The organism is Bradyrhizobium sp. LjRoot220 (assembly GCF_964252915.1).
Lineage (GTDB): Bacteria > Pseudomonadota > Alphaproteobacteria > Rhizobiales > Xanthobacteraceae > Bradyrhizobium.
In genome coordinates this window covers 1316088-1764883 of sequence record NZ_CAXUPS020000001.1, presented here as the reverse complement: position 1 = coordinate 1764883, position 448796 = coordinate 1316088, and the positions used below count along the sequence as shown (strand labels likewise).

427 protein-coding genes, 20 tRNA genes and 4 pseudogenes (2 of these 451 cut by a window edge) are annotated in these 448796 nt (G+C 63.0%); 208 read left to right on the top strand and 243 right to left on the bottom strand.

Annotated elements, in window-relative coordinates; translation table 11 throughout:
* On the top strand, positions 1-576 hold the 3' portion of the coding sequence (gene mazG, locus ACSQ84_RS07910; protein WP_436211039.1) for a nucleoside triphosphate pyrophosphohydrolase. Its footprint begins 285 nt before the window's first position; only the last 576 of its 861 coding nucleotides appear in the window; the start codon falls outside the window, past its left edge; its stop codon occupies positions 574-576.
* A 13-nt stretch (positions 577-589) separates the two neighbouring features.
* On the opposite strand, the gene hflX is transcribed toward mazG, so the two are convergent.
* The 7 genes from hflX to dusB form a co-directional block, all read right to left on the bottom strand.
* Complete coding sequence (gene hflX, locus ACSQ84_RS07905) at positions 590-1966, bottom strand: GTPase HflX (protein ID WP_436211038.1); 1377 nt, start codon at positions 1964-1966, stop codon at positions 590-592.
* An 11-nt stretch (positions 1967-1977) separates the two neighbouring features.
* Positions 1978-2226, bottom strand: a complete 249-nt coding sequence (gene hfq / locus ACSQ84_RS07900; protein ID WP_006020546.1) for an RNA chaperone Hfq — start codon at positions 2224-2226, stop codon at positions 1978-1980.
* 273 nt (positions 2227-2499) lie between these two features.
* Positions 2500-3870 carry a nitrogen assimilation response regulator NtrX gene (gene ntrX, locus ACSQ84_RS07895; protein WP_436211037.1) on the bottom strand — a complete coding sequence of 457 codons (1371 nt, stop codon included), beginning with the start codon at positions 3868-3870 and terminating at the stop codon, positions 2500-2502.
* Positions 3871-3887: 17 nt separating this feature from the next.
* Positions 3888-6236 carry an ATP-binding protein gene (locus ACSQ84_RS07890; RefSeq protein WP_436211036.1) on the bottom strand — a complete coding sequence of 783 codons (2349 nt, stop codon included), beginning with the start codon at positions 6234-6236 and terminating at the stop codon, positions 3888-3890.
* Between the two features lie 146 nt (positions 6237-6382).
* Positions 6383-7825 (bottom strand): nitrogen regulation protein NR(I), encoded by a 1443-nt coding sequence (gene ntrC, locus ACSQ84_RS07885; protein ID WP_436211035.1) that lies wholly within the window; start codon positions 7823-7825, stop codon positions 6383-6385.
* Between the two features lie 9 nt (positions 7826-7834).
* Entirely contained in the window at positions 7835-9010 is a 1176-nt protein-coding gene (locus tag ACSQ84_RS07880; protein ID WP_436211034.1) for a two-component system sensor histidine kinase NtrB, read from the bottom strand.
* Positions 9007-10008: a tRNA dihydrouridine synthase DusB gene (gene dusB / locus ACSQ84_RS07875; protein ID WP_436211201.1), complete on the bottom strand. Its 1002-nt coding sequence runs from the start codon at positions 10006-10008 to the stop codon at positions 9007-9009. Before dusB ends, ACSQ84_RS07880 begins: the two co-directional genes overlap by 4 nt.
* Before the next feature lie 285 nt (positions 10009-10293).
* Between dusB and ACSQ84_RS07870 the strand changes: the two genes are divergently transcribed.
* Together ACSQ84_RS07870 and ACSQ84_RS07865 are read left to right on the top strand one after the other, a co-directional pair.
* A complete protein-coding gene (locus tag ACSQ84_RS07870) occupies positions 10294-11490 on the top strand; it encodes a bifunctional 2-C-methyl-D-erythritol 4-phosphate cytidylyltransferase/2-C-methyl-D-erythritol 2,4-cyclodiphosphate synthase (RefSeq protein ID WP_436211033.1) in 1197 nt (398 codons plus the stop codon).
* Between the two features lies 1 nt (position 11491).
* Positions 11492-12094: a CinA family protein gene (locus ACSQ84_RS07865; protein WP_436211032.1), complete on the top strand. Its 603-nt coding sequence runs from the start codon at positions 11492-11494 to the stop codon at positions 12092-12094.
* A gap of 15 nt (positions 12095-12109) precedes the next feature.
* On the opposite strand, the gene ACSQ84_RS07860 is transcribed toward ACSQ84_RS07865, so the two are convergent.
* The 4 genes from ACSQ84_RS07860 to lipA are packed head-to-tail and all read right to left on the bottom strand — an operon-like array spanning position 12110 to position 16175.
* Positions 12110-13789, bottom strand: a complete 1680-nt coding sequence (locus ACSQ84_RS07860; protein WP_436211031.1) for a thiamine pyrophosphate-binding protein — start codon at positions 13787-13789, stop codon at positions 12110-12112.
* 36 nt (positions 13790-13825) lie between these two features.
* Positions 13826-14746, bottom strand: coding sequence for an NAD(P)-dependent oxidoreductase (locus ACSQ84_RS07855; RefSeq protein ID WP_436211030.1), 921 nt, complete (start codon positions 14744-14746; stop codon positions 13826-13828).
* 1 nt (position 14747) lies between these two features.
* Complete coding sequence (locus tag ACSQ84_RS07850) at positions 14748-15206, bottom strand: type II toxin-antitoxin system RatA family toxin (RefSeq protein WP_436211029.1); 459 nt, start codon at positions 15204-15206, stop codon at positions 14748-14750.
* A gap of 9 nt (positions 15207-15215) precedes the next feature.
* Positions 15216-16175, bottom strand: a complete 960-nt coding sequence (gene lipA, locus ACSQ84_RS07845) for a lipoyl synthase (RefSeq protein ID WP_436211028.1) — start codon at positions 16173-16175, stop codon at positions 15216-15218.
* A gap of 165 nt (positions 16176-16340) precedes the next feature.
* Here lipA and ACSQ84_RS07840 point away from each other — a divergent pair, with 165 nt between their 5' ends.
* Entirely contained in the window at positions 16341-16946 is a 606-nt protein-coding gene (locus tag ACSQ84_RS07840) for a DNA-3-methyladenine glycosylase (RefSeq protein WP_436211027.1), read from the top strand.
* Positions 16947-17606: 660 nt separating this feature from the next.
* Here the strand turns inward: ACSQ84_RS07840 and ACSQ84_RS07835 are convergent.
* The 6 genes from ACSQ84_RS07835 to ACSQ84_RS07810 form a co-directional block, all read right to left on the bottom strand.
* Positions 17607-17993 carry a VOC family protein gene (locus tag ACSQ84_RS07835; RefSeq protein WP_436211026.1) on the bottom strand — a complete coding sequence of 129 codons (387 nt, stop codon included), beginning with the start codon at positions 17991-17993 and terminating at the stop codon, positions 17607-17609.
* A gap of 183 nt (positions 17994-18176) precedes the next feature.
* Positions 18177-21044: a valine--tRNA ligase gene (locus ACSQ84_RS07830; RefSeq protein WP_436211025.1), complete on the bottom strand. Its 2868-nt coding sequence runs from the start codon at positions 21042-21044 to the stop codon at positions 18177-18179.
* A gap of 168 nt (positions 21045-21212) precedes the next feature.
* The gene (locus ACSQ84_RS07825) at positions 21213-21968 is read right to left on the bottom strand and encodes a PopZ family protein (protein WP_436211024.1); all 756 of its coding nucleotides are present in this window, start codon (positions 21966-21968) and stop codon (positions 21213-21215) included.
* Positions 21969-22293: 325 nt separating this feature from the next.
* A complete protein-coding gene (locus ACSQ84_RS07820) occupies positions 22294-23712 on the bottom strand; it encodes a TolC family outer membrane protein (RefSeq protein WP_436211023.1) in 1419 nt (472 codons plus the stop codon).
* A gap of 285 nt (positions 23713-23997) precedes the next feature.
* Entirely contained in the window at positions 23998-24582 is a 585-nt protein-coding gene (locus ACSQ84_RS07815; protein ID WP_436211022.1) for a protein-L-isoaspartate O-methyltransferase family protein, read from the bottom strand.
* A 135-nt stretch (positions 24583-24717) separates the two neighbouring features.
* A complete protein-coding gene (locus ACSQ84_RS07810) occupies positions 24718-24894 on the bottom strand; it encodes a hypothetical protein (protein ID WP_436211021.1) in 177 nt (58 codons plus the stop codon).
* 270 nt (positions 24895-25164) lie between these two features.
* Here ACSQ84_RS07810 and ACSQ84_RS07805 point away from each other — a divergent pair.
* The 4 genes from ACSQ84_RS07805 to ACSQ84_RS07790 all read left to right on the top strand — a co-directional run bounded on the left by ACSQ84_RS07805 (position 25165) and on the right by ACSQ84_RS07790 (position 26654).
* A tRNA-Asn gene (locus ACSQ84_RS07805) sits at positions 25165-25239 on the top strand.
* 177 nt (positions 25240-25416) lie between these two features.
* Entirely contained in the window at positions 25417-25971 is a 555-nt protein-coding gene (locus ACSQ84_RS07800; RefSeq protein WP_436211020.1) for a tyrosine-type recombinase/integrase, read from the top strand.
* Positions 25972-25983: 12 nt separating this feature from the next.
* Positions 25984-26265: a tyrosine-type recombinase/integrase gene (locus tag ACSQ84_RS07795; protein ID WP_436211019.1), complete on the top strand. Its 282-nt coding sequence runs from the start codon at positions 25984-25986 to the stop codon at positions 26263-26265.
* Positions 26262-26654, top strand: a complete 393-nt coding sequence (locus ACSQ84_RS07790) for a tyrosine-type recombinase/integrase (protein ID WP_436211018.1) — start codon at positions 26262-26264, stop codon at positions 26652-26654. The genes ACSQ84_RS07795 and ACSQ84_RS07790 overlap by 4 nt, the downstream gene beginning before the upstream one ends.
* On the opposite strand, the gene ACSQ84_RS07785 is transcribed toward ACSQ84_RS07790, so the two are convergent.
* Positions 26651-26836 carry a cold-shock protein gene (locus ACSQ84_RS07785; RefSeq protein WP_436211017.1) on the bottom strand — a complete coding sequence of 62 codons (186 nt, stop codon included), beginning with the start codon at positions 26834-26836 and terminating at the stop codon, positions 26651-26653. The two genes, ACSQ84_RS07790 and ACSQ84_RS07785, sit on opposite strands and share 4 nt — an antisense overlap.
* Positions 26837-26890: 54 nt before the next feature.
* Between ACSQ84_RS07785 and ACSQ84_RS07780 the strand changes: the two genes are divergently transcribed.
* Positions 26891-27691, top strand: a complete 801-nt coding sequence (locus ACSQ84_RS07780) for a hypothetical protein (protein WP_436211016.1) — start codon at positions 26891-26893, stop codon at positions 27689-27691.
* Between the two features lie 284 nt (positions 27692-27975).
* Here ACSQ84_RS07780 and ACSQ84_RS07775 read toward each other — a convergent pair whose 3' ends face one another.
* From ACSQ84_RS07775 to ACSQ84_RS07755, 5 genes are all read right to left on the bottom strand, one after another.
* Positions 27976-28329 carry a hypothetical protein gene (locus ACSQ84_RS07775; protein WP_436211015.1) on the bottom strand — a complete coding sequence of 118 codons (354 nt, stop codon included), beginning with the start codon at positions 28327-28329 and terminating at the stop codon, positions 27976-27978.
* Positions 28330-28814: 485 nt separating this feature from the next.
* The gene (locus ACSQ84_RS07770) at positions 28815-29012 is read right to left on the bottom strand and encodes a hypothetical protein (protein WP_436211014.1); all 198 of its coding nucleotides are present in this window, start codon (positions 29010-29012) and stop codon (positions 28815-28817) included.
* Between the two features lie 387 nt (positions 29013-29399).
* Complete coding sequence (locus ACSQ84_RS07765; protein WP_436211013.1) at positions 29400-29630, bottom strand: hypothetical protein; 231 nt, start codon at positions 29628-29630, stop codon at positions 29400-29402.
* A gap of 357 nt (positions 29631-29987) precedes the next feature.
* Positions 29988-30473, bottom strand: coding sequence for a DUF1772 domain-containing protein (locus tag ACSQ84_RS07760; protein WP_436211012.1), 486 nt, complete (start codon positions 30471-30473; stop codon positions 29988-29990).
* Between the two features lie 2 nt (positions 30474-30475).
* Complete coding sequence (locus ACSQ84_RS07755; RefSeq protein WP_436211011.1) at positions 30476-31297, bottom strand: NmrA family NAD(P)-binding protein; 822 nt, start codon at positions 31295-31297, stop codon at positions 30476-30478.
* Positions 31298-31393: 96 nt separating this feature from the next.
* On the opposite strand from ACSQ84_RS07755, the gene ACSQ84_RS07750 reads away from it, so the two are divergent.
* Complete coding sequence (locus ACSQ84_RS07750; protein WP_436211010.1) at positions 31394-32053, top strand: TetR family transcriptional regulator; 660 nt, start codon at positions 31394-31396, stop codon at positions 32051-32053.
* Between the two features lie 3 nt (positions 32054-32056).
* Here the strand turns inward: ACSQ84_RS07750 and ACSQ84_RS07745 are convergent, their stop codons facing one another.
* Positions 32057-32314, bottom strand: coding sequence for a hypothetical protein (locus ACSQ84_RS07745; protein WP_436211009.1), 258 nt, complete (start codon positions 32312-32314; stop codon positions 32057-32059).
* A 254-nt stretch (positions 32315-32568) separates the two neighbouring features.
* Between ACSQ84_RS07745 and ACSQ84_RS07740 the strand changes: the two genes are divergently transcribed.
* Positions 32569-32748 (top strand): hypothetical protein, encoded by a 180-nt coding sequence (locus tag ACSQ84_RS07740; protein ID WP_436211008.1) that lies wholly within the window; start codon positions 32569-32571, stop codon positions 32746-32748.
* Positions 32749-32822: 74 nt separating this feature from the next.
* Here ACSQ84_RS07740 and ACSQ84_RS07735 read toward each other — a convergent pair.
* The 8 genes from ACSQ84_RS07735 to ACSQ84_RS07700 all read right to left on the bottom strand — a co-directional run bounded on the left by ACSQ84_RS07735 (position 32823) and on the right by ACSQ84_RS07700 (position 45490).
* Positions 32823-32896: transfer RNA gene (locus ACSQ84_RS07735), tRNA-Cys, on the bottom strand.
* Positions 32897-33023: 127 nt separating this feature from the next.
* A complete protein-coding gene (locus ACSQ84_RS07730; RefSeq protein ID WP_436211007.1) occupies positions 33024-34856 on the bottom strand; it encodes a carbamoyltransferase family protein in 1833 nt (610 codons plus the stop codon).
* Between the two features lie 148 nt (positions 34857-35004).
* Positions 35005-35355, bottom strand: a complete 351-nt coding sequence (locus ACSQ84_RS07725; protein ID WP_436211006.1) for a hypothetical protein — start codon at positions 35353-35355, stop codon at positions 35005-35007.
* Between the two features lie 150 nt (positions 35356-35505).
* Entirely contained in the window at positions 35506-36249 is a 744-nt protein-coding gene (locus ACSQ84_RS07720) for a tRNA-uridine aminocarboxypropyltransferase (protein ID WP_436211005.1), read from the bottom strand.
* A 57-nt stretch (positions 36250-36306) separates the two neighbouring features.
* A complete protein-coding gene (locus tag ACSQ84_RS07715; protein WP_436211004.1) occupies positions 36307-39420 on the bottom strand; it encodes an efflux RND transporter permease subunit in 3114 nt (1037 codons plus the stop codon).
* Positions 39420-42566, bottom strand: coding sequence for an efflux RND transporter permease subunit (locus tag ACSQ84_RS07710; RefSeq protein ID WP_436211003.1), 3147 nt, complete (start codon positions 42564-42566; stop codon positions 39420-39422). The genes ACSQ84_RS07715 and ACSQ84_RS07710 overlap by 1 nt, the downstream gene beginning before the upstream one ends.
* Before the next feature lie 10 nt (positions 42567-42576).
* Complete coding sequence (locus ACSQ84_RS07705; protein ID WP_436211002.1) at positions 42577-43995, bottom strand: efflux RND transporter periplasmic adaptor subunit; 1419 nt, start codon at positions 43993-43995, stop codon at positions 42577-42579.
* Positions 43985-45490 carry an efflux transporter outer membrane subunit gene (locus tag ACSQ84_RS07700; RefSeq protein WP_436211001.1) on the bottom strand — a complete coding sequence of 502 codons (1506 nt, stop codon included), beginning with the start codon at positions 45488-45490 and terminating at the stop codon, positions 43985-43987. The genes ACSQ84_RS07705 and ACSQ84_RS07700 overlap by 11 nt, the downstream gene beginning before the upstream one ends.
* A gap of 398 nt (positions 45491-45888) precedes the next feature.
* Here ACSQ84_RS07700 and ACSQ84_RS07695 point away from each other — a divergent pair, with 398 nt between their 5' ends.
* A complete protein-coding gene (locus ACSQ84_RS07695; RefSeq protein WP_436211000.1) occupies positions 45889-46224 on the top strand; it encodes a hypothetical protein in 336 nt (111 codons plus the stop codon).
* Between the two features lie 40 nt (positions 46225-46264).
* A complete protein-coding gene (locus tag ACSQ84_RS07690; protein WP_436210999.1) occupies positions 46265-47305 on the top strand; it encodes a cysteine synthase A in 1041 nt (346 codons plus the stop codon).
* A 147-nt stretch (positions 47306-47452) separates the two neighbouring features.
* Here the strand turns inward: ACSQ84_RS07690 and ACSQ84_RS07685 are convergent, their stop codons facing one another.
* From ACSQ84_RS07685 to ACSQ84_RS07670, 4 genes are read right to left on the bottom strand one after another with little or no spacing between them, the layout of a single operon-like run.
* A complete protein-coding gene (locus tag ACSQ84_RS07685) occupies positions 47453-48196 on the bottom strand; it encodes an amino acid ABC transporter ATP-binding protein (RefSeq protein WP_436210998.1) in 744 nt (247 codons plus the stop codon).
* Between the two features lie 10 nt (positions 48197-48206).
* Entirely contained in the window at positions 48207-49730 is a 1524-nt protein-coding gene (locus ACSQ84_RS07680; RefSeq protein WP_436210997.1) for an amino acid ABC transporter permease, read from the bottom strand.
* On the bottom strand, positions 49730-50932 hold the full coding sequence (locus ACSQ84_RS07675; protein WP_436210996.1) for an amino acid ABC transporter permease: 1203 nt from the start codon (positions 50930-50932) through the stop codon (positions 49730-49732). The genes ACSQ84_RS07680 and ACSQ84_RS07675 overlap by 1 nt, the downstream gene beginning before the upstream one ends.
* Before the next feature lie 22 nt (positions 50933-50954).
* A complete protein-coding gene (locus ACSQ84_RS07670; protein ID WP_436210995.1) occupies positions 50955-51971 on the bottom strand; it encodes an amino acid ABC transporter substrate-binding protein in 1017 nt (338 codons plus the stop codon).
* 1011 nt (positions 51972-52982) lie between these two features.
* Here ACSQ84_RS07670 and ACSQ84_RS07665 point away from each other — a divergent pair.
* Genes ACSQ84_RS07665 through ACSQ84_RS07655 form a run of 3 tightly spaced genes read left to right on the top strand, consistent with a single transcriptional unit; the run spans position 52983 to position 56510 of the window.
* Positions 52983-54449: a type II and III secretion system protein family protein gene (locus ACSQ84_RS07665; RefSeq protein ID WP_436210994.1), complete on the top strand. Its 1467-nt coding sequence runs from the start codon at positions 52983-52985 to the stop codon at positions 54447-54449.
* Between the two features lie 37 nt (positions 54450-54486).
* Positions 54487-55224 (top strand): CpaD family pilus assembly protein, encoded by a 738-nt coding sequence (locus tag ACSQ84_RS07660; protein WP_436210993.1) that lies wholly within the window; start codon positions 54487-54489, stop codon positions 55222-55224.
* A complete protein-coding gene (locus ACSQ84_RS07655; protein WP_436210992.1) occupies positions 55221-56510 on the top strand; it encodes an AAA family ATPase in 1290 nt (429 codons plus the stop codon). Before ACSQ84_RS07660 ends, ACSQ84_RS07655 begins: the two co-directional genes overlap by 4 nt.
* A gap of 44 nt (positions 56511-56554) precedes the next feature.
* Here ACSQ84_RS07655 and ACSQ84_RS07650 read toward each other — a convergent pair whose 3' ends face one another.
* Both ACSQ84_RS07650 and ACSQ84_RS07645 read right to left on the bottom strand, forming a co-directional pair.
* Positions 56555-57385, bottom strand: a complete 831-nt coding sequence (locus tag ACSQ84_RS07650; RefSeq protein WP_436210991.1) for a tetratricopeptide repeat protein — start codon at positions 57383-57385, stop codon at positions 56555-56557.
* Positions 57386-57542: 157 nt separating this feature from the next.
* A complete protein-coding gene (locus ACSQ84_RS07645) occupies positions 57543-57791 on the bottom strand; it encodes a PilZ domain-containing protein (RefSeq protein WP_436210990.1) in 249 nt (82 codons plus the stop codon).
* Between the two features lie 340 nt (positions 57792-58131).
* On the opposite strand from ACSQ84_RS07645, the gene ACSQ84_RS07640 reads away from it, so the two are divergent.
* On the top strand, positions 58132-59823 hold the full coding sequence (locus ACSQ84_RS07640; RefSeq protein ID WP_436210989.1) for a Na/Pi cotransporter family protein: 1692 nt from the start codon (positions 58132-58134) through the stop codon (positions 59821-59823).
* A gap of 127 nt (positions 59824-59950) precedes the next feature.
* Here the strand turns inward: ACSQ84_RS07640 and ACSQ84_RS07635 are convergent, their stop codons facing one another.
* From ACSQ84_RS07635 to ACSQ84_RS07610, 6 genes are all read right to left on the bottom strand, one after another.
* A complete protein-coding gene (locus ACSQ84_RS07635) occupies positions 59951-60289 on the bottom strand; it encodes a lipid-A-disaccharide synthase N-terminal domain-containing protein (protein ID WP_436210988.1) in 339 nt (112 codons plus the stop codon).
* Positions 60289-61044, bottom strand: a complete 756-nt coding sequence (locus ACSQ84_RS07630) for a glycosyltransferase family 2 protein (RefSeq protein WP_436210987.1) — start codon at positions 61042-61044, stop codon at positions 60289-60291. The genes ACSQ84_RS07635 and ACSQ84_RS07630 overlap by 1 nt, the downstream gene beginning before the upstream one ends.
* Positions 61045-61123: 79 nt before the next feature.
* Positions 61124-61969, bottom strand: a complete 846-nt coding sequence (locus ACSQ84_RS07625; RefSeq protein ID WP_436210986.1) for a phosphatase PAP2 family protein — start codon at positions 61967-61969, stop codon at positions 61124-61126.
* A 1-nt stretch (position 61970) separates the two neighbouring features.
* A complete protein-coding gene (locus ACSQ84_RS07620) occupies positions 61971-63713 on the bottom strand; it encodes an ArnT family glycosyltransferase (protein WP_436210985.1) in 1743 nt (580 codons plus the stop codon).
* Positions 63714-63800: 87 nt separating this feature from the next.
* Entirely contained in the window at positions 63801-65825 is a 2025-nt protein-coding gene (gene pbpC, locus ACSQ84_RS07615; protein ID WP_436211200.1) for a penicillin-binding protein 1C, read from the bottom strand.
* Between the two features lie 92 nt (positions 65826-65917).
* A complete protein-coding gene (locus tag ACSQ84_RS07610) occupies positions 65918-71125 on the bottom strand; it encodes an alpha-2-macroglobulin family protein (RefSeq protein ID WP_436210984.1) in 5208 nt (1735 codons plus the stop codon).
* A gap of 289 nt (positions 71126-71414) precedes the next feature.
* Here ACSQ84_RS07610 and ACSQ84_RS07605 point away from each other — a divergent pair.
* Together ACSQ84_RS07605 and ACSQ84_RS07600 are read left to right on the top strand one after the other, a co-directional pair.
* Positions 71415-71491, top strand: a tRNA-Arg gene (locus ACSQ84_RS07605).
* Between the two features lie 160 nt (positions 71492-71651).
* The gene (locus tag ACSQ84_RS07600) at positions 71652-71972 is read left to right on the top strand and encodes a nucleotidyltransferase family protein (protein ID WP_436210983.1); all 321 of its coding nucleotides are present in this window, start codon (positions 71652-71654) and stop codon (positions 71970-71972) included.
* A 249-nt stretch (positions 71973-72221) separates the two neighbouring features.
* Here ACSQ84_RS07600 and ACSQ84_RS07595 read toward each other — a convergent pair whose 3' ends face one another.
* Complete coding sequence (locus ACSQ84_RS07595; RefSeq protein WP_436210982.1) at positions 72222-72365, bottom strand: hypothetical protein; 144 nt, start codon at positions 72363-72365, stop codon at positions 72222-72224.
* Between the two features lie 202 nt (positions 72366-72567).
* On the opposite strand from ACSQ84_RS07595, the gene ACSQ84_RS07590 reads away from it, so the two are divergent.
* A complete protein-coding gene (locus ACSQ84_RS07590; RefSeq protein ID WP_436210981.1) occupies positions 72568-72810 on the top strand; it encodes a hypothetical protein in 243 nt (80 codons plus the stop codon).
* A 352-nt stretch (positions 72811-73162) separates the two neighbouring features.
* On the opposite strand, the gene ACSQ84_RS07585 is transcribed toward ACSQ84_RS07590, so the two are convergent.
* On the bottom strand, positions 73163-73951 hold the full coding sequence (locus ACSQ84_RS07585; RefSeq protein ID WP_436210980.1) for a hypothetical protein: 789 nt from the start codon (positions 73949-73951) through the stop codon (positions 73163-73165).
* A 77-nt stretch (positions 73952-74028) separates the two neighbouring features.
* Between ACSQ84_RS07585 and ACSQ84_RS07580 the strand changes: the two genes are divergently transcribed.
* From ACSQ84_RS07580 to dctP, 5 genes are all read left to right on the top strand, one after another.
* Positions 74029-74190: a hypothetical protein gene (locus tag ACSQ84_RS07580; RefSeq protein WP_436210979.1), complete on the top strand. Its 162-nt coding sequence runs from the start codon at positions 74029-74031 to the stop codon at positions 74188-74190.
* Positions 74191-74698: 508 nt separating this feature from the next.
* The gene (locus tag ACSQ84_RS07575) at positions 74699-76360 is read left to right on the top strand and encodes a hypothetical protein (protein WP_436210978.1); all 1662 of its coding nucleotides are present in this window, start codon (positions 74699-74701) and stop codon (positions 76358-76360) included.
* Between the two features lie 586 nt (positions 76361-76946).
* On the top strand, positions 76947-77165 hold the full coding sequence (locus tag ACSQ84_RS07570) for a hypothetical protein (RefSeq protein WP_436210977.1): 219 nt from the start codon (positions 76947-76949) through the stop codon (positions 77163-77165).
* A 251-nt stretch (positions 77166-77416) separates the two neighbouring features.
* Positions 77417-77773, top strand: a complete 357-nt coding sequence (locus ACSQ84_RS07565) for a DUF6481 family protein (protein WP_436210976.1) — start codon at positions 77417-77419, stop codon at positions 77771-77773.
* Between the two features lie 444 nt (positions 77774-78217).
* Entirely contained in the window at positions 78218-79240 is a 1023-nt protein-coding gene (dctP, locus tag ACSQ84_RS07560) for a TRAP transporter substrate-binding protein DctP (protein ID WP_436210975.1), read from the top strand.
* A gap of 10 nt (positions 79241-79250) precedes the next feature.
* Here dctP and ACSQ84_RS07555 read toward each other — a convergent pair whose 3' ends face one another.
* The gene (locus tag ACSQ84_RS07555) at positions 79251-79949 is read right to left on the bottom strand and encodes a GntR family transcriptional regulator (protein ID WP_436210974.1); all 699 of its coding nucleotides are present in this window, start codon (positions 79947-79949) and stop codon (positions 79251-79253) included.
* Positions 79950-80137: 188 nt separating this feature from the next.
* Between ACSQ84_RS07555 and ACSQ84_RS07550 the strand changes: the two genes are divergently transcribed.
* The 4 genes from ACSQ84_RS07550 (at position 80138) to ACSQ84_RS07535 (ending at position 84042) form a co-directional block, all read left to right on the top strand.
* Positions 80138-80761 (top strand): TRAP transporter small permease, encoded by a 624-nt coding sequence (locus ACSQ84_RS07550; protein ID WP_436210973.1) that lies wholly within the window; start codon positions 80138-80140, stop codon positions 80759-80761.
* Positions 80761-82026 (top strand): TRAP transporter large permease, encoded by a 1266-nt coding sequence (locus tag ACSQ84_RS07545; RefSeq protein WP_436210972.1) that lies wholly within the window; start codon positions 80761-80763, stop codon positions 82024-82026. Before ACSQ84_RS07550 ends, ACSQ84_RS07545 begins: the two co-directional genes overlap by 1 nt.
* 26 nt (positions 82027-82052) lie before the next feature.
* Positions 82053-83036, top strand: coding sequence for a TRAP transporter substrate-binding protein (locus ACSQ84_RS07540; protein WP_436210971.1), 984 nt, complete (start codon positions 82053-82055; stop codon positions 83034-83036).
* A gap of 76 nt (positions 83037-83112) precedes the next feature.
* Positions 83113-84042, top strand: coding sequence for a dihydrodipicolinate synthase family protein (locus tag ACSQ84_RS07535; RefSeq protein ID WP_436210970.1), 930 nt, complete (start codon positions 83113-83115; stop codon positions 84040-84042).
* A gap of 3 nt (positions 84043-84045) precedes the next feature.
* Here ACSQ84_RS07535 and ACSQ84_RS07530 read toward each other — a convergent pair whose 3' ends face one another.
* The 3 genes from ACSQ84_RS07530 to ACSQ84_RS07520 are packed head-to-tail and all read right to left on the bottom strand — an operon-like array spanning position 84046 to position 88587.
* Positions 84046-84954: a hydroxymethylglutaryl-CoA lyase gene (locus ACSQ84_RS07530; protein ID WP_436210969.1), complete on the bottom strand. Its 909-nt coding sequence runs from the start codon at positions 84952-84954 to the stop codon at positions 84046-84048.
* A gap of 7 nt (positions 84955-84961) precedes the next feature.
* Positions 84962-86968 (bottom strand): acetyl/propionyl/methylcrotonyl-CoA carboxylase subunit alpha, encoded by a 2007-nt coding sequence (locus ACSQ84_RS07525; RefSeq protein WP_436210968.1) that lies wholly within the window; start codon positions 86966-86968, stop codon positions 84962-84964.
* A 14-nt stretch (positions 86969-86982) separates the two neighbouring features.
* Positions 86983-88587, bottom strand: coding sequence for a carboxyl transferase domain-containing protein (locus tag ACSQ84_RS07520; RefSeq protein WP_436210967.1), 1605 nt, complete (start codon positions 88585-88587; stop codon positions 86983-86985).
* A 339-nt stretch (positions 88588-88926) separates the two neighbouring features.
* On the opposite strand from ACSQ84_RS07520, the gene ACSQ84_RS07515 reads away from it, so the two are divergent.
* Both ACSQ84_RS07515 and ACSQ84_RS07510 read left to right on the top strand, forming a co-directional pair.
* On the top strand, positions 88927-89574 hold the full coding sequence (locus ACSQ84_RS07515; protein WP_436210966.1) for a TetR/AcrR family transcriptional regulator: 648 nt from the start codon (positions 88927-88929) through the stop codon (positions 89572-89574).
* A gap of 33 nt (positions 89575-89607) precedes the next feature.
* The gene (locus tag ACSQ84_RS07510; protein WP_436210965.1) at positions 89608-90102 is read left to right on the top strand and encodes an Lrp/AsnC family transcriptional regulator; all 495 of its coding nucleotides are present in this window, start codon (positions 89608-89610) and stop codon (positions 90100-90102) included.
* A gap of 26 nt (positions 90103-90128) precedes the next feature.
* Here the strand turns inward: ACSQ84_RS07510 and ACSQ84_RS07505 are convergent, their stop codons facing one another.
* Positions 90129-90434: an ETC complex I subunit gene (locus tag ACSQ84_RS07505; protein ID WP_436210964.1), complete on the bottom strand. Its 306-nt coding sequence runs from the start codon at positions 90432-90434 to the stop codon at positions 90129-90131.
* 282 nt (positions 90435-90716) lie between these two features.
* Here ACSQ84_RS07505 and ACSQ84_RS07500 point away from each other — a divergent pair, with 282 nt between their 5' ends.
* Positions 90717-91865 (top strand): OpgC domain-containing protein, encoded by a 1149-nt coding sequence (locus tag ACSQ84_RS07500; RefSeq protein WP_436210963.1) that lies wholly within the window; start codon positions 90717-90719, stop codon positions 91863-91865.
* 44 nt (positions 91866-91909) lie between these two features.
* Here the strand turns inward: ACSQ84_RS07500 and ACSQ84_RS07495 are convergent, their stop codons facing one another.
* Positions 91910-93718, bottom strand: coding sequence for a carbamoyltransferase family protein (locus ACSQ84_RS07495; protein WP_436210962.1), 1809 nt, complete (start codon positions 93716-93718; stop codon positions 91910-91912).
* A 369-nt stretch (positions 93719-94087) separates the two neighbouring features.
* Between ACSQ84_RS07495 and ACSQ84_RS07490 the strand changes: the two genes are divergently transcribed.
* Positions 94088-94399 carry a hypothetical protein gene (locus tag ACSQ84_RS07490; RefSeq protein WP_436210961.1) on the top strand — a complete coding sequence of 104 codons (312 nt, stop codon included), beginning with the start codon at positions 94088-94090 and terminating at the stop codon, positions 94397-94399.
* A gap of 299 nt (positions 94400-94698) precedes the next feature.
* Here the strand turns inward: ACSQ84_RS07490 and ACSQ84_RS07485 are convergent, their stop codons facing one another.
* The 8 genes from ACSQ84_RS07485 to ACSQ84_RS07450 form a co-directional block, all read right to left on the bottom strand.
* Positions 94699-95475: a cyclase family protein gene (locus ACSQ84_RS07485; protein ID WP_436210960.1), complete on the bottom strand. Its 777-nt coding sequence runs from the start codon at positions 95473-95475 to the stop codon at positions 94699-94701.
* Between the two features lie 113 nt (positions 95476-95588).
* Positions 95589-96194 carry a TVP38/TMEM64 family protein gene (locus ACSQ84_RS07480; RefSeq protein WP_436210959.1) on the bottom strand — a complete coding sequence of 202 codons (606 nt, stop codon included), beginning with the start codon at positions 96192-96194 and terminating at the stop codon, positions 95589-95591.
* 88 nt (positions 96195-96282) lie between these two features.
* Entirely contained in the window at positions 96283-96747 is a 465-nt protein-coding gene (locus ACSQ84_RS07475) for a CAP domain-containing protein (protein ID WP_436211199.1), read from the bottom strand.
* A 190-nt stretch (positions 96748-96937) separates the two neighbouring features.
* A tRNA-Pro gene (locus tag ACSQ84_RS07470) sits at positions 96938-97014 on the bottom strand.
* A gap of 324 nt (positions 97015-97338) precedes the next feature.
* A complete protein-coding gene (locus ACSQ84_RS07465) occupies positions 97339-97785 on the bottom strand; it encodes a DUF192 domain-containing protein (protein ID WP_436211198.1) in 447 nt (148 codons plus the stop codon).
* A gap of 213 nt (positions 97786-97998) precedes the next feature.
* The gene (locus ACSQ84_RS07460; protein WP_436210958.1) at positions 97999-98664 is read right to left on the bottom strand and encodes a cold-shock protein; all 666 of its coding nucleotides are present in this window, start codon (positions 98662-98664) and stop codon (positions 97999-98001) included.
* A gap of 198 nt (positions 98665-98862) precedes the next feature.
* Positions 98863-99624 carry an SIR2 family NAD-dependent protein deacylase gene (locus tag ACSQ84_RS07455; RefSeq protein WP_436211197.1) on the bottom strand — a complete coding sequence of 254 codons (762 nt, stop codon included), beginning with the start codon at positions 99622-99624 and terminating at the stop codon, positions 98863-98865.
* 102 nt (positions 99625-99726) lie between these two features.
* Positions 99727-99963, bottom strand: coding sequence for a hypothetical protein (locus ACSQ84_RS07450; protein ID WP_436210957.1), 237 nt, complete (start codon positions 99961-99963; stop codon positions 99727-99729).
* 196 nt (positions 99964-100159) lie between these two features.
* Between ACSQ84_RS07450 and ACSQ84_RS07445 the strand changes: the two genes are divergently transcribed.
* Positions 100160-100327, top strand: coding sequence for a hypothetical protein (locus ACSQ84_RS07445; protein ID WP_436210956.1), 168 nt, complete (start codon positions 100160-100162; stop codon positions 100325-100327).
* A gap of 280 nt (positions 100328-100607) precedes the next feature.
* On the opposite strand, the gene ACSQ84_RS07440 is transcribed toward ACSQ84_RS07445, so the two are convergent.
* Positions 100608-100793, bottom strand: a complete 186-nt coding sequence (locus ACSQ84_RS07440; protein WP_436210955.1) for a hypothetical protein — start codon at positions 100791-100793, stop codon at positions 100608-100610.
* A gap of 531 nt (positions 100794-101324) precedes the next feature.
* On the opposite strand from ACSQ84_RS07440, the gene ACSQ84_RS07435 reads away from it, so the two are divergent.
* Positions 101325-101471: a hypothetical protein gene (locus ACSQ84_RS07435; RefSeq protein WP_436210954.1), complete on the top strand. Its 147-nt coding sequence runs from the start codon at positions 101325-101327 to the stop codon at positions 101469-101471.
* Between the two features lie 60 nt (positions 101472-101531).
* On the opposite strand, the gene ACSQ84_RS07430 is transcribed toward ACSQ84_RS07435, so the two are convergent.
* The 3 genes from ACSQ84_RS07430 to ACSQ84_RS07420 form a co-directional block, all read right to left on the bottom strand.
* On the bottom strand, positions 101532-102914 hold the full coding sequence (locus ACSQ84_RS07430) for a TRAP transporter large permease (protein WP_436210953.1): 1383 nt from the start codon (positions 102912-102914) through the stop codon (positions 101532-101534).
* Between the two features lie 20 nt (positions 102915-102934).
* Positions 102935-103495: a TRAP transporter small permease subunit gene (locus ACSQ84_RS07425; RefSeq protein ID WP_436210952.1), complete on the bottom strand. Its 561-nt coding sequence runs from the start codon at positions 103493-103495 to the stop codon at positions 102935-102937.
* 124 nt (positions 103496-103619) lie between these two features.
* Positions 103620-104693 carry a TRAP transporter substrate-binding protein gene (locus ACSQ84_RS07420; protein WP_436210951.1) on the bottom strand — a complete coding sequence of 358 codons (1074 nt, stop codon included), beginning with the start codon at positions 104691-104693 and terminating at the stop codon, positions 103620-103622.
* Positions 104694-105453: 760 nt separating this feature from the next.
* Here ACSQ84_RS07420 and ACSQ84_RS07415 point away from each other — a divergent pair.
* Positions 105454-105651 carry a hypothetical protein gene (locus ACSQ84_RS07415; RefSeq protein WP_436210950.1) on the top strand — a complete coding sequence of 66 codons (198 nt, stop codon included), beginning with the start codon at positions 105454-105456 and terminating at the stop codon, positions 105649-105651.
* Between the two features lie 105 nt (positions 105652-105756).
* On the opposite strand, the gene ACSQ84_RS07410 is transcribed toward ACSQ84_RS07415, so the two are convergent.
* Complete coding sequence (locus tag ACSQ84_RS07410) at positions 105757-105894, bottom strand: hypothetical protein (RefSeq protein ID WP_436210949.1); 138 nt, start codon at positions 105892-105894, stop codon at positions 105757-105759.
* 232 nt (positions 105895-106126) lie between these two features.
* Positions 106127-106309, bottom strand: a complete 183-nt coding sequence (locus ACSQ84_RS07405) for a hypothetical protein (protein WP_436210948.1) — start codon at positions 106307-106309, stop codon at positions 106127-106129.
* A gap of 627 nt (positions 106310-106936) precedes the next feature.
* Here ACSQ84_RS07405 and ACSQ84_RS07400 point away from each other — a divergent pair.
* The 3 genes from ACSQ84_RS07400 (at position 106937) to ACSQ84_RS07390 (ending at position 108578) form a co-directional block, all read left to right on the top strand.
* Positions 106937-107389 carry a VOC family protein gene (locus ACSQ84_RS07400; protein WP_436210947.1) on the top strand — a complete coding sequence of 151 codons (453 nt, stop codon included), beginning with the start codon at positions 106937-106939 and terminating at the stop codon, positions 107387-107389.
* A gap of 18 nt (positions 107390-107407) precedes the next feature.
* Positions 107408-107608 carry a hypothetical protein gene (locus tag ACSQ84_RS07395; protein WP_436210946.1) on the top strand — a complete coding sequence of 67 codons (201 nt, stop codon included), beginning with the start codon at positions 107408-107410 and terminating at the stop codon, positions 107606-107608.
* Between the two features lie 322 nt (positions 107609-107930).
* On the top strand, positions 107931-108578 hold the full coding sequence (locus tag ACSQ84_RS07390; protein ID WP_436210945.1) for a glutathione S-transferase family protein: 648 nt from the start codon (positions 107931-107933) through the stop codon (positions 108576-108578).
* Between the two features lie 3 nt (positions 108579-108581).
* On the opposite strand, the gene ACSQ84_RS07385 is transcribed toward ACSQ84_RS07390, so the two are convergent.
* Positions 108582-108836, bottom strand: a complete 255-nt coding sequence (locus ACSQ84_RS07385; RefSeq protein ID WP_436210944.1) for a hypothetical protein — start codon at positions 108834-108836, stop codon at positions 108582-108584.
* Between the two features lie 31 nt (positions 108837-108867).
* Positions 108868-109125: a PilZ domain-containing protein gene (locus ACSQ84_RS07380; protein WP_436210943.1), complete on the bottom strand. Its 258-nt coding sequence runs from the start codon at positions 109123-109125 to the stop codon at positions 108868-108870.
* A 248-nt stretch (positions 109126-109373) separates the two neighbouring features.
* Between ACSQ84_RS07380 and ACSQ84_RS07375 the strand changes: the two genes are divergently transcribed.
* Positions 109374-109448 (top strand) — tRNA-Glu (locus ACSQ84_RS07375).
* A gap of 161 nt (positions 109449-109609) precedes the next feature.
* On the opposite strand, the gene ACSQ84_RS07370 is transcribed toward ACSQ84_RS07375, so the two are convergent.
* The 3 genes from ACSQ84_RS07370 to ACSQ84_RS07360 form a co-directional block, all read right to left on the bottom strand.
* A tRNA-Trp gene (locus tag ACSQ84_RS07370) sits at positions 109610-109685 on the bottom strand.
* A 177-nt stretch (positions 109686-109862) separates the two neighbouring features.
* A tRNA-Gln gene (locus tag ACSQ84_RS07365) sits at positions 109863-109940 on the bottom strand.
* A gap of 4 nt (positions 109941-109944) precedes the next feature.
* Positions 109945-110021 (bottom strand) — tRNA-Glu (locus ACSQ84_RS07360).
* 1 nt (position 110022) lies between these two features.
* Between ACSQ84_RS07360 and ACSQ84_RS07355 the strand changes: the two genes are divergently transcribed.
* The gene (locus ACSQ84_RS07355) at positions 110023-110340 is read left to right on the top strand and encodes a hypothetical protein (protein WP_436210942.1); all 318 of its coding nucleotides are present in this window, start codon (positions 110023-110025) and stop codon (positions 110338-110340) included.
* Between the two features lie 193 nt (positions 110341-110533).
* Here the strand turns inward: ACSQ84_RS07355 and ACSQ84_RS07350 are convergent.
* From ACSQ84_RS07350 to ACSQ84_RS07285, 14 genes are all read right to left on the bottom strand, one after another.
* A tRNA-Gln gene (locus ACSQ84_RS07350) sits at positions 110534-110609 on the bottom strand.
* Between the two features lie 88 nt (positions 110610-110697).
* A tRNA-Pro gene (locus ACSQ84_RS07345) sits at positions 110698-110773 on the bottom strand.
* A gap of 7 nt (positions 110774-110780) precedes the next feature.
* Positions 110781-110859, bottom strand: a tRNA-Arg gene (locus ACSQ84_RS07340).
* A 28-nt stretch (positions 110860-110887) separates the two neighbouring features.
* Positions 110888-110963, bottom strand: a tRNA-Asn gene (locus ACSQ84_RS07335).
* Positions 110964-111155: 192 nt separating this feature from the next.
* A tRNA-Gly gene (locus ACSQ84_RS07330) sits at positions 111156-111229 on the bottom strand.
* A 25-nt stretch (positions 111230-111254) separates the two neighbouring features.
* Positions 111255-111339 (bottom strand) — tRNA-Tyr (locus tag ACSQ84_RS07325).
* A gap of 36 nt (positions 111340-111375) precedes the next feature.
* Complete coding sequence (locus ACSQ84_RS07320; RefSeq protein ID WP_436210941.1) at positions 111376-111912, bottom strand: HNH endonuclease; 537 nt, start codon at positions 111910-111912, stop codon at positions 111376-111378.
* Between the two features lie 73 nt (positions 111913-111985).
* Positions 111986-112061 (bottom strand) — tRNA-Asp (locus ACSQ84_RS07315).
* Between the two features lie 121 nt (positions 112062-112182).
* Positions 112183-112268 (bottom strand) — tRNA-Lys (locus tag ACSQ84_RS07310).
* Between the two features lie 170 nt (positions 112269-112438).
* Positions 112439-112512: transfer RNA gene (locus ACSQ84_RS07305), tRNA-Ile, on the bottom strand.
* Positions 112513-112518: 6 nt separating this feature from the next.
* Positions 112519-112593, bottom strand: a tRNA-Val gene (locus ACSQ84_RS07300).
* A 5-nt stretch (positions 112594-112598) separates the two neighbouring features.
* A tRNA-Val gene (locus tag ACSQ84_RS07295) sits at positions 112599-112673 on the bottom strand.
* Positions 112674-112677: 4 nt separating this feature from the next.
* Positions 112678-112762: transfer RNA gene (locus tag ACSQ84_RS07290), tRNA-Leu, on the bottom strand.
* A 250-nt stretch (positions 112763-113012) separates the two neighbouring features.
* Entirely contained in the window at positions 113013-113207 is a 195-nt protein-coding gene (locus ACSQ84_RS07285) for a hypothetical protein (RefSeq protein WP_436210940.1), read from the bottom strand.
* Between the two features lie 118 nt (positions 113208-113325).
* Between ACSQ84_RS07285 and ACSQ84_RS07280 the strand changes: the two genes are divergently transcribed.
* Positions 113326-114063, top strand: a complete 738-nt coding sequence (locus ACSQ84_RS07280; protein ID WP_436210939.1) for a nuclear transport factor 2 family protein — start codon at positions 113326-113328, stop codon at positions 114061-114063.
* A gap of 26 nt (positions 114064-114089) precedes the next feature.
* The gene (locus ACSQ84_RS07275; protein ID WP_436210938.1) at positions 114090-115322 is read left to right on the top strand and encodes a Zn-dependent hydrolase; all 1233 of its coding nucleotides are present in this window, start codon (positions 114090-114092) and stop codon (positions 115320-115322) included.
* A gap of 161 nt (positions 115323-115483) precedes the next feature.
* Here ACSQ84_RS07275 and ACSQ84_RS07270 read toward each other — a convergent pair whose 3' ends face one another.
* Entirely contained in the window at positions 115484-116248 is a 765-nt protein-coding gene (locus ACSQ84_RS07270; RefSeq protein ID WP_436210937.1) for an outer membrane protein, read from the bottom strand.
* A 258-nt stretch (positions 116249-116506) separates the two neighbouring features.
* Between ACSQ84_RS07270 and ACSQ84_RS07265 the strand changes: the two genes are divergently transcribed.
* The 3 genes from ACSQ84_RS07265 (at position 116507) to ACSQ84_RS07255 (ending at position 119528) form a co-directional block, all read left to right on the top strand.
* On the top strand, positions 116507-117544 hold the full coding sequence (locus ACSQ84_RS07265; RefSeq protein ID WP_436210936.1) for a PrsW family glutamic-type intramembrane protease: 1038 nt from the start codon (positions 116507-116509) through the stop codon (positions 117542-117544).
* 72 nt (positions 117545-117616) lie between these two features.
* Entirely contained in the window at positions 117617-118204 is a 588-nt protein-coding gene (locus ACSQ84_RS07260) for an HdeD family acid-resistance protein (protein ID WP_436210935.1), read from the top strand.
* Between the two features lie 238 nt (positions 118205-118442).
* Complete coding sequence (locus ACSQ84_RS07255) at positions 118443-119528, top strand: 3-deoxy-7-phosphoheptulonate synthase (protein WP_436210934.1); 1086 nt, start codon at positions 118443-118445, stop codon at positions 119526-119528.
* A 103-nt stretch (positions 119529-119631) separates the two neighbouring features.
* Here ACSQ84_RS07255 and ACSQ84_RS07250 read toward each other — a convergent pair whose 3' ends face one another.
* The 3 genes from ACSQ84_RS07250 to epmA all read right to left on the bottom strand — a co-directional run bounded on the left by ACSQ84_RS07250 (position 119632) and on the right by epmA (position 122259).
* On the bottom strand, positions 119632-119874 hold the full coding sequence (locus ACSQ84_RS07250; protein ID WP_436210933.1) for a hypothetical protein: 243 nt from the start codon (positions 119872-119874) through the stop codon (positions 119632-119634).
* A gap of 241 nt (positions 119875-120115) precedes the next feature.
* Positions 120116-121210: a lysine-2,3-aminomutase-like protein gene (locus ACSQ84_RS07245; RefSeq protein WP_436210932.1), complete on the bottom strand. Its 1095-nt coding sequence runs from the start codon at positions 121208-121210 to the stop codon at positions 120116-120118.
* Positions 121207-122259: an EF-P lysine aminoacylase EpmA gene (gene epmA, locus ACSQ84_RS07240; protein WP_436210931.1), complete on the bottom strand. Its 1053-nt coding sequence runs from the start codon at positions 122257-122259 to the stop codon at positions 121207-121209. Before epmA ends, ACSQ84_RS07245 begins: the two co-directional genes overlap by 4 nt.
* A gap of 244 nt (positions 122260-122503) precedes the next feature.
* Between epmA and ACSQ84_RS07235 the strand changes: the two genes are divergently transcribed.
* The 3 genes from ACSQ84_RS07235 (at position 122504) to ACSQ84_RS07225 (ending at position 125648) form a co-directional block, all read left to right on the top strand.
* The gene (locus ACSQ84_RS07235; protein WP_436210930.1) at positions 122504-123271 is read left to right on the top strand and encodes a hypothetical protein; all 768 of its coding nucleotides are present in this window, start codon (positions 122504-122506) and stop codon (positions 123269-123271) included.
* A 165-nt stretch (positions 123272-123436) separates the two neighbouring features.
* Complete coding sequence (efp, locus tag ACSQ84_RS07230) at positions 123437-124003, top strand: elongation factor P (RefSeq protein ID WP_436210929.1); 567 nt, start codon at positions 123437-123439, stop codon at positions 124001-124003.
* 64 nt (positions 124004-124067) lie between these two features.
* Complete coding sequence (locus ACSQ84_RS07225) at positions 124068-125648, top strand: M23 family peptidase (RefSeq protein WP_436210928.1); 1581 nt, start codon at positions 124068-124070, stop codon at positions 125646-125648.
* Positions 125649-125679: 31 nt separating this feature from the next.
* On the opposite strand, the gene ACSQ84_RS07220 is transcribed toward ACSQ84_RS07225, so the two are convergent.
* Positions 125680-126156 carry a carboxymuconolactone decarboxylase family protein gene (locus ACSQ84_RS07220; RefSeq protein ID WP_436210927.1) on the bottom strand — a complete coding sequence of 159 codons (477 nt, stop codon included), beginning with the start codon at positions 126154-126156 and terminating at the stop codon, positions 125680-125682.
* 47 nt (positions 126157-126203) lie between these two features.
* Complete coding sequence (locus tag ACSQ84_RS07215) at positions 126204-126365, bottom strand: hypothetical protein (RefSeq protein ID WP_436210926.1); 162 nt, start codon at positions 126363-126365, stop codon at positions 126204-126206.
* A 13-nt stretch (positions 126366-126378) separates the two neighbouring features.
* Here ACSQ84_RS07215 and ACSQ84_RS07210 point away from each other — a divergent pair, with 13 nt between their 5' ends.
* Positions 126379-126837 carry a MarR family winged helix-turn-helix transcriptional regulator gene (locus ACSQ84_RS07210; RefSeq protein ID WP_436210925.1) on the top strand — a complete coding sequence of 153 codons (459 nt, stop codon included), beginning with the start codon at positions 126379-126381 and terminating at the stop codon, positions 126835-126837.
* A gap of 99 nt (positions 126838-126936) precedes the next feature.
* On the top strand, positions 126937-128172 hold the full coding sequence (locus tag ACSQ84_RS07205) for a lytic murein transglycosylase (protein ID WP_436210924.1): 1236 nt from the start codon (positions 126937-126939) through the stop codon (positions 128170-128172).
* Here the strand turns inward: ACSQ84_RS07205 and ACSQ84_RS07200 are convergent.
* Positions 128169-128984 (bottom strand): glucose 1-dehydrogenase, encoded by an 816-nt coding sequence (locus tag ACSQ84_RS07200; protein WP_436210923.1) that lies wholly within the window; start codon positions 128982-128984, stop codon positions 128169-128171. The genes ACSQ84_RS07205 and ACSQ84_RS07200 overlap by 4 nt on opposite strands.
* A gap of 48 nt (positions 128985-129032) precedes the next feature.
* On the bottom strand, positions 129033-130874 hold the full coding sequence (recJ, locus tag ACSQ84_RS07195; protein ID WP_436210922.1) for a single-stranded-DNA-specific exonuclease RecJ: 1842 nt from the start codon (positions 130872-130874) through the stop codon (positions 129033-129035).
* Between the two features lie 664 nt (positions 130875-131538).
* On the opposite strand from recJ, the gene ACSQ84_RS07190 reads away from it, so the two are divergent.
* From ACSQ84_RS07190 to ACSQ84_RS07170, 5 genes are all read left to right on the top strand, one after another.
* Positions 131539-131751: a dodecin gene (locus tag ACSQ84_RS07190; protein ID WP_436210921.1), complete on the top strand. Its 213-nt coding sequence runs from the start codon at positions 131539-131541 to the stop codon at positions 131749-131751.
* A gap of 585 nt (positions 131752-132336) precedes the next feature.
* Positions 132337-132768, top strand: a complete 432-nt coding sequence (locus ACSQ84_RS07185; RefSeq protein WP_436210920.1) for a hypothetical protein — start codon at positions 132337-132339, stop codon at positions 132766-132768.
* 419 nt (positions 132769-133187) lie between these two features.
* Positions 133188-133553, top strand: a complete 366-nt coding sequence (locus tag ACSQ84_RS07180) for a hypothetical protein (protein WP_436210919.1) — start codon at positions 133188-133190, stop codon at positions 133551-133553.
* A 50-nt stretch (positions 133554-133603) separates the two neighbouring features.
* Positions 133604-134068 carry a hypothetical protein gene (locus ACSQ84_RS07175; protein ID WP_436210918.1) on the top strand — a complete coding sequence of 155 codons (465 nt, stop codon included), beginning with the start codon at positions 133604-133606 and terminating at the stop codon, positions 134066-134068.
* Positions 134069-134328: 260 nt separating this feature from the next.
* A complete protein-coding gene (locus ACSQ84_RS07170; RefSeq protein ID WP_436210917.1) occupies positions 134329-134943 on the top strand; it encodes a GNAT family N-acetyltransferase in 615 nt (204 codons plus the stop codon).
* A 140-nt stretch (positions 134944-135083) separates the two neighbouring features.
* On the opposite strand, the gene ACSQ84_RS07165 is transcribed toward ACSQ84_RS07170, so the two are convergent.
* Positions 135084-136010: a hypothetical protein gene (locus ACSQ84_RS07165; RefSeq protein WP_436210916.1), complete on the bottom strand. Its 927-nt coding sequence runs from the start codon at positions 136008-136010 to the stop codon at positions 135084-135086.
* Between the two features lie 240 nt (positions 136011-136250).
* Here ACSQ84_RS07165 and ACSQ84_RS07160 point away from each other — a divergent pair, with 240 nt between their 5' ends.
* On the top strand, positions 136251-137336 hold the full coding sequence (locus tag ACSQ84_RS07160) for a methyl-accepting chemotaxis protein (protein WP_436210915.1): 1086 nt from the start codon (positions 136251-136253) through the stop codon (positions 137334-137336).
* Between the two features lie 224 nt (positions 137337-137560).
* On the opposite strand, the gene ACSQ84_RS07155 is transcribed toward ACSQ84_RS07160, so the two are convergent.
* The 6 genes from ACSQ84_RS07155 to ACSQ84_RS07130 form a co-directional block, all read right to left on the bottom strand.
* Positions 137561-138280 (bottom strand): haloacid dehalogenase type II, encoded by a 720-nt coding sequence (locus ACSQ84_RS07155; RefSeq protein WP_436210914.1) that lies wholly within the window; start codon positions 138278-138280, stop codon positions 137561-137563.
* Between the two features lie 104 nt (positions 138281-138384).
* Positions 138385-138834, bottom strand: coding sequence for an N-acetyltransferase family protein (locus ACSQ84_RS07150; RefSeq protein WP_436210913.1), 450 nt, complete (start codon positions 138832-138834; stop codon positions 138385-138387).
* Between the two features lie 118 nt (positions 138835-138952).
* The gene (glpX, locus tag ACSQ84_RS07145; RefSeq protein WP_436210912.1) at positions 138953-139951 is read right to left on the bottom strand and encodes a class II fructose-bisphosphatase; all 999 of its coding nucleotides are present in this window, start codon (positions 139949-139951) and stop codon (positions 138953-138955) included.
* A gap of 80 nt (positions 139952-140031) precedes the next feature.
* Complete coding sequence (locus ACSQ84_RS07140) at positions 140032-141351, bottom strand: homoserine dehydrogenase (protein ID WP_436210911.1); 1320 nt, start codon at positions 141349-141351, stop codon at positions 140032-140034.
* A 79-nt stretch (positions 141352-141430) separates the two neighbouring features.
* Complete coding sequence (locus ACSQ84_RS07135) at positions 141431-142651, bottom strand: LL-diaminopimelate aminotransferase (RefSeq protein WP_436210910.1); 1221 nt, start codon at positions 142649-142651, stop codon at positions 141431-141433.
* 277 nt (positions 142652-142928) lie between these two features.
* Positions 142929-143222, bottom strand: a complete 294-nt coding sequence (locus ACSQ84_RS07130; protein WP_436210909.1) for a hypothetical protein — start codon at positions 143220-143222, stop codon at positions 142929-142931.
* 322 nt (positions 143223-143544) lie between these two features.
* On the opposite strand from ACSQ84_RS07130, the gene ACSQ84_RS07125 reads away from it, so the two are divergent.
* Together ACSQ84_RS07125 and ACSQ84_RS07120 are read left to right on the top strand one after the other, a co-directional pair.
* Complete coding sequence (locus ACSQ84_RS07125) at positions 143545-145350, top strand: PHA/PHB synthase family protein (RefSeq protein ID WP_436210908.1); 1806 nt, start codon at positions 143545-143547, stop codon at positions 145348-145350.
* 68 nt (positions 145351-145418) lie between these two features.
* On the top strand, positions 145419-145817 hold the full coding sequence (locus tag ACSQ84_RS07120) for an MAPEG family protein (RefSeq protein ID WP_436210907.1): 399 nt from the start codon (positions 145419-145421) through the stop codon (positions 145815-145817).
* A 72-nt stretch (positions 145818-145889) separates the two neighbouring features.
* On the opposite strand, the gene ACSQ84_RS07115 is transcribed toward ACSQ84_RS07120, so the two are convergent.
* The 8 genes from ACSQ84_RS07115 to ACSQ84_RS07080 all read right to left on the bottom strand — a co-directional run bounded on the left by ACSQ84_RS07115 (position 145890) and on the right by ACSQ84_RS07080 (position 153413).
* The gene (locus ACSQ84_RS07115) at positions 145890-147128 is read right to left on the bottom strand and encodes a DUF1963 domain-containing protein (protein ID WP_436210906.1); all 1239 of its coding nucleotides are present in this window, start codon (positions 147126-147128) and stop codon (positions 145890-145892) included.
* A gap of 115 nt (positions 147129-147243) precedes the next feature.
* The gene (locus tag ACSQ84_RS07110) at positions 147244-148452 is read right to left on the bottom strand and encodes an MFS transporter (RefSeq protein WP_436210905.1); all 1209 of its coding nucleotides are present in this window, start codon (positions 148450-148452) and stop codon (positions 147244-147246) included.
* 4 nt (positions 148453-148456) lie between these two features.
* Positions 148457-149050, bottom strand: a complete 594-nt coding sequence (locus ACSQ84_RS07105) for a class I SAM-dependent methyltransferase (RefSeq protein ID WP_436210904.1) — start codon at positions 149048-149050, stop codon at positions 148457-148459.
* Positions 149051-149064: 14 nt separating this feature from the next.
* A complete protein-coding gene (gene argC / locus ACSQ84_RS07100; RefSeq protein WP_436210903.1) occupies positions 149065-150114 on the bottom strand; it encodes an N-acetyl-gamma-glutamyl-phosphate reductase in 1050 nt (349 codons plus the stop codon).
* A complete protein-coding gene (locus ACSQ84_RS07095; protein ID WP_436210902.1) occupies positions 150114-150797 on the bottom strand; it encodes an FMN-binding negative transcriptional regulator in 684 nt (227 codons plus the stop codon). The genes argC and ACSQ84_RS07095 overlap by 1 nt, the downstream gene beginning before the upstream one ends.
* Before the next feature lie 285 nt (positions 150798-151082).
* Positions 151083-152072, bottom strand: coding sequence for an MBL fold metallo-hydrolase (locus ACSQ84_RS07090; protein ID WP_436210901.1), 990 nt, complete (start codon positions 152070-152072; stop codon positions 151083-151085).
* A 207-nt stretch (positions 152073-152279) separates the two neighbouring features.
* Positions 152280-152810, bottom strand: a complete 531-nt coding sequence (locus ACSQ84_RS07085; RefSeq protein ID WP_436210900.1) for a DedA family protein — start codon at positions 152808-152810, stop codon at positions 152280-152282.
* 153 nt (positions 152811-152963) lie between these two features.
* Positions 152964-153413 (bottom strand): PEGA domain-containing protein, encoded by a 450-nt coding sequence (locus ACSQ84_RS07080; protein WP_436210899.1) that lies wholly within the window; start codon positions 153411-153413, stop codon positions 152964-152966.
* 221 nt (positions 153414-153634) lie between these two features.
* Between ACSQ84_RS07080 and parE the strand changes: the two genes are divergently transcribed.
* From parE to ACSQ84_RS07050, 6 genes are all read left to right on the top strand, one after another.
* Positions 153635-155692 (top strand): DNA topoisomerase IV subunit B, encoded by a 2058-nt coding sequence (parE, locus tag ACSQ84_RS07075; protein WP_436210898.1) that lies wholly within the window; start codon positions 153635-153637, stop codon positions 155690-155692.
* A 284-nt stretch (positions 155693-155976) separates the two neighbouring features.
* Positions 155977-156768, top strand: a complete 792-nt coding sequence (locus ACSQ84_RS07070; RefSeq protein ID WP_436210897.1) for an outer membrane protein — start codon at positions 155977-155979, stop codon at positions 156766-156768.
* A gap of 246 nt (positions 156769-157014) precedes the next feature.
* The gene (locus ACSQ84_RS07065; protein WP_436210896.1) at positions 157015-157800 is read left to right on the top strand and encodes an outer membrane protein; all 786 of its coding nucleotides are present in this window, start codon (positions 157015-157017) and stop codon (positions 157798-157800) included.
* Positions 157801-157995: 195 nt separating this feature from the next.
* Positions 157996-158181 carry a hypothetical protein gene (locus ACSQ84_RS07060; RefSeq protein ID WP_436210895.1) on the top strand — a complete coding sequence of 62 codons (186 nt, stop codon included), beginning with the start codon at positions 157996-157998 and terminating at the stop codon, positions 158179-158181.
* 105 nt (positions 158182-158286) lie between these two features.
* Positions 158287-159057, top strand: a complete 771-nt coding sequence (locus ACSQ84_RS07055; protein WP_436210894.1) for an SDR family NAD(P)-dependent oxidoreductase — start codon at positions 158287-158289, stop codon at positions 159055-159057.
* Positions 159058-159261: 204 nt separating this feature from the next.
* Complete coding sequence (locus ACSQ84_RS07050) at positions 159262-160077, top strand: outer membrane protein (protein ID WP_436210893.1); 816 nt, start codon at positions 159262-159264, stop codon at positions 160075-160077.
* A gap of 88 nt (positions 160078-160165) precedes the next feature.
* Here the strand turns inward: ACSQ84_RS07050 and ACSQ84_RS07045 are convergent, their stop codons facing one another.
* From ACSQ84_RS07045 to ACSQ84_RS07035, 3 genes are all read right to left on the bottom strand, one after another.
* Positions 160166-161425 carry an FAD-dependent oxidoreductase gene (locus tag ACSQ84_RS07045; protein ID WP_436210892.1) on the bottom strand — a complete coding sequence of 420 codons (1260 nt, stop codon included), beginning with the start codon at positions 161423-161425 and terminating at the stop codon, positions 160166-160168.
* 48 nt (positions 161426-161473) lie between these two features.
* Positions 161474-162976 (bottom strand): caspase family protein, encoded by a 1503-nt coding sequence (locus ACSQ84_RS07040; RefSeq protein ID WP_436210891.1) that lies wholly within the window; start codon positions 162974-162976, stop codon positions 161474-161476.
* A gap of 137 nt (positions 162977-163113) precedes the next feature.
* Positions 163114-164988: a winged helix-turn-helix domain-containing tetratricopeptide repeat protein gene (locus tag ACSQ84_RS07035; RefSeq protein WP_436210890.1), complete on the bottom strand. Its 1875-nt coding sequence runs from the start codon at positions 164986-164988 to the stop codon at positions 163114-163116.
* Positions 164989-165222: 234 nt separating this feature from the next.
* Between ACSQ84_RS07035 and ACSQ84_RS07030 the strand changes: the two genes are divergently transcribed.
* The 3 genes from ACSQ84_RS07030 (at position 165223) to ACSQ84_RS07020 (ending at position 169339) form a co-directional block, all read left to right on the top strand.
* On the top strand, positions 165223-166191 hold the full coding sequence (locus ACSQ84_RS07030; protein ID WP_436210889.1) for a helix-turn-helix transcriptional regulator: 969 nt from the start codon (positions 165223-165225) through the stop codon (positions 166189-166191).
* Between the two features lie 311 nt (positions 166192-166502).
* Positions 166503-168044 carry a DEAD/DEAH box helicase gene (locus tag ACSQ84_RS07025; RefSeq protein ID WP_436210888.1) on the top strand — a complete coding sequence of 514 codons (1542 nt, stop codon included), beginning with the start codon at positions 166503-166505 and terminating at the stop codon, positions 168042-168044.
* Positions 168045-168271: 227 nt separating this feature from the next.
* On the top strand, positions 168272-169339 hold the full coding sequence (locus ACSQ84_RS07020) for a GGDEF domain-containing protein (RefSeq protein WP_436210887.1): 1068 nt from the start codon (positions 168272-168274) through the stop codon (positions 169337-169339).
* A 72-nt stretch (positions 169340-169411) separates the two neighbouring features.
* On the opposite strand, the gene ACSQ84_RS07015 is transcribed toward ACSQ84_RS07020, so the two are convergent.
* The 10 genes from ACSQ84_RS07015 to ACSQ84_RS06970 form a co-directional block, all read right to left on the bottom strand.
* The gene (locus tag ACSQ84_RS07015; protein WP_436210886.1) at positions 169412-169870 is read right to left on the bottom strand and encodes a TfoX/Sxy family protein; all 459 of its coding nucleotides are present in this window, start codon (positions 169868-169870) and stop codon (positions 169412-169414) included.
* 171 nt (positions 169871-170041) lie between these two features.
* Positions 170042-170431 (bottom strand): HesB/IscA family protein, encoded by a 390-nt coding sequence (locus ACSQ84_RS07010; RefSeq protein ID WP_436210885.1) that lies wholly within the window; start codon positions 170429-170431, stop codon positions 170042-170044.
* A gap of 144 nt (positions 170432-170575) precedes the next feature.
* Complete coding sequence (locus tag ACSQ84_RS07005) at positions 170576-170989, bottom strand: VOC family protein (RefSeq protein WP_436210884.1); 414 nt, start codon at positions 170987-170989, stop codon at positions 170576-170578.
* 9 nt (positions 170990-170998) lie between these two features.
* Complete coding sequence (locus tag ACSQ84_RS07000) at positions 170999-171370, bottom strand: SUF system Fe-S cluster assembly protein (RefSeq protein WP_436210883.1); 372 nt, start codon at positions 171368-171370, stop codon at positions 170999-171001.
* Positions 171367-172614 carry a cysteine desulfurase gene (locus ACSQ84_RS06995; RefSeq protein ID WP_436210882.1) on the bottom strand — a complete coding sequence of 416 codons (1248 nt, stop codon included), beginning with the start codon at positions 172612-172614 and terminating at the stop codon, positions 171367-171369. The genes ACSQ84_RS07000 and ACSQ84_RS06995 overlap by 4 nt, the downstream gene beginning before the upstream one ends.
* Entirely contained in the window at positions 172611-173936 is a 1326-nt protein-coding gene (gene sufD, locus ACSQ84_RS06990) for a Fe-S cluster assembly protein SufD (protein ID WP_436210881.1), read from the bottom strand. The genes ACSQ84_RS06995 and sufD overlap by 4 nt, the downstream gene beginning before the upstream one ends.
* 21 nt (positions 173937-173957) lie before the next feature.
* Positions 173958-174713 carry a Fe-S cluster assembly ATPase SufC gene (sufC, locus tag ACSQ84_RS06985; RefSeq protein ID WP_436210880.1) on the bottom strand — a complete coding sequence of 252 codons (756 nt, stop codon included), beginning with the start codon at positions 174711-174713 and terminating at the stop codon, positions 173958-173960.
* 16 nt (positions 174714-174729) lie between these two features.
* A complete protein-coding gene (locus ACSQ84_RS06980) occupies positions 174730-174933 on the bottom strand; it encodes a hypothetical protein (RefSeq protein WP_436210879.1) in 204 nt (67 codons plus the stop codon).
* Positions 174934-174938: 5 nt separating this feature from the next.
* A complete protein-coding gene (sufB, locus tag ACSQ84_RS06975; RefSeq protein ID WP_436210878.1) occupies positions 174939-176420 on the bottom strand; it encodes a Fe-S cluster assembly protein SufB in 1482 nt (493 codons plus the stop codon).
* A 101-nt stretch (positions 176421-176521) separates the two neighbouring features.
* On the bottom strand, positions 176522-177676 hold the full coding sequence (locus ACSQ84_RS06970) for a cysteine desulfurase family protein (RefSeq protein WP_436210877.1): 1155 nt from the start codon (positions 177674-177676) through the stop codon (positions 176522-176524).
* Positions 177677-177972: 296 nt separating this feature from the next.
* Between ACSQ84_RS06970 and ACSQ84_RS06965 the strand changes: the two genes are divergently transcribed.
* Both ACSQ84_RS06965 and ACSQ84_RS06960 read left to right on the top strand, forming a co-directional pair.
* Entirely contained in the window at positions 177973-178620 is a 648-nt protein-coding gene (locus ACSQ84_RS06965; RefSeq protein ID WP_436210876.1) for an alpha/beta hydrolase, read from the top strand.
* A gap of 74 nt (positions 178621-178694) precedes the next feature.
* Entirely contained in the window at positions 178695-179207 is a 513-nt protein-coding gene (locus ACSQ84_RS06960; protein ID WP_436210875.1) for a DUF1697 domain-containing protein, read from the top strand.
* Positions 179208-179342: 135 nt separating this feature from the next.
* On the opposite strand, the gene ACSQ84_RS06955 is transcribed toward ACSQ84_RS06960, so the two are convergent.
* Together ACSQ84_RS06955 and ACSQ84_RS06950 are read right to left on the bottom strand one after the other, a co-directional pair.
* Positions 179343-180020 carry a glutathione S-transferase family protein gene (locus ACSQ84_RS06955; RefSeq protein WP_436210874.1) on the bottom strand — a complete coding sequence of 226 codons (678 nt, stop codon included), beginning with the start codon at positions 180018-180020 and terminating at the stop codon, positions 179343-179345.
* Between the two features lie 123 nt (positions 180021-180143).
* Positions 180144-181247 carry an anhydro-N-acetylmuramic acid kinase gene (locus ACSQ84_RS06950; RefSeq protein WP_436211196.1) on the bottom strand — a complete coding sequence of 368 codons (1104 nt, stop codon included), beginning with the start codon at positions 181245-181247 and terminating at the stop codon, positions 180144-180146.
* Between the two features lie 176 nt (positions 181248-181423).
* Between ACSQ84_RS06950 and tyrS the strand changes: the two genes are divergently transcribed.
* Complete coding sequence (tyrS, locus tag ACSQ84_RS06945) at positions 181424-182677, top strand: tyrosine--tRNA ligase (protein ID WP_436210873.1); 1254 nt, start codon at positions 181424-181426, stop codon at positions 182675-182677.
* A 56-nt stretch (positions 182678-182733) separates the two neighbouring features.
* Positions 182734-183981 carry an MFS transporter gene (locus tag ACSQ84_RS06940; protein ID WP_436211195.1) on the top strand — a complete coding sequence of 416 codons (1248 nt, stop codon included), beginning with the start codon at positions 182734-182736 and terminating at the stop codon, positions 183979-183981.
* A 106-nt stretch (positions 183982-184087) separates the two neighbouring features.
* Here the strand turns inward: ACSQ84_RS06940 and ACSQ84_RS06935 are convergent, their stop codons facing one another.
* Together ACSQ84_RS06935 and ACSQ84_RS06930 are read right to left on the bottom strand one after the other, a co-directional pair.
* Positions 184088-185191: a mandelate racemase/muconate lactonizing enzyme family protein gene (locus ACSQ84_RS06935; protein ID WP_436210872.1), complete on the bottom strand. Its 1104-nt coding sequence runs from the start codon at positions 185189-185191 to the stop codon at positions 184088-184090.
* Between the two features lie 95 nt (positions 185192-185286).
* Positions 185287-188982 carry a YhdP family protein gene (locus ACSQ84_RS06930; RefSeq protein WP_436210871.1) on the bottom strand — a complete coding sequence of 1232 codons (3696 nt, stop codon included), beginning with the start codon at positions 188980-188982 and terminating at the stop codon, positions 185287-185289.
* A gap of 228 nt (positions 188983-189210) precedes the next feature.
* On the opposite strand from ACSQ84_RS06930, the gene ACSQ84_RS06925 reads away from it, so the two are divergent.
* Complete coding sequence (locus tag ACSQ84_RS06925; RefSeq protein WP_436210870.1) at positions 189211-190020, top strand: redoxin domain-containing protein; 810 nt, start codon at positions 189211-189213, stop codon at positions 190018-190020.
* A 180-nt stretch (positions 190021-190200) separates the two neighbouring features.
* Entirely contained in the window at positions 190201-191556 is a 1356-nt protein-coding gene (locus ACSQ84_RS06920; protein ID WP_436210869.1) for a M23 family metallopeptidase, read from the top strand.
* A 35-nt stretch (positions 191557-191591) separates the two neighbouring features.
* Here ACSQ84_RS06920 and ACSQ84_RS06915 read toward each other — a convergent pair whose 3' ends face one another.
* Together ACSQ84_RS06915 and ACSQ84_RS06910 are read right to left on the bottom strand one after the other, a co-directional pair.
* A complete protein-coding gene (locus tag ACSQ84_RS06915) occupies positions 191592-193082 on the bottom strand; it encodes a flavin-containing monooxygenase (protein ID WP_436210868.1) in 1491 nt (496 codons plus the stop codon).
* A 37-nt stretch (positions 193083-193119) separates the two neighbouring features.
* The gene (locus ACSQ84_RS06910; protein WP_192739844.1) at positions 193120-193569 is read right to left on the bottom strand and encodes a cupin domain-containing protein; all 450 of its coding nucleotides are present in this window, start codon (positions 193567-193569) and stop codon (positions 193120-193122) included.
* A 285-nt stretch (positions 193570-193854) separates the two neighbouring features.
* Between ACSQ84_RS06910 and ACSQ84_RS06905 the strand changes: the two genes are divergently transcribed.
* Positions 193855-194868, top strand: a complete 1014-nt coding sequence (locus ACSQ84_RS06905; protein ID WP_436210867.1) for an AraC family transcriptional regulator — start codon at positions 193855-193857, stop codon at positions 194866-194868.
* 17 nt (positions 194869-194885) lie between these two features.
* On the opposite strand, the gene ACSQ84_RS06900 is transcribed toward ACSQ84_RS06905, so the two are convergent.
* Positions 194886-196103, bottom strand: coding sequence for an ABC transporter substrate-binding protein (locus ACSQ84_RS06900; protein WP_436210866.1), 1218 nt, complete (start codon positions 196101-196103; stop codon positions 194886-194888).
* Between the two features lie 159 nt (positions 196104-196262).
* On the opposite strand from ACSQ84_RS06900, the gene ACSQ84_RS06895 reads away from it, so the two are divergent.
* Positions 196263-198422: a carbamoyltransferase C-terminal domain-containing protein gene (locus tag ACSQ84_RS06895; RefSeq protein ID WP_436210865.1), complete on the top strand. Its 2160-nt coding sequence runs from the start codon at positions 196263-196265 to the stop codon at positions 198420-198422.
* 192 nt (positions 198423-198614) lie between these two features.
* A complete protein-coding gene (locus ACSQ84_RS06890) occupies positions 198615-198776 on the top strand; it encodes a hypothetical protein (protein WP_436210864.1) in 162 nt (53 codons plus the stop codon).
* A gap of 1 nt (position 198777) precedes the next feature.
* Here ACSQ84_RS06890 and ACSQ84_RS06885 read toward each other — a convergent pair whose 3' ends face one another.
* The 5 genes from ACSQ84_RS06885 to ACSQ84_RS06865 form a co-directional block, all read right to left on the bottom strand.
* A complete protein-coding gene (locus ACSQ84_RS06885) occupies positions 198778-199707 on the bottom strand; it encodes a DMT family transporter (RefSeq protein WP_436210863.1) in 930 nt (309 codons plus the stop codon).
* Between the two features lie 79 nt (positions 199708-199786).
* Positions 199787-200659 carry an NAD(P)-dependent oxidoreductase gene (locus ACSQ84_RS06880; RefSeq protein WP_436210862.1) on the bottom strand — a complete coding sequence of 291 codons (873 nt, stop codon included), beginning with the start codon at positions 200657-200659 and terminating at the stop codon, positions 199787-199789.
* Between the two features lie 3 nt (positions 200660-200662).
* A protein-coding gene (gene prfB, locus ACSQ84_RS06875; protein WP_436210861.1) for a peptide chain release factor 2 occupies positions 200663-201794 on the bottom strand; the annotation gives its coding sequence in 2 pieces (ribosomal slippage) (positions 200663-201724 and positions 201726-201794; 1131 coding nt in all).
* A gap of 121 nt (positions 201795-201915) precedes the next feature.
* Entirely contained in the window at positions 201916-204417 is a 2502-nt protein-coding gene (locus tag ACSQ84_RS06870) for a penicillin-binding protein 1A (protein ID WP_436210860.1), read from the bottom strand.
* A gap of 242 nt (positions 204418-204659) precedes the next feature.
* The gene (locus tag ACSQ84_RS06865) at positions 204660-205979 is read right to left on the bottom strand and encodes an N-acetylmuramoyl-L-alanine amidase (RefSeq protein ID WP_436210859.1); all 1320 of its coding nucleotides are present in this window, start codon (positions 205977-205979) and stop codon (positions 204660-204662) included.
* Between the two features lie 728 nt (positions 205980-206707).
* Between ACSQ84_RS06865 and ACSQ84_RS06860 the strand changes: the two genes are divergently transcribed.
* Positions 206708-209830: an Rne/Rng family ribonuclease gene (locus tag ACSQ84_RS06860; protein WP_436210858.1), complete on the top strand. Its 3123-nt coding sequence runs from the start codon at positions 206708-206710 to the stop codon at positions 209828-209830.
* Positions 209831-209910: 80 nt separating this feature from the next.
* On the opposite strand, the pseudogene ACSQ84_RS06855 reads toward ACSQ84_RS06860, so the two are convergent.
* Positions 209911-211242, bottom strand: a pseudogene (locus ACSQ84_RS06855) (dicarboxylate/amino acid:cation symporter).
* Positions 211243-211363: 121 nt separating this feature from the next.
* Positions 211364-212551, bottom strand: a complete 1188-nt coding sequence (locus tag ACSQ84_RS06850; RefSeq protein WP_436210857.1) for a pyridoxal phosphate-dependent aminotransferase — start codon at positions 212549-212551, stop codon at positions 211364-211366.
* Between the two features lie 237 nt (positions 212552-212788).
* Here ACSQ84_RS06850 and ACSQ84_RS06845 point away from each other — a divergent pair, with 237 nt between their 5' ends.
* From ACSQ84_RS06845 to ACSQ84_RS06835, 3 genes are all read left to right on the top strand, one after another.
* Positions 212789-214189, top strand: coding sequence for a M48 family metalloprotease (locus tag ACSQ84_RS06845; RefSeq protein ID WP_436210856.1), 1401 nt, complete (start codon positions 212789-212791; stop codon positions 214187-214189).
* Positions 214190-214303: 114 nt separating this feature from the next.
* Positions 214304-215083 carry a DsbA family protein gene (locus tag ACSQ84_RS06840; protein ID WP_436210855.1) on the top strand — a complete coding sequence of 260 codons (780 nt, stop codon included), beginning with the start codon at positions 214304-214306 and terminating at the stop codon, positions 215081-215083.
* A gap of 142 nt (positions 215084-215225) precedes the next feature.
* The gene (locus ACSQ84_RS06835; protein ID WP_436210854.1) at positions 215226-216158 is read left to right on the top strand and encodes a hypothetical protein; all 933 of its coding nucleotides are present in this window, start codon (positions 215226-215228) and stop codon (positions 216156-216158) included.
* 102 nt (positions 216159-216260) lie between these two features.
* On the opposite strand, the gene ACSQ84_RS06830 is transcribed toward ACSQ84_RS06835, so the two are convergent.
* Positions 216261-216983 (bottom strand): methyltransferase, TIGR04325 family, encoded by a 723-nt coding sequence (locus tag ACSQ84_RS06830; protein WP_436210853.1) that lies wholly within the window; start codon positions 216981-216983, stop codon positions 216261-216263.
* Between the two features lie 392 nt (positions 216984-217375).
* Between ACSQ84_RS06830 and ACSQ84_RS06825 the strand changes: the two genes are divergently transcribed.
* The 10 genes from ACSQ84_RS06825 to ACSQ84_RS06780 all read left to right on the top strand — a co-directional run bounded on the left by ACSQ84_RS06825 (position 217376) and on the right by ACSQ84_RS06780 (position 227930).
* The gene (locus tag ACSQ84_RS06825; RefSeq protein WP_436210852.1) at positions 217376-218200 is read left to right on the top strand and encodes a DUF1236 domain-containing protein; all 825 of its coding nucleotides are present in this window, start codon (positions 217376-217378) and stop codon (positions 218198-218200) included.
* Between the two features lie 703 nt (positions 218201-218903).
* Complete coding sequence (locus ACSQ84_RS06820; RefSeq protein ID WP_436210851.1) at positions 218904-220445, top strand: YadA family autotransporter adhesin; 1542 nt, start codon at positions 218904-218906, stop codon at positions 220443-220445.
* A 146-nt stretch (positions 220446-220591) separates the two neighbouring features.
* A complete protein-coding gene (locus ACSQ84_RS06815) occupies positions 220592-221206 on the top strand; it encodes a hypothetical protein (protein WP_436210850.1) in 615 nt (204 codons plus the stop codon).
* A gap of 28 nt (positions 221207-221234) precedes the next feature.
* Positions 221235-222017 (top strand): hypothetical protein, encoded by a 783-nt coding sequence (locus ACSQ84_RS06810; RefSeq protein ID WP_436210849.1) that lies wholly within the window; start codon positions 221235-221237, stop codon positions 222015-222017.
* 196 nt (positions 222018-222213) lie between these two features.
* Positions 222214-222681: a type II 3-dehydroquinate dehydratase gene (gene aroQ, locus ACSQ84_RS06805; RefSeq protein ID WP_436210848.1), complete on the top strand. Its 468-nt coding sequence runs from the start codon at positions 222214-222216 to the stop codon at positions 222679-222681.
* A gap of 69 nt (positions 222682-222750) precedes the next feature.
* The gene (accB, locus tag ACSQ84_RS06800; RefSeq protein WP_436210847.1) at positions 222751-223242 is read left to right on the top strand and encodes an acetyl-CoA carboxylase biotin carboxyl carrier protein; all 492 of its coding nucleotides are present in this window, start codon (positions 222751-222753) and stop codon (positions 223240-223242) included.
* A 136-nt stretch (positions 223243-223378) separates the two neighbouring features.
* On the top strand, positions 223379-224740 hold the full coding sequence (accC, locus tag ACSQ84_RS06795; protein ID WP_436210846.1) for an acetyl-CoA carboxylase biotin carboxylase subunit: 1362 nt from the start codon (positions 223379-223381) through the stop codon (positions 224738-224740).
* A 135-nt stretch (positions 224741-224875) separates the two neighbouring features.
* Positions 224876-226408 (top strand): sensor histidine kinase, encoded by a 1533-nt coding sequence (locus ACSQ84_RS06790; protein ID WP_436210845.1) that lies wholly within the window; start codon positions 224876-224878, stop codon positions 226406-226408.
* The gene (locus ACSQ84_RS06785) at positions 226405-226845 is read left to right on the top strand and encodes a response regulator (RefSeq protein WP_436210844.1); all 441 of its coding nucleotides are present in this window, start codon (positions 226405-226407) and stop codon (positions 226843-226845) included. The genes ACSQ84_RS06790 and ACSQ84_RS06785 overlap by 4 nt, the downstream gene beginning before the upstream one ends.
* Positions 226842-227930, top strand: a complete 1089-nt coding sequence (locus ACSQ84_RS06780) for a sensor histidine kinase (protein ID WP_436210843.1) — start codon at positions 226842-226844, stop codon at positions 227928-227930. Before ACSQ84_RS06785 ends, ACSQ84_RS06780 begins: the two co-directional genes overlap by 4 nt.
* 71 nt (positions 227931-228001) lie before the next feature.
* On the opposite strand, the gene ACSQ84_RS06775 is transcribed toward ACSQ84_RS06780, so the two are convergent.
* Positions 228002-228973 carry a Bug family tripartite tricarboxylate transporter substrate binding protein gene (locus ACSQ84_RS06775; protein ID WP_436210842.1) on the bottom strand — a complete coding sequence of 324 codons (972 nt, stop codon included), beginning with the start codon at positions 228971-228973 and terminating at the stop codon, positions 228002-228004.
* A 119-nt stretch (positions 228974-229092) separates the two neighbouring features.
* On the opposite strand from ACSQ84_RS06775, the gene aat reads away from it, so the two are divergent.
* Both aat and ACSQ84_RS06765 read left to right on the top strand, forming a co-directional pair.
* Positions 229093-229773 (top strand): leucyl/phenylalanyl-tRNA--protein transferase, encoded by a 681-nt coding sequence (aat, locus tag ACSQ84_RS06770; protein WP_436210841.1) that lies wholly within the window; start codon positions 229093-229095, stop codon positions 229771-229773.
* Positions 229774-229893: 120 nt separating this feature from the next.
* Complete coding sequence (locus ACSQ84_RS06765; RefSeq protein WP_436210840.1) at positions 229894-231024, top strand: ATP-dependent Clp protease proteolytic subunit; 1131 nt, start codon at positions 229894-229896, stop codon at positions 231022-231024.
* A 61-nt stretch (positions 231025-231085) separates the two neighbouring features.
* Here ACSQ84_RS06765 and ACSQ84_RS06760 read toward each other — a convergent pair whose 3' ends face one another.
* Complete coding sequence (locus tag ACSQ84_RS06760; RefSeq protein WP_436210839.1) at positions 231086-232081, bottom strand: DUF2155 domain-containing protein; 996 nt, start codon at positions 232079-232081, stop codon at positions 231086-231088.
* A gap of 400 nt (positions 232082-232481) precedes the next feature.
* On the opposite strand from ACSQ84_RS06760, the gene ACSQ84_RS06755 reads away from it, so the two are divergent.
* The 4 genes from ACSQ84_RS06755 (at position 232482) to ACSQ84_RS06740 (ending at position 236225) form a co-directional block, all read left to right on the top strand.
* The gene (locus tag ACSQ84_RS06755) at positions 232482-233261 is read left to right on the top strand and encodes an SDR family NAD(P)-dependent oxidoreductase (RefSeq protein WP_436210838.1); all 780 of its coding nucleotides are present in this window, start codon (positions 232482-232484) and stop codon (positions 233259-233261) included.
* Between the two features lie 74 nt (positions 233262-233335).
* Positions 233336-234283, top strand: coding sequence for an alpha/beta hydrolase (locus ACSQ84_RS06750; RefSeq protein ID WP_436210837.1), 948 nt, complete (start codon positions 233336-233338; stop codon positions 234281-234283).
* 117 nt (positions 234284-234400) lie between these two features.
* A complete protein-coding gene (locus ACSQ84_RS06745) occupies positions 234401-235609 on the top strand; it encodes a citrate transporter (protein WP_436210836.1) in 1209 nt (402 codons plus the stop codon).
* 127 nt (positions 235610-235736) lie between these two features.
* Positions 235737-236225 (top strand): hypothetical protein, encoded by a 489-nt coding sequence (locus ACSQ84_RS06740; RefSeq protein WP_436210835.1) that lies wholly within the window; start codon positions 235737-235739, stop codon positions 236223-236225.
* Positions 236226-236247: 22 nt separating this feature from the next.
* Here the strand turns inward: ACSQ84_RS06740 and ACSQ84_RS06735 are convergent, their stop codons facing one another.
* Entirely contained in the window at positions 236248-236769 is a 522-nt protein-coding gene (locus ACSQ84_RS06735) for a GNAT family N-acetyltransferase (protein ID WP_436210834.1), read from the bottom strand.
* A 26-nt stretch (positions 236770-236795) separates the two neighbouring features.
* The gene (locus ACSQ84_RS06730) at positions 236796-237734 is read right to left on the bottom strand and encodes a GlxA family transcriptional regulator (RefSeq protein WP_436210833.1); all 939 of its coding nucleotides are present in this window, start codon (positions 237732-237734) and stop codon (positions 236796-236798) included.
* Between the two features lie 94 nt (positions 237735-237828).
* On the opposite strand from ACSQ84_RS06730, the gene ACSQ84_RS06725 reads away from it, so the two are divergent.
* A complete protein-coding gene (locus ACSQ84_RS06725; RefSeq protein WP_436210832.1) occupies positions 237829-238515 on the top strand; it encodes a DJ-1/PfpI family protein in 687 nt (228 codons plus the stop codon).
* Positions 238516-238562: 47 nt separating this feature from the next.
* Here ACSQ84_RS06725 and ACSQ84_RS06720 read toward each other — a convergent pair whose 3' ends face one another.
* From ACSQ84_RS06720 to ACSQ84_RS06705, 4 genes are all read right to left on the bottom strand, one after another.
* A complete protein-coding gene (locus ACSQ84_RS06720; protein WP_436211194.1) occupies positions 238563-239642 on the bottom strand; it encodes an acyltransferase family protein in 1080 nt (359 codons plus the stop codon).
* A 618-nt stretch (positions 239643-240260) separates the two neighbouring features.
* Complete coding sequence (locus ACSQ84_RS06715) at positions 240261-240986, bottom strand: hypothetical protein (protein ID WP_436210831.1); 726 nt, start codon at positions 240984-240986, stop codon at positions 240261-240263.
* Positions 240987-241058: 72 nt separating this feature from the next.
* Complete coding sequence (locus tag ACSQ84_RS06710; protein WP_436210830.1) at positions 241059-241499, bottom strand: MarR family winged helix-turn-helix transcriptional regulator; 441 nt, start codon at positions 241497-241499, stop codon at positions 241059-241061.
* Positions 241500-241597: 98 nt separating this feature from the next.
* A complete protein-coding gene (locus tag ACSQ84_RS06705; RefSeq protein WP_436210829.1) occupies positions 241598-242008 on the bottom strand; it encodes an NADH:ubiquinone oxidoreductase subunit NDUFA12 in 411 nt (136 codons plus the stop codon).
* A 270-nt stretch (positions 242009-242278) separates the two neighbouring features.
* Here ACSQ84_RS06705 and ACSQ84_RS06700 point away from each other — a divergent pair, with 270 nt between their 5' ends.
* Complete coding sequence (locus ACSQ84_RS06700) at positions 242279-243013, top strand: BA14K family protein (protein WP_436210828.1); 735 nt, start codon at positions 242279-242281, stop codon at positions 243011-243013.
* A 70-nt stretch (positions 243014-243083) separates the two neighbouring features.
* On the opposite strand, the gene ACSQ84_RS06695 is transcribed toward ACSQ84_RS06700, so the two are convergent.
* Positions 243084-243947 carry a DMT family transporter gene (locus tag ACSQ84_RS06695; protein ID WP_436210827.1) on the bottom strand — a complete coding sequence of 288 codons (864 nt, stop codon included), beginning with the start codon at positions 243945-243947 and terminating at the stop codon, positions 243084-243086.
* 215 nt (positions 243948-244162) lie between these two features.
* Here ACSQ84_RS06695 and ACSQ84_RS06690 point away from each other — a divergent pair, with 215 nt between their 5' ends.
* Together ACSQ84_RS06690 and ACSQ84_RS06685 are read left to right on the top strand one after the other, a co-directional pair.
* Complete coding sequence (locus ACSQ84_RS06690; protein WP_436210826.1) at positions 244163-244567, top strand: response regulator; 405 nt, start codon at positions 244163-244165, stop codon at positions 244565-244567.
* A gap of 16 nt (positions 244568-244583) precedes the next feature.
* Positions 244584-246818, top strand: a complete 2235-nt coding sequence (locus ACSQ84_RS06685) for a CHASE3 domain-containing protein (RefSeq protein WP_436210825.1) — start codon at positions 244584-244586, stop codon at positions 246816-246818.
* Positions 246819-247265: 447 nt separating this feature from the next.
* Here the strand turns inward: ACSQ84_RS06685 and ACSQ84_RS06680 are convergent, their stop codons facing one another.
* From ACSQ84_RS06680 to ACSQ84_RS06650, 7 genes are all read right to left on the bottom strand, one after another.
* Positions 247266-248183 (bottom strand): heme o synthase, encoded by a 918-nt coding sequence (locus ACSQ84_RS06680; protein WP_436210824.1) that lies wholly within the window; start codon positions 248181-248183, stop codon positions 247266-247268.
* A gap of 131 nt (positions 248184-248314) precedes the next feature.
* Positions 248315-248608 carry a GYD domain-containing protein gene (locus tag ACSQ84_RS06675; RefSeq protein ID WP_436210823.1) on the bottom strand — a complete coding sequence of 98 codons (294 nt, stop codon included), beginning with the start codon at positions 248606-248608 and terminating at the stop codon, positions 248315-248317.
* A 33-nt stretch (positions 248609-248641) separates the two neighbouring features.
* The gene (locus ACSQ84_RS06670) at positions 248642-249043 is read right to left on the bottom strand and encodes a cytochrome C oxidase subunit IV family protein (protein ID WP_436210822.1); all 402 of its coding nucleotides are present in this window, start codon (positions 249041-249043) and stop codon (positions 248642-248644) included.
* Positions 249044-249052: 9 nt separating this feature from the next.
* On the bottom strand, positions 249053-249775 hold the full coding sequence (locus ACSQ84_RS06665; protein WP_436210821.1) for a heme-copper oxidase subunit III family protein: 723 nt from the start codon (positions 249773-249775) through the stop codon (positions 249053-249055).
* Positions 249776-249785: 10 nt separating this feature from the next.
* Positions 249786-250490, bottom strand: coding sequence for a cytochrome c oxidase subunit 3 (locus ACSQ84_RS06660; RefSeq protein WP_436210820.1), 705 nt, complete (start codon positions 250488-250490; stop codon positions 249786-249788).
* On the bottom strand, positions 250487-252262 hold the full coding sequence (locus tag ACSQ84_RS06655; protein ID WP_436210819.1) for a cbb3-type cytochrome c oxidase subunit I: 1776 nt from the start codon (positions 252260-252262) through the stop codon (positions 250487-250489). The genes ACSQ84_RS06660 and ACSQ84_RS06655 overlap by 4 nt, the downstream gene beginning before the upstream one ends.
* Before the next feature lie 75 nt (positions 252263-252337).
* Entirely contained in the window at positions 252338-253171 is an 834-nt protein-coding gene (locus tag ACSQ84_RS06650; RefSeq protein WP_436210818.1) for a cytochrome c oxidase subunit II, read from the bottom strand.
* Positions 253172-253714: 543 nt separating this feature from the next.
* Here ACSQ84_RS06650 and ACSQ84_RS06645 point away from each other — a divergent pair.
* A complete protein-coding gene (locus ACSQ84_RS06645; protein ID WP_436211193.1) occupies positions 253715-254626 on the top strand; it encodes a DUF2189 domain-containing protein in 912 nt (303 codons plus the stop codon).
* A gap of 166 nt (positions 254627-254792) precedes the next feature.
* Positions 254793-255242 carry a CBS domain-containing protein gene (locus ACSQ84_RS06640; protein WP_436210817.1) on the top strand — a complete coding sequence of 150 codons (450 nt, stop codon included), beginning with the start codon at positions 254793-254795 and terminating at the stop codon, positions 255240-255242.
* Positions 255243-255273: 31 nt separating this feature from the next.
* Here the strand turns inward: ACSQ84_RS06640 and ACSQ84_RS06635 are convergent, their stop codons facing one another.
* Positions 255274-256173, bottom strand: a complete 900-nt coding sequence (locus tag ACSQ84_RS06635) for a DMT family transporter (RefSeq protein WP_436210816.1) — start codon at positions 256171-256173, stop codon at positions 255274-255276.
* Positions 256174-257040: 867 nt separating this feature from the next.
* Here ACSQ84_RS06635 and ACSQ84_RS06630 point away from each other — a divergent pair.
* Positions 257041-260814, top strand: coding sequence for a vitamin B12-dependent ribonucleotide reductase (locus ACSQ84_RS06630; RefSeq protein ID WP_436210815.1), 3774 nt, complete (start codon positions 257041-257043; stop codon positions 260812-260814).
* A 345-nt stretch (positions 260815-261159) separates the two neighbouring features.
* Complete coding sequence (locus ACSQ84_RS06625) at positions 261160-261552, top strand: hypothetical protein (RefSeq protein WP_436210814.1); 393 nt, start codon at positions 261160-261162, stop codon at positions 261550-261552.
* A 95-nt stretch (positions 261553-261647) separates the two neighbouring features.
* Here ACSQ84_RS06625 and ACSQ84_RS06620 read toward each other — a convergent pair whose 3' ends face one another.
* Complete coding sequence (locus ACSQ84_RS06620) at positions 261648-263255, bottom strand: AAA family ATPase (protein ID WP_436210813.1); 1608 nt, start codon at positions 263253-263255, stop codon at positions 261648-261650.
* 393 nt (positions 263256-263648) lie between these two features.
* Between ACSQ84_RS06620 and ACSQ84_RS06615 the strand changes: the two genes are divergently transcribed.
* The gene (locus ACSQ84_RS06615) at positions 263649-263840 is read left to right on the top strand and encodes a hypothetical protein (protein ID WP_436210812.1); all 192 of its coding nucleotides are present in this window, start codon (positions 263649-263651) and stop codon (positions 263838-263840) included.
* Between the two features lie 138 nt (positions 263841-263978).
* Here ACSQ84_RS06615 and ACSQ84_RS06610 read toward each other — a convergent pair whose 3' ends face one another.
* Positions 263979-264230: a hypothetical protein gene (locus ACSQ84_RS06610; protein WP_436210811.1), complete on the bottom strand. Its 252-nt coding sequence runs from the start codon at positions 264228-264230 to the stop codon at positions 263979-263981.
* A gap of 401 nt (positions 264231-264631) precedes the next feature.
* Between ACSQ84_RS06610 and ACSQ84_RS06605 the strand changes: the two genes are divergently transcribed.
* Positions 264632-265429: a hypothetical protein gene (locus ACSQ84_RS06605; RefSeq protein ID WP_436210810.1), complete on the top strand. Its 798-nt coding sequence runs from the start codon at positions 264632-264634 to the stop codon at positions 265427-265429.
* Positions 265430-265638: 209 nt separating this feature from the next.
* On the top strand, positions 265639-265854 hold the full coding sequence (locus ACSQ84_RS06600) for a hypothetical protein (protein WP_436210809.1): 216 nt from the start codon (positions 265639-265641) through the stop codon (positions 265852-265854).
* A 181-nt stretch (positions 265855-266035) separates the two neighbouring features.
* Here ACSQ84_RS06600 and ACSQ84_RS06595 read toward each other — a convergent pair whose 3' ends face one another.
* The 3 genes from ACSQ84_RS06595 to ACSQ84_RS06585 all read right to left on the bottom strand — a co-directional run bounded on the left by ACSQ84_RS06595 (position 266036) and on the right by ACSQ84_RS06585 (position 268166).
* Positions 266036-266305 carry a hypothetical protein gene (locus ACSQ84_RS06595; protein ID WP_436210808.1) on the bottom strand — a complete coding sequence of 90 codons (270 nt, stop codon included), beginning with the start codon at positions 266303-266305 and terminating at the stop codon, positions 266036-266038.
* 301 nt (positions 266306-266606) lie between these two features.
* The gene (locus tag ACSQ84_RS06590; protein WP_436210807.1) at positions 266607-267668 is read right to left on the bottom strand and encodes a dipeptidase; all 1062 of its coding nucleotides are present in this window, start codon (positions 267666-267668) and stop codon (positions 266607-266609) included.
* Positions 267669-267890: 222 nt separating this feature from the next.
* Positions 267891-268166 carry a hypothetical protein gene (locus tag ACSQ84_RS06585; protein ID WP_436210806.1) on the bottom strand — a complete coding sequence of 92 codons (276 nt, stop codon included), beginning with the start codon at positions 268164-268166 and terminating at the stop codon, positions 267891-267893.
* Positions 268167-269353: 1187 nt separating this feature from the next.
* Between ACSQ84_RS06585 and pdxY the strand changes: the two genes are divergently transcribed.
* The 5 genes from pdxY to ACSQ84_RS06560 all read left to right on the top strand — a co-directional run bounded on the left by pdxY (position 269354) and on the right by ACSQ84_RS06560 (position 274154).
* Positions 269354-270208 carry a pyridoxal kinase PdxY gene (pdxY, locus tag ACSQ84_RS06580; RefSeq protein ID WP_436210805.1) on the top strand — a complete coding sequence of 285 codons (855 nt, stop codon included), beginning with the start codon at positions 269354-269356 and terminating at the stop codon, positions 270206-270208.
* A gap of 103 nt (positions 270209-270311) precedes the next feature.
* A complete protein-coding gene (gene hisC, locus ACSQ84_RS06575) occupies positions 270312-271376 on the top strand; it encodes a histidinol-phosphate transaminase (protein WP_436210804.1) in 1065 nt (354 codons plus the stop codon).
* A gap of 136 nt (positions 271377-271512) precedes the next feature.
* Positions 271513-272595, top strand: coding sequence for a helix-turn-helix transcriptional regulator (locus ACSQ84_RS06570; protein ID WP_436210803.1), 1083 nt, complete (start codon positions 271513-271515; stop codon positions 272593-272595).
* A 37-nt stretch (positions 272596-272632) separates the two neighbouring features.
* Entirely contained in the window at positions 272633-273235 is a 603-nt protein-coding gene (locus ACSQ84_RS06565) for a pyridoxamine 5'-phosphate oxidase family protein (protein ID WP_436210802.1), read from the top strand.
* 7 nt (positions 273236-273242) lie between these two features.
* Entirely contained in the window at positions 273243-274154 is a 912-nt protein-coding gene (locus tag ACSQ84_RS06560; protein ID WP_436210801.1) for a ketopantoate reductase family protein, read from the top strand.
* A gap of 13 nt (positions 274155-274167) precedes the next feature.
* Here ACSQ84_RS06560 and ACSQ84_RS06555 read toward each other — a convergent pair whose 3' ends face one another.
* Positions 274168-275181, bottom strand: a complete 1014-nt coding sequence (locus tag ACSQ84_RS06555; protein ID WP_436210800.1) for a hypothetical protein — start codon at positions 275179-275181, stop codon at positions 274168-274170.
* A gap of 386 nt (positions 275182-275567) precedes the next feature.
* The gene (locus ACSQ84_RS06550) at positions 275568-276632 is read right to left on the bottom strand and encodes an AI-2E family transporter (RefSeq protein WP_436210799.1); all 1065 of its coding nucleotides are present in this window, start codon (positions 276630-276632) and stop codon (positions 275568-275570) included.
* Between the two features lie 208 nt (positions 276633-276840).
* On the opposite strand from ACSQ84_RS06550, the gene ACSQ84_RS06545 reads away from it, so the two are divergent.
* Genes ACSQ84_RS06545 through ACSQ84_RS06535 form a run of 3 tightly spaced genes read left to right on the top strand, consistent with a single transcriptional unit; the run spans position 276841 to position 278282 of the window.
* Positions 276841-277197, top strand: a complete 357-nt coding sequence (locus ACSQ84_RS06545) for a DUF6152 family protein (protein ID WP_436210798.1) — start codon at positions 276841-276843, stop codon at positions 277195-277197.
* Positions 277198-277203: 6 nt separating this feature from the next.
* The gene (locus ACSQ84_RS06540) at positions 277204-277692 is read left to right on the top strand and encodes a DUF6644 family protein (protein ID WP_436210797.1); all 489 of its coding nucleotides are present in this window, start codon (positions 277204-277206) and stop codon (positions 277690-277692) included.
* Positions 277693-277706: 14 nt separating this feature from the next.
* Entirely contained in the window at positions 277707-278282 is a 576-nt protein-coding gene (locus ACSQ84_RS06535) for a histidine phosphatase family protein (protein WP_436210796.1), read from the top strand.
* Positions 278283-278311: 29 nt separating this feature from the next.
* Here the strand turns inward: ACSQ84_RS06535 and ACSQ84_RS06530 are convergent, their stop codons facing one another.
* The 3 genes from ACSQ84_RS06530 to ACSQ84_RS06520 all read right to left on the bottom strand — a co-directional run bounded on the left by ACSQ84_RS06530 (position 278312) and on the right by ACSQ84_RS06520 (position 281067).
* The gene (locus ACSQ84_RS06530; RefSeq protein WP_436211192.1) at positions 278312-278779 is read right to left on the bottom strand and encodes a septal ring lytic transglycosylase RlpA family protein; all 468 of its coding nucleotides are present in this window, start codon (positions 278777-278779) and stop codon (positions 278312-278314) included.
* A gap of 314 nt (positions 278780-279093) precedes the next feature.
* Complete coding sequence (locus ACSQ84_RS06525; protein WP_436210795.1) at positions 279094-279495, bottom strand: YodC family protein; 402 nt, start codon at positions 279493-279495, stop codon at positions 279094-279096.
* A 165-nt stretch (positions 279496-279660) separates the two neighbouring features.
* Positions 279661-281067 (bottom strand): adenylate/guanylate cyclase domain-containing protein, encoded by a 1407-nt coding sequence (locus ACSQ84_RS06520; protein ID WP_436210794.1) that lies wholly within the window; start codon positions 281065-281067, stop codon positions 279661-279663.
* Positions 281068-281289: 222 nt separating this feature from the next.
* Between ACSQ84_RS06520 and ACSQ84_RS06515 the strand changes: the two genes are divergently transcribed.
* From ACSQ84_RS06515 to ACSQ84_RS06505, 3 genes are all read left to right on the top strand, one after another.
* Positions 281290-281472 carry a hypothetical protein gene (locus ACSQ84_RS06515; RefSeq protein WP_436210793.1) on the top strand — a complete coding sequence of 61 codons (183 nt, stop codon included), beginning with the start codon at positions 281290-281292 and terminating at the stop codon, positions 281470-281472.
* 458 nt (positions 281473-281930) lie between these two features.
* A complete protein-coding gene (locus tag ACSQ84_RS06510) occupies positions 281931-282164 on the top strand; it encodes a DUF6894 family protein (RefSeq protein WP_212437272.1) in 234 nt (77 codons plus the stop codon).
* Positions 282165-282171: 7 nt separating this feature from the next.
* On the top strand, positions 282172-282345 hold the full coding sequence (locus ACSQ84_RS06505; RefSeq protein WP_436210792.1) for a hypothetical protein: 174 nt from the start codon (positions 282172-282174) through the stop codon (positions 282343-282345).
* 10 nt (positions 282346-282355) lie between these two features.
* Here the strand turns inward: ACSQ84_RS06505 and ACSQ84_RS06500 are convergent, their stop codons facing one another.
* From ACSQ84_RS06500 to ACSQ84_RS06485, 4 genes are all read right to left on the bottom strand, one after another.
* A complete protein-coding gene (locus ACSQ84_RS06500; RefSeq protein ID WP_436210791.1) occupies positions 282356-282946 on the bottom strand; it encodes an NADPH-dependent FMN reductase in 591 nt (196 codons plus the stop codon).
* A gap of 62 nt (positions 282947-283008) precedes the next feature.
* Positions 283009-283149 (bottom strand): hypothetical protein, encoded by a 141-nt coding sequence (locus ACSQ84_RS06495; protein WP_436210790.1) that lies wholly within the window; start codon positions 283147-283149, stop codon positions 283009-283011.
* 71 nt (positions 283150-283220) lie between these two features.
* Complete coding sequence (locus tag ACSQ84_RS06490; RefSeq protein WP_436210789.1) at positions 283221-283406, bottom strand: hypothetical protein; 186 nt, start codon at positions 283404-283406, stop codon at positions 283221-283223.
* Between the two features lie 118 nt (positions 283407-283524).
* Positions 283525-284313 carry an SDR family NAD(P)-dependent oxidoreductase gene (locus ACSQ84_RS06485; protein ID WP_436210788.1) on the bottom strand — a complete coding sequence of 263 codons (789 nt, stop codon included), beginning with the start codon at positions 284311-284313 and terminating at the stop codon, positions 283525-283527.
* Between the two features lie 201 nt (positions 284314-284514).
* Here ACSQ84_RS06485 and ACSQ84_RS06480 point away from each other — a divergent pair, with 201 nt between their 5' ends.
* The 3 genes from ACSQ84_RS06480 (at position 284515) to ACSQ84_RS06470 (ending at position 287196) form a co-directional block, all read left to right on the top strand.
* On the top strand, positions 284515-286119 hold the full coding sequence (locus ACSQ84_RS06480) for an AMP-binding protein (RefSeq protein WP_436210787.1): 1605 nt from the start codon (positions 284515-284517) through the stop codon (positions 286117-286119).
* A gap of 95 nt (positions 286120-286214) precedes the next feature.
* A complete protein-coding gene (locus tag ACSQ84_RS06475) occupies positions 286215-286595 on the top strand; it encodes a hypothetical protein (RefSeq protein WP_436210786.1) in 381 nt (126 codons plus the stop codon).
* Positions 286596-286764: 169 nt separating this feature from the next.
* Positions 286765-287196 carry a hypothetical protein gene (locus ACSQ84_RS06470; protein WP_436210785.1) on the top strand — a complete coding sequence of 144 codons (432 nt, stop codon included), beginning with the start codon at positions 286765-286767 and terminating at the stop codon, positions 287194-287196.
* A 13-nt stretch (positions 287197-287209) separates the two neighbouring features.
* Here the strand turns inward: ACSQ84_RS06470 and ACSQ84_RS06465 are convergent, their stop codons facing one another.
* Positions 287210-287485 carry a metal-sensitive transcriptional regulator gene (locus ACSQ84_RS06465; RefSeq protein ID WP_436210784.1) on the bottom strand — a complete coding sequence of 92 codons (276 nt, stop codon included), beginning with the start codon at positions 287483-287485 and terminating at the stop codon, positions 287210-287212.
* A gap of 50 nt (positions 287486-287535) precedes the next feature.
* Here ACSQ84_RS06465 and ACSQ84_RS06460 point away from each other — a divergent pair, with 50 nt between their 5' ends.
* The 4 genes from ACSQ84_RS06460 (at position 287536) to ACSQ84_RS06445 (ending at position 293386) form a co-directional block, all read left to right on the top strand.
* Positions 287536-289929, top strand: a complete 2394-nt coding sequence (locus ACSQ84_RS06460) for a heavy metal translocating P-type ATPase (RefSeq protein WP_436210783.1) — start codon at positions 287536-287538, stop codon at positions 289927-289929.
* 116 nt (positions 289930-290045) lie between these two features.
* Positions 290046-290291 carry a hypothetical protein gene (locus ACSQ84_RS06455; protein ID WP_436210782.1) on the top strand — a complete coding sequence of 82 codons (246 nt, stop codon included), beginning with the start codon at positions 290046-290048 and terminating at the stop codon, positions 290289-290291.
* Between the two features lie 249 nt (positions 290292-290540).
* Positions 290541-292622, top strand: a complete 2082-nt coding sequence (locus ACSQ84_RS06450; RefSeq protein ID WP_436210781.1) for a methyl-accepting chemotaxis protein — start codon at positions 290541-290543, stop codon at positions 292620-292622.
* Positions 292623-292747: 125 nt separating this feature from the next.
* Positions 292748-293386: a DapH/DapD/GlmU-related protein gene (locus tag ACSQ84_RS06445; protein ID WP_436210780.1), complete on the top strand. Its 639-nt coding sequence runs from the start codon at positions 292748-292750 to the stop codon at positions 293384-293386.
* 36 nt (positions 293387-293422) lie between these two features.
* Here the strand turns inward: ACSQ84_RS06445 and ACSQ84_RS06440 are convergent.
* A pseudogene (locus tag ACSQ84_RS06440) lies at positions 293423-293595 on the bottom strand (nitroreductase family protein); the annotation flags it as partial.
* 104 nt (positions 293596-293699) lie between these two features.
* Positions 293700-294644 (bottom strand): helix-turn-helix domain-containing protein, encoded by a 945-nt coding sequence (locus tag ACSQ84_RS06435; protein ID WP_436210779.1) that lies wholly within the window; start codon positions 294642-294644, stop codon positions 293700-293702.
* Positions 294645-294920: 276 nt separating this feature from the next.
* On the opposite strand from ACSQ84_RS06435, the gene ACSQ84_RS06430 reads away from it, so the two are divergent.
* The 4 genes from ACSQ84_RS06430 to ACSQ84_RS06415 are packed head-to-tail and all read left to right on the top strand — an operon-like array spanning position 294921 to position 297687.
* Complete coding sequence (locus tag ACSQ84_RS06430; protein ID WP_436210778.1) at positions 294921-296039, top strand: DUF2336 domain-containing protein; 1119 nt, start codon at positions 294921-294923, stop codon at positions 296037-296039.
* Entirely contained in the window at positions 296039-296341 is a 303-nt protein-coding gene (locus ACSQ84_RS06425) for a PilZ domain-containing protein (protein WP_436210777.1), read from the top strand. Before ACSQ84_RS06430 ends, ACSQ84_RS06425 begins: the two co-directional genes overlap by 1 nt.
* Positions 296342-296394: 53 nt before the next feature.
* Positions 296395-296598, top strand: a complete 204-nt coding sequence (locus ACSQ84_RS06420) for a hypothetical protein (protein ID WP_436210776.1) — start codon at positions 296395-296397, stop codon at positions 296596-296598.
* 39 nt (positions 296599-296637) lie between these two features.
* Complete coding sequence (locus ACSQ84_RS06415) at positions 296638-297687, top strand: HD-GYP domain-containing protein (protein WP_436210775.1); 1050 nt, start codon at positions 296638-296640, stop codon at positions 297685-297687.
* 109 nt (positions 297688-297796) lie between these two features.
* Here ACSQ84_RS06415 and ACSQ84_RS06410 read toward each other — a convergent pair whose 3' ends face one another.
* The gene (locus tag ACSQ84_RS06410; RefSeq protein ID WP_436210774.1) at positions 297797-298096 is read right to left on the bottom strand and encodes a hypothetical protein; all 300 of its coding nucleotides are present in this window, start codon (positions 298094-298096) and stop codon (positions 297797-297799) included.
* A 153-nt stretch (positions 298097-298249) separates the two neighbouring features.
* Here ACSQ84_RS06410 and ACSQ84_RS06405 point away from each other — a divergent pair, with 153 nt between their 5' ends.
* Positions 298250-299227, top strand: coding sequence for a glycerophosphodiester phosphodiesterase family protein (locus ACSQ84_RS06405; RefSeq protein WP_436210773.1), 978 nt, complete (start codon positions 298250-298252; stop codon positions 299225-299227).
* Positions 299228-299231: 4 nt separating this feature from the next.
* Here the strand turns inward: ACSQ84_RS06405 and ACSQ84_RS06400 are convergent, their stop codons facing one another.
* Positions 299232-300854, bottom strand: a complete 1623-nt coding sequence (locus ACSQ84_RS06400) for an ABC-F family ATP-binding cassette domain-containing protein (RefSeq protein ID WP_436210772.1) — start codon at positions 300852-300854, stop codon at positions 299232-299234.
* A gap of 303 nt (positions 300855-301157) precedes the next feature.
* Here ACSQ84_RS06400 and ACSQ84_RS06395 point away from each other — a divergent pair, with 303 nt between their 5' ends.
* Positions 301158-301526, top strand: coding sequence for an avidin/streptavidin family protein (locus ACSQ84_RS06395; RefSeq protein ID WP_436210771.1), 369 nt, complete (start codon positions 301158-301160; stop codon positions 301524-301526).
* Between the two features lie 68 nt (positions 301527-301594).
* Here ACSQ84_RS06395 and ACSQ84_RS06390 read toward each other — a convergent pair whose 3' ends face one another.
* A complete protein-coding gene (locus ACSQ84_RS06390; RefSeq protein WP_436210770.1) occupies positions 301595-302299 on the bottom strand; it encodes a GrlR family regulatory protein in 705 nt (234 codons plus the stop codon).
* A gap of 169 nt (positions 302300-302468) precedes the next feature.
* Between ACSQ84_RS06390 and ACSQ84_RS06385 the strand changes: the two genes are divergently transcribed.
* Together ACSQ84_RS06385 and ACSQ84_RS06380 are read left to right on the top strand one after the other, a co-directional pair.
* On the top strand, positions 302469-302912 hold the full coding sequence (locus tag ACSQ84_RS06385) for a DMT family transporter (RefSeq protein WP_436210769.1): 444 nt from the start codon (positions 302469-302471) through the stop codon (positions 302910-302912).
* A gap of 107 nt (positions 302913-303019) precedes the next feature.
* Positions 303020-303469 (top strand): hypothetical protein, encoded by a 450-nt coding sequence (locus ACSQ84_RS06380; RefSeq protein WP_436210768.1) that lies wholly within the window; start codon positions 303020-303022, stop codon positions 303467-303469.
* A gap of 194 nt (positions 303470-303663) precedes the next feature.
* Here ACSQ84_RS06380 and ACSQ84_RS06375 read toward each other — a convergent pair whose 3' ends face one another.
* From ACSQ84_RS06375 to ACSQ84_RS06360, 4 genes are all read right to left on the bottom strand, one after another.
* Positions 303664-304491, bottom strand: a complete 828-nt coding sequence (locus ACSQ84_RS06375) for a tetratricopeptide repeat protein (RefSeq protein ID WP_436210767.1) — start codon at positions 304489-304491, stop codon at positions 303664-303666.
* 32 nt (positions 304492-304523) lie between these two features.
* A complete protein-coding gene (locus tag ACSQ84_RS06370) occupies positions 304524-305210 on the bottom strand; it encodes a molybdate ABC transporter substrate-binding protein (RefSeq protein WP_436210766.1) in 687 nt (228 codons plus the stop codon).
* Between the two features lie 7 nt (positions 305211-305217).
* Complete coding sequence (locus ACSQ84_RS06365; protein WP_436210765.1) at positions 305218-305925, bottom strand: GrlR family regulatory protein; 708 nt, start codon at positions 305923-305925, stop codon at positions 305218-305220.
* Between the two features lie 193 nt (positions 305926-306118).
* Positions 306119-307156, bottom strand: coding sequence for a glutamine synthetase beta-grasp domain-containing protein (locus ACSQ84_RS06360; RefSeq protein WP_436210764.1), 1038 nt, complete (start codon positions 307154-307156; stop codon positions 306119-306121).
* Positions 307157-307715: 559 nt separating this feature from the next.
* On the opposite strand from ACSQ84_RS06360, the gene ACSQ84_RS06355 reads away from it, so the two are divergent.
* A complete protein-coding gene (locus tag ACSQ84_RS06355; RefSeq protein WP_436210763.1) occupies positions 307716-307913 on the top strand; it encodes a DUF2735 domain-containing protein in 198 nt (65 codons plus the stop codon).
* A gap of 109 nt (positions 307914-308022) precedes the next feature.
* Here the strand turns inward: ACSQ84_RS06355 and ACSQ84_RS06350 are convergent, their stop codons facing one another.
* Positions 308023-308349 carry an MliC family protein gene (locus ACSQ84_RS06350; protein WP_436210762.1) on the bottom strand — a complete coding sequence of 109 codons (327 nt, stop codon included), beginning with the start codon at positions 308347-308349 and terminating at the stop codon, positions 308023-308025.
* 109 nt (positions 308350-308458) lie between these two features.
* Between ACSQ84_RS06350 and ACSQ84_RS06345 the strand changes: the two genes are divergently transcribed.
* Positions 308459-309205, top strand: coding sequence for a tyrosine-protein phosphatase (locus tag ACSQ84_RS06345; RefSeq protein WP_436210761.1), 747 nt, complete (start codon positions 308459-308461; stop codon positions 309203-309205).
* A gap of 97 nt (positions 309206-309302) precedes the next feature.
* Here ACSQ84_RS06345 and ACSQ84_RS06340 read toward each other — a convergent pair whose 3' ends face one another.
* Positions 309303-309503, bottom strand: coding sequence for a hypothetical protein (locus tag ACSQ84_RS06340; protein WP_436210760.1), 201 nt, complete (start codon positions 309501-309503; stop codon positions 309303-309305).
* Positions 309504-309721: 218 nt separating this feature from the next.
* Between ACSQ84_RS06340 and fabG (ACSQ84_RS06335) the strand changes: the two genes are divergently transcribed.
* The 3 genes and pseudogenes from fabG (ACSQ84_RS06335) to ACSQ84_RS06325 all read left to right on the top strand — a co-directional run bounded on the left by fabG (ACSQ84_RS06335) (position 309722) and on the right by ACSQ84_RS06325 (position 310909).
* Positions 309722-310402, top strand: a complete 681-nt coding sequence (gene fabG / locus ACSQ84_RS06335) for a 3-oxoacyl-ACP reductase FabG (protein WP_436210759.1) — start codon at positions 309722-309724, stop codon at positions 310400-310402.
* A 60-nt stretch (positions 310403-310462) separates the two neighbouring features.
* Positions 310463-310663 (top strand): hypothetical protein, encoded by a 201-nt coding sequence (locus ACSQ84_RS06330; protein ID WP_436210758.1) that lies wholly within the window; start codon positions 310463-310465, stop codon positions 310661-310663.
* Positions 310660-310909 (top strand): annotated as a pseudogene (locus ACSQ84_RS06325) (ParE family toxin-like protein). The gene ACSQ84_RS06330 and the pseudogene ACSQ84_RS06325 overlap by 4 nt, the downstream one beginning before the upstream one ends.
* A gap of 7 nt (positions 310910-310916) precedes the next feature.
* Here the strand turns inward: ACSQ84_RS06325 and ACSQ84_RS06320 are convergent.
* Positions 310917-311528: a GrlR family regulatory protein gene (locus ACSQ84_RS06320; protein ID WP_436210757.1), complete on the bottom strand. Its 612-nt coding sequence runs from the start codon at positions 311526-311528 to the stop codon at positions 310917-310919.
* 41 nt (positions 311529-311569) lie between these two features.
* On the opposite strand from ACSQ84_RS06320, the gene ACSQ84_RS06315 reads away from it, so the two are divergent.
* The 4 genes from ACSQ84_RS06315 to ACSQ84_RS06300 all read left to right on the top strand — a co-directional run bounded on the left by ACSQ84_RS06315 (position 311570) and on the right by ACSQ84_RS06300 (position 313321).
* Positions 311570-311770: a hypothetical protein gene (locus ACSQ84_RS06315; protein ID WP_436210756.1), complete on the top strand. Its 201-nt coding sequence runs from the start codon at positions 311570-311572 to the stop codon at positions 311768-311770.
* A gap of 143 nt (positions 311771-311913) precedes the next feature.
* A complete protein-coding gene (locus ACSQ84_RS06310; RefSeq protein WP_436210755.1) occupies positions 311914-312588 on the top strand; it encodes a DUF2161 domain-containing phosphodiesterase in 675 nt (224 codons plus the stop codon).
* A 44-nt stretch (positions 312589-312632) separates the two neighbouring features.
* Positions 312633-312932: a putative quinol monooxygenase gene (locus ACSQ84_RS06305; protein ID WP_436210754.1), complete on the top strand. Its 300-nt coding sequence runs from the start codon at positions 312633-312635 to the stop codon at positions 312930-312932.
* Positions 312933-313018: 86 nt separating this feature from the next.
* A complete protein-coding gene (locus ACSQ84_RS06300; RefSeq protein ID WP_436210753.1) occupies positions 313019-313321 on the top strand; it encodes a hypothetical protein in 303 nt (100 codons plus the stop codon).
* Positions 313322-313413: 92 nt separating this feature from the next.
* Here the strand turns inward: ACSQ84_RS06300 and ACSQ84_RS06295 are convergent, their stop codons facing one another.
* Entirely contained in the window at positions 313414-314046 is a 633-nt protein-coding gene (locus ACSQ84_RS06295; RefSeq protein ID WP_436210752.1) for an N-acetyltransferase family protein, read from the bottom strand.
* A gap of 232 nt (positions 314047-314278) precedes the next feature.
* Between ACSQ84_RS06295 and ACSQ84_RS06290 the strand changes: the two genes are divergently transcribed.
* From ACSQ84_RS06290 to ACSQ84_RS06280, 3 genes are all read left to right on the top strand, one after another.
* The gene (locus ACSQ84_RS06290; protein ID WP_436210751.1) at positions 314279-315232 is read left to right on the top strand and encodes a helix-turn-helix domain-containing protein; all 954 of its coding nucleotides are present in this window, start codon (positions 314279-314281) and stop codon (positions 315230-315232) included.
* Between the two features lie 193 nt (positions 315233-315425).
* Positions 315426-316439: a carbon-nitrogen hydrolase family protein gene (locus ACSQ84_RS06285; protein WP_436210750.1), complete on the top strand. Its 1014-nt coding sequence runs from the start codon at positions 315426-315428 to the stop codon at positions 316437-316439.
* A gap of 40 nt (positions 316440-316479) precedes the next feature.
* Complete coding sequence (locus ACSQ84_RS06280; RefSeq protein ID WP_436210749.1) at positions 316480-317526, top strand: phenylacetaldoxime dehydratase family protein; 1047 nt, start codon at positions 316480-316482, stop codon at positions 317524-317526.
* A 254-nt stretch (positions 317527-317780) separates the two neighbouring features.
* On the opposite strand, the gene ACSQ84_RS06275 is transcribed toward ACSQ84_RS06280, so the two are convergent.
* Positions 317781-318179, bottom strand: coding sequence for a PaaI family thioesterase (locus ACSQ84_RS06275; protein WP_436210748.1), 399 nt, complete (start codon positions 318177-318179; stop codon positions 317781-317783).
* 124 nt (positions 318180-318303) lie between these two features.
* Here ACSQ84_RS06275 and ACSQ84_RS06270 point away from each other — a divergent pair, with 124 nt between their 5' ends.
* Positions 318304-319101 carry a cobalamin-binding protein gene (locus ACSQ84_RS06270; protein WP_436210747.1) on the top strand — a complete coding sequence of 266 codons (798 nt, stop codon included), beginning with the start codon at positions 318304-318306 and terminating at the stop codon, positions 319099-319101.
* 119 nt (positions 319102-319220) lie between these two features.
* On the opposite strand, the gene ACSQ84_RS06265 is transcribed toward ACSQ84_RS06270, so the two are convergent.
* Together ACSQ84_RS06265 and ACSQ84_RS06260 are read right to left on the bottom strand one after the other, a co-directional pair.
* Positions 319221-320498: an ArgE/DapE family deacylase gene (locus ACSQ84_RS06265; RefSeq protein WP_436210746.1), complete on the bottom strand. Its 1278-nt coding sequence runs from the start codon at positions 320496-320498 to the stop codon at positions 319221-319223.
* Positions 320499-320554: 56 nt separating this feature from the next.
* Positions 320555-321280 (bottom strand): pyridoxamine 5'-phosphate oxidase family protein, encoded by a 726-nt coding sequence (locus ACSQ84_RS06260; protein WP_436210745.1) that lies wholly within the window; start codon positions 321278-321280, stop codon positions 320555-320557.
* A gap of 75 nt (positions 321281-321355) precedes the next feature.
* On the opposite strand from ACSQ84_RS06260, the gene ACSQ84_RS06255 reads away from it, so the two are divergent.
* From ACSQ84_RS06255 to ACSQ84_RS06245, 3 genes are all read left to right on the top strand, one after another.
* Positions 321356-322882 (top strand): PLP-dependent aminotransferase family protein, encoded by a 1527-nt coding sequence (locus tag ACSQ84_RS06255; RefSeq protein ID WP_436210744.1) that lies wholly within the window; start codon positions 321356-321358, stop codon positions 322880-322882.
* Between the two features lie 70 nt (positions 322883-322952).
* The gene (locus tag ACSQ84_RS06250) at positions 322953-323105 is read left to right on the top strand and encodes a hypothetical protein (RefSeq protein WP_436210743.1); all 153 of its coding nucleotides are present in this window, start codon (positions 322953-322955) and stop codon (positions 323103-323105) included.
* 20 nt (positions 323106-323125) lie between these two features.
* Complete coding sequence (locus ACSQ84_RS06245) at positions 323126-323374, top strand: DUF6719 family protein (RefSeq protein ID WP_436211191.1); 249 nt, start codon at positions 323126-323128, stop codon at positions 323372-323374.
* A gap of 207 nt (positions 323375-323581) precedes the next feature.
* Here the strand turns inward: ACSQ84_RS06245 and ACSQ84_RS06240 are convergent, their stop codons facing one another.
* From ACSQ84_RS06240 to ACSQ84_RS06200, 9 genes are all read right to left on the bottom strand, one after another.
* Positions 323582-325000, bottom strand: a complete 1419-nt coding sequence (locus tag ACSQ84_RS06240; protein WP_436210742.1) for a DUF1254 domain-containing protein — start codon at positions 324998-325000, stop codon at positions 323582-323584.
* Between the two features lie 363 nt (positions 325001-325363).
* Positions 325364-325675 carry a hypothetical protein gene (locus ACSQ84_RS06235; RefSeq protein WP_436210741.1) on the bottom strand — a complete coding sequence of 104 codons (312 nt, stop codon included), beginning with the start codon at positions 325673-325675 and terminating at the stop codon, positions 325364-325366.
* Positions 325676-326085: 410 nt separating this feature from the next.
* On the bottom strand, positions 326086-326331 hold the full coding sequence (locus ACSQ84_RS06230; protein ID WP_436210740.1) for a hypothetical protein: 246 nt from the start codon (positions 326329-326331) through the stop codon (positions 326086-326088).
* A complete protein-coding gene (locus ACSQ84_RS06225; RefSeq protein WP_436210739.1) occupies positions 326332-326514 on the bottom strand; it encodes a hypothetical protein in 183 nt (60 codons plus the stop codon).
* A gap of 101 nt (positions 326515-326615) precedes the next feature.
* A complete protein-coding gene (locus ACSQ84_RS06220) occupies positions 326616-327362 on the bottom strand; it encodes a hypothetical protein (protein WP_436210738.1) in 747 nt (248 codons plus the stop codon).
* A gap of 168 nt (positions 327363-327530) precedes the next feature.
* Positions 327531-328766: a serine hydrolase domain-containing protein gene (locus ACSQ84_RS06215; RefSeq protein WP_436210737.1), complete on the bottom strand. Its 1236-nt coding sequence runs from the start codon at positions 328764-328766 to the stop codon at positions 327531-327533.
* A gap of 149 nt (positions 328767-328915) precedes the next feature.
* A complete protein-coding gene (locus ACSQ84_RS06210) occupies positions 328916-329323 on the bottom strand; it encodes a hypothetical protein (protein ID WP_436210736.1) in 408 nt (135 codons plus the stop codon).
* Between the two features lie 45 nt (positions 329324-329368).
* Positions 329369-329533 carry a hypothetical protein gene (locus ACSQ84_RS06205; protein ID WP_436210735.1) on the bottom strand — a complete coding sequence of 55 codons (165 nt, stop codon included), beginning with the start codon at positions 329531-329533 and terminating at the stop codon, positions 329369-329371.
* Positions 329534-329856: 323 nt separating this feature from the next.
* Complete coding sequence (locus ACSQ84_RS06200) at positions 329857-330018, bottom strand: hypothetical protein (RefSeq protein ID WP_436210734.1); 162 nt, start codon at positions 330016-330018, stop codon at positions 329857-329859.
* Between the two features lie 223 nt (positions 330019-330241).
* On the opposite strand from ACSQ84_RS06200, the gene ACSQ84_RS06195 reads away from it, so the two are divergent.
* Complete coding sequence (locus ACSQ84_RS06195) at positions 330242-330469, top strand: hypothetical protein (protein ID WP_436210733.1); 228 nt, start codon at positions 330242-330244, stop codon at positions 330467-330469.
* 41 nt (positions 330470-330510) lie between these two features.
* On the opposite strand, the gene ACSQ84_RS06190 is transcribed toward ACSQ84_RS06195, so the two are convergent.
* Complete coding sequence (locus ACSQ84_RS06190) at positions 330511-330990, bottom strand: CreA family protein (RefSeq protein ID WP_436211190.1); 480 nt, start codon at positions 330988-330990, stop codon at positions 330511-330513.
* A 336-nt stretch (positions 330991-331326) separates the two neighbouring features.
* Here ACSQ84_RS06190 and ACSQ84_RS06185 point away from each other — a divergent pair, with 336 nt between their 5' ends.
* From ACSQ84_RS06185 to ACSQ84_RS06170, 4 genes are all read left to right on the top strand, one after another.
* A complete protein-coding gene (locus ACSQ84_RS06185) occupies positions 331327-333114 on the top strand; it encodes a L,D-transpeptidase family protein (RefSeq protein WP_436210732.1) in 1788 nt (595 codons plus the stop codon).
* Between the two features lie 163 nt (positions 333115-333277).
* Complete coding sequence (locus tag ACSQ84_RS06180) at positions 333278-333871, top strand: glutathione peroxidase (RefSeq protein ID WP_436210731.1); 594 nt, start codon at positions 333278-333280, stop codon at positions 333869-333871.
* A gap of 198 nt (positions 333872-334069) precedes the next feature.
* Positions 334070-335020: a polysaccharide deacetylase family protein gene (locus tag ACSQ84_RS06175; RefSeq protein WP_436210730.1), complete on the top strand. Its 951-nt coding sequence runs from the start codon at positions 334070-334072 to the stop codon at positions 335018-335020.
* A 26-nt stretch (positions 335021-335046) separates the two neighbouring features.
* Entirely contained in the window at positions 335047-335601 is a 555-nt protein-coding gene (locus ACSQ84_RS06170) for a dihydrofolate reductase (protein WP_436210729.1), read from the top strand.
* A gap of 12 nt (positions 335602-335613) precedes the next feature.
* Here ACSQ84_RS06170 and ACSQ84_RS06165 read toward each other — a convergent pair whose 3' ends face one another.
* A complete protein-coding gene (locus ACSQ84_RS06165) occupies positions 335614-336063 on the bottom strand; it encodes a DoxX family protein (RefSeq protein ID WP_436210728.1) in 450 nt (149 codons plus the stop codon).
* 126 nt (positions 336064-336189) lie between these two features.
* On the bottom strand, positions 336190-338499 hold the full coding sequence (locus ACSQ84_RS06160; RefSeq protein ID WP_436210727.1) for an NADP-dependent malic enzyme: 2310 nt from the start codon (positions 338497-338499) through the stop codon (positions 336190-336192).
* A 261-nt stretch (positions 338500-338760) separates the two neighbouring features.
* Here ACSQ84_RS06160 and ACSQ84_RS06155 point away from each other — a divergent pair, with 261 nt between their 5' ends.
* Positions 338761-340746 (top strand): hypothetical protein, encoded by a 1986-nt coding sequence (locus ACSQ84_RS06155; protein ID WP_436210726.1) that lies wholly within the window; start codon positions 338761-338763, stop codon positions 340744-340746.
* Here the strand turns inward: ACSQ84_RS06155 and aspS are convergent.
* On the bottom strand, positions 340743-342518 hold the full coding sequence (gene aspS, locus ACSQ84_RS06150) for an aspartate--tRNA ligase (RefSeq protein WP_436210725.1): 1776 nt from the start codon (positions 342516-342518) through the stop codon (positions 340743-340745). The genes ACSQ84_RS06155 and aspS overlap by 4 nt on opposite strands.
* 190 nt (positions 342519-342708) lie before the next feature.
* On the opposite strand from aspS, the gene ACSQ84_RS06145 reads away from it, so the two are divergent.
* The gene (locus ACSQ84_RS06145; RefSeq protein ID WP_436211189.1) at positions 342709-344184 is read left to right on the top strand and encodes a protein adenylyltransferase SelO; all 1476 of its coding nucleotides are present in this window, start codon (positions 342709-342711) and stop codon (positions 344182-344184) included.
* Positions 344185-344735: 551 nt separating this feature from the next.
* Here the strand turns inward: ACSQ84_RS06145 and ACSQ84_RS06140 are convergent.
* A complete protein-coding gene (locus tag ACSQ84_RS06140; protein ID WP_436210724.1) occupies positions 344736-344894 on the bottom strand; it encodes a hypothetical protein in 159 nt (52 codons plus the stop codon).
* 297 nt (positions 344895-345191) lie between these two features.
* Here ACSQ84_RS06140 and ACSQ84_RS06135 point away from each other — a divergent pair, with 297 nt between their 5' ends.
* The gene (locus ACSQ84_RS06135; protein ID WP_436210723.1) at positions 345192-345605 is read left to right on the top strand and encodes a hypothetical protein; all 414 of its coding nucleotides are present in this window, start codon (positions 345192-345194) and stop codon (positions 345603-345605) included.
* A 37-nt stretch (positions 345606-345642) separates the two neighbouring features.
* Here the strand turns inward: ACSQ84_RS06135 and ACSQ84_RS06130 are convergent, their stop codons facing one another.
* Positions 345643-345780, bottom strand: coding sequence for a hypothetical protein (locus tag ACSQ84_RS06130; protein ID WP_436210722.1), 138 nt, complete (start codon positions 345778-345780; stop codon positions 345643-345645).
* A 1006-nt stretch (positions 345781-346786) separates the two neighbouring features.
* Here ACSQ84_RS06130 and ACSQ84_RS06125 point away from each other — a divergent pair.
* Positions 346787-347035, top strand: a pseudogene (locus ACSQ84_RS06125) (type II toxin-antitoxin system RelE/ParE family toxin); the annotation flags it as partial.
* A 12-nt stretch (positions 347036-347047) separates the two neighbouring features.
* Complete coding sequence (locus ACSQ84_RS06120) at positions 347048-347467, top strand: HigA family addiction module antitoxin (protein WP_436210721.1); 420 nt, start codon at positions 347048-347050, stop codon at positions 347465-347467.
* Between the two features lie 879 nt (positions 347468-348346).
* On the opposite strand, the gene ACSQ84_RS06115 is transcribed toward ACSQ84_RS06120, so the two are convergent.
* The 3 genes from ACSQ84_RS06115 to ACSQ84_RS06105 all read right to left on the bottom strand — a co-directional run bounded on the left by ACSQ84_RS06115 (position 348347) and on the right by ACSQ84_RS06105 (position 351529).
* On the bottom strand, positions 348347-348661 hold the full coding sequence (locus tag ACSQ84_RS06115) for a hypothetical protein (RefSeq protein ID WP_436210720.1): 315 nt from the start codon (positions 348659-348661) through the stop codon (positions 348347-348349).
* A 1858-nt stretch (positions 348662-350519) separates the two neighbouring features.
* The gene (locus ACSQ84_RS06110) at positions 350520-350945 is read right to left on the bottom strand and encodes a DUF1330 domain-containing protein (protein ID WP_436210719.1); all 426 of its coding nucleotides are present in this window, start codon (positions 350943-350945) and stop codon (positions 350520-350522) included.
* A gap of 29 nt (positions 350946-350974) precedes the next feature.
* Positions 350975-351529 carry an RNA 2'-phosphotransferase gene (locus ACSQ84_RS06105; RefSeq protein ID WP_436210718.1) on the bottom strand — a complete coding sequence of 185 codons (555 nt, stop codon included), beginning with the start codon at positions 351527-351529 and terminating at the stop codon, positions 350975-350977.
* A gap of 374 nt (positions 351530-351903) precedes the next feature.
* On the opposite strand from ACSQ84_RS06105, the gene ACSQ84_RS06100 reads away from it, so the two are divergent.
* Positions 351904-352227 (top strand): hypothetical protein, encoded by a 324-nt coding sequence (locus tag ACSQ84_RS06100; RefSeq protein WP_436210717.1) that lies wholly within the window; start codon positions 351904-351906, stop codon positions 352225-352227.
* A gap of 50 nt (positions 352228-352277) precedes the next feature.
* Here the strand turns inward: ACSQ84_RS06100 and ACSQ84_RS06095 are convergent, their stop codons facing one another.
* On the bottom strand, positions 352278-353567 hold the full coding sequence (locus ACSQ84_RS06095; protein ID WP_436210716.1) for an ABC transporter substrate-binding protein: 1290 nt from the start codon (positions 353565-353567) through the stop codon (positions 352278-352280).
* 317 nt (positions 353568-353884) lie between these two features.
* Between ACSQ84_RS06095 and ACSQ84_RS06090 the strand changes: the two genes are divergently transcribed.
* From ACSQ84_RS06090 to rnd, 3 genes are all read left to right on the top strand, one after another.
* The gene (locus ACSQ84_RS06090) at positions 353885-356080 is read left to right on the top strand and encodes a PAS domain S-box protein (protein ID WP_436210715.1); all 2196 of its coding nucleotides are present in this window, start codon (positions 353885-353887) and stop codon (positions 356078-356080) included.
* 376 nt (positions 356081-356456) lie between these two features.
* Complete coding sequence (locus ACSQ84_RS06085; protein WP_283813701.1) at positions 356457-356582, top strand: hypothetical protein; 126 nt, start codon at positions 356457-356459, stop codon at positions 356580-356582.
* Between the two features lie 190 nt (positions 356583-356772).
* Complete coding sequence (rnd, locus tag ACSQ84_RS06080; protein ID WP_436210714.1) at positions 356773-357930, top strand: ribonuclease D; 1158 nt, start codon at positions 356773-356775, stop codon at positions 357928-357930.
* A gap of 184 nt (positions 357931-358114) precedes the next feature.
* Here rnd and ACSQ84_RS06075 read toward each other — a convergent pair whose 3' ends face one another.
* A complete protein-coding gene (locus ACSQ84_RS06075) occupies positions 358115-359068 on the bottom strand; it encodes an autotransporter outer membrane beta-barrel domain-containing protein (protein ID WP_436210713.1) in 954 nt (317 codons plus the stop codon).
* On the opposite strand from ACSQ84_RS06075, the gene ACSQ84_RS06070 reads away from it, so the two are divergent.
* The gene (locus ACSQ84_RS06070) at positions 359034-359393 is read left to right on the top strand and encodes a hypothetical protein (RefSeq protein ID WP_436210712.1); all 360 of its coding nucleotides are present in this window, start codon (positions 359034-359036) and stop codon (positions 359391-359393) included. The genes ACSQ84_RS06075 and ACSQ84_RS06070 overlap by 35 nt on opposite strands.
* 65 nt (positions 359394-359458) lie before the next feature.
* Here ACSQ84_RS06070 and purN read toward each other — a convergent pair whose 3' ends face one another.
* Both purN and purM read right to left on the bottom strand, forming a co-directional pair.
* A complete protein-coding gene (gene purN, locus ACSQ84_RS06065; RefSeq protein ID WP_436210711.1) occupies positions 359459-360112 on the bottom strand; it encodes a phosphoribosylglycinamide formyltransferase in 654 nt (217 codons plus the stop codon).
* A gap of 4 nt (positions 360113-360116) precedes the next feature.
* Complete coding sequence (purM, locus tag ACSQ84_RS06060) at positions 360117-361214, bottom strand: phosphoribosylformylglycinamidine cyclo-ligase (RefSeq protein ID WP_436210710.1); 1098 nt, start codon at positions 361212-361214, stop codon at positions 360117-360119.
* 161 nt (positions 361215-361375) lie between these two features.
* On the opposite strand from purM, the gene ACSQ84_RS06055 reads away from it, so the two are divergent.
* The 4 genes from ACSQ84_RS06055 (at position 361376) to ppx (ending at position 366506) form a co-directional block, all read left to right on the top strand.
* The gene (locus ACSQ84_RS06055; protein WP_436210709.1) at positions 361376-361918 is read left to right on the top strand and encodes a CDP-alcohol phosphatidyltransferase family protein; all 543 of its coding nucleotides are present in this window, start codon (positions 361376-361378) and stop codon (positions 361916-361918) included.
* 32 nt (positions 361919-361950) lie between these two features.
* Positions 361951-362628: a chromosomal replication initiator DnaA gene (locus tag ACSQ84_RS06050; RefSeq protein WP_436210708.1), complete on the top strand. Its 678-nt coding sequence runs from the start codon at positions 361951-361953 to the stop codon at positions 362626-362628.
* A 149-nt stretch (positions 362629-362777) separates the two neighbouring features.
* Entirely contained in the window at positions 362778-364976 is a 2199-nt protein-coding gene (locus ACSQ84_RS06045) for an RNA degradosome polyphosphate kinase (RefSeq protein WP_436210707.1), read from the top strand.
* Positions 364977-365003: 27 nt separating this feature from the next.
* Positions 365004-366506 (top strand): exopolyphosphatase, encoded by a 1503-nt coding sequence (gene ppx, locus ACSQ84_RS06040; protein ID WP_436210706.1) that lies wholly within the window; start codon positions 365004-365006, stop codon positions 366504-366506.
* 24 nt (positions 366507-366530) lie between these two features.
* Here ppx and ACSQ84_RS06035 read toward each other — a convergent pair whose 3' ends face one another.
* Together ACSQ84_RS06035 and ndk are read right to left on the bottom strand one after the other, a co-directional pair.
* A complete protein-coding gene (locus ACSQ84_RS06035; RefSeq protein ID WP_436210705.1) occupies positions 366531-367370 on the bottom strand; it encodes a TerC family protein in 840 nt (279 codons plus the stop codon).
* A 59-nt stretch (positions 367371-367429) separates the two neighbouring features.
* Positions 367430-367852, bottom strand: a complete 423-nt coding sequence (gene ndk, locus ACSQ84_RS06030; RefSeq protein WP_436210704.1) for a nucleoside-diphosphate kinase — start codon at positions 367850-367852, stop codon at positions 367430-367432.
* A 233-nt stretch (positions 367853-368085) separates the two neighbouring features.
* Between ndk and ACSQ84_RS06025 the strand changes: the two genes are divergently transcribed.
* Together ACSQ84_RS06025 and ACSQ84_RS06020 are read left to right on the top strand one after the other, a co-directional pair.
* Positions 368086-368523 carry a hypothetical protein gene (locus tag ACSQ84_RS06025; protein ID WP_436210703.1) on the top strand — a complete coding sequence of 146 codons (438 nt, stop codon included), beginning with the start codon at positions 368086-368088 and terminating at the stop codon, positions 368521-368523.
* A gap of 79 nt (positions 368524-368602) precedes the next feature.
* Positions 368603-370477, top strand: coding sequence for an ABC-F family ATP-binding cassette domain-containing protein (locus ACSQ84_RS06020; RefSeq protein ID WP_436210702.1), 1875 nt, complete (start codon positions 368603-368605; stop codon positions 370475-370477).
* 23 nt (positions 370478-370500) lie between these two features.
* Here ACSQ84_RS06020 and ACSQ84_RS06015 read toward each other — a convergent pair whose 3' ends face one another.
* From ACSQ84_RS06015 to ACSQ84_RS06000, 4 genes are all read right to left on the bottom strand, one after another.
* Positions 370501-370830 carry a hypothetical protein gene (locus ACSQ84_RS06015; protein ID WP_436210701.1) on the bottom strand — a complete coding sequence of 110 codons (330 nt, stop codon included), beginning with the start codon at positions 370828-370830 and terminating at the stop codon, positions 370501-370503.
* Positions 370831-370861: 31 nt separating this feature from the next.
* On the bottom strand, positions 370862-371425 hold the full coding sequence (locus tag ACSQ84_RS06010; RefSeq protein ID WP_436210700.1) for a hypothetical protein: 564 nt from the start codon (positions 371423-371425) through the stop codon (positions 370862-370864).
* Positions 371426-371620: 195 nt separating this feature from the next.
* Positions 371621-372073 (bottom strand): DNA polymerase III subunit chi, encoded by a 453-nt coding sequence (locus ACSQ84_RS06005; RefSeq protein WP_436210699.1) that lies wholly within the window; start codon positions 372071-372073, stop codon positions 371621-371623.
* A 22-nt stretch (positions 372074-372095) separates the two neighbouring features.
* Positions 372096-373595, bottom strand: coding sequence for a leucyl aminopeptidase (locus ACSQ84_RS06000; protein ID WP_436210698.1), 1500 nt, complete (start codon positions 373593-373595; stop codon positions 372096-372098).
* A 360-nt stretch (positions 373596-373955) separates the two neighbouring features.
* Between ACSQ84_RS06000 and lptF the strand changes: the two genes are divergently transcribed.
* From lptF to ACSQ84_RS05965, 7 genes are all read left to right on the top strand, one after another.
* Positions 373956-375122: an LPS export ABC transporter permease LptF gene (gene lptF / locus ACSQ84_RS05995; protein ID WP_436210697.1), complete on the top strand. Its 1167-nt coding sequence runs from the start codon at positions 373956-373958 to the stop codon at positions 375120-375122.
* On the top strand, positions 375119-376216 hold the full coding sequence (gene lptG / locus ACSQ84_RS05990; protein WP_436210696.1) for an LPS export ABC transporter permease LptG: 1098 nt from the start codon (positions 375119-375121) through the stop codon (positions 376214-376216). The genes lptF and lptG overlap by 4 nt, the downstream gene beginning before the upstream one ends.
* Positions 376216-378720: an LPS-assembly protein LptD gene (locus tag ACSQ84_RS05985; protein ID WP_436210695.1), complete on the top strand. Its 2505-nt coding sequence runs from the start codon at positions 376216-376218 to the stop codon at positions 378718-378720. The genes lptG and ACSQ84_RS05985 overlap by 1 nt, the downstream gene beginning before the upstream one ends.
* Positions 378721-378792: 72 nt before the next feature.
* Positions 378793-379731 (top strand): SurA N-terminal domain-containing protein, encoded by a 939-nt coding sequence (locus ACSQ84_RS05980; RefSeq protein ID WP_436210694.1) that lies wholly within the window; start codon positions 378793-378795, stop codon positions 379729-379731.
* A gap of 3 nt (positions 379732-379734) precedes the next feature.
* Positions 379735-380739: a 4-hydroxythreonine-4-phosphate dehydrogenase PdxA gene (gene pdxA / locus ACSQ84_RS05975; protein ID WP_436210693.1), complete on the top strand. Its 1005-nt coding sequence runs from the start codon at positions 379735-379737 to the stop codon at positions 380737-380739.
* Positions 380736-381602 carry a 16S rRNA (adenine(1518)-N(6)/adenine(1519)-N(6))-dimethyltransferase RsmA gene (gene rsmA / locus ACSQ84_RS05970; protein WP_436210692.1) on the top strand — a complete coding sequence of 289 codons (867 nt, stop codon included), beginning with the start codon at positions 380736-380738 and terminating at the stop codon, positions 381600-381602. Before pdxA ends, rsmA begins: the two co-directional genes overlap by 4 nt.
* 12 nt (positions 381603-381614) lie before the next feature.
* Positions 381615-382673 (top strand): alcohol dehydrogenase, encoded by a 1059-nt coding sequence (locus ACSQ84_RS05965; protein ID WP_436210691.1) that lies wholly within the window; start codon positions 381615-381617, stop codon positions 382671-382673.
* A gap of 50 nt (positions 382674-382723) precedes the next feature.
* Here ACSQ84_RS05965 and ACSQ84_RS05960 read toward each other — a convergent pair whose 3' ends face one another.
* Positions 382724-383206, bottom strand: coding sequence for an Lrp/AsnC family transcriptional regulator (locus ACSQ84_RS05960; RefSeq protein ID WP_436210690.1), 483 nt, complete (start codon positions 383204-383206; stop codon positions 382724-382726).
* Positions 383207-383318: 112 nt separating this feature from the next.
* On the opposite strand from ACSQ84_RS05960, the gene ACSQ84_RS05955 reads away from it, so the two are divergent.
* Positions 383319-383864 (top strand): RBBP9/YdeN family alpha/beta hydrolase, encoded by a 546-nt coding sequence (locus ACSQ84_RS05955; RefSeq protein WP_436210689.1) that lies wholly within the window; start codon positions 383319-383321, stop codon positions 383862-383864.
* 46 nt (positions 383865-383910) lie between these two features.
* Here the strand turns inward: ACSQ84_RS05955 and ACSQ84_RS05950 are convergent, their stop codons facing one another.
* A complete protein-coding gene (locus ACSQ84_RS05950; protein WP_436210688.1) occupies positions 383911-385587 on the bottom strand; it encodes a tannase/feruloyl esterase family alpha/beta hydrolase in 1677 nt (558 codons plus the stop codon).
* A 226-nt stretch (positions 385588-385813) separates the two neighbouring features.
* Here ACSQ84_RS05950 and ACSQ84_RS05945 point away from each other — a divergent pair, with 226 nt between their 5' ends.
* Positions 385814-387094, top strand: coding sequence for a caspase family protein (locus ACSQ84_RS05945; protein WP_436211188.1), 1281 nt, complete (start codon positions 385814-385816; stop codon positions 387092-387094).
* A 78-nt stretch (positions 387095-387172) separates the two neighbouring features.
* On the opposite strand, the gene ACSQ84_RS05940 is transcribed toward ACSQ84_RS05945, so the two are convergent.
* A complete protein-coding gene (locus ACSQ84_RS05940; RefSeq protein WP_436210687.1) occupies positions 387173-387463 on the bottom strand; it encodes a hypothetical protein in 291 nt (96 codons plus the stop codon).
* A gap of 357 nt (positions 387464-387820) precedes the next feature.
* On the opposite strand from ACSQ84_RS05940, the gene ACSQ84_RS05935 reads away from it, so the two are divergent.
* The gene (locus tag ACSQ84_RS05935; protein WP_436210686.1) at positions 387821-388840 is read left to right on the top strand and encodes a hypothetical protein; all 1020 of its coding nucleotides are present in this window, start codon (positions 387821-387823) and stop codon (positions 388838-388840) included.
* A gap of 61 nt (positions 388841-388901) precedes the next feature.
* Here ACSQ84_RS05935 and gmk read toward each other — a convergent pair whose 3' ends face one another.
* The 9 genes from gmk to ACSQ84_RS05890 form a co-directional block, all read right to left on the bottom strand.
* Positions 388902-389555: a guanylate kinase gene (gene gmk / locus ACSQ84_RS05930; RefSeq protein WP_436210685.1), complete on the bottom strand. Its 654-nt coding sequence runs from the start codon at positions 389553-389555 to the stop codon at positions 388902-388904.
* Between the two features lie 3 nt (positions 389556-389558).
* Positions 389559-390446: a YicC/YloC family endoribonuclease gene (locus ACSQ84_RS05925; RefSeq protein WP_436210684.1), complete on the bottom strand. Its 888-nt coding sequence runs from the start codon at positions 390444-390446 to the stop codon at positions 389559-389561.
* A gap of 88 nt (positions 390447-390534) precedes the next feature.
* Positions 390535-391815 carry an endolytic transglycosylase MltG gene (gene mltG / locus ACSQ84_RS05920; protein WP_436210683.1) on the bottom strand — a complete coding sequence of 427 codons (1281 nt, stop codon included), beginning with the start codon at positions 391813-391815 and terminating at the stop codon, positions 390535-390537.
* Positions 391816-392068: 253 nt separating this feature from the next.
* Entirely contained in the window at positions 392069-393331 is a 1263-nt protein-coding gene (gene fabF / locus ACSQ84_RS05915) for a beta-ketoacyl-ACP synthase II (RefSeq protein WP_436210682.1), read from the bottom strand.
* 96 nt (positions 393332-393427) lie between these two features.
* The gene (locus ACSQ84_RS05910; RefSeq protein WP_006020277.1) at positions 393428-393667 is read right to left on the bottom strand and encodes an acyl carrier protein; all 240 of its coding nucleotides are present in this window, start codon (positions 393665-393667) and stop codon (positions 393428-393430) included.
* Between the two features lie 308 nt (positions 393668-393975).
* Entirely contained in the window at positions 393976-394713 is a 738-nt protein-coding gene (fabG, locus tag ACSQ84_RS05905; RefSeq protein WP_436210681.1) for a 3-oxoacyl-[acyl-carrier-protein] reductase, read from the bottom strand.
* 22 nt (positions 394714-394735) lie between these two features.
* Positions 394736-395689: an ACP S-malonyltransferase gene (gene fabD, locus ACSQ84_RS05900; RefSeq protein WP_436210680.1), complete on the bottom strand. Its 954-nt coding sequence runs from the start codon at positions 395687-395689 to the stop codon at positions 394736-394738.
* 125 nt (positions 395690-395814) lie between these two features.
* Positions 395815-396840 (bottom strand): fatty acid desaturase family protein, encoded by a 1026-nt coding sequence (locus tag ACSQ84_RS05895; RefSeq protein ID WP_436210679.1) that lies wholly within the window; start codon positions 396838-396840, stop codon positions 395815-395817.
* On the bottom strand, positions 396837-397559 hold the full coding sequence (locus tag ACSQ84_RS05890) for a TetR/AcrR family transcriptional regulator C-terminal domain-containing protein (RefSeq protein ID WP_436210678.1): 723 nt from the start codon (positions 397557-397559) through the stop codon (positions 396837-396839). Before ACSQ84_RS05890 ends, ACSQ84_RS05895 begins: the two co-directional genes overlap by 4 nt.
* 331 nt (positions 397560-397890) lie before the next feature.
* Between ACSQ84_RS05890 and rpsF the strand changes: the two genes are divergently transcribed.
* The 4 genes from rpsF (at position 397891) to rplI (ending at position 400395) form a co-directional block, all read left to right on the top strand.
* Entirely contained in the window at positions 397891-398388 is a 498-nt protein-coding gene (gene rpsF, locus ACSQ84_RS05885; RefSeq protein WP_436210677.1) for a 30S ribosomal protein S6, read from the top strand.
* A 5-nt stretch (positions 398389-398393) separates the two neighbouring features.
* Complete coding sequence (gene rpsR / locus ACSQ84_RS05880; RefSeq protein ID WP_002711478.1) at positions 398394-398633, top strand: 30S ribosomal protein S18; 240 nt, start codon at positions 398394-398396, stop codon at positions 398631-398633.
* Between the two features lie 123 nt (positions 398634-398756).
* Positions 398757-399728, top strand: a complete 972-nt coding sequence (locus tag ACSQ84_RS05875) for a hypothetical protein (protein ID WP_436210676.1) — start codon at positions 398757-398759, stop codon at positions 399726-399728.
* Positions 399729-399795: 67 nt separating this feature from the next.
* Positions 399796-400395, top strand: coding sequence for a 50S ribosomal protein L9 (gene rplI / locus ACSQ84_RS05870; RefSeq protein WP_436210675.1), 600 nt, complete (start codon positions 399796-399798; stop codon positions 400393-400395).
* A gap of 43 nt (positions 400396-400438) precedes the next feature.
* Here the strand turns inward: rplI and ACSQ84_RS05865 are convergent, their stop codons facing one another.
* The 3 genes from ACSQ84_RS05865 to ACSQ84_RS05855 form a co-directional block, all read right to left on the bottom strand.
* Positions 400439-400903, bottom strand: coding sequence for a PaaI family thioesterase (locus ACSQ84_RS05865; protein ID WP_436210674.1), 465 nt, complete (start codon positions 400901-400903; stop codon positions 400439-400441).
* Positions 400900-401517: a TetR/AcrR family transcriptional regulator gene (locus ACSQ84_RS05860; protein ID WP_436210673.1), complete on the bottom strand. Its 618-nt coding sequence runs from the start codon at positions 401515-401517 to the stop codon at positions 400900-400902. Before ACSQ84_RS05860 ends, ACSQ84_RS05865 begins: the two co-directional genes overlap by 4 nt.
* 120 nt (positions 401518-401637) lie before the next feature.
* Positions 401638-402747, bottom strand: coding sequence for a hypothetical protein (locus tag ACSQ84_RS05855; protein ID WP_436210672.1), 1110 nt, complete (start codon positions 402745-402747; stop codon positions 401638-401640).
* A 262-nt stretch (positions 402748-403009) separates the two neighbouring features.
* Between ACSQ84_RS05855 and ACSQ84_RS05850 the strand changes: the two genes are divergently transcribed.
* The gene (locus tag ACSQ84_RS05850; protein WP_436210671.1) at positions 403010-404260 is read left to right on the top strand and encodes a class I SAM-dependent methyltransferase; all 1251 of its coding nucleotides are present in this window, start codon (positions 403010-403012) and stop codon (positions 404258-404260) included.
* A 21-nt stretch (positions 404261-404281) separates the two neighbouring features.
* Here the strand turns inward: ACSQ84_RS05850 and ACSQ84_RS05845 are convergent, their stop codons facing one another.
* Positions 404282-404488, bottom strand: a complete 207-nt coding sequence (locus tag ACSQ84_RS05845) for a transcriptional regulator (RefSeq protein WP_436210670.1) — start codon at positions 404486-404488, stop codon at positions 404282-404284.
* Positions 404489-404632: 144 nt separating this feature from the next.
* On the opposite strand from ACSQ84_RS05845, the gene ACSQ84_RS05840 reads away from it, so the two are divergent.
* The 6 genes from ACSQ84_RS05840 (at position 404633) to ACSQ84_RS05815 (ending at position 411693) form a co-directional block, all read left to right on the top strand.
* Entirely contained in the window at positions 404633-404755 is a 123-nt protein-coding gene (locus ACSQ84_RS05840; protein ID WP_436210669.1) for a hypothetical protein, read from the top strand.
* 305 nt (positions 404756-405060) lie between these two features.
* Positions 405061-406563 (top strand): replicative DNA helicase, encoded by a 1503-nt coding sequence (locus ACSQ84_RS05835; protein WP_436210668.1) that lies wholly within the window; start codon positions 405061-405063, stop codon positions 406561-406563.
* Between the two features lie 102 nt (positions 406564-406665).
* Positions 406666-407925, top strand: a complete 1260-nt coding sequence (gene alr / locus ACSQ84_RS05830) for an alanine racemase (RefSeq protein ID WP_436210667.1) — start codon at positions 406666-406668, stop codon at positions 407923-407925.
* Positions 407926-407941: 16 nt separating this feature from the next.
* Positions 407942-408712: an exodeoxyribonuclease III gene (locus tag ACSQ84_RS05825; protein ID WP_436210666.1), complete on the top strand. Its 771-nt coding sequence runs from the start codon at positions 407942-407944 to the stop codon at positions 408710-408712.
* 668 nt (positions 408713-409380) lie between these two features.
* Positions 409381-410538: a hypothetical protein gene (locus tag ACSQ84_RS05820; RefSeq protein WP_436210665.1), complete on the top strand. Its 1158-nt coding sequence runs from the start codon at positions 409381-409383 to the stop codon at positions 410536-410538.
* Positions 410539-410577: 39 nt separating this feature from the next.
* The gene (locus ACSQ84_RS05815) at positions 410578-411693 is read left to right on the top strand and encodes a hypothetical protein (protein ID WP_436210664.1); all 1116 of its coding nucleotides are present in this window, start codon (positions 410578-410580) and stop codon (positions 411691-411693) included.
* Positions 411694-413272: 1579 nt separating this feature from the next.
* Here ACSQ84_RS05815 and ACSQ84_RS05810 read toward each other — a convergent pair.
* From ACSQ84_RS05810 to ACSQ84_RS05785, 6 genes are all read right to left on the bottom strand, one after another.
* The gene (locus tag ACSQ84_RS05810; protein ID WP_436210663.1) at positions 413273-413893 is read right to left on the bottom strand and encodes a hypothetical protein; all 621 of its coding nucleotides are present in this window, start codon (positions 413891-413893) and stop codon (positions 413273-413275) included.
* A 315-nt stretch (positions 413894-414208) separates the two neighbouring features.
* Positions 414209-416050, bottom strand: a complete 1842-nt coding sequence (locus tag ACSQ84_RS05805; protein WP_436210662.1) for a tetratricopeptide repeat protein — start codon at positions 416048-416050, stop codon at positions 414209-414211.
* A gap of 565 nt (positions 416051-416615) precedes the next feature.
* Positions 416616-416945, bottom strand: coding sequence for a hypothetical protein (locus ACSQ84_RS05800; protein WP_436210661.1), 330 nt, complete (start codon positions 416943-416945; stop codon positions 416616-416618).
* 233 nt (positions 416946-417178) lie between these two features.
* Complete coding sequence (locus ACSQ84_RS05795) at positions 417179-417871, bottom strand: hypothetical protein (protein WP_436210660.1); 693 nt, start codon at positions 417869-417871, stop codon at positions 417179-417181.
* 1 nt (position 417872) lies between these two features.
* The gene (locus ACSQ84_RS05790; protein ID WP_436210659.1) at positions 417873-418730 is read right to left on the bottom strand and encodes a tetratricopeptide repeat protein; all 858 of its coding nucleotides are present in this window, start codon (positions 418728-418730) and stop codon (positions 417873-417875) included.
* Positions 418731-418947: 217 nt separating this feature from the next.
* A complete protein-coding gene (locus ACSQ84_RS05785) occupies positions 418948-419676 on the bottom strand; it encodes a hypothetical protein (RefSeq protein WP_436210658.1) in 729 nt (242 codons plus the stop codon).
* A gap of 309 nt (positions 419677-419985) precedes the next feature.
* On the opposite strand from ACSQ84_RS05785, the gene ACSQ84_RS05780 reads away from it, so the two are divergent.
* Positions 419986-420828, top strand: coding sequence for a hypothetical protein (locus tag ACSQ84_RS05780; protein ID WP_436210657.1), 843 nt, complete (start codon positions 419986-419988; stop codon positions 420826-420828).
* 316 nt (positions 420829-421144) lie between these two features.
* Here ACSQ84_RS05780 and ACSQ84_RS05775 read toward each other — a convergent pair whose 3' ends face one another.
* A complete protein-coding gene (locus tag ACSQ84_RS05775) occupies positions 421145-423418 on the bottom strand; it encodes a fused MFS/spermidine synthase (RefSeq protein WP_436210656.1) in 2274 nt (757 codons plus the stop codon).
* Positions 423419-423873: 455 nt separating this feature from the next.
* Between ACSQ84_RS05775 and ACSQ84_RS05770 the strand changes: the two genes are divergently transcribed.
* Together ACSQ84_RS05770 and ACSQ84_RS05765 are read left to right on the top strand one after the other, a co-directional pair.
* A complete protein-coding gene (locus tag ACSQ84_RS05770) occupies positions 423874-424527 on the top strand; it encodes a hypothetical protein (protein ID WP_436210655.1) in 654 nt (217 codons plus the stop codon).
* Entirely contained in the window at positions 424524-424790 is a 267-nt protein-coding gene (locus tag ACSQ84_RS05765) for an HGGxSTG domain-containing protein (RefSeq protein ID WP_436210654.1), read from the top strand. The genes ACSQ84_RS05770 and ACSQ84_RS05765 overlap by 4 nt, the downstream gene beginning before the upstream one ends.
* Before the next feature lie 390 nt (positions 424791-425180).
* Here the strand turns inward: ACSQ84_RS05765 and ACSQ84_RS05760 are convergent, their stop codons facing one another.
* Positions 425181-425630, bottom strand: a complete 450-nt coding sequence (locus ACSQ84_RS05760; RefSeq protein WP_436210653.1) for a cupin domain-containing protein — start codon at positions 425628-425630, stop codon at positions 425181-425183.
* Between the two features lie 136 nt (positions 425631-425766).
* Between ACSQ84_RS05760 and ACSQ84_RS05755 the strand changes: the two genes are divergently transcribed.
* Positions 425767-426495, top strand: coding sequence for an adenylate/guanylate cyclase domain-containing protein (locus ACSQ84_RS05755; RefSeq protein WP_436211187.1), 729 nt, complete (start codon positions 425767-425769; stop codon positions 426493-426495).
* 28 nt (positions 426496-426523) lie between these two features.
* Here ACSQ84_RS05755 and ACSQ84_RS05750 read toward each other — a convergent pair whose 3' ends face one another.
* The gene (locus tag ACSQ84_RS05750; protein ID WP_436210652.1) at positions 426524-426892 is read right to left on the bottom strand and encodes a GFA family protein; all 369 of its coding nucleotides are present in this window, start codon (positions 426890-426892) and stop codon (positions 426524-426526) included.
* 188 nt (positions 426893-427080) lie between these two features.
* Here ACSQ84_RS05750 and ACSQ84_RS05745 point away from each other — a divergent pair, with 188 nt between their 5' ends.
* The 11 genes from ACSQ84_RS05745 to ACSQ84_RS05695 all read left to right on the top strand — a co-directional run bounded on the left by ACSQ84_RS05745 (position 427081) and on the right by ACSQ84_RS05695 (position 439504).
* Complete coding sequence (locus ACSQ84_RS05745) at positions 427081-427806, top strand: sulfite exporter TauE/SafE family protein (protein ID WP_436210651.1); 726 nt, start codon at positions 427081-427083, stop codon at positions 427804-427806.
* A 132-nt stretch (positions 427807-427938) separates the two neighbouring features.
* Positions 427939-428823 carry a prohibitin family protein gene (locus tag ACSQ84_RS05740; protein WP_436210650.1) on the top strand — a complete coding sequence of 295 codons (885 nt, stop codon included), beginning with the start codon at positions 427939-427941 and terminating at the stop codon, positions 428821-428823.
* 74 nt (positions 428824-428897) lie between these two features.
* On the top strand, positions 428898-429302 hold the full coding sequence (locus ACSQ84_RS05735) for a hypothetical protein (protein WP_436210649.1): 405 nt from the start codon (positions 428898-428900) through the stop codon (positions 429300-429302).
* 120 nt (positions 429303-429422) lie between these two features.
* Positions 429423-430826: an adenylate/guanylate cyclase domain-containing protein gene (locus tag ACSQ84_RS05730; RefSeq protein ID WP_436210648.1), complete on the top strand. Its 1404-nt coding sequence runs from the start codon at positions 429423-429425 to the stop codon at positions 430824-430826.
* 81 nt (positions 430827-430907) lie between these two features.
* Positions 430908-432053 carry a threonine synthase gene (locus ACSQ84_RS05725; protein WP_436210647.1) on the top strand — a complete coding sequence of 382 codons (1146 nt, stop codon included), beginning with the start codon at positions 430908-430910 and terminating at the stop codon, positions 432051-432053.
* 71 nt (positions 432054-432124) lie between these two features.
* Complete coding sequence (gene radA / locus ACSQ84_RS05720) at positions 432125-433585, top strand: DNA repair protein RadA (RefSeq protein ID WP_436210646.1); 1461 nt, start codon at positions 432125-432127, stop codon at positions 433583-433585.
* Positions 433586-433767: 182 nt separating this feature from the next.
* On the top strand, positions 433768-434397 hold the full coding sequence (locus tag ACSQ84_RS05715) for a CvpA family protein (protein ID WP_436210645.1): 630 nt from the start codon (positions 433768-433770) through the stop codon (positions 434395-434397).
* 30 nt (positions 434398-434427) lie between these two features.
* Positions 434428-435936, top strand: coding sequence for an amidophosphoribosyltransferase (purF, locus tag ACSQ84_RS05710; RefSeq protein ID WP_436210644.1), 1509 nt, complete (start codon positions 434428-434430; stop codon positions 435934-435936).
* Positions 435937-436094: 158 nt separating this feature from the next.
* Entirely contained in the window at positions 436095-436835 is a 741-nt protein-coding gene (locus ACSQ84_RS05705) for an SDR family NAD(P)-dependent oxidoreductase (RefSeq protein ID WP_436210643.1), read from the top strand.
* Positions 436836-437015: 180 nt separating this feature from the next.
* Positions 437016-438173 carry a hypothetical protein gene (locus tag ACSQ84_RS05700; RefSeq protein ID WP_436210642.1) on the top strand — a complete coding sequence of 386 codons (1158 nt, stop codon included), beginning with the start codon at positions 437016-437018 and terminating at the stop codon, positions 438171-438173.
* A gap of 104 nt (positions 438174-438277) precedes the next feature.
* Positions 438278-439504: an ABC transporter substrate-binding protein gene (locus ACSQ84_RS05695; RefSeq protein ID WP_436210641.1), complete on the top strand. Its 1227-nt coding sequence runs from the start codon at positions 438278-438280 to the stop codon at positions 439502-439504.
* Between the two features lie 136 nt (positions 439505-439640).
* Here ACSQ84_RS05695 and poxB read toward each other — a convergent pair whose 3' ends face one another.
* From poxB to ACSQ84_RS05670, 5 genes are all read right to left on the bottom strand, one after another.
* Entirely contained in the window at positions 439641-441377 is a 1737-nt protein-coding gene (gene poxB, locus ACSQ84_RS05690) for a ubiquinone-dependent pyruvate dehydrogenase (RefSeq protein WP_436210640.1), read from the bottom strand.
* Between the two features lie 125 nt (positions 441378-441502).
* Positions 441503-442753 carry a TCR/Tet family MFS transporter gene (locus tag ACSQ84_RS05685; RefSeq protein ID WP_436210639.1) on the bottom strand — a complete coding sequence of 417 codons (1251 nt, stop codon included), beginning with the start codon at positions 442751-442753 and terminating at the stop codon, positions 441503-441505.
* Complete coding sequence (gene der / locus ACSQ84_RS05680; RefSeq protein WP_436210638.1) at positions 442750-444135, bottom strand: ribosome biogenesis GTPase Der; 1386 nt, start codon at positions 444133-444135, stop codon at positions 442750-442752. Before der ends, ACSQ84_RS05685 begins: the two co-directional genes overlap by 4 nt.
* A 184-nt stretch (positions 444136-444319) precedes the next feature.
* Positions 444320-444874, bottom strand: coding sequence for a hypothetical protein (locus ACSQ84_RS05675; protein ID WP_436210637.1), 555 nt, complete (start codon positions 444872-444874; stop codon positions 444320-444322).
* 40 nt (positions 444875-444914) lie between these two features.
* Positions 444915-445568, bottom strand: a complete 654-nt coding sequence (locus tag ACSQ84_RS05670; protein ID WP_436210636.1) for a tetratricopeptide repeat protein — start codon at positions 445566-445568, stop codon at positions 444915-444917.
* Positions 445569-445847: 279 nt separating this feature from the next.
* Here ACSQ84_RS05670 and ACSQ84_RS05665 point away from each other — a divergent pair, with 279 nt between their 5' ends.
* Positions 445848-446711 carry a hypothetical protein gene (locus ACSQ84_RS05665; protein WP_436210635.1) on the top strand — a complete coding sequence of 288 codons (864 nt, stop codon included), beginning with the start codon at positions 445848-445850 and terminating at the stop codon, positions 446709-446711.
* A 41-nt stretch (positions 446712-446752) separates the two neighbouring features.
* On the opposite strand, the gene ACSQ84_RS05660 is transcribed toward ACSQ84_RS05665, so the two are convergent.
* Positions 446753-448796, bottom strand: partial view of a hypothetical protein gene (locus tag ACSQ84_RS05660; RefSeq protein WP_436210634.1) — the 3' portion only. Its footprint extends 593 nt past the window's final position; the window shows 2044 of its 2637 coding nt (coding positions 594-2637); its start codon lies beyond the right edge, outside the window; the stop codon is at positions 446753-446755.

Genomic DNA, 448796 nt, shown 5'->3' with positions numbered 1-448796 from the left:
ATCCGGCGCCACCCGCACGTCTTTGCCGACAGCGAAGGGCGACTGACGCCCGGCCACGTCAAGGAAAACTGGGATCGTATCAAGGCCGAGGAAAAAGCCGAACGCGCCGCGCGCCGTCCGCCGGAACCGGCCGGACCCAAATCGTTGCTGTCCAGCGTCAAGGCCGGCCAGCCCGCGCTGACACGTGCGATGGAATTGCAGCGCAAGGCCTCGACCGTCGGCTTCGATTGGAACGATCCCCGCGCCGTGCTGCACAAGATCCGCGAGGAGGCCGACGAGATCGAGGCGGCGCTCGACAAGGGCGACGCGGAGGAACTCGCAAGCGAGACCGGCGATCTGTTGTTTGCGCTGGTCAATCTGGCGCGCCATGTCGGCGCCGATCCCGAAACCGCGCTGCGCGGCACCAACGCGAAATTCGAGCGCCGCTTTGCCTATATCGAGCGCGCGCTGGCGGCCAAAGGCCGTTCGCTCGAGGGCGCCTCGCTCGGTGAAATGGATGCGTTGTGGAACGAGGCGAAGGGTGAAGAGCGACCGGCGGCGCCGACGTCAACCAAAGCGCAAGATGGACGGGGCTGAAACAAGTGCGCAGTCACGCCGCGTGGGGCACGGCGCCGAACCGCGACACCACAATATCGCGTTTGGTCTCGTCGACACGAACCGTCATGTCGAAGCGCCCATCGTGAAGCTGCTTGGTGAGCACTTCCGAATTGCGATGCAGCCAGCTGATTCCGGCGCCATCGGCGGCGTCGATGGAAAGATCAAGCGTGGTTCGCGTTGCCGCCAGCCGTTCCTCGATGGCGGTGAGCAGCGTTTCAATCCCCTCGCCGGTTTCGGCGGAAACCAGAAAGCATGGCCGCTCTGGCGGCCGGCGTGCGGCAATGTTGCGCAGATTGTCGCGCTCTTCGGGATCGAAGCGATCGATCTTGTTCCAGACTTCGAGGATGCGCGCGCCGGCTTCCGGATCGATTCCGAGTTGGCGCAGCACGGCGTCGACGTCGCGTTCCTGTGCCTCGGCGTCCTCGTGCGAAATGTCGCGGACGTGCAGGATGATATCCGCTTCGAGCACCTCTTCGAGCGTCGCGCGAAACGCCGCGACCAGTTGCGTCGGCAGGTTGGAGATGAATCCCACCGTATCCGACAGCATCGCCTTGCCGCCATGCGGCAGGCTCAGCGCGCGCAGGGTCGGGTCGAGCGTTGCAAACAGCATGTCGGCGGCCTGGACGTCGGCGCGGGTCAGGCGGTTGAACAGCGTCGACTTGCCGGCGTTGGTGTAACCGACCAGCGCGACCACGCGATAAGGTACCCGCTGCCGGCCGGCGCGATGCAGCCGCCGCGTCGCCTGCACCTTCTTGATTTCGTTCTCTAGGCGCGTGATGCGGTCGCCGATCAGGCGGCGGTCGGCCTCGATCTGGGTCTCGCCGGGGCCGCCCATGAAGCCGAAGCCGCCGCGCTGGCGCTCCAGATGCGTCCATGACCGCACCAAGCGGCTGCGCTGGTAGTTCAGATGCGCAAGCTCGACCTGCAGCGAGCCTTCCTTGGTCTTGGCGCGACGGCCGAAGATTTCCAGAATCAGCCCGGTGCGGTCGAGCACCTTGGTGTCCCAGGCCTTCTCGAGATTGCGCTGCTGGATCGGCGAGAGTGCGCAATCCATCACGACAAGCTCGATGTCATGACCTTTGATGAGGCCGAGGATCTCCTCGACCTTGCCCTTGCCCAGATAGGTCGCAGGCCTGATCTGGCTGATCGGAGCGAGCAGAGCGTCGGCAACGGTCAGGTCGATGGCGCGCGCCAGACCTGCGGCTTCCTCCAGCCGGGCCTCGGAATCGCGCACGGCCTCGCTCGCCTGCGCATCGGCATCGCCGCGGCGCATACGCAAATAAGGACCGATGACGATCACCCGTCCGGTCTGTCCGCCCCCTGCCGACCGCGGACGGTCGGCGCCCCCTTCACGATTGAGGGGTTCCAATCAGGTCACTCTCAAGCCGGCGCATCCTCGCCACCTTCGAACAACTGGATCGGAGCGCCCGGCATGATGGTCGAGATCGCGTGCTTGTATACAAGCTGCGAGTGACCGTCGCGCCGAAGCAACAGGCAGAAATTGTCGAACCAGGTGACAATCCCCTGCAGTTTTACTCCATTGACCAGAAAGATCGTTAGTGGCGTTTTGGTTTTGCGAACGTGATTTAGGAAGGTGTCTTGTAGGTTTTGTGCGCGGTCTGCCGCCATTGTTTTTATCCCGCAGTCTTGTGCTTCTTTTTATTTAACCGGTTGTTGCTCTCTAACGGAGCCTGCCCCGGTCGCCGGCTTCCCCTGAGATCCCCCTCCGGTCGGCTCGGCGGAATGATTAGAAGGCAGGCGCGCTTTTTAGGCAAGCCAGTTCACGCGCCACCCACGCGGAACCCAGTGACCATTCTCCGTAAAACTCCGGAAAGAGACGAATATTCTCAAGCAAGTGCATGGATCGACGCGGCCGCCCGCCGAAGGCCGATCGGGTAAATTTCAACCAACCCCGAGCGCTTTGAGCTTGCGATGCAGGGCCGAACGCTCCATGCCGACGAATTCCGCTGTGCGAGAGATGTTGCCGGAGAACCGGCTGATCTGGGCGATCAGATAGTCACGCTCGAACACTTCCCGCGCCTCGCGCAGCGGCAGTCCCATGATGTGCTCGCCATTATTGCTGGTCGGCATTGCCGGCACCATCGAACCGACATCCTGAGGCAGCATGTCCGCGGTGACGATCGCTTCCGGACCGCCGCCGGCCAGGATCATCACGCGCTCGACGTTGTTGCGGAGCTGGCGAACGTTGCCGGGCCAGACATGCGATTGCAGCACCGCCATCGCATCCTGGCCGATCTGGCGCTTCGGCAGGCCGGTCGCGATCGAGATCTGATCCATGAAGTAGTCGATCAGTTCGGGAATGTCCTCACGGCGTTCCGACAGCGGCGGCACCCGGATCGGCACCACCGATAGCCGGTGATAAAGGTCCTCGCGGAATCGCCCTTCAGCGATTTCTTCTTCCAGATTGCGCGCGGTCGAGGAGATGATGCGCACGTCGACATGCACCTTGGCGGTGCCGCCGGAGCGCTGGAAGGTCTGATCGACCAGCACGCGCAGGATCTTGTTCTGGGTTTCACGCGGCATGTCGGCGATTTCGTCGATGAACAGCGTGCCGCCATGGGCCTCTTCCAGCGCGCCGGCCTTGCGCGCCTGTTCGCCGTTGGTCTGCTCGACCCCGAACATTTCGACTTCCATCCGCTCTGGCGTGATCGCGGCCGCGTTGATCACGACAAACGGCCCCTCGGCGCGGCTCGAGGCGTGATGCAACGTCCGCGCCGCCAATTCCTTGCCCGAGCCAGGAGGACCGACGATCAGGATCCGGCTGTTGGCCTTGGCGGCCCGCTCAATGGTCTGGCGCAGCTGGTTCATGCAGGCGGAGCGCCCGGTCAGAACGCTAGCGGCCGGAGCCAGTTGTTTGAGTTCCTTTACCTCGCGCTTGAGGCGCGACGTTTCCAGCGCCCGCGTCGCTACCAGGATCAGCCGGTCCGACTTGAAGGGCTTTTCGATGAAGTCATAGGCGCCGCGCTTGATTGCCGCGACCGCGGTTTCGATGTTGCCGTGGCCGGAGATCATCACCACGGGCACATCGGCATGGTCCTTCTTGATCTGCTCGAGCAATTGCAGTCCATCGAGCTTGGAGCCCTGCAGCCAGATATCGAGGAACACCAGATTCGGGCGGCGGTTGGCGATCTCGGCGAGCGCCGAATCGCTGTCGCGCGCGGTCCTGGTGCTGAAGCCCTCGTCGTCGAGGATCCCCGCAACAAGGTCCCGGATATCTGCTTCGTCGTCGACAATCAGAATGTCACTGGCCATGGGTTACACCTGTGTTGTCAGTTGCCTGTTGCGGCTTTGATTTTTGGTTCATCATTGGTCGCGTTTGCCGCCTCATTGGTTTCGGAGGACGGCGCTTTTGTTTCGTCGCCCTGCTCTTTTGCGGCCGCAGCCGGTTCTTTCACTTCGACCTTCGGCGCATGGCCGGAGACGGCAAAGCGCAACCGCATCCACGCCCCGCGCTGCCCGGGCCGGAAGTCAGACGCATCCTTGAGCTCGATGCGGCCGCCATGGTCTTCCAGCACCCGCCCGACGATCGCAAGCCCAAGGCCGGTGCCCTTCTGCCGCGTCGTCACATAGGGCTCTAGCAGGCGCGAGCGAGCCGTCTTCGGCAGGCCGATACCGTTGTCGATCACGTCGATCACGATGTCGTCGTCCTCTTGCGCGGCAACGACATCGATACGACCCTTGCCCAGCTCCTCCGGCGGAACCTGCTCGATCGCTTCGGTCGCGTTCTTGATGATGTTGGTCAAAGCCTGCGAAATCAGCCGGCGGTCGAACTGCGCCCGCATCGGGTCGTGCTTGATTTCGGTCACGATATCGAGGTCGGGATGCCCGACTTTCATCAGGAATACCGCCTGGCGCACCGTATCGGCGACGTCCTCGCCTTCCATCACCGGTTTCGGCATCCGGGCAAAGCGGGAGAACTCGTCGACCATCCGCCTGATGTCGTCGACCTGGCGCACGATGGTGTCGGTGCACTGCTCGAAGATGCCCTTGTCCTCGATGATGACCTTGCCGAACTTGCGGCGGATACGCTCAGCCGAAAGCTGGATCGGCGTCAGCGGATTCTTGATTTCGTGAGCGATGCGGCGCGCCACGTCGCCCCAGGCCGAGGTGCGCTGCGCGGAAACCAGATCCGTAATGTCGTCGAGCGTGATGATGTAGCTGTCGCGCGATTGCCCGGTCTGTTCGGCGCTGACGCGGACCGACAAGTTGCTCTCATGGCCGTCGCGGGTGATGGTGATCTGGCCCTGCACCAGCTTCTGCGTCCCCTCGCGCGCGGCTTTCATCATGTCGTCGAGCTCCGGCAGCACATCCGACAGCGGATGATCGAGCGTTTCTGATTCGACGTGACCGATGAGTTTTTCCGCCGAACGGTTCAGGATGCCGACGCTGCCGGAGGCATCGACGCCGATGATGCCGGCACTGGCCGAGGACAGCACCGCCTCGATGAAGCGGCGACGGCTGTCGATCAGGTCGCTGGCGTTGACCAGCTCGTCGCGCTGGGTGCGCAATTCCTGCGTCATCTTGTTGAAGGTCTCGCCCAATTGGGCCAGATCGCCTTCCGATTTATGAACCGGCACCCGGACGTGCAGATCGCCGGTGGAGACGGTGTTGGCCGCGCTCATCAAATTGCGGATGGGAGCCACCAGCCAGTTTGCAAAGTTGAGCCCGATCAGCACCGACGCCATCAGAATCGTCAGCGCGATCACCGCGAACATCAGCGCGAAGGCGACCTGGATGCCGAGCCGGCGTGCTTCGATCTGGGCATATTCGGCGACGCTGGCCTGGGTCTGCCGCAACTGGCCAACCACCCGCGGATCCAGCAGTCGCGCGACGTAGAGAAAGGTATCGTCGAAGGCGCGCAGGCGGACGACCGCCGCGACGTAGTTCTCCTCCGGAAAAACCGAGATCTCAGGTTTGTCCTCGCCGACATTGTCGAGCAATTCCTTTGGCGGCGTCGCAAAGGCCTGCCTGATGCCGGTTTGCGCCGACACCACCACGTTGCCGTCCTTGTCGAGCAGCATGGTGCCCGGCAAGTTGCGCTTGGAGGCACTTGCCGTCAGCAATTCCAGAAACGTACGCCGGTCCTGGACGAACAACGGCCGCGCGTTGGCGATGTCATCGGCCATACCCAGGATGTCACCGTTGATGAGCTGGGCGTGCTCGTAAGTGTAAGCCCGCGCGATGATCAGCGAATTCTGGATCACCTCCCGCGTCGGGCCCGAAAACAGCCGGTCGAGTCCGCGATCGATGGTGACGTTGGCGACGATCGCCACCAGCACCGCCGGCAGCACGGCGATCACCGAGAACAGACCCACGATCTGGACGTGCAGCCTTGCCGCGGCCTTGCCACGGCGCCGCGCCTGCACGACCAGCCAGACTTCGCGGATGATAATGGCCACCAGCAGCAGGATGGTCGCCGCATTGATCAGCAGGAAGGAATAGACGACGTTGCGCGAGGGTTCGATCGGCGTCAGGCCGCTGAGCACGACAAAGGTCAGGAACGCCGACAGCAGCGCGATCCCGACCGCAAACGGCGCCACCCACTTCCGCAGGATTCCTCCTGTGGATTCGGCAAGCGACGGGTCAAACGTGGGCGCCGAGGTCTCTGCGGTGGTCATTCCGGCAATCGGTGAGCTGAAAGGCTTTGTGTCCGCCTGCCGCGGACTGATGCATTCATATCACAATGTTGCCAAATTGCGACAATTCCGCGGCGCACCCCGCCGCGAAAGCGTTCGATAACAGCATTTCGACGTGATCTACGCGGTTATCCGCCGCTGCGGTAGACCTGAATATCGAGGTCGCGAATCTTCTTCCGCAGCGTGTTGCGGTTGAGGCCAAGCAAGTCGGCGGCGCGGATTTGATTGCCGCGCGTTGCCGCGAGCGCCGCCGTGAGCAGCGGCACCTCGATTTCCTTGAGGATGCGATGATAGAGGCCCGGCGGCGGCACGCCGTTCGGGAACCCGGAGAAGTGCGACGACAGGTAGGCCTCGACCGCGCCGCCGAGATTCTCGACGCCGAGCGGCGCATTGACGCCGGAGGCCACCGCCGGCGGCGCCAACTCGCCGTCGATCACTGAACCCGTGATGACGTCCTGCGGATACAGTGCTGCGAGCCGGCGTGCGAGATTTTCGAGCTCGCGCACGTTGCCGGGCCAGCGGTGCTGCTTGAGCCGGTCCAGCGCCAGCACGTCCAGCTTCTTGGGCGGCAGCCCATCTTTTTCGGCGAGCGAGAAGAAATGCCGGATCAGGTCGGGCAGATCCTCGATGCGCTCGCGCAGCGGCGGCAGCCGCAGCGGCACCACGTTCAGGCGGAAGAACAGGTCTTCCCGGAACAGACCCTGCTGAATCAGGATACGCAGATCCTTGTTGCTCGCCGCCACGATCCGCACGTCGGTCTTGATCGGGGTTCGCCCGCCCACGGTGGTGTATTCGCCCTGCTGCAGTACCCGCAGCAATCTGGTTTGCGCTTCCATCGGCATGTCGCCGATTTCGTCGAGGAACAGCGTACCGCCCTCGGCCTGTTCGAACCGGCCGGAGGCCCGCGTATTGGCGCCGGTGAACGCGCCGCGTTCATGGCCGAACAGCTCGGACTCGATCAGATCGCGCGGGATTGCCGCCATATTGACCGCAACGAAGGGGCCATTGCGCCGCTTGCCGTAGTCGTGCAGCGCGCGCGCGACCAGTTCCTTGCCGGTACCGGACTCGCCGGAGATCATCACGGTGAGGTCGGTTTGCATCAGTCGCGCCAGCACGCGATAGATTTCCTGCATCGCCGGCGATCGGCCGACCAGCGGGATCGAATCGAATTCGCCTTCGTCCGCTGAACTCGCCACCCGCTCCTTCGGCTCCGCCAACGCGCGGCCGACGATCGTGATCAGTTCCTTCAGGTCGAACGGCTTCGGCAGATATTCATAGGCGCCGCGCTCCGAGGCCCGGATCGCCGTCATGAAGGTGTTCTGCGCGCTCATGACGATCACGGGAAGGTTCGGCCGCATCTTCTTGATCCGCGGCAGCAGGTCGAACGCGTTCTCGTCGGGCATAACGACGTCGGTGATCACGAGATCGCCCTCGCCCTGACTGACCCAACGCCACAGCGTCGCCGCGTTTCCAGTCAGGCGCACCTCATATCCGGCGCGCGAGAGAGCTTGGTTCAGAACCGTGCGGATGGCGGTGTCGTCATCAGCGACAAGTATACTACCTGCGGGCATTGTTATTCCTCATCTTGCGGCCTGTGCGGCAGGCGACGGCGTACCCGAAACGTCATCGCGATTGCTGTGGTCGAAGTGCTTGGTGGGGTTGAACATCGGCAGCAGGACGCGGAACGTGGTCTTCCGCGGCTGGGATTCGCATTCGATGATGCCGCCGTGATCGCCGACGATTTTTGCAACCAGCGCGAGACCAAGCCCGCTGCCGGTTTGCTTGGTGGTCACGAAGGGATCGAACAGGTTCGGCAGCAGGTCTTCCGGCACGCCGGAGCCGTTGTCCTTGACGCAGAATTCGAGCGGTAGCGATACCCGCGACTTCTTGCCCGGTACCGACAGGCGGACCCCCGGGCGGAACGCGGTGGTGAGCTGGATTTCGGCGTCGCTGCCGAGATCGGCGACCGCCTCGGCGGCGTTCTTCACCAGATTGAGGAAGACCTGAATGAGCTGGTCCTGATTGGCCAGCACCGGCGGCAGCGATGGATCGTATTCCTCGACGAAGCGGACGTTGCGGGCAAAACCCGATTGCGCCAGCCGTTTGACGTGGTCGAGCACGGAATGAATGTTGACGGGACCGCGCGCCACCGGCCGGTCGTCGCCGAACACTTCCATGCGGTCGACCAGCGTGACGATGCGGTCGGCCTCGTCGCAGATCAGCCGCGTCAGCATGCGGTCCTCGGACGAGGCCGCCTGTTCCAGCAATTGCGCCGCGCCGCGAATGCCGGACAGCGGATTCTTGATTTCATGCGCCAGCATCGCCGCCAGCGCGATCACCGAACGCGCCGCACTTCGGTGCGTCAATTGCCGGTCCATCTTGTCGGCGATGGTGCGCTCCTGGAGCATCACGACGATGTGGCCCGGCCGCTCCGTCAGCGGGGCTACGTGAAGATCGACCTGGCGGTCGCCGCCGATCCTGGGCGTGCCGAGATCGACTTTGTACTCGTTGACCGGCGAGCCGCTCGATCGCACCTGATCGATCAGCGCCAGCAGCGGACTGCCGAACGGCACCAGCTCTTTCAGCGACTGCCGTTGCAGGAACTGGGTCGAAATCTCGAAGAAGGATTCGGCGGCGATGTTGGCATCGACGATGCGGCCATCCGGCGCGATCAGCAGCACCGGATTCGGCAGCGCATTGAGAATCGCCTCGGCCTCGGAGGGCGCGCGCCGGCGTTGTTCTGCGGCTGAATTCATGCAGCAGCACTCCATGCAAAATCGTCGTAGGCGTCCTGCAGCGATCGATGTACCCGGCGAGGATCCTCCGCCGTCAGAATCTCTTGCCGCCAGCTCTTGAGTGTCGCCGCCGGCGCGCGGCTGCATGCGGCAGCGAACTCAAGCGCCCAGCCGAGGTGCTTGCGCGCGTGCTTGAGGCCGATGCGCAAACCGTAAAGGCGGCAGACTTCGTCATAGAGGGCGCGGATGTGTGCGAGCTGTTCGGACAGCGAGGGGGCGGCTTCGGACTTGCCGGTTTCGAGCTGGCGTCCGATCTGGCCCGGCAGCCAGGGCTGTCCCTGCGCGCCGCGGCCGATCATGACGGCATCGGCACCCGACATGTCGAGCGCGCTGACCGCCTTCTCGAACGAAGTGATGTCGCCATTGACGACGAGCGGAACCGAGATCGCATCCCGGACCGCGCGCACCGCGCTCCAATCCGCCTCGCCCTTGTAGAACTGGCAGCGGGTGCGCCCGTGCACCGTGATCATCTGCACACCTGCGGCTTCCGCACGGCGCGCGAGTTCGGGGGCATTGAGCGAGTGGTGATCCCAGCCGAGCCGCATCTTCAGCGTCACCGGAACCGTGACGGCGGCGATCGTCGCCTCGATCAGTTTCAGCGCATGATCGAGATCGCGCATCAGCGCAGAGCCGGACTGGCCGCCGGTGACGTGACGCGCTGGGCAACCCATATTGATGTCGATGATGTCGGCGCCGGCGGCCTCCGCGACCTTTGCCCCCTCCGCCATCCAATGGGTTTGGCAACCAGCAAGCTGAACGACGTGCGGGCCGATTCCGGACGCCTCGCAGCGCAACACCGACATCGGGCGGCCATGCACGAGGTCGTCGCTTGCCGTCATCTCTGAGACGACGAGTCCCGCCCCAAGGGCGGCGGCAAGGCGTCGAAACGGGGCATCTGTGACGCCGGACATTGGTGCGAGGAGAACCCGGTTTTCGACCGAAATATCACCTATCTTCAACATCTTAGGGCGTGGCGAGTCCAGGCCGGTCACGGTGTTCTCATTGGTGTGGCAATAGCGGCATTGCTACTGTCGACGCATATTGTGAGCACAAATCTTGGGCAGTCAAGCTTCATGCCTACACTTTAGACAGTTCTATCATTTGTGCAAGTGCACTGCAACAAGAACTGCATTTCCCACAGCCGTCGGGAAAGGCTCTGCTTTTACGCATTCGGCATGGTAAGGGCTGTGCGCCGCAAGGTACCGATCCCCTTCAATCGCCCGATCCATCCATAATAGAATCAAATGCCGAAATCTGAGCGTACAGCAGCCATCCTCGTCGCAGCCGGGCGCGGGCTTCGCGCCGGCGCCGGAGGGCCGAAGCAATATCGGACGATCGGCGGCCAGACCGTGATCTTCCGGGCGATGGAAGCGTTCTGCCGCCACAGCGATGTGTTTGCCGTGCAGCCGGTTGTGAATCCCGACGACGTCGCGATCTTCAACGCAGCCGTCGTTGGTTTGCGCCATCAGCCGCCAACCAATGGCGGCGCGACGCGCCAGGCCTCGGTGCACGCCGGACTCGAGGCGCTGGCCAGCGAGAGACCCGACATCGTTCTGATCCACGACGCCGCGCGCCCGTTCGTGACACCGGCGGTGATTTCGCGCGCGATCGAAGCCGCCGGCCGCACCGGCGCTGCGGTGCCTGCGATTGCCGTCACCGATACGATCAAACAGGTCGGCGAAGCCGGCGATGTCGAAGCCACGCCGGACCGCGCGCGCTTGCGCATCGCGCAAACGCCACAGGCCTTTCGTTTCGACGTGATCCTCGAAGCGCATCGCCGCGCGGCGCGCGAGGGTCGCAGCGATTTCACCGATGATGCCGCGCTCGCCGAATGGGCGGGATTGACGGTGGCGACCTTTGAAGGCGATCCTGCGAACATGAAGCTCACGACCCCCCAAGATTTCGTCCGCGAGGAAGCCCGCCTCGGCGCCATGCTCGGCGACATCAGGACCGGCACCGGATATGACGTGCACGCCTTCGGCGACGGCGACCATCTGATGATCTGCGGCGTCCGGGTGCCGCACACACGCGGCTTTCTCGCCCATTCCGACGGCGACGTCGGCCTGCACGCCATGGTCGATGCAATTCTTGGCGCGCTGGCAGACGGTGATATTGGTTCGCACTTTCCGCCCAGCGATCCCAAATGGAAGGGCGCGGCCTCCGACCGGTTCCTGAAATATGCGGTCGATCGCGTCGCCGCGCATGGCGGCCGTATTGCCAATCTCGAGGTCACGCTGATCTGCGAGCGTCCCAAGATCGGACCGCTGCGCGATACCATGCGCGCACGTATCGCCGAGATCACCGGGCTCGACATCTCGCGCGTCGCCGTCAAGGCGACGACCAGCGAACGGCTGGGCTTTACCGGCCGCGAGGAAGGCATCGCCGCGACCGCGTGCGCCACCATCCGGCTGCCCTGGGACGATCAGGGTCGGAGCGAGTAACATGAGCGGCAGCGACGCCCGCGCCCTCTCCCGCTCGCTGCTCGATCTGTGCCGGATGCGCAAGCTGACGATCGCGACCGCGGAATCCTGCACCGGTGGCCTGGTCGCCGGCGCGCTCACGGATATCCCCGGCTCCTCAGATGTCATCGACCGCGGCTTTGTCACGTACTCCAACGATGCCAAGCGCACGATGCTCGGCGTCAAGGTGACGACGCTGGCGACCTTTGGCGCGGTCAGCAAGGAAACCGCAACGGCCATGGCGGTCGGTGCGCTGGAGAAGGCCGGCGTCGATCTGGCCGTCTCCATTACCGGCATTGCCGGTCCGGGCGGCGCCACGCCGGGCAAGCCGGTCGGGCTGGTGCATTTCGCGGTCGCCTCGCGCGACGGGCGGATCCTGCACCGCGAACATCGCTTCGGCGCCATCGGCCGCACCACCGTGCGCCAGCGCTCGGTGGTCGAGGCGCTGCGCATGCTGATGGAACTGGCGCGCGGCCCGCAGGCCGCCGTCAAGCCGCGCCGCGAAGCCGCAAGCCGGCTGCGACCGCGCGTCGCGCGATCGACCCGGGGCAGCGCCGTCAAGCGGCGGCGGCCACCGCGGGCCTAAGGATCATCCGCCCCATCATTTTGCCGCGGCCAGCGCCTTGGCACGGGTTTCACTGAGCGAGGCCGCCGGCGTCAGCGCCTCCGGACTGATCGTCAGTTCAATAATCGATGGCAGGCGTGAGGCCACGGCTTCATCGAAGGTTTTTGCAAAATCCTCGGTGCGATCGATCCGGGCGCCGAAGCCGCCGCAGGCGCGCGCGAGCGCGGCGAAGTCAGGGTTGGCCAGATTGGTGCCAGACACCCGGCCCGGATAATGCCGCTCCTGATGCATACGGATGGTGCCGTACATGCCGTTGTTGCAGACGACCACGATGATCGGCAGCCGGTTTTCAACCGCGGTCATGAACTCGTTCCCGGTCATCTGGAAGCAACCGTCGCCGGCGAACGCGATCACTGGCCGATTCGGATGCAGATGCTTGGCCGCTACCGCCGCCGGCAATCCGTATCCCATCGATCCTGACGTCGGCGCCAGCTCGGTCCGGAATTGCCGATAACGCCAGAAGCGATGCACCCAGACGGCATAGTTGCCGGCGCCGTTGCAGATGATCGAATCCTCCGGCAGGCGCTCGCTGAGATCGCGCACGATCCGCGAGAGCTGAACATCGCCGGGCGATTGGGTCGGCTCGGCAAAGGCGAGATAGTCCGCGTGCGCCGCCTTGAGCTCGTCGGCGCGCGAACGATGTTTCGGTTGCAGCTTGCTGATCGCGGCCGTGAACGCCGCGCTCCCCGACACGATGCCCAGCGTCGGCGCATAGACGCGGCCGATCTCCTCGGGATCCGGATAGATGTGAACCAGCGGCTGCTTCGGCTGCGGGATGTCGAACAGGCTGTAGCCCGACGTCGTGATTTCCCCGAGCCGGGCACCGAGCGCGATGATCAGATCGCTGTCACGAATCCGCTCGGCGAATTTCGGCGAGATGCCGATGCCGACATGGCCGGCATAAGCGGGATGCAAATTGTCGAAATAATCCTGGCACCGGAACGAGGCGCTGACCGGCACTTCATGCGCGCTCGCGAAAGCTTCGAGGTCGCGGCGCGCTTTATCGCTCCAGCCACCGCCGCCGACGATCAGCAACGGTTTTCGTGCCGCGGCCAGCAGCGCCTCAAACTGCCGCAGGCTCTCCTCGCCGGGCGCAACAGTTTGCGGCTTGTAGGGCTGCGCATCCGGAACGTCCGCCTCGTCGGTCAGCATATCCTCGGGCAGCGCCAGCACCACCGGACCGGGCCGGCCGGAGGTCGCTGTATAAAACGCCCGCGAGATGAATTCCGGAATTCGCCGCGCGTCGTCGATCTGGGCGACCCATTTGGTCATCGGCCCAAACATCTGCCGGTAGTCGATTTCCTGGAATGCCTCGCGTTCCATCATGTCGCGCCCGACCTGGCCGAGCAGCAGGATCATCGGCGTCGAATCCTGAAACGCGACATGAACGCCGGCGGAAGCATTGGTTGCGCCGGGGCCGCGCGTCGCAAAGGCAATGCCGGGCTTTCCGGTGAGCTTGCCATAGGCGTCCGCCATCATGGCCGCGCCGCCCTCATGCCGCGAATTGACGAAGCGGACCCGCTGGTTCTGATACATACCGTCGAGTGCGGCCAGAAAACTTTCACCGGGCACCCCGAACACGGTGTCGGCGCCGTGCAGGGCCAGTTGATCGATCAGGATATGCCCGCCGGATCGCATTGGTGCCTTGATGTCCATCACATGGTCCTTCCGTTCCGCAAATCGTGTCGCATTTCAGTTGCTTTCATTTCGATCGTGCGGCCGCACGCGGGCCTCGACGCCGGTGACAGCCTCGTAAGCCTTGATCACGGCGGTGCAGGATTCGCCGTCATGACCGAGCAAGGCGGCCTGCCGGTAGGTCTGATGCACGGCTTCCGCCATGAAGCCCGGCAATCCGGCGTCTTCCAGCCAGCGCGCGTAATAGCGCACGTCCTTGCGCGCGTTCGCCAGCGACATCAGCGGGGTGAAGTCGCCGTCGAGCGTGGCCTGGCCATAGAGGTCGAGCATGCCGCTCTTGCCGCCCGCGGCCGAGATGATGGTGATCAGTTGCTTGAGATCGAGGCCGTCTTTTGCCGCCAGGGCAAACCCTTCGCACCATGCCGCGACATTGGCGAAGGCGATGTAGTTGTGGATCAACTTGAGGCGGATGGCGTGGCCGAGCGGCCCGATATGGAAGATGTTCTCCGCATAGCGTTGGAAGTAAGGCCGCAACTCCTCCAGCAAGCCCGCATCTCCGCCGTAGAGCACATTGACCTGGCCGGCGTCGGCGTGTTTCGGCGTGCGTGTCATCGGCGCTTCGGCATAGCGCCCGCCGGCTGCGCAAACCAGCCGATCGAGCTTGTCGACCATTTGCGGGCTGCCGGTGGTGTGGTCGACGACGATGAAGTTCGGAACTGGCCTTGCGAGCAATCCGTCGGGCCCCGACAGCAGGGCCTCGACGTCCTCGGCCGCATTGACGCAAATCATGATAATGCGGCAATCGCGGATGTCGCGCAGACCGCTCGCTTCCGTTGCTCCCTGGGATTTGGCGATCGCGACCGCCTCAGGGTTGATGTCGAAAGCCGTGACGGCTACGCCCTTGGCGAGGAGGTTCTTGACCAGCCCGCGCCCCATTCCGCCCAGGCCGATGAATCCCACGCGTTCCAATGCCGTCATGTCACGCCCGCCTTCCATAAACGACATCCGCCCGCCTCTCGAACGCCGCGGCAAAGCGCTGGAACGCGGCGTCGAACATCGTGCCCATCAGCATCGCGAGCATCCGGCTCTTGAATTCGTAGGACAGGAAAAACCCGACATCGCAGTCGGTTTCGGATCTGGGCTCGAAGCTCCAGCGGTTTTCCAGATTGCTGAACGGGCCCTTCAGATATTCCACCATGATCTTCAGATTGGGACGATCGAGCGTCACCCGGCTGGTGAAGGATTCCCGCACCAGCTTGAACGACACCGTCATGTCGGCGACCACGACCTCGGTGCCGTCTGGTTTTGGCGTGCGCTGGCGAATTTTCAGCGAATGGCACAACGGCACGAATTCCGGATAGCGCTCGATGTCGGCGACCAGATCGAACATCTGCTGGGCGGAGTGATGGGCCCGCCGCTTGCTGGAAAACCTCGGCATCGGCAGATCTCAGCGCGATCGCGCCGCGCGCGCCGCCTGCAGCTTGGCGAAATCATCGCCGGCGTGATGCGAGGAGCGGGTCAGCGGGCTTGCCGACACCATCAGGAAGCCCTTGGTGTAGGCCACCTTCTCGTAGCCTGCGAACTCGTCCGGCGTGACGTAGCGCATCACGGCGTGATGCTTGCGGGTCGGCTGCAGATATTGCCCGATGGTGAGGAAATCGACGTCGGCCGAGCGCAGATCGTCCATCACCTGCAGCACCTCATGGCGCTCCTCGCCGAGGCCCACCATGATGCCGGATTTGGTGAAGATGGTCGGATCGATTTCCTTGACCCGCTGCAACAGCCGGATCGAATGGAAATAGCGCGCGCCCGGACGCACCGTAAGATAACGCGACGGCACGGTTTCCAGATTGTGGTTGAACACGTCGGGCTTTGCGGCCGCGACGATCTCCAGCGCGCCTTCCTTGCGCAGGAAATCCGGCGTCAGGATTTCGATCGTCGTGGTCGGGCAGCGGGCGCGGATCGCACGAATAGTCTGCGCAAAATGCTCGGCGCCGCCATCGGCGAGATCGTCGCGATCCACCGAGGTCACGACGATGTGGGCGAGCCCGAGCTTTGAGGTCGCTACCGCGACATGCTCCGGTTCTGACGCATCGAGCGCGCCGGGCATCCCCGTCTTGACGTTGCAGAACGCGCAGGCGCGGGTGCAGGTGTCCCCCATGATCATGAAGGTGGCGTGTTTCTTGTCCCAGCACTCGCCGATATTCGGGCAGCCGGCCTCCTCGCACACCGTGACGAGGCCGTTCTCCTTGACGATTTTGCGGGTATCGGCGTAGCCGCGGGTATTCGGCGCGCGGACCCGGATCCAGTCCGGCTTTGGCGGCGACAGCGCATCCGGCCGGTTCACCTTTTCAGGATGACGCGGGCGCACCGGGTTGGATGAAACGGTATCGACGAGAACGACCATGTTAAGCCCGAATATGCCCGAGTATTCCTGGAAACCTTAGCTAATCCGTGTCGCGGTGCGCCGCAACCTCGTTGCAGCGCCAAGCCCGCAACTGTTGCGGAAACCTAGCAGAAACATGCAACATATTGGGAGCTTTCCACCTGTTCCGCTGATTCCCACTTCAAAATGGTTCAAATCTCCAAAACGGCCGACGCAAAGGTCCCCCGCCTCGGCAAGCCGCTGAAACGCGCGTTTTTTGCCCGCAGCGTGCATGAGGTTGCGCCCGACCTGATCGGCGCCACGCTGCTGGTTGACGGCGTCGGCGGCATCATTGTCGAGGTCGAGGCCTATCACCACACCGATCCGGCCGCGCATTCGTTCCGGGGGCCGACGCCGCGCAACCTCGTGATGTTCGGCCCGCCCGGCTTCGCTTACGTCTATCGCTCCTACGGCATCCACTGGTGTGCCAATTTCGTTTGCGAGAAGGAAGGTTCGGCCAGCGCGGTGCTGATCCGCGCGCTGCAACCGACCCATGGCATTCCGGCGATGCGCCGCCGCCGCGGCTTGCATGACGAGCGCGCGCTGTGCTCGGGGCCCGGCAAATTGTGCGAAGCGCTTGGCATCACGATCAAGCACAGCGGACATCCGCTGGATGTGCCGCCGATCAGCTTGCATGCGCGGGCTGGTGACGCGGAGATCGTCTCCGGCATTCGCATCGGCATCACCAAGGCGGTGGATTTGCCGTGGCGGTACGGGCTGAAGGGATCGCGGTTTTTGAGCAAGGGGTTTTGATGGTCGAGCTATCTCAGCCGTCATTGCGAGCGAAGCGAAGCAATCCATTCTTTCTTTACGCGGCGACATGGATTGCTTCGCTTCGCTCGCAATGACGAGGAAATAGCTTCGCGTTCTCGCGACGCAATGCGCCCGAGGCTTGCTGGAAACTTCCCGCCCTCTCCAATCAGAGGGCGCAGGGAAGACCGGGTGCGCGCTGCACCCGCGGTCTCGTGTGCGGTTTGCACAAAATAAAGTGCACACGAGCATACAGGGCAGCGGTGAACACCCGGCCTTCCCTGCGCAATGGCTTTACGGCTTATAACGGGCTCTCCCCGGAGAACGGCTCTTTTGCCTCCGTTGCGCCCTGGAAGCTATTGCCTCCAGGTGCATTGACGCCAGCACCGCGACGTCAGGACCACACGTCTTTGCCGTACGCCTTTGTTACGATCGTCCATCGCAACATCAGCGTCCACCGCAACCCATCCAACGTCCGTGACGACGGCCGACGCCCTTCTGAGTAGGACGGGATGGCCAAAGATATACCCCTGATTTTACTTTCTGTAAAAGCGAAATATTTTTTATTTTGGGGCTTGACAAGATTTCCGAATAGCAGAAGTAACTTAGCCGGCCTGCGCCGGGCGCGGCCGTCCGGTCAACCCGTCGCGGCTACCTCGGTTTTCACAGCGCGTGATGGCAGACTGCCTCGATGCGGTTGCCGTCGGGGTCGCGCAGGAACGCGGCGTAGTACGACGCGTGATAGTCGCGCAAGCCCGGCGGGCCGTCGTCGGTGCCGCCCGCCGCGATGCCGGCGTCCCAGAACGCGTCGACCTGGGTTTGCCAGCGGGCCTTGAAGCACCAATGGCGGCCGAAGGCGTCCTCTGGTTTCGGGCCTTTGCGGATGGTGAGATAGACCCGGTCCGGATAGGCCGGGCGCGCCCGCTCGCCATAACCGAGCCAGTCGTCGCGGCGGCCGACCTTGACGACGCCGAGCGCTTTCATGATGGCGTCGTAGAACCGCTCGGCGGCGGCGATGTCGGAGACCGTGATGGAGACGTGGTCCAGCATACAAGCTAGCTCCGCACTTATCGTAATCCGTCACCCTGAGGTGCGCGCTCTTGCGCGCCTCGAAGGGCGACGGCCCGATCTGTGGCCGCACATCCTTCGAGGCTCGCTGCGCTCGCACCTCCAGCGACAACGGCGCGGCCGTTGCGCGGGGATGACGGAACTAACGTCAGGTATCCCCTTCGTCTACGACGCGTTCTTCAGCCGCTCCAGTGCTTCGAGAACCTTCTCTTTTCGCGCCACGGCCGCTTCGCGCTTCTCTTTCTCTTCCTCGACGATCTCTTCGGGCGCATTGGCGACGAATTTCTCGTTGCCGAGCTTGGCATCGACCCGCTTGATATCGGCGTCGGCCTTGGCGATTTCCTTGTCGAGCCGGGCTTTTTCGGCCGCCAGATCGATCACGCCCTTGAGCGGTAGCGCCACGACTTCGCCGCGCACCAATAATTGCACTGCGCCTTCCGGCGGCCGGTCAGCAAAGGAAATCTCGGCGAGCCGCGCCATGCGCTTGACGGTATCGCTCCAGCGTCGCGCGCGGTCCCTGGTTTCAGCGGACGCGCCCGACAGCACCAGCGGCGTCAGCGTCGCTGGCGCAATGTTCATTTCCGCGCGCACCGATCGGATCGCGGTGACGAGATCGACCACCCAACCGATTTCAGCCTCGGCCGCGGGATCGCTGAACTCACCGGCGTCGAGCAAAGCAAGGACCGACGGGATCAACGGATCGTTCGGGCCCGCCATTGCCGCCGACGCCAAGTGCTCAGCCGTCATCGCGCCCGCCTTGCGCGGCCATTCGGCCAGTACCAGCAGACCGTCGCGCTTGGCCGTGACGGCCCACAGTTCCTCGGTGATGAAGGGCATGAACGGATGCAAGAGTTTCAGAATCTCGTCCCGCGCCCAGGCCACCATGGCGCGCGTCTCGGTCTTTGCCGCGCCCTCCTCGCCCAGCAACATCGGTTTTGCGAGTTCGATGTACCAGTCGCAATAAACGTTCCAGACGAAGCGATAGATAGCGTTCGCGGCGTCGTTGAAGCGATAGGCCTCGATCGCCTCGGTGACTTCGCGCGTAGCGCGCGAGGTCTCGTGCGCGATCCAGCGGTTCAGTGTCTCGTTCGCACCCGTCGGATCGAAACCCGCCGGCATCACACAGCCATTCATTTCGGCAAAGCGGCAGGAATTCCACAGCTTGGTCGCGAAATTACGATTGGTTTCAACGAGTTGCGACGACAACTTGATGTCGTGGCTGTGCGCGGCCCCGCGCGCCAATGCAAAGCGCAGCGCGTCGGCGCCGAAATCGTCGATGACGCCGAGGGGATCGATGACGTTGCCTTTCGACTTCGACATCTTCGCGCCCTTCTCGTCGCGAACCAGGCGGTGGATGTAGACGGTCGAGAACGGCACTTCCTGCTTGAAGTGAAGGCCCATCATCATCATCCGGGCGACCCAGAAGAAGATGATGTCCCAACCCGTCACCAGCACATTGGTCGGGTAGTAGCGCGCGAGCTCCGGCGTCTCATCCGGCCAGCCAAGCGTCGAGAACGGCCACAGGCCTGAGGAGAACCAGGTGTCGAGCACGTCCTCGTCTCTGACGATAAAACCCTCGCGCTTGGCGGGATCCTCCGCCATCGCCTGTCCCTGCTCCGGCGTGATGACTTCCTGCTCGACGTAATAGCCGAGCGCATTGCCGACGGCTTCCTCTTCGGTCTCGGCGACGAACACCTTGCCGTCCGGGCCGTACCAGGCCGGGATCTGATGACCCCACCAGAGCTGGCGGGAAATGCACCAGGGCTGGATGTTCTCCATCCATTCGAAATAGGTCTTTTCCCAGTTCTTCGGTACGAAGGTGGTCGCGCCCGAGCGCACCGCCGCCATCGCGGGCTGCGCCATCGTCTTGGCGTCGACGTACCATTGGTCGGTGAGATAGGGCTCGAGCACCACACCGGAACGATCGCCGTGCGGCACCGCGTGGGTGTTCGGCTCGATCTTTTCGAGGAAGCCGAATTCCTCCAGGCGTGTGACGATGCGCTTGCGGGCGGCGAAGCGCTCGACATGGTGGAATTCTTCCGCGAACTGCGACGCGCCTTCCGGCAAGCCGCGCAGATAGTCCTCGTTGCCAACGAGGGCCATGCAGCCCTCCTGGTCCAACACGCTGATCTGCGCCAGGCCATGGCGCTTGCCGACTTCGAAGTCGTTGAAGTCGTGCGCCGGCGTGATCTTGACCGCGCCCGATCCTTTTTCCGGATCGGCGTAATCGTCGCCGACAACAGGGATGCGGCGGCCGACCAGCGGAAGGATGACGTGCTGGCCGATCAGATGTCCGAGCCGTTCGTTGTCCGGATGCACGGCAACAGCCGTGTCGCCCAGCATCGTCTCGGGCCGCGTGGTCGCGACCACGATGAAGGTCGTGGGATCGTCGGGATTGAAGGTCTTGCCTTCGATCGGATAGCGCAGGTACCAAAGACTGCCCTTGACCTCGACCTGCTGCACCTCGAGATCGGAGATCGCGGTGAGCAGCTTGGGGTCCCAATTGACCAGCCGCTTGTCCTTGTAGATCAGGCCGGCGCGATGCAGTTCGACGAACACCTTGGCGACGGCGCGCGACAGGCCTTCGTCCATCGTGAAACGCTCGCGCGACCAGTCGCAGGAGGCGCCGAGCCGCTTCAGCTGGTTGACGATGACGCCGCCGCTTTCGGCCTTCCACTGCCAGACGCGCTCGAGGAATTTGGCTCGGCCGAGCTCGCGCCGGCCCGGCTCCTGGCGCTCCATCAACTGCCGCTCGACCACCATCTGGGTCGCGATGCCGGCGTGATCGGTGCCGGGCTGCCACAGCACGTCACGGCCGCGCATCCGCTCGAAGCGGCAGAGGATGTCCTGCAAGGTGTTGTTGAGCGCGTGGCCCATATGCAGCGATCCCGTGACGTTCGGCGGCGGGATCACGATGGTGAAGGGCTCGGCGTCCTTGCGCTCGGGGCGGCCGGCCTTGAACGCGCCGCTCGCCTCCCAAAGGCTGCTCATGCGGCTTTCGATATCGGCGGGCTGGTAGTTTTTTTCAATCATGACAATGCAATTGGACAGTGCAATTGGGGGTGTTGAGGAGGCTAGAAAGCCGCCGGAGGGCGTCAAGTCAACCTGACGGCCGCCGAAAGCGCGATTAGGCCCGTTTTGGGTGGCTGAATGAGGGCCGGAACGGGCCTGCCAAGGGTCCTGAGGGGCGTCGTACAGGGCTCAGCGCCCGCGCGAAACCCGCTCGATTTCGGCCTTGACGAGCTTTTCGACTAATCCCGGCAGATTGTCGTCGAGCCAGGATTTCAGCATCGGCCTCAACATTTCCTTGACCAGGTCTTCCAGCGTCCGGGCGTTGTTGCTCAGTACGGTATTGGCCAGCGAATTGAAGGCGGATTCGACCGCGGATACGGTCGAGCGCGACAAGATCTGCGGCCCCGGCGCAGCTGCGGCACTTTCAAACGGCGGCGGCTCATAGGCCGGCTGCCGGTGCAGCGCCCTGACGGCGGCGGTCTCGGTAAACTCGATGTCGTCCTGCGGCTCGATCTTGTGGAATGCGGATGCCGCCGGCTGCGGATCCGGCATCGCCATCTCATCGGTCAGTTCGAACACGTCGGCCTCGGGCTGCGCCGGCCGGATGTCGGCCTCGGGCGTCGCCGCATCGAGGCTCGCCAACATCGCGTCGATGTCGTCCTGGTTGTTGCTGGCGGCGGGCTCCGGCGCAGGCGGCGGAGCCGGTTTGGGCGCCGCCGGCTTTGGCGCGATCGCCGACGGCGGAATATCCTTCATCGCCGGCGCCTTGGCGGCCAGCGGCTCGGGCTTTGCGGCTGGCGGCGGGCTTGCGGGCTTCTCGGCAGCCGGCTTCGCTTCAGCTGGTTTGGCGTCACCAGGCTTGGCTTCGTCGTCGGCAATGATGCGACGGATCGACGCCAGAATCTCCTCCATCGAGGGCTCTTGGACCTTTGCAGGTTGCGTCATCGCCGACTCCACATCGAAACCATTTTACACCAAGCCACTCGGGGTTTGCCGGTTCCGGATATGCAGGCCGGGATTTTCATCGCACAGGCCAGACTTGTCCCCAGATCAACCCCGCCCGATGCATCGCGCGGGGTTCCGCTCCCCCTTCAAGGCAACCTGGCGCGCGGCCATAGATACGAAAAAGCGGCACGAATCGCCCGGTTACCTCCTAGAAAGGTATGTCACGGCAACAAGTGATTGCAACAACGCACCCCGCGTACTCCCCGTCGGGTGGCGACATCGTTGATGTTGTCATCCCCGCACGCATGCGGATAGCCGGGAAAAATCAGCGGCCGTCGGGCGTGCGAACACCGGCCCAGCTGTCGCGCACCTGATGATAATGCACGCTCGGATCATAGGTCGTGGTCGGCAGCTTGAGCACGATCGGTGACAAACGCCCGACCTTGTCGAGCACGGAGTAGGACGCAACAACGCGGTCGTGCTGGGCGGTGACCAGCGCGACGCGCGCGTTGACCAGCGCCTGCTGCGCGTTCAGCACGTCGAGCGTGGTGCGCTGTCCGGCCTTGGCTTCCTCGCGAACGCCGTTGAGCGCGATCTCGGACGCCGTCACCTGCGATTGGGCGGACTGCACCTGCGCCTTGCCGGCGACCAGTTGGCCCCAGGCGGTGACGACGTTGGCGCGGGCCTGATCCCGCTGCTGTTCGAGAACGAGGCGCTGCTGCGCCAGTGTTTCCTTGGATTGGCGGATCAGCGCATATTCGGCGCCACCATTGTAGACCGGCACGTTCAACTGTGCGACCGCCGACGCGCCGAACTGGCGGTAGAAGCTCAAGGTCTGTTCGTAGGATTGCTGCACTGATGCCACCAGGTTCACGGTCGGCAACAATGCACCTTCGTTGACCTTGACCTGGAGATAGTTGACGTCGATGCCGAACATGGCAGCGGTAACGTTCGGGTTCTGCGTCAGGCCGAGTTCGACCGCGCCGGCCAGCGTGGGCGGCAAATACCGATCGACTGGAGAGCCCGGGGCCAGCGCTACAGGCTCGTCGCCGATGATGCGGCGGTAATTCGATCGCGTGGCGTTCAGGTTCGACTCGGCGGTGAGCTGCTGGGTCCTGCCGGCGGCAAGTTGGGCTTCCGATTGCGCGACGTCGGTGCGGGTTACTTCGCCGACGTTGAAGCGGTCCTTGGTCTGCTTCAGCGTCTGCTCGAGCACACGAACGTTGCTCTTCTGAACCTCGACGATCGCGGAGTCACGGAGATAGTCCATATAGATGGTGGCGGCCGACAACAGTACCGCCTGCTCGATCACACGCAGGCCTTCGCGGGATGAGGAAACCTGGCTTTCGGCAGCGCGGGTCCGGTTGGCGGTCTGCTGGCCGTTGAACAGGTTCTGCGTGACGGTAGCGCCGATGCTGCGCGGGGCATTGGTGCCGTGAGACTGCTGGGAAACCACGAGGGGCAGGCCCTCCGCGGTGGTACCGCCAGAATTGAGAAGCGTGTCGGTATATTGGTAACCGGCACTGGCGGTGACGGCGACCCTCGGGCGATAGCCCGATAATGCCTGCGGCACGCCTTCGTCGATGGAGCGCACCTGGGCGCGCTGTGCGTTGAGCTGCGGGTTGTTCTGATAGGCGCGCACCAGCGCGGCCTCGATCGTTTCGGCCAGGGCGGGCATCGGGCCCGTCAAAGCTAACAGAAGGACCGAAGCCGCAGCTCCAGTGAAAACCTTCACCCCACGCATCCCTGGTAATCCATTCATCTAGTTCGCCGGCCCCAATACAAGAACCGGACGCCGCTTCAGTCGAAGTGAGTCCCGGCTCACCTTATTCCGCACCTAAGCCGGACGGAACCACCCAGCAAGCAAATGCGAACGAAACTCTTCACGTGGGGCAAACGGGCCACACTTCTGATTCAGAACGGGATTTTAACGCCCGGAATGGGCGTGTTTCGGCTGTGACGCGTTATCTTCAGGCGAACCGGGGACCGCCCCGGATCACGTCCCGGGGCAGGCTTTCGCAAAATGCGCCTAAAAAACGAACGCGGGGAGCCGTTCCATGCCGGGCAGCACGGGCGCGGCGGCGTCGAACAGCGCCCGGTTCCCGAAATCGTCATGGGAACGGGTCACGATGGTAGCCCGCTGTGGCAGCGACATTGCGAAAACCCCGACCAGACGGCCGCCGTCGCGGAGTTGCCCATAGAGCTTTTCCGGCACGATCTCGGTCGCGCCATTCAGGACGATGACGTCGAAGGGGGCTTTCGCGGGATTCCCGTCCGCGCCTGTCGCGCTATGGATCTGTCCGGCGAATTTGCCGATCACGGCGGCGGCATATCCACCATCGCGGCCGACCACCAGGACACTGTCGGTGTCCTTGATTTCGGCGGCCTGCAGCATCTTCGCCAGCACCGCGGGCTTGATCAGGAACTGCTTTTGCGAACCGCCCTCGCCGACCTCCAGATCGAGGTCCAGATAGGCCAAGGCGCGCTTGTTTTCGGGGACAAAGGTCTCGCGCGGCACCGCCAACATGGCGTCGATGATGCGGAAATCGGTGACGTCGCTCGGACGCACCTGACCATCGACCATTTTCTGGCGCGCGGTCGAAAAACCGGACATTGGCAGGACCCTGAGAGCAAGCGGCGGTGGCGCCGGGAGAGCTGAAACCGGGTCATCTTTGGTACAAGCTCCGGCAAAACGCAACACGCCGGGCGCGCACGCCAATCCAGCGCAGGATTCGGCAGAAAAGCGCGCCTACTCGATCGTGACGGCAAGCCGGCCGATCAGCTGCGCCACCTCGTCCAGATGCTCGGAATCCTGCTCCTGAAGCGCCCGCGCGAGCCGGAACAGGCATTCGTCGTCGCTCAGGCTGGGAACATCGCTCGGCACGATTGACGGCACGGCTTTCAGGTCGGCGGCAATGGTTGGCATCGAATCGGCTCCTGTTAAACCCGGCAGCTTCAAAGCTCAGGGCGGATTGAGTCGAATTGGCGGCCTGCGCCGTACCCCGCGCGGATGCCGGCTTTGCGCGGGCGGGTTGCGGGCGATGTCCCTCACCGGACCGGAAACGGCGGCACATCGTTGAGCCGCCGTGGATTTTAGGTCCGATCTGCCATCGCGCCGGAGAAGGTCATTTGGTCCTTTGCAAGCCCGGAAGGCTTTGTTATACGCTGCCCGCTCGCGAACGTTCGTTTCGCCTATTCCTCGGTAGCTCAGCGGTAGAGCATTCGACTGTTAATCGAATGGTCGCTGGTTCGAATCCAGCCCGGGGAGCCAGTTAGCGGTTTTGGCCGCACAGTTCCGAACAACGTCGGACGCGCGGAACGCCCACTTACCCTTGTAAATCAGGCACTTCTCAATACTCTTTCGTTCGAGCCTGTCCGCGCGCGTGCGAGGGCAGCCGGATTTTTTGTGGGCCTTTGTGTGGGCCTTCTGGAACGGAAGGGGACCGCCATGCTGACCGACACCGCTTGCCGGAACGCCAGGCCCTATAAGATGAGCGACGGCGGCGGGCTGCGCCTTGTGGTGACGCCGCCCGCCAAGCTCTGGAACATGGCCTACCGGTTCGCGGGCAAGTCCAAGAAGCTTTCCTTTGGGGCCTACCCGGCGCTGACGCTCGCCGAGGCCCGCACCAAGCGCGACGCGGCCAAGGTGCAGCTTGCAGGCGGAATCGATCCCGGGGTCACAAGGCAGGAAGCCAAGCGGGCGCATGCCGCCGCCCTCACCTTCGGCGAATGGGCCGATGCATGGCTGGAGAAAGAGCGCCAGCTCTGGGACCAAAAGACCATAGACGGCAAGGCGCGCAACGTCGGCTATCTCAAGGCCGAGTTCGGCACCCGGCTGATCCCCGCCGTCAAGCGGCCCGACGTTCTGCTCTACCTCAAGAAGATCGAGCGGGCCGGGACACTGGAAAAGCGCGACCGCATCCGTTCGACCGGCGAGCAAATCTGCGTCTACGCCGATGTCGAAGGCACCGACTACAACCCGTTCCGCAACTTGAGCAAGTAGTTGATAGCGAACGTGTCGGAGCCACGCCCCGGCCTCACCGATCCCAAGGCCGTGGCGATCCTGTTCCAGACCATGGCCGTGCCATTCGCGCGCGCCCGGTTCAATGACGTGGTCGGGCATGCGCTGCGCTTCATCTCGCTGACCGTGGTGCGGCCCGGCGAGATCGCGAGCGCCGACTGGAGCGACTTCGATTTTAGCCAAGCGCGCTGGATCATCCCGGCCGAGAAAATGAAAATGGAAAAGGAGCATGTCGTGCCGTTATCGCGGCGGCACTCGCTATCCTCGAACAGATGAAGCGGCTGACCGGACAACGCCAGTTTGTGTTCTCGTGCAGCCGTGACGCCCCGATCTCCGACAACACGCTCTGCAAGCGGCTGCGCGATCTCGGCTATGACACCAGCGAGCAGCACTGCGCCCATGGTTTCCGAACGTCGCTCTCGACGCTGTGCAACGCCGAAGTCGACCGCGACGAAAACAAGATGTGGGACGGCGACCTGATCGAACTGCAGCTCGCCCATCTCGATGAGAGCAGCGTCCGGGCGATCTATAACCGCGCCGGTCCGTTAGCGTTGATCGGGGCACGCGCCAAGCTGTTGCAGCACTGGGCCGACCGCATCGACACATGGGTCGGGAACAACGTGGTGCCGATCAATGCACCCGCCCGAAAAGGTGCAGGTGTCTAAAAGAGAACACCTACATATGTGGATAAACCGACGACGGCTGCCGCACAGGAGCGGGCTGGCTGAAACCCGTCGACGCAATTGCTGAAGTGACAGAAGAGATCGCGCTCGCCGTCGTCCCGCGTAATAAACCCGAAGCCGCGATCATCGCGCCAGACTTTGATCACGCCGGTTTGCACAGTCATTGCTGCACCAAGCGCTTGCCCGAAAAGAATCGTTCATAGGCGGGGCGATCGAAGGTGGCGGCATCCCACGGCCATTCGAAGCTGGAAACGTGGCCGCCGCCGGCCCAAACCGCCGGGCGCGCCGAAACTGCGGGCAAGGCGCTGGCGTTCGCGCACTACGCGGCAAGCCTGATGCTGGCAAAGGGCGATCCATTCCACGCGGTGAAAATCTTCGAAGCGCGACAGCCGCTCTCGCGGTTTATCGATGTCGTTCGCCGATCAGTCGTTTCCGCTGGCACGACAACCGACACGACTTGGGCCGCGCCGCTCGCACAGCTCCAGCCGATTTCCAGCGCCTTCGTTGAATTTCTGCGTCCGCAGACGATCTTGGGACGGATGTCCGGCTTTAGGAAAGTGCCGTTCAATATCCGCGCACCGCGCGCGACCGCAACGACCACGACCAGCCGAAACATCACGGGCGGTGCCTTGTCGTATAATAACATCACCATCTCGGCGAACACTTCTGGCGGCGTGTTCCAGTTTAACGGCGTGGCTACAACGTATGGAAATCTGACTGTCGCTGCACCAAACTACATTCAGTTCGGACAAAGCCAGACGACCGTGCTGGCGTCGCTCACCGCGAACGGTAGTTCTGGCTCACAACCCATCACGCTTAAATCTGCAGTCGACGGTGCCACGGCGACGTTGTCCATCGCGTCCGGCGCACCGACGATCACTTGGGCGGGAATCCGCGATATTACTGGCGCGGGCGGCGCGACATTCGCAGCGACGAACTCGTTCGACCTTGGGCACAATAGCGGCATCACCATCACCCCGCCAAGCGTTGGCGGTGGCGGCGCCTTCATCGGAAGCTAAGAACCCGCAGCGCCGGGACGCCCGCGCGGACAATGTGAAGCCCGCCTAAGTACGGCAGGGAAGCCCGCAGGGGCGCTATGGCTGCGGGGGCGGGCATATAGCGGGCAACTCAAGCGAACGCATGCAGCCGCAGCGCGCGGGCGGCGCGAGCCCGTAAAAGTGTTCTATTCGCGTTGCGATGCTGCACGCGCGCGGGGCTTCTCGACAGGCGGCGGTTCAAACCTGCTGGACGATCGAAACTTTAAGCGAGCCGTCTTCGTTGTAGGCCTTGGACTGAGGCGGCCTTACTTCTTGCCGGTAACTCTTCGAATAACGAGCGTTGAAAGCTGAATAACAAGGTCTTTCAGCGAGCGATTCTCCTTCTCAAGAGATTCCATCGCCACTTTCATTCGATCTTTGTCGTCGAAAATTTGAGATCGGCTCGCCGGCATTTCTTCGGGAAGGACCATTTGGTCTCCTTCGCCATCTTCGATTGCTGCTATTCTGACCGTGCGTAATGCTTTGCAGCTGCGCGGAAATGACTCTTGGGAATCGGGAACGTGCTCGCAATAAACTCTTATACACCCGTTTCGATTGTGGCGTTGATCTAAATCAACCGTAGAACTACCGGATGCGAGTTGGTTTTCAAAACCGGCCACTACCAAATTCAACTTAGGCCACTAAGGGCTAAAACAGGCCAGTACCCCACGATCTATAGGAACACATCGTGACCGTGGACCATTCAATCAGTATACCTAAAATCTAATCCAGCCAGTCGTCTCTCGATTATCGCACGATTCGGTAGCCTTGACCCGCTTCCGGCGCGGCGCTGGCGACTTCGGCCCGTGCCGGTGCAGTGCCTTCAAACTGGCAATGCGGGCCATCACGAGACTCTGACCATGCGCGCCACCGTGAGGCGCTTGCGAAAGAGGCTGCGAGGTACTCCAACCTAGTTCGGAACGATCAGCCGAGTTGCGGTAACTTGGCAAAGACCGTTGGTCGCTCGTTACTGCGTCGCTAGCGGTTGGAATGGCGGTCCCAGCTTCAGCCCCCCGGCCCCGTGCTGGGGCCGCTTCTTCTCAGCGGCTTGGGAATTGAAAGAGGCCGCCAACTGAGGCGGCCTCTAGGCTGCTTGATGTGGCGATCAACTAGTACCAGCGGCTATGCCGGAATTGCGATGGCCGTCGCGGCGGCCGCCGCCGCTGTGGCCGGTGGACAGCATATCCTTGATGTCCTGGCCTAACTGCGTGAGGAAGCTGCCGATGCCGCCGCCCTGTACGAGGGAAAGCTCCTTGTCGGTCAGCGCCTCGGTCTGCCCGTTCAATTCGATGGTGTGTTCCACAGCGTATCCCTCCGGTTTGTTGCCCGGAGCATCAATGCCCCGAGCCGATGAGGGGTAGTTCAATCCGACGGGCCCGGTCCGTGATCCGGATCACTCAAAATGGACCGGTGAGAGGGAAAGCGGCCAGTACCCATCCACCGTCGAAAACCTAGGCCACTGCCAAAATCAAATTTGGCGAGCCGCCAACTGAGGCGGCCGTTAGCCGAACGATCTGGCAATCTGATAAGCAAAGACCTTCGCCGCCTTGGTGAAGTGGGCGTTGTTAAAATGCTCATCCACAAAATTGAGAGCCAGGAGAGCAACTATCGTGGCTGCTAACACTCGCATGCGAGGATCGTCGCGCCATGGAATTAACGGTGAGTTAAGGGGCACCAACTGAGGGGGCCCTTAGTCCGGCGGCCGTAGCTCGCTCTTGATCCAGCCGGTAGCCTTTCCAGTTTTCAGGGGATCGGGTTCGAACGTCGCTATCTTGCGGTCCCCTTGCCATAGCTCGATGGCGTGACCGTCTACCAGCGCTTCAGCCCGTTCCTTAGCTGCGTCATCGTCGGCACAGGCTAGATCGATGCGCCGCTCGATTTGGCCATCGTCGCCCGTGACGTAGGCTTGATATTCACCCATCTGGCAGCTCTGCTGAGAGGTCCACCGACGACGGAACTTTATAACGCCCTTGGTTCCCGGCAAGGAACCTTTGGTGACCCATCAGGGGTACCCAATTTCCCGCTCAACCGAGGACGACAAGCGCACGGCCGATCAAGCGCTGCGCGGTATCGGAAGGGGTGGCGAGTGCGCGGCGAAGGCCCTGCCCGCCCGGGACGAAAAATATTTTCATCGGCGGCGTGGCCGTTTCGGGCGAGTCGCTGTGGGCCTATTTGTGGGCCTTTCGCCGGACAGCCTTTCGAAATATGAGGATATTTCAGTAGCTTAAGGCGGTACCCTCAATCCAGCCCGGGGAGCCAGTTACCGCCACCCTCACCCCTATCTCACCGCAATCGCCCAGATGAACAGCGCGCACGCCAGCGTGGATGAAATCGTGCGGACGTGGTTCCACAGCGTCCAATCGGTCAGATAGCGCGCCCATAGCGGTGCGGCCTCGGGACTGGCGGGATCGACGGCAGCCAGCGCGTTGTTCAAGGGCACGTTGAAGACGATCGTGCACACGAACATGCCGATCACATAAAGTATGCCGCCGGCCAGCATCGCCGCGGCGCCAGGCTCGCCCCAGCGAACCAAGCCTGCGATCGCGAGCAAGACGCTCGCCAGCGTCGTCCCGAGGAAGACCGGCATGAACAGCGACTGCACGATCACGGCGTTGATCGCGTTCATGGCCATGATGCCCGGCGCCTGGCCGATGCGGCCGAGCGCGGTCATGATGAACGTCGAGAAGGCGAAGTAGAGTCCCGCCAGCAAACCGCAACCGATCGCAGAAAACCACAGCAGTCCTGTGATGAGCGATTGAAGCATGGTCAGGCCCTCCAGATGCCGGTCGCCGCGGTCCTGCGGGCATACTCGGAAAAATCGCGGGCGGGACGGCCGAGCGCCTGCTCGACGCCATCGGCAATGCTGCTGTTGCGCCCGTCGAGCACGACGGTGAAGAGTTCGTCCATGAGGGCGATGGTCTGTTCGGGCACAAACGGCCGCATGCCGGCGGCAAACGCCTCCGGCGCAACCTGCCGGTAGGCGATCGGCCGGCCGGCGGCGGCCGATATCTCAGCCACGGCCTGCGCAAAGGAGAGCGCGCGCGGACCCGTCACTTCGTAGAGCTTGCCGGCGTGACGCTCGTCGTTGAGTGCCGCCACCACCACGTCGGCGATATCGTCGGCGTCGATGAAGGGTTCAAGCACCGCGCCCGCCGGCAGCGCGACCTCGCCTGCCTTGACGCCGTCGAGCAGATAGCCTTCCGAGAAATTCTGGTTGAACCAGCTGGCGCGAACAACGGTCCATGGCACGCCGGAGGCCTGCAACGCCGCTTCGGCGCGTTGCGCGCCGGGCTCGCCGCGGCCCGACAGCAGCACGACGCGCCGTAGCCCCTGCTCGCGCGCCAGCCGGCTGAGCTCGGTGATCGCCTCGGTCGCTCCCTCGACCGCCAGATCCGGCTGATAGGTAACATAGGCGCTGGATACCCCCTCCAGCACGGCCGGCCAGCTCTGCGGATTATTCCAGTCGAACGGCGTGGCCGTGGAGCGTGAAACCGGACGGGTGGCGACGCCTTGCGCCTGCAGCAGCGCGTTGACGCGCGCGCCGGTCTTGCCCGTAGCGCCAATGATCAGGATCGGGAGTGGCGACATCGGAATTCTCCTTCCGTTAAACACGAGGATATATCGCATTTGTAAAATGCGATAAACTCTCGTATTGAGTTCGTCAAGGCGTTTTTGGAGGGGCGGATGGCGGCGAAGAAAAAAACCGGAGCGGGCCTGGCTGGGGCCGGCGCGCCAGGCGGGCTGGCGCGGCTGGTTCCGACGCAGCAGCGCAGCCGCGAGCGGTTCGAGCGCATCCTTGAAAGTGCGGCGGAAGTCATGGCCGAGAAAGGCAGCGAAGCGTTCCGGATGAGCGACATTGTCGAGCGGACCGGCGTCGCCTTCGGCTCGCTCTATCAATATTTTCCGGACAAGACGGCGATCATCGGCACACTGGCGGAGCGCTACAATGCGATCGGCCGCGATTGCGTCCGCCGCGACCTGGCGGCGGTGAAGGGTACCCGGGACCTCCATCCGGCGCTCTGTCGTATGGTCGACAGCTATTACCGGATGTTCAACGACGAACCCGTGATGCGCGACATCTGGCAGGCCACCCAGGCCGACCGGGCGCTGCAAAAACTCGACGAGGAAGACGGCGCCTATCTCGCCGGCCTGCTCGAGGAGGCGCTGCGGCGTATTGCGCCGAACGCGCCCTCGCCTGCGCTGGCGTCGTTTTCGCAACTGATCATGACGCTGATCGCAGCCGCCGTGCGCCACGCGATCGCGCTGGAGCCAAAGCAAGCCGCGCGTATGCTGACGCTGTTCAAGCAGATGCTGCCGAAGAATCTGGCGGCGCTGGAGATGTGATTCTTACTGCTCGAACACCGCCGCGCATGCCGGGCTCAGGCTGCCCTTTTGCCGGCGCAGGCAGGTGGTGATGGCGCGGGCGTTGGGGATTTCGGCGGCGCAAAGCCGGTAGACGTCGGGCGTGCAGGCGCGGCGCTGTTCGGGTGTGCCCTGCTGGGCGTGAGCCGACCCAGCTGCGAAGAGCGCGAGGAACAGACCGACCCTCGAAGCACGGCGGATCCGGCTGCGTACCGCTCCAACTCGCGCCAAGTGCGTCTTCATGGCCGCATCTCCCTGGTCGGGGCCCGGCTTGACAGCACGGGCGTCATCAGACCGAATACGCGGATTAATTTTCGTGGAATGTGATTTTTCGCACACTGAATGCGAGACGCGCGCGTCTACCGTGCCTCCGGGGAAGTCAATAATTTAGTAACTACGTTTGCCGCGGTTGGCCGATCGATAAAATTGAATCGATCCGCTCAATCCGGAAACAAATCAGTTTTGAGATCGTGCGCTCTGGAACCCCGGAGAGTGCGATGAGCGAAGTTGAGTTCGATGTATTGCTGGACGCCGTGAAAACGGCCATTGCGCCGATACCGGAGGATGATTTCTTGGCCCAGACCCTGCCCTTTTATCAATCGCCGCGCCCTGCCAACGACAACAGCGCCCCCTGGCCGCTGGTTCCGTTTCCTGAAGGCTGGTACGCGTCCTGCTAAGCGATCGAACAGGGCAACGGCCTGAAGTTCGACCGGCTTCTGATATAATCGACCTAAGTTATTGATTATATGGATGGAGGCCACGACCAGAATTGAACTGGTGTACACGGTTTTGCAGACCGTTGCGTAACCACTCCGCCACGTGGCCCCATCGGGGCGCACTCATATACGCCCTGCAGGGGATAGGCAACCAAGCCGCGTCAACCTTGTGCGTGCTGGTTACCAAATCGACACGGTCTGATTGTTTCTGCCGTGCGCGCCGCCTCACCGTCCGATCAGTCGAGCTCGAACGCGTTCTTGTAATCAAGCTTCAGCGATTCCGGCTGGTCCTCCTTGTTCAGGAAGCAATTGCCGACCACCAGCACCTCGATGTCGCTGCCCATGAAGCAGCGGAACGCGTCTTCCGGCGTGCACACGATCGGCTCGCCGCGAACGTTGAAGCTGGTGTTGACCAGCACCGGACACCCCGTCTCGGCCTTGAAGGCGGTCAGCAGCGCGTGAAATCGCGCATTGGTGTCAGCGTGAACGGTCTGTATCCGCGCCGAATAGTCCACATGGGTCACGGCCGGGATATCGGACCGCGGAATATTGAGCCGCTCGATACCGAACAGCTTTTCGTCCCCGGCATTGGCGGACCGACGATGTTTCGGCTGCACGTCGGCAACGATCTGCATGTACGGACTGTCGCCGTCGAGTTCGAACCATTCCGCGACGTCCTCGCGCAGCACGGCCGGCGCGAAGGGACGAAAACTTTCGCGGAACTTGACCCGCAGATTGAGCGAACTCTGCATGCGCGGCGACCGGGGATCGCCGAGGATCGAGCGCGCCCCCAGCGCGCGCGGGCCGAATTCCATCCGCCCCTGGAACCAGCCGACCGCCTTCTCCGCTACCAGCGCCCTGACGGTGCCATCGATGAGCGCCTGATCGGAGAGCGTTGAGAATACCGCCCCCGCCTGCGCCAGGCGCTGCTCGATCTCTGCCTGCGCGAAGGACGGCCCGAGATAGCTACCCGCCATGGCATCGCCGGCGGGCGCCGCGCGCGGCTTGCCGGCAAACTGATAGTACGCCGCCAGCGCCGCGCCGACCGCGCCGCCGGCGTCACCCGCCGCGGGCTGCACCCATATGTTCTTGAAGGTGCGCTCGCGCAGGATTTTTCCGTTGGCGACGCAGTTCAGCGCCACACCGCCGGCCAGACACAGATTCTCCGATTGCCCCTCGCGCGCCAGACTGCGGGTCAGCCGCAGTACGATCTCTTCCGTCACCTGCTGCACGGATGCGGCCAGATCCATGTGGCGCTGGTCGAGGCGCTCGGACGGATCGCGCGGCTTGCCGCCGAACAGCTTGTCGAACCGCCCGTTGGTCATGGTCAGCCCGGTGCAATAATCGAAATATTGCAAATCGAGCCGGAAGCTGCCGTCATCCTTGAGGTCGACGACATGGTCGAGGATCATTTTCGCATATTTCGGCTCGCCGTAGGGCGCCAGGCCCATCACCTTGTACTCGCCGGAATTGACCCGAAAGCCGGTGTAGTAGGTGAAGGCCGAATAAAGCAGCCCGACGGAATGCGGGAAGTTGATCTCGCGCGTCAGGTCGAGGGCATTGTCCTTGCCGTAGCCGGCCGACGTCGTCGTCCACTCGCCGACGCCATCGAGCGTCAGGATCGCGGACTCGGCAAACGGCGAGGCAAAGAACGCCGACGCCGCGTGGCTCTGATGATGATCGGCGAACAGCAGTTTTGCTTCCCAGTCGACGCTGTCGTCGATCTCGAGGAGCTGGTCGCGGAGCAGGCGTTTTTGGAACAGCTTCTCTTTCAGCCAGACCGGGATTGCCTTCCGGAACGACTGAAAGCCACGCGGCGCGAATGCGAGGTAAGTCTCGAGCAGGCGTTCGAATTTGAGGAACGGCTTTTCGTAGAACACGACATGGTCGAGTTCGCTGGCGTTGATGTTGGCCGCCGACAGGCAATAGCGGATCGCGGCAGCCGGAAAGTTCGGATCGTGCTTCCTGCGCGAGAACCGCTCTTCCTGAGCGGCGGCGACGATCTTGCCGTCCACCAGCAAAGCTGCGGCGCTGTCGTGGTAAAATGCCGAGAGCCCGAGGATGCGCACGTCGCCACTCAAAACACGGTGCGGACGAACGGCGCCAGCGTTAAGCCCTGGGTCACGGCCGGCAGTCCCCTAATGCAGGCATCGCGCGAACCAAAAAGCGGTCCCGGATCAAGGCAAATGGCTCGCGCCAGCACGACATTGGACGACCCTAGAACTGCTGCCGCATGGATTCAGATGGTGGTCTCGGATCGGAGCGTGGTAACCAATAGGTCGGCGACGAACGATCCCTTGCGAGTTTGAGGAAATCCTTGCCGAACAGGCGCATGGCCAGCCCAATGGGCAGGATCGTGCCAAAGAAAAGCAAGGCCATGATGACGGGGTTGACCACGCGGTACATCAGCAACCCGAGCTTCAGCCAGGCCCGGTTTGCCGGATTCAGCGTTTGCGGGCGCCACAGGGTCAAGCCTGCGAACACCGCGGCGCCGCTCAGCCAGAACGGCGCATAAGACGACCCCTTGTAGAGACCGTAACCGCCGATCAGTGCAAGGACCACGGCCATCGTGAACCCGAAATTGCGGTCGCTTGGCCCGACGACAACCTCGTCATGTTGTGACTCAAGCGATTGCATCGGACATTCTGGTGCTCTCGTCGGCTTTGGTGGCAGGCAACATGGCGGCTTTACGGATCGTTCCTCTACCCTTCGCTAGCACTATTTGGCACGGGCTTTAACCCCCTTGCGACGCCAATCGCGCTTCTTCGGCTTCGGCGCCAGTTCCGGCATGCTGGTCTGCACCTCGCGGTAGCGCGCCAGCAGCCGTTCGAAACAGCCGTTGAGCGTCTCGGCGATGTCGGGCCGCTTTTCCAGCCCTGCCAGCAACATCGCCGCGGCCTCGATCGTGGCCAGTCCGTCGGCACGCGGCTCCTTGCGGAGCTTTCCATAGCGCGACGGGCGCTTGGGCCCGAGAATCACCCGCTGGCATTTCAGCATCCACGCGTTGCGCCACCACAGCGCCTTGGCCTGGCTCCAGGTGCCGTCGAGCAGCACGATGCCCTCGATATCGCTGAGGATGGCGCGCTGATGCGGCTCGATCTCGCCCTTGCGGTTGATCGCAACGATTTCGCTTTCGGTGTCGAGATCGCTGACCTTGGCGGAACCGAGATACAGCACCGCCCAGCGCGAGGGATCGTCAACCGGCCGTCCCAGTGCCTTGGAGAGGCTTGGCCAGGACAATCCGATCTTGAGCACCGCATCGCCAAAATGCAGCGCGGTCAGACGCGCGGTGCCGAGGTTGCGGTCCTGTTCCTGCGGATGCTGCAGGATCAGGAGCGAAACCTTGTTCTCGATCGGCGTGATGCTCTCGCAGATGCACAGCGGCAGCGCTTTGCCGCAGTCCGGGCATTCCGGCACCATGTCTTCGTCGGCATCGGCCTTGGATTGGGGATTCTTTGACATCCGCCCGCTATACGCTTCGCCGCCCACCCCATCAACAATTCAGGGCCGATCCGGCAATTATTCCGCCGGCGCCTGGATTACGGCCGGTTCGGACCAGCGCCGCCGCAACCGGTCGATCAGCAGATAGATCACGGGTGTCGTGTACAGGGTGAGGATCTGGGACACGAACAATCCGCCGATGATGGTGATTCCGAGCGGCCGGCGCAGTTCAGTGCCCGGGCCGGTCGCGATCACCAGGGGAATGCCGGCGAACAACGCCGCCAGCGTCGTCATCAGGATCGGCCGGAACCGGGCGGTGCAGGCCTCGAAGATCGCGTCAGCCGACGACAGGCCGCGGTGGCGTTCGGCGTCAAGCGCGAAATCCACCATCATGATCCCGTTCTTCTTGACGATGCCGATCAGAAGAATGATGCCGACAAAGGCGATCACGGTCAGCGGCGTGTTGGTCAGCTGCAACGCGAGCAGCGCGCCGAGGCCCGCCGACGGCAGTGTCGAGATGATGGTCAGGGGATGCGCCAGACTCTCGTAGAGCACGCCGAGCACGATATACATCGCCACCAGCGCGCCGAGGATCAGCAGCGGCTGCCGGCCGCTGGTCTTGTTGAAGTCGCCGGCATTGCCGTCGAAGCTGCCGCGGATGCCCTCCGGCATGTGCAATTCGTCGACCGCCCGCTGGATGTTGGTGGTCGCGACCTCGAGCGGCACGCCAGGCAGCAGGTTGAACGACACCGTCGTCGAGGGGAACGACTGCGAGTGATAAACCGCCAGCGGCGACAGGCCGCGTTGGTAGCGCACCACGGCCGATAACGGCACCTGTGCGTCGTTGGCGCCGGCGACGAAGATGCGTTCCAGGTTCGACGGGTCGGCCTGGAATTTCGGATCGATCTCCAGCACCACCATGTACTGGTTGCGCTGGGTATAGATGATCGAAATTTGCCGCTGCGCGAACGCGTTATTCAAGGCGTTGTCGATGTCCTGGACGCGAACGCCGAGGCTCGAGGCCGTCTTGCGGTCAATCACCAATTGCAATTGCAGCCCGCCGGGATCGCGGTCGCTGGAGACGTCGGTAATGCCCTCGACGGTTTCCATGCGCTTGCCGACGAGCGGGGCCCATTTCTGCAGCAGATCGAGGTCAGTGCTCGACAACGTATATTGATAATCGGAATCGCTCTGCCGTCCGCCGGTCCTTATATCCTGAGCCGCAAACATGAACAGGCGGATGCCCGCGACGCGATAGAGCGCCCGGCGCAGGCGATCGATCACCTGGGCAGTCGACTGCCCCGCCCGTTCCTCCGGCGGCTTCAGGCTGATGAACATGCTGCCGCGGTTGGAGCCGCCGCCCCCGGGACCGCCGCCGCTGCCGAGCGAGGAGCCGATTCCCGCAACCGCAGGGTCAGCCATGACGATGTCGGCGAGTTGTTGCTGCAGGCCGAGCATGGCCTGAAATGAAGTGTCGGGGGACGCGCGCGTGGCGCCGATCACGAAGCCGCTGTCGTCGGTTGGGAAATATCCCTTGGGCGTCTTGATATAGAGGACCACCGTCAGCGCGATGGTCGCGAAGAACACGACCAAGGTGAGATACGGAAACTCCAGCACGCGCCGCAGCGTCCAGGTGTAGAACGACACGGTGCGCGACAGCGTGCCCTCGACCAGCCGGTCGAACCAGGTGGCACGATCGGATGTCGCCTGCTTGATGAAATGCGCGCAGATCATCGGGGTGACCGTGAGCGACACCACGGTCGACACCACGATGGCGAAGGTCAGCGTCAGCGAGAACTCGCGCAGCAATCGCCCGACGATGCCATCCATGAAGATCAGCGGCGTAAAGGCCGCGATCAGCGACAGGCTGATCGACAGCACCGTAAAACCGATCTGCCTGGCGCCTTCCATCGCCGCGGCAAGCGGCGCCATGCCTTGCTCGAGATTGCGGTACATGTTCTCGATCATCACGATGGCGTCGTCGACCACGAATCCGACCGAAATCGCCAGCGCCATCAGCGACAGATTGTCGATCGAGAAACCGGCCAGCCACATCCCGGCACAGGTGCCGGCCAGCGCCAGCGGCACCGAGACGCCGGCGGCAATCGTCGGCGTCAACCGCCGCAGGAAGGCGAACACCACCACCATGACCAGGAACGCGGTCGCCAGCAGGGTATATTGCATGTCGAGCACGCTGGCGCGGATGGTGCCGGTGCGGTCGACCAGCGTCGAAATCTCGACGCCGCCGGGCAGCCACTGCTTCAAATCCGGCAGCAGCGCCCTCACCCGGTCGACGGTATCGATGACGTTGGCGTCGCCCTGCTTGGTGATCTGGATCAGCACCGCCGGCTGCTTGTTGAACCAGGCGATCGAGCGGCTGTTGCGCACGGAGTCTTCGACGTCAGCCACATCGGAGAGGCGGACAAAATTGCCGCCGGAACTCTTGACGATGATGTCGCGGAATTCAGCCGCCGTGCGCATCTGCTTGTTGGTCGAGATTGTCTCGCTCTGGCGGCCGCCATTGAAAATCCCGACCGGGCCGAGCGGATTGGAGTTGACGATCGCAAGCCTGACGTCGTCGGTGGCGATACCGGCGTTCGAGAGCGCGACCGGGTTGAGCGCGATCCGTACCGCGGGCTGGTCCGCGCCACTGACGGTCACTTCGCCCACCCCCGGGACCTGCGAGATGCGCTGCGCGATCACGGTATCGGCGACGTCGTACATCGCGCTCGTCGTCAGCGTCTTCGACGTCAGCGCCAGCACGAATACCGGAGCCGCCGACGGATTGGCCTTGCGGAAGCGTGGCAGTGACGGCAGGTCGGTCGGCAAATCCGCCAGCGAGGCGTTGATCGCCGCCTGCACGTCGCGCGCGGCGCGATCGATGTTGCGGCCGATCGCGAACTGCAGCTGAATGCTGGTGGTGCCGAGTGAACTGGTCGAGGTGATCTGATCGACGCCGGAAATCTGTCCGAGCCGCCGCTCCAGCGGGGCAGCAACCGTCGATGCCATGATCGAGGGGTCGGCGCCCGGGCGTGTGGCGGAAACCCGGATCATCGGAAAATCGACGTTGGGGACCGCCGAGACCGGGAGGAACACGTAGGCGACGACCCCGACCAGAAAGAGCCCGATCGCCAGCAGCGTGGTGCCCACGGGCCTGCGGATGAAGGGTTCCGAGATCGAGATCGATGCCATTACTGCATCCCCTCGGTGGCGCCGGCGACCGGCGGCCCGGCAGGCCCCGGCTCCGGCACCGCCTTCTCGATTTTGCGGTTGAGCCGGTCGAGCGCCAGATAGATCACCGGCGTGGTGTAGAGCGTCAGCAACTGGCTCAGCAGCAAGCCGCCGATGATCGAGACGCCGAGCGGGAACCGCAATTCCGCGCCGGTGCCACTTTCCAGCGCCAGCGGCAGCGCGCCGAACAGGGCGGCCAAGGTCGTCATCATGATCGGGCGGAAGCGTAGCAAGCAGGCCTGCACGATCGCTTCGTTCGCGGACATGCCCTTATGCCGCTCCGCCTCGAGGGCGAAGTCGATCATCATGATCGCGTTCTTTTTGACGATACCCATCAACAGAATGATGCCGATCAGGCCGATGACCGACAGGTCCTGCCCGCACAGCATCAGCGCCAGGATGGCACCGATGCCGGCCGACGGCAGCGTCGACAAAATGGTGATCGGGTGGATGTAGCTCTCATAGAGCACGCCGAGCACGATGTAGATGGTGACCAGCGCGGCAAGTATCAGCCATGGCTGCCCGGCGAGCGATTTCGCGAATTCGGCCGCGTCACCGGCATAGACGCCGACGATGCTGCCGGGCATGCCGATCCGGGTTTCGATCGACTTGACCGCCTCGACGGCGTCGCCGAGCGCTGCGCCCGGCGCCAAGTTGAAACTGAGCGAGATGGCGGGGAACTGAGCGTGATGCGAAATCGCCAGCGGCGCGGTGGTGCGCGTCAGCGTAGCGATCGCCGAGATCGGCACCTGCCCGGCCGGACTTCCCGGCGTCGCCGCGACGCCCGGCACGTACAGCTTCGAAAGGATCGAAGGGTCGCGCTGGTACATCGGCATGGCTTCCAGCACCACGCGATACTGGTTGGCCTGCCCGTAAATGGTCGAGATCTGCCGCTGCGCAAAGGCGTCGTTCAACGTGTCGGTGACAACCTGCAGGCTGACGCCGAGTTGGCCGGCGCGCTGCCGGTCGATGTCGAGCGCGGCACGCAAGCCGCCCTCCTGAGCTTCCGACGAGACGTCCCGGAACAACGGATCCCGCCGCATTTCCGCGACGAGCCTGTTGGCCCACTTCGTCACCTCGGCGGAATCGGTGCCGGTCAGCGTGTACTGGTATTGCGAACGGCTCGACTGCGTCGAGATCTGCACATCCTGCACCGGCTGGAAATAGATGGTCATGCCGGGGATCGATGCCGTGCGCTGCTTCAGCCGCACGATCACAGCCGAAACATCGTCGCGCCGCTCGCCGCGCGGCTTCAGCGTCATCACCAGGCGGCCGACATTGGTGGTCGGGTTGACCGACCCCGCGCCGATCACCGAGACCACGCCGACCACATCCGGATCGGCCTGGATCGCGGCCGCCGCCGCCATCTGACGGCTTTGCATCTCCGCAAACGACACGTCGGGCCCGGCCTCGGTCACCGCCGTGATCGATCCGGTATCCTGCAGCGGCAAAAAGCCTTTTGGCGCGACCACGTACATGACCAGGGTCGCGACGATGGTGAGGAACGTCACCACCAGCGTGGCGCGCTGGCGCTGCAGCACCCACAGCAGCGAGCGGTGATACAGTTCGACCGTGCGATCGATGAAGCGGCTGACGGCGGCGAGCCCCGGCACCGTCATCTCTTCGCCAACATGCTTCAGCAGCCGCGAGCACATCATCGGCGTCAGCGTCAGCGAGACGACCGCCGACGTCACAACGGCAATCGTCAGCGTCAGCGCGAACTCGCGGAACATGCGGCCGACCAGGCCGGACATGAACAAGAGCGGAATGAACACCGCGATCAGCGACACCGTCAGCGAAATCACGGTGAATCCGATTTCCTTGGCGCCCTTCAGCGAGGCCTCCATCACGGACTCGCCGTCCTCCATGTGGCGGACGATGTTCTCGATCATCACGATGGCGTCGTCGACCACGAAGCCGGTGCCGATTGTCAGCGCCATCAGTGAAAGATTGTCGAGGCTGAAGCCCGCGAAATACATGATCCCGAAGCTCGTGATCAGCGACAGCGGCAGCGCCACGCCCGCAATCAGCGTGGCGCGCAGCGAGCGCAGGAACAACAGCACCACCAGCGTCACCAGCACCACGCTCAGGATCAGCGTGAACTGCACGTCGTGGACGGAAGCGCGGATGGTGACGGTGCGGTCGCTGACGATGGTCAGTTTGACGCCCGCGGGGATCGCGCGCTGCACCTTTGGAATTTCCTCGCGTATCTGGCGCACGACGTCGATCACATTGGCGCCGGGCTGCCGCTGGATGTCGATGATCACGGCCGGCGTGCCCTGGTACCAGCCGCCGGTGCGGTTGTTCTCCAGCCCGTCAATGATGATGGCGACGTCGCCGATCGTGACCGGTGCGCCGTTGCGATAGGCGATGATGATCGGCTTGTAGGCTTCCGCCGCCGCGATCTGGTCGTTGGCGGCGATGGTGTAGGATTGCTGCGCGCCGTCGAGCGATCCCTTCGGACCGGAAACATTGGCCCCTGCGATGGCGGCGCGCAGATCCTCCATCGAAATGCCGTAGGCGGCGAGCCGAGCCAGATCAGCCTGCACCCGCACCGCAGGCTTTAATCCGCCCAGCACGGCGACGCGGCCGACGCCGGAAATCTGGCTAAGCCGCTGCCCCAGGATCGTGTCGGCGATATCGCTCATCGCGCGCAGCGAGATCGTTTCCGACGTCAGCGCCAGCGTGATGACCGGTGCATCGGCCGGGTTGACCTTGGCGTAGGTCGGCGGATACGGCAGGTTTCTGGGCAGGATGCCGGCAGCCGCGTTGATCGCGGCCTGGACGTCCTGGGTGGCGCCGTCGATGTCGCGGTTGAGATCGAATTGAAGCGATATCTGGCTGACGCCGAACGAACTCGTCGATTGCATCGACGACAGCGACGGGATCTGGCCGAGCTGACGCTCCAGCGGCGCCGTGATCAGCGACGCCACCACTTCGGGGCTGGCGCCGGGCAGTTGGGTCGTGACCTGCACGGTTGGGAAATCGACCTGCGGCAGTGCCGACACCGGCAGCGCCCAGTAGCCCAGCGCGCCGCCGATCAACAGCGCGATCCCGAGCAACGAGGTCGCGATTGGCCGGCGGATGAACGGTTCGGAGACGCTCATGGTTGCGTCCTCATGGCTGCGATTTCGCAGGCCCGCCCGACTGTTGGCCCGCCGGTGCCGGCCCGGTCTGTCCTTTTTGATCGCCCTCGCCGCGCTCGCGCTTGCCGCGGTGTTCGCCTTCCTTGGCCTGTCCTTCTTGCCCTTCTTTGGTCTGGCCGGCCTTGCCGTCGGGGCTGCGGCTGCGCTTGCGCGGCGCGAGGTCGGCGGTCGGCGCGCGATCATCGGTGCCGATCAGAACCCTGGCGCCGTCGGACAGATTGGCAAAACCCGTGGTCACCACGCGGTCGGAGGTCGAAAGCCCGCTCGCGATCACGGCATCGTGCTCATTCTGCTGCGTTACCACGACCGGCTTGGCGGTCGCGATATTGCCCGCGCCGATCACGTAGCTGAACGTCCCGGCAGGACCGCGCTGGACCGCCGACGTCGGCACCACGATCGCCTTGTCGAGCGTTTCGACCTTCAGCCGCACATTGACGAATTGTCCGGGCCAGAGCTGGAACCTGGCGTTGGGAAATTCCGCCTTGAGTTTCAACGTTCCGGTGGTCGGGTCGACCTGGTTGTCGATGCCTTTCAGCGTACCGGTGTCGACCACCGTGACGCCGTCATTGCCGAACACATCGACGGCGAGTGCGCCCTTGGCGGCGGCGGCATTGACCCGCACGATCTGCTGCTGCGGCAGGCTGAACTGCACCGCGATCGGCTGCAGCTGGGTGATGATGACGAGACCGGTCACATCCGAAGCCTTGATGATGTTGCCCTGGTCGACCTGGCGCAGGCCGGCGCGTCCCGACAACGGCGCGATGATCTTGGTATAGCCGAGCGTCGCCGCCGCATTGTCGATCGCGGCCTGGTCGGCTTTGACCAGCGCTTCCTGCTGGGCGACCAAAGCGCGCTGCGTATCGGCCTGCTGCTTCGATCCGGCGTTGGACGCGGCGAGCTGCTGGTAGCGCGCCAGATCGAGTTTCTGGTTGGCGAGCTGCGCTTCGTCCTGCGCCTTCTTGGCGACCGCCTGATCGTACTGCGCCTGGTATATCACCGGATCGATTTCGCCAAGCACGTCGCCCTTCTTGACGTCCTGGCCTTCGGTGAAATTCACCGCGATCAACTTGCCGTCGACCTGGGCGCGAACGAGAACATTATTCAGCGCACGCACCGCGCCGACGCCGTCGAGATAAACCGGCACATCCTGGGTGCGCGGCGTCGCCGCCAGCACCGGCACCGGAAGGTCGAGCCGCGCGCCAGCGCGACCACCGCCGCCGCCGCCATCCGGCTTCGGCTGAAATGCGTACCAGCCGATGTAACCGAGGCCGCCGAGGATCACGAGCGTCACGGCCAACGAGACCATGCGCTTGAGCACGCGTGACCAGAAACCCGGCTTGCGCACCTCGGGGGTTTTGGTGTCTTCCTCCGACTCCGGCTTAAAGAGCATCGACCGGCCTTTCCATCCTAGGCTCCCAGCCGCCCCCCAGCGCCTGATACAGGCTGACGATCGCGAGCAGCCGGGCCAGTTGGGCCTGCGACAGCGAATCCTCCGCCTGGAATAACGTCAATTGCGTGTTTAGCACACTTACGATGTCGACAGTTCCGGCGCGCAATTGCTGTTCGAGCAGTCGAAACGCCCGCCGCGAGGCCGCCACCACCTCGCGCTGCAGCCGCAGCCTCTCCGTCGTCTGTCGGATCGACATCAACGCATTGTCGACGTCGGCAAACGATTGGACGACGCTCTTGCGATAGGCCTGCAGCAACTCATCCTGCCTGGCTTTGGTGTATTCGAAATTGCCGAGGATCCTTCCGCCATCGAAGATCGGCTGGGTTGCGCTGCCGACCATGCTGAAGAAGGCGGCATGCGGCTGGAACAGCGCCGATAACGCCGAGCTCTGATAGCCACCCTGCCCGGTCAATTGAATGCTCGGGAAGAATTGCGCGCGCGCGCTGCCGACGTTGGCCGTCGCGGAAGCCAATTGAGCTTCCTGACGCCTGATGTCCGGTCGCTGTGTCAGCAGTTCCGAGGGCAAGCCGGGCGTGACTCGGGGAATGGCGATCTGATTGAGCGTGCCTCCAACGACGCGCACCGCTTCCGGCGGCCGCGACACCAGCGTGGCCAGCGCGTTGATGTTCTGGTCGAGCGTTTGCCGAAGCGGCGGCACCAGCGCGCGCTGGTTGGCGACCACGGTTTCTTGCTGGGCGACGTCGAGATCGGTCCCGGTGCCGGCCTGCAGGCGCTGCTTGATGGCGTCCAGGATGCTTACGGCGCTGGCGATATTGCGCTGCGCGGTACGAATCCGGTCCTGCGCGGCGAGCACCTGGAAATAGGCGTTGGCGACCGTCGTCAGCGTTGTCAGCGCGACAACGTCGCGGTCAAAACGGGTGGCCACGGCAGTTTCTTCCGCCGCCTGCGCGGCGTCGCGGTTCTTGCCCCAGAAATCCAGCTCGTAGCTGGCGCTGAGCGAGGACGAATAATTGACGATCTCGCGCCCGCCATTGGTCAGGCCGCTGGCGCTCGCGCCGGATGTGCGGGAATAAGTCTCCGAACCGGAGCCGTTCAGGGTCGGCAACAGCGCCGCGCCGGTGATCCGCGCCTGCGCGTCGGCCTGCACGAAGCGGGCGGTGGCGGCGGCGATATCCAGATTGACGGCCTGGGCCTCTTCCATCAGCGCCGTCAGTTCCCGCGCGCGGAAACCGCGCCACCAGTCAAGCGTCGGCGGCGCGTCCTGCGGCTTGGTCAGGCGGGCGGCCTTGTAGCCTTCGGGGATGTCGAGCGCGGGATCGGGCAGATCCTTGGTCAGGATGCAGCCGGAGGAAGCGGCGACCAGCCCCAGCACCGCGACCGACCGCGCAAAGCGGCTTGCAAGGCGACTTGCACCTGGAAACCGCGCGCGCCAGTCTTCAGCCACAGCCCCCGGTATTCGCTGGGTCACACCCATTCTCCACCGGGCAACTTCCGGCGTGGCCCGCGATGAACGCTTGTTTGGGTGGTCTGCGACACGTTCACCGCGGTGATGCTTCCGTTGGAACCGAGCCGCCATACTAGCCTTGCGATCAGAGCGCGGACAGTCCCGGGACCATTACAACCATGCCTCGCGCCAGCGAGCCAATCGGCGATCAAAAATGCAAGTTAGCCTTATTTCATCGGCCTTGGAACGCGGTCAATCTGACGACGGACAGTCGAACCTTACGAAGATTTCACGGGGCTTTTTCCCTTATTCCCGCGGCCCAATCCGTCGCTGCGCGGGCAAGACACCTGTGGCCGATTCGAAGTTCGGGAACCCGGATTGGCTTGCGCGGCGGGGACAAAATACGAGTTGGGACTGCCGAACGGGAATTGCCGAAGGCCGCGGCCTGGATTCTGTCGAAAACATTGTCCACTCAGCCGTCCTTGATCGCGAACTTCCGCCCGGCGGACAAAGTCACATCGTCGTCATCGAACACGGGAAGACCCGCGAGGCTGAACGAACGGTTCGGTGTCGCCGTTATCCGCGAGCGCGTTTTCGAGCAAGATTTTGCCATGCCGCTCGCGATCCGGCGAAGCAATTTCCGCGCGGCCCGCTTGAACCGGCGCCGTTCGGGAAGTGCCGAGGTGCGTCGGGTGGCGCTCGCAAAATCCGGTCCGCCGGTTGCGACCCAGCGCTGGCTTGTATGCCCCGCGGCGGTCCTTTAGGGTTCGCCCAACGATCAGGCAAGCAAACCGGCAATTGCAAATGACCATCAACCAAGACGTCGTCGAAGCGATCGGCAACACGCCGCTCATCAAGCTCAAGCACGCTTCCGAAGCGACCGGCTGCACCATTCTCGGCAAGGCCGAATTCATGAATCCCGGCCAGTCGGTCAAGGACCGTGCCGGCAAATGGATGATCCTGGAAGCCGAGAAGCGCGGCGACCTCAAGCCCGGCGGTCTGGTTCTGGAAGCGACCGCGGGCAATACCGGCATCGGCCTTGCGGTCGTCGCGAGCGCGCGTGGCTACCGGACGATGATCCTGATCCCGGAGACCCAGAGCCAGGAAAAAAAGGACATGCTGCGGCTGTGCGGCGCGGAACTGATCGAAGTGCCGCAGCTGCCCTACGCCAACCCGAACAACTACCAGCATCTCGGACGGCGGCTTGCGGCGCAGCTGCGCAAGAGCGAGCCGAACGGCGTGCTGTTCGCCGATCAGTGGAACAACCTCGATAACGCCAAGGCGCACTATGAATCGACCGGCCCCGAGATCTGGCAGCAGACCGGCGGCAAGATCGACGGCTTCATCTGTTCGGTCGGCACCGGCGGCACGCTGGCCGGCGTCAGCCGCTATCTGAAGGAAAAGCATCCGGGCATCGTCAATGCCTGCGCCGATCCGCATGGCTTTGCGATGTACGAGCTGTTCAAGAACGGCACGGCCAAATCGACACCGGGAGACTCGATCACCGAAGGCATCGGGCTCGGCCGCGTCACGCCGGTCATTGAGACCGCGAAGGTCGACGACGCCTTCCTGGTCTCGGACGAGGAAGCCATCAAGGTGATCTACGACCTGCTCCAGCACGAGGGCCTTTGTCTAGGCGGCTCGACCGGCATCAACGTCGCGGGCGCGATCCGGCTCGCCAAGCAGCTCGGGCCGGGCAAGACGATCGTCACGGTCCTGGCCGATTCCGGCGGCCGCTATCAGTCAAAGCTGTTCAATCCGGCTTTCATGCGCAGCAAGAATCTGCCGGTGCCGGAATGGCTGGAGAAGCGCCCCAAGGTCGATCTGCCGTTCGAGAAGGTGTGAGGGTGGGGACAGTTTTGTAGGGTGGGCAAAGGCGCATTTGCGCCGTGCCCACCAGCTATCCAGATATCGCAAACAGTTGGTGGGCACGCGGAGCCTCTCATCGGGCGCGCATTCGCGCGACCCGGTGGCTTTGCCCACCCTACGAAGTCAATGCCGCAAGATCTGGCTAAGGAACAACTTCGTCCGGGTGTGCTGCGGGTTGGCGAAGAAGTTTTCCGGCGTGTTGGACTCGATCACCTGGCCGGCGTCCATGAACACGACGCGATTGGCGACTTCGCGCGCAAATCCCATCTCATGGGTGACGACCAGCATGGTCATGCCTTCATTGGCAAGATCGACCATGGTGTCGAGCACTTCCTTGACCATTTCCGGGTCGAGCGCCGAGGTCGGCTCGTCGAACAGCATGACCTTGGGATTCATGGTCAGCGCGCGGGCGATCGCCACGCGCTGCTGCTGGCCGCCTGACATCTGCCCCGGATATTTGTTGGCCTGATGCGGGATCTTGACCCGCTCCAGGAATTTCATCGCGGTCTCCTCGGCGTCCTTCTTGGGGATATTGCGCACCCAGATCGGCGCCAGCGTGCAGTTCTCCAGCACGGTCAGATGCGGAAACAGGTTGAAGCTCTGGAACACCATGCCGACTTCGCGGCGCACTTCGTCGACCCGCCGCAGATTGGGGCCGAGTTCGATGCCCTCGACCACGATCTCGCCTTCCTGGAATTCCTCCAGCGCATTGATGCAGCGGATCAGCGTCGACTTGCCCGAACCGGAGGGACCGCAAATGACGATGCGCTCCCCTTTGGCGACGCCGAGGTTGATGTCACGCAGGACGTGGAAGTCCCCGTACCATTTGTTGAGAGCCTTGATGCCAACGATCTGATCTGTGCTCATGGTCGTTTACTCAGTTGCGGCGATGCGCGTTCAACCTGTTCTCGACGAACAGCGAGTAGCGCGACATGCCAAAGCAGAAGGCGAAGTAGATCATCCCGGTGAACGCAAAGCCGGTGAACAACGTGGTCGGCGTCGACCAGTTTGGATCGGAAAACGACGCCCGCAACGATCCCAAGAGATCGAACAGCGCGACGATCGAAACCAGCGAGGTGTCCTTGAACAGGCCGATGAAACTGTTGACGAGGCTGGGGATGACGTGGCGCAACGCCTGCGGCATCACGATCAGTCCGGTGGTCTTGGCCCAGGACAGCCCGAGTGCGCTGGCCGCCTCGCCCTGCCCGCGCGGGATCGCCGCCAGGCCGCCACGGATGTTTTCCGCCTGGTAGGCGCCGGTAAACAGCGCGATGCCGATCAGGGCGCGCACCAATCCGTCGATGGTGAACCCCGTCGGAACGAACAGCGGCAACATGTAGGTTGCGAAGAACAGCACCGTGATCAGCGGAACGCCGCGCCAGAACTCGATGAAGGCGATCGAGAAAATCCGGATCAGCGGAATCGACGAACGCCGGCCGAGCGCGAGCGCAACGCCGATCGGCATCGATGCGACAATGCCGGTTACCGCCACCACCAGCGTGACCAGCAACCCGCCCCACAGCCGCGTATCGACCACGGGCAGACCACCCTGGTCGAGCCCCATCACCGCGATGACGAGGCCAATGCCGGCGAAGATCGCAAGGCAGGTGATCAGCGGACGCCAGCCAGCGCGCAAGCCTCCGCCGAGCCAGAACACCAGGGCGGAGACGATCAGGGTCGTCAATGCGAAGTCCGCCCACAGCGGACTGGCGGAAGCCTGAACCTTGTCGTGCAGCCAGGTCAGCGGCAACAGCAGCCAGGAAACCATCGTCGAGAGCAGCACGATCAGTTGACCGAGCAGCCAAAGCAGCGGTCCGATCACGGCGGTGCTCTCGCCCGCGGCCGCCAGCTTTCGTCCGCTGTCACCGATGCTGTCGTTGAACCCCGACAAAAGCCCGGCGGTCCAGCTGACACCGAGGCCGCCCAAGCCACCGCCATGCAGCAGGAAGAAGGCGATGACGGGCAATGCGATGAAGAACAGTCCGGCGTTGAGGCCCTTGGCCGGCGCCCTTGGTATCAGCAGCGGCAGCAGCAGGATCGTGGCCATCAGGAAGACCAGATTGACCCGCCAGCGCTCCGGCTCCGGATAGAAGCCGTAGATGAACTGACTGAATTTCGCCTGAACGAACGGCCAGCAGGCGCCAACGACATCCCCGGCGTTCTTGGCGAGGCATGCGGTGCGGTCGTTGCCCTTCCATACCGCATCGATCAGCACGAATCTCAGCGCCGGAACGGCGATGAACCAGAGCAGCAGCACGCTGACGATCGTGATCAAGACGTTGGTCGGCGAATTGAACAGCCGCGTGCGCAGGAAGCCGACAAGGCCGGTGGTCTTTATCGGTGCCGGACGCTCGCCGACGAGTTCGTGGCGGACGAAGATGGATGGTGTGGTCTCGCTCATCACCCCATACTCCGGCCGATACGCCATCCGTAGAAGCTCATGATCGCGCTCGTGACCAGCGAAATCACCAGATAGACGCCCATGGTGATGCCGATGATTTCGATCGCCTGTCCGGTCTGACTCAGCGTCGTTCCGGCAAACACCGAGACCAGATCGGGATAGCCGATCGCCACCGCCAGCGTCGAGTTTTTGGTCAAATTCAAATACTGGTTGGTCAGCGGCGGCAGGATCACGCGCAAGGCCTGCGGGATCACGATCAGCCGCAGCACCGAGCCGCGCTGCAGCCCGAGCGAGGAGCCGGCTTCCATCTGGCCCTTGTGTACGGACAAGATGCCGGCACGCACGATCTCGGCGATGAACGCCGCAGTGTAGGTCGACAGCGCCAGTGTCAGGGCGACGAATTCCGGAATGACCCGCGAGCCGCCGGCGAAGTTAAAACCCTTCAGTGCCGGAATTTCAAATTTTACGGGTGCGCCGAAGATAAGGGTCGCGAGGAGCGGAAGCATGATCACCAGCCCCAGCGCGTAAGGCCAGACCTTGATCACCTTGCCGCTTTGGAACAATTGCTGCCTGGAATAGCGCCACAGCGCGATCGCGGCGACGATGGCGATAAGTAGTGCGATAACGAACGGTTCGAAACCAGGCTCGCCGAGCGGCTTGGGGATCACCAATCCGCGATTGCTGAGAAAGAAGATGTCGAGCACCGAGATGCTCTGCCTCGGATTAGGCAGCGCGGCGAGCACCGCGAGGTACCAGAACAGGATCTGGAACAGCAGCGGCAGGTTGCGGATCAATTCGACATAGCCACCGGATATGCGCGACAACAGCCAGTTCGGCGACAACCGGCCGAGCGCCACCAAAAATCCGATCAGGGTGGCGAAGAAGATTCCGATCACCGAGACCAGCAGCGTATTGAGCAGGCCGACCAGGAAAACGCGGATGTAGTTGTCGGAGCCCGAATACGCAATCAGGTTCTGACTGACGTCAAAACCTGCTGTGTTCACCATGAAGCCGAAGCCCGCGGTGATCCGCTGCGCCTGCAGATTGGCGCGGGCGTTGGCGACGATCTCGTAGGCGATCCAGGCCAGTACGGCGACGAACACGAGCTGGACGACAAAGCCGCTCCAGCCCGCGCTGCCACCGAGCGCCCTCTGCAGTTTCGGGAGCAACTGCGACGGTGGTTGTCGGGGTTCGATGGCCATCGCCGCAGCCCTCCGCTAGGGTTCAGCGGATCGGCGGCGCGTACTGGATACCCCCCTTGCTCCAGAGCGCGTTGATGCCGCGGGCGATTCCAAGCTTGGACCCGGCGCCGACATTGCGCTCGAAGGATTCGCCGTAATTGCCGACGGACTTTACGATACGCGAGACCCAATCCTTGGTCAGGCCGAGTTGTTCGCCAAGATTGCCATCGGTGCCGAATACCCGTTTCAGCTCCGGCTTATCCGATTTCGCCATCTCATCGGCGTTCTTCTGGGTGATGCCCAGTTCTTCCGCGGTGATCATCGCGTAAAGCGTCCATTTCACGACGTCTGCCCACTGGTCATCGCCATGGCGCACCATCGGGCCGAGCGGCTCCTTCGAAATCACTTCCGGCAGCACGACATGATCGGCCGGGTTCGCAAGCTTCAAACGATCGGCATAAAGCCCGGACACATCGGTGGTGAAGACGTCACAGCGTCCGGACTCATAGGCCTTGACGGCTTCGTCGTTGGTGCCGAAAGCGATCACCTCGTACTTCATGTTGTTGCCCTTGAAGTAGTCGGCCAGATTCTGCTCGGTGGTAGTGCCTTGCTGCACGCAGACCGACGCGCTGTTCAATTCCAGCGCGGAATTCACCTTCAGCGCCTTCTTCACCATGAAGCCCTGACCGTCATAATAGGTCACGCCGGTGAAATTGGCGCCGAGCGATGTATCGCGCGACAGTGTCCAGGTGGTGTTGCGTGACAGCACGTCGATTTCGCCGGATTGCAGTGCGGTGAAGCGGTCCTTGGCCGACAGCGGCACGAACTTGATCTTGCTCGCATCATTGAAGATCGCGGCGGCAATCGCCCGGCAGACATCGACGTCGAGCCCGGTCCAGTTGCCCTTGTCGTCCGGAGACGAGAATCCCGGCAATCCCTGGCTGACGCCGCACGAGAGCATGCCACGGTCCTTGACCGTTTTGAGGGTTTGCGCCGCGGCCGTCTGGACCGAAAGGCCGGCGGCAACGGCAAGAGTGAGAACCAGGGAGACGCGTTTCATGGGCAAGGCCTTTCAGGGGTCGTGCGGGAACGTTGGCTTGTCGTCGTCGAACATTACTGGGCCAACCCGATGATCCCCCGCCCAAAAAAGCGCCAATCTGACTTGGCAGTTTGACACGCAATATGGTCGGACAAAGTATCGAAGGTCGCGGCAGGCCCCTCAACGTGCGGCGACTGGTAGTTGCGTTGCATCACAATCCGACTGGCGAGCCGGGTCAAGGGGTTGACGGCCGTCTTCGGTGTCCTGTGCGCAATTAAACTGGCCCCGGCCCCACCGTCCGGCACGGTTTTCGCTGCGGCAAAACGTCTTTGGTGGCGCAAACGCCTGCGTTTTTCGCACGACGGGCCTTCCAACCCGCGAAAATCCGAAACCAGACTGGTCACCTCAGCTGCGCCGCCAGAGCCCAAGGGGCCCTTCGTCAACCCACGGTCCTTCATGGTTCCTGCTTGCCGGAGACCTGCACGCATACCGCGGCGAGTTCATGTGTGGCCGCCGTGGTGCTCCGACGAGCGGACGCCGCAGGACGCAAGGCGGCCCGCTCGCGCCGCCCGGATTTGCCGCCATCGCCACGCCCTGCCCTTGGTGCTGAAGGCCGACAACCATCTGCTGGCCGGCGACAACGTCTACCGGCCGTCGCGCAGTTTCTGCAACGGCATGCTCGCCCGTTACGAATTGAGATCACCTATTTGGATCGCTTGATCGATCCCGATAGCGATCGCGCCGCGCCCCAATGGGCGCCAGGCGAGCGGCGGATGACTGGTGCATGACGCGACGGTCTCGTCCGTACAATCACGGATTTTGCGGGCCCCGACACTAACTGCCCGTTCACCATGACCACGAATCCCGCCGTTCTCGAACCCAAATAGTTCACCCCTCAAGTTCCCTTATACCATTGGCCCTCTAGTCATGTCGTGTGGGGACGGCCGTCAACGCCATGCAGATGACGGCGCCGACGGCACAGAAGTGACCGAAAGGACTTGGGGAATGAGGTTTGGGGCAAAGCAGTCAGCAATGCGAATGGCTGCAGTCGGGGCCTTGCTGCTTTCGGCCAGCGCCACGCTGACGCTGAGCCCGTTGGTATCTGTCGTGGCGGCCGAGATCGACAAGGATCTGGCCAGGGAGTTGTCGAAGGATTCCCTCAAGGATCCGGTGACGACATCGGCCAGCGGCTCCGCCAGGCAACGCTTCCTCTCGCTCGGTGTCGGCAAGTCCGTGGTCGTCGACCTGCCGCGCGACGTCAAGGATGTGCTGGTGGCCGATCCCAAGATCGCCAACGCCGTCATTCGCTCGGCGCAGCGCGCCTACATCATCGGCGCCGCGATCGGCCAGACCAACGTGGTGTTCTTCGATGCCGACGGCCAGCAGGTCGGCTCCTATGACATCGCGGTCAAACGCGACCTCAACGGCGTGCGTGCGGCCCTCCGGCAAACGCTGCCCGGAATCAATATCGAAGGCGTTGGCGACGGCGTCATCCTGACCGGCTCGGTATCGAGCCCGATCGAGGCCCAGCAGGCCGGCGACCTCGCCGCGCGCCTGGTCGGCGGTTCCGACAAAGTCGTCAATTCCATCGCCGTCCGCGGCCGCGACCAGGTGATGCTGAAGGTCAACGTTTCCGAAGTGCGGCGCGACATCATCAAGCAGATGGGCGTCGACCTCAGCGCCAGCATGAACTACGGCACCGCGGTGGTGAACTTCAACAACAGCAATCCCTTCACCGCCTACGGCCGCCCGCTGGCCGACAATGGTCTTGCCGCCTCGAGCATCCTCAAGGGTCTGCCGACGGTCACCGCGACCATGCGCGCGATGGAAAGCGCCGGCGTGGTCCGCACGCTGGCCGAGCCAAACCTGACGGCCATCTCCGGCGAATCCGCGACCTTCATCGCCGGCGGCGAGTTTCCGATCCCCGCCGGTTATTCCTGCGATCCCGTCACGCACCTCTGCACGACCCAGATCCTGTACAAGAAATTCGGCATCTCGCTGAACTTCACGCCGGTCGTGCTGAGCGAAGGACGGATCAGCCTGCGGGTGATGACCGAAGTCTCCGAACTGTCGACCGACCAAAGCATTACCCTGAACCAGAACGGCTCCGCGCTGACGATTCCCTCGATCAGGACCCGCCGCGCCGAGACCACGCTCGAAATCCCGTCGGGCGGTTCGATGGCGATGGCAGGCCTCATCCAGCAGCAGACCAAGCAGGCGGTCAACGGACTACCGGGTGTGAACCAGATCCCGGTACTGGGCGCCCTCTTCCGTAGCCAGGACTTCGTCAACAACGAGACCGAATTGATGGTCCTCGTCACGCCCTACGTGGTCCGGGCGGTTGCCCAGAAAGAACTGTCGCGGCCCGATGACGGATTTGCACCGGCGTCTGATTCCCAATCGACGCTGCTGGCCCGCATCAACCGGATCTATGGCCTTGTTGCCCGCGTCGGGCCGATCGGCGCCTACGAGGGCAATTTCGGCTTCATCATCGATTGATACGGCACGGCTCACTGACGGGGATGAGGACAGAACGATGACAACCCAACCAAAGGTCGATCGCCGTCACAAGTGGCGACTGGTCGGTGCGCTGGTCGGCCTGTCGGCTGCGCTGGGTGCATGCCAGCAGACCGGCGAGATCGTGACCGCGACCGTTCCCACCGATTACCGCTTGCGGCATCCGATCGCCGTTCAGGAAGGTAACCGCTCCATCGTCATTTTCGTCGGTCAATCCCGCGGCGGCCTCTCCGGCCCGCAGCGCAGCGACGTCATGGGACTGGCGCAAACCTGGGTCCGCGAAGGCACCGGCGCGATCATCGCCGACGTACCGATCAACACCGCCAATGCCCGCGCGGCCGCGGCGACCTACCGGGAAATCCGCTCGATGCTGGCCGCGGGCGGCGTGCCGTCAAGCGCCATCACGCTGCGTCAGTATCAACCGGACAGCCCTCAAACGCTTCCGACCATCAAGCTGACCTATCCGAAGATTTCAGCGGTGGCCGGCCCCTGCGGCCTGTGGCCGGAGGATCTCGGGCCCAACATTTACGACACCGGTTACAATGAAAACCGGCCGTACCACAATTTCGGCTGCGCCACCCAGCGCAACCTCGCCGCCATGATCGACAATCCGGCGGACCTCGAGCAGCCGCGCCCCGAAACTCCCGCCTATACGATGCGCCGCAACGCGGCGTTCGAGAAATACCGCAAGGGCGTAACGACCACGACCACCTATCCAGAAGCCGACAAGGCCAAACTGAGCGATACAGGTAAATGATCAGCCGGACCCGAAAAGACTCCGAACAGGAGCACGACCTTGCGCCGCCCGCCGATGAGTACATTTCGCCGGCGCCGCGCGTATCGGTGCAGGCCTTTTGTGCAACGGTTGCCACCGCCACAACGGTGCGGTCGGCCAGCGAAGACCGCCGCCTCGGCAAGGTCCATTTGTCGGTTCACATGGGCGGTATCGCCGCCGCCATCGACACTTATCACAAGGCCCCAACGCCGAACGTGATCATGCTGGAAACCGAAGGCTCCAGCGACATGCTCGACGGCCTCGATGAACTGGCCACCGTCTGCGACGCCGGCACAAGGGTGGTCGTGATCGGCAGCGCCAGCGATGTCACGCCATATCGCGAACTGGTGCGTCGCGGCGTCAGCGACTACGTCGTCGGGCCGGTCGAAACCCTCGACGTGGTGCGCGCGATCTGCAGCCTGTTCTCCTCGTCCGAAGCCGTCGCGGTCGGCCGCATCGTCGCCGTCGTTGGCGCCAAGGGCGGCGTCGGTTCATCCACCGTCGCGCACAATGTAGCCTGGGCCATTGCCCGCGATCTTGCGCTGGATTCCGTCGTGATCGACCTCGATCTGGCGTTCGGCACCGCCGGCCTCGACTACAACCAGGACCCGATCCAGGGCATCGCCAACGCGCTGTTCCAGCAGGATCGGCCCGACAGCGCGCTGATGGAGCGCCTGCTCGCGAAATGCTCCGACCGCCTCAGCCTGCTGGCAGCGCCGGCGACGCTCGAACAGGTCTATGATTTTGGCGCGGACGCCTTCGATGCGATCTTCGATACGCTGCGCATGACCACGCCCTGCATCGTGCTCGACGTCCCGCATCAATGGTCGGCGTGGACCAAGCGCGCACTGGTCGGCGCGGACGATATTCTGATCGTCGCAGAGCCTGATCTGGCCAACATGCGCAACGCCAAGAACATGTTGAGCGTGCTCAAGGCCGCCCGGCCCAACGACCGTCCGCCGCTCTATTGTCTCAACCAGGTCGGGATGCACAAGCGCCCGGAGATCACCCCGCGCGAATTCGCCAAGGCGATCGAGAGCCAGCCTATCGCGACCATCCCGTTCGATTCAAAGATGTTCGGCACGGCGGCCAATAACGGCCAGATGATCCAGCAAATCTCCGCCGGTCATCGTACCACGACGATGTTCCTGCAGATGGCGCAACGCCTGACGGGTCACGCGGTGACCAAGAGATCACGCAGTGCGTTGCTGGCGCCGATCATGCCGATCATCAACAAGCTGCGCGCCGGCGGCGGCGGCCGCTCGTAGGGCGCGGTGGACTACGACGTGGGCCCTCGCCCGTTCGTCGGCGATCAATCCGCGCTTCCAGACCTGGCGACCGGCATCTTGTTGCCGATCTCGGCGCGCGCATTCTCTTTGCGCGACAGCACCAGCTTCAACTGCGCGACGTTGGCGGCCGCTTCCTCGGGCGGAAGGTCGGCCCTTGCGATCTTTTCAGCTTCGGCCATGTTGCCCCGCAGACCGACCACCACCGCCAGATTGGCCCGCACGCGTGCATCGTTGCCGGCACGGCTATGGGCACGGCGCAACGTCTCCTCAGCCTTGGGCAGGTCTTTTGAAAGCACGTAGGACAGGCCGAGATTGGACAGCACCGACGGTTGGTCGGGCGTGATCTTCAGAGCGCTCGAATAATACTGCCGCGCTTCCTCGAACCGGCCGAGCTGATCGAGCACCGCACCTTGCGCCGAGAGTATCCGCCAATCGGGATTGTCGGGGGTGTGGGCGCGGCCGAGCACGTCGAAGGCCTGCTGGAAGTTGCCGTTGTCAGCCAGCGCGCGGCCGTAGCCGGCAAGCAGCGCCTTGTTGCTGGAATGGGCGATCGTTGCCTGCTCCAGCACCGCGACCGCCTGGGACTTCTGTCCGGTGGCGCGTAGCGCCTTGCCGTATTGCAGGGCCGCCTCGGCATCCTTCGGGTTGGCGCGATAACGCGCCTCGAAAACCTCGACGTCGCGGCGCGGGTCGGCGGCGCGGCTGGTTTCGGCCTTCTCACCAAGCGAGCCCGTGACATCGGACGAAGTAACCGCAGTCTGGCAGCCGGAAAGCCCCAGCGCGAGAATCACCGCGGATGACGTACACGCAAGAAGTCGCGCAAATTCAGATGGTTGGAGCAATTTCTGGAACATTTACTGGACCCGCGTCGGCGACTGTCCAGAATGCTCACAGCTTAACCCTAAATTCGGGTTAAGCGAGCCGCATTCGCGGTAACGGGCGGCCATAGCCCCTGTGGGCATCGCCCCATTGGCTGCCGGGCTCAAATCCCGGCCTCGCCGCACTTTCGCGCTAGTCGACGAATTGAGCGCCGACTTCGCAGCCGATGCGCCATGCCAGCTTGCACTGGCGCGGCCGTTGGCCAGTCGAGAAAATCACCGTGAATTCCGTTGGAATCTCCGGATACTCGGCGATGATCTTCACCCCGCCATCCGATACGTCCGTAATCATGCAGTCGCGCGGCAATCCGCCGGTCCCGAACTGTATCTTCGCAAAGTTTCTGCACACACGACGTTCGCTTCTGCGGCGGTTCGCTAACATCTCTGCCCCTGGCCCTGATCGAGAAAATTCATCCGGTGGTATGTTGTGGTGTGTTGGGTTTACAGAAGAATTGTTGGAATTAGCCTAGCGGAATTGGTCACAATGTAATCGAAATGGACCGGTTGCCTTTCAGCTCTGCTTACCCTGCGCCGCTGCCAATGCGCGCGTTGGCTCGACGTCCTGCGATCGCAGCGTCCGTCGATTGGCAACCGCTGGCGCCCGCCGACCCGTTCCCCGCCCCCGCGGCAACACCGGCAATTTTCGGCAAATTAAAAGGTTGATCCACGGCCTTTTGGCGATAGCCTGACCCTTCGACTCGCATTGCTGGAAGCTGACGAGCATGGGAAGCGTAGTTCTTCTCGACCTGATGGGTGGCGTCGCGCTGCTGCTGTGGGGCCTGCACATGGTCCACAGCGGAATCCTGCGCGCGTTCGGCCCTGACCTGCGTCAATTGCTTGCAAAGGGGCTCAGCAACCGCTTCACCGCTTTTGCGGCCGGGCTCGGTCTGACGGCGCTGCTCCAGAGCAGCACCGCGACGGCGCTGATCACGAGTTCGTTCACGTCGGAAGGCCTGGTCAGCCTGGTGCCGGCGCTCGCCATCATGCTCGGCGCCAATGTCGGCACCACGCTGATCGTGCAGATCCTGTCGTTCAAGATCGCGGCCGTCGCCCCCGTCCTGTTCATCATCGGCCTGGTCGCTTTCCGCGCCGGGCCGCGCTCGCGGATCAAGGATATCGGGCGCGTCTCGATCGGGCTTGGGCTGATGCTGCTGGCGCTGCACATCCTGCTCGACACGCTGGCGCCGGCGGAAAACGCCCCGGGCATGCGCGTGTTCATGAATGCCATCACCGGCGATCCCGTGCTCTGCATCGTCTTCGGTGCCGTCGTGACCTGGGTGGTGCATTCCAGCGTCGCCAGCGTGCTCTTGGTAATGTCGCTGGCGTTTGCGCATTTCATCACACCGGCAGCCGCACTGGCGCTGGTGCTCGGCGCGAATCTCGGCAGCGCGATCAATCCGATCTTCGAAGGCGCCCGCCGCGACAACCCCGCCAGCTACCGTCTGCCGCTGGGCAATCTCGCCAACCGGGTGATCGGGATCGTACTGGTGGCGCCATTCCTGAACCCGATCGCGGAACTGCTGCAGTCATGGCAGCCGGACCCCGCCAAGGCCACGGCCCAATTCCACATCGCGTTCAACGTCGTCATGGCGCTGCTTTTCATCGGCCTGCTCGATGGCATGGCGCGGCTGTTGAAAAAGCTGCTGCCGACGCGCGTCCGCGAGACCGACCCGTTGCGGCCGCGCTATCTCGACGAGAGCGCGCTGGAGACCCCTTCTCTGGCGCTGGCCGACGCGGCGCGCGAAACGCTGCATATGGGCGACCATGTCGAGGTCATGCTGCGCAAGGTGATGGCGGCGATGATGACCAACGACCGCGCGCTGGTCGATCAGGTCTCGCAGATGGACAACAGCGTCGACAGTCTCGACGAGGCGATCAAGCTCTATGTCACCAAGCTCACCCGCGGCAGCCTCGACGAACGCGAGGGACAGCGGGCGATGGAGATCGTCTCCTTCGCCATCAACCTCGAGCATATCGGCGACATCATCGACAAGAATCTGAGCGAGCTTGCGACCAAGAAGATCAAGCGCCGGTTCCAGTTCTCGGCCGAGGGCGCCGAAGAACTCTCGGCCTTCCATAAGCGCACGATGGATTCGCTGCGGATCGCGTTCGGCGTCTTCATGTCCGGCGACGTCAACGAGGCGCGCAAACTGCTGGTCGAGAAGGCGGCGCTGCGCAACACCGAGCTTGCCGCCACCGAGCGGCATCTCGACCGGCTGCGCGAGGGCCGGCCCGAAACCATCGAAACCACCTCGCTGCACCTCGACGTGCTGCGCGATCTCCGGCGGATTCATTCCCACATCTGTTCGGTCGCCTACCCCGTGCTCGATGCCGCCGGTGAACTCGCAGCCTATCGCTCTGCTGAAAGCGATATAGCGGCGCTGCCCGCACCGGCCACGGGCCACAGCGGTTAGAGCGTTTTCGAGCGAAAGCCTGCCCCGGACTTGATCCGGGGTGGATACCGGTTCGCGTGAAGAAAACGCGTCAAAACAAAAAGGATAGAGTCCCGTTCCGATTCAATCGGAACGGAAAAGGCTCTAGCTAGCGATCCAGCGTCTGCGACGCGCTGCCGCGGTTCTTCACGATCAACATGATGTTTCGGATGTAGATGATGGTGGCCAGCGACTGCCCGATGATGATGACGGGCTCGCGTTTGGCGATGCCGTAGACCAGCGTCATCATCCCGCCGCCCATCGAGAAGAACCAGAACGCCATCGGAACCACGCTCTGTCCGGCGCGCTCGCTCGATATCCACTGCACCAGGAAGCGCGCCGTGAACAGCAATTGCGCGACCAGGCCGAACGCCAGCCAGAAATCGAACTTGGCGACGAACACGTCGTAGAGATAATCGCCGAGCGCCTGCCCGTACTGAATCAGCATCAGCTCACCTCGGTCGCAACGGGTGTCGGCTTCTTGCGGCGGATCAGCCACCAGACGCCGGCCAGATCCATGATCCCGATCCACAGCCGATCAAAGAAGCCGTAATTTGACACCCCGGAATGGCGCGGCCGGTCGATCACGTCGACATAGGCGATGTCAAAACCCTCGCGGCGCACCAGCGCCGGCAGGAACCGATGCAGTCCGTCGAAGTAAGGCATCGACAGGAACACCTCGCGCGGAAATGCCTTCAGCCCGCAGCCGGTGTCGCGGGTGCCGTCGCGCAAAATTCCATTGCGCACGGCATTGGCGATTCGCGACTGCATTTTCTTGAAGCCGGTGTCCTTGCGACCGACCCGCTGACCCGCGGCAAGGCCGACGCGGCCGTTGCCACTTTCGACCGCAGCGACCAGATCGGGCAGAAACGCCGGATTGTTCTGCCCGTCGCCGTCAAGCGTCGCCACGATGGCGCCGCGCGCCGCTCGAACGCCGCTGCGCACCGCCGCCGATTGCCCGGAGGATTTTTCATGCCGGAGCTGCCGGAGATTGCCGTGCACCTTCATCAGTGCGGTGAGCCGCTCGGCGGTGGCATCCGTCGAGCCGTCATTGACATAAATGATTTCATAAGCCCAGCGGCCGCCCAGCGCGGCCGTGATTTCGGCAATCAGCGGCGCGACGTTGTCGGCCTCGTTGCGCACGGGCACAACGATGGAAACGGCGACCGAAGCTTGGTCGGAAGAAGGCAAATCGGCACTCATCGGTTGGGCTGGGGGTGGATCGGCTTGCATGGACCTGAAGCCGGAACCGGTCCCGTCAGGCGCCTCGCGACGTCCGCTTTTATGGGGCGAATGCGCCCCGGGCAACCCTTTTGAGGCGTCCCGGCGAGGGCCCAACCAGCGGCACAATGGTGCCGTCGCGCTGGATCGCAAATCCCAGCCTGCGGGCCGCAAACCAGTAGCGCACGAACATCGCGCCGATCACGCCTACCAGCGCGCCTGCGACCACGTCGCTCGGATGATGCGCCAGCAACACCAGACGGGTCGCACAGATGACGAGGGCATAGACCAGCATCGCGGTGCGTGCCCGCGGCCACAACGCCGAGACCGCGAAGGCGAGTGCGAAAGCGCAGGTCGCATGGCCGGAGGGAAAGCTGGAATAGGCCCCCGATCCCGCGAAGTGCGAGAAATGGAAGACGTTGCCTTCGCCGCCGACGAACGGCCGGCCACGGCCGACGCTCCATTTGATCACTTCGCAAACCAGTGCGGACACTATCACCGCGCAGAACACAAACTGTAAACGCGTGCCGAGCCCGAGCAACAGCGATCGCTGAACTCCTCTCAACGCCGGCGAGATGATGGCAATCGCAATCAGTAGCCCGCCCAGCGCCGCCAGCACATATTCATCCTTGCCGAAATCGGTAAGGATGCGCATCCACCACAGCGAGGGCGTGCCCCGCTTCGGCATCTGGCCGATCTCCCAGGCGTCGAGCACCAACATCAACGCGATGGCTGCAGCGCCAAGGCCGGCCGAAAGCAGCAGCGCGTGACGCGCCGCCCGGCGGCCCGCCTCGGCCCGCCGCGAATGCGACGGTGTACGGACGAGCTGGGCCAGGGAACGCCATCCCAGCACCAGAAAACGGGAAAAATAATTGCCGGATTCGGCGATGACGGGCGGCGCTGCCATCTTACTCGGTGCCTTCGGAGCGGAAGATTGCGATCGAAACCGCCTTGCCCTGCGAGATGTTATACCCCTCGACACGGCTCGCCACGTTATAGCGCAGCCCGATCGCTTCGGCGCGCTGGACAAAACCGCGCTCCGAGCGCGATTCCACCAACGCAAAGCGGCAGGTGCCCTGCCCCAGGAAATCCGCAGCCCCCGATCCGTCGGTCAACAGCGTACCGGTTCCCGTCATGAAGACGAGACTGGGTTCGTGGAAGCCGGCAGCCGCGGCCTTCGGTCCGACGCAGACGACGTTGCGCAGCGCGCGCGCGATCCCGGCGCTCGGAAACAGCGTCGTCAGCGACGGCAACACGATGCCATAGACGGCGATCGCCAGACACATCGCTGCAATCACGGCATTCAACAGCGAGCGCTCGGCGCGGCTTTCCTCGAACAGCCACCAGGCGATCAGGCCGAAGATCATCGCCGCCGCCAGCACCGGCCACGCCGGAAATACCGGGTGATGCGTCAGCTTGATGGCTGCGACGATCATGATCACCGCCGTAATCGCAGGGACCGCGAACCACCAGGCCGCGCCGCGCCTCAGCCAGGAGCGCGACAACACGCGGCGCTCCAGCGCGCCGACGGTCAGGATGGCGATGGCTGGATAGAGTGGCAGCACGTAGTGCGGAAGCTTGGTCAGCACGAGTTCGAACACGATCCATGACGGCACCAGCCACGCCAGCAGGTACTGCGCGCCGGGCTCGCGCCGGGCCCGCCACACCGCCGGAGCGGCCATCCCCGCCAGCGGCGCCCCGGGCCAGAACGTGACCCAGAACAGCAGCAAATACAGGCCCGGCGGCGCGCCATGGGACTCCTGTGCGGCCAGCTTGCTCAGCATGTCGCCGCCGAGCGAATTGGTGAAGAATGCATCCCCCGCGCGCCAGAAAATCGCGACGAACCACGGCAGCACCAGAACCAGCGTCCACATCAGGCCCCAGACCGGGCGCATGCGCCAGAGCCAGACCGCCGAGCGGTCGAGGATCGCCAGCGCCGCGATGGTCAATCCCACGAACATCAGGATCAGCGGGCCCTTGAGCAGGATGCCGCCGGCCAGCGCGGTCCAGAAAATCGCGGGTGAGGTCCACGGCGGACGCGCCGGATCCTCGCCGCGTTGCCACGACAGATAGACCCGCGCCATCGCCCCCATCGCGGCGACGACAGTTAGCAGCAGCATCGCATCGGTTTTGGCGAGCCGCGCTTCCGCGCCGAGCAAGACGCAGCTGCACATCATCAGCGCAGCCAGCGCGGCGCCGCTCCGGGTCACGAACGCGAGCGCCGCCCAGTAGGTCAGCAGGACTGCGCCAATCGCACCGATCAGGGACGGAACGCGATAGAGCCAGATGCGCAACTCCGCCCGCGGCAGGCCGAGTTTTGAGGCGGTTTCAACGACCGCGGCCTGCATCCAGTAGATGCCGACCGGCTTCTTGTAACGGACGTCATCCTGAAAGCGAATATCAACATATTCGTCGCTTTCGACCATCTGCTTGGTCGCCTGCGCAAACCGCGCCTCGTCGCGGTCGATCGCCGGAATCGTGAAGAAACCGGGCACGAAAAGCACGATGGCGCACAGCGTCAGGAAGATGATCGCACGGAAATGGCTTGCCGTGGCGAAGTCAAACGCGGCGAGCAGCCTGCGGCTGGAATTCGCAGGTTTCACAGACTGTTGGCCTGCTCCAAATCGCCGGGGTTGCACGGTTTCAACCATCTTGTTCGCATACGATGAAACCGCACTGCAAACAACACTTCTATCCGGTGCTGTCCCCGGCCGCCTGATCCGTCAAATTGTACCTGATTACTGCACCCGGATCACCACGGTGTCGGCCGCGCCGGTGGCGTCGATGACCGTGAGGCGCGCAAAACCGGGCCCGGGTGGGTCCACCAGCCGCTGTCGCCGGCTGCCGATCTCGCCGACCGCAATACCGTTCACCAGCATCGTCAGCGGCAGCACGCCACCGGCGACCTTGACCGGCATCGCCGAGAATTGCCCGTCGTTGGAACGGTCGACGTCGATCCGTGAACCATTCAGCGGAAATTGAATGCGCGGCGCCTGATCGCTGCCGGTGCGGACCAGTTCGCCGACGGGGCGGAAACGCCGGAGCGGCACCGGAAGCTTGGCATTGCTCGCGATCAGCGCGCCCTTGGGCGGCTTCGGCAACACCGCCGGGATTTTTCCGGTGCGAGCGAACGCATCGAACAGAATCGGAGCCGCGGCGGTACGGCCGACCAGCCCGGCCACCGGCGCGCCGTCGGGACGCCCGACCCATACGCCGATGGTGATGCGGCCATCGAAGCCGACCGACCAGGCGTCGCGATAGCCGTAGCTGGTGCCGGTCTTGAACGCGATCCGGTTGTGCACGCCATTTTCCGGCGGCGGCGTGCCGATCAGGACGTTGCCGACTTGCCAGGCTGCGGCCTGATCCATCAGCCGCATCGGATCGCGCACGTCTTTGGCGATCATGATTTCGCGCAAGGGCTTTGTAGTGCCGAGCCGCGCCAGCCCCGCATAGAGCTGTGCCAGGTCCTGCAGGGTCACACCGACGCCGCCGAGGCCCATGGCAAGACCGGGCGCTTCATCCTTTGGCAGCACCAGATTGCCGCCGGCCTGTTTCAGCCGCGACGACAGCCGGCTGGAGCCGACGCGGTCGAGCAGCGCGATCGCCGGCACGTTCAGGGATAACTGCAGCGCCTTACGCACCGGAACCGTGCCCTGGAACGTCATGTCGAAATTTTCAGGCGCGTAGGACCCGAACCGGATCGGACGATCGTCGATCAGGCTCTCCGGATGCACAAATCCGTCTTCAAAGGCGAGACCATAGATGAAGGGTTTCAGCGTCGATCCGGGCGAGCGAACCGCGCGGGTCATGTCGACCTGCCCGGCGCGCCGTTCGTCGAAATAATCGGACGAGCCGACCCGCGCCAGCACGTCGCCGCTTTCATTGTCGACCGCGATCATCGCCACCGAAATGTTCGGCCCCTGCGCAATTGCGCGATCACGGGCCAGCGCTTCGAGCGTTTTCTGCAGGCTCGCATCCAGCGTCAGCTTGATGACCGGCGCATCCTTCACGGTCGCGACCGCCTGATCGGAGGAATGCGGCGCCAGGATCGGCATCGGCTTGCGCAGCCGCGGCACGGTGACGGCTTTGGCCTGAACCGCATCCTCCTGGGATACACGATGCTCCGTCACCATGCGTTCGAGCACGCGGTCGCGCGCGGAGCGGGCGACATCGGGATGGCGGTCGAGGCGGCGCGTCTCCGGCGATTGCGGCAGCGCAACCAGCAGCGCCGATTCCGCCAGCGACAACCGCTTCGGCTCCTTGCCGAAATAGGCGATCGACGCGGCGCGGATACCCTCGAGATTGCCGCCGAACGGCGCCAGCGCCAGATAGAGATCGAGGATCTGGTCCTTGTTCAACTGCCCTTCGATCTGGATCGCCCGCACCATCTGGCGCAGTTTGGCGTAGACCGAGCGCTCGCGCCGCGGCTCCATCAGCCGCGCCAGTTGCATCGTGATCGTCGAGCCGCCGGAGACGATGTGGCCGCGCGTCACCAGCTGAAGCGCGGCGCGGCCGAGCGCCAGCGGATCGACGCCGCGATGCGAATAAAAGCGGCGGTCTTCATACGCCAGCAGCAACTTGAGGTAGCCGGGATCGACGCCGGCCCTGGCATCTAGCGGCAGCCGCCAGCGGCCGTCCGCCATCGCATAGGCGCGCAGCAATTTGCCGTTACGGTCGACGATCGAGGTCGAGACCTTGTGCGCTTGCTCCAGCGGCAGTGGGCCGAGCGAGGCGATCCAGCCGGCGAACGCGCCAGCCGCCATCAGACTGGCAACGGCCGATATCGCCGCCGCCATCCTGATACGCCGCCAGCGTCCCTTGGGAGGGCTCGCCGGTGCTATGGCTCCCGTCTCGCTCATTTGGCCGGACGCACCTCCACAGTACCGGTGCCGGTGCGTCCATAGCGCGAGGGGTTGTACATGTCCTCGACATAGGCCTGCGGCAGCACGTATTTGCCGGGCGATACCGCGCGCACGACATAGGCGACGGTGAAGATCGCGCTGTCATCGCTGGCGCGATCGATGGCCGCGGTGAACCGGTCATCGCGAAACTCGGTATTCTCCGGCTCCTCGCCGTCCTCGATCCAGTCCAGCGTGCCCTTGTCGCCGGAGGAGACCAGCCGCGGATTGTCGATCTCGAGGCCCGCCGGGAGATAGTCGGCCACCATGATGTGCCCGTATTCCGGCTTGGCCTCGGTGATCTTCAAGACCACCGCGAAACGATCGTTCTGCTTGGCCCTGGAGATGTCGGCCGGCTTGCCGTCGAGCGTGAAATAATTGCGCTCGATCTTGAAGCCGTTCGAGGCCGCGGGCTCAGGCGTGGTCGGTGAACCACTGACCGAGACCACCGCCTGGACCGGTGCGTCGCCGGTGTTGGTGATCTTGACCGGCTTGCCCGTCATCTGCTCGGCCTTGTAGCTGCGATAGGCCGCCGTCTTGATCGGCGAACCGTCGATATCGAGCGCCATCGTCTCCTTCGACAGCGCGCGCGAGGCCAACACCAGCCAGGCATTTTCCTGGGTCGAGGTGTAGGGCGTCAGTCCCCGCGCCACTTCGACCCGCTGTACCGCCTGCGTCAGGGTCGCCCGCGGGGCGTTGCCTTCGCTGGCGAGCGAGACCAGCGCTGCGGCGTCGCGCAAGGCTGAGCCATAGTCGACCCGGCCGAACTCGATCGCGGGCTTTGGCGCCAGTGCATCGAGCGCAGCGCCATAGACGCGTTCCGCCCTCGCCTTGTCGCCGACCAACGCCAATGCCGCCGCCAGTTGCGATTTTGCAATCGGCGTCGCCAGATTGTTCAGCTTGGTGTCGGCGAGATAGCGCAGGTCGCCGATCGGGGCGGCGCCATTGCGGGCGAGCACGTAGAGGCCGTAGGCCAGATCGCGGCCGCCGTCCTTTTCCGGTTCGTTGGCGTTGACCACCGAGTTGCGGATACGGTCGAGCGCGCTCTTGAACAGCACATCCGGCACCGCAAACCCCTTCTCGCGGGCGCGGGTCAGGAAGTCGGTCACGTAGGCGTCGAGCCAGGCGTCGTCGCCGCCCGCCGACCACAGGCCGAACGAACCGTTCGAGCCTTGGCGGGCCAGCAGCCGCTCAATCGCATCGCGGATGCGCTGGTCGACGGCGGTGTCCATCGCCAGATGGGCGCCCGCCGCGAGATCGTTGACATAGAGCAGCGGCATGGCGCGGCTGGTGATCTGTTCGGAACAGCCGTGCGGATAGCGATCGAGCGCTTTGAGGATGGTCGCCGCATCGAGTGCAGTGGACAGGCTAACGGAGAGCGAAACGCTGCCCGTTCCCGACACCAGGTCGGAGAACATGTCCGACGTCAGCGTCAGGCTCTCGCCCTTGGCCAGGGTGCGGATCGAACGACGCGCCAGGACCTGCGTCGCCGCCTTGACGTCGAGCGCATAGTGCCGCGCCAGCGACAGGCCGTTGGGCCCCTTGATGTCGACGTCGAGATTGGCGGTTCCAGCACCGCCGCCGTCGATCGCCAGCGACATCGAAGTCCGCTGCTTGGCGGCGAGTTTTACTGTGGTCGTGGGATTACCGGTCACCTTCACCGGCCCCGTCGTCTTGACGTTGATGGTGTAGTCGCCGGGCGCGCCTTCGACGTTGTCCAGATCAAAACTCATGGTGCCGCGGTCGCCATTGAGCAGGAAGCGCGGCAGCGTTGCCGTCAGCACCACGGGATCGCGCACGGTCACGTCGACGGTGGCGCGGCCGAGCCTGGTCGAACTCCACGCCACGGCCATCACCCGCGCGGTGCCGGCGAACTCCGGAATGTCGAAGCTGATCTCGGCGGACCCGTCGGGGCCGACCGTGACGATGCCCGAATAGAGCGCGAGCGGTTTCTGGGTGGGCGGACTGCCCTGCAGCTCGGCGCCGGCACCGTCACCGCCCGTCTTGAGCTGGCCGCGGGTGCCCTGCATGCCGTCGATCAATTGCCCATAGAGATCGCGGATTTCGGACGTCAGGCGGCGCTGGCCGAGATAGAAATCATCCGGCGCCGGCGGCTTGTAATTGGTCAGGTTGAGAATGCCGACATCGACCGCGGCGACCACGATCTTGGCGTCTTCGCCGGGGTTGAGCCCGCCGAGTTTTACGGGAATCTTCAGGGCGGTTCCGGGACGGACCAGCGGCGGCGGCGCGAGGTCCACCTGCAGGGTGCGGGCCTTCTTGTCGATGCCGAACCATTTCAGGCCGATCGCCCGTCCAGGCATCCGCAGCGCCGCGGCGTCGAGCGGACGGCGCAGCGTCGCCAGCACATAGGCGCCGGTGCCCCAATCCTTGCCGACTGATAGCTTGACCTGCTGGGTGCCTTCCTTGACGTCCACCGTCTGGGTGGTCAGCAGGCGGTCGCCGAGGACGTTGATGGTCAGCTTGCCGGCCGAACGCGCGTTGACCGACACCACCATGGTATCGCCGGAGGCGTATTCCGGCTTGTCGATCGAGGTTTCGAGCAGGTCCGGGGTGTCGGCGCTGCCGTCGGAATACCAGCCGACATCGAACTGGACCGAGGTGACCGGCCCGTCCGCTTCGGTCGATTTGACGTCGAGTCGATAGCGGCCGGGCTGCGGCGCCAGCGACACCCGCGCCGCCTTGTCGGCCGTGAGCGTCAGGTCGCCATCGAATACGCGGCTAGTCGATTTGACCGGCTCATATTCCCAAGACGAATTCTGCCGGTACCACTGGTAACGGGATTCCATCTTCAGGAGTTCGTAACGCAGGCCGTCGCGCGGCAATTGCTTGCCGTCGGGGGCGACGAACACCACGTCGAATTCGGCCCTGTCGCCCTCGGCGACGCTCTTGTCGCCGAACAGCGGCTTGATGCCGATCAGCGCGGTGGCGGGCGCCACCGGCAGCACATGTTTGCGCTCGACGGCGCGGCCACCCGCTTCCGCCATGCGGATGAAGATCTGCGCCTCCTGCGGGCGGGTCGAGGTGGGCGCCTTGGCCAGCGAGACCGGGAAGGTCGCCACGCCGTTGGCATCGGCCTCGGGCAGGTTCTCGATCGGGGTGCGCTCGTGGCTGGCGGTCTCTTCGTCGGCGACGCCAAACTGGTAGCCGGGATAGCCGGGCCGACCGGAAGCGGCAGAGGTGACCAGCATGTCGCCCTCCAGCTGTAGGCCGGAGGCCGGCGCGCCGTAGAGGAAACGACCATCGACCTTAAGCTCAACTGGAACTTCAGCTTTGATCATCTTCTCTTTGCTGGAGATATTGAATTCGATCCGTTCGGGGATGTAGTCCTCGACCATGAACGTGGTTTCGCCGACCGACGAGCCCTTGGGATCGGTGAAGGCGCGGACCCGCCAGGTCCCGGTCGGGACCGCCGAATTGAGCGGTACCGCCATGCTCCGGCCGCCGGCGCCCTGGTCGGGCAGCACGGCGCGGCGGAATTCGACGCCGTCCGGACGCTCAATGACGAGGGTCAGCGGCCCGCCCGTCATGGCGTTGCCCTGCCCGTCGCGCAGCAGCGCGGTCAGGTAGACGGTCTCGGTAGAGCGGTAGACCCCGCGCTCGGCATAGACGAAGGCGTCGGCGCCCGCAGGCACCACCCGGCCGGCCACGCCGCGATCGGTGAGGTCGAACGCGTTGGTCTTGAGGCTCAAGAACGCGTAGTCCGCCTTCTCGCTCGTGACCGTCAGCAGGGCCGGCGACAGCCCGCCCTCGCCGCGCGCCAATCCTGCCTCGAACAGCACGTGGCCGGAATCATCGGTCTTGCGGGTCGCCAAAATCTCGTTGTTGCGCGCGACCAGCCGCACCTCGGCCTTGCCGACGGCCTCGGTCGACGCCAGCGAGTTGACGAAGACGTGGATGCCGTCATTGCCTGAAAAGGCCGACAGTCCCATGTCGGAGACGATGAACCATTGCGTCGCCAGCCTGCCGTCGTCGTCGCTGCCGGGGCCCTTGGCGGTTGCCGTCATCACGTACACGCCGGGCTGCAGGTCGCCGAGCGCCTGGTCAACCGGGAACGCGGTAATGACGTCCTGGTTGAGCGTGGTGGCAGTGGCAAGTTCGCCGGTCCAGACCTTGACGCCCCTCTCGTCGCCGAGATCGCTCAATTGATAGCTCGACAGCGTCCTTTGGAAGTCGCTGTCGATCACCGTGTTGATCAAATTGCGATCGCCGATCCGGAACACGTTGATGTTCACGGCCGGGGTGTTGACGCTGACCAGCGGGATGCCGCGCTGGCCGGTGCGCGGCAGCACATAGGCGCGCCCGGTAAAACGCACGAACGGCTTGCGGTCGCGGACGTAGACGTTGAATTCGGCCGATTTCGGCAGGGTTTCCTTGACCGTGGACGGCAGGCCGGCGCGCAGATTGATGTTGTAGCGCTCGCCGTGCTTCAGGCCGTCGACGCAAAGCTGCTTGCCCTCGGCCGACAGCGCCGGCTTGTCGGTACCGGCCAGCGCCAGGAACGGCGCAAAATCGACCCGTTTCGCCAGATCTTCAGAGAACTGGAAGCACGCCCGCGGTGACGCGCCGTCGGAGTCCACGGTATAATCCAAAAGACGAAAACCGTGCTGGTCGCGCATCTTTTCATATTGACCGCGCACCTCGGCGACCTCGCGCATGTCGAGCGACAGCCGCAGCGCATCCAGTGCCGGACGCCAGAGCTTGCGGTCGGACATCGCCCGGCCCAGCACCGCCAGCGCCTCGGCTTCCTCGGCCGGGTTGCCGGCGCGCTGATAGGCGATGTAGGCCGCGGTCGAGGCGCGCTCCAGCAGGAAGGTTTGCTCGCTCGAGCTCGCCGAGCGGATCTGGAAGATGGTCTTGGCAAGTTTCAGCCAGTTGCTGCTGTCCTCCGGCGTGGTGGCCGCGATCTGTCCGAGGATTTGCAGCCCGGTGCGGAAGTCGGCGCGCTTGAAGGCGGTATCGGCGTCGGTTCGCAGCGTCGCGCTGGATTTGGCGACCGGCCCCGCCTCGCTCTTGATCTGGGCTTCCAGCTTGACCGCCGAATCGGCAAGATCGTCGCGTTTGAAGGCCTTATCCGCGGCCTGCGCCGTAACCAGGCCAAGCGCCATCGTGGCGCAAATTACTGCGGCGCGAACCAGACCGATCATGATGGAGCTCCCTGGGCGGACGACCGCCTCGTAACGAACGAAAAATGCGCGAAAAGGTGACGGACTGATGGCGATGGAACAGGCTTGCGAAAAAGTCGCATGCGGCATGGCTCTGGCAGTCCACGATCCCGGACCGCACCGGCGGGGTTACCGGCGCAGCATGGAGTGAGGGGCAGGCCGAAAGCAATGGCCCGCCTTCTGGCTTTGTCGCAGCCGCAAGGAAATCGGTTCGGAACGGACTTGGCTCGGGAGCGGATTTTTCATATTGGCAGTGCTAGAAGACCCCGACGGTCCCATAGCTCAACTGGATAGAGTAACGGATTTCTACTCCGTGGGTTGCAGGTTCGAATCCTGCTGGGATCGCCAATTATTTCAATGTGATACGCAAAAGGCTGGCCCGAAATCTGCGTACCGCCGCGTCGTGATGAAAACCCTTGGTATCAAGCTTTCCCGTTTCGTACCGGACAGTCAGTGGTACACGAACGGTACACCGAGGTTTCGGTTTTCGTTCTCAAGAAGCGACCGAATGAGCACCGCAATCACCGAGGAAACAAAAGTCCAACTTAGAAATTGGGCGCGTTCAAAGAACGCCGTGGCGGCTCTGTGGCTATTCGGCAGCCGCGCCCGCGGCGATCACCGGCCAGACAGCGACTTCGACATAGCGCTGGAGCTGCAGCCCAAGAAAGGAAATCACGATTGGGCGTTTGGCGATTACGTGTTCATGGTCGACGAATGGAAGACTGAGATCAAAACGCGAATTAAGTCGGAGATCAGCCTAGTGGCGTTCCGTGACGATCTCGAAGGACGCTTTGACCCGACCGAGGGCGGTGTACGGCTCTGGCCCTAAGTGGGGCCCGCCGCAGGCGTAAACCCGGCGGTGATTCAGGCAGCGAACCCTTCATCGTCGCAGGCTTCCTCAAGGTCCGCGGCTGATAGCCCACTCCTAGCGTCGGCTCGTAATCCCCCTCCCGGCCAATCATTCTGCTGGCGGTGGCCCCGGGCTGATGGTCGTCACGTTCGCCGTGCTGCTTTTGGCTGATCGTCAGTCGGCGTTGTGGCGCCGACGGTCGAAACCCGCGAACCGGCGGCTTCGGAATCAAAGGCTATAGCTCGCCACAAAGGCCTCTTTCATCTTCACTACGAGGAACTCCTTCTGTCCCTCGCCGGACTTGCGTCCTCCGGTGACCTTATCGAGTTCGGCGTCGGAGATTTTGTCGCTCGATTGAACCTGCTTGCTCATCATTTTCCCGCTCCGTGTTGGCGAATGTTCGCCTTTGATCTGGTGCGAGTATGCCTGGCGGCGATCGGGCTTACCGTGACGTGCGTCACAAAGAAAACGCCCCACCGGTGAGGGCGGGGCCAATGGGGTGGAGGGGGTTATTAATGGACCCCGTTTGGAAGGGCCGCCGGCAGCGTAACAGGCAGCGGTAAACGTGTGTGACATGGATCACGAACGCGCCGGCGCGAAAATGGCAAACGTTCCCCCGCAGGCATTGGTGCCGCGCCAATCGAGGGACGATTTCATGACCAACTCAGCAAAAACCATCGAACTGACTTCCGATGAACTCGATCGTGTTTCCGGCGGCATCATTCGTGTTGGCGGCCAAACCCCCGTGGTCATCCTCAAACCCCAGCCGCTCCCGCCGATTGTATTCCCCCGTTTTCATCGTAGCGGCATAGCCTGACAGGCCTCGGCAACGGCGCATCGCGTCACAACACGGGGCGGGAAAAACGAACATCCAGAACGCAATCCTCACCGACGAAGAACTCAATCAGGTCTCGGGTGGACAAGTAAGCACGGCCGTATTTCGGACAATGCTCGACATGTCGGCAGAGTCAGCTCCCATTTCCAGTATCATCAAGAAGCGCCACGAACTCAAGATGAGCATCATACGAAGAATGTGATGTTCATTTTTAGAGGCCGCCTCAGTTGGCGGGCCTCCTGCGCTATCGACGTGGATACCGGTTCGCGTCAAGAAAACGCGTCAAATCAAGAATCTTGAGTCCCGTACCGATTCAATCGGAACGAAAAAGGCTCTAGGCTCTGGTGAACACCAAGTCGACGCCATAGACTTCGTCCTTGTGACGAAGCACACCGCTGGTTGCCTCTTGTCTCTCCAGGCATTTGAAGCCGTGCTTTTCGGCAATGGCGTGCACGGCGTCCTCGTTGATGGTTCGATGGGGATAGGTAATCACGCGATCCGTGAAACCTTCAGGTATCGGACCACTGCCATTTTCAAACAGTCGAGACCGCTGCACGCGGAAGATTTCGTTTTTGCAAAACGAATTGCGCGCGAGAACAACGGCACGCCGCGCCGATCTGACCCCCGCTTCGAATACTTCCATCGGGTGGGAGACGTATTGCAGCGTTCCGCTGGTGTAAAAGATATCGCATTGATCCGGAATGGACGTCGTAAACTGAACGGCGTTTCGACCGCGCATCATCTCAACCATCGTCTCGTTCTCGACGACGATATACCTGCTCCGGGGAAACGCCGCCAAAACGTCCAGCCCAAGATCGCCAATAGAGCCGCCGAAATCAGTTATGGTATAACCATCCTCAGGAATGACCGATTTCAATGGGCACGCGGCAAGCAACGATCCGTCTGCGATTCGGCCCTCACCCCGCTTGATCTTGAACAGCGTGAGGTCCGTATCGGAGTATTTGGCCGCGCTCGTCACTGCCTCATCCCATGACGTACAAATGCCGTCCGTTACCGAAGCAACGTCATTTGCCCGACCGGCGTTGCGGCTGTTGATCTGTCGCCGCGCAAAATCGATGGCGGCTTGCGGCAAAATCTTCTTGAGAAGACGCTTCACGACCATTGTTTGACCTGACCTCTGTAGGCCGGCAGTACCACTCGTCCCGATCGCGATTGTCAACACGTAGGAAGGTCGGATCAATGGAACTGAAGGACGCGCGCCTGCTACCCATTGCCGCTCTTTTACACAATCTCATCAGCCGCCAAGCGCTCCGGATCGACCAACCCGGCCGCAACGGCAACCGGCTCCATTTTCAATGCGATACGCGGCTTGATCAAAACCCGCGTCTCATTCCATACTGAACGAAGCGCTTTAGCGTCGGACGCCCCCGACAGGCATTATTGAATCAGTCGTGACGCTTGCCGACCTCCCCACGAAAACAGGGGAAGCCAGGACGTGCAGCGCGGCCGTTATCGAGGCTGTGCTTGCAGTCGACCGGGCGCTCTCAAAACCGAATACGCAGCGCTGAGTGCGCCTCATCTGCCGCGATGCTGAACAATTCGCGCATGAAAGTGGCGGTCGCCGGTGTGCACATCACTTTCGAGAATTGCTTCATCGACTTTCATTTTTTTTCGACACCAGCATTATTTGCGTGACCTGAATCACAGACAAGCGGCATCAGAATTGCAATCATGATCTATCAGACGATCATTTCGGCCTGCCGTTTCGATATGATGATTTCCCAGGACGCCCGGTTTGTTTAGATGATGCAGGACTGAAGCTGGCGGCCTTCGCTTCGAAGGCGACCGTGATCGTTGCATCTTTGATATGTGCTGGTTCTCCCGACCGGCCAACACAGGAATGCAAGCCATGGCAGCCCCCGTTATAACGGTCAGCAATAAGAGCCTGTTGCACGATCAGTGGCAACTACTGCAGCCATGGTTCTCTTATTTCGACGCCGACGGCAATCCCGCGGTCCGGTACCAGCTCTGGGACAGCGGTGCGACCGCAACCAGCGGATATTTCTGGACTCCGACCAACGCCCACTGGCCTGCCAACACCACCATTGATGTAGCAGCATCGGATATCTCCAACGTGTGGCTGCGCTCTGGTTCAGCTGGCGGCTCAGAGACGTTGTGGATACGCGGCTTCGACGGAACGGATTGGAGCGGTTGGGCTACGTTTACCTTCACCACCATTCCAAACAGCCTTCCGGTTGCCACCGTCGAAGACCAATCGCTGCATGTCAATCAATGGGCAAGGGTCTCGACCCTGTTGAGCTACTCCGATGCCAACGGAGATGCCGCCACCAAGTACCAGTTCTGGGACAGCGGTACGGCTGCAACCAGCGCCCATTTTTGGACTCCCACCAATTCGCATTGGGCTCCCAACACGACGATCGAAGTTTCGGCCGCCGACCTTGCCAATGTCTGGATCCAGGGCGGCTCGACGACCGGCTCCGAGACGCTCTGGGTGCGCGCGTTCGATGGATTCAACTGGGGTGCCTGGGACACCTTCACGGTGGCGTCGACGAACGCAAAGCCCGTCGTCGCCGTCGCCGATCACTCGCTGCACGTCAACCAATGGACCAGGGTCGGCAGCTGGATGAACGTGTCCGACGCGAACAGCGACACCATCACCAAATACCAGTTCTGGGACGGCGGTACGGCTGCAACCAGCGCCTATTTCTGGACTCCTACCAACTCGCATTGGGCTGCCAACACCACCATCGAGGTTTCTGCCTCCGATATCGGCAATGTCTGGATCCAGGGCGGCGCGGCGACCGGCACCGAAACGCTGTGGGTCCGTGCATTCGACGGCACCGAATGGGGGGATTGGGATACGTTCGCGCTGACGACGACGATAAATACCGCTCCCGTTGCGACCATCAATGACCAGTCGCTGCACGTTAACCAATGGGTCAAGCCGGGCAGCTGGCTCAGCGCCACTGACCCGGAAGGCGATACGATCACGCAATACCAATTCTGGGACGGCAACGCGGCTGCCAACAGCGCCTACTATTGGTCCTCGAGCAACGCGCATTGGGCCTCCGGCATAGCGATCGATGTTTCGGCCGCCGATCTCGGTAATTTCTGGCTCCACGCCGGTGCGGCGGAAGGTTCCGACACCATGTATGTGCGCGCTTACGATGGCACGGCGTGGGGTAACTGGGACAGTTTCGCGTTGACGTCGACGAATACGGCCCCGGTTGCTACGATCAGCAATCAGACATTGAACGCCGCGCAATGGGCTCAGCTCGTCAACTGGACGGCCGCATCCGACGCCGACGGCGATGCGATCACAAAGTACCAGTTCTGGGACGGCAACGCGGGAGCCAACAGCGCCTATTTCTGGACACCGACCAATTCGCATTGGGCGGCCGGCATCGCCATTGACGTCGCGGCGGCCGATCTGACCAGCCTTTGGGTGCAAGGTGGTACGGCGGGTGGTTCCGACACGATGTACTTGCGGGCTTTCGACGGAACCGAATGGGGTGCGTGGCACTCGTTCGTGGTCACGACCGCCGTCTAGCCAGCACGACAACCGAACGCGACGTACCCCGACCTTCACCTACGTCCGGATTCGCTTACATGCCGTTTCGCTGGCCAAGCGAACTGACGGCGGCTGGACGTGGGACATCCGCCTGCAGGTGGTCCAGACGAACGCCACCCGGCTGCACTGCCAATCCGGCCCGAGCGCGGCTCGGGATACCGGCTCCGGTTGCACCACCGCGGTTGCGAGAGCACCTGCAACGCAGGCCAATACGACAATCGCCAGGGCGAGGACCAGGCTCTTGGGGGTCCACCAATTGTGGAACATGGCGATCACTCCTGTTTCAGGACGTGTCGCAACATAGGCTCGCGCCGACTGCCCCGATGTGAGCGAATTCACAGGTTTCGATTTTTCGGATGCGACCGATTGCACCGGGTTCCGGCTCGCATTTGGGCTGGCGCCACCAATCGTGCGCCACAACCTCAGCGCTGCCTGGCGGATCAATTCTGCAACACTCGCACGCCAAGATGCGCGGTGCTGGTGTAACTCGTTGCAAATCCGTTGCGCACCTGCAGACGTTGATCAACACTGTCGTATCGGAGAAAGCGCGTATGCGGGGCGTGCCATGAGTGAGCAGGAAGCAGGCTACGACTACCATCGCTATCGAAGGCTACTGGCTGAAGCGACCGACGATGCCAAGCGGCTGGAACTCATCGATCTCATGATCAAGGAGGGAGCGCGGGACAGGCTGGAAGCCCAGCGCACGTCCGATCGCGTGGCGATGACGGCCGTGACGGTTGCGAAAATCCTCGGCCCGGGCGGTCGCCGCGACAGGGTCGATTAGGACAGCGTATTCTGGAGCTTGGAACCGAGGTCAGCCAGCGGCGCTATCGTTTTGTTTCGAGGCGAGCGCCCCAGGATCCGGCCAGGCCGCCGGCGGCGCGTTCATTGGCACCGGTGAATCGCCTGCCGTTCGCGGAAATCTCCCTGTTTGCCGCGTTCGGCGCTGGCATTTTGCCGCCGGTTCACCTACTGAAGCGCAAATCATCAATCCCTGCGTTTCACAGCTAATAAGAAAGCGACAAGGCCCCTTTTATGAGTGGATTCAAGGAACCCAGCTTCGCCGACCGCCAGAAGGCCGCCCAGCAAGCGAGGCAGAATATCCTGAACAAGTTCAAGGCCCAGCCCGGCCCTGACGATCCCGAGGTGAAGCAGCGTCAGGCCGAGCGCGAAGCGCAGGCAGCCGCCCGCACCAAGGCCAAGGAGGCCCGCGAAGCCGCCAAGGCCGAAGCAAGGGCGCGCGAGGAGGAAGCGGCAGCCGCGGCCGCGGCCCAGCTCGCCCGCGAAAAGGAAGAAGAGGCGGCCCGACAGGCAGCCCTGGAAGCCGAAGCGAAGGCCAAGCGCGATGCGCGCTATGCAGCCCGCAAGGGCGGCAAGGGCAAGAAGAGATAACGCGATCGATCGCGGCCCGGCCTTGCCGCGACCGGAATAATGACAATACAGGCGCGCCTCTTCACGAGGCGAGCCTTCGGGAATGCCGAATGACGGCTTTGGTTTTTCGTCATGCCGTCGTCCTTTTCATGCCGTCCTTTATTACCTCGTGGTCCTTCATCCTCTTCATGCACCCCCTTTCTTCATGGCATCCCCGGACATCGACTGAAGCGGTCCGGCTGAGGCCTGCGAACGATCTTGCGGCAACCGGGTTGGCGTATTGTTGACGGACTCTTCCGCGAAGCTTTCTCGCTTGGGTGTGCGCTACAGCAATGTCGGAACGTGAATTCAGGCCCGGAACTCCGACTTGCTGCCGCGCACTGCCCCGACCTATCAGACGGCCTCGAACGCTCGGACCACCCCCGGCCTGCTCACGCCGGTTAGAATTGCCTTCAGGGGAGTACCATGCTCACGCGCCGCCATGTCCTCGCATCCGCCCTTGCCGCGCCCGCCATTCTTCGCTTCGGCACGGGCACCGCACACGCCGCAACGACGCTGAAGATTTCGCATCAGTTTCCGGGCGGCACCATCGACAAGGGCGATTTCCGCGACCGCCTGTGCCGGACCTTCGCCGCCGAGGTCGCCAGGCGCAGCGGCGGCGAGATTGCAGCCGAGGTTCATCCGAACGCCTCGCTGGTCAAGACCAACGCGCAATTCGCGGCGATGCGCAAAGGCACGCTCGACATCAGCCTCTATCCCCTTCCCTATGCCGGCGGCGAATTGCCGGAAACCAATATCGGCCTGATGCCAGGGCTGGTATCGACCTACGATCAGGGCCTGCGCTGGAAGACGCAGCCCGTCGGCAAGGCGCTGACCGATTTCCTGGCCGACAAGGGCATCATCCTCTTGAGCTGGGTCTGGCAGGCCGGCGGCGTCGCCAGCCGATCCAGGCCGATCGTCGCGCCGGAAGATGCCAGGGGCCTCAAGGTTCGCGGTGGTTCGCGCGAGATGGACATGGTGCTGCTGACCGCAGGCGCAGCGGTGCACTCGGTACCGTCCAACGAACTCTATGCGGCGATGCAGACCGGCGCCTGCGATGCCGGGATCACCTCCTCCACCAGCCTGATCTCGTTCCGTCTGGAGCAGGTCGCAAAATCGCTGACCTCGGGTGCGGGCACCTCCTACTGGTTCATGCTGGAACCCCTGATGATGTCGAAGGCGATCTTCGACAAGCTGCCGAAGAACCAGCAGGACATCGTCTTGACCGTCGGCGCCGAACTGGAATCCTTCGGCAAGCAGGGCGCGCAGGACGACGATATCGAGGTCGCAAAGGTCTATGAGAAGGCCGGCGCCAAGGTCAGCACGCTGGATACGGCGACCGTCGCCAAATGGCGCGACATCGCACGCGACACGGCGTGGAAGGACTACAGCGCCAAGACGGCGACGTCGGCCAACCTGCTGAAGCTCGCAATCGACGTCGCCGCCTGACGCGCTCGCATTACTCGCCTGCCCGCGTTGCTCGTTTGGAACGAACTGCGATCGAGCTGCCGCCGACGACGTGCAACAGATCCGCCCTCACGGATTCGATATGCTGCTCCAGAAACCGGCACGCCTCGTTGATCTCTCGTGCCCGGCACAGCGCGATCAGATGGGCGTGCTCCTTTTCGGCGATGCCCATCGCCTTGGTGTTGGATAGTTGCAGGCGCGTGTAGCGGTCGCTGGTTTGCAGCAGCGCCACGACGATCGCCTTGGTTCGGGGCTGGCGTGCCTGCGCGTAGAGCGCCATGTGAAACTCGGCATTGAGCTGCCCCCATTCGCTGACGTTGCGCGCCTTGATCGCCTTTTCGAACCGCTTCTGAATATCGTCCAACCCGTCGAGGTCCCTGGCGGCAAAGCCAGGTGCGGATTGCGCCAGTAGCCGCGGCTCCAGGATCCGGCGGAGATCAAACACGTCGTTGATTTCTTCGAGCGACAGTTCCGAAACGATCGCCCCCTTTTGCGGCACGATCCGCACCAGGCCTTCGGCTTCGAGCTGAAACAGCGCTTCACGAACCGGGATGCGGCTCACGCCATAGGCATCGCCCAGCGCGTCCTGCCGCAGCTGGGATCCCGCCGGATAAGTCCCGTCGAGTATCGACTGCCTGAGCTGGTCGACGATCGCAGCCGACAAGGTCCGGTGCTTGAGCGGGACTTTCATTTGATCTTCCGTCTTCATCGCCGGCCCCTCCAGTCGAGGCGGTGTTGCTTCGCACGTTGAAGTGGTCCGCCACCGCACCAAGCCGGTGGAAGGCCACGATTGGCCCTGCAATCTCCATTGACAGCAAGATTGTATAAATTATACATTTTTGGAATGCACGGTAAATTTCGCGGGCTGCGGGGCTCCCCATGATCGAACAAGCGGCTTGCGATGCGCCGGCGTTCAGCGCCCGCAGCGTCGTGATCAGGGCGTCCGGCGCCCTGCTCGCATGCGAGCGTCTTGCCCTGATGGGCTTGATGTATCTGCTGACGGGCCTGATCCTGGTGAACGTCGTCACCCGCTATTCGCATTTTCCGATCTACTGGATCGATGAATCGGCGGTCTATTGCGTGGTCTGGCTGACCTTTGTCGGCGCCTCCGCGATGACCCGGCTCAGACTCGATTTCGCCGTCACGATGCTGACCGAACGGCTTTCGGCGCGAACCCGGAAGCTTGCCAAGGTGGTCGCGACCGGCATGGTGGTGGTGTTCGGCGTGTCGCTGATCGCCACCTGCTGGCTCTGGATGGATCCGGTCGGGCTCGCCCGCGCCGGGTTCGACGCCCGCAAATTTGCCGGTGAGACCTTCAATTTCCTCTACACCGAGCGCACCCAGACGCTCAATTGGCCGACCTGGGTGGTGTATCTGACCCTGCCGATCTTTGCCGTGTCGATCACGATCCATGGCATCGCAAATCTCCTCGAGGATCTCGATCTCGTTCCACGAACGGCGTTGAAGGGCTTCCAGCTCTCCGATCTCGACGGGGTCAACTGATGATCACCTCGGCGGCCTTCATGGCGATCATGCTGGTCGGCGTGCCGATCGGTCTTTGTCTCTGCCTTGCCGGCTTCGTCTATATCATCGCGTCGGGCAATCCGGTGCTGTTTCAATCCTATCCGCTGCAATTGTTCGGCGGCGTCGACAGTTACGGACTGATCGCGATACCGCTGTTCATCCTGATCGGCGAGATCATGAACGGCGGCGGCATTACCCGGCGCATCGTCGACATGGCGATGGCGTTTGTCGGCTCGCTGAAGGGCGGGCTCGCCTACGTCAACATCCTCGCCAACATGTTCATCTCCTCCATCCTCGGTTCGGCGACCGCGCAGGTCGCGATCATGGCGCAGATCATGGTCCCGGAAATGGAGAAGAAGGGTTATGACAAGACGTTTGCGGCAGGCCTGACCGCGTATGGCGGCATGCTCGGGCCGATCATTCCGCCATCCGTGATGTTCGTCGTCTACAGCGTGCTGGCGCAGGTCTCGGTCAGCGACATGCTGATCGCCGGCATCGTGCCCGGCGTGATCCTCACGGTGATGTTCTGCCTCGTCATCGCGCTGATGGGCTACGTCTACAACTACCCGCGCGCCGAATATCAGACGCCGCGACAGCGCGTGGCGACGATCCTGCGCACCTGTCCGACGTTGCTGATTCCGATCGTCATCGTCGGCTCGATCCTGGGCGGGCTAGCGAATGCGACGGAGTCCGCGGCCGTCGGCGCGGTCGCGGCAGCCCTGATCGGAAGGTACTGGACCAGGGAGTTCAAATTCTCGCAGCTGCCACAGATGATGCTGCGCTCCGGCATCTACGCTGCCATCGTGCTGTTTCTGGTCGCGGCCGCCGCCGTGTTCTCCTGGGTGCTGATCTTCGGCAAGGTACCACAGGAAACCGCGGCGTGGATCCAGTCGGTGGCAAAGGACCCGGTCAGCTTCATGCTGCTTTGTAACGTGATTCTGCTGGTGATCGGCACGGTGATCGACGGAATTCCCGGCCTGATCATGACGGTGCCGATCCTGCTGCCGGTCGCGACCGAGATCTATCACATCGATCCCCGGCATTTCGGCGTGGTGGTGGTGATCAATCTGGTGCTTGGCCTGCTGTCGCCTCCGGTGGGCCTTTGCTTCTTCGTCGCCGCCGCCGTCACCGGCGCCAAGCCGGGAAAGATGTTCATCGTGACGCTGCCCTTGTTCGGGATCTCCTGCGTCCTGCTGGTGCTGCTCTCGCTCTACCCGTCCCTGTCCCTCGTCCTCATCAAGTGAATCGCCCAACTCAACGGAGCCCCGTCATGACTATCTCACGTCGCCGATTTCTTGCCGCCAGCGCGGCCGTGCCGTTGTTCGCGCCCTCGCTCGCGCTGGCCCAGGCCAAGGAGTTTCGCCTCGGCCTCATCACGCCCAACGGTCATTCCTGGAACAAGGCCGCGCTCAAGCTCGGCGAGGACCTGAAGGCCGCCACCAGCGGCCGCCTGACCATGACCGTGTTTCACTCCGGCCAGCTCGGTAACGAGCCGGCCATGATGCAGCAGCTGCAATCCGGCGCGCTCGACATGGGCTTCATCCAGGCCGCCGAACTCGGTTCGCGGGTGCCGCATATCGCCGCGATCAACGCGCCCTACATCGTGCGCTCGACGCCGTCGGTGGCCAAGTTCGTCCGCCATCCCGCGGCGGTCAAACTGTTCGACGTGCTGCCGCAGGAAACCGGAACAATCGGCCTGGGCTGGGGCATCACCGGCATGCGCGCGATCTTCTCGGCCAAGGATCTCACTGGTCTGGCCGATATCAAGGGCATGAAGCTGCGTATCAATCCGACGCCGGTCTATCGCGACTTCTATTCTTCGCTCGGCGCGGCGCCGACGCCGATCCCGACGCCGCAGGTGTTCGATGCCATGTCGAACGGTCAGGTCGATGGGCTCGAGGCGGACCTGGAGTTTTCCTGGAACCAGCGTTTCGACAAGGTCGCCAAGGTCATCCTGCAGATGAACGCCGTCTTCATGCCAATGGCGGCGGTAGTTTCCGGCCGCGTGTGGCAGTCGCTGCCGGCAGCCGACAGGGAGCTGATCGCCAAGACGGTCAAATCCACCCTCGACGCGCAGATCGACGAGCTTGCGGGCAACGAGCCCAAGCTGATCGAGAATTTCCGTAACGCCCCGATCCCGATCCGGCAGGTTGCGACGGCGGATACCGAGGCTGTCATTGCCGAGTTCGACAAGATCTGGCTGCCGAAGGCGCCGGTTCTCGCCGAGCTGCGCAAGGTCGGCGCGACGCTCTGACCCTTTCCATCGTTCTTCCAGTCAAAACCCGGCGGATTCAGGGAATCCGCCGGAAAAATCCAATCGGAGCCAAACTATGAGCCGCCCACGCATTTCCTGGGAAGGTGTCTTCCCGGCCGTTACCACGCAATTCCATCACGACCTGTCGCTCGACATCCACGCGACGGCCAAGGTGATGGACGGCCTGATCCGCGACGGCGTATCCGGACTGATCATCTGCGGCTCGGTCGGCGAGAACACCTCGCTCGAGCGCAAGGAAAAGATCGCCATCATGGAAGCGGCAAAGTCGGTCGCGGCCGGCCGCGTTCCTGTGCTGTGCGGCATCGCCGAATTCACGACGGCCTTTGCGGTGGAAACCGCCAAGGAAGCCGCGCGGGTCGGGATCGACGGCATCATGGTGATGCCGGCGCTGGTCTATTCGTCCAAGCCGCACGAGACGGCTGCGCATTTCCGCTCGGTCGCAACCGCGACCGACCTGCCCGTGATGCTCTACAACAACCCGCCGATCTATAAGAACGACGTGACGCCGGATATTCTCGCCACCCTTGCCGACGTCGAGACGGTGGTGTGCTTCAAGGATTCGTCCGGCGATACCAGGCGCTTCATCGACACCCGCAACATGGTCGGCGATCGCTTCGTGCTGTTTGCCGGGCTCGACGACGTCATCGTCGAGAGCGTGGCCATGGGCGCGGTCGGCTGGGTATCCGGCATGTCGAACGCCTTCCCGCGCGAGGGCGAGACCTTGTTCCGGCTCGCCAAGGCCGGACGCTTCGCCGAGGCGATGCCGCTCTACGAATGGTTCATGCCGCTGCTGCATCTCGATGCGCGCCCGGACCTCGTTCAGTGCATCAAGCTTTGCGAGCACCTTATCGGCCGCGGCACCGCGCTGACCCGTCCGCCGCGGCTGGCCCTGCTGCCGCATGAGAAAGCGGAGGTCGAAGCCATCATGGCCAAGGCGCTGAAGAATCGGCCAATGCTGCCGAATGTCGGCTTGAAGGCTGCGTAAGCGCTATTTCGCGGCCCGCATCTTTGCGTTCAGCGCAGACGCGACGCGGCTGACCGGAGGCCTGCCAATCAGGCGGCTCACCTCATTGGTCGCCGCGAGCAGCTTGGTCATGTCGACGCCGGTTTTGATTCCCAGGCCCTCGAGTATGTAGACCACATCCTCGGTCGCAACATTGCCGGTGGCGCCTGGCGCGTAGGGGCAGCCACCAAGGCCACCGGCCGCGGAATCGATCACGCGGGCGCCCTCTTCCATCCCCGCATAGAGATTGGCCAGCGCCTGCCCGTAGGTGTCATGGAAATGCATCGCAAGCCTTTCCATCGGCACGCTGCCGGCCACCGCCCGCAGCAGCTGCCGCGCCTTCAGCGGCGTACCGACACCGATGGTGTCGCCGAGCGAGACCTCGTAGCAGCCGAGGTCCCACAGCGCTTTGGCGACGTCCACCACGGCCTGCGGCTTCACCTCGCCGTCGAAGGGACAGCCGAGCACGCAGGAAATATAGCCGCGCACTTTGATGCCGTCGGCCTTGGCGCGGGCGACCACCGGCTTGAAGCGCTCGATCGATTCCGCGACCGAGCAATTGATGTTGGCGCGCGAAAATCCTTCCGAGGCCGAGGCGAACACCGCGATCACCCTGGCGCCCGCGGCTTGCGACGCCTCATAGCCCTTTTCGTTCGGCACCAGCACGTGGAATTCGCCGCCTGCGATATGGCTGACGCCGCGCAACACCTGGTCCGAGCCCACCATCTGCGGGATCGCCTTGGGCGAAACGAAGGCGCCGACCTCGACAGTATGCAGGCCAGCGCCGATCAGCGCCTCGATGAACGCGATGCGATCCGCAACGCTGATCGGGGTTTTCTCATTCTGCAGCCCGTCGCGCGGGCCGACTTCGACGATACGGACGGCGTCACTCATCGCGGCCTCACGAAGCAGCCGGTTCGACTTCGGCGAGTTCGACACCCTCGCCGACGATATCGCCGACCTTGCATTTGAGCTTCTTCAACACGCCGGCAAACGGCGCGCGCAGGGTCTGCTCCATCTTCATGACTTCCAGCGTCAGGATCGCAGCGCCCTTTTCCAGGGTTGCGCCCTCCTCGGCCAGCAGCGCCACCACGGTGCCCGGCAGCGGCGCGACGATCTTGTCCTCGCCGACGTGTTCCTCGGTCTCGCCGCCGAACGGGTCGACCCAGTGGAGGTCGAAACGGCCGTTGCGGGTGCGCAGATAGAGTTCGTGACCTTCGATCACGGCCACCACGCGGGATTTCACGCCGTCGAGCGTGAGATCAAAACCGCCATCATCGGTTGGCGACGTCGTGAAGGTGAATTGACGTTCGCCGATCGACAGCGTCGACGGCCCGTTGCCGTAGTCTAGCGCGACTTGCTGCTCGGCGCCCTGTCCGTGGCGGAACGCGAACACCCGCTGCCGCTGGCCGATCGGCTGCCAGCCAAAGGCCTGCCACGGCGAATGCGCCTCTTTGGCCGCGGCCATGCGTTCGCCGGCGACGATGGCGGCCACGGCCGCACAGAGTTCGAGATCGCCGCAAGCATATTTCGGGTCCGTCAGGCCCTTGAGTTCGCGTTCGATAAAACTGGTGTCGATCGTGTTGGCACGCACGTCCGGATGCGTCACCAGCGCCGACAGGAACGGGATGTTGGTGACGATGCCGCGAACGTCGGTTTCTTCCAGCCCGCGGTTGAGCCGTTCGATCGCGGCCTGCCGGGTCGGCGCCCACGCGATCACTTTCGCCAGCATGGCGTCGTAATAGGGCGACACCGCATCGCCGCTGCGATAGCCGGCGTCGATGCGCAGGCCGTCAACGGCGTCAGGCGTGCGCCAGGTCTTGATCCGGCCGACCGACGGCATAAAATTCTTCTGCGGATTTTCCGCATAGACCCGCGCTTCGATGGCGTGGCCGTTCAGTTTGATTTCGTCCTGCGCCAGCGGCAGTTTTTCGCCGAATGCCACCCGCAGCTGCCATTCGACGAGGTCGACCCCGGTGATCAGTTCGGTCACGGGATGCTCGACCTGCAGGCGGGTATTCATCTCGATGAAGAACACCTCCTTGCCGTCGGAGACGAATTCGATGGTGCCGGCGCCGACATAATTGACCGCCGCGGCCGCTTTGCGCGCGGCGGCGCAGACCGCCTCGCGCTGGGTGGCGTCCAGCGTCGGCGACGGCGCTTCCTCGATCACCTTCTGGTGCCGCCGTTGCAGCGTGCATTCGCGCTCGTACAGCGACAATAGATTGCCGTGGCTGTCGCCGATGATCTGCACCTCGATGTGGCGCGGGTTGAGTACGAACTTTTCGATCAGCATGCGGTCGTCGCCGAACGCCGCTTTTGCCTCGCGCTTGGCGCTGACGATGGCAGCCGCCAGTTCACCGGCCGAATTGACCACGCGCATGCCGCGCCCGCCGCCACCGGCGGAGGCCTTGACCAGTACCGGGAAGCCGATCTTGTCGGCCGCATTGGCCAGAACAGCCTCGTCCTGGGCCTCACCGTGATAGCCCGGCACCAGCGGCACGCCGGCCTTTTCCATCAGCGCCTTGGAGCCGGATTTGGATCCCATCGCCGTCATCATCGCGGCGGTCGGACCGACGAACACCAGCCCGGCATCGAGGCACGCTTGCGCGAACTCGGCATTTTCAGACAGGAACCCGTAGCCCGGATGTATCGCTTCGGCCCCCGTCTGGCGCGCCGCTTCAATGACCCGTTCGATGTTGAGATAGCTGTCGCGGGCCCGTGCGGGTCCCAGCAGGACGGCCTCGTCGGCCATGGCGACGTGCATGGCGTCGCGGTCGGCCTCGGAATAGACCGCGACGGTGCGCAGCCCCATGGCGCGGGCGGAGCGGATCACGCGGCAGGCGATCTCGCCGCGGTTGGCGATCAGAAGCGTGCGAAAACGCCGGTATAATCTCGAGCGATCCATTATCAAATCCTGCATCACATTCTGAACAGGCCGAACTTCGTCGGTTCGATCGGTGCATTGGCGGCAGCCGACAGCCCGAGGCCGAGCACCAGCCTTGTATCGGCGGGGTCGATCACGCCGTCGTCCCACAGCCGCGCGGTGGCGTAATAGGGGTTGCCCTGGCTTTCATACTGGGCGCGGATCGGCGCACGAAACTTCTCGTCCTCTTCGGCAGACCAGGTGTCGCCCTTGGCCTCGATACCGTCGCGCCGCACCTGCGCCAGCACCATCGACGCCTGTTCGCCGCCCATCACCGAAATGCGGGCGTTCGGCCACATCCAGAGGAAGCGCGGGCTGTAGGCGCGGCCCGACATGCCGTAATTGCCGGCCCCATAGGAGCCGCCGATCACGACCGTGAATTTCGGCACGCCGGCGGTTGCCACCGCCGTCACCAGCTTGGCGCCGTCGCGCGCGATGCCGCCGGCCTCGTATTTCTTGCCGACCATGAAACCGGTGATGTTCTGCAGGAACACCAGCGGGATATTGCGCTGGCAGCACAATTCGATGAAGTGCGCACCCTTGAGCGAACTCTCGCTGAACAGGATGCCGTTGTTGGCGATGATGCCGACCGGATAGCCCCAGATATGGGCGAAGCCGCAGATCAGCGTCTGGCCGTAGAGTTTCTTGAACTCGTCGAACTCGGAGCCGTCGACCAGCCGCGCGATGATGTCGTGGACGTCGAACGGCTTGCGGCCGTCGGCGGAAACCACGCCGTAGATTTCTTCCGCTGGAAACAGCGGCTCGCGCGGTTCGCGCATGTTGAGCACCGCGCGCGTTGCCGGCTTCAGCGTGGCAACGATGCGCCGCGCGATCCCGATCGCATGGGCGTCGTTCTGCGCATAGTGATCCGTGACGCCGGATTGCCGCGAATGCACGTCGGCGCCGCCGAGTTCCTCGGCCGTGACCACCTCGCCGGTCGCGGCCTTCACCAGCGGCGGGCCGCCGAGGAAGATCGTGCCCTGGTTGCGCACGATGATGCTCTCGTCGGACATCGCGGGCACATAGGCGCCGCCGGCGGTGCAGGAGCCCATCACGATGGCGATCTGCGGAATGCCTTGCGCCGACATCTGGGCCTGGTTGTAGAAGATGCGGCCGAAATGCCGCTCGTCCGGAAAGATCTCGTCCTGCAGCGGCAGGAACGCGCCGCCGGAATCGACCATGTAGACACAGGGCAGATTGTTCTGCCGCGCGATGTCCTGCGCGCGCAGATGCTTCTTCACGGTCATCGGATAGTAAGTGCCGCCCTTGATGGTGGCGTCGTTGGCGACGATGACGCATTCGCGGCCCGAGATGCGCCCCACCCCGGTGATGACGCTGGCGGAATGGACGTCGCCGCCATAGAGGCCGTGCGCGGCCAGCGGCGACAATTCAAGGAATGCGGTGCCGGGATCGACCAGCAGGTCGACACGCTGGCGCGCCAGCATTTTCCCGCGCGAGGTATGCCGGGCGCGCGAGGTTTCACCGCCGCCGCCGGCAACCACCTTGAGTTTTTCGCGAAGGTCGGCGACGAGGCCGCGCATCGCTTCTGCGTTGCGGGCAAAATCGGCAGATGTGGGATCGATCGTGGAATGAAGCGACATGGCCTATCGTTTCTATAGGGGCTGGCTGTTGCTGCGTGGCCTTCAAGACTGTTGGGAATAAGCCATCTCGCGAAACGGCGCGACAGGCTGTACCATCTTTGCGGCGAACTGTCCCGGCAGGCCCCGATGACCGGACCAGTTGGGATCGAATTTCCTCCGAATTAAAAACGATCATACGTTTTTTTAATGAAGCCGCAAGGGGATGGCTGTCTTTTCCGATTTTCGACCGAGACGGCACCTTATGCCATTGAAATTCCTCGCCTCTCGTGCAATAAACATACGATCGTTTGTATCTTTATGCATCAATGAAGTGGCTCCATCGCCAGCCCCGGAGACCAGATGGCACGCACGATCGGCTCCTATGGCCCCAAGACGCTGGAAGCGATCCGCAAGGCCGGGCTGCGCCTGATCTTCGAACAGGGTTACGCCGCGATGAGCCTGCGCGACCTTGCGGCCGAGGTCGGGATCCAGGTGGGGTCGCTCTACAATCATATCAGCACCAAGCAGGAGTTGCTGTTCGAGCTGGTACAGGACCACGTCAACGAGCTCATTCGTCAGCTCGATCTCGCGCTGGAAGGAAAGCAAGGCCCCGAGGAAAAGCTCCGCGCCTTCGTCGCGTTCCACGTCACCTACCATATGAGCCGAAAGCGCGAGGTCTTCATCGCCAATTCCGAACTGCGCAGCCTGGAGCCGAAGAACTGTGAGGCGATTGTAGCGCTGCGTAGCGCCTATGAGGCGCGGCTGGCGCGTATCCTTAGCGAGGGCGTTGCCGAAGGCGCCTTCGAAGTCGTCGATATCAAGGTGGCGACGTTTGCGATCCTGGCGCTCCTGACCGGGATCTGCAACTGGTACCGGCCGGGCGGACGCCTCACCAGGGAAGCGATCGTCGCCGCGCACGAAAAGCTGGTGCTCTCGGGCGTGACGCCGCAGGCCGCGAGCGCCCCTGCCCGCAGCACCCGCAAGCCGCGGCGCGTCGCATCCGTCTAGCGGCGGCGGCCCCTCGAGCCCGGACGAGCAGCCATGACAGCCCATCACGAACTCGACGCCATCGACCTGAAGATATTGTCCGAGCTTCAGAACGATGGACGCATCCGGATCAACGAACTGGCCAGTCGGGTCGGCCTCTCGCTTCCGCCATGCCTGCGCCGGGTGCGGTCCCTGCGCGCCCGCGGCGTCATCAAGGCGATCCGCGCCACCATCGACGAAAAGATCCTCGGTTACGAGGTCGTGTCGTTCGTTTCCATACAGCTGGCAAGCCAGGCCAAGGCGACGCTGGAAGCGTTCGAAGCCTCGATTGCGGCGTTGCCGCTGGTGCTGCAGAGCTGGCGCATTTCGGGAGAAGCGGACTTTTTACTCAAATGCGTCGCGCCTGATGTCGAGGGAATGCATCAGCAACTTCGGCAGTTTGCCGCTATGCCAGAGGTCCGAACCATCAGAAGCTTGCCGGTGCTCGGCGTCGCGAAGGATGCGCCATTGCCGATGCCCGGAGATCCAAAGCCCGCAAATGGTCCCTGAACCGATCCCCAGCGCTTCCGTAAAGCCTAGTGGGTCCAGGGCTCGCCGCGCCGGAACGCGAAATTGTCGGCATAGGCGACCTGCCGGGGCCCGGAGTCCTTGGGCTCGATCACCTGGTAGGCAATGCCGTTGCGCTCGCAATAGGCCACCGCGTCTTCCTTGGTATCGAAGCGCAGCGTGAGCTGCTGCTTCATGTCCCCGGATGAGGTCCACCCCATCAACGGTTCGATCGCCCGGGGTTGTTCGGGCTCGTAATCAAGCTGCCACTCCCGGGTCATGGCCCTCCCCGATTGCATCGCGTTTTTGGCGGGCTTAAAAATGCGTGCGGTCATGGATGGTCGGACCCTCAGCGATATGCGACATCGGATATGCGACGTCAGATGTGCGACATGGCGACGTTTGGTGGAAGCAGCCGGGATAGTATAGAGACACCTTTCAGGGATTTGATCGGTGATTCCATAACCCCGGATGTACCATTTCCGGACCGGTATAGTCATTATGCTGCACTGTGACAATCTTCGGCCGCCCTGCGGTCAGGCTATGGTTCGAGGCTTGATTCAAGGCCTGGTCCGGCGGCGCGATCGTCCCGACAGCATCACATCGAAGCGGCACCCATGAAAATCAACGCCACCCTGCCCGAAAAAGGACGCGACCTCCGGCTCGACCTGTTTCGCGGGGTTGCGAACTGGGCGATCTATCTGGATCACATCCCCGACAACGTCGTGAACTGGATCACGACCCGCAATTACGGTTTCAGCGACGCGGCGGACCTGTTCGTCTTCATTTCCGGCTATACCGCCTCCTTTGTCTATGCCCGGATGATGCTGGACCGCGGTTTCATCGTCGGCGCGACGCGGCTGACCAAGCGGGTCTGGCAGCTCTACGTCGCCCATATCATCCTGTTCGTGATCTATATAGCCTCGATCAGCTACCTTGCGCTGCGGTTTGGCGATTCCGAACTCGTCAACGAGTTCAACGTCGTCGGCCTGATCGACAATGCGACGGAAACGTTGCGGCAGGGCCTGTTCCTGAAGTTCAAGCCGGTCAATCTCGACGTGCTGCCGCTCTATATCGTGCTGATGGGGCTGTTCCCGCCGGTGCTGTGGATGATGCTGCGCCAACCCAACTGGACCATGGTCGCCGCGATCGCGCTGTGGCTGGTGTCGCGCCAGACCGGCTGGAACCTGGCGGCCTATCCCGCCGGAACCTGGTATTTCAATCCGTTCGCCTGGCAGGTGCTGTTCGTGTTCGGCTCGTGGTGCGCGCTCGGCGGCGCGCGCAGGTCGGCCGCCATCATCAATCACCCGGCGACGCTGTACTTCTGCATCGCCTATCTGGTGCTGGGCCTAATCATGACGATGGCCGGCAAGTTTCCGGATTTCGGAAACCTGTTCCCGCACTGGCTCTATTCGACCTTCAATCCGAACGACAAGACCAATCTGGCGCCCTATCGCTTCATTCATTTCGTGGTGATCGTGATCATGGTGATCCGTTTCATCCCGAAGGATTGGCCGGCGCTGGAATGGAGGATATTCGATCCTCTGATCGTCTGCGGTCAGCAGTCGCTCGCCGTGTTCTGCGTCGGCGTGTTCCTGTCGTTCGTCGGACACTTCCAGCTGTCGTTGAGCTCCGGCTCGCTGTTCGCGCAGATCTTCGTCAGCGTGACCGGCATCGCGATCATGACCATCGTCGCCTACTACATTTCCTGGTCGAAACGGCAAGACAAGCCACTGCCCAAACCGGCGGCGCCCAAGGCCGCCTGATCAAGGCCGCTGATCACGCGCCTCAACGCTGCAATCGCCAGCAATCAGGCCGGTCGGGTAGTCGCCGATACCAGGTTCGCCACGTCGGAGTAGGTATCGACCAGCGGTCCAACGATCCTGTGCATGGCGGTCTTCGACACCACCGTGTCGTGCATGATCAGATGGTCGACCCCCGTGGTCAGGAAGCAGGCCACAGCATCGCGAGGCGTTTCGACGATGGGCTCGCCCTTGATGTTGAATGAGGTGTTGATCAGCACGGGAACGCCGGTCAGCGCGTCGAACTCCTTCAGCAACCGATAGAGCATCGGATTGGTCGCTTCGCTCACGGTCTGGACGCGCGCCGTGCCGTCGACATGCACGATCGCCGGAATCTTGTCGCGCCATTCGGGGCGAACCGGTTTCGCAATCAGCATGAATGGGGAATCGTGATCACCCTCGAAAATGTTCTTCATCCGCTCGGCCAATACGATCGGCGCGAACGGGCGGAACGCCTGGCGATGCTTGACGCGGCTGTTGAGGATATCCTTCATCTCGGGCTTGCGGGGGTCGCCCAGCAGGCTGCGGTTGCCGAGCGCCCGCGGACCGAATTCGGAGCCGCCCTGAAACCAGCCGATCACGCGCTGATCGGCCAGCAGTTTCGCGGTATCGCGACAAACATTGTCGCTACGCTTGGCGTCGATCTGGATGCGCACCAGAAACCGCTGCAGCGCGGCCGCGACTTCCTGATCGCTGTACGGCTTGCCGACATAGGAATGCTCCATGACGAAGTTGCGGCGCTGCTTCAGGATCTCGAGCCAGCCGTAATAGGCGCAGCCGATCGCAATACCGTCATCGCCGGTCGCCGGCTGGATCCAGATATTGTCGAAGCCGGCTTCACGGGCGAGCCGGCCATTGGCCACGCAATTCAGGGCAACGCCGCCGGCCATCGTCAGGTTCTTGGCGCCGGTCGTTTCACGCAGCCAGCGGGCGCGGGCCAGCAGAACGTTTTCGGTATCGTCCTGCACCCGCCAGGCCAGATCCTCCCAATGCCGCATCGCCGGGCTCTTCTCCCAGTTGCTGCCGTCCTGGATGTAGGGTTGCTTGAGTTCGGTGGTCCAATGCGGCACGTGCAGCTCGCCGTCGGTCAGTTCGAGCAGGTTCTTGACCTGGTTGTGACGGCCATAGGGCGCGAGCCCCATCAGCTCGCCGCATTTATTCCAGTCGCCAAAGATGTAGGTCGAGGCCCGGCTGTAGAGCGCGCCCAGCCCCGGCATATTGTAGAACTCATCGCTGAGGAAGCCGCGGTCCGGCTCCATGAAAACCTTCTTCAGGCACTCGAGCGTCGATCCCTTGAATTTGTAATAGCTCTCCGATTCACGCGCGAGCGGCGTCGCGGTGTCACCGGCGGGATAGGATTCCATAACGTCGGATTGATAGCTGCCGACGCCGTCGACGATCATCACCACGCCTTCCTCGAACGGCGACGCCGCGAACGCGCTGTAGGCGTGCGCCAGATGGTGGGAGATCGTCACCACCTTGTCCTGACGCGAAAGATACAACGGGTGCTTGGACGCGTCGTCCCGTTCGAATTCGGGAAGGAATCCCGGGGCGTCGAAATACACCAACCGCTCTTCCATTTCGCCGACCGGAAGGATGTAGCAATTGCGAACGATCAGATCGACGTCATCCAGCGTGATGCCTTCGGCCTCGAGGCAATAGTCGATCACCTCCTTGTAGAATCCCGACGCATGCTTCATCCGCGTGATCCGCTCCTTGGCGATCGCAAATGCGATGGCGCCGTCGCGCAGCAGGCAGGCGCTCACATCATGGTCGTAGGTGTTCAGGCCGAGGACATAGGTGTGCTGTTTGGGCATGGATACTCTTTAAAGGCGGGAGGCCGTCGTGTGCGCGAGATCGTGTCGACTTCAAGTTGTTGGCGTGGGCTTGCCCAGATTCTTGCCGGGCTTTCTCGCCGTGGTTTTTCATTTCGGCAATTCTGCAGTGCACCATCGCCACCGAAAGATGAACGAAGATGAACGAAGATGAACGGCGCGCGCGAGAATTCGTCGCGAGCCGGACCGTATCTTGACCTTATCTTTCCTTCTTAATAAAGTCCCGAATTGCCGGAAGAACCTTAGTAAAAATATTATCTTAGCTCATCTGAACCGAAAGCATTTTCGAACGTCTAAGATAGATAGTGCGGAAGTCCAGGTGGTTATTGAAAGTGACCGGGAGATTCTAGAATGGCTAAACGCTACAATATCCTGACGCGCTGTCTCGCAGCGCTCGCTTTGTTGTTCGTCTACGTCGTCAGCACGTCTGCCATTCTGGTAGGTGCATCGACCACGTCGGCGGAAGCCCGCGGTGGCCGAGGACGTGGCGGCGGCTGGGGCCGCGGCGGTGGTCGTGGTTTCTATCGCGGCGGCGGGTACGGTCGTGGTTATGGCCGGGGTTACGGACGAGGCTATGGCTTCTACGGCGGCCCCGTGGTCGTTCGCGGCGGACCGCGTTGCTGGTGGAATGCCTACGGCGTTCGCGTCTGCAGGTATTACTGATACCGGATTGATCGGCGCAAATTTACGCACGATCGAATACAAGAATTGGGTGTGCCGGACAACCGGCACACCTTTTTCTTTGCCGCAAATTTGTTTCTTTTGCCGTAAATTTGAACGTCCACCGCGCGACGCGTGTAGCTTGATAGCCTCGGTATCTGTCGTCAACGCCAGCGCCGAAGCGACGGCGGCTTGGCATTGAGATCGACGAGGCGACCTCGCCACAACCGAGGCATCCCGCAACGGGATGTACGCAATCCCATCATGAAATTGCTCCCGGCTTTGCTCGTTGGCGATGGCTTCTATCCGTCGAGAATGGCGACGGCCCGGGTCCAGCCCGCCGAGGCGCGTTCGATCTTCACGGGGAAGCACGACACCATGAATCCGGTCGAGGGCAGCTGCTCGAGGTTGTGCAACTTCTCGATGTGGCAATAGCCGATGTGACGGCCGGCCTTGTGACCTTCCCAGATCAGGCTGGCATCCTTGGTCTCGGCATACTTCTTTGCGGTGTAGACGAACGGCGCATCCCAGCTCCAGCCGTCGATGCCGGTCAGCCGCACGCCGCGCTCCAGGAGATACATGGTCGCTTCATAGCCCATGCCGCAACCGGAGGTGACGTAATCCTGCCGGCCGTATTTGACTCCGGCACTGGTATTGACCACCACGATTTCCAGCGGCGACAGCGTATGGCCGATACGTTTGAGTTCATTCTCGACGTCCTTGGCGGTCGCGACATAGCCGTCGGCAAAATGCCGGAAGTCGAGCTTCACGCCGGGCTGCAAACACCATTCCAGCGGCACTTCGTCGATGGTCCATGACCGCTCGCCCCGGTTCATGGTGGGATGGAAGTGCCAGGGCGCATCCAGATGCGTGCCGTTGTGGGTCGAGAGCTGCACCTGCTCGACCGCCCAGCCCTGCCCGTCCGGCAGGTCTTCGGCCTTCAGCCCGTCAAAGAACTGCAGCATGCGCGGCAGGCCCTGCTGGTGGTCGATGTACTGGATCGTCGGATGACCGCCCGGCGGATCGGCGGGCACGTCGTTTTGCAGGGGAACGGAGATGTCGATCAACTTACGCGCCATGGCGTTTCCTCGCTGTTTTGAGGGCTTCTTGTGGCGTGGTCGGAGCGGCCTTGCCGTTCGGCCGGTTCGTCAGGATACACAATTTTGACCTTCGACGCGCCGCTACTCCTCGATCATGGCGTTCGATCGGCGAGGCGCTGCAACGCCTGACGAACCCGCACCCCGATCAACCAGATCAGGCCCGCGGCGAGTGCGATCCCGACCAGCAGGAAGATCCGCGATGCCGTGGACGAGCCGTCTTCCAGCACGGAGGCGCGGCCGCTGGCGCCCATGAAGCTGAACAACGCGATCTGCGGGATGCTGAAGAACGCCGTCGCCAGCGAATAGGTCTTCAGGTCGATGCGCGTCAGCCCGAGCGCGTAGTTCTGCAGCGAACTCGGGATCGGCGCGCCGAGCCGCAGCAGCGCGATGATGCGCCAGCCTTCCTCGTCGATCACGTTGGCCACCGTGTGCAACAGTGGATGGCGCGCGATCCTGGACTGCACCCAGTCCGCCGCAATGTGGCGCGCCAGCAGAAAGGCCAGGATCGAGCCGGTGACGCTCCCCAGCAGGACGAAGGGAAACACCTTGAAGCCGAACGTCGCCGCGGCGGTCAGGATCAGAATGGTTCGGGGGAAAATCACGAAAGCCGCGATCGCAAACATCGCCGCCAGCGCAAAGCCGGAGCCGAGGGTCAGTTCACCCCAGTCGCGAAACAGCTGATGGATGAAATCGGTCACGGTTCATTATTGCCCGAATTGGTGCGTGCCCCAAGCGCTGCACTTCAGGCACACCTGGAACAGATTCACGATGGTGGCCGCATGAGCATCAGAGGCAGAGGCTCAGTATTTTCAATCGACACGTCTCCGCGGCGCGAGGTTTGGGCGGGGTAACCGTCGCTTGCTTTGAAGTTTTCGACGTCTTTGGGGTTTGCTTGCGGGCTTCATAATCGCCCGCGATCACCATCGCCCAATAGGTACGGCCGGTTGCCGAACTCTTCACACTGGCGACGCCGACGCGCGACGCATTGCGCAACAGCAGATTGCGCCGGTGTCCCGATGAGTTGATCCACTGGTCGAGGGTTTTCGGGAAGCTGTCATAGCCGTACGCGATGTTCTCGGCCGCGCGGCCGGCGCCGGCCGGGCTGACGCGCTTGTTGAAGTGACCGAGGACATCGTGGTCGAGCCGGTCCTTTGCTGCCATCGCCGCGGCCTGATCGTGCGCAATCCGCGTCAGGGTGGCGTCCAGGGTCACCCGCCCCTCCCCGTGCTGCTTGCGAAAGTCAGAGATCATCGAGGCGGGATTGGAAGGGGGCGACTGGCCAAAGACCGGCCCACAAAGACAAAGCGTCATGCCAAGCAAAACCAGCAGCCGCATCCGAACGAATAGCCCCTTACCGGTCACAAACTGCTTCCATACGCTTCCAAACTCGCAGTTCTGGGAAGCACGGCTGCCTGACCGCCTCTTAAGTGATTGAATTTGTTGGTCGGGGCAGCTGGATTCGAACCAACGACCTGCAGTACCCAAAACTGCCGCGCTACCAGGCTGCGCTATACCCCGATTGATGCTTGGGAATGGACGTCGATACACGCTTGGGGGCCCGCCAGCAAGGCGTCCGGGAGCGGTCCGGCAGGCCGCGCGAGACGAGATCAGGCTTGCCCGGAGGCACCGCCTGATGCCCGGACGCAACGCCGCACAACCCCACGCGCCGAGGGCCATTCTATCTTTGCATGGGGTTGTTTTCGCAATCTTGTGTCCGCGCCCCCCGTGGACCTGCCCACAGCGTCGACACGCGCGTGAACTGGCTGGCGCAGGCGCTGAGCGGCATCCGGAACGCGATCCATCCCCGGATCGGTCCGAGGCGACCCTTCCCTCGAAAATGCTTTAGCGGCTGTTGAACAGGGGGTGCGCCACCCGGTCGCCGGGCCTGATCCCGTATTTCTGCGCCGTGCCGGCGATCACTTCCAGCACCCCCTTGGCAAGGCCGCCCGAGGATATGATCTTGGTCGAATGCGGCTCGGTATTTTCCGCGATCCGCAGGATCCGGCCGTCGGCGCGGATGAAGATCATGTCGAGCGAGATGTAGGTGTTCTTCATCCACATTGAGATCTGCTGTTCCGGCGAGAAGTCGAACAACATGCCTTTGCCGTCGGGCAGTTCCTTGCGGTACATCAGCCCGGTGGTCTTCTCCTCCTCGGTGGTCGCCATCTCGACCGAGAACACCTGGACGCCGGATTTGGTGGCTATCTCGAGCGGCTGAATGCTCGCGGCCCGGGCGATTGGGCTTGCGCAAAGGCTGCCGACCAGGCCGAGCGCCGCCAGCAGCGACATGACCAACCGTCCGCGCGAGCCAGGCCGCGCAACCATCGAAACGAAATTCATCAAAACACTCACGCCGGACACCGGGCCAATCTCTGGGATTCAGGAGGCCATTGCAGCTAAACCCTAACCCGATGATTGCGGCAAAGGCCAGAGCCCCGCGTGTGCACGCATGGCGTCCGGCTCACGATTCCGTCAGCTGGCAGCGTCCGCCGGCCGAAGCAATTAGTGCGACGACAGCGCCGACGGTCCGGTCTCAGGGTGGATCTCCGCGGCCATCATGCCCTTGGAACCGGGCCCGAAGCGGACCAGCACGTACTGGCCGGGCCGAAGCTCGGTCATGCCGAAGCGGCGCAGCGTTTCCATGTGCACGAAGATGTCAGGCGTCCCTTCCCCGCAGGTCAGGAAGCCAAAGCCCCGCAGCCGGTTGAACCACTTGACCTGCGCTCGCTCCAGACCACTGGTCGGCGTGACGCTGACATGGGTCCGCGGCGGCAGCATCTGCGCCGGATGGACCGCCGTGGACTCATCCATCGAGACGATGCGGAATGCCTGATAGCCCTTGGCGCGCTGCACGCATTCGACGACCAGTCGCGCGCCTTCATACGCGGTCTGATAGCCGTCGCGGCGCAGCACCGTGACGTGCAGCAGCACGTCGGGCCAGCCATTGTCGGGAACGATGAAGCCGTAGCCTTTCGACGCGTCAAACCATTTGATGACGCCGGAAATCTCGACGAGATTTGCAGCGGCATCACCAAGGCTCGACAGCGCATCCATCGCCGGATCGCGCTCCGCGCCGGCAGAGAATTCACCTGGTCCAACTCTGTTCTGCCCTGTCCCGCCAGATGGCGGCCCCCCGAGCTTCTTGGACTCAAATCCGTCCGACCCCATGACCCCGGACCTCACACATTCATTGCGGACCGCTACCGCCGTAACGGACCGGAACACGCGCCCATCCATGACCACTCATGATAACGCCGCGCGAATCTCTCGACTCAAAAGATAACACTCCCGCCTGCCGCGCATAGCTAAAAAACAATTCGGGCGGGAACTATGAACAGGCTTGCACAGCTTCGAATCAATTGCAGATCAATTGCCTACAAACGGTCCGAGCGTTTCCCCGATGTCGTGCCTGATCACAAGATCGGCGACATCGTCCTGTTCGGTCGGCTCGTTATTGATGATGACCAGTTTGGCGCCGCAGTCCTTGGCCATCAGCGGAAAACCCGCGGCGGGCCAAACCACTAACGAGGATCCGATGGCGAGGAACAGGTCGCAACGCTGGACAAGTTCCGTGGCGCGGCGCATCGCATCTTCCGGCATGGCCTGACCAAAGGAAATGGTCGCGGTCTTCACCGGACCGTCGCAGGCGGTGCAATCGGGCGCGCCGCCGGTCTCGTCGAAGCGGGCTTTGACCCAGGGCAGATCGTAGGCCTGCCCGCAGCCGATGCAGCGGGCGTAGGTCGTGTTGCCGTGAAGTTCGACGACGTCATCGGCCTTGAAACCGGACGTCTGGTGCAGATTGTCGATATTCTGGGTGATGATCGCGGGGATCTTGCCGGCCTTGTAGAGCGAGGCCAGCGCCCGATGTCCGCGGCCCGGCTTCGCCGCAGCAAAGGTCGGCTCCATTGCAAAACGCCGCCGCCAGGCTTCGTCACGCGCAGCGGCACTGGCGACGAATTCATCGAAGGGTATCGGACGATTGCGAGTCCACAATCCGCCGGGCGAGCGAAAATCGGGAATGCCGCATTCGGTCGAGATGCCGGCGCCGGTAAAGGGAACGATGGACGATGCCTCGGCAATCATGTTGCCGAGTTGCTCGACGCCGCTGCTAAGGTCCGGTGCGATCACGGAAAACATCCGACGTTTTCTTGGCGCCGACTATAGCACGTCCAGTCGGATTGACAGGCCGCGGCGCCGGCCCACCGACGGGTGATGCTGGACGCAGCCCTGCTAGGCAGCCTTGGCGATTGGTTCCTTCGGTTCCCTCGCCTCTTCGGTCCTTTTGACTTTGGCAACCGGCGCGCCTTCGACCTTCCTGACCGGCTTGCCGTACTGCGCGAGCTTTTCCAGCTCGGCCTCGAGTTCGGCGCGGCGCGCGGCGACCTTCTCGAACAGCTTGTCGGTGGCGTGCTCGCGCAGTGCCGCGAGTTCTTCGATGCTCAGCGTATCCAGATCGATCTTTGCCATTGGAACCTCCCGTTTGCTTGTCGCTACCGGGATGGTGCGCGGGCGACAAGCAGCGTGCGCGCCTTATCCACCGCCTTCGCCTTGCAAACAGACGACCACAATCCCGCAACGCGGCTTCCCAATTGGCGCCCCAATCGCGCTCCCCAATAGCCCGCGGGACGACTCAATAAGACGACTCCAAAAAACAGGATGGGCAATGAACGAACAGGAAGACAGGCTTGCGCGTGAGCGCGAGGAAATCGCAGCACGGGTCGCGAGCTTCAAGGCCACACAGGAAAAATTCGAACGCGAGCGCGAGGAATATTACGCCACCACACTCGGCAATGCCTGGAGCGGATTTAACCGCCCATCGTTCTGGACCTAGCGCCAAAATCCGATCAGCAAAAAGCCCGGAGCGTTGTTCCGGGTTTTTATTTCCCGGCCACCTATGGCGCTAGTAAGGGATGCCGGTAGTACGGCTCATCGACGCCGAGCCACGCGCGAAGGAACCAATTGCGGCCTTGGGGATTTGTTCCCGAAAGAGGTGCGCTGATGCCCGCCTGGCTGGAAGTTCTGCTGAACGTGCTCGCGTTTGCCGGCTTCATCGCCATTGCCAAATACCACAAGCCGCGCAGCGAAAAACTGCCGGACCGCTAGGTGAGACGTCAGTTCGCCCTGTGCGGCTCGCCCGCCGTCCGGACCAGCCGGTCAGCCTTCACCAGTACTTGCCCGGTTTCCGATTGCGGCCGCAGCGAGAAACTGATGCCGAGGAAGGCCAGGCAAAACAGCAGCCCGACCACCATCACGCGTCGGTGGGTCGGCCTGTCGGCGTTGTGAAACGAAGGGACCATGGCTGTTTCCTCCAGCCAATCCCTAGCGCACCCCCTGACAAGCGCAACGCAATCCCGGTTTTAACCTAACCGAATAGGGTTATTGGCTGTCAGGAAAAGCGTCGTTGACTGAAAGGGATCGTTGACCCCGATCGCCCCCGTTTCACCGTCGGGGTCGTGGACTTATCCGCAGCAAATCCACAGCAAGATCACAGGGCGCCAATCGGGTTTTCAGCTGTCCCGGCCAATACTTGCTGCGCACCCGCCCACAGACCCACTCGTGTACGCGCAACCGGTTTTCGTGCAGTGGACCGAGACTCCTTTTGTTCTCAGGAGAACGAACAGGGGGCGGGTTTTCTCGCCGGTCCGCCGCTTAAGATAAGGTTACTTTCGCGTCCCCGCGCCCCGCGACAGCGAATTGCACCGCAAGGCCTTCGTCGCCGCCTCTTCTAACGGGCCATGAGCCCGGTCGTACCGAGCCCGATCGGCCGTTCGCATCGTCGTGATCGAACCTTTTGGCCGCGATCCGAACCTATCCGAAAAGGTGCCGACATGACCCAAGCCGACCACTACCGCGACCAATCCATCCGAGCCACGCGATTGGCCCGCGCCGTCAGGGATCCGGAGGCTTCGAAGAAGCTTTTCGAGATGGCCGAGGAATTCCGGCTCTACGCGGAACGCTTGGACAAGACCATCTAGTCTGGGCCGGGACGGCGAGCCCTTCGCGCAGCCGAACCTCCGTTCCCAACGAACTGGCGGCTATTCGATGAAGCCGGCCAGTCTCGGCAGCCACAGACTGATGCTCGGGAAATAAATGCACAGCATCAGGCCGAGCGCCTGCAGCGTGACGAACGGGTACATGGCCGTGAACACGTCGTTCATGGTGACGCCCGGCGGCGCCGTACCTTTCATGTAGAACAGCGTCGCCCCGAACGGCGGCGTCATGAACGCGGTCTGCAGATTGACCGCAACCAGCGTGCCGAACCAGGTCATCAGGGCGGTGTTGTTGCCGATGTGATCCGAGAAGTCGAACTTCGACAGGATCGGCCCGAATACGGGCAGCACGATCAGGCAAATTTCGATCCACTCAAACGGGAAGCCGAGCAGGAAGATCAGAACCATGACAAAGCCGAGCATTTCCCACTTGGTGTCGATGCCGAAATGGGTGAGCGTCGAGATCATCAGGTCGTCGCCGCCGAGTACGCGGAACACATAGGAAAAGCCGGTCGCGCCGAGGAAGATCAGGAACACCAGGCCGTTGGCGCGGCAGGAGGAATAGATCGCCTCGTTGATCATCTTGAACTTCATGCGCCCGTTCAGTGCGGCGATGAACATGGAGCCGAGCACGCCGACGGCGCCGCTCTCCGTGGGGGTGGCCCAGCCGGCGAAGATCGAGCCGAGCACGATCACCAGCAGCGCCGTCATCGGGAACAGGCCCCGCCAGAGCGCGTACCAGAATGCACGGCGGGTCTGCGGCCCGTAGCCCGGCGGCAGCTTGGGCGCGGCGCCCGGCCTGAGGATGGCGACGACCACGATATAGGCGAGGTAGAGGCCGGAGAGCAGGAAGCCCGGCATGATGGCGGCAAGAAACAAATTGCCGGCCGAGGTCTGCAGCATCTCCGCCATCACCACCAGCATGATGGCCGGCGGAATCAGGATGCCGAGCGTTCCGGCCGAGGCGATGGTGCCGATGGCAAGCCGCTTGTCGTAGCCTGCCGCGATCATCTGCGGCAGGGCGATCACCGAGAGCGTGATCACCGCTGCGCCGACCACGCCGATCGGCGCCGCCAGGATCGTTCCCATCACCATCACAGAGACCGCCAGCGCACCGGGGCACCGCTTGAGCAACACCTCGGTTGCGTCCAGCATGTCCTTGGCGGAGCCCGACCGCTCCAGAATCGCGCCCATGAAGATGAACATCGGGATCGACGCCAGGACCGGATCGTTGGCGACCCCGCCCCACATGCGCAACACGATATCGGACAGGCCGATCAGCTTGAAGACGCCGAGCCAGGCGCCCAGGATCGCAAAGGCGAACGCCAGTCCGCCCATGATGAAAGCGACGGGGTAGCCGATGAAAATGAAGAAGAACATCGACACGAACATGATCAGAGCGAGATTGTCGGCCAGCCAGTCGAGCACGCTAAAGTCCCCCGGTCGGGTTAGACGTCCGTAATCACATGTCCGATTTGCAGATTGACTTCCCGCTCCGACTTTTCACCGAACAAGAAGACAATCACGCGAAGCAGTACGCTGAGGATGCCGAGCACCACCATCCACAGGCCGGCAGCGTAGATGCCTTTGATGATCCAGCGATGGGTCAACCCGACCGTGCTGTCGGATTGCTCGCCGAGCCGATAGGACTGCGCAACGAAATCCAGGCTGTAGTAGGAGACCAGCGCGATGTAGGGCAGCGCCAGCAGGAGGCAGCCGGCGAGTTCGATCCATGCCCTGCGGCGATACGACATCATCTCGGTGAAGGTATCGACGCGCGGATGTGCGTTGATCGTGTAGCAGTAGCCCATCCAAAGCGAGAAGATCGCGGCGTGGAAGTGCCATTCCAGCTCTTGCAGCTTGGTATACGGCAGCTGTAGGCCAAACTTGCGCGCGACGACATCGAACGTGGTGACGCACGCCATGACAACGAGCAACCAACCGGACGTCAGAGCGACAACCTCGAGCGCCCGCCGCATACCCTCGGCCAGCTTCAGCAACGCATGCATCGCGGCGAAATCCTGCTGTGGCGCAACCCGCGGCAGCGCACCGTGCGCTACCGTTCGTCACCGGCCGGTGAGGCAACTTCCCTGTCAGGAGCCGGCGCAGCCGCGCGCTGCGCCGGCCCGCTGCTCAATCCTTCTGGTAGGTGGCTTTCATGGTCTGCGACACACCCCAAACCGCGAACTTCTTGCGGTAGTCCAAGTAGTGGTCGGCGACCTTCTTGAACAGCGGGTCCTTGGCCGATTCCTCCGCCAGCACTTCCAGCCAGGCTTTCTCCAGCGCCGCCAGGTCCTGGTCGCTCCAGCGCTTGACCTGAACCTTGTGTTTGTCGCGCATCTCGGCCATCGCCGCGAACTGGGAGTGGTCACTCTCGACGTAGGTGTGCATGACGGATTCGCCGAGCGCGATCTCGATGATCGCCTTGTTCTGATCCGACAGCGCGTCCCACGCCGCCTTGTTCATCAGAAGCTCGCTCACCGAGGTCTGCTGATGCCAGCCCGGGAAGTAGTTGAACTTGGCGATCTGATGGAAGCCCAACTTGGTGTCCATCGTCGGCATCGAGAACTCGGTCGCGTCGATCACGCCGCGTTCCAGCGCAGGATAGATGTCGGCCGCTGCCAGCAACTGAGTGGAGACGCCGAGCTTCTGCATCACCTGCGCGCCAAGGCCGAAGAACCGCATCTTCAACCCCTTCAGCTCCTCAACCGACTTGATCTCGTTGCGGAACCAGCCGGAGGTTTCGGGCGCGATGGCGAAGGAGTCGATCGCAATCAGGCCGTGCTTGGCGTAGATCTCATTGCGCAACTGGTTGCCGCCGCCGAACCACTTCCAGCCGAGGAATTCGCCGACGGGCGGGCCAAACGGCACGGTGGTGAAGAAGGCGAGCGCGGGGTACTTGCCGGTGTGGTAACCTGGCGTCGTCCAGCACGCGTCGACCGAGCCCTTGGACACCGCGTCGAAGCACTCGAGCGGCGGGATCAGCGCGCCGGGCTCGAAGAACTTTATCTCCAACTTGCCGCCCGACAACCGCTCGACATTCTTCGTGAAGCGTACGCCCGAGGTGCCGAGATGTGGCAGCTGGCCGCCGAACGCGCTCTGCATCTTCCAGCGGACTTTTTCCTGCGCGTTCGCGTCTGTGGTCACCGCCGTGAGGGCCAAAGCGGATAGCCCCGCCAATCCCATTAACAATGTGGATTTCATCATCTTGCAGCTCCTCCCCTGGTTACGCGCAATACCGACGCCCGCAGCTCACGCGGCTGCGATGGTTGTTCGACGGTACGTTCGATGAGGTGGCTACGTTTTCTTTTTGGCCTTGGAAGGTGCCGGGACGGACGTTGTCTCACCCCATTGCCAGCAACGTGGCATGAAGGACCACAGCTGTCAAAAAAAATGCGCTTGGCAGATGGAAACTGCGGCCTCGCCCAATTCGATCTACGTCCGCAGCGGGCACACTGGTCCCGGGCCGGTCGCAACGACGTATGGTGCGCCGCGAAGACACGAGCCATCACCAAGCGGGGATCTGATCCGGGCAATTGTCGATAGACTTGGAAGCTTGGGAGCCGCGTGCGCGACTTGGCCTTAGCGGTGCTTGGAGCGGCTCCTCGCCGAAGTCGAGGACCGTGCTTTGAGGTCCGCAGGTCAGGAAGACGCGTGGGCGTGGGCGTCCCCGCCTCGCTCCTCTCTTTGAGGTGACGCACATCGCGCCTGCCAGCGCCTGACGGTGACTGCCTCCTCCTCATGATGATGCTGCGGAAACCTGAATGCCCAATCCCTGCTCCAGGCATGCGCGCAATCGAGGTTTGCAAGCCGCGACACCGTCGCAAGATTATCTCGCAAGTGATTCCGCGCGGGCCCTGCCCGTACGCGTTGGTCCGGTCGGCCATTAACCCACTTCGCCGTTAACCCAATCTCTTTACAAAGTGTAAACGAGCGCCTGACAGCCTCGGGGCAGGAGGATAATCTCATGCTCGTTTATCCCGTACCTGTTGAAGTGACGCAGGCCAGAATCCAGCTCCTTGTCGACCAGACCGCCAAGGCGCCACCCAAAACAATCAATGAAGATCTGAAGGCCGTCTACGACGCCAAGGCGCAGGCCCAGCAAGCCCAAATCGACCAGCACACCCAAGCCGAGCCAACCGCATTGGTCGACGTCAAGGTTTAGCCGAGCGGAAACGGAAGAAGCCGCTCGATTATGTGTGCGAGGTGACGCGTTCGAACGCCCGCGTTTCAACGCGGTCGTCGCAGCGGCAGGTGAGAGCAAGCCGCATCACGCGGCGCGTTTTGCGCGATCCTGCTGCGAAAAATATTCGAGGATCTGAATGCGGATTTCCTCGGCGATCGGGCCTTCGACCCGGCGCATGCGGTTCCAGAGCCGGATGATTTCGCGTTGTTTCTCGATGTCCATGAATCAACCTCCAGGGAATGACCGAACAGAACATACCAAGAACGATTTCGCAAGCCCCGCTGTGGCTAGCGTCGCGCGCCAAAAATCGGATGAACCAATCACGCGCGGCCGCGACTTATGGGATGAGTAGTCCCTCAGACACTCAACCCCATCAGAAAGCCCCGCTTCCCCCGAGCGGGGCTTTCGCTTGTGTGAACCAGCGATGGCGGTCGGCGGCGAAGGCGCCGGCCACTCAATGGAGGCCCCCCAGCCGCCATAGCCCAATGTTGAGGGCGCTGATGCCGCCGATGCCGGCCAGGACCGACAAGCCTGCGAACCAGACCCATTGCTTGCGTTCCTTGTAGGCAAGAAAGGCCGTACAGCCCGCGCAGAACATCGAGGGCAAGCTCGCAATCAAAATAACCTGGGCCAGCATTTCGAACTCCCGTGGTGAACTGCTGAATCCTACGGGGATTATGTTGGGGAAACTGTGCGGCTGGCCACGAACGTGGCGCACGATCCAGTTTCCCGAGTTCGTGGTCCACCGCGAAAGCGAAATCTAGATCGGCGCTACCATCGCGGAGAGCTTTTCGTATCGCGGTCTCACCCGCGCTCAACTCTCAAAGGAAGACGTTGGCTCCGCTTTGTTCTCGGAGAACGAACAGAGTCCGCAATTTTACGGTCACGCAAACGTAAATAATTGGACAACAAAAAAGGCCACGCGGGCGTTACGCCGCGTGGCCTTCACCGAGACTGTCCCCCTAGGCCCTCCAGAGATTCCGTCTCGCGGCGCATCATGTGCGGACAGGCTTCTCTGTCCAGCCCGTCGGCGAATTACCCACAGTTCCGACGCGCCGCCATACGGCTTTATGCTCGCCGCTGAAAGTGCTCAAGGGAGAGCCGCGCGCCGCGTCGCGATTTGCGGCTAAACACTCACACAATTGCGAACGCAAAGAACCGGGTTGGCGCCCATACGGCGCGCCTCCCCTCTGCCCCGTGGCGCATTTTGCTGCTATGGAAGCCTCGAACCAAAAACCAAGCCTCGCAAAGGGAGCCAAGAAACATGCGTTTTCTCCACACCATGCTGCGCGTCCGCAATCTCGATGCCGCGATGAAATTCTATCGTGATGCGCTTGGGTTGAAGGAAGTGCGCCGGATCGACAATGACAAGGGCCGCTTTACGCTGGTGTTCCTGTGCGCGCCCGAAGACGAAGGCGTGCTCAAGGCCCTGCCCGCCAGCCGGGGCGCGCCGCTGGTCGAACTCACCTACAATTGGGACGAGGAGAAGTACGGCGAAGACCGCTATTTCGGTCACCTCGCCTATGAGGTCGACGACATCTACGCCACCTGCGATCGTCTGATGAAGATGGGCATCACCATCAACCGCCCGCCGCGCGACGGCAACATGGCGTTCGTCCGCTCGCCGGATCTGCATTCGATCGAACTCCTGCAGAAGGGCGACCCGAAGCCGCCGGCCGAACCGTGGACCTCGATGCCGAACACAGGCCACTGGTAGGCGTTGTATAGATCCATCGTGCACGTCCGCCATCCCAGCTACCGGCTGGTGGCCAAAGCGGACGTGCCATTTCCCTCAGGCACCTCGCAAGGCGAATGGAAGCTGACGCGCCGCAGCGAGGCCGGCGACGTCAACGCCGAGGTGCGCGAAGCCGCCGATCGAGACGGCTATTCGCTGTTTCGAATCGGGCTGTCGCCGTCCGAGATTCCAAAATCATAACGCTGCCGACGGCGCGCAGTTTCTAGCGCATGAAGGAACAAGCCACCCGCTGCCACGTTCCTCCTTCGATTGATGGAGGATGCGAGGATGGGACGAGGCATTTTGTTGTGGCTATTGGGCGTGCCGATTCCGGTGATCATTCTGTTATGGTTGTTCTTCGGCCGTTGACTTCGGGGCACACGTGAAATCAGGCTCCCTCGACGCGACGGGTCCTGCTTTTTTGTTTGGTCCAGGCCAAGGGCGACCGCGCATTTTTGCTGATCTTCCGCTATGAGGCGGGTGCAAGAAGATCATCGCAGGAAAATCGCTGGAGCGAAAACACGTGGCTGACGACAAGCAACAACAACTTACCATCTGGGGCCGGGCCAATTCGGTCAATGTTCAAAAAGTGCTGTGGTGCCTGCGTGAGCTCGATCTTGGCTATGATCGCATCGACGCCGGCATGCAGTTCGGCAAGAACAATGAAGCGCCGTACCTCGCGATGAATCCCAACGGCCGCGTGCCGACACTGATCGACGGCGACTTCGTGCTGTGGGAATCCAATTCGGTGATGCGTTATCTTTGCCTTGCCTACGGCCAGAATTCACCGATCTATCCGCAAGGTCCGCAGGCGCGCGCGGCCGTCGACCGCTGGCTGGACTGGACGCTGTCGACCCTGCAACCGGTCGACCGGCCGGTGTTCTGGGCGCTGGTGCGCACACCGCCGGAAAAACGCGACATGGTCCAGGTCCAGAAGGACGCCGACGCCGCCGCGGTGCAATGGAGGATCGTCGACGCACAAGTGGCTGCGCGCCGCTACGTCGAAGGCGATCAGTTCACGGTCGCCGATATCGCGCTCGGCGCTTTTGCGCGGCGCTGGCTCGGCGTCGAAGGCGTCACCAAGCCGAAACTGCCGAACCTCGAGCGCTGGTTCGCACGGATCTCGGAGCGCCCCGGATTTGTCCAGTTCATCGCGCCGCCGATGACGTGAGGTTCAGCGCGATCCCGCCGATGTGCCGGCGCCGATACTGATGGCACCACCGATCTTCGCGCAGGTTCCGGTGCCCTCGACCTTGACGAACCCTGCCCCATACGCCGCGCATGAGTTATCTGATGTTGCTCCCTTGAGCGGAAGCAGCTTGCCCGAAGGCGCGGTTTTGCCGGATTTCCGATGGCCGGATGGTTCGGCGGCCAACGCCGCCACGCCCGTCAGCACCAGGACCGGGATCGCAAGGAGAGATTTTCGCATGCCGCCTTTTACCGTCCCGCGCCATCGGGCGCTAGCGGACGAACTTGATGCCGACCGACTTGCCGCGGCGCCAGACCACTTCGCAGTTTCGCCCGGTCCGGGCATCGCGCGAAAACGCCAGTTTCAATTTGGCCGGCAGCGTATTGGGATCATCGATCGTGATCTTGGCGCCCGTCGTCGACATGTCCTGCACCACGCATGGGCGTGCCGCGAAGCCGCCGTCCAGCGTGAGCCACCCGGATTGACGCAGCGATTTGCGCGACTCGCGCTTTTTGATGCCCAAGGCCATCTCAGAGTCCCCTGCACCAGCCCTACGCCATGCGGCTTTAAAAACCGTTGCAAACTAACTGAGGTTTCGGGCGATCCGCCAACCCTCCCGGCCACGCGCCAAATGCCCACAAAAAGGGGTTTTCGGGCGGCTTGCCCGCCCGGCCAAACGCCACTATACGTTCGCCCGTCGCTGCCCTGATCGGACTCGATCATTGGCGACCAACACGGGGGATCACGTGCATAAAGCACTGATTTTCCAGTTGTTTTGCTCCCTTCGTCTATCGGTTAGGACGCCACCCTTTCACGGTGGAGAGAGCGGTTCGATTCCGCTAGGGAGCGCCATCCGGTTTTTCGGCCATTGAAATCATTCGTCGCCCGTTAACGCCCTTCTGGAACGTCTGTTCTGGGGTGACGTGCGCCATGTCGGTTGGCTGCGGCGGCCAATGGCGAGGCCGAGGTCGTTGATTTCGGGTACGGCAATCACTCCGCATGGCCGCAGAAAATGGCGGGAGAACCAGGCCTCGAACCTGGAGCCTCTGGTTTTGGAGACCAGCGCTCGTCCACTTGAGCTTCACTCCCTGGATTGGTCCCGACCCACGATGCTGGCCGTGTTTGCTCCCCGTGTTTTCCTGCCCCACAAGCAAGCGTCCTGGCCGATAGACGAGGTCGGAAGGAAATGGTCGCTCGTAACGGTTTCGAACCGTCCCGTTCGCCGTTATGGGCAGCAAACCCTCCCGAGAGGCCGAGCGGTGGATTTGGTAAGCGCGGCTGGATTTGACCCAGCGGTGGCCGGAATCAAAATCCGGCGCCTTAGACCAACTTGGCGACGCGCCCATAATGGCGCTCCCTACGGGATTCGAACTCGTGATTTTCACCTTGAAAGGGTGTTATCTTAGACCGCTAGACGAAGGGAGCGATGGCAGTGATAAAGAAAGCGAAGAAGGCAAAAGGGGTAACCGCGAAAAAGTGGAAACCGAAAACGATAAAGAAACGACCGCTGACGCAACGGGAAATGTCGATCGCTGCACGGCTTGACGAGCTTGGTGTCACCCGTCAAGCCGCCGAGCAAATGCGCGAGATAACCTCGGAGATCGACCGGAAATTTGGAGGCGGACCCAAATTGAAACTGGCCAACAGGATCATCGCAGCTCGAAGCGCATTCGAAGATGGGATCCTCAACTCGAATAGTATCAAGGAGTGCGTCGCGGCAGCCAGAAAGGCGGCTGACCTGTGATTGGTGCGGGCTGCCGGACTCGAACCCGCAAAGGACGAAGTAGAGATTCGTTGACCATCCAGGTGGTCCACGAGCGCGCGAATGAGACGTCGAGCGACGCCGGAATTTTGCGAAGTGGATTCCCGGACAGGTGCTCCCCCCGCTCATAACCGTTTTGCAGACGATCGCGTTCATGTTTCGCCACTGGGAATCCTGGCAGCCTCTCGTGGATTCTAACCACGGACATCCCGGATCAGAACCGGGCGCTCTACCAACGGAGCTAAGAGGCCAAAACTGCGCAAAGCCAAGTGAAGCGCGAACACCCTGCTTGGTCCTTGAATCGGTCGATCGCGCACTCTCTCGGCGGCGATGATGTGTCCAGTCCGGCTGGATTCGAACCAGCGATCCCCTGCTTCCAAGGCAGGCAGGGACGACCAGGCTCCCCTACAGACTGTGGATTTTGGCCGACCTGGAGGGACTCGAACCCCCGCCCTCCGCGTTCGTAGCGCGGCGCTCTGAATCCAGCTGAGCTACAGGTCGCTGATGACAATCGGCCGACAACAAATTTTGGCTCCCGCCCACGGTTTCGAACCGCGCTGCCCCGGTTAACAGCCGGGTGCCCTCACCGAGATGGCTCGACGGGAATGCGATGGTGGAGAGTGCCGGTACCGCCCCGGCCGCTTCGATCTTGCAAGGATCAAATGCACCCTTGTGCACTCCCCGTGATGGTGTCCAGAGTCAGTGCCGCCCTGACCTCCTCGGCATTTCAAACCGATGCTTTCACTGGATTAGCTTTCTGGACCGCGAATTGCGCTAACGCGCGCAGTTTCACAAGATGGCGCGGACCAGCGGAATCGAACCGCTATCAATGCGCGGGCAGCGCATGGCACTCCCAATATACCAGGTCCGCGAGTTTAGACGGCGATTGCCGACGATGGTGGGTAACCGCGGAATTGAACCGCGCATGCGCAAAGGCGCAGGCTTTACAGGCCCGCTCAGTCACCAGACTTGGCGTTACCCCAGATGCCTTGAAAGCCGCCGGCCGAGGCCGGCGGCTTATTTGTCGAGTTCGACATCCCAGTACAGGAAGTCACGCCAGGTCTCGTGCAGGCAGTTTGGCGGGAAGTGCCGCTGCGCAGCCATCAGCTGATGCACCGTGGGCTCGAACGGCTTCCGGCGAGGCTTCACCAGCCGCGTGTCCTTGCGCATATTGCAGGGACTGCATGCCGTTGCGATGTTCTCCCATGACGTCACGCCCCCGGCGGCGCGCGGCAGGACGTGGTCAAAGGTGAGATCGTTCGGGCGGTGCTGGACCGCGCAATACTGGCACACGAAGTGATCGCGCAGGAAGACGTTGAACCGCGTGAAGGCGACCCGGTTCGGCGGCCGCACATATTCTCGCAGCGCAATCACCGACGGCAGCTTCATCTCGATCGACGGACTGCACGCGACCTCGTCATATTCAGCGACGACGACGTGCGATCCCTTGACGATCGCCTTGATGGCGTCTTCCCAGCCGAACAGGCTGAGCGGAAAACAACTGAGCGGCTGGAAATCCGCGTTGAGCACCAGCGCGGGGCAGTTCTGAAACATGACGACCTCCTCGCGTTGATGCTGACGATGCTGTTGATGCTAACGGCGGAATTCGTTCAATGTGAATTCGCGGTGGCGCCCCTGACGAGAATCGAACTCGCCGCAACTCGATCGACAGTCGAGCCCCGTCAGCAGCTGGGTCCAGGAGCAGTTTGAAGCGCAATTGCATTCTGCAAAGTGGTGCGGCCGCCGAGACTCGAACTCGGATGCACAGGGCGCGCGCCCCTCAAGTTGATCGTCCGTGACTGACCCACGCGGAGTCACTCGAAATGGAGGACCAGGTCGGACTCGAACCGACGGTGACTTGCGTCGACGGATTAAGAATCCGCTCCCTTGGCCGCTGGGGGCACTGGTCCGTGATTGGAGGATCCGGGTGGTTTCGAACCACTTGCGCACGGGTTAAAAGGCCGCTCCATCTCCAGTCAGGTTTAACGCTCCGGATCCATCGTCTCGATGGTTAGCTGCGGTAAGCCGCGCCGGTTTAGTTGGGATCGTGAAAGCGACGGTCATGTCGACCTCCTTCGGTTGGTACTCCAGTCAGGAATCGAACCTGCATCAACCGCTTATCGAGCGGTCGCACTGCCATTGTGCTACAAGAGCGTGAATTGGTGCGCTTTCGCGGAATCGAACCGCGGACAACCGCCATGTCGCGGCGGGACTCTGCCTCTGAGCTAAAAGCGCAGGATTGGTACCCCCGGCTCGGATCGAACGAGCGCATGTCGGTGCGTAAAACCGATGCCTTACCGCTTGGCTACGGGAGCGGGATGGTGCGAGCGGAGGGAATTGAACCCCCACGGGCAAGCCCGTCGCAGTCTGAGTGCGGTGCGTCTACCAGTTTCGCCACGCTCGCGTTAGGTATTGAAGATCACACTCGACGGTTGGTGCTGACGGAGGCTTCGGTTTACAAAACCGCTACTCACCACTGAGCTACGCCAGCGCTATAAATCTACAAACGGCCGAGACAACCCGGCCAATAGAAATTCCTGCGCTGCCTGAAACCACCGTTTGCCGCCCCACCAAAGGGGACCAGTACCGGATCAGCGGGCCATCTTATGTCCTTGCAGGGACGGCCATCCTGAATTCGAAATCGCTTCACGTAGTCAAGCGTCCTCACGACGCCGGCAATTGTCCGCCGGCTGCGCCCGGTTGATGTAATCGAGATAAACCTGCTCGGCCTGAGCCTCGGAGAGGCCGCGGCGCTGCGTCACGATGCGCACGAAGGCATGCGCCACCGGCGAGGATAAAATCCTCTGGCGGTCACGGTTCTCGAGTCTGGTGGTGCTGTCGCGGGTCATCTTCGCTCTCTGCCTTGAGGCAGAGGGTGGATTCCCGCTGCCGGTTTACGCTCTTGCTATCCTGGTCGTTCCGAGATTACCGGATGCCAGATAGTTCGGACCTTGCTTCGCCACGCCCATGCGCGCCCAATCGCACGGCCGAATAAACGGCAGCGCGGCGGCGGCTTTCGCGACGATATGTGAGCGTAGGCTCAACATGGCTTCAGTCCTTACGAGCGCCGGCGAATTCCGGCGAAGGGCCGTTGGTATGCGCAGGAGATTTAAAATTCGTCAAGAGATCGGAACAAACAATTTTCTGAACGACATCTCGCTTGCTGGAGCATTCCGCCGCGTCGGTGCGGGACAACCGCCTCAACATGTTAGAGATTTGACTCGTTCGCGCCGGTTCGCTCTGCTGCCGCACGTGATTGAAAAAAGTTCATCAACCGGTATGCTTTCCGCCCGCGATTGCTCGAGCGTGAACAAAATCATGGCGCAGCCCTCTTCCGCCGAACGCGACTTGCTGTTCCAAGGCTTCGCACGCGCCCTGTTCAAGGGCGACATCGACGCGCTCTATTCCGTGGTGACGCCTGATTTTCTCTGGACCTTCCACGACGGCATCGCGGTGACAAAATCCCTCGCCGCCCCCGCTGCCATTGCCGCCCACCTCACCGAACAAAAGGCGCTGTTCTCGGCGCAGCGCTTCCATGACGTGACCTATCATCATTCAGGCGATCTGACCTTCATGACGTTCCGGGTCAGCGAGACCGTGCACGCCACCGGCGAGACGCGCGAACAGCGCGGCGTCGAATGCTATACGTTCAGGGATGGAAAGCTCGCGACCAAGGATGTCTATCGCAAACCGATCGCGCCCTGATCCGCAATCACAGGAAATCGCCTTTCATGCCTGACCAACTCTCCCGTTTCGATGGCGCCCGCGTCCTCGCCGACCTCTATGCGCTGCGCGCCATCGGCGCCTACAAGACCGGCGTCCACAGGCCGACCTTTTCCGAACCGCACATGCGCTCGCTGGAGTGGCTGGTGCAACGGCTTCCCGAGGCGGGATTGGCGGCCGAGATCGACGGCATCGGTAACGTGCTCGGCACCAGCGCGAAACCGGGCCCAAAACTGTTGGCGGGCTCGCATCTCGAAAGCCAGAACTACGCTGGCTGGCTCGACGGCCCGCTCGGCGTCGTCTATGCGCTGGAAGCCGCCCGCGTCATCAATCCGGATCCGAACGTCAAAGGCGCCGTCGAGGTCGCATCCTGGTGCGACGAGGAAGGCCATTTCGGCAACTTCCTTGGCAGCCGCTCCTATGTCGGTGCTCTGACCGAGGCTGACGTCGACGCCGCGCGCGACCGCAACAGCGATCGCACCATGCGCGAGGCCTTGCGCGAGGTCGGCCTCGCCGGCCGCCCGCGTGCCACCGCCGAGCGCGGGCGCCACATCGGATATCTCGAGGCCCACATTGAACAGGGCCAGACCCTCGAGAGCGGCGCGCTCAGCATTGGCATCGTCACCTCCATCGTCGGCATCTGGCAATACCGAATCACCTTCACCGGAGAGCAAAACCATGCCGGCACGACGCGGATGGAGGTTCGCAAGGACGCCGGCCTCGCGCTGGCGAAATTCTGCGTCGACATCGACGGGCGATTTCCGAAAGCCGGCGGGCAGCGCACGGTATGGACGACCGGCTCGATCAGGCTCGATCCGGGTGCCCCGAGCATCATCCCGGGAGCCGCGGAAATGCTGTTCCAGATTCGCGACGACGACCCCGCTGTGATCGATCGCCTGGAGGATTTGCTGCGAAGCATGGCCGCCGACGTCAGCGCCCGGGGCCCTTGCACGGTTGCGGTGGAGCGCATTCGCACCGGCGCGCCGGCGATGATGGACGCCTCGTTCCAACAGGCGATCGAAGATGCGAGCAAGGAGTTTGCCGGTGCCAGGTCGATCCGCATGCCGAGCGCCGCCGGTCACGACGCCCAATTTCTCTCCACCATCATGCCCGCAGGCATGCTGTTCGTGCCCTCGATCGGCGGCATCAGCCATCACTGGACCGAGAACACGGCGGATGCTGACATCGTCACCGGCGCCGAGGTCTTCGTCGACGCCTGCCGGCGCTTGCTGGCGGGATAAGCGCGCTGACGTTCATTGCGCCTTGCAGGTCGAAATGGCCCAGCTGCGCGCCAGCGGTTCGCGACCGACATCTGCCCGGACACAAAAAAGCCCCGGACGATGCCGGAGCTTTTAATGGGCTCGGGAAAACCTCAGTCCTTGAAGCCTCAGTGACTGGAAGCTCAGTACCTGGCGACGACCGGGCCACCAAAGCGATAGTTGATGCGAGCGGTCACGATATCGACGTCCTGGCTGATGCGAGTATCGAACACGGCGGGCACGCCGGCGGGTGTCGTGAAGGTTAGAGTGCGATCGCCCATGAACAGGTGATCGTATTCGACGCCGACCGACCAGTTCGGGGCGAAGCCGTATTCGAGGCCAACGCCGACGACGCCGCCCCAACGGGTTTCCTTGGCCGAGTCGAAAATCACGTTGGTTCCCGTGAAGCGGTGCTCATAGCGATCTTCGGTGACCGCAGCGCCGCCCTTCACATAGAGCAAAGCGTTGTTCCAGGCGTAACCGATCTGACCCGTGAACAGGCCAAAGGCTCGGACGTTGGAGTGACTAACCGCATCGCCCGGAACCAGGATGAACTGCTGGCTTACGCGCGAACCGGTCAGATCGGCCCAGTTGCCCTGTGCTTCGAGGCCGAATACCCATGTAGCCGCCTGCCAGCGATAACCGATCTGGCCACCGGCAACGGCGCCGCTTGCGTCATGGCAACCTTCGGGGCCGATGAGCGCGCCGCCGATGGGGTCCACGATATCCCAGCACTTGTGGCTCCAACCGCCGCCGGCGTTGGCACCAATGTAAAATCCGGTCCAGTCGTACACAGCGGCGATCGGCGGCGGCGGCGCCTTGGTGTAGGGACGAGCGGCAAGATCGGCAGCAGACGCAGTACCGGTCATCGCAACCACCGCCAGCATTCCGAGTGCAAATTTGTTCATGTTGGTTCCCCTTTAAGCTCAAAATTGCAGCTTCCCTTGTAGAGGAAATGGGCACGAAATCCTGTGGCGCGGCGGTCACAGTGATCGCGAAAAAATCAAACCGGCGGGTTGCAAACAACACCGTCGTGGGCTGGCCGAGAGACCCGCCGACCCATTTGCAGGCCGACGCCGCCTTGGCGACAACAAGTCGCGTTTGACTTTCTTGCAAACTGCTGAATTTACGGCCATTTCTGAGGCGCGCGAGGCGAAGTTCCCTGAATGTTGCTGCTTCAATCTCTCCCCACCGTCATCGGCGTGGCCGCGATCGCGCCCGCGTTGCTTTTGCTGTGGCTGGTCATCGCCGCTGACGAGCGCCCCGGCCCGCCCGCACAGGTGTGGATCGCGTTCGTGCTTGGGGCGGCCAGTATTTCGCTTTTGGGAATCGCACGTGCACCGTTTGCCGCGATTCTCGCCGTCCCCGGAAATCCCTGGATGACCCAGGGGCTCCGCTCGGTGTTCGGCGTCGCCGCGCCGGAGGAGATCGTCAAGGTGCTCGTGATCTTCGCGGTGTCGTGGAAGCGCCGCACCTATGCCGATCCGATGGACACCGTCGTCTACGGCGCGGCCGCGGGCCTCGGATTCGCGGCCTACGAAAATCTCGCTTACCTGGTGCAGCATGCCGACATGTGGCGATCGCTGGCGGCGTTGCGCAGCGTCCTCACCGTGCCGTTCCACGGCGCACTTGGCATCATCGCTGGCGCGTACATTGCGATCGCGCGTGCCGGCACGGCGCTCGGTGCCAACAGGCACAATCGCGACCTCGCCCGCATCTCGAGCTGGATGCTGGCCTTGTTTGCACCGGTCGCATTGCATGCGGCGTTCGATTTTCCGCTGCTGACGCTGCAGAAACATCCTGATCTCGGCCCCACCACGCGGATGTTGCTTGGAACGGCAAGCCTGGTGATCGGCTTCAGTTCGATCGGATTTGCCGCCCGGCTGGTGCGGCGCGTCGGTCGCCACCACGCGCCGCGCACCGAGGTTGCGCGCGAACGGCTGAGCCAGTTGCGGCGGATGTGGGCGTTGCTGGTCGTGGGCGGCGGCGCCGGTTTTGCAGGCGTGTCGTTCCTGCTGACCTCGCTGCATCACTGGTTCATCAACCCGGAACGCAACGCGTCGCTGGTGCTGATTCCGATCGGCTTTACGTCGATCCTGATCGGCCTCGCATTATTGGTCGCGACCACAGCTGTCTACGTTTTAGGCCGCAACCGAATGCGCACCACGTCTGAAGGCTTTTCGTCGGCACCCGAAGCAGGTTAGCACAGCGCGAAGGCGTTTCCACCTGGATCGAAAATGCTCTAGTCTCGGCCCGCGCGTAGCGGGAGAGCTGTGATGACCCTTCCCCAGGATATGCTTCCCAAAGACATCGGCAAATTGCAGTCCGAAATGAGCGCCGCCGTAAAGACGCACTGGAAGGCCTTCCTGATCGAAGGCATTCTGCTGGCGGTGCTCGGCCTCGCCGCGATGATTGTGCCGCCGCTGGCAAGTCTGGCGGTGACCATTTTCCTCGGCTGGATGTTCCTGATTTGCGGTATAGCCGGACTGGTCATCACCTACTGGGCGCGGCAGATGCCGGGCTTCTGGTGGTCGCTGTTTTCGGCGGCGCTGGCCGTGCTTGCCGGCCTCGTGCTGCTGGCGCGACCGATGCAGGGCGTGCTGACCCTGACCATTGTTGTCGGCGCCTATTTTCTGATCGAAGGCGTCACCACCATCATGTATGCACTGGAGCACCGCCGCAAGTTGTCCGCGCGGTGGTCCTGGCTGCTGGTTTCCGGACTGCTCGACATCCTGATCTCGTTCCTGATCATCGCGGGCCTTCCGGGTTCAGCGGAATGGGCGATCGGTCTCCTGGTCGGGATCAATCTGGTGCTTGGCGGCGCATCCCTGGTCGGCATGGCGCTCGCCGCACGCAAGGGCTGAGGCGAGACGCGAGGCTTCCGCCCTGATTTGGGGGATGACAAGACCCAATGCGTGAGCTATAGAGCCCGCCATGATCGTGATCGCCGCCAGCAACTATTGGTATTTTAGCTTCGACAGCTCGCTGGCGGTGGGAGGATCACGCGCAATCTAATTAATTGCAGCAGGAAGTCCGAACAGCCGCCAACTCCTGGCGGCTTTTTTATTGGCCGGCAGGTTCTTCAAAACAGGAGCCAAAGCCGTGTTGAGCACCACTGACGATCTACGAATAAGCGAACTGAAAGAGCTGACGACGCCGCAAGAGGTCATGCGCGAGATCCCGCGCACCTTGACCGCCACGCGCATCGTGATGGCGGCGCGCAACGCCATCCATGCGATCCTGAACGGAACCGATGACCGGCTTCTGGTCGTCGTCGGCCCCTGTTCGGTGCACGATCCCGCCGCCGCCGTGGAATACGCCGAGCGCCTCGTCGCCTTGCGCGAGCGGCTGGCCGACCGCCTCGAGATCGTGATGCGGGTCTATTTCGAGAAGCCGCGCACCACCGTCGGTTGGAAGGGATTGATCAACGATCCCGGCCTCGATGGCAGCTTCGACATCAACCGCGGCTTGCGTCTCGCGCGCAACGTGCTTTCGGCGGTGAACAATCTTGGTCTGCCGGCCGGCACCGAATTCCTCGACATGACGACGCCGCAATACATCGCCGATTTGGTGGCGTGGGCAGCGATCGGTGCGCGAACCACGGAAAGCCAGATCCATCGCGAGCTTGCGTCCGGACTTTCCTGCGCGGTTGGCTTCAAGAACGGAACCGACGGCAATGTGCGCATCGCGGCCGAGGCCGTGAAGTCGGCATCGCATCCGCACCATTTCATGGCGGTCACCAAGGGTGGACGTTCGGCGATCGCGGCCACGACCGGCAATGACGACTGCCACATCATCCTGCGTGGCGGAGCCAGGCCGAACTTTGACGCTGACAGCGTCGATGCCGCATCGGTCGAACTCACCCGTGCCGGCGTGGCGCCACGAATCATGATCGACACCAGTCACGCCAACAGCAGCAAGCAGCCGGAGAACCAGCCGTCGGTCGCAGCCGATATCGCGCGGCAGATATCCGCCGGTGAAACCCGCATCAGCGGCGTGATGATGGAGAGCAATCTGGTCGCAGGCCGCCAGGATGTCGTGCCGGGCAAGCCGCTCACCTACGGCCAGAGCATCACCGACGGCTGCATCGGCTGGGAGACCACCGTGCAGGCGCTCGACGTTCTGGCCGACGCCGTCGCGGCAAGACGGAGTTTGGCGCAACGGCCCTTCAATGAACGGTCCGCTTAGGAAATCATGTCCGGACAAAATGTTACGGCCGGAGTCTGCTCAAGTCGATGAAGCAGACTCCGGCCGGTAACGCCGATCGTCGGGCAGCATCTGGTCCTGTGGCCTAGCAGCCGCGACAGATGCTCTTGATCTTGCGATCCAGCAAAGCATTTTCCTTGCTCAGGGGATCGTTAGGATCGTTCATGTTCTTCGTATCGGGCACGTCGCTGGCGCGCGGCTGGCGATGACCGACCGGCGCCTGGGGCAGCGGCTTGTCAGAATTTTTCGGCATGGTGGAAGCCTGTGCGAACACCTCCGGGCACCCGGCCAGAATCAGGAGCGCCACTGACAGAAGTATTTTTCGCATTTTTGGTTCTCCTGTTCTCATTTCTGGTTATCGCGCCGGAGCGTCGATCGTTCCACAATTGCGACGCCCCTGGGCCGCGCAATCCTGCGCCTTTCTTACATCGGCCATGGTGCTGAGCAACCAGATTCCGGCCACTACCAGCACCGCGAAGCAAGCCAGCATTACCGCGTTTTCGATCGCGCGATGGCCCTCGTCCTCCGGCGGCTTCTGCCCTCCCTCACCTCCATCCGTCATCGCCGGTTCACGGCTTGGGCGGCGGGTAGAGATGAACGTCACCGCAATAATCGACAATACGATAACGCGTTTCCGAGGATAGTTCATATTCCCGGGAACTCGGATGCGACAAATAATGCGGGCCGATCGGCGACTTGCCGTGGCCGCCGGGAATGTCGAGCACGTAATCCGGCTGGCAAAGCCCGGAAACGCGTCCGCGCAAGCCGCGCATTAATTCCTGCCCCTGCTCGATTGTCGTGCGCAAATGCGCAGTTCCCGGCGCAAGATCGCCATGGTGCAGGTAATAGGGCTTGATCCGGCATTCGACGAACGCCCGCATCAGGGCTTCCAGTGTTGCCGCATCGTCATTGACGCCGCGAAGCAGCACCGACTGGCTGACCAGCGGAATGCCGGCGTCGACCATCCGGGCGCAGGCCTCGCGGGCCTCCGCCGCCAGTTCGCGCGGATGGTTGGCGTGCACCGCGACCCAGGTCGCAGCTCCTTCGACTCTCAATGCCGCGACCATCTCACTGCCGATGCGCGCGGGCGCGGCAACCGGCACACGGGTGTGGATGCGGATGATCTTGACATGATCGATGGCGGCGAGCTCGGCCATGATTTCGGCCAACCGCCGCGGCGACAGCATCAGGGGATCGCCGCCGGTCAGGATGACTTCCCAGATCTCGGGATGCGCGCCGATATAATCGAGCGCGTCGCGATAGGCACCCTCCGACAGTGCGGTCGCCTTGCCGGGCCCCACCATCTCGCGGCGGAAGCAGAAGCGGCAATAGACCGCGCAGACATGCACCAGTTTGAACAGCACGCGATCCGGATAGCGATGAACGATGCCGGCGACCGGCGAATGGGCGTCATCGCCGATCGGATCGGCGCGCTCGCCGGCCTCCTGCACCAGTTCCTGCGCATTCGGGATGAACTGCCGCGCGATCGGATCGTCGGCATCCTCGGTATCGATCAGCGCGGCGATCTCAGGCGTCACCGCAATGGCGTAGCGCGCGGCAACCCGCTCGAGATCGGCCAGTTCAGCCGCCGGCGCCAGCCCGCAATCGACCAGTTCCGCCGGTTGCCGCAACGTCGCCGCCAATTTCGGATCGATCCTGTTCATGGCTCTCCCGCCGGTGGTGTCCATACCACCTGATCCACCCTGAGCGCACCGCTTGCCAGCATCACCAGCCGGTCAAAGCCGAGCGCGACGCCGCTGGCTTCCGGCATCACAGCGACCGCCTGCAGAAAATCCTCGTCGAGCGGATAGCGCTCGCCGTAGCGCCGAGCCTTCTCGTCCATCGCCTGCGTGAAACGACGGCGCTGTTCGCCAGCATCGGTCAATTCGCCAAAGCCGTTCGCCAGTTCGACCCCGCAGGCGTAGATCTCAAACCGCTCGGCCACGCGCGGATCGGACGTCTTCGCCCGCGCCAGCGCTGCCTCCGGCACCGGATATTCAAACAAAACAGTCAAACGCCCCTGCCCGAGATTTGGCTCGACATGCTCGACCAGGACCTTGCTGAAGATATCGGACCATGTGTCATCGTCCGCAACCCGCGCCCGCGATTTTGCGGCCTCGGCGAGCGCCGCTCGATCTCCTTCGCCATCCGTGATCGTCGCCAGCAAATCGATCCCGGCGAACCGCTCGAACGCGGCCGCAACCGTCAGCAATTCAGGCTCGGCGAAGGGATCGGCGATGCGGCCGCGGAACGAGAACTGCCCGATGCCGGTGGCCTGCGCCGCATGGGCGATGACGACGACGGTGTCGGCCATAATGGCGTCATACGCCGAATTAGCCCGGTACCATTCCAGCATCGTGAATTCAGGCAAATGCAGATCGCCGCGCTCGCGGTCACGGAACACGCGTGCGAACTCGAATACCTTTGCTTCGCCGGCGGCGAGCAGTTTCTTCGCCGCGAATTCCGGCGAGGTCCGCAAATAGCGCGGCGCGCGGCTGCCGTCGGCGCGAATCAATTCGGTGCGGGGGGCATGCAGGTGAGTTTCATTGCCGGGTGAAATCTGCAGGATACCGGTCTCGACCTCCGCAAACCCCTGCTCGTCGAACCACGCCCGCAAGCCCTTCGTGATCGCGGCCCGCGCCATCAGGAACGGCTTCCGGTCGGCGTGCCGGGGCGGCGACCACCATGGCGACGGCTGTTCGATCCCGGTCATCGGCAACCAGCCCGACCGTGCGGCGGTACGGCGTCGAACAAGCCGATCAAAACGTTCAGGATGCCACCGGATATCATTGAATATATTCAACTTTCTCTGCAGTTACGCCGCAAATTCCCAGCTGCGCCGGATGCCACCGGCTCCGACCCGCCTGTCATGTCGAAAGCCACTCGCCTTGTCCATGCGCGACCGGCGCCCCGCACTGATTACGCCGCCCTGAACCTCGCGACCACCGGCGCGTCCAATGGACAGCAAATTGGAACGGAAGGCGCGCATGTCTGGCGGCTGGTTACGACGAACGGGGTGGCTGCTGTCAGCTCTGCTGCTGCTTGGTCTCGCCCCTGCCGGCGCGGCTGGCCCTGGGCCTGAGTTCAAACTGCGAACGGATGTGGATGACATCTTCACTTCACCCGATCGGCAAATTCGGGTCGAGCAGTACGGCGCGGACAAGGGCGACGAAGGTTTCCTGTTCCAGTTCTGGACCTTCGATAGCACACGTCAACACGCCTCGCTGCTGAACCCCGGCGAAGGCATTGATCTTGCGGGCTACCGCGCAGGCTTTCGGTTCAGCGCCGACAGCCAGTGGCTGGTGCGATCCCAGAAAACGGGCGCGGGTTTTCAGGATCTGTTTCTGTACCGGCGGAACGGATTTGAATTTGCTTCCGCCACGCCGAAGCCGCTGAGCGAGATGGCCTGGGATTACTTCTGGGCCTTGCCGGCAACAAAAAGGCTGCACCGCAACCGCAAGGACCGCGAGGCGCTCGGTCACGTTTTCGCCGCCCTCGTCCAGGGGATGGACGACAATTACGCCTCGTTGGGGCTGGATTGGCCAGATAGCCGTTACGTCGTGATCAGCCTGTCCTTCGACGCCCAGGGCGAAGACAAGCCGCGGCCCTATATCGAGGACTGGCATTGCGTCTATGACCTCAAAACGGGAGCATTTTCGGTGCCCGCCGCGTTTGCCAGGCACAACGCCGAGGCGTTCATGCCCCCTCGCCCCAAGCGGAAATAGCCAGGGCGCAGGCTCGCCACCGGCCGGTTCGTAACCTGCGAGAACAGGCCGCAAAAGGCTGGTATCTGGGGGGCAAATCAGTATGTTGCAGCCCGAAACCGCCTCGACGGCCGCGGGACACAATTGTCCTGACTGGTCGGGGGCCAGAAATTCAGGAAAACAGCTTTGAAAGTCATCGCCAGTTCTATTCGCAAGGGCAACGTCATCGAGCAAGACGGCAAGCTCTATGTGGTACTGACCGCCGAAAACATCCATCCCGGCAAGGGAACCCCGGTCAGCCAGATCGAAATGCGCCGGATCGGCGACGGCGTGAAGATTTCGGAGCGCTACAAGACCACCGACCAGGTCGAAAAGGCGACGATCGAGGATCACAATTTCAACTACCTCTACGAGGACGCCGACGGCTTCCATTTCATGAACAACGAGAATTACGACCAGGTCCAGGTGCCCAAGGACATCGTCGGTTCCGCAGCGCCCTACCTGCAGGAGAACATGACGGTGAAGCTGTCGCTGCATGACATGGTACCGGTCGCCATCACGTTGCCGCAGCGCGCCACGCTGGAAGTTGTCGAAACCGAGCCCGTCACCAAGGGCCAGACCGCGTCGTCGTCCTACAAACCTGCTATCCTTTCCAACGGCGTACGCACCAACGTGCCGCCGCACGTCGGAACGGGAACGCGGATCGTGGTCATGACCGAGGACGGCTCCTACGTCGAGCGCGCCAAGGATTAAGCGCCAAAGCTAGACATCGGAGCATGCGCCGGGGGGCGATGCATTGGGTAGGAAGGCCGTCCGCTTGCTGACGCGTTGGCTGGCAGCGCTCTGTCTGCTGCCCGCCTGCGCCAGCGGCGCTGCCGCCGACCCGTTCCGGACGCCTTCGATCTCGGCGATCCGGGTCGAATGGCGCGCGGTGCTGGATCAGCTCCGCTCCGAGATCAACACCCAGCCGGCGATCGCATCCGCCTTCACCTTTGCCAGCCAGCGGCGGGCGCCGCGCTGGGATCCGCGCTCGATGCCGGCGCTGGTGCAACTGAACGCCATCACCTCGCCCATATTCCCCGGCATCGGACGCAGCCCGGTGCCGGTGCTGTTGCCGTTCGACACCGCAGGCTATCTCGATGCCCGGCAGAGCGGCGTCCCCGACACCATCTCGGTATCGCGCTATCAAGCCGACTTCCGCCCCGCCGATCTGTTCCACGCCGGCGCCGCCGGTTACGACGCGATATTTTCGTTCGAGCCGGGTGCGGGCGACGGCATGCCGCAACGAACCTACGCCAAGCCGGTCGAAGTGCAGATCACCGGCTCGATCCTGACCTACGACCTCGCCGACCCCCTCGACGGCAAGGGCGAGCCAGTCAAGGCGCTGGCGGCGCAATTTCCGGACCTGCGGCGCTTCATCCGCGAAGGCTATGTGCGCTATGCCTTCACGCGCTTCGGCGTGCCCTATGTGGTGTCGATCCAGTGCCTCGATTCGACGCCGCGGCCGCGGCGGCTGGCCTGCCGCGAGGCCTATCCGGTTGCGGAACGATTCCTCAAGGCGCTGCACATCGCCGGCGGTCAGCCCTCGCGGCCGCGCCGGGACATCGCCTCCGAGCTCGCCGAGCGGCCGATCGCACGCTCGCCCGATTTCACCTATCGTCCGAGCGGCGACATCGTCGCCAACAGCGGCGCGCGCAGGCGCGGCGGCCGCGCCGATCTCACCGTCTATTCGCAGATCCGGTTTCCACTGGAGAAGGCGCCCGCGTTCGTCCGCTCGCAGTCGTTCGGCAAGCGCAAGCCCGACGAACGCGGATATCCCTGGCAGGACAATTTCTGCGAGGCGCGCAGTTTCGAGGTCGGCCAGTGCGCCGCCGGTTTCGGCCATCAGGGGCAGGACATCCGTCCCGGTCCGTGCGCGGCGCAAAACAGCGAGAGCCCGGGCAGTTGCGATCCGAAGCAGCAGGCGGTCGTCGCGGTCCGTGACGGCATCCTGATCCGTTCGCCGAAACAGCAGGCGGCGACGCTGCAGATCAACACCCGTAGCGAACATATCCGCTTCCGCTACATGCACATGAACCCGTCGCGCATGGACGCGGACGGCATTCTCAACGGCCGGCAGGTCGCCGAAGGCGAAAAAATCGGCGTGGCCTCGAATTACCTCGACTATCCCAACGGCACCTCGCTGCATCTGCATTTCGATGTGCAGGTGTTCACGCGCGACGGCTGGATCTGGGTCAATCCCTACACCACGCTGATCGCGGCCTATGAACGCCTGCTCCGCGGCCGCGGCCGCGAACTCGGCACCGACCCCGCCGCGCCGGCCGCCGTCGCCCATGCCCGGCCAGAGGATGTCTTCCGTCCCGACCCGCGGGAAGGCAGCGAAGGCGAAGACAATTAGAGCCGGGCAGCCGATCGCACCGACAGCCAGGTTACTTCGGTGCGCCAACGGCCTTTTGCCGCGCCGGCGGTGTCCAGCGAAACGCAGCGCCGAACCTGTTCCAGACGTTGATCGAGGCGACCGCCGACGTGAGATAGGCTAGCTCCTTTTCCGAAAATTCGGCGCTCGCCTGCGCATAGACCTCGTCACTGACGCCTGATGCGAGCAATGTCAGCGCTTCGGTCCAGGCCAATGCCGCGCGTTCGCGGGCTGAGAATTGCGGCGCCTCGCGCCACACCACGACCAGATTGAGCTTGTCGGCGGATATGCCGAGGCTCTCGCTTTGCAGGATGTGATACTGCACGCAAAACGCGCAGCCGTTGATCTGCGAGGCGCGCAGCTTGATCAGTTCGAGCAGTTGCTTGTCGATGCCCGCCGCGGCTGCGACCTTGCCGAGCGCCAGCACGACTTCGTAGGCGTCGGGCGCCAGCGCCATGAAGTCCTTATATTCCTTGCGGGCATGTGACATGTTTATTGGCCTTATGTTATCAGTGCACTGATTTATTATAAGAGCCCTTATATGGCGCGCAAGGTCAGAGCTTCTGTAAAATCCAAACCGCGCCGGTCGCAAAATGCGACGTCGAAAAAATCCAGAAAATCCGCCGCGGCAAAAAAACCTTCGCGCCGGAAATCCTCCCGCGAGAAACCTCGCCGGCGCCAGAAAAAATCCGTTGCCAATCCCGTGCTCGCGATGATCCGTCCGCCGCCGCCGGGCGAAGGCAAACGCGGCGAGTTCGGCCACCTCGCCTATTTGCTGCGGCAGGCCCAGGCCGCGACCCGCCTGACGCTGGAGCGGGCGCTGGCCGAACTCGGCGTCACCACGCCGCAGTTTGCGGTGCTGACGATGCTGCGGGCCTATCCGGGCCTGTCCGGCGCTGATCTGGCGCGGGTCGCGCTGCTGACCCCGCAAACCGTCGGCGTCATCATCCGCAACCTGGAGCGCGACGGCGCGATCCGGAAGACTCCGCACCCGATCCATGGCCGGGTGCTGCAGTGGACGCTGACCCGGCGCGGCAAGATCCTGCTCGACAAATGCCGCCGTCACGTCCAGGCCGTGGAACGGCGGCTGGCGGCCGGGCTTTCCGCAGCCGCGCAGGCGGCGGTGCGGCGCTGGCTGGCACGGATCGCCGCGGACTTTCAGCAGGCTTAGGGCAGCCTTCCCGTCCTCCCGAGTTCCGTCCCCTGCCTGCGACGACGGCGCCACGCAAATGCGCTTTGGCGCGCGCGCCCTGCCCCCTAGAATACGACCATGAACCCGTTCGATTCCCTGAGTTCGCCGACCCGCCGCGCCCTGCTGCAGACCGGTATCGGCGCCGCTGCTGCCCTCGCCAATCCGCTTGCCGCGTTGGCCGCGGCGCCGCCCGGCTTCGACGCGTGGCGCGACAACTTTCGCGCGCGCGCATCCGCAAAAGGCATCTCGGATGCGACCTGGAGCCGCGTGATGGGCCGCATCGAGCCTGATATGTCGGTGTTCCGGCAGATGCAGAAGCAGCCGGAGTTCCACGAGCAGATCTGGCAATACGTCAATCGCCGCGCCTCGGACTGGCGCATCACGGCGGGCAAGGAAGCGCTGCGGAAGCACGAGGCGCTGTTCGCGCGGATCGAGCAGGATTTTGGCGTCGAGCGCGGCACGCTGCTGGCGCTGTGGGGCGTTGAATCCGCCTATGGCGATCCCTTGGTGCAGCAGAACCATATGCGACCCATTTTTCCCTCGCTGGCGGCGCTGGCCTGGAACGAGCCGCGCCGCCGCGCCTATTGGGAAACCGAACTGATCAACGCGCTCAGGATCGTCGACCGCGGCTGGGGCACGCCGGAGGAAATGTGGGGATCCTGGGCCGGCGCGATGGGGCATACCCAGTGGATGCCGGAAGTCTGGCTCAATGTCGGGATGGACTACGACAAGGACGGCCGCGTCTCGCCGTTCGGCAGGCCCGACGATGCACTGGGCTCCAGCGCGCGTTACCTGGTCAATCGCGGCAAGTATCACCGCGGCGAGCATTGGGGTTATGAAGTCCGCGCCGGCGGCGCCTCCGCTAGCGGCAAGCGGACCTATGCGGCGTGGGCCAGCGCCGGCGTCACCCGCGCCGACGGCAAGCCGTTCCCGCAACCGAATGCATCCGCGCAGCTGTGGGTGCCGGTCGCCGGCGGACCCGCATTCCTGCTGGGACCCAATTTCTACGCGGTGCGCAGCTACAATCCGTCGATGAACTACGCGCTGGCGATCTGCCATCTCGGCGACCGCATTTTGGGAGCGCCGCCCTTCATTCACCCGTTCCCGGGCTCCGAGCGTGCGTTGACGCTGGCCGAGATACAGGAGATGCAGACGCGGCTGACAAAGGCCGGTTTTGACACCGGCGGCACCGACGGCCGCGTCGGCAACGACACCATGAAGGCGGTGAAGGACTATCAGGCCAAGATGGGCCTGTTGCCCGCCGACGGCTACGGCGGGCTCAAGGTGCTGGCGCGGCTGCGGCAAGGCGGTTAGCCGGCCTGCGCCGGCCGCGCAACGCTACCGGCATTCATGCCGCCGTCGATGACGAGTTCCGTACCCGTCACGTAGCTCGACGCATCGGACGCAAGGTACAGAACGCCTTTTGCGATATCCATGGCATGGCCGGCGCGAGCGAGCGGCGTCGCAAGTTTGGCGAGTTCGCCAGGATCGAGCGGCGCGTTTCGCGTGCGCGCGGCGTCGGTCGGAATCTTGCCCCAGATCGGCGTGTCGATGATGCCCGGATGCACCGAGTTGACCCGGATGCCGTCGCCGAACGTCGCGCACTCCAGTGCGATCGCCTTGGCGAACAGCCGGACTCCGCCCTTGGTCGCGCAGTAGCCGGAAAGGTTGGCCGAGCCGCGCAGGCCCGCCAGCGACGACATCATGATGACGGAGCCACCGTCGGTCTTGCGCATCGCCGGCAGGCAATGTTTCACCGACAGGAACACGCCGTCGAGATTGATCGCGGTCTGCCGCCGCCAATCCTCCAGCGACATCTCCGTGATCGACGGCACCCCAATGCCGATGCCGGCGTTGGACACCAGCACGTCGAGCCGGCCGTAGCGCTTCATGACATCGGCCACGACTTCGACCCAGCGCGGCTCGCTGGTGACGTCATGATGCCAGAATGCCGCTTCACCACCGGCTTGCTTGATGCCGGCCACGACTTCCGGCCCCCTGAGCTCGTCGACGTCGGTGACCGCCACGGACGCCCCTTCGCGCGCCAGCAGTTCGCTGCACGCAGCGCCAATGCCGGATGCGCCGCCCGTCACCAGTGCGACCTTGCCCTGAACCTGTCCTGCCATTTCCGCTCCCGTTTTTCTGTTGTTGGTCTTGTCGTCTGGTGGATGAACTTACCTGATCACGGCCGGTCCCTGGTCCGGTACCGCGACATCGATCACGCGCAATTGCACGCGTTCAGTGCCTTGGTAGCGATCGACCGCGAGCGATCCTGCGACATGCAGGGGCTGGCCACGGTTTTGCGTCAGCGCGTGGCCGAGCTTTTGGCCGACGGACCGGAACGCGATGCCGTTGACGATAACGCCGTCGCCGGACTTGAAGCGCACGCGCAGATGCGCCTGGCCGACCTCGTCGGCATAGACCAGCTGATGCGCCGGCAGTGCGATGACGGGCTCCGGATTGCCCGCGCCGAACGGCCCGGCGCGATTGAGCATGCCGGCAAATTCCGGCGTCACGCTACGCGCGCTGACCGCGCCGTCGATGAACAGTTCGTTTTCGTGACGGGATTTCGCGACATCTTCAGCGAGCGCGCTTTCCATATAGGCGCGAAACTCGGCGAGCTTCTCCTTGCGCAGCGTCACGCCCGCGGCCATGGCGTGACCGCCGCCCTTCATCAGCAGTTTTTCCTTCACCGCCTGCCGCACTGCCTTGCCGAGATCGACGCCAGAGATCGAGCGGCCCGAACCGGTGCCGATGCCGCCCGGCTCCAGCGCGATCGCAAACGCCGGCCGCGCGAATTTCTCCTTCAGCCGTGAGGCGACGAGGCCGACCACGCCGGGATGCCAGCCTTCGGAGGCCGTGACGATGACGGATCCCTTGTCCTCGAGCCCGAGCGAAGCCAGCGCCTCGGCTTCGGCCTGCGCTTCCGCCGCCTGCTCGATGATACGGCGCTCGGAGTTGAGCCGATCGAGTTCGGCGGCGATCCGCGCGGCTTCGGAAATGTCGCCTTCCAGCAACAGCCGCACGCCCAAATCAGCACGGCCGATGCGGCCGCCGGCGTTGATGCGCGGGCCCAGCATGAAGCCGAGATGCCAGGCTTCGGGCGGGCCGTTGAGCCGCGAGACGTCCATCAGCGCGGTATGCCCGACATGGTCGCGGCGCCGCATCGCGATCAGGCCTTTTGCGACGAACGCACGGTTGAGTCCGGTCAAGGATGCGACATCGGCCACCGTGCCGAGCGCGACATGATGCAGCATACCCAGCAGATCCGGCTCCGGCCGCTCGCTGTTCCAAAAACCGCGGTTTCGCAGCTCCCTGTTAACAGCGACCAGCGTCACCAGCACGAGGCCGACGGCAGCGAGATAACCAAGGCCGGAAAGGTCATCGGCCCGGTTCGGATTCACCAGCGCGTCGACCTCGGGCAAGTCGTCGCCGGTCTGATGGTGATCGATCACGACGACGGACATGCCGAGCTTTCGGGCTTCCGCCAGCGGCTCGATGCTGGTGGTGCCGCAATCGACTGTCACCAGCAGCGTCGCGCCCTTGCCCGCGAGCATCCGCACCGCCTCGACATTGGGTCCGTAGCCCTCAAAAATGCGGTCGGGGATATGGATCAGCGGGTCGAGCCCGCAGTGGCGCAAATGCCAGGTCAGCAGCGCCGCGGAGGTCGCGCCGTCGACGTCGTAATCGCCGAAGATGGCGACCTGTTCGCCGCGCACGGCCGCGTCCGCGATGCGTTTGGCCGCGGTTTCCATTTGCGTCACGGTGTGGGGATCGGGCATCAATTTGCGGATGGTGGGGTCAAGAAAATCCTCGACCGCGTCGATCTCGACATCGCGGCCCGCGATCACCCGCGCCAGCATCTCCGGAAGCTGGTAGCGCTGCACGATCGCCAGCGCCCGCGCCGCCCCCCTTGCATCGAGCCGGTCGCGCCACAATTTGCCGGTCGCCGATTGCGACACGCCGAGGAACGCCGGAGGCAGTTCGACGGGCAAGGCGGTTACGGGAGGCGTCATGTTTCGTTCGGTCTGTTGCGTTCAATCGGGGCCATGCCGTCATCTCTGCGCACTTCCCGAATCAATGTCAAAGCAAAGCAGCCGTGCGTCAACAGCTCGCGGCGCCATGCGTCCGAGGCTTGCAGGAAGTTTTCGCCCCCGGAAAACAGAGGGCGCAGGGAATGCCGGATGCGCGCTGCACCCGCGATCTCGTGTGCAATGTGCACAAGAAAGTGCGCACACGAGCATACAGGGCAGCGGAGAACATCCGACATTCTCTGCGCAATGGCTTTACGGCTTATAGCGAGCTCTCCCCGGAGAACGGCTCTTTTGCCTCCGTTGCGCCCTGAGAAGCAATTGCCTCCAGGTGCATTGACGCCAGCACCGCGACGTCAGGACCACACGTCTTTGCCGTACGCTCTCGTGCCGTTCGTTATCGGCACTAGCAGCGTCCACCGCGACCCGTCCCGACGATCGTGACGATCATGATACGCCCCTCTGGCGGGACGGGATGGGCGAAGATATAAACCGATTTTTGATTCTGGAAAAGAGAAATATTTTTTATTTTGAGGCTTGACTTTTGGTTTCTGTAATTCCGAAGTGATTTGCCCGTCGGGTCATCAGGAACCAGTTCGGGCGCATTTGGTTAGTGCATCGGGGACGCAACCGGCCTGGAGGACCAGAAATGAAAAATCACGTCTACAAGATTCTCGAAATCGTCGGCTCGTCTCAGACCAGCATCGAGGACGCGATCAACACCGCGGTCGAACTGGCCAGCAAGACGATTCGAAACATGGACTGGTTTGAAGTCGTCGAAACCCGAGGCCACATCAAGGACGGCAAGATCGCTCACTATCAGGTGACCCTCAAAATCGGCTTTACACTGGAGGCGCAATAGGCGGCGGCGACCCGCATGAGCGAAGCGTCCTGCAGGATGACGGCAAGAAGAGCCCCGGATATCCGCGGAGTTGATCCATCGGGCGCGCATTCGCGCGACCATTGGCTCATCCAGGCTACGCTGCTGCCGTGCAGCAACTGCACAATCGAAATCTTTTTGGCCGCCATTCGATCAGCTCGAACCTGGCCGTCCATTGCGCCACTGTTAGCAATAAGGCGTCAAATGCCTCGTGAAGCTTGATCGAGTTCGGTGTAGGTCGGCGACGACAGCCAGGAGCGTTGCGGATGATCATCGTCATTATAGACTAACCAACCTGCTGGCTCTGCCACGATCCAGTCCGTACAACCGTACCGGGTCGATCAACGGCTCAATTGCCTCGATCTTCACATCCGACAACAATGAGAGCGCTGCCTACGTTGGTGTACTCGCTCCTGACCGCGAACCGGGTTCACCGTTGGATCGTTGAGCTTCCCGGCGCGATTAAGCGCGAGGACCTCGCTCTGCGCCTGTGTGTAGTCAATCTTTTTTCGCGGGCTTACGCGCGGACCTGTTCAAGCGTCATGCGAGCCTGCATAGCCGGTCGCGGTGCCGTCAGAAATCGCGCGCCCGCACGATGTCGGTCGCCTTTGTAAGCAGCTCGCACGCCGGAATTTCGCGAATGCTGGGCAAGCCGAGCTTTTCAGTGAGGCGTTTCGTCACGCTCTACCTGCCGACAAGCGTGCCGTAACCGCATTCGGAGGAGCCATTATCACATTTCGGGCGAGCGCGCTGGAGACGTTGACGTCGCCAAGCCTCATCAGCGTATCGGTCAACGTTTCGCTGAGATTATTTTCTACCGGAGATTGCCAACAAATGTCGCTGGCTGCGGGTCTTGGCGATTTCAACGGTCAGTTTAATGTCAGACGATTGGAGTTTTCGCAGAACGGGCGCGGCTACCAAAGGGTCATCGTGAAACGCGAGCTTACGGATCGTCTCGCATGGCGCGAGATCTGGCATCGTGGACAGGGCCTCAACTAAGATGGACCAGGTTCCCTGCCTCGATCCGCCCGATCAGCGGCACTAAGGACGCCATCGAACGCACTGATCTGGGATTCACGGAGGCGATCAACATGGACAAAACAGGCCGCCACCTGCTTCAGAATTCGGGCTTCCCTTTGGGCAAACTCATCCTTTGCGGCGCCGGTCAGTTCCGCGATTGAATCCGGCGATGCTGCGGCCACCATGGCTAGTCTAGCTCCATAAGGAAGTCAGGCTGAAATTACCTTGCAGAAACGGCGCAAACCTCATTCCGCAGCTTTGGATCATACCGTTAGCGCCACGTTCTGAAACGCCACGAGCGACCGTTCGAGCTTTCCATCCATGACGCACAGGATCTTGTGTGCATCCTGCGGGACATTGGCGGTCGGTACGGCCTCGACTCGATGAGCGCGGCGAAAATGTCGGATATCGTTAGCAATCGTACGAGGTCGGAAATCTCCGGCGCCGTCCAGCGCATCGGGATAACCCGGAAGACCGTATCCAGAAACTGTGGTGATGCCTCCGCCATCCGCGAGGTCTCCCGGCTAATTCCCGGCAGATCCTTCAACAATTCGTATCCGATAATTGGATGGCGTTTCATGATCTGCTTCTTCGCCCGGGTCAAGGCGTGCGGGCTTGTCGAGAATGGCCAGCGGAATGCGAACGCCGACAGCGTGCAGAGTGGCGGCCAATCCGAGCCGCTTTACGTCTGCATTGGAAACGATATTCAGGGCGAAGCCGACCGCCACTCCTGTCACCAGCAGGCAGTGCTGAACGTGCCTTAGTAATCGCACGTCGTCAAGCCAGACGCCAAGTCCGTTTGCTCGATACGTTGATGATCTCCGACGTGGCGTTCTCGGCACTCGAAAGCATGAACGGTTTGTCTTCCCATCTCTTCCGGCTTGTTTGGCTACCGCACCCGCTGGTGATCTCGTTCGATGCAACGGCAATGCCGGTCTGCGCCGCCTTCTGGGCGACCTCGATTTACTCCAGTTTCGATGCCGATTTCTTTTGGACGCGAAACCGGCGGTCGCGCCAAGAGCATACGCCTGAGCAACCATGGTGCAGATGGTCGCAGGAACGACAAACAACTTTTCAGAAACGCAACGCAGAGTCCCGCAGGACGCACTTGATCTGTTCTACTGGGACCGGCTTGCGCAGGTCGGCGTCAACCATCAATACGCCAATGGAACTGATTTTCGCATTTGCCGCTCCCCAGCAGTTGGGACTGAACGTCATATTGCGGCTCCAGCATCGCGCGGATGGCTGGAATTTTCGCGGTTCATCCGTAACGAAATGAACAAGCATGGTGCGCCACCTGCTTGAAAGCCGACTCTGCGGTCTCCGGTTCAGCTGGGGCAATGACACAATCAGTCCGTGCAATAGGGGAAAATTGTACGCAAACCTCCCTAACAGGAGATTGCCGCCAAGCCGGCTTCTCTCCGGAGCTAGCGATACCCCTCAACCGCCTTCGTTGCTGGACCATGATGGGTTTCGCTGCGCTCTACCCGTCCTACAAGCTGAAGACGCACGAGCTGAAGGCGCAATAGCCGGTAACTCATGGTGAACGTTCGCCCGCTTCGACCATGCGACGTCGATGCGCTCTATGCGATTTCGCTTGCGACAGGTTTGACGGGAGGCGATGCATCCCTGCTCTACCGTGACCGGAAGCTGATGGGCCACATCTATTCCGCGCCCTATGCAAGCCTGCAACCGGACCTCTGTCTCGTGGCGGAGGACGAGGCCGGTGTGGCGGGTTTCGTCGTCGGCACCGCCGATACCCGGACCTGGGAGCGACGGCTCGAACAGGAGTGGTGGCCACTTCTGCGCCGGCAATATCCCGCGCCGGATGCGGCGCGCATGGCTGAATGGACTCACGATCAACGGCGCGTCTTCATGATCCACCACCCGAAGCCGGTACCAGCCGCCGTCGTCCAATCCTATCCTTCCCACCTTCATATGAACCTGTTGCCACGCCTGCAGGGACGAGGGACCGGCTCGCGCATGTTTGCCGCCTGGCTCTCCAAGGCGGCCATCTGCGGGATCGGTCCCCTGCATGTCGGCGTGAACAGGCTAAATGCGCGCGCACGCGGCTTCTGGCATCGGGTTGGCTTTATCGAACTGGATATCCCCGAGGCCCGCGCCGGGCGCACGATCTGGATGGGTCGCGAGTAGATATTTGAATCCTGAAGCCCGTGGGACGGATGGAGACAAACGGCCGGCACAGCGCGGCCCGCATCCGCCTCGAATGCGTCTCTGCGGGAATCACAGCGCACTCGCGCGACCCGTCGGCTCATCCGGGGCCCATTACCCATCTACGCTTGCTGGGAAACCGGTATCGTTGGCGGGTTTGAATTGGCGAGATCTTCGAGACGCTTCAGCAGCTCTCCGGAAACGTATGATTTCGACTTCGACGCTCGATCGCCCTCTTTAAGTCTCAGGCGCCCGGCATCGCAAAAATCGTAAATCCCATGAAAGATGGAATAGTGGCCGGTCGAGGCAAAATGGCTCAGCCCAACGAGACATGGCTGGCCAAACCCGATTTCCTCGTAGTCGCGTTTGGTGCCGTCGCCATAGTAGGCATCCCAGCGGACGCCGCTGTTTTTCGAGACGATGTAGTCACCGGCGAAGATCGAGATATCGTGCACGACATTGATGCCGTGATATTCGCCGACCCACGCCGGCGCGTAATCACGCATCGCGGCAATGGCTGCGCCGCCGTCGGGGATCAGGTGCCCGCCGTAGCGAAGCAGCCAGCTGTCGAGTGCGGGTAGCGCCTCTCGTGACAGCTCCACTGAAAACGAACGCAGATAGCTCGCCAGATATTCCAGCCGCTTTGCTTTCTGCTCCAGAAAATAGTCGTAGTTGGCCCTGATCTCCTTCTTCGACAAGGCCATCTCGGAATCGTGGAACGGTGGAGAATAGACAGGATATGCAGCCAGCGATTTCCATACCCGCCGTCGGTCAAGCATGTTGGAGATGACGCCCACTTTACTCCTCCGGCAACGGCTGAGAAGGAACTCAGATGCTGTCACGTTACCCGGCCTGAGCGAAGCCCGAAACCCGGGCAAAACTATGCAACAACCCTGCTCGGCCGTGTGATCCAGCAGGAACGCGCAATGCGCGGATTGCGCCTCCCGGTTCGTTGTCACCCAGCGAACAGTGCCGCCGTCGCCGATCCGCCATTCTCCTGACCGTGCCGATGCAATGTTGCAGCGGGACAGCAACAGGAGAAGCACCAATGGAACGCACGAACGAAACGTCGGAGGTTCGTCGGTTGCGCTGTTGGCCCCGCCCTGCCTAAAAAATAACCTGCACAAACAACGCGCAATCAACCTCCGTACAATTACCCGGACAGTTCCCAAATCTAAACCCGCTATTAGGCAAGATTCGCGACAGTCGAGGGAACGTGCGCCCATCCACATCCCGATTCGATCTGCAGGAGATCGGTCGAGGGGGCGAAGGCAGAGGAAGTACCGGCCATGTCCGTCGCGCTAGCAAGATCGACCGCAAAACCCGCGGCCAATTCGGCGAACGACGAGGATGAATCGGACATCTCGGCGCTGATCTCGCGGCTCACCGCCGAGGTCAACCAGGTCGCCTGCGACAAGACCAAATCGATCCAGAAGATCACCAACCAGATGAAGATGCTGGCGCTGAACGCGCTGATCGAAAGCTCGCGCGCTGGCGCGCAGGGCGCCGGCTTTGCCGTGGTCGCCCAGGAAGTCCGCAACGTCGGCCAGCAGGTCGAGACCATCGCGCGCGAACTCGAAAGCCAGCTCACCAACCGCACCGGCAACCTGATGAATTCGATCGCGCGGATGAGCGACCGCTCGCGCGGCGAGCGCATGGTGGATCTGTCGCTCAACGCCATCGAGCTGATCGACCGCAACCTCTATGAGCGCACCTGCGACGTGCGCTGGTGGGCCACGGATTCCGCCGTGGTCGATTGCGCCGCCGCCCCGAACGCCGCGGCCGTCGCCCATGTGTCGGAGCGGCTCGCCGTGATCCTCGGCGCCTACACGGTTTATCTCGATCTGTGGCTGTGCGATCTCGACGGCAACGTGCTGGCCAACGGCCGCGCCGATCGCTACGGCGTCGTCGGCCAGAACGTGGCGTCCACCAAGTGGTTTCGCGATGCGCGGGCCTTACGCTCGGGCGACGACTATGTCGCGGGCGACGTCGAGAGCCAGCCGCTGCTCGGCAATGCCCAGGTCGCAACCTATTGCGCCAGCGTGCGCGCCGGCGGCAAGGCGAACGCCGCCGCGACCGGCATTTTGGCGATCCATTTCGACTGGGAAGCGCAGGCCCGCGCCATCGTCCAGGGCGTGCGCGTCAGCGCCGCCGACAAGGCCCGCGTGTTGCTGGTCGATTCGCATTTGCGCGTGATCGCCGCCTCCGACGGCCAGGGCATCCTCACCGAACGCCTGCAGCTTTCACTGGATGGCCGCCGCAGCGGTTTTTATCAGGATCGCTCCGGCATGCTGGTCGCGTTTCATGCCACACCGGGTTACGAGACGTATCGGGGGCTCGGCTGGTACGGGGTGATACTGAGCGGTGCGGGGTAACTGTGGAAGTCGATAGACGGACGTCATCCCCGCGCAACGGCTTCGCCGTTGTCGCTGGAGGTGCGAGCCCCTTCGGCGAGCCTCGAAGGATGACTGGTTCGGTGCTCGCGGCCATCCTTCGAGGCGCGCAAGCCAGCGGCGCAATTGCGCCGCCGAGCGCACCTCCAGCGACAACGGCGAAGCCGTTGCGCGGGGATGACGGCAGAGGATGCGGCGCCGAAGCACTAACACCCCATCCGGTCGGCGATCCCGCCGAAATCCTTGGCGACGATGTCCCAGTCGCCGGTGGCTTCGAAATCGTATTTCTGCAACGGGCCGTATTCGGTCGGGCGGGCGACGAAGGCGGTTTTCAGGCCGAGGTTTTGCGCGGCCTTGAGATCCCCGTTATGCGCGGCGACCATCATCACCTGCTCCGGCGGCAGGCACAGTAGCCTGGCGGCGCCGAGATAGGTTTCCGGATCGGGCTTGTAGTGCTCGAACAATTCGGCCGACATGATGAGGTCCCACGGCAGGCCGGCGAACTTCGCCATGTTGGTCAGCAGCGCGACGTTGCCGTTGGAGAGCGGCGAGATGATGTATTTTCTCTTCAGTCGCGTCAGGCCGGCGACACTGTCCGGCCAGGCGTGCAGGCGGTGCCAGCCCATGGTCAGGTAATGCAAATCGGCGTCGTCGAGTCCTGATATTCCGAGCTGCGCGACCAGCTTCTCCAGCGACTGCCGGTGCAGCGTGTCGAGAATCATGTAGCCGCGTTCGGGATGCTTTCTCACTTCATCCATCGAGGCCGAATAGACCGCACGCCAGCCATCGACGAGCGCGGCCCAGTCCGCCTTGATGCCGCGCTTCTGCGACCACTTTGTAAAATCCGCAATCAGGCTGGTGCGCCAGTCGACGACGGTGCCGAACACGTCGAACACCAGGGCCTTGACGGCGGAAATATCGGACATGCTTGCTCCCCTGCTTTTGCATTTGTTGTTCTTCGTCGTTCCGGGATGGTGCCCAAGCATCAGACCTCAGGTGCGCAATTGCGCGCGCCCCGGAACGACGGTGATCAAATCACCTTACGGTATTGGATGAATCCGAGATTGTCGGCAACCTTGTCGTAGAGCGCGCGCGCCTGCGCGTTGTTCGATTGCGTCAGCCAATACACCCGGCTCGCGCCCGCCGCCTCGGCCTTTTGGTACACCGCCTCGATCAGCGCGCGCCCGAGCCCATGGCCGCGCGCGTCCTCGGCGACGAACAGGTCCTCGAGATAGCAGTACCGCTTCGGCGCCCAGGTCGAGCGGTGGAACAGGTAATGCGCGAAGCCGGCGAGCCGGCCATCGACATAGCCGCCGAGCGCAAACATCGTTTCGTCGGGATCGTGAAACCGCGACCATGCGAGATCGCTGACGTCCTGGGTCAGTGCCGTCTTGTAGAAGGCGAGATAGCTGTCCCACAGCGGATTCCATGCCGCGCGTTCGTCGTCGCCGATCGGCCGGACGATGATTGCTCCAGCCATTTTTCAGGGCCCTCACAAAGCATTTTCAAGCGAAGTGGGCACCGGTTTGCGTCAAGAAGACGCCTCAAACAATCAAGAGATTGGAGCCTTGGCTCTGAGTTCAATCAGAGCCAATGCTCTAATCGAGGTGGAACTTGTCCAGCTGCCGGTGCTCGGCCTTGATGTAGCGGACTGTACCTGTAACGGAACGCATCACGACGGTTTCGGTTTCGATGACGTCCTTGCGGAACTTGACGCCGGACAGCAGGGAACCGGTAGTGACGCCGGTCGCCGCGAACAGGCAGTCGCCGCGCGCCATATCCTCGATGCCGTAGATCATCTTTGGGTCCGTGACGCCCATCTTGTGGGCGCGCTCGCGCTTTTCCTCGGAGTCGAGGATCAGCCGGCACTGCATCTGGCCGCCGATGCAGCGCAACGCTGCTGCGGCCAGCACGCCCTCGGGCGCGCCGCCGGTGCCGATATACATATCGACGCCGGTGTTGTCGGGATCGGCGCAGTGGATCACGCCGGCGACGTCGCCGTCGGTGATCAGGCGCACCGCAGCGCCGGTGCTGCGAACGCCGGCAATGATGTCGGCGTGGCGCGGACGGTCGAGCACCAGCACCGTGATCGCCGCGGGCTCGACGCCTTTTGCCTTGGCGAGCCGGCGCACATTGTCGGCCGGCGACGCGTCGAGTTCGACCACGCCCTTCTTGTAGCCGGGACCGACCGCGAGCTTCTGCATGTAGACGTCGGGGGCGTGCAACAGCGTGCCGCCATCGGCCATCGCCATGGTCGCGATCGCGCCCGGCATGTTCTTGGCGCACAGCGTGGTGCCTTCGAGCGGATCGACCGCGATATCGACCTTCGGGCCGGCGTTGAGGCCGACCTTCTCGCCGATGAACAGCATCGGCGCCTCATCGCGCTCGCCTTCGCCGATCACGATGGTGCCTTCGATCGGCAGCTTGTTGAGTTCGCGGCGCATCGCGTCGACCGCAGCCTGGTCGGCCGCCTTTTCCTGGCCGTGGCCGCGCAGCCGCGCGGCCGATACCGCGGCACGTTCCGTCACTCGCACGATTTCAAGCGTGAGAATGCGCTCGAGCAACAGCTGCGGCGGAACGGAAATATGGGTCGACATACCAAGCACTCCTTTGAGTCTTCACAGCGGACCCTGCGGTCCACGTCTTCGTTTCTTGCCGCGCGAGAAAAGTAATCGCGCTAGTTCTTCTCGATCCGTATCACCTGCGGTCGGCCGCTGATGACCTTGTCGCGCTGCACCGCCTCCAGCGCACGATAGACCGCATCTTCGGACGTTGCATAGGTAATCAGGATAACTGGAACCGGTGACGGTTTTTTCGCTGAGCCGTTGGCGTCAACGCCGTCGGGATGGCGTTGCACGATCGATTCCAGCGAAATCTTCTGTTCCGCCAGGCGCGTGGCAATGGTGGCGGCGGTGCCCGCCAGATCCCGCGCCATCAAGCGGATATAGTAGCCGCCTTCATGGCGCTCCATCGGCGCTTTTGTGGTGGCGCGCAGCCGTTCCACCGGCAGGCCGAACGGCTTGGCGCGAATGCCGCGCGCGACATCGGCGATATCGGCGACGACGGCGGAGGCAGTTGCCGCACCGCCGGCGCCGGGGCCGACCAGCGTGATCGGCGGGATGCCCTCGCCGTCGATGGTGACGGCGTTGGTGACGCCCATCACTTGCGCAATCGAGGAAGATTTCGGCACCATGGTCGGATGCACGCGCTGTTCGATACCCTTCGCCGTCCGAACCGCGACCCCAAGCAATTTGACCCGATAGCCGAGTTCCTCCGCGGCGCGCAGATCTTCCGGCGCGATCGAGGAGATTCCTTCGACGTACACCGCGCTCTGTGCAACCTTCGTGCCGAACGCGAGGCTGGCCAGGATCGCAAGCTTCTGGGCGGTATCGTGGCCATCGACATCGAACGACGGATTGGCCTCGGCATAGCCGAGCCGCTGCGCATCCTTGAGGCATTCGGCGAATGACAGGCCCTCCTGCTCCATCCGGGTCAGGATGTAATTGCAGGTGCCGTTGAGGATACCGTACACGCGATTGACGCCGGTTCCAGCCAGCCCCTCGCGCAGCGTCTTGATGACGGGGATCGCCGCCCCCACCGCCGCCTCGTAATTCAGCGCGCCGCCATGCTTCTCGGCGGCCTTCGCCAGCCGCACGCCATGCTTGGCGATCAGCGCCTTGTTGGCTGATACCACCGACTTGCCTGATTTGAGCGCGGCTTCGATCGCCGACAGCGCCGGATCGCCGGAACCGCCCATCAGTTCGACGAAGCAATCGATGCCGGGGTGATTGGCCAGCGCCAGCGGGCTTTTGACCCATTCGATGCCGCGCAGATCGAGCTTGCGCTTCTTCACCCTGGAGCGAGCGGTGACGGCAACGACGCGTATGCCGCGGCCGGAGCGTGCCGACAAGATGCGCGCCTGCGCTTCGATGAGGCGGACGACTTCGGCGCCAACAGTGCCGAGCCCCGCGATGCCCACTCTCAGGGGTGCGACCATGACCAAAAAACCTGCCGAAGAGACTTAACCAAGCATGATCCAGTTCCGAAAACCGGAAGTCCGCTTTTCGGGATCATGCCTACCGCCGGTTGGCGAGAGGAACCACGTTGTGCAACGTTTCAAGGCCGCTTTCAAGGAAGCGGCGCACGCCGCGCGCAGCCTGACGGATACGCTGCTCGTTTTCCACCATGGCGATGCGCACATAACCCTCGCCGTGCTCGCCAAAGGCGACGCCCGGCGACACCACCACGCCCGATTTTTCCACCATCAACGTCGCGAACTGCATGCTGCCGACGCCCTGGAAGTCCTTTGGCAGCGGCGCCCAGGCGAACATCGAGGCGGCCGGCGGCGGAATCTCCCATCCGGCGCGGCCGAACGACTCGACCAGCGCGTCGCGGCGCTTGCGGTAGGTGTCGCGCATCTCGCGAATGCAGTCGTCCGGTCCGTTCAGGGCCGCGGTGGCCGCGACCTGGACCGGCGTGAACGCGCCGTAATCGAGATAGGATTTTACCCGCGCCAACGCGGCGATGATCCGGTCGTTGCCGACCGCAAACCCCATGCGCCAGCCCGCCATCGAAAACGTCTTCGACATCGAGGTGAATTCAACGGTGACGTCGATCGCGCCGGGAACCTGCAGCACCGAGGGCGGCGGGTTCTTGTCGTCGAAATAGACTTCGGCGTAGGCCAGGTCCGACAGGATGAAGATCTCGTGTTTCTTCGCGAACGCCACCAGATCCTTGTAAAAATCGAGGTCGGCGACATAGGCGGTCGGATTGGAGGGATAGCAGACGATCAGCGCGATCGGCTTCGGGATCGAATGGATGATCGCGCGCTCCACCGCTTCGAAGAATTGCGGCGTCGGCTCCGAGGGCACCGAGCGGATCACACCGCCCGCCATCAGGAAGCCGAAGGCGTGAATCGGATAGCTCGGATTGGGGCACAGCACGACGTCGCCGGGCGCGGTGATCGCCTGCGCCACATTGGCAAAACCTTCCTTGGAGCCCAGCGTCGCAACCACCTGGGTGTCCGGATTGAGTTTCACGCCGAACCGCCGCGCGTAATAGGCAGCCTGCGCCTTGCGCAGCCCGGTGATGCCGCGCGAGGCCGAATAGCGATCGGTGCGCGGCTTGCCCAGCGTATCCTTCAGTTTCTCGATCACATGGGCCGGGGTCGGCAAATCCGGGTTGCCCATGCCGAGGTCGATGATGTCGGCGCCGGCGTTGCGCGCGGCCGCCTTGGCCCGGTTGACCTGTTCGAACACGTAAGGCGGCAGACGGCGGATGCGGTAGAAATCTTCCATGGGACCCTTGCTCCGACGGCCAGCGGGACAGAATCGGTAGAATCTGCGGTTTTCGAAGCCGTAGCTGGCTTCGTCCAAAACTCGCGCTCAATCAATGATTTAGAGCGAATTCAGGCGCCGGATCCTGAGTGCCGGACCGTGATGCGGTTGAATTAAGGCTCTTTTAGCACGGGCGCCCCGCAGCGCCAGAGAATAGGTCGCTGGATTAGACAGGTCACTTGATTGGATTCACCTGATTGGCGTCACTTAACCAGCGTCACCTGGCGCCTGATTAGGGTCACTTGGCACCGGTTTTGGCCGACGTCGCCGAGGACGCCTGGCGGTCCCGCGCGGCAAGCAGTTCGGCCTCGATCTTGGCCTGCTCCGCCGGCTTGATCACCGCCTCGTCGCGCTCCGGCGGCAGGTCATGGACCGGCAGATAGCCCCCGGCTTCCTTCGGACGCGCCGGCGCATCGCCGGGCACGCCGACACCGGGCAAATCCGCAATCGACGTCGAGCAGCCGCTGACCGCGAGCGCAGCTGCGAACAGCGCGGCCATCGACCACAGCCTTATCATCCGATCCACCGGCATCCGTCCGGAAGTCCCCAACAACCTGTCCCGTCGCTTTAGATCGCTCGCATGGCGCGTGCTGACAAGGGCTTTTGGTATGCGCCTTGCACGCCAAATCGGGTGGCTGCGTCAGTTTCGCAACCGTTCAAACCCAATTGTTTAAACCCCAGATGTTCAAACCATTGTCGCCCGAAACGATTAAAGCCAGACCAACAAACTCAAACGGTGCGGCTTCAATGTGTCCGAACGGAGAAATTTTGTCGCAGTGCAACAGGATTAACCCAAAACCATCGCTGCCGTCAGGCGCGGTGACGAACCCGAAACGAAGTTATAGTGTCCCGAGATGACTGACGTAAGCACCGAACCCCCGACTGCGAAATCCTTCAACGCCGAAGCCTTCGCCATGAATATCGCCAAGGCGCTGGAGACCAGCGGCCAGGCGCTCGCGGCCTACCTCAAACCGCGCGAAAGCGGTGAGCTGAAAGACAAGCCGCCCAGCGAGATCGGCGAGGTCATCAAGACCTTCAGTACGGTCGCCGAATATTGGCTGTCCGACAAGGATCGCGCGTCCGACCTGCAGGTCAAGTTGGCCAAGGCCTATCTCGATCTTTGGGGCTCGGCGGTGCGGCGCATGGCCGGCGAACAGGTGCCGCCCGCGATCGAGCCGTCGCCGCGCGACAAGCGCTTCAAGGACCCGGAGTGGAGGACCAACCAGTTCTTCGACTTCGTGATGCAGCTCTATCTGCTCACGACGCGATGGGCGCAGGAACTGGTGCAGAACGCCGACGGAATCGATCCGCACACGCGCAAGAAGGCCGAATTCTACGTCCAGCAGATCACCAATGCGATCTCGCCGTCGAATTTCGTCTTCACCAATCCCGAAGTGCTGCGCGAGACGCTGGCGTCGAGCGGCGACAATCTGGTGCGCGGCATGAAGATGCTGGCCGAGGACATCGAAGCCGGACGCGGCACGCTGCGCATCCGCCAGTCCGATCCCTCCAACCTCGTCGTCGGCGTCAACCTGGCGACGACGCCGGGCAAGGTGATCTTCCAGAACGAGCTGATGCAGCTGATCCAGTACACGCCGACCACTGAGACCGTGCTGCGCACGCCGCTCCTGATCGTGCCGCCATGGATCAACAAGTTCTATATCCTCGATCTCAAGCCGGAAAAATCCTACATCAAATGGTGCGTCGATCAGGGCATCACCGTGTTCGTGATCTCCTGGGTCAATCCGGACAAGGAGCTCGGCAAGAAGACGTTTGACGACTATATGCGGCAGGGACCGCTGACCGCGATGGACGTCATCGAGAAGGTCACCGGCGAGATGAAGGTTCACACCGCGGGCTATTGCGTCGGCGGCACCCTGCTCGCCTCGACGCTGGCGTGGCTCGCCGAAAAACGCCGCGTGCGCGTCACCTCGGCGACGTTCTTTGCGGCGCAGGTCGACTTCACCCATGCCGGCGATCTGATGGTGTTCGTCGACGAAGACCAGATCTCGGCACTCGAACGCGACATGGAGGCCGCCGGCGTGCTCGAAGGCAGCAAGATGGCGATGGCCTTCAACATGCTGCGCTCGAACGACCTGATCTGGTCCTACGTCGTCAGCAACTATCTGAAGGGACAACCGCCCTCCTCGTTCGACCTGCTGCACTGGAATTCCGACGCGACGCGGATGCCGGCGGCCAACCATTCCTTTTATTTGCGCAACTGCTATCTGGAGAACCGGCTCTCCGCCGGCAGCATGGTGCTCGACAATACGCTGCTCGACCTGTCGAAGGTGAAGGTGCCGGTCTACAATCTGGCGACGCGCGAGGATCACATCGCGCCGGCGGATTCGGTGCTGTACGGCTCGCAGTTCTTCGGCGGCCCAGTCAAATACGTGCTGTCCGGATCCGGCCACATCGCCGGCGTGGTCAATCCGCCGGCCTCGGGTAAATACCAGTACTGGACCAACGACAACATCAAGGACGTCACGCTCGCGGAATGGCTCAAGAACGCCACCGAACACAAGGGATCGTGGTGGCCGGACTGGCGCCAATGGCTGGAGACCCTCGACGCCGAGATGGTCCCCGCGCGCGCGGTCGGCTGCGAGACGATGCCGCCGATCGAGGATGCGCCCGGCAGCTACGTTCGCGTCCGCGCGTAGCGCAAGCCCGCGCGGTTGGCTATAAGCTGATCCGGTGACGGATTCGATGATCGAGTGAGGGCGAAACAATGACGCGTGAATTGTTCTGGCTGACGCTGACGGTGATTTTGACCGGTCTGCTGTGGATCCCCTACATCATCAATCGCTGTCAGGTGCGCGGCCTCTCCGGCGCCATGGCCAATCCCTCGCGCAACGACAAGCCGCATTCGGAATGGGCCAACCGGCTGATGTTCGCGCATGACAATGCGGTCGAGAACCTCATCATCTTCGCCCCGCTGGTGCTGATCCTCAACGCGGCCGACTATTCCACCAAATGGACCGTGATGGCCTGCGCGGTGTATTTCTGGTCGCGCGTCGCGCATCTGATCGTCTACACGATCGGCCTGCCGGTATTCCGCACGCTGGCCTTCACCGTCGGCTTCTTCGCGCAGGTGGTGCTGGCGCTGGCGGTCTTCCAGGTGCTTTGAGCGACGGAATTGAACGCGACAGGGTGATGAGGTCGACGGATCGGTCGACCTCGTTGCCGCCGCGAGCCAGGTTCAGTTTGTGGTATCCACGGCGATATCGGCAAAGTTGCCCTGCGACAGGGCCTTGCGTTTGATCAGCAGCACAATCGAATAGACATCTCCCCAAATCCAACCCTGCATTTTGCTGGTGGGGAGCTCCAGCAACACCTCGGTATCGGTCTCCGGACCGTGCGGCGTGTAGATGTGCCCCCGTGGGGCATGTCCCATGGCACCATGATGCCCCAGCGTTTCGCCAAGCCAGATTCGCTCCATCTGCTCGCGCAGCGCCGGATGCAGGCTTGCGGGGTCTTTCGTGTAGGCGTTGATGCCATGCCAATAAAGCTGGGAAGTATACCAGCTCCACCATATCGGCAGGCTCCGGGAGATAACCGGTAGTTCGCAAAGCGACGAATGGCGGTACTCCAAACAGCAATAGCCATCGTCGTCGTCCTTGAGATAATTGAACTCGTAAGTCGAAAGGTTAGCGATTTTCGGAAGCTGCGCAGCAACCTCGTTCAGGTCGAAGCGGTACCTGCTCGACCCAAGAGCACTCTCGACTTTGTAGAATTCCTCCAGGCTCCGGAACGCCGACGCCTTGGCTTCGTGTAGCCATTGAAGGTCATTTTCGCGGACCTTCTTCATCGCCGGAAAGCGACACATTTGCTTCATCTGCGCGATGAAGAATTCTTCCAGACTATCGAGCAGAACGACGAGTGTCTTGGTGTCGAAGGGGTGGATGGCGGGGTTTGCCAGGTCGGGCCTTTCGTTCTTCCACGCTGTTTCGGAACGCTTGCGGCTCACCGTGTCGATCGAACGCGCATGACGCGCTTCGTCGATCTTGACCGGCCAGCGCGGAAGGAAATCGGTTTCCTTGGCTTGGGACGCGTATGTCCTTGCCCATTGCGCTGCCATTTGCCCTGGCCCATCACGTTCTTCGATCTCGCCTCGAACGTGGAGGACTTCCGCACGATTTACTTCAGGATGCAGGAACACGGCCAGCCAGCCGTCGCGTGGCCCCGCCCCTGACCATATGCCCGCCGGAAGATGCGAAAGATTGATCTGACAGGCGAAATGCAGCGGAATTCCTTGCTTTTCCGGCCAGGAAATACCCTTCGGCAATTTCGGCTTGCCCCCGAACCAGCTATCCGCCTCGTCGAAACGTATCGGGACAATAGGGGTCAGCAGCGCGCAGGGACGATCCGCGCTGTGCGCCCGCTCGCGCATTTTTTCCGTGTCGGCCTCGTTCTCCAAAAAATCCAAAAGGAGATTCATGCGCTTACCTTCCACAGGCCTGTTACGTGTGCGCATGATGCGTCACATTGCTTAAGACACTATTTTCAAATGGTTGCAGGTTGCTGCTAATACAGCCTGATGCCGCTACGGCTGATCAGTTCGCGGCCATCGCTCCGCCCGTCGGCCGACGCCCCCTGAGCCAGAGCAGGATCAGCAGGGCACCGCACGAACATGCCATGGCAACGCCGAGCAGCGCGCTGCTGCCGAAATTCGTCAGCAGGCCGACCAGAACCGGCGGCGCAGCTCCGGAAATGAGATTGAGCGGCAGCGCAAGCCGCGAGGTTGCTTTGGCGAATTCGGCCTGGTCGTAGAACACCAGGGGTATGGTCGCGCGGGCCACCGCGAAGGCGCCGCTGCCCATGCCATAGAGCAGAATGAAGGCTGCGATCATCCAGTGCGAACCACCACCGAACATCAGGAGAAGCATCCCGACCGGAATGGCCGCGCCGGCGAAGATACCGGTCGTGATGCCGTCCCACCGTCCGCCGCCGAGGAAGTCGAGGCCCCGGGCGCTGACCTGAATGACGCCCAGCATCGAGCCGAAGGTAACGGCCTGTGTCGGCGACAACCCCTCGGCTTTCAGAAGCTCGATGAAGACGGCGCCCAATCCGAAGGCGACGAAGGCGTTGAGCGCGAGCGCAGACAGGATCAGCAGGAACGTACTCTTCCGCACGATGGGCGACGCGCTCGCCGCCTGCGCCGCGGAAACCGTTTCCTGCGCCGGTTGGGCGCGACGCGGCAATCCGAAATAAATCAGCGGGAGCGACACGAGGAGCAGCATCGCGGCATAGACGATACATGTTCCGCGCCAGCCCACGGCGTGCGACAGGAATGACGTGGTGGGCCAGAAGATGCTGCTGGCAAGCCCGGTCACCAGCATCATGGCGCCGATGCCGCGTCTTGCACCCCGGCCGGCGACCTCGTTGAGCAGGATGTAGGCGGCTGTCGCCAGCGTGGCACTGCCCGCCGCGCCGAGGATCACCCACGCCGCGAAGAACTGTGTCGGACCGGATGCCAGCGCCAGCAGAACGAAGCCCGGCGCACCGATGATGGTCCCCGCGATCATCACCCGCCGTGCGCCAAACCGCGTGAAGGGCTTTGCCAGGATCGGCGCGCACAGGCCCATCAGGACGTAGAAGATCGAGTTGCCGGCGAAGACCGCGGAGAGGTCCATGTGAAGATCAGCCGCGACCTGCCCTCCGACGACCGTAAGCAGTCCGATCGTGCCCCATCCAATGATCTGGCCAATCGCAAGGACAATCAGGACGCGGAAAAGTGTCTTGCCGGACTTGAGGACCTGCATCGCTTCAAGGGATTTTCCGGGCCACGACGAACAGCATCGGCGCCCACTTGTTGTCGAAGCCGATCACTTCGCCGGTTTCGATGTTCAGTGAATGCCAGTCACCCGCGCTGGCGTAGGTTTCGCGCAGCCAATCCGGCGACGGATAATTATAGTAGCGGTTGAGCGTGTCGCGGCCTTCGGCGTCGCCGGTCTTGAAACTGGCGTAGAAAATGCCGCCGGGTTTCAGCGCGCGCCAGATCCGTTTCAGGATTGGCGCGAGTTCGTCTCTGGGAACGTGAAGCAGGCAGGCATTGGCCCATACGCCGTCATAAGTCTCGACCGCGTCGAGGTCGTGGAACAGCAGCGTCCCGACGGGGCGGCCGAGTCGGCGCGAGGCGACCTCGGCCATTTCCGGCGACCCGTCCGTTGGCACGACATTGAAGCCTCTTGCCAGTATCTCCGCGGTGTCGCCGCCGGCGCCGCATCCGAGTTCGAGGATGCTCGCATCGGGCCGCAGCAGCGCCAGGAACGCGGTCAACCTCGCCTGACGCGAGGTGATCTCGCGCCCGGCATAGGCGGATGCGTTGTCGCGGTAGAAGCGCAGCGTATCCTCGTCCACGACGTTCGCTCCGGTTACGGAAACAGCGCGATTTGCTCCAGCCCGGCGGTCTCGGGAAACCCGAACATCAGATTCATGTTCTGGATCGCCTGACCGGCCGAGCCCTTGACCAGATTGTCGAGGGTCGAGATCACGATGGCGCGGTTCTTGATCCGGTCGGCTATCACGCCGATCTGGACGTAGTTCGAACCGCGCACGTTCTGGGTCTGCGGCAGCACGCCCTTCTTGACCACATGCACGAACGGTTCGTTCTGATAGGCTTTTTCGAGCGCGCCCCGCAAATCGTCCGGCGTCGCGCCGTTGAGCTTGACATAGGAGGTGCAGAGTTCGCCCCGCGCCATCGGAATGAGATGCGGCGTGAAGTTGATCGTCACCGTCGAACCGGCGGCAACACCGATCTCCTGCTCGATCTCTGGCGCATGCCGGTGCGTACCGACCGAATAGGGCGACAGCCCCTCGCCGGCCTCGCTGAACAACGTGTTCTGCTTGAGTCCGCGCCCGGCACCGGTGACGCCCGACTTGGCATCGATGATGATGTCATCGACGTCGATCAATTTGGCTTTCGCGAGCGGCACCAGCGCCAAAAGCGCCGCGGTCGGATAGCAGCCGGGACAAGCGACCAGCCGCGCCGAGGTGATCTTCTCGCGGTAGAATTCAGTGAGGCCGTAGACGGCTTCGCCTTGCAATTCGAGTGCCCGGTGCTCATGGCCGTACCATTGCGCATAAGTCTCCTTGTTGCGCAGCCGGAAGTCGGCCGACATGTCGAGGACCTTGATTTTCGGGTTCGCCTTCAGCACCGCAGCGATGATCTCCTGCGTGGTGCCGTGCGGCAGCCCGCAGAGCACCGCGTCGAGCTGGCTCCAGTCGACCTTTTCCCATTCCACGAGTCTCGGCAGATCCAGCATGAAGAAATGCGGAAACACGTCGTTCATGGACTTGCCGGCATGGGTGTTGGCCGTGAGTGCGGTGATTTCGGCATGGGGATGCCGCGCCAGCAGGCGCACCGCGTCGGCGCCGGTGTAGCCGGACGCGCCCAGAATGCCGATTTTCTTTTTCGTGCTCATCACACGTTCCTTTCAAGCGTCGTCGCTTCGTTGGTTGCTGCTGTGTCGGTCATAAAAGCCTGGGGACGCGCCGCGCGCATCAGGCCTGCGATCTCGGCTGCATCAGCGTCGCCTTGTAACGCAAGCGCGTTGCTGATGGCGGTATAGTCGGTCTCGGACTTGTGCTGGTTCAGCTTGAAGCTGCCTTCGACCTCCTCCACCGTCATCACCAGACCGACGATCGCCTTCTTCATCGCATCGAGCCGCCCGGCCGTCATCTTCGACGACACCCAGGGCTTCTTCGGCAACAGCCGGTTTTCGAACTTGGCGCTGAGCGTATCGATCTGCTCGGCCAATTCGTCGTCGGACAATATGCGCACCGTGCCCGCCAGATGCCCGGCCTGATAGAGCCAGGTCGGCACTTGATCCGGCGAGACGTACCAGTCGGGCGACACATAGGCATCCGCGCCGCCAACGGCCAGCAGCCAGGACGACGTCCCGCCGGCGAGCTTTAGCAGCGGATTGTGACGGGCAACATGAAACAGCGCGCGCGGCGTGCCGTCATCGGCAAAGCCGAGATAGAACGGCAGCGGCGAGGCAATCGGCTTGGCGCCATCCCACGCGCAGACGAGGCCAAAGCCGCGCGCTTCCGCAAACGCGAGGCACGCGGAACGGTCGGGCTTGAACGGAGGTGGCGTATACATTTCAAACTCCTGCTTGACGTAGGAGCCGCCAGATCAAACCGCGTGTCTTGAAGGGGAAGAGCCGCGGATCGTATCCGGCGGCAGAGGCGATGATCTTAAACGCAGACAACCGCCCGTACCGCGATGGTGCGGCGGCGGCGAGCGATCAGGATGGTCGAAGCGTGGATCATAAGCGGGGCTATAAGGCCGCACGGTTCCACCGTCAAGCCGAAACACCGGGCCAGAACACAAAAGCCGCCCCGAATGGGCGGCCTTTGCTCGGTGTCGACGATGGTGACCGATGCGTTAGATCACCGGATTCCACGGCGCCGGCACCAGCCGGTAGCCGGTACCGTCCTTCTCGACAAAGCCATTGGCCGGGAACGGATAATGGAAGCCCTGGACACGCATCTTGTCGGCCACCAGCATGTCATAGACTTTGCGCCGGGTGGCTTCCGCCATCGCCGGGTCCTGATCGAACATCAGATGCCAGCCCGGATTGGTGACGAACAGCGCCGGCAGGTTGGTGACGTCGGACTGGATGAAGACCTTGTCGGAACCGGACGACAGGACATACGAGGTGTGGCCCGGCGTGTGACCGTGGGAAGCCACCGCCTGCAGCCCGGGGGCGACGTCCTTGCCCATCTCGTAGGGCGTGACTTTCTTCTTCAGCCCGGCGTCAAACACGCGACGCGCATTGGCGAACACGCCCTTCATCCGGTCCGATGTCTGCTTGCCCATCTCGCCGTCGTCCATGAAGTATTTCCACTCGGCGGCCGGCACCAGCACCTCGGCATTCGGGAATGCCAGCACGTTGTCGGCGGTCAGCAGGCCGTTGATGTGGTCGGCGTGGAAGTGCGAGATCACCACCATGTCGACGGCCTTGGGGTCGACCCCGGCGGCAGCCATATTGCTGGCGAATTGCCCGACATTGCCCTTGCTCGAAGCGAAAGCGCCCGGGCCGTTGCCGGTGTCGACAACGACCAGCTTGCCGCCGGTATTGATGACGAGCGGCGCGAACTGGATGCTCATCTTGTCTTTCGGCATGAACGCCCTTTCGAGCGCCGCGTTGACTTCGTCCTTCTTGGCGTTGAGCACGAACGTATCGCCCAGCGCGAAATTGTTGATGCCGTCGGAGATGACGTTCACCTGGGCGTCGCCGACCTTGTAGCGATAGAAACTCGGCGCCTGCTTTTCGGCGGCCGGTGCTGCGGCCTTGGCCGATGCATTGGGCAACAGGGGCAATGCGGCAAGGGCCGCGGCTCCGGCAAGTGCGTGACGTCGTGTGATTTCCATGTGATGTCCTCCCAGTGAAACGATGAATGCAGTGGCGGGATTTCCCGCTTTGACGTTTCCTTGCCCTGCTTGCCGCCGCTTCTACCGGCGTTCCAGTGCCAACGCGATGACGGCGGTGCGACGGCCGAGCCGTGTCTACCTACCTTGCCTATCTTTGGGAGCTAACCCCCGCCCCGGCGGCTTATTCCGGAACGGCGAACGCCTGCATCACACCGCCCGCCACAGCCATTCGATGATGTGCGCGATCACGTCGCCGAACAGCAGCAGCGCCGCCGACCAGACCAGCGCGGAGACGAAATTGGCGATCTGAAACGGCCAATACGGCATCTCGAAAATGCCGGCGGCGAGCGGCACCGACGCCCGCAACGGTCCGAAGAATCGCCCGATGAAAATCGAGGGCACGCCCCATTTTTTTACAAAGGCCTCGCCGCGCGGCAGGATTTCCGGATAGCGCGACAGCGGCCAGATCTGGGCCACCTGTTCCTTGTATTTAAAGCCGAACCAGTAGGAGACCCAGTCGCCCAGCGCCGCCCCAACGCCGCCGGCGATCCAGATCGGCCAGAAGTTGATGCCGCTGACGCCGATCAGCGCGCCGATTGCGACCAGAGCACCCCAGGCCGGAACGACCAGTGAGATGAACGCCAGCGATTCGCCGAACGCCAGCAGCAGCACAACCGGTGCCGCCCAGGACTGATGATCGCGCACGAAATCAGCCAGGGCGCGCGCAAACTCTTGCATTCCTTGAACGCCTTCCAGCCCCAACCCGCCGATGAACTTGCCGCGGGGTCCATGCCCCGGGAACAGGTACGCCAGCCGCTTGCGTGACTTCAAGTCACAAAGGCGGACATGGGGCGTGATTTCGGCCCTTGCGCACAGACGGGACGCTCGCGCTCAGCTCTGCGGCGGCGGAGGCCGTCTCGGCGGTCGCGGCTTTGCAGGACGCGGTTGCGCCGGCGAGAGCGGTTGCAGGGTCACAATGACCGGGTTTGGCTTATGATCCAGCGCGGCGCCGGTGGCAGCATCCACCCCCATGCCGACCACCCCGCCCAGCAGCAGGTTGCCGGCGAAGCCTGCCGCGCCGGTGCCGGGAACCTCCTTGGTAAGGGGAATGATCTGCGGCTCATACCCCTCTTTGTTCACGGTCACGATAATGTCGGCGCTGCGCTTGGCCTGGACCACGCACGGTGTCAGGCAGGCGGTGGGAATATCCAGCCCCGATATCTCGGCGGTCGCCCCTGCCGGCGTGCTCGAAATTGAAATGTTCTCGGTCGTTCCACGCGTTACCGACGCACAGCCAACACACGGCAGCGCGATTGCCGCGGCCAAAAGCAGCCTTATCATTGATTATTTCCCCAAGCCCGTGGCGACCATCACGCAACCTTGGGCTGAAGGCAAGCCGACCTTCGTATCGCGCTTAGGTATTGTTAACCGAGAAAGTTCCGGTCATTGCTGCGCCCGACAGGAGCGCTCTGCCGGTCCGGCCGTCACTTTTTAAGCCCATCCGTGGCATAGTCAGACAGACCGATTCGCCGCGCGATCTCGCGCGCATTACATGAAGAACCATGTCCAAATCATTGAAATCATCCGCAAAAACTAAATCCGATAAAGACCTTTTCGGAACCGATGAAGCCAAGGGCCGCGCCCCGCTGAAGGTCGCCGCCAGGTCCAACAGCGCCGAGGCCGGTTACACCGCGGCCGATATCGAGGTGCTGGAGGGACTGGAGCCGGTCCGCCGCCGGCCCGGCATGTATATCGGCGGCACCGATGAAAAGGCGCTGCACCATCTGTTCGCCGAAGTCATCGACAACGCCATGGACGAGGCGCTGGCCGGCCACGCCTCCTTCATCGAGGTCGAACTGGGCGCCGACGGCTTTTTGACGGTGACCGACAATGGCCGCGGCATTCCGGTCGATCCGCATCCGAAATTTCCGAAGAAGTCCGCGCTCGAAGTCATCATGTGCACGCTGCATTCCGGCGGCAAATTCGATTCCAAGGTCTACGAGACCTCGGGCGGCCTGCACGGCGTCGGCGTTTCCGTCGTCAACGCCCTCTCCTCGCGGCTGGAGGTCGAGGTCGCGCGCAGCCAGAAGCTGTACCGGATGAGCTTTGAGCGCGGCCACCCCAAAGGCAAGCTCGAGGATCTCGGCAAGATCAACAACCGCCGCGGCACCCGCATCCGCTTCAAGCCGGACGGCGACATTTTCGGCGCCAAGGCGACCTTCAAGCCGCAGCGCCTGTTCAAGATGACGCGTTCCAAGGCCTACCTGTTCGGCGGCGTCGAGATTCGCTGGCGCTGCGATCCGGAGCTCTTGAAGGGCATCGAGGATGTGCCCGCCGAAGACAGCTTCCATTTTCCGGGCGGCCTGAAGGACTATCTGGCCGCCGCGATCCATGCCGACACCCTGGTGCACCCGGATATCTTCTCCGGCAAATCGGGGCGTAACGGCGCCCATGGCGCCTGCGAATGGGCTGTGGCGTGGACGGCGGACGCCGACGGCTTCCTCTCCTCCTATTGCAACACCGTGCCGACGCCGGACGGCGGCACCCACGAATCCGGCATGCGCAGCGCGATGCTGCGCGGCCTCAAGGATCACGCCGAGCGCATCGGCCAGGGCAAGCGCGCCGCCCCCATTACCTCGGAAGACGTCATGGTGGGCGCGGCCGTGATGCTCTCGGTGTTCGTGCGTGAGCCCGAATTTCAGGGCCAGACCAAGGACCGGCTGGCCACCGCCGAAGCCCAGAAGATCGTCGAACAGGCGATCAAGGACCCGTTCGATCACTGGCTGTCGGGCAATCCGCTGCAGGCCAATAAGCTCCTGGATTTCGTCGTCGACCGCGCCGACGAGCGGCTGCGCCGCCGCGCCGAGAAGGAAATCTCGCGCAAGACCGCGACCAAGAAGCTGCGCCTTCCCGGCAAGCTGACGGATTGCACCAATACCGCCGCGGAAGGCTCCGAGCTGTTCATCGTCGAGGGCGACTCGGCCGGCGGCACCGCCAAACACGCGCGCGACCGCAAGACCCAGGCGATCCTGCCGCTGCGCGGCAAGATTCTCAACGTCGCCTCCGCCGGCAAGGACAAGCTTACCGCCAACGCCCAACTCTCCGACCTGATGCAGGCGCTCGGCTGCGGCACGCTCGCCCATTACCGCGAGGAGGATCTGCGGTACTCGCGCATCATCATCATGACCGACGCCGACGTCGACGGCGCGCATATCGCATCGCTGCTGATCACGTTCTTCTACCGGCTGACGCCGCGGCTGATCGATGAGGGGCACCTCTATCTGGCGGTGCCGCCGCTCTACAAGCTGACCCATGGCAGCAAGACGATTTACGCCCGCAACGACGAGCACAAGGACGCGCTGCTCAAGAGCGAGTTCAACGCCAACGCCAAGGTCGACGTCAGCCGCTTCAAAGGGCTCGGCGAGATGATGTCGGCGCAGCTCAAGGAAACCACGATGGACCCGGCCAAGCGCACGCTGCTGCGCGTGGTGCTGCTGGCCGACGACCGCGACGGCACCGCCGATTCGGTCGAACGGCTGATGGGCACCAAGGCCGAGGCCCGATTCGCCTTCATCACCGATAAGGCGGAGTTCGCCAGCGACGACCTGCTGGACGTCTGACCTCGGGACCGACCTCGGGACCGACCTTAGGGTCGATCCTGGCCGGTCCCGTGGAATCGCGGATTCATGCGATTGCAGGCCATTTCCGCCCTGTTTCACCCCCAAGTGCGCCTGATCGCCCCCGTTTTGCAGGCTTTCCCCCAATTCGTTTTCGGTCGGGTGTGTTGTCCCCGCAACAGCTTTTTGGATGGAACTGCGTATAGTCCTGACACTGGGTTTCGGGAATCGGTGCAAGCGCACCATTGGGCGGTCGGTTACGACGCCATCGATTGAGGGTTTGGACAATGAAGAAATTGGTGCTCGCACTGACCGCGATGGCGGCATTCACCGGCCCGGCGCTCGCCGCCGACATGGCCGCCAAGGCGCCGCTGCGGGCAGCCCCGGTTGCGTATGCGCCGTCCTGGACCGGCTGCTACATCGGTGGCGGTGGTGGTTTCGGCATGTGGAACCAGGAAAACACCCTGTTTGATGACACGACCCTTCCGCGCACCCAGCTCAGCGCCGGAACGACGGGCGGTGGTCGCGGCTACTTCGGCACCGTCGGCGGCGGTTGCGACTATCAATTCGGACTCGGCACCTGGAACGTGGTGGTCGGCGCCTTCGGCGACTATGACTTCGCCAGCATGAAGGGCCACCCGAACTTCACGGGCGGACTTTACGGCGAGGAAAAGCTGAGCTCGCAGTGGTCGGTCGGTGGCCGCATCGGCGCGCTGGTCACCCCGAACCTGCTGACCTACTTCTCGGCCGGTTACACCGAAGCCGAGTTCGACCAGGTCAACCTGCTCAACGCCTTCGGTGCGATCGGCACTCCCGCCGGCACCTATTTCGGGTCGCGCAGCTACAGCGGCTACTTCCTCGGCGCCGGCGACGAGTACGCGCTGAGCTTCCTGCCCGGCCTCTTCTGGAAGACCGAGTATCGCTTCTCGGATCTCGACACCAAGAACAACCCGATCCGCTTCACTGCCGGCAACGCCCTGATTGGTGCCTCGCTCGACTCGCACAAGTACGTCCACACCATTCGCAGCGAGCTGGTCTACCGCTTCAACTGGGGTGGCCCGGTCGTCGCCAAGTATTGATCTCCGCTAGATCACACCAACTCAAAAGCCCCGGCATCGTCCGGGGCTTTTTTGTTGCCTTGGGCTTGTTGCCCGGGGCACGCGAAGCGCTTTCTGATCGCAACCGACCGCCGCGCAATTGTTTCGCATGTGCCCGTATGGCAACAGCATTTTGCATGGAACCGGTTATGGTTCCGATACTGGTTGGGAATCGAGCATTGCAGCCCTCTCAGGTCGTTTCGTCCGAACCCTTTGAGGGAATTGCACATGAAGAAATTGTTGCTCGCCCTGTCCGCGGTTGCGGCATTCGCCGCCCCGGCTTTCGCGGCCGACCTTCCCGCCCGGACCTATTCCAAGGCTCCCCCGCCGGTGGCGGCAACGGTGAACTGGACCGGCTGCTACGTTGCTGGCGGCGGCGGCTATGGTCTCTGGAATCAGGAGAACACCGGCTATGACGACAGAACGGTGCCTCGCACTCAGTTAACGGCCACCATGACTGCGGGTGGCCGCGGCTACTTCGGCACGGTTGGCGGCGGCTGCGACTATCAATTCGGGCTTGGCACCTGGAACCTGGTGGTCGGTGCCTTCGGTGATTACGATTTCGCCAGCATGAAGGGCAACCCGATCTACCTCGACGATCTGCGCGGTCAGGAAAAGTTGAGTTCGCAGTGGTCGGTCGGCGGCCGTATCGGCGCGCTGGTGACACCGAACCTGCTGACCTACTTCTCGGCTGGTTACACCGAGGCGAAGTTCGATCGAGTCAACCTGGCCTACTTCCCGTTTCTTTCTGTGACTCGCCTCTACATCGGAGCGCAGACTTATGATGGCTACTTCCTCGGCTCCGGCGCCGAATATGCACTGAACTTCCTGCCGGGCCTGTTCTGGAAGACGGAATACCGCTTCTCGGATTTCGGCACCAAAAACAACCCGTTCATCCCTGTCCTCGCCGCCGTTGCCGGCGGCTCGGAAGACTCGCACAAGTATACCCACACCGTGCGCTCCGAGCTGGTCTACCGCTTCAACTGGGGTGGGCCGGTCGTCGCCAAGTACTGATCGACAAGTACTGATCGACGCACTGATCTCTGCTAAATCAGCAGCTCAAAAGCCCCGGCACCGTCCGGGGTTTTTTGTGCCTCGGCGAAATATGGACGCTGCTCTGCCGTCACGCGCCATCGCCGGCCCTTGCTCCGCCTGCGCGAGCGCGCCACTCTGGCAGTCGTTGGGGGAGAGATCGAATGGGGAAAACCCATGCGCAAATTGCTGTTGACCGTTGGGTTTCTCGCGCTCGCCATCGGCCTGCTCTGGATCGGTCAGGGCACCGGCGTGATCGGCTGGCCACCATCGAGCTTCATGATCGGTCAATTGCAGTGGGCCGGCTACGGCGCCACGTCGGCGGCCATCGGCCTGATCCTGATCTGGCAGGGCCAGGCATAAGGTCATGCCCCGTCTTGTTGCGGGCGTCCCGATCTTGAACCAAATTCGAAGCCAATGAACTGGACGGTCGGGATCAACCCGGCCGTGACCAAGGAAGGGACCACTATGGCAACCAACCATTTCAATCTCGGCGGCAGGGTGGCCATCGTCACCGGCGGCAACGGCGGCATCGGGCTCGGCATGGCGCGCGGGTTGGCGGAAGCCGGCGCGGCGGTCGCGATCGTCGGACGCAATGAGGCCAAATCGGTCGCCGCAGCCGCCGAACTCGAGCGCGGCGGCGCCAGGGCGATCTCGGTCGTCGCCGACGTGACCGACAAGGCCGCCGTCGACGCAATGGCTGCGCGAGTCGCGCGCGAACTCGGACGGATTGACATCCTCGTCAACAACGCCGGCATCAGCATTCGCAAACCGCCGCACGTGCTCGATCTCGCCGAGTGGAACAGCGTGATCCAGACCAACCTCACCAGCGCCTTCCTGGTCTCGCAGGCGGTCTACCCTGCGATGAAGCAAGCCGGCGGCGGCAAGGTCATCAACATCGGTTCGATGATGTCGATCTTCGGCGCCAGCTTTGCCTCGGCCTATGCGGCGAGCAAAGGCGGCATCGTGCAGTTCACGCGCGCCTGCGCGGTGGCCTGGGCTCCGGACAACATCCAGGTCAATGCGGTGCTTCCGGGCTGGATCGACACCGATCTCACCAGGGGTGCTCGCGCGCAGATCGACGGGCTGCACGACAAGGTGCTGGCGCGCACGCCGGCGGCGCGCTGGGGCGATATCGGCGATTTCGCCGGGATTGCGGTGTTTCTGTCTTCGTCCGCGTCCGACTTCGTCACCGGTACCGCGATTCCCGTCGATGGCGGTTTCTCGGTCATGGGATGATGCCGACGTCACGCTGCGCGCTTCCGCAACGAAAAAAGCCCCAGACAAATAAGCCCCCACTGGCGTCAGGGCTTGTCGCCGTGGGGCAATGTCAGGGGCTACAACGTCCGCGAGCCGGACGGATTTTCTCTTACTGTGGCGGGATCGCTACAGACTCGGCGATCGACTCGCGCCACCCTATGAAACTGTTTTAGGAAGTATCCAATGAAAAAGCTTTTGGCTGCGACGGCGCTGTTGCTTTCAGGAACTGTTGGCGCCTCAGCCGCCGACATGGCGGTGAAGGCAAGGTCGCCCGCGCCTATGGCGGCAGTGTATAACTGGACCGGCTTCTACATCGGCGGCAACATCGGTTACGGATGGGGTCAAAATACCGATCCATTCGTTTCCTTCGTTGACCCGGGGGGAGCGGTTGGATTCGGCGGTTACTTCGCGGCCGGCGGCAATATGTTCCCGAACTTGAGGCCCGATGGAGTCATTGGCGGTGGCCAGATCGGCTACAACTGGCAGATCAATCAGTTCGTACTGGGCGCGGTGGCTGACTTCCAGGGTTCGAGCATTGGCTCCTCCGTCACGGCCGTCGCCGGTCCCCCCATTGTCGGAGTAACATCTTTCCAGACGCTCTCCGAGCGGCTCGATTTCCTGGGTACCGTCCGCGGCAAGGCAGGCGTAGCCTTCAATAACGTGATGCTCTATGGCACCGGCGGCTATGCCTATGGTCGCGTCAAGAGCAGCATGACCTTCGACGTGGGTGCGCCGGCCTTCTTCACCGGCACGTCTACCGAGTGGCGCTCGGGCTGGGCCGCCGGCGTCGGCGGTGAATACGGCATCGGTCCCTGGTCGTTCGGTGTCGAATACCTGCACTACGACCTTGGACGTTCGTCGGTGACTGCACTGCCAGCCCCTCCAGGCGGAGCGTTCCCGGGAGCCAGCCTTACGGCAACCCAACGCACTGCCGGCGATATCGTGCGCGCCACCTTCAACTATCGCTTCGGCGCGGGCGCGGTGGTCGCGAAGTACTGATCTCCTCCAAGCCTTACGATCTCAAGAGCCCCGGCGATTTCCCGGGGCTTTTTTTGTTGGACATTCATTCGCAGCCACAACTATTCCTTCAGTTGCCCGCGGACAAAGCCGACTGCACATGCTCGGGCCGCACACCGAGCCCGATGAAGCGCGCCGTGATGCCCTGCAGCCACGGCACCGCCGTGATCAGCCGCATGGCCAGCGGCGCCTTTAGCGGCGCACCGCCCGGCTTCAATGCCGCGCTGACGATGTTGTTTTGCGCCACGACCTGCATCCGCTGCGTCATCCGCACCGGGAATTCGCGGCGCCGGCGCACCGCATCCAGTTCATCCTCGGACGGGCAACCGTTCACCAGCTTGGCCGCCAGCAGGTTGGCGGTCGCGACGGCGTCCTGCACCGCCAGATTGACGCCGACGCCCCCCATCGGAGACATCGCGTGCGCGGCATCGCCGATGCACAGCAGGCCCGGCCGCGTCCAGCGCGGCAGGCGGTTGATCGCAACTGTGAGCAACTTGACGTCGTCCCAGCTCTTCAGGTTCGAAAGGCCGGGCTTGAGGATCGGCGCCATGCGCGCGACGTCATCCAGCAGTGCCGGCAGACCCCTCGCCTTGACCGCGTCGTAGTGGCCCTTGGCGATGATGTAAGCGCATTGCCAGTAATCGCCGCGATCGAACGTGACCATCATCTTGCCGGGCTCAACGCGCGCGAACACGCTCTCGGTTTCGTGGTCGCGCTTTCCGGCACGAAACCACAGCACGTCCATCGGCGCGCCGATTTCCTCGGCCGCAAGACCGGCCCGCTCGCGCACCAGCGAGTGGCGGCCGTCGCAGGCGATGGTGAGGTCGGCCAGGATGTCGACCACGCCCTCCGGCGTCATCGCGCGCACGCCCGCGATGCGGCCGCCATCTTGAATGAGATCGGTCGCCTCGGTGCTCATCATCACCTTGAGCGAGGCAAACCGCTTGCCGCTTTCGCGCAGGAAATTCAGGAAATCCCACTGCGGCATGAAGGCAATGAAGGGGTATTTCACCTTGAGCCGGCTGAGATCGGCGATCCGCACCGATGCACCGCCGAACATCCCGTCCATCTTCTGCAACCGCTGATGCGGCAGTTTCAGGAATCCGTCGATCAGCCCGAGTTCGTCCATCACCTGCAGGGTCGAGGGATGCACGGTGTCGCCGCGAAAATCCCGAAAGAAGTCGCCGTGTTTTTCCAGCACCACGACATCGATCCCGGCGCGGCCCAGGAGATATCCCAGCATCATGCCGGCGGGGCCGCCGCCGACGATGCAGCAGCGGACCGTCATCGTGCGCCCTGGGGGCTGCCGGGAAGAGCTGCCTGCGTCCATGATTGCCTCCGAGCCGGACTGTAGCTCAATCCGATGACGCCGGTTGGATTACCGGCGAAAACTCTTGATCTCGGACACGCTGCCGTCACGGTAGACCAACTCGACCGAAACCGACTTGGTCGCCGGCGCGAGCTTGAGATAGGGCTGCGCCTCGCGCGGGATGACGCTGGGATCCCGGGGATCGCACGGCGGCATTTTCAGAACCTTGTCGGGCACGGCGCTGTCGATGCCGACGCGCACCTCGCGGATCGCGCAGCGGTACGACATCAGATGGGTGTAATAGACCAAGAGGCCGTTGAATTCGCGAAACGACAGCCAGCTGGTCGCGGTCATGTCGAGGATCTTGCGCTGGTCCCGGACCAGCGCGGCCTCGGGATCGAAGCGGATCGGAAACGGCCCCTGTGTTTCGCCATTGGTGTCGACATAGCGCACGTGGATAGTGGACGCCGGCGCATCGGCGGGAAGCTCGATCGACGGGTTCGGCATCCGCTTGCGCGTGCGCGGATCGAGCGTGTCGATGAAGCCGGTCTCGCGGAAATCGCCGGCCTCGTCCATCCGCCAGGAAATCCCGAGCGTCGGATCGGCAATCGAGAACACCACGGTCCAGCCGCCATTGTGACGCGAGAACATCGCGATCGGTGCGTTGACGGAATCGTTCGACGGCGCGAGCCGGTGCACCGGCGGCAGGGCTGCAACTTTCTGCAGCGGCTCGGCAGGTTTGGTAGCTGCGATTTCGGGCGCCGCCTTCGCCGTGCCGCTCAAAAACACGTCGTCGACCATCTGGTCGAAATAGACCGGGATCTGCGTGTGCCTGACGGTCTTCGCGAGGTCGGCGACCAGTCGCCGCGTGCGCTGCGCGACCTGCACGAGGTTGACGCCGGGTTGCGTCAGTTCCTTGGTAAAGGTTCGCGTGAACACCGAATTGGGATTGTCGTCATTGTTCGACAGGCGATCGAGCGCGGTCTGGCGAGGGCCGGCCGAGAAGATCGAGAACACGCCTTCCGGCAACTGCGTCATCGGCGCAAGACCGCCGCCACCGGAGACCGCGCGGGTCCCGGCGCGCTCGAACGGATTGTTGCGGCAGGCGTCGAACACCAGAATGGCGGTTCGCGCGCCCTTGTTCTGCAGCCGCTCGATGATGCGGTCGGCGAGAATGGACGCATCGCGCACCAGTTCTTCCTGACCTTCGGTCGCCGCGGGCACGTCGGTCGGCAGCAGGAAGTTCTGGCCGGCGATTTCAAAGCCGTGGCCCGCGTAGAAGAAGAACGCGGTGTCGCCCTTGTCGACCGCCTTGTCGAACGCAAGCAAGCTCTGGCTGAATGCCTGGCGGGTCTGATTTTCGGCGACCATCACGGTGAAGCCGAGCTGCTTCAGCGTATCGGCCATGGTGCGGGCATCGTTGACCGCTTTCTGCAGTTTGGGAACGTTGCGGTAGTCGTTATTGCCGATCACCAGCGCGACGCGCTTTTCGGCATGGGCCGGCGCGGCAAAAACAGCCAAAGCGGCGGCAACGCCCGTCACCGCCAAAAACCTCGAATACCAGCGCCTCATTTGGAATTCCCCAGCTAACGAAATCGCCGCAATCGCCTGCGATTGCCTCATGCCATAGTCGGCAAATTCGTGCCGACGGTTCAATCCAGCCCCCCGACAGGATTGTTGTCCCGGTTCCCCGTTGCGAGTGGGCGCTGCTATTTTTCCGGCAAGCCAAGCCCTATCAGCACTTCGGCCACACGCTGGGAGGCTTCGGTATAGAGCGGGCTGGCATTTTTGGGATCGAGCGCGATGTTGACGGCGGTCGAACCCGGCCGCAGCTCCATGGTCTTGGCCAGGGCAACCTTGGCCTCGGCGGTGCGCCCCAAGCGCTGGTAGGCCGTCGCCAGCACCGCATGCGATCGTCCGGTGGCCGGCGTGATGGCAATCGATCTCATCAGATAAGGGATTGCCTCTTCGTCGCGCTCCATCACCACCAGGGTCAGCCCTGCCCCCAGCAGCCAGGTCCAGCGCGCCGTTCGCGGCGTGTCGAATTGTTCGGCTTGCTTGAACGTCGCCAGCGCGTCCTCGAACCGTCCGAGCCGAAGTTGCCCGAGGCCCAGATTGTAGATCGCAAGGCCGTCCCAAGGATCGAAGGTCAACACCCTGCCGCAAGCCACCAGGCTTTCGATGAACTGGTTGGTCGCGTTGAGCAAGCGGCAATAGGCCTCCAGCACGGGGATGTATGTTGGCTTCGCGCGTAGCGCGCGCTCGAGCAACGACTGCGCAGCAGCTTCGGTCGCGGCAACATCGTCCCGGTACCAGACCATCTGGATGCCGCGGAGCAGGTGCGCGGCCAACGCGGCTTCGAGGTCGACATTGCCAGGTTCGGCCGCGATGGCGTTCTCCAGCATGGTTTGCGCGGCCTTGAAACGCTCCGGCGTCGTCCGGTTGATCGAGGCCATCGCCTGCTCGATCACGACCTTGGCGTTGCCGCCAGCCAGGTCACGGTCGGTCGCGCCCGGACCGGCGTTGAACATCGCATTGATTCGAAGCGCCAGCGGATGGCCGACACCCGCGGTGAGCCGGGTCTGAAGCAGCGATACGCTGGCGTTTTCGGTGCTGACCGAAACCGCGTCCGCCCACCGTACCTCGCCTGTCGTGCCATTGCTCATGCGCGCCTGCAGCGTCCAGGCCTCGCCCTCCAGCCGCAGTTCGCCACGCACCACGAAATCAGCATCGATGCGCGTGGCTGTGGCCTGAGACGAAATCAGCACCGTGTCCGCTCGCGGCGACAGCACGCGAATCCGGTCGATCTTCGCCAGCCCGTCGGTGAGGCGGTCGGTCACGCCAGCCGCCATCTCGGCAATTTGCGGGTCGTTGCCGGCGGCGAGGACCGGCATCACGGCGATGGTCAGCGGCTTGCCCGCCACATTGACATCGGGTGCGGCCGGTGCAGCAGCGGCAGGGTTGAAGGCCGCGCTCAGGCGGTCGGCCACCTTCACCGCGATCTCCGCAATTTTCTGGTCATCCGCCGCGACGCTCGGGGGCTTTCGCGCGAAAATGTAATCGGGCGCCAGGAGCGAGACGGCGAGGCCGAGGACCACACCCAATCCGGCCACGACGGCAAACGCTGTCGCGCCACGGATTGCGAAACGAGGCTGCTTGACGGCAGGCACGACAACGGCAGGTGGCGCGGCCGCGATATCAGCTTTGCCGACAGTCTCGGCAGCGGCAGTGCTTGTTTCGATACCGGCGCCGGGCCCACCCGAAAAGCCGCCCGGGCCCGGCGTGTCCGACACTTCGGCCTCGAACAGATAGCCGCGGCCGGAAACCAGCTTGATCAACTGGCGCTGGTCGTCACCGAGCGCAGTGCGGATTTCGCGGATGCATTGGAAAAGGCTGTCGTCGCCGACATGGATATTCGGCCAGATCGCGTCGATCAGGTCCTGCTTGCTGAGGACGCGGCCGGCGTTGGCCACAAACAGCTGCAGCATGTCGAAGGATTTCGGCCGCAGCCGAATCGCGTCGCCATCCGGCCCGCGCAACCTCGCGCGATCGGGATCGAGTTCAAATCCAGCGAAAAAGAGCACCTGCTCTCCGCAATTTTGTCGGGTCTGTGCTGCGCAGAGCGAATATCAGACAAATTTCAGAAAGTCACCGCCGTCGCGTCAGGACCGGGTCACCGCCACCGTGGCATGATTCCCTGAGTGATTTGCCGCACTGCGGCATATCCTTGGGAGGAGTGCTGGGTGGCTATTTCAGGGTTAAGAGGAGCGGCACGTCCGGTCGCCTGGGCCCCTCCCGAAGATCAGGGTACCTCTGTCTTGAGGTGGACCACCGATCAGGTCGATCCGAAGGACCGGTTCGACTATTGGCGCGAGGTGCGCTCCAAGGGGCTCTTTGGGGCCACCGCCGAGCTCGATCGGGAGCACCGCCCAAGGTTTTCAGGGAAATTCTCGCTGCGAAAGATCGGGTCCGCAGGACTGATCGGGCTGCGCGCCTCGAGCTACCACGTCGAACGCAGCGCGAGCGACATCGCCAATGCCCCGAGCAACAGCCTTTGCATCTGCCAGCAGCTTGGCGGCGGCGGCTGGTTCAGGGTCCGCACCGTCGATGACTTCCACATCGTCGGCGGCAGCTTTGGAACGAGCTATTCGGATCTGCCCTATCACACGGTCCCGATCGCCGCCGAAGGCTTCGATCTGCGCATCCTGAAGGTGCCCGCGGCCGATATCGGGGTGCCGGAAAGCCGCCTGCACGACCTCGTCCTGAAACCGTTCGGCGATCACCCCGCCCTCACCCCGTTGCTGGAATCCTGCTTCACCGACCTGACCGAAGCGGATGACGACAGCGATCCGGCGGCGACGAAGGCGCTGGTGCAGGCGCTCACGCACCTGGCGTTGATCGAGCGCGGCGTTGTCCGGCCGACCAGCCGGGTTGCGCAGTACGCGGTTCGAGCCGGCCGCCTGTCCCTCGCACGGCGATTGATGGCCCGCCACATCGCGGAGCCGCAGCTGTCGCCGGCATTCATCGCCAGTCAGCTTGCGATTTCGGTTCGCCACCTGCACGTGCTGTTTGAAGAAACCAGCATGAGCTTTTCGCAAACCGTCACCGCGCTGCGCATCGAGCGAAGCCGCCGCCTGTTGCGCGAAGCGCCGGCGATGACCGTTGCCGAGACTGCTTTTGCCAGCGGCTTTGACAGCCTCGCGACGTTTTATCGTATCTTCCGCGCGGCACAGGGCATCACGCCCGGTGACTTCAGGGAAGCGGCGATGAGGAGGAATATGGCCTGAGCGGGCGAGCGATCCCGTGGCAGCGAGCTCGGTAGCCCCCACACCATTTGACCGCCAAATGACGGTTTGGAGGTTATTTGTGCGAAAACATTAAGCTTTTTCGGCCATTTGGCCGGTTCCCAGATTGACTTTGGCCGTTTCGCGCCTATGTTCCGGCTCAACGCGGCCCTGGATCGACACGCGATTCCCCTGGGTTAGCCGCTCGTCTGCGTAAGTCAGAGCCCCCAGCTTTTCAAAGCGCGCCGTTTCGGGGTTGAACGCGACAGCCTTATTACCCTCGATTCCGAACGGCGGTGTCGACTAGAGGCTCAATGTCTTTTTCCCATCTCGGACTTTCCGACAAGGTTCTCGCCGCTGTTGCGGCCACCGGCTACACCACCCCTACGCCCATTCAGGAACAGGCGATCCCCCACGTTCTGGCCCGCCGCGACGTTCTCGGCATCGCCCAGACCGGCACCGGCAAGACCGCTGCCTTCGTCCTGCCCATGCTCACGATGCTGGAAAAGGGCCGCGCCCGGGCACGGATGCCCCGCACCCTGATCCTGGAGCCGACCCGCGAACTCGCGGCCCAGGTCAAAGAAAACTTCGACAAGTACGGCATCGGCCAGAAGCTCAATGTTGCTCTGCTGATCGGCGGCGTCTCGTTCGGCGATCAGGACACCAAATTGACCCGCGGCGTCGATGTCTTGATCGCGACCCCCGGCCGGCTGCTCGACCATACCGAGCGCGGCGGGCTGTTGCTCACCGGCGTCGAACTCCTGGTCATCGACGAAGCCGACCGCATGCTGGACATGGGCTTCATTCCCGATATCGAACGGGTCTGCAAGCTGGTCCCGTTCACGCGGCAGACCCTGTTCTTCACCGCGACGATGCCGCCCGAAATCAGCCGCATCAGTGAAGCCTTCCTGCACAATCCCGAACGCATCGAAGTCTCCAAGCCCGCGACCACCGCGGTGGGCGTGTCTCAGTTCCAGGTCCCCTGCGGGCGCGAAGTCCACGAGAAGCGCGAGATCCTGCGCCAACTGCTGCGCGGCGCCAAGGATCTGCAGAACGCACTCATTTTCTGCAATCGCAAGCGTGAAGTCGCCGTCGTTGCCAAATCGCTTCAGAAGCACGGCTTCAACGTCGGTGCCCTCCATGGCGATATGGATCAGTCGGCTCGCACCGCCGCCCTCGAGCAGTTCCGCACTGGCGCCATCCCGATACTGGTGGCCTCCGATGTCGCCGCCCGCGGCCTCGATATTCCCACCGTCAGCCATGTCTTCAATTTCGACGTGCCGCATCATGCCGACGACTACGTCCACCGTATCGGCCGTACCGGACGCGCCGGACGCGCCGGCACCGCGATCTCGATCGTCACATCGCTGGACAACAAATCGATCGCCGCGATCGAACGGTTGATCGGACAATCCATTCCGCGCGCGGAAGGCGATTATTCAGTGCGATCGGAAGCGGCGGGCGATACCGACCAGCCGCGCGAGGCGCGCAGCAGAGAAGGCTCTCGCGGAGGCTCTCGCCACGGTGCCAGAGAAGGCTCCAGGGAAGGTCTGAAGGAAGGCGCGAGAGAAGGTTCGCGGGAAGGTTCACGCGGCGGACGCAAGCCGCGACGTGAGCGCGAGCCGCGCCACGGTGAGCGCGAAGCGCGCCATGCCAAGGGTGGCGAGCGCAATTCCGGCCCGCAGCCGCAGGCAGCGACCGAAGCGTTCACGCCGCCGGCGCCCGCACCGGCCTCGCGCGTGCCCTCGATCGGCCGTGCCGAACCGCGGCGCACCCAACGCGAGGTCGAATCCGAGCCTGCCGATCATTCGCATCTTCCGGCATTTCTGCTGCGGCCCGTTCGCGCCCGCGTCTAGCTAGAGCATGATCGGTTCTGATTGAATCAGAACCGGGCCTCCAGAATTTTGCTTTGATCGCCGCCTGGCTTGACGCCAACCGGCAAGGACGCTGTCCAGACGGTGAACGGGGCACGTGAGGCACTGTTTACCGGGCGTTCATCCTCCTCCCTTAACTTGACGCTGATTTTTTAAAGTCATTGCCTGCTGGGCGGCGCGGAGCGTTGCTCGCTATTGGGGACGGATCAGTGGTGAAACTGCTGGACGAACACGAACGCACGATGGCCTTCGCCGAAGTCGCGATGGGCCAGATCAAGTCGCTTCGGCAGACCGCTGTCCCCCGCAATTATGAAATCTGGTACGTCTACGCCACCGGTTACAACGCCCCCCTCAACAAGATCATCAACGAGACGCTGGCACGCAACGGCAAACTGAGCGAAGCCGACCTCGAACAGATCTACGAAACCTATCTCTCCCACATCAAGACCTCCGAGCGCATCGACAAGGTCGGCGCGCGCGTGATCGGCGAGATCGACGATGTGATGACGCTGATCACCGAGGCGCTGGGCATGTCGGCGAGCTACGACGCCAGCCTGAGCGGCGCCAGCCAGAAACTGTCGACAGCAGTGAACCACGACCAGGTCAAGGCAGTCGTCGAGCAGCTGGTGAAGTCCACCCGCGAGATGCGTGACACCAACAAGGCGCTGGAAAACCGGCTGTCGCTGTCGAAGAGCGAGATCAGCAATCTCCAGCACAGCCTGGAGGCCATCCGCGCCGAGAGCCTGACCGATCCGCTCACCGGCCTCGGCAACCGCAAATATTTCGACCGCTCGATCGAGCTGGCGGTGCAGACGGCGCTGGCCAACGGCGAACCGCTGTCGCTATTGATGTTCGACATCGACCATTTCAAATCGTTCAACGATTCCTACGGCCACCTCACCGGCGATCAGGTGTTGCGGCTGGTCGGCATGTCCTTGAAGCAGACCATCAAGGGCCAGGACATCACCGCGCGCTATGGCGGCGAGGAATTTGCGGTCGTGCTGCCCAACACCGCGCTGCGCCAGGCGCTGACGGTTGCCGATCACATCCGCCGCGCCGTGATGGCGAAGGAATTGAAGAAGAAATCCACCGGTGAAATCCTCGGCCGCGTCACCATCTCGGTCGGCGTGTCGATGCTGAAGGCGGGCGACGACACGGATTCGCTGATCGAACGCGCCGATGCCTGCCTCTACGCCGCCAAGCGCAACGGCCGCAACCGCGTGATCTGCGAAGTCGATCCCGAATACGCCGCCGACCAGCGCAGCCAGGTGGCTTGATGCCAACATTTATGGTGAGACCGTAGGGTGGGCAAAGGCGCGCTTGCGCCGTGCCCACCAACCTCCGGTTCGTTATCTTGAATGGTGGGCACGCTTCGCTTTGCCCACCCTACGAACTGACTTCTTCTTTGCCACCGGCTTTTTCGCGGCGACCTTTTTCGCGGCCTTCGCGACGGCCTTCTTCGCCGCCTTGCGCGCCTTCGGACGTTTGCGCAACGCGGCGCGCTGGGCTGCCGCCAGCGCCGCCCTCGCCCAATGGCTCAATTCCTCCGAATCGTCGAACAGCCGCGCGGGCAATTGCCAATACGAATTCACGGTCACGGTCTTGGTGCTCGTCTGATACGAAAACGGCTGCGATCCCTCCGCCTCGAACTGCGGAATCGTCGTCTCGTCCGCCCTGAAATACAGCCCGGCGCGCAACGCGAGCGCGAAGTTGGTGCCGTCGGCGGAAATCCCGTAGCCGGAAAACATCCGGCGAATGGTCACGGGACCGAAATCGGCAAACAGGTCGATCAGGAAATCGCGATCCATGTTGCCCACCAGCCCTCGACTTCACCCCTCATGGTGAGGAGCGCATCTTGCGCGTCTCGAACCATGCGGCCCCGATCTTGCCCGCGGCCATCCTTCGAGACGCCGCGCAACGCGCGGCTCCTCCAGCGACGAGCTTACGCTCACGCGGGGATGAGGTCGTGTGTGGTGAACTTACACCTTCGCGGCCGTCAGTTGCACCGACTCGCCGCAGCCGCAGGCCGAGACCTGGTTCGGGTTGTTGAAGATGAACTGGGCCTGCATCTTGTCGGCCTTGTAGTCCATCTCGGTGCCGAGCAGGAACAGCACGGCCTTGGGATCGACCAGAATCTTGACGCCGCGGTCTTCGACCACCTCGTCGGTCGGACGGACGTCGTGGGCATATTCGACCGTGTAGGACTGCCCGGCGCAGCCGCCGTTCTTGATGCCGACGCGCAAGCCGACGATCTCGGAATCGGCGCGCCTGGTCAGTTCGGTGATGCGCTGCGCGGCAGCTTCCGTCAGCTTCATGACCTGCGGCCGCGGCCGCGGTTTCGGCTTGGAGACGGGTGCGGTGGTGTCCATTGCAGTGGATCTCCTGACGTCGCGCTGGGCGACGAAAATCTTATACCGTTAAAATAACAACGAAATTCCTGCTGTGAAGGTCTCATATCCCAGATTCGGTTAGAACCTGTCCGAACGAGCCGTCTTTCGCCCGGTAGATCGCTCCTAATAGATCGGCCAAACTCCCGGCGTCACCAGTTCCAGCAGGTGGCGGTCCGGGTCGCGAAAGTAGATGCTCTTGCCGCCGCGCGGCCAATCGGTCCTGCCTTCGATGGCGACCTTGTGCTCGCCGAGTCGCGTTTCCCAAGCCGCCAGGTCGGCCGCCGCGATGGCAAACGCCACGTGAATCGGGCCGTTGCCGTCATGCGGCGGAATGGTCCCGCCGGGCAAATGGACCGTTTCGAGGGTCGCACCGCGACGAAACAGCAGAAGCACGTTGCGGCCGCCGACGTCGAAAGCAAAAAACCGCGAATCGCGCGTCAGCGCCGCAAGCCCCAGCACGTCTTCGTAGAAGGCTCGGGCGCGGTCGAGGTCATCGACATAAAGTGCGGTCTCGATAACGCCGGATAGCTTCGGCACCAAAACCCTTCACCACATATTGAGGACGAGGCGCGCCTCGTCGGACATCCGGTCCGGCGTCCAGGCCGGCTCCCACACCAGATTGACATTGACGATTCCGACGCCGGGAACGCTGGCAACCGCGTTCTCCACCATGGTCGGCAGTTCGCCCGCCGCCGGGCAGTTCGGCGTGGTCAGCGTCATCATCACGTCGACGCTGCGGTCGTCCTTGAAATCGACCTTGTAGATCAGGCCGAGTTCGTAGATATCGGCCGGAATTTCCGGGTCGAACACCGTCTTCAGCGCCGCCACGATCTCGCCGCCGAGACGTTCGGTCTCCTCCGGCGGCAGCGCCGACTGGGTTTCCATATTGGCGGTTTTGACTTCGGCTGTGTCGGTCATGCAAACAATTCCCGCGCCTTGATCAGCGCCTGTGCCAGGTGGTCGACTTCTTCTCTTGTATTATACATCCCAAATGACGCGCGGCAGGTGGCTGTGACATTGAACCGCTCTAAAAGCGGCATCACGCAATGGGTGCCGGCGCGGACCGCGATGCCCTGCCGGTCGATCACGGTGGCGACATCGTGGGGATGCGCGCCCTTCATCTCGAACGAGATCACCGGCCCCTTGCCGCGTGCGGTACCGATCAGCCGCAGCGAGTTGATTTCGCGCAGCCGATCCTGGGCATAGGTCAGCAAATCGTGCTCGTGGGCGGCGATGCGTTCCTTGCCGATCGAATTGACGTAGTCGATCGCAGCCCCGAGGCCGATCGATTCCACGATCGCGGGCGTGCCGGCCTCGAATTTATGCGGGGGATCGCCATAGGTGATCCAGTCCCGCGCGACTTCGCGGATCATCTCGCCGCCGCCGTTGAAGGGCCGCATCGCAACCAGGTGCTCGTGCTTGGCATAGAGCACGCCGATCCCGGTCGGGCCGTACAGCTTGTGGCCGGTGAATACGTAGAAATCCGCGTCGATGTCCTGCACGTCGATCGCCAGATGCACGGCGGCCTGGCTGCCGTCGATCAGCACCGGGATGCCGCGGGCATGCGCCAGTTTCACGACGTCCTTGACCGGCACGATGGTGCCGAGCGCGTTCGACATCTGCGTGACCGCGACCAGCCTGGTGCGGTCGGTCAGCAGCTTCTCGAATTCCTCGATCAGGAAATTGCCTTCGTCATCGACCGGCGCCCACTTGATGACGGCGCCATGGCGTTCCCTGAGGAAGTGCCAGGGCACGATGTTGGAATGGTGCTCCATGATCGAGATGATGATCTCGTCGCCCGGCTTGATGTTGGGCTCGCCCCAAGACGACGCCACGAGGTTGATCGCCTCGGTGGCGTTGCGGGTGAAGATGATTTCCTCGGTGCGCGCGGCGTTGAGGAATTTTGCGACCTTGGCGCGGCCGCCCTCATAGGCCTCGGTGGCGGCATTGGCGAGGTAATGCAGCCCGCGATGCACGTTGGCGTATTCGCTTTTGTAGGCTTCCGTCATGCGGTCAAGCACCGCGGTCGGCTTCTGGGCGGAGGCGGCATTGTCGAGGTAGACCAGCGGCTTGCCATAGACCTTCATCGCCAGCGCCGGAAAATCCTCCCGCACCCGCGCCACGTCATAGGCGCCATTTTTCACCGCCGGATGCATGGTCAACCTCTCGCCGCCAGCCAGCGCTGCGCCGCCGCGATCGCAAGCTCGCGCAGGCCGTCGTTCACAATGGACTCAATCGCCTCGCCGACGAAGGCCTGGATCAGCAGCGCCTGGGCTTCCTTTTCGGACAGGCCGCGGGCGCGCAGGTAAAACAGCAGGCTCTCGTCGAGCGCGCCGGTGGTGGCGCCATGGCCGCAGGTGACGTCGTCGGCGAAGATTTCGAGTTCCGGCTTGTTGACGGCCTCGGCGTCGTCGGACAGCAGCAGCGCCCGCGTCATCATCTTGGCATCGGTCTTCTGCGCATGCGGGCGCACGATGATGCGGCCCTGGAACACCGAATGGCCGCGATCGTCGACGACCGCACGGAAGATTTCACGGCTGTCGCAGTGCGGCACCGCGTGGTCCATGAACAGCGTGGTATCGGCGTGCTGCTTGCCATTGAGCAGGTTGACGCCGTTGGTCTCGACCTTGGAGCCCTCGCCGGCAAACGCGATGATCGCCTGGTAGCGGCTGACGCCGGCGCCCGACATCATGCCAAACGTGTTGAAATGCGCATGGGCGCCGAGGCTCACCACGGCCGAGGAAATGTTGAAGGCGTCGCGTCCGTCTTCGTTGAGGCGGACGTGGTCGAGGCGCGAATTGTCACCGATCGAAATGATCAGGGAGTCATGGACCTGATAGGCTTTGGCGCCCTCGGCCGCGATATAGCTTTCGACCAGCGTCGCGCCGGCATCCTTGCCGAGCCGCAGAAGCGAGCGCGTGAACATCGCCGCCGGCACGCTTCCGCTGGCGATATGGACGATCTGCAGCGGCTGGGTCAGCACGACGCCGTCGGCGATCTCGATCACGATGCCGTCGGTCATCATCGCGCTGTTGAGCGCGACCATCGGATTGGAACTGTCGGGTGCAAACAACTGGGCCTGCAGCGCGGCGTCGCCGGCCTCCAGCACCTCCCGCAAGGTCCGGATGCTGAGGCCGTTCTCCAGAACACCGAGTTCGGACAGCTTTGGCACAAACACGCCGTCGACCAGCACCAGCCGGCGCACGCCGTCGATCGCATGCAGCTTCACCGCGGCCGCAGCGCGCGAAACTTCCGCCGTATCCGGCGCCGGTGCCAGCGGCAGCACCTCGCGCATCAGCGCGCGCAGATCGGTGTATTTCCAGTCCTCGATCCGGCGGTGCGGCAGGCCGGCGCGCTCGTAAGCCTCGGACGCCTGCCGCCTGAGGTCGGCGACGTCGGATGTGCCCGGCAACCGGCCACGCGCGACCGCGAAGATATCGCTCAACGCGCGCCCGGTTTCGGTTTTGGCTAGTACTACATTCATCACAAAATCCGTATCCCGCCCTTAAGCCGCGTCGTCGAACTGGGTGTAGCCGGAAGCCTCGAGCTCCAGCGCCAGTTCCTTGCCGCCGCTTTTGACGACGCGTCCCTTGGACATCACGTGCACGAAGTCAGGCACGATGTAGTTGAGCAGCCGCTGGTAGTGCGTGATGACGACCATGGCCCTGCCCTGCGAACGCAACGCATTGACGCCGTCGGCCGCGACCCGAAGCGCGTCGATATCGAGACCGGAATCCATTTCATCGAGGATGCAGACGGCCGGCTCGAACAGCGCCATCTGCAAGATCTCGTTGCGCTTCTTTTCGCCGCCGGAAAACCCGACATTGACGCCGCGCTTGAGCATGTCGCGCGGAATATTCAGACTGGCCGCCGCCGCGTAGGCCTTTTTCAAAAACTCGGGTGTCGTCAGCTGGCTTTCGCCGCGCGCCTTGCGCTGCGCGTTCAGCGCCACGTGCAGGAAGTTCATGGTGGCGACGCCGGGAATCTCGACCGGATACTGGAACGCCAGGAACACGCCCTTGGCGGCGCGCTCGTCCGGCGACATTTCCAGGAGGTCTTCACCCCTGAACAGGATCTCGCCGCCGGTGACTTCATAGCCGGGCTTGCCGGCGATGACGTGCGACAGCGTCGATTTGCCGGAGCCGTTCGGCCCCATGATCGCGTGCACCTCGCCCGGGTTCACCGTGAGCGACAGCCCGTGGAGAATTTCGTTATCCTCGACACGAACTTTCAGGTCTTTGACTTCAAGTAACGCAGTCATATTCTTTCCTTCTGGCCTAAAACGCTCGAACTAGAACCGGCAAACAAAGCCAGCCAAAAAACCCCAGGGCTCCACCACCTGCAGCCAGTTTGCCGAATTCGGTAACCTCAACCGATCCCGCCAAACTGCCGATTAACACGGCAAACAATCCGACGATTGCAATCACCAAAAACAGCGCAAGCGGCGCGAGCCGTATGAAGCCGAAGATGTTTCGAATCATCTGGGTTACCCGACGCTGCCCTCCAGCGAGATCGAGATCAGCTTCTGCGCTTCCACCGCGAATTCCATCGGCAGTTGCTGCAGCACGTCTTTCACAAATCCGTTGACCACGAGGCCGACGGCCTCTTCCTGGCTGAGCCCGCGCTGCACGCAGTAGAACAGCACGTCTTCCGAGATCTTCGACGTGGTGGCTTCGTGCTCGAACAGCGCCGAGGAGTTCTTCGCTTCAACATAAGGCACGGTGTGCGCGCCGCATTTGTCGCCGATCAGGAGCGAATCGCAGGCGGTAAAATTGCGCGCGCCGGTGGCCTTGCGGTGGGCGGTGACGAGGCCGCGATAGGTGTTTTGCGAGACGCCGGCCGCGATGCCCTTGGAGATGATCCGGCTGGTCGTGTTCTTGCCGAGATGAATCATCTTGGTGCCGGAATCGACCTGCTGGTGACCGTTCGAAATCGCGATCGAATAGAACTCGCCTCGCGAGTTGTCGCCGCGCAGGATGCAGCTCGGATATTTCCAGGTGATCGCCGATCCCGTCTCGACCTGGGTCCAGGAGATCTTGGAATTATTGCCGCGGCAGTCACCACGCTTGGTGACGAAATTGTAGATGCCGCCCTTGCCCTCGGAGTTGCCGGGGTACCAGTTCTGCACCGTCGAATATTTGATCTCGGCATCGTCGAGCGTGACGAGTTCGACGACCGCGGCATGCAACTGGTTCTCGTCGCGCTGCGGCGCGGTGCAGCCTTCGAGGTAGCTGACGTACGAGCCCTTGTCGGCGATGATCAGCGTGCGCTCGAACTGGCCGGTGTTGCGCTCGTTGATGCGGAAGTAAGTCGACAGCTCCATCGGACAGCGCACGCCCGGCGGCACGTAGACGAACGAGCCGTCGGAAAACACCGCCGAATTCAGCGTCGCGAAATAATTGTCCGAGGTCGGCACGACCGTGCCGAGGTACTTCTTCACCAATTCGGGATGCTCGCGGATCGCTTCGGAGATCGGCATGAAGATCACGCCGGCCTGCTTCAACTCCTTCTGGAACGTGGTCGCGACCGAAACCGAATCGAACACCGCGTCGACCGCGATCCGGCGCTCGCCCTCGGGTCGCACGACGCCTTCCAGCACCTCGACTTCGCGCAGGGGAATGCCGAGCTTCTCGTAGGTCTTCAGGATGTCGGGATCGATCTCGTCGAGCGAACCGATCGTCTTCTTCGGCTTCGGCGCCGAATAGTAATAGAGGTCCTGGTAGTCGATCTTGGGGTAGTTGACGCGGGCCCATTGCGGCTCGGTCATGGTCAGCCAGCGGCGATAGGCCTCCAGCCGCCATTCCAGCATCCAGGCCGGCTCGTTCTTTTTCGCGGAAATGAAGCGGACGGTATCTTCCGACAGCCCTTTTGGAGCCTTGTCAGACTCGATAAGCGTCTCAAATCCATATCGATATTGGTCGACGTCGATCTGCCTGACGCGATCGACCGTCTCTTGTACGGCAGCCATTTCATCCTCCGCTCGCGGTTTCAAGGACCGCGGTGGATCAATCCGGCGGTTCTGGCGCCTGATCGATCCTGATTGGTTCAGAACCGATTGCTTAGAACCGTTCAACCTGTGTTTCGTCGTTCCTTAAGTAAGGTATTGGCAAGCGTTCGCCAAGCCTTGAGGGCCAATTCAATGTCTGTCTGTGACGTAGACCACCCCAGACTGAGCCGCACGGCTCCCTGAGCCAGTTCCCGGCCCTGTCCCATGGCGCCCAGCACATGCGACGGCTGGACCTTGCCAGACGAGCAGGCCGATCCCGACGATACCGCAATACCGGCGAGATCGAAGCCGATCACGGCGGTTTCTGCCTTAAGGCCTGGAGCCGTGAATAGCGTCGTATTGGGCAACCTTGGCGCGGTTTCCGAGAACACGATCATCCCGGGGGTCTGCTTCAGGCCCTCCTCAAGGCGCTGCTGGAGGCTCTGCAGCCGCCCGGCGTCCACTTCCAGGGCTGCCATCGCCGCCCTGGCAGCCGCGCCGAACGCCGAAATCCCCGCCACGTTCTCGGTGCCGGCCCGCCGTCCCAGTTCCTGCCCGCCACCGCGCACCAGCGGCTCCAGCCCCTGCACATCCTCGGCCAGAACCACCGCACCGACGCCCTTGGGTCCGCCGATCTTGTGCGCCGACAGCGTGACAAGATCGGCCCCGATCGATTTGACATCAAACGGAATTTTCCCGAACGCCTGGATCGAATCGACATGCAGCAGCCCGCCGGCCTCGTGGACGATCCGGGCCACCTCCGCCACCGGCTGGATGACGCCGGTCTCGTTATTGGCCAGCATCACCGACACCAGCGCGGGCGCGCCTTCGCTGAGCAATGCGCGCAGATGATCGAGGTCGATCAGGCCCGAGGCCGTTACATTGATGGCCTTGATAGCACCGGGTGGAAACCGTCCGCCCGACAGCACCGAGGCATGTTCGATGGCCGACACCAGCAACCGCTGCACCGGCTGTCCCGCGCCCCGCCGCAATCCCGGCGTCAGCGCCAGCGCGTTGGCCTCGGTTCCGCCGGACGAGAAGACCACGTCCTGCGGCCGGACGCCGACCGCCGCCGCCACCACGACCCGTGCGTCCTCGACCAGCCGCCGCGCCTGGCGGCCCTCGGTGTGAACCGACGACGGGTTGCCGGAGAGGTCCCAGGCAGCCGCCATCGCCGCCTTCGCTTCGGGGCGCAGCGGCGTGGTCGCATTCCAGTCCAGATAGACCCGATCAGGCATAGAAGTACTATATTACCTTAGATGAGCTGCGAGCCACCATGTCGGTCGCTTTCCACGATCTCGCCGCCTTATCGCAGTTGGTGATCGCGACGTCTGCAGGCAATCGCAAGCTAACGCCTTGAACACGCTTCGAGATGTTCAAGATGCTTGCTTTTTGCCCCTCGCCTCATGCTAGAACGCGGCCGACAGTTCACGGAGCGCCGCGCGCATCTCCCAACGACGCCTGATTGACGTTTCGCCGCCGGATCAATTCCGTCGCCAAGAGACACTTCAAGCGACACTTCCAAGGATCATCCATGCCTGAAGTCATTTTCACCGGTCCCGCGGGCCGCCTCGAAGGCCGTTACCATCCGGCAAAGCAGAAGAACGCACCGATCGCAATGATCCTGCATCCGCATCCGCAGTTTCACGGCACGATGAATCACCAAATCGTCTACCAGTGCTACTACGCGTTCGCGCATCGCGGCTTTTCGGTGCTGCGATTCAATTTCCGCGGCGTCGGCCGCAGCCAGGGCGCGTTCGATCACGGCACCGGCGAATTGTCGGATGCGGCGTCCGCGCTCGACTGGGCGCAGACCATCAACCCCGAGGCGCGCGCCTGCTGGGTCGCGGGCTTTTCGTTCGGCGCCTGGATCGGCATGCAGCTTTTGATGCGCCGGCCCGAGGTCGAAGGTTTTATTTCGATCGCGCCGCCCGCCAACCTCTATGACTTCTCGTTCCTCGCGCCCTGCCCGTCGTCCGGCCTGATCGTGCATGGCGAGAAGGATGCGGTGGTGCCGCCGAAAGACGTCAACACGCTGGTCGAAAAGCTCAAGACGCAAAAGGGCATCGTGATCGACCAGCAGGTCATCCCCGGCGCCAACCATTTCTTCGACGGCAAATTGCAGCCGCTGATGGAGACGGTGACCGGCTATCTCGACATGCGGCTCGCCAACGTCCGGTAACCAGAGCGTTTTCAAGCGAAGTGGACACCGGTTCGCGTGAAGAAAACGCGTCAAAACAAGAATCCCGGTTAGCGATGACCGCCTTCGTCGCCCTGCTCCGTGCCGTCAATGTCGGCGGCACCGGCAAGCTGCCGATGAGCGAGCTGAAGGCGATGTGCGAGGCGCTCGGCTTCGAAGGCGTCCGCACCTACATCGCCAGCGGCAATGTCGTCTTCACCAGCCGCAAATCCGAATCCGCGGTGAAAAAGGCACTCGAAGCGCGGCTGAAAGCCTATGCCGGCAAACCGGTCGGCGTCATGGTGCGTACGGCCGCCGAGATGCAGGCCGTGCTGAAGGCCAATCCATTTCCAAAGGCGCCGGGCAACCGTACCGTTGCGATCTTTCTCGACGCCAAGCCGCCGGCGGATACGCTTGCCGCGGTCAAAGGCCGCAAGGACGAGGAAATCGGATTGGGCGCACGCGAAATCTATGTCCACTACGGCGACGGCATGGGACAATCGAAACTGGCGATTCCCGCCGCCAAGGCAGGAACGGCGCGCAACATGAATACGATCGCGACTCTCGCGAAGATGGCGACGGATTTGTAGGGCGGATTGGAGCCCAACGGGTCCGCGCGAAGCGCGGCCCGATGGGCGTAATCCGCCATTGACGGCACCGCTCGCAAAGACGGCGGATTACGCTACGCTAATCCGCCCTACAAACTACAAACCCCGCTCAGGCCGCTACGCGGCCAGTTTCAGCATATGCGCATTATGCCGAACCAGGAACGCGTGCAGCAATTGCGGATAGTCGGCACCGACGGCGTTGCGAACACTTTTCCGCTTCGCTAGTTCCGTTCGCCACGCACGCACCTTCGGCGTCTGCACGAAGATGGAGAGATCGATCAATTCATCGAACACGTCGAAATAGCGGAAGATCGGCGCGAACACCGCGTCGACGAGGCTGAATTGTTCGCCGGCAAAAAACGGACCCGAACCCAGCGCCTCTTCGACGCGCTCAAACTTCGCGGCCACCGCGACGCGCTTGTCTTCAAAGACCGCGGCATCGCCGGTAGTCTCAAGCCCCCACAGCTCGCTCAAAATAGTCGAGCCGAATTCCATCCAGGCCCGGTGCTGTGCCCGTTGCAACGCATCCTGCGGATGCAGTTTGGCGCCGCCTTGCGTGTCCTCGATATATTCACAGATCACGTTGCTCTCGAACAGCGCCACCTCGCCGTCATCATTGCGCACCACCAGCACCGGCACTTTGCCGAGCGGCGAAAGCTTCAAGAACCAGTCCGGCTTGTTGGCGAGGTCGATGTCGATGCGTTCGAACGGGACGCCCTTCTCGTTCAGCGCGATCACGGCGCGCTGCACATAGGGACAAAGCGTGTGGCTGATCAGAGTGAGTTTTGCCGTCATGACGACCTCCAGCGCGAGCCAACAAAGTCTCGCTTCATGCACCTGCATCCAAAATAGATGCACTTGCATGTAGTCGTCAAGGTCGATGCAGTTGCATCAACAGATGGTGATCCGGAAGCCCGTTCACGGCCGGGCCATGAGCCCCCCGGTCATCGGGATCGGCACCCCCGTGGTGGCCGGATAGCTCAGCGGCAGGCCCTTCAGGCCTCGCGCCGCCAGGAAGCCAAACGCTTGCGCCTCGATCGCATCCGACGCCCAGCCGAGCCCATCGGCGGCCTCGACGGTTGCAGGCGCCAGCAGGTCGCGCAGCATCCGCAGCATGGTCAGGTTGCGGGCGCCGCCGCCGGCCACGATCCAGCTCTTCGGCGCTTTCGGCAGCAACGGCACAATCCGGGCGATCGACGCGGCCGTGAACGCGGTCAGGGTCGCCGCGCCGTCCGCGGGCGACATCCCGTCGACCTTCAGCGCCGCAAAATCGTTGCGGTCGAGCGATTTCGGCGGCGGCTTGGCAAAGAATGGCAGCGCCAGCGCGCGGGCGATCCAGGCGTCATCGACCTTGCCTTGGGCTGCGGTCTGGCCTGCATTGTCGAAGCGCTGGTTCAGGACACGGTACATGTGGTCGTCGAGCAGCGCGTTGCCGGGCCCGGTGTCGCAAGCGATCAGGGTGTCTGGCCCGTCGATATAGGTGATGTTGGAGACCCCGCCGATATTAACCACGACGATCGGCCCCTCGCGCTCCAGCGATTGCGCCAGCGCGCGGTGATAGACCGGCACGAACGGCGCGCCCTGCCCGCCGGCGGCGACGTCGGCAGCGCGGAAATCATGCATCACGGGAATATGGATCGCCTTGGCGAGGGCCGCGGCATCGCCGATCTGCACCGTCAATCCGCGCTCCGGGCGGTGCAATACGGTCTGGCCGTGAAAGCCGACGATGTCGATGTCCTGGGCGGAAATGCGGTGTTGCGCGGTAAAGGCGGCGACCGCCTCGGCATGGGCCAAAGTGACGGCCTGCTCGGCCTCCCGCAGGATACCGGGGCGCGCATCGCGCTGCGGCAGGTTAACGGCCTCATACAGCGCCTGTCGCAACAGGCGGCGTTCCATTTCGCTATAGGGCCGATATCCGGATGGCCCGAACGCCCGGACCTTGCGGCCATCGGTTTCGATCATGGCGATATCGACCCCGTCGAGCGAGGTGCCGCTCATCAGACCGACCGCCGTCAACATCATCGTCGTCATGCCTTCGCCACGCCCTGCTCGAATCGTCCCGCCGACGACGACCAGCTTGTGCCAAACACGGACATCTTATAATGCCACACCGCACGCGCTTGCGGCGACCTATTCCGCTATGGTTCCGCAACTCGTTACAATTACCGTGAAAATAGAATGATCAGAGTCGCAGACCAATGACCGCATTTAAATCAGATTTCCTGAACATTTTACAGGAACGCGGCTTCATCCACCAATGTTCCGATTTCGATGGCCTCGACGCGCTGGCCGCGAAGGGCCGGGCCATCGCCTATGTCGGCTATGACTGCACCGCGCCGTCGCTGCATATCGGCAATTACCTCACCATGATGATGCTGCACTGGCTGCAGGAGAGCGGCAACAAGCCGATCACCCTGATGGGCGGCGGCACCACCATGGTCGGCGATCCCTCCGGCAAGGACGAATCCCGCGCGATCCGCTCGATCGAGGAAATCGAGGCCAACAAGGCCTCGATCCGCGGCGTATTCTCCAAGGTGCTGCGCTACGGCAATGGCGCCAGCGACGCCATCATGCTCGACAACGCCGAATGGCTGACGAAGCTGAACTATATCGAGATGCTGCGCGACGTCGGCCGGCATTTCTCGGTCAACCGCATGCTGACGATGGACTCGGTGCGCTTGCGGCTCGAACGCGAGCAGGAGATGAGCTTCATCGAATTCAACTACATGGTCTGCCAGGCCTACGACTTCGTCGAGCTGGCGCGGCGCACCGGCTGCCGGCTGCAGATGGGCGGCTCCGATCAATGGGGCAACATCGTCAACGGCGTCGATCTCGGCCGCCGCATGGGCACGGAGCAATTATACGCGCTGACGACGCCGCTGCTGACCACGGCGTCAGGCGCCAAGATGGGCAAGACGGCGCAAGGCGCGGTGTGGCTCAACGCGGACCAATTCTCGCCCTACGATTTCTGGCAATACTGGCGCAACGTCGAGGACGCCGACGTCGTCAAATTCCTGAAGCTGTTTACGATCCTGCCGATGAGCGAGATCAACAAGCTCGCGGCGCTGCAGGGCGGCGAGATCAACGAGGCCAAGAAAGTGCTGGCGACGGAAGCGACCGCGCTGCTGCACGGCCGCGATGCCGCCACCACGGCTTCGGAGACCGCGCGGCAAACCTTTGAGGAAGGCGCGATCGCGGAAAGCCTGCCGACGGTGGAAATTCCGCGCGGCGAACTTGATGCCGGCGCCGGCGTGCTGGGGCTGTTCGTCAAGGCCGGACTCGTCGCGTCGAACGGCGAGGCGCGCCGCCAGATCAAGGGCGGCGGCCTTCGCGTCAACGATGCTGCGGTGACCGACGAGAAGATGGTGCTGAATGCGGGAAATCTCACGCAGGAAGGCGTCATCAAGCTGTCGATGGGCAAGAAGAAGCACGTCCTGCTCAAGCCTGCATAGGTGCATTCGCTTTTGACGCTTGCTAGGGCATGCGGAAGCGCGCTCCCATGCTCGCCATGGATGAGAGGACGCAAGCGACAGATGCGTTAACGCGGCCGCTGAAGCCGGCGCGCACGGCACTCAACGTGCTGGCGCTTTGCTTTGCGCTGTCGGTGGTCGGCCGCGGCCTCGGCGAAAGCTTTACGGTCTTCCTGAAACCGATCGCGGAGAGTTTCGCCTGGGACCGCGCCGAAGTGGTCTCGGTCTATTCGCTGACCTGGCTCGCGGGCGGACTGATGGCGCCGCTGGTCGGCCGGCTGTTCGATCGCTCCGGGCCGCGCCTCGTCTATTCGCTCGGATTGCTGCTGCTCGGCGGCTCGTTCCTGATCGCCTCGCGCGCGCAGGCGCTGTGGCAGTTCCAGCTCTCGACCGGATTGTGCGTCGGCATCGGCATCGCGCTGATCGGCGTCGTGCCTAACTCGATCCTGCTCGGCCGCTGGTTCGGCCCGCGATTGCCGACCGCGATGGCGATCCTCTATTCCGCGACCGGTGCGGGCATCCTGGTGCTGCTGCCGGTCTCGCAGGTGCTGATCGACCGCATCGGCTGGCGCGACGCCTATCAATGGTTCGGCATCGCCGCGCTGTGTCTCCTGGTGCCGCTGCTGCTGCTGCCGTGGCGGCTGTTCGCGACCGGCTCGCCGCACGTCGTCAGGAAGGCCGACGACGGCATCGTCGACGATGGCTGGACGCTGAAGGGCGCGATGCTCCACCACGTGTTCTGGGCGTTGTTCTCGACCTTCTTTTTCACCGCGGTGGCGATGTACGCCATCACCGCGCAGATCGTGGCGTATCTGATCGATGCCGGCTTCCCGCCTTTGGAGGCGGCCACCGCCTGGGGCTTTTCCGGCGTCGTGCTGCTGTTCGGCATGCTCGGGATCTCGACGCTCGACGGCATCATCGGCCGCCGGCCGTCGGTGCTGTTCAGCTACGGCGTTTCGATCCTCGGCATCATCCTGCTCTGGCTGCTGCAATATTATCCGAACTACTGGCTGCTGACCGGCTTCATCCTCACTTTCGGCAGCATGATCGGTTCGCGCGGGCCGCTGATCACCGCAACCGCGCTGAATATCTTTCGCGGCAAGCGGGTCGGCACTATCTTCGGCACGATTTCGATCGGCAGCGGCCTTGGATCAGGACTGGGCTCGTGGGCCGGCGGCCTGATCCATGACTGGACCCACAGCTACAACGCGCTGTTCGTGTTCGCGCTGGTCAATGTGGTGCTGGGGCTAATCCCGTTCCTGGTGGTGCCGGCGCTGCGGCGGTGAGCAGCGCTGCCTTGTCCGGAAGTTGCGAGCCATACCATAATACCGTTAGCGCCTCGAGCCAAGGCCCATTTGCTATCTTTGCATGGGGTTGTTTTCGCAATTTTTTCTAGACGCGAAACCGCTCCATGACTTCGCGGTCCGGTTCATAACCGAGCCCCGGCCCTTCCGGCACCGCGACCGCACCATCGGCGCCGACATCGATGGCGCCGCGCCACAGGCTCGCGGCCTGGTGCATGTAAAACACTTCGACGAAGGTGCGGTCGTCGCGGAGCGACATCAATTGCAGCGTCGCCAAAAAGCCCGGACCGAAATAGGGCGAATGCGGCGCCAGCCGGACGCCCATTTGATCGGCCAGATCAACCACCTTCAGATACTCGGTGATGCCGCCGACCTTGGTGACCGAGGGCTGCGCGTAGCTCACCGCGCCCGCGTCCATCATCTGGCGGAATTGATGGACCGTGCAGGCGTTTTCGCCGGCGGCGATATCGAGCCCTCCCTTGGTGCGCGTTTCCGCCAGCGCCGCGAAATCCTCCGGCGGCCACACCGGCTCCTCCAGGAACATCGGCGCGGCTTCCTTGCATTGATGCGCGAAGGCGATGGCCTCCGCCGACGTCAGGGGGCAATTCATATCGACCATCAGCGGGATGCCAGCACCGATCGCGCGCCGTGCGGCGAATACGGCGGGCGCCGTCGTCTCATGAAGCTTGACGGCCGTGTAACCGCGCCGCAGCGCGGTCTCACATTCGCCGGCGACGAGATCGGGCGTGCCGATCCGCAGCAGGCTGGCATAGGCCGGAATCCGCGCCCGCTTGCGCACGCCTAACAAGCTGTGCAGCGGGACGCCTTGCGCGCGTGCTGCAAGGTCCCACAACGCGATATCGAGGGCGGAGATCGCAAACATCGTGATGCCGTAGCGGCCGAACAGATGCAGATTGCGCTGGATGCTCTCCATGAAGGCCGGAATGCCGGCGGCGTCGGGGACTTCGAGACCCGTTGCCTGCGGCGCGATCATTTCATCGATCGCGGTGGCGACGGACCGCGGACACACATAGCTGAAGGCGTCCCCCCAACCTGTCAGGCCGGCGTCTGTCGACACTTCGACGAGAACGATTTCGAGCGCCGATATCGCCGAAGCGCCCTGCTTGAAGCTCGCCACGCCGGCGTCATAGGGAATGCGGATATGATGCGCACGGATGTTGGTGATCAGCATGACGCCAGCCTCCCTGTTTTTCGAAGACTAGCGCGGGACTATGCCGATTGGCCAGATCGATCGCTGACGGCCAAGCCCTCAAAAAGGATCGCGCCCTAATTATTGGCCGGCGGTAATTCGATCGGGTTGTTTTGCTTGCCGGTGTTGAACTCGAAGATCTTGCGCAGCACGCCGGGCGCCATCGCTGAAATCGGATTGACGCGCAGCACCGGCGCACCCGGCGTACCGACTACTTCATAGGTGACGCCGATCAGGCCTTCATTGCTGCCGCCGCCAAGGAACAGGCCGATCACGGGAAGCTGGCCGAACATATTATTGAGCCCGTACATCGGAACGAAGGTACCGCTCATGCGGACCGAGTTGCCGATATAGTCGAGGGTGCCCTCGATGGTGGCGCCGATCGTCGGGCCTTTCACGACGCCTTCCCGGATCGTGAGGTGTCCGCTCTGCCGGGTGAATTCGGCGCGCAGGCCCGAGAAGCCAATGCCGTTCTGGGTGCCGACCGGGCCACCGGCGGCGGCACGCTCGAGCGCGGCCTCGCCTTTGATGGTGAAGTCGCGAACATTGATCAGACCCTCCTTCGCCGAAGGCTCGACCGTCGGCGGCTCCATCGCGAGCGAGAGCTGACCGCCGATCATCTTGGAATAGCTGTCGGTGAAACGAAATAATGCGCCGGCGTCGTTGGTTTGCAGGATGATCAGGTCGCGGGCCTGCCCTTGTGCGCGGCCACGCAAATCGGCGCTGACCGGCGTATCGCGTCCAACCTTGCCCGTCATCGCAAACGTCCGGACGACGCCATTGCGTCGGGACATCTTGGCGTCGACGCTGCGCAGCGCTTCGCCATTGTGGCCAGCGACGGCGCCGAGCTTGACGTCGATGTCCATATCGATGTGCTTGGTCTTGCTCTTGGCGTCGGCTTCACGGCCCGAGATCGCCGATTTGAGGAAGCCGCGGCCGTCGAACACGTCGCCGCGCATCGTCACCTTGACGACGCCATCGGCATTGCGTTCGGCCTTCAGCGAGGTCTTGTCGCCTTCCGAGGGGGAGTAGGTCGGGAAGTTCGCGCTCATCAAATCGCCGTTCGCGTCGACTTCCAGCGAGCCCTTGATCGAGACGCCGCCGCCGTCGACGACGATGTCCTGGAACAGCGTCGACTGCTCCTTTTTCACGACGCTGAAGGTCGCCTTGCCGGACCTGCCCGGCACCTTGACCCAGCCCGGCAGGATGTTGTCGAGCCGCAGCGAAGTGAGATCGGCCTCGATGCCGACGCGGGTGTCGTTGTCGCCGATCTTGCCGATCACCTTGATCGGGATCGCGCCGCTGACGGCCGGACCAAGATCCAGCCCAAGCCGCGCGCGGCTGGCGTCATCCAGCGTCGCCGACAGCTTGATATCGGCGTCGCCCTCGTTCGGCTTGCGATAGTCCAGCGACGCCGGCTGGCCGTTGATCTTGACGTCGCCCCTGACCTGATAGCCGTTATTGTTGGCCACCACCTTCAGCGTGTTGGCTTCCAGCTTCTGGTTCATCACCAGCTTGTCGATGGACACGCCGCCGAGATCGGCGGTTACGGAATAAGTGGTATCGGCCTTGGTCAGCACGCCCTTGACCGGCATGCCGAGCATGACGGTGGCCGTCACCGTTCCCTTGCTGGCGTTCGGATCGACGAAGGTGGCGGATACGTCGCTGAGGCGGTCGGATGCCAGAATCTCGGCCGCCGCCGGAATGGTTCCATCGATCCGGAATTTGACCTTTGACGGCGATGGCTTCGGTGCCATGTCCGGCACCTCGAAGACGAAATCCGAAATGGTGACCTTGCGGCCGGACGGCGTATCGGCGATCCCCTGGCCGATGTTGACGGTGGCGGTGCGGCCCGTCACCCGCGCCTTCAGGTCGGCATCGCGCACGACCGGCATGTCATCGACCGGCCGCACCGTCACGCCGGTCGCCGTGATGTTGACCGCGAGGCCGTCGTCGGGAATCGGCGGGCCTTTGCGCGACAAATTTCGTACCGGCGAATTGACGCCGACCTCGATACGCTGGAGCGTGCCGCGTTCGATCCGCTCGATCACCCATTCGCGCACTTCCGGCACGATCAGGATCGGCCACATCCGCTTCAGCGCGGCGGCCGACATCGGCGTGCCGGCAAAACCGAGCTGGAGCCGCGCCTCGCCGGAATAATCGACGCTGCCGGTTCCGGCGACGCCGATCTCGCCGTTGCTGATATCGGCTTGCGTCAGCACCACGCGCTTGCGGTCGGTGTCGAAGCGCAGGCCGATCGCGATGCGGTTGAAGATCAGCGGTTGTTCGCCGTCATTGCCGGCGAGCACGATGGTGCCGCCGCTCAGGCCGGCCTGCCAGTCGGTGGTCGCGCCATTCGGCGGCTCCAGATGGCCGAGCAGCGTGACCCGGTTGGCGCCGGACACGATCTTGAACGGGGCGACCAGCACGCGCCGCGCGGAATCCCATTCGACGTTCATTTCCGCCGCATCGATCGGCATCGGATAATCGGGCGTATCGCTGTCGATGATGTGGCCGGCACCGGCGGTAAGCTTGCCGCGGAAGTAGGTCGGCAGGCCGTCGCGGCCGAGTTCGCCCTTCAATTCGCCCGACAGCGGCAGGTTCGCGCTGTAGGTGAGATCCTTCACCCGCATCGCCAGCAGGATATTGGCCGTCGGCACCTTGTCGGCGCGCAGATCGACCGAGCGCACGCCGTTGGCCTGCGGCCCGATCACCGCCCGCAGCGACCATGGTCGGGCGCCCTCCTCGCCAACGCTCAGCGCCACCCCGCCGGCACTCGGCCGGCGCAGGCTCATGCTGATATTGTCGAACGTCCATTTGTTGCCGCGCTGCTGGTCGTCGACGACCAGATTGCCGTTCTTCAAGCCGATTTCGTTGAGGTTTTGTCCATCGAGACCGGTCAGGCTCAGGCTGTCGAGCCAATCGAGGCCGGCCAGCAGTCCGTTCTGTGCCGTCTCGGGCGCCGGTGTGCCAGCCGGTGGCGCCGGCCGCGGGAATGTCGCCGCAAGGCCCGCATCGCGCTTCGAGGCCACGCCGGTCGCCAGCGGTTTTGAAGTGTCGCCGGCGGAGACCGTCACCTGGCCATCGGGCGTGATTCGGACCGCGAGTTCGGCATCGACCAGATTGAGGCTCTCGGCGCGAAGCCGCCCCATCAGTAGCGCAGTGCCCGATAATCTCACTTCGGCCTTTGGCGCGCTTGCCACAATGGCCTGGTCGCGATCCCTGACCACGATGTCGCGGATCCGCACCGCGATACGAATCCTGCCGGCGCGCTCGATCTGCGTGCCACCGACCTCGACCGTATTGCCGTGCCCGATATTTTCCTCGATCGCCGCCGCAAGCCAGGGCGTCGCCAGGTCGAGATTGATCGGCCCGGCGCCGAGCCGCCACCAAAGCCCGCCGAAACAGCTCGCAAAAATCGCGGCCAACACGGCGATCACGACCGCAAGGCGCTTGACCCAGCGTTCGCCGGTGACCCATCGGTTCAGCGCGGAAACATTGTCGCTCAGCCGGTGAAAACGGGAATTGGAACGCGCCAACAGCCGCCGTGCGCGGTGGCCCGCCGCCTCGTCCTGGTCGGAATCCCAGCCGGCCTCATCCCACTGCGAGAGCTGGGCCTCGGCACGCGGATTCGACGCTTGGGGCCGAGGACTCTGGGGCCCAAGACTTGGGGGCGAACTATTCCTAGCCATTGCCTCTCGGTGCTGGCGCTGAGATTGATCGCCGCCGCAGGCGCGCCCATCGATTTGTATCGAGCGCTCCCGTGCCGGCATCGCTGCCAATCCTCGATTAATACTGTTACTCGTAGCCCGACCCAAGGACTCAAAAATCGACTGAATCAAACGGGCCTTCAACGAGCGGACGGGTGGTGCGTCGAATTCCTTGTAACCATACTCCGAGGTCATCAAACTTGCCCAGCGGCCGGAGCGAATCCGATAGGCCGGGGTGAGACCCGCAATACCCTATTGGTTGATCCGCCGAAAGCGACGAAAGGAAGGCGTATGTCCAAGAAAACGCGTAAGAAATCCTCCAAGGGATCCTCCAAGGCACTCGCAAAGACACTCGCCAAGACACCTGCCAAGACGCCTGCAAAGACATCCGCCCAAAAAAAGACCACCGCGAAGGCGACCCGCGGCGCCGCAAAAGCCGCCGTCAAAACGCCCGTGACCAAGGCCCGCAAGGCGGTCTCCAAGAAGCCGGACACGGCAACCCGAAGCGCTGTAACCAAAGAATCCCACAAGCCCGCATCGAAATCGTTAAAATCCAAGCCATTGACGGCGCCGATGCCGGATTTGAAGCCCATTCCCAAGCCGGCTGCGAAGCCGGACACCAAGCCGGCCCCGGCATCCGGGCGGGTCGAAGGCGCCAAGGCGCCCAGCTTCCAGTTGCCGCGCGATGGCGGCGACAGCATTTCGCTGGCCGATTTTGCCGGCCAGAAACTGGTGCTGTTCTTCTATCCACGCGCCGACACCCCCGGCTGCACCCGGGAAGCGATCGACTTCACCCGCTTGAAGGACGCCTTCGCAGCGAGCGGAACGGCCGTGCTGGGTATCTCCGCCGACACCGTGAAGGCCCAGGAGTCCTTTCGGAACAAGCACCAGCTCTCGATTCCTCTGATCTCGGATGAGAAACATGAGATGCTGGAGGCCTATGGCGCCTGGGGCGAAAAATCCATGTATGGCAGGACCTTCCTCGGGATTCTTCGCACCACCGTTCTGATCGGGGCCGACGGCAGGATCGCCAAAATCTGGCGCAATGTCCGGGTCGATGGCCACGCCGACGAGGTCCTGGCTGCGGCGCAAGCCATCTAAATCCTTTTATCGACGCGTTTCTTCACGCGAACCGCAGCCCCGGATCGAGTCCGGGGCAGGCTTCGCACAAAAACGCTATGACTTTCCCGGTTCCATTTCCCAAAAATTAACCATGAGTGGGTCAAATCGGCCTCGCAAATGAGCCGTACGGAACCCTGTCCGACCGGCGCGGGAGAGCCGATGTCGTACCGTTCCGGTCAGCATTCCGATCACCACCAGCAACAGCACCATCATCCCCACGAGAGCCGGGCGCGCCGTCCCGTGGCGCAAGTCGCGGCACTGCCCGCGGCCAATGACGGCTATGCCATCGTTCACGCCGGCAAGCAGGTGCGGTTCGGGCCCGTGGTGTTCTGGATCGTCGTCGGCACGGTCGTCGTGCTCGGAATGTGGTCGGCGGCGACCGCCACCTATTTCGCCTTTCGCGACGACGTCCTGACCCGGCTGATCGCCCGCCAGGCCGAGATGCAATACGCCTATGAAGACCGCATCGCCGAACTGCGCGCCAAGGTCGACCGCACCACCAGCCGCCAGTTGCTCGATCAGGAACAGTTCGACCAGAAGCTCGACCAGATCATGAAGCGCCAGACCGCGCTGGAATCCCGCGCCACCGCGCTCGGCGCCATTCCGGACACCGCGGCGACCGGATCGATCCGGCCGCCGGCACGCGGCGCCGCCGTCGAGACGCCGGCTTCCGGCATCCCGAAACCCAGCCCGATCAGCGACACCGTGATCTTCGTGGCGCCGCCGGATCGTGAAGCGCGGCTGGAATCGCGCGCGCCCGTTGTGGTCAAGCCGCAAGCCAGCCAGTACGCCAAGGTTCAGGGCGTCGACAATGTCCTGGTCCGCCTGCAAACCTCACTCGACCAGGTCGAGCGGCGCCAGCTGGCGGCGCTGAGCTCGGTCGAAGACAGTATGGAATCGCGCGTTCGCCGGATGCGCGGCGTGTTCACCGATCTCGGCCTTGACATGGCGCAACTCGAAGCCGCGACCCCGCGTTCGGGCGTCGGCGGCCCCTTCGTCCCCGTCAAACTTGCCGCAGATGCTGGGCCGTTCGAGCGCCAGCTCAACCGGATCAACGCCACCCGCGCCCAGGTCGAGCGGCTGAACCGGACGCTGGCACTGGTGCCCTACCGCAAACCCGTCGTCGGCGAGGTCGAATTCACATCCGGCTTCGGCGTCCGCAGCGATCCCTTCCTCGGCCGGCCGGCGATGCATACCGGTCTCGATTTCCGCGCCGCAACCGGCGATCCGGTGCGCGCGACCGCGAACGGCAAAGTGGCCACGTCGGGATGGATGGGCGGCTATGGCCGCATGGTCGAAATCGATCACGGCAATGGACTGTCGACCCGCTACGGCCACCTTTCGGAGATTCACGTCAGGGTCGGCGACGTCGTCAGGATCGGACAGGTGATCGGCGCGGTCGGTTCGACCGGCCGCTCGACCGGGCCGCATCTGCATTACGAAACCCGGATCGACGGCGACGCAGTCGACCCGCAGAAGTTTTTGCGCGCCGGCGTGCGCCTCAGCTCGGGATAGTTCGCCTTTTCTTTGCCTTCCGATCAGATCCGACTTCAAGCCAACACCTTATAATCCGGTGCAGAAGCGAGAAACCGCGCATAGGCATCGGCGTCCGGCGGGGTGAATTTCTCCACCAGCGCGCCGCGCCGGCGTTTCATTGTCCCGATATCGGCGAGCAACTCGTCGAAATGCTTGAAGTGGTAGGGGGCCACGCACAGCCCGCCATAAACACCGGCCGCCGGCCGCTCCACGCGCCTGAAGTTGAGCATCATTTCGATGTTGTCGCGCATCTCGGCGGGGCTCGGCTGCTGCGCCAGCTGGCCGTCGGCGTAACGGACCAGCCAGTTTGCCGCCAAATCGGCGCACAGCACCGTGCAGAAGCTGGAGTTGAAGCCGACGAAACCCATGTCCGGCAGATCCGGGTTGGCAATCAGCCGGTAGAGCCTGTACTGGCCGTCGGGGTCAACCAGCCGGTCACGAAGCGCCTGCGGCAGGAACGGCACGCCGAGCTTGTAGCCGATGGCGAGGATGGCGAGATCCGCTGCGACGCGCTCGCCGCCGGTCATCACGACGCTGCTGCCGTCATAGTGGTCGAAGCTGCCGCGGATCGCCTTGATCCGGCCATCGGCCACCATCGGAAAGAAGTCCGGCGTGGCGATCGGCACCGAGCAGTTGACGCCGTCCTCGATGCGCTGGTCGGGGACCATGTCGCACTTTTTCAGCTTGAGCTGCAGCTTCAGCATGCTTTCCAGGCCGCGCCAGTTGGCCCAGATGAATGGCTTCGCCACCGCGTGCTTGAATCGCGACAGCGCCCCGATGCCCCAGCATTTGAACATCTCCTCCTGCGCGCGGATGTAGAGGATGCGCTTGAAGTTGATCAGTCCGCCGATGAAGTAGGGAATCCGCCACACCGGTTCGCGGTACACCAGCGTGACTTCGCTGGCGCCGGAATTGACGGCGTTGACGGCGATGTCGGTGGCCGATTTCGAGCCGCCCAGCACGACCACCTTCTTCCCCTTGGCAAGCCCGGCATCGTTGTATTGCGAGGAGTGCAGGACGCGCCCGCCCTGCGCCTTGAACGTGTCCTCGCCGCGAAGGCTGAGGGTCTGCGGTTCGTTGAACTGCCCGATGCAGACCGCGACGAAGTCAAAATCCTCCTGGGTGCTGCCATCGGCGCTGCGTAGATCGAGCCGCCAGCCCGGCTTTAAGTCCGGGCGGCTATTCATCTGCATAACTTCGGTATTGAAGCGGATCAATCGATCGAAGCCATGATCGCAGGCGTATTCGGCAAGATAGGCATGGACCTGCGGACCTTTCGGCCACTCCGGATAGGACGCCGGCATGGCCTTGTCGGTGTAGCGGTAAAGCTCCTTCGGGCTTTGGGTCTGCACGTCGGGATAGGATCTGGCCGGCTCCCAGACGCCGCCGAGGTCGCCGCTGCGCTCGACAATGGTGACGTGGTGCCCGCGCGCCGAAAATGCCTTGGCCGCGGCAAGCCCGGACACGCCGGCGCCGATGATGCAGACCCGCTTTTGCTTGACCATGGTTGTCTCCGTCGTGAAGCTGAAAACGCGCGCGCCGCTATTCGTTGGCCTCGGGTGGCAGGAAGTTCACCTCGTGCTCGGCGGAAACCCGGACCACCTCCGCGGGATCGGTCATGTTGTGCAGCCGGTTGAACAGCGCTTCGAGCTTCTGCATCGGCGATACCCAGAACAGCGCACGCGCCGGCTTGTCGGACTTGTTGAAGTATCCGTGCGGAATGCCGCGCGGCAGCCGCACCAGGTCGCCGGCCTTCGCCTTCACCCAGACGCCGTCGAGCTTGAGATCGAGTTCGCCTTCCTGCACCAGGATGAATTCGTCCTGGGTCGGATGGATATGAACCGGCACGAACTGGCCGGGATCGCTGTTGGTCTCGAAGGCGAAGGTGGAATCGGTCACCGCCTTCGGGAAATAGACCTGACCGAGGATATTCCAGGTGACACCGCCGTAGCCGGTGCCATCAGCGGTGATACCTTTTTCGAGCGCTGCCATGTGCCGTCTCCTGCTGGATGGTTTATCGGTCGGATAAATCCGTCGTGTCGGCACAGGCTGCGGCGATCCCGCCCGGCCGTCTAGCCGCAAAACGAATCCGCCACCGGCGACGCCAGGAATTCCTTTTGGCCTGGCCTGGCCGATCTTGCGGCGCACGATCGTCGCGGCGCGGGTCGCCGCCGGCTGCGCGACGATCGGGCAATCGTGCCCTGCCAAATCGCCTTTCCAAGCATCCGCCCCGAAGATATTATAGGATTGAAACAACCCGAAGGCCGTGTGAGGACGATGGGCGCAGCCGTTGCGGAACAGGTTCGAGACGCCAGGCTGGCCGCGTTCAATCGCGTATCGACCGACAGCGTCGATGCCGCCGCCGAGGCGATCGGCCGCATCTTCTGCCCCCATGAGCTGACGCCGTCTCGCCCGTCGGCGCCAGGTTTTTACGCCCTGCACAATTGTGCCGCCTTCGACGGGTTCTCCATCAACTACGTCGCCTATGGCGGGTCGGTATCGATCGATCCCGGCTGCCTCGACCGCTTCTTTCTGCTGCAGATTCCGCTTCGCGGATCGGCGCGGATCGCAACCGCGGCTTGCGAGGTTGAGAGCCATCCCGGCACGCTCGCCTCGCTGCTGTCGCCGACGGTCCCGACGCAGATGACATGGGACGGCGATTGCGCCCAACTGATCCTTCTGGTTGACCGCCGCCTGGTCGAACAGCGGGCCGCAGCCCTTTCGGGAAAGCCGGCCGGCGCGGTCGAGTTTGCGCCGGCGATCGATCTCAACCAGGCCTGCGGGCGTGAACTGCAGTCACGGGCCGCCGATCTGGTCGATCTGGCCGAGCATCTCGGACCGAGCCGCCGCCTGCCGCCGATCGCGGCGGCCGAACTGCGCGAGACGCTGCTCGGCGCCCTGCTCCATGGTCACCGCCACAGCCTGAGCGACGCGATGCAGGTGTTCGGCGGCCGCGCCGAAACCCTGCCGCGACCGTTGCGGCGGGCGCGGGATTGTCTGCATGCTCATGCGGCCGAGCCGCTCGATCTTGCCCAACTCGCGGAAGTCACCGGCATCGGCATCCGCGCGCTGCAAATCGGCTTCCGGCGCCATTTCGGCACCTCCATTTCACAGATGCTGCTCGATATCCGGCTGGCCCACCTCAATGCCCGGCTGAACAGCGCCCGCCCCGGTGAGCGCATCACGGAGATCGCCTTCGAACTTGGCTTTACGCATCTCAGCCGCATGGCCTACGCCTACGGCAAAAAATTCGGCGAAACGCCGTCCTCGACCCTGCGCAGGATGAGCTGAATCAATCCGGGCGCTACTTAGTGCCCAACCTCGCCTGCGATGATGTCGCCGAACAGCTCCCAGCTTTGGCCGTTGAATTTCATCAATTGCATCTGTTCGATCGGAAAGAAATCGTTCGGGCCGGTGTTGATCTGGATGCCGGGCAGCAGCACATCGCTGGTAAAGCCTTTCAGGCTGGCGGCCTGCTTCGTCACGTTCTCCCGCGTGAGGTTGTCGCCGCACTGTTTCAACACCTGGACCATGGTTTGCGCGGTCGCGTAGCCATAGACATTGTTGTTGTTGGTCTTGTCGCCATCCGAGAAATATTTGTCCATGAAGGCGGCCCACGCCTTGATGCCCGCGTCGTCCTTCCACACGGGATCGGTCGGATCCTTGATGTAAGCTGTCGAGATGATGCCCTTGGCGTTGTCGAGCCCGGCCGGCTTGAGCACGGTGGCCACCGACGTCGAGACGTTGCCGAGGAAATAGACCGGCTTCCAGCCGAGCTCCGCGACCTTGCGGATCGCCTGCGCCGCGCCCTTGGGCGCCGCCCAGGTCATGAAGATATCGGCGCCGGAGTCCTTCAGCGCCACGATCTGCGAATCGAGCGTGGGATCGGCAACCTCGTATGATTTATCCGCGATGATCATGTTGGCCTTGACGCCGAGGCCGTCGCGCAATCCCTTCATCTGATCACGCCCGGCATCGTCATTCTGCCAGATCGCAGCGATCTTGCCGTTCGGATAATTCTTCAGGATGTAGGCCGCGTAGATCCGACCCTCGCTCTGATAGTTCGGCTGCCAGCCCATGGTCCACGGAAAATTCTGCGGATCGCCAAATTTAGTCGCCCCGGTCGCCACGAAAAGTTGCGGGACTTTCTTCAGGTTCATGTATTTCTGGATCGCCGAGTTCGACGGCGTGCCGAGCGGCTGGAAGATCAGCAGAACCTCGTCGCTCTCCACCAACTTGCGTGCCTGCTCGACGGCCTTCGGCGGACTATAGGCATCGTCATAGCTGACGAAGTTGATCTTGCGGCCGTTGATGCCGCCTTCGGCGTTGATCTTGTTGAAATAGGCGGCCTGGGCCTTGCCGATGGTGCCGTAGGCGGAGGCCGGGCCGCTATAGGGCATGATGTTGCCGATCTTGATTTCGGTATCGGACGCGCCCGGATCGTATTTCTTCTGCGCGCTGGCTGCGGTCGCAGTCATCGCGGCGATCGCCGTCATCGCAACCAGGGTTCGGATTCGAGCCGTCATCGTTCTCTCCCATGTCGTTTATTGTTTTGCCAAAGTGTCGCAAGCCGCGCGCGGGCTGGCAAGGCGCGGCTTATTCCGCAGGATGAAACGGCATTGTTGCGCGCCGCCTTTTATGATTGATGCAGGCGGCGACACATATCCCCTGCAAGGCCCCGCGAATTGAACCCAGATACACGAATTGGTCCCCGCCATCCGAAGCTCGCCGCAGCCGGTTTCCGTGCCGCGCGATGGCTGGCTGCGAAAACATTTGGCGCGGCCGGTTTTCATCAGCTCGGTTCAAAATTTGCCGATGCGCGGATCGCGCAGGTCCGCGACAAGCTCGCGCGCGGAGAAACGGTTTATCTCGCCGGCCTCGGCGCGCCCGGCACGCACAATTCAGGCGTGGCGCTGGTTGAGGTCACGCAGGCCCACGGCCCCCGTCTGATCCTCAACAACGAGGAAGAACGCTTTTCCGGCAACAAGCACACCACAGAATATCCGCGCGCCTCTGTTGACGCGATGGTTGCGACCTTGCGCGGCATCGGGCGCGACATCGGCGATGTCGACGCCTGGCTTACCAGCTGGGATTACCCGACGCTGGCGGGAACGCTGGCTCGCTCGGTGCTGGAGGAAATGCCGCAAAGCCTGAAGCTGCTGCGCACCACCGAGGCCGCCGGCTTCGACGGACGACGTCTCGACCAGATGACGCGGACGCCGAAGATCCTTGCCAGGCAATTGGGACTTGCGGAGCGCGTGCCGCTGATCTGCCTGCCGCATCACGACAACCACGCCTGGTTTTCCTTTGCCGCCTCGCCCTTTGCCGACGATGGTGAGCCGGTTGCGGTCGCGGTGCTGGATGGCACCGGCGATCAGGGATCGATATCGCTCTATGTGGTCGAGAACGGCAAGATGCGCCGGCTCTATTGCAACGACAGCATGTTCGATTCACTGGGCGCGTTCTACAGCGTGATTTCTTCAACGCAGGGCGGCTGGACCTGGCTCTCCAGCGAAGGCCGCTACATGGGCGCGGCCGCCTGGGGCGACATGAACCGCGCCAGCAATCCCTATTACGCGCGGCTGCGACAGGTCCTGCATTTCGGCGAGGCCGGCGAGGTCATGATCAATCGCGCCATGGCCAACTGGTATTGCGATCCGTTCGATAACCCATACAAGACACCCCTCACCGACATCCTTGGACCATCAATCAAGCCCGACCAGCTCTGGAATCCCGACGCGCTCCTCCGCGTCGAGGACATCCATCATCGTCCCGACACCAAGGATCGCCTCGACAAGGCCGCCGCAACGCAACTGGTGTTCGAGGATGCCATGATCCATGTCGTGGATCATCTCTTGCGTATCACAAGTGCGAGCCGGCTGGTGCTGACCGGCGGCGTGGCGCTCAACGCAATCGGCAACATGCGGCTCCTCGAACATTTCGATGAAGCCTGGTTTGTCCGCGCGCAGCAACGCAAGGAGCGCCTGCATCTGTGGGTGCCGCCGGTGCCCGGCGATCCCGGCGTCACCATCGGCGCCGCCTGGATGTTCGCGCATCTGGCCGACGCCCCGCGCGGCGCGCCGATGACGCACGCGTTCTATTGCGGCCTGCCGCCGTCGAACGATGAGATCGCTAATGCGCTTGATACTGGCGACATCAGTTCGCAACGCATCGGCGATATCTCGACAGCCGCTAGCCGCGACGCCGTCGCCGACCTGATGGCGTTCATGGTTGCGCAGAACGGTGTGATCGCGCTCTATCAGGGCGCCGCCGAGACCGGACCGCGCGCGCTCGGCCACCGTTCGATCCTCGCCAATCCCTGCAATCCCGAGGCGCGCGAGCGGCTCAACGAACGCGTCAAATACCGCGAGGCGATCCGCCCGCTGGCGCCGATGGCCACGCTCGAAGCCGCCCAGCAATATTTCAATCTGCTGCCGGGCGCCTCCGATGCCGGCTACAATGCCTACAATTACATGGTGCTGACGGCGCAATCGAAACCGAGCGCGCGTGACAAAATTCCAGCGGTCGTTCATGCCGACGGCACTGGCCGCATCCAGATCGTCAACGCGAAGGACGATCCCCTCACCTACGCTTATTTGAAGGCGCTCGGCCGGCACATCGGCGTCGAGATATCCGTCAACACGTCGTTCAATGTCGCCGGTCCGATCGCGCAGACGCCGCAACAGGCCATCGACACGCTGCGGCGCTCCAAGGGCCTCGACGTTGTCGTGCTGGTGGCCGATGACGGCGCGGTCTATGCCGCCTGGCATGGCGGCGAGCGCGACAGCGGACGATTTTCCGGCTGGTTCGCGCAATGGCAAGACCGTCGGCAACACCGCGGGTAAGGTTGACAGGTTAGCTTAACCAGCGACTGCGATTGCGCTGCGACCGCCGCGCGCTATCATCCATGCAGTGGACGATTTGATCCGTCCCAACCCCTGTTAACTTCGCCGTCGGGCGATCATATTCCGCCCGGCGGCCTCGTTAAATCGTGAGCGCGCGCCATGCATGCCGGAAGCCAGGAGCGGTTACGAATATTGAGCCTCAGTGCGAAGCCCGCCTGGGCCGAAGTCTGGCACGTCCGGAAGATTTTCATTCCGCGGCGATCCATCACCGGACGATTGCTGACCGGCCAGGTCTGGCGGCGTCACGACGGCCGGCGCTGGATTTACAAGAAGTTCACCGAATACGCCGGCTAGACTATCGCACGACAGCGGGTCCTCGAAACAGCTCAAGCACCCGCCCGTCGATCAAGAGCAGCGCGCTGCCGATCACCAGCGCTCCCGCGATTTCGCGCGGCGATATCTGCTCGCCCAGCACGAGATAGCCGAGCACGATGGCGGTCACCGGAATCAACAGTGTCACCAGCATGACGTTGGTCGCGCCGGAGCGCCGCAGGATCTGGAAGAACACGATATAGGCCAGCGCCGTCGACAGGACCGCCAGACCGATCACCGCGCCCCACGTCGCAGGCCCCGGCATCGGCAATTGCCTGGGGCGTTCGATGACGCCGGCGACAACCATCATCATCACGCTGGAAGCCAGCAACTGGAACGTTGCCGTTCCCAGCGGCGGCGAGTTTGACAGCAGCCGTCGCGCCAGCAGCGCCGAAAGGCCGTAGCTGAACGCGCCGGCGAGGCAGAGCAGGATGCCGATGCCCTGGGCGCTCCAAAACCCCTCGCCGTCAAAATTCCAGCCGCGCAGGATGACGACCCCGATCAGCCCGACGATGACGCCCGCGATACGTCGCGTCTGCAGCTTCTCCTCGCCGGCCAACGCCATCACGACAACCGTGAACAGCGGCGTGGTGGCGTTCAGGATCGAGGCGAGCCCGCTCGGGACGCTCATCTGTCCCAGCACGATCAGCGAGAACGGCAATACGTTGTTGAAAAGCCCGATCGCAAAAAACGGCTTCCAGCCGGAAACCCCCTTTGGAAAATCAATCCGGTAGACCCACAGCAACGGCAGCAGGATGATCGACGCCAGCGCCACGCGCAGGAATACCAGTGTCAGCGGCGGCAGTTCGCGCAGCACCAGGCCATTGAAAAAGAACGAGCCGCCCCACAGGATCGAAAGCAGGCCAAGCAGCGACCAGTCGCGGGCGTCGATTCGGTTGTCATGGGCGGGCATTGCGGCTCATGTCTGCGTTTGACGCAGATCTATTCCGGCGCGCGTGCCGTTCCCACCCGATTTCCGAATACGTGCGCGCCTATTTCGGCCGCGACACGATCTCGATCATCTTGCCTTCGTCGTCGTCGGGCGCGTAGGCCTTGGCGCGGTCGTAGGATTGCACGGCGGCGCGTCCCATGATCGGCGGCGCCGACAACAGGCTCTCGGCCAAAGCGACGGCGTAAGCCGCATCCTTCTGGCGCAGGGCTGCGGTGAAGGTCGCATCGGCAAAATTGCGCTCCGCCATCCGCTTGGAATGCCGGATCACCTGCGGGCTCGCCGCGACGCCGGTTTCAATCGCTTCCAGCACCAGCTTCATGTCGAGCCCGGCCTGCTCGGCAATCGCCAGTCCCTCGGCAATGCCCGCGATCTGAATCGCACCCATCAGATTGTTGATCAGCTTGTAGACCGTGCCTGATCCCACCGCGCCGAAATGGCGGATGGTGGTCGAGAGCGGTGCCAGATAGGGCCGCGCCTGCTCGAGGTCGGCCGGCTCCGCGCCGACCAGCAAGGTCAGTCTTCCCGCGGCCGCCGCGTCCGGCAGGCCGGTGACGGGGCTGTCGACATAGACAAAACCGCGCCCGCGCAGTTCGCGCGAAAGCTCAAGCGCGTGCTGGTACGACACCGTGGAGCATTCGATCGCCAGCGTTCCGGACTTCATCGTCGTGGCAGCGCCATCGTTGCCGAGCCACACGGCGCGAGACGCCCCGTCATCGGCGACCATGGTGACGACGGCATCGGCGCCATCGGCCGCATCCGCCGGCGAAGCGGCCCAGCGCGCGCCACGCGTGATCAAATCCTCGGCTTTCGCCTTGCTGCGATTCCAGATCGCTACCGAAAAACCGGCATCGAGATAGCGGCCCGCCATGCCATGGCCCATTCGACCAAGGCCGATGAAAGCGACTGTCGTCATGGGCTAATCCACATCCTCGACCGATCCGGGACCGGTGCCGAACGCTCGCTGCGCCAAGGTCGCGGCCATGAATTCATCGAGATCGCCGTCGAGCACGCCCGATGTGTCCGAAGTCTGCACGCCGGTGCGCAGATCCTTGACCATCTGGTAGGGCTGCAACACGTAGGAGCGGATCTGGTGACCCCAGCCGATATCGGTCTTGGCGGCCTGGTCGGCGGCGGCCTGCTCCTCGCGCTTCTTCAGCTCGATTTCGTAGAGCCGCGCGCGCAACATGTCCCAGGCCTGCGCCTTGTTCTTGTGCTGCGAACGGCCGGCCTGACAGACCACCGCGACGCCGGTCGGGATATGCGTCAGTCGAACCGCGGATTCGGTCTTGTTGACGTGCTGCCCGCCGGCGCCGCCGGAGCGCATGGTGTCGGTGCGCACGTCGGACTCGGCGATGTCGATCTTGATGCTGTTGTCGACCACGGGAAAGATCGCGACCGACGAGAAGGACGTATGGCGGCGCGCGTTGGAATCGTATGGCGATATCCGCACCAGCCGGTGCACGCCGGCTTCGGTCTTGAGCCAGCCATAGGCATTGTGGCCGGAGATCTGGATGGTGGCGGATTTGATGCCGGCTTCTTCGCCCTGGGTTTCTTCCAGATACTCGATCTTGAAGCCGTGCTTCTCGGCCCAGCGCGTATACATGCGCAGCAGCATCTCGGCCCAGTCCTGGCTTTCGGTACCGCCCGCGCCGGCATGGACCTCGAGATACGAATCGAACCGGTCGGCCTCGCCCGACAGCAGCGCTTCGAGTTCGCGCCGCGCCACTTCCTTTTTCAGGGCCTTCAGGGCGTTCTCGGCTTCGGTGACGACGCCGGCATCGTTCTCGGCTTCGCCGAGTTCAATCATCTCGACATTGTCGCTGAGCTCGCGCTCGACCTTGCCGATGCCCTGCAGCGCATCCTCCAGCGAGGTGCGCTCCTGCATCAGCTTCTGGGCCTTCTGCGGATCGTTCCAGAGAGTGGGATCTTCGGCGAGCTTGTTCAGCTCGGCTAGCCGGGCCGTGGACTGTTCGACGTCAAAGATGCCTCCTCAGCAGCCCGACTGACTGCTTGATCTCTTCAACGAGGCGTTCGACTTCGGCGCGCATGGTGTCTCTGATCTGCGGTGCAAACCGCCAATATCTGTAAGGTCCCGGATGTAGCGATGTCTCTCACAAAGCGCAATCCGCCTGGGGTTTGGTCCCAAGCGGTTTCTTCGCACCAACAAGCCTAGTACAGCCCGCCGGGCCGCATGATGTTGCCGGAGTCAGGCGACTGATATCCGCCCTGATATCCCTGCGGGGCGCGCCCATCGGCATCGGCCACGCCAATGACGGAATAATTGTCCGGCGGCGCGGTGCCCGGCTTGAAGGCCTCCAGGATGGTCCGGCCGCCTTCGCCGGGACCTGCGCGCATGCCGCTCTTGGCATCGACGCGAACCAGCTTGATGCCGGCCGGCACCTTGAACGGGATCGCGGCCTTGTCGGCCAACGCAAGCTTGAGGAAGTCGCGCGCGATCGGCGCCGCCAGCGCACCGCCGGTCGCCTTGCCACCGAGGGTACGCGGCTTGTCGTAGCCCAAATAGATGCCGACCACGAGGTCCGGCGAGAACCCGATGAACCAGGCATCCTTCGCGTCGTTGGTGGTTCCGGTCTTGCCGGCGATCGGCTTGCCGACTTCCTTCACCACCGTCGCGGTGCCAGCCTGCACGACATATTCCATCATCGAGGTGATCTGATAGGCCGTCATCGGGTCGAGCACCTGCTCGCGACGGTCGACCAGTTGCGGTTCGGGCTGATTCTTCCAGCCGCCGGGCGCGTCGCACCCACGGCATTCACGTGCGTCATGCTTGAAGATGGTGTGGCCGTAACGGTCCTGGATGCGATCGATCAAGGTCGGCTTCACGCGGCGGCCGCCATTGGCGAACATCGAATAGGCCGTGACCATTCGCATGACCGTGGTTTCGCCGGCGCCGAGCGCATAGGACAGATAGTTCGGCAGTTCGTCGTAAACGCCAAAGCGGCGGGAATATTCGCCGATCAGGGGCATGCCGATGTCCTGCGCCAGCCGCACCGTCACCGTGTTGAGCGACTGCCGCAGCGCGTTGCGCAGTGTCACCGCGCCCTGGTACTTGCCGGACGAATAGTTTTCCGGGCGCCAGACGCCGGCGCCCTGCCCCTGATCGATTTCGATCGGTGCGTCGATCACCACGGTCGATGGCGTATAGCCATTGTCCATCGCCGCCGAATAGACCAGCGGCTTGAACGACGAGCCCGGCTGCCGGTACGCTTGCGTCGCGCGGTTGAATTGGCTCTGGTCGAACGAGAACCCGCCGACCATGGCCAGCACGCGGCCGGTCCATGGATCCATCGCCACCATCGCGCCTGACACTTCAGGCAATTGGCGCAGCCGGTACTGCCCCTCGACCGGATTGCCGTCCTTGCCGAACAGCGGATCGACATAGATCACATCGCCCGGCGCCAGCACTTGCGCGACCGATGTCGGCGTCTTGCCCCTGGTCGGTCCCGACGCCGCCTTGGCCCATTTGACGCCATCGATCGTAATGATGCCGGTCTGCCGTTGCTTGGAGACGGCGCCGCCAAGTTCGCGGCTCGGCTGGAAACCGACCCGGGCCGACTGGTCGCTGGTCTCCAGCACCACGGCCATCCGCCAGGGTGCGATGTCGCCCAGCGCTTTGACGTCGGCCAGTTTCACACCCCAGTCGCCGGAGATATCGAGCTTGCTTGGCGCGCCGCGCCAGCCTTGTGCCTCATCGTAGTTGACCATGCCGGCCGCCATGGTCTTGCGCGCCATCACCTGCATCTTCGGATCGAGCGTCGCCCGGACCGAGAGACCGCCTTCATAGAGCTTCTTTTCGCCGTAGCGTTCGAAGATGTCGCGGCGGACTTCCTCGGCGAAGTATTCGCCGGCGAAGATATGCGCGCCATTGCCACGGCTGGTGACGATGAGCTGTTCCTTGCGCGCCTTTTCGGCGTCAGCCTGCTTGATCCAGCCGTTTTCGACGAGACGATCGACGACGTAGTTGCGGCGTTCGATCGCCCGGTCGCGGTTGCGCACCGGATGCAGCGCCGCCGGCGCTTTCGGTAGCGCCGCCAGGTAGGATGCTTCCGCGATCGTGAGTTCGTTCACCGACTTGTCGAAATAGACCAGCGACGCCGCCGCGATGCCATAGGCGCCGAGGCCGAGATAGATTTCATTGAGATAGAGTTCGAGGATGCGGTCCTTCGAATAGGCGCGCTCGATGCGCATCGCCAGCAAGGCTTCCTTGATCTTGCGGGCGAAGGAGACCTCGTTGGTCAGCAGGAAGTTTTTTGCGACCTGCTGGGTGATCGTCGAGGCCCCCTGCGGCCGGCGGTTGGAGCCGTAATTCTGCGCGTAGACCACGGCGGCGCGCGCCATGCCCTGGAAGTCGATGCCGCCATGCTCGTAGAAGTTCTTGTCCTCGGCGGCGAGGAACGCATTGATGACGAGTTTCGGCACCGCCTGGATCGGCAAATAGAGTCGACGCTCCTTGGAATACTCGCCAAGCAGCGCGCCGTCGGAGGCGTGCACGCGCGTCATGACCGGCGGCTCATAATCCTGGAGCTGCGAATAATCCGGCAAGTCCTTGGAGAAATGCCAGATCGCGCCCGCCACGCCGGCAACGCCCACAAGGAACACCACGGTTCCGGCGGCGAACAAGAAACCCAAAAACCGCACCAGCAAGCGCATGATCGAAGTTCCGTTCCAACCCTTGCGCCGTGACTGTCGGCGTCTGCCTTGTCAATAAGACCCGGCGCTCGAGCCCCGCCCAACGGACCGCCGTCGCGCGTACAATAATAAAAGGGCCGACGGACCAATAGTGGCCGACTCCGAAGACCCTGCGGTAGTTTTCTATACCGTTGCCGCTGTGGCCAAACTAGGGCTTCCGCTACAGCGCAGCGTGCATTTATTCTGCATTTTCATACGGCTTTTCATTTGCCCGCCCCGGCGGTTGCCAGCCGTTTGGCGAAAAATGCATCAATCGCCTGGGCCATCGATCCGACGGTCTTGTTCCGCCAGTTCTCCGACATCAGGAGTTCGAGGTCGCCCTTGTTCGAGACATAGCCAAGTTCGATCAGCACCGAAGGCACGTCGGGTGCCTTCAACACCCGGAAGCCGGCGGACTTTAACGGATGCTTGTGCATCCGCACCGTGGTCTTCATCTCGCCCATCAACAGGCGGGCGAACCGGTTTGAAAACGTTCGGGTCTCACGCTGCGCCAGGTCGATCAGGATGTCGGCGACTTCGGTCGGTTCGTCCGTGAGGTTGACGCCGCCGATCGCATCCGACTTGTTCTCGACCTCGGCCAGCCGCTCGGCTTCGGCGTCGGAGGCCTTGTCAGACAAGGTGTAGATGGTGGCGCCGTGGGCATCGCCCTCCCGCCGCGGCAGGGCGTCGGCATGGATCGAGACAAACAGCGCAGCCGACTGGGTGCGCGCGACCTTCACGCGGTCGTTCAACGGAACGAACGTATCGTCCGTCCGGGTCATGACCACGCGATATTTGCCCGATTTCTCGATCCGATCGCGCAGCGCGAGGCCAAATCCCAGCACCAGGTTCTTTTCCATCTCGCCGCCGGCCTGGGTGCCGTTGTCGATGCCGCCATGGCCGGGGTCGATCACGATCAGGGGACGCGGATCCGGCGCCGGCTTTGCCGCCGCCAATGCGTCGTCCGGCCCAACCGCAGCGTTGGCAGTAGCAATCGCGGGCCTCAGTTCGGGGCGATTCTCGGGCGCCAGCAACTGCACGAAGGCGGTCCGGTCCACCTCTTCCAGTTCCAGCACCAGCCGCGGCGGTTGGCCGTTGGCAGCTTCCAGCACATAGGATTTGGCGACTTTGGCCGGTCCTGTCAGGTCGAATACGATTCGTGAACCGCCCGGCATCACAAGGCCATAGCGGAACGCCTTGACCAGCCCGCGTCCCGCGCTGCCGGTGCCCGCAGCCAGCTTGAAGCTGATCTGGGGAATATCGACCACCACGCGATAGGGATCGGCCAGCGCAAAGGCGCGAAACTGAATCGGTCTGTCGAGATCGAGCACGAAGCGGGTCTGTTTGCTATCTCCGGCCAGCCGGGCGTCGGAGGCGATCGGAATATTCGAGGCGGCCAGCGGGCTTGGAGCGGGGTTTGGCGCAGCCGCGCCCGGCGATGGCCCTTGGGCGACGCTCGGAGTGATGATTTGGACACACAGCAATGCTGCGGCGCACAACAGGCCCCGCGCCAGCAAAACCCGGTAATTTGCGCGGCTAGCCAACGATTCGGTGCCTCCGAGCAGTTCTCTTACCGCATTAAAACCACAGGGTTAATCGGACCTTAAGGCTCTAACGGCGAAAAGCGGCGAGTGTTGCCGTGCTGTGACGCTTCCCTGACGCTTCCCTTGCACCGGGCGGGCAATCCACGTATGTACGAGGGGCTGACGGCTAATACTCCCGGTTGTGTCGCGTTCAGCCTCCCGGTGCAGCGCTGGAACCTTCGAAGCCGAAGTTTCCTGCGTCTTTCCCGATCCCTCCACAGCCAGCGCTGCGCGCGGCTGACCAGGAGTGGCGGTTTCGAGCCCGAGCGGCGTCCGGTCCCAGGTGCTATCTTGCAAGGTACTATCTTGCTCTAGGGACGGTTCAAGACACGGCAGAACCGATTATCCGGACCCCAAACGGTCCGATATGCGATGGCCGGCGAGCGCTTTGGCGCCGCGCCGGGCCTTCAGCGATAGACACGGCGGTCAATTTTGCCGCCACCATGTTCAGACGGGCCGACGCTTGATGCGCCAGACTGTGTTGCCGACCAGGATCCACGGATCGATCGCGCCGACGCGAAGCGAAAGCCTCGCGCGTCGCTTTGTTCCGGTGGGTCCCCGTTCGGCGCGGCGCCAAGGTTTGCGTTTCGGCCTTCCCCTCACCCCCGAATCAGGTGGACCGTCGCGTCACCAGGCCGCGCACCATGCGCGCGCCTTGCACCGCGCCCGCCGCCGTCAAGAGCTCCAAAATGCCCAACAAGATGTTGATCGATGCCACCCACCCGGAAGAGACACGGGTCGTTGTGGTCCGCGGCAATCGCGTCGAAGAATTTGATTTCGAGACCGCCCAGCGCAAACAACTGCGCGGCAATATCTACCTCGCCAAGGTCACGCGCGTAGAGCCGTCGCTGCAGGCGGCCTTCATCGAATATGGCGGCAACCGCCACGGCTTCCTGGCCTTCAGCGAAATCCATCCTGACTATTACCAGATCCCGGTCGCCGACCGGCAGGCGCTGATCGAGGCCGATGAACGCGCCCATCGCGAAGCCGAGGAAGAGAGCGAGAATCGCTCCTCCAACCGTCACCGCGGCCGGTCGCGCCACCGCAACGCCCGCCGTCGCGGCCATGGCGAGCGGGTCCAGAGCGACGTCGTCGAGAACGTAGCGCTCGATCCCGCGCAGGCTGCTCAGCCCTATGAGGGCGAGGCGCAACGCTTGCATGACGGCGCGCCTGCCGACGAAGCCCAGGCGCATGATGCCGATCATCATCCCGCCGACGCAGCCGACCACGATCATGGCCCCGTGGCGCATGATCACGACCATTCGCATGAGCATGGTCATCCCCATGACGATCACGCCCATGATCATGCCGCGGCCGAAGCCACGGTAGCTGAATCCCAACCCGACACGGCACCGGTTGAGGCCGTCGCCGCGGCATCCGAGGCTCCGGCCAGCGCCGAAAGCCACGACGACGCCCATCACGACGAGCCTGCGCATGACGCGCGGCACGATGAGGAGCACGCGCTCGAAAACGCCGCCCACGCCGATGATGCCCCGCGGGCCGAGCACGCCGGCGAGGAATACCCCGCCGTCTCCCACGAGGAGAATCGCGGCCCTGCGCCGGAAGGCGACGAGCAGGACGATGAAGCGCAAGACGATGAAGACGATGGCGACGACGCCGAAGAGGAAGTCGTCGAATCCGTCGGCGGCGACGACGTGCTCGAGGAAGTCCCGGAGCGCGCCTTCCGTCCGCGCCGCCAGTACAAGATCCAGGAAGTCATCAAGCGCCGCCAGGTCATGCTGGTGCAGGTCGTCAAGGAAGAGCGCGGCAACAAGGGTGCGGCGCTGACCACGTATTTGTCATTGGCCGGCCGTTACGCCGTGCTGATGCCCAACACCGCGCGCGGCGGCGGCATCAGCCGCAAGATCACCTCGGCGCAGGACCGTTCGCGCCTGAAGGAAGTGGTGCAGGATCTCGACGTGCCCGAGGGAATGGGCATCATCCTGCGTACCGCCGGTGCCTCGCGCACCAAGCCCGAAATCAAGCGCGACTTCGAATACCTGATCCGGATGTGGGAAACCGTACGCGACATGACGCTGAAGTCGCAGGCCCCGACGCTGGTCTACGAGGAAGGCTCGCTGATCAAGCGCTCGCTGCGCGACCTCTACAACAAGGAAATCGACGAAATCCAGGTCGCCGGCGAAGCCGGTTACCAGGAAGCCCGCGACTTCATGAAGATGCTGATGCCCTCGAACGTGCGGGCGGTCCGGCAATATCGCGACGGCCAGCCGCTGTTCTCGCGGATGGGCGTCGAGAGCCAGCTCGATGCGATGTTCTCGCCGACCGTACAATTGCGCTCCGGCGGCTACATCGTCATCAACCAGACCGAAGCGCTGGTCTCGATCGACGTCAACTCCGGCCGTTCGACCCGCGAGCATCACATCGAGGACACCGCGCTCAAGACCAACCTAGAAGCCTCCGAGGAAGTCGCCCGTCAGCTGCGTCTGCGCGATCTCGCAGGCCTGATCGTCATCGACTTCATCGACATGGACGAGAAGCGCAACAACCGGGCGGTCGAGCGCAAGCTGAGCGACTGCCTGCGGCAGGACCGCGCCCGCATCCAGGTCGGCCGCATCTCGCATTTCGGCCTCCTGGAAATGTCGCGCCAGCGCATCCGCGCCAGCGTGCTGGAGAGTTCGACCGAGCCCTGTTCGCAATGCGGCGGCAGCGGCCATGTCCGCTCGGTGTCGTCGGTGGCGCTGCAATTGCTGCGCGGCATCGAAGAAATCCTGATGAAAGGCGCGACCCACAATCTCGTGGTCCGCACCCGCACCGACGTCGCGCTCTACGTCCTCAACCACAAGCGCGGCCATCTGCGCGATCTCGAAAACGCCTTCAAGGTCACGCTGGCGGTGGTCGCCGACGCGACCGTCAGCGGCCAGCAGTCGTTCGTCATCGACCGCGGCGAACAGGTGCACACGCTGGAAGCGGCCAAGGCCCTGCTGGTGGCGCAGGCTGCGGCCTTCCCGTCCCTGGTCGAGGAAGCCTATGACGACGAAGAACCGTTCGACGTCGAGGCTGAGGTCGAAACCGAAGAGACCGAAGGCCTGACCGAGGAAGCCGCCGGCGGCGAAGAAGCGGTTGCCGGTGAAAGCGAAGCTGACGGCCATCGCCGCAAGCGGCGGCGGCGCCGCCGCGGTCGTGGTGAGCCGCGTGAGGGCGCAGCCCCGCGCGACGACAGTGAGGCCGTGCACATTGCCGCCGAAAGCGTTGATGGCGCGGTCGCGGTTGCCGACGACAGCGAAGCCGACGACGACGAGGGCGACGAACAGCCCGGGGTTGCACGCGGCGAACAGGGACCAAACGGCGAGCGGCGTCCGCGCCGTCGCGGACGTCGGGGCGGACGCCGCCGGCGTGGCACTGGACCGGAAGACGGTCTTGCCGGATCGATCTCGGACGAACTCGGACCGACCCCGGTTTCGGAAGTCACCAGCGCGGTTGCCGATTTTGACGGCCGCTCGTCTGAGCCCGCGCCGTCGCTGGTTGAACCCGAGCCCGTTTCGCAGGCACCGCAACCGCAGTGGCAGCCCGAGGAACATGTTTCGCCGGAGACTGTCAGCAGCGCCCCCACCGCGGAAGAAACCGCGCAGGAGGCCGACCGGGCCGCCGCGCGGCGGCGTTCAACCGTGCGCGAGAAAGTCTCGTTCATGACCAGCAGCCAATCCGATCCGGCGCCGGCCGTCAGCCACGGCGAAGCCGAGCCGGCAACGGCCCCTGCTCCCGCGCCCGCTGAACCTGCGCCCGCCGCGACCGGTGAAGCCGCGCCGCGCAAGGCTGGCTGGTGGTCACGGCGTTTTGGCAGCGGCGAATAAGTTTCAATCCCGAACAGAAAAACCGCCCGGCAAAACCGGGCGGTTTTTTATTGCAGCAGCGCGCACCTCAAATATGACCGTCAATCGGTCGTGAGCGCCGTCTCCATGTCGGTCGGATCGATCTGCTTGTTGAGGTTGGCGTGCAGCTTCTCGGTGTCGAGTTCGCCCTCCCACCACGACACCACCACACAGGCGACGCCGTTGCCGCAGAGGTTGGTCAGGGCGCGGCACTCGCTCATGAATCGATGCCGAGCACGATCGCCATGCCTGGCACCAGCCGCGGATCGACCACGGCGAGCGTCGCCGCCAGGGTGATGAAGCCGGCACCTGTTATGCCCGAGGCGCCCTTCGAGGTCAGCATCGCTACCAACAGGATGGTGATCTGCTGGCTCATCGTGAGTTCGAAACCGAGCGCCTGGGCGATGAACAGCGTCGCCAGCGTCATGTAGATGTTGGTGCCGTCGAGGTTGAACGAGTAACCGGTCGGCACCACGAGACCGACCACCGACTTGGAACAGCCGAGCCGTTCCAGTTTTTCCATCAGGGAAGGCAGCGCGCTTTCGGACGACGAGGTGCCGAGCACGATCAACAGTTCATCCTTGATGTACGACAGGAACTTGAAGATCGAGAACCCGACCATCCGCGCGATAATGCCGAGTACGACGAAGACGAACAGCGCCGCCGTGACATAGAAAGTCGCGATCAGCCCGATCAGGTTCAGGATGGCGCCGGTGCCGAACTTGCCGATGGTATAGGCCATGGCGCCGAACGCGCCGATCGGGGCGGCCCTCATCACGATCGAGATCACGCCGAACACCGCGTGCGCGGAGTCGTCGATGAAGGAACGCAAGGTATGGCCGCGCTCGCCGAGCGCCATCAGCGCAAAGCCGAACAGGATCGAGAACAGCAGGACTTGCAGGATCTCGCCTTGCGCAAAGGCGCCGACGACGGTGTCCGGAATGATGTGCAGGAAGAAGTCGACGCTTTTCTGGGCCTCGGCCTGTTTGGCGAAGCCGGCGACCTTGGCCTTAGTCAGCCATCGCGCCGCCGAAGCCCGCGCCCGGCTTGACGACATTGCCGACGATCAGCCCGATCACCAGCGCGAAGGTCGAGACGACTTCGAAATAGATCAGCGCCTTGACGCCGATGCGGCCGACCTTCTTGGCGTCCTGAATATGCGCGATACCCGACACCACGGTGCAGAAGATGATCGGCGCGATCACCATCTTGATCAGCTTGATGAAGCCGTCACCGAGCGCCTTGATCCAGTCGTTGGTCGCGAGCGCCGGCCACAGCCAGCCGACCAGCGCGCCGAGCACGATGGCGATCAACACCTGAACGTAGAGAATTTTATACCAGGGCTTTGCCGCGCTCACCGGCGCTTCAGCTTCAGCCGCAATCGTTGCCGCCATGACGTTATACTCCCTTCCGGGCCCCGCGGCGTTCTGCCACACCAGCGCCCGCTAGCACAGCCAAATTATTCGGCCAGCGGAAATCCTGTGGCATTGCGCCGGCGCCGAACGGTGAGCGGGCTTAGCCGAGCCAGCGCGCGATGCGCGTCACGGCTTCGCGCATTTCGTCGGAAGAGCGTGCGTAGGAGAAGCGCACATAGGCGCGGCCGTGAATCGGATCGAAATCGACGCCCGGCGTGGCCGCGACATGCGCCTGCTCCAGCATCCGGTTGGCGAACTCGAAGCTGTCGGACGTGAATTGCGAGACATCGGCATAGAGATAGAACGCGCCATCGGCGGGGACGAAATTCGTCAGTCCGGCCTTCGGCAATCCATCGATCAGGATGCGGCGGTTCTCCTGATAGCCGCGCTTGATCGCTTCCATTTCCGCTGATCCCTCGAACGCGGCCTCCGCGGCGATCTGCGACAGCGTCGGCACCGAGATCGACAGATTTTGCTGCAACCGTTCGATCGGCCGCACCAGCGGCTCCGGCACCACCATCCAGCCAACGCGCCAGCCGGTCATACAGAAATATTTCGAGAACGAATTGATCACCAGCGCCTGCGGCGACAGCTCGGCGGCGGATACCGCCGGAAAAGCATAATCGAGGCCGTGATAGATTTCGTCCGAGATGAAACGAATGCTGGCGCTCTCGGCCGCCGCCATCAGGCCGGTGAGCGCTTCGCGGGACATCATGGTTCCCGTTGGATTGGCGGGGCTGCCGACCAGCACGCCCTGGAGCGGCGCCTTGCGATGCGCCGCCAGCAGGGCTTCGCCGGTCAGCGCATGGCGCGTCTCGCTCAACGTCTCGATCAGCACCGGCTCGCAGCCGAGCGCGGTGAGGATATGGCGGTACGGCGGATAGCCGGGCACGGTGACCGCGACCCGGTCGCCCGGTTCGAACATCGCAAGGAAGGCCAGGATGAAGCCGCCCGACGAGCCCGTGGTGACCACAATCCGTTCCGGATCAACGTTGCATCGGTAAGTATCGCGGTAGTGCCTGGCGATGCGGGCCCGCAGCGAGGGGATGCCGAGCGCGGATGTGTAATCGATCCGGCCATCGTCGAGCGCGGCACGCGCGGCCGCGAGCGCGGTCGTCGGGGCTGACGCCGCCGGCTGGCCGACCTCCATGTGAATGACGTGGCCGCCGGCCGCCTCGATGCGGGCTGCCGCGGCCATCACGTCCATCACCATGAAGGGTGGAACATCGCTCCGGCTGGAAGCCGTCAACAGCGTTTTCGCAGCGTCCCTGAGAGTCGATTCGAGCATCGCTATCTGCAATTTGATCGGACCACGCCGATTTCGGGTTCCAGCACCGGGTACCGCCCCAGACTGGCCGTATTCGGTGGCTCCTTATAGCGTTTTCAAGCCAAGTGGATACCGGTCTGCGACAAGAAAAAAGCGTCAAAACAAGAGACTGGCGTTCTGTTCTGATCTAATCAGGGCTATCAGGCTCGACGCCGATTGACCGCCAGTTCCGCCGCCAACGCCCAATAAGATCGCTTCATGTTGTTCCGCATTGCGCACCGCAAAACGTCGCTGAAATTGACCGCCCTCGCCACGGCGGCCGCGCTTGTCATGACGCCGACGCTCGCGGCGGCCCAGAACAAGGGCCCTCCGGTGCTGCGCGATACCGAGTCGGAGCAATTGCTGCGCGACTATACGCGGCCGATCCTGCGCGCCGCCGGCATGGAGAAGCAGAACATCCAGATGGTGATCATCAACGAAAGCGTTTTCAACGCGTTCGTTGCCGACGGCCGCCGCATCTTCGTCAATTACGGCGCGGTGATGCAATCGGAGACGCCGAACCAGATCATCGGCGTGCTGGCGCACGAAACCGGCCATCTGGCCGGCGGTCACCTTTCGAAACTGCGCGAGCGGCTGGCGGAAGCGCAGACCCAGATGATCATCGCCATGCTGCTCGGCGCCGGCGCGATGGTGGCGGGCTCGCGCGGCGGCGGCAGCAGCGGCCTTGCCAATGCCGGCGCCGCCGCGATGTCGGCGCCGCACGAGGTGATCCGCCGGACCCTGCTTTCTTACGTGCGGCAGCAGGAAGAAAACGCCGACAAGGCCGGCGTGAAATTCCTCAACGCCACCGGGCAATCGGCCCGCGGCATGTACGAGACCTTCAAGCGCTTCACCGACGAGAGCCTGTTCGCGGCGCGCGGCGCCGACCCCTACGTGCAGTCGCACCCGATGCCGGCCGAGCGCGTCCGCGCGCTGGAAGAACTCGCCCGTTCGAGCCCCTATTGGGACAAGAAGGACGATCCGGCCCTGCAGATGCGCCACGACATGGTGCGCGCCAAGATCTCCGGCTTCATGGAGCGGCAGGACACCGTCCACCGGCGCTATCCGCTGTCCAACACCAGCCTGCCCGCGCGTTATGCCCGCGCCATCACCACCTATCTGCACGGCGACCTGCGCAGCGCGCTGGCCCAGATCGACGGCCTGATCCAGCTGCAACCCGCCAATCCCTATTTCCACGAATTGCGCGGTCAGGCCTTGCTGGAAGGCGGCAAGCCGGCCGAGGCAATCGCGCCGCTGCGCAAGGCCGTACAGCTTTCCAATAACGCCCCGCTCATCGAAATGTTGCTCGGTCAGGCGCTGGTGGCATCCGACAACAAGGCCTACACCGATGAGGCGATCGCCATCCTGCGCGCGGCAACGGCGCGCGAGACCGAAGCCCCGCTCGGCTACATGCAGCTCGCCATGGCTTATGGCCGCAAGGGCGACTACGCGCAGGCCGATCTGGCATCGGCTCAGGCCGCCTACCTGCGCGGCGACAACAAAACCGCGCGCGATCTTGCCTCCCGGGCCAAGACCCGGTTCGCGATCGGGACGCCGGGATGGGTCAAAGCTGACGATATTGTGAGCGCCAAACCGCTTCCAGGCCAAAGAAGCAACTAGCGCGGCTACCGGAAATAAACTGAGTTGCACTAGAAACGAAGCCCAGTACCGAACGTATTCAAAGAGCCGGCCTTCACGAGACGGCCCGGAAACTCGCCACCTGAGGATTTGCCGATGCCTTCGCTCCGTTACCTTGCTTCCGCTTTCGCGATCGCCATGTTTGCGATCACCCTTGGCGGCGCGCCGCTGCCGGCTTCCGCGCAGAGCTTCTCCGACGTCCAGCGCAAAGACATCGAGACCATCGTCCGGGATTACCTGATCGCCCACCCCGAGGTGCTCGAAGAGGCGATGGCCGAACTGACCAAGCGCCAGTCCGCCGCCGAAGCCGAGAAGCATCAGGCCGGCATCGCCAAGCATGCCAACGCGATCTTCAACTCGCCGCGCAACGTAACTGTCGGCAACAAGGACGGCGACGTCACCTTCGTCGAGTTCTTCGATTACAATTGCGGCTACTGCAAGCGCGCGATGCTCGACATGATGGAGCTGATGAAGGGCGATCCCAAGCTGAAGGTCGTGCTCAAGGAATTCCCGGTGCTGAGCGCAGGTTCGGTCGAGGCCGCCCAGGTCGGCGTCGCCGTGCGCATGCAGGACCCGACCGGCAAGAAATACCTCGACTTCCACCAGAAGCTGCTCACCGGCCGCGGCGCCGCCGACAAGGCCCGGGCCATGGCGGTCGCCAAGGAAGTCGGCCTCGACATGTCCCGGCTGGATAAGGATCTGGCGAGCCCCGAAATCCGCGCCACGCTCGAGGAGAACATGAAGCTCGCCGAAGCCATGGGCATGAACGGCACCCCAAGCTACGTGATCGGCAAGCAGGTCGTGATCGGCGCGGTCGGCGTCGAGACCCTCAAGGAAAAGATCGGCATCGCCCGCTGCGGCAAGGCGACCTGCTGAGGCCCGGCCACGCGCATCGTTCGACGGAAGAAAATCCGGCTGCATCGCAGCCGGATTTTTTGTGCCTGGACGCGTGCCGCGACTGAACCGCGGCGAGGCCGCCAGCCACTAAGGAAGGCTCGAAACCAACAGGACCCCCCGCATGAGCCTGGCGCCGCCGACCACCGCCTACGACCTCGAACTCCTCAAGACCTCGCCCGCGCGCGGGACCGATCGCGATCACGGCTGGTGCTACGGCCTGCCGCCCGGAATTGCCGAAAGCCAATGGCCGCTTAGCCCCTATGACGGCTTTCCGATGCAGCCCTGCTTCACGCTGAAGCTGCCCGAGCAGTATCGCACCAAGGGCGCCGACTATGTCGCGCTCACGATGTTCGCCGACCAGCAGCATGACGAGCCGGGCGAGATCGAGACGATCGCGGAATATCTGGCCTCGGAAACATTGGAGCGTCCGGCCAATCCCGATCTCCTGCCGTTCTGGACCTACAAGCAGAACAGGCATCCGATGGAATTCCGGATGAAGGACATCATCGACCACAATTTCGCGGCGATCTGGCTGACGGCGGCCGAGTTCACGGGCCCCCTGTGCCAACCGCCTCGCCTCGCCGGCAACGCGCTGCTGCAGGCGAATCCGCCTCCACCCTGGCTGGAAAAAGGTTCGGCGCGCGCCGTATTCGATCTTCACGTCGGCAGCTACGACAGCGTCGACGAGATCGTCAACAAGTACTGGTACCGGCTGTTCGGGTGCGTGCCTGAGATCGGCCACCACGCCTACGGCATCGCCATGTCGAAGCGCGACGGCGATCCCAATGTCGGCCGGCCGCCACGCGACAAGCTTCTGCACAAGGACGAACTCGGCGCCTATGTGCCGCCCTACAGCAAGGAGGCCGAGGCGTTCGAGCTGGAGCGTTTGTCTGGGCGCAATCATCTCGGCGGCACGATGTTTCCCTGCCAGTGGACGCCGAAATACAGCGCGACCTATCTCGAAATCGAAGAGCACTTCGGCGGCTTCAATTTCGGCGGCGGCAACGCTCAGCTCGATCTCGCGACGATGGAATTCGACTGGGCCTGCGGATGACAGGCTCAGCGCCAAATGAGAAGCCCGGCGCCGAAGCTGGCCTACGGCAGCAAAGCGAATAAGCAATGGATTGCCGGTGGCGGTGGCCGAATTGGCCGCCGCTCATCTCTGGATCAGAAATGCGTCGGCCTGGAATTGGACGCCGTCCAGCACCGGGGTGTCTCCCGGCGATTCCCATACCATCACTCTTTCGCCGCTTCGGATCAGAAGCTCCCGCCAACGCGGCGAAAAAATCCAGGAAGGGAATTTCGCGGCGAACATCGACGGCGGCACGCTTTGGACGGTGATCCGGTCCCGTTCGATGAATGGACAAATCGGCACCCGACCGATCAAGAACGACTTGCAGTCCAGCGACAAAAGTTCGCTCAGCTTGCCCTCGGGATCCCGCACACATTGAAGCACCCCGCTCGCGATGACGAGTGAATAGCGCTGGCGCGGGATCTCAACCGCAAAACGCTTGCGGTCCGATGCCCCCATTTCGTTGCCACGCGCCACCAGTTCCGGCACCTCGACAATGGTCCAGTCGAAATCGTGCTGCGGCAACAGCCCACGGATGATTTCGTAGAGCGAGCCGTAGCCGCCGCCGAAATCCAGGACGCGGATTCGCCCATCGACCGGTGCGGCAGAACTAAGCGCCGCCATGTAACGAATGAGGTGCTGGTTGTTGCTGGTATAGTATTGCGCCGGGTTCGCGCGGACCTCCTCGTAACGCCTGACATAGCGGTCGGTAGCAATACTGCCATGGTAGCCGGAATCCCCGGTGCAGGCCGCAAGGGCCGCATCGAAGCTCTCATAGTCACCGGTCCACGTAATCGCTTCGGGCAAGGCAGGATCGGCATTGCCTGGCTCTATATTCCGAGCCTTCGTGAAAAACTTTAGCATTCCGAAACACCCATTTCACTTGCCGTCCGTTCATTTGCCGCCCATGCGACGCAACATCGACAATAGCATGCTGAACGCCTCGCGCGACCGGCTTGTTGCCTCGCATTGCGTGGCAGCTGAGACCAACATCTGTCAGCTTCGACGCTGCGCTCGGTTTCGGAGTGCAAAGGCCGGTTCAATATTGCGGCTTTAACAAAGCCCCGCCCGCACTCCACTCCGCACGTCGTTCATCGCGCATTCATCAAACAAATTTGGCGGAACCGCGCATGGGCAGGAACATCGCAGAATTCCTTTCGTTGTCATGCGGGCAATGCACACACCTGAGGAGAAGTTCTATGTCTAATCGTCTACTGATCTCGGCCGCAGTGGCGGCGTTGATCGCCGGGACAGGTTTTGCGAACGCGCAAGGCACCGGCATGGGCAAGGAGTCGCCGTCGGCGGGTTCCGCGGCGCAGCAGGGCGCGCCGTCTTCGGAGCGCGGCGGCCAGCCCGGCACGATGCAGCGCGATAGTGGCGGCGGTGCCGGCATGAAGGGTGCGGAAGATGGGACGAAGGGGCGGGATTCAAAAGGCATGAAGGCATCGGAATCCGAGAAGATGCCATCCGGCAAGAGCGCGCAGGACACCAAGTCGCCGGCCGGTGAGAAGTCGAAGAGCATGCGCTCGGAGACGGAGACCAAGGGCCGCAAGGACATGAAGGCCGAAGGCAAGGAAGACCGCGGCCAAAAGGGGCAGACGACCGGCCAGGGCACGATGCAGCGTGATCAAAGCACGACCCAACGTGATCAGACGACGACCCCGGGTCGTGACCAGAAGGTCCAGGGTCAGAAGGATCGCATGCAGACCCAGACTCAGGGCGGCGCGGCGGGCCAGACCACGACCACTACGGGCCAGGCCGGCGCGGCCGCGAAGCTCTCGACCGAGCAGCGCACCCAGATCACCAGTGTGATCAGGGAACAGCGCGTTGCGCCGGTGACGAACGTGAACTTCTCGATTTCGGTCGGCACCCGCGTACCGCGCGATGTAACCTTCCACACATTGCCGGAGCGAGTGGTGACGATCTATCCGGAATGGCGCAGGTATAAGTACATCCTCGTCAAGGAGCAGATCGTGATCGTGGACCCGAACACCTACGAGATCGTGGCAGTTCTGGAAGCCTAACAGCGGGCTTCTCGCAAGCATCAGGGCGGGCAGCAATGCCCGCCCTTTTTTGCGCGTCCAGAGCATGAAGAATTGGAGCTGACGTGAGCGCAAAGCACCAGCGATCTCATGTCCCACGCGCAGCGAGGCGCCAGTTCGGCGGTACACCGCACCGCCCAGGCACAAAATCTCGAAAACAACCCCATGCAAAGAAAGGAACGGCCCACGGCTGGCAGCACCGATGCGGCTTGCGCGCGGAGCCAAATAGGAACATATTCCGATGCAAGGCCACCGGCGGGCGTTATGACGGCAGCAGATTTGGCGACAGTGCTCGCTCTCGATTTACCTTGTTGCTCATCGCCTCGACACCGGCGTACCGCTCAGTATCGCTACGGCAACGGCGGCGGCACTCAACATACGTCCTATGTTGGTCTCGGCGGCGAATAATGACGGTCGCCAGCTTCGGCCGCCACGGATGCCATTTCCGTGCCCGCCAAGCTCGCAGCCTGCCTTTTCTTTAAGCGGATGTCAGCAGCATTTGTTGCTCAACGGCAACGTCACACGGCAATCGCGTCCAATGACCAGAAAAAATTCACACCTACGGTTGTGCACGCCTTTTGTTCCGTCAAGGTTCAGTGATCTCGGTCATCGGCCGCGAGGATGAGTCCAGGCGCACGTTAATCTCAAGACTTTCACGTGAATTTTTGGATCAAGGGCGGGCATCATGCAGACGGTTTCTGCGGCGAGCACAACGGATCTGGCTTTCGCTCTCGATCTGTCTCTTCCATCTGACCGCCGGGCACACCTGCTCGCGACCACCCTACTTTCCGGCGGTACCCTGCGCAGCCTGGCGGCGGCGGCCGGAATGATGACGATGCTCGGCATCTCGCCGGCCTTTGCGCAATGTTACTCCACAGCGGCAGGGTTTGCGGGAGATTGCACGGCCGTGGTTCCTACCGGTCCTTTTGCCACGGCCATCGGACTTGGCGCAAACGCGAACGGCATCAACGCGACCGCAACAGGTATGGCGAGCTTTGCGAACGGCATCAGTGCCACCACAACCGGCGCCTTCAGCCTCGCGAACGGCGCCAACGCCACCGTTAGCGGCATGAACAGCTTCGCTAACGGCAGCAGTGCCACCGCGACCGGCCAAGGCACCTTCGCGAACGGCAACTTCGCGACCGCGACCGGCCAAGACAGTACCGCGAACGGCGAGAACGCCACCGCGACCGGCCAGTTCGCCCGAGCGAACGGCGGCAACGCGACCGCGACCGGCCAGTTCAGCTTGGCGAACGGCGTCAACGCAACCGCGACAGGCCAGTTCAGCGTTGCCAACGGTGGCAGCGCAACCGCGACGGGCTTCAGCGCCGACGCGATCGGCGCCTTAGCCACCGCCACCGGCAGGAGCAGCAACGCGATCGGCGTAAACGCGACTGCGACCGGCAGTCTCAGCAACGCCACCGGCGCAAACGCGACCGCGACGGGCCAGAACAGCATCGCGAACGGCGCCACCGCGACCGCCTACGGCCAGAGCAGCAACGCCACCGGCGACGCCACCACCGCCATCGGCCAGGCGAGCACCGCCAGCGCCACCGGCGCCACCGCCGTCGGCTTCACCGCACGGGCAATGGCCACCGGTGCCGTCGCCGTCGGACAAAACTCCACAGCCAGCGGCGTCAATTCGATCGCGATCGGCAACGGCGCCACCGCCACCGGTTCGATCGCGGTCGGCGCCGGGGCGCTGGCGTCCAACGGCGGCGCCGCGTTCGGCGACGCCACGACGGCGACGGGCACGAATTCGGCCGCCTTTGGCACCGGCGCCACGGCTACCCTGGCCAATTCGGTCGCGATCGGCAGCGGTTCGGTAGCGAGCGCTCCGAATACCGTTTCGTTCGGCACCGTGGGCAACGAGCGGCGGCTGACCAACGTGGCAGCCGGCATCAATCCGACCGATGCCGTCAATATGAGCCAGCTCAGTAGCGCGGTGGCGGGGCTCTCCAGCCTCAATCAGTATGCGACCGACAGCCGACGCGAAGCGCGCCAGGGCATCGCCGCGGCGTTCGCGTTGACCAGCGCGCCGATGCCATCGGCTCCGGGCAAGGTGACCTACGCTGTCAATACCGGCTTCTTCAAATCGGAAACCGCTGGCGGTGTTTCGTTCGCGTACCGCTTCAACACTGCCCGCCCGGTGGCGGCCAATTTCGGTTATGCCTATGGCGGCGGAGATAGCCATGGCGGGCGGGTTGGCATCGCCGGAGAATTCTGATGCAATTGCGGGTGAACACGCCGGCGGGCTACGTCGCGATGCTGCAGACCCAAATGCGGCAGGCGGTGTTGGCGGACGCGCTGGCCTGACCAGCGCGTGATGACGGCAGAGTGGTAATGGGAATGCGAGGCGGCTGGCGGGTTCTGATGGTTGCGACTGTCATTGTCTCGACCGCGTCTGCAAGCTACGCGCAGACGCCCGCCCCTGCATCGGCGCCGAAACCTGCGCAGATCGACCGCAACGGCGTGCTGATCCTGGTCAGGTCATCACTGCTCGCGCTCGACCACGCCAACAAGACCGGCAATTACACCGTGCTGCGCGATATCGGCGCGCCGGGATTTCAGTCCAACAGCGCGGCGCGGCTCGGCGAAATCTTCGCCAAGCTGCGCAACGACAATCTCGACCTCTCCGGCGTCGCCGTGATCGATCCGCAGCTCAATCTGCTGCCGCAGATCGAGGCCAACGGCCTGATGCGCATGGCCGGATTCTTTCCCTCGGTGCCAACCCAGGTCAATTTCGATCTGGCATTCGCGCCGGTGAACGGGCAATGGAGATTGTTCGGCATCTCCGTGTCGATCGGACAAAGCGGACCTGCGGCACCCGAACCACCCTCACCGCCGGTTGCGCAAAAGCAGCCTGCCCCAAATACCGCCAAGCAGTCGCCTGCAAACGCCGCCAAGCCGCCCGCGCCGGCAAAGCCCGCCCCCGCGATCAAGCTCGCGCCGGAGAACAAGCCAACCGAGAGCCAGCAACCCAAATAGACCGCCCGAAGCGAGTGAGTGACCGAGCATGCTACCCGACGAAGCCCTGAAATCGATGAACGTGATGTTCGCGACGCCCTGCTACATCTCGGCGGTCAGCATGCACTACGTCACCAGCATCTTCGAGCTCACCCATCACTGCAACCGGTTCGGGCTGCGCTGCATGCTGCACATGCATTCGGAAAGCCTGATTACCCGCTCGCGCAACAACATGGTGCGCAAGTTCCTGTCCGACGAGACGCTGACCCATCTGTTCTGGATCGACTCCGACATCACTTTCACGCCGCAATCGGTGTGTCGGCTGCTCTTGATCGACCGCGACGTCACCGCCGGCGTCTATCCGATGAAGAATTTCAATTGGCCCGCCGCCGGCCTGCCGGCCGGCACCACGCGGGGGCAGTTCGAGGACCGCTACACCGAATATCCGTTCAATCCGATCGGCCATGGCACCGAGAAGGTCAGTTCCTATGCCGACGCCGACGGTTTCGTCGAGGTCGCGGAAGCGCCGACCGGCTTCATGTGCATCAAGCGCGAGGTCTTCACGCGCATGATGGAGAGATATCCCGAGCTCAAATACACGCCGGACGGGCCGCCGGGCCATCCGGAGGCGCATCTGCACTGGCTGTTCTTCGACTGCATGGTCGATCCGGATTCCGGCCGCTATTTGTCGGAGGATTACGCGTTCTGCCGCCGCTGGATCGACATCGGCGGCAAGGTCTGGGTCGACCTGCAATGCAAGCTGCAGCATCTCGGCCAGCACAATTTCCGCGGCGACCTCGCCGAAAGCCTGCGGCTGCAGAACCGCTGGTGATCGGCCGATGGCCAGGCGACGGCCAAGGCAGCTGCCTTCAACCTTGGTTAACGAAGCGATTTCCGTAGGTTCCACCGAGCTTTTTATGAATCGGATGAGGCCTTTGAAGGGTGTTCAAAACCCCTATCAGGCTTCCCCTTGGCCGCGTTGTTACCTATAACCCCGCGACCTACCGCCCCCTTTTGCTGGAATCCGGATGGCCCAGGCCTCAGCTCCGACAATCCTTGTGCTCAACGGCCCGAACCTCAATCTGTTGGGGACGCGGGAGCCGGAGACTTACGGCCACGCGACGCTGGCCGATGTCGAGAAACTGTGCGCTGAAACGGCGGCGCAATTTGGCCTGCACGCCGATTGCCGGCAGTCGAACCGCGAAGGCGAGTTGATCGATTTCATCCACGAGGCCCGCGTCAAGCAAATGGCCGGCATCATCATCAATGCCGGCGGCTATTCCCACACCTCGATCGCGCTGCACGACGCGCTGGTCGGGGTGAAGATCCCGACCGTTGAAGTGCACATCAGCAATATCCACGCCCGCGAGAGTTTCCGGCATCATTCGTTTACGGCCAAGGCCGCCTTTGCTTCCCTGTGCGGCTTCGGCATCGACGGCTACCGGCTCGCCATCAACGGCCTTGCCGCCAAAATCGGCGCCCAGGCCAAATCCTGACATCAAAGTCCTGACATCAAGAGCCTGGCGCTTCAGCCGTCATCACCCAGAGCATTTCGGATCCCGCATATGGCGAGCAAGCCTGACACCAAATCAGCCGCAAACTTCAAGAGCGACGACAGTGCGCTGATCCGCGAACTGGCGTTGCTGCTGGATGAAACCAGCCTCAGCGAAATCGAGATCGAGCGCGCCGGCCTGCGGGTACGCGTGGCGCGCAACATCACCGTCACGGCTTCGATGCCGGCGAGTTACCAGCAGGCCCCGTCGGCGCACGCGGCATCGGCCGCGAGCGTGACGCCGGCAGCGATCGCCGATCTCGCCAAGCATCCGGGCGCGGTCCCCTCGCCGATGGTTGGCACCGCCTATTCGTCGCCCGAACCCGGCGCCAAGCCGTTCATCGAGGTCGGCACCAAGGTGTCGGTGGGACAGACCCTGCTGATCATCGAAGCAATGAAGACGATGAACCAAATTCCATCGCCGCGCGCGGGCACCGTGACGCAGATTCTCGTCGAGGACGGCCAGCCGGTCGAATTCGGCGAACCGCTGGTAATTATTGAATAACAACGCGACGTCATCCTGAGGTGCGAGCCCTCTTCGGCGAGCCTCGAAGGATGACAGAGGACGGTGCACGTAGCCCATCCTTCGAGGCGCGCAAGAAAGAGCGCGCTCCTCAGGATGACGGAGCAAAGCGGGAACGATGTTCGACAAAATCCTCATAGCCAACCGCGGCGAGATCGCCCTTCGCGTGCTGCGCGCATGCAAGGAGCTCGGCATCTCCACCGTCGCGGTGCATTCCACCGCCGACGCCGACGCGATGCATGTGCGGCTTGCCGACGAGAGCGTCTGCATCGGGCCGCCACCGTCCAAGGACAGCTATCTCAACATCCCCTCGCTGCTGGCGGCCTGCGAGATCACCGGCGCGGACGCCGTGCATCCCGGCTACGGCTTTTTGTCCGAAAACGCCCGCTTCGCCGAAATCCTCGCCGAGCACAATCTGCATTTCATCGGCCCGAAGGCCGAGCACATCCGCCTGATGGGCGACAAGATCGAAGCCAAGAAGACCGCCAAGAAGCTCGGCATTCCCGTGGTGCCGGGATCCGAGGGCGCGGTCGGCCCCGACGACGACGCGATGGCGATCGGCAAGGCGATCGGCTTTCCGGTGCTGGTGAAGGCGGCCGCCGGCGGCGGCGGACGCGGCATGAAGGTCGCGCGCAGCGCTGATGAGCTGTTGATGGCGCTGTCGACCGCCTCCAACGAGGCCAAGTCCGCGTTCGGCGACGCTTCGGTCTATCTGGAGAAATACCTGACCAAACCGCGCCACATCGAAATCCAGGTGCTGGGCGACGGCCGCGGCGGCGCGATCCATCTCGGCGAGCGCGACTGTTCGCTGCAGCGCCGCCACCAGAAGGTCTGGGAAGAAGGCCCCTCGCCGGTGCTCTCCGCCGCCGCGCGCGCCAGGATCGGCGCCACCTGCGCCAAGGCGATGCAGGACATGAAATATCTCGGTGTCGGCACCATCGAGTTTCTGTACGAGGACGGCGAGTTCTATTTCATCGAAATGAACACCCGCATCCAGGTCGAACATCCCGTCACCGAAAGCATCACCGATATCGACCTCGTGCTGGAGCAGATCCGTATCGCCGCCGGCGGCGACCTGCCGGCGGCGCAGGACGAGATCGCCATCATCGGACACGCCATCGAGTGCCGCATCAACGCGGAAAACCCGCAGACGTTTCGTCCCTCGCCGGGCAAGATCACGCAATTCCATCCCCCCGGCGGCCTCGGCGTCCGGATCGATTCCGCCGTCTATCAGGGCTATGTGATCCCGCCTTATTACGACTCGCTGGTCGGCAAGCTGATCGTTCACGGCAAGACCCGCGGCGAATGCCTGATGCGGCTGCGCCGCGCGCTGGACGAGATGGTGGTCGAAGGTATCGAGACCACGCTGCCGCTGTTCCGTGCCCTGGTCCGCGAACCCGGCATCATCGACGGCGACTACCATATCCACTGGCTCGAGCAGTACCTCGCCGGCCAGGCGGCGGAGACCAAAGCCTCCTGAATGGAGGCCTTCCCGAATGGCGCCCTGCTGAAAAATACTCCGGCCACGCAAGGAACCCGCCGGTTCCCGGGGCGTTGGCACATATTGGGGTCTTTTTGCCAGGGCGGCCTGCATTCGGTATGACGCGAGATCATTGTGACGGCTGATGCCCAGCGGCGGCGCGCCATTGGCCAAATCCTGCTGCTTGCGGCGGGATTTTTGGTGCTGGTGGCGATCAGCGCCTTATCCGTCATCCTGGTTCACGAGGCCCGGAAGGACAGCGGCAAGGTCGTGAAAACGGTCGAAGTCGTGAACCAGCTCTCGACCCTGCTATTGCAGATTCGCCGCGCCGAAAGCTCGGCACGCGGCTATCTCCTGACCTCGGAGCCGCGCTTCCTGATCGAGCACGAGTCCGCCACCGCGACCATCCTTCCCGATGTCGACAAGCTGGCCCGGTTAACATCAGACAATCCGGTCCAGGCCGAGAACGCCCGACAGTTGCGCGCGCCGGTCGAAGCCCGGCTTGCCGAATTTGCCAAGGCCATCGAATTCGTTAAACGCAACGATCTCGCCGGCGGCATCGCGATGCTGCGCGAGACCGGCGCCAGCAACGCTGTCCAGAAAATCGGCGACCTCAGCAATTCGATGCGCGCCGAGGAGGACCGGCTGTTCGCTCAGCGCACCGCGACCGCGGATTGGACGCAGCAGCTGGCCTCGGCGGTGACGGTGGCGGGCTCCGGCCTCGTGATCGCGCTCGCCGGCATCGCGATTTTCCAGGTACGCCGCTCCTCGCGTGCCCGCGACGACGCCGAAACGCAATTGCGCGACAATTACATCAACCTCGAGACAACGGTCGACGAGCGCACCGCCGATCTGCGCGAAGCCAATGATGAGATCCAGCGCTTCGCCTATATCGTCAGCCACGACCTGCGCTCGCCGCTGGTCAACATCATGGGCTTCACCAGCGAACTCGAGGAACTGCGTAGCGACATCTTCAAACGGATGGCAGCCCTCGTGCGCGAGCAATCCCCCGCGCCGGCGACGGCGGATAACGCCGCCGATCGCGCCGAGCCCGTTCTCGAAGGACCCGACAAGCAACTCTCGGAAGATTTCTCCGAGGCATTGGAATTCATCAAATCCTCGATCGCCAAGATGGACCGGCTGATCTCGGCCATCCTAAACCTCACCCGCGAAGGCCGGCGCGAATTCGAGCCGGTGCCGATCGAGACCCGCGAACTGATCGAGGGCATTGTCGCAACGGTGGCGCATCAGGCCGCGGAAGCCGAGGCGCAGTTCCGGATCGAACCGCTACCGAATATCGTCAGCGACCGCCTCGCGCTGGAGCAGATTTTCTCCAATCTGATCGACAACGCGTTGAAATATCTCAAGCCCGGCGTTCCCGGCGACATCCAGGTGCGCGGCCGCACCAAGCTCGGTTTTGCGATTTTCGAGATCACTGACAACGGCCGCGGCATCGATCCCAAGGATCATCAGCGCATTTTCGAGCTGTTCCGCCGCGCCGGAACCCAGGACAAACCCGGGCAAGGCATCGGGCTTGCGCATGTCCGCGCGCTGGTGCGGCGGCTCGGTGGAACCATGTCGGTCGCCTCGGAACTTCATCATGGCAGCACATTCACGATTACACTGCCGATCAATTGGACCATTCGTAACCGGAACCTACAGTCATGAGTAATCCAGTCACCATCATCATGATCGAGGACGACGAGGGGCACGCCCGCCTGATCGAGCGGAACATCCGCCGTTCCGGCGTCAACAACGAGATCATCCCCTTCACCAGCGGTACAGCTGCGCTGAACTACCTGTTCGGCAAGGATGGAACCGGCCTCGTTCACAAGGGCAACGCGCTGCTGATCCTGCTCGATCTCAACCTGCCGGACGCGTCGGGCATCGATATCCTGCGCCAGGTCAAGGACAACAAATATCTGAAAGCGACCCCGGTCGTGGTGCTGACCACCACCGACGATTCCCATGAAATAAAGCGTTGCTACGACCTCGGCTGCAACGTCTACATCACCAAACCGGTGAATTACGAAAGCTTCGCCAACGCCATTCGCCAGCTTGGCCTGTTCTTCTCCGTCATCCAGGTACCGCCGGCCGCCACATGACAACAGCCACGCCGACACTGCTTTACATTGACGACGACGCCGCACTGGCGCGGCTGGTCGATCGCGGCCTGACGCGGCTCGGCTTCAAGGTCGTGCATGCCGCCGACGGCCAGCACGGCCTCGACCGGCTGGCGCAGGGCGGCATCGATGCCATCGCGCTCGACCAGTACATGCCCGGTCTCGACGGGCTCGAAACGCTGGAGCGGATCCTGGCGATCCCGGGCGCGCCGCCGGTGGTGTTCGTCACGGCCTCGCAGGATTCGGCGATCGCAGTCACCGCGCTGAAGGCGGGAGCGGCCGATTATCTGGTCAAGGATGTGAAGGGCGATTTCATTCCCCTGCTCCAGGTCGCGGTCACCGGCGCGTTGCGGCGGGCCGAGATTCAACGAGCCCGCGACGAGGCCGAGGCCGAAGTCCACGCCTCGCGCGACCGCTACGCGGCGCTGGCGGCCGAGCGCGAGGTGCTGCTTCGCGAAGTCAACCACCGCGTCGGCAACTCTCTGCAGATCATCGCCTCGCTGTTGCACCTGCAGGCCAATTCCGCCACCCAGGAAGACGTCAAGGCGGCGCTCACCAATGCGATGGGGCGCGTCGCCGCGGTCGCCCAGGTCCATCGCCGGCTCTACACTTCGCACGATTTGAAGAGCGTGCTGCTGAACCAGTATCTCGACGCGCTGCTGGAAGACCTCCGGCGCTCCGCCGAGGGCAACCGGATGTCGCGGCTGACGCTGAAGGCCGAACCGATCGAGATCGATCCCGACCGCGCGGTCGCGATCGGCATCATCGTCAACGAGCTGATCATGAACGCCGTCAAATATGCCTATCCCGACGGCGCCGGCCCGATCCATGTCGAGCTCAAGGCCTCCAGCGACCATCTCCTGCTCTCGATCGCCGACGACGGCGTCGGCCTCAACGCCAAGGCCGACCCTCGTTCCACCGGCATGGGACAGCGTATCGTCTCGGCCATGGCGTCCAAACTCGAAGCCGACGTCGCGCGCGATCCTGACCATGCCGGGACCCGCATCATAGTCCGCTTCCGCCGCGTCAACGCGCCCGTGCCCAAGCCGAAAGCCGTAGCCGAATGAAGCCGCCGAAGGGTCGTATGCCTTTTGCGGAATTTGAATCGCGACCCGCTAGAAGAGCGCCCCCGCCGCGCCTAGCTCGGCGCAAGTCCGGCCTCGCGTATAATCGCTGCGTTCTCTTCAAATTCTTTTTTCTGGAAGCTCGCAAAGCCCTCCGGACTCGCGGAGCCCCGGAGCTCCAAACCGTCCTTGCCGAGGGCCTGTTGCAGCGACTTGTCGCCTATCACCGACTGGTTTGCCGCGTGCAGCTTCGTCACGGCGGCTACAGGGGTTTTCGCAGGTGCGAAGAGGCCAAACCATCCAACCGAATTCATTCCCTTGAGGCCAATCTCGTTGGCCCCCGGAATATCCGGCATCACGGAGGAGCGCTCCGCGCTCGTTGCGCACAACGCTACAAGTGCACCGGAGTTGACATGCGGCAGGATCGTTGGAGGCGTTCCGATGATCATCGGAATGTTGCCACCCAGAACAGCGGTAACGGTTTCAGCGCCGCCCTTGAAGGGAATATTGACAAGCTTGATCCCGGCGATTTTGGAGATCTGGACGGCCGGTATCTGGAAGCCGACGTTGGAAGTACCGTAGAACACGCCGTCACGCTCACCTTTTGCTTTCGCCAAAAATTCTGCCCAGTTCTTCACGCCATACCCGGCTGATACGGCGACCAGACTCGAACTCGTTGTAACCTGGGAAATCGGCGCAAGCGCCGTCAGCGGATCATACGATAATTTCAGCATCGTCGGCGCGATCACCTGGGAGACGTTCGAGCCGAGAAACAGCGTATGTCCATCCGGTTCGGCGCGCAGGGTCTGCACCGCCGCGAGTGTCGAAGATGCGCCGGCAACGTTCTCGATCAAGTGCTTGGCGCCCAGCACTGCATCGAGCCGATGTGCAAAGTGACGCATCGTCAAATCGGCTGAGCCGCCCGGAGGGAATCCGACAAGAAAACGGATGATTTTGCTTGGGTACTGCTGTGCGCGCGAGGCGGTAGGCAATATGGCGGCTGCAGCGGTTGAAATCGAGGTTTGCAGGAAGCGTCGTCGGTTCATTTTGTTTCCTCCAGATAGTCCTCCCGGCGGCCGTACTTGTCCTTTCCTGGTATCCAGGCTGTGCGACCGCTTTTTTCAAGGCATAGCATAGAGGACCGGCTCCCTGCTATTCTGCCGCCATGACATCGCGCGACTCTGCTGCTTCCGAAATCACGCCCGAGGTGCTGCTGCGCGCCTATGCCTGCGGCATCTTCCCAATGGCCGAAAGCGCCGACGATCCCACGCTGTTCTGGGTCGAGCCGGAAATGCGCGGGCTGATCCCGCTCGGCGGCTTTCGCATCGCCTCGCGGCTGGCGCGCACCGTGCGCTCGGACGCCTTCACCGTCACCGTCGACACCGCCTTCAAGGCGGTCATTGCAGGCTGCGCGGCGCCGCAGGCGGGACGCGACGACACCTGGATCAACAAGCGGATCCGCGATCTCTATGTCGGGCTGTACCAGATCGGGCACTGCCACAGCGTCGAGGTCTGGCAGAACGACGATCTGGTGGGCGGATTATATGGCGTCAGCCTCGGCCGCGCCTTCTTCGGCGAGAGCATGTTCCATACTGCCCGCGACGCCTCGAAGGTGGCGCTGGTGCATCTGGTGGCGCGGCTGATCGAAGGCGGGTTCGAGCTGCTCGACACGCAATACGTCACCGAACATCTGCGCAGTTTCGGCGCCGTCGAAATTTCCAGGCGCCGCTATCGCACCATGCTGGACAGAGCGATGGCGGGCGAGCCGGCGAATTTCCTGAAACTGCCGTCCGACCGCCCTGTCAGCGGCGCCGACGCACTCGCGATCATCGCGGCGCGCGGCTGAGGACCTTGTCCCTGTTCTGGATTGTGACATCAGTCACAGCACCTTCCCGCGCCCTCTCCTATCCCTGTTCTCACGGCTGGTGGAAATGCTCCGCCTCCGGCAACGACAGGGATCGCTCCGATGAGCAATGCGCTGACACTAGCGGCCGGCCCCCTCGAAACGTCCGCCGCGAACCACGGCGCCGACCAGATTGTTGGCAACGCGCCGCCGCCGCTTACCTTCATTGCTCCCCTGCCGCCGCCGCTGCCCAGGCAGCCGGCGCAGAACTTCATGGCGCGGCATTGGCGCGGCGAGCTCTCGCTGCCCCGGTCGTACTGGATCAATTATCTGCTGCTCGGCATCGGCGTCGGCCTTGCGCTTGGTGCGCTGAGCGCGGCGGTCGACCTGCGTGCCATCGAGCAGCCGGTATACTGGCTGATATCGCTCGGCCTGACCTGGGGCGTAATCAGCCTGTTCACGATCTGGGGCGGGGTTGGCGTCTGGCGCGCGGCGACGGCCTACCGCCGCGCGGGAAAGCGCTTCTGGGGCGTTGCCGCCAAGGTGATAATCGGGCTTGGCGCGCTCCACCTCGTCTACAGTCTCCTGTTCGTCGCGATCCCGCAAAGCCTCGGCATCTACGAGATCGTAGCGGGCGACACGCGCCTCGCGTCGCACCAGTTCAAGGTGCTGAACAACGGCACGATGCTGGATTTCTCCGGCGGCATCTCGTTCGGCACGGCGAAGGAGTTCGAGACCATGCTGAAAGCGATGGACAACGTGCGCACGGTGCGGCTGAACTCGAACGGCGGGCGGATCGCGGAGGCGCAAAAGATCGCCGACCTGATCAAGGCGCGAGGCCTCTCTACCTACGTCACCCAGCAATGCGCCTCCGCCTGCACCATCATGTTCCTCGGCGGCAAGCAACGCCATCTGCACGCGAGCGCAAGGCTTGGCTTCCACCAGCCTTATTTCCGCGGCATGACTGCGAACGAACAGCGCGTCGTGATTGCCCGCGAGCAAGCGCGCTTGCAGAAATTCGGCCTCAGCCACGCCTTTGCCGAGCGCGCCAACGCGGCAAGCCCCTCGGGCATGTGGTTTCCCGAACAGAGCGAGCTGCTGCGCGAGCGTGTGGTGACGTCGATCTTTACGCCGCCGCCGCCGAAGCCGGTGGCGAGTGCCACGCCGGCGCCATCCGCTTCTGCCGCCAAGGCCGCTACAGCCCCGCCCGCACTGCAGGCGACGCGGACGACGTATCAGGGGGCTCCGCAATGAGGCCCACGTGTGGCTGTTTTGGGCATGCCACACCAATTCATCCAGCTATGAGGACGGTGGCCTAGTTCCCGAACAATCCACCGAACAGCCCACCAGGCCGCTGCTGCTGCGGCTGTGGCGGCGGTTGCTGCTGGAACTGCGGTTGCGGCGGCAGGCCCGACGGCGGCGGACGCGGCGCGGCCTGCTTCGGCGCCGGCGGGCGCTTGGCGGCGGGCGGCGGAGCCGGCTTCGGCAATTCAGGCTGCGCGCTGACGATGGTCTGGTCGGGGCCTTTGCAGTCGGTCAGCCAGATGTCGTAGACTGGGTGCTCGACGCCGTGCAGCCCGGGGCTTGCGGCGTACATCCAGCCCGAAAAGATCCGCTTCACCTCGCCCTGCAGCGTGATCTCGTCGACCTCGACAAAGGCATCGGTGTTGGCGGCTTCGGTGGAGGGGCGGGTGTAGCAGGCGGACGTCTTCACGCGCAGCGCGCCGAACTGCACGGTCTCGCCGATGTCCTCGTCGAAATTGATGATGCGGCCGGTGATCTTGTCGAGGCCGGAGAAGCTCGCCTTCTTGTTGGTGATCTTCTGTGCGGGCGGCTCGCTGACCACCTCATCGCCCGGCTGCAGGCTGGCCGAGGCCGGCGGCACCGGTCCCTTCGGCTGGCGAGCACCTGGCGGCTGGCCCGGCAGCGCATTGGCCGCAGGCGGCGCGGTGCCCGGCGCACCCGGCTGCGGAGGCGCGACCGCGATGCCCGGCTGGGTGCCCTGCGGAGCCACGGTGGTACCGGGCGGCGGCGCCAGCGGCTGGGTCTGCACGCTTCCGGGCGGCGGCACGCCCTGCCCCGGGGCGGGGCGATTCGGCGTCGGCAACAGCCGGCCGCGCGGCAATTCCGGCACTTCCTCGTCGTCGTCGAGCTGCTGCTGTTGCGGATTGCCACGCGGGATCGCGCCTGGCGGCCGCAGCGGCGGATCGGAAAAAATATTGCCGATCTGCGCGCGCGCCGGCGGCGCAAGCGAGATTGTCGAGGCGGCCACCAGGGCCGCAAAACCGGTCAGGGCAATGGTTCGAAACATTCTCGCGCGGCTTTAAAGGGCGAATCGGGCTCGCGACATAGTACAATCTATCCGCCGCTCGCGTGCCCACCGGTTAACACGGCAAATAGGGCGGGGAAAGGGCGGTTTCCTGCCCTTCCCGGCCGGTAGTGTCCCAATTCCGAAGTTCGCCTTTTTTCGCGGCACCTCCGGAACGAACTTCGGAATTACTGGGACACTACCAAAATAGCTTTTCTAGTGCGGATACTGGATTTGAAGCTCCCAGACGAACGCGCGGCAAATGCGTGGGAGCTTCAAATCCACCCGCACTAGTCAGCTCCCGCCACAAATGAAATAGTCGGTTTCGATCAGCTTTCGCGCGGGTCGCCTGCGCGAAAACCATGAAAATCCGGGACAACCGGACGAGCCAGAGGAAACTCCAATGACCGATCGAATTCGCCTCGACGGCCGGGTTGCCGTCGTCACCGGTGCGGCCGGTGTCATCGGAACCGCCACCATCAGGCTGCTCGCCGAGCGCGGGGCGCGCATTGTCGCGGTCGACCGCAAGGAGGCCGATCTCAAGGCCGCCGTCCGGGACCTGCCGGCCTCCGCCGAGGCGCTCGCGATCACCGCCGACGTCACAGTTGAGGACGAGGTCGCAGACTACGTCCGCGCCAGCGTCGACCGGTTCGGCACCATCGACGCCTTCTACAACAACGCCGGCATCGAGGGCGATATCAAGCCGATCCCGCAATATTCGCTGGAGAGCTTTCGGAAAGTGCTCGACGTCAACGTGGTCGGCGTCTTCCTCGGCATGAAGCATGTGCTGCCGGTGATGCTCAAACAGAACAAGGGCAGCATCATCAACACCGCCTCGATCGCGGGCCTGATGGGCTCGCCGCACATCGCCGTCTACAGCGCCAGCAAGCACGCCGTGATCGGCCTCACCAAGAGCGCGGCGTGGGAATGCACCGGCACCGGCGTGCGCGTCAATTGCGTCTGCCCCGGCCTGATCGACAGCCGGATGCTGTCGACGATCATGCAGGGCCGCAATGGCGGCAACGCGCCGCCGCCCCACGACAAGATGGTCGAGCGGATTCCGGCGCGGCGGCTCGGACAGGCTTCCGAGGTCGCCTCCATCGTGGCATTCCTGGCCTCCGACGAGGCCAGCTACGTCTCCGGCTCCGCCTATACCGTCGACGGCGGCCGCACCGCCGCGTAGGATTCCGTCATTCCGGGGCGATGCAAAGCATCGAACCCGGAATGACACGGCTAAAAACAGAGGTCTCCGCCCGCATGCCCGTCGTACTCGATCCCGATGCCGCCGCCGTCTACAAGGCCTTTCAGGAAGCCAACCGCCCGCCCTACGAGTCGGGAACACCGACCGAGGCCCGTGCGATGTATCTGGCCGCCCGGCCCGTCTCAAACCCGGAGCCGCCGGAACTGGAATCGGCAAGACCGCTGTCGATCCCGGCACCCCATGGCGCGATTCCGGCCCGCGTCTACACGCCGAAGGCATTGCGCAAGACCGATGGCCTGGCGCCGTGCCTGGTGTTTTATCATGGCGGCGGCTGGGTGATCGGCGATCTCGATTCCCACGACGTGGTCTGCCGCAAGCTCGCGCATGAGGGCGAATTGATCGTGATCTCGATCGATTACCGCCTCGCCCCCGAACACAAATTCCCCGCCGCCGTTGACGACGCCGTCACGGCCGTCAAATGGGTCGCGGCGAATGCAAAGGACCTCGGCATCGACGCTGCGCGCCTGATGGTCGGCGGCGACAGCGCCGGCGGCAATCTCGCCGCCGTCGTCGCGCTTGCCGCGCGTGATGGCGACGGGCCAAAACTCGCCGGCCAGGTGCTGATTTATCCTGCGACCGACTTTGCCATGAAGCATCCCTCGCACAGCGAGCCCGAGACCAGCATTCTGTTGACGCACTCCGTCATCAAATGGTTCTGCAACCACTATCTGAGCGGCGCTGACGACATCGATAATTGGCGGGCCTCGCCGGCGCGCGCCAAGACGCTGTCTGGATTGCCGCCGGCCTATGTGCTGACCGCCGGCGCCGATCCCCTGCGCGACGAAGGCGATGAGTTCGCCGCGCGGCTGAAGCAAGCCGGCGTGCCCGTGACCTACAAACACTTTCCCGGTCAATTCCACGGCTTTTTCACCATGGGCAAGCTGTTGCAACAGGCCAACGCCGCTGCGAGCGACATCGCGACCTGGCTGAAATCGCTGAACTGAACGTTGCGTGGCCTTTAGTGGCATTGAGTGGGGTTGGGTCCTGCGCTACCGCTGGTAGCGGAACGGTGGTGTGGGAAATCCAGCGCGTTCGGAAATGTGGTGGGGGTAATCTAGATCATGCTCGTTTTCGGCATACCCGTCGACTTCATCCTGTTCGCGCTCACGCTGCTCGGCGTCGCGCTGTTCCATCACCACACCCTGCCCGTCGCGCTGACGGGCCTGTCGGCCATCATCGTCTACAAGCTGATCTTCACCGGATTCAAATTCGGCGCCGGCCTTGGCGGCCTCGGCCACCACATGGCGCATGAGTGGGTGACGCTGGCCAACCTGTTCCTGCTGCTGACGGGATTTGCGTTGCTGTCGCGGCATTTCGAGGACAGCCGGATTCCCGACGAAATGCCGGCGCTGCTGCCGGACGACTGGAAGGGCGGCGTCGTCCTGCTGATGCTGGTGTTCGTGCTGTCGAGCTTCCTCGACAATATCGCCGCGGCGCTGATCGGCGGCACGGTGGCGCGGCATGTTTTCCAGGGCAAGGTCCATATCGGCTATCTCGCGGCCATCGTCGCGGCGTCGAACGCGGGAGGAGCCGGCAGCGTCGTCGGCGACACCACAACCACCATGATGTGGATCGCCGGGATCAGTCCCCTCGCCGTCGTCGAAGCCTATATCGCCGCCGTGGCGGCCATGCTGATCTTCGCGGTACCCGCATCGCTGCAGCAACACCGCTATTCCCCGATCGTGAAGAACCCTCCGAGCGGACTGAAGATCGACTACACCAGAGTGTTCATCGTCGCAGCCATTCTCGTCGCGGCGCTAGCTGCCAATATCACCGCCAATCTGAAATTCCCCGCCCTGCTCGACATCGTTCCCGTGCTCGGCATCGCGGTCTGGATCGTGATCCTGCTGACGGCGGCGTTGCGCAAGCCGGATTGGTCGGTAATGCCGGAGACGGTCAAAGGCACGGTCTTCCTGCTCGCGCTGGTGACGGCGGCCTCGATGATGCCGGTCGAAAAGCTTCCCGCCGCGTCATGGCCGACGGCGCTCGGCCTCGGCTTCGTCTCAGCGGTATTCGACAATATTCCGCTGACCGCGCTGGCGCTGAAGCAAGGCGGCTATGATTGGGGCTATCTCGCCTATGCCGTCGGCTTCGGCGGATCGATGATCTGGTTCGGCTCATCCGCCGGCGTCGCGCTGTCGAACATGTATCCGGAAGCAAAATCGGTTGGCCGCTGGGTCAGCCAGGGCTGGCCGATCGCGGTCGCCTATGTCGTAGGATTTTTCGTCATGCTCGTCATCCTCGGCTGGCATCCCGACGCGCCGCGTTGATCGAGGAAGCCGCAAGCTTTCGGAAATCGGGTGTCGCCCAGGCATCCAGACTGCAAATCTCAACGCCGTGAGACGGTGAACCTGCGCCATCGGGCACAAGGCACCTGTTGCAGCTGGAGAGTGCCAGATGAAACCGGAACGCGAAGCCGATCGAAACACTCGAAATCCATTCGGCGTCATGGATGTGCCCGATCCCAATGATCAGGCGGTGATGGAATTCGCCGACCGCGCCACGCTGGATGGCGCCTCCGATCACGCGAATGCGGCGGCCTGGGGCGAGACGATTGGCGGCCAATGCCACTCGATCGAAGGCGATTGGTCGAGCCGCTGGAACGGCGGCGCGGATCCCACCATTGCCGGCGATGCGCCCGACAAATGGAAACAGGGCCGAGGTCAGGCAAGGACAGCCGGAGACCGCGTCTATCTCTATTTCGAATGGAACTCCGGTGCGCGCAAGGGGCTGATCGACGCGAAGTGCGAAGGCGCGCAGCGGCTGGTCGGAAAATACATCAACCTCACGAGCCCCGCGATCACCCGTCCCTGGATCGGCCTGATCGTGGACCGCAAGCGAATAGATGGCCGGTTTCCGGAAGGGCGGCTGGATTTCCGGCGATAGAAGCTGCCCCGCCCTCGCCAGGCTACACCGTGACGACCGGGCGAATATCCACCTTCAACACGTCATTTTCATACGCCCGATCGCCGATCCGAAAATACGTCGTGCCAATCTTGTTGAAACCATGCCTGACATAGAAGCCGATGGCCCTGGAATTCTCGGCATTGACGGTCAACCAGACGTTCTCACCTCCGCTGTCGCGGCAATGTTCCAGCGCACATCGCAACAATGCGGCGCCCCTTCCGCCTGACTGCTGCCTCGGCCGAACATACAGGGTTGTGATCTCCAGCGGCGAGCAATCGGCCAATGGCGGCGTTGCCGACGAACACACGGTCACGAACCCGTCAATTCCAGTGCCGTTCTCCGAGACCCAGATCGCCTTCCCGGAATCGCCGATCGCATCGCGCAAATTCTGCGCCGTAAACGCCGTAAGAACATACTCCGCAAAGTGTGGACTGACGCCCTCCCGCAGATAGGTGTTCATCCAGACCTCGATGCTCACCGCAGCGAGAGCCGACGCGTCGCGTTCGTGCGCCTTCCTGATCATATCAGCCGATCTCGCCCCACCAATCCTCAACCTGCCCTTGCCGCGCGGCGCAGCGATTGCGGCGGCTGGCCGAAGGCGCGGATGAAGGCGCGGCGCATCCGCTCCGGATCGCGAAAGCCGGTGGTCTCGGCGACGCGCTCGATCGCCTCGCTGGACGATTGCACGCGCTGCCGCGCCACCTCGATCCGCAACCGCTCGACCGCCTTCGACGGCGTGGTGCCGGTCTCCGCGATGAAGGCGCGGGTGAAATGCCGCGAACTCATCCCGGCCTGCTCGGCCATGTCCTCCACCGTGAGCGGCGCATCGAGATGTTCGCGCGCCCAGGCCAGCAGCGGACCGAACCGTCCGGTCGGCGCCTTTAACTCCAGCAGCGACGAGAATTGCGACTGGCCGCCGCTGCGGCGGTGGTAGAGCACAAGCTGTTTTGCGGTTTTCTGTGCGATCTCGTCGCCGTAATCTTCGAGGATCATCGCCAGCGCGAGATCGATGCCCGCTGATATTCCCGCGGAGGTCCAGATATTGCCATCGCGCGTGTAGATGCGGTCGGCCTCCAGCTTGACCTTGGGATAGGTCGAGACGAAGTGCCGTGTGCGCTGCCAGTGCGTGGTGGCGCGGCGGCCGTCGAGCAGGCCGGCCTCCGCCAGCACATAGGCGCCGGAGCAAACGCTGGCGACGCGGACGCCGCGCCTGGCCACTGCGCGCACGAAGGCGAGCGTCTTCGGACAGGCGGCGGCGGCGCGCACGCCCTCACCTCCGGCAATAATCAGCGTCGTGATGGCGCTGGATGGCCGCAGGCCCCGCGCCAGCATCTCCACGCCTGAGGTGCTGCGCACCGGGCCCGGCGTCACCGCCAGCGTTTTGATCACGTGGTCTGAGCCCGAGAAGCGCGCCGCGATTTCGAACACGGAAATCGGGCCTGCGGCATCGAGCAATTGGAAATCGCGAAAGATCAGGACGCCGATCATGTGATCCTATGTCCTTAAATGAGGGAAATATGGCATTTATGACGATAGGGCATCATGTCAGAATGCGCGGGTCAAGCAAAATCAGGAGGTTCATATGTCCGCGCCGCTTCAGATCGGTCTCGTGTTGTTTCCAAAGGTGACCCAACTCGATTTCACCGGGCCGCTGCAGGTGTTCTCCAGCGTGCCGGGCGCGCAGGTGCATCTGATCTGGAAGCGGATCGAACCGGTCAGCAGCGACTCCGTGATGACGATCACGCCGACGACGACTTTTGCGGATTGCCCGCAGCTCGACGTCATCTGCGTGCCCGGCGGCTTCGGCACCGACGACATGATCAATGACGAGGAGATGCTGGCGTTCCTGAAGAAGCAGGCCGACGGCGCCAGATACGTCACCTCGGTCTGCACGGGATCGCTGGTGCTGGGTGCAGCCGGGCTGCTGAAAGGCTATCGCGCGGCGACGCATTGGACCGCGATGGAGTTTCTCTCCGCGTTCGGCGCGATCCCGACCAAGACCCGCGTCTGCGTCGATCGCAACCGCGTTACCGGTGGCGGCGTTACCGCAGGCATCGATTTCGCGCTGACGCTGGTGTCGCTGCTGGTCGACCGCCGCACCGCCGAAGCGATCCAGCTCCGGCTCGAATACAATCCGGCGCCGCCGTTCAATTCCGGCTCGCCCGACACCGCGCCGCCGGAAATCCTCGCGCTGATGAAGGACAAGATCGCGCCCGCGCAAGCGCGCCGAGGCGAAATGATCGGCCGCGCCGCGGCAAAGCTGGGTTAGCTTCTGTTCGGTGGCTTCATCCTTCGAGACGCATCGCTTCGCGAAGATCAGGCTGGAACGAGCGGACGGCGCGGCAGGAGCCGCTCGGCCATCGTGCGCCCGAATTTCAAAGAGGGACGTTCGACGGTGCGATAGAGGATCTCGGAGGCACAAAGAGCGGTAACGGCAGCCAAAGCCAGAATATAGATCATCGGAATTGTCGTATTGAGAAGGTGTGCAGCCGCGATCAGAATGGGCACGTGGATCAGGTAAAGGCTGTAAGAAATCTTTCCAAGCCAAAGGGGGATCGAACCGGTAAGTGCGTCGCGGACCTTCACATCGGCAAAACTTAAAGCGACAAGCAGAGCCGCGCCGATTGCAGTCGGCACCCCTCCGACATGAACCGGATTTACCGAAAACGGAACGAGCGCCGCGCACCATAATGCCAGTCTGGCCCGTCCGCTCAATGCCTGAGAGACCTTCATAATCTGCGACGAATTCTCGGCGAGCACAGCACCGATGACAAACAGATAAAGGTACTTTCCCGTCAGAAAGGGATTGAAGAACCAATCCGGCGAAAAGCTACTCTGAATGTAGAAGCAGGCGCCCGAAATAAGGGCTCCCAGCGCCAGGGCGACGCGCCAGTCTCGTTTGACCGCAACAGCGATGACCGGAAAGATCAGTGACAACCTCAGTTCGATGACCAGGCTCCACATCACGTTGTCGAGCGACTGCCACGCCTGCACGTCGGTCATTGCCAGATGGGCCAAAACCACGGACCAGGTGGGGTGGACTTGCCAGCTGTATTCGGTTGCCCAGTTGCCTACACCGAGCAGAGGCGCCGGGTCGACCAGATACCAAAGCGCCGTCGAGATCAGGATCGCAACGCAGAATGGCGGATATATCCGCCAGAATCGCTTGGTTGCAAAAGACCAGTAGGAGCCGCCGTCTCGTGAGGTCAGCGCGAGGTAGAGAACAAGGCCGCTCAGAATAAAGAACACGGTGACGGCAGATTCGCCCGCAATCAAAACCCTCAAAGGAGAGTATCTGATCCAGGCCGGCGTTTCCGGATACATCAGTCGCAGGTGAGACGCCACGACGATCAACGCAGCGATACCTCGTAATGAGTCCAGCGATGCGATTCTCATCACGGTTTGCACATCCCTGGTGGCGGCCGCAGGCGGTACGCCTGTCCGGATGTTTGGTCTAGCGCGGCAAAGCGGCGGGGTCCCCATGATCTGACGGTTAACCCTACCGCGCCTTCGGAAATCCTCGCTTGATGAGGGACAAGATCGCGCCCGCGCAAGCGCGCCGAGGCGAAATGATCGGCCGCGCCGCGGCCAAGCTGAGGTGAAGTTCGGTCGCCACATCCTTCGAGACGCCACTCGTGGCTCCTCAGGATGAGGTCTTCTTTGGAGCAAGGTCTTAGATCCTCATGGTGAGGAGCGCGGCGACGCCGCGCGTCTCGAACCACGAGGCCCAAGTGCGCGTTTCTTTCGCCCAAAGAAAAAGGCCGCCTGGTTGCCCAGACGGCCTTTCCTTTCCTACGGCGGCGCCACACTGTGACGGGCGATCTCAGAACCTCTGCACCGGGGGCCTATCTCCCAGCCGTATCCTGATCGGGTGCCGCTGCTCATCGGGACAGTCGCGAACTGGAGCCCGATCCGTACGCGATGGTTTCCCATCTCCGTAAGATGCTTCATTGAACGGCGAACCGGCGAAACGCGCAAGCACGCCGTGGCAAATGTCCCCGCTGATCCCGTTATTCACAGGCGCGCTTGCGACGCAGCAAAGACGTCGGCCGGGCGTCTGCCCTGCAGCAACCGCGCGAAAATGATGCCGTGGGTGACGAAGTAGACCGGCACCAACAGCGTCGGAATGCTCGACCACGGCAGCGACCACATCGCGGTGGAGCCGACCCCACCGCCAAAAATCTGCAGCGGCGATCCCGGCGCCGAAAGCACGCCGAGCGCAACCGCCTCCACCAGATCGAGCGTGCCCAGAATATTCCACGCCAGCAGCGCGCGGCGGCTGCCGGCAAAGTTGCGCGCAGCGGCCAGCATCAACGGGATGGCGATGACGCCGACAATGATGTCACCCCATCCCGCCGAGTGTGGAAATGGTCCGGTCAATTTTCCCTGCGATGCCAGCAACAATATGAAGGCGCCCGGCAGGATGCGAAGGGCGTTGAGGCCGAGCAACAGCGGCACCGGCAATGCCAGCAAGGTCTCACGCACGCGCGCGGACAGCAGCGCCGCGCCGCCGACCGCAATCACCGGCAGTATCACCATGACGCCCACGACCGGCACCGGCGTCGCCGTCGCGGCATAGATGCCGGTGGTCGCCAGCGCGATCGCCAATCCAATCCACAGTCCGGCGATCGTCACCGTCGTCAGCTTCTGCAGCGGCGACATCGGCATCATGGCGATGGCGGCGTTCAGGGTCACCGCGATCGTCGCGGTCAAGACAGTCGTTCCGATCAATTCGAGCATCGCAACCTCCCACTTGGTGTAATGACACGTGTCTTGACCAGTAAGTGCCGGAGGAAAAACGCCCGGTGCCGTTCATCCCAGACTTCGAGAACCCAGCACTTTCAGCGCCGCCTGGCCGTCGGCGCCGAGCTGCTTGCCGGCCTCGGCCTGCGCCTTCGCCCAGTAAGGAAAGCTGCGGCGCACGATCCCCCGCCCCTGCGCGGTGATGGCCACGATGCGCGCGCGGGGATCCTCGCCCGGCCTGGTCGAAATCCACTTCTGCGTTTCGAGCAACGCCAGATTGCGCGTCAGCGTGGTGCGCTCCAATCCCAAAAAGCCGGCCAGCTTGCCGACCGGCATTTCGCCGCGCAGGATCAATTGCGCCAGGATGGTGAACTGGGTGGTGCGGATGCCGGCTTTCTGCATGTGGGCGTCATACAGCCGGGTGGTCTTCCGGGCCGCCTGGCGCAACGCCAGGCAGAAGCAGCCGGCGGCGGCCATGTAATCGGTGGCGTCGGATTCTCGCGTTGTCATGAAACGAGTGTAGATACACCTATAGGCCCACGCAATCGTCCGCACCGGTTCTTCAAGAACATGTGAGGCCAGTCCAGGCGACGCGTCGATGCGGTGGTTTAGCTTCCGGGCGTCCAGGCCTGATAGTCGCCGGTGGCCTTGGGACGGCGCCCGCTCGCCAGAGTCGAACCGGATGGGCGATAGGCTGCGGGCGAGCCGGTCAGGTTCGCAACGTGCGGCTTTTCCCACTCGCGCGGGGTGTAGGTCTCTTCGGTCGGCGCGACGTCGACCGTGTGATGCAGCCAGCCATGCCATGAGGGCGGCACCTTGCTCGCTTCGGCGTAGCCATTATAGACCACCCAGCGCCGCTGGAAGCCGAGCGTCGGATCGATCTTGCCGCCCTTGGTGCGATAGTAGGTGTTGCCCTGCTCGTCCTGGCCGACCAATTCGCCAAAGCGCCACGTCCACAATTGCGTGCCGAACGTCTGGCCGTTCCACCAGGTGAAGAATTTGAGCAAAAACAGCTTCATGAGGGGCCGGCCGGTTCGAGAGGACGTAACGCCGTGATGCCATCGGCGCGCCCAATTGTCCAGACGCGTTCGCCCCGGCGTGACTTTGCCGGGGTTGGCCAGAAGGTGTGCCTGTCTTTGGCGTTGAATCGTGGCGGAATCCGCGTTGGGTGTTCATTCTGCATACAGTTCCCACCTGACAGATTCAGCCCTGCGCACCATCGGTGCGCGGGCTTGGGAACGCCTGCCTTCTGAAATAGTTAGGCCGTAATCTCGCAGATGGAGCCGACAATGATCAGTCTTAAAGTTTTGTGTTCTGCCGCAGCGATCGCTGCGCTGGTTGCGCCGACGGTGCTGCCCAACCCCAGCTTCGCGCAGGCTAGAGGGGCGATTGGTGGCGGTGCGCCGGCGGCTGGTGGTGGTGGCGGAGCGCCGGCTGTGGGCGGCGGCGGTGGCATGCGTGGCGGCGCTATTGGCGGCGGAGCGGCGATTGGAGGCGGTGGCGGCGGTTTCCGCGGCGGCGCCATTGGCGCACCACCGGCGATGGCAGGCGGTGGCGGCGGCTTCCGCGGTGGCGCCATTGGCGGCGCACCGGCGATAGCTGGTGGCGGCGGCAGCTTCCGCGGCGGTGTCATTGGCGGCGCACCGGTCGCGCGCGGCGCGATCGGGGGAGGTGCGATCGGCGGCGGCGCGATCGGCGCCGGTGTGCCTGGCCCGCGATACAGCGGCGGTGCCGGCGTGTATCACGGCGGCCATCATCACGGCCACCATCATCATCGCCATCGTCACGGCGGGTTCTACCCCGGCCTCTTCATCGGCGGCGCCCTTGCTTCCGGCTACTACGGCAGCAGCTATGGCTATTACAACGATCCCTACTACTATGGCGACGAATATGTCGAGGACGGCGTGGTGGCGGCGGCCCCCGGCGACGATGAGGTTGCTTACTGCAGGCAGAAATATCGTTCCTATGATGTGCGGTCGCGAACCTATCTCGGCAATGACGGGCTGCGGCATCCCTGCCCGTAACGCCATCCGGCGAACGTGAATCCCGAAGTGAATTCCCAAGCGAGCGGCGCATTCCGGTGCGCCGCTCTTTTCACGTGCGCAACGCCACCGCGACGCCGCCGAGCGTGATCACCAGCGCGGCGATCTCGCGCACGCCCAGCGGCTCATGCAGCATGGCTGCCGCGGCCACCACGCCGACCACCGGCACCAGCAGGGTGCCGATCGACGCGGTCGCCGCCGGCAGCCGCTCCAGCGCCGCGAACCAGCAGACGTAGCACAGGCAAAACTGGATCAGCGTGATGTAGAGCATCGACGCCCAGCCGATCCCCGAAAGGGCTGCAAGCTGTGGCTGCTCGACGGCGAGCCCGATGATCGCGATCGGCAGGCAGCCGAGACCGATCTGCCAGGCGGCCAGCGATAGCGGCTGCATCGCAAGCGGAAAATGCTTGGTCAGCACGGTGCCGAGCCCGACGCATACGGCGCCCGCCAGCGCGCACAAAATTCCCGGCAGCTTGCCGACACTGGCGTCGAAGCCATTGCCGCCGATCAGGACGGCGATGCCGACCAGCGCGACCGTCAAGGAAAGTGCCCGCAGCAGCGACAGCCGTTCGCCGAGGATCGGCCACGCCAGAAACGCCACCCAGACCGGGATCGAGATGCCGAGCACGGCAGCCTCGCTGGCACTCAGCCACAGCAATGCCAGCCCCATGAACGCAACCCAGCCGCCGAGCGACAATGTCGAAACCAGCAACAGCCGCAGCCACATGCCATCAGGCACGCGAAGCGTCTCCCGCCGCGCCAGCGCGATCAACGCGAGGGCGGCGGCACCGACGATGCCGCACAGGCCGCGCGATGACAGCGGCGGCCACTCCGTCAACAGATGTTTCATGATTGGGAAGTTGAGGCCCCACCCCACTGAGGCGATCGCAAGGACGATGAGGCCGAGCGGCGACATTCGGGGACCACCCGCTTGGCGAGGTACAGGCATGGCGGGCTTAGATCCGGAACCGGGGGCGCATTTGTTCTTGTTCTGACACAGCTTACCGGAATTCGCCTCTAGGCAAATCTTTTATGCACTCTATCATACAGACGGCTTGTCGACGTTCCGCCTTAATCCTTTTCAGAGGCGCGGCGAATCGTCGACCGCAGCCCGAACAAAAAGGAATCCTCGTGCCGCGCGTTCTCGTGGTCGATGACGACCCGATGGTTTGCGTCGCCATCGAAGTTTGTCTGCAGCGTCAGGGTTTCGAAGTCACCATTGCCGACGGTGGCGAGGCCGGGATGCAGGCACTCGAAGCGTCCGCTTTCGACGTGATGCTGATCGACGTCTTCATGCCGCATATGCGCGGGTTTGAATCAATTCGGATGTTTCACGAGCGCCGGCCCGAGATTCCGATCATTGCGATGTCGGGCTACGCGTTCGCCAATACCGAACGCGCGCCCGATTTCCTGCGGATGACCATCGAACTCGGCGCGGCATGCTGTCTGCGCAAGCCGTTTACGCCGAACGCGCTGTTGACCAGCGTCAACGAATGCCTCACGAAACCGATACAGTCTGCGCGCCTCTCGAAATGATGAAATAACAGCGTCAATGCCTTCGCAGCGTATCATCCTTGGAATCGGCCTCGCCATCCTCCTCCTTATCGGTGCAGCCTCGATCGGTCTCGACCTGAAGTCGCGGGCCGACACGGCTTCCGTCGACCACGCCCTGGAGGTGCTGAAGCGGATCTCGGATATCCGGCCGCTGCTGCGGCGCGCCGAAAGCGCGGCGCGCGGCTTTGCGCTCACCGGCAATCCGGACTTTGTGAGGGAATATAACGAGTCCAGCGACGCAATCCTGCCGGCCTTCGACGACCTGATCAAGACAGTCGAGGGCAATTCCGGCCAAACCCGGCTGCTCGAGGAAGCCAAGGCGCAGGTGGCGCGCCAGATTGTGACGGGCGGCGAGTTGATCAGGCTCAAGAATGCGGGCGATCAGGCGAAAATAGCCGCATTGCTGGCCAACGACGAGGACCGCAAGGCGACGGAGACGATCGGCGCCAACCTGGCCAAGACCGTCGCCGAAGAGCGAAGGCGTCTCACGCTCCGGCGCACCCAGTCCGAAACCAATGGCACCTTCCTGCTGGCGATCGATCTGGCGTGCGTGGTGCTGATCCTGATCCTTGCAACCCTCCTCACGCGCTCGACCGGCAAGTCACGCCGTGAGTTGCAGGAATCGCTCACTGCAACCAAGGCCACCAACGAAGCGCTGGAGGCCGCGGTCGCGGAACGCACCGAGCACCTGGTCAAGGCCCATGAGGAACTCCGGCATTCGACCGACGTGCTGCAGAGCACCTTTCACAGCATGGCCGAGGCGGTGCTCGTGATCGACGCCAAGGGCCGCGTGTTGCTCTCCAACCCGGCCGCGGAAAAGATGCTGCGCTACCGTCCGGGCATGACCGTGGAACTGCTGCGCTCGCTCAGCACCGTCTTTCGTGCCGACGGCGTCACGCCGTTGCCGGTCAGGGAGATGCCGGCCGTGCGCGCGCTACGCGGCGAGGAGTTTGACAACACCGAAATCGTGGTGCGGCCCCGCAGCGGCGACGCACCCGTTCATCTCGTCATCAGCGGGCGGCCGCTGCGCGACGCATCGCGTGCCATCAGTGGCGCCTCGCTGCTCTATCATGACATCACCGGGACGCGCGAGATCGAGCGCAAGCTGCAGCAATCGCAAAAGCTCGACGCCATCGGCAAGCTCACCGGCGGCGTTGCCCACGACTTCAACAACATGCTGACCGTGATCACCGGCACCACCGAACGGCTGGTCGCCGCACTCGCGGACCAGCCGGCGCTGCAGAAAACCGCCGAGCTGATCGACGTGGCGGCGGAGCGCTGCATCGAGCTGATCCAGCATCTGCTGGCCTTCGCCCGCCGGCAACCGCTGCAGCCGCGCAACATCGACGTCAACGGCACCGTGCTCGACATCGCCAAGCTGCTGCGCCCTACCCTCGGCGAGCACATCGAGATCGACTCGATCCTCGAGCCGGAGGTTGCGGCCGCGCATATCGATCCCTCGCAGCTGGCCAACTCGCTGCTCAACATGGCGATCAATGCCCGCGATGCGATGCCCGAGGGCGGCAAGCTCTTGCTGGAGACTCGCAACGTCGTGCTCGACGAGGCCTATGCGCAGGCCAACCCCGACGTGCTGCCCGGCCCTTATGTGATGCTGGCGGTCAGCGACACCGGCACCGGCATGTCCAAGGAAATCCAGGACAAGGTGTTCGAGCCGTTCTTCACCACCAAGGAAGTCGGCAAGGGTTCCGGTCTCGGCATGAGCATGGTCTACGGCTTCGTCAAGCAATCCGGCGGCCACATCCGGATCTACAGCGAGGAAGGCCACGGCACCACGATCAAGCTGTATCTGCCGCCGGCACGCGGACAGGCCCCCGCCGCCGTGGCCGCCGCCGCGCCGCTGGTCGGCGGCAGCGAAACCATCCTGGTGGTGGAGGACGACCAGCTGGTGCGCAACTTCGTCACCACGCAATTGCAGAGCCTCGGCTATCAGACCCTCGATACATCGGACGGCCCGTCGGCGCTGCAGGCGGTGGCAAACGGCCTGCCATTCGACCTGCTGTTCACCGACGTGATCCTGCCCAACGGCATATCCGGCAGGCAGCTCGCCGACGAAGTCGCAAAACGCCGGCCCGGTATCAAAGTGCTCTATACCTCCGGGTATACCGACAATGCGATCGTGCATCAGGGGCGGCTCGACCCCGGCGTCCTGCTGCTGAGCAAGCCCTATCGCAAGTCGCAGCTGGCCAAAATGATCCGCCAGGCGCTGGACTAGGGTCAACTAGCGCGCAGCCAGACGGAACCAATCGTACCCGCTAACGATTGAACTCCGGGTACTGTTGTGCGCGGCGACCATGAATTGAGAGGCGAAAATGTTCCTGATGGGACTTGGCGCGCTGCTCGTTCTCGGCGGAGTGCTGTACATGGCGCGCACTGCTATTTGGCGGGGATCGCTTAGCGGCCCGGATTCCTCCCGGCCGGTTCGCGGCACTCTGGAGCCGCCACGGCGTAGCCTTCGATTCCTGGGGCTGGGAACGAACTGGCCGGGCATTCTCCTTATGGTGATCGGTGCAATTCTGCTGGTGACGGGGGGCGGTTTCTAGCCTCGCCACGGGTGCTCTTATGCAAACATCGAACAGCGCCGCGCCATCAAAGTCGAAACAGTCCTTCAAGTGAAGCCAAAGGCCCGGGAACGATCCGGGGCCTTTTTGTCCTTCAGAAGTTAGCCAGTGGAATTGAGCGCGGGCGCAGCATTCATCAGCAACGCACCAAACAGAACGACCAGATAGAGCATCGAAAACACGAACAGGCGCCGCGCAGGCTGCCTTTCCTTGCCGTCGTCGCTCTGACGTACCTGCCATGCGAGAAAAATCATGGTCGCGCCAAGCGTCGCTGCAGCCGCGCCATAGATGGCTCCCGCAAACCCCAGTGCCCAGGGTATCAGTGAGATCGGAACCAGAACAACGCTGTAGAGAAGAATCTGGCGCTTTGTTTCGGCCTTGCCGGCTACGACCGGCAACATCGGCACCCCGGCCCTGGCATATTCTCCGGCAAGATTGAGTGACAGTGCCCAGAAGTGAGGTGGCGTCCAAAGGAAGATGATCAGGAACAGGATGAGCGGTTCGAGCCCGACGCTTCCGGCGGCCGCAACCCAGCCGATCACCGGAGGGAGTGCGCCGGCCGCACCGCCAATGACGATATTTTGCGGTGTTCGGCGTTTGAGCCACATCGTGTAGACGACGACATAGAAGAAAATCGTGAAAGCAAGCAGCGCAGCCGCGGCCACGTTCAGCAAAGCGCCGAGGGTCACAATGGCCCCAATTCCAAGCACCAATCCGAAAACCAGTGCTTCCGGGCGCGAGACACGGCCGCTCGGAATCGGACGCATGGCGGTACGCGCCATCACGGCATCGATGTCGGCGTCGTACCACATGTTGAGCGCACCTGCGGCGCCGGCTCCGGCAGCGATGCAAAGAAGCGCAACGGCACCAGCGAAGGGATCGATGTCGCCTGGCGCGACCAGGAGACCAACGAGTGCGGTAAAGACGACCAGCGACATGACGCGCGGTTTCGTCAGCGCGACATAGTCCCCGATGCCGGCGTAGCTCCGGCGGACGAGGACTGAACGATTGATTTGCATGAGATCAATACCTCCTGTTGCCGGCGACATGGCGGCGCCTGCGCAGTAAAAACGATGCAATCGCCCCAAATTCCTTTTGCAAAACCAGGTCCGAATAATCCGCGGCTATTCACGAGCAGATTTTGTGCCGTCTAGCCCAGCGACTTGATGATTTCCCGATACGCTGCTTCCGGAAACGCTTTCAGCGTGCGCGTCCGGATGTTTCCCTGCATGCCCAGTTGCAGGCTGAAACGTGCCGCCACGGCGTCGTCAGGAGCTTCGTAGATTGCGACGATGTCAAAGTCGCCCATGGTCAGGAAAAAGAATTTGAACTCGCCGCTCATGTCCTTGAGCGCTTTCTTTGCTGCGTCCAGACGGCTTGGCGAGTCCTTCACCTTCTGAATGCCTTGCTCGGTCCAGTTTGCAAGCATGACGTATGTGGTCATGGCCATCCTCCATTTGGTACAAGGCAACGGTGCCTACGTCGTCGGCGCGAAGAACAGGACCCGGATAAGGTGCGTGTAGTCGGCTTCGAACACCATGATCGCCACAAACACCAGCACCAGCACCGGCGGCAGCAGGATGGCATAGCTCAAGGCCAGCCGCTCCCAGGCCATGTGCATGAAAACGGCGACGATCAGGCCGGCCTTCAACACCATGAACAGCAGGATCAGCGACCATCTGAGATAGCCCTGGAAGCCAAAGTAGTCGACGAAATAGGAGCACGCGCTGAGGACGAACAGCCATCCCCAGACCACGAGATAGAGCTTGATCGGGTGCTGCTGGCCCTTTACGTGCGTGGCCCCTGCGGCGGGCGCGTCATGCACATGCGTTTGCAGCGCAGGTTGTTGTGCCTCAAAATGTACCGCCACGTTTGTCATGCGCCGACCTCACCAAAGATAAAAGAAGGCAAAGATGAACACCCACACCAGATCGACGAAGTGCCAGTACAGGCCCATGATTTCGACGATCTCGTAGTGTCCTTTTCTGCTCGTGAAGAAGCCGCGCCTTTCGACGTCGAAGTCTCCCCGCCAGACCTTTCGCGCGATGGCGACCAGGAAAATCACGCCGAACGTCACGTGCGTGCCGTGGAAGCCGGTGATCATAAAGAAGCTCGATCCGAACTGCGCCGCGCCCCAGGGGTTTTCCCAGGGCCGTACGCCCTCCATGATCAGCTTGGTCCATTCGAAGGCCTGCATTCCGACGAACGTGGCGCCAAGCGCCGCCGTGACCAACATCAGGACTGCGGTTTTGAAGCGATCGCGGCGGTAACCGAAATTGACGGCCATCGCCATCGTCCCGCTGCTGCTGATCAGGACGAAGGTCATGATGGCGATCAGGATGAGGGGAATATGGTGCCCCGCAATCTCAAGGGCGAATACCTCGCTCGGATTCGGCCACGGCACCGTCGTGGACATTCGCGCGGTCATATAGGACAGCAAAAAACAGCTGAAGATGAAGGTGTCGCTGAGGAGGAAGATCCACATCATGGCCTTCCCCCAGGAGACATTCTTGAACGCGCGCTGATCCGAGGACCAGTCGTCGGCAATGCCCCGCCAGCCGGCGGCCCGCGCGGGCGATTCTCCAGGGTTAGTCAGCGCAGTCTCCGCCATCTGGTCTCTCCTAGGTGAGCAACCGGCGACAGATGTCGATAAAATCGTCCGTCCAGCCCGTCAGCAGACCGAGCAAGACCAGCCAGACCAACAGCAGGAAATGCCAGTAAATGGTGCAGAGTTCCACGCTCAGGCGCAGCTGGGCCATCTCGGCGCCGCGCCACACCTTGGCAGTCGTCCTGCCGAGCGCCACCAGACCGCCCACCAGGTGCAGCCCGTGCGCGGCGGTCATCATGTAGAAGAAGGAATTGGCTGGATTGGACGCGACGAAGTAACCCGCTGCGCGCAGCTGTTGCCACGCCAGCACTTGTCCAATCAGGAATATGACCGCGGACGCTCCGCCTGCGCAGAGGCCGACGATGACGCCGTCCATGTCGTCCCGGCGTGCGGCCAGGTGTGCCCATTGCAGCGCAATACTGCTCAGGACCAGGACGCCCGTGTTGAACCACAGCAGCCCGGGCAACGGCATCGTGCGCCAGTCCACCATGTTCATGCGCATGGAGTAAGCGCTGATGAAGAGTGCGAACAACGAACTGGCGACAGCGATAAACACGCCCAGTCCGATCTTCGCTGCCGGCAAGGTCATTGCACCCGTGCCCGGGAAATCATCGATCGAACCTTCTTCCAGCCAGGGTTTGGCTGTCAGCCGTTGCTGCGAGAGCCACCATCCGGCGATGACCGCGATCACCGCCATGAACAGAATGATGGCGCTCACTGCGCAACTCCCTGAAGGGCCGGCGTCGCCCGCGGCTGGTTCTGCGGAATGAAGTCCTGCGCGGCACCGGGCACGCTGTAGTCATACGCCCATCGGTAGACCACCGGGAGTTCCTTGCCCCAGTTGCCGTGCCCGGGCGGGGTTTCCGGCGTCTGCCACTCCAGCGTTGTCGCCCGCCATGGATTGCCACCGGAAGGCCTGCCCCTGAACAGGCTCCAGACAAGATTGAACAGGAAGACCATCTGGGCGAAGCCCACGATCAAGGCCATGACGGTGATGAAGGCATTGAGCGTATGGGTCGATGACGGGATAAACGCCGCTTCGCCGATGTCGTGATAGCGGCGCGGAACGCCGAGCAGTCCGATGTAATGCATGGGGAAGAAGATCAGATAGGCGCCGAGGAACGTCACCCAGAAATGAAACTTGCCCATCCAGTCATCCAGCATCCGCCCGGTGACCTTGGGGTACCAGTGATAGATCGCGCCCAGCACGACCATGATTGGCGCCACCCCCATCACCATATGGAAATGCGCGACGACGAACATGGTATCCGAAAGCGGGACGTCCACGACGACGTTGCCGAGGAAAAGGCCCGTGAGCCCACCGTTCACGAACGTGATGATGAAGCCGAGGGCGAACAGCATCGGGACCGTGAGATGAATGTCGCCGCGCCACAGGGTCAGCACCCAGTTGTAGACCTTGATGGCGGTCGGGATCGCGATGATGAGCGTCGTGGTGGCGAAGAAGAATCCGAATTTCGGATGCATGCCGCTCACATACATGTGGTGTGCCCACACCACGAAGCTGAGAGCGCCGATCGCCACGATCGCCCACACCATCATGCGATAGCCGAAGATATTCTTTCGCGCGTGGGTGCTGATCAGGTCGGAGACGATGCCGAAGGCCGGCAAGGCGACGATGTAGACTTCGGGATGGCCGAAGAACCAGAAAAGGTGCTGGAACAGGATCGGGCTGCCCCCGCCATACTTCATCTGCTGGCCCATCTCGACGAGTGCGGGCATGAAGAAGCTGGTTCCCAGCAGACGGTCGAACAGCATCATCACCGAGGCGACGAACAGCGCCGGGAAGGCCAGCAGCGCCATGACGGTGGCCGTGAAGATGCCCCACACCGTCAGGGGCATGCGCATCAATGTCATGCCGCGTGTGCGGGCCTGCAGCACCGTCACCACATAATTCAGCCCGCCCATCGTGAAACCGATGATGAACAGGATCAGCGAGACCAGCATCAGAACGATGCCCCAATCCTGCCCGGGGGTGCCGGAGAGCACCGCCTGCGGCGGGTAGAGCGTCCAGCCGGCGCCGGTAGGCCCGCCGGGCACGAAAAAGGTCGACGCCAACACCAGGACTGCGAGCAGGTAGATCCAATAGCTCAGCATGTTCACATAGGGGAAAACCATGTCCCGGGCGCCGACCATCAGCGGGATGAGGTAGTTGCCGAAACCTCCCAGGAACAATGCCGTGAGCAGGTAGATCACCATGATCATGCCGTGCATGGTGATGAACTGGAGGTATTGGCTTGCATCGATAAAGGAAAACGTGCCGGGAAATCCCAGTTGCAGGCGCATCATCCACGACAGTACCAGGGCCACCAACCCGATTGCCGAAGCCGTCAGCGAGTACTGGATGGCGATGACTTTGGCGTCCTGCGAAAAGACATACTGCGTCCACCAGCTTTTGGGATGGTAAAGCTCGACCTCCGGCACTTCGGCAGGCGGAGCGTCCGCGCGTGCGTCATATGGGACATCGACCATAGAAACACCTCCTTGGTCGTTGCGATCGGGGGTGATGAGTTCACGCGCCCGATCTATCTTCGCAGCGGCCCCTTCTCACTTGCCGCCGGATTTGTACGTCGCCTTTGTCACGGCGTTTCGGCCTGACAATTCCGCAAACGTCTGCTGCTTCTCCAGCCAGGCGTGATACTCACCCTCTTCGTCGACGATAACCTTGGCCCGCATCTGCGCGTGCGCAACGCCGCATAGCTCGGCGCACAGAACGTCAAACGTTCCGGTTCGGATCGGGGTCATCCAGAAATAGGTGACCATGCCTGGGACCATGTCCATCTTGGCCCGGAATTCGGGCACATAGAAATTGTGCAGGACATCGAGGGAGCGGAGCAACACCTTGACCGGCTTTCCGATCGGGAGGTGCAGGTCGCCGCTCTCGATCACGACGTCGTCTTGTCCATTCGGATCGTCACGATTCAAGCCCATGGGATTGTCGGGACTGATGTTGCGGACATTGGTCGTACCCATCCGGCCATCCTTCCCCGGGAGGCGGAAGCTCCATTGCCACTGCTGGCCCATGACCTCGATGTCGGTGGCATCAGCCGGAACCGTAACGAACTGGTGCCAGACGAACAGGCCGGGCGCCAACATGGCTGCGACGCCGACCCCGGTCCCGACGCTGAGCCACCACTCGAGCTTCTTGTTTTCGGGATTGTAGGCTGCCTGTCTTCCTTCCTTGTGATGAAAGCGGAAGACGCAATAGGCCATGAAGGCGATCACCGCGAAGAACACCAGTCCGGTGATCCAGAAGGTGATGCTGATGGTGTGGTCGATGTAGCTCCAGTTGGTGGCGATCGGCGTCCACCACCACGGGCTGTAGATGTGAAACAGCACCGAGCCGACTGCGACCAGAAGCAGTATGAGAGCGACAGCCATCCTTCAGTCCTCCTTGCCACTCAAGGCAATGGAGACGAATTAAAGGGCGCAGCTCACACCTTTCACGATGGCTGACTTCACATGCGCCATCGCAGTGGGTCTTGCCTCGCCCATTTGACCGGTCGCGACATCCAAACGTGGCACCGAGCACACGTTACGACCGCTAACCATCGGATCCGGGGCGTCAGAGAGTAAGATGATACGCGTCCAGCCGCGCGTCAATAGAAGATCAATAGAGGATTACCTCGTCGGGGCGCCCAGACTGGCGCCGCAAGCAAGCACGCCGGCACAATCGCTTGATGATGACGCAACGCACCATGACTGTGTTGTGCACCGTTCACCGAACCGTGAGCGCTGCCTGACGCCAATCGCGTTAATCTGGTCGGGCAGGTCGCGACAAGTTTCGTCCGGCTAAGCTCCTCTTCGTTGGACTCGGGTTTGCCGTACTCGGCTCGATCGCGTCTCTCGCACATGGCGGCGAACGCGCGTGGCTGGAAACCGCGTCGTTGCACCGTCGCGACTTTCAGCACGGGAGGTGCGTCGATGGCCACTCTGTATTCCGACAACATCGCAAAAGTTGGACGGCACGTATTCGGGGACGCCGCCACATACCCGATTCGCAAAATCGGGATGTCCGATCTGCGCGAGGCGCTGCGCCTGGGCTGGGAAGACTTCCAGGCAATGCCAAGCCACGCGGTTGTCGTATGCGTGATCTATCCCGTGCTCGGTATTGCCCTGTTCAGGATGGTGCTTGGCTATTCGGTGCTGCCACTGCTGTTTCCGCTCGCAGCCGGGTTTGCCTTGCTTGGACCCTTCGCCGCGATTGGTCTCTACGAGCTCAGCCGCCGCCGCGAGCGCGGCGAGGAAGTCCACGTATCGAAAGCACTTCACGTGCTGCGCGCGCCGGCCTTCGGCGCCATGCTGGAACTCGGCATTCTCCTGCTCATTCTGTTCGGGGCCTGGATCGGCGCAGCGAACGCCATCTACGTCACGATCTTCGGCCACGCTCCGGCCGCGAGCATCCCCGACTTCGCAACGCGCGTGCTGACGACGCCGGAAGGATGGTCGCTCATCATCGTTGGCTGCGGCGTCGGTTTCGTGTTCGCGGTCGTTGCCCTGTGCATCAGTGTTGTGTCGTTTCCGTTGATGCTCGACCGGCATGCGACTGCGATCGACGCGATCCGGACGTCGATCTGGGTCGTGATGAAAAATCCGCTTGCGATGGCCGGCTGGGGGCTGATCGTCGCCGCGCTGCTGGTGATCGGCTCGATACCGCTCTTCGTGGGACTGGCCGTCGTTCTGCCGTTGCTCGGTCATGCCACCTGGCATCTGTACCGGAAAGTGGTGGAGCCGGATCCCAATCCTCCAAAGCAGGAAGAACCCCACCAGCGGAAAGGTCACCGCTACGCGGCGGATTTCCCGGCCAATCTCTTCCCGTGGAGCCGTGAGAAGTGAGAGCAAGTGATACGAGGCTTGTAAGCGGCAGCGGAGGTCCAGGCGCCGCATAGGTCATGCGCAGTTTGCTCGCTTGATGGAAAATGCACGACACGGCCGATTTAGCGAGCAGCTGCCGCACACCTGTCAATAAATTGCCGGAGCTTGCCTCCGAAGGAGGATCCAAATGACGACGGTGCGACAGTTGCTCGATCAGAAGGGCAGCACCGTTTGGTCTATTCATCCGGATGCTACCGTCTTCGCCGCCATCGCGAAAATGGCTGAAAAAGACATCGGATCGTTGGTCGTGATGGAAGGGGATGAACTCGTCGGCATCATCACCGAAAGGCACTATGCGCGGAATGTTGTTCTCAAGGGCAAGGCGTCTCCCGCAACGCCGGTGCGGGACATCATGGAAAGACACGTCGTCATTGCCCAGCCAGAGCAGACCGTTGACGAATGCATGGCCATCATGACTGAGGGGCGCGTGCGCCATCTGCCGGTATTCGAGGGAACAAAGCCAATTGGCATTGTTTCAATCGGCGACCTCGTCAAGAGCATCATCAGTGAACAGAAGTTCGTCATTGTTCAGCTCGAGCAGTACATCCACGGTGAACGGGCTACCGCAGACCGCTGAATACGATCGCTAACGACGCCGCGCCACGAAATCACGACCGCGTCGCCAGCACCACGCCGGCGAGCGTAAACAGCAGCGCCACGATCTGGATCGGGCCGAGCGGTTCATGCAGCGCGATCGCCGAGGCCACCACGCCGATCACCGGCACCGCCATGGTGCCGATCGCGGCGACCGACGCCGGCAGCCGCGACAGCGCGGCAAACCAGCTGACATAGGCGATGCAGAACTGGATCAAGGTGGAATAGATCAAGAGCCACCAGCCGAGCTGGCTGACCTTGCCCAGAACGGTGGTCTCGATCGCCAGGCCGACGATCGCCACCGGAAAGCAGCCGAGCCCGATCTGCCAGGCGGCGGCCGGGATCGGCGGCATATCGAGCGGCAGTTTCTTGGCGAGCACCGTGCCGAGCGCAAAGCCGATCGACCCTGCCAGCGCCATCAATATCCCCGGCAGCTTGGCCGCCGACGCCGTCACGCCATTGCCGCCCATGATGGCGGCGAGCCCGGCAAACGCCATCACCAGCGAGACCGTGCGCAATAATGTGGGCCGCTCGCCCAAAACCGGCCAGGCCAACAGCGAGGCCCAGACCGGCATGGTGTAGGCGATCAGCGCGGTTTCGCTGGCCGGCAGCCACAGCAGCGCCAGCCCCATCAGCACCATCCAGCCGGTAACGTTGAGCACTGCCGCCAGCAGCAGCCGCGGCCACAGCGCGCGGTCGACATGCAGGCTCTGCCGCCGCGCCAGCGCCAGCGCCGCCAGCAGCAGCGCCCCGATCACGCCGGTGACGCCGCGCAACGTCAGCGGCGGTAGTTCGCCGAGCAGGAATTTGGTGACGGGCCAATTGAACCCCCAGCCCACCGAGGTGATGGCGAGGAACATCAGGCCGGCGGGTGCGATGCGCGCACGCGCGTTGGAAGGCGCAGGGTTTGTCATGAACTACCGGCAAGAACCGAAAAGGAATCGGAAAGGAGAATCGGCTGGGGGAATCAGTCTTGGGAGTCAGGCCTGGGAATCAGCGTTGGGAATCACTGGTCATCGGCGGCGACTCTGGCGCTTCCTGCGGCCCGCGACCACCGGTTCGCCGGCATGCCAGAGCGGAGTTCTCCGTAGCCCTACGTGAGTCTCCCAAGTGCAATCCCGGAAGGCCCGGAAGACGCGAATAAATACTTGCCCTGTGAACAGCGGGTGCAGCGAAAAATTCGGCCCGCCAAACAATTTTTTATCCTTGGGAATCTGTGAGGACTCACTGATACTTGTGCCCATCACAGGCGCGCGATCAGCCCCTGTTATCCCCCTCTTTCCACCATATTTAGTATTTGATTCAGGAACTCGTACTAGTGCTTGACGGGCGCAACGCAGATCGCCTAGCTTTATTCCTGTTCGGCGCGAGTGTGTTTTGGGTCCCCGCCGGTCATCCCAAAAGGGTTCCGAAACGACCACTCCGTCCGCTGGTTGAGGCCACGGGTGAAGGACTTTTGCCCTCAAAACGGGGTGGTTTCGGGCGCGAAAAAACGGGGCCGGAACAGGCCCAAAGTGAAGCGTTGGGGCGTTGATTGCATGACCTGGAAGGCCCGGTTTGGGCTGTCTTGGGACGTGCCGCGGAAAGGCCGGTGCAAGCCGGGTCCTGCCGCCAGAGAGACAGACCGGGTTCACCGGTTGAGCTGCGGATCGAGCGATCAGGGTTGCCCGGGCTATTCTTATAGTCCCGACAGCAGCCATGGTTCGGGAGGTCCGCTCAAGAGATAACATTCCGGCAACCGCAACAAAGCGGACCGGTCAGAAGAAGACGGGGCACGACCAATGCGAATCGAACGGCGCCACACGACTCAAGGCCAGTCACCCTACGCAGGGATTGATTTCAGATTAACGACATCGGAGATCCGCAATCCCGATGGTTCGATCGTGTTCCGGCTGGAAAACGTCGAGGTGCCGCAGTTCTGGTCGCAGGTCGCCTCCGACGTCCTCGCCCAGAAGTATTTCCGTAAAGCCGGCGTCGCCGCGCGCCTGAAGAAGGTCGAGGAAGAGACCGTGCCGTCCTGGCTGTGGCGCTCGGTGCCCGACACCGAGGCTTTGGCCCTGCTGCCCGAGAACGAGCGCTTCGTCAGCGAACTCTCGGCAAAGCAGGTGTTCGACCGCCTCGCCGGCTGCTGGACCTATTGGGGCTGGAAGGGCAGCTACTTCTCATCCGAAGAAGACGCCCAGGCGTTCTTCGACGAGCTGCGCTTCATGCTCGCAAAACAGATGGTCGCGCCGAATTCGCCGCAGTGGTTCAACACCGGCCTGCATTGGGCCTACGGCGTCGATGGCCCCGGCCAGGGCCACTACTATGTGGACTGGAAGACCGGCAAACTCACCAAATCGAAATCGGCCTACGAGCATCCGCAGCCGCACGCCTGCTTCATCCAGGGCGTCGACGACGACCTCGTCAACGAGGGCGGCATCATGGACCTCTGGGTTCGCGAAGCCCGCCTGTTCAAATACGGCTCCGGCACCGGCTCCAACTTCTCGCGTTTGCGCGGCGAAGGCGAGCGCCTGTCCGGCGGCGGCCGCTCAAGCGGCCTGATGAGCTTCCTCAAGATCGGCGACCGTGCCGCGGGCGCGATCAAGTCCGGCGGCACCACGCGCCGCGCGGCCAAGATGGTCGTGGTCGACGCCGACCATCCCGACATCGAAACCTATATCGACTGGAAGGTGAAGGAGGAGCAGAAGGTCGCCGCGCTCGTCACCGGCTCCAAGATCAACCAGAAGCACCTCAAGGCCGTGCTCAAAGCCTGCGTCAATTGCGAAGGCTCCGGCGACGACTGCTTCGATCCGGAAAAGAACCCTGCCCTGCGCCGCGAGATCAAGCTCGCGCGCCGCGCCCTGGTGTCCGACAACGTCATCAAGCGCGTGATCCAGTTTGCCAAGCAGGGCTACAAGGACATCGACTTCCCGACCTACGACACCGATTGGGATTCGGAGGCGTACCTGACCGTATCAGGCCAGAACTCCAACAACTCGGTCTCGCTGAAGGATGATTTCCTGCGCGCCGTCGAAACCGATGGCGACTGGAACCTGATCGGCCGCACCAGCAAGAAGGTGATGAAGACACTGAAGGCCAGGGATCTCTGGGAGAAAATCGGTCACGCCGCCTGGGCGTCGGCCGATCCCGGCCTGCACTTCAACACCACCATGAATGACTGGCACACCTGCAAGGCGTCCGGCGACATCCGCGCCTCGAATCCGTGCTCGGAATACATGTTCCTGGACGACACCGCCTGCAACCTGGCCTCGGCCAATTTGATCACGTTCTACTCGACCACCACAAAACGCTTCGACGTCGAGGCGTATGAGCACCTGTGCCGGCTCTGGACCGTCGTCCTGGAAATCTCCGTGATGATGGCGCAGTTCCCGTCGAAGGCGATCGCCGAACTCTCCTACGAGTTCCGCACGCTCGGCCTCGGCTTTGCCAACATCGGCGGCCTGCTGATGACCATGGGCCTGCCTTACGACTCAAAGGAAGGCCGCGCGCTGTGCGGCGCGCTGACCGCGATCATGACCGGGGTGTCCTATGCGACCTCGGCCGAGATGGCGAAAGAACTCGGCCCCTTCCCCGGCTACAAGAAGAACGCCGCCCACATGCTGCGCGTGATCCGCAACCACCGCCGCGCCGCGCACGGCGAAAGCCGCGGCTACGAGGCGCTCGCCGTCAACCCGGTGCCGCTGGATTACGCCAGCGTGCCGCAGACCGACATCGTCGAGCACGCCAAGGCGGCCTGGGACCTCGCGCTCCAGCTCGGCGAAACGCATGGCTACCGCAACGCGCAGACCACGGTGGTGGCGCCGACCGGCACCATCGGCCTCGTGATGGATTGCGACACCACAGGCATCGAGCCCGATTTCGCGCTGGTGAAATTCAAGAAGCTCGCCGGCGGCGGCTACTGGAAGATCATCAACCAGGCCGTTCCCGTGGCGTTGCGCACGCTCGGCTACCGCGAAAGCGAGATTGCCGAGATCGAGGCCTATGCCGTCGGCCATGGCTCGCTCTCCAACGCGCCCGGCGTCAACGTCACCACCCTCAAGGCCAAGGGTTTTACCGACGAAGCCCTGGCAAAGGTGGAAGCGGCGCTGCCGACCGCGTTCGACATCAAGTTCGCCTTCAACAAGTGGACCTTTGGCGAGGAGTTTTTGCGCGAGACGCTGAAGCTCGCGCCGGAAGCCATCGCGGCGCCCGGTTTTGATCTGCTCGCCGCCGTCGGCTTCACCAGGCGCGAGATCGAAGCCGCCAACGTGCACATCTGCGGCGCGATGACGGTCGAGGGAGCGCCACACCTCAAGGCCGAGCACTATCCGGTGTTCGACTGCGCCAACCCCTGCGGCAAAATCGGCAAGCGCTATCTGTCGGTCGAGAGCCACATCCGCATGATGGCGGCGTCGCAGCCGTTCATCTCGGGTGCGATCTCCAAAACCATCAACATGCCGAACGACGCCACCGTCGAGGATTGCAAGGCAGCGTATTTGCTGTCCTGGAAACTGGCGCTGAAGGCCAACGCGCTCTACCGCGACGGCTCGAAACTGTCGCAGCCGCTGAACTCGCAGCTGATCAGCGATGATGACGACGAGGATGATGCGACCGAGGCGTACTACGAGAAGCCGATGGCGGCGCGCACCGCGCAGGTCTCGGAAAAGATCGTCGAAAAGCTGGTCGAGCGCATCGTCGTGATGCGCGAGCGCGAGAAGATGCCGGATCGCCGCAAGGGTTACACCCAGAAGGCGGTGGTCGGCGGCCACAAGGTGTACCTGCGCACCGGCGAATATGACGACGGCCGGATCGGCGAGATCTTCATCGACATGCACAAGGAAGGCGCGGCGCTGCGCTCCTTCATCAACAACTTTGCGATCGCGGTCTCGCTCGGTCTGCAATATGGCGTGCCGCTGGAAGAATATGTCGACGCCTTCACCTTCACCCGCTTCGAACCGGCGGGCCCGGTGCAGGGCAACGACTCGATCAAGTACGCGACCTCGATCCTCGACTACGTGTTCCGCGAACTTGCGGTCAGCTATATGAGCCGCTTCGACCTCGCCCATGTCGATCCCACCGAGTCGAATTTCGACGCGCTCGGCAAGGGTGTCGAGGAAGGCAAGGAGCCGACCGATCACGGCCAGCAGGCGACCAAGTATCTGTCCAAGGGCCTGACCCGCTCCCGCACGGATAATCTGGTTGTCATGCGCGGCGGCTCGACCGCGGTCGCGTCAAGCTCCGACCAGGCGCCATCCGGCGGATCGCGCGTGACGTCGCTGGCCGCCCACGGCGCCACCTCCCGCGCGTCGGATGCCGTCGAAGGCGCGGTGGCGCTGAAGCAGGAAGTCCAGCACGACCTGTCACCGACGGAAAAGCTGGAAGCGTTGCAGTGGAGCAAGACGGGAGCTGCGCAAGCCGCCCAGCCCACCGTGACCAAAGCCGAACGCCGCGCCGAGGCCAAGGCCAAAGGCTACGAAGGCGAGATGTGCGGCGAGTGCGGGAACTTTACTCTCGTGCGGAACGGGACCTGCATGAAGTGCGATACGTGTGGAAGTACGACGGGGTGCAGCTGACGTATCAGTCCACTGACGAAACAGACATGTGCTCGACCCCATGACTTTTAATCATGGGGTCGTGGATTCGAGTCACCCCTCTGGACATGGCGCGGCCCACCCGGCCAGGTTGGGACTCACGCCAATGCGCCACCCAATTCGAGCCGCCGCCCCTTCGCTGCCAGGCGAACGGGCAATTCCTGCCAGAGAATGCGGTCTACAACTTCGTCCCGGGCTATCAAGCCCGCAGACATTCCGCGCCGATTTGCTTAAAAATCTATCCCTCCGTCGAGGGTACTATCTCGGACTTGCTCTCATCCTTTGGTTGCGCTTGGATGCCCACACTGGGCCTGGGGGATCGGCAAAATGCGAGTTCTGGGAATCGTGGCGCTTGGCGCCGCGTTGGCTGGCTGCGCGGCCTCTCGTGAGGAAGTAGCTGTTCGACTTGGCAGTCAATATGTCGGCCAGAACGTCGATGCGCTGGTGGTGAAGTTTGGTCCGCCGGCGAGCACGTTCAAAATGAACAGCGGCGATACGTCCTTCATCTGGCAGCTTGGAAACCAAACAAGTATCAGCACCGATCGCGGCAGCGGTATCGCGAGCACCCAGTATTGCAAGGTCAGCGTGATCGCATCCAAAACGGGAGTTATCAGCCAACTGAATACTGAAGACTCCAACGCCGGCGCCGGTCTTGGCAGCGCACTCGGAATGTACGGCAGCATCTGCGCTCGCAGGCTCGGCATGGAACGGCAAACGTAAAGGCAGCACGGGGGTGCTCCCCAAATCTGCTGTAGCTCCTCGCTTCCGACCTCCAAAGGATTGGGCTAAGTGTTCGGCTCGGCGTGCGTACAGGGCTAAACCCCAACAGCCCCGCGCGCTCGATCCAGGATGGACAATTTCAGCTCTCGATAAACCTCCATTTCAGGGATGATCAACGGGGCAAGAGTATCTCGCATAAAAGTGTCCACACTGTTTCCGCACCGCGTTAGCTGCAGAAGCTTCCTCAATCTATTAAAAATGGTCCCTGCCGCGGATTTTAGATCGTCTTCTGGATTTCCGCGCCCCACGCTCGCCGCGCGCTCCTCTTCAACGATTTTGATCGCCTCCGCCAAACGATCCTGTTTATTCTCACGAACAACCAGCGCTTCGATAACCTCGATTTCGAAAAGATAGGATTCGAGATTTCTTCGCGTTAATACAATCCCGCCACGCTCCTCAAATTCGTCGACCTCTTCCTTGGATTTGTCGTCTCTGTCGCAGAGAGGAACAACCTTTGAGTTGGGAAGAATTTCACCCATCGCGTGGCGGATGGTTACGCCGCTTGCTGCAACCTGACTTGAGGCTCCTCCAGAGATGAACAGAATTCCTGGCGCTCGACTACCTAGGATGCGATCGTAAATCTCAGCATCGAAATCCTTACGTCGATTGCCGACGGCGGATCCTTCACATACCACCAAAATTTCGGGAGCAACGCGCGGCGATAGATCATCGAGGGCAATGGAAAGCATTTTCTCCCAGGTTAAGCGATCTAGACTGCTAGGAGAAAGTGCTCTCGGTTCGTCTGGATTGACCGGGTCGAAGTCGATCACACAAACACTCGACGGATCAGCCCTTTCCATTTCTTGAGCAGCGCGCAGCACACCAAGGGAATGAGTCGTTACCCAAAGCTGAGAATTGCTCGGAAGAATAGCCATCAATTCGCGGATCAACGTACCCTGAACTCTAGTGTGCAAGTGTGCTTCGATTTCATCGATGCAATAAATAGCGTCCTGAAAAACTTTCTTCTTAAGATGCATATCGAGCAGTAAGTCGAACGCGGACTTCTCACCTCCAGACAGATTCCTGTAGCCATAGCCGGACACCGCGCCCTTACTAAAAGTAAAAGCACCGCCACCCAGCGGGTCAGATATATTGTCCAGAGTTAGATCGCCGAATACAGCCTTCATAGATGTCCGAATATTGCCGATCAATTCCTCTCTAAGGGCAGCCACAGATTTGCTGTCGTTGCTGCTATCATAGATCGACGACATCGTTTCATATAGAAGTCGATGATAGTTGTTGGCCACGGCGGCGTCGTTTTCGATAATGCGATTTAATCGTAGCTCTTGGTCGGCTCGGCCTTGATGTTGGATGATATTCACCGCAAAATCTGGATCGTTACGGTAAGCCGTCCTCAGGTAAAGAGAACTCCTCCCCGACGGCACCTCACCAGCGACAGTAATCTGAACATCTTCTGCCCATTGGAGCGGCTGCGACTTGTCCTTTTGATGATAGGCTAGCTCAATGCCGAGGCCCGAACCGCTCCTCCACCGGAACCACTGGATGAAGGCATCGAAGAGCGAGGATTTCCCACAGCCATTGGGGCCGACAACGACGACAAGCCGCGATGTTTCGGGAATATCTTTTATTTCAAGATCGGTAAAACGCTTGAAATTTCTGAGTTTGACGCTTGTGATACGCATGGGACATCCCCAGAGGGTGATGCAACGTATGGCTGAGACTAGGATCGTGTCCAGATCGATCTTTATGGAGAGATTTGGATGCTGAAGGTTTTCCACATCCCCGACCCGCTGTAGCCGGCGGCCATTCCTAACCTCCATGGATAGATGATTTGCCTTAGCCCGTAGGACGGATTGGAGCGAAGCGTAATCCGCCGTTTCGGATTTTCTCCAAGGCCGCGGATTACGCTTCGCTAATCCGCCCTACCGCGCTGCAAGCGCACCTGTGCAGCGGGTATCCGGCGTCGGGCTGGTCGCGTGAATTTGACGAAGGAAGACAGACTCGACCTGACCACCCGCTTTCGCATAGGCTTTCCCATAGGCTGCGCTTTCCAATTACAACGCGAGGGGAGCAAAATGGCTGAAAGAATCGATGTCGAGGTTACCGGCAAATCGCAGTTTGAAGTCGCCTACGTCATGGCGAGATTCATTCTCATCAATATGGAAGGTCGTCAGGTGAAAAGCATAAAGCGGCAAGAGTTCTTGCATTTGGTGGCTGACTGCATCGAGGCCTTGCGCGGCATCAAGGTCAGGGAGATTGTCAGCTAGAAAGCTCGTAGGGCGGATTGGAGCGACCTGTCCGCCGTAGCTCGATGAGCGAAGGCGGAAGCGTAATCCGCCGTTTCGGATTTACCAAGGCGGCGGATTACGCTTCGCTAATCCGCCCTACTGCGAGCGCACCTGTGATCAGTATCCAGCGTCGCGCTTCGGTTCTTGAGCGGCCAGCCTGGCCATGACCAGAGCATCCTCCGCCGCATGACGAATGTCCCGGGCGGCCTTCAAGGGGCGGCGAATATTGGGATCTTCCGAGCTACTATCGAACGTAATCAATCGCATGCAGTTCGGACACTGAACCTGATGACCGTTCCTCAGTCGATTGGCTCGCTCTGAAAATGGCTTCCTGCAATTGGAGCAAATGATCTTGATCCGATCGGTCATAAACGTCCTTCCTGTTCCCGCCGCTCTCGAGACTCTCCTCACCTTTTGGGGCGGACGTTAAATTTTGGACCCGGGCATTGAGCGGAGTTGACCGATCGTGGTCATAAATCATCAATGGAATTTTTGGCCACGGCTCTCCCCGCTCGTCGGCGGGTTGGATGCAGCCGGATCTCCGCCGGTTTCGGATTTCTCTCCAAGGCGGCGGATTACGCTTCGCTCCAATCCGCCCTGCCGCTCCCGCAAAGGGTCAGGGTTCCATCCGTAGTTCTCCGGCCGTGAACATAGTTCCGCCTCCTCGGCTGCGTTAAACGGCCAGTATCAGCTCGCCGTGGCGCCAATGCGCGGATCGCTTGCCGGCGGGAACCTTTGCATTTGATACGGAGCACCAAATGGATTCCACAATGGCCAACAAGCTCGCAGAAGGGCAGTTTGCCAATTTGGAGGAGCAGCTTTCGAACCTGGCGCGCGAAGCGGGATTTAGTCCGCAGGCTTCGCCGACCGGCATGAAGACGTCTCGCGCCCCGCCGGCAACGACCAATCGCCTGGCGGACTGGCGCCATGTGGCTTTCGGCGGTTCGCTGTTGGCAGCATCGATTGGCTTCGCCGCCTGGTGGTGGTCATCCTCCGCTGACCGGGCTGTCACGGCCCCCTCAGCTCCGATAGCTCTGACACGGGCGGAAGCCGCTGCACCGAAAGACGCCGCGTCGGCGGGTGTTGCCCCCTCTGCCGCGTTGGCGGAACAGCTCCAGCCGGTGGCACACGATCTCGCTGCCTTGAGGCAAACGGTCGAACAGCTCACGGCAAGGCAAGAACAATTGGTCCGCGACAATGAAAATCTCACGAGCCAGTTGGCGGCGGGCCGGGAAGAAATGGCGCGCAACAACGGTGTCATCGATCAGATCAAGGCGACCCAGATCCAGATGGCGCGCGAAAGCCAGACACTGACCGAGCGGCTCAACGCAAGCCAGCAACAACTCGCCCGCATCATCGCCGCCGCTTCAGAGTTAAACGCGGTGCCCGAAGAGCCAAAGATGAAGCCTGAAGAGCCAAAGGTGATGCCCGATACACCATTGCCGCGTCCGCGGCAGCCGGCCAATGTCGCCCCGACGCAAAAGCCGGCGCCAGGTCAGGTACGGCCGCAAGCCAAAAATCCGCAACCGGCAGTGGCATGGCCATGGTCACCGCGTAGCCCGCAGTAATCCGCCGTTACATGTTTTTCCAAGCGGCGGATTGCGCTTTTCGCTAATCCGCCCTGCCGCGCTGCGCACCAGCCGGAGCGCGTGGCTTTTCGCGCGCGCCCGTATGACTACGGTGCACGCCCCTGATTAAACACGACGCATGCAGAATCATGGCATGAAGCCTGCATAGGAATAACTGACCGGGTGCTTCTCTATCAACGAAGGACGCCATGCTCGTTACTCTTGTCGCCGTTCTCTGCAACGGCCCGCTCTGCCTGGAGAAAGTCGTCACCAACAGTGACCAGTCGGGCATCACGATGACGGCCTGTATGGTCAATGGGCAAATCGGTATTGCCGATTGGCTCGCCAAGGGCCCGTATCGCCAATGGACGCTACAGCGGTACAAGTGCGTCGCGGGCAAATACGTGCCCAAGGACCAAGCATAAAGGATGTGGCGCCTCTTCGGTGAGAGGCGCGCCTGGGCCTGCTGCTCAACCAATCGTTTGAACGCGTAGGGCGGATTGGAGCATCCGCCGTTTCGGATTCTCCAACGCGGCGGATTACGCTTCCGCCTTCGCTCTTCGAGCTACGGCGGACAGGTCGCTTCAATCCGCCCGACCGCGTTTCTCAGCGAATGGCGCGGCCGACGGTTTCGCTGCGGCCTTGTGCGGTCGTGATCTTGTTGCGCGGTGTCGTGACGCCGGCCTGAACGGGCGTAACTGATGTGGCAACCGGTGACGTTTCCCGGACGTGTTCTGCGCCCAGCACCTGAAGCTGCACGGCCGAGATCGGCAAGCCCGCCTTTTCGTAAGACGGCAACTCGGCTGCGACGGCGCCACTGGCGGCCGTCATCGCGAGCACGGCGGCGGCAGCGATGGACAGTGAAATCTTCTTCACGGCAATTCTCCTCGGATGGCTTGGAATATCGATTTAATAGTCGCTTGTTGCGTTGCAATAGTTCAATGTTGCGACGCACAAAAATGTGATGATGGTGGGATCAATGGAAAACAAACCCGCGCGTTGGTCGCACGAGGCGCCGCGAAGGTTCGCTGAATTTTCGCGGCGTTCGAACTCGTAGAACTTGTAGGGCGGATTGGAGCGTCCGCCGTAGCCCGAAGAGCGAAGGCGGAAGCGTAATCCGCCGCCTTGGCTGATCCGAACGGCGGATTACGCTTCGCTCCAATCCGCCCTACCCGCCCTACCCGATCGTGCGCTCCAGCGCATTGAGCCAATTCGCCGAGCCCAGCTTCTGCAACAGCTGCTCGGAATATCCGCTTCGCCGCAGCGCCTCGATCAGCACCGGCAATCCGCCCGCCGAGCCGATTTTGGCCGGCACGGTGGCGCCGTCGAAATCCGATCCGAGACCGACATGGTCCTCGCCTAACTTGTCGATGAGATAGTCGAGCTGGCGCACCATCAATTCGATATCGGTATCCGCGGTCATGCTGCCGTCGGAGCGAAGAAAGCAGGTCGCGAAGTTGAGGCCGACCATGCCACCGGAATCGCGGATCGCGGCCAGTTGCCGGTCGGTCAGGTTTCTTGGCGAAGGGCACAAGGCATGCGCGTTGGAATGCGTCGCGACCAGCGGCGCTTTCGACAGGCGCGCGACGTCCCAAAAACCCTTTTCGGTGATGTGCGAGAGATCGACCAGGATCTTCATCTCGTTGCAGGCGCTGACCAGCTTTTCGCCTGATGCGGTCAGGCCGTCGCCGGTGTCGGGCCCGCCGGGAAACGCGAACGGCACGCCGTGGCCGAAGATGTTGTGCCGGCTCCAGACCGGTCCGAGCGAGCGCAGGCCCGCGGCATACAGCAGCTCCAGAAAATTCAGATCGCCGTCGATGGCTTCGGCGCCCTCGAGGTGAAGCACCACCGCCAGCGCTCCGCGCCGGATCGCGGCATTGATCTCGGCCGTCGTCTTGCAAAGCGCGACGGCGCCCTGCGATTTCCTGACAATCCGCATCAGGATGGCGAGTTCGGCGAGGACGGATTTGCGCGCCTCTTCGATACCCAGCGGATCAGGAAGCGGCACCGAATACTTTCCGCCCTTCATCTGCTCGGCCAGCGACGCAAAATTGCCTGGCGACGGCGAGTACATCGCGAACAGGCCGCCGACCAGGGATCCGGCCCTAGCCTTCTTCAGGTCGATATGGCCGGCATCTTCGCCGTCCAGAAAGTCGGACACCACATCGTCGGACCTGGACTTGTAGAGGCGGAACAGCACATCGTTATGGCCGTCAAAAACGGAGACATTGTTCGTCATTGTTTACCGGTGCCCGTGACAGATATCGCGCGTTGCGAGATCGCTGCCATTTTCCGCAGAACCGGCCGGTGTGCAACCTCTAATCGATCGCAGCGAACCAAGCGGCGATCGTCAAACAAAAAGCCCGCGACGATGTCGCGGGCTAACTGGAGAGCGAAGTAACAAGCTCGCCGCAGGGATCAGCGGGCTACGACGTGCGTCGAGCCGGCCATGCCATGCAGATCAGCGAATGGCGCGGCCGGTCTCGATCCGGGGCGGCGCGATCCTGGCGGTCGTGATATGCGCCCGCGGGGTCAGCACGCTCAGCTGATGCGGCGAGGCGGTCGAATTCGGCACCGGCGCTTGTTCGCTGACATTGGCGGCTCCCAGCACGGCAACCTGCGCCGCCGAGATCGGCAAGCCCCTGGTTTGGTAGGTCGGCATCTCGGCCCCGAAGCCGGCAGTGCCACTGGCGATCAAGGCCGCGGCGGCTGCGATAGCAAGGTAAGTCTTCTTCACCACAATTCTCCTGGATAGGATTCGAGGCGAAAGCCTACACCTGCTTTGCTGCACTGCGATAGCGGTTTTATTGCAATGCACCCAAGCGCGGGGCACATGATTAACTTACATAATTACAATATGTTACGGGAAATTTGGCGCAAGTTTCGGCCATCGCGGGCGCCGATTGAGCATCTTGTGATCGGCTGCACTTTTGGCCGCTCGCCCACAACAACCCGTCAGGCGGATTGCAGCCGGCTGTCCGCCCCTGCCCCGCTACAGCGAAAGGTCTTCACATTGGGAATTTGGGATTGCCTTGATGACCGCTATTTAGAACCGAATGGCCTTGCGCATTTGAACTCCCACCCAGCCGCACCAGGACATGGCCCGGGAGCAGCTGAAGGCCATGGCGGAAAAGAAATGACAGTCGCTTCTGTTTTTCGGAACTAATGTCAAGCCCCGAAATAAAAAATATTTCGCTTTTACGGAAGGCAAATCAGTGCCACATACTGGCCATCCCGTCCTACTCAGAAGGGCGTCGGCCGTCGTCACGGACGTTGGACGGGTTGCGATGGACGCTGAAGTCACGGAGACGACCGTGGCGGATAGCGTACGGTGAAGACGTGTGGTCCTGACGTCGCGGTGCTGGCGTCAATGCACCTGGAGGCAATCGCTTCTCAGGGCGCTACGGAGGCAAAAGAGCCGTTCTCCGGGGAGAGCACGTTATAAGCCGTAAAGCCATTGCGCAGGGAAGGCCGGGTGTTCTCCGCTGGACCTGTATGCTCGTGTGCGCATTCTTATGCACAATTGCACACGAGACCGCGGGTGCAGCGCGCACCCGGTCTTCCCTGCGCCCTCTCATTGGAGGGCAAGGAATTTCCAGCAAAGCTCGGGCGCAACGCGTCGCGAGAATGCGAACACACATTCAACTGTCATCGCCCGGCTTGACCGGGCGACCCAGTATCCAGAGACGCCGATGATAGAACCGACAGGCCGCGGCGTACTGGATCCCCGCCTGCGCGGGGATGGACAGTTGTGTTTGGAGCGGCAGCCCTATGGATTGCTTCGCGGAGCCTGTCATCGGGCGGCGCTTCGCGCCGACCCGTTGGCTCGCAATGACGGAGATAGGCCGCGGCGTACTGGATCACCCGCATTCGCGGGTGATGACAGTTTTGCGCTCCGCTCCATCCGGGCTACCATCCACCACCATGACCGTCATCTCCATCCAGTCCCAGGTCGCCTACGGCCATGTCGGCAACAGCGCCGCGGTGTTTCCGATGCAGGCGCACGGCATCGACGTGATTGCGGTGCCGACGACGCTGCTGAGCAACCGGCCGGGTTACCCGACCATCCGCGGCCGGGTGCTGGAGGCGCAGCTGGTCGCCGACCTCCTGCTCGGGGTCGAGGAGCGCGGCGCGGTCGATACCTGTCAGATGATCCTGTCCGGCTATCTCGGCTCGGCTGAGATCGCGGCCGTGGTGGCGGATTTCGTACAGCGTGCGCGGGCCCGCAACCCCGCCCTGCTCTATTGCTGCGATCCCGTGCTCGGCGATCGCGACCGCGGCCTGTTCGTGAAACCAGACATCCCGCCGCTGGTGCGTGACCGGCTGTGCGGCGTGGCCGACATCATCACCCCCAATCATTTCGAGTTCGACTGGCTGTGCGGAGTAAAGGCCACGACATCGGCGCAAATGCTGGAAGCGGCGCGCACGCTGATGGTGCGCGGTCCGTCGACGGTTGTTGTCACGTCCGCCGAATTGTCTGATACCCCTGACGGACAGATCGAGACCCTTGCCATCGAAGGGTCAAACGCCTGGCGCGTGCGCACGCCGAAGATCCCCATCAGCCCGAACGGCACCGGCGACCTGTTCGCCGCGCTGTTCACCGCCGCCCGCGTCCGCGGGCAAGATACGCCGGATGCGCTCAGCCATGCCGCCTCCGCCATCTCAGCCGTGCTCGAGCGCACCGCCGCGCGCGGCACGGAGGAGATGCGGATTGTCGAGAGCCGGGACGAGCTGATTCATCCGAAACGTATTTTCGATGTCATCGCGGTGCGCAATTGATAGTGTCATTCCGGGGCAACGCGAAGCGTTGAACCCGGAATCTCGAGATTCCGGGTCTGGTCCTGCGGACCATCCCGGAATGACGAAATTCGCTGGAGAAGACATGAGCCGTTTCTGGAGCCGCCTGACGCACGAGCTGAAACCCTATGTGCCGGGCGAACAGCCCCGCATCGCGGATCTGGTCAAGCTCAACACCAATGAAAGCCCGCTGGGTCCCTCCCCGCGCGTGCTGGAAGCGATCCGTGGCGAGGCGACAGATAGCTTGCGTCTCTATCCGGACCCGCAGGCATCAGCGCTGTGCGCGGCGCTGGCCACCTACCACCAGGTGCGCCCCGAACAGGTGTTCGTCGGCAACGGCTCGGACGAGGTGCTGGCGCACGCCTTCGCAGCCCTGCTGAAGCACGATGCCCCGCTGCTGTTCCCCGACATCACCTACAGCTTCTACCCGGTCTATTGCCGCCTGTTCGGCATCGCCTATGAGGCCGTGCCGCTCGACGAGGCCATGCAGATCCGGCTCGCCGATTACCGCCGCACCGCCGGCGCAATCATCGTGCCCAATCCGAATGCGCCAACCGGCGTGGCGCTGTCGCGGGCCGAGATCGCTTCCCTGCTCGAGGAACATCCCGATGTCCCCGTGGTGATCGACGAGGCCTATGTCGATTTCGGCGCCGAGACCGCGATCCCGCTGGTCGCCTCGCACCCGAACCTGCTGGTCGTGCAAACCATGTCGAAGTCGCGGGCGCTCGCGGGCCTCCGGGTCGGCTATGCGATCGGCGATGCCGGCCTGATCGAGGCGCTGATCCGGGTCAAGGACAGCTTCAACTCCTATCCGCTGGGCCGGCCCGCCCAGGCCGGCGCCATCGCCGCGCTTGCGGACGAAGCCTGGTTTCAGCACAGCCGCGCGAGCGTGATCGAAGGCCGCGAGCGGCTGAATCAGGGGCTGCGCCGGCTCGGCTTCGAGGTGCTGCCGTCGTCCGCCAACTTCGTCTTCGCGCGTCATCCGGCGCATCAGGGCGCGGCGCTCGCTGCCGCATTGCGGCAGCGGGCTGTCATCGTCCGGCATTTTGCAGCACCCCGGATCTCCGACTATCTGCGGATCACCGTAGGCACCGACGCGCAGACCGACCGGCTGTTGTCGGCCCTGTCGGACATCCTGGATCGCGCATAAGGCGGCGGAGAAGGCGAAACCTTCACCCGCTGGAATACGGAAATCGCCGCAATATTGAGCTGGTTTGTTGCGTTCCCATTGACCCCGGCGTATTTTTGGGCAGCTACTGCTTCGAGCCGTTTGTGGGGGACAAACCTTGCCCGCCTGGAATTTCGGCCCCGCCGAACAGGAGTTTGCCGAGGCCGGCCTTGACCCCACGCGCTGGGTCCAGGCGCTCACGTCCGTGGCCTCGGCCAGCGGGAGCTTTGGGGCTGTCATGCTGCCCCTGGCGGGCGACGCGCTTCCGAACGTGCCCTATACCGAAAACTGTTCCATCGTGATGGAAGCCTATTTCCGGAACGGATGGCATTTGCAGGACGAGCGAATGCGCACCGTTCCGACCCTGATGCAACGCGGGGTCGCCGACGATTTCGACGGCCATAGCGTCGATGAGATCGCCAAACATCCCTACTACCAGGAGTTTCTCGCGCCGCACCGCCTGCGCTGGTACGCCGGCGTCAAGATCGCCTGCGGCGATGATTTGTGGGCCGTGGCACTACAGCGAACGATCGATCAGGGGCCCTTTACGGCCGAGGAAAAGGAAGAACTGGCGCAGATATCTAGCCGGCTTTCGACCGGCGCCGCGATCGCCCGCGCGCTCAGCGCTTCCGCCGCCACCGGCGCGCTGGAAGCGTTTGAAATGAGCGGCACGGCGGTGGTCCTGCTCAACCGCCATGGCCACGTGTTCAAGGCCAATGCGTCGGCTGAACGGCTGCTGGTCGATGACGTCCAGATTGTAACGGGACAGCTGACCGCAAGGGATACAAGGGCGACGACGGCCCTGAACCGTGCCATTCACAACCTGCTCTGGCGTCCGACCGGTGGGCTTTCGGCGCCGGTCGCGTTGCCTCGTGCGGCGGGCCGGCCGCTGCTGGCCTACCCGGCGAGGCTTTCGAGTTCGACCGCCAATGCGCTGGCTGATTGCCAGGCGATGGTCATTCTGATCGATCCCGATAGCCGATCTCCGACGCCGGAAATGAACTTGCGAACGTTATTTCGCCTGACCCAGGCGGAAGCCAGGCTCGCGACCCAACTGGCGCTCGGCGAGTCCCTGGAAAACGTGGCCGATCAATTCGGGATCGGAAAGGAGACCGCGCGGAGCCAGCTCAAGAGCATCTTTGCCAAGACCGGCGTGCATCGGCAGGCCGAACTGGTCGCGGTGCTGGCCAAGCTGCTGTAAACGCATTCCGAACTGCCGTGCGACCAGGAGAGACGCGATGACCGATACCGTCATGTTTCACGAGGGCAATCGCCGGCTGCAGGATCAGTTCGACAGCCGCCGGATTTCCGACCGCCTGGAAGAATATTGCCGCCAGGAATTCACAGCCGACGACCGGACGTTCATCGAGAACGCGCCGTACTTTTTCCTGGCCACCGCCGACGCCGAGGGCCGCCCCGACTGCTCGTTCAAGGGCGGCATGCCCGGCTTCGTGACCGTCACCGGGCCGTCCGAACTCGCCTTCCCCGATTACGACGGCAACGGCATGTTCAAGAGCCTCGGCAATATCCTGGTCAACGCCGATGTCGGCCTGCTGTTCATCGCCATGCACGGCAGGCCGCAGCGCCTGCGCGTCAACGGCACGGCGACGGTCAGCCGCGAAGATCCGCTGCTCGCCGGCACCGTCGGCGCCCAGCTGATCGTCCGGGTCACGGCGCGTGTGATTTTTCCGAACTGCCCGCGCTACATCCCCGACATGCAGCTCAACGATCCCTCGGTTTACGCGCCGCGCGCGGGATACGAGGCGCCCGAGCCGGTGTGGAAGGGATTTGACAGTTTTAAGGATTGCGTCCACCCGCGCCAGCCCACCTTCAAGGGTTGAGTAAAGCATGCAGGTCGCGGTTGTCGGTGCCGGAGCGGTCGGATGCTACTATGGCGGATTGCTGCTGCGGGCCGGGCATGAGGTGACGTTCATCGGCCGGCAGCCGCATGTTGACGCCATCAACGCAAACGGCCTGCTGCTCGACACCAGCACGTTCAAGGGGCATTTGCCTGCCAAAGCCGCAATCGACGCTACTACCCTCGCCTCATCCGATCTGGTGCTGGTGTGCGTCAAGTCGGCCGATACTGAACAGGCCGGCCGGTCGCTGGCCGGACGGCTACGCGCCGAGACCTCCGTGCTCAGCCTGCAGAACGGCGTCGACAATGCGCCGCGCCTTGCCGCTATCATCGGCCACGCCGTCATTCCCGTCGTCGTCTATGTCGGCAGCGAGATGGCCGGCCCCGGCCATGTCAGGCATCACGGCGGCGGCGACGTTGCGATCGGCGCCTCCGCCGCCAGCGAAGCGCTGGCGCAAACGCTGCGGGCCGCCGGCGTCGGCGTCACGATATCGGAAGACATCGAGGTCACGCTGTGGAGCAAGCTGATCATCAACTGCGCCTTCAACGCGCTGTCCGCCGTGGCCGGCATTGCCTACGGACCGATGCTGGCAGTCGAAGGCACCAGGGAGGTGGTCGCTTCCGCGGTACGGGAAGCAATCGCGGTCGCCCGCGCCAGCGGCGTAATGATTCCCGACGACATCGCCGGGCATATCATGCAGATTCCCGCCAACATGCCGAACCAGATGTCGTCCACCGCGCAGGATCTGTTGCGCGGCAAGCCCAGCGAGATCGATTTTCTCAACGGCTATGTCGTGCGCAAGGGCGCTGAGCTCGGCATCGCCACGCCGACCAATCAGGCGCTGCAGGTGATGGTGAAACTGGCCGAGCGCAGCAGGGAGTTGTCCGGGACACGGACGTAGCGTGCGGGTAATGTCAAGCTGTCTCGCGGTCGATTTTTCGTAAGCGCACGAAGGCGCCCCAGGCCTTCGGGAAATCCTTGTCTTTCGGGCTGATCGTGAGCAGCGCGCGGCAGGCTTCCTGAACCTCGTCGGGTGAAGGACGGGCCTTGGCGTTTCCGGATTTCGATTGCTCCCAGCGGTCCTCGATCGCTTTCGCCAGGGCGATCGCCTGTCTCGGCGTCCGTTTTTGCGCCGACCGCGCCAGCGGGTGATCCGGCGGAAACGTCGGCCATGCGGCCGGCGGCCGGTCGCTGCGCCAGCCGGCCTCGTTGCCGAGCGCAGCCTTGGAGGCGGCCTTGGAGGACGAATTGGCCTGTTGCTGTCCTGGCGAACCGGACTTTGCGGCTGAGCCGGCAGAGCTTGATGAACTGGAATAGCCCGCCGAACCGGACTGGCCTCCCGAACCGGGCTGGCTTCCCGGCAACGGACCTCCCGTCATCTGGTTTGCCATGTGGCCGACCTGTTGTTCCAGCGGCCCACCGGACCCGCCTCCCGCCGGGATTTGTGTCCCAATGCTCGACATGGCCGAGGAGACAACCGTCGGGACGACCTTCTCGATGGTTTGCGCCATCGATTGCGCGCCAGGCGATGTCCTCTGCTTTTCTTCCGCCGGGATCGGGCAGGCCCTGAACGCGACGTGCCTGTGCGAGATCGAGCCGTCGTCATCGATGCGGGCAGTGTCGGTCGCCACGGTGTAAACGAAAGCGCGGAAGTCAGCATATTTTCCAGATTTGTCCTTGGCCTTGACGGCACCGCAAATATATTTCGCTGCGTTTTCCTCGACCGAGCGCAACGTTCCGAACTCCGCCGATTGCGGGTTGATCAGCAAGCGCGAGACCGCGGTGCGCGCTTTCGAGTGGCCCATGGAGAAAATCATCCCCAATGCGTAGTCGGGATTGATCCAGGCGGGCTGGTAATAAAAGGTGAGTTCGGCCGCCAAGAATGCTGCGCCCAGACCTGCGGAGATAAGCGCGGCCGGCATGTTCATGAGTTGCGGCTCCAGGACCGGTGTTCGCGACCAGCATCGTCGTCACCCGATGCAGTTGCCGGTGGCGACCGACCGATGCGAGATCGATCTGGTTGTGTTGGCGTCTAGCCGCTATTTGCAGAAGAGCGCTTTAATAAAACCTTAAGTTGCGCTAGCAAGTGCAACGATGGAACTTTCCATCTTTGGTTGATCCTAATATTCTGTTCACGGGAACTTTTTGGGAACTCGCGCCTTGCGTCGATATATCCATCCCGATATAGCCAGAAAAACTGACATGGACGCATCGGCCGACGCCTGCTGATAAAATTCTCGAAAGCTTGTATGCCGCTAGGTAAGGATTATGACAGGCCCATGACGACCGCCCGGCAAGCGGCCGATTCGGACAGTCAGCCGGCAGCGCCGCCATCGTCGCTCTGCCGGGATGCGGAGAAACGCTCCCACGTCACCATGAAAATGGCCGCAATCACCGGGCCGATCACAAAACCATTCAAACCGAACACTTCAATGCCGCCCAGCGTGGAAATCAGCACGACATAGTCGGGCAGCTTGGCATCCTTTCCGATCAGGAATGGACGGAGGAGATTGTCCACCAGTCCAATGACGAGCACGCCGTACAAAATCAGGCTGACGCCCTGCCACACGGCGCCGCTCGCCAACAGGTAGATTGCAACGGGCACCCAGACGAGGCTGGATCCGATAGCCGGCAGCAGGGACAGGAAGGCCATCAACACCGCCCACAAAATCGGCGCGTGTATCCCCAGAAACCAGAATGCCAGCCCGCCAAGTGTGCCCTGGGCAATGGCAACCAGGATGCCACCTTTCACCGTCGCGCGGACGACATCGGCGAACCTGCTGAACAGCGCCGCCTTCTGGTCGGCGCGAAGCGGAACGAACCGCTTGATCCGTTCAGCCAGCGCCTTGCCGTCGCGCAACAGAAAAAACAAAAGATACAGCATGATGCCGAGGCCAATCATGAAGTCGAACGTGTTCAGGCCGATGCTGAGCGCCTGGGGCGCAATAGCCTGTCCACCCTTCATCGCGCCGGAGGCCAGCCAGTCGCGAACCGCCGGCAGATCGTTCAGGTTGAAGCGTTCGAGCAGCCCTGTCGCCCAAGCCGGCAAGGCATCGAATACCCGCTGAATGTAGCGGGCGACGTCGTACTCTCCGGACTGGACCTTGCCGTAAAGATTGGAGGCTTCCTGGGTCAGAGAGGCCGCGATCATGGCCAGGGGTATAATGACCATTGCGATGACGACCAGGACCGTAGCCAAGGCAGCAACCCCTGGCCGCCTGCCCATTCGGCCCAGCAGTTGGCGATTGAGCGGCGCAAAGATGACGGCTGCGACGATGGCCCAGAGAATGGCGCCATAGAACGGTTTCAGAATCCAGCCAAACGCGACGCTGACGGCGAGCAGCAGGAGCAGAAAACTTTGATCCTCAATCCTGCGCACCGCTGTCCAGCTCCCTGGTTTGCCGCACTGCCGCGGCAATGAACCGGACGGCACGCCTCAAACATCTCGTAGAGAACTTTTGTCGGGCCTAATCGTTGCCCCTACCCGACGCGCTGATGGCGACGTCGCCGGATCGTTGAATGGTCAGGCAAAACGCGCTATGAATCCGCCGCGGATCGGTGTTGTCCTTCGTCGCGCAGAGGCCGTTATGACATCAATCACCCGCCGTTTGTTCCTGTCGCTGGCGGCAGCACTTGTACCAGGCGCTGCGGCCGCCCATCATGGCTGGGGCGGATACGACACCTCGAAGTCGTTCACTGTCACCGGCAAGATCCTGAAATCGACCTTCGAAAATCCGCACTGCGAGATCGAGATGGAGGTCGACGGCAAGCACTGGCATTTCGTGCTGGCACCGCCTTCGCGCATGCAGGCGCGCGGCATCACCGCTGATCTCATCGCGCCCGGCAAGACCTGCACGGTGTTCGGCTATCCCCACACCAGCAAGCGGGACGAAGCGCGCATCGAATACGTCGTTCTCGACGGCAAGCGCATCGAATTGCGGTAAGCCCGCGTGGAACAGCCACCCGCGGCGTCTATTTTCCTGGCCCTGCAGGAAAGCGCGCTGGGTCATGCGATGCGTTCCTCGCCCGCGATCTATCCCGCGGTCGAGATCCTGCACATCCTCGGCTTCGTCGTGCTGGTGGGATCGATCCTGGCGCTCGATTTGAGGCTGCTCGGATGGGGGCGCGCGATACCGATTGCGCCGATGGCGAAATTGCTGCTGCCGTTGTCGCGCATCGGTTTTGTGCTGGCGATCAGCATGGGCTTCCTGCTGTTCAGCGCCGACGCGTCGCACGTGGTGCGCAACCCGGCGTTCCAGGCCAAGCTGCTGCTGATCGCAGCCGCACTCATCAACGTCGTGATCGCCCATGCCGGCCCGTGGCGCCAGGTGGCGCTCTGGCACGAGAAAGCACCTGCTGGCGCCAAGGTCACGGCGCTGCTGTCGCTGCTGCTGTGGCTCAGCGCCATCTGTGCCGGGCGCATGATCGCTTATCTCTGAGAGGGTCGCCGCCCATGCGCCGCAGCCACTTCGCCCTCGTCGCCCTCATGCTCGGCTTTGTCGCCGCGGCGGGGATCGCGCGCGCGGACGAGGCAGCGGCCTGGTCCGCCTTGCGCGCGGGCCAACACATCGCGCTGATGCGCCATGCCGATGCGCCGGGTGGCGTCGGCGATCCGCCGGGTTTTCGGGTCGAGGACTGCGCCACCCAGCGCAATCTCAGCGCCAAGGGCCGCGCCGACGCCAAAAGGATCGGTGCGCGGCTCAAGTCGGAAGGGATTGCGGTGGAAAAAATCCTCGCGTCGCCGTGGTGCCGTTGCACCGAGACGGCAACGCTGATGGAACTGGGGCCGGTCGAAGCCGCGCCGACATTCGGCAATGTCGTCGTGCTGCGCGATCAGACCGAGGCTTTGACCGCCGGTGCGCGCGCGGTGATCGGCAAATGGACCGGGCGTGGAAACCTTCTGGTCGTGACGCACGGCGCGAACATAATGGCCCTCACCGGCATCTCGCCGGCAAGCGGCGAGATCGTCGTGGTCCGCAACAGCAGCGCAGGCCGGAGCGAGCCCGTCGGCCGCTTGCGGCTCGATTGACGTAGCAAGCGTTGGCCCGTCCTTGTCAGCTACTCCACAACGTCCAGCTTCACATTGGTGAGGCCCTTTCCGACCATTCCGAGCGCGTCCGCGGCCGAATAGGAGACGTCGACGACGCGCCCCGTAACGTAGGGACCGCGGTCGTTGACCCGCACGGTCACGGACTTGCCGCTCGATACATCCGTCACGCGCAGCTTGGTGCCGAACGGCAGTGTCGGATGCGCCGCGGTCAATTCCATCGTATTGAACCTTTCGCCGCTCGCGGTCTTGGTGCCCTCGGTGTAGAAGCTCGCTATGCCATGCGAGGCCGTCTTGGTGTCGCCGGCATTCCTGCGCGACGCGGACCGGTTATGCTTCCTCACCGCCGCGACGCGCCGCTTGATCGCGGATGACGCCGTGCGATCATGGCCGAGCGACGCCACCCGGCTGGCGCGAAGTTCGGATTTCTGGCTGACGCCCGAGGACTGCGCGCAGGCCGCAAGCGACGCCGCTGCCATGCTGACGGCAAGCCATTGAATGAATTTTCGGCCACGCGCGGCGGGCGCCAAAAGCGATTGGCCGTCAGTCCGGCCGGTTCGGATGTCGACGTACGAGATACCAGCGCGCTCGATGGACATGTTGCAATCCCCAACTTGCGCCCCAGCCCAAGCCGAAAACCAACACGCCCTAGGTTCCGAATCCAATCGGGGCGGAACCGTGGCTGGATAAAGTCAGAGCCCGGTCAGCCAGCGCAATTCCATTCGACTGTGGTGATTGGGTCACAGCGCGTGGGAGGCTGGATGCCGGCTTTATTTCCAGTGAACCGACGTCGTCAGTTAGGTATGACGCTCGAAGCACGGACAACATCGTTTTGCTTGGGAGCTTTCGTGCGCTTCGATTTTTGGGGGACAGCGCTGCAGGCTGGCTCCGCCTCCTCCGCCGCGAGGTTCAAGGCATCAACCATCTCATCAAGGACTGCTTTGTAATCAACGCTCGCCTCCTGCGAAGGCGCATCTTCGGGAAGGGCTTTCTCCAATTGCGCTGACTCCAATTGTACAGACTCGATTGCCCCATGATCGAACCGCACGCGCTGGAGTTTGTCCCCGACGAACCATACGCAAAGCACACCGGTGATTTTGTTGTCGTCGAAAATATCCGTGTTCACCGTATCGACCGTCATGGTCGGCCCGCCGGATTTGAGCACCACGAGATCGCCTGACTTGATTGCGGTCATTGGTAACCCCTCGGTCAAATATGCGAATCGAGGCTCGGTTGCAGCGCAACAATAGCAAATCGCGGCAGCACGCTAAAGGTGCCTGGAGCAGATTTCGCACCGGCAGCTACAGGGAACTTGCCCGGTCGCGGTTCCATGGCTCACACGCAAATGGCATTGGCCTGCTCAGGATATCTCGTAGACCGACACCTTGTCCGCGATGCCGCTCAACGCCACGCTTCTGGGGGTTGGCGTTAGCCCCGTGGTCTCAAGCAGGGACCTGGCGCGGGCGTTTTCCACCACCGATTCTGTCACCACGATCGAGCGTGACGACGCAAGGCCCTGGACGCGCGAGGCGATGTTCACCGTCTGGCCGAAATAGTCCTGCTGGGCGTTGAGTGTGACCGCAAGGCACGATCCTTCGTGGATGCCCATCTTCAGGCTCAGGCTCTGATGCTGCCGCTCGGCGCCAAGGTCGCTCATCGCCTCGCGCATGCGGATCGCCGCGGCAATGGCGCGGTCCGGCGTCTCGAAGGTCGCCATCACGGCGTCGCCGATGGTTTTGACGACGGCGCCCCGTTCGGACGCGATGATCTCCTGCAACAGCCTGAAATGTTCGTTGACGAGATCGAACGCCGTGAGGTCACCGACGCGCTCATAGAGTTCAGTGGAGCCCCGCAGATCGCTGAACAGGAACGTCAGGCTCAGGATCTTGAGACGCTGGCCGATCGCGAGCGTGTCGGTCCGGTAGATATCGCGAAAGGTCTGATTGGTGAGCAGGCGCGTTGCGGTAAGCGCGGGCTTGCGCCGGGTCAGGATGGCGTCCAGCGCCGCGTTCACCACCCATACCGCCGGCAACACGCGATTGTCTGTCCGGTTTTCCAGCGCCAGCCGCAGCGGCCCCGGGCGCAAGGCGGCGCTCTCGACGGGTGGGCGAACCTTGTTGAAGATCACGGACAGGTTTTGGCGGTCGCTGGCCTCCGCGCCCTTGACCTCAAGATACTGCGCCGTATGCGTCACGGGATCGAACACGATCACGGTGCCCTCCGGCACCTGCAGCGAAAGGATCGCCCGCTCGCCCGGCGGCAGGTCGATCATTTCGAGCGTGACCTCGTCCAGCAGCTTCGCGATATCGCCGGGAAGATCGATCGCCGAACTCCAGAAGATCTGGCGATAATATTCGGCCGCCGACAGTTCGTCCGGTGCATGGGCCGCGATCTTCCGCACACGCGGGCTTACCGTAAACGTAACCTCGACCAGGTCGTCGAGCCGTGTCTCATAGCCTGCGGCGCAAAACGCGCAATTGTACTGCGCGCTATTGACTGTCTTCAGGCTCTTGTTGGCGGAAAGCACCCCGGCGCAACTCGGGCACATCACGTTCCAGGTCATCTCGAACATGCCGAGCCCGACCGCATTCAGGAGCGCGGCGATGACCCGCTCCTCGTCGAGGCCCTCTCTGCGTGCGAGCTCAAGCGCGTTGATCTTGTTCAAGGCATGATCCGGATCGTTCCGAACCATACGCTCGAGCATCTCCACGACGTTCTGGTCGGCCGACTGGCGCAGGGCCGCAAACAAGGTGGCGGTTTCACTCATGCGCCGATGCTACCTGAAAGCAGGCGACGCGAACACCCGCTAAGCGATCCCTTGTATGCACAAGGACTTATCCGCCGTTACCCAACGAACGACCTGACCCGCGAAGTACGAAAGGCGGATTCCGTCAAAACGTGATCCGGATCACGGTCAAGCCCGCGCCGTTAGGCAAAACCAATTGCACGTCGATCCAATCGACTTGCGCCAACCCCACAGGAGAACGCCATGACGTGCGATCGCGATACAAACGTGCAGGAGCTTACCGCCGAGCAACTCGAACTTGTGGCTGGCGGGTCCCCGATCCAGGAGATGATGGCAAACCTGAAGCTGATGGGTGAAATCCTCTCCAACGTCAGCAAGACGCGCTCCGAAATCAGCATGACGTTTGCACGCAACTCGCGGGCGTGAGCGCCAGTTCCCCACTATGCCTCGCTCATGCCGCGTGAGCGCAATTGCGCTCAGCGCTGGAGGGTCGCTCGGCTGCGCAATTGCGCCGCCGCCCGGCGCGTCATCTCGGGATGACGGGCCAGCAGTCACGGTTTGGAAAACAGGAAAATCAGAACCCGTCCACCCCAAGAGAAAAGGCCGGCGGGCGTTACGCCACCGGCCTCTCTTGCAACTGCCGGCTCGGGTCCGGTTCCGCTGCGATTCCATAACGGAAATCCTGTGCGAACATGGTTAATCAAACCTTAACAGAATCGGCGTGATCTGAATCACGGAAGCGCACGATTCGCTCGGCTAGGTTTGCTGTCACGTTGCGGGACATGCCCGTAATTCCCCGTCGGGAATCTACCGGAATATCCAGCGGAATCCGCCGCTGTTATTTCTGAGACGCAAATTCGATTCGCTTTGTGAAGGAGACCCAGATGGCCCAGGTCTATTTCCACTGCTCCAGCTCCCGCGAAGTTCGCGTCGATCAGTTCGGCGCTGTCGTGAGCAACCTTGCCGAGGCACGCGACCGCGCCGCCTGCGTGGTGCGATCGCTGATCATGGAAGAGAGCGCGGAAGACTGGCGCGACTGGGTCGTGCATGTCAGCGACGATTTCGACGACGAGATCTTCGAAGTCTCCTTCTCGTCCGTTCTCGGCAAGCCAAATTGAGGGTGTCATGAGCGCCGCACGGATCACCCTGCCGCTGTACCGCCACCTCGACCGCATCATGGCGGGGTGGCATCGCCTGACCGACGGTGTGCTGGATGGCTACCGGCCCGAGCGCCACTACATGCGCGGCCCGGGGCCGAAATGGCACGCCAAGCATGGCGCCGCGGGCGCTATTCTCTGATTTAGCTCTGCTAATACGGAGGCGCCTTCTTCGCTCGCTGCGCCTTTGCCGCTTCCACCCACCACGCCAGATCATCCGCAAAACGGGGAAACGCCCGCTCTAGGGCCTTGCCGCCCTCGCCGGTCGGCTTGCCGTCGGCATCGAGCGTTTGCGCGATGGGGCCGACCGAGACCTGCGACGAGATCACCACCATGCCCATCTCGGATAGCGTGCCGTGCCACGCCATCGCAGCGCGCGCGCCCGAGAAACGGCCGGCCGAATAGCTGGCGATGGCGGCGGGGCGCCAGAACCACTCCTCGAGAAAATGGTCGGTGAGGTTCTTAAGGCCAGGCTGCATGCCCCAATTATATTCACCGGTGACGAACACAAAGCCATCGGCATCGCGGATTTTTCCGGCGAGCTGTTCGAGCACCGCCGGCGCCTGGCCCTTCGGATGCTCCTTATACATCCGGTCCAGCATCGGCAGGTCGACCGCCTTGGCGTCGATCAGTTCGACATCGTCGCCGCGGCCGCGCAGGCCTTCGACGACGAATTGCGCCAGGCGGATGCCCATGCGGTCGGAGCGATACGAGCCGTATAAGACGAGAATGCGATGGGTCATGATGCCGCGAGGTTAGCACGACTGCCAGGTGCGCGCGCAAGCCGGCGTCAGCAGCGTCGAACTCACCACCACCAGGTATCGGCCGTGCGGTCCAGGCGGTGCTCGTTCCTGGGCATCGACAGGCCGCGATAGAAGCCGATCATGCCCCAGACAAGGAAGCCGAGTATCAGCGTCACGCCGATGTATTGGGATATATTTTCCATGCCCTTTGGTCGCGGCCGACGGAAAAAGGGTTCACCGCCCTCATCCGCCGGAACCGAAGGCTGGGGCGGCGTCAGCTCTGATGCGGACCCCGCATGAGCTTCATGGCGTCCTCGACATGACGCCATTCCTTGGCCTCCTCGGCCTCGCCCTTGCGCTCGCAGGCGATTGCATTCTGCGCCGCCTGGGCAATCGCGGCCGGGCCGTGTTTTTCGAGCATCTGTCGCGCGATGGTGTGGATCTGCATCTCGGAGGTCATGTCCCACTCCCTGAGGTTGGCGCCGCAGGAACCGGGTCCTCCGTCAGGCTGCGGCGTGTTTGAGAACTGCCGAACCGGCCCGCGCGTTCCACACCGGGCGCCTCATCCGAGTTCCGCGTCAGATTCCCCCGAGTTCAGGCGGCTCGAACCAGTTGGTCAGCGACAGCCCGCCGTCGACCGTGATCGCAGCCCCCGTGACATAGGCCGACACCCGGTTCGACAACACCGCCAGCGCCATCGGCGCGAGGTCACTGGCCTCGCCGAGGCGGCCGAGCGGAATGTGCTTTGCGAGCGAGGGATCGGCGACAAAACCGCCGGCGGCGATCGCACCGGGCACCAGCGCATTGACGCGGATGCCGTGGCGGCCGAACGCTTTGGCGAGTTCCTTCACCAGCATCGCCATGCCGGCCTTGGCAGTCGAATAATGCGGCAGATTGCGCGGCGTGCCGGCATGCAGCGAGGTCAGCAGCAGGAACGAGCCAGGCTCCTTCGCCGCGATCAGCTCGCGCGCCAGTTCGCGCGACAGGTGAAAGCCGGCTTCGAGATTGACCGCATGCATCTGCGCCCAGGTCTCCATGCTGACGGCCATGGCGTGATCGGCCTCGCGCCGCGGCGGCGAGGCGCTGTGGACGAAATGCGTCACCCGACCGACAGCTGACCGTGCGTACTTCAGCAGCGCTTCTCGCGCGGCAGAATTGGCGAGATCGCCGACCCAGGGCACAGCCAATTCCGGCTGCGGCGAAGCCTTGATCGCGGCGGCAACCCGCTCCGCGCTGATATCGGCGAATACCGTCCGCACGCCCTCGCCGACCAGTCCCTGCGCGATCGCCCGGCCGATGCCGTTGCCGGCGCCGGTCACCAGCGCCACCTCGCGGGCCGGGTCGAATGGATTGCTGAGCAGGCTCATGGCGTTCTCCCGGGGGTTATAGAAGCCAGCATAAATCGGCACGCCGGCCTGGGCCAATGCGCCTTGTGAAGCGATCCGGCTCAACCGGCAAAAATCCCAATTTCTTTCGCTGCCCGGCTGCAAAACACAAGCGGCGGATGCCATAGTCCGGTCAATTGCCTCAAAATGACATGATACCGGCAAGACCCCGTGGGAGGGATAATGGCTCTGAAGGAATCGCACGTCGCCGGACCCGCGACCGCGGTCCGCGATGTCACGCTCGGCCAGCTGCTGGAGCAGGCCGCGCGGTCGGCGCCGAACCGGCTCGCGCTGATTGCCGGTGTCCCGGACCCTGCGGCGCGCCGCCAGTGGACGTATGCGGAGCTTCACACCGAGGCGCAGCGCACGGCGCGCGCCCTGCTCCGCCGCTTCAAGCCGGGCGAGCGCGTCGCCGTCTGGGCGTATAATTTGCCGGAATGGGTGATGATGGAGTTCGGTGTCGCGATGGCCGGCATGGTGCTGGTCACCGTCAATCCCGGCTTCCGCGCCAACGAAGTCGAATATGTGCTGAAGCAGTCCCGCGCGGCCGGCGTGTTCGTGGTGCCGGAGTTCCGCGGCAATCCGATGCTGGACACGGTGCGCGAGGTCGCAGCCCGCTGTCCGGAATTGCGCGAGATCATCTCGTTCGACGACTGGGCCTCCTTCATCGCGACCGGCGACGACGAAAACATCGCGTTGCCGGACGTCAAACCGGCCGATCCTGTCATGATCCAGTACACCTCGGGCACCACAGGATTTCCGAAGGGCGCGCTGCTGCATCACCGCGGGCTTGCCAACAACGGCGCCGATACCGCCGTGCGGATGGGCGTCGAGCCCGGCGACGTCTTCGTCACCACGATGCCGCTGTTTCATACCGGCGGCTGCGTCTGCTGCGTGCTCGGCGCGGTGTCGCGCGCGGCGACCCAGGTGCTGCTGGAGGCGTTCGATCCGGGCCTGGTGCTGGAAATGTTTGCGACCTACCGCGGCAACGCCATGGTCGGCGTTCCCACCATGCTGGTGGCGATGCTGGAGCATCCATCCTTCGCCACGTCAGATTTGTCGTCGGTCAAGGCGATCTGCTCGGGCGGCTCGACCGTACCGGCCGCGCTGGTGCAACGGTTCGAAAAAGAACTCGGCGCCCCCTTCACCATCGTGTTCGGCCAGACCGAATGCTCGCCGGTGGCCGCGATGACAAAGACGTCGGACACGATCGAGGACAAGGCCGGCACCATCGGCCTGCCGCTGCCGAACATGGAAACCAAGATCGTCAATCCCGACACCGGCAAGACCGTGCCGATCGGCGAGATCGGCGAGTTCTGCACGCGCGGCTACCATGTCATGCTCGGCTATTTCGAAATGCCGGATGCTACCGCCGCCTCGATCGATGCCGATGGCTGGCTGCATACCGGCGACCTCTGCGCGATGGACGCCCGCGGCTATTGCACCGTCGAGGGCCGGCTCAAGGACATGATCATCCGCGGCGGCGAGAACATCTATCCGCGCGAACTCGAGGAGCTGCTGTTTCGCCATCCCAACATCAGCGAGATCGCGGTGGTCGGTTTGCCACACGAAAAATGGGGCGAGGAAGTCGCCGCTTTCATCCGCCCGGCGCAGGGCGCCGTGATCGACAAGGAGGAACTGTCGGCCTACATGCGGGCCTCGCTCGCGCCGCACAAGACGCCGAAACACTGGTTCGTGGTCGAGGCGTTTCCGCTGACGGGATCGGGCAAGATCCAGAAATTCAAGCTGCGCGAGATCTGGGCAAAGGGCGAACTGAAGGCGCTTTGATGCCCGCGACGCCTTCCGAAGGTTGTGCCGGGCTGCCGTCGGCGCTAGCTTCGCCAAAACCAGAAGAGTCCAAGGAAAAGCCAGAGGAGGTCACGATGCGCCGTACGCCGTTGCTGTTTGGATTGGTTCTGCTGGCAACGCCAGCGCAGGCCGGCTCGCGCTCGGAATATGTGACCATGATGTTGCAGGCGTTCGCGGCCAAGGTGGAATGTCCGGGCACGGACGTCGTCTATCAGGATCTGCTGCAGAAAGCCCAGGAGATGCAGCAGCCGGATGGCACCACCGAGCAAGTGCGAAAGGCCATTGCCTACGTGCATACCGGCGGAAAAATGGGCGAGCGCCCCGACAACGCGCTTATGCAGGAGGTCGCGATCGCGACGAGGACGACGGACCTCGACCAGCGGCGTGTCGGCATGACAACGTGGTGCGAGACCCAGAAGGCCAAGCTCGCAGGCTTTATCCGCGCCAAGAACTAGCGCCGCGTTTCTCGGAACGGTCGCGTTCACCGGGCTGACCGGTGCACGACGCTTGTGCGTGACGCGGCTTGCGCTGGATCAATTCGGCATATCACTTCTCCTTGTAGTCGTCTTACAACCGGCACCAAAACGGCCTAACCTTCCTGTTCACCGTCTGCGGGGAACCAGCATGCAAACCCGCGTCAGAAAAACCGCGCACGTACTGGAGCGCCTCGGCCTGGCGATGGCTGGCGCTGCGGGCGGACTGTTTGTGGCCGCACTGGTCGGCACCAGCATTGCGTTTCTGACCTCCCAGGCTTTCCTGCTCCTGATGATGCTCGGCGGCGCGGTCGGATTCTATCTCGGGATCGATACGCCGCCGCGGCCCTTCGATAGCGCCAACGGTACGTCGCATGGCAGCCGGGACGGCGAGATCGATACGCCGGAATTGCTCAGCGCGGTCGGCACGTTCCTCGCCGCAGGTGCGTCCTTTGCCTCCGTCGGCGTGATCGTGCTGCGTTACGATCCGCACCTTGCCTGGATCTGGATGATCATGGTGGGATGGCTTGCGGGAGTCGCGATGCAGATCGTCGCCGGCGCGATTGCACGCCGGCGGCGCTAAGGCGCGAGCCGCCTTATCGATCGGACCGGCCGATGACCGCCATCAACTCCGCTATCTTCTGGCGCTGATCGGTCTTGTCGCCGCTCGCAATCGCGTGCTCCACGCAATGCGAGACGTGATCCTTCAACACCTCTTCCTCGACGCGGCGGAGCGCGGCGCGCACGGCCGAGATCTGCGTCACGATATCGATACAGTAGCGGTCCTCTTCCACCATCTTGGAGAGGCCACGAACCTGGCCCTCGATACGGCTCAGGCGTTTTTGACAGGAAGCCTTGATGTCTTTTCTCATGCCGCCTATATACCCCTACAGGGTATAGGTTACAAGGGACGTAAATTGCGATGAGCCATGACGACAAGAATCCGGAAAGCAAAGCCAAACCGGACCACGCGACTTCCAAATCATGCTGCGGCAGCGACCACCACAGCCATCACCACCATCACGCCGCGGCCAAGGTGCTCGATCCCGTCTGCGGAATGACGGTCGATCCCTCTACCAGCAAGCATCGCTTCGACCATCACGGCGAGACCTTCCACTTCTGCTCGGCGGGCTGCCGAACCAAGTTTGCCGCCGATCCAAAGGCCTATCTCGAGAAAAACGCGCCCAAGGCCGATGCGCCGGAAGGCACGATCTACACCTGCCCGATGCATCCCGAAGTCCGGCAGGTCGGACCCGGAAGCTGCCCGATTTGCGGCATGGCGCTGGAGCCTGAGGTGGCGAGCCTCGACGCGCCGCCGAACCCTGAGGTCGCCGACATGACGCGGCGCTTCTGGGTCGGCCTCGCGCTCTCCGTGCCGCCGGTGGTGCTCGAGATGGGTAGCCATCTCGTCGGCGGTCATGGCCTCGTCGATCCGACGCTGTCGAACTGGATTCAGCTGGCCTTCGCGACGCCTGTCGTGATTTGGGCAGGCTGGCCCTTCTTCGTGCGCGGCTGGCAATCGCTGCTGACGCGCAATCTCAACATGTTCACGCTGATCGCGATGGGCACCGGCGTGGCTTATATCTACAGCCTGATCGCCACTATTGTACCGCAGAGTTTTCCGGCCGCTTTCCGCGGCCACGGTGGTGCGGTCGCGGTCTATTTCGAGGCCGCCGCCGTCATCACCGTGCTGGTGCTGCTTGGCCAGGTGCTGGAGCTGCGCGCCCGCGAGGCGACGTCGGGCGCCATCAAGGCCTTGCTCCAACTGGCGCCGAAGACCGCCCGCCGCGTCAGCGAGGACGGCGCCGATCATGAAGTCCAAATCGACAGTCTCGCGGTCGGCGACAAACTGCGGGTACGCCCCGGCGAAAAAGTGCCGGTCGACGGCGTCATACTCGAAGGCCGCTCTTCGCTCGATGAAGCGCTGGTAACCGGCGAATCCATGCCGGTGACCAAGGAGGTCGGGGCCAAGGTGATCGCGGGCACGCTAAATCAGTCCGGCGGCTTCGTGATGCGCGCCGAAAAGGTCGGCCGCGACACGCTGCTGTCGCAGATCGTCAAGATGGTCGCGGACGCGCAGCGCTCGCGCGCGCCGATCCAGCGGCTCGCCGACCAGGTTTCCGGCTGGTTCGTCCCGGTCGTGATCGGGGTGGCGCTGATCGCGTTCGGGGTCTGGTCGTACTTTGGGCCAGAACCGCGCATGGCGTTCGGCCTGGTCGCCGCCGTCAGCGTGCTCATCATCGCCTGCCCCTGCGCGCTCGGTCTTGCCACGCCGATGTCGATCATGGTCGGCGTCGGGCGCGGCGCGCAGGCCGGCGTGCTGATCAAGAATGCCGAAGCGCTGGAGCGCATGGAACGAGTCGACACGCTGGTGGTCGACAAGACAGGCACGCTCACCGAGGGCAAGCCGAAGGTCACGGCCATCGTGCCGGCGCAGGGCTTCGAGGAGAGCGAAATGCTGCGGCTCGCCGCCAGCGTCGAGCTTGCCAGCGAACATCCGCTCGCCGACGCCATTGTGCGGTCCGCCAGGGAACGCAAACTGGAGCTCGGCAAGGTCGAGGAATTCGATTCCCCCACCGGCAAAGGCGCCAGCGGCAAGGTCGACGGCAAATCCATTCTGCTCGGAAATTCAGCCTTCCTGACGTCCCTCGGCGTCGATCCGCATTCGCTGGATTCCGATGCCGAGCGTATGCGCGCCGATGGTGCCACCGTGATCAACATTGCCGTCGACGGCAAACTGGCCGGACTGTTCGCGATCGCCGATCCCGTCAAGGCTTCCACGCCGGCGGCGTTGAAGGCGCTCGCCGAGGAAGGCATCAAGGTCATCATGCTGACTGGCGACAACAAGACCACGGCAAACGCCGTCGCACGGCAACTCGGTATCGCTGACGTGGAAGCCGAAGTGCTTCCGGATCAGAAGAGCGCCGTGGTGACGAAGCTGCAGAAGGCGGGACGGATCGTCGCCATGGCGGGCGACGGCGTTAATGACGCGCCGGCGCTGGCGGCCGCGGAAGTCGGCATCGCCATGGGGACCGGCACCGATGTGGCGATGGAAAGCGCAGGAATCACGCTGCTGAAGGGCGATCTTGGCGGCATCGTGCGCGCGCGAAAACTGTCGCAGGCCACCATGCGCAATATCAGGCAAAACCTGTTCTTCGCCTTCATCTACAACGCCGCCGGCATCCCGATCGCCGCCGGCATCCTCTACCCGAGTTTCGGCATCCTGCTGTCGCCGATCATCGCGGCGGCGGCGATGGCGCTGTCGTCGGTCAGCGTCGTCGGCAACGCCCTGCGCTTGCGCGTCGCGCGGCTGTGAACGGGCGCGCGCGATTTGGAAATCATTAATCAAACTATCGCGCGCGCAACACCTGTCCAAAAAATTCCACAATGTCCGCTACGAAAGGAACTGCATTTTCAAATAGGAGAATTTCCATGCGGTTAGGATATGCCATTTGCCTCGCTTCGATAGCCGCCCTGCTCGCTCTGGCCGCGCCCGGGCTCGCCAGGAATTCCGAGACGCCCAAGACCAACGAACCTCCCACGACGTCGGCGCCCTGCCATTCCTACCAGCAGGCCGCCGATGGCTCATGGATCGAGCGTCCCTGTCACGCGCTCGGCGTCCCCGCTCATCCCCAGCCCAAATCCGCGACACGAAAGACGGACGAGCAGACCCGGTGACGGCAACAACCGTCGTACCGAGGACAATGGATCGCGGTTGAGAGGCCTCGTTTGCACCTCGCCAGATCGGCTTCGGCGGCCGCTCAAACGAAGCATGCCCCTCGGACTTGATCCGGGGGTCGATACCGGCGATTCCATGTGAAGGCACCGGCGGCACCGCCACAGATTGCTTCAAGCGTAAACCCAAGCTTAAGGCGTCCTGACTACGGTATAGCGCCCCTGCTCTCCTTCACGAATCGGCTAAACTCCATGAAAATCGGCACGCTCCTGACCGCCGCCATCGTCTCGCTGTCCGCCGTGGGCGGTGGCCTCGCCGTTTACGTCGCGGTGACGAAATACCAGACCATGGACAAGGTGTCGGTGGCCCAGAGCCGACTGGAAGTGGTGCGGGCCGTCGGCGATATCCCGCGCTACATGAATCCCGAGCGCGGCTTCTCCACCAACATCCTGTACGGGCCGGCCACGGTCGAGCCGAAAATGCTCACCGACCTCGACAAGTATCGCAAGGACACCAACGGCGCGCTGGCGAAGATGAACGCGGTCCGCAAGGCGCTGCCCGGCTCGCTCGACGATGGCTCGGCGGTCGGCAGCGGCATCGATGCGCTGAACGCCAAGTTCAATGGCTTGCGCGAGGCCATCGACAAGGCGATCGCCGGCCCCGCCGATGCCCGCAAGGACGCCGCCAGGAAGATCGTCGCCGACAACGCCGCCTTCAACGCCGCCATCACCACGCTGCTGGAGGAGCAGGTCCGCCGCATGGCGCTGCTCGACGGCGACGCCTACCGGCAGGCGACCTACGCGAACATCACCTGGGCGCTGCGCGACGTCGGCGGCTACAACGCCAGCGTGCACAAAAACCTCGTCGGCGCCAAGCGCGTTGCGACCGATGCCGAGAAAATGGAACTGAGCCGCGCACAAGGCCGTGCCGACCAGATCCTGATGTCGCTGCAGGATCTGCGCGGCAATCCCGCAACGTCAGCCAACGTGGCTGCCGCGCTTGGCAAGATGAACGAAGCCTATGTCGACGGGTTCGGCAAGGAACTGAAGCTCGTCAAGGAAGGCGCGATCAGCGGCAAATACGAGCACGACGTCGATGTGTTCTTCGCGGAATCGCAAAAGGGCCTCGGCTCGGTCATCACGCTGCGTGACGCGTTCTACGACAACGCCGAGCAGGTTCTCGGCGCCGCCTATTCCTCAGCACGCCTCAGCTTCATGATCGCGCTCGCCGGCCTGATCGCCGTTGCCGCGGCCAGCGCCGGCCTGATCCTGATGGTCTATCGCCGCGTCTGCAAGCCGATCGTCGACCTCACCGCCACCATGACCCGGCTCGCCAGCGGCAACGTCTCCGACGAGATTTCGGGCGCCGAGCGCGGCGACGAGATCGGCGCGATGGCGGCTGCCGTGCGCGTCTTCAAGGACAACATGATCGAGGCCGAGCGCCTGTCGGCGGAAAAGGCCGCCGAGAACGACGGCAAGATGCGCCGCGTCCAGGTGCTCGACGAACTGACCCGTTCGTTCGAAGCCAAGGTCAGCGAACTCGTCGGCGGGCTGTCGTCGGCGTCGTCGGTGATGGAAGACACCGCGCGTTCGATGTCCTCCACCGCCGCCGCCACCAACCGCCAGGCCGGTGTCGTGGCTGCCGCTTCCGAGCAAACCTCGACCAACGTGCAGACCGTCGCGAGCGCTACGGAAGAGCTCACCTCCTCGATTTCGGAGATCGGCCGGCAGGTCGCGCAGTCCACCGAGATCGCGGCCCGTGCCGTCGACAACGCGCGCCGCACCGGCGACACCGCCCGTTCGCTGGCCGAAGGCGCGCAGAAGATCGGCGACGTCGTGACGCTGATCCAGAGCATCGCGGCGCAAACCAACCTGCTCGCGCTCAACGCCACCATCGAGGCCGCACGTGCCGGCGATGCCGGACGCGGCTTTGCCGTCGTCGCCTCCGAAGTCAAATCGCTGGCCGGCCAGACCGCGAAGGCGACCACCGAAATTTCTGAACAGATCGCCGCCATTCAGGCCGCGAGCGACGAGACGGTGACGGCCATTCAGAACGTCGCCAACGTCATCGCCGAGATCGACCAGATCGGCATCGCAATTGCGTCCGCCATCGAGGAACAGGGGTCGGCGACGCAGGAGATTTCCCGCAGCGTCCAGGAAGCGGCGCGCGGCACCCAGGAAGTCAACGCCAATATCTCCGGCGTGCAGCGGGCGGCCGACGAGACCGGTTCCGCCGCCACCCAGGTGCTGGGTGCCGCCGAGCAACTGTCGTCGCAGTCCAAGGACCTCGCCGGCCAGGTCAATCGCTTCCTCAGCGAGGTTCGCGCCGCCTAAGTCACGGCGCGACCGCCGCAGCCAGCGCATGCTAGCCAGTCCGAACCTTTGCGCACGGCCGCCTGCCTGCCGTGATAAATGATGCTCGCGGCAGCAGGCCGCTTGATTCAGGACGAGCGGTCGACATGCACCAGCCGGCTCCCCCGCGCCCAAAACTCGCTGAAACCGTCGTTGAGCCCACGGTCAAACTGCGCGAGGTCGCCATCGGCCGTTGCTGCGAGGTGCTCGGCGACACCGCCGTCGAATACACCGTGCTCGGCGACTACTCCTATCTTGGTCCGGGCTGCATGGTCGCCGACGCGGAGATCGGCAAGTTCTGTGCGATCGCGGCGCAGGTGCGGATCGGCGCGCCGAACCATCCGCTCGACCGGCCGTCGCAGCATCGCTTCACCTATTGCCCCGAGTACTACACGGCCGACGCGCAGCGCGACCACGCCTTCTTCCGGCAACGTCGCTCCGACCGCGTCGTGATCGGGAACGATGTCTGGATCGGTCACGCCGTCATCGTGATGCCCGGCGTCAACGTGGGCGACGGCGCCGTGCTGGCCGCCGGCGCCGTCGTCACCCGCGACGTGGCGCCCTACACGATTGTCGGCGGTGTACCGGCGCGGTCGATCAGAGAGCGCTTCAATCGCGAAATCGCCGCGCAACTCGCGCGGATTGCGTGGTGGGATTGGCCTGCGGAAACCATCTTTCAGCGCTTGCCGGAATTCCAGTCCGGCGACGTCGAGGCGTTCTGCGCGCGCTGGGGCGCTAATCGTTGAATCCGACATAGCGCATAAAGTCGCCGTCAGGCGAGGCTCCAGCGGCTCGCCGGTCAGCACATGGACGAGCCAAGGCTGAGTGTTCATCGACGACGGCGCACGTTTCGCCACCTCGATGATCTCCTCGATCACCGTGGCGGCACCGGCGGCTTCCTGAACTCGCGCACGCTGTGGCGGGTCTGTACAAGCGTCTCGCAATTTCGCCGGATCAAGGGTCGCTTCACGCGAAGGCGTCGTCGCGGCGGGCGTACCTGCTGCAAGTGCGCATTTCGGAAAACACCATGCGCTACGATTGCGATAAGCTTACCGTCGCTCAGGCCTGACGCGATCGGGCAACCGTTTCCGACGGCGATTCACCAAACTGCGCACGATAGAGCCTGGAAAAGTCGCCCAGATGCCAAAAACCGAAAGCAAGTGCACATGCCTTGACGCTGTCCGCTCCAGTGCGAAGCCGTTGACGTACCAGCCATAGCCGCCGCAAGCGCAAGTATCGATGCAGGCTCATCCCCCGATAGCGCTGAACGGCATCATGCAGGGTCCGCACGGAAACACCAATCTGCGTGGCGATTTCCCCGCTGTAGATGGGATGTCCGACATCAGTGGACAACACCGCCTGCACATCCCGGAAAACCTTGAATTGCCGGGTGATGTTCGCGCGCGAAGCCCATTTCGCCGTCACGACGTCGGCAAAGGCACTATCGATTGCGGCAAGCAGCGATTCCTTGATCGCCGCCGAAGCCTCCGCAATCTCGGACGCTTCTGCGATCTGCGCCGAACAGGACAGCACCTCAAGTACCAGTGTCCTCAGCCGGCCATGCGCCGCCTCGCTGGTTTCGAAAATCCTGAAACTGGGACCTGACGAAGGCCAGCCCCGGTCGTGCACCTCGGGAGTAAAAACTATCGAGACATACTGCCGCGCGCTTCGCTCGACAGAGCAATAGGCTGCACCTCCGTGCCCAATGACAATGACAGAGCGATCCCGTTCGACGCCGTTGAAGCGTATCGGAACGCCGTCATCCAGTGCAAACCCGACAGCCGTCGAGTTCGATCCAATCTGCGCATCGATGATCCGCGGGAACGACCTTGTGTAATTCACGTCGCAACCGGGTAGATTCAGTATGGTCTGCTCTGCGGATATCTTCCGCGCAAGCGGCGTGAAATCCACGTCGAGATTTCGGACCGAACTCCGAAACGCGTCGATGTCATTAAATCGAAATACCTTTGGCACCAGCGTCGGCGCCGGAGAACCATTGCTCATTGAAATATTCTTGGACGACAATATCCATCCCCGCGCGAAATGCGCGAGGACCACCGAATTTAACCGCGCCTACAATTCGCTCCACAACCGTCACCCGTTCGGGTGAGATAGAAATACGCAACAAACGGAGCCTTGCCGAATTTCGATAGCGTTTTGCGCCGGAGCGGCGATCCCGTAGAAGCAACATACCACTTTAGATAGATCGCGTTAAGAGTTTCGGTGCCAAATCTTGCTTGGGACAGTGTGGTCCCAGGCGGAACAAGAACTGGTGCCGCGATGACCGCTATTGCCGCGACTGAACTCATTGCTGAACTTGATAACGTAGTAGAAGCCTGTTCACCCGAACGCCGCGTCCAGATTTTGCGGCAGGTGGCCGGCCTGTTTCTGTCGGATGCTGACCGCCTCAAGGAGCACCACATAGGTGTTTTCGATGAGGTGCTGGTCCGGCTGATGAAGTGCGTCGATCCACGGGCGCTTGTAAGGTTGAGCATTTCCTTCGCGGATTTGCGACCGGCGCCAAGGGACGCCATCCGCTACCTTGCCCATCACGAGGACGCGGCGATAGCCGCTCCAATCCTGCTCAAATCCGAAGCTCTCTCCGACAGCGACCTCGTTGAAATTGCCCATGACTGCGGCCAGCAGCACCTGCTGGCTATTGCCGGGCGAAAGTTGCCCGGCCCATCACTCACCGACATCCTGCTGGAGCGAGGCGACACGAACGTTTGCCGAGAACTGGCGGGAAACCCGGGCGCTCGATTTTCCAGTTCCGGCTTTACGATGCTGATCGAGGTCGCTGGCCGCGACGACGACACCGCAGACTCGCTGGTGCGCCGTTCCGACACGCCACCCGAAGTGGTGGGCCGTCTGGTGTCGAAGTCAACTCCGGCCGTCCATTCTCGTCTGCTGCGGCGCGTCCCGCCTGAGATGCGGGAAACAATTCTGGCGGCGATCGACAGCTCTGTCGACCAGACCCGCACGCCGAGGGGTGCCCCTGTCGACTATTCCGAAGCACATTCCACCGTTCTTGCATTCAGCAAGGCAGGCAAACTAAACGATTCCAGCGTCAACCGGTTTGCGATACGGCGCGAGCACAGAAATGTCATTGCCGCACTGGCCTTGCTCGCGTCCATCCCCACCGACACCGTCGAATCTCTGATGGAGGACGGCGACTGTTGCGGCCTGGCCATCGCCTGTCGCGCGTCAAGACTGAACTGGCAGACCACCATGGCGATCATCTCCAATCGAAATGACGTCCCGCCGATTCCGGCCTGGGAGCTCGTGCAGGTCAAGGACGTGTTCGATATGCTTTCGCTATCGACGGCGCAGCGAACCATCCGCTTTGGATCCGTGGAGGAATTATTGGTGAGGCCTCACGCACCGGCGGGAGCGGCGTGATGGCGTTCGGAGATCGAAAGGCAGACCGCGTTCGTTTCGAACACAAGCGCCCCGTCAATCTCATGGGTATCGACGGCACCTGGCGGCGAGGCTGCGTTCTTCTCGACGTCTCCGCGACGGGCGCCCGATTGCAAATCGACGGACCGCTGGAAATACTGGGCAGGAAGGAATTCTTCCTGCTGCTGTCATCCACTGGACTGGCCTTCCGGCGATGCGAATTGATCCGGGTCGATGGCGCCGAAGTTGGCGTCCGCTTCGTCACGGAAAGCAAGAAGAAGGGGAAGCCCATAATTCCGCAATGACGAATTCACGATCCCGCGGTGAATTGAAAACCTATTTGGAGCAGAAGAAATAAATGACCGAGGTCCACAAGATTGCCCGGCTTTCCGTCGTCGCAAGCTCGATCGATCCGTTGTGCGGAATAGTCGAAATCGATACGCCCAATACGACGGTGAGGTTCGAACTGAACGAAGACATGGCGCACAGTTTTTGCACGGATCTCGAACGCTTTCTAACCCAGGCACCGCGGCGCGAGCAAGACCGAGCCCGTCGCGGCTGATCAGCCCCAACCCCGAACCGGTCGACGAAGCTCACTCCCATGTCTGTCCATGTCATAGCCGATACGAGCGCAAAGCTTTCTGCCGCATCTTCCCTGCTGAACGCTACGTATCCAGTGACATCGGAGTTGATCGGCGCCGCAACTATCCGGGGCAACGACATCGACGCGGTCGTCATCGCCGCCGATTTGCGGATTGTCGAGAACATCACGGCCCTGAAAGCGATGGCCGGAAAACTCAAGCGCATACCCAGACGCATCTTTCTCATCGATCAAAGGACGCGTCTTGCTGTGGTGCAGGCCTACGCCCTGGGCGCGACGGACGCTCTCGTCAATCCGGTCAACCAAAAGCAATTGTTGGCGAGACTGGGCGATACGGAGGCACCATCAATTGTTCCGGATGAACCTCGATCGCCGGGTCAGGAGGCGGCTTCCGCCGGTGCTGCCAGCATCGCCGCGATGTTTTCAGCCGTCATGAGCGGCTCTGCCATCGACGTGGCGGGAGCCAGGAATGCCGGCAGCAAGATCGCTATAAGTATTGCCGAGGATGGCCTCGCCGAATGGCTGACGACGGTTCGCCGGCATCACGAGGGAACCTATCAGCACTGCCTTCTCGTCACCGGCCTGGCGGCGGATTTTGGGTTAAGCCTTGGCTTGACGAAGATCGACATGGAGCGCCTCTATTCGGCTGCGATGTTTCACGATATCGGCAAGGCTAGGATTCCACTGGCCGTGCTGGACAAACCCGGGCGGCTCGACGACAGCGAGCGAGCGTTGATCGAAACTCACCCCCTCGCCGGATATGAGGTGCTGTGCGGCACCTTGGGCATCTCCCCGGAAATTCTCGACGCGGTCCGGCACCATCATGAATATCTGGACGGCAGCGGTTATCCGGACGGGCTTTGCGCCGACAGCATATCCGATATCGTACGTATCCTGACGATCTCCGACATCTTCGCAGCCCTGATCGAACACCGAACCTACAAGGCGACCATGCCCCGGGAACAGGCTTATGAGATCCTGCAGGGCATGACCGGCAAGCTCGAAAAGGCGCTAGTCGATGCGTTCAGGGACGTTGCCCTGAACAGGTGATCTCGCTGCTCTGGTCTAGGTGTTTAGTCCCGCTTGAATCGGTAGTCGAAGCGATCACCGTCGGCCGTGATCAGGCCGACCGTCGGATTCGGAAAATGGATCGGCAGGATCAGCGTGTCAGTACCGGCGACGGAGGCAAAGAACTTCCGGCGCGAAACCGCCGACTGTTTCGGATCCCAGTGCAGGTATCGACCAGGATGGTGTAGCGCGGCGTGCGGACGACAAAAGTCTGGTAGGTGATGAACATCTTGCCGGATGCCGCGTCGAAGAATTCCGGCTCCATCGTGGGCAAATGCCGCTTGAAGACGGCGTCGTCATAGGCCGGGAAGAAATCCTGCGGCCGCCGCCACGGCCCCTCGCGCTCGATCACCGCGTCGATGGTGGTGTCGCCGATCCTGATCTGCCGCATCGCTTCCCCCGATTTTTGCAGACAGCGTAACGGGCAGACCGTGATGGTTCAAGCCGGCCTGCACGCGCGGCCCCCTGCGTTTGGCTGCGCCTCCCGCCGCCGCAAATCGAACAGAAATACTGCCTAGCAGCACACCTCAAAAGAGGTGGGATTTTGGGCAGGAAGATAAAGTACGTCGCCGCGGCGTTCGCAGTGGTCGCCGCGGGCATCTACGTCAACAACACCAATCTGCTGACGGCGCACCACAAAGGAAAGACGGTCCTCCTCGCCCACCGGGGCGTGGCGCAGCGTTTCGACGAACGCGACCTGAAGAACGACACCTGCACGGCGGCGCGGATGTTGCCGCCGACACATGGCTATCTGGAGAATACCATCCGCTCGATGCGCGCCGCCTTCGAGGCCGGCGCCGATATCGTCGAGATCGACATGCATCCCACCACCGACGGCGAGTTTGCGCTGTTTCACGACTGGACGCTCGATTGCCGCACCGATGGGCGCGGCGTCACCCGCGAACACGCGATGGCCGAGCTGAAACTGCTCGACATCGGTTACGGCTATACGGCCGACAACGGCAGGACCTTTCCGTTCCGCGGCAAAGGCATCGGCCAGATGCCGACCCTGAGGGAGGCGATGACAAGCTTCCCGGACAAGCGGCTGCTCATCAACGTGAAGAGCCGCGATCGGACTGAAGGCGAGAGGTTGGCGGCCGTGCTGAACGCCCTGCCGGCCGAGCGCCGTCGCCTGATCATGGTCTATGGCGGTGACGAGCCGATCGAAGCGGTCCGGCGGCTGGTGCCGAACGTCAGGACGATTTCGCGCGCCACCATCAAGAGCTGCCTTGTCAGCTACATCGGCTACGGCTGGACCGGCATCGTGCCGCAGGCGTGCGCGAACGCGATGGTCCTGGTGCCGATCAATGTCGCGCCTTGGCTGTGGGGCTGGCCGGACCGGTTCCTCAACCGCATGGACGCGGCAAACAGCGCGGTGTTCGTGCTCGGCCCTTACAGGGGCGGCGAATTTTCGTCCGGCGTCGACACGCCGGAACTCTTCCAACAACTGCCCGAAAAATATTCCGGCGGCATCTGGACCAACGAAATCGAAACGATCGCCCCGCTGGCGCGACGGAGATAGCGCATCAACTCCGCAGGCCCGGCGCCTCATGGCCGGTGCGCGCGACGTATTCCGTATAGCCACCGCCAAACTGGTGGATGCCTTCCGGTGTCAATTCCAGCACGCGGTTGGAGAGCGCGGCGAGGAAGTGGCGATCATGCGAGACGAACAGCATGGTGCCCTCGAATTCGGCGAGTGCGTTGATCAACATTTCCTTGGTCGCCAGATCGAGATGGTTGGTCGGTTCGTCCAGCACCAGGAAGTTCGGCGGGTCGAACAGCATCTGCGCCATCACCAGCCGCGCCTTCTCGCCGCCCGACAGCACCCGGCATTTCTTCTCGACATCGTCGCCGGAAAATCCAAAACAGCCGGCCAGCGCGCGCAATGAACCCTGGCCTGCCTGCGGAAAGCAATCCTCCAGCCACTGGAACACGGTGCGTTCGCCGTCGAGCAGATCCATCGCGTGCTGCGCGAAATAGCCCATCTTGACGCTGCCGCCGATTGCGACCGTGCCGTCATCCGGTTCGGTCGAGCCCGCCACCAGCTTGAGCAGCGTCGATTTGCCGGCGCCGTTGATGCCCATCACGCACCAGCGCTCGCGGCGGCGGATCATGAAGTCGAGCCCTTCATAGATGCTGCGGCTGCCATAGCCCTTGTGGACGTTCTTCAGGCTGACGACGTCTTCGCCGGAGCGCGGCGCCGGCAGGAAGTCGAACGCCACGGTCTGGCGCCGCTTCGGCGGCTCGACGCGTTCGATCTTGTCGAGCTTCTTGACCCGGCTCTGCACCTGCGCCGCATGGGAGGCGCGCGCCTTGAAGCGCTCGATGAATTTGATCTCCTTGGCCAGCATCGCCTGCTGGCGCTCGAACTGGGCCTGTTGCTGCTTCTCGTTCAGCGCACGCTGCTGCTCGTAGAATTCGTAATTGCCGGAAAAGGTCGTCAGCGTACCGCCGTCGATCTCGACCACCTTGTTGATGATGCGGTTGATGAACTCACGGTCATGCGAGGTCATCAGCAGCGCGCCCTCATAGCCGCGCAAAAACTGCTCCAGCCAGATCAGGCTTTCCAGATCCAGATGGTTGCTCGGTTCGTCCAGCAGCATCACGTCCGGGCGCATCAGCAGGATGCGCGCCAGCGCCACCCGCATCTTCCAGCCGCCGGAGAGCGCGCCGACGTCGCCCTCCATCATTTCCTGGCTGAATCCGAGACCCGAGAGCGCCTCGCGGGCCCGGCCGTCCAGCGCATAGCCGTCGAGTTCCTCGAAGCGGTGCTGGACCTCGCCATAGCGCGCGATGATGTCTTCCATCTCCTCCGCCTGGTCCGGATCGGCCATCGCGGCTTCGAGCGCCCTGAGTTCGGCCGCCACGACGCTGACCGGACCGGCGCCGTCCATCACCTCGGCGACCGCGCTGCGGCCCGCCATCTCGCCGACATCCTGGCTGAAATAGCCGATGGTGATGCCGCGATCGAGCGAGACCTGGCCCTCATCCGGAGGTTCCTGCCCCGAGATCATCCGGAAAAGCGTGGTCTTGCCGGCCCCGTTTGGACCTACAAGGCCGATTTTCTCGCCTTTTTGAAGCGCCGCGGAAGCTTCGATGAAGAGGATCTGGTGGCCGACTTGCTTGGAGACGTTATCGAGACGGATCATTGGTGCCTGAACATGGAAATTGTTGCGCCGTCTCTATTCCATATGGCGCGCCGGCGAAAGCGGGTTCCTGCGGAACTGGCGCTCGCGGCCCGTATTCGCCCGGCTGCCTCCATTCAAAAGCTGCGATTTCTGCGAAACCGCGATTCCGCCCGATTAGACGCTGGCCCCGCATCGTGGGCATCCACAGCCGAGCACCGCCGAATCGGGCCGTCATACGTCGGCTTTGGACCATTCCCGCATCCCTGAGGCGGAACACCGGCTCGCTTGTCATCGTTAGCCTGCATTGATCACAAGGATGCGCCGATGACATGGAAGGGCAGATGGCGAAATCAATATGGCTCGATCGTCGACATCACTGACGATGCGAATGGCCGAATAGCAGGCACGTTCAAGACGGCGCTGCAGGATAGCGGTTTCTATGGCCAGGAAATTCCCATCGTCGGAATCCACCAGGGAGCTTGCGTCAGTTTCGCCGCCGGCGGCAAAACCGCAGCCGGTGATGCGGCGGTATCGTACACGGGCCTGTTGCGTGATGGAAAAATGGAGACGATGTGGTTCGTCGTCGCCGACAGCGCCATCAGGGCCGTGGCCGAAGGCACGCCCGGAAAAATCGAAAAGCTGAACTGGTGGCGTTCGATCAACAGCAACGCGGATACTTTTGAACGGATATAGGCCGCGCCGGAGCAGATGGATCATGTCGCCCATCTGTGCAGACGATCGGCGCCAAGCCGCGGCCGCGACTAGGCCGCCTGCATCAGCTTCAAGGTGGCGGCCAGGCGCAGGCTGCGCTTTCCGGCGAGCGCGGTGGCTTCCAGTTCAGCGCCCTGCCCGTCGCAGGTGCCGGCAAAGCCGATGCCGACCTCATGGCCGCCAAAGACCGGATTTTCGCCCTTCGCGGGCGTATGCTCCTGGTTGAGGATCTCGCCTTTCCAGCGGCCATCGGCCGAGCTGTAGGAACCGAGATAATAGAAGAACGCGTCGCCGCCGAGAATGCGGCCGTTCATCAGCAGCATGACGCCCGACAGGCCGGCATCGACACCATCGAGGGCGCGGATGTGAATGGAATAGAGTCCGTTCACGATACCATCAGGACCGACTTCCCCGACAGGCGGCAACGCCTCGTCGTCGAGCCGGGTCAGATTGGCCCAGAACAGCGCGCCCGGCCGCGGCGCAGCGCTGCCTTCGAAGCGCAGCACGTTACCCTTTAACCGGCCGATCAGGCTGATCGCGGCGGTGTCGGTATCCATCAGCGGCTTGTAGTGCGGGTCGTCATTATGACGCTGGGTGATGACCTCGCCGAGAATCTCCTCGCCTTTATCCTGGTAGGTCCCCAGATGCGCGAAGGCGGAATTGCCGCCCAAGAGCTTGCCCTCGTGCATGCACATGATGCTGCGGCCGAACGCGTCGTTCACCCCGTATTCAGCCTTGTAAAGCCCGTCCAGCAAAGCGGATATCCAGCATTGTTGATTCATCTGGCGGGGGCATAGCACCGTCGGGGAACTCGAACCAGCGGTCGTTTTGGCGCGGGCTTCGGACGTTCCGTGTCATACTTTCGCGCAATTCTGCGATGTCGGGCGCACCAGATCCGGCACCGAACCGAAATGGGGGAAATGCGTGCAGATTCTTGTGCTCTATGCGCTGGCGCTCGGCGCCGGCATCAGCGTGGTAACGCAACAGGCCTTGAATGGCAGCTTGCGCGATTCGCTGGGATCGCCGGCATGGGCGGGACTGGCCAGCTATGCCGGCGGACTATTGACGATGATCGTCGCCGTGTTTGCGCTCGCCGAGCCGGTACCATCGCTTCGGGTCATGGCGGGTGTGCCGTGGTGGGCCTGGTCCGGCGGCCTGTTCGGCGGCGCCTTCATCCTGCTGGCGATCCTGCTGCTGCCCTCGCTCGGCGCGGCGACATTGTTCGCGCTGGTCATCGCGGGTCAGGTGCTCGCGGCGGTGACGCTCGATCATTTCGGCGTGCTCGGGCTGACGCCGCATCCCATCAACCCTGCGCGGCTGGCGGGTGCGGTGCTGCTGATCGCCGGCGTCGTCCTGATCCGGGAATAGCCGTCCGAAGGACGCCGTCGCTTCTGCTCGCCTATGCTCGGCGTGGGCGCGTTGAACCGGCTGGCCACCGCAGCCGACCAATGGGCAATTCCATTGCGGTGATACCGATGACCGAAGATGAAGAGACCATTGCCCGAACCATCGCCGCGGCCAGCGAGCTGCCGCTAAAGGACGCGGCCTATCTGCTGTGGCGGGAGTGCCCGAAGCTCGACTTGCTCGCGTGGCGCGCGATGCCGCCGAACGTGCGTGACCTGTTCCGGTCGCGGCCGGCGGAGAATTCGATCGAGGTCAGGTTCGAACACGATCATCCCGAAGACGGTCTGACCTTCGACCGCTTGCAACTCACCCATCCCGGAATGGATGAAGCGGAAGTCAAGCAGGCCATCATCGCCGCGGTGAGATTCGACGATGCCTGCTTTGGCTACTTCGACAAGATCAAGGGCGAGTTCGGCGCGCGGTTCAAACGCGCGGTCGAACTGGCGGCACGAGATCACCCCGGATATCTGGAACTGACCTATCAGCGGGCGCGATACTACATCAGCCATTACATGAGGTAGTTCGCCTTCAATTCTCTCGTCATCACCCGCGACCTGTCCGCCGTAGCTCAACGAGCGAAGGCGGAAAGCGCCTGATCCAGTATTCCGAAAAGGCGATGATCAATCGCGAAACGGCGGCGTACCGGATACTCCGCTTTCGCGGAGTATGACGGTCGTTTTGCGTGGCGAGACCTCGTGCGACCACCAGGTGCCGTTCAGAAACACAAATTAGTCACCACGTTGCCGCGCTTGTCCTTGATTGTGTAGGGACATCGCAGCCGCTCCAGCGCCTTCTTGGCGTCCTCGTCGCCGAGTGCGGCGGCACGTTCGTAATAGGTCTTGGCGGCGCCGGAATCCTTGGCGCCGCCGCGGCCTTGCTGCGCGAACGCACCCATGCGCTCCAGCGCACCAGGGTGATTCTGCGCCGCGGCCTTTTCAAACAACGCCCGCGCGGCAACGTCGTCCTTGGCGCCGCCATCGCCCTCCGCCAGCATCATGCCGAGCTGATACTGCGCTTCCGCATTGGTCTCGGCGCCCTTCGACAGCAGTTCGCGCGCCCGCGCCGGATCAGCCGGTCCACCGGCACCGCCGCCAAGGGCCGCGAGATTGCTGATGCCACGCGGATTGCCTGCCTGGGCGGCGCGCTCGAACAGCTTGCGCGCCTGCGCCTCGTCCCGCGCAACGCCGGCACCGGTACCGTAGAGCACGCCGAGTTCGACCATGGCCGAGGTCGAGCCTTTGTCGGCCGCTTTGCGCCAGGCCGCCACCGCCTCAGGCGTTTGCCGGTTGGCGGCATAGGCGCGTCCGAGCTGATACATCGCCCGCCGCGATGTGTTCGCGGCGCTCTTGCAATATTTGATCGCGGTCGCGATATCCGAGGCCGCGATGTCAGGCGTGCCCCTGACCTCGGCCGGCTTGTCGGGATCGGATGGATCGGCGGCGACGCGGTCGCAGAGCACGAGATCGGCCGATTGGGCGTGCGCCAGAACGGGCGACACCAACACCCCAATCGCAACCGCGATCCCGCAAAACAGCTTCCTCATGCCCGGCAGGTTGCGTCGGCCGGCCGGCAAATTCAAGGCTCGAGCCCGCTTTCGCGCAGCACCGGCGCCACCTCGCTTGAAGCCAGAAACCGCAACAGCCGGTCCGATTGAGCAGCCTTGCTGGAGGCCGCCACACGGCCGGCGGAAAACACCGCAGGCGTTTGTAGCTCGCGGGGAATGGGACCGACGATCTCGACGCCCGCGACCTGCTTCAGTTCGCTGATCTGCTGCACGGCCAGATCGGCCTCGCCTGTGACCAGCCGTTCGGCCGTAAAGCCCGACGGGATGATGCACGCCCTCGCATTGATCTCGGATGCAATACCCAGGCGCTCGATCAATTGCGCAAACAGGATGCCGCTGGCGCCGATCCGCGAAAAGGCCACCGAACGCGCGGCAAGCAGCGCCGCACGCAGCGCCGGCTCGGTTGCGATGTCGGGATGGGCAAGGCCCGCTTTCACCGCAAGGCCGACATAGGACCGCGCGAGGTCGACGCAGCCATCCGCCACCACGCGCCCCTCGCGTGCCATCTCGTCCAGCCCCTCGCGGGTCAGAATGACGACGTCAGCGCCCTCGCCGCCGCGCAGCCGATCCAGCAGCGCCAATGTCGGCGCGAAATCGGCCTCGACGCGCGCGCCGCCGGCTGCCTCATAACGCCCGGCCAGGCTGTGCACGGCGCCCCTCAAGGCGAGCGTCGAGAGCACACGTAGGGTTTCCGCCATTGGCGCCTTACGCCCGGTGCATCAGCTTGAGCACGGCCGTCAACCGGAGGCTACGCTTGCCCGCCAGCGCGGTGGCCTCCAGCAAGGCCCCTTGCCCGTCGCAGGTGCCGGCAAAGCCGATTCCGACCTCGTGGCCGCCGAACACCGGGTTCTCGCCCCGCGCCGGAGTGTGCTCCTGATTGAGAATCTGGCCCTTCCAGCGGCCGTTCGCCGAGGTGTAGCTGCCGATATAATAGAACGATGCGTCGCCGCCGAGGATGCGGCCGTCATTGAGCAGCATCACACCGGTCAGGCCGCCTTCGACGCCGTCGAGCATGCGGACGTGAATGGAATAGAGCCCGTTGACGATGCCGCCCTCGCCGACGCGTCCGGCGGTCGGGATTGCCTCGTCCTCGATCGGCGTCATGACCGAGTTGAATTTCGCACCCGGCAATTCCTTGAGGCCGCCTTCAAACCGGTAAAGCTTGCCGTCCGGTTTGCCCCGCGCCAGCAGGGTCGCGTCGTCGGTGCCGGCCATCGCGCGGTAATTCGGGTCGGGGTTGTGGCGAACGGTCTTGATCTCGATGGCAAGCTCGCCGTCGGCTTCTTCCTGATAGGTGCCGATATGCGCAAAGGCGGAATTGCCGCCGAGCATCTTGCCGGCGCGGGCATACATCACGCTGCGGCCGACCGCGTCGTTGAGCTGAAATCGGATCTTGTAGAAACCCTCAAGCAATGGCCGCGTCCCCGGCAAGCCCACCCGTTATCTAGCGCGGTTCACAACACAGGGGAACGGGCTTGAAGCGGGGAAAGGGCTCAAATCGAAGCATTTGAGTAACGTCATCGCAACGCAATGATCCGCCAAAGCGGTGACGCTTTGGCGGATCAGGGTAGCAATCGGGCGCCTCCGCCCGGCTTTGCGGTGTGGCTTATGCCGCGGCCGACTTGGCAGCGGTCGGAACTTCGGCGATCGTCTTCAAAATCTGCGAAGCGATCGCGTAGGGGTCGCCTTGCGAGTTCGGGCGGCGGTCTTCGAGATAGCCCTTGTAGTCGTTCTTCATGAACGAGTGCGGCACGCGGATCGAGGCACCGCGATCAGCCACGCCATAGCTGAACTTGTTCCAGGGAGCGGTCTCGTGCTTCCCGGTCAGACGCTTGTCGTTGTCTGGCCCGTAGACGGCAATGTGGTCCATGAGATTCTTCTCAAAGGCCGCCATCAGCGCCTCGAAATAGGCCTTGCCGCCGGTCTCGCGCATATAGGCCGTCGAGAAGTTGGCGTGCATGCCCGAGCCGTTCCAGTCGGTGTCGCCGAGCGGCTTGCAGTGATACTCGATGTCGATGCCGTAGGTTTCGGTCAGTCGCTGCAACAGGTAGCGAGCCATCCACATTTCGTCGGCGGCTTTTTTGGAGCCCTTGCCGAAGATCTGGAATTCCCACTGGCCCTTTGCCACTTCGGCGTTGATGCCTTCGTGGTTGATGCCGGCAGCGAGGCAGAGCTCGAGATGCTTCTCGACGATCTCGCGCGCGACCGAACCGACGTTGCTGTAGCCGACGCCGGTGTAGTACGGGCCCTGCGGCGCAGGATAACCCGCCGTCGGGAAGCCGAGCGGGCGGCCGTCCTTGTACATGAAGTATTCCTGCTCGAAGCCGAACCACGCACCTTCGTCGTCGAGAATGGTGGCGCGCCTGTTGGTCGCGTGCGGGGTGACGCCATCCGGCATCATGACTTCGCACATCACCAGAACGCCATTGGTGCGCGCGCCGTCCGGATAAACTGCGACCGGCTTGAGCACGCAATCCGAGCTCCTGCCTTCAGCCTGCATGGTCGACGAGCCATCGAAACCCCACAGCGGCAGCTGGTCGAGCGTCGGGAACGATGCGAATTCCTTGATCTGTGTCTTGCCGCGCAGGTTCGGTGTCGGCGTATACCCGTCGAGCCAAATATACTCGAGCTTGTACTTGGTCATTGAGCCTCTCTTGAGTTTAATGCTGCTAAGCGCGGAAACCCTGGACTTTGGAGGTTAGAAGCCCCCGAGTCCCCGCACACGTGTACCCGGCCCACGTCAGGCCGTGTCTTACCAAGCAATTAAAGTGCCAATCGCTGCAGTGCGGTACCGGACGACGCTCGGAGACATCCACCTGGTGCGTGCATTTTTTGTTGCGGCATAGGCGCGCGCCTGACCTGCGCTCCAGGCAGCCAACCCGCGCCTTTGTTCCCGAATGGCGCCTGATTTTCCGGCAGTTTTGGCTGGCAACCGCCGCTCCGATTAAAGCCGCGGCAGCCGTCAGGGGCGTTCACCTGGAAGTTCGGCCGCTTTCGGCAACCTTCCTGCCGGCTCAAGCGTTAGTCATCTGCCCATTGCCTCACACGAAGCAAAACAGCGATTGCCTACAAAATACACATTCCGTGCACTTTTTTGAGCAACTTGCGTTCCCACAAGGCGCGAACGATATCGCGGTTTCGGTAACGACAAGAGAACGAGTCGGGCGCACCATGGTGGTTCGCTCGATCTAGGAGAGACTGAAATGGTCAACACAGGTGTGAATGAGGGGTCCGCCAAGATCTATCAATTCCCAGCCGGGGGCCGGTCGGCCCTGGCGGGACGTCGCTATGGCGAGACCAAGTCCGACTTTGCCGCCCCGGCGGTCGATATCGCTGACTGCAGCGGCAGCTGGTACCACGCAGCGGCCATCGAGGAAACCAAGCCTGGGCGCGATCACTGATGCCAGATCAACGTTCGGCAAGTCCGCGTCCAGGAGTTCAGGCGCGGTCGGTGAAGTAGAAAAGGGTCGGAACGAAATCGTTTCGGCCCTTTTTCATGCAACCTTGTTCTTACGTCAGTTCGCATGCCGTTACCGGCCGTTTGGCGTGCTTGAGCGTGGTGAGCCCGGCCTTGGTGATTTTCAGCGTAATCCCGCGGCCCGAGTAGCGCGATCCCGACAAGGCCAGCCCCTTTTTCAGCGTCACCGCTTTGCCATCGAGCTGCAGATGGGCGCGTGAATCGTAGCGGAAAAACCCGGCAATGAATTGCGTTCCGTCGGCGCAACGATAGTTTTTGAAAGTCGATTGCGCCAAGGCGGCCGACGAGCCGATCGTTCCCAGCAACATCGTTCCCAGAAACAACGCCGCCGCGAAACCAGCGATCTTGCGATTATTCATATTCTCCTCCTGACGGCCCGAGTATAGACCAGAAGGCAAGACGCGACACACCCGGGCCCATCCCGCACAAGAATTGCCATCTCCAGGAATTCCATAAGGCAGCAGCCCGATGTCAGATTCCCCTGCCCGTCATTTCAATCTCGCCGGCGCCAGCAATTTCCGCGATCTCGGCGGTTATCTGACCCGGGACGGCCGTACGGTTCGCTGGCGCCAGATGTTCCGGTCCAACCATCTCGGCCATCTCACCGACGATGACGCTGCGGTCTTGCGCGCGCTCGGCGTCAAGAGTGCGTTTGATTTTCGAGGCACAACGGAGCGCGCCGAGGCGCTTTGCGGCCTGGCCGACATCACCGTGCATTCGCTGCCGGTCGAGCCAACAGTGGTCGCCGCACTTCGCGCCATCGCCGCCGGCGGCACTCCGCTGACGACCGACCACGCCGTCGAGGTGATGCGCGACTCCTACCGCAGCTACGTGCAGCAGAACACGCCGCGCTTTCGCGCGCTGTTTGCGCATCTGCTGGAAGACCGCGCGCCGCTGGTGATCCACTGCACCGCCGGCAAGGATCGCACCGGCTTCGCCTGCGCGCTGATCCTGCATACGCTCGGCGTCCCCGACGAGGTGATTGCGGAAGACTATCTGTTGACCAACCAATTCTACCGCCGGGATCCCAACGCCGGCAGCGACCTGCCCGACGACGTCAAGCAGGTGCTGGGCTCGGTGCAGCCCGCATTCCTCGGTGCGGCATTCGAAGCCATCGATGCCGATTATGGCAGTCTCGAAGCTTATCTCCGCGACGGCATCGGTCTTGGCACAAGGGAGCGCGCGGCGCTCGCGGCGCTCTATTTGCAACCCTGATCCAATCGAATTGATCCGATCGAGTGGCACCCGCCGCATCGAAACGATCCGCGCGGCTGGCTTGCCGTGCTTCGGCGCGGGTTTGCCCTGCGATCGCTCAGGCTGCGGCTTCCATTTCCATTTCAGCATCGAGATCGGCGATGACGTCCTCGAATGCCTGGATCGCCTGCTGAATCGCCGCGATCTGCATCAGCTCCCAGTCCTTGATCGGACCGTTGCGATTTTGCAGTGCGACGACCAAGTCCCGTCGCTGCTCCTTAAGCTGAACAAGCGGTAAACCGTGATCGGGTAGTCCCATCGTGATGCCCCTGCCTGGGTTGGACTCCCCTTGTAGCGATCGAGCTCTGAAATCGACTTACGCAACTTGCGCAAATTTTATGGATCACCCCCTCATCCGTAGTCTTACGTAGTCCGCATCACTTCTTCGGCCTCTTTGGATGTGAAATTCGCCGCAATGCTCCATGAAAAACCCCTGACGATAGTCGTTGCTCTCTTCAGTGCCTGCGGAGGTCCATTATGATCGGAAAAGTCATCGTCGTGACCGGCGCCCTCGGTGCGCTCGGCAGCATCGTCGTTGACCAGGCGCTGGCGGCGGGCGCCAGGGTCGCGAGCGTGGACCACGCGCCGACCCAGGTGCCGGCGACGTCAAACCAGCTCGAGTTCGGCGGTGTCGACCTGACCGATGCGGCGGCGGCGAAAAAGGCGATCGACGCGGCGGCATCGCACTTCGGCAGGCTCGACGCGCTGATCAACATCGCCGGCGGATTTGCGTTCGAGACGGTCGCCGACGGCGATCCCAAGACCTGGCAGCGCATGTATTCCCTCAACGTCACGACGGCACTCAACGCCTCGCGCGCGGCAATCCCGCATCTGACCGCGTCCGGTGCCGGACGGATCGTCAATGTCGGCGCGCTGGGCGCGTTGCAGGCGGGCGCCGGCATGGGCGCCTACGCCGCGTCGAAGGCCGGCGTGCACCGCCTGACCGAAGCGCTCGCCGCCGAATACAAGGGCAGGATCACGGTGAACGCAGTGCTGCCGTCGATCATCGACACCGCAGCCAACCGCGCCAGCATGCCGAAAGCCGATTTCACCAAATGGGTGAGGCCAACGGAATTGGCCGACGTCATCCTGTTCCTCGCCAGCGACGCCGCCTCCGCCGTAACCGGCGCGCTGCTGCCGGTGAGCGGGCGGGTTTAAGTCAGACCGTCGGGTTTTCCGTACCTTTTCGCTGTGCCTTTCGGATGCTATATTATCTGCATGACAACCGCCGAGGACATCGAAAAAGCCGTCGAGCGACTTCCCCCAGGGGAGTTGGCGCGGTTTCGCACGTGGTTCGAGGCGTTCGACGCCGACCGGTTCGACGCCGCGATCGAACGCGACGCACGTGGTGGCAAGCTCGATGCGTTTGCCGAGGAGGCCATTGAGGCCTATCGTGCAGGCAAATCTCGCGACTTGTGAAACACTCTGCATCGCCAAAATTCTGGACCGCCTACCAAACATTGCCGTCCACTATTCAGAAATTGGCCGACGCCAACTTTGCATTGCTAAAGCGCGACCCACGCCACCCTTCCCTCCAGTTCAAGAAGGTCGGTCGGTATTGGTCAGTTCGTGTCGGACTGCGATATCGTGCCTTGGCCGTTGAAACTGATGATGATGTGGTTCTGGGTCGGCTCGCATGCCGACTACGATCGGCTGATCAGTTGATGGCCACCTAGGCAAGCCTGCGCAGCATTGCCTTGAAGCGGATGCTGCGCTTGCCGGCCAGTGCGGTGGCTTCGCCGTCCGCGCCGTCTTGATCGTAGGTGCCGGAAAAGCCGATGCCGACCTCACGGTCGCCGAACAGCGGCCGTTGGCCCATCGTCGGCGTATGCGTGTGGTTGATCAATTCACCCTTCCACCGGCCCTGCGCGCTGCTGTAGGCGCCGACATAGTCGAAATGAGCGTCGCCGCCGCGAATGGTGCCGTCATGCAGCACCATCAGGCCGGTATTGCCGGAGTCGATGCCATCGAGCATGCGGATGTTGAGCGAATAGAGCCCGTCGCGGATGCCGTCCGGCGCGTTCGTTCCCGCCGGTGGCGCCGCCTCCTCGCTGATGGCGGCGATGTCAGCCGTGAATGGCGCGCCCGCGAGCGGCGCGGTGCCGCCCTCGAAGTGATATCGCTCACCCGCGCGCCTTCCCCGCAGCCTGATGTTATCGGCGCCTGATATGGGCTTGAAACCGAGACTGTCATTGCGCTGGAGCGTCGTGATCTCGACCGCGATATCGGAACCGGACTCAAGATAGCGGCCAGCGAAGGCAAAGGCGGCATTGCCGCCGAACAAACGCCGTCACGCGCCACCATCACGCCGCGGCCGGAGCCGCCGTGCGCGGTGTAAATCTCGACCTTGTAAAGTCCATTCAACATGACCACTCCGGCTGCAGCCGGTCCTTTTTTGTTTTTCTGAATGGAGACGGCGATGAGGTCGCCGGCAGGTTCAGTCCGGATCAACAGCCGCAGCTTCCACTTGAACCGAATGCCGCGATTGCCGCCCTGGACGCTGTCGAGCATTCCACGGTGATGTGATTAAGGCCGTTCCTGTGTATTGACTGGATCGCGCCCATTCGTCTGTTCCCTCACGGAGGATAGCCAGTTGCGCGCGATTTGGCCAAATCCGGGCTAAACTGGTGACACTGAGTCGCGGCCGCTGTCGTCGCCGGAGCCCGTCGTTGGAAACCGCGCTTTATCTGCCTGTCAAACGCTTCCTGGAAAAGCTCGGCTTCACGGTCAAGGGCGAGATCGGCGGCTGCGATCTGGTAGCGCTCAGCGGCGATGACCCGCCGGTCGTGGTGATCGGGGAACTCAAGCTCACGTTCAATCTCGAGCTCATCCTGCAGGCGGTCGATCGCGCCGGCGCCTGCGACGAGGTGTGGCTCGCGGCCAAATTGTCCGCGCGCGGCAAGGGCCGCGAAAGCGACGCCCGCTACCGTAACCTGTGCCGCCGACTCGGTTTCGGCATGCTCGCGGTCACCAGCACGGGCGACGTCGAGGTGATCGTCAAGCCGGCCACCACGGCTCCCCGCCGCAATCCCAAGAAGCGCTCGCGGCTGATCACTGAGCATCAGCGGCGCAAGGGCGATCCGGCGATGGGCGGCAGCACGCGCGCGCCGATCATGACCGCCTATCGCCAGCAGGCGCTGGCCTGCGCCGCAGCGCTGTCGGGCGGCCCGCGGCGCGTCAAGGATCTGCGGATCGGGATGCCGGACGCCGGCAAGATTTTGCTGCACAATGTCTATGGCTGGTTCGATCGCGCCGAGCGCGGCATCTACGTGCTGACCGACGCCGGACATGCCGCGCTGAAGCGCTGGCCGCAACAACCGCTGAATCTGACCGCCGCCGAATAATCCCGGCGCAAGCCCGAGCAACGACACCGCAAGCGGAGATCGAAATGATCGTGGTTACCGGCAGTGTGACGGCGCGACAGGATAGCTTTGACGAAGTCCGCCGGCTGAGCCTCGAGCACGTCCATCGTTCACGCACCGAGCCCGGATGCATTTCGCACGCCGTGCATGTCGATGGCGAAAACCCGCTGCGGCTGGTGTTCTTCGAGCAATGGGCCGACCGCGCCGCGCTGCTTAACCATTTCGCGGTCCCCGCCTCGCGCGATTTCGTCAAATCCCTGCAATCGCTGGCCGCGGCCGCCACCACGATCGAACTGTACGAGGCTACCAGGCTGGAGAAATTGTAGATGCATGGCTGTATTGCCACGCGAAATTCATATTGCAATGCAACATAAGGGCACTTAGGTATCTCGTCATCATTTGCGAGGCCCCGATGAGCGAAGACTGGAACACGAAATACGGCACCCGGCGCGTCCGGCGCGATCCGCCGACGCTGGAGGAAGCGATCTTCGCCGCCGTCGGCATCACCGACGATCAGCAACAGCAGGCGGAAATCGCCGCAGCCCTGATGGGGCTGCCGTTCGAAGAAGTGCTGGCTGAGGTGAAGAAGACTGGCCGCACCCTGGCGCGATCCGCCACCCGCGTCATCACGGGTGAACAAGGCGCCCAGCGCTCGGTCGTGGTGGAACGCCGCGTGATCAGGCGCTTCGGTGCCGACAAGCGTACCGGTACCTGAAGTCCACCTGACGATTTAAAAGTCAAAGGCCTCCGGCAATTCGCGCGGATCACTTGGATCTCGCGAATTGCCGCTAACAAGGCGCCTTTCGGTCAGGCCGTCCGGCCCCAACCGTACATTCTCAGCATCATGGCCCAATAAGCGCGATTGTAGTTCGCGATCGCGCGTGCCGCGTCGATCGGCGTTGCCATGGCAGGCTGCGCCCGCTCCGGCTGGTTGTGCTTGGCCAGATCGATGCTGCCGGTTGATTCGCCGTAGCGGAACGTCAGGTGCGCGCCGAACTTGTTGGCGAGCGCCCGCATCGCTTCGTTCTGTGCGCCGGTGGTGATCCGCAGGCTCTTGTATCCCTTGGCCCGCGCTTCCGCGATCAGCGTCCTGAACAGGATGCTGCCGACGCCCTTGCGCCGGACCGAACTCTCCACGCTGAAGGCGATCTCCGGCAATGCGTCAGGCGATTGCTCCGGCGGATGCAGTTCGGCGGCGCCGCGCACCACGCCATCCTCGAAATAGGCAATGATGACCGTGCCGTCGTTGGCGCATTTTTCGGCGTAACGCTCGATGAAGCTGTCGTCCATGAAGCCGTGAAAGCGATCATGGCGGCTGGTGCGGTCGAGCCGCAACAGGTGATCGCGCAGCAGCGGCAATTCCTCTTGCTGGCTGAGAATCCGAACGGTGCCTGTGATGGTGCCCTTGGCGCGTGTCGGAGCGGTAGTCTGGTAGTCCATAGTCATAACTCCTCGTGGTGGCCCTCGAGGAGGCGTCGAATCCCTAGACCATCTATATTGTGCATCGCAATATGAAGTTCAAGCCCTTCAAATGCCTAATAAAAAGCCATTCTCAGCTTAACTAATCCGTAACCATATCCGCGCCGGTCGTGGCGCCCGGCAAGCAATTTGCAGGCACTGGATTTGGGCCGGGCTTTGGCTCACACTTATCCCGGTTCCCGGAGATCCCATCGTGGCTGTCGTGCTCGACACGCGTTCTTCCGTTCCGGATCGACGTCTTGCGGTCTGGCAGGACATCGTCTGCGACACCTTTGTCGGTCTTGATTGCCACTCCGACATGCGGGAGGGGTTTTGGGGTGCGGTTTCGCAATCCGCAGTCGGACCCGCTGCGTTTACCCGCGTCGATTCCTGCGCCCAGCGCGTGTTCCGCACGCCGTCGCGGATCGCGCGCGCCAGCGAGGATTATGTGCTGGTGGCGCTGGGCAACCACGGCGTCAACGGCGTCTATCAGGACGGCCGCGAGGCGGTGGTCGCCGCCGGCGAGTTCGTCATTTACGACACCACCCGCCCCTATGAGCTGCGCTTCGACGACAGCTTTTCGCAGACGATCCTGCAGATGCCGCGAAAACTCCTGCAGCAGCGCATCGGGGCCTTCGATGCGCTGACCGCGACCACCTTCTCCAGCGATCGCCCGCTCGAACGACTGGCCTATGAGTTCCTGCTCGGCATGAGCAAGACCGTCGACCGCGTCGATGCCGCCACCGCAAGCCGCCTGCTGGATCAGGGGCTGGACCTGATCGCCATGGCGTTCGCCGACCGGATGCAGGCGCGTTCGTCAGACCAGTCGTTTCACCGGTCCGCGCTGCTCTATCGCCTCAAGAACTACATCCTGACGCACCTGCGCGATCCTGAACTGTCGATGTCGCGCGCCGCCACGGCGACCGGAATCTCGCCGCGCTATGCCAGCGATCTGATGGCCGACGAGCAGCACTCGTTCCGCAGCTATGTCCAGATGCAGCGCCTCGAGCGATGCAAGCGCGACCTGTCGGACCCCGCGCAAGCGGCCCGGCACATCAGCGACATCGCATTCGCATGGGGCTTTAACGACCTCGCCCATTTCAGCCGCATCTTCAAGCAGCGGTTCGGCACCCCGCCGCGCGAATGGCGCGAGCACCCGACGCAATAGACTTCTTCCGATCAGTCTGCCGTCCCACGGCCCTCACGACGCTCCGGCTGCAGCGACGCGCCCGGGCTCGCCGCCCTGGGCTGGCCATTTGCAAGTTAAGACAAGTTTTCGTTCTGCCACGGACAAGCGCCGCGGCCATGCGCGGCTGTAGGCTTTCGACCCAGAGTCTGTCTCTCGCAAAAGGATGACGCCCATGGGTCTCGTGCACCAGAAGTACAAAGTAGCGGTGGTTCAGGCGGCGCCGGTCTGGCTCGATCTCGATGCGACCGTGGACAAGACCATCGCGCTGATCGAGCAAGCCGCCGCGCAAGGCGCCAAGCTGATCGCGTTTCCCGAAACCTTCATCCCCGGATATCCATGGCAGATCTGGCTGGGCGCGCCCGCCTGGGCGATCGGCCGCGGCTTTGTACAGCGCTATTTCGACAACTCGCTGGCCTATGACAGCCCGCAGGCCGAAAAGATCAGCAGCGCCGTGAAGCGCGCCAAGCTCACCGCGGTCCTCGGCCTCTCCGAACGCAGCGGCGGCAGCCTCTACATTGCGCAATGGCTGATCGGGCCCGACGGCGAGACCATCGCCAGGCGCCGCAAGCTGCGGCCGACCCATGCCGAACGCACCGTGTTCGGCGAAGGCGACGGCAGCGACCTCGCCGTGCATGATCGCGCCGATGTCGGGCGGCTCGGCGCCATGTGCTGCTGGGAACATCTCCAGCCGCTGTCGAAATACGCGATGTACGCCCAGAACGAGCAGGTGCATGTCGGCGCCTGGCCGAGTTTTTCGCTCTACGACCCGTTCGCGCATGCACTTGGCCATGAGGTCAACAACGCCGCCAGCAAGGTCTATGCGGTCGAAGGCTCCTGCTTCTTCCTCGGCCCCTGCGCCGTGGTCTCGCAAGCCATGATCGACGAGCTCTGCGACTCGCCGGAGAAACACGCGTTCCTGCACGCCGGCGGCGGTCATGCTGTCATCTACGGGCCGGACGGCAGCTCGCTGGCCGAGAAGCTGCCACCCGACCAGGAAGGCATTCTCTATGCCGATATCGATCTCGGCATGATCGGCGTGGCCAAGAACGCCGCCGATCCCGCCGGGCACTATTCGAGGCCCGATGTCACGCGGCTGCTGCTCAACACCTCCCGCGCCAACCGCGTCGAGCATTTTAGCTTACCGGTCGATGCCGAGGTCATGAGCGAGATCAGGCTTCAGGCCTGAGAACTCCACAGGGTCTGCCAGCTTACGAGGAGCCAAGCCTATGGAATCCGCGATCCCGGAGCATCTGAAAAGTGCGCGCACGCGCCACCGTCGCGTCCCCGATGATTATGCACCGCCCTACCCATCGTTCGTGGCGCGCCACAAGCCCGCTGTGGCGCGGGTGGTGATGGCCTATTTCGGCGTTCAGACCCGTGGCGAACCGTCAGAGGCCGCGCAGCGGGCGCTCGCGTGGATCACCGCCGCTTTCAGTCAGGATGGCGGCCCGACGCATTGGGACCGCGCGCGCTATGTCGACGAAGCCGGTTACACCAATGTCGTGACAGTGGCCTACTGGGACGATCACGCCAAGTTCGACGGCTGGTTCTCGTCGGCGCGCGAAGGCTGGACCGGCGAGCAGCGAAAGGCCGAAGGATTCGGGACGTTCATCGAGGTGCTGCATCCTTCCGTGGAAGGCTATGAGACCCTGTTCTCTTCGCTCGGGCGTCCCGAAGGCGTCGCGGTTCTCGCCGACGGCATGAGCGGCGAGGTTCAGGAGCACGCCTATTGGGGCGGCATGCGCGATCGCATTCCAAAATCCCAAACAAGCGAGATGGCACCGTCGGGAAACATCACCGCTGTCCGCGATGGCGCCCGCGTCAGGGTTATCCCATCAGACAATGTCTGCCTGATCCGCTCGGGCCAGGATTGGGGCGATAGCGAAGCCGCCGAACGCAAGATGTACCTCGATGACGTCGAGCCGGTGCTGCACGAAGGCATGGACTTCCTGCGCGACAATGGCCGTTCGATCGGCTGCTACGCCAACCGCTACATGACCGTGGTTGCCTCCGACGGCATGCGAACCGAGAAATCCTACGGCATGAGCTGGTGGAAGAGCCTCGCCGCCCTGGAGCGCTGGGCGGAATCGCATCCGACCCATGTCCGGATTTTCGGCGCCGCGATGAAATATCTATCGACGCTGGGGCCGGCAGCGAAGCTGCGACTCTATCACGAGGTCACGGTGGCGCGGGCCGACGAAGCCTTCTTTGAGTATCTGGATTGTCACCCGCGCACCGGAATGCTGAACGCCGTGCCGGCGGACGCTGCATAGAGCGGGATGGCTTTGGGTTGAATCAGCGCGCTCGTTATCCGTGCGCAACGGCCTCGCCGTCATCCTGAGGTGCGAGCCTTGCGGTGCACTTGCACCGCTGGGCGAGCCTCGAAGGATGGGCCACGGGCGCTTCGCATCCTTCGAGGCGCGCAAGCCAGCGGCGCAATTGCGCCGCCGAGCGCACCTACGGGTGAACGCTATTGCGTTCATCCCGGGGATGACGCGATCGGTACGAACAGGCACCGCCCGCGCGCCTACAGCACCATCTGAGTCTGGGTGACGATCGCGACCAGCTTGCCGTCCTCGGTTTCCAGCCGGGTCTGCCAGACCTGGGTGCGTCGCCCGCGATGAATCGGGGTCGCGGTCGCAATCACCGTGCTGCCTTCCTTGGCGCCGCCGATGAAATTGGTCTTGCTCTCGATCGTGGTGGTGCCCTTGGCATCCTCGGGCAGGTTGATCACAGTCGCGGCCGCGCCGACCGAATCCGCCAATGCCATCACCGCGCCACCGTGAATCGTGCTGCGCAGCGTGCAGAGTTCCGGCCGCACCAGCATCCTGGCGACCACGCGGTCCTTGTCGGCCTCGACAAAAGTGACGCCCTTCAATTCCGCAAACGGCATCTTCATCGATTGGATTTTTTCAAGCAGCGTCATAGATCCTCCGGTACTTCCCTCAAGCGATTCCGCGAGGAAGCATGGCGGAGCCAGGTAAATCAGGCAATGACCTCAGAGGTAATGGCGCCGTGACAAGGCGCCGGTAATTCGGCATATGTCCCCGATGCGCCAGTTCCCGCCCCGCCGGATCGTCTGCCTGACCGAAGAGACCGTCGAGACGCTGTATCTGCTCGGTGAGCAGGACCGCATCGTCGGCGTCTCCGGCTATGCGGTGCGGCCGCCGCAAGTGCGCCGCGAGAAACCGCGGGTATCGGCCTTCATCTCTGCGGACATTCCAAAGATTTTGGCGCTGCAGCCGGATCTCGTGCTCGCCTTCTCTGACCTGCAGGCCGATATCGTCGCCGACATCGTGCGTGCCGGCGTCGCGATTCATGTTTTCAACCAGCGCGACATCGCGGGCATTTTGGCGATGATCCGCACGCTCGGCGCGCTGGTCGGCGCCGCCGATAGTGCCGAGCAGCTTGCCACCAGCTTTGAGCAACGCCTCGCCAGCATCGCATCGACGCCCCGGCCCTCGCCGAAGCCCAAGGTTTATTTCGAGGAGTGGGACGATCCGATCATCAGCGGCATCGGCTGGGTCTCCGAACTGATCGAGATCGCCGGCGGCGAGGACGTATTGCCGAAACTGCGCTTTCAGCAGGCCGCCAAGGACCGGATCATTTCGGCGGATACGGTGCGCGACACCGCACCGGACGTGATCCTGGCCTCATGGTGCGGCAAGAAGGTCGTGCCCGAGCGGATCAGGCAGCGCCCGGGCTGGAGCGATATCCCGGCGGTGCGCGACAACCGCATCGTCGAGATCAAATCGCCGTTGATCCTGCAGCCGGGACCGGCCGCGCTGACGGATGGACTGGATGCGATCGTGAAGGCGTTGTGGCCGGAGGCGAACTCGTCATCCTGAGGTGCGAGCCCTTGCGAGCCTCGAAGGATGAGCAGCATCGGTGGTCGTAGCCATCCTTCGAGGCCGTCGCAAGCGCGACGGCACCTCAGGATGACGGCGGAGTTTGCTGTGAACGGCGGCTAAACCTTCTCCACCCCGCACCATTCGGCGATGAACAACGCCGTGGCCTTGGTCGATTTCCGCAGCGACTCCAGGTCGACATATTCATTGAAACCGTGGATCGCAGCACCACTGGCGCCGAAGCACAGGCTCGGGATGTTGTAGTTCAGGCCGTAGAACCGCGTGTCCGTCAGCGCGGTGAAGACGAGGTCCTCGACCTTGCCGCCATAGACCGCGCCAAACGCCTTGCCGAACGCAGCTTCAGGTGCGGCCGAATCCTTCAGCTCATAGCCTTCCGACAGGAAGCCCGACCATTGCACCTCGGGCGGATTGTTGGAAAGGAAGCGGTGGTCGCGCGAGGCCGCGGAGACACAGGCCAGAATCTCCTTCTGGCAATCGGCGATCGACCAGCCCGGCAGCACGGCGATGCGGCAATCGACGTCGCACCACGCCGGCACGCTGGAGGCCCAGTCGCCGCCCTTGATGATGCCGGGGTTGAAGTTGATCGGGTGCGTCAGCGTCTTGAAATGCGGATCGGCCTTGGCGCGCTCATTCCATTCGGCCTCGAGCTTGCCGATCGCCTGAACCAGATGATAGGCGGCCATGATCGCATTCGAGCCGGAGCCTGCGTGCGCCACATGCACGGGAATGCCGCGCACTCGTAAGCGAAACCAGATCACGCCGACCTGCGAGCGCACCATCTTGCCGTTGGTCGGCTCGGGAATGAAGCAGGCGTCCGCCCGGTAACCGCGCTGCAGGGTCGACAGCGCGCCGACGCCGGTACTCTCTTCCTCGATCACGGACTGGAAGTGAATCCGCGCGGTCGGCCGCAGCCCCGCCGCCTTGATCGCATCCAGCGCATAGAGCGCGCCGATGGTGCCCGACTTCATGTCGCAGGCGCCGCGGCCATACATCCTGCCGTCCTTGATCACGGGCGAGAACGGCGGCGTCTCCCACATGTCGAGCGGCCCGGCCGGCACGACGTCGCAGTGTCCCTGCAGGATCAGCGATTTGCCGCCATTGCTCGGCGGACGGTAGGTGCCGACCACGGTGCGCGCCTTGGAGAAATCATGCTCGATCGGCCCAAAGCCGCGCAGATCCTTCAAATCCCCGACGTCGATATGCCAGTCGTCGACTTCGTAGCCCCGCGCACGCAGGAGATCGCCGATCATGTCCTGGCACGGCCCCTCGGCGCCGCGGGTCGAGGGGATCGCGACAAAATCGCTTGTGGTCGCAAGCTGCGCATCAAAGCCGGCATCGACGGCATCGAGGATTCTTTGTTGCGTATCGGTGGTCATGCGGCGGCTCCAATCGGCATTCTGGCGGGTGATGAGAACCGGCAACCTAGCCGATCTCAGCCACCGGGGTAATGCAGTCGATGGGTCTCCCGCAAGGCGTCATCGAGCAGACGGCCTTCCGAATAGGCACGCAACGATTGCGGCCGTTTGACACCGTCCAAAAGCCGCGGACAAGGTTCCGGAGCACCGATCACGGTACGCACCGGAATGCGCTCGGCATAGACCGGCAACGCATAGTCCTCGTCGTCGTCGGCGACGCCCTTGGTGCGGATCTTGGCCGACGCCTGTTCGATCTCCATCGCAATGACGGCGCTCGCCTTGATTTCCTGTTTGGTGCTCTGCCGCAAGGAGGCGGTGCGATCGGGAAAGAACCGGTCGACCATCGCGACCAGCGCGCGCGCCTTCTCATCCGGGTCGGTGACGAGATAAGCGGTGCCGAAGGCCATCACGGCGCGGTAGTCCGCCGAATGGTTGAAGCCGCACCTTGCCAGCACCAGGCTGTCGAGATGGGCGACCGTCAGACACACCTTCTGCCCGTTCGACTGGTTTTCGAGCATGCGGCTGGCGCTGCTGCCGTGCCAGTACAGTTTTGAGCCTTCCCGCCAGAAGAACGTCGGCGTGCAATAGGGCTGGCCGTCGATCACATAGGAGACATGGCACAGCATCGAAGCGTCGAGCAGGCCGTGGACCGTCGCGTGATCGTAGCGGCCGCGCTCGTGCAGGCGCTTCACCCGGTTGCGCGGCGACACGGGATACGAATGGTCGATTTCGCTGACGGTCACGGCGGTTCCTGTCCAGATCGATGAATGATGAGGACAGTTGTAGCGGCGAATTTGGTCTGCGATAGTGCCAATTCCATGCGAAAAATTCCGACCAATTCCCAGGCGACGTTGCGCAAGGCCGAACTGCCGCTCGACCTTGCCGGGCCGCATGTGACCGCGCGGGCCTCCTCGCCGCACCGGCTCTACCAGGCGCTTTGCCACGCCATCGTCAGCGGAATCGCAAAACCCGGCGAGCCGCTGCCGCCATCGCGAACGCTGGCAAGCCAGACCGGGTTTCGCCGCAACGCCGTCACGACGGCCTATGAGCGGCTGATATCAGACGGCTTTGCGGTCGCCGTCGTCGGCTCGGGCACGTTTGTCGCTGCGCGGATCCCTGCGCAAGCGAGCGGCGGCAGCAAAACCCAAATCGTCGTCGAGGCGCCGCCGCAGGGCACGCTGTCGCTCGGCTGCACGCATATCGATAGCCGCGCGCTGCAGCGCTTCCGGTCCTTTGTCGGGCGGCGGATGCGCGCCTTCGGGACCGATCACCTCCACTATGGCGATCCCCGAGGCAGCCGCGAGCTTCGCACCGCGATCGCCGATCATCTGTTATCGGCACGCGGGCTGCGCTGCGATCCGGACCAGATCATGCTGGCCTCGGGAACCCAACACGCCTTGCGGATCGTGCTGAGTGCCATTCTCAAGCCGGCCGATCAGGTCTGGTGCGAGGACCCCGGTTATCCCGCCGCGCGGCGCGCCATCGAGCACTGCGGCTACCGTCCGGTGCCGGTGCCGGTCGACGCATCAGGCATCATCGTCGCCAAAGGCCGCACGCTCGCGCCATCGGCGCATGCGGCCTATGTGACGCCGTCGCACCAGTTTCCGCTGGGGGTGCAGATGTCGATGAGCCGCCGGCTCGAACTGCTCGATTGGGCCAAGGACGCCGATGCCTTCGTGCTGGAAGACGATTACGACAGCGAATTCCGGTATGACGGTGCGCCATTGCTGTCGCTTGCCGGCATCGATCATTTGCGCCGCGTCATCTACATCGGAACGTTCGCCAAGACGTTGTTTCCGGGATTGCGCATCGGCTACTGCGCGCTGCCCGAGACGCTGATCGGACCGGTGACGACAGCGCGCGCGGCGCTCGACCGCTTTCCCGGCACGTTGCTGGAAGGCGCGGTCGCCGACATGCTGAACTCCGGCGCGTTCGCCGCCAATCTGCGGCGGGTGCGCGGGCTCTACCGCGAGGCCCGCGACGTGCTGGCATCGACGCTGACAAATGCATCGGAAGGCCGCCTGTCCGTCCCGGTGCCGTCGCAGGGTCTGCATCTGGTGGCGCGGTTTGATCCGTCAGTCGATTTGCTGGCGGCGGCGCAGGCAAAGACAGAAAGCGGCGTCGAAGGCTGGCTGCTGGCGGACACCTATAGCCGCGCGCGGCCATTGCCGGGATTTGTGCTGGGGTTTTCCGGCCACCCGATTCCGCAGCTGAAGGCGTCCGCCGAAAAACTGGCAAAGGCGTCGCTGGCGGCATTGCGAGCCAATCGCAAAACCGACGTTCGCGGAACTGGGATCGGCAAATCGCGGAAACCTGCGTCGCTGCGATCACGATCGGCTGGCTGACATCCTGTCCTATGAGAATCGCCGCTGCATGCGCTAAATGCGCGAACAGTCATCGCGACGGAGACACCGGATGCCCGGCAACCGCAACGTCCTGTATCTCATTATCGGCGTGCTGGCCGTTGCCGTCGGCGTGCTCGGCTACAACCTCTATCAAGCCAAAAAACAGCCCGAGGGCGTGCAGATCAATGTCGGCCCCGACGGGCTGAAAATCCAGAGCAAGTGAAGGAGGCCAGTTTGGCAATCATGAAAACCGTGACGGCCCCCACCCTTGCCAGCCTGATCTTGTGTCTGCTCGCCTCGCCCGCCGCCGCCCTTCAGGTCGCAAACGAACGGGACATCGTGGAACTGCGGCTGGGTCAGCGCATCCTGGTCGACGATGGGTCATGCCCGGCGGGACAGATCAAGGAGGTCCTGGGCTCGCAGATGACAACATCAGGCGTGCTTCGTACCAGCAAATGCATTCCGCGCCTGGGCACGAAGCAGAGGCGGTAAGGCGTGTACTCCTATAAACCGCGATAGTCGCTAAAGGCTGTTGGAAGTAGCGCGAACCTCGATGGCCGAAGCTGGGCATGCCTGTTGATGACAGCTTTCGGACCAAGCCCACCGGCCTGATGATTTCCGTTCACAGGCGGAGCGGACTTCGTCAACGCGAGACTGGCTTCCGAAATTGACCCAGAACCGACTTTGCAAGCAGCATTCCTACGATGTTTTCGTCATCGGCGGATGCTTCCATGTGCCATCGAGCGCCGCTTCCTTTGGCCAATAGAGACGCATGAAAGCGATGAAGGGACCTTTAGGCGCTGGCAGCCAGTTTGGCTCCTTGTCCTTACCCGGCGACTCGTTCTGGATATAGAGCGTCAGGCCGCCATCAGCGTTCTTCACCAACTGCGGCAGCATCGGTGAATTGATCAAGTAGCGGTTAATCGGGTTGGCGACGAGCAGGCTCTGGGGCAACTCATACATGGTCAATGACCAGAAGGCGTTGACGGGTGGAAGCCGCCCGGGCGCGAAATGCAGGGTGTACTTGCTGGCGCCATCGAGCTTCTGTCCGGCGGCATCGATGGCATAGACAGGATACATCGCCTCCTGCTTCGAATTGCCTCCGATGCCCATAGCTGCAGCCGCCATCCGGTAGAGGTAATTGTTCTTCAGATACGCGCGCGTTCCGAAGAGGTCGCCGGAAGTGACTTGACCCGTGTCAATCTTCTGTTTCTCCAATTCCGCAAGTGCAGCCCAAGCGTCCGCCATACCTTGCTCTATGGCGGTCTTCATTTCAGGCGATAGCTTGTTGATATCCAGCGTCTTCCCGGCTCCAATGTCGAGTTTGGCGAAACGTGCCATCAGTTCGGTCTCGGACGGATCGGTCGGGCAGAACTGAAGAATGAAACTCATGATGTTGAAGAATTCGGGCGACCTCCTCTCGTCGGTCGGCGTCAACGGCTTGATGAAATTGACCGCCGGAGCGGCAGGGGGGGCGGCCTTGCCAAGAAACGCCGACAGCGGCTCCACCTTGTAGCCAGCTTGAACTTTCTTGACATTGTCGATGTCCGCCGGATTGAAAAGCTGCGTGCGATAGGCAGCCCAGATGAAGTCTGTCTCGGAGCGGATCACTTCCTTCACCCCGGCTGGCTTTTCGCCTTTCCAGTTCGGGCCCGCGACCAGGAAGCTGCCGCCATCGTTCCCGGTTGTGCGGCTGCCGACATAAGCAAAGTTGAAGGTGTATGCGTCGATGAACTGGATGCTGAAGTACCGGTCCTTCTCGATCACCGGTACGGTGAGCACAAGCGGCTCGGCACGCAGGTCCGCGCCGAGCCAAGAGTAAGGCGTATCCGAGTTTGGTGTCTGGATTGCCGTGTCGGCGGGCGTGTAGACTCGCGGGGTGTTGACGAGGTGGTTCCAAGGCGCTTTGTATTCGGGGTTCTTCGAGTCTACGAAATAGGCATGCTGAATTCGGTAACTGTCCACCATTGGGAAGCCATAGATATAAGCCTCCTTGGCGATGGCGCGTGCGTCGGCCGGGCTGACGCCAGTTTGAGCGAGCGCCGGGATGGACTTCGCCGTCGTGGCGGTGATTGCAGCTAACGCGGCGGAACGAAGAAGTTCGCGTTTCGTCAACATGTAGGCATCCTTTCGTCAAAAATTGCGCAACCGGCAGCACCTCAGAACTCCGGCCGCAAAATACACGTTAGCTGTATGGGAAATATGCACAATCGGTAGTTCCAGAGCGGCGTTTGGTCGCCCTTGAGAAGAATGAACCAAAAGTCCATCGCCTCGACTAAGTCATTCGACGCGAGCGCCTGACTCATGATCGTTGCTGAAACCAATCGCACTGGTAGATGCTGCTGGTAGCGGTAATTGAGCAAGCAATTCTGAGCGTCCGAGGCTCAATCGCCTCTTCCCACAGCCCGGACCCAAGGCGGGCACAGAGCGCCGTCGGCGGACAACCCGACGCCGTGGCTGCGCAGGCTGCAAGACTTCAGATCAATTCACCGCTTGAAGCGCGGCGGTGAAGGCGGTGAGATAGGCAAGCGCCGTCGCATCCGGCACCTGCCTGGAAAGTTCGGCGAGCAGCGCGACCATCGCACCATCGGGACCAAACTCCTTCTCGCGAATGGCCAGCAACTGCTGGGCCAGCGGAAGCGCTGCCGCGTACTTTCCGACCCGATAGAGTTCCTTGGATTCCTGGTTGAGACGGCTTGCCTCATCCTGCCCGGCGCAGGATGGCGCGATGGCCGACAAGCTCAGGGCCAGCGCGGTGACCGCAGCACAGATCGATACTTTCATGGCCTTCATCACAAATGCCTCCGTCGCGGTTCATCCGCGACATACGCGCCCTTTATGTCTTCAGTGGCCACAGAGGTTCATACCGACGACGGCAACAGGAGTATGGGCCTGCTTTCAGGCTATTGCGTTTGCACGCCCTGGAGCGTGATGACGTTAGATCGGGGCGTCGCGCTCGCACTGTCCGCCGTCATCCTGAGGTGCGCGCTCTTGCGCGCCTCGAAGGATGAGTACGGCCCGTGACCCATCCTTCGAGGCTCGCTGCGCTCGCACCTCCCGAGCGAACGCAAGTGCGTTCGTCCGGGGATGACGGCGAGGCCGTTGCGCGGGGATAACAAGCGCGCTGAATCAACCTAAAGGCATCCCGCCCTGGCCGTCCAGTGAAGCTTGAATCGGGAAGTTGTATCCAGCAAGCGGCTTGTTTACGTGGCAGCGGCTCGGTTGAAAGACTTGAGAACGAAGAAGGCGCCCGCGCCGTAGACGACTGCATTCACAACCCACGCCACAGCGACGCCCCAGGCAGACTCCCCTACTATTCCCCAGAAAACGATCGCTGCGGTCAGGCCTGGAAGTTTTAAGCCTGACCAGCCGCTTGCGCTTGGTATAGCCAGAAGTACCAACGAGATAACCGCGCCGATCGCCATTGCGATGATAAGTTTTTTCTTCATTCAGACGCCTAGCAATCCGGAAACAATTGCAACGAAGCAAATTGATGCAAGCCCGAGAACCATGCCTATGGCGACCTTCACCGTAGGCCCCTCGATTTTCTTATCGAGCCAAGTGCCCACCTTCATGAACACGGAATGTGCCCCCGCCCACAGGAGGTCTTTTATGAATTCGGACAGCAACATGTCACTTCGCCAACCCTGCCGGGGTTCAACTGCCGCCGTCCTAAGGTCAGCGCATCTCGCAAGCGCAGCCCTGCTATCCGCTCCGGCAAAAGCTGCGAGCCTCAGATCGATTCACGAAGGGCGACCGTGAAGGCGACGACATCGATACGCGCCGCCTCGTCCGGCACCCGCTTTTGAAGATCGGTGAGCAGCGCGAGCACTCGCGCCCGATCCTGCGGCAGGAAATAGCCCGCCCAGACCTCGCTTGTGTCGCGGATGGCGGCCGCCACCAGACGGTCGTTGGCGGGCTTGCCGCTGCTCTCGATCATCGAGCAGATGGCAGCCAGGATAAACTCGGCCGCGCTGCTGCGCGCGCCCGCAAACCCCTTCTCGCGCACGCGCGTGCGCTGCTCCGGCGCCAGCTCCGCCATGAACAGTTTGCTCGAAACCGCCTGGCGCGCCTGGCCGCGGATCATGAAATTCATCGCCTTCGCGTACTGGTCCGCGTACTCGGTCATGTTGCGCTGGAGCGCTTTCAAATCGGGCTCCGGCCCCGGCTTCGAGCCGTAGCGGGTGAACAATTTATTGACCGCGTTAGCGGCATCGTTCCAGTCGAGCTCCCAGGAAAGGTCGCTCGCCCGCGCGGGCGGCAACGCATTCAAGGCGTCAAGATCGAAGACGCGGTCGAGCAGCAGGGCGATCTCCGGCCGGGTCAGGTCTGGCCTCCCGCCCTTTTTCGCCACCGCCTCGACATAAACCCGGAAGGACTCCGCGGCCTCGCGCGCGGCGGCCGCATGGCGCGCGCCGTCCTGCGCGAGCGCCGGCGAAGCGAGCGCGAGGAGGATCAGGAGGATTCTGACGATCGGCATGGGCAACCTCAATCGGTCACGCGATCGGCGCGGCACGCGCCGCCGTTCGCGACGACGGTTCGTCGCGGGCCGCGCTGCAACGGTTCACCGCCGACGGCCGGTTTCCGCGGGCACAAGCGAACGGCCATTGTGCTTTCCATGCATGACGCGGATGCTGAAGCGCGAACCTTACCAGCTGCCGTATGTGTCGACGATCCCGCGCCAAACCGCGCCGCGCTCGAAGGCAAACGATTCCTTTCCGACATTGGCGTTCTTGGCTGCGGCCGTGACCACCATGACGAGCTTCAGCTCGGGATCGACGAAGATCGACTGGCCGTAAACGCCGAGCAAGGCAAACCTTCGCTTCTCGCCGGGGAAAAGCCAGAACTGATAGCCGTATCCGAAATAATTCGTGGCCTTCCTCGGCGCGAATGCCGGCGGTTGACGGCGCCAGTCGGTGGCGTCCAGCAGATAGTCTTTCGGCACGATCTGCTTGCCGCCGACCGCGCCATCATTGGCCAGCAGCATTCCCAGACGCCCGTAGTCGCGCAGCGTCGCATTGAAATTTCCTAATGCGGCTTCGGTGCCGTCCGTCGTCGTGGTCCAGGTCGCGTCGGCTTCCGCACCCATCGGCTGCCACAGCCGCGTGGTCAGATATTGGCTGAGCGTGGTGCCGGTGACCTCGCGGAGCAGCACAGCCAGCAGAACGGTCTCGCTGGAGGCATAGTGAAACCGGGTGCCCTGCTCGGCTTCGCGGGTCTCGAATTCGCGCAACGCTGATATCGATCCGTCGCGCCTGCGGGCAATCACGAACCGCGTCACGTCGTCCTTGCCGTCGTAGATTTCACTGAACCGCACGCCGGACGACATCCGCAGAGCATTGCGTATGGTGGTCTCGCCATAGGAACTGCCGGCAAGCCTGGGCACGTACTTCGAAACCAGATCATCCAGGGAGGCGATCCGGCCTTCCGCGAGCGCCATCCCGACCGCCAGGCTAACGATGGATTTGGCCATCGAATGCGAGATGAACCGATCCGCCGGCTTGCGATCGTACTGGTAGCGCTCGAACAGGACCGCGCCGTCCTTGATGACCAGCAGCCCCGTGACGCGCTGGTGGCTGAGAAAATCGTCGAGCGTCCAGCTCTGGTTTTCGAAGCGGTAGCCGAGCTTCGTTTCGCCGCCGGCCGCGGCAAACGGCAACGGAGATTCGGCTTTGCCTAGCCTGTTGTATGGAAATATCTCGTCAACACGACTGAACGATCCAACCCGCACGCCCTCGTCGAAGAACCAGTTGGCGCGGGTGCCGACCGGATAGCCCTTGTCCTTGCCGAGCAGCTCCTCGTCCGGGGCGGCAAAGGCCGGGACTGCCAGAACGACAAGAAAGCATGCAAGGAAACAGGCGAGAAAATTTCGTGCCTGATGCATCCGCTGACTCCCGCGCATGGGGTGAACGCAATCGCGTCGATCCCGGAGATCATCGAACAAGATTGCCACACACGGCGTGTCGAGCCCATGACGGCATCGGGACCGGCGTTAGCTGGTGGTCGTGTTGGATGCGTGAACCTGGGTGCGAATTAGTTCGATGACGGCTCGAACATGCATTGCAGCGTCGGCTTGGCGATCTTGGTGAAGGTCGGGCCGATTTCGGACTGCTTCGATGGCGGCACCCAATCGGTCTCGATCGTGGGCACACCGGTCTCGCTGATGCCGCGCAGCAAGGCTTCGCGCAGGTCGTTATCCTCGACGGTTGCGGCGGCATAATCGTGCAGACAACTGCAAACGGTTTCGGGATGCGCCCAGCGTCCCACCATGTGGGGCGCGCACTGCCGCACGAACTCACCGCGGGGATCGGGCAGTTTGAACATCGAGCCGATCGGCCCCTGCTGCAATCGCAGCTGCGCCGTTAGCTGGGTTTGGGCCTGGGCCGGAGCGCCCAGCAGGCAGGAAACCAAAATCGCGGCGGAACCAAAGCGTACAAACATGCGGAGCCTTTACCGGCAAATTGTCTGGCGAACCGTTCGCTGCGATTAGTTGACAGAAGCGACCACGACCGGCTGGGGAGCCGAGGTCGTCACCGGTGCGCCGTTGTAGGAGAAGGTGCCGATACCGGGCAAGCCTTGATCCGACGAGCCAGCGATCGAGGGACCGGCCAGGATGAAGGCGAAGGCGAGCATGAAGCTGATGGTCCGCATTTGACTGTCTCCGGTTTTGGTGCCGGCGTCCCCGCCGTTTCGTTGGCAGAGTGATAACCAGCGGCTGTTTCCGGATATCTGCGCCAAAAGCGGAAAATGGTTTCATCGCCGGGGAGAATTGTGTCGTCGCCCGGCCGGGATGAAACATTGCCGGATAAAAGCCCAATGATTTCAATCATGTGACTTTATCGACGACATCCCCAACGAGGGCGTTCGGCGATCTGCAAAAGCCCAACGGGATCAAGCACATCCTTACTGTGCATGGGGTTGTTTTCGCGATTTTGTGCATGCACGCAACCGCCCGCCCTGAAGCGCTACCGGCCTTACTCGCTCTCGACCGCGGCCAGGTCGGGCTCAGGCGTCACCACCGGTGACCCGCAATAGGTAAAGGTCCCTACCCCGGGCATGTCGCGATCAGCGCTGCCGGCCAGCGAAGGGCCGGTCAGGACGACAACCAGGGCAATTATGCAGCTGAGAACTCGCACCGGACGTCTCCATTCATCACGTGGAGGTGAGACGCCCGTTGCTGTCAGCGGGTTCGAATGTGCCGTCGCAAGTTCTTAATCATTGTCTGCTGAATAGGCCGCAGCGCAGCAAACTCAGGCGTGAACCGAAGCGGCGGTCCGCGCAACACAAGCAAACACCCGTGCAACTTTTCCTGTTGGTTCGGCGTTATCGTCTTTCACAATCCAACAAAGGATAGCCGTCGTGGGCAATGGCAACATCGGTGTTGGCAATACGAACCCGCCCCGCAGATCCGGCCAGCAACAGATGGCTGGTGCGATGTCGCAGCAACGCGCTCCGGTCATGGGCGACAATCAATGCTCGCCGCAAAAATTCGTGCGGCTGGTGGGCTGCCACGAGCCCAAGGCCAGAGACCCCAGAATCAAGGACGGCTCAGAGGTCCGCCCATATCCCACCCCGCTGAAGCGGTAGGCCCCGGGCCACGGCTGCTTGGCCCGGCCAACCGCATCGGGCTATTGGACGAACTCGCCACATTTCTGCACCGCGGCGTCGGCGGCGCCCCAGGGCATGACCGGCACCGAGGACGTCGAATTCTTGGGTGATCCCTCGATCAGCCTGTCCGAATACACCATGTAGACCAGCACGTTCCGCTTGGGATCGCAGCCGCGAACGATCTGCATTTTCTTGAAGAACATCGAGCGGCGCTGGCGAAACATGTCGTCGCCCTGGGACATCTTGCCCTTGAATCGGATCGGACCGATCTGGCGGCAGGCCAGCGAAATATCCGAAACCTCCTCGGCAAGCCCGAGCCAGCCCTTGAAACCGCCCCTCTCCGGCACCGTGAAGTGGCAGGCCACGCCATCGACCTCGGGGTCATCGACGCCATAAGTCGCAAGCTTGTCATTTGGGCTCAACCATTTGAACACGGTGGAGCGACGGAAGATCAGATCCGGCTCGTCAGCGGCATAGGCCGGGCCGGCCTGCCACGCCATTATGGCCACCACCGCCAACGACACACTCAAGACCAAATTGCTCCATGACTTTTTACACTTACGGATGGCCTTGAATGTCATTTCTATCTCCGCTGAAGGGCTCACCGGCTATGTAATGCTCAAATGCCGCACAGGAAGGCTGAGGGCGGCGGCGGGGAGCCCGCGTTTAACGGAATGTGAGGCTTTTTTGCTACGCTTAGAGCGAAAAGCGCGGGTTTAGAGGGCTTACGCTGGTGAACGTTTTTCGTGTCTGCGACAACAAATGATTATCGGCACATTGGATTCGAAAATCTGGACTCGGGGATTTTGCACGTGAGCGGACATCGGTTTTTTGGTTTGAATGGTACGAGCGTAAGCAGTGCAAGCCAGCGATTTTGGCAGGTAGCGATTCTGGTTGCAGCAGGCACCATCGGCGCCTCGTCCCACGCCGACGCTGCCCTGTATTACTGGCAGGATTCCGATCCCAGCTACTATCGGCCGGCACCGCCCGCCCAGCCGCGCAAACAGCGCGCCCGCAAGCCCTCGAAGGCGATGGTCGCCGCTGAAAAGGTAATCAGCGCCAAGCCGCAGGGACCCCTGATCATTGCGATCTCGATCAACCAGCAGAAGGTCAGGGTCTACGACGCCAACGGATTGTTTGCGGAAAGTCCGGTGTCGACCGGTACGAAGAGCCATCCGACCCCGATGGGCGTGTTCAGCATCATCCAGAAGCACAAGATGCATCACTCCAACATCTACAGCGGCGCGCCGATGCCCTTTATGCAGCGCATCACCTGGTCCGGTGTCGCGATGCATGCCGGCGTCCTGCCCGGCTATCCGGCGTCGCACGGCTGCATCCGTTTGCCGATGGCCTTCGCGGCAAAGATGTGGAATTGGACCAAGATGGGCGCGCGCGTCATCGTCACGCCCGGCGAGATGACGCCCTCGAGTTTCTCGCATCCGCTGTTGATGGCGCAAAAGGTCGTGCCGCAACCCGTCGTCGCCGACGAGCCGATGTCGGACGCGCCGGCGGTGAAATCCGACAAGGGCGCGGACGCTGGATCCGCGGTCAAGCCCGCGCGCTCGGTGGCGAGCCTGGATCTGCGATCGACCGTCGGTCACGGCAGCCCCGATCGGACGCCGTTGCGCGAACGAACCCACACGGCGGATGCCAGCGGAGCCATGCCGGCGGCCAATGCCGCGGCCACGATGTCCGATGCATCGCCCTCCGCAGGCAGGATGTCCCGCGAAGCCGCGTCCTCCGACAGCAAGCCGGCCGAAGTGGCATCGTCTGACGCCAAACCGTCGGAAGCTGCAACGGCCGAGGTCAAATCGATCGAGACCGGCGACGGCACGAAGGCCGACGACAAGACTGTCGAGGCAAGGGTTGAAGCACCGGCTGACGAAGCCAAACCTGAACTAGCCAAGTCCGAAGCGGCCCGGCTTGAGACCAAATCGGCTGACGTGAAATCGGACGCGGTGAAGTCGGATGAGGTGAACACCGGGACGCTCAAGGCGAATGCGCCCAAGGTCGAGACCCCGACAGCTGAAGCGCCGAAGGCCGCCGAGAAACCGGCGGAGCCCGTCAAGGCGATCGCCGATGCGCCTGCCGTGGCGCCCGACGTGAAAAAGGATTCGTCGCGCCTGCCAGGCGTCGAGAAGCCCGCTGCGAAACCAGAACAAAAGCGCACCGGGCAGATCGCGGTGTTCGTCAGCCGCAAGGATAGCAAACTTTATGTGCGGCAGAATTTCGCGCCGTTGTTCGACGTGCCGGTGACGATCGCACCGAGCGAGCGGATGCTCGGCACCCACGTGTTCACGGCGGAAGCCGACAAGAACGATCCCAATCTCCTGCGCTGGTCGGTGGTGTCGCTGCCGGTGACCGCCCGCAACGCGGCCCTCAAGGAAGAAGACGAACGCGCCTCGCGCCGGCGCAAGGTTGCCGGCGGAGCCCCCGCCGAGGCCAGGCCGGCACCGGCGCCGAACAGCCCGGCCGAAGCGCTGGACCGCATCACCGTGCCGCCGGAAGCGATGGCGCGCATCGCCGAGGCGCTGACCACGGGCGGTTCAATCGTGGTGTCCGATCACGGCATCAACACGGGCGAAACCGGCGAAGGCACCGATTTCATCGTTCCGCTGCGCTAGAGCATGATCCGGAAAAGTGGATACCGGTTTTCCCGCGACAAACGCGCAGCGTTTGCGCCGAGATCATGCTCCAGTAAAGAGCGCGACATAACGGCTTGTTGAGCGGCGCCGGTCCGCCGGCTCGGCTATAGTTTGCGCCGATGAATCTCGCGCGAGGCCGGCCATGATCGACCGCAGAACCCTGATGACGGCAACGCTGGCCGCCATTGCGAACATGGGCTCGGCGCGAATCGCCAACGCGCAGGGCGGCATGAGCCGGATCACCGCTTACGCGTTTTCGTTTGGCGGATTGGCCGGCGGCGATATCAGACTTTCCGAATATGCCGGCCGTCCTCTCCTGATCGTCAACACCGCCTCGCTCTGTGGCTTCACGCCGCAATACAAGGGGCTGCAGGAATTGTGGACGCAGTTCAGCGAGCGCGGCCTGATGATCGTCGGCGTTCCCTCGAACGATTTCGGCGGGCAGGAACCGGGCGGCGCGACCGAAATCGCGGCAACCGCGCAGCATCACTATGGCGTCACCTTCCCGATATCAGCCAAAGCCGTCGTGAAAGGGCCGAACGCGCATCCATTCTACAAATGGGCGGCGGAGGCGCGGCCGAAGGATGTTCCGCGCTGGAACTTCCATAAATACCTGATCGGCCGCGACGGCTACATCGCCGAAGTCTTCCCGGAATCCGTCGATCCCTCGGATACGCGGGTGAAGACCGCGATTGCACGGGCGCTCGCACAAGGCGTTTCCGAACGAAGCGGCTAGCGCGTCGCTGGCGGGGAATGCGTCGAAACAGCGGAAATAATCCTCTGAATTAACCGGTTCGGCGACAAATCCGCTGCCCTGAGTGACAGCCGTTGCCTTGGCTAAGTCGCTGCAGCTAGGCTATTGTGCGTTGGGGCGGGAAGCGGCCGGACGACGGCAAAGCCGGGTCCGGAAGCGCGATCATTTAAGGAAAACAAGATGCGTATTGCGGCAGGGTTGATCTTTGCAGGCGCGGTTTCGTTGTTGACCTCGAGCGCGGCATGGTCGCAAACACCACCGGCCAAGGGCGCGGCTACGCCCCAAGCCGCGCCAGCGCCCGCAGCGCCTGCGCCGAAGGCCGCGGCCGCCCCGACCCGCCCCCCATGTACCAACCCGAACGCACTCGGCGTCGGCCGCACCGTTGAGATCGACACGACTGGTGGTCCCGGCTTCGGCTTCGAGCATTTCAAGGATCTGGACTTCCTGCGCGACAAGGAAGTCGTACTGACGTTCGATGACGGTCCGTGGCCGGTGAATACACCGTCAGTGCTGAAGACCCTCGCGGAAGAATGCACCACCGGCATCTTCTTCCCGATCGGCAAGCACGCCACCTACTATCCGGAAATTCTCAAGCAGGTCTACGCGGCCGGCCACGCGGTCGGTTCGCACACCTGGTCGCACGCCGCCCTGGTCAACAAGAAGCTGACCGAGCAGCAGCGCAAGGACGAGATCGAAAAAGGTTTTAGCGCGGTCAAGTGGGCGCTCGGCGGCACTTCGCCGGCGCCGTTCTTCCGCTTCCCGGCGCTGCAGCATCCGCCGGAAATCGTCACCTATCTCGGCACCCGCAACATTGCGATCTTCTCCTGCGACCTCGACTCCTTCGACTTCAAGGCGAGCAAGGCCCAGACCATCATCGATAATGTGATGCGCAAGGTCGATAAGCTCGGCAAGGGCATCATCCTGATGCACGACTTCCAGAAGCACACCGCGGAGGCCCTGCCCGAGCTCCTGAAGAAGCTGAAGGCCGGCGGCTACAAGGTCGTTGCGATGCGCGCCAAGGCGCCGGTGCAGACCCTCCCGCAATCTGACGAAGATCTGCTGAAGGAAGCCAAGCTGCCGACGGTAAGCTCCCGCCCGGTTTCCAGCGTCGTACAGACGATCTCGGAATAATCGGCTTCGACACCGCGACCAAGTCCATGCCGGCGCTGCGCATCGAAGGCTATGTTATCGTCTCGGCGGACGGCATGCTGGCGAACGCCAGCAATGTCATGCCTGACAGTTTGAAGTTCGAGGGAGACAAGCAGTTCTTCACCTCCGCCCTCGACCGCGCCGACCTGATCGTGCACGGCCGCAATTCCTACGAAGACCAGCCGAACTCGCCGCGGCGCAAGCGCGTCATCCTCACCCGTAAAGTTCGCGCGATCACTCCGGATCCCTCCAATCCCAACGCCACGCTGTGGAATCCGGCGGGCGCCACCTTTGAGGCTGTCTGCGAGCAGACCGGGATACGCGCCGGCGGGGTCGCCGTGATCGGCGGCCCCTATGTGTTCGGCATGTTCATGAACCGCTACGACGTGTTCTGGCTGTCACAGGCCCCGCACGTGCGGCTGCCGGACGGCGAGCCCTGCTTCCCCGGCGTACCCGCCCGCTCGCCGCAGCAGGTCCTGGCATCGCACGGATTGCGCGCCGGCCCGTCGCAGATGCTCGACCCGGCGGACGACGTCGCCGTGACGCCGTGGCGGCGGAGCTGAGCAAATCTCCCGCTAGACGTCGTAGGCCGGTTCCGACGATCGCGGTCCGCGGCCGTAGCCCGCAATCATGAACAGGGCGCCGATGATCGACAGATTCTTCAACGCCTCGATCAGCGTCTTGTCGTTCTCGGGCGACGCTTGATTCCAGAAATCGTGGAAATAGAAGGTGGTTGTCAGAACGAAGAAAATCAAAAGGATCGCAAAGAACCGCGCGCCGAAATTGACCGCGATCATCAGCCCGGCGATGATCTCGAACCCGCCGACCGACATCGCCAGCAATTGCGGCGTCGACATGCCCGTCATGGTTTCAAGCTGCGAAGTATAGGGCGCGATCAGCGTGGGAATGGTCACCTTGGAGGCGATGAAATCCGCCGTCTGCTGGATGCCGAAGAGCTTGGTCGCTCCCGTGTAGATGAAGAGCACGGCGAACAAAACTCGCCCGAAGGTAAAGAACGCTGGCATGGGTCGGCCTCACTGGGTGGCAATGCAACGGCACAAGCGGTCGCGCAAGGCGATTATGAGCGTTTAGCCTGTGCTTTTCAAACGATCAAATTGAAACCATCCGCGCTGGAAGCCCGCTGATATCAATTAGCCGAACAGGGTCGGTTGCACGCGGCCGGCGCGCTCCTGGGCCTCGACGGCGGCAACCGCTGTCATGTTGAGAATGCCGCGCGCGGTCACCCCCGGGGTAAGGATATGCGCGGGGCGCGCCGGGCCGATCAGGATCGGGCCTACCGGCAGCGCATCCGCCAGCGCCTTGATCATCTGGTAGGCGACGTTGGCGGTGTCGAGGTTCGGCATGATCAGAATGTTGGCGTCGCCTTCCAGATTCGAATGCGGCAGCACGAGCTTGCGCGCGGCCGCCGATAGCGCGGTATCGCCCTGCATTTCGCCGTCGGCCTCGATCTCCGGATGCTTTTCCTTCAGCAGCGCGGTGGCGAGGCGCATCTTGCGCGAGGAGTCGGTGTCATAGCTGCCAAAGTCGGAATGTGACACAAACGCGACGCGGGGCTTCATGTTGAAGCGCTGGACGTGGATCGCCGCCAGCGACGCCACTTCCGCGAGCTCCCCGGCGCTCGGATTGGGGCGCACTTGCGTATCCGCAATAAAGTATGAGCCCTTGCTGGTGATCATCATCGACAGTGCCGCGAAATCACTGACGCCCGGCAGGAAGCCGACGATTTCCCGAACATGGCGCAGGTGGCTCATATAGCGGCCCTCGACGCCGCAGATCATGGCATCGGCCTCGCCGCGAACCACCGCGAGGGCGGCGATCACGGTGGCGTTGGTGCGAACCACGGTGCGCGCGGCCTCGGGCGTGACACCGCGCCTTCCGGCGACGTCGATATAGGTCTGGACGTAAGAGCGATAGCGCGGATCGTCCTCGGGATTGACGAGGTCGAAATCCTGCCCGGCCTTGATCGAAAGTCCGAACCGAGCGATCCGGGCTTCGACCACCGAGGGGCGCCCGACCAGGATCGGCCGCGCCAGTTTCTCTTCCAGCACGACCTGGGTGGCACGAAGCACGCGCTCGTCCTCGCCCTCGGCATAGATCACGCGCACCGGCTGGGATTTCGCCTTGGCAAACACCGGCTTCATGACGAGGCCGGAGCGGAACGCAAAGCGCTCCAGCAACGCGGTATATTCGTCGAAATTCTTGATCGGCCGGGTCGCCACGCCGGAATCCATCGCGGCCTTAGCGACCGCCGGCGCGATGCGCAGGATCAGGCGCGGATCGAACGGGCTCGGGATCAGCGAGCCGGTGCCAAAGCCCTGCGCTTCGCCACTGTCAAAACCCTGCGCCACCGCGTCCGACGGCGGATCGCGCGCGAGCTGCGCGATGGCATCCACCGCGGCATGCTTCATCTCCTCGTTGATCCCGGTGGCGCCGACGTCGAGCGCGCCGCGGAATATGAAGGGAAAGCACAGGACGTTGTTGACCTGGTTCGGGAAGTCGCTTCGCCCGGTGCAGATCATCGCGTCGGGACGCGCTTTGCGCGCCTCGTCCGGCATGATCTCCGGGTTCGGATTGGCCAGCGCCATCACCAGCGGCTGATCCGCCATCGCCTTGACCATTTCCGGCTTCAACACGTTGGGCGCGGATAGCCCGAGGAAAATATCGGCGCCGCCGATCACGTCGGCGAGCACGCGCGCGCTGGTCTTCTGCGCATAGACCGCCTTCCAGCGGTCCATCAGCGTGTTGCGGCCCTCGTGCACGACGCCGTCGATGTCGCAGACCCAGATGTTCTTGTGTTGCGCGCCGAGCGACACCAGCAGATTAAGGCAGGCGATCGCGGCAGCCCCCGCGCCGGAGCAGACGATCTTGACGTCGGCGAGCTTCTTGCCGTTGAGCAGCAGCGCGTTGGTGATCGCGGCGGCGACGATGATGGCGGTGCCATGCTGGTCGTCGTGAAATACCGGGATCTTCATCCGCGCCTTGAGCTGCGCCTCGATCTCGAAACACTCCGGACCCTTGATGTCCTCCAGATTGATGCCGCCGAAGGTCGGCTCCAGCGCCGCCACCGTCTCGACCACGCGCTCGATGGTGTCGGCCGCGATCTCGATGTCGAAAACGTCGATCCCGGCGAATTTCTTGAACAGGACCGCCTTGCCCTCCATGACCGGCTTCGACGCCAGCGGGCCGATATTGCCGAGGCCGAGCACGGCCGTCCCGTTGGAGACCACGGCGACCAGGTTGGCACGGGCGGTGAGCGAGGCGGCTTCGGCGGGATTATTGGCGATTTCGGTACAGGCGGCGGCGACCCCCGGCGAATAGGCCAGCGCCAGATCGCGCTGGTTGGCGAGCGGCTTGGTGGCCTGAATTTCGAGTTTACCGGGTCGCGGCAGCCGATGGTACGCCAGTGCCGCGGAATGCAGATCCTCAGAATAAGACGACATGTACTCTCCCGCGTTCCCGGTCCCGAGCTTTTGTTTATGGCGACGTCCGGACATGGTCAGTTTGCCGGCAGATTGAGCCGGATGTGAAGCACGCGCAACCGCTTGGACGCAACAGCTGATGGCGTCCCCATCAACAGGGCGCCGAGGCTGCCGGATCGACGCAAACGATCGAACCCGTTAGCATGGGCCCCTCCCTCTCCCGGTCGTTCGACCGACAACGGCAAATTGCCCTCCGCCCAGCCGACAATCGGAGCTGCCCGAATGATAAAGATTCTGAGCGGCCTGGTTGCCGCAATCGTGATCGCGGTGGGAGGCTTCTTCGGCTTTCAGTTCTATACGCAGCATCGCATCGCCAGCGAGATCGATACCGCGCTCGAGCAGATTCGTGCGGCGGGCGGCAAGGCGAGCCGCGGCAAGGTCTCGTTCGACCTGCTGAGCCGCACGGTCACGATCGCCGAGATAACGGCGCAATCGGCTGCGCAACCTCCGGTCAGCATCAAGGTCGGCAGCCTCACGGCTTCCGGCGTCAGCCAGCCGGACGCGGCGCGCTTCTCCGCCGACAGCATCGAAATCGCCGATCTGGAGATCGACGCCGCGATGGCCCCGCAGCCGGCTTTGAGCTTCGCCTACAAGGTGCCGCAGATCAGCGTGAAGGATTTCTCCGGCCCCGCCAGCGTGCAGCGGCCGCCGGCTTCGTCGTCCTTTGCCGACCTCTACCGGTCCGGACTCGAGCAGTTCGCAGGCGTCACAGCGACGTCCATCACAGCCGCCAGCCTTACCGGGACCATCAACGCCGGCGTTGCGGCGCCGGGCGGCGGCGAGGTCGCCTATTCCGGCTTTGCGATGCAGGGCATCAAGGACGGCAAGGTCGCCAGCATGAAGGTTGACGGTGTTGTTTTCACCATCAACAGCCAACCGCCAAGGGGCAAGCCGGACAAGCTCACCGGCAATCTCGCCAATATCGCGGCCCTCGACATCGACACAACAGCGGTGGCCGCCCTGTTTGACCCGAGCAAGTCCAGCGACGACCAGTATTACCGGGCCTACCGGCAGGTCACGACGGGGCCCTATGTCGTGACGTCCGGACAAGGCCTGAAGATGCGGATCGACGGCATGACGATCGATGAGGTCGGCTTGCGGCCGTCGCGCATGCAACTGCCGGATCTGCTGGCGATGATCCCGCCGGCCGGCGCGGCGCCTCCAACACCGGCGCAAATGCGCGCGATGCTGGACAAGGTGGCCGGGCTGTACGAGGGCATGCGGATCGGAAATGCCGAGATGCACGGCCTCGCGGTCGAGACACCGCAGGGGCCGTTCAAACTCTCCGCGATGCGCTTCAACCTCGACAGCGGCAAGGTCAACGAATTCGCGATCGAGGGCCTCGACGGCCGCACGCCGCAGGGTCCCCTGAAGGTCGGCCGCTTTGCGCTCAAATCGCTCGACGTCGCCAACCTGATGCGGATGTCGGCGCTGTTCTCCAACCCATCGCAGCAGCCGCCGCCCGACCAGGCGCTGGCGATGCTGGCGCTGATCGAGGGTGTCGAGCTCAAGGCGCTCGCGGCGCCGTTCAGGGACACCGGCCGGCCGGTCAACATCGACGCCTTCAACCTCGATTGGGGCCAGTTCGTCGGGCCGATCCCGAGCAAGTTGCGGCTGGCGCTGAAGATGTCGGCCCCGCTGGACGCGCGCGATCCCGGCCAGAAGGTGCTGGTCACGGCCGGCCTCGACAAGGCGGCCATCGACCTCGATCTCGGCGCGGCCTGGACCGAAGCGTCCCGTGCCTTCGCCCTCGAACCCGTGACGCTCGACCTTGGCGGCATCGCCAGGGCGTCGCTGCGCCTTTCGCTCGCCAACGTGCCGCGCGGGGTATTCTCGCCCAACGCGGTACAGGCCGCGGCCATGGCCGGACAGATCGAGGCCGGCACGATCGACCTCGCGCTGCGCGATACCGGCGGCATCGACCTTGCGGTCGCGCAATACGCCCGCCTCCAGAGCGTCAGCCGCGAGGCGGCGCGGAGCGTCATCGTCGACATGATCCGGGCGGGCCGCGAACAGGCCGCGGCCAATCCGCAGGTGCTCGCGGCGCTGGAGACCGTCGCTCGCTTTGTCGAGACCCCGCGCCAAACGTTGAACGTCAAGCTCACGCCGCTCGGCAAGGTATCGGTCCAGCAACTCAACGAGTTCATGAACACCGATCCGATGACTGCGCTGGCGCAATTCCGGATCGAGGCCTCGACCGGTCTCTAGCCTTTATCCGGCAGATTGAGCCGGATGTGCAGTTCGCGCAGCTGCTTGATCGCGACATCGGACGGCGCGCCCATCAGCAGGTCGACGGCCTGCTGGTTCATCGGGAACAGCGAGATTTCGCGCAAGTTCGTGGTGCCGCACAGCAGCATCACGATGCGATCGACGCCGGCCGCCATACCGCCATGCGGCGGGGCGCCGTACTGGAACGCGCGGTACATGCCGCCGAACCGCTCGACGACGTCCTTCTCGCCATAACCCGCGATCTCGAACGCCTTCACCATCGCCTCGGGCTTGTGGTTGCGGATGCCACCGGAGGCGATCTCAAAACCGTTGCAGACGATGTCGTACTGGAATGCCTTGATGGTCAGCGGGTCCTGCCCGAGGAGCGCATCGAGGCCGCCCTGCGGCATCGAGAACGGGTTGTGCGAGAAGTCGACCTTTTTCTCAGTCTCGTCATACTCGTACATCGGGAAGTCGACGATCCAGGCGAGCTCGAACCGCTCCTTGTCGATCAGGTTCAACTCCTCGCCCACTTTGGTGCGGGCGAGGCCTGAAAACTTCCAGAATTTGTCGGGGTCGCCGGCGACGAAGAACGCGGCATCGCCTTCCTTGAGGCCAAGCTGGCTGCGTATCGCCGCCGTACGTTCCGGGCCGATGTTGTTGGCGAGCGGACCGGCGCCCTCGCCGCCCTCGCGCCACATGATGTAGCCGAGGCCGGGCTGGCCCTCGCCCTGGGCCCAGGAGTTCATGCGGTCGCAGAACGCGCGTGAGCCGCCGCCGGGGCCGGGGATCGCCCAGACCTGGTTCTTCGGGTCTTCCAGCATTCGCGCGAACACCTTGAAGCCGGAGCCGCGGAAATGTTCGGAGACGTCCTGCATCTCGATCGGATTGCGCAAATCCGGCTTGTCGCTGCCGTATTTCTTCAGGGCTTCTGCGAACGGAATCCGCCGCCAGTTCTTGGTAACCGGCTTGCCCTTGGCGAACTCCTCGAACACGCCGGTGATGACCGGCTCCATCGCCGTGAACACGTCGTCCTGCTCGACAAAGCTCATCTCGACGTCGAGCTGATAGAACTCGCCCGGCAGGCGGTCGGCGCGCGGGTCTTCATCGCGAAAACATGGCGCGATCTGGAAGTAGCGATCGAAGCCCGACATCATCAAGAGCTGCTTGTACTGCTGCGGCGCCTGCGGCAGCGCATAGAATTTTCCCGGATGAATCCGTGACGGCACCAGGAAGTCGCGCGCCCCTTCCGGCGAGGACGCGGTCAGGATCGGGGTCTGGAACTCGAAGAAGCCCTGCTCCTTCATCCGCTTGCGCATGGAATCGACGATCGCGCCGCGGGTCATGATGTTCTGGTGCAGTTTCTCGCGACGCAGGTCGAGGAAACGGTACTTAAGCCTTATGTCTTCAGGATATTCCTGCTCGCCGGCGACCGGCAGCGGCAGTTCGGCGGCCGGTCCCAGCACCTCGATGGCGCTGACGTAGATCTCGACCTTTCCGGTCGGCAGATCGGCATTGACCGTGCCTTCGGGACGATGGCGCACCTTGCCGTCGATCCGCACCACCCACTCCGAGCGGAACTTTTCCACTTCCGCAAACGCCGGCGAGTCCTTGTCGGCCACGCACTGCGTGATGCCGTAATGGTCGCGCAGGTCGATGAACAGCACGCCGCCATGGTCGCGGATGACGTGGCACCAGCCCGAGAGGCGAACCGTCTCGCCGATGTGGCTCTCACGGAGCGCGCCGCATGTATGTGACCGGTAGCGATGCATGGAAATCCCAAAAACTGATATTGGAGGTCGAATCGAGGGCCAAAGCCCTTGCCGAATTGCGGCAGGGTTTACCCGACGAGGCCGGGGGCGGCAACCAGCGGCGGCGCCCGTTTTGGCCCAAAAGTGGCGTTTTAGGGCGGGCGAACGGGTGCCCTTTGCCTATTGGCCGGGCGCGCCTATCTTTATGGCCATGACCGTCCATTTCCCGTTTCAGAACACCTATGCGGCACTGCCGGCGAACTTTTTCGCCCGAGTGGCGCCGACACCCGTGGCCGCCCCCCGGCTGATCAAGCTGAACCGGGCGCTGGCCGTCCATCTCGGCCTCGATCCGGAGCTGCTTTCGAGCCCGGAAGGCGCCGAGATCCTGGCCGGCAAACGGGTTCCTGAGGGGGCCGATCCGATCGCGATGGCCTATGCCGGCCACCAGTTCGGGCATTTCGTGCCGCAGCTCGGCGACGGAAGGGCGATCCTGCTCGGCGAAGTCATCGACGCCGACGGCGTCCGCCGCGACATCCAGCTCAAGGGTTCCGGGCCGACGCCGTTCTCCCGGCGGGGCGACGGCCGCGCCGCGCTTGGCCCGGTGCTGCGCGAATACATCGTCAGCGAGGCGATGTTTGCTTTGGGCGTTCCGACCACGCGCTCGCTCGCGGCCGTGATCACCGGCGAGAACGTGATGCGCGAAACCATGCTGCCCGGCGCGGTGCTGACCCGCGTCGCCGCGAGCCACATCCGGGTCGGCACGTTTCAGTTTTTCGCCGCGCGCGGCGACACCGACGGCGTGCGGAAACTCGCCGACCACGCCATTGCGCGGCATTATCCGGAAGCCGCCAAGGCCGAGCGCCCCTATCACGCGCTGCTCGAAGGCGTGGTGGCGCGGCAGGCCGATCTGGTCGCGCGCTGGCTGCTGGTCGGCTTCATCCACGGCGTCATGAACACCGACAATTGCTCGGTCTCGGGCGAGACCATCGATTACGGCCCGTGCGCGTTCATGGACCATTACGATCCCGCGCAGGTGTTCTCCTCGATCGACGAGATGGGCCGCTACGCCTACGCCAACCAGCCGCAGATCGCGCTGTGGAATCTGACGCGGCTGGCCGAATGCCTGCTGCCGCTGTTGTCCGACGACAAGGACCATGCGATCGAACAGGCGCAGTTCATCCTCGGCGAGTTTGCAGAGAAATTCACCACCGCTTATCAATCGGGGCTGCGCGGCAAGATCGGCCTGTTCAGCCAGCGCGACGGCGACGAGGCGCTGGTGCAGGACCTGCTCGATACCATGGCGAAGAACCAGGCCGACTTCACCCTCACCTTCCGCCGCCTCGGCGATGCGGCCGCTGATGTCGATGACGACAGCGTCAGGGCGCAATTCCTCGATCCCGCCGCCTTTGACGATTGGGCGGCACGTTGGCGCCAGCGCCTCACCGCGGAGCCGCAATCGGCAACCGAGCGAAGCGCCGCGATGCGCACGGTCAATCCGGCGTTCATCCCGCGCAACCACCGCGTCGAAGCCGTGATCCAGGCCGCCGTCAACAACGACGATTACGCGCCGTTCGAGGAATTGCTGACGGTGCTGGCAAAACCGTTCGAGGACCAGCCGGCGTTCGCCGGTTACGCCGATCCGCCGCTGCCGGAACAGCGGGTGATGCAGACGTTCTGCGGGACGTGAAGTCGTTGTAGCGTGTAGGATGGGTGGAGCGTAGCGATACCCATCAATCGCGATCCGAAACGTGATGGGTTTCGCAAGGGCTCTACCCATCGAACTGCGAACCGTCCATCCGTCATCGCGAACGCAGCGAAGCAATCCATCGCGCCGCGCAGAAAGTGAGAATGGATCGCTTCGTCGCAAGCGCTCCTCGCAATGACGGTACCCCAAACACACCTTCACGATCTCGCGACGCATTGCGCCCGAGCTTTGCCAGAAACTTCCCGCCCTCGGAAAAGAGAGGGCGCAGGGAAGACCGGGTGCGCGCTGCACCCGCGATCTCGTGTGCGAATTGTGCTAAGAAAGCTGCACACGAGCATACAGGGCAGCGGTGAACACCCGGCCTTCCCTGCGCAATGGCTTTACGGCTTATAACGAGCTCTCCCCGGCGAGCCTATACTCTGTTGCCACCGTCGCTGCGCCGAAATGAATCCGACGCAACTTATGTGGCTGCTCAAGGGACTGACCCCGGGCTGCGGACCATCGCCGGCTTCGCCGGGATAACTGGGCGGCGCTCAATTGGCGACCAGGAAATTCTTTTCCTGCTGCGCGAACTCCAGCTTTTGGGCGGCGAGCTTGCTGGCGATCGACGCCTTCTTCCATGGCGACGCAGGCAAGGCGAGCATCAAGACGAAGAAGCGGCTCGCCGAGCAGCGGGCTATCGATCGCGACATCGAGGCTTATGGCCGGCGCTGGAAGCGAACGACGCCACCGAGGAAGGCATTCGTCCGGAGATGGCGAGGCGGGAATATGGCGGCGAGGTTGCGGACAAGCTCGCGGCATTGATGACGTAACGGGCGAAAGCTTGGGCCGATCTCGATCGACTGAAGGACAGCGGCGAGACCCAGTTGTCGACCCGCAGTGCGGACGCTCGGCTTTTGTCGAAAGAGGCCATGTCCTCGCAGGCTACAACGTCAGATCGCGGTCGATGACAAGCACAAGCTGATCGTGTCCGAGCGATGTCGTCAACGATGGCAAATACGGGCCAGCTTTACGAAGTGGCAAAGCGGCAAAGGAGCATTGGGGTTGAGACGCTGCAGGCGGTCGCCGACACCGGCTATTACAATGGCGCGACCCTGAAAGAATGCGAGGAAGGCGGCATTGTTGCCTATGTCCCGCCGCCGAAGCGAACAGGGAACTTGGAGGAACAGGGCCGCTTCACCCATGAAGCGTTCGACTATGACGCGAAAGCCAATGTTTATCGCTGTCCTGCGGACGCTCTGTTGAAACCGATGAAGGGCGTCAAGACCAGCCCGGCTGGCCGGCAAGATGTCCGCTATGTGAGCTTACAAATCCGTTTGCAAGACTTGTCACCTGCGCGCAATGCGCTTGGTCAAAAGCAGGACAAGCGCACCATCCCTATCGCTGGCAGCACGAAGAGGTGATTGATCGTCACCGGGAACAGGTGAAGAAGCCCGGCGTTTATGCGCCAGCGAGCTGCTTGGTCGACACCCATTTGGCACGCTCAAATGCCGCGCTGGCTATCGCCACTTCCTGGTCCGTGGCTTCGACAAGGTCCGCGGTGATCAGGCCTGATGGCGCTGCTACAATCTCTCGCACGCTCAACATCCTCGGCTTCGACAGCTTTGTCATTTCTTTGCCAATCGGGCGGCCGAGGGCGATTTTGCACGTTCTGCGCCCTGTCACGTCCGCCGCCATTTTTCAGCGCCTTCATGAAGCGCCTCGGTAAATTTGGCCGAAACTCAACGATCATCTGCTTCCGCTTCGGCGCCCAAAGCGTAACCGCGGATTCTTGCCCAGTCTCGGGCTCTACCCATCGAACTGCGAACCGTCCATCCGTCATTGCGAGGAGCGAAGCGAAGCAATCCATTTCACCACGCAAAAGGAAGAATGGATTGCTTCGTCGCAAGCGCTCCTCGCAATGACGAGGAAACAGTTTCGCCTTCTCGCGACGCTGATCGCCCGAGGTTTGCTGGAAACTTCCCGCCCTCTCCAAGTAGAGGGCGCAGGGAAGACCGGGTGCGCGCTGCACCCGCGATCTCGTGTGCGAAGTGCACAAACAAAGGTGCACACGAGATCGCGGGTGCAGCGGAGAACATCCGACATTCCCTGCGTAATGGCTTTACGGCTTATAACGAGCTCTCCCCGGTGAGCCTATACTCTGTTGCCACCGTCGCTGCGTCGGATTCATTTCGGCGCAACTTGACGCCAGCCTAAGGGCGTCAGGACCACTCGTCTTTGCCGTACGCTCTCGTGCCGTTCGTTATCGGCACTACCAGCGTCCACCGCGACCCGTCCCAACGATCGTGACGATCATGATACGCCCCTCTGGCGGGACGGGATGGGCGAAGATATAAACTGATTTTCCATTCTGGGAAAGCGAAATATTTTTTATTCTGGGGATTGACACGATTTCTGTAGATCAGAAGTGATTTGCCCGTCGGGTTGAATGTAGTGGCCTGCGACCCGGGTGAGCATAGCGGCATATCGCGTCACACGCTTGCTGCGATCCCGCATACCACGCCGTGGAGGGCCTGCGCTCGTAGCTTTACGATACAATCTCATTGACGCGCGTATCAAATCTTGTTACATTTGGTGATGATCAAAGGGATTTAAGGATTCCCTCACGGAAGACGTATTTAATGGCGCAGTCGAAAGGGTTTTTCCCGCGGACTTGATCAAGGTCGCCCGCCGCAAGCTCCGATTTCTACATGCTGCGCACATGCCTGGGTGCGCGTACCGCCCCGACAACCGGCCCGGAAGCTCTCAGGGGTGATCGCGCGGGTCAACACTCAATCCGCGTCAACGATCAATTCCGGATTTGTGCTTTGTCTGGACTCCGGATGGACCAAAGGGCGATTGGTGGATGATGATTATCGCTGGGAGAACCGCCAATGGCGAAAAATTAGCTCCCATACATCCCGGTGAAGTTCTTCGGGAAGAATTTCTTACGCCGCTCGGGTATCGTCAGGTGCACTGGCGAAACTGCGGTGTTCCGCGGACGCGCATTGAACGACTGGCGAACGAGGAGACCGGAATTGCCGCCGACACCTTATCGCTGTCGAAGGCCTTCGGCTTCGCCAAGCTCTGGTTGAACCTTCAAACCGATTACGACATCAGATTGCCAGAGCAATGGAAGCGAAAACCCTCGCGAAAATCGAAGCGGTCAGACCAAGGCTGCGCAGGACACTTCGCGCAACCCGCCGCATTCCATGCAAGATGGCGGGTTAAAGAGACCCCGCCCTACAGTTACCCATTCTACGAGCTATGCGGGGCGCGGCCGTGAGCCCACAAGCCTTAAATCCCAGCATTGCGTTTAGCGGTCACCCCATAGCGCATAAACTGATCACCGATCGTAGCCTCGATTGCCTTTGCCGCCGAGATGTCGCGATCTTCACCAGCCTATCGCCCTTCCTCAGCAGCAGCCACGTCCATGAAACGCGCTCGCCAGCTTCGAGATCGGATCGCAGCGCAGAATTATAATCGTCGATGGCGCGTCGAGTTGCCCCATCTTCAGGTGAATCCAGTCCACGCAGGGGTCAAACGTCTCGGCGTTATCAGCTCCCGACTGAAGCGCCTTGTTGCAGTCCGCCAGCGCCGCAGCCAATGCGCCGAGGACAGCGCGTGTCCACCAGCGGCCGCTCGCGCCTGCTGGCAGAATTGGGCTCAAAACGAATTGCCTCGTCATAATCCCTGCGCACCCAGCGCGATCGTACTCGCCCTTCTTCAGGTAGATTCACACGGTTGGCGAGGCCCTGCCGTAGTCCGGTTTGAACTTGATCGCGTCATCGAGAGATTTGATCGCGAGGTCGTAATCGTCCTTCTTCAGGTAGAGTCATGCCGCGGTTGTTGAACGGCCTGGCATCAGTTGGATTGAGCTTTATCAGCAGTCGAAATCCTGAAGGGCGCGGATCGTAGTCGCCGTTGAGCATAGGCGTTGCCCGTTGGCTGGGCGATAGCCGAGGCAGCCGCCGTGACCTGATCGAACCGATCGGCATTGTGCAAGCATCGATCCGGCGTTCGACGACGTGCGATCCGAGCCGTTGCACAACGCGATATGCTCGATATAGTTCCTCTTCAAGTTCTGCGCCAGCGGTCCCGGCAGCAGCAAGATGAGGATCAATAAGGCCGAGGACAATGCGCCTGCTTGCACAAAAATTCCATATCAGGCTTTCCGTTCCGGAATCAGGGCATGCCCGGTCGATCGCCTAGCACCCCGGCAGATCTTCAGATTTGCCTTCTGATCCGTGTCCAGATTTGACTTCAGATTTGATTTGGAACGGGACCGTGGTTCGGGTTGCTGCTCGGTGGCTGTCCGGAGCTTTCGCGTGACCTTGCTCTTGCCCTCTTCAATGAGGGTGGAAAACCTGAACGTGCCATCGCCCAGAATTTCCAGGTGTGGCGTCGTGCCTCGAATGCCCAACGTCGCAGCAGGGGTGTCGACTTTCATATCACCGCTCTTCGCGACTTTGCCGGCCATAAAAGTGAGGTTCCTTTGTCACACTGAACAAACTCGAATTGGACTTCCGTTTGGGGCATACACGAACTCGTTCAAGGCCATGCGAGCGTTGTTCGACAGGTTGAACGGCCAGGCCATCGGTAAGTTGATTCCAAGCCGGCCGTCGGCGCCGGTTGCGACCACGTCGCCCTCATAAACGATATCACCGACCTTCGCCTGTCCGGGCTGACCGCCGACATTTGCACCACGACCACCGCACCCGCACGTTCAATGGTGACCGAGCCCGTGGCGACTATAACTTTTCCAATGGGTTTGGATGTGAGCTCCTGAACAGCGGGTGTGGCGAGCTCGCGCTGCGCCTAGCCGGACCCAATCCGGATACCGCCAAGACGAAACTCGTCACCAATGCGGCAATGGCATTTCTGCACATGATCCCCCTTCCTGAGAAGATCCTGTTCATGTGGCCGCCGGCCAGGTCTTGGATGATCGGCCGAAAGAACAGCATCGCGTATTATGTCGGGCCGTCCGAACCGGCCATCCACCAAAATGAGTACCTCTTTTTGGGTCTAAAGGCCAACGCGCGCGCGCTATTTGAAGCCGCAAACAGGCCGGGACGGAACTCATGTCAGCAGGGTCCTACGCCGAGAGGGGGGACGAGCGTAAGGCCGCTGCGGCCGCGCCTCTCGTCATCAGCAACATTCAGACAGCGGCCAGTACGGCGCGCGCAAGCGGCCAACACCACGGGGTGGGAGCAACCTGCTGTGGCTGACAGCCCTCACTCGCACAGCGGCAAAGGAACTGCATGCCGCGGATTCCCGAATGTCATCTTCCTGGATGATGGCCGGATCACCTACAAGGATCTGGGCACGGAAGCTTCGACTTGTAACCAAGGAGCCCATTCCGCGGTCTTTCCTCGTCGAGGATCCCGGTGAAACGATCGTCCTGCGCTCGCAAGGGTCGGGGTCAGCGTGGCCGGGTCTGTTCGGCGGCGCGAATGGCGAGGTTGCAGGCCACCAGGGGACGCACTCCGCCACCTACGAAGAAGGCCTGGGATCGACGAGGTCGAGCTCGCTTCCTTCGCCGATCAGTTGCCGCTGCAGCCGATCCAGACTTCATCGAGGACGACGGGCCTCCTCGGCGCAAGGTCGCTCCGCCCATCCCGTCGGCCGCCATCCTTGTGCCCGAGATCATTATCGGCCACGTCCGCCGCCCCACCGCCACCTGCGCCGCCGGTGCTGAATGCCGTGACAGGGCCGATCGAAGTCGACACCGCGCGCATTGACACATTTGCTGCGACAGCCGGCACATTCGTCGCCAGCAGTGAGCGGCGCGGCGCCTGACCTACGGCATCAGCGGAGGAACCGCCGGCAGCACGATACGGACGAGGTAGACGCCACGATGTCGAAGACCGACGCCTACGGCACGCTTTATGTCAACAGCACCGGCGGCGCCCTATTTCGTTCCGGATAGTGCCGCGATCAATGCGCTGACGTCACCCACGGCGACGAACTTCACCGTTACGATTCGGCGGCGCTCTCGATCGGGCCTTTACGATCGCCATCAACGGCACCAACGACGCGGCTATCGTCTCCGGCGCCACGACGGGCTCTGCGATCGAGGCCAGTGACGTCGTCGCTGGGCGCCGCATGCCGCGCCGACCGCGACCGGCACGCTCACCAACACCGACGTCGATAATCCACACAATACCTTCACGGCGATCAGTTCGGCGACCAGCGAGCGCGGGCGGCTACGTACCTTCACGATGACGGCGGCGTGGACCCGAAGATATAAACTGATTTGTGTTTCTGTAAAAGCGAAATATTTTTTATTTGAGGGCTTGACACGACTTCTGTCAATCGGAAGTGATTTGCCCGTCGGGCTAGATGTAGTGGCATGTAGCGCAGATGAGCCGACGGATGGTCAGCGCCGCCGACGGCTCATGCAGGCGAGTCGCGGCGCCTCCCGAAGTATCGCCGCGTTCATCCGGGAAATCTCTCACGCGGAAGGCGCGCAGCAAGCTGCAGCCATCGACCAGCACCAATTTGCTCGTCGTCGTATCGTGGCGCACCTTGAACAGGTCCTGAATGGTGGAGTCGCCCAGAAACGCTTCCGCGTTGGCGCGTTCCGGAAATTCAATGATGACCATGCGTTCTGGCTTCCAATCCCCCTCGATGGTCGTCGGCTGAGCCCCTTGAACGATGTATTTTCCGGAGTGCCTTGCGATGAACGCTGGGATTTCGGCGATGTACTTTCTGAAACCGGCGAAGTCGTTCACCGACAAATCGAGCACCAGATACGCTTTCATGTTTGACCTCACGAACCAGCATCAGCGGGCTACTCGCTTGGCGAGGAGAGCACCAGGAATTCGGACGGTACCCGATCGGTCAACCATACGCCGTTGTCGGCGATGAAAAATGCAAAACCTTTGCTGTGCATGTGAGCCGCTTCAACCTTGAAGATCGCTGGCTTTCCATGGCGCTGGCCGACGCGGTGCGCTGTTGCTGGATCGACCGACAGATGCACCTGTTGACGGGCCTGCGGCTTCAACCCCTCCAACAAGATAGCGTCCACGAACCGCGTCGCCGTCCCGTGATACAGCACGCCGGGCGGCTCCCGCGGCGAGAGACCGAGGTCCACGACCGCCGAATGCCCCTGAGCGGCACGAATGCGCTGCCCGTCATCCGACAGAGAGAACCGCTTCTTGTCACTGGTCGCAACGACATCCAGCAAATCAGCACGGCTGAACGGCGTTCCGGCGGCATTCCCCTTCGCGATCACCTCCTCGATGGGAGCCCAACCCTGTTGATCCAGCACGAGACCGATCGAGTGAGGCTCGTGCCGGAGCACAAAGCTTAGGAATTTGCTGAGCTGGGTGGCGTTCGAAGACATGATGACGTGATGTTAACAAGCTTTGGACAGACGAGCCAACGCCTCGGCGCAGGATCGCTGCGCTCTTGTAGGGCTGCTTGCTCCGCAAACACCACAAGATCGTGAAGCCAATACGGATTGCGGCGGTACGGCCCTCGCATTACCTCGCATAGCATCGGTTCGCCCGGAGCAAATGCAATGCGCTCGGTTTTGGCCTTAGGCCTTTTGATTGCCCTTTGTGCTTCTGCCAACGCCGCAAAGGTGCATCACGCCAAACCGCACGCGGGGCACTTACGCTCGGCTCAGCCGGTTGCCGTCTCCAAAGGCTACGCTGTGCCCGGCTGGACTGACGAACAGACGCGCAATTGGTTGGATAGTTTTCACGGCGGAACGGATTGAGGCTGACGGTCACCATCCACGGCACCAACGATGGACATCATTTCTACTCGTCCGGCACTGCCGATTCATTCCAGTTCAAGGACGAGATTTCCGGCCTTGACGGTTCAAACGTCATCGATCCGGCCGATGTGGATTTTGCCCAAGCGGCAAGCAGCCAAGGCCAGGATGTTGCAGGAGTCGAACAGCTGGCGGCGTCGACGGGAGCACAGACGCTTGTGCAATCGCTGTCAGGACAACCCGCGGATGACAATTTCAAATTCGCTCTGGAACCGTTTGCGAGCGCCGCCGCTCTTCATGCGCCGCACGACCTGATGGTGTGACAGCTTCCGGGGGAAATGCCGGGTGCCCGCGACCCCAAAAGCGGACTCGACTATCCGCGCATCACCGCATTGGCCTTCTCGGCGGCGGCGGTCATGGCAATCTTCGCCGATTTCGCGCCCGAGACGACTTCATTCACGCCGATCATGAAGGCGTCCATGATGGGTCGAGATTGCGGGTGGAAAAGAATCGCCTTCGCGCGATCGACGTCGGCATTTTGCAAGTTGGTCAGCGCTGCTGCGGCGGCCTGCGGGCCGAACGCCTTCTTGAAGTCCTCGCTTGACCAGGCTGACAGGCGTGTCGTCGCGAGCCCCGCCGCGGCGGTCTGCAGCGAGGTGGCCTTGCTTGTCGCCCACAGCAGAAACAGGAAAGCTGCGCGCTTGTTTCGTGATTTGGAATTGATGCACGCCTGCCAGTGCGACATGAAGGGGACGGATGCGTGCCCGGCGGCATGCGGAAAGGCTGCAAACCCAGCCTGCTTCGTGACGCGGCTCTTGGCTGGATTGGAGATGTCTGTCGCGAAGTTGCTGCTGTCGATTGCCATTGCCGTCTTTGCTTGAAGGAAGTCGTCCAACACGTGGTACCATTCATAGCTGCCCACGCCGATCGGCCCGGCTTGGCTGAGCAGGCGTCCGAACATCTCGACGGCCGCGATCGCCTCCGGGCTCGCGAAAGCGGCCTTCTTGTCCTTGACCATGTGCCCTCCATAAGAGAACACGAAGCTCATGGCCGGTACCGACGAATTGCCGCCGGCCTGCGCCCGCATGGCGATCCCGGACATCTCGTTGGTCTTGACCTTCTTGGCGGTGGCAAGCAGCTCTTCGAAAGTCTGGGGAACCGGCAGGTTCTTGGCTGCCAGCGCATCACCGTTGATGAACAAGGTCACCGCCTCGGAGGTTATTGGGACGGCGTAGCGTTCGCGGTCCGACCACAGCGGAAAGGCGCGAGCCGTATTGAGAAGGTCGCTCTCGTCGTACCAGCCGAGATCGGTCAGCGACTTGTCGGAATAATAGCCGTTCAGCGGCTCGAGCCATCCTGCCGAGATGCCCTGGCCATAGGTCGTCCACATGAACACGTCGGGCGTGCTGCTGCCACGGTTGAGCTGTATCGGCAGTGCGCCCAGATAGGCGGTCTCCAGCCGGAAGTCGGTAACGACGCTGATACCGGTGAGCTTGGTGAAGTCCCACAAAAGTGGAGTGATCGCGTTCGACCAGGGGTGGATTGCGCCCGCGAGCGTGATCGTCTGCCCCGCAAATTGCTTCCAATCTATCGCGGCCTTGGCATAGCTCGCGGCGGCATCCTCTGCAAAACCCCACCGCGGCTGGATGGCGAGCGCCAGCAATGTCGCCCCCGCCGCGCCCAATCCCTTGACGACGCTCCGCCTGCTGGCCGAGCTTGGCCTGCTCGGAAACCTTTCGGGCAACTTTTCAGGCGACTTTTCACTTGGAGCCATGTGGTTGCTCCTGCCGGGGATCGGCCTTCACAACACGCGGGCGGGCCTTAGCCGTGACGTTCTGGCTCCTTGCGTGTAATCTGCACGGTGGAGCTTGCCGGTTCCCGTCTCACCCCGCGGACCGCGGCTATATTTTCATTATACTAGCAATGTTCTGCGTCGGCATCGGAAAATAATCGCTCACGCGAGCATCGAAGACCAGGCCAATGCCAGTCACTCTGAGCCAGTCCTCTCGGTGGTTTGCGCGTCCGCTGGCGCTGGTGGTCGCGGTTCTTCTAACTGTGGTTGTCGCGACCGGGTTTCTCGGCTTCAGATATTGGCAGGAGCGACAAGCGGCAGATCTCTTGTTCGAGCGTGGTCGCCAGGTGCTCGAGACGCTGGATCGGCTGCGGACACTCATCGCGGACGTGGAGGCCCAAAGGCGCGGGTATCTGCTGACTCTGGACCCCTCATATCTCAAGGCCTATGGCGTCTCCGACGAAAGCGTGCGCCGAGACGCCCAGGCGCTCCAGGCTCTGGTAGCGAACGATCCATTGCAGAACCATCGTGCGGGACATCTGGCGCTGACCGTTGCAGCAAAACTGCGCGAGATCGATGACATCGTCAATACTGCCCGAACCACCTCTGGGCCGGCAGCGCTGGCGATGATCCGCAGCCTGGACGAGATCCGGTCGCAAATCGACCAGATGGTGGACCACGAGCGCTTCCTGGGCGTGGATCAGGAGAGGCGCGCCAAGGCACTCGAACAACGCAAAGCCTGGCTGATCGCTACGGCTGTCATCGTTGTCGCGGTCCTGGCAGGGGTAGCGCTGGCGCTCGCACGGTTCGAAGCGAAGCGGCGGCGAAAAGCGACAGAGGAGAACGTCCAGCTCCAGAGCGATATCGAAGAGCGTGACAGGAAGATCCGGCGCCTGGTCGACGCCAACATCATCGGGATCATCATCTGGGAGGTCGACGGGCGCATTCTTGAGGCCAATGACGAGTTTCTCCGCATGGTGGGATACGACCGGGAGGACCTCACTGCGGGTCGCCTGCACCGGACCTCCCTGACACCGCCGGAATGGCGTGACCGCGACGAACGTACCGTGGCAGAGCTGAAGCGGATCGGGACGGCGCAACCGTTCGAGAAAGAGTACTTGCGGAAGGACGGAAGCCGCGTGCCCGTGCTGATCGGCGGGGCGATGTTCGAAGCAGGTACAAATCAAGGTGTTGGCTTTGTCCTCGATCTGACCGAGCGCAAGCGGGCGGAAGAGGCGCTGCGGCAAAGCGAGGAGCGCTTTCGCACCCTCGTGCAATTCTCCTTCGATGTGTACTGGGAGACCGACGCGCAGCATCGGTTTGTGCACCAGGAGTTCGCCGAGACCCTTGCCGACGCGCCGGCGTGGGGCTCCGAGGTCGGAAAGACGCGCTGGGAGGTGCCTTACCTGGAGCCCGACGCAGAGGCCTGGCGCAAGCACCGGGAGACGCTCGATGCCCACCTGCCGTTCCGTGATTTTGAGCTCGCGCGGCCTGCCCCCGACGGCAGTAAGCGGTACGTGTCCGTCTCGGGGCTGCCGATGTTCGACGAGAGGGGGCGCTTCGTCGGCTACCGCGGCGTCGGGCGGCACATCACCGAACGCAAGCGGGCCGAAGAGGCCTTGCGCTCCGCGCAGGCGGAACTCGCCCACGCCAATCGCGTCGCCACGATGGGGCAGCTGACGGCCTCGGTCGCCCATGAAGTCAGCCAGCCGATCGCCGCGACCGTGCTCAACGCCCAGGCCGCCTTGCGCTGGCTAGGCGCTCAGCCACCGAACCTGAACGAGGCTCGGCGGATCCTCGGTCAGATCACGGATGACGGCAAGCGTGCCGGCGACGTCATCGGCTGGATCCGGGCCCTCATCAAGAAAGCTCCCCCGCGGAAGGAGAGCCTGGAAATCAACCAGGCGATCCTCGAGGTCATAGCCCTGACCCGTGGCGAAGCGGTGCAGAACGGCGTCTGGGTGCGGACGCAGCTCGCAGAGGGCTTGCCGCCCATTCAAGCGGATCGGGTCCAGCTGCAACAGGTGATCCTCAACTTGATTATCAACGCTATCGAAGCGATGAACGGCGCCAGCGAGGGGTCGCGGGATTTGCTGATCAGCACGGCCGCAGACGCCTCGAACGGCGTGCTCGTCAGCATGCGGGATACCGGTCCGGGACTGGATCCGGCGATCCTTGAGCACCTCTTCGACGCATTCTACACGACCAAGTCCAGTGGCCTCGGCATGGGACTAAGCATTTGCCGTTCAATCATCGAAGCGCAGGGTGGACGGATTTGGGCCGACGCAAATAAACCTTGCGGCGCCGCATTTCATTTCACCCTGCCTTTGGAACGCGAAGAGACCGCTCCCGCCGAGCACGCCGGCCCCATGCAGGCGGTATGAAATGCTGGTCCTGGGGAGCAACCCGACCGCGACGGCGAATGCGCCTGCTGCGATCGCGGGTGTTAGCGGAAATCCAACAGCGCGTTTGGCTCGTCCGCACTTTGAGAAACATCATCACGAACCAATGCTGCGATCGCGCTATGGACGCCGCAGCGCCGCGACAACCGTGCGATCGACAAACTCCACGAGCGCGTCCACGACGCTGTCCTCTGACACGCTGTCTTGCCGAACGATGAGCACTCACTCCCACCCCGTTAACCCCACTTCTTAAGCGCCCATCCACCATTGCCGGACGCGCGGCGCGCTTAACCATTCCGATTAACAACCCATCAATCCACTCCCGACAAATCTAACCATCGTACTGGGGGAGATTGTCGTGGACGGCTTTTCGTTGAACGTCTTTGCCATCGAATTCATCGGGCTGATGATGGTGGCGCTCTGCCTCGTCGTGCTCGCGCTGCCCTCGGGGCGCCGGCCGTCAAAGCACGCCCGCTACGAGTAATTCTGTTCCGGCCACCCTTCGATTCCCTGGCCGGAACCGACGTTTGCAGGCGCGCCCCAAGCGCGTCCTGCCGCAAAGCGCACGCAGAAAGCGGTGCTTTGCCTCTTATTCCGGGCCAAAATTTGCCCCAAGACCCTTGACATACCAGCGCTTTCGGCAGAACGCCTGTCGTAAGCGTCATGGACTGTTCATGGATCTGATTACCACCACTTCCGACCTCGCGGCTGCCTGCGATCGCCTCTCCAAGCACCCGGTCATCACCGTCGACACGGAGTTCCTCCGCGAGACGACCTACTATCCCCTGCTCTGCGTCGTGCAAATGGCGAGCGCGGACGAAGCCGTCGTGGTCGACACGCTGGCCGAGGGCATCGACCTCAAGCCGTTCTTCGAACTGATGGGCAATGAGGCGGTCCTGAAGGTGTTCCACGCCGCGCGCCAGGACATCGAGATCGTCTGGCACCAGTCCGGCACCATTCCGCACCCGATCTTCGATACACAAGTGGCCGCGATGGTGCTCGGCTATGGCGACAGCATCGCCTATGACCAGCTGGTCGAGCGCATCACCGGCCACCGGCCGGACAAGACGCATCGCTTCACCGATTGGTCGCGCCGGCCTCTGACATCCGACCAGATGCATTACGCGGTCTCCGACGTCACCCATCTGCGCGACGTGTTTGCGGCGCTGGACGCCGATTTGAAGAAGCGCGGCCGCAGCGAATGGGTCAGCGAGGAGATGGAAGTTCTCACTTCGCCGAAGACCTATGATTTCCACCCCGAGCGCGCCTGGGAGCGGCTCAAGACACGGGTGCGCAAGCCCAAAGAATTGGCCGTGCTGATGGAAGTCGCGGCCTGGCGCGAGCAGGAAGCGCAAAGCCGCGACGTGCCGCGCTCACGCGTGCTCAAGGACGATGCGGTCGGCGACATCGCCACCCATGCGCCGACCTCGCTGGAGCGCCTTGCCAATCTGCGCTCGCTGCCGAAAGGTTTCGACCGCTCCAAATGGGGCAGCGACATCATCGCCGCCGTGCAGCGCGGCATCGCCCGCGATCCTTTGAGCCTGCCGAAGATCGAAAAGCCGCGCGGCAATTCAAATGGCGCGGCGATCGTCGAGTTGCTGAAGGTGCTGCTGCGCATGACCTCGGAGCGGCATGCCGTGGCCAGCAAGGTGATCGCCACCGTCGACGATCTCGAACAGATCGCCAACGACGATGCCGCCGACGTCGCCGCCCTGCATGGCTGGCGCCGCGAACTGTTCGGCGAAGCCGCGCTGTCGCTGAAGCACGGAAGGCTGGCGCTGGCGATCGAAAAAGGCCGCGTGGTTCGGGTGGACCGGGATAAGGCGGTTTGAGGCGCGACTTGTCTGAGACGCCGGTGGCGTCGCTCACTTCAACCTCGCCCCGCTTGCGGGGAGAGGTCGGATCGCCCTTGCGATCCGGGTGAGGGGGTACAGGTCCATCAACTTGCACCGCTCGCGCGGAGAGAGCCCCTCACCCCGACCCTCTCCCCGCAAGAGCGGGGCGAGGGAGAAGAACTCACCACTTCAACTCAACCCCGAACGTGCCCTGGTGCGACTGCATCGCGGCGCGGAATTTGGCGTCGTAGTTGAGGTAGAGGCGAGCGGTGTTGGTCAGGCTCAGCGAAGCCGAGGCGCCGGCATCGGCGCCGTACTGGCTTTCGCCGATGCCCTGGAAGGTCACGCTCTGGGCGCCGAGGCTGACGGTGACGTCGGAAAAATTCTGCACGACGTTGTTGACGAACTTGCCATAGGCCGAGAGGTCGAGAATCTTCTGGTCGAAGATCCAGTAATGCCCGACCTCGGCGCCGACCAGCACGCGAAAACGCTGCACGGTGGCGCCGGTCGCCGACACCGGATCAAGGCCGCCGAACTCCTGCTGCGATCCGCTCTGGGCGCGGACATATTCGACCGCCCCCTTGGGCACGACGCGATACTGGTCCTTGGACCAGTAATAGCTGATCTCGCTCAGCACGCCGTCGAGCCTCGCATTGTAGCCGGCGGTCGCAACACCCAAACCGGTATCGCGGCGCGCATTGACGTTGCCAAAACCGTGCACGATCACGCTGGCCCAGGTCCATGGCCCGGCATCGACCGAAGCGTTGAAGCCGAGCTGGGTCAGATCGATCCTGGCCGACTGGAACGCCAGCGGCACGTCGATGTCGGTGCGGCTCTGGTCGACCGAGAAACCGACATTGATGCCGGTTGCGACGCGCGCGCCGATGCCGGCAACGCCGCCCCAGGTCTTGCGGGTGTCGCCGGCGAAGAACCCGAGCGGACCGTTATTCGCCGACATGCCGTAGCCTTCGAACCAGGTGCGGTAGCGCGGCGTTTCCGCAGCCTCGGAGGCGCCGCCGCCGCCGGGATTGGTCCGCAACATGCGGGAAAAGCCACTGGTGTTGCCGAATCGCTCCAGGAAATTGCTGCCGAGATTGGCGATGGTGGCCGTCGCGGCAACCGTTGAATTGATCATCTGCGGCGTCGGGGACGGCGACGGTGTGGGGGTCGGTGTCGGCGAAGGGGTCGGTGTGGGGGTCGGCGTCGGCCTCACTTGCGCGTGCGCGGACGTCATGCCGAAAGCGAGCACGAACATGATCGCGGCCAGTCGCGCCAATGCGCTGCCGCCCCCGATCCTCTCCGCCCGCGATGCGCAGCGCATCAATTTCATTCCAAAAAAAAGCGCCCGCCCGAAAAAAGCGCCGGCTCGAAAACCGTGCACGACAAGCCGGTCGGCTGTCACGGATTTGCGCCCAGATGGTGCGGAGCGTCAATTGCTTACGGGGCTCGCCGGGGACTGAATAGAAGCCGTTGTGGTTCGGCGGCCACAGTGTCTTGGACTGGGTGGCACTAGCCTGGTCCAAGACTAGTCCAGGACGGGCCAAACCAGGGTTCCGTCGGGCGCGGCCTGTCCGGAGACCCTGCAGACATCGCCCTCGAGGCGGACCCTGCCGCTGGCGAGCAGCCGCAGCGCCTCGGGATAGATGCGGTGCTCGATGCCGAGGATGCGCAGCGCCAGCGTCTCGGCGGTGTCGTCATCGGCGACCGCGACCGCGCCCTGCATCACGATCGGCCCCGCGTCGGTTTCCGGGATCACGAAATGCACCGTGGCGCCGGAAATCTTCACGCCAGCCGCGAGCGCCTGGCCATGCGGATCGAGGCCGGGAAAGGACGGCAGCAGCGAGGGATGGATGTTGAGCATCCTGCCGTACCAGCGCGCCACGAATTCGGCGGTGAACAGCCGCATGAATCCGCCGAGGCAAATCAGCTCGACGTTGTTTTCATCGAGCGCCCGCTGCAGCACGGCCTCGAAGCCGGCGCGATCCTTGCCGAACGGCTTGCTCTCGATCACGCTCGTGGGGATGCCGCTGGCGGCGGCCTTTGCGAGGCCCGCGGCATCGGTGCGGTTGGAAATCACGGTGACGATTTCGGCCGGGAAATCCGGCGCTTTGGCCGCATCGATCAGCGCGGCCATGTTCGATCCGCGCCCGGAGATCAGAATGGCGACGCGGCGTTTCATGGCTTCACCGCGACAGGTCCAGATGACCGTTATAGACCACGCGATGCTCGCCCTGATGATCGGCTTGATGATCGCCTTGGGCCGCGATCACTTCACCCAGAAGCGCGACCGTCTCGCCGCTTTCGGTGAAGATTTCGGTGAGCTTGTCGATCGCATCCGGCTTGACGATCGCGATCATGCCGATGCCGCAGTTGAAGGTGCGCAACAGTTCGAGTTCGGCGATGCCGCCCTGCTCGGCCAGCCATTTGAACACCGGCAAGACCGGCAGCCGCGCCAGGTCAATGCCGACGCCGAGATGCTTTGGCAGCACCCGCGGAATGTTGTCGGTGAAGCCGCCGCCGGTGATGTGGGCGAGGCCCTTGATGGCGCCGGTTTCGCGGATCGCACGCAGGCAGGATTTCACATAGAGCCGCGTCGGCGTCAGCAGCGCGCCGCCGAGCGTCATGACCGGCGAGAACGGCGCCGGCGCGTCAAAGCTGAGGCCGGATTGCTCGACAATTTTCCGGACCAGCGAGAAGCCGTTGGAATGCACGCCTGAGGACGCCAGGCCAATGACGGCGTCGCCGACGGCGATATCCGAACTCGGCAGCAGCGTGCCGCGCTCGGCCGCTCCGACCGCAAAGCCGGCGAGGTCGTAATCGCCGTCCTTGTAGAGGCCGGGCATTTCCGCGGTCTCGCCGCCGATCAGGGCGCAGCCGGACTCCCGGCAACCCTCGGCTACGCCGGCCACGATTGCGGCCGCGGCTTCCGGATCGAGCTTGCCGCAAGCAAAATAGTCGAGGAAGAACAGCGGCTCGGCGCCCTGAACCACGAGGTCATTGACCGACATCGCCACCAGGTCGACGCCGATTCCGCCATGCAGGCCGGTTTCGATCGCGATCTTGACCTTGGTGCCGACGCCATCGGTCGCGGCCACCAGCACCGGATCCTTGAAGCCGGCCGCCTTGAGGTCGAACAGCCCGCCAAAGCCGCCGATTTCGGCGTCGGCGCCGGCGCGGGCGGTGGCGCGCACCATCGGCTTGATGAGATCGACCAGGCGGTTGCCCGCATCGATATCGACGCCCGAATCGGCGTAAGTGAGCCCGTTTTTGCGGTCGATCATGCCCAATTCCCGTCAGATGAGGGCTGGTTACGAGGATTTCCCCGATCCTGCAATGGCTCGCAAGCGCGGGGTCGATATACTATGTAGATAACAACCGCCCTGCCCCGCAAAGGGCCGATTCTGTTACGTAAATAGAGGCCGGTAGCCGGGAAGCGACCGAGTTGAGTATTCCGAATATCATCACGCTGGGTCGCATCATCCTGGTGCCTGTTATCGTCTGGGCGATTGCCTCCCGACAGATGGAAATCGCTTTCGCGATCTTCGTCGTTGCCGGCGTCAGCGACGCCGTCGACGGCTTTCTCGCCAAGCGCTTCAACATGGCCAGCGAGCTCGGCGCCCTGCTCGATCCTTTGGCCGACAAGGCGCTGTTGGTGTCGATCTACGTGTCGCTGGGAATTTGGGGCGCGGTGCCGCTGTGGATCGTGATCCTGGTGGTGTCGCGCGACATCATGATCGTATCGGCCGTGATCGTGTCATGGTTGTTCGACAAGCCGATCCCGATGAAGCCGTTGATGGTGTCGAAGCTCAATACGGTGGCGCAGGTGGCGTTCGCCGCCCTGGTGCTGGCTTCGCTCGGCTTCAACTTCAAGCCGACGCCGTACGACCTGATCCTGATGGGTTTTGTAACGGTCTTTACTTTGGTTTCCGTCTCGCTCTATCTCGTGGAGTGGGTGCGGCATATGAGTACGATCGAGGCCAAGTAGCGCGCTTCGAGTAGCCCGGCCCGGAGACTTGCGTGGCAGTTCGCGTTCAACCCCGTCAGCTTGCCTTGGCGCTGCCGCACGCAGAGAGCCTGACCCGCGACAATTTTCTGGAAGGGCCCGCCAATGAGGCGGGGCTCGCCCTGATCGACCGCTGGCCCGACTGGCCGAACCGCATCATGCTGCTGGTCGGCCCCGAGGGTTCCGGCAAGAGCCACCTCGCCGCGATCTGGGCCGAGCAGGCCGGCGCCCGCTCGATCGCCGCGCACGCTTTGACAGCCACCGCCGTGCCCGGGTCGCTGGTGACGGGCGCGCTGGTGGTCGAGGACCTGAAGCCGGGGGATTTCGACGAGCGCGCCATGTTCCATTTGATGAATCTGGCGCGCGAGGACGAAGCCTCGATCCTGATGACGGCGCGCGTGGCGCCGTCAGCCTTCGAGGTCGAGCTGCGCGATCTGCGGTCGCGGCTGCGTGCGGTGCCGACGGTGCCGCTGCTGCCGCCGGACGACCTGTTGTTCCGCGGGCTGATCATCAAATTCTGCGCCGACCGCCAGCTGACGATCGACGAGACGGTGGTGAGCTACCTCGCCAGCCGGATCGAGCGGTCCTATGCGGCCGCCCGCCAGGCGGTCGACCTGCTCGACACCGAGGCGCTACGGCTGGGCCGGCCGGTGACCCGGGCGCTGGCGTCGGAATTGCTCCGCAACGCCTGAGCGGGCGTCCTTGTCGCGCCCCGACCGCCTTGACGCCGGCGCCGGCCGGAACATCAATGTCATTGAAACGTCATCGGCGTATCACATGGTGCGCAGCGGCATCGGCGTAAACTCGCCCTGCTCTCCCGCCTGAGATGGATTAAAACTTCATGGAATCGGCCCAAGTTATTGAAATAAAAGAAAAAGAAGCGATAGCCGAAGCTCCGCCGGCGATCGCCACCAGCCCGGAACGATTCATCAATCGCGAGCTATCCTGGCTGCATTTCAATCGCCGGGTGCTCGAAGAGGCCGTCAATCCCGGCCATCCCGCGCTGGAGCAGGTCCGGTTCCTGTCGATTTCAGCCAATAACCTTGACGAGTTCTTCATGGTCCGTGTCGCCGGTATCAAGGCGCAGGTCCGCGAAGGCATCGCCGAACGCAGCCCCGACGGCCTGACGCCGTCCGAGCAGCTCGTCCGCATCAACCAGACGGTCTCGGAACTCGCCTCCGACCAGCAGGCGATCTGGAGCGATCTGCGCACCATTCTGTCCGAGACCGGCATCGTGCTGGTGGATGGCCACGACGTCAGCAAGGCCGAGCGGAGCTGGATCGAGGATCACTTCCTCCACAACATCTTCCCGCTGCTGACGCCGCTCGCGATCGATCCGGCGCACCCCTTCCCATTCATCCCGAGCCTCGGTTTCACCATCGCGCTGCATTTGTCGCGGGTTGCCGACGGCAAGCCGATGAACGCGCTGATCCGCATGCCCGGCAAGATCGACCGCTTCATCCGCATGCCCGCGGGCAAGGACGGCGCGGTGCGCCTGATCACGCTGGAACAGGCCACCGGCCTGTTCATCGGCCGCCTGTTCCCCGGCTACACCGTCAAGGGCCAAGGCGCGTTCCGCATCATCCGAGACTCCGAGCTGGAAATCGAGGAAGAGGCCGAAGATCTGGTGCGCCTGTTCGAGACGGCACTGAAGCGGCGGCGGCGCGGATCGGTGATCCGGCTCGAGATCGAAGCCAAGATGCCGGAGGAGCTTCGCGCCTTTGTGCAGCGGGCGCTTTCCACCGCCGACGACGAGATCTTTCTGGTCGACGGCGTGCTGGCGATGAACGAACTGTCTCAGCTGACCCGGCTCGACCGGCCCGATCTCGAATTTGCGCCCTATGTGCCGCGCCATCCCGAGCGCGTGCGCGACCATGGCGGCGACATCTTCGCCGCGATCCGGCAAAAGGACCTGGTCGTCCATCACCCCTACGAATCCTTCGACGTCGTGGTGCAATTCCTGCAACAGGCCGCTCGCGACCCCGACGTGGTCGCCATCAAGCAGACGCTGTACCGCACCTCGAACAATTCGCCGATCGTGCGCACGCTGGCGGAGGCCGCCGAAGCTGGCAAATCCGTGACCGCATTGATCGAGCTGAAAGCGCGGTTCGATGAGGAAGCCAATATCCGCTGGGCCCGCGACCTCGAACGCGCCGGCGTGCAGGTCGTCTACGGCTTCATCGAATTGAAGACCCACGCCAAATTGTCGATGGTGGTGCGCCGCGAGGGCGGCAACCTCACCACCTACGTGCATACCGGCACCGGCAATTATCATCCGGTCACCGCGCGCATCTACACGGATCTGTCCTACTTCACCTCGGACCCGGTCATCGGGCGCGATGCGGCGCGGGTGTTCAACTACATCACCGGCTATGCCGAACCCAGCGACATCGAGCGCATGGCGGTGTCGCCGCTGACGCTGCGCAAGCGCATCATCGAGCACATCCACGGCGAATCCAATTACGCCCGTCACGGCAAGCCGGGCGCGATCTGGATGAAGATGAACTCGCTGGTCGACCCCGATATCATCGACGCGCTGTATGAGGCTTCGCAGGCCGGCGTCTCGATCGAACTCGTGGTACGCGGCATCTGCTGCCTGCGGCCCGGGCTGCCCGGACTTTCCGAGAACATCCGCGTCAAGTCCATCATCGGCCGTTTCCTCGAACACGGCCGAATCTACTGCTTTGGTATGGGCCAAGGCCTGCCGAGCGCAAAAGCTGCTGTGTATATCTCGTCCGCCGACATGATGCCGCGCAACCTCGACCGCCGCGTCGAAGTGCTCTGCCCGCTGCAAAATCCTACGGTTCATCAGCAGGTTCTCGAACAGATCATGGTCGCGAACCTGAAGGATACCGAGCAAAGCTGGCAATTGTTGCCCGATGGGTCGTCAACGCGTATGAAGGCCGCGAAAGGCGAAGAGCCGTTCAATCTGCACAACTACTTCATGACGAATCCGAGTCTGTCAGGCCGTGGAAAGTCTCTCAAGGAATCTTCGCCGCGCCGCCTCACGCGCCGTACCGAGCGTCAGCAGTCGTCTTAGCGGGTTGCGTCATAAGGGGTTTTGGCGGTGAAGCGTCCGCGCAAGCGCGCTACCAGCGTCGCCGTCATCGATATCGGTTCGAACTCGGTTCGTCTCGTCGTCTATGAAACGATGGCGCGAAGCCTCGTCACGATCTTCAACGAGAAGGCGCTGTGCGGACTCGGCCGCGAGGTCCAGACCACCGGCTTGCTGGCGACTGACGCCGTCGCCAAGGCATTGACCGCGCTGCGGCGGTTTCGCGCGCTGTGCCGAATTCAGAAGGTCGGCCGGGTCTACGCCATCGCCACGGCGGCCTGCCGCGACGCGTCCAACGGTCCCGATTTCATCGCCAGGGCCGAACGCATCTGCGGCGCCCGCATTCAAATCCTGTCGGGACCGCGCGAGGCCAAATTGTCGGCGCTCGGCGTCGTGTCCGGCGTGCACGATCCCGACGGCATCGTCGGCGATCTCGGCGGCGGTTCGCTCGAACTGATCGACGTTCACCGCAACCGCGTCCGCAGCGGCGTGACGCTGCCGCTCGGCAGCCTCGCGCTGCAGGATCTGTCGGACAAGTCGCTGAAGCGCGCTGAGCGCATCGTCCGCGACGAACTCACCGACGTCGCCCAGCTCAAGGCCGGCCGCGGCCGCACCTTCTATGCGGTCGGCGGCACCTGGCGTGCGCTGGCACGCATCCATATTATTCAGAGCGACTACCCGCTGCGGGTGATGCACGGCTATTCCATCCCGGCGGCGGAAGCGCTCGACTTCGCGCAGCGGCTGAGGCGGCTCGCTGCGGCCAACATGCTGGCCAATATCGAGATGATCTCCGACGCGCGGCGGCCGCTGCTGACCTATGCGGCGCTGGTGCTCGAACACATCATTCGCGTCGCGAAACCCAAGACCATCGTGTTTTCGACCTTTGGCGTGCGCGAGGGCCTGCTGTACGAAAAGCTGGCGCCTTCCGAACGCGCCAGGGATGGGTTTATCTGCGCCGCGCAGACGCTGAACCAGCTGTTGTCGCGCTCCGCCCGCCATGCCGAAGAACTGGTCTCATGGACCGATCGTCTGGTCAGGGTCGTGAAGCTGCGCGAAACCGTTGAAGAGCGCCGGCTGCGCCATGCCGCCTGCCTGTTGTCCGACATTGGCTGGCGGGTGCATCCGGATCATCGCGGCGAAGAGACGCTGAGCCTGATCACCAACGGCAATTTCGGCTCGATCAGCCACCAGGGCCGCGCCTTTGTCGCGCTGTCGGTATTCTACCGCTACGCCGGTCTCAGCGAGGAAAACGAACCGCCGGCACGCATCCGCGAACTGGTGCCGCCGGCGATGGATGAGCGCGCACGGATTCTCGGCGCGGCGTTCCGCGTCGCGCATCTGATCTCGGCGGCGCGAACCGGCGTGCTGCCGGCGACGCATTTCCGCAGCCACGGCCGCAAGCTGATGCTGGTGTTCGAGCACCGGATGGTCGATCTCGTCGCCGACCGCGTCGGCAGCCGCTTCAAGCAGTTGGCCCGGCTGATCGGACGCTCCGGATCGATCGTGCGGCGGTAGGGCCGAAGCCCGTACCGATCGCTGTCACGCCGCCTTGGCGGCGTGCTCGGCGGCGTGCTTTTCCTGGGCGCTTTTGCGCCACATCGATCCGATTATCAGCACGATCGCGATGCCGATCAGGCCGCACACGACCTCGGCGCCATGGCCACCGTTGGCGAAATGCAAGCCGGTCCAGCCCAAAAGCTTGTCGAGCGAAACACCGACCGGTCCGTCGGAAAGCGCACGCAGATGCGGAACGACGGCGGGATCGGTTGCCATCACCTCGCCGGCGACCCAGCCGAGCAGGCCTGCGCCGGCCCACACCAAGGCGGGCAAGCGCGTCAGCAGCGCCATGATCAGCGCCGCACCGGCAACGATAAGGGGAACGCTGATCGCAAGGCCGATCACCAGCAGCGGAATGCTGCCATTGGCGGCGGCCGCGACCGCGATCACGTTGTCGAGGCTCATCACGATGTCGGCGATCGCCACGATCCGCACGGCCGCCCACAGATGCGCCGCCGCGTCCATCTCGCCCTCACCTTCCGGTTCGGGCACCAATAGTTTGGCAGCGATGTAGAGCAGGGCCAGACCGCCGACCAGCTTGAGGAACGGCAGCGCCATCAGCGACACGACGATTCCGGTGAAGATGATGCGCAACCCAACGGCGACGCCGGCGCCGAGGATCATGCCCCAGAAGCGCTGGCGCGGCGGCAAGCCGCGGCACGCCATCGCGATGACGAGCGCGTTGTCGCCCGACAGCAGGATATTGATCCACATGATCTTGCCGAGCGCGACCCAGAACGCCGGCTGCTGCATCTCGGCTTGAAACTGCGTGAAGAAGGTCGAGATCGTCGCCGGATCGAAAATTTGCATCAGCCAGTCCACAGCATCTTCCCCCCGGCGCGTGGCCGTCCTGGGCAGCGCTCGCGCGCCGCCGTTTTGAATTAACCGACGATTTCGTTGCCTGAAAAGAACTGCGCGATCTCGATCGCGGCCGTCTCCGGCGCGTCCGAACCGTGCACCGAATTCTCGCCGATCGACTTGGCGTGAAGCTTGCGGATCGTGCCCTCGGCCGCCTTCGACGGGTCGGTCGCGCCCATCACGTCACGATATTTCAGCACCGCGCCCTCGCCTTGCAGCACCTGAACCACCACCGGACCCGAGGTCATGAAGTCGACCAGTTCGCCGAAGAACGGACGCTCCTTGTGAACGGCGTAGAAGGCTTCGGCCTGCTCGCGGGTCATGCGAATGCGCTTCTGGGCGACGATCCGCAGCCCGGCCTTCTCGATCAACGCGTTGACGGCGCCGGTCAGATTGCGCTCGGTCGCGTCGGGTTTGATGATCGAAAAGGTGCGTTCCGTCGCCATGATTACGTCCTTACAAACACTGATTGAGAGTTGCGGCTTATATCGGCGCAGTCCTGCGACGGCAAGCGACCCAATGCCGCGTTATCGCGCCCTTATGCCACGTTGTTGCTCAAACCGGTGGTCGCCCTGATCGCGTCCAGGGCGGGGGCCGGCGCCCGAAAACGCTTCGAGCCCTATGATTACAGCAATTTCGCGCCTGCCGGGAGCCGTCTCTATGAGGAGACGATCATGCCTTGCAATCGGACGATCACGCTTCGCAATCGATCGCTTATTGCCATTGCCGCGGACCGCTGGATCGGGAACCCATTGGGCCGTTGGCGCCCAACAACTGGTTTTTGACTCCGCCCCGACCGTTTTCTCGCCTCGCGGGAACCCTCGCCGGCTCGCTTCGGATGTGTGCAACAGGCGATCCGCAACCGGGAAACAAATTACAGCTTCGTGACTTGATCCTTCATCAACTTACTCAGATTTACTCAAAAGCCTTGCTGGAACTCGCCATGGATAGCCGAATCAATCCTGTTTTCGAGCAGATCGATCACCGGACTTGTCGATCGATCTGTGATGCCGTCGGCGAACGGCTACAGCAAAACATACGCCCGGAAACCGAACTCTCGCCCCGTCTGCAGCAATTGGTCAACGAGCTCATCCGGCGCGAGAACGAGCGCCATTAACCCGTCTCGGGACCTTCAGAACAGCCTGTTTGTCAGATAAATCGGTTGCGTTTGGCGGCCGGTCCGGTGACAAGGCCGCATGCTTTCAATCACAGATATCTCGATCCGGATTGCCGGACGGCTTTTGATCGAGGACAGCTCGGTGCAGATCGTGCCCGGCGCCCGCGTCGGCTTTGTCGGCCGCAACGGCGTCGGGAAATCGACGCTGTTTCACGCGATTCGTGGCGATCTGCCGACGGAAACCGGCAGCATCTCGATACCTCCCCGCTGGCGCATCGGCAGCCTGGCTCAGGAAGCGCCCGACGGGCCGGACAGCCTCATCACCGTCGTGCTCAAGGCCGACCTGGAACGTAACGCGTTGCTGGAGGAAGCCGAGATCGCCGATGATCCGCACCGGATCGCCGAGATCCAGACCCGGCTGGTCGATATCGACGCGCACTCGGCGCCCGCCCGCGCCGCGGCGATCCTCTCCGGCCTGGGCTTTTCGACCGCGGATCAGGCCCGTTCCTGCTCGGAATTCTCCGGCGGCTGGCGGATGCGCGTCGCTCTCGCCGCGACGCTGTTCGCGGCGCCCGATCTCTTGCTGCTGGACGAGCCCACCAACTATCTCGACCTCGAAGGCACGCTCTGGCTGGAAGAGCATCTGGCGAACTATCCGCGCACCGTGATCGTGATCAGCCATGATCGCGACCTGCTCGACACCTCGGTCGATCAGATCCTGCATCTCGATCGCGGCAGGCTGACGCTCTACAAGGGCACCTATTCGTCGTTCGAGGAACAGCGCGCCACCCGCGAAATGCTCGACGCCAAGCACGCCAAGCGGCAGATGGACGAGCGCAAGCGGCTGCAGGCCTTCGTCGACCGCTTCAAGGCCAAAGCCTCGAAAGCGCGCCAGGCCCAGTCGCGCGTGAAAATGCTGGAGCGGATGAAGCCGGTCACCGCGCTGGTGACGCAGGACGTGCGCGAGATTTCGTTCCCGACGCCCGAACGGACGCTGTCGCCGCCGATCATCGCGGTCGATGACGTCTCGGTCGGTTATGATCCGAAGAAGCCCGTGCTCAACCGAGTGACCCTGCGCATCGACACCGAGGACCGCATCGCGCTGCTCGGATCCAACGGCAACGGCAAGTCGACACTTGTAAAACTGCTGGCGAACAAGTTGCCGCCGTTCTCGGGGCGGATTACGCGCGCGGAAAAATTGTCGGTCGGCTACTTCGCGCAGCATCAGGTCGACGAACTCAACCTCGATGGCTCGCCCTACGACCACGTCCGCAAGCTGTTGCCCGACCTGCCCGAGAGCAAGGTGCGCGCGCGGGTCGGCGCCATCGGATTTTCCGGCAAGGCCGGCGATACCCTGGTCAAGAGCCTGTCGGGCGGCGAGAAGGCGCGGCTGCTGCTTGGGCTGGCGACGTTTTTCGGCCCCAACATGATCATCCTGGACGAGCCGACCAACCATCTGGATATCGACAGCCGCGCAGCGCTCGCCGAAGCGATCAATGAATTTCCCGGCGCCGTCATCATGGTTTCGCATGACCGCTATCTGATCGAAGCCTGCGCCGATCAATTGTGGGTGGTCGCCAACCAGACCGTGACGACATATGACGGCGATCTCGACGAGTACCGGCGGATGGTGCTGTCGATCCGCGACGTCAGACCCGCTTCGCGCGACCGTGGCAATGAACGTGCGAAAGAAAGCTCGAAGCCCGAGCGCGGCAAAAGCGAAAAGCGCACGCCGCTGCGGCAGAAAATCGCCGAGGCCGAGGCCGAGATCGCGCGCATCAACGGCATCATCGCCAAGATCGACACCGCGCTGGCGCTGCCGGACCTGTTCACACGCGATCCGAAGCAGGCCGCCCAGCTCAGCAAGGCCCGCGCCGGAGCCGCAAGCGCCTTGCAGCGCGCGGAAGAAAACTGGCTCGAGGCAAGTTCGCAGTATGACGAGGCGACGGGCTAGAGCCCGTCATCTCAAGTAGCGCCTTAGTCTGAGGTCGCCAGCCATTCGGTGAGCAAATCTCCGAGATTCCGCTCCCGGTAATGATCCTCAATCATTATCATCACTGACTCGTCCTGACCGGCCATCTCTGTGCCATCCAGAACGTGCATTATGTAGCCGACCACGCGATGAATAAAATTGTTGGCGTCTCGCAAAATAATCGCGTCGGGATGATCATAATCTCGTTCGGGGTGGTCCACGGAAGTCGCGTACGACTCGCGTGCTGCAATCGTCGCCATATGCGCGACTCGCGCCAAAAACATCGCTTTGTCGTTGGGCCCAAGACCAACGAACCTGGCGCTCAGGTCGCTCATTTTGGCACGCTCTCTGAAGTCCTAGAAAGGCCTACGTCGCCGCCGGCTTTCGCTTCGGCTTGGCGCCCCTCGGCTGTTGCACCGGCTCGGGGCCGCGCTCGATCGACGACAGACGTCCGGCGGTGAAGGTGTAGATGCCGGCGCGCTGGCCGCGCGAATAGCTGAGGATCGCAACGCGATCGCCGCGGGGATTATTCGAGAAGTTGACGTTGTCGGGCGTGCCAATGCCGCGCACCACGTCGCATTCGGTGTGGCCAAGCGCAACGCTGCCTGACGTCGAGGGCGGCGGACTGCCAGCCTGCGCATTGGCATCGGCGGCACCTGGTGGCGGCGCCATTCCCGGACAGGCCCCGTCGGCGGAGACGAGGTCTTCGGCCGTGACCGGCTTGTCCGGGGTCAGCGGCGGCGTCTCGATCGAAATGTTTTTGATGAAGACGCGGCCGGGACGCGAAAACCAGTCGGCATCCTTCGAAAGCAGGTCGGGCGCGCCGCTGCAGCCCGCGATCACGGGACCGAGCAGCAGCAGCGCCAACAATGGCTTTCGATTGAACGTTCCGTCTCGCACGCTGGACCCAGGCTCCCACCCCCAGAGCATTATCGGTTCTGCTTGAATCAGAACCGAAGCTCTCGAATCTTGTCTTGACGCGTTTTCCTCACGCGAACCGGTATCCACTTCGCTTGAAAACGCTCTGCTGTAACTACTTGTCCCAACATCACTTTGCGGCACGACCATGGCTGCCCACAAGCCTGCCGGAAGAAACCTCAAATTATCATTAATTGTCTTATATCGCTATTGCCGCCGCTGCCAGCGGCCGCGCTCGTCGGCCTGCCAATAGGTCACCTCGAAGCCGCGGGCCTTGCAATCGGTCCAGACGCCGCGCGCCGCGGTCAGCGCGTCGGAATCGTCGCCGTTGAAGACCAGCACCAGGCGCTCGTAGCTGTCTGAATCCGCCGGCAGCGCCGCGTTGTCGATCAGGAACCGGACATTGGCCCGGTTCGGATTGCCCTCCTCGATCGAGAGGATGATCGGCTGATCCGGCGCATCGGCGGCGCGCCAGGTGGCGTGCGGCAGGAACGATTCGTCGCTGTAGGTCCACAAATGCGCATCGAGCGCGTCGGTGCGTTCCGGCGAGGTCGATTGCACGACCACGCGCCAGCCCCGCTCCAGCGATTTTTCCAGCAGCGGCGGCAAGACGCTTTCGAGCGACATGTTCTGCAAATGGTAGAACAGGACTTCCGTCATGCAGGCTTCGGCTATTCCTCTGTCAGGTTTTGGCTTCGTAGTATTCCGCGACCAGCCGGTCGAGCAGACGAACGCCGTAGCCCGAACCCCAGCTTTGATTGATCTCTGTCTTCGGCGCGCCCATCGCGGTTCCCGCGATGTCCAGATGCGCCCACGGCGTATCGTCGACGAAACGCTGCAGGAACTGGGCGGCGGTGATCGAGCCGCCATGGCGCGCACCGGCATTCTTCATGTCGGCAAATTGCGAATCCATCAGCTTGTCGTATTCCGGACCGAGCGGCAGACGCCAGACTTTCTCGCCAGTCTCAAGGCCGACCTTGCTCAGCCGTTCCGCCAGTTCGTCATTGTTGGAGAACAGACCCGCATGTTCGGTGCCGAGGGCGACCATGATCGCGCCGGTCAGCGTCGCCAGATCGACCATGAAGTTGGGCTTGAACTTCCTGGCCACGTGCCAGAGCACGTCGGCCAGCACCAGCCGGCCCTCGGCGTCGGTGTTGATGATCTCGATGGTCTGCCCCGACATCGAGGTGACGATGTCGCCGGGACGCTGGGCGTTGCCATCAGGCATGTTCTCGACGAGCCCGATGGCGCCGACGACGTTGATCTTGGCCTTGCGCGCCGCCAGCGCATGCATCAGGCCGACGACGCAGGCAGCGCCGCCCATGTCACCCTTCATGTCTTCCATGCTGGAAGCGCCCTTGATGGAAATGCCGCCGGTGTCGAAGCAAACCCCCTTGCCGACGAAGGCCACCGGCTGCGCGCCCTTCTTGCCGCCGTTCCAGCGCATGATCACGGTGCGGCTGGGCTGCGTCGAGCCCTGGCCGACGCCAAGCAGCGCGCCCATGCCGAGCTTGGTCATCGCCTTGACGTCGAGCACCTCGACGTTGACGCCGACTTTCTTGAGCTGGCTGGCGCGGCGCGCGAACTCGATCGGGAACAGGACGTTCGGCGGCTCGTTGACGAGTTCGCGCGCGATGATCACGCCGTCGACGACATGGGATTCCGGCGCAAACGCCTTGCGCGCGGCGGTAACGTCAGCCACCGCAATCGAAACATCCGATCGCACGGCGCCGTTGTCGTCTTTTTTCTTGGTTTTATAGCGGTCGAATTTATAGGCGCGCAGCCGGACGCCGGACGCGATGCCGGCGGCCTGATCGGGCTGCATCGCGCCATCGGGCAGTTCGGCGATGATGGTGACGGCGTCGCTGGCAGCATTGAGTTTGCCGGCGGTGACACCGCCGAATTTGAGAAAATCCTTCTCCTTCAGGCCCGACGGTTTGCCGAGACCTATGACGATCAGCCGCGGCGCCTTGGTTCCTTCCGGCGCCAGAATGTCCAGCGCCGCGCCGCTTTTGCCCTTGAACTGGTTAGCCGCCGCCGCCCGCTTGACGGTGTCGGCCGCCGACCCCAGCGCCTTGCGGGTCGCCGCGCCGAACTTCAGCGCATCGTCGCAAAACACCACCAGAATGCCGCGGGACGCCGCAGTAAACGGGACAAAGCCGACCTTGACGGCGTCGGACATAGGCAATTCCTCCAGAATTCAGGGCTGACGTCGGGGCCGGAAGCGGTCCCGGGATAGACTTAAGTGCGGTGTTCAGAATGGTCTCTTTGGTGGCGGTCCCCGGCCGGGACCTTCGATTTGCCGCACTATGGCCTGCCAGCCGCTGTGCTGCCAAGCCTGCGTGGCCGCAAGGCCACAGGGGCCGAATAATTAACCATATCCTAAGGGTGCCACGGCCCGGCCATTTTGTTGACGGATCAAAGGGATGGTAGTGAGAGTGTAGACGGCTGAAAGGCTGGCGGCGCGACCTTGGGGATCCCGGTTCCGGGATTGGTCGGAAGCCGCTCTTTTGGCACGCGAGGTGGGATCGTGCGGTAAACGATGGGGTCGATCGACAAGTATATCTTCCGCACGACGCTTGCGTCGTTTGCGCTGGTCCTGGTCAGCCTGACGGGCGTGATCTGGATTACGCAGGCGTTGCGCGGCATCGACCTGATGACCAGCCAGGGTCAGACCATCATTACCTTTCTCGGCATCACCAGCCTGGTGATTCCCGCGCTGGTTCTGATCATCGCGCCGATCGCGCTGATGATCGCGGTCTCGCACACGCTGAACAAGCTCGCCACCGATTCTGAAATCATCGTGATGAATGCCGCCGGCTTTTCGCCGTTCCGGCTGTTCCGTCCGTTCTTTTTCGCCACCTGCGTGGTGGCGCTGATGGTCGCCTTTATCGGCGCCTATCTCGCCCCCGACGGCATGCGCCGGATCAAGCAATGGGACGCCGAAATCACCGCCGACGTGCTGACCAACATCCTGCAGCCCGGACGCTTCGCCCAGCTCGATCAGAACCTGACGATTCGCATCCGCGAACGCCTGCCGGGCGGCGTGCTCGCGGGCATCTTCGTCGACGATCGCCGCGATCCAAAGGAGCGCGTCACCATCATCGCCGATCACGGCACCGTGCTGAAGAACGAGAAGGGCTCGTATCTGGTGCTGGAGGACGGCAACCTCGAACGTTTCGAGGCGGGCAAACGCGACCCCGCGCTGGTGGCGTTCGGCCGCTACGCGTTCGACATGTCGAAATTCTCCAATCAGCGCGACGCGGTGCTGGGGATTCGCGAACGCTATCTCTGGGAACTGGTTTCGCCCGATGAGAACGATCCGGTGTTCAAGAAACTGGGCGGACAGTTTCGCGCCGAACTGCACGACCGCTTCATGGCGCCGGTGTATCCGTTCGCGTTCGCGGTCCTGACGTTTGCGTTTCTGGGCACGCCGCGCACCACGCGGCAGAGCCGCAATTTTTCGATCGGAGGTTCGGTTGTCGCGGTATTCGGCCTGCGCATGGCCGGATTCGCCTGCTCGGTCATGACGGTGAAGAATCCTGCCGCGGCGCTGATCCAGTACGCGATGCTGTTCGCGTCGATCGGTGCGGGGCTGTGGATGATCGTCGGCGGCGTGGTGGTGGAACCGCCGGCCGCGGTGATCGAGGCGATCAACAAATCGAATGCACGGCTGGCGCGGCTCTTTGGACGGCCGGCCACCGCATGAGCATGTTGACCAATACGCTCGGGCGCTATTTCGCCGGCCGCTTCCTGGTCGCGGCCGTCGGCGTGTTCGTGAGCATCTTCGTGCTGCTGGTGCTGGTCGACTACATCGAAATGGTGCGCAAGACCTCAGGGCTGCCATCGGCGTCCGCGATCACGGTCGCGCAGACCTCGCTGTACCGCGTGCCGCAGCTGCTCGAAAAGCTGATGCCGTTCTGCGTGCTGATCGGTGCGATGACCTGCTACCTCGCGCTGTCGCGGCGGCTCGAACTCGTGGTGGCGCGCGCCGCCGGCGTCTCGGCCTGGCAATTCATCGCGCCCGCCCTCGCCAGCGCGATCATCCTCGGCACCGCGGCAACCGTCGCCTATAATCCAATGTCGGCGAATCTCCGCGAACTCTCCAAGCGGATGGAAGCGGAGCTGTTCGGCTCGGCGCCCGGCGGCGGCATCCAGGACGCCGCGGGATTCTGGCTGAACCAGATCAACAGCGAAGGTCAGATCATCATCAACGCCGCCCGCAGCGAGCGGCAAGGCGTGCGGCTGACCGGTCTGACCGTATTCCGGTTCGATACAAACCTGCAGTTCAAGGAACGAATCGAGGCCCGCGAGGCGTCGCTGGAGGAAGGCCGCTGGGCGTTCAAATCGGTGCGTCGATACTCCCTCGACAAGCCGCCGATCGACCAGGAAAACCTGTACATCGCAACCACGCTGACGCCGGCCCAGATTCGCAACAGTTTCTCGACCCCGGAAACTGTGTCTTTTTGGCAACTCCCTGGCTATATCCGATCTTCGGAGAGTTCGGGCTTCGCGACTGCCGGCTACCGTTTGCAGTATCACAAGCTCATCGCACAGCCGTTTTTACTGGCTGCAATGGTGATGTTGGCAGCGTCGGTCAGCCTTCGCTTCTTCCGGATGGGCGGCGTGCAAAAGATGGTTTTGAGTGGCGTGGGTGCGGGCTTTCTGCTCTACGTTCTGTCGAAAGTAACTGAGGATTTGAGCAAGGCTGAGTTGATGCATCCCATCGCTGCGGCGTGGTTGCCCGTATGTGTGGGCGGCCTCACCGGCTTTTTGGCCTTGCTGTACCAGGAGGACGGGTAGTGGCCGTTGTCGCCGCCCGCCAGTTGAGGTCGCCTGCGTTCAGGCGGTGCAGTTCGCTGCGCCGCCATCGGAATCGCTTGGCCGCCGTCAGCGCCCCCATAATCGCCCTGCTCGCCGGCTTCGCGCTGGCCGGCGCGATCGGGCTTGCCTGGACGGCGCCCGCCTCGGCGCAAACCTTCACCTACAATCCGCGGCCGCCCAAACCGGCGCCCCGGCCCGCCAACAACAACGGGCAAATGCTCGTGCAGGCCGTCGAGGTCGACTACGACTACAACAACCAGCGAGTGTCGGCGGTCGGCAACGTGCAGATGTTCTACAACGGCACCAGCGTCGAGGCCGACAAGGTCATCTACGACCAGAAGACCAAGCGTCTGCATGCCGAGGGCAACATCCGCCTGACGGATGCCGAAGGCAAAATCACCTACGCCAACATCATGGATCTGAGCGACGACTACCGCGACGGTTTCGTCGATTCGCTGCGTGTCGATACCGAGGATGCGACGCGCATGGCGGCAACCCGCGCCGACCGCAGCAGCGGCAATTACACCGTGTTCGAAAACGGCGTCTATACCGCCTGCGCGCCCTGCAAGGACGATCCGAAGAAGCCGCCTTTGTGGCAGGTCAAGGGTGCGCGCATCATCCACGACCAGACCGAAAAGATGATGTATTTCGAGAACGCCCAACTCGAATTCTTCGGCGTGCCGATGGCGTATCTGCCGTATTTTTCGACGCCCGATCCCACCGTGAAGCGCAAGACCGGCTTCCTGATGCCGTTCATCAGCAGCTACACGCCCTTCGGGTATGGCGTGGAAACGCCGTTCTACTGGGCGATCGCGCCGGACTATGACGCGACCTTCAATCCGCGGATCACGACCCGGCAAGGCGTGCTGTTCCAGGGCGAATTCCGCCAGCGCCTGATCAACGGCTCGTACCAGATCCGCGCCTATGGCATCAACCAGCTCGAGCCCGGCGCCTTCGCCGGCCAGCCCGGCGACCGCGAGTTCCGCGGCGGCGTCGAATCCAAGGGCCAGTTCGCCATCAACGACAAATGGACCTGGGGTTGGGATGGCGTATTGCTGTCCGACTACTTCTTCATGTCCGACTACCGGCTGGCGCAGTACAGGGACACGCTGGGATCGTTCCTGAGCCTGCCGACCGAAGCGATCTCGCAGCTTTATCTGACCGGTGTCGGCAATCGCAGCTTCTTCGACGCGCGCACGATCTATTACCTCTCCTTCTCCGGTAGTCAGGACAAGGTTCCGGTAATCCATCCGGTCATCGACTATTCCAACGTGATCAACAGTCCGATCTTCGGCGGTGAGGTCAGCTACAAGACCAACTTCACCAGCCTGTCGCGCTCGACCGCGGCGTTCGACCCGATCACGACGCTTGCGAACACCGCCGGGCTCTGCGCCACCACATCCGCCGATCCGCTGGCGCGGACGCCCTCGCAGTGCCTGTTGCGCGGCATACCCGGCACCTACACGCGGTTCACCGCGGAAGCGCAATGGCGGCGGTCGTACACCGACCCCTACGGTCAGATCTGGACGCCGTTCGCGATCGCCCGCGTCGATGCCGTCGATGCCTCGATTTCGAATCAGCCGGGGGTCTCGAATTTCCTCCCCGTCGGCGATACCACCGCGCTGCGGGTGATGCCGACCGTCGGCCTCGAATATCGCTATCCCTTCATCAACGTTCAGCCCTGGGGTACCACGACGATCGAGCCGATCGCGCAGGTCATCCTCCGCCCCAACGAGACCTATCCCGGCAGGGTGCCCAACGAAGACGCGCAGAGCCTGGTGTTCGACGCCAGCAATTTGTTCTCCGTCGACAAGTTCTCGGGCTACGACCGCATCGAGGGCGGCGGCCGCGCCAATGTCGGCGTGCAGGCCACCACGCAATTTGACCGCGGCGGCAGCATCAATGTGTTGTTCGGACAGTCCTACCAGCTGTTCGGCCTGAACTCGTACGCGGTCGCCGATCTGACCAACACCGGTCTCGACTCCGGCCTGCAGAACACCCGCTCCGACTACGTCGCCCGCGTCAATTATTCGCCCAACCGGACCTATACGTTCAGCGTGCGCTCGCGCATGGACGAAGCAACGCTCAATTTCAATCGCTTCGAGGCCGAGGGCCGCGCGTCATTCGACCGCTGGTCGGTCAGCCTGCTGTACGGCAATTACGCGGAGCAGCCGGCTCTGGGATACCTGACGCGGCGCGAGGGCCTGCTCGGCAGCGCATCGATCAAGCTGGCGACGAACTGGGTGGTGTCGGGATCCGCGCGCTGGGACCTTGAAGCCAACAAGCTCAATCAGTACGTCATCGGCGCAGGCTATGTGGACGACTGCTTCGTGCTGGCCGCCAATTATGTGACGTCCTATTCCTATTCCGCCGGCACCACCCCGCCGGTACTCAGTCACGGGTTCATGCTGCAGATCGGCCTGCGCACCATTGCGAATTCGTCCACTTCGGCCACCGGCGGCCCCACTGGTGGCATTCAGTAGCGTGGAGCGAGGCCTTGCCGAACAGTTCCCGGCGCGGTGCGGATCGAATCGGTTGATACGACTGATATGACCATGACGACCATCAAATCTGGACATCGCCTGCGGTCGCTGATTATCGGCTGCGCCGTGGCGTCGGCCGTACTTGCGGGCGGCCGTTCTCCGCTCCACGCGCAATCGATCGCCTGTATGGTCACCGGCGAACCCATCACCAATCTCGACGTCGAGCAGCGCACCAAGCTCAACTTCCTGACCACCCGCAAGCAGATGCCCCGCCAGGAAGTGATCGACCAGCTGATCGACGAAAAGGTCAAGATTCGGGAAGCCAAGAAATACGGCGTCGACCCCACGGCGAGCGACATTGAACAATCCTACGCCCAGATGGGTTCGCGGATGCGGATCTCGGCGGAGCAACTGACAAAATCGCTGGAGAGCCAGGGCATCCGGCCGGAAACCCTCAAGGCCCGTCTCAAGGCCGACATGGTTTGGACCAGTCTGGTGCGCGGCCGCTACAAGGAGAGCCTTCAGGTCGGCGAGAAGGAGGTCAACGCCGCCGCCCAGGAAGGCGGCGGGGCGACCAAGGTCGAAGCCTTCGAATACAAGATGCAGCCGATCGTGCTGCTGGTGCCGCGGGGTGCTCCGCCGAGCGCGATCGAGGCGCGGAAAAAGGAAGCGGACGTCCTGCGCGAGCGCGTGCAGAGCTGCGAAGCCGCCAACTCCTACTTCAAGTCGATGCAGAACGGCACGATCCGCGATACCGTCACGAGAACATCGGCCGAGCTTGCTCCCCCCCTGCGCGAGTTGCTCGACAAGACGCCGATCGGTCACCTGACCCCGCCCGAGATCACCAAGCAGGGCGTGGAGATGGTCGCCCTGTGCAGCAGAACGCCGACGACCGTCGATTCGCCAAAGAAGCGGGAAATCCGCGAAAAGATGTATACTGAAAAATACGAGGCGAAGCAGAAAGCCTATCTGGCGGAGATCCGCAAAGCCGCCATGATCGAATGTCGTTGATGCATGGCAAAGCCCCTCGCGCTGACATCCGGCGAGCCCGCGGGCATCGGCCCCGACATCGCCATCGCAGCGTGGCTCCAGCGCAGTGAACTAGCCTTGCCGCCGTTCTATCTGCTTGGCGATCGCAGCTTCCTTGCCGAGCGCGCGAAGATTCTCGGATTGAAGATCGATCTCGCGGACACCAGTCCGGAGGATTCGGTCGCCGTTTTTGCGCGCGCATTGCCTGTCGTGGCGACGGGCGAAGCCGCTAGCGCGCGGCCGGGCCAGCCGGACTCGACCAGCGCAGGCGCCGCGCTCGCTTCCATTCGTCACGCCGTCGACCATGTCAGGGCCGGACGAGCCGGCGCCGTCGTCACCAACCCGATCGCCAAGAGCGTGCTGTACCGCGCCGGCTTCCGTCATCCCGGCCATACCGAATTTCTCGCCGAGCTCGCGGCGAATGGCGGCGCGGCGCCGCAGCCGGTGATGATGCTGTGGTCGCCGGCGCTCGCGGTCGTACCAGTGACGATCCATCTTTCGGTGCGCGACGCGCTCGCCCAACTTTCAACCGATCTGATCGTCTCGACGGCCCGCATCGCGGTTGCGGACCTGAAAGCCCGTTTTGGTCTTGCCCGGCCGCGCCTGGCCGTATCAGGCCTCAATCCGCATGCCGGCGAAGACGGATCGCTGGGCATGGAAGATATCGAATTGGTGGCGCCCGCCGTCGACATCCTGCGGCGCGACGGCATCGAGGTCCGGGGGCCGCTGCCGGCCGACACCATGTTCCACGCCGCCGCGCGAAAGACTTATGACTGCGCGATCTGCATGTATCACGATCAGGCGCTGATCCCGATCAAGACCATTGCGTTCGAGGACGCCGTCAACGTCACGCTGGGATTGCCGTTCATCCGCACCTCGCCCGATCACGGCACCGCCTTCGACATTGCCGGCACCGGCCGGGCCAATCCGTCGAGCCTCGTCGCGGCGTTGCGGCTCGCCGCGCGCATGGCGGCGGCCACGCCTGAATGAGTGGAATCGACGATCTGCCGCCGCTGCGCGATGTGATCCGCGAACACTCCCTGTCGGCACGCAAATCGCTGGGGCAGAATTTCCTGCTCGACCTCAATCTCACGGCACGGATCGCGCGCGCCGCGGGTCCGATCGAGGGCGCCACCATCATCGAGGTCGGCCCCGGACCCGGCGGGCTGACGCGCGCACTGCTGGCGCTTGGCGCGCGCCGCGTCATCGCGGTCGAGCGCGATGAGCGCGCGCTGGCGCCGCTCGACTATATCGCCAGGCGCTATCCGGGGCGACTGGAAGTCGTGCACGCCGACGCGCAGCACTTCGATCCCCGCCCCCTGCTCGGCGGCGAGCCTGCCAAGATCGTCGCCAATCTGCCCTACAACATCGCCACGCAATTGCTGGTCGACTGGCTCTCGATCGAACCATGGCCGCCGTGGTACGACATGATGGTGCTGATGTTCCAGCGCGAGGTCGCCGAGCGGATCGTCGCCAAAGAAGATGACGAGGCCTATGGGCGGCTCGCCGTGCTCGCCAACTGGCGCGCCGAGACCAAGATCCTGTTCGACATATCGCCGGCCGCCTTCGTGCCGCAGCCCAAGGTCACTTCCTCGGTGGTGCGGCTGGTGCCGCGCAGCGCGCCGGAGCCGTGCGACCGCCGCGCGCTTGAGCAGGTGGCGGCTGCCGCCTTCGGCCAGCGCCGGAAAATGCTGCGGCAGAGCCTCAAATCGCTCTCGGTCGATCCGGCCCGGCTGGCCGCAGCCGCCGGCGTCGATGCGACCCGGCGCGCCGAGACGATTCCGGTATCAGGCTTTGTTGCCATGGCCCGTGAATTGACCAATATACGAAGCATAAAATCCAACGTTCCCTGAGGAGAAAATGCCATGGCGCTGATGCGTCGCCAATCGCTGGTCAAATTCGATGCGCCCCTGTGCGAAACCATCGTCGACACGCCAAAACCCCAGGGAAGAGAAGTGCTGGTCCGCATCGAACGCTGCGGGCTGTGCCACTCCGACCTGCACATCCAGGATGGCTATGCCGATCTCGGCGGCGGCAAACGGCTCGACACCACGCGCGGCATGACGCTGCCGTTCACGCTCGGCCATGAGATCGCGGGCGTGGTCGAGGAAGTCGGCCCCGATGCGCCAAAGGGCCTGATCGGAAAGAAGCAGGCGGTATTCCCCTGGATCGGTTGCGGCCAGTGCCGCGACTGCGCCAACGGCGATGAAAACCTCTGCGTCAAGCAGCGCTTCCTCGGCGTCTCCATCGACGGCGGCTTTGCCAGCCACGTGCTGGTACCGGACGCGAAATATTTGCTGGATTACGATCCGCTGCCGGTCAACCAAGCCGCCACGCTGATGTGCTCCGGCGTCACCGCCTATGGCGCGCTCAAACGCCTGGTCGATCGTCCGCGGCAGCGTAACCTGCTGCTGATCGGGCTCGGCGGCGTCGGCATGATGGGATTGTCATTCGCGCAGGCGATGTTCACGCAGAAGATCGCGGTGGCGGATCTGAGCTCGGCCGCACGCGAGAGCGCGCTGCAGAACGGCGCCGCGGTGGCCTACGACCCGGCGGAGCCCGACGTGGTCAAACGCATGATCACGGAGACCGAGGGCGGCTTCGACGCGGTCGTCGACTTTGCCGGCAACGAAAGGTCGATGGCGTTTGCGGTCGCGGCAGTGGCACGCGGCGGCAAGATCGTGGTCTCCGGCCTGATGGGCGGCAATTTCAGCCTGCCGATGGTGCAGTGGGTCTACAAGCGCATGACCATCGAAGGCTTCATGGTGGGCACGCTGGCCGAGGCGAAGGAATTGATGGCGCTGGCCCGCGCGGGCAAGATCAAGCCGACGCCGATGAAGGAAGAACCGATGGCCGACGTCCAGAAATGGATCGACGAGTTGCGGGCCGGCAAGGTGGTTGGGCGGATCGTTCTGAAGAACTGAGGCGCTGAGATCCTGCTCAACAAAAACGGTGCGAATGACGACCGCAGTCGTCACGCACCGGCGAGTTGAATCAACTTGCGACCGATCGGTTTGGGCTGCTCGCTGGGCAAGACCAGCGACGTCGTCACAGAACCGTGCCGGGCCACAGCGTCCACGATCGTCTCCAGTTGTTGCGGGGACGGCACGAAAACCTTGAGAATGAAACAATCCTCTCCGGTCAGTCGCAGCACCTCCAGGACGTGAGGCATTTCGGAGAACTGCTTCAGACAGGATTGAATATGCTCGTGGGTCGTGCGCACGCGGATCACGGCCATCATTCTCAAGCCCAGCGCGGCGGGGTTAATTCGAGCTGCATAGCCGGTAATGACGCCGCGCTCCTCCAGTCGCTTGACCCTCTCCGAGGTCGCTGGCTGAGAGAGGCCCACCCTCCTGCCAAGCTCCGACATCGCGATACGTCCATCCTCCTGCATCACCTCGATGATCGCGATGTCTGTGGGATCAAGGGCTATGACAGTGTTTTCTCGAGACGACATGGGGTGAACCTTAAATCCATCGGTGCGCGCGCTTCTTTTCCGATCATTTCCCGTTCCCGGTCGCAACGGAAGACGTCAGTCTTGTCCTGTCACAAGGGATAACGGAGCGAGCATGGTTGAGATCATCATTGTACCGGGGATCGGAGGATCGGGTGAGTCGCACTGGCAAACCCGCTGGGAAGACGCCAATCCGCAATGGCGGCGCCTTCAGCCGACGGACTGGGATCAGCCAGAACTCGATGACTGGATCGCGGCGCTTGATCGCGAGGTTGGTGCAGCCCGGCATCCGCCGCTCCTCGTCGCGCACAGTTTGGGGTGCCTTTTGGTGGCACATTGGCAGCAAGTTTCCACGGCGCCGGTCGCTGGCGCATTCCTCGTGGCCGTTCCGAACCCGGAAGCTCCGGCCTTCCCTGCCGAAGCAGCCAGCTTTGTCAGAACGCCGCAGACCAGGTTCAGATTCCCCTCTCTCATCATCGCGAGTGCAAACGACCCCTATGGTACGGTCGACTATGCCCGAGGGAGAGCCAGCCAGTGGGGAGGCAGTATCGCGGAGTTAGGCGAACTCGGCCACATCAACCAGACCAGCAAGCTCGAGGACTGGCCGCAGGGAAAGGCATTGCTCGCGGCTTTCGCCGCCGGAACCGCGAACGGCGGCTAGGCAGTTAGAGCACCCGCCTCCAGATCGGATCGGAATTTCCCGCCCGCTACCGCGCGCAGACGAAGCTGGCGGCGTTTTTCGAATCTCCCGCCTTGTAATGTGGCCAGGCGGGCCACTGGCACAGCGGCAGTGAGCGGTCGACGGCGATCGGCAGCGCGGGTTGCTGCTCAACGACGACGAGATCGCCGGGCACGCGGCCTTTTTCCACCCAGTCGACCAGAACCGACAGCATGTCGACACTCGACGGTGCGCCGCTGCCGACGTGATCGACACCGGGCGCGGTGTAAAGGCGCATGAATTCGGCGGTCGCCGCCTCGCCCATCCGCTTCTGCACCTGCTCGAAATAACCGATGCCCGCGTAGGGGCTCTGCGCGTAGTCGGCCATGTATTCCAGGATCACGAGCTTGCCGCCGCGGGCCTTGAACGCGCTGAGATCGGGATTGGTCGAATCCATCAGCGCCGACACCTCGCGCACCCGGTCGGCGAAATCCTCCGGCCGGTATTTGCGGACATCGAAATTCGGATCGCGCGCGAAGATGTGCGCGATGCCGCCCGCGCCGTAGATCCAGGCGATGCCGTTGCCGGGCACCGGCGGCAGCGCCGGCGATGCCGAGCCCAGCCACCACGCGCTCCAGCCACCGGTCGGACCAAAGGATTTCGTCGCCTCGCCGGAAACGCCCCAGCCTGGATATTCGCTGATGCCGTTGGCGAGCGCGAACGGGAATTTGTAGGGCGCGTGCAGCGTGCGAATGGCGTTGACCTGCGCTTCGCTGAGGCACGCGTCGCCGCTGGTCCCGCCGGCGCAGAGCAGCTTTGCCGGATCGAAGCGCGCCTTGCAGCCGACAGCATCTTCCACCACGGCGTCGGCGACGCCGTCCTGCGCATCGCAGGCCGCGAGCACCGCGTCGTGCACCAGCTTGACCTGGGCCGGGCGAATCCACCCCTCTCCCCAGGTCGCAAGCCCGGCGCGGGTGCCGGCGTGCTGCAGGCCGACCCAGTTGATCACGGGAACGCGGGCGAAGATGCCGTCGAAATCATCGGGATAGCGCTGCGCCATGGTGAGGCCCTCGCGCCCGCCTTCCGAACTGCCGACGAAATACATCCGCTCGGGCTTCGCGCCGTAAGCGCGCTCCATCAGCATGGCGGCGGCGTCGCGCACTTTTTTGTACGAGGCATGCGCGAAGTTGACGAAGGCCTCGTCGTTCGCCGCAAACAGCTGAGGCGGTTCGCCCGGCTTGGTCTCGTGACCGGAATCGGTGCCGTAGGTCGCAAATCCGCGCGCCAGTGGCGACGCGCTGTCGAAGGGTGCTGCCGGCGGCAGGCTGAGGCCGGTGATCAACACGCCGTTGAATCCACCGCCGCCGTACTGCACCGAGCGGCCGTTCCACTGTAGCGGCAGATTGAGCTGGAAGCGGATCGGCGGCGCTTTTGGATCGGTCGGATCGATGTGACCCAGCACGCGGCAGAATTGCGGGGTCGCGGGACTGATGCGGGCGGCGGGGGTCGGTCCGCCCGCGGCGACCGTGAGCGGCTTTGGCTCGATCAGCGCGGCCGTGTCGACCTTGATCGCACCAGTGCCCGCCCCCGACAACGCGGCGCATGCCGCGGCCGGGTCGACGCCGAGAGGCCGCTCGGCCGCGGTAGCCAAGGCTGGCAGCGCGATGAGGCCGCATAGAAATACCGTCGTCGAGCTTGCCCGCGATACGCCGAACTTCGTGACCATGCGATCCTCCCGCGGGCTCTGTTTTGGGCCCTGTCACGCGGAAACTGCCATAAAGCGTGATCCACGTCACGCCTCGCCCCCGCCGAATGGCGGCGATGCTTTTCGAAGCCCGCACGGACTGATAATCTGCCGCCATATTGCAGGGATTATTGGGATGCGCGGGGCTTTCGCCGGTAAGGTCTGGACGTTCGCAGCGTTGGCGTTGCTGCTGTCGCTGATGTCGGCCATGCCCGCCGCCGCCGAGAAGCGCATCGCGCTGGTGGTGGGCAACTCCGCCTATCAAAACGTCCCGCGGCTCGACAATCCCCGCAACGATGCGGCGCTGATGGCCGAGACGCTGGCCAAGCTCGGGTTCACCCTGATCGGCGGCCGCGCCCAGCTCGACCTCGACAAATCGGCGATGGACAGCGCCGTGCAGAATTTCGGCCGCCAGGTGCAGGGCGCCGATGTCGCCCTGTTCTATTATGCCGGCCACGGCGTTCAGGTGTCGGGTTCGAACTACCTGGTTCCGGTCGGCGCCAATCCGACGCGCGAGGCCGATGTCGATTTCCAGATGGTGGACGTCAATCTCGTGCTGCGCCAGATGCAGGGCTCGGGCACGCGGCTCAACATGGTGATCCTCGATGCCTGCCGTAACAACCCGTTCGGCGCCCGTGGTTTGCGCGCCGCCGACGGCGGGCTTGCCCAGATGCGCGCGCCGGAAGGCACGCTGATTTCCTATGCGACACAGCCCGGCAACGTCGCGCAGGACGGCAGCGACGGCAACAGCCCCTACACCAAGGCGCTGGCGGCGACGATCAAGCAGTCGGGCCTCGATATCTTCCAGACCTTCAACCAAGTCGGCCTTGCGGTGAAGCGCGAGACCGGCGGATCACAGCAGCCCTGGGTGTCCTCCTCGCCGATCGACGGCACCTTCTATTTTGTCGCGCCTGCCGCCTCGCCGCGGGTTGCTGCTACGCCACCGCCACCATCACAGCTTTCCAGCGCGTTGCGGCCCGATCCGGACCGGATACCGATCAAGGATGTGACGCTGCTGCGGGAATTGAGCGACCGGCTTTACGAGCACAATTTCGATCCGGAGCCGCTCGACAGCAAGAACGGCATGCGGCTGGCGATCAGCCAGTTCCAGGCCAAGAGCAGCATGACGCCCACCGGCGAGGCCACCGAAGGCGTGCTGACGCGGCTGCGCAAGATGGACGATCTCAAGCCGTGGGGATCGATCGTCTACGGCCCCGACAGCAACAAATGGGGCATTTCCTGGAATCACGCCTCGCGGCGGGCGGCGGTCGACGATGCGCTCAAGAATTGCGGATCGAGCAAATGTCCGCTCGAACTGAGCTTCTATGGCTCGCGATGCGGCGCATTTGCGATCTCGGGGAATTCCTGGTCGCTGGTTCAACGCGACACGGTGCAGCGCGCCAAGGAGGCCGCGCTCGGCGAGTGCAACAAGACCGGGAAATCCTGTCGCATCATCGGTGCGGTCTGTGCCGATGGATCGGGCCGCTAGATTTTACGTTCGAGAATTGCGGACGCGCCGATTTTACATTCGAGAAATTGAAAGCACCCGGTTTATGCAAAGCGCATTTCAACATTCGATCAGGATTGGTCTGCTCTTCCTTTTGATATCAGTTGGGTTCGAGACGACCAGCTTCGCGCAATCCGGCAGCGCCGGCGGCAGCATCGGCAATGACGAGAAGTCACTGTCCGGTTCGCGCGCAACGCCGCGCGCGGTCGAAACCGAAAAGCCCGCGCGGCGCAGCAGGCCCAGGTCCGAAGCCGACGAACCGCGCCGCGCCTCGCGGAAGAGCGGCGGTAGTGGCGGCGGAAATTTCGATGGCGCGTGGGTCGCCCAATCCCATGGCTGCGGCAACAGCACCGAGCGGTTCGTGATCAGCAGCGGCAGGATCGCGGGGGAATTGAGCTCCGGTCAAGTCAGCCCAAATGGCTCGACGACATCAGGCGGCTCCGTCTCGGGCTTGAGTTGGAGCAACTCCGGCCGTTTCTCGGGCCGCAGCGGCTCCGGAACATTCAGGCGATCGGATGGCTGTTCCGGAACATGGACGGCGTCGAAACAATAGCATCGATGCCTGTTTTTCAGGGTTCCGCTCGCCTCTGATGTGAGGCCGGCGAGCCCCAATTATGCCCTATCCGCTCCGGAATTACGGCCCATTACGACCCAAGTCTTTAACGAAAACTTGAGGCGTAAGCGTCGCGTATCACCACCGGGGATTCCATGTCACACCGTTCAGCGAAATTCATCTCGGCGATCTTCGCCAGCATTCTGGCGGGAACCAGTTTCGCCGCCGTTGCGCAGGAGCCGGCCAAGGAGAACAACGCGAAAACGGCGGACACTTGCCTGACGCGTCCAAAGGGGCCGTTGCCGGCAGGCGGTCATTGGTATTACCGGACCGATCATGCCGCCAAACGCAATTGCTGGTACATCGGCGAAGCGAAGAACAAGACCGCGCGATCAGCGCCGCAGGATTCTTCATCTGCACCTGCAACATCGGATCTCGCATCGGTGGAGGCGGCCGATGCCGCTTCGCCGCAGCAGAGTATCAATGCCCGCAAATCGATCGCGAACGCGCGCGCCGAACTGACGGCGCCACAGGCGCGCATCGAGGATTTGAGCGAGCCGCAGAACACGGGTGTGGTGCCCAATGTCGGCATCGAAAATAGCCAACGCGCGGCGGCACCGGACTTGGCGCCGCCATCCTCCATCGCATCGCGCTGGCCGGAATCGTCGGGCGTCAGCCCATCGAGCGGTCCGCGCCTTGCCGCGGCCGAGCCGTCGCAGAGCCAGCAGACTCAAAGCCCGGAGACCCAAAGCCTCCAGACCCTGAGCCTTCAAGCCCAGAGCCTTCAATCCAATGCTACGGCGACGCCGCAGCCCGCCGCTCCCCCGGTCGCGCTTGCGGCCGCGGATTCATCGCTGGAGAGACGGTCGGCATCGATGCAGATGCTGCTCCTGGTGATGGCCGGTGCGCTGGCGCTGGCCGGCGTCACTGCAAGCCTGGTTTTCCGGTTCGGCCGGGCGCAGGCGATCCCACTGGAAGCTCACAGCGGCCGCCGTGCGATCTGGGATTCCATCCCGACCGAACGTACCTCGCCGCCGCTGTTCCCCGATGAGGAGACGCCGATCTGGCGCGGCAATACGCCCCGCAACGTTCCCCTCGATCCGCGCGCGCCCGACGATCCGGAGCGGCGGGTAACGGAGATGCTGGCGCGGTTGGCACGCAGTGCGCAGACGTAAGCCAGGCACGGCGTAACCCAAGCACGGACGTAGAGGCGCAGACCCGCGGACGCAGTCGTTTCTATTTTTCGAGCTGGCGCTGCAGGGCGCGGACGAATTCCGTCAATCCGGTGCGGCGCTCGCGCTTGAGCCGCTCGGCCTTGAGGATCGACTGCACCTCGGCGAAGGCAGCATCGACGTTCTGGTTGACGACAATGTAGTCGTATTCCGCCCAATGGCTCAGCTCATGGGTGGCGCGGTCCATCCGGGCGCGAATCACCTCGTCGGAATCCTGGGCGCGGGTGTGCAGGCGCTTCTCGAGATCGGCGGCCGACGGCGGCAGGATGAAGACGCTGACCACGTCGGCGCGGGCTTTCTCGCGCAATTGCTGGGTGCCCTGCCAGTCGATATCGAACAGCACGTCCTGTCCGGCGGACAAAGCGGCCTCGACCGGCGCGCGCGGCGTGCCATAGCGGTTGTCGAACACGGTGGCCCATTCGAGCAGTTCGCCCTGCTTGGCCATCGCTTCGAATTTAGGTTTGTCGACGAAGAAATAATCGCGGCCGTCGACCTCGCCCGGCCGCATCGGCCGGGTGGTCGCCGACACCGACATTTTCAGGCCCGGCATCTTGTCGATCAGCTTGCGCGACAGCGTGGTCTTGCCTGCGCCGGACGGCGAGGACAGCACGAACATCAGCCCGCGCCGCTCAACCCCGTCGAAACCACCAGCCGTCATCGCTCACTCCAGATTCTGGACCTGCTCGCGGAACTGCTCGACCACGTTTTTCATCTCGAGCCCGGTATTGGTCAACTCCAGATCGTTCGATTTCGAACAGCAGGTGTTGACCTCGCGGTTGAACTCCTGGGCGAGAAAATCCAGCCGGCGTCCGACCGGGCCGCCCTTGCCGATCATCTCGCGAACCTGGGCGACGTGGGAGGCGATGCGGTCGAGTTCCTCGCGGATGTCGGCCCTGGCCGCGATCATGATCGCTTCCTGATTGAGCCGGTCGGAATCGAAGCGATCGGAGGTCTCCAGCAGCAATGCGACCTGCTCGGCCAAACGTGCCCTGATCGCCTCCGGCTTGCGGCCGGGCGCCGCCTCGGCCTTCTTCGCCAGCTGCTCGATCTCGTCCATGCGCTGATTGAGAATCTGCCCGAGCGTGACGCCTTCACGGCGGCGCATCTCGACCAGATTGGCCAGCGCCTGCTCGAACGCCAGAGCGGCGGCGTCTTTCGCCGCCTTGTCTTCGGTCTCATCGCTTTCGGGCTCGACGACCTCGATGACGCCCTTGATGCCGAGCAGGCCATCGATGCTGGGCGCCACGGCGTCAATCTTGCCGGCGAGCACGCCCGCGACCTTCACGATCGAGTTGAGCACGTCCTCATTGATGCGGATGGTGGAGACCGCATTGGCCCGCTTGATGTTGAGATTGGCGTAGACCGTGCCCCGCGACAGCACCTCGCCGGCGCGCTTCTTGGCGAAAGCCTCCAGCTCGTCCCATCCGGGCGGCAGCCGCAACCGCAGGTCAAAGCCCTTGGCGTTGACCGATTTCAGTTCCCATTCGAACGTGTACGGACCGCTGGCGCCGTTGCTCCGGGCAAAACCGGTCATGCTCGATAGCGCCATAGCGTAAGACTTTCCGAAAACGGGGGGATGCGAGACTCGGTGCGGAACGGCGCGAGCTTAAAACGATTTCACGCCTGATGGAATTGCGTTAGCGCTGAACCACCGGGGCCGTCGTCGATTGCGCCGCGCCCTGGCGGGCGCCGGGGGCAGGTGCCGCCGGACGTGCGGGCGGCTTCTTGGACCCCGTGGGCCGCGTCGGCGTCGTCGCCGTCGGGTTGGTGTCGGCGGCCGGCGCACCGGCCGGGGCAGGCGGCGCGGTCTCTTCGGCCGGTTCGACCGTGTCGTTCTGAATCTGCTTTTCCAGCACCCGCAGCTTGGCGACGTTCTTTTGATGCTGGTCGTAGGTTTCGGTAAAGGTATGCCCGCCGCTGCCATCTGCGACGAAGAACAGGTCGCGGGTCCGCGCCGGGTTGGCCACCGCCTCGAGCGAGGCACGGCCGGGATTGGCGATCGGCCCCGGCGGCAAGCCTTCGATCACATAGGTGTTGAAGGGCGACGGCTGCGTGATTTCGGAGCGCTTGATCGGCCGCCCCAGCGTGCCCTTGCCGCCCACCAGCCCGTAGATGATGGTCGGGTCGGATTGCAGCTTCATCTTCTGCCGCAGCCGGTTGGTAAAGACGGCGGCGACCCGGCTGCGCTCGTCGGCCCGGCCGGTTTCCTTCTCGACGATCGAGGCAAGTGTAATCAACGCCTCCGGCGACTTGACCGGAATGTCCGGATTGCGGCGCTCCCAGATTTCCGCAAGCACCCGCTTCTGGGTCTGCTGCATGCGCTGGACCACCTGCTCGCGGGTGGTGCCGCGCGGGAATTTATAGGTTTCCGGCAACAGCGTGCCCTCGCGCGGCATTTCCTTCAACGAGCCGGAGAACAGATCGTTGTCGGTGAGGCGCGCCACGATCTGTTCGGAGGTCAGGCCCTCGGGAATCGTGACGCTGTGCTGTACCACCTTGCCTTCGACGATGGTGGCGATGACATCGCGCAGGCTGGCCTTCTTCTGGAACGAATATTCGCCGGGCTTGAGGTCGGAGCTCGCCTTCAGCGCAAACACGCTGCCGATGAACAGCCAAGGATTGACGTCGATGACGCCCTCGCGCTGCAGGGCGTCGGCGATGTCTCGCTTGCCGGCGCGTGCCGGAATATTGACGATCTTGTCTTCCAGCAGCGGACCCGGCGTCTCCAGAAGCTGGCGGCCGTAATAATACGCGGTCCCCGCGCCGATCATCAAAATGATCAGGATGGTGATGATGGCATTGCCGATCACGACGAACGGATTGCGGGCACGCTCGGACCGCTTCGGCGGCGGCGGTACCTGCTCGGGCTCCAGCGCAGCGCGCGGGCTCCGGGGCGAAATGGGCGGCCTTTCACTCATCGATGCAACCTGAATCCTGCCGGTTCAATCGTGGCCTGACAAACCCCCTGCCGGACCACGAGCCTACGCCCACACCTCGCGCATGATCCCGCCAAAGCGTGAGCGGTTCGACGATAAAATCGCGCGCTCCTTTATAGTCCGGAGCGCGATCGGACGCAAAACCGGTGGCCACGTTTGCTGATCGCGCTCTGAAGTCACCGCCGAATGCGGCAAAACGGTGGAGTCGTTCTAAACACTGCTAATGAAACACTTGCTAATCAACGCGCCGAACGATCACGGAGGCGTTGGTGCCCCCGAAACCGAAAGAATTCGACAGCGCGACGTTGATCTCGCGTTTGCGCGCCGCCAGAGGCACGAGATCGATCGCCGTCTCCACCGACGGGTTTTCCAGATTGATGGTGGGCGGAGCGATATTGTCGCGAATCGCAAGGATGCTGAAAATCGCCTCGATCGCGCCGGCCGCGCCGAGCAGGTGCCCGGTCGACGACTTGGTCGACGACATCGACACCTTGGAAGCTGCATTGCCGAGCAGCCGCTCCACCGCGCCGAGTTCGATCTCGTCGCCGATTTGCGTCGAGGTTCCGTGCGCATTGATGTAGTCGACATCGGAAGCGCTGATGCCGGCGCGCTTCAGTGCCGCACTCATGCTGCGGAAGGCACCGTCGCCGTCCGGCGCCGGCGAGGTGATGTGATGGGCGTCGCCGGACAGGCCATAGCCGATCACCTCGGCGTAGATTTTCGCGCCGCGCTCTTTGGCGTGCTCATATTCCTCGAGCACCACGATGCCGGCGCCCTCGCCCATCACGAAACCGTCGCGATCCTTGTCGTAGGGGCGCGAGGCCCGTTCCGGCGTGTCGTTGAAGCCGCTCGAGAGCGTGCGCGCCGCGCAGAACCCCGCCATGGCCAGCCGGCAGATCGGCGACTCCGTGCCGCCCGCCACCATGACGTCAGCATCGCCGAGCATGATCAGCCGGCTTGCGTCGCCGATCGCGTGCGCCCCGGTCGAACATGCCGTGACGACGGAATGATTGGGTCCCTTGAGGCCGTGCTCGATCGAGACATAGCCGGAAGCCAGATTAATTATCCGTCCAGGAATGAAGAACGGTGACACCCGGCGCGGTCCGCGTTCCTTGAGCAGCAGTGCGGTGTCGGCAATGCCGGACAGGCCGCCGATCCCGGATCCGATCAGGGTGCCGGTCGCGCATTTGTCTTCCTCGCTCGCGGGATGCCAGTTGGCGTCGTCGAGCGCCTGGCGCGCGGCGGCCATCGCGAAGATGATGAAATCATCGACCTTGCGCTGCTCCTTTGGCTCCATCCAGTGGTCCGGATTGAAGGTGCCGTCGCTGCCGTCGCCGCGCGGAACCACGCAGGCGATCTGGCTGGAGAGATCGGAAACCTCGAAGGTCGCGATTCGCCTGGCGCCGCTCTGGCCGGCAAGGATACGCGCCCACGTTGCGTCAACGCCGCTGGCGAGTGGCGTAACCATGCCCAGCCCCGTGACGACAACCCGTCTCATATCAAGAACTCCGGCCCGTAATTGGCGGTCCATAACAAGAAACCGGGGGACCGTTCGGCAACGGCCCGTCCGGCTCTATGCGCACCGCGAGGGGCTTCAGCTTTTCGCGTTCTTTTCGAGAAATTTGGTCGCGTCGCCGACGGTCAGAATCGTCTCCGCGGCGTCGTCGGGAATCTCGCAACCGAACTCTTCTTCAAATGCCATCACAAGCTCGACGGTGTCGAGGCTGTCGGCGCCGAGGTCGTCGATGAAACTTGCCGCATCGACCACCTTTTCGGGTTCAACACCGAGGTGTTCGACCACAATCTTCTTAACCCGTTCGCCAATCTCACTCATCGTTCAACCTCGTGCTTGTTCCATTGGACCCGACCCCAAGATACCGCAAGACGATACGAGCCATCGTGGTCGTTAAACTTCCTTCGCAATCGCGCATAGTCTTGATTCGGCCCGGTGGTGGTAGCCGACAAAGGCCCGGCGAACGGCAGGCGTCGCCACGCCAATATACAGGGTTTCAAAATCCTGCAATGGCCTTGTTTGCCCATCCGTCGGCCGTTCGGTTATCATACTTCCCCACCCTTGACTACAAGCCCACGGCCGGCCGCCCGAAACGGCCTGTGGCCGCATCGATCGGGCCGTTAACCGGCTCAAATCATGGCCATTCCGCCATTGACGTGGATGGTTTGCCCGGTGACGTAAGCCGCCTCGTTCGAACTCAGATAGACGGCTGCGGCGGCGATCTCCTCGGGCGTCCCCAGCCTTGCTGCAGGAACCTTCGACAGGATGGTTTCGCGCTGCTTGTCGTTGAGCGCATCCGTCATCGGCGTCTTGATGAATCCGGGCGCGATGCAATTGGCGGTCACGTTGCGCTTGGCATATTCGGCGCCCAGCGTCTTGATCAGGCCGATGATTCCCGCCTTCGACGCGCTGTAGTTGGCCTGTCCGGGATTGCCGGTCACGCCGACGATCGAGGTGATGGCAATGATGCGGCCGAAGCGCTTGCGCATCATCAATTTGGTCGCAGCGCGGGCCAGGCGAAAGGTCGCGGTCAGGTTGACGTTGATGACGTCGTCCCAATCCTCGTCGCGCAATTGCACGAACAGATTGTCGCGGGTGATGCCGGCATTGGCGATCAGGATATCGACCTGCCCCATCGCCTCTTCCGCCGCAGGCACCAAAGCCTCGACTTCCGCGCTGTCGGAAAGATTGCACGGCAGCACGTGAACGCGCTTCCCGAGCGAAGCTGCGAAGGCATCCAGCACCTCGCGGCGCGTGCCCGAGATCGCCACCGTTGCGCCCTGCGCATGCAATGCCTGCGCGATGGCGTTGCCAATGCCGCCAGTCGCGCCGGTCACCAGCGCCGTCCTGCCCGTCAAATCGAACATCGAAATCTCCTTTGCGACGAGCTTACGCTGAAGCCGCCAATGCGTCCCTGGCAGCGGCAATGTCCCCGGGCCCGCCAACGGGTACGCCGACGGCACCGTCGGCGATTCGCTTGACCAGCCCGCTCAGCACCTTGCCGGCGCCGATCTCGAAAAATCGCGTGACGCCGTGGCCTGCCATATAGGCGACCGACTCGCGCCAGCGCACGGTGCCGGTGACCTGCTCGATCAGGCGGCGCCTGATCTCGTCGGGATCGGTGATCGGCGCGGCCAGCACGTTCGACACCAGCGGCGCGGCCGGCGCCTTGATCGTCACGTCCGCCAGCGCCTTCGCCATCGCGTCGGCCGCGGGCTGCATCAGCTTGCAATGGAACGGCGCCGACACCGGCAGCAGCATCGCGCGCTTGGCGCCCTTGGTCTTGGCAATTTCCAGCGCGCGTTCGACCGCGGCCTTGTCGCCGGAGACCACCACCTGCCCACCGCCATTGTCATTGGCGGCCTGGCAGACCTGGCCCTGCGCGGCTTCCGCGGCCACCGCCACCGCCGCCTCATAGTCGAGGCCGAGCAATGCCGCCATGGCGCCAGCGCCGACCGGCACGGCCTTTTGCATCGCAAGGCCACGGGTGCGCAACAGGCGCGCGGCATCGCCGAGGCTGAGGCTGCCGGCCGCGGCCAGCGCCGAATATTCACCGAGGGAGTGACCGGCCACGAAGGCAGCGTCGCGCCCGACCGCGAATCCGGCCTCGGTCTCCAGCACCCGCAACGTCGCGATTGAGACCGCCATCAAGGCCGGCTGGGCATTTTCGGTGAGCTGGAGGGTTTCGGCAGGCCCCTCCCAGATGATCGCGGTCAGCTTTTCGCCGAGCGCCGCATCGACCTCGTCGAATACCGCCCGCGCGGCCGGAAAGGCTTCCGCCAGGGCCTTGCCCATGCCTACGGCCTGGGAACCCTGCCCCGGAAATGTAAATGCAGCCGTCATCGGCGCTCCCTCATCACGTTGGGGCCGTAAGACACTGACAGCGCGCTGGATGTCAAGCCGCGGTGCGGAATCGCTAGGCCTTCCGTGCCGTCTTGGGTTAGGCCGCCTTGGGTTTAGGCCTTGGCCTAGAAGCCGCCGGCCTTCTGATCGCCGCCGACCTCGGCCCCGGCCCGCGCGCGTCGCGCGCTGCTCACAAGCTGGCCCGGACGATCCTCCTGGTTCGGCTTCGCGGTTGCGAGGCGCAGCACCGCGGCATAGTTCGGCTGCACCTCCATGCGCGCCGCGTACCGGCTTTGGCTCAGAATGCGGTGGACGCGCGGCAGGTTGTAACAGGGCACATAGAACAGCAAGTGATGTTCGAGGTGATAATTCACATAGTAAGGCGCGATGAACAGCCGCTCGAGGAAACCGGCATGCGTGGTGCGGGTGTTGCGCAAGGGATCGCTGCTGTCGGGCACCACGGCGTGCTCGGCGATGTTGCGGATGCGGGTGATCACCATCATCCAGGTGACGAGCGGCAGCAACCATAGCAGCGGGTAAGCCCACCACACGCCAGCGGTGGCGAGCCCTGCGAACATCACCGCATTGACCGCGATTTGCGGACCAAGCTTTTCCCGGAAATGCGCGACGCGTTGCGCCAGCGGCCATTCCGCAGGGCCGAGCGCGTTGAGCAATTGCGCCTTGCGCTGCTGATAGCCGGTCTGCCCGGTGATATCGCGCAGGAATTTGCGGCGGTAGCTCATCTTCGTGATCGGAAACGGCGCCGACAGAATGAGATCGGGATCATCCTCCTGCTGGGTGCGCGCATGATGCTGCAGATGATAGCGGCGGTAGGCGCGGGTCTCGGCAAAGATCGGATAGGCGCAGAACCACTGGCTCAGGGTCAGATTGGTCTTCTCGTCGGCCGACAGGCAGCCATGCGCGCCGTCATGCATCAGGATCGCAAGCCCGAGCTGGCGCGAGCCGATGATGCCGACGGCGAGCAGAAACGTCAGCGGATTGGGCCACCACGCCACCAGTGCGATCGAACCAATGATCAATACCCACGCATGAACGATCAGGGCGACCCCTTTCCAGGTCGAGCGCTGGCGGACGGCGATCAACTCATCCTCGGACAGGAAATCACGGGCACGCATGCGAAGCGCGGTCATGACGAGGTCTCCCCTTCGGGTGAATTTGAATTTGATGTGTTGGCGTCGCTGACGAGGCGCAGGCGGGCGCTGTCGCCAGCCGATTTTGCCGTCGCCTGCTCACCCAGCACGCGGAGCATCTCTGCGGATAATTCGTCCGCCGAGCGGCCCATGGCGTAGCCCTCAACCATCACGCCGATCGCGACCGCCCAGAACCGCCGCGAGGTCGCGTCGGGATCGCGCAGCGAACTCCAGCCGTGGCGTTCGATCTGGTTCGTATAGGCGCGCAGGCCTTCGCCGTGCAGCCGCTCGATGGTGCGCTCGACCAATGGCGCGAGATCCTGGCGGCGGCGCGTCAACGTCAGCGCCTCGGCAAAGAAGGCGACCGAATCCGTCGCCGTGACGCTCGCAACGAGCGCACGCGTATAGTCGCGCGGCGTCTGCGCCGACAGCGCCGCCTGCTCTGCCGCGCGCGCGACATAAAGCATGTCGCGGCAGGCGGCTTCGACAAACAGCGCTTCCTTGGTGCGGAAGTAATAGGTGATCTGGCTTGGAAACGCGTTCGCAGCAGCGGCGATGTCGGAGATCGAGGTGCCGGACAGGCCGCGATCCCTGAACAGGCGGCTGGCCCCATCCAGCAGCCGCGAGCGCATCTGGCGCCCGGCGGAGCGCGTGGCGCGCGCGGCGTGCCTGGGGTCGCCGGCCGGCATTTCCTCAGTTTGAGCTGACTTGGGAGCCATTTTACCCTCTCACGGCTTATTTGTATGTTATACAAACAATTATGTCAATGAACTCCCTTGGGGGCTGCGAAGGACTGTCCCGTAAACCCCGCCAGAACCCCTCATGAACGCTTGCCAGCGCGCTCAAAAGCTCTATAAACCGCGCATCCGTGGATCCCGGCCGGGAGCTGAACGGACGGTCTCAGCAATCTCACCTTTTCGGCGATGTTGATGTGGCAGGGCCAGTTGGCCCGTCGTCCCGTGCTTCCGCCTTCTGAGCAATATCGAGTCCTTTCCGAAGGTCTCGAAGGGCTTGTCGCCAGGAACCGCGCCAACACAGGAAAGGACACCCATGCCTCTTTATGAGCATGTTTTTCTCGCGCGTCAGGATGCGAGCACCCAGCAGGTCGAAGAGCTGACCACCCAGATGACGGGCATCGTCGAAGGGCTCGGCGGCAAGATCACCAAGACCGAGAACTGGGGCGTGCGCTCCCTCACCTATCGCATGAACAAGAATCGTAAAGCGCATTTCGTGCTGATGAACATCGACGCTCCCTCTGCTGCGGTCACCGAGATCGAGCGGCAGGAGCGGATCAGCGAAGACGTGATCCGCTATCTCACCGTCCGCGTCGAAGAGCACGAGGAAGGTCCGTCAGCCATGATGCGCAAGGCCGACCGTGACCGCGAGCGCGACGATCGCGGCGGTGGTTTCCGCGGTGACCGCGAAGGCGGCTTCCGCGGCGATCGCGAAGGCGGTGGTTTCCGCGGCGGCGACGGTGGTGGCTTCCGTGGCGACCGTGCCCCGCGCCGGCCGCGTGACGACGAAGCAACCGCAGCGGTTGAGGAGTAAGAATCATGGCTGAAGCTGGTGCACGCCGTCCGTTTTTCCGCCGCCGCAAGACCTGCCCGTTCACGGGCCCGAATGCGCCGAAGATCGACTACAAGGATTCCAAGCTGTTGATGCGTTACGTGTCCGAGCGCGGCAAGATCGTGCCGAGCCGTATCACCGCCGTCTCCGCCAAGAAGCAGCGTGAACTCGCCCGCGCCATCAAGCGCTCGCGGTTCCTCGGCCTGCTGCCTTACGTCATTCGCTAAGACGATTTCGATCGGCGGCATCCGTGCCGCCGATCGCGACTTTTCATAAGGCTTCCGGGTCGTCCGGTCGCCGATGGTTGGGGTCCAAAGACCTCTAACCGCTCGAAAGGGGCGGGACAGCTGATGATCGTGATCATACTCATTGCGCTTGCGGCCGGCTCTGCGTCGGCACTGATGTTCGCCTCGATCATCTCGGGCGCGCTGATTTCATTGCTGTTGTTCTATCTGGCCCCGCTGCCGCTGATGGTGGCAGCCCTTGGATGGGGACCGCTCGCGGCGACGATCGGCGGCATCGCCGCGGCCTCGGGCCTCGGGCTGATGTTCGGCCTGCCCTACTGCATCGCCTTTGTCGTCACCGTCGCACTGCCCGCCTGGTGGCTCGGTCATCTGGCGCTGCTCGGACGGCCACTGCCCGCCACAGAATCAACCGACGGCTCGCAGCCGGCCGCGCCTGCCATGGAATGGTACCCGGTCGGCCGCATCCTGCTCTGGATTGCCGGCTTTGCGATGCTGACCACGATGGCCGCCATGCTGACGCTCGGTACCGATTCCGAGACCATCACCGCCTCGCTGAAGCGCGGCCTGTCGCGAATTCTGGCTCCCCGCAATGCGGCACCGTCCGCCGATACCGAGCGGTGGGTCGGTGCGCTCGCGATCATCGCGCCGCCGGCAGCCGCGATCGTCGCCATGATGACGCTGACGCTGAACCTCTGGCTCGCCGGCAGGATCACGGCGACCTCGGGTCGCCTGCACCGGCCGTGGCCGGACCTGAAGAGCGCGGAGTTGCCGCCGATGACGATGGTCGCGTTGTCGGTCGCCCTTGCATTCTGTTTCGTCGGCGGGCTTCTCGCATTATTCGCGCAGATCACCGCCACGGCATTGCTGATGGCTTACGCCATCACCGGCTTTGCCGTGCTCCACACCCTGAGCCTGGCGCTGAACGGCCGCGCGTTCTGGCTGTCCTGCGCCTACGCCGTCGTCGTGGTGTTCGGCTGGCCGGTATTGGCGATGGTCGTGCTCGGCCTCGCCGACGCCGTATTCGGATTTCGCCAGCGCTTCATGCGCGGGAGGCCGCCGCCAATGCCCGCATCCTAATTCCACCACCCACTCGAACCGATCATCACCACTTCAAGATCATCACCACTTCAAAAGGAGAACGAATATGGAAGTCATTTTGCTGGAACGCGTCGCCAAGCTCGGTCAAATGGGCGAAGTCGTCAAAGTCAGGGACGGATATGCCCGTAACTTTCTGCTCAAGCGCGGCAAGGCATTGCGCGCAACGTCGGACAATCGCGCCAGATTCGACGGCATGAAGGCCGAACTCGAGGCCAACAACATCAAGGCCAAGGGCGAAGCCACCAAGGTCGCGGAGAAGATCGACGGCCGCAATGTGGTCGTGCTGCGCCAGGCATCGGAAACCGGCCAGTTGTTCGGATCGGTGAGCGTGCGCGACATCATCGCTTCGTTCGAGGCCGACGGCGTCACCATCAGCCGCAGCCAGGTCATGCTGGACGCGCCGATCAAGACCATCGGCAAGCACTCGATCGCGATCGCCGTGCACCCCGAAGTCGAAGTCAATGTCAGCGTCACCGTTGCGCGCAGCGCCGATGAAGCCGAGCGCATCAACCGCGGCGAGGATATCTCGAGCCGTCAGGAAGACCAGGACGCCGCCGCCGAGGCGCTGGCGGCCGCCGGCGAGTTCTTCGATCCGGAAGCCCAGCACGACGAAGAACGTCCGGCGCCGGAAGCGACCGAGAAGTAGCGCGCGCCTCTCTATATATGTGTTGAGAACCAGGCCCGGCCGATCAGGCCGGGCTTGGGATTCGTGCCGCCGCTTGCTCATCCAGCATTGCGATCGAGGCGAGCGCTGTTGCGGTATGCTTCTCGACGCCGTCGGTGACGCAATACACATCGGCCGCGACGACCGCGACCTGACGTCCGGGCTTGATCACCCGCGCCCGGCATATCAGGCGCTCGCCCACCGCCGGCGACAACAGATTGAGTTTATATTCAGCCGTGAGCGCCGGCTGGCCGCGCGAGGTCGCAGCCGCGATCGTGGTCGCATTGTCGACCAGGAACGCCGTCACGCCACCATGAAACAAACCGTGCTGCTGCAGCAGCTCCGGCCGGCGGTCGACCGCGAGCGTGCATGAGCCGCGCGTCAGTTCGGACAGCTCGGCGCCGATATGATTCATAAAGCCCTGGCGGCCGACATTGTCGCGGATGCGGCTGGCGATCGGCGCGAAATCGGGGTCGGTGTCCGCAATCATGCCGTTTCTCCGGTTGTATTGGTTGTTGCATTGCTTGCATCGGATGCGACCACCGCACGGGCGGCGCAGGCGATCAGTACGTCGCTCTGGTCCCTCGGATCGGCGCCGTCGCGGCCCGACAGCCAGGCGCGGCAGAAAATCTGCGCCGGTCCAATGATCTGGCTGAAGAACACGGTCGGCGTCATCGGCAGCAATTCGCCGCGCGCGATCAGCGGCGCGCGCCAGCGCTCGACCGCCTCGGCGAGATGCGAATTCTGCGCACGCTGCGCGCCACGGATCTCATCGGTCCATTCGCTGCGCGAAATCTCGAACAGATAGCGCGCCTCGCGCCGGTTGTTCACGACCCAATCCAGATGCGCCCTGATCAGCCGCGCCACGCCCTGCCTGGCGCCGCAGGATTCGTCGATCGCCGCCAGCACAGCGGCGTGATAGCGGCCGAGGATTTCCAGGAACAGGGTGCCGGCCAATTCCTTCTTCGATCCGAAGAAATGGAAGAAGCTGCCGTTGGACGCGCGCGCGCGGGTTCGAATGGCGGCCACCGTCGCGCCCTCAAAGCCGTCGCGATCGAACACCGCCAATCCCGCCGCCAGCAGATCCTCTCGCGCCGTGGTCATCACGCTACCCTCGCACCGACTGGATCACCGCTCTAGAGTAATGCTCTACAAACGATCAAGCAAGCCTGGGTGCGAACATTGCACGGCCAACGGTATCGGCGCTCGTTGCGAGAACGGGCGTTATTGGGAAATCGGCGGTGCGGGCGGTCCGGCCGGTACAACCGGCGGCGATGCTGCAGGCGGCGGCGCCGAGGCCGTCACCGCTGGCGGTGTCGCAGCCGCAGGCGCCGACGAGCTCGCGGCCGGCTCAGGCGTCCCGCTTGCACTCGTCGACGAAGCCGGCGGTGCCGGCGTCACTGGCGGGACCGGATCGGGCCGCAATGGTGTCGGCTCGCTGCCAACAGTCTCTCTGGGTGCGTCGACCTTTGCCGTGGTGTCGGGCTTGGCCGTATCAGGCTTGCCCGCATCAGACCTGCCTGCTTCGGACTTGCCTGCTTCGGACTTGCCAGCTTCAGACTTGCCCTCGTCCGCAGAGTTGGCAGCATCAGGCTTGGCCGAATCAGACTTGGCCGAATCGGATTTGGCGGCATCAGGCTTTTCGCCTTCGGGCTTGCCAGCATCCATTTTGGCGGTCTCATGCTTGGACGCTTCGTCCTTGGCCGCCTCGTCGGTTTTCGCCGGCTCCTCGGCGGGTTTTCCGCGCTTGCCAAGCTTCTGCTTGGCGCCGGTCTTGCTGTCGGTCGCAGCCTGCGCCGGCGTCTGGCCATCGGCGGGCTTGGCAGCGTCGGGCTTGGCGGCGTCGGGCGGCTGGCCTGGCCGTCGTTTGCCGTCGCGACCGGGGCGTGCGCCCTCACCTTGCGGCATGATGCCATCGGCGTCCGGCCTGGACGCCTCCTGCACCGGCGGGGCTGGATTTTGCCGGCGGCCGAACCGATCGAGTTGATCCGGCCTGGCGGCCTCTTGCTTGGCGCCCTTGGCCGCATCCGTCTTCGGCTGATCCTTGCTCTGGAAGCGGGTGTCGGTGGCGCCGTTGGCTATCAGGAACGAGGCAAGCACCCCGGCCATGTCGCTGCCGGTGGTGTAGTGCTGGCGCAGGAAGCCGGGGAGCGACGACGCCGACACGTTCTTCAACAGGCCGCGGGGGCTCTTGTGGCAGGCGTTGCAGGTGCCGGCGAAGATCTGGGCAGGGGTCTTGCCGGCCTCCAGATTTTCAACCGCGAGCAGCGCGCCCGCCGTCAGACAGCCGACCAGAAGCGTCACCGTCGCTAAACTGAGCGCTCGGCTCAACATTCCCTGCTTCTCCAAATGTGGAATCGCTTCCGGCGTCGCACAACACAGCCGGCGGCGGTCACCTTGTAGCCGATTATCCCGCGAATGGAAGCGCACTTGTAACGCAACCGCGTGATCTCCACATTTGGGAATATCCGCTTTGACTACAACGCACTAGCCCGCTGGGCTGATCATAATTATTATGATCTTGTCGACCCACATAGGAACCTTCGTTCCCGCCGTGCGTCGGTTGTAACGGGCCGGTCGTTCCATTGGTGCTTTGATGGATCGTTTGTTACGTTATTTCCTGGGACAGTTTATTCGCCGCGGCACGATGACATTCACGGCCGCGAGCGGGGCCACATTTACCTGCGGCGACGGCACTGGGCGACCGGTATCGGTCCGGTTTCTGAGCCCGCGCACCGAACGGCGGATCCTCCTCAATCCCGAACTGGCGCTGGGCGAGGCCTATATGGACGGCACGTTCGTGGTCGAGGACGGCTCGATTGCGGATGCGCTGGCGATCCTGCTCGATCAACCCGACATGGTGCCGCGCTGGGGCCGGCTGCAATGGTGGCTGCGCTACCTCGCCCGTCATATCAGCCAGTTCAATTGGCGCGGCCGGGCGCGAAACAATGTCGCGCATCATTACGATCTCGACGGACGGCTCTATTCGCTCTTTCTCGACGCCGATAAGCAATATAGCTGCGCCTATTTCGAAACACCCGACACCGCGCTCGACGATGCCCAATTGGCCAAGAAGCGCCACCTCGCCGCCAAGCTGCTGATCGGGCGCGGCGACCGCGTGCTCGACATCGGCTCGGGCTGGGGCGGTCTTGGCCTCTATCTGGCCGAGATGACCGGCGCTGATGTCACCGGCATTACGCTTTCGACCGAGCAATTGCAGGTTGCGAACGCCCGCGCCGCGGAAAAAAAACTGGGCCATCAGGCCAAATTCCTGCTCAGCGACTACCGCGACATTCCGGGTCCGTTCGACCGGATCGTGTCGGTCGGAATGTTCGAGCATGTCGGCGTCGGCTTTTATGAAACCTTCTTCAAGCGATGCGCCGAGTTGCTCAGCGACGACGGCGTCATGGTTCTGCACGCGATCGGCCGCTCGACCGGCCCCGACGTGACCAGCCCGTGGATCACCAAGTACATTTTCCCGGGCGGCTATATCCCCGCGATGTCCGAAGTCGCCCCGGCGATCGAGAGCGCCGGCCTTTTGGTCTGCGACATCGAAATCCTGCGGCTGCATTATGCGGAGACGCTGAAAGCCTGGCGTGAGCGCTTCATGGCGCGGCGCGAAGAGGCCGTGCGCCTTTACGACCAACGCTTCGCCCGAATGTGGGAATTCTATCTGGCCGCGTCGGAAATGTCGTTCCGCAAGCAGAACCTGATGAATTTCCAGATCCAGCTCACCAAGCGCCAGGGCGTCGTACCGATGACGCGCGACTACATCGCGCGCGAGGAGGCGCGGCTGCGCGGGATCGAAACGGGAAAGCAGCCGCGGCTGCAAATCGCGGGCGAATAGGCCGGTTTCGCGGTGAATGTCTTAGTTTCGCAGGCTGTAGCCGGAGCCGTAGACGATTGCGGCGGTCGCCGGACGCGCGAGTTGCGCAAGCAGGGCGGCCAGTACGAGCCCATCGCAGGGCACGGCACGCGATTCCGGGCGCGAAACCTGCTCCATGGTGTCAATCAGCATCGACAGCCAGGCGCGCTGGTCGCCTCCTGATCGCCATGTCCTGAGTTGCTGACCCATTGTCTCGTCCTTGATCCCTGACCTTAACCAACCCGAAAGCCTAAAAGCCGTTCCCGAATTGCTCGACCACGATGCCGGACAGAAAGTCCGGCGGATGTGATCCAGTTCACAGAGTTCGCCGGCGCCTTGCCGTAAAATTACGGAATGGCGCAGAAACCCTACCCAACTTCGCTCGACTCGAGAGCCGATCTCACGACCGATTACGCCCTGATCGCCACCGGCGTCGGTTCGGCCCTGATCGCGTTGATCTTTCTCATCCTGGCTTGATCAATCGCTAACATCGTGCCCCGGATCATCTCCGCAGGCCCGTATGGGTGGGTCCAAGTGGCGATAAGGTTCAGGCCGACCTAACGTCTTGGCCAACATTTTCGTGAACGCGGCGGCAACGCCCCGCCGCTCTGGCCAAACCCGTCAAGTGCCATGCCGCGACGACCAATGAGGATTCACACCTCCCTTGTGTGAATCGGGCATAAGGCATGTTGGTACTTCCGCTCGGCACAAGCTGAGCGCTTTATCGCCGCCCCAATCCGGCATCCCCAATAACGACCCAAATCCGAAGAACAATTCCGAGCATGGCGCTAACTGATTCGAACATCTTCAAGCTTGCCCCCGACGCGGGAACTCCGGCCTTCCGGAGTGCGCCGCACAATATCGAAGCCGAGCAGAGCCTGCTGGGCGCGATCCTGGTCAACAACGACGCGTTCTATCGGGTTTCGGACTTCCTCGAGCCAAAACACTTCTTCGAGCCGATCCATCAGGCGATCTACGAGACCGCCGGCAGCCTGATCCGGATGGGCAAGGTTGCGACCCCCGTCACCTTGAAAACCTTTCTGCCCGCCGAGACCGATATCGGCGGCATGACGGTCGGCCAGTACCTCGCCCGCGTGGCGGCTGAAGCGACCACCATCATCAACGCGCAGGATTACGGCCGGACCATCTACGACATGGCGCTGCGCCGCGATCTGATCCGGATCGGCGAGGACATGGTCAACGTCGCCTTCGACGCGCCGGTGGATTTTGCCCCGCGCGCGCAGATCGAGGATGCCGAACGTCAGCTCTACGAACTGGCGGAGTCCGGCCGTTACGATGGCGGCTTCCAGCGCTTTGCGCAGGCGATGAAAGTCGCGCTCGATATGGCGGCCAACGCCTATCAGCGCGACGGAAAATTGTCCGGCATCGCCACCGGACTGCGCGATCTCGACGCCAAGATGGGCGGCCTGCAGCGCTCCGACTTGATCATCGTCGCCGGACGCCCCGGCATGGGCAAGACTGCGCTCGCGACCAACATCGCCTACAACATTGCCGAAGCGCACCAGGCGGAAGTTCAGCCCGACGGCACCATGAAGTCGGTCAACGGCGGCATTGTCGGTTTCTTCTCCTGCGAAATGTCCGCCGAGCAGCTCGCCACCCGTATTCTCGCCGAGCAGACCGGCATCGCGTCGAGCATGATCCGTCGCGGCGGCATCCGACAGGACGAGTTTGACAGGATACGCGACTACACCATCAGGCTCGAGCATTTGCCGCTCTATGTCGACGAGACGGGCGGCCTTTCGATTTCGCAATTGACGGCGCGCGCGCGGCGGTTGAAGCGGCAGAAGGGTCTCGACGTCATCGTGGTCGACTACATCCAGCTGCTGCAGGGCTCGGGCAAGCGCGGCAACGATAACCGCGTGCAGGAAGTCACCGAGATCACGACCAGCCTGAAGGCGATCGCCAAGGAGCTGAATGTTCCGGTGATCGCGCTGTCGCAGCTGTCGCGTCAGGTCGAAAGCCGCGACGACAAGCACCCGCAATTATCTGATTTGCGCGAATCCGGCTCGATCGAGCAGGACGCCGACGTCGTGCTGTTCGTGTACCGCGAAGAATATTATCTGCAGAACAAGGAGCCCAAGCCCGGCACCGCCGAGCATGAAAAATGGCAGCTCGACATGGACCTGGCGCTCGGCAAGGCCGAGGTCATCATCGCCAAGCAGCGCCACGGACCGACGGGTACGGTCCCACTTCAATTCGAGGGGCAATTCACCCGATTTAGCGATCTCGTCCAAAGCGATAACCTGCCCTACCGTGTGCCGTAGGCGTGTTCGAGCCAGACGCAGACTGGTTGGGGTAAAGCAAACGGGTCGGGTCTTGTCCTTCTGCGCGGTTGAACCACGGCGTTCGCCCGCGTAAAATGCGGCATGAACATCGCATCCGACCCCAAATCCATCCCGCCAAGCACCCTGCTCTCGCCCGAGGCGAACCAAGCCGCCGCGCTGGCGAGCGCCACCGGCGTGCTCACCGTCGATCTGGACGCCATCGTCGCCAATTGGCGCAAGCTCGAGAAGACCGCCGTGCCGGCCGAATGCGCCGGCGTGGTCAAGGCGGACGCCTATGGCTGCGGCGCCGAACAGGTCGCCCGCGCGCTGGCCAACGCCGGCTGCAAGACCTTCTTCGTCGCAACGCTCGAAGAAGCTGGTGTCGTCCGCGCGGCTCTGCCGGCGGCCACGATCTATACGCTCGACGGCTTCTTCCAGAACACCGGCGACGCCTACGCCAAGATCGATTGCAAGCCCGTGATCGGCGATCTCAACGAACTCGCCGAATGGGACGTGTTCTGCCGTCGCTCCGGCTGGTCCGGCGGTGCGGCCATCCACATCGATACCGGCATGAACCGGCTCGGGCTCACGGTGACTGAAGCGCAAGGTATCATTCCGCGCATCAATGCCGGCGATCACGGCATCACGCTCGTGATGAGTCACCTCGCCTCCGCCGAACTGCTCAACAACCCGCTCAACGCCAAGCAGCTGACCGCCTTCCGCGAGATCTCCAGTCTTTTTGCGGGCGTGCCGGCGTCCCTGGCGAATTCGTCCGGCGTGTTCCTGGGGCCCCAGTTCCAGTTCGAACTGGTGCGGCCGGGCGCGGCGGTTTACGGCATCAATCCGACGCCGGAATCCGACAACCCGATGCAGCCGGTGGTCGAGTTGAAGGCGCGCATTGTGCAAATCCGCAATCTCGAAAAGGGCGAGACCGTCGGTTACGGCGGCACCTGGACGGCGCGGCGGCCGACCCGGGTCGCGATCGTTTCCGCAGGCTATGCCGACGGCTACTTCCGCGCCGCCAGTTCGAATGACGGCAGCCGCGGCGCCGAGGTGGTGGTCGCCGGCAAGCGCTGCCCGGTCGCGGGCCGCGTCTCGATGGACCTGATGGCGGTCGACGTCACCGACCTGGAAAAGAGCGCGGTGCGGCGCGGTCACATGGTGACGCTGATCGGCGAAGGCATCACGGTCGATGAACTCGCGCATCATTTCGGCACCATCGGCTATGAGGTGCTGACCAGCATCGGCAAGCGCTACGCGCGCATCTACAAGGGTGGCACCGCGACAGCCGAGTTGCCCGCGCCTCCGGCAACAGAACCGGTCGCAACGCCGCCAGGACTGCCGCCCGCGCTACCGGCCTGACAAATTTTTGTCAGGCATGAAGATCGCGACGTTCAACATCAACAATGTCAATCGCCGCCTGCCGAATTTGCTGCGCTGGCTGCGTTCGGCAAAACCCGATGTCGTGGCGTTGCAGGAGTTGAAATCGACCGACGCCGATTTTCCGGTCGCCGCGATCGAGAAAGCCGGTTACGGCGCGGTGTGGCGCGGCCAGAAGACCTGGAATGGCGTCGCCATCCTGGCGCGCAACGTCGAGCCGGTGCTGACGCGGACCGCCCTGCCCGGCGACGCCAGAGATAACGAGGCGCGCTACATCGAGGCCGCCGTCAACGGCATCATCGTCACCAGCCTCTATCTGCCGAACGGCAATCCGCAGCCCGGGCCGAAATTCGACTACAAGCTGGACTGGTTCAAGCGGCTGCGCGCGCACGCCGCCAAATTCATCAAGCAGGACATCCCGGTGGTGCTCGCCGGCGATTACAATGTCGCGCCGACCGAACTGGATATCTATCCGACGAAGTCGTGGGACAAGGATGCGCTGATCCAGCCGAAAAGCCGCGCCGCCTTCAAGACGCTGACGGCGCAAGGCTGGACCGACGCGATCCGTACCCTGCATCCGTCACAGCCGATGTTCACGTTCTGGGATTACAAGCGCAACCGCTGGCCGCGTGATGCGGGGCTGCGGCTCGATCATCTCCTGCTCAGCCCCGCGATAGCGCCGCGCCTGCTCAAGGCCGGCGTCGACCGCACCATTCGCGGCGAGGAAGGCGCCAGCGATCACGCGCCGGCGTGGATCGTGTTGAAGTAGCAGGGCCCAAATACAAAACTGCGAAAACAACCCCATGCACAGAAAGCAACCGCCTGCGCCAGCTACAAAATTTCCGGCGCAGCATGGCGCCGAGGCCGCCCCAGCCAGCCTTCGCTCGCGAAGCGCGTGAAGGCTGCGGCGCCGAAGCCCAGCGGACGAAGGCGGGCTACTCGGCCCGCGAACTCCGTCTCGGCAAGCGAAAATATTGAAAACAACCAACGTAGCCGGTGGTCGCCGGCATGGCCGCGAAAACCTTTTGACACGTCGGGCAAATCACCGGCACATATCTAGCATCCCCCCATTTTGCAAAGTGCCCTCGGCGGACGATCGCGCATCGCTCGCGATGTCCACTCTTCCCTCAACAACGGACCTTTCGCGACGCTGCGGTCATATCGACTTGTGGTTGCGTCATCGCGTCAAAGGTAGTAGCTTGCTCAAACAGGTAAGCTGCTTGGCTTGTCCGAGAGCTGTCTTAAAATATGAATGTGCCGAGTTTCTCGTTCTTGGCCCTGGAAGCACTGGTGTCGTTGGTGGGCCTACCCGCAAACTCATCTTGGCGATGACGCCTCGCTGCACGTCGCGATGCGATCCTCGCACACACATCGGAGATCGTTGGAGGGCAATGTGAAAAAGCTGCTTCTCACTGGTCTGATGAGGAAGTGACGCAAATGCCCGGGATGACGCCCGTAAACAATGGCCAGCTCGTTTCGTTTGGATCGCATTTCGAGGTGCAGGTCAAAACAGGTCCTGACGGCGCAGAACTATGGGTCGCTAGGGTACCATTCAACGAGACGATCCACGATCAACAGTTTTCCCTCGCGGAGTCGTTTGGCGCGGAAGTTACGCAGGAACTGTCGCTGGACACGCCGGAGCCCGGCCATCTGTACATGTTTCGTTTATTTGGCGCACAGACTGGTTCACCGAGCGGCCACGGACACTTGATTGATGAGCTCAATATTCCGCGATTAAAATCGGGTCGACGGCGCGATTACTTGACGATGTGCGGCGGCGAGGGAATGCTGCCCCAGTTGGCGATGGAGAGCGGGGGCACGTTCGTAAGAGCCGTCATCGGCTCGGGCAGTGTCGTAACCCGTGCGCTGTTGCTGGTCAGCGACGCGCGGCTCGGTTGGCCAGGCGGAGAGTTTCCAAAACTCAGTGGCGCAGACGAGAATAATTTCTTGCTGTCATCGGCTTCCGACGGCACAGACTTGATTCATGACGTTCCGGTGGTGGATCTGCGAGCTGACGGATCGCCGGACAGTCGGCGACTTGGGCCGGGTGCAACCGTCCGTTTCGTGACGCTGGTCTGGGACAGTGACGGCGGCTTCGATTTTACCTGGACAAGCAAGTCGGGCATTCCAACTGTCGGCGCCGCGTCGGTGAACCCTCCCGAAGAGGTGACCACAAAACAGCGTCATATCGAGTTGGTGGTCAACAAACTGGTGTGTCTGGATGACAGCGACGACTTGAGCGACGGTGAAGCGAGCTTTGAGATCACGATGACACCGTCGGCGCCCGGGTCGCCAGTTACTCGGGACGTGGGATGGAATCCGATGGAAACGGGTTCGAGCCGTTCGCTCAACGAGCGGTTTCAGGTGACCGGAAAGAAAGCCGATTCTGTGACGATCGCGGTAGCTGGAATTGAGGATGATTCTGGGTCGTTCCCCTCGGATGGCGACGATCGCGCCGCTGCCACTTCCACTTTGCAGTTTCTCAGGGGCCCCGGCACGGAAACGTTCAAGGATATACTAACGTTGGATTCGCGAGTCGGCGGCGATGGATTTCACTTTCTGATGCATTGCTCGGTGGATGTTTCCTACGCGTGACTGAGCCGCACACACCGGCACCAGCGGAGCTCGTAAGCCATGGCGAAGTCGATACTCGCAGCGGACAAATTCGTCTACGTCGCAGATAATACTGCCGCCAAGCTCAAGATCGATCCGGACGACGACACTGGCGATGTCGAGGTGTTCGAACGCATTATCCCATTCGACGCGACCGGCAGCAATCTGCCGGATTTCGACAAAGTCCCAGGCGTGTTCCCGCCGAATGAGAGTGGCGAACACAGCGTCAATTCTATTCCTCCGGGATCCTTGTACCAGGCGCTAGCATTCCGTCGTGGCAATATCTCTGACGGATCGAGTCCTCAGGAAGACGATTTCCCGCTGGCGGTCGGACGCGTTGAACTGCCGAGCATTTTTGTCGAGGCGAGGGAATCTTTGCTGACGTCGTGCGCAGGGGTCCCGCAACTCAAGCTCAGCCAAGATAGCAATGCGCTCCGAGCGGCACTCGCAACGGGAGGAGAGGTGACCCGAATGCTTCTGCTAGTCGGGAATAAAAAGCCAAGGCTTTTCGATACTGGCCAGGGCCCAGTGCCGCGCTTTGGTGCAAGCGGTAGCGTTCCCGTGGCCCTCGGTAGCTCAAGGGTCGCGGCTCGGCTTCATCGTGTCGACGCGCCATCGAACACGAGTTTTTCACAAATTGATGAAATCACGCCAGGCGACTCGTTCTGGTTCATCGCGCTGGTATGGACAGCACGGGGGCATTGGGATTTTGCATGGTCGATAGAGAACGCGAGCGAGCCTCTCGAACAGACGGCGCTGATGCGCACGATCAAAGCTAAGGTTCTCCAACTCACCTGTGTAAACGACGACAGCTTCGACGATCCAATTTTCACGCTAAAGTTAGAGGATCGAGGAACACAGTCGATCGAGAGCAGCAGCTTCAGGTGGGACGACATGGCGACAGGGAAGATGATTTCGCCGGGACTTTCACTCGAGTGGTCCACTGATGGTTCAGAACCTATTTTCATCTCGATCGGCGCCCCCGATCGGAATTACGGCGCAGAAGTACTGTTGCCATTTCCAGTTGGCGACGGTGCGCACTTCAACGAGCGCCAAATCAGGATAACCGGTAAGGACGGGCTCGGGACCCAGCCTGTGTTCTATGCTGATGTCAAACTTACGGTCTCCTACAAATAGGAGCGCCGTCCGCTCCGAGCTGAGCGTCATAGTTTTCAAGCCGCGTTCTGTTTTGGTCACGTCAGTCCCGGTAGCAGATGTTGGTGTAGCCTCGACTCGGAGCCCGGGAAGGCATTACCGACTGCTCGCCCACTCCTGGCTCTCAGTAAACGCGGCGACTACCAATCGCTGATGTTCGCTCTGGGTCCAATCGGACGTCAGCACTCGCAATGGCGATGTCCGATCTAACATCGCGAACGGAAATTGTTAGATCAGCCGCCCTGGTTCGATAGGAGAACTTGCTGCCAAATTTCCGGCGCAGCATGGCGCGCCGAGGCCGCCCCAGCCAGCCTTCGCTCGCGAAGCGCGTGAAGGCTGCCGCGCCGAAGTCCAGCGGGCGAAGGCGGGCTACTCGGCCCGCGAACTCCGTGTCGGCAAGCGAAAATATTGAAAACAACCAAAGTAGCCGGTGGTCGCCGACATGGCCGCGAAAACCTTTTGACACGTCGGGCAAATCACCGGCACATATCCAGCATCCCCCCATTCTGAAAAACGCCCTCGGCGGACGATCGCCCGCGCATCGCTCGGAATGTCCGCTATTCCCTCAACAACGGACCTTTCGCGACGCGGCGTGCGTCTATAGCAGACACCGCCGCCAACGGCGGTCATTGCCACTTGTTCCTAAAGACGAAAGACCCCTCACGCCTGGCCAGCCCACTTGGCAGTTCCGCAATATGAACGCTTATTCAGGGACTTAGCGCGGGTTTGCGCCGGAACGTAAAAGCCTCCTGCCGGTTATCGATGCGCAGTTGAAATGCAAGGAGTGGGAAATGAAAAAGCTAGCTATCGTACTTGCCGTCGGTGCTGCCGCGCTGCTCGGGGGCAGCGTAGCAAACGCTGACAACTCGGCGAAGAAGACGGAAGGTGCAACAGTCGGAACAAGCCAGTCGACCGACTTTAGTGCGCACCGTCGCTATCGCCACTATGGCCATCGCCGCTACTACAGGAGCTATGCGTATTATCCTCGGCGGACTTACTACGCTCCGCCAGCGTACTACGCTCGGCCGTACGGCGCGTATGGTTATGGCGGCCCGTCCATAAGCCTAGGCTTTGGTTTCGGCGGCCATCGTCACCACCATCACCACGGCTGGTGACATTCCTAACAGCCCGCAGTTTGTGCGGGCTGTTCTTTGCACGCGGCCGTGTCGGCTCACCGGCGCAAGCGGCAGACAACAGCCCCAAAAAGCAACGGCCCCAGCGCCTTGCGGGGGACGCGCTGAGGCCGTTTTGATGTGTCCGGGCGTCTGAAAACGGACACCGCCGCCAACGGTCATTGCCACTTGTTCCTAAAAGAAAGAGACCCCAACCCCGGGGCAATAAGCGGCGCCGGGGTCGCACCGTATGGCCGCGAAAACCTTTTGACACGTCGGGCAAATCACCGCCACAGATCCATCATTCCCCCATTCTGAAAAACGCCCTCGGCGGACGATCGCCCGCGCATCGCTCGCAATGTCACTATTCCCTCAACAACGGACCTTTCGCGACGCTGCGGTCATGTCAGCTTTGTGCCACAAGCGGACTTGCCGAAGCAGTCCGCGTTCTATTTTGCTATTCGCGAAAAGCTGTCGGACAGGGCTAGATTTGGAACGAGTGGGCAATTTTCGGGCGCACGCTCATCGACAGGGCGACTATTGTCGAGCACGGGGTATTGCACATGAAAGCGAATGTCCCCTGCAATTGACGGGATTAGCCCGGTGTAGAAATGACCTGGCCCAAATAAATGGACATTGACATAGGTCGTTCGGAAGAACGGTAACAAGGGGTGGAAGAGCCCAAGCCGATTGACATTCAGGTAATAGTTGAAACTTACAACTCCGCCCTTTTTTGCGACCGTTTCATAGGGGGCCGGTCGCATATCGAAAGTGTTTCGATATTGAGCTCCGAACGAACGCAGCAACGCATGGGACGCAGCCACTCTTTCGTAGACAGACGGATTGCCATCAATCATCTTTTCAAACAGCTGATCGAGACGGGTCGATGCTTTCACGTCATCCCACGAAAAGCCACCGGGCGTTTCTGATGACAGTACCTTTGCTTGCTGCAAGTAGGCGCGATACTGCTCATTTGACACTGAACCAAACGTGCATTGGTCTTGTTCGCCATTCGCGATATACGTGAGCAGGACGGGTACGCAGTATACTCCCGCAACGCCCAGCAACACTGATAGTCCGAGCCACCTTCTCAACTTCGTACCCGTCACCCGTTATTTGTGAGCATGCCCCAGCCAAGCTACATGAATGACACGACACGCTTGAAAAATCATTCGCCTTAATGGTTGCAAACATCATCCTGCCGTTAACGGTTCGTTGGTCGATGTCTGCTGCGGGTCAAACCGAGAAGTCTGGGCGAGCACCCGGAAGTCGACTTGCCCTCAAGAGCGGACTTCGCCAGACGCCATCGGCATGTCTCAAAAGTGCCAGGAACGGAAGTCGCGACCTCATTCAATCACCTCATCGGCACGAGTCAGGCGCGCGCTTCAGAGATTTGAAATCTGCAACAGCTTGCGGTCGCCGATCCAGGTTCTGGCAAGGTCGGCCTCGGCCTTGCGGGCTGCGGAGCCATCACCGCGTGACTTGTGCAGTTCCGCCAGCCCGTAATACGACCAGCCATTGGCGGGCGCCCGGCTGAGCGCGCGCTGGAATTGCCGCTCCGCCTCGGCGTAGCGGCCGGCCTGCAGCAGGGCGGCGGCAAGCGACTGCCGGATCGGATAATACCAATAGGGCGGCTCGGTGTAGGCCAACGCGTCCTGCAATGCCGCCGCTCGTTCGAACCGGATGATGGCGGTGCGATAGTCGCCCTTGGCCTGGGCTACGCGTGCGAGGATCACCGTGCGCGCGATACGGAGCACCTCCTGCGCCGGGACGCCTGAATCCTTCAGCAGCTTGAAGTCCGCGGTGCGCTCGATCGTCTCGATGGCGCTCGCTGCGGCAGTAGCGCCCGCGAAGTCACGGTTCGCCACCAGCGCGACGCCGCGCACGTAGAGCCACATCGCCTTGACATAGGGAATCGCATCGCCGGGATCCGGCAGCGCCAAAATGGTCTCGGGCGTGCTGAACTGCGCGTGCGCGAAGTAAGGCGCCGCCTTGACCGGCTGCACCATCGCAATGCCCTTGGCAGCCTCGCTGGGAATGAGCTGGCCGAGCTTCTCCGCAGCCGCAATTACGGTCGGGCCGTCGCCGGCCATCTGCGCCGACGCCATCACGAAGTGCACGTTGTGCGGATAATAGCCGAGCCTGTAGACGCCCATCGGCGCGTTGGTCTCGGTCAGGTATTTTTCATCGACCTTGACCGCGGTCTTGTTGTCTTCCAGCGCGTCGAGATAGCGGCCGACCCGATAATAGATGTGGCTCGGCATGTGCACGAGATGGCCTGCGCCGGGAATCGCGCCGCGCAACTTGTCGGCATAGGGCTCGGCGCGCTTGGGGCGGTCCGACGCCTCGACGGCATGAATATATAGGTGAATAGCGCCGGCATGATTGGGATTACGCGCCAGCACGCGCTCCAGCGTCGGCACGATCGGCACGCTTTGCGGCTTGGCGTCGCGGCCGCCCGGCTTCCAGTAGTCCCAGGGGCTGAGATCCATCACCGCCTCGGCATAGAGCGTGGCAATCTCGTCGTCTTCGGCAAACTGTTTTGCTGCCTTCGCCATTTCGGCCGCGTAGGCCGCATCGAGTGGTGCGCGAGAGGCCTTGGGATCGCTGCCGTAGCGCACCGCGATGGCGCCGATCAGCGCCTGCTCGCGCGGGCTCGCTTTCCCGGCCAGCGCCTTCGCCTTCTGCGCGGCGGCATAGGCTGGCGCGACCGCGTCCTCCGGCATCGGGAGATTGATGTTGGGACCGAGCACCAGCGCCTCGCCCCAGAAACACATGGCGCAGTCAGGGTCGAGTTTTTGCGCCATGCGAAACGCGCGTCGCGCCTCATCGTGATTGAAGGCGTAGGCGAGACGCAGGCCCTGATCGAAATAGGCCTGCGCGCGCTCGTTCGCGGTCGTGATCTTCCAGGTGATGGAGCCGATGCCGGTCCACAGGGGCGGCTCGGTGTCCGCGAATGCCGGCGCGGGGCTGGCTGCGCTCATCTCGGCGCGCGGCACTTCCGTCTGCACCAGGCGAAACATCATGTTCGGCCGGGCGGTTGCCTTCGGCGTGCCGCAGATCGGAATATCGGCGTCGGCGACCGGCAGCGATACATCCACGGCGGTTGCGCGTGCGTCCGCGAGAATAAAACCGCTCCCGGCCAGCAGCGCCGCCAGTGCCGTGCCGCCGAGTGCGGCAAGACTTACGGAAACCAGCACGCTTCGCGATCGCGTAAATGTCGCCATGATGGGCTCCAAAATCGGACGGAGAAATCTGCCGGATCCGGGACTTCAACGGGTCGCCGGAACCGGATCCCAAGAGGCCCCTGAAACGAATTTTCAGACGTTTCCGTCCTTTCCGCAAGGCGACTGCAATGTCTGTGGCTGCGACACGTTAGCGTCGGCGGAAGGCTCGCCGCGTTGGGTCAGCGGTGCTGCTCTTGTCCGCTTCGGGTCAAACTGGGCTCAGCGTCGCGGCAATGTCGGTTAAGTGCCAGTAGCGGAAGTCCCATCGACGCAGGCATTCGCTCTCCCAACACCAGAAAATTGCATCCCTCCACCTCCCGTCACTGATCAGACGCCCGACGCACGCTGCTCCCGCCGGCAGCGCCGCCTCTGCGGGTAACACAACCTCGTTGATAAACTTCGCGGCCCCTCCGGGAAGGGAAGAGCCGGATGCCACCGCCATCACGAGGTTGCGGTCAGAAGGTTCAAAATGAGCTGGCTCTGCGAGCCGGAAGCAAAGTAGGCCGGCGACCCGTCGCGTGCCGGCCTTGTCCACCACAGGTAGCCGTAACCGGCGTGGACCGGCTCACCACCGTCGCTGTGCTTGCGCGTGGAGTCGCGGACGTAGGCCTCCGATACCACCTGCCGCTCCCGCCACCGCACGCCTCAGGATGATCGCGATCAGGTCGGTCCCCTGATCGTCATAGTAAAAATGAGTGCCCGGCGTGTGCTTGACGGTGCGCCGGATCATCCAGACGCTGGAATTCCAGACGCCCGGCACGGCGACCATCTCGTGCGGAGCGAAGCCCGACGACATCGTCAGGAGATCGCGCAACGTGGTCTGCCGAGCCGGGAACCCTGCGGCAATGAAAAGCGAGATGCCGATTGCCGCCATAAAAGGTCGCGCGCTGCCCATCGCCCTCCCCGCCGTTCGGTCCGTACCGCCTCTTGATTGCCGAGTTGAATCAAACCCGGCAAGGTTCATTATTTCAGCGAGCTGGAAGTCCCATTCTTAGGATAGGCGGGCATCTCGCATTTGTGCCAACAACGGAACTGTCCTTTGACAGTCTGGCGTCTAGTTGAAGCCCCTGACCTTGCTGTCCTTCTTCCACAGCGCCTCGTCGTATTCAGCTTCCGATAGCAGCCACTTCAATTCGTCGTGGTCTTGCCGCCGTGCATAGACACGAGCTTTTCCTCACGAAATCGGAGAATGAGCCAAGCGGTCTCATCGAAACCGTCTGCGAGCTTTCCCTCGTGATAATACACGATCTGAGCAGCTTCCGACTTCGACGGCGGTCCCAACGCCGTGACTACCTCCAGACGCGACATACCTAAATGCAGCTTGCCGTCGAAGACGAGGGGCGCGAACTTTTCCGGGATGATGGCGCAATCGGTCGAGGTGTCGGTGTCTTTCTCGGTGAGCTCTTCAACGATCTCTGTGACTAGATGGTCCGGGCCGCCCATCTCTCCGTGGGACACGACCCATAATCGATGCTGCGCGCGCCTATAACACAGCCAATAGATGCTACCTCCAGCGTCGCCCTGGTGTTGGATGGTCCCTTCGCCCACGGCTTCGCGGACCGCGCCGAGCGGCGTCTCCTCGAAGCGGCCGACGAATGCGCCTAGCGAAAAGCGGGTCGCCAAGCCCTTCGCGGCCGTCGGCGGCACGCGCTCGAACGCATGTTCGTCGACTGGCGGCGGCGGTGTCTGCGCGGAGCAGTCGCCCGCGGGGATCGCGAAAAGGAGAAGCAGCAAGAAGAGCGTCTTTCGACTTCGCCCGGAACAGCGGACATTGCTGCGCCGGCCCAGTCCGTTAAGTGCCACTTCCAGACGTCGAGACATGTCAGCGCCGCTCCGTCATCTTGCGCAATTCTTTCGAAACGCGCTTCACAGCCTTCAGGCCGTCCGGATCGGACGGAGCGAGTTGAACGTGCACCTTGAAGTCGGCCAATGCCGCTTGCAGGCTGCGTTTCTTCTCCCACGCCATGCCGCGGTTGTAATAGGCTTTGGTATTTTTCGGATCGAGCCGGATCGCCTGGTCATAATCCGCGATGGCCCGGTCGAAGTCGCCCTTGTTGCCCCAGGCGCTGCCGCGGTTGACGTAGGCGGAGCCATATTTCGGGTCGAGCTCGATCGCCTGGTTATAGTCGGCGATCGCCCGGTCATACTTGCCCCCGGCGCTCCAGGCGCTGCCGCGGCCATAGTACGATTCAGCATCTTTCGGATCGAGCTGGATCGCCTGGTCGAAGTCCGCGATGGCCCGGTCGAGCTCGCCCTTGGTCCCCAGGGCGCTGCCGCGGTTGGCGTAGGCGACCCCATATTTCGGATCGAGCTTTATCGCCTGGTTATAGTCCGCGATGGCCCGGTCGAACTCGCCCCTGTGGAACCAAACGTTGCCGCGGTTGCTGTAGGCAGCCGGATACGTCGGATCGATCCGCATCGACTCGTTGTAATCCGCCACTGCGCGTTTGACGTCGCCCTGCGCCTGGTGCGCCCCGCCGCGACGCGTATACAGCCGCGCGAGGCTTCGACCCGTGTATTGGTGCGAGTCGATGGCGCGCGAGCACCCTGCGACCGCGAGGTCATCTGACAGCTTTACGCAGAAATCCAAGTCGTCTGCGGCGGCCACTCTCGGCCACCCGGCGAGAACCACCACGGCCATGCATGCCAACAACCGGTATGTCGAGAAGCGCATCTGCATCGCACGTGATCTCCGCACGTTGGTCGGAGCAGCCGGAACAACCGACCGCCATTCTCCGGACGTTCATTTGTGCTTTAGTCGGGTCGCAGAACAAATGGTTCATCAGCGATGACTGGACGCTCGGTTTCCGCTTTCGGGGTCAAACTCAGAAGTCCGGAGGGTCGACCGGGAGGTCGGCTTTGTGCCAAGGCTACTAACGGCAATACAAATGGCTGCCCTAGTTTGCGAAGCTCTGACGCGGCATGAATTTTTCACGCAACTTATAGAACAGCTCTTCCTTCTTGCTCATGGCCACGAAGCTGGCAGGAAGATTGAAGGGATGATCCTTGTTGTCCACCAGAACTTCTCGCATATCACTAAGCTCGTGCAGAGTAAGCTCGGGCACATCAAATTTGCGGATTTTATATTCCCCGTTCCAGGCCCGCGTCCGTATGTACGACATCAATTCGTGCTGTTCATCATCCATCCATTCGCTACGACCGTCGTAGTATCTCATCCAGAAGTAAGCGAAATACATCAGCGCCGTTGCTCGATCGCAATCCGGACGTCTGAGCACAACATTGAAATGAGCCGTCAGTCCTTCGTAGTTGCCTACGCAATGGAAAAAATGGTGAGCCTCTATTGGCTTACATGTCTTCAGCAAATCCAGGACGACCTGATGCTGGCCGGCGTCGCTGTCAGAACGCTCCCATGCCTGCGAGAGATCAATCGGGACCATTGACTCATCGTACTGCAGCGAGGCTTCCCCCGCCGCGAAGGCCATGCCCCACACCCATGCGGGCACCTCATTTCGATGTTTTTGGCTCATGGTCCCGCTCATCAAATGGGGTCTATCAAAAGCATAGTCGTTTGTGATGAAAGTCCTGCTTCCAGGCGTGATGAATGAGCGGTTAAGCGGGTAACTTTGCAAATGCCTTTCCATTGGGATTGGGGCTTTACCGAACATGCTGCACTTGCCCAGGTCGGCGACGGGGCCATTCGCGTCGGTTTAGTCGGGTGCCCGTCACCTCCGGTCGACCCTAACTAACGGACATGATCAGGGACGGTCAGCAAAGGTGCCACCAGCGGACTTGCTGCACGCCGGGAAGACAGCGGCGCGCTCGAATTGACTTAAATCATCCGGGCTTCGTCATTTCGGGATCGCCCGACCGTCGCCGTCCAGTCAAGCGGCGCCCTGCCCCGTAGACCCCAACCGTTTCATAACCCCGGCTTGCTAGGCTTCAGCCTTCACGACCGCTTCGAAAGCAGGTGAGCCATGGCTGAAGCAAGCACCATCCCCGTGATCTATGAGACCAATAGAGACGGGTCCCAGTCCGACTGGCGAGACTACCGCGCCGAGATCGAGGCGTGGCTCCCGTCGCAGCCCCAGGGCACGTGGCTCATGTTTTTGAAGAACTCGATCTGGGACGGGGGGGAGTCGCTGAGGCAGCGCATGATCGACGATCCGGACTGCGATATCGCGATCGCCGCTTGGATCTTCTGGGCTTGTCAGCCCGGATGGCACATCGCCAACGAGACGGAGTTCAAGGGCGACGAGTATCTTATCCGAAGCATTGCGGCAAACATCGACCGAGGCTTCTACCGCCGCAGCGAGCTCGCACTCAACCGGTTCGAAGTCCTTCACAGCGTGCATGACTACGCGGACGCTGTCCGGACGCGCCGCCTCGCGGGGCGGCCCGCCTGGATGACGCTGCCGAGATCGCTGCTAGGCCCGTTCATCGGCCGCCAGCCCGCCGTCGCACCCGGCAACGAGGCGACCGAACGGCACCTCGACGAGATCGCGCAGCGGCTCGGCTTCCCGGGCCTGATCCGGACCCAGGCCGCGTGGCGCGACGCCTACGAAGGCAACTACTGTATCCGCCACTACTTCACCCTGCCGCCACTGACCCGGTCGTTGCAACGCGACCTCGGCACCCTCGACGAGCTGGCGCATATCGAGGCGCTGTATGGAAACACCGCGGCCTACACGGACGCGCGCAAGCTGCTGGCCGCCGACATGCCTTACCTCGGAAAGCAAACGCCGACCTCGCTTATCGGTCAGCTTCGCTGGGCCACGCGGGGCCAGCGGGGCAATCGCCAGTACTACGAACGGGTTTAGAGCAGGATAACTTTTGATTGAATCCGTCTGGCAGCGAACTCGCTTCACCTCTCCCGCTTGCGGGGTCGAGACGAGCGAAGCTCGCTCTTAGGTCGACGCGCTCGGCAGCGCAATTGCGCGCCAGAGCGCGGCGGGTGGGGGTCTCTCCACTCGAAGAGTGCGACTCGCGGAAACACCCCCACCCATAGCCGATGCTTTGCATCGGCGTTCTTAAACCAAAGGACGGCGGCCGTAGGCCGCCTACGCCTCCCCCGCAAGTGCGGGAGAGGGAGCGCAGCTCCTTCGCGGCTGCTATTTGACCTAATTTCATCCAGCCCTAGCCGCCGAATTTCTTGCGCAGCATGACGCCGAGGATGTTGGAATAATCGTCGGTCCACAATGCGCTCGACCGGTCGCCCTGCAACGGCGTCCAGTTTCCGGCAATGCTGCCGGTGTCGGCCGCATCGCGCGCCAGCACCGCGAGCCGGGCATTGCCCTTCAGCGTCGTCAGCATCTCGCCGGCGCTGTCGTCCTCGCGCAGGAAGGCGGCGAGCCCGAGCGATTGCGCGACGTTCGCCACCACGGGCGCAAGATCGAGGTGGCGGTTGGAGATGTGCGCCACGATCACGCCGTGCGGCGCTAGCTTTGAGAGATAACCGGCGACGGCCTCGCGCGTCAGCAGATGCACCGGGATGGTGTCCGACGAGAAGGCGTCGAGCACGATGAGATCATAGCGATCGGTGGATGATTCCAGCGTCAGGCGCGCGTCGCCGGCAATGACGGGCATGTCGGGCGCGCATTTCGACAGGAACTCGAAGCGACGCGGATCGCGCGCGATCCGGATCACTTCGGGATCGATCTCGAAGAAGGTCCAGTGCTCCCTGCCCTTGCGGTGGCAGGCCAGCGAGCCGGTGCCGAGGCCGACCACGGCCACACGGTCCAGACTGCCGCGCACGGCGCGCGCGGCAGAGATCGCTTCGTCAAGCGGTCCGCCAAAATAGTAATAGGTCTGCGGCGCGGGAGGTCCACCCACCGGCGTGCCGTCCTCGTTGCGCAGCCGCTGCGCGCCATGAATGGTGGTGCCGTGATAGAGCACGCGGGCGCTGCCGCCATTGATCTCCGCGACCTTGTGGACGCCGAAGAAACTGCGCGCAGTCTCGATCGGCGCGATGCCGGGCCGCCACATTGCGGTCACCGCAAAACTCAGGATCACGAGCCCGACGAAGCGCAGGGGATGCTGGCGTTGAAACAGCATCGCCGCCGCCAGCAGCGCCAGCAGAACCTGGAACGGTAACTCAAACGTCGCCGGCGGCTGATAGCGCGTGACGTACCAGACGAGCGCCAGCGCCGCGCTGATCGCGAGCCACGGCCAGGCTCCGGCCAGTGCCTCGCGAACGCCGCCGGTAAAAATGCCCGGCATGCACAGCAGTGCCAGCGCGATCAGAATTGGATATTCGTAATTGCCGTTGAAGATCTGCGGCGCCAGAAGCCCCGCGAAGGCGCCGCCGATGACGCCACCGAACGACGTACAAAGATAAAACTCGGTCAACCGCCGCGGGCTCGGCCGCCGCGCGTAAAGTTCGCCGTGGCACATCAGCGTCAGCAGCGCGAAGGCGACCAGGTTGAGCGCAATGATCGTCAGCCAGAACACCTTTTCGCCGCCGATCAGGCTGACGGCCAGCGGCGCCACCGCGAAGGGCACGAAGCGCACCACATCGGCGTGCGCGATCCACGGCCGCTCGCGGAACACGGCGACGAAGGTCAGCAAGTAGATCGCAAGCGGCACCACCCACAGGAAGGGTGCGGCCGCGATATCGGTCGTGAGGTACGCGGTGACGGCGATGACGAGCCCCGACGGCACGGCCGCGAGCGCGATCCAGCGCAGCCGCTCGCCGGATGTCACGCCGACATCGTCAGCGGCCCCGATCTCTGCGGCGACAGACTCCGCTCGCCCCGTAAATACGGCGACCACGCTCAGGAGAATGGCGAGCAGCGCAAACCCAATGGACCACGCCACCGTTTGCGTCTGCAGGGTGAGAAACGGCTCGACGATGACGGGATAGGCGAACAGCGCCGCAAACGAACCGAGGTTGGAGGCGGCGTAGAGCACATAGGGATTGCCGGCCTGCTGGTGCCCGCTGGCCGAAAACCAGCTCTGCAGCAGCGGCGCGCTGGCCGACAGCGTGAAGAACGGCAGCCCGATCGAAACCGCGAACAGGCCGAACAGCCAGAGCGCCGTGCCATCCGATGGCGGCGCTCCCCATCCTTGCGCAATCGCGATCGGCAGTATCGCCGCGGTGACGCCGAGCAGCGCGAGGTGAAACAGCGCTGCCCAGCGCGGCAGCAACACGCGGTTCAACAGATGGGCGTAGGCATAGCCGGCCAATAACACGGTCTGGAAGAACACCATCGCCACCGACCACACCGCCGGCGCGCCGCCGAGTTTTGGCAGCACCATCCTGGCGAACATCGGCTGGATCGAGAACAAGAGCAGCGCCGAGACGAACAGCGTCGTGGCATACAGCAACGGCGTCAGCCGGACGGCCATCGCCCGCCGGCCGAGATCACCCTGACTCGGCGCTATCCGATCGGAAGCATGGAAAACTGACATCGTATCCCTGGCGGCTGGCAATATGGGCTGCACGGTAGCCATCGAGCCCTGAGCAAAGGCTTAATCGGCGGCCGCAATGCGCCGGCAGCGCCATGGTAAATGCCGTCTTGAAGGGCTGCCGCAGCGGAACCCGACGGGCGAAGGGCGGGGTACGATCCCTGAGCTGCGGCTCGGCCAGCCAAAAATGTCGAAAACAACCCATGCAAAGAAAGCAGCGGTCACCGGCAAGCCGCTTTGGACGACGAGAAAACACTTTGACACGTCGGGCAAATCAGGGGCACCAATCCAGCATCGCGCCATTTGGCTCCCGGCCCTGCCCGACAACGGGCTCTTTCGCGCGATTGCAGGAAAATCCTTCCAACCATTGAATTGCACCGGCTCGCGCGCAGCGAACGATCGGCTGCGCTTTGCCGTAACCCGCACGCATGTCGATGCTGTGCCAGAGGAGATACGACGTGAACACACTTCCAGAACTCAGCAACCACACGGCCATGGCCGCATCCGGTCAAACCAGGGCTGCCGCGGCCCCGCGGCTAAAGCTCTCGCCACAAGGCGTTTCCATCGACCATCCCGATCCGGAACTTGGCGAACAGCTGATGGCCGACGCGTTGGGGGTCCCCGACCGCGACGCGATGCATGGCATTCTGCGACAATTGGTGAAAGCCAGCGTGAGCGGAAAGAAGCCCGACGCGGTCAACCTCGCCTTCATGATTTCAATGGTGGAAAGCATCAAGCCGAGGGATTCCATCGAGGCCATGCTGGTGGCGCAGATGGTGTCCGTCCATGTGATGGCGATGCGATGTGTCTATCACCTCGCAGGCGCGAACGCCGCCCGGCACGACAGCGCCGTGCGCGCATTGGGCATGCTGGCCCGCACATTCCCGGCCCAGGTCGAGGCGCTGACCCGCTATCGCAACAAGGGCGAGCCTGCCATCACGGTGCAGAACGTCTCGGTCGGAGATGGCGGCAAGGCCATCGTCGGCAATGTCACGCAGCATGCGGGCGTGATCGTTTCGGAGAAGAGCCCGGCGTCCGCGCAGGACTCGACGTCCCATTGTCGAACGCGGGAGGACGATTGCGTCGACGCGGAGCAGGAAGCCCAGGCGTGAGCAATCCCGCCCCCGATACCCGCGCGATGCAGGCGAGCCCGCGGTGCGGCGCCAACACCCGCGCCGGCGGATCGTGCCGCGCGCCGGCGCTGCGCGGCAAACGGCGCTGCCGCATGCACGGCGGCGCGCCGAAATCCGGCGCGCCAAGGCGAAACCGGAACGCGCGCAAGCACGGCCAGTTCACAAAAGTCGCCATCGCCGAGCGAAAGCGGATTCAGGCCTTGCTGGCGGATGCACGGAAGTTGCTGCAAGAGATGAAATAATTGGCGCCGCCGAACCCTGAGTTCTGCGGTGTGAGCGGCACCCTGGCTAGACTAGCAGTTGGGGCCGCCGCCGTAAGCGGATTCCTTGCCACCGAGCCACACGGACCAGCATCCTGTCGCTGTGTTGAGCTGGACGCTGACCTGGCCTGGAAGACGGATTTAAACGCGCGAACCGCCGCTCACCAGATCGAGTTCGGCAACATTCAACTCACGGATTTCGGTGCTGTTCATTTCAAGCTCCCTTCGATGTGACGGTCACCAGCGACCGTCGATGGAGGGAGAATGCCTGGAGATCTGCCGGCCGGCTGTGATGGCAGTCACAGCAAGTCGGTTTTGGCAGGCGGCCTCTCAGTCGGCCTGAATGCTGGATTTATGAGTACCGTCCTAATCTCAGTCCTTCCTGGTATGGCCCCAGATCTGGTCCCAGTCCTCGCCGGCGGCATCGACGACGCGGCCGTCGGCCTCGAAGAATTTGTTCGGGACCTGGAAGATCGCCAGCATCAGCCCGCCCTCGGGGCACCAGGCAACATGACGGCTGCCCTGCTCGCGCCAGATGTATTCACCGGCCTTGCACTCGATGCCCTTGGCCGGACCTTCCTTGTCGACCAGCGAGCCCTCGAGCACGTAGGTCTGCTCGATGTTGACATGCTCGTGGTCGGGCAGCACCGCGCCGGGTTGAAACCGCATCAGCGCGGTCATCAGGCCGGTCTTGCGATCGAACAGCAGCGTCTTGGCTTCGCAACCGGGGAAACGGGTCTGCTGCCATTCCATGTCGGCCGGCCGCACCAGATGCGAATGGGTGTCTGCGGTCTGCGGGCCCTTTGGCGTCACGGCGTCCATGGCGATCCTCCGTCTTTTGGATTTGCGGCGATCCTAGCAGCCGGGAGAAGGCGCATCCAGCCTTGCCGGCGCCCGCCCCCAATTGTAGGATCAACGGGCCGGCCACTCCCGCGACGCATGGTGAACAATGGCGGCACTGCAACATTCGCGTTTCTGCAAGGGCTGCTGGGAGCAGATGCACATGCCGGTGCCGCTCCGCGGCGTCATTTCGGTGCCGTTCCGGGCGTTTGGCGTTCGCCCGAGCCGAATGAACCCCAACACCTGCACGATCTGCGAGCTGATGTTCACCAAGGTGATGCGGGCCCGCAAGATCACCATCGATGCGACCGTGATGTTTGCCGATCTGCGCGGCTATACCAGCCTGTCGCAGTCGAAGTCAGCGGAGGCCGTCTCGGGGCTGCTCGACGCGTTCTACGATGAATGCGCGGATGCGATCTGGCAGCATGACGGGCTGCTCAACAAGACCATCGGCGACGCCGTCATGGCCGTCTTCAATTTTCCCTTGCAGCGCGATGACCATGTCCGAAACGCCCTGCTCGCGGCACGCGATATCCAGAACAACTGGCGCGAACGGCGCGACAGTCTTGCAGCCGCGCTCGGCCTCAATGCCGGCGAACTCGGGATCGGCATCGGTATTCACGCCGGCGAACTCAGCTTCGGCGAGTTCGGCCGCTCGCACCGCGACCTCACCGCCATCGGCACCGTGGTCAACACCGCCTCCCGCGCGCAGTCGGTCGCCGAAGCCGACCAGATCCTCGTGACACAGGCGGTCTACCAGCGCGCCCGATCGGATTTGCAGGACAGCCACGCCAGGACCTTTCAGCTCAAGGGATTCGATGCCCCGATCGAGCTTTACGCAGCATAGGCCCGCCCTCTTTCCAGGTGGTCCTTGCTCACCAAAGGTTCTTGCCGTCGATCACAGCCACCGGCACGGCGTCGAGATCGACATCGTCGAACAGTCGCGCATTGACGCCGACCTTGGGATTGTCGAAATCCGGTTTGCCGGCCGACCAATCCGGCGATTCCCCATAGGTCCCGCAGCCGCAACTGGCGCAGAAATGATGCTTGATGGTGCGGCTGCCCCACAAATACGTGGCGACATTTTCGGGCGGCGACGTCAGGCGAAACTGCGCGGGCGTGTAGTACGCCCATAGCGCGCCGCGCTTTGCGCAGAACGAACAGGTGCAGCGGGTCACGTCGGCGGGCATGTCATCCACCTCGAATGTCGTCAGGCCGCAATGGCAGCTTCCCTTGATTGGCACGATCCATTCCTTTTCGAATGATCCGACACGGCAAGGGTTCATAACCGGTGCCTGCTGCCAGCATGCTGTCAGCAGCAGGCAGCGTCGCCCCTCAGGCCCATGCGCTGCCAGAGTGATCCACCTTCGTTGCTGCCTGATCGCGAAACTTGCTAGCTTTCGGTTTCCCGGCTCGAGTCGCGGAGCAAGTCTTGGGTTTTCTCTTCGTCCTCACGGTCGGGCTCATCGCCGGCACCATCAGCGGCATCGTCGGCACCGGCTCCTCGATCATGCTGATGCCGGTGCTGGTCTATCAATACGGGCCAAAGGAAGCCGTGCCGATCATGGCGGTCGCGGCCGTGATGGCGAACCTGTCGCGCATCCTGGCCTGGTGGCGCGAGGTCGACTGGCGCGCCTGCCTCGCCTATTCCGTCACGGGCATTCCGGCCGCGGCGCTTGGCGCGCGGACGCTGCTGGCGTTGCCGCCGCACGCCGTCGACATTGCGATCGGACTGTTTTTGATTGCGATGGTGCCGGTGCGGCACTGGCTCGACCGCCACCGGCTCAAGGCCAAGCTCTGGCATCTTGCCGTCGGTGGCGCCGTGATCGGCTATCTCACCGGCATCGTGGTGTCGACCGGCCCGCTCAGCGTGCCGCTGTTCCTGTTTTACGGATTGAACAAGGGCGCGTTCCTCGCCACCGAGGCCGCAAGTTCGCTCGGGCTCTACTTAAGCAAATCAGTCACCTTCGAACGCTTCGGCGCGCTGACATCGGACGTGGCGCTGAAGGGCCTGATCGCGGGTTCTTCGCTGATGGTCGGCGCCTTCATCGCCAAGCGTTTTGTGCTGCAGCTTCAGCCCAACATGTTTCGCCTGCTGATGGACGGCATCATGCTGGCGGCAGGCCTTTCGCTGCTGTGGACGGCCCTATCAGTCTGAAATCCAGCGTCTCCGATCTGAACCAACCTCGCGGTCCGGGAGACGAAGTGACGTGCATCACATCCAATTCCGGATGAGACCTTAGACGTTGCGTGGCATGAAAAATCATTTTCAGCCACAGGAGATTTAGAAATGAACAGGGGCATTATCGGCGCCGTCGTTGCCGTCATTGTCATTGGCTTGATTGCAGCCGGAAGCTGGTACACCGTCGATCAGACCGAGCGCGGCGTGCTGCTGCGTTATGGCGCGGTCATCGGTACCGCGCAGCCGGGCCTCGGCTTCAAGATCCCGCTGATCGACAGCGTCGAGAAGGTCAGCGTCAAGACCACGACGTTTTCGTGGGACAAGATGAATTCCTATTCCTACGACCAGCAGCCCGCCGATCTCAAGATCAGCGTCACCCTGCGGGCATCGCCGGAAAAAGTAACCGACCTTTACGCCAAATTCGGCCGGCTGCAGGCCGCGGTCAATCAGGTGGTCAGCCCCGCCGTCAACCAGCAGGTCAAGATCGTATTCGGCCGCTATACCGCGGTGAAAGCCATTCAGGAGCGCGGCGCCCTCAACAACGCGATTCGGGACGCCATTATCGCTTCGCTGAGGGATGATCCGATGATCATCGTCGAGAGCGTGCAGCTGGAGAACATCGAGTTCAGCACGACCTATCTGCACTCGATCGAGCAGCGCATGCTGGCCGAAGTCGAGGTGCAGAAGCTGCAGCAGAACGCCGAGCGCGAAAAAGTCCAGGCGCAGATCACGGTCACGCAAGCCAACGCCAAGGCCAACGCGGTCCGCGCCGAAGCGCAGGCCTCCGCCGACGCGCTGCGGCTGAACGGCGAAGCCCGCGCCACCAACATCAAACTGACCGGTGAAGCCGAAGCCGCCGCCATCGAAGCCCGCGCCAAGGCGCTCGGCACCAACCCGAACCTCGTCACCCTGGTGCAGGCCGAACGCTGGAACGGCGTGCTGCCGACCACGATGGTGCCCGGCTCTGCGGTGCCGTTCGTCTCGGTCAAATAATTTTCGAAAGCATCCGGAAACTTTGATGCCTGGGATCGCGATCTCAGGCATCATCGTCTTTAGGAACAGGTTTCATGCGGAATGTCATCACCCTGGCGGGCATCGCGCTCGCTTTCGCCCTCGCCGCGCCGGCCTCGCAGGCCGCGGAAAATTTTGACGGGCTCTGGGCCAAAACGGCAAAAGATTGCCGCAACAAGGAAGGTCCCGACAGCAAGACGCTGATCGACATGAGCAAGCCGATCGGCGGCAAGCCCGCGCCGATGGTCGACCAGTATGAAAATCATTGCCGGATCGACCGCAAGACCGTCGTCGGCGACGGCGTCCATCTGTCGGTCACCTGCTTTGAGTTCTGGGAATATTTCAACAAGGGCATCGAGCCGCGCAAGGCGACCTTCAAGCTCGCCCCCGGCCCCAACGGCACCATCAAGATCGACGGCAAGGCGCATCTGCGCTGCAAAATGCCGGCGAGCGGCCGTTGAACTCGGGGCATCACGGCTGGCGTTGAAAAACGCGGCCGGATGCCATCATGCTGACGCCAATAATGCCCGGTATCGTGGCATAATGCATGATCTGATCCATTCGGCCGTGAGGGCGATGTCTTGAGCGCAATAGCTGATGTGGCTGCTATCACCGGTACCGGCAACCCGACGGTAGGGAAAACCGATGTCCAGCAAGACACCCTGAAATTTGCGGAGGCGGCGCTTACCGACAGCAAGCGCGAGGGCTTGCTGCTCGCGGTTCGCGCCCGCTGGGTTGCGCTGGCGGTGACGGCTGCAACCCTGCCGATCATCAATCCGGAGTGGGAGGTCCTCTATTACGTTCTGATGCTCGGCCTGTTTGCCCTGATCGGCTGGGCCCAGCTCAAGGTCGGCAAGACCGGCCGGTCGGTGCCCGAGCTTATTCTGCTGTTTTGCGACCTGGCGCTGATGACCTTCCTGAGCGTGGTGCCCAATCCCTGGAGCACGGTCGATTGGCCGATCGCGATGCAGTACAGGTTCGACAGCTTCCTTTACTTCTTTGTTTTCCTGGCTATCGCGACGCTGGCCTATTCATGGCGCACCGTCGTGGCGATGGGGTTTTGGACCTCGGCGCTGTGGGCGATCGGCGTCGGCTGGGTGTACCTGCACCCCAACACCCATGCCGCGTTGTCGGAACGGGTGCGGGCCGCCGTCGGCGCCGACGTCAGGCTGTTCGACGTCATCGACCCCGCCTCGATCGGGTTCGGCGCCCGGTTCCAGCAGATCACCGTCTTCCTGATCGTCGCCATGACGCTGGCGCTGGCGGCGCGGCGCTCGAACGCGCTGCTGATCAGCCACGCCGGTATCGAGCGCGAACGCACCAATCTGGCGCGGTATTTTTCGCCCAACGTCGTCGCGCAATTGTCCAAAAACGACGATCCGCTCAAGCAGGTGCGGACGCAGAATGTTGCGGTGCTGTTCGCCGACATCGTCGATTTCACGTCCTATGCCGACGGCCGCAGCCCGATGGAAGTGATCGGAACGCTGCGGCAATTCCACGAGCGGATGGAACGGGAGGTATTTCGGCACAGCGGCACGCTCGACAAATATCTCGGCGACGGCTTGATGGCGACGTTCGGCACGCCGTTCACCGGCGATTCCGACGCCGGCAACGCGCTGCGTTGTGCGCAGGCCATGATCGGCTCGATCGCCGAGCTCAATCTCGACCGCCAACACCGCGGCGAACCGCCGATTCGGCTCAGCGTCGGATTGCACTTTGGTCAGGTCGTGCTCGGCGACATCGGCTTGAACCGGCTCGAATTCGCCGTGATCGGCACGGCCGTCAATGCCGCAAGCCGCCTTGAAACGCTGACCCGCGAATATGGCTGCGCGATGGTGGCCAGCGACGAACTCGTGCAGCGAGCGCGGGCGGAATCCGGCAGTTCGAGCGCCGACTTCTTGCACCTGGTGGAGAAGCCACCGCGGACCATTCGCGGCCTCGAGCAACCGGTCGGGATATGGACGCGGGAAAACGAGGCGTCCTGACCGGCGAAGCCACGGTTGACCACGCACCATGTCAAGGCGCATAGGCCACCGCAGAATTGAACTCGCGTATGGCTTGATCCAATGCCTCGATCCCAACGAAATCCCGATCCCTCCTTCTACATCGAACCGCGCAGCGGCCAGCGTTATCCGCTGGACGTTCCGCGCTGGTGCGGCGACGGGCAAAAGCCACTGCTGATCAGTCCGCAGGGCGGCATCGGCCGCGACGAGATCGATCGCGGCACGCGGTCGCTGTGGCGGTACCGGGCCGCGCTGCCGGTCGAGATTGCAAAACCGATTTCGCTCGGGGAAGGCTGCACCCCGCTGGTGCAAAGGGAATGGGGCGATTTTCGGCCGTTCTTCAAGCTGGAATGGTTCAACCCGACCTGCAGCTTCAAGGACCGCGGCACCACGGTGATGCTGTCCTATCTGCGGCAGCTCGGCATCGATGCGGTGCTGGAAGACAGTTCCGGCAATGGCGGCGCGTCGGTGGCGGCCTATGGCGCGGCCGGCGGCATGCGCGTGAAGATCCTGGCGCCGGCCTACACGTCGCCAGCCAAGGTCGCGCAGGTCCGCGCCTATGGCGCCGAGGTGCAGCTGGTCGAGGGGCCGCGCGAGGAATCGCAGCGCGAGGCGATCCGCCAGTCCAGCGAGATTTTCTACGCCAGCCATAACTGGCAGCCGTTCTTCCTGCAGGGCACCAAATCGATCGCCTATGAGATTTGGGAGGATTTCAATTTCGCGGCGCCCGACAACATCATCATTCCGGTTGGCGCCGGCAGCAACCTGCTCGGCTGCCACATCGGCTTCTCCGAACTGCTCGCCGCCGGCCAGATCAGCAAACTTCCAAAACTGTTTGCCGCGCAGCCGCTCAACTGCTCGCCATTGGACGCGAGCTTCCAGGCCGGCGTCGACACCCCGGTCGCGCGCGCCGTCCACAAGACGATCGCGGAAGGCACCGCAATCGCGCATCCGCTGCGGCTCAAGGAAATGATCCACGCCCTGAAAGACAGCGGCGGAGAATCGGTGGCCGTTTCCGAGGACGAGATCGTCACCGCCCTGAGGCGGCTCGCGCGGCTTGGCCTGTTCGTGGAGCCGACATCGGCCAGTGTCGCGGCGGCGTTCGCCCGGCTCACCGCGCGCGGCGTCATTGAGGCGCGCGAAACCACGGTGATGTTGATTTCGGGGACCGGCATCAAGACGGCGTCGGCCATCGCCGAGCTGTTTTGATTCCGGCCTTTGACTTGGCTTTGGAAGCACTATAGAACAAAATAAGAACACGCGAATCCCGCCAGGACTTCATGGCCAGATCCACCCTCTCTTTCGTCTGTCAGAACTGCGGCGCGGCGTTTAATCGCTGGCAGGGCAAGTGCGAGGCCTGCGGCGAGTGGAACACGCTGTCCGAGGAGGACACGACCGGTGCCACCTCGATGCCGGTGTCGATCCGCTCCAAGCGCAGGGGAAGAACGTTTGCGCTGGAATCGCTGACCGGCAAGAGCCAGGACGCGCCCCGCCTCTCCTCCGGCATGGTCGAGCTCGACCGCGTCACCGGCGGCGGCTTTGTCCGCGGCTCGGTGCTGCTGGTCGGCGGCGATCCCGGCATCGGCAAATCGACGCTGCTGACGCAGGCCACCAGCATGATGGCGCGCGCCGGGCATCGCGCGGTCTATATTTCCGGCGAAGAAGCGGTGGCCCAGGTGCGGCTGCGCGCCGAGCGGCTCGGGCTTGCCGACGCGCCGGTGCAACTCGCGGCCGAAACCGCGGTGGAAGACATCGTCTCGACGCTGTCCGAGGGCGCGGTGCCGCGGCTGATCGTGATCGATTCGATCCAGACCATGTGGACCGACACGGTGGAATCCGCGCCGGGCACGGTCACGCAGGTCCGGGCCTCGGCGCAGGCGCTGATCCGGTTTGCCAAAAAATCCGGCGCCACCATCATCCTGGTCGGGCATGTGACCAAGGACGGCCAGATCGCCGGCCCCCGCGTGGTCGAGCACATGGTCGATGCGGTGCTGTCGTTCGAGGGCGAAGGCTCGCAGCAATTCCGCATCCTGCGCGCGGCGAAGAACCGCTTCGGCCCTACGGACGAAATCGGCGTGTTCGAGATGACGGGCCTCGGCCTGCGCGAGGTCTCCAACCCCTCCGAATTGTTCCTGTCGGAGCGCGATCTCGGCAGTCCCGGCACGGCGGTGTTCGCCGGCATCGAGGGCACCCGCCCGGTGCTGGTGGAATTGCAGGCGCTGGTGGCGCCGACCACCCTCGGCACCCCCCGGCGCGCCGTGGTCGGCTGGGATCCGAGCCGGCTGTCGATGGTGCTGGCGGTGCTGGAGGCCCATTGCGGGGTCAAGCTGTCCGGCTATGACGTTTATCTGAACGTGGCCGGCGGCCTGCGGATCCAGGAGCCCGCGGCCGACGTCGCGGCCGCCGCCGCGCTGGTCTCGTCGCTGGTCAACGCGCCGCTGCCCACCGATGCGGTCTATTTCGGCGAGATCTCGCTGTCGGGTGCGGTCCGGCCGGTGGCGCAAACCTCGGCCCGGCTGAAAGAGGCGGCAAAACTCGGCTTCGGCCGTGCGATCCTGCCCGAATCGGCACGTGGCGAGGCCGGCGGCGATGCGGGTCTGGTCCTGAACAGCGTCGGCGGATTGACCAGCCTGGTCGCTGAAATCGCCGCGCGGGGCACGCCCAGGGCCAACCGGGAGCAGAATCGCGAAGGGACGGAGAAAAATGCCACACCGGCGCGATTCCGTCGCGAGAATGGCTAAAGCGGCGTGACGTTACCTGCCCTCGCCGCTATACAACGCGCGCGAAAGGCGCGTTGGATGGCGCGATATCCGGCCTTGCGGGATACGCCAGATGACCGTCACGTAGACCGGCACCGACCACGCCGATTCGCGAGCCTTGAGACTTCTTGCTTTGAGAATGTACGAGCGGACCTGACCAGCCGATGCCTGTAACGATACTCGATCTCGTCCTGCTTGCGGTGATGCTGATTTCGGGGCTGCTCGCCATGGTGCGCGGCTTCATGCGCGAGATTCTGTCGATCGCGGCCTGGGGCGCGGCGGCCCTGGTCACGCTGTATGCTTTCGCAAAACTGATGCCGACCGCTAGAACTTACTTCCAAAGCGAGACGATCGCGGCCGTGGTCGTGGTGGCCGGCACCTTCATCGCGACCCTGATCGTGGTATCGATCATTACGGTGCGGATTTCGGACATGATCCTGGATTCCCGGATCGGCGCGCTGGATCGCACGCTCGGTTTCCTGTTCGGCCTGGCCCGCGGGCTGCTGATCGTGGTGGTCGCCTTCCTGTTCTTCAGCTGGCTGGTTCCGGACAAGCAGCGGCCCGACTGGATCACTGGCGCGAAGTCCCGGATGGTGCTGCAGGGAACCGGCGATTGGTTAATGGCGCTCTTGCCGGATGACCCTGAGAACACCATCTTAAAGAGATTCAAGAAGAATAAACCCGACGACGATTCAACTGACGCCGAGCCGGCAGCCCCGGCACCCGGCGATGGCTACAGCAAACCTGCCCGCGACGGCCTTAAAAAGCTGATCGAGAAACCCGCGAGCAAGTAACTTTTGGGCCAAAGAGAGGCGATGGACGCGATGCAGAACCCTTCAGATCCCGCCGCGCAACTTGACCGAAACTCCGGTCCGATCGATTTGCAGGACGATCTTGAAGGCGACACGCTCCGCGAGGAATGTGGCGTGTTCGGCATCTTCGGCCACCCGGAAGCCGCCGCCGTCACCGCGCTCGGGCTGCACGCTTTGCAGCACCGCGGCCAGGAGGCCGCCGGCATCGTCTCCTTCGACGGCTCGCGGTTTCACTCGGAGAAGCGGCTCGGCCTGGTCGGCGACACCTTCTCCCGCCGCGAGGTGATCGAGCGCCTCCCCGGCAACCTCGCGGTCGGCCATGTGCGCTATTCCACGACCGGCGCCAACATCCTGCGCAACGTGCAGCCGCTGTTCGCCGAACTCAATGCCGGCGGTTTCGCGGTCGGCCACAACGGCAACCTCACCAACGGGCTGAGCCTGCGCCGCGAACTGGTGCGCAACGGCGCCATGATGCAATCCACCAACGACACCGAAGTGATCCTGCACCTGGTGGCGCAGTCCAAGCGCGGCCGTTTCATCGACCGCTTCATCGAGGCGCTGAGCGCGATCGAGGGCGCCTATTCGCTGGTGTCGATGACCAACAAGAAGCTGATCGGCGCGCGTGATCCGCTCGGCATCCGCCCCTTGGTGCTCGGCGACCTCGACGGCTGCCCGATCCTGACGTCGGAGACCTGCGCGCTCGACATGATCGGCGCGAAATATGTCCGCGACGTCGAACCCGGCGAAATCATCGTGTTCGACGAGCAGGGCGCGCACAGCCACAAGCCGTTTTCACCCAGACCGCCGCGGCCCTGCATCTTCGAATATATCTACTTCTCGCGGCCGGATTCCATCGTCGGCGGCCGCTCGGTCTATGAGGTCCGAAAATCGTTCGGCGCGGAACTCGCGCGCGAGAGCCATGTCGAGATCGACGTCGTGGTGCCGGTGCCGGATTCCGGCGTGCCCGCCGCGATCGGTTATGCCCAGCATTCCGGCGTGCCGTTCGAACTCGGCATTATCAGAAACCACTATGTCGGCCGCACCTTCATTCAGCCGACCCAGAGCGTGCGCGAACTCGGCGTCCGCATGAAGCATTCGGCCAACCGTGCCGCGATCGAGGGCAAGCGGATCATCCTGATCGACGACTCGCTGGTGCGCGGCACCACCTCGAAGAAGATCGTGCGCATGATGCGCGACGCCGGCGCGCGCGAAGTGCATTTCCGCCTCGCCTCGCCGCCGATCCTGTATCCCGACTACTACGGCATCGACCTGCCGGACCGCGGCGGGCTGCTGGCCGCCACGCACTCCCTTGAGGAGATGTGCGAGATCATCGGCGCCGATTCACTGGCGTTCCTGTCGATCGACGGCATGTACCGCGCGATGGGCGAACCCGGCCGCGACCCCGCCAATCCGAAATTCTCGGACCATTGTTTTACCGGTGTCTATCCGACCCACCTCACCGACCAGACCCAGGTCGAACCGCAGCCGCGGCAATTGTCGCTGCTGGCGGAGGCGAGTTAGTTGACCCAGGCGCTATGTCGTCCCTGCGAAAGCAGGGACCCATAGCCACCGGCCTTCGTTTTTCGGACGCCATTAGACACGAACACCTTTCGCCATCATAACCGTCACGGCGTATGGGTCTCTGCGTTCGCAGGGACGACGATGATAGAGCTTCTTCCATGACATCCTCCCTCGCCGCCCGTATCGCTCTCGTCACCGGCGCCTCGCGCGGCATCGGCTATGCTACTGCGCGCGCGCTTGCCAGAGCCGGCGCGCATATCGTGGCGGTGGCGCGGACGCAGGGCGGGCTGGAAGAGCTCGACGACGAGATCCGAAAAGACGGCGGCAGCGCCACCCTGGTGCCGCTGAACGTCACCGACTCCGACGGCATCGCCCGGCTCGGCGCGGCGCTGCACGAGCGCCATGGCAAGCTCGACATCCTCGTCGGCAATGCCGGCGTCGCCGGCCCTTCGTCACCGCTTGGCCATATCGAGCTGAAGCCGTGGAATGACGTGATGGCGGTCAACGTCACCGCGAACTTTCAATTGATCCGCTGCATGGAGCCGCTATTGAGGCAATCCGACGCCGGCCGCGCGGTGTTCGTCACCTCGGGCGCCGCCAACAAGGCCAGCGCCTATGTCGGCCCCTACGCCGCCTCGAAAGCCGCCCTCGAAGCCTTGGCGCGCGCCTGGGCGCAGGAGACCGCGAGCACTAACCTGCGCGTCAATCTGTTCAGCCCCGGCCCGGTCCGCACCAAGATGCGCGCCATCGTATTTCCCGGCGAAGACCCGGCGACGCTGGATACGCCGGAGCAGGTCGCGGAATTCATCGTGCCGATGTGTTCGCCGGATTGGAACGAGACCGGCAAGCTGTATGATTACAAGACGCGTACGCTGATGAGCTTTCGCGCGCCGGCGTAGGCTCTCTCCACGTCATTGCGAGCGTAGCGAAGCAATCCATTCTTTCTTTGCTCGGATGGATGGATTGCTTCGCTGCGCTCGCAATGACGGTGTCAAACCGTTGACACCCACCCCTCCCCGCGATTGACTGCCCGCGCACGCGGGAGCAACCCGCCAAGAAGATCAAGGGAGAAAGCCGACATGGCGATGCATCATCGCGCGCGCTCGATACCTGCCATCCGACATCTCGGCAAAACCATTCTCGCAGGCATCACCGCGGCCATCCTGATCGGCATCGCCACGACGCCGCATTCCGCACTTGCCGGCGACATTCCCACCTTCGCGGTCGATGCGTCCTGGCCAAAACCGCTGCCGAACAACTGGATCCTCGGCCAGGTCGGCGGCATCAGTGCCGACGCGCAGGGGCACATCTGGGTACTTCAGCGTCCGCGCCCGCTGACCGACGATGAAAAGGCCGCGGCGCTCGACCCGCCCCGCACCAAATGCTGCGTCCCGGCGCCGCCGGTGCTGGAGTTCGACGCCGATGGCAATCTGCTGCGTTCATGGGGCGGACCGGGCGAAGGCTATCAATGGTTCGGCAACGAACACGGCATCGAGGTCGACGATCGCGGCTTTGTCTGGCTGACCGGCAACGCGACCAACGACAGCCAGATCCTGAAGTTCACGCAGGACGGCAAATTCGTTCTGCAGATCGGCAAGATCGCGCCACCCAAGGGCAGCAACGACACCACGCAACTGGGCAGGCCCGCCGAGGTTACGGTCGATACGGGCGCCAACGAAGTCTACATCGCCGACGGTTACGGCAACCGGCGCATCATCGTGTTCGACGCCACCACGGGCGCCTACAAGCGGCACTGGGGCGCCTACGGCAAACCGCCGAACGACGACAAGCAAGCGCCCTACGATCCAAAGGCACCGGTCTCGGAGCAATTCGGCAGTCCCGTACATTGCGTCAAAGTCGCCGATGACGGGCTGGTCTATGTCTGCGACCGCATCAATAATCGCATCCAGGTGTTCAAGAAGGATGGAACCTTCGTGAAAGAGTGGTTCTACGAGAAGAACACGCTCGCCAACGGCGCGGTCTGGGACGTCGTGATCTGGCCCGATTCGAAGCAGAGCTATCTGCTGAGCGCCGACGGCGCCAACAACGAAATCCGGGTGCTGAAGCGCGACGACGGTACGGTGGTCGGGACGTTTGGCCGCAGCGGCCGCAATGCCGGCCAGTTCCACTGGATTCACGCCATGGCCGTCGATTCCAAAGGCAACGTCTATACCGCCGAAGTCGACACCGGAAAGCGAATCCAGAAATTCAAGCTGACATCGGACGCGCTACGATAGGCGGATTGCCGCGATTATCCGGAACCACTAACACCCTCTCCGTCTTCTGCCGGGTATGGACCTCCCAAAGAAGGCCGCCCGGCGAACATAGATGGAGGAAATACATGACTGCACTTAGCGCGCGTCGCCTAGCCGCGTTGATCACCGTTGCTTGCGTCGGCGTTGCCGTGCCTGCCTACGCCCAAGACAAGACCGTCAAGATCGGCGTGTTGAACGACATGTCGAGCCTCTACGCCGATATCGGCGGCCCCAATTCGGTGGTCGCGGTCAAGATGGCGATCGAGGATTCCGGATTGCTCAAGAAGGGCTGGAAGGTCGACGTCGTCAGCGGCGATCACCAGAACAAGCCCGACGTCGGCGTCAACATCGCCAGGCAGTGGATCGACAACGACAAGGTCGATGCGATCGCCGATACGCCGAATTCCGGCGTGGCGCTCGCGGTCAGCAACCTCGCCAAGGAAAAGAACATCGCGCTGCTCAATTCGGGCGCCGCCACCGCCGATCTCACCGGCAAGGCCTGCACGCCGAACACCATCTCGTTCACCTACGACACCTACATGCTGGCCAACGGCACCGGCAAGGCGCTGACCAAATCCGGCGGCGACACCTGGTTCTTCCTGACCGCCGATTACGCCTTCGGCCACGCACTGGAGCGCGATACTTCCGCTGTCGTCACCGCCAATGGCGGTAAGCCGCTCGGCGGCGTCAAGCATCCGATCAACACCTCGGATTTCTCGTCGTTCCTGCTGCAGGCGCAGGCCTCCAAGTCCAAGGTGGTCGGGCTCGCCAACGCCGGCGGCGACACCACCAACGCAATCAAGCAGGCCTCCGAATTCGGCATCGTGGCCGGCGGCCAGAAGCTGGCCGCGCTGCTGCTGTTCATCAACGACGTGCATTCGCTGGGACTGAAGACCGCGCAAGGCCTGACCTTCACGGAATCGTTTTACTGGGATTTGAACGACCAGACCCGCGCCTTCTCGAAGCGGTTCGCCGCCCTGGCGAGCAAGAATGCGATGCCGTCGATGACGCAAGCCGGCAACTACGCGATGGTGCTGCATTATCTCAAGGCGATGGAAGCGCTCGGCGGCAATCCGCATGACGGCGCCAAGGTGATCGCCAAGATGAAGGAACTGCCGACCGACGATCCCCTGTTCGGCACAGGCCCGCTGCGCGCCGACGGCCGCCGCATCATCCCGGCCTATCTGTTCGAAGTGAAGAAGCCGGCAGAATCGAAGGGCCCGTGGGATTACTACAAGCAGATCGCCACGATCGCCCCGGAAGACGCCGCCAAGCCGCTGGAAGCGAGCGATTGTCCGCTGGTGAAGAAGTAAGAACCGGACGTAGGGTGGGCAAAGGCGCGCAAGCGCCGTGCCCACCATCTATCCGCACATGACTTGAGATGGTGGGCACGCTTCGCTTTGCCCACCCTACGATCGCTTTGCGCGCCCCGGAATGACTCGGGGTTAATCAACGCGGCAACAAATTGGTCTTGGCGAGGTCCAGAACCTCGTCGCCGCGGCCGCTCATCACCGCCCGCACCACCCACAGGCTGAAGCCCTTGACCTGTTCGGCGGTGATCGTGGGCGGCATCGACAATTCCTGGCGCGCCGTCACGACGTCGAGCACCGCCGGCCCGTCATGGGCCAATATTTCGCGGATCGCCTGCGGCAGATCGCCGGGATCCTCGACGCGCCGCGCATGAATGCCCATGGCGCGGGCCATCGCCGCGAAGTCGGGGTTTTCCAGATCGACCCCCGTTTCAATGAACCCGGACGCCTTCATCTCCAGCGCGACGAAGCCGAGCACGCCATTGTTGAAGATCACGACTTTTACCGGCAGCTTCATCTGCCGCAGCGTGATCAGGTCGCCCATCAGCATCGCGAATCCGCCGTCGCCGGACATCGACACCACCTGCCGCCCCGGCTGTGAGGCCTGGGCGCCGATCGCATGCGCCATCGCATTGGCCATCGAGCCGTGCACCCAGGATCCCAAAAGACGCCGGCGTCCGTTCATGCCGAGATAGCGCGCCGCCCAGATCGTCGGCGTGCCGACATCGGCCGTGAACACCGCGTCGTCGGAGGCCGCCTCGCCGAGCAGGCGCGCCAGATATTGCGGGTGGATCGGCTTGTGCCCCGGCGTCCCGCGCGCCAGTTCGTCCAGTCCGGCGCGGGCTTTCTTGTAGTGCGCCACGCTGTCGTCGAGATGGCGGCGATCATCCTTCGCCGTCAGTCTAGGCAGCAGCGCCTCGATCGTGGCGCCGACATCGCCGACAAGACCGAGATCGAGCTTGCAGCGGCGGCCGAGATTTTCGGGGCGGATGTCGACCTGCGCGATCTTCGCTCCCGTCGGCAGAAACTGCTTGTAGGGGAAATCGGTTCCCAGCATCAGCAAGACGTCGCAGGCGTGCATGGCGGCGTAGCCGGAAGAGAAGCCGATGAAGCCGGTCATGCCGACATCGTAGGGGTTGTCGAATTCGACGTGTTCCTTGCCGCCGAGCGCATGTACCATCGGGCTCTTGAGCTTGTCGGCGAGCCGCATCAGGCCGGGATGGGCGCCCGCGCAGCCGCGGCCGCAGAACAGCGTCACGCGCCTGGCGCCGTTGAGAAGCTCCGCCAGCGCCGCCAATTCCGTATCATCCGGCCGAACCACCGGTGGTTTCGGCAGCAGGCCGGCATTCGGTGAAATGCCGCGGCTCGGCGCCTTCTTAAGCGCGATGTCGCCAGGGATCACCAGCACGGCCACGCCGCGCCGGCCGACGGCCGCGCGGATCGCATTTTCCAGCACGTAAGGCAGCTGCGCCGGATCGGAGACGAGCTCGCAGTAATGACTGCATTCGCGGAATAATTCCTGCGGGTGAGTCTCCTGAAAATAGCCGCCGCCGATCTCGGCGGAAGGAACCTGCGCGGCGATGGCCAGCACCGGCGTGCGGCTGCGGTGCGCATCGAACAGCCCATTGATGAGATGGAGATTTCCCGGCCCGCACGAGCCCGCGCATACCGCGAGCGTGCCGGTGATTTGCGCCTCGCCCGAAGCTGCAAAGGCGGCGACTTCCTCATGGCGAACGTGAACCCAGTCGATCACCTCACGTTTGCGCAGCGCTTCGGTCAACCCGTTCAGGCTGTCCCCGACCACGCCGAATATCCGCTTCACGCCGGCCTGGATCAAGGTTTCCGCGATGAGGTCGGCGACGGTGTCGATCTGCATGATGGCCTCGCTCTGTTGGGGGAGCTTTCGGAACGTGAGCCATCAGATGTAGCGGGCCGGCCGCGCCCGAACAATTCAGGCTACCGTGATGTCGGCGGAACTCTATTTCCGCTCAGCGGCCGGATTCAAGCAGCGGGTTTGCCCGCCATGGTCCGCCACGCGACCACAAGCGCCAGCGCCAGCAGCGCCGCAGCCAACAGGAACGGCGCGCCGGGCATTTTCACCGGCGCAGCATCGCTGATGAAATAGGCAAAGATCAGCGTGAACAAAAAAGGCCCCACCATCTGGGCGACGCTGTTGACGCTGTTGGTGGCGCCCTGCAACTGGCCTTGCTGATCCGGCGCGACCAGTTGCGTGGTCAGCGACTGGATCGCCGCTCCGGCGATGCCCCAGAGCGCCATCACGGGAATGCCGACCCAAAACAGCGGACCGGTCGGCGCCGCGCCATAGATCAGGAAACCGAGCGCACCGCAGCCGAGCCCGAGCAACAGCGCGCGGCGTTCGCCAAGGCGCGAGACGATCGGTCCGACGCCTGCGCCCTGCACCACCATGGCACAGATGCCGACCAGCGCCAGCGTCAGGCCGACGGTCTTGGTGTCCCAGCCATATCGATAGGTCGCGTACAGCACGAAGGTCGAGGGCAGCACGACATGCGCGACCTGGCCGAAGAAATTCGCCCATGAGAGACCTGCGAGAATCCGGTTGGAGCGCAGCAGATGCAGCGCGCCGAGCGGATTGGCGCTCCTCCAGCGGAACGGCGAGCGCCGCTCCGGCGGCAACGACTCCGGCAGGATCAGCCAGCCGTAAAGCGTATTGGCAAAGCTCAGGCCTGCCGCGACCCAGAACGGCAGCCGCGGATCCATGTCGCCGAGAAGTCCGCCGACGGCGGGGCCGAGAATGAATCCGGCACCGAACGCCGCGCCGATCTTGCCGAACACGGCAGCGCGCCGCTCCGGCGGCGTCACGTCGGCGATGTAGGCAAAGGCCGTGGAGATACTGGCCGAGGTGATGCCCGAGATCACGCGGCCGATGAACAGCCACAGCAGCGACGGCGCCAATGCCATCAGCACGTAGTCCAGCGCCAGCCCGAAATTGGACAGCAGCACCACCGGCCGGCGGCCGAATCTATCCGACAAGGCGCCGAGGATCGGCGAGAAGATGAACTGCATCACCGCCCAGGCGGTGCCGAACAGTCCAAAGATCCGTGCGGCCGTGGCGGTATCGTTGTCGACGAAACTCTCCACGAGCTTCGGCAGGATCGGCAGGATCAGGCCGAGCGCGAACATGTCGAGCAGGATGGTGACAAAAATGAAGACGGCTGCGCCGCTGCGCACCGGCGGCATCCCGGCTGCGCGCTCGGTCGCCGCCTCGCTCATGACGGCCGCTTGCGCTTGTGGGCGAACGGATTGGCCTTCTCGCGCAGCATGATGCGGATCGGCGTGCCCGGCAGATCGAAGGCCTCACGCATGCTGTTGGTGAGATAACGCAGGTAGGACGTCGGTACCGCGTCGGCGCGCGAGCAGAACAGGATAAAACTCGGCGGCCGCGCCTTGGCTTGCGTGATGTAATTCAGCTTCAGCCGGCGGCCCGACACCGATGGCGGCGGATTGGCGTCGACCGCCTGCTCGAACCAGCGATTGAGCGCCGCCGTCGGCACCCGCTTGTTCCAGACCGCGTAGGCTTGTTCGATCGCGCTCATCAGCCGGTCGATGCCCTCGCCCATCAGCCCCGACACCGCCACGACCGGCGCGCCCTTCATCTGCGGCAGCAAGTGATCGACATCGGTACGCAGCGCCGAAACGAGGCTGCCCTTTTTCTCCATCAAATCCCATTTGTTGACGGCCAGCACGATCGCCCGCCCCTCGCGCTCGATCAGGTCGGCGATGCGCAGATCCTGCTCCTCGAACCGGTTCTGCGCGTCCATCATCATGACCACGACTTCGGCAAAGCGCACCGCGCGCAATGCGTCCGCCACCGAGAGCTTCTCCAGCTTCTCGTCGATCCGCGCCCGCCGCCGCAGGCCCGCGGTATCGAACACCCGGAAGTCGCGGCCCTGCCAGGTCACCTCGACCGAAATCGAATCGCGCGTGGTGCCGGCCTCGGCGCTGGTCAACAGCCGCTCCTCGCCCAGCAGGTAATTGATCAGGGTCGATTTGCCGGCGTTGGGACGGCCGACGATCGCAACCCGAATTGGGCGTTTGGCGAAATCCTCATCGGATTCGATGATGTCGTCATCGTCGAATTCCTCGCCCTCCTCGGTCGGATCCGGCATCAGCACGCGCAGCGCGTCGTAGAGATCGCTGAGGCCCTCGCCATGTTCGGCGGAAATCTGCACGGGATCGCCGAGCCCGAGCGCATAGGATTCCATCGCGCCGACCTCGCCGTGCCGGCCCTCGCTCTTGTTGGCGACCAGCACCACCGGCTTGTTGGCGCGGCGGGCGAAATCGGCAAAGGCGCGATCGTTCGGCGTCAGCCCGGCGCGTGCGTCGATCACGAACATCAGCGCGTCGGCCAGCGCAATCGCGGTTTCGGTCTGCTCCTGCATCCGCGCGGTGAGCGAGCCCTTGGCGCCTTCGTCGAGGCCGGCGGTATCGATCACGGTGAATTCGAGATCGCCGAGGCGCCCGCTGCCCTCGCGGCGGTCGCGGGTGACGCCGGGTTCGTCGTCGACGAGCGCCAGCTTCTGCCCGACCAGACGGTTGAACAGCGTCGATTTGCCGACATTGGGTCGGCCGATGATGGCAAACGTAAAGGGCATAAATAATCCAGACGCCCTTTTTGGAGGGCGTGTCAATCGAAGTTGGAAGAAGAGCGCTGTTCTATCAGAACAGCGCCCACATTATTGTTTGACGCGTTTTCTACCGCAGATAAGTCTACGCAATCTGCGCAAACTTGATTGCTATGCGAACCGGCGTCCACTTCGCTCGAAAACGCTATGGCTTTTAGCGCGTAAACGTACCGCTCGGCATCGGCGCCGGGAACGGTGTGGCGGATTGTTGGGTGGACTGCGCGGGCGCGGCCGATGAGGCCGCCGGCTGATCGGGCGGCGGCGCAGTGGTGCGCTTGCGCACGATCCGCTTCGGCTTCGGCGCCGGCGGCGCCGCGTTGGTGCCGCCCTCGTCCGTGGGCGCGGCATCGGGATCTGCGGCGGGTTCAGCCGCGGGCGCAGCGGCAACCGGGGCCGGCGCCTGCCTGCCTCTGGATCTTGACCCCTTCGATTGAGGTTCCTGCGGCGGCGGGGCGACCGCGGCCGTGGCGTTCGGATCCTCGATCTGCTGCTGGCGCGCGCCCTTGTAGAGATCCTTCGGCACGCCCTGCTCGAGACCGGGCACCCCGTCAGGGAAAACCGGCTTGCGCTCGCCCGGCAGCTTCTTCTTGGTGTCGAGGAAGTCGAGCATGTCGGTCGGATCGAAATTGCCCATGCTGCTACAGCCCGACAGCGCGCCGGAGAGCGCGATGAGGACGGTGGCTGCGATCAGACGGTGCGGGCGACGCATGCTCGTTTCTCGTTTATCTCGTTGGCCGGCTTAGCTGTCGTTAGCTCTTTGCAACCGGGGGAAGCAACGCTTGCAGCGCTTCGGCACGCGAGCGCAGGCTCGGTGGCGTCCCGCCGTCATTGGCAATCAGGTCCAGCCATTGCCGTGTCGCCGCAGCATCGTTGGCGCGCCAGGCCGACAGCGCCAGCAATTCGCGCGCGGAATGGCGAAAGGTCGCGTCCGGTCCGGCGGCCGCCTCGAGGCGCGCCTTCATGTCGGGATAGGAGATGGTTTCCAGCAGCAACTGGGCGGCGCGAATCCGCGCCAGATCCTGTTGCGCCACGCCGACGCTGCGATCCGCGGCAATCTCGTCGAACATCTTGGCGGCAGCCTGCTGGTCGCGGCTCGCGAGCTCCGCGGCCGTGCGCAGCCGCGCCAGCACGCGATATCCGGCCGGCGCCTTCGCCGCCAGATCGGCAAAGGCCGCCTCGGCTTCGGCGTGCTTGCCCGCCTCCGACAGTTCCGCAGCCTTGTCGAAGGCCGCACCGGCCTCGACCGCCTTCTTGGCTTCCAGATATTGGTAGCCACGCCAGCCGCCCACGGCGGCGATGACGAGGAGCGCCGCGGCAATGATAAAGATGGAATATTTGTCCCACAGCTTCTTGAGCTGATCGCGACGGACTTCCTCGTCGACTTCATTAAATAATTCAGACACTTAAGGCTATCCCATCCCCGCTGAGCCGCTGGCTGCGCGGCGGCGCCATGCGCCCGATCCCCGCATGGCGGCGGCGATACCCTAACGATATGGCGGTGGCAAGGCAAAGCGAGCCGGATCAAAGCGTTAACGCTGAAGGCGGCAGCCGGAAGCAAGTTGTCCCATGCCGCGCGCGTCCGGGAGTGCTGGGGGCATTCGGGAATATTGACTTCGCGGTTCAAAGCTTGGCGTAATCCGTCCGATTTTTGTTGGTTTTTCGTCTGATATTGCAGGTGCTTCATGCTTTGCCGCGCCCTGGTCGTCACGCTTGCCGTCGGGGCCGCCGCCCTGCCCGCATCCAGCCACGCCTACGACCTTAAGGCCAAGACGCCGGAGACGGCGTTCTCCGGCAAACAGCGGCCGGATATTTTGGGCATCTCGGCGGATTCCACCGCTGATTCCGCCCGCACGGTGCTGGAATCGTTCTTCAAGGGACGCAGCAACGCCACGTCAGACATCCAGCAGCAGAAGTTCGGCACTACCGCGATCAGCTTCATCTCGGCGCTGAATTTCAGCCTTCCCGCCGGGCCCGGCCAGAACGGCGAAGTGCTGAAGAGCAGCTTCTCCTCGCCCGCGAGCGGCAATCGCATTTATTTCCTGGCGCGCAACCTCACCTTTGCGAAGGACCAGCAGCCGGCGAAGGCCGACATGGTCAAGGACGTCATGGGCAAATACGGCGCGCCCACCATCGTCGGCGACCAGCATCTCTATTATATCTTTCGCAAGGGCTCGGTCATATCGGTCGGCACGAAATACAAGGAAGCCACCGCGATCGAGGCCATCGGCAAGCCGCTCGATCCCAAAGCCGCGCTCAAGCTCAACGGCGAAACCATCCGCGGCAGCTGCGTCGCGGTCGTCAAGCGGGCGCAGGCCAAGGAGAAAACGCTGGCCGCGATGCTCAGTGAAGCCAAGGGCGCCAATTGCGACGGCGTGCTGAGCGTGCAGCTGATACCTGGTGCTACGCCCGACCGGGTCGGGATCGCGCAGTTTTCGCTGTTGGACGTCAAGCGCGTGATCAGCGCGGCGGCGATCGACAATGATGCGCTTGCCGCGGAACAGAATGAACGCAATGCGATGCCGAAAGGCAGCGCGCCGAAGCTCTGATCGTCCGCCGATCGATTTGAGGCGTCGCGCAACGCGCAATCTCAGACCAGCAAATGGAATTCCTGCCAGGGGCTCCATTCGGTGCCGTCGCTGGCGCGTACCCAGAGATCGGCCGGGGCCGTTGCGGCCTGAAACGCGGCGTTTGCGAGCTGGGCGGCGGTAATGTCGATCGCCGAATTGACGCCCTGCGTAATCCCGTTCAACGTCCAGTGCCCGCTCGCGGGATCAGACGAGGAATCCCAGAGCTGATAGTTGGTGATGGCGTCGCCGTCGGGGTCGGTCGCTGTGAAGAACGAACTGGCCGCCACGGTTTGATGCGGCGCGGCAACGACGTTGGATGCCGTGACCACAGGCGCCAGGTCGACCGGCGCGTTGACCTGAAACGGCTTCCAGTCGCTCCACATCATTCCGTCATTGACGCGAACCCAGAGATCGTCGGTACCGGAGCCGCTTTGGAACGTGGTCTGGGCCAGCTCTGCCGCCGTGACATCGATCGCCACGCCGGCGGATTGCGCGATGCCGTTGACGCTCCAGTGCCCGCTGGCGGGATTTGCCGTCGAATCCCAGAATTGATAGGCCGCGATGGCATCGTTCTCGGCGTCGACCACCGAGAACAACGTCGAAGCAGCGATGTTCTGGTTGTGGCTCGCGGTGAAATCGGACACCACGGCGATTGGCGCAGTGTCGACCGGAGCGGTGACGTGAAATTCGGACCACGTGCTCCACATGAACCCGTCGAACGCGCGGACCCAGAGCTGATCGATGCCCGAGCCGCTTTGGAAGGAAGTGGTCGCAAGTTCGCCAGCCGTGACCTCGATCGCCACGCCGCTCTGCGTCGCAACGCCGTTCAGCATCCAGTGGCCACTGCTGGCATCGGTGGTCGAATCCCAGAATTCGTACCGGGTCATCGGGTCGCCATCGACGTCGTTGGCGGCAAACAGGCTCGCAGCATCAAGGGATTGGCCATGCGTTGCAGCGGTGTCGTGGCCGATAACATGGGGCGCGTGGCCCAATGGCGCCGAAGCAACCTGCGTTACATCCACGGTGAAGCGTTGCCATGCGCCCCACTCCATGCCGTCAAACGCACGTGCATACAACACGTCGGAAATGTTGGTGCCGGCGTGGAACGAAGTTTGCGAGAGCTGATCTGCCGTGATCTCAATGGCCGCATTGGTTGCCTGCGCGACGCCGTTCACAACCCAGTGGCCGCTGGACGGATCTGTGGTCGAATCCCACAACTGATATTTGGTGATGGCATCGCCATCGAGATCCGTCGCTGCGAGGAGCAGAGACACTGAAGCTGTATCGTCGCTTATCATCGCGGCAGGTGAGACCGAAACCAGCGGCGCCTGGTTGACGTACGGACTGGCGGTAAACCGCTGCCACGCCCCCCACTCGGCGCCGTCATTGGCCCGCACGTAGAGCGTATCCGTCGCCGAGCCGAACACGTAGCTCATCTGGGAGAGTTGGCCGGCGGCGATATCGATCTCGGCCTTGGCGGACATCACGACGCCATTGAGCAGCCAGTGCCCGTTGCCCTCGGTGTCCCAGAATGAATACCGGGTAACGCTGTCACCGTCCGCGTCCGTTACGCCAAACAGATCGCTGGCGAGGACCGAATTCTGGCCATGCGCGGCGGTGACATTGGAAGCGTCCACAACGGGCGCTTGATTGAGCGGCGCCGTAACCAGGAATGCGGCCCAATCGCTCCACTCCCGGCCGTCGAAGGCCCGGACCCAGAGATCGTCAGCGCCCGATCCACTCTGGAAATTGAGATTTGCGAGTTCACTGGCGCTAACTTCGATGGCCACGTTGCTCTGCGTTGCAACGCCGTTCAGAACCCAGTTGCCGCTCGCGGCGCCGGCTGTGGAATCCCACACTTCATACCAGGTGATCTGGTCGCCATCGACATCCCCAATTGAAAACAAGGTCGACGCGGCCAGGCTTTCGCCGTGCAAGGCCATGGTGTCGTGGGGTTGGACGACCGGGGCGTGGTTGGGAAAGGGTCCCGGATAGTCGCCGTCCAGTGGCACGCTGATCGTAAAGGATTGCCACTCACCCCACGCCATGCCGTCAAACGCGCGG

What these genes read in the sequence shown, in the direction of transcription:
- ACSQ84_RS06445 (WP_436210780.1), top strand. Translation starts at nt 292,748, where the DNA reads ATGCACCAGCCGGCTCCCCCGCGCCCAAAACTCGCTGAAACCGTCGTT.
- ACSQ84_RS06590 (WP_436210807.1), bottom strand. Translation starts at nt 267,668, where the DNA reads ATGACGAACAATGTCTCCGTTTTTGACGGCCATAACGATGTGCTGTTC.
- poxB (WP_436210640.1), bottom strand. Translation starts at nt 441,377, where the DNA reads ATGCAGATCGACACCGTCGCCGACCTCATCGCGGAAACCTTGATCCAG.
- ACSQ84_RS07285 (WP_436210940.1), bottom strand. Translation starts at nt 113,207, where the DNA reads ATGACCCGCGACAGCACCACCAGACTCGAGAACCGTGACCGCCAGAGG.
- ACSQ84_RS06820 (WP_436210851.1), top strand. Translation starts at nt 218,904, where the DNA reads ATGCAGACGGTTTCTGCGGCGAGCACAACGGATCTGGCTTTCGCTCTC.
- ACSQ84_RS06245 (WP_436211191.1), top strand. Translation starts at nt 323,126, where the DNA reads ATGAAAACCGTGACGGCCCCCACCCTTGCCAGCCTGATCTTGTGTCTG.
- ACSQ84_RS06880 (WP_436210862.1), bottom strand. Translation starts at nt 200,659, where the DNA reads ATGACGACAGTCGCTTTCATCGGCCTTGGTCGAATGGGCCATGGCATG.
- ACSQ84_RS07085 (WP_436210900.1), bottom strand. Translation starts at nt 152,810, where the DNA reads ATGCAAGAGTTTGCGCGCGCCCTGGCTGATTTCGTGCGCGATCATCAG.
- ACSQ84_RS07790 (WP_436211018.1), top strand. Translation starts at nt 26,262, where the DNA reads ATGAAGCGGCTGACCGGACAACGCCAGTTTGTGTTCTCGTGCAGCCGT.
- ACSQ84_RS05960 (WP_436210690.1), bottom strand. Translation starts at nt 383,206, where the DNA reads ATGTCGTCTCGAGAAAACACTGTCATAGCCCTTGATCCCACAGACATC.
- ACSQ84_RS06465 (WP_436210784.1), bottom strand. Translation starts at nt 287,485, where the DNA reads ATGAGAAAAGACATCAAGGCTTCCTGTCAAAAACGCCTGAGCCGTATC.
- ACSQ84_RS07425 (WP_436210952.1), bottom strand. Translation starts at nt 103,495, where the DNA reads ATGCATGCGTTGCTGAAGCTGGCCGAGGGTATGCGGCGGGCGCTCGAG.
- ACSQ84_RS07870 (WP_436211033.1), top strand. Translation starts at nt 10,294, where the DNA reads ATGCCGAAATCTGAGCGTACAGCAGCCATCCTCGTCGCAGCCGGGCGC.
- ACSQ84_RS07640 (WP_436210989.1), top strand. Translation starts at nt 58,132, where the DNA reads ATGGGAAGCGTAGTTCTTCTCGACCTGATGGGTGGCGTCGCGCTGCTG.
- ACSQ84_RS05815 (WP_436210664.1), top strand. Translation starts at nt 410,578, where the DNA reads ATGGCGAAGTCGATACTCGCAGCGGACAAATTCGTCTACGTCGCAGAT.
- ACSQ84_RS06295 (WP_436210752.1), bottom strand. Translation starts at nt 314,046, where the DNA reads ATGGACTACCAGACTACCGCTCCGACACGCGCCAAGGGCACCATCACA.
- ACSQ84_RS07440 (WP_436210955.1), bottom strand. Translation starts at nt 100,793, where the DNA reads ATGGTCCCTTCGTTTCACAACGCCGACAGGCCGACCCACCGACGCGTG.
- ACSQ84_RS06340 (WP_436210760.1), bottom strand. Translation starts at nt 309,503, where the DNA reads ATGGGACTACCCGATCACGGTTTACCGCTTGTTCAGCTTAAGGAGCAG.
- ACSQ84_RS05740 (WP_436210650.1), top strand. Translation starts at nt 427,939, where the DNA reads ATGAACAGGGGCATTATCGGCGCCGTCGTTGCCGTCATTGTCATTGGC.
- ACSQ84_RS07835 (WP_436211026.1), bottom strand. Translation starts at nt 17,993, where the DNA reads ATGCTGGACCACGTCTCCATCACGGTCTCCGACATCGCCGCCGCCGAG.
- ACSQ84_RS07545 (WP_436210972.1), top strand. Translation starts at nt 80,761, where the DNA reads ATGATCACCTCGGCGGCCTTCATGGCGATCATGCTGGTCGGCGTGCCG.
- ACSQ84_RS07045 (WP_436210892.1), bottom strand. Translation starts at nt 161,425, where the DNA reads ATGGACGCAGGCAGCTCTTCCCGGCAGCCCCCAGGGCGCACGATGACG.
- glpX (WP_436210912.1), bottom strand. Translation starts at nt 139,951, where the DNA reads ATGTCGACCCATATTTCCGTTCCGCCGCAGCTGTTGCTCGAGCGCATT.
- purM (WP_436210710.1), bottom strand. Translation starts at nt 361,214, where the DNA reads ATGATCGACCGCAAAAACGGGCTCACTTACGCCGATTCGGGCGTCGAT.
- ACSQ84_RS06140 (WP_436210724.1), bottom strand. Translation starts at nt 344,894, where the DNA reads ATGTCGCGATCGATAGCCCGCTGCTCGGCGAGCCGCTTCTTCGTCTTG.
- ACSQ84_RS07715 (WP_436211004.1), bottom strand. Translation starts at nt 39,420, where the DNA reads ATGGCATCGATCTCGATCTCGGAACCCTTCATCCGCAGGCCCGTGGGC.
- ACSQ84_RS06965 (WP_436210876.1), top strand. Translation starts at nt 177,973, where the DNA reads ATGCCTGAAGTCATTTTCACCGGTCCCGCGGGCCGCCTCGAAGGCCGT.
- ACSQ84_RS07475 (WP_436211199.1), bottom strand. Translation starts at nt 96,747, where the DNA reads ATGATCTCTGACTTTCGCAAGCAGCACGGGGAGGGGCGGGTGACCCTG.
- ACSQ84_RS07710 (WP_436211003.1), bottom strand. Translation starts at nt 42,566, where the DNA reads ATGAGCGTCTCCGAACCGTTCATCCGCCGGCCAATCGCGACCTCGTTG.
- ACSQ84_RS06610 (WP_436210811.1), bottom strand. Translation starts at nt 264,230, where the DNA reads ATGACCGATCGGATCAAGATCATTTGCTCCAATTGCAGGAAGCCATTT.
- ACSQ84_RS06280 (WP_436210749.1), top strand. Translation starts at nt 316,480, where the DNA reads ATGGAATCCGCGATCCCGGAGCATCTGAAAAGTGCGCGCACGCGCCAC.
- rsmA (WP_436210692.1), top strand. Translation starts at nt 380,736, where the DNA reads ATGAGTGGAATCGACGATCTGCCGCCGCTGCGCGATGTGATCCGCGAA.
- ACSQ84_RS07435 (WP_436210954.1), top strand. Translation starts at nt 101,325, where the DNA reads ATGACCCAAGCCGACCACTACCGCGACCAATCCATCCGAGCCACGCGA.
- ACSQ84_RS07600 (WP_436210983.1), top strand. Translation starts at nt 71,652, where the DNA reads ATGAGCACCGCAATCACCGAGGAAACAAAAGTCCAACTTAGAAATTGG.
- ACSQ84_RS06645 (WP_436211193.1), top strand. Translation starts at nt 253,715, where the DNA reads ATGGCCACTCTGTATTCCGACAACATCGCAAAAGTTGGACGGCACGTA.
- ACSQ84_RS07800 (WP_436211020.1), top strand. Translation starts at nt 25,417, where the DNA reads ATGCTGACCGACACCGCTTGCCGGAACGCCAGGCCCTATAAGATGAGC.
- ACSQ84_RS05805 (WP_436210662.1), bottom strand. Translation starts at nt 416,050, where the DNA reads ATGGCGACATTTACGCGATCGCGAAGCGTGCTGGTTTCCGTAAGTCTT.
- ACSQ84_RS07650 (WP_436210991.1), bottom strand. Translation starts at nt 57,385, where the DNA reads ATGTTCCAGAAATTGCTCCAACCATCTGAATTTGCGCGACTTCTTGCG.
- ntrC (WP_436211035.1), bottom strand. Translation starts at nt 7,825, where the DNA reads ATGCCCGCAGGTAGTATACTTGTCGCTGATGACGACACCGCCATCCGC.
- recJ (WP_436210922.1), bottom strand. Translation starts at nt 130,874, where the DNA reads ATGACGCCTCCCGTAACCGCCTTGCCCGTCGAACTGCCTCCGGCGTTC.
- ACSQ84_RS05860 (WP_436210673.1), bottom strand. Translation starts at nt 401,517, where the DNA reads ATGACCACGGCGCGAGAGGATCTGCTGGCGGCGGGATTGGCGGTGTTC.
- fabF (WP_436210682.1), bottom strand. Translation starts at nt 393,331, where the DNA reads ATGAGACGGGTTGTCGTCACGGGGCTGGGCATGGTTACGCCACTCGCC.
- ACSQ84_RS06810 (WP_436210849.1), top strand. Translation starts at nt 221,235, where the DNA reads ATGCTACCCGACGAAGCCCTGAAATCGATGAACGTGATGTTCGCGACG.
- ACSQ84_RS06960 (WP_436210875.1), top strand. Translation starts at nt 178,695, where the DNA reads ATGACCGCCTTCGTCGCCCTGCTCCGTGCCGTCAATGTCGGCGGCACC.
- sufD (WP_436210881.1), bottom strand. Translation starts at nt 173,936, where the DNA reads ATGAATGTAGTACTAGCCAAAACCGAAACCGGGCGCGCGTTGAGCGAT.
- ACSQ84_RS06350 (WP_436210762.1), bottom strand. Translation starts at nt 308,349, where the DNA reads ATGAATAATCGCAAGATCGCTGGTTTCGCGGCGGCGTTGTTTCTGGGA.
- ACSQ84_RS06750 (WP_436210837.1), top strand. Translation starts at nt 233,336, where the DNA reads ATGCCCGTCGTACTCGATCCCGATGCCGCCGCCGTCTACAAGGCCTTT.
- ACSQ84_RS05935 (WP_436210686.1), top strand. Translation starts at nt 387,821, where the DNA reads ATGTCACACCGTTCAGCGAAATTCATCTCGGCGATCTTCGCCAGCATT.
- rpsF (WP_436210677.1), top strand. Translation starts at nt 397,891, where the DNA reads ATGCCTCTTTATGAGCATGTTTTTCTCGCGCGTCAGGATGCGAGCACC.
- ACSQ84_RS07840 (WP_436211027.1), top strand. Translation starts at nt 16,341, where the DNA reads ATGGTTCAAATCTCCAAAACGGCCGACGCAAAGGTCCCCCGCCTCGGC.
- ACSQ84_RS07235 (WP_436210930.1), top strand. Translation starts at nt 122,504, where the DNA reads ATGGACAGCAAATTGGAACGGAAGGCGCGCATGTCTGGCGGCTGGTTA.
- aspS (WP_436210725.1), bottom strand. Translation starts at nt 342,518, where the DNA reads ATGCATCGCTACCGGTCACATACATGCGGCGCGCTCCGTGAGAGCCAC.
- ACSQ84_RS06815 (WP_436210850.1), top strand. Translation starts at nt 220,592, where the DNA reads ATGGTTGCGACTGTCATTGTCTCGACCGCGTCTGCAAGCTACGCGCAG.
- ACSQ84_RS07090 (WP_436210901.1), bottom strand. Translation starts at nt 152,072, where the DNA reads ATGGAAATCACACGACGTCACGCACTTGCCGGAGCCGCGGCCCTTGCC.
- mltG (WP_436210683.1), bottom strand. Translation starts at nt 391,815, where the DNA reads ATGAGTGAAAGGCCGCCCATTTCGCCCCGGAGCCCGCGCGCTGCGCTG.
- ACSQ84_RS07555 (WP_436210974.1), bottom strand. Translation starts at nt 79,949, where the DNA reads ATGAAAGTCCCGCTCAAGCACCGGACCTTGTCGGCTGCGATCGTCGAC.
- ACSQ84_RS06950 (WP_436211196.1), bottom strand. Translation starts at nt 181,247, where the DNA reads ATGATGTTGACGGCGGTCGGTCTGATGAGCGGCACCTCGCTCGACGGG.
- radA (WP_436210646.1), top strand. Translation starts at nt 432,125, where the DNA reads ATGGCCAGATCCACCCTCTCTTTCGTCTGTCAGAACTGCGGCGCGGCG.
- ACSQ84_RS05780 (WP_436210657.1), top strand. Translation starts at nt 419,986, where the DNA reads ATGGCTGAAGCAAGCACCATCCCCGTGATCTATGAGACCAATAGAGAC.
- ACSQ84_RS05835 (WP_436210668.1), top strand. Translation starts at nt 405,061, where the DNA reads ATGGCGCTAACTGATTCGAACATCTTCAAGCTTGCCCCCGACGCGGGA.
- ACSQ84_RS06475 (WP_436210786.1), top strand. Translation starts at nt 286,215, where the DNA reads ATGCGCCGTACGCCGTTGCTGTTTGGATTGGTTCTGCTGGCAACGCCA.
- ACSQ84_RS06105 (WP_436210718.1), bottom strand. Translation starts at nt 351,529, where the DNA reads ATGTCTTCGAACGCCACCCAGCTCAGCAAATTCCTAAGCTTTGTGCTC.
- ACSQ84_RS07850 (WP_436211029.1), bottom strand. Translation starts at nt 15,206, where the DNA reads ATGCCGAGGTTTTCCAGCAAGCGGCGGGCCCATCACTCCGCCCAGCAG.
- purN (WP_436210711.1), bottom strand. Translation starts at nt 360,112, where the DNA reads ATGAAACGCCGCGTCGCCATTCTGATCTCCGGGCGCGGATCGAACATG.
- ACSQ84_RS07160 (WP_436210915.1), top strand. Translation starts at nt 136,251, where the DNA reads ATGTCCGTCGCGCTAGCAAGATCGACCGCAAAACCCGCGGCCAATTCG.
- ACSQ84_RS06240 (WP_436210742.1), bottom strand. Translation starts at nt 325,000, where the DNA reads ATGTTGACGAAACGCGAACTTCTTCGTTCCGCCGCGTTAGCTGCAATC.
- ACSQ84_RS06710 (WP_436210830.1), bottom strand. Translation starts at nt 241,499, where the DNA reads ATGACAACGCGAGAATCCGACGCCACCGATTACATGGCCGCCGCCGGC.
- sufB (WP_436210878.1), bottom strand. Translation starts at nt 176,420, where the DNA reads ATGGCTGCCGTACAAGAGACGGTCGATCGCGTCAGGCAGATCGACGTC.
- ACSQ84_RS06070 (WP_436210712.1), top strand. Translation starts at nt 359,034, where the DNA reads ATGGTGGCCGTCGCGGCAACCGTTGAATTGATCATCTGCGGCGTCGGG.
- ACSQ84_RS06670 (WP_436210822.1), bottom strand. Translation starts at nt 249,043, where the DNA reads ATGACAAACGTGGCGGTACATTTTGAGGCACAACAACCTGCGCTGCAA.
- pdxA (WP_436210693.1), top strand. Translation starts at nt 379,735, where the DNA reads ATGGCAAAGCCCCTCGCGCTGACATCCGGCGAGCCCGCGGGCATCGGC.
- ACSQ84_RS06625 (WP_436210814.1), top strand. Translation starts at nt 261,160, where the DNA reads ATGCGAGTTCTGGGAATCGTGGCGCTTGGCGCCGCGTTGGCTGGCTGC.
- ACSQ84_RS07150 (WP_436210913.1), bottom strand. Translation starts at nt 138,834, where the DNA reads ATGGCTGGAGCAATCATCGTCCGGCCGATCGGCGACGACGAACGCGCG.
- ACSQ84_RS07080 (WP_436210899.1), bottom strand. Translation starts at nt 153,413, where the DNA reads ATGATAAGGCTGCTTTTGGCCGCGGCAATCGCGCTGCCGTGTGTTGGC.
- ACSQ84_RS07025 (WP_436210888.1), top strand. Translation starts at nt 166,503, where the DNA reads ATGTCTTTTTCCCATCTCGGACTTTCCGACAAGGTTCTCGCCGCTGTT.
- ACSQ84_RS07670 (WP_436210995.1), bottom strand. Translation starts at nt 51,971, where the DNA reads ATGAAACGCGTCTCCCTGGTTCTCACTCTTGCCGTTGCCGCCGGCCTT.
- ACSQ84_RS06410 (WP_436210774.1), bottom strand. Translation starts at nt 298,096, where the DNA reads ATGCGGCAGATCAGGATCGGCGACACCACCATCGACGCGGTGATCGAG.
- ACSQ84_RS05855 (WP_436210672.1), bottom strand. Translation starts at nt 402,747, where the DNA reads ATGTTGAGCCGAGCGCTCAGTTTAGCGACGGTGACGCTTCTGGTCGGC.
- ACSQ84_RS05910 (WP_006020277.1), bottom strand. Translation starts at nt 393,667, where the DNA reads ATGAGTGAGATTGGCGAACGGGTTAAGAAGATTGTGGTCGAACACCTC.
- ACSQ84_RS07570 (WP_436210977.1), top strand. Translation starts at nt 76,947, where the DNA reads ATGAGTGAGCAGGAAGCAGGCTACGACTACCATCGCTATCGAAGGCTA.
- ACSQ84_RS06730 (WP_436210833.1), bottom strand. Translation starts at nt 237,734, where the DNA reads ATGATCGGCGTCCTGATCTTTCGCGATTTCCAATTGCTCGATGCCGCA.
- ACSQ84_RS07115 (WP_436210906.1), bottom strand. Translation starts at nt 147,128, where the DNA reads ATGAATCTCCTTTTGGATTTTTTGGAGAACGAGGCCGACACGGAAAAA.
- ACSQ84_RS05955 (WP_436210689.1), top strand. Translation starts at nt 383,319, where the DNA reads ATGGTTGAGATCATCATTGTACCGGGGATCGGAGGATCGGGTGAGTCG.
- ACSQ84_RS06180 (WP_436210731.1), top strand. Translation starts at nt 333,278, where the DNA reads ATGATCGACCGCAGAACCCTGATGACGGCAACGCTGGCCGCCATTGCG.
- ntrX (WP_436211037.1), bottom strand. Translation starts at nt 3,870, where the DNA reads ATGGCCAGTGACATTCTGATTGTCGACGACGAAGCAGATATCCGGGAC.
- ACSQ84_RS07705 (WP_436211002.1), bottom strand. Translation starts at nt 43,995, where the DNA reads ATGCTCTTTAAGCCGGAGTCGGAGGAAGACACCAAAACCCCCGAGGTG.
- ACSQ84_RS06045 (WP_436210707.1), top strand. Translation starts at nt 362,778, where the DNA reads ATGGAATCGGCCCAAGTTATTGAAATAAAAGAAAAAGAAGCGATAGCC.
- ACSQ84_RS06885 (WP_436210863.1), bottom strand. Translation starts at nt 199,707, where the DNA reads ATGCCCGCCCATGACAACCGAATCGACGCCCGCGACTGGTCGCTGCTT.
- ACSQ84_RS06255 (WP_436210744.1), top strand. Translation starts at nt 321,356, where the DNA reads ATGCGAAAAATTCCGACCAATTCCCAGGCGACGTTGCGCAAGGCCGAA.
- ACSQ84_RS06135 (WP_436210723.1), top strand. Translation starts at nt 345,192, where the DNA reads ATGGCAAATACGGGCCAGCTTTACGAAGTGGCAAAGCGGCAAAGGAGC.
- ACSQ84_RS05925 (WP_436210684.1), bottom strand. Translation starts at nt 390,446, where the DNA reads ATGGCGCTATCGAGCATGACCGGTTTTGCCCGGAGCAACGGCGCCAGC.
- ACSQ84_RS07810 (WP_436211021.1), bottom strand. Translation starts at nt 24,894, where the DNA reads ATGCCAACCATTGCCGCCGACCTGAAAGCCGTGCCGTCAATCGTGCCG.
- ACSQ84_RS07530 (WP_436210969.1), bottom strand. Translation starts at nt 84,954, where the DNA reads ATGAGTGACGCCGTCCGTATCGTCGAAGTCGGCCCGCGCGACGGGCTG.
- ACSQ84_RS07820 (WP_436211023.1), bottom strand. Translation starts at nt 23,712, where the DNA reads ATGCGTGGGGTGAAGGTTTTCACTGGAGCTGCGGCTTCGGTCCTTCTG.
- ACSQ84_RS06250 (WP_436210743.1), top strand. Translation starts at nt 322,953, where the DNA reads ATGCCCGGCAACCGCAACGTCCTGTATCTCATTATCGGCGTGCTGGCC.
- ACSQ84_RS07465 (WP_436211198.1), bottom strand. Translation starts at nt 97,785, where the DNA reads ATGTCGCTGCTGGCGGCGCTCGGCCTGGTCGGCAGCCTTTGCGCAAGC.
- ACSQ84_RS07740 (WP_436211008.1), top strand. Translation starts at nt 32,569, where the DNA reads ATGAGCGAAGTTGAGTTCGATGTATTGCTGGACGCCGTGAAAACGGCC.
- fabG (WP_436210681.1), bottom strand. Translation starts at nt 394,713, where the DNA reads ATGTTCGATTTGACGGGCAGGACGGCGCTGGTGACCGGCGCGACTGGC.
- ACSQ84_RS05775 (WP_436210656.1), bottom strand. Translation starts at nt 423,418, where the DNA reads ATGTCAGTTTTCCATGCTTCCGATCGGATAGCGCCGAGTCAGGGTGAT.
- ACSQ84_RS06915 (WP_436210868.1), bottom strand. Translation starts at nt 193,082, where the DNA reads ATGGTCAAGCAAAAGCGGGTCTGCATCATCGGCGCCGGCGTGTCCGGG.
- ACSQ84_RS07680 (WP_436210997.1), bottom strand. Translation starts at nt 49,730, where the DNA reads ATGAGCGAGACCACACCATCCATCTTCGTCCGCCACGAACTCGTCGGC.
- ACSQ84_RS06370 (WP_436210766.1), bottom strand. Translation starts at nt 305,210, where the DNA reads ATGGCGGAAACCCTACGTGTGCTCTCGACGCTCGCCTTGAGGGGCGCC.
- ACSQ84_RS05725 (WP_436210647.1), top strand. Translation starts at nt 430,908, where the DNA reads ATGCCTCGATCCCAACGAAATCCCGATCCCTCCTTCTACATCGAACCG.
- ACSQ84_RS07010 (WP_436210885.1), bottom strand. Translation starts at nt 170,431, where the DNA reads ATGGACACCACCGCACCCGTCTCCAAGCCGAAACCGCGGCCGCGGCCG.
- ACSQ84_RS06415 (WP_436210775.1), top strand. Translation starts at nt 296,638, where the DNA reads ATGTCTGTCCATGTCATAGCCGATACGAGCGCAAAGCTTTCTGCCGCA.
- ACSQ84_RS06785 (WP_436210844.1), top strand. Translation starts at nt 226,405, where the DNA reads ATGAGTAATCCAGTCACCATCATCATGATCGAGGACGACGAGGGGCAC.
- ACSQ84_RS06455 (WP_436210782.1), top strand. Translation starts at nt 290,046, where the DNA reads ATGCGGTTAGGATATGCCATTTGCCTCGCTTCGATAGCCGCCCTGCTC.
- ACSQ84_RS06905 (WP_436210867.1), top strand. Translation starts at nt 193,855, where the DNA reads ATGGGCGCAGCCGTTGCGGAACAGGTTCGAGACGCCAGGCTGGCCGCG.
- ACSQ84_RS06005 (WP_436210699.1), bottom strand. Translation starts at nt 372,073, where the DNA reads ATGACGGAAGTCCTGTTCTACCATTTGCAGAACATGTCGCTCGAAAGC.
- ACSQ84_RS07720 (WP_436211005.1), bottom strand. Translation starts at nt 36,249, where the DNA reads ATGTCAAAGAATCCCCAATCCAAGGCCGATGCCGACGAAGACATGGTG.
- ACSQ84_RS06720 (WP_436211194.1), bottom strand. Translation starts at nt 239,642, where the DNA reads ATGAGAATCGCATCGCTGGACTCATTACGAGGTATCGCTGCGTTGATC.
- ACSQ84_RS05675 (WP_436210637.1), bottom strand. Translation starts at nt 444,874, where the DNA reads ATGCGTCGCCCGCACCGTCTGATCGCAGCCACCGTCCTCATCGCGCTC.
- ACSQ84_RS07120 (WP_436210907.1), top strand. Translation starts at nt 145,419, where the DNA reads ATGACGCGTGAATTGTTCTGGCTGACGCTGACGGTGATTTTGACCGGT.
- ACSQ84_RS05980 (WP_436210694.1), top strand. Translation starts at nt 378,793, where the DNA reads ATGACGACCATCAAATCTGGACATCGCCTGCGGTCGCTGATTATCGGC.
- ACSQ84_RS07280 (WP_436210939.1), top strand. Translation starts at nt 113,326, where the DNA reads ATGCGCGCCCAATCGCACGGCCGAATAAACGGCAGCGCGGCGGCGGCT.
- ACSQ84_RS07575 (WP_436210978.1), top strand. Translation starts at nt 74,699, where the DNA reads ATGGCAGCCCCCGTTATAACGGTCAGCAATAAGAGCCTGTTGCACGAT.
- ACSQ84_RS06655 (WP_436210819.1), bottom strand. Translation starts at nt 252,262, where the DNA reads ATGGTCGATGTCCCATATGACGCACGCGCGGACGCTCCGCCTGCCGAA.
- ACSQ84_RS07725 (WP_436211006.1), bottom strand. Translation starts at nt 35,355, where the DNA reads ATGGCCGTGGTCCTTGCACTGATCGGCGGTTACGGTCTCTACAAGGGG.
- ACSQ84_RS06435 (WP_436210779.1), bottom strand. Translation starts at nt 294,644, where the DNA reads ATGAGCAATGGTTCTCCGGCGCCGACGCTGGTGCCAAAGGTATTTCGA.
- ACSQ84_RS06860 (WP_436210858.1), top strand. Translation starts at nt 206,708, where the DNA reads ATGCCCAACAAGATGTTGATCGATGCCACCCACCCGGAAGAGACACGG.
- ACSQ84_RS07485 (WP_436210960.1), bottom strand. Translation starts at nt 95,475, where the DNA reads ATGGCGCGTAAGTTGATCGACATCTCCGTTCCCCTGCAAAACGACGTG.
- ACSQ84_RS06275 (WP_436210748.1), bottom strand. Translation starts at nt 318,179, where the DNA reads ATGACGCTGCTTGAAAAAATCCAATCGATGAAGATGCCGTTTGCGGAA.
- ACSQ84_RS07385 (WP_436210944.1), bottom strand. Translation starts at nt 108,836, where the DNA reads ATGCGAAAATCTCTCCTTGCGATCCCGGTCCTGGTGCTGACGGGCGTG.
- ACSQ84_RS07355 (WP_436210942.1), top strand. Translation starts at nt 110,023, where the DNA reads ATGGCAGTGATAAAGAAAGCGAAGAAGGCAAAAGGGGTAACCGCGAAA.
- ACSQ84_RS05795 (WP_436210660.1), bottom strand. Translation starts at nt 417,871, where the DNA reads ATGTCTCGACGTCTGGAAGTGGCACTTAACGGACTGGGCCGGCGCAGC.
- ACSQ84_RS07765 (WP_436211013.1), bottom strand. Translation starts at nt 29,630, where the DNA reads ATGGGTGAATATCAAGCCTACGTCACGGGCGACGATGGCCAAATCGAG.
- ACSQ84_RS06500 (WP_436210791.1), bottom strand. Translation starts at nt 282,946, where the DNA reads ATGACCCATCGCATTCTCGTCTTATACGGCTCGTATCGCTCCGACCGC.
- rplI (WP_436210675.1), top strand. Translation starts at nt 399,796, where the DNA reads ATGGAAGTCATTTTGCTGGAACGCGTCGCCAAGCTCGGTCAAATGGGC.
- ACSQ84_RS06650 (WP_436210818.1), bottom strand. Translation starts at nt 253,171, where the DNA reads ATGGCTGTCGCTCTCATACTGCTTCTGGTCGCAGTCGGCTCGGTGCTG.
- ACSQ84_RS07260 (WP_436210935.1), top strand. Translation starts at nt 117,617, where the DNA reads ATGACCCTTCCCCAGGATATGCTTCCCAAAGACATCGGCAAATTGCAG.
- ACSQ84_RS06145 (WP_436211189.1), top strand. Translation starts at nt 342,709, where the DNA reads ATGACCGTCCATTTCCCGTTTCAGAACACCTATGCGGCACTGCCGGCG.
- ACSQ84_RS07275 (WP_436210938.1), top strand. Translation starts at nt 114,090, where the DNA reads ATGCCTGACCAACTCTCCCGTTTCGATGGCGCCCGCGTCCTCGCCGAC.
- ACSQ84_RS07535 (WP_436210970.1), top strand. Translation starts at nt 83,113, where the DNA reads ATGAGCCGCCCACGCATTTCCTGGGAAGGTGTCTTCCCGGCCGTTACC.
- accC (WP_436210846.1), top strand. Translation starts at nt 223,379, where the DNA reads ATGTTCGACAAAATCCTCATAGCCAACCGCGGCGAGATCGCCCTTCGC.
- ACSQ84_RS06330 (WP_436210758.1), top strand. Translation starts at nt 310,463, where the DNA reads ATGACAACCGCCGAGGACATCGAAAAAGCCGTCGAGCGACTTCCCCCA.
- ACSQ84_RS07135 (WP_436210910.1), bottom strand. Translation starts at nt 142,651, where the DNA reads ATGGAAGATTTCTACCGCATCCGCCGTCTGCCGCCTTACGTGTTCGAA.
- hfq (WP_006020546.1), bottom strand. Translation starts at nt 2,226, where the DNA reads ATGGCGGCAGACCGCGCACAAAACCTACAAGACACCTTCCTAAATCAC.
- ACSQ84_RS05735 (WP_436210649.1), top strand. Translation starts at nt 428,898, where the DNA reads ATGCGGAATGTCATCACCCTGGCGGGCATCGCGCTCGCTTTCGCCCTC.
- ACSQ84_RS05785 (WP_436210658.1), bottom strand. Translation starts at nt 419,676, where the DNA reads ATGTTCGGTAAAGCCCCAATCCCAATGGAAAGGCATTTGCAAAGTTAC.
- lptF (WP_436210697.1), top strand. Translation starts at nt 373,956, where the DNA reads ATGGGGTCGATCGACAAGTATATCTTCCGCACGACGCTTGCGTCGTTT.
- ACSQ84_RS07015 (WP_436210886.1), bottom strand. Translation starts at nt 169,870, where the DNA reads ATGGATCGCGATTTCCTGATCGACCTGTTTGCCGATTTCGGTCCCGTG.
- ACSQ84_RS07130 (WP_436210909.1), bottom strand. Translation starts at nt 143,222, where the DNA reads ATGCCGGTGGATCGGATGATAAGGCTGTGGTCGATGGCCGCGCTGTTC.
- ACSQ84_RS07220 (WP_436210927.1), bottom strand. Translation starts at nt 126,156, where the DNA reads ATGTCACATGCCCGCAAGGAATATAAGGACTTCATGGCGCTGGCGCCC.
- ACSQ84_RS07610 (WP_436210984.1), bottom strand. Translation starts at nt 71,125, where the DNA reads ATGATCGGTCTGGTTCGCGCCGCAGTAATTTGCGCCACGATGGCGCTT.
- ACSQ84_RS07095 (WP_436210902.1), bottom strand. Translation starts at nt 150,797, where the DNA reads ATGTATACGCCACCTCCGTTCAAGCCCGACCGTTCCGCGTGCCTCGCG.
- ACSQ84_RS06630 (WP_436210815.1), top strand. Translation starts at nt 257,041, where the DNA reads ATGCGAATCGAACGGCGCCACACGACTCAAGGCCAGTCACCCTACGCA.
- ACSQ84_RS05790 (WP_436210659.1), bottom strand. Translation starts at nt 418,730, where the DNA reads ATGCAGATGCGCTTCTCGACATACCGGTTGTTGGCATGCATGGCCGTG.
- ACSQ84_RS06920 (WP_436210869.1), top strand. Translation starts at nt 190,201, where the DNA reads ATGTCGTACCGTTCCGGTCAGCATTCCGATCACCACCAGCAACAGCAC.
- ACSQ84_RS05965 (WP_436210691.1), top strand. Translation starts at nt 381,615, where the DNA reads ATGGCGCTGATGCGTCGCCAATCGCTGGTCAAATTCGATGCGCCCCTG.
- ACSQ84_RS05695 (WP_436210641.1), top strand. Translation starts at nt 438,278, where the DNA reads ATGACTGCACTTAGCGCGCGTCGCCTAGCCGCGTTGATCACCGTTGCT.
- ACSQ84_RS07755 (WP_436211011.1), bottom strand. Translation starts at nt 31,297, where the DNA reads ATGTCGCCACTCCCGATCCTGATCATTGGCGCTACGGGCAAGACCGGC.
- ACSQ84_RS06015 (WP_436210701.1), bottom strand. Translation starts at nt 370,830, where the DNA reads ATGAGCGACCTGAGCGCCAGGTTCGTTGGTCTTGGGCCCAACGACAAA.
- ACSQ84_RS06980 (WP_436210879.1), bottom strand. Translation starts at nt 174,933, where the DNA reads ATGATTCGAAACATCTTCGGCTTCATACGGCTCGCGCCGCTTGCGCTG.
- ACSQ84_RS06560 (WP_436210801.1), top strand. Translation starts at nt 273,243, where the DNA reads ATGCAGGTCGCGGTTGTCGGTGCCGGAGCGGTCGGATGCTACTATGGC.
- ACSQ84_RS07660 (WP_436210993.1), top strand. Translation starts at nt 54,487, where the DNA reads ATGACAACCCAACCAAAGGTCGATCGCCGTCACAAGTGGCGACTGGTC.
- ACSQ84_RS06345 (WP_436210761.1), top strand. Translation starts at nt 308,459, where the DNA reads ATGTCAGATTCCCCTGCCCGTCATTTCAATCTCGCCGGCGCCAGCAAT.
- ACSQ84_RS06715 (WP_436210831.1), bottom strand. Translation starts at nt 240,986, where the DNA reads ATGCTCGAATTGATCGGAACGACTGTCTTGACCGCGACGATCGCGGTG.
- ACSQ84_RS06205 (WP_436210735.1), bottom strand. Translation starts at nt 329,533, where the DNA reads ATGCGGACCATCAGCTTCATGCTCGCCTTCGCCTTCATCCTGGCCGGT.
- ACSQ84_RS06110 (WP_436210719.1), bottom strand. Translation starts at nt 350,945, where the DNA reads ATGAAAGCGTATCTGGTGCTCGATTTGTCGGTGAACGACTTCGCCGGT.
- ACSQ84_RS07175 (WP_436210918.1), top strand. Translation starts at nt 133,604, where the DNA reads ATGATCTCCGACGTGGCGTTCTCGGCACTCGAAAGCATGAACGGTTTG.
- ACSQ84_RS06155 (WP_436210726.1), top strand. Translation starts at nt 338,761, where the DNA reads ATGATAAAGATTCTGAGCGGCCTGGTTGCCGCAATCGTGATCGCGGTG.
- ACSQ84_RS06485 (WP_436210788.1), bottom strand. Translation starts at nt 284,313, where the DNA reads ATGAGCCTGCTCAGCAATCCATTCGACCCGGCCCGCGAGGTGGCGCTG.
- ACSQ84_RS06020 (WP_436210702.1), top strand. Translation starts at nt 368,603, where the DNA reads ATGCTTTCAATCACAGATATCTCGATCCGGATTGCCGGACGGCTTTTG.
- ACSQ84_RS06210 (WP_436210736.1), bottom strand. Translation starts at nt 329,323, where the DNA reads ATGTTTGTACGCTTTGGTTCCGCCGCGATTTTGGTTTCCTGCCTGCTG.
- aroQ (WP_436210848.1), top strand. Translation starts at nt 222,214, where the DNA reads ATGGCCCAGGCCTCAGCTCCGACAATCCTTGTGCTCAACGGCCCGAAC.
- ACSQ84_RS07865 (WP_436211032.1), top strand. Translation starts at nt 11,492, where the DNA reads ATGAGCGGCAGCGACGCCCGCGCCCTCTCCCGCTCGCTGCTCGATCTG.
- ACSQ84_RS06835 (WP_436210854.1), top strand. Translation starts at nt 215,226, where the DNA reads ATGAGCCTGGCGCCGCCGACCACCGCCTACGACCTCGAACTCCTCAAG.
- ACSQ84_RS05840 (WP_436210669.1), top strand. Translation starts at nt 404,633, where the DNA reads ATGGCGCAGAAACCCTACCCAACTTCGCTCGACTCGAGAGCCGATCTC.
- aat (WP_436210841.1), top strand. Translation starts at nt 229,093, where the DNA reads ATGACATCGCGCGACTCTGCTGCTTCCGAAATCACGCCCGAGGTGCTG.
- ACSQ84_RS06355 (WP_436210763.1), top strand. Translation starts at nt 307,716, where the DNA reads ATGGTCAACACAGGTGTGAATGAGGGGTCCGCCAAGATCTATCAATTC.
- ACSQ84_RS07210 (WP_436210925.1), top strand. Translation starts at nt 126,379, where the DNA reads ATGATCCGTCCGCCGCCGCCGGGCGAAGGCAAACGCGGCGAGTTCGGC.
- der (WP_436210638.1), bottom strand. Translation starts at nt 444,135, where the DNA reads ATGCCCTTTACGTTTGCCATCATCGGCCGACCCAATGTCGGCAAATCG.
- ACSQ84_RS07070 (WP_436210897.1), top strand. Translation starts at nt 155,977, where the DNA reads ATGAAGAAATTGGTGCTCGCACTGACCGCGATGGCGGCATTCACCGGC.
- ACSQ84_RS06235 (WP_436210741.1), bottom strand. Translation starts at nt 325,675, where the DNA reads ATGAAGGCCATGAAAGTATCGATCTGTGCTGCGGTCACCGCGCTGGCC.
- ACSQ84_RS05705 (WP_436210643.1), top strand. Translation starts at nt 436,095, where the DNA reads ATGACATCCTCCCTCGCCGCCCGTATCGCTCTCGTCACCGGCGCCTCG.
- ACSQ84_RS06695 (WP_436210827.1), bottom strand. Translation starts at nt 243,947, where the DNA reads ATGTCGCCGCTCGGCCTCATCGTCCTTGCGATCGCCTCAGTGGGGTGG.
- ACSQ84_RS07880 (WP_436211034.1), bottom strand. Translation starts at nt 9,010, where the DNA reads ATGAATTCAGCCGCAGAACAACGCCGGCGCGCGCCCTCCGAGGCCGAG.
- ACSQ84_RS07785 (WP_436211017.1), bottom strand. Translation starts at nt 26,836, where the DNA reads ATGACTGTGCAAACCGGCGTGATCAAAGTCTGGCGCGATGATCGCGGC.
- ACSQ84_RS07380 (WP_436210943.1), bottom strand. Translation starts at nt 109,125, where the DNA reads ATGGCCTTGGGCATCAAAAAGCGCGAGTCGCGCAAATCGCTGCGTCAA.
- parE (WP_436210898.1), top strand. Translation starts at nt 153,635, where the DNA reads ATGTCCAAATCATTGAAATCATCCGCAAAAACTAAATCCGATAAAGAC.
- ACSQ84_RS07590 (WP_436210981.1), top strand. Translation starts at nt 72,568, where the DNA reads ATGGATCACGAACGCGCCGGCGCGAAAATGGCAAACGTTCCCCCGCAG.
- dctP (WP_436210975.1), top strand. Translation starts at nt 78,218, where the DNA reads ATGCTCACGCGCCGCCATGTCCTCGCATCCGCCCTTGCCGCGCCCGCC.
- ACSQ84_RS07585 (WP_436210980.1), bottom strand. Translation starts at nt 73,951, where the DNA reads ATGGTCGTGAAGCGTCTTCTCAAGAAGATTTTGCCGCAAGCCGCCATC.
- ACSQ84_RS07190 (WP_436210921.1), top strand. Translation starts at nt 131,539, where the DNA reads ATGAAAAATCACGTCTACAAGATTCTCGAAATCGTCGGCTCGTCTCAG.
- ACSQ84_RS06725 (WP_436210832.1), top strand. Translation starts at nt 237,829, where the DNA reads ATGTCCGCGCCGCTTCAGATCGGTCTCGTGTTGTTTCCAAAGGTGACC.
- ACSQ84_RS06115 (WP_436210720.1), bottom strand. Translation starts at nt 348,661, where the DNA reads ATGGCCGGCAAAGTCGCGAAGAGCGGTGATATGAAAGTCGACACCCCT.
- ACSQ84_RS07405 (WP_436210948.1), bottom strand. Translation starts at nt 106,309, where the DNA reads ATGCTGGCCCAGGTTATTTTGATTGCGAGCTTGCCCTCGATGTTCTGC.
- ACSQ84_RS06160 (WP_436210727.1), bottom strand. Translation starts at nt 338,499, where the DNA reads ATGTCGTCTTATTCTGAGGATCTGCATTCCGCGGCACTGGCGTACCAT.
- ACSQ84_RS06925 (WP_436210870.1), top strand. Translation starts at nt 189,211, where the DNA reads ATGTCCAAGAAAACGCGTAAGAAATCCTCCAAGGGATCCTCCAAGGCA.
- ACSQ84_RS06515 (WP_436210793.1), top strand. Translation starts at nt 281,290, where the DNA reads ATGACGTGCGATCGCGATACAAACGTGCAGGAGCTTACCGCCGAGCAA.
- ACSQ84_RS07665 (WP_436210994.1), top strand. Translation starts at nt 52,983, where the DNA reads ATGCGAATGGCTGCAGTCGGGGCCTTGCTGCTTTCGGCCAGCGCCACG.
- rpsR (WP_002711478.1), top strand. Translation starts at nt 398,394, where the DNA reads ATGGCTGAAGCTGGTGCACGCCGTCCGTTTTTCCGCCGCCGCAAGACC.
- ACSQ84_RS06665 (WP_436210821.1), bottom strand. Translation starts at nt 249,775, where the DNA reads ATGGCGGAGACTGCGCTGACTAACCCTGGAGAATCGCCCGCGCGGGCC.
- ACSQ84_RS06840 (WP_436210855.1), top strand. Translation starts at nt 214,304, where the DNA reads ATGCCTTCGCTCCGTTACCTTGCTTCCGCTTTCGCGATCGCCATGTTT.
- ACSQ84_RS07825 (WP_436211024.1), bottom strand. Translation starts at nt 21,968, where the DNA reads ATGACGCAACCTGCAAAGGTCCAAGAGCCCTCGATGGAGGAGATTCTG.
- ACSQ84_RS06740 (WP_436210835.1), top strand. Translation starts at nt 235,737, where the DNA reads ATGAAACCGGAACGCGAAGCCGATCGAAACACTCGAAATCCATTCGGC.
- ACSQ84_RS07645 (WP_436210990.1), bottom strand. Translation starts at nt 57,791, where the DNA reads ATGTTAGCGAACCGCCGCAGAAGCGAACGTCGTGTGTGCAGAAACTTT.
- ACSQ84_RS07460 (WP_436210958.1), bottom strand. Translation starts at nt 98,664, where the DNA reads ATGGGGTCGGACGGATTTGAGTCCAAGAAGCTCGGGGGGCCGCCATCT.
- ACSQ84_RS06225 (WP_436210739.1), bottom strand. Translation starts at nt 326,514, where the DNA reads ATGTTGCTGTCCGAATTCATAAAAGACCTCCTGTGGGCGGGGGCACAT.
- ACSQ84_RS07050 (WP_436210893.1), top strand. Translation starts at nt 159,262, where the DNA reads ATGAAAAAGCTTTTGGCTGCGACGGCGCTGTTGCTTTCAGGAACTGTT.
- ACSQ84_RS07055 (WP_436210894.1), top strand. Translation starts at nt 158,287, where the DNA reads ATGGCAACCAACCATTTCAATCTCGGCGGCAGGGTGGCCATCGTCACC.
- ACSQ84_RS07420 (WP_436210951.1), bottom strand. Translation starts at nt 104,693, where the DNA reads ATGATGAAATCCACATTGTTAATGGGATTGGCGGGGCTATCCGCTTTG.
- ACSQ84_RS07540 (WP_436210971.1), top strand. Translation starts at nt 82,053, where the DNA reads ATGACTATCTCACGTCGCCGATTTCTTGCCGCCAGCGCGGCCGTGCCG.
- ACSQ84_RS06520 (WP_436210794.1), bottom strand. Translation starts at nt 281,067, where the DNA reads ATGAGTGAAACCGCCACCTTGTTTGCGGCCCTGCGCCAGTCGGCCGAC.
- ACSQ84_RS06555 (WP_436210800.1), bottom strand. Translation starts at nt 275,181, where the DNA reads ATGAACATGCCGGCCGCGCTTATCTCCGCAGGTCTGGGCGCAGCATTC.
- ACSQ84_RS07830 (WP_436211025.1), bottom strand. Translation starts at nt 21,044, where the DNA reads ATGATTGAAAAAAACTACCAGCCCGCCGATATCGAAAGCCGCATGAGC.
- fabG (WP_436210759.1), top strand. Translation starts at nt 309,722, where the DNA reads ATGATCGGAAAAGTCATCGTCGTGACCGGCGCCCTCGGTGCGCTCGGC.
- ACSQ84_RS06635 (WP_436210816.1), bottom strand. Translation starts at nt 256,173, where the DNA reads ATGACAAACCCTGCGCCTTCCAACGCGCGTGCGCGCATCGCACCCGCC.
- ACSQ84_RS06380 (WP_436210768.1), top strand. Translation starts at nt 303,020, where the DNA reads ATGACCGAAGATGAAGAGACCATTGCCCGAACCATCGCCGCGGCCAGC.
- ACSQ84_RS06680 (WP_436210824.1), bottom strand. Translation starts at nt 248,183, where the DNA reads ATGCAAATCAATCGTTCAGTCCTCGTCCGCCGGAGCTACGCCGGCATC.
- ACSQ84_RS06120 (WP_436210721.1), top strand. Translation starts at nt 347,048, where the DNA reads ATGATGATTATCGCTGGGAGAACCGCCAATGGCGAAAAATTAGCTCCC.
- ACSQ84_RS07525 (WP_436210968.1), bottom strand. Translation starts at nt 86,968, where the DNA reads ATGGATCGCTCGAGATTATACCGGCGTTTTCGCACGCTTCTGATCGCC.
- ACSQ84_RS06900 (WP_436210866.1), bottom strand. Translation starts at nt 196,103, where the DNA reads ATGACGGCTCGAATCCGAACCCTGGTTGCGATGACGGCGATCGCCGCG.
- ACSQ84_RS07620 (WP_436210985.1), bottom strand. Translation starts at nt 63,713, where the DNA reads ATGGTTGAAACCGTGCAACCCCGGCGATTTGGAGCAGGCCAACAGTCT.
- ACSQ84_RS06745 (WP_436210836.1), top strand. Translation starts at nt 234,401, where the DNA reads ATGCTCGTTTTCGGCATACCCGTCGACTTCATCCTGTTCGCGCTCACG.
- ACSQ84_RS05665 (WP_436210635.1), top strand. Translation starts at nt 445,848, where the DNA reads ATGCTTTGCCGCGCCCTGGTCGTCACGCTTGCCGTCGGGGCCGCCGCC.
- ACSQ84_RS06930 (WP_436210871.1), bottom strand. Translation starts at nt 188,982, where the DNA reads ATGCCGGCACGGGAGCGCTCGATACAAATCGATGGGCGCGCCTGCGGC.
- ACSQ84_RS07745 (WP_436211009.1), bottom strand. Translation starts at nt 32,314, where the DNA reads ATGAAGACGCACTTGGCGCGAGTTGGAGCGGTACGCAGCCGGATCCGC.
- ACSQ84_RS07700 (WP_436211001.1), bottom strand. Translation starts at nt 45,490, where the DNA reads ATGGGTGTGACCCAGCGAATACCGGGGGCTGTGGCTGAAGACTGGCGC.
- rnd (WP_436210714.1), top strand. Translation starts at nt 356,773, where the DNA reads ATGGATCTGATTACCACCACTTCCGACCTCGCGGCTGCCTGCGATCGC.
- ACSQ84_RS07580 (WP_436210979.1), top strand. Translation starts at nt 74,029, where the DNA reads ATGGAACTGAAGGACGCGCGCCTGCTACCCATTGCCGCTCTTTTACAC.
- gmk (WP_436210685.1), bottom strand. Translation starts at nt 389,555, where the DNA reads ATGACGGCTGGTGGTTTCGACGGGGTTGAGCGGCGCGGGCTGATGTTC.
- ACSQ84_RS06565 (WP_436210802.1), top strand. Translation starts at nt 272,633, where the DNA reads ATGACCGATACCGTCATGTTTCACGAGGGCAATCGCCGGCTGCAGGAT.
- ACSQ84_RS06265 (WP_436210746.1), bottom strand. Translation starts at nt 320,498, where the DNA reads ATGACCACCGATACGCAACAAAGAATCCTCGATGCCGTCGATGCCGGC.
- ACSQ84_RS06285 (WP_436210750.1), top strand. Translation starts at nt 315,426, where the DNA reads ATGGGTCTCGTGCACCAGAAGTACAAAGTAGCGGTGGTTCAGGCGGCG.
- ACSQ84_RS07000 (WP_436210883.1), bottom strand. Translation starts at nt 171,370, where the DNA reads ATGACCGACACAGCCGAAGTCAAAACCGCCAATATGGAAACCCAGTCG.
- ACSQ84_RS06640 (WP_436210817.1), top strand. Translation starts at nt 254,793, where the DNA reads ATGACGACGGTGCGACAGTTGCTCGATCAGAAGGGCAGCACCGTTTGG.
- ACSQ84_RS06535 (WP_436210796.1), top strand. Translation starts at nt 277,707, where the DNA reads ATGCGCCGCAGCCACTTCGCCCTCGTCGCCCTCATGCTCGGCTTTGTC.
- ACSQ84_RS07125 (WP_436210908.1), top strand. Translation starts at nt 143,545, where the DNA reads ATGACTGACGTAAGCACCGAACCCCCGACTGCGAAATCCTTCAACGCC.
- ACSQ84_RS07040 (WP_436210891.1), bottom strand. Translation starts at nt 162,976, where the DNA reads ATGAGGCGCTGGTATTCGAGGTTTTTGGCGGTGACGGGCGTTGCCGCC.
- ACSQ84_RS07595 (WP_436210982.1), bottom strand. Translation starts at nt 72,365, where the DNA reads ATGAGCAAGCAGGTTCAATCGAGCGACAAAATCTCCGACGCCGAACTC.
- ACSQ84_RS06685 (WP_436210825.1), top strand. Translation starts at nt 244,584, where the DNA reads ATGCCTTCGCAGCGTATCATCCTTGGAATCGGCCTCGCCATCCTCCTC.
- ACSQ84_RS07180 (WP_436210919.1), top strand. Translation starts at nt 133,188, where the DNA reads ATGTCGGATATCGTTAGCAATCGTACGAGGTCGGAAATCTCCGGCGCC.
- ACSQ84_RS07815 (WP_436211022.1), bottom strand. Translation starts at nt 24,582, where the DNA reads ATGTCCGGTTTTTCGACCGCGCGCCAGAAAATGGTCGATGGTCAGGTG.
- ACSQ84_RS07060 (WP_436210895.1), top strand. Translation starts at nt 157,996, where the DNA reads ATGCGCAAATTGCTGTTGACCGTTGGGTTTCTCGCGCTCGCCATCGGC.
- ACSQ84_RS06165 (WP_436210728.1), bottom strand. Translation starts at nt 336,063, where the DNA reads ATGCCAGCGTTCTTTACCTTCGGGCGAGTTTTGTTCGCCGTGCTCTTC.
- ACSQ84_RS07515 (WP_436210966.1), top strand. Translation starts at nt 88,927, where the DNA reads ATGGCACGCACGATCGGCTCCTATGGCCCCAAGACGCTGGAAGCGATC.
- ACSQ84_RS05700 (WP_436210642.1), top strand. Translation starts at nt 437,016, where the DNA reads ATGGCGATGCATCATCGCGCGCGCTCGATACCTGCCATCCGACATCTC.
- ACSQ84_RS06825 (WP_436210852.1), top strand. Translation starts at nt 217,376, where the DNA reads ATGTCTAATCGTCTACTGATCTCGGCCGCAGTGGCGGCGTTGATCGCC.
- ACSQ84_RS07675 (WP_436210996.1), bottom strand. Translation starts at nt 50,932, where the DNA reads ATGGCCATCGAACCCCGACAACCACCGTCGCAGTTGCTCCCGAAACTG.
- pdxY (WP_436210805.1), top strand. Translation starts at nt 269,354, where the DNA reads ATGACCGTCATCTCCATCCAGTCCCAGGTCGCCTACGGCCATGTCGGC.
- ACSQ84_RS06450 (WP_436210781.1), top strand. Translation starts at nt 290,541, where the DNA reads ATGAAAATCGGCACGCTCCTGACCGCCGCCATCGTCTCGCTGTCCGCC.
- ACSQ84_RS06010 (WP_436210700.1), bottom strand. Translation starts at nt 371,425, where the DNA reads ATGCTCTGGGGGTGGGAGCCTGGGTCCAGCGTGCGAGACGGAACGTTC.
- ACSQ84_RS05865 (WP_436210674.1), bottom strand. Translation starts at nt 400,903, where the DNA reads ATGATTGCGGACACCGACCCCGATTTCGCGCCGATCGCCAGCCGCATC.
- ACSQ84_RS07550 (WP_436210973.1), top strand. Translation starts at nt 80,138, where the DNA reads ATGATCGAACAAGCGGCTTGCGATGCGCCGGCGTTCAGCGCCCGCAGC.
- ACSQ84_RS06525 (WP_436210795.1), bottom strand. Translation starts at nt 279,495, where the DNA reads ATGACCGCAATCAAGTCAGGCGATCTCGTGGTGCTCAAATCCGGCGGG.
- ACSQ84_RS06460 (WP_436210783.1), top strand. Translation starts at nt 287,536, where the DNA reads ATGAGCCATGACGACAAGAATCCGGAAAGCAAAGCCAAACCGGACCAC.
- ACSQ84_RS06510 (WP_212437272.1), top strand. Translation starts at nt 281,931, where the DNA reads ATGGCCCAGGTCTATTTCCACTGCTCCAGCTCCCGCGAAGTTCGCGTC.
- ACSQ84_RS05825 (WP_436210666.1), top strand. Translation starts at nt 407,942, where the DNA reads ATGAAGATCGCGACGTTCAACATCAACAATGTCAATCGCCGCCTGCCG.
- ACSQ84_RS06605 (WP_436210810.1), top strand. Translation starts at nt 264,632, where the DNA reads ATGGCCAACAAGCTCGCAGAAGGGCAGTTTGCCAATTTGGAGGAGCAG.
- ACSQ84_RS06170 (WP_436210729.1), top strand. Translation starts at nt 335,047, where the DNA reads ATGCCGGCGCTGCGCATCGAAGGCTATGTTATCGTCTCGGCGGACGGC.
- ACSQ84_RS07450 (WP_436210957.1), bottom strand. Translation starts at nt 99,963, where the DNA reads ATGGCAAAGATCGATCTGGATACGCTGAGCATCGAAGAACTCGCGGCA.
- ACSQ84_RS07205 (WP_436210924.1), top strand. Translation starts at nt 126,937, where the DNA reads ATGAACCCGTTCGATTCCCTGAGTTCGCCGACCCGCCGCGCCCTGCTG.
- ACSQ84_RS07855 (WP_436211030.1), bottom strand. Translation starts at nt 14,746, where the DNA reads ATGACGGCATTGGAACGCGTGGGATTCATCGGCCTGGGCGGAATGGGG.
- ACSQ84_RS07760 (WP_436211012.1), bottom strand. Translation starts at nt 30,473, where the DNA reads ATGCTTCAATCGCTCATCACAGGACTGCTGTGGTTTTCTGCGATCGGT.
- ACSQ84_RS07270 (WP_436210937.1), bottom strand. Translation starts at nt 116,248, where the DNA reads ATGAACAAATTTGCACTCGGAATGCTGGCGGTGGTTGCGATGACCGGT.
- tyrS (WP_436210873.1), top strand. Translation starts at nt 181,424, where the DNA reads ATGACCGCATTTAAATCAGATTTCCTGAACATTTTACAGGAACGCGGC.
- ACSQ84_RS07630 (WP_436210987.1), bottom strand. Translation starts at nt 61,044, where the DNA reads ATGAGTGCCGATTTGCCTTCTTCCGACCAAGCTTCGGTCGCCGTTTCC.
- ACSQ84_RS05890 (WP_436210678.1), bottom strand. Translation starts at nt 397,559, where the DNA reads ATGGCTCCCAAGTCAGCTCAAACTGAGGAAATGCCGGCCGGCGACCCC.
- ACSQ84_RS05685 (WP_436210639.1), bottom strand. Translation starts at nt 442,753, where the DNA reads ATGAGCGAGGCGGCGACCGAGCGCGCAGCCGGGATGCCGCCGGTGCGC.
- ACSQ84_RS07155 (WP_436210914.1), bottom strand. Translation starts at nt 138,280, where the DNA reads ATGTCCGATATTTCCGCCGTCAAGGCCCTGGTGTTCGACGTGTTCGGC.
- ACSQ84_RS07110 (WP_436210905.1), bottom strand. Translation starts at nt 148,452, where the DNA reads ATGCAGGTCCTCAAGTCCGGCAAGACACTTTTCCGCGTCCTGATTGTC.
- lipA (WP_436211028.1), bottom strand. Translation starts at nt 16,175, where the DNA reads ATGGTCGTTCTCGTCGATACCGTTTCATCCAACCCGGTGCGCCCGCGT.
- ACSQ84_RS06430 (WP_436210778.1), top strand. Translation starts at nt 294,921, where the DNA reads ATGACCGCTATTGCCGCGACTGAACTCATTGCTGAACTTGATAACGTA.
- ACSQ84_RS07495 (WP_436210962.1), bottom strand. Translation starts at nt 93,718, where the DNA reads ATGCCCAAACAGCACACCTATGTCCTCGGCCTGAACACCTACGACCAT.
- ACSQ84_RS06215 (WP_436210737.1), bottom strand. Translation starts at nt 328,766, where the DNA reads ATGCATCAGGCACGAAATTTTCTCGCCTGTTTCCTTGCATGCTTTCTT.
- hisC (WP_436210804.1), top strand. Translation starts at nt 270,312, where the DNA reads ATGAGCCGTTTCTGGAGCCGCCTGACGCACGAGCTGAAACCCTATGTG.
- ACSQ84_RS07445 (WP_436210956.1), top strand. Translation starts at nt 100,160, where the DNA reads ATGAACGAACAGGAAGACAGGCTTGCGCGTGAGCGCGAGGAAATCGCA.
- ACSQ84_RS07565 (WP_436210976.1), top strand. Translation starts at nt 77,417, where the DNA reads ATGAGTGGATTCAAGGAACCCAGCTTCGCCGACCGCCAGAAGGCCGCC.
- ACSQ84_RS06935 (WP_436210872.1), bottom strand. Translation starts at nt 185,191, where the DNA reads ATGCTGATCACCAACATCCGTGCGCATCATATCCGCATTCCCTATGAC.
- pbpC (WP_436211200.1), bottom strand. Translation starts at nt 65,825, where the DNA reads ATGGCGGCTGGCGCGTTCGCCGGCTGGATCGCCTCGCTCGGCCCACTG.
- ACSQ84_RS07065 (WP_436210896.1), top strand. Translation starts at nt 157,015, where the DNA reads ATGAAGAAATTGTTGCTCGCCCTGTCCGCGGTTGCGGCATTCGCCGCC.
- ACSQ84_RS07320 (WP_436210941.1), bottom strand. Translation starts at nt 111,912, where the DNA reads ATGTTTCAGAACTGCCCCGCGCTGGTGCTCAACGCGGATTTCCAGCCG.
- ACSQ84_RS06400 (WP_436210772.1), bottom strand. Translation starts at nt 300,854, where the DNA reads ATGATCCGTCTCGATAACGTCTCCAAGCAAGTCGGCCACCAGATCCTC.
- ACSQ84_RS05945 (WP_436211188.1), top strand. Translation starts at nt 385,814, where the DNA reads ATGCCCGCCGCCGCCGAGAAGCGCATCGCGCTGGTGGTGGGCAACTCC.
- ACSQ84_RS07685 (WP_436210998.1), bottom strand. Translation starts at nt 48,196, where the DNA reads ATGAGCACAGATCAGATCGTTGGCATCAAGGCTCTCAACAAATGGTAC.
- ACSQ84_RS05760 (WP_436210653.1), bottom strand. Translation starts at nt 425,630, where the DNA reads ATGGACGCCGTGACGCCAAAGGGCCCGCAGACCGCAGACACCCATTCG.
- epmA (WP_436210931.1), bottom strand. Translation starts at nt 122,259, where the DNA reads ATGACCGGGATCGAACAGCCGTCGCCATGGTGGTCGCCGCCCCGGCAC.
- ACSQ84_RS07655 (WP_436210992.1), top strand. Translation starts at nt 55,221, where the DNA reads ATGATCAGCCGGACCCGAAAAGACTCCGAACAGGAGCACGACCTTGCG.
- ACSQ84_RS06620 (WP_436210813.1), bottom strand. Translation starts at nt 263,255, where the DNA reads ATGCGTATCACAAGCGTCAAACTCAGAAATTTCAAGCGTTTTACCGAT.
- ACSQ84_RS07750 (WP_436211010.1), top strand. Translation starts at nt 31,394, where the DNA reads ATGGCGGCGAAGAAAAAAACCGGAGCGGGCCTGGCTGGGGCCGGCGCG.
- ACSQ84_RS06305 (WP_436210754.1), top strand. Translation starts at nt 312,633, where the DNA reads ATGATCGTGGTTACCGGCAGTGTGACGGCGCGACAGGATAGCTTTGAC.
- ACSQ84_RS05950 (WP_436210688.1), bottom strand. Translation starts at nt 385,587, where the DNA reads ATGGTCACGAAGTTCGGCGTATCGCGGGCAAGCTCGACGACGGTATTT.
- ACSQ84_RS06850 (WP_436210857.1), bottom strand. Translation starts at nt 212,551, where the DNA reads ATGCTCGAATCGACTCTCAGGGACGCTGCGAAAACGCTGTTGACGGCT.
- ACSQ84_RS05850 (WP_436210671.1), top strand. Translation starts at nt 403,010, where the DNA reads ATGGATCGTTTGTTACGTTATTTCCTGGGACAGTTTATTCGCCGCGGC.
- ACSQ84_RS06845 (WP_436210856.1), top strand. Translation starts at nt 212,789, where the DNA reads ATGTTGTTCCGCATTGCGCACCGCAAAACGTCGCTGAAATTGACCGCC.
- ACSQ84_RS07635 (WP_436210988.1), bottom strand. Translation starts at nt 60,289, where the DNA reads ATGCTGATTCAGTACGGGCAGGCGCTCGGCGATTATCTCTACGACGTG.
- alr (WP_436210667.1), top strand. Translation starts at nt 406,666, where the DNA reads ATGAACATCGCATCCGACCCCAAATCCATCCCGCCAAGCACCCTGCTC.
- ACSQ84_RS06395 (WP_436210771.1), top strand. Translation starts at nt 301,158, where the DNA reads ATGACATGGAAGGGCAGATGGCGAAATCAATATGGCTCGATCGTCGAC.
- ACSQ84_RS06090 (WP_436210715.1), top strand. Translation starts at nt 353,885, where the DNA reads ATGCCAGTCACTCTGAGCCAGTCCTCTCGGTGGTTTGCGCGTCCGCTG.
- ACSQ84_RS06490 (WP_436210789.1), bottom strand. Translation starts at nt 283,406, where the DNA reads ATGACCTCCGAGATGCAGATCCACACCATCGCGCGACAGATGCTCGAA.
- ACSQ84_RS06910 (WP_192739844.1), bottom strand. Translation starts at nt 193,569, where the DNA reads ATGGCAGCGCTCGAAAAAGGTATCACCGCTGATGGCACCGGCTACGGC.
- ACSQ84_RS07200 (WP_436210923.1), bottom strand. Translation starts at nt 128,984, where the DNA reads ATGGCAGGACAGGTTCAGGGCAAGGTCGCACTGGTGACGGGCGGCGCA.
- purF (WP_436210644.1), top strand. Translation starts at nt 434,428, where the DNA reads ATGCAGAACCCTTCAGATCCCGCCGCGCAACTTGACCGAAACTCCGGT.
- ACSQ84_RS06775 (WP_436210842.1), bottom strand. Translation starts at nt 228,973, where the DNA reads ATGAACCGACGACGCTTCCTGCAAACCTCGATTTCAACCGCTGCAGCC.
- sufC (WP_436210880.1), bottom strand. Translation starts at nt 174,713, where the DNA reads ATGACTGCGTTACTTGAAGTCAAAGACCTGAAAGTTCGTGTCGAGGAT.
- ACSQ84_RS07265 (WP_436210936.1), top strand. Translation starts at nt 116,507, where the DNA reads ATGTTGCTGCTTCAATCTCTCCCCACCGTCATCGGCGTGGCCGCGATC.
- ACSQ84_RS06870 (WP_436210860.1), bottom strand. Translation starts at nt 204,417, where the DNA reads ATGCGCTTGCTGGTGCGGTTTTTGGGTTTCTTGTTCGCCGCCGGAACC.
- ACSQ84_RS07505 (WP_436210964.1), bottom strand. Translation starts at nt 90,434, where the DNA reads ATGACCGCACGCATTTTTAAGCCCGCCAAAAACGCGATGCAATCGGGG.
- ACSQ84_RS06765 (WP_436210840.1), top strand. Translation starts at nt 229,894, where the DNA reads ATGAGCAATGCGCTGACACTAGCGGCCGGCCCCCTCGAAACGTCCGCC.
- fabD (WP_436210680.1), bottom strand. Translation starts at nt 395,689, where the DNA reads ATGACGGCTGCATTTACATTTCCGGGGCAGGGTTCCCAGGCCGTAGGC.
- ACSQ84_RS06190 (WP_436211190.1), bottom strand. Translation starts at nt 330,990, where the DNA reads ATGGCGTGGCAGGCCGGCCCGGCCTATGCCGCTGACGAGCCGGATCTG.
- ACSQ84_RS06375 (WP_436210767.1), bottom strand. Translation starts at nt 304,491, where the DNA reads ATGAGGAAGCTGTTTTGCGGGATCGCGGTTGCGATTGGGGTGTTGGTG.
- ACSQ84_RS06300 (WP_436210753.1), top strand. Translation starts at nt 313,019, where the DNA reads ATGAGCGAAGACTGGAACACGAAATACGGCACCCGGCGCGTCCGGCGC.
- ACSQ84_RS06495 (WP_436210790.1), bottom strand. Translation starts at nt 283,149, where the DNA reads ATGGAAAATATATCCCAATACATCGGCGTGACGCTGATACTCGGCTTC.
- ACSQ84_RS06220 (WP_436210738.1), bottom strand. Translation starts at nt 327,362, where the DNA reads ATGCCGATCGTCAGAATCCTCCTGATCCTCCTCGCGCTCGCTTCGCCG.
- ACSQ84_RS07625 (WP_436210986.1), bottom strand. Translation starts at nt 61,969, where the DNA reads ATGGCAGCGCCGCCCGTCATCGCCGAATCCGGCAATTATTTTTCCCGT.
- ACSQ84_RS07490 (WP_436210961.1), top strand. Translation starts at nt 94,088, where the DNA reads ATGGCTAAACGCTACAATATCCTGACGCGCTGTCTCGCAGCGCTCGCT.
- ACSQ84_RS06675 (WP_436210823.1), bottom strand. Translation starts at nt 248,608, where the DNA reads ATGACCACATACGTCATGCTTGCAAACTGGACCGAGCAAGGCATTCAG.
- ACSQ84_RS06270 (WP_436210747.1), top strand. Translation starts at nt 318,304, where the DNA reads ATGCGCCAGTTCCCGCCCCGCCGGATCGTCTGCCTGACCGAAGAGACC.
- ACSQ84_RS07400 (WP_436210947.1), top strand. Translation starts at nt 106,937, where the DNA reads ATGCGTTTTCTCCACACCATGCTGCGCGTCCGCAATCTCGATGCCGCG.
- accB (WP_436210847.1), top strand. Translation starts at nt 222,751, where the DNA reads ATGGCGAGCAAGCCTGACACCAAATCAGCCGCAAACTTCAAGAGCGAC.
- ACSQ84_RS06760 (WP_436210839.1), bottom strand. Translation starts at nt 232,081, where the DNA reads ATGTTTCGAACCATTGCCCTGACCGGTTTTGCGGCCCTGGTGGCCGCC.
- ACSQ84_RS07520 (WP_436210967.1), bottom strand. Translation starts at nt 88,587, where the DNA reads ATGTCGCTTCATTCCACGATCGATCCCACATCTGCCGATTTTGCCCGC.
- ACSQ84_RS06230 (WP_436210740.1), bottom strand. Translation starts at nt 326,331, where the DNA reads ATGAAGAAAAAACTTATCATCGCAATGGCGATCGGCGCGGTTATCTCG.
- ACSQ84_RS06735 (WP_436210834.1), bottom strand. Translation starts at nt 236,769, where the DNA reads ATGATCAGGAAGGCGCACGAACGCGACGCGTCGGCTCTCGCTGCGGTG.
- ACSQ84_RS06955 (WP_436210874.1), bottom strand. Translation starts at nt 180,020, where the DNA reads ATGACGGCAAAACTCACTCTGATCAGCCACACGCTTTGTCCCTATGTG.
- ACSQ84_RS06505 (WP_436210792.1), top strand. Translation starts at nt 282,172, where the DNA reads ATGAGCGCCGCACGGATCACCCTGCCGCTGTACCGCCACCTCGACCGC.
- ACSQ84_RS06705 (WP_436210829.1), bottom strand. Translation starts at nt 242,008, where the DNA reads ATGAAGCTGTTTTTGCTCAAATTCTTCACCTGGTGGAACGGCCAGACG.
- ACSQ84_RS06425 (WP_436210777.1), top strand. Translation starts at nt 296,039, where the DNA reads ATGGCGTTCGGAGATCGAAAGGCAGACCGCGTTCGTTTCGAACACAAG.
- ACSQ84_RS06615 (WP_436210812.1), top strand. Translation starts at nt 263,649, where the DNA reads ATGGCTGAAAGAATCGATGTCGAGGTTACCGGCAAATCGCAGTTTGAA.
- ACSQ84_RS05715 (WP_436210645.1), top strand. Translation starts at nt 433,768, where the DNA reads ATGCCTGTAACGATACTCGATCTCGTCCTGCTTGCGGTGATGCTGATT.
- ACSQ84_RS07500 (WP_436210963.1), top strand. Translation starts at nt 90,717, where the DNA reads ATGAAAATCAACGCCACCCTGCCCGAAAAAGGACGCGACCTCCGGCTC.
- ACSQ84_RS07170 (WP_436210917.1), top strand. Translation starts at nt 134,329, where the DNA reads ATGGTGAACGTTCGCCCGCTTCGACCATGCGACGTCGATGCGCTCTAT.
- ACSQ84_RS05800 (WP_436210661.1), bottom strand. Translation starts at nt 416,945, where the DNA reads ATGGGCAGCGCGCGACCTTTTATGGCGGCAATCGGCATCTCGCTTTTC.
- argC (WP_436210903.1), bottom strand. Translation starts at nt 150,114, where the DNA reads ATGAGCACGAAAAAGAAAATCGGCATTCTGGGCGCGTCCGGCTACACC.
- lptG (WP_436210696.1), top strand. Translation starts at nt 375,119, where the DNA reads ATGAGCATGTTGACCAATACGCTCGGGCGCTATTTCGCCGGCCGCTTC.
- ACSQ84_RS06175 (WP_436210730.1), top strand. Translation starts at nt 334,070, where the DNA reads ATGCGTATTGCGGCAGGGTTGATCTTTGCAGGCGCGGTTTCGTTGTTG.
- ACSQ84_RS06530 (WP_436211192.1), bottom strand. Translation starts at nt 278,779, where the DNA reads ATGGCAGCGGCGTCGCTTGCGGCCTGCGCGCAGTCCTCGGGCGTCAGC.
- ACSQ84_RS06940 (WP_436211195.1), top strand. Translation starts at nt 182,734, where the DNA reads ATGGATGAGAGGACGCAAGCGACAGATGCGTTAACGCGGCCGCTGAAG.
- ACSQ84_RS06000 (WP_436210698.1), bottom strand. Translation starts at nt 373,595, where the DNA reads ATGTCCGACGCCGTCAAGGTCGGCTTTGTCCCGTTTACTGCGGCGTCC.
- ACSQ84_RS07860 (WP_436211031.1), bottom strand. Translation starts at nt 13,789, where the DNA reads ATGGACATCAAGGCACCAATGCGATCCGGCGGGCATATCCTGATCGAT.
- ACSQ84_RS06360 (WP_436210764.1), bottom strand. Translation starts at nt 307,156, where the DNA reads ATGACCAAGTACAAGCTCGAGTATATTTGGCTCGACGGGTATACGCCG.
- ACSQ84_RS07140 (WP_436210911.1), bottom strand. Translation starts at nt 141,351, where the DNA reads ATGGTCGCACCCCTGAGAGTGGGCATCGCGGGGCTCGGCACTGTTGGC.
- ACSQ84_RS07415 (WP_436210950.1), top strand. Translation starts at nt 105,454, where the DNA reads ATGCTCGTTTATCCCGTACCTGTTGAAGTGACGCAGGCCAGAATCCAG.
- ACSQ84_RS06970 (WP_436210877.1), bottom strand. Translation starts at nt 177,676, where the DNA reads ATGCCTGATCGGGTCTATCTGGACTGGAATGCGACCACGCCGCTGCGC.
- ndk (WP_436210704.1), bottom strand. Translation starts at nt 367,852, where the DNA reads ATGGCGACGGAACGCACCTTTTCGATCATCAAACCCGACGCGACCGAG.
- ACSQ84_RS06700 (WP_436210828.1), top strand. Translation starts at nt 242,279, where the DNA reads ATGATCAGTCTTAAAGTTTTGTGTTCTGCCGCAGCGATCGCTGCGCTG.
- ACSQ84_RS06075 (WP_436210713.1), bottom strand. Translation starts at nt 359,068, where the DNA reads ATGATCAATTCAACGGTTGCCGCGACGGCCACCATCGCCAATCTCGGC.
- ACSQ84_RS05845 (WP_436210670.1), bottom strand. Translation starts at nt 404,488, where the DNA reads ATGGGTCAGCAACTCAGGACATGGCGATCAGGAGGCGACCAGCGCGCC.
- ACSQ84_RS06545 (WP_436210798.1), top strand. Translation starts at nt 276,841, where the DNA reads ATGACATCAATCACCCGCCGTTTGTTCCTGTCGCTGGCGGCAGCACTT.
- ACSQ84_RS06755 (WP_436210838.1), top strand. Translation starts at nt 232,482, where the DNA reads ATGACCGATCGAATTCGCCTCGACGGCCGGGTTGCCGTCGTCACCGGT.
- ACSQ84_RS05875 (WP_436210676.1), top strand. Translation starts at nt 398,757, where the DNA reads ATGATCGTGATCATACTCATTGCGCTTGCGGCCGGCTCTGCGTCGGCA.
- ACSQ84_RS07250 (WP_436210933.1), bottom strand. Translation starts at nt 119,874, where the DNA reads ATGCGAAAAATACTTCTGTCAGTGGCGCTCCTGATTCTGGCCGGGTGC.
- ACSQ84_RS05895 (WP_436210679.1), bottom strand. Translation starts at nt 396,840, where the DNA reads ATGACCGCGCTTCGCATGCGTGCCCGTGATTTCCTGTCCGAGGATGAG.
- ACSQ84_RS07690 (WP_436210999.1), top strand. Translation starts at nt 46,265, where the DNA reads ATGACCATCAACCAAGACGTCGTCGAAGCGATCGGCAACACGCCGCTC.
- ACSQ84_RS06480 (WP_436210787.1), top strand. Translation starts at nt 284,515, where the DNA reads ATGGCTCTGAAGGAATCGCACGTCGCCGGACCCGCGACCGCGGTCCGC.
- ACSQ84_RS06470 (WP_436210785.1), top strand. Translation starts at nt 286,765, where the DNA reads ATGCAAACCCGCGTCAGAAAAACCGCGCACGTACTGGAGCGCCTCGGC.
- ACSQ84_RS06420 (WP_436210776.1), top strand. Translation starts at nt 296,395, where the DNA reads ATGACCGAGGTCCACAAGATTGCCCGGCTTTCCGTCGTCGCAAGCTCG.
- ACSQ84_RS05820 (WP_436210665.1), top strand. Translation starts at nt 409,381, where the DNA reads ATGCCCGGGATGACGCCCGTAAACAATGGCCAGCTCGTTTCGTTTGGA.
- ACSQ84_RS07890 (WP_436211036.1), bottom strand. Translation starts at nt 6,236, where the DNA reads ATGACCACCGCAGAGACCTCGGCGCCCACGTTTGACCCGTCGCTTGCC.
- ACSQ84_RS06780 (WP_436210843.1), top strand. Translation starts at nt 226,842, where the DNA reads ATGACAACAGCCACGCCGACACTGCTTTACATTGACGACGACGCCGCA.
- ACSQ84_RS07410 (WP_436210949.1), bottom strand. Translation starts at nt 105,894, where the DNA reads ATGGACATCGAGAAACAACGCGAAATCATCCGGCTCTGGAACCGCATG.
- ACSQ84_RS07245 (WP_436210932.1), bottom strand. Translation starts at nt 121,210, where the DNA reads ATGAACAGGATCGATCCGAAATTGGCGGCGACGTTGCGGCAACCGGCG.
- ACSQ84_RS07510 (WP_436210965.1), top strand. Translation starts at nt 89,608, where the DNA reads ATGACAGCCCATCACGAACTCGACGCCATCGACCTGAAGATATTGTCC.
- ACSQ84_RS06600 (WP_436210809.1), top strand. Translation starts at nt 265,639, where the DNA reads ATGCTCGTTACTCTTGTCGCCGTTCTCTGCAACGGCCCGCTCTGCCTG.